The sequence below is a fragment of the Aquabacterium sp. genome (assembly GCF_036273115.1).
Lineage (GTDB): Bacteria > Pseudomonadota > Gammaproteobacteria > Burkholderiales > Burkholderiaceae_C > Aquabacterium.
This window is the reverse complement of sequence record NZ_DASUIN010000029.1, coordinates 1-338,012: the sequence shown is the minus strand read 5'-3', so window position 1 is coordinate 338,012 and position 338,012 is coordinate 1. Positions and strand designations below refer to the sequence as shown.

Sequence of the window (338,012 nt, the reverse complement as noted above, 5' to 3'; positions counted from 1 at the left end):
GTCTTCGGCTTCTTCCGCGTTGTTGTAGCCAATCTCTTTCAGCAAACCGCGGACGATGCGGCGCATGGTGGAAAAGTCATCCACGATCAGAAATTTCAGGTCGGCTGGGCTGCTCATGGCTTGTCCTTGATTCAATCCGCGGTGTGGTTACGGGTCTCGACAAAAAATGTCGCTAGAGGCCTTATCGACCAACCAACGGTGGGCTTGAGCCCTTTGTGGGCGTTGGGTTGTCTTCGGCGGGGGCGGTCGAGTCGCTCTCAATTTGAGCGGCTTCAAACATGCGATCTTCTGCCGCGCGGTTCATCACGATGATGCTGATGCGGCGGTTCAGTGGGCTCATGGGGTCGTCTTTTTCGTACAGCATGCTGGCGGCCAGACCTTGCACGCGCAACACCTTGTCGCCAGACAAGCCTCCGGCAATTAACTCTCGCCGGGAAGCGTTGGCTCGATCCGCGGACAACTCCCAGTTGCTGTAGCCTCGCTCGCCCGCGCTGAAAGGTTTGGCGTCGGTGTGGCCTTCAATGGTCAGGCGGTTGGGGACCACCTCCAGCACGGCACCAATGGCGCGCAAGAGGTCTCGCATATAGCCTTGCACCTCTGCATCGCCACTGGCAAACATCGGGCGGTTCTGGTCGTCCACGATCTGGATCCGCAGGCCTTCTGCCGTCAGATCCAGTCGGATCTGGGATTTGTATTGAGCCAGGCGAGTGTCATTGGCGATGACTTCTTCAACCTTTTCCTTGACCACCTTCAGGCGCGCGGCTTCTGCGGCGGCTTGGGCGGCCTGGATGGCTTTGCGCCGGGCCTTGACCTCGGCCTGCTCGGAGGCCCCTTTTTTGACCTGACCCGCGCTTTCGCTGAGGTTGGTGCCGCCGCCTTTGATGAGCGAGGTGGCGTCGCCCGATCCGGCGCCGCCAAACATGGCCACCTTCAGGGGGCTGTTGAAGTAGTCTGCGATGCCTTTGCGGTCGCCTTCGGTGGTCGACCCCAGCAGCCACATCAACAGGAAGAAGGCCATCATCGCGGTCACGAAGTCGGCATAGGCGATCTTCCACGCACCACCGTGAGCGGCATGGCCGCCCTTCTTGATGCGCTTGATGATGATCGGTTGAACCTTCTTCGAATCGCCGGCCATGATTTACTTCTTCTTGACGTGGGCTTCGAGTTCCGCAAAGGTGGGGCGCTCGGTCGAGTAGAGCACCTTGCGGCCGAATTCAATGGCCACCTGCGGGGCGTAACCTTGCATCGAGGCCAGCAGCACGGTCTTCACGCACTGGAATTCCTTGGTGCCTTCGTCGAGCTTCTGCTCCATCAGGCCGCCTAGCGGTTCCACCACGCCGTAAGCCAGCAAGATCCCCAGGAAGGTGCCCACCAGCGCGGAGCCGATCATGCCCCCCAGCACAGCGGGAGGTTGGCCCACCGAACCCATGGTGTTCACCACACCCAGCACCGCAGCCACGATACCGAACGCGGGCAGGGCGCCAGCCAGTCGAGCCACTGCGGCCACCGGCGCATGGCCTTCGTGGTGATGGGTCTCGATTTCGTTGTCCATCAGGGTCTCGATTTCGTGGGCATTCAAGTTGCCGGAGACCATCATGCGCAGGTAGTCGGTGATGAACTCGATCACGTGGTGGTCGTGCCCGACGTTCGGATATTTCTTGAACAGCGCAGAGTTGTGCGGGTCTTCGACGTCCTTTTCGATGGACATCAGGCCTTCCTTGCGCACCTTTTGCAGGATTTCATAGAGCATCGCCATCAGCTCCATGTACCGATCCTTGGTGTACTTCGAGCCTTTGAACAAAGGCCCCAGGTTGGCCATCACCGCCTTGACGGTTTTGGGCTGGTTGTTGACCAGAAAAGCCCCGATGGCACCGCCACCAATGGCCATGATTTCGGTGGGCATGGCGTGAATGATCACGCTCATGTTCCCGCCGTGGATGATGTAGGCGCCAAAGATGCAGCCTAGACATACAACGTAGCCAATCAGGACGAACATGGTGTCTCTAACGCAATGGTCGAATCATGCTGACATCATCGGCATTTCCTGACAACGGGATGCCGTGAACAACGCCACGAGGTCCCCGCTTTTCTGTTTGTGAAAACGCTGGATGACACAAAAAAGCGGGCCCTGTGGGGCCCGCGAGAAAGCACACAACACTGTGCTAGGAGGAGACAAGCAAGGACGCTTCACTACCAAACCGTCCATCTGCTGTTTCGGCAGATGGCTGGACAACTTGAGCATCCATGCGTCGCAGATGGATGCGCAAACGTGACTTCCTTGGCGATCAGTGCATGTGCAGTGCGCCAGCGGCCTTGCCCTTGCCGGCGCGAGCGGGGGGATTGCACAGACCGCATACGAAGTGACGGGAAATTTCGTGTGGGTGGCTGACGAAGTGACCGCCGCACTTGGAGCACTTGGTCATGGTCAGCATGCCGTTGTCGATGAACTTGACCAGACGCCAGGCGCGGGTCACCGACAGCAGGGCTTCGAGGCCTTGATTCTGGGTTTGTTCCAGGTACAGCTGGTAGGCCTTGATCACGGTCTGGATCTCATCCATCTCGGCCGCCTTGTTCAGGTACTCGTGGATGTTGAGAAACAGGGAAGAGTGGATATTCGGTTGCCAGGTCATGAACCAGTCGGTCGAGAAGGGCAACTGGCCTTTCGAAGGCGACTTCCCGGCCACTTCCTTGTACAGGCGCAGCAAGCGCTCATACGACAAGTCGGTTTCCGATTCCAGCACTTGCAGGCGGGCACCCAGGTTGATCAGGGTGACAGCGGTTTCGATTTGCTTGGCTTCGGTCAACAGGCTCTTGGCGCGCATGGTGGGCTCCTGAACAAGAATGGGCAAGACGGTGGTGGCGTGGGCTCAGGCGGCTTCTTGGTGGCGGCCGGCCATCAGGATGCTGGCGTGCAGACGGGTCACGCTGTCGTTGTTCGACTTGCCGTGGTTGGTCAGCAGGTTCCACACCATGTCGTCGTCAATGCGCATGCGGCACAGCAGGGTGTTGCTCGAAGCGATCTTCATGATCTGGGCGGGCGACAGGGCAGCGATGGTCGCGGCGCTTTCTTCGGAGATGCCCAGGCGGAACAGAGCTTGCTCGCGGTCGGTGCGAATCAGGCTTTGTGCCAGCATCAGGTAAGACAGATTGGTTTCGCGGATTTCCATCAGGATTTGGTCTGCGTTCATGTCAATCTCCTTAAAACGATTTGGAAGGTGGTCTGTGCTTGTCTGTTTCATCTGCTGAATTCGCATCAGCATGAAACGGATTGTGAAGACCCCCCTTTTTTTTCTGAATAGGCCGCACGCTGTAATCCACGTCGGTTGCAGGCTGAGGGGCTTGTCAGAAAAAATCCGACACCGTGAAAGCGACGCCTCTTGAAGCGGGGTGAAACCGAACCAATTGACTGTCGGGTGTTCTCCCCTCAGTCCCGCCTGGTGGAATTCGCCTGTCGGGTTTGGATAATGGGAAGCTCGCACCCGATCAAACCCAAGCTGACTCAAAGGGAAGGACGACAGACATGGCCAGACAGGCCCGGGGTGGACTGGCCGGTGTGCCGCATCTGCTCACTCAATCCACGCATGAAGGCCAGACCTTGGTCCGTGACGATGCAGATCGCCAGCGTTTGCTGGAGATCTTGCGCATGGCTGCCAAGGATCATCGGGTGTCCGTGCATGCCTATGCCTTGACTGACTCGGGTTGGTCGGCTTTGGCGACGCCCTCGACCGACAACGGCTTGAGCCTGATGGTGCAGTCGGTGGGGCGTCACTACGTGGGTTACTACAACCGTCGTCACCAACGCCAGGGATCACTTTGGGCCAGTCGCTACAAATCATGTCCGGTGGCCTCGGCACAGGATTTGCTCGATTGCATGGTCCTGATCGAAGTCGCGAACCCCTCAGGGGCATGGTCCAGCGCCGCGCACCATCTTGGGCGCGGTACCGACCCGCTGGTCAGTGACCATGCCCAGTTCTGGACGCTCGGCAACACCCCCTTCGAGCGCGACGCCGCCTGGAAGCGCCGCCTGGAAGAGGGCTTGTCGCCCTCTCGGAGTCGCGCCTTGCACGACGCGGTGGCCAAGGGCTGGGCGGTCGGGTCTGCGCCTGACATTGCCCGCCTGCAGACTGCCACGAGCCGGCGCTTGACACCGTCGCGTCGGGGGCGCCCTCCCAGAGAGCAGGAACCGCCTCAGGTCTGATGGTCTGTCCCTAATTTATTTGTAAGGAAGAATGCGCATTCCGTAAATATGGTCTGACCCTATTTATTAATGCTTGAAAACCCTGAGAATCAGGAGTATCCTCGCCGGTCCCCGTGTTGTTTTTCCACACTAACATCTGGAGCGCCCACATGACCCAGGCGACTTCGGGAACGACGTTCCCCATTCATTCCGTGTCCGACGCAGCCGCCACTTCCATGGCCACCCGTCAGGAAATTCAGGCTGCAGCCGAGCACGGCATGTACGTCAACGCTGAACACGACGCCTGCGGCGTTGGTTTCGTGGCGCACATCAAGGGCCAGAAGGCGCACAGCATTGTTCAGCAGGGTCTGAAGATCCTCGAGAACATTGACCACCGTGGCGCCGTCGGTGCCGACCCCCTGATGGGTGACGGTGCCGGTCTGCTGATCCAGATTCCCGACGAGTTCTATCGCGCCGAAATGGCCAAGCAGGGTGTTGAGCTGCCTCCACCCGGCGAATATGGCGTCGGCATGATCTTCCTGCCCAAGGAAAGCGCTTCGCGCCAGGCTTGTGAGCAAGAACTCGAGCGTGCCATCAAGGCCGAAGGCCAGGTGCTGCTGGGTTGGCGTGATGTGCCTGTGGACCGCGACATGCCCATGTCGCCGCTGGTTCGCGAAAAAGAGCCTGTCATCCGCCAGGTCTTCATCGGTCGCGGCCCTGACATCCTGGTGCCCGATGCCCTGGAGCGCAAGCTGTACGTCATCCGCAAGACGGCTTCCAGCAAGATCCAGAGCCTGAACCTGACCCATGGTTCCGAGTACTACGTGCCCAGCATGTCGTGCCGCACCATCATCTACAAGGGTCTGCTGCTGGCCGATCAAGTTGGCAAGTACTACAACGACCTGAAGGACGAGCGTGTCGTGTCGGCACTGGCGCTGGTGCACCAACGCTTCTCGACCAACACCTTCCCCGAGTGGCCTCTGGCTCACCCCTACCGCATGGTCGCTCACAACGGTGAAATCAACACCGTCAAGGGTAACTTCAATTGGATGCGTGCTCGCGAAGGCGTCATGAAGTCCCCCGTGCTGGGCGACGACCTGAAAAAGCTGTACCCCATCAGCCTGGAAGGTCAGTCTGACACCGCCACCTTCGACAATGCGCTCGAACTGCTGGTGATGGCTGGCTACCCCCTGGCGCAAGCCGCCATGATGATGATCCCGGAAGCCTGGGAACAACACAGCACCATGGACGAGCGCCGCCGCGCCTTCTACGAATACCACGCTGCCATGATGGAGCCCTGGGACGGTCCTGCCGCCATGGTCTTCACCGATGGTCGCCAGATCGGCGCCACCCTGGACCGTAACGGCCTGCGTCCCGCTCGTTTCATCATCACCGATGACGACGTGATCGTGCTGGCTTCGGAGTCCGGCGTGCTGCCCATCCCCGAGAACAAGATCGTCAAGAAGTGGCGTCTGCAGCCCGGCAAGATGCTGCTGATCGACTTCGAACAAGGCCGCATCATCGAAGACGAAGAGCTCAAGGCTCAATACGCTTCGGCCAAGCCTTACCGCCAATGGATCGAGAATGTCCGCATCAAGCTGGACACCATCGATGCCAAGGGCAGCGCTGGCGAGTTCTCTGAATCGCTGCTGGACCGTCAACAAGCCTTCGGCTTCACTCAGGAAGACATCAAGTTCCTGATGGCCCCCATGGCTCAGAACGGCGAAGAAGCCACCGGCTCCATGGGCAACGACTCGCCCCTGGCCGTGCTGTCTGAAAAGAACAAGCCGCTGTACAACTACTTCAAGCAGTTGTTCGCCCAGGTGACCAACCCACCGATCGACCCCATCCGTGAAGCGGTGGTGATGTCGCTGGTGTCCTTCATTGGTCCCAAGCCCAACCTGCTCGACATCAACGCGGTGAACCCACCCATGCGTTTGGAAGTGTCCCAGCCCGTGCTGGACTTCGACGACATGGCTCGCCTGCGCAACATCGAGAAGCACACCGGCGGCAAGTTCAAGCCCTACGAAATCGACATCACCTACCCAGCTGCCTGGGGTCACGAAGGGGTGGAAGCCCGTCTGGCCTCGCTGTGCGCTGAAGCCGTGGAAGCCATCCAGTCCGGTCACAACATCATGATCGTGACCGACCGCAAGATGGACCGCAACAACATTGCGATCCCTGCGCTGCTGGCCCTGTCGGCCATCCACCACCACCTGGTTCGCAAGGGCCTGCGCACCTCGACCGGTCTGGTCGTGGAAACCGGTACCGCCCGCGAAGTGCACCACTTTGCCGTGTTGGCTGGTTATGGCGCCGAAGCCGTTCACCCCTATGTGGCGATGGAAACCCTGGCCGAAATGGCCAAGGACCTGCCCGGTGATCTGTCTGCCGAGAAGGCCATCTACAACTACACCAAGGCCATCGGCAAGGGTCTCTCGAAGATCATGTCGAAGATGGGCATCAGCACCTACATGTCGTACTGTGGTGCTCAGATCTTCGAAGCCATCGGTCTGAACAAGGAACTGATCGATAAGTACTTCCGTGGCACCCCCACGCAAGTCGGCGGCATCGGTGTGTTCGAAGTGGCTGAAGAAGCCATCCGCAACCACAAGGCTGCTTTCGGTGACGACCCTGTGCTGGCCAACATGCTGGACGCTGGCGGCGAATACGCCTGGCGTACCCGCGGCGAAGAGCACATGTGGACGCCTGACGCGATTGCCAAGCTGCAGCACTCCACCCGTGCTGGCAAGTTCGACACCTACAAGGAATACGCCCAGATCATCAACGATCAGAGCAAGCGCCACCTGACCCTGCGTGGCCTGTTCGAGTTCAAGATCGATCCCGCCAAGGCCATTCCTGTCGAGGAAGTTGAACCCGCTTCGGAAATCGTCAAGCGCTTCGCCACTGGCGCCATGTCGCTGGGCTCCATCTCGACCGAAGCCCACTCGACCCTGGCTCTGGCCATGAACCGCATCGGCGGCAAGTCCAACACCGGTGAAGGTGGTGAAGACGAGCGCCGTTATCGCGACGAAATGAAGGGCATCTTCATCAAGGCCGGCACCAAGGTGTCGGACGTGGTTGGCGCCTCGCGCATCGAAGCTGACTACGAGATGAAGGAAGGCGACAGCCTGCGTTCCAAGATCAAGCAGGTGGCATCGGGCCGCTTCGGTGTGACCACCGAGTACCTGGTGTCGGCTGACCAGATCCAGATCAAGATGGCTCAGGGTGCCAAGCCCGGTGAAGGCGGTCAGTTGCCTGGTGGCAAGGTGTCCGAGTACATCGGTAAGCTGCGTCACTCCGTGCCTGGCGTGGGTCTGATTTCGCCACCTCCTCACCACGACATTTATTCGATCGAAGACTTGGCTCAGCTGATTCACGATCTGAAGAACGTCAACCCCAAGGCTGACATCTCCGTCAAGCTGGTGTCCGAAGTGGGTGTGGGTACCGTGGCAGCCGGTGTGGCCAAGGCCAAGGCCGACCACATCGTGATCGCCGGTCATGACGGTGGTACCGGTGCATCGCCCTGGTCCTCCATCAAGCACTGTGGCACCCCATGGGAACTGGGTCTGGCTGAAACACAGCAAACCCTGGTGCTGAACCGCCTGCGCGGTCGAGTGCGCGTGCAAACCGACGGTCAGATCAAGACCGGCCGCGACGTGGTCGTGGGTGCACTGCTGGGTGCTGACGAGTTCGGCTTTGCGACCGCGCCGCTGGTTGTCGAAGGCTGCATCATGATGCGCAAGTGCCACCTGAACACCTGCCCGGTGGGCGTGGCCACGCAAGACCCTGTCCTGCGTAAGAAGTTCTCTGGCAAGCCTGAGCACGTTGTGAACTACTTCTTCTTCGTCGCCGAAGAAGCACGTCAGATCATGGCTCAGTTGGGTATCCGCAAGTTTGACGACCTGATTGGCCGTGCTGACCTGTTGGACATGAAGAAGGGCATCGAGCACTGGAAGGCTCAAGGCCTGGACTTCAGCCGCGTCTTCGCGCTGCCTCCCGTGCCTGCCGACATTCCCCGTCTGCACACCTCGACCCAAGACCACGGTCTGGACAAGGCTCTGGACGTTCGCCTGATCGAGAAGGCCAAGCCCGCCATCGAGCGTGGCGAAGCCGTCAAGTTCATGGAAGTCGCCAAGAACGTGAACCGCACCGTCGGCGCCATGCTGTCGGGCGAGTTGATCAAGCACCATCCCGATGGTCTGCCTGATGACACCGTGTTCATCCAGATGGAAGGCACAGGCGGTCAATCGTTCGGCGCGTTCCTGGCCAAGGGCATCACCATGTACCTGATCGGTGAAGCCAACGACTACACCGGCAAGGGCTTGTCGGGTGGTCGCGTGGTGGTTCGCCCCAGCATCGACTTCCGTGGCAACGCTTCTGAGAACATCATCGTCGGTAACACCGTGCTGTACGGTGCCACCAGCGGTGAGGCCTTCTTCCGCGGCGTGGGCGGCGAGCGTTTCGGCGTGCGTCTGTCGGGTGCCACCGCAGTGGTGGAAGGCACCGGTGACCACGGTTGCGAATACATGACCGGCGGTACCGTCGTCGTGTTGGGCAAGACCGGCCGTAACTTCGCTGCCGGTATGTCCGGCGGCGTGGCTTACGTCTTCGACGAAGACGGTCAGTTCGCCAAGCGCGTCAACACCGCTCAAGTGTCGCTGGACAAGGTGTTGCCTTCTGCTGAACAAGTTGAAGCCGGTATCCCACAGCACAAGGGTCAAACCGACGAAGCCTTGCTCAAGAAGCTCATCGAAGATCACCACCGCTGGACCGGATCGCTCCGTGCCCGCGAGATCCTCGACAACTGGTCCACCGCCATGGGCAAGTTCGTCAAGGTCTTCCCGACTGAGTATCGCCGTGCCCTGACCGAAATGGGCGCCAAGCAAGAAGCCACGGCCGCTGTTGCCAAGGCCAAGTCCACCAAGGCCAAGGCCTGATCAGGACGTTAGGAGTGAATTGAAATGGGAAAAGTCACTGGCTTTCTGGAATTTGAGCGTCTGGAAGAAGGCTACGAAGCCGTTGAAAAGCGCGTCAAAAACTACAAAGAGTTCGTCATTGGTTTGACGCCTGAGCAGTCCAAGCAACAAGGCGCGCGCTGCATGGACTGCGGCACGCCCTTCTGCAACAGCGGCTGCCCGGTCAACAACATCATCCCGGACTTCAACGACCTGGTGTACCGCGGCGACTGGAAGAACGCGATCGAGGTTCTGCACTCGACCAACAACTTCCCCGACTTCACCGGTCGTGTGTGCCCCGCGCCTTGCGAAGCCGCTTGCGTGTTGAACATCAACAACGATGCCGTGGGCATCAAGTCGATTGAACACGCGATCGTGGATCGCGCTTGGGCAGAGGGCTGGATCAAGCCTCAGCCTGCCAAGGTCAAGACTGGCAAGAAGGTTGCCATCGTGGGCTCCGGCCCCGCTGGCATGGCCGCTGCTCAGCAGCTGGCTCGCGCCGGTCACGCCGTGACCGTGTTCGAGAAGAACGACACCATTGGTGGTCTGCTGCGTTTCGGTATCCCTGACTTCAAGTTTGACAAGGCTCACATCGACAAGCGTGTCAAGCAGATGGAAGCCGAAGGCGTGGTCTTCAAGACCAACGTCATCGTGGGAGAGATGCCCAAGGGCTCCAAGGTCACCAACTGGGCCAAGGAAACCGTTTCGGCTGAACAGCTGAAGAAGGACTTCGACGCCGTGATCCTGGCTGGTGGCGCTGAGCAATCGCGCGACCTGCCCGTGCCCGGTCGCGACCTGGACGGCATCCACTTCGCCATGGAGTTCCTGCCCCAGCAAAACCGCGTCAACGCTGGCGTGAAGATGAAGGATCAGCTCCGTGCCGACGGCAAGGACGTGATCGTCATCGGCGGTGGTGACACCGGTTCCGACTGCGTGGGTACATCGAACCGTCATGGCGCCAAGAGCGTGACCCAGTTCGAGCTGATGCCCATGCCGCCCGAGCAAGAGAACAAGGAGCTGACCTGGCCTTACTGGCCCGTGAAGCTGCGTACCTCTTCCAGCCATGAAGAAGGTTGCGTGCGCGAATTCGCCATCGCCACGAAGGAATTCATCGGCGAAAAGGGCAAGGTCACCGGCTTGAAGACCGTGAACGTCGAGTTCAAGGACGGCAAGTTCGTGGAAATCCCCGGCACGGAGAAGTCCTACAAGGCTGACATGGTTTTGCTGGCCATGGGCTTCACCAACCCCGTCAACACCTTGCTGGAAGGCTTTGGTGTGGAGAAGGACGGCCGTGGTAACGCCAAGGCTTCGACCGACATCGGTGGCTACAAGACCAACGTGGAGGGCGTGTTCGCCGCCGGCGACGTGCGTCGTGGTCAATCGCTGGTGGTCTGGGCCATCCGCGAAGGCCGTCAGGCTGCTCGCGAGGTCGATGCGTTCCTGATGGGCTCGACTTCGTTGCCACGATAATTTGGAAATGGTCAAGCGCTCGCTTGAATTTGCGAGCGCGCTGTGGTGTCATCCCCGCGGGCCGGGCACCTGACCCTCTTTCTTCCCCTATGATTGGATGGCCGGTGTGTGGTGCACCGGCCAATTTTTTTGCCCATGGCTCCCAATCAGTTTCAGCTCCCTGACTCCGTTTTGCCCTCACGCATGCCCGACATCATGGTCGAGTTGCGAGGGGTAACCTGCGGCTATGGCGATCGCGTGATCTTGCAGGACATCAACTTGGTGGTCCCCAAAGGCAAAGTGGTCGCGTTGATGGGAACCTCAGGCGGTGGCAAGACCACCGTTTTGCGTTTGATAGGGCGTCAGATTTCACCGATGGTGGGTCAGGTGTTTCTGGACGGTCGGGATCTCGCCGAGTTGGACGCCGATGGCTTGATGGCGGCTCGTCGCCGGATGGGCATGCTGTTTCAGTTCGGGGCCTTGTTCACCGACCTGAGCGTGTTCGAGAACGTGGCGTTTCCCTTGCGGGAGCACACCCGTTTACCCGAGGCCCTGATTCGCGACCTGGTGCTCATGAAGCTCAACGCCGTGGGCTTGCGCGGGGCGCGAGACCTCATGCCCAGTGAAATTTCTGGCGGCATGGCACGTCGTGTGGCCTTGGCGCGTGCCATGGCACTCGACCCCGAACTGATGCTCTACGACGAGCCCTTTGCTGGCTTGGATCCGATCTCGATGGGCGTGGCTGCGCGCCTGATCCGTGAGTTGAACGACACCATGGGTCTGACCAGCGTGATCGTGTCGCACGATGTGGAGGAAACCTTCCTGATTGCCGACCACGTGGTCCTGATCGCCAATGGTCGCATCGTGGCGCAAGGCTCGCCGGTGGAAATGCGTGCCAGCGAAGATCCGCTGGTGCGCCAGTTCGTGCATGCCGCACCTGATGGTCCGGTGCGCTTCCATCATCCAGCGCCTGATGCGGGCGTTGATTACGGAGTGCGGTGATGCTGTTTCATTATTTGCGTCCTTCTGTGATTGGTCAGGCGGTGCGGGCCAAGGTGGCTGACGTGGGTTACGCCACACGCCTGTTCATGAAGCTGCTGATGATGCTCGGGTCCACCTTCCGCCGTGCGCGATTGGTGGGGGAGCAGATCCATTTCCTGGGCAACCACTCCCTGGCCATCATCGTGGTGTCGGGGCTGTTTGTGGGCTTTGTCCTGGGCTTGCAGGGCTACTACATCCTTCAACGCTATGGATCCAGTGAGGCCTTGGGCCTGATGGTGGCTCTGTCGCTGGTCCGCGAACTGGGGCCTGTTGTCGCGGCCCTGTTGTTTGCCGGCCGGGCAGGCACCTCGCTGACCGCAGGCATTGGCTTGATGAAGGCGGGCGAGCAGTTGTCCGCCATGGAAATGATGGCGGTCGATCCGGTTCAGCGTGTGTTGGCGCCACGGTTCTGGGGCGGCGTGATCGCGATGCCCTTGTTGGCTTCGGTGTTTTCCGCAGTAGGCATCATTGGGGGCTGGTTTGTCGGCGTGGTGATGATCGGGGTCGACCCGGGCGCGTTCTGGTCGCAAATGCAAAATGGCGTTGAAGTCTGGGCCGACGTCGGCAACGGCTTCATCAAGAGTGTGGTGTTCGGGCTCACCGTCACGTTCGTGGCGCTGTTGCAAGGCTATGAGTGCCAGCCGACGCCTGAAGGGGTTTCGCGTGCCACGACACGCACGGTGGTGATGGCGTCCTTGGCGGTTCTGGCACTCGATTTCGTGCTGACCGCCATGATGTTCTCCATCTGATCGCCATCAATTCAAGGAAAGACAAGCATGCAACGTTCAAAGCATGATGTGTGGGTGGGTTTGTTTGTGCTGATCGGCGCAGCGGCCATTCTGTTTCTGGCTCTGAAGGCCGGTAATTTGCTGACGCTGTCGTTTGACACCGGGTATGTGGTCAAGGCACGGTTCGACAACATTGGCGGTCTCAAGCCCAAGGCGGCGGTCAAGAGCGCTGGCGTGGTGGTCGGGCGCGTGCAGGCGATTCGTTTCGACAGCAAAACCTATCAGGCCGAGGTCGAGATGGCATTGAATCAGGGTGTCACTTTTCCGAAAGACACCTCGGCCAAGATCCTGACTGCCGGCTTGCTCGGTGAGCAGTACATTGGCTTGGAGCCTGGTTACGAGGAAACCAACCTGGCGCAGGGTGACGCGATCAAGTCGACGCAGTCGGCCGTGGTGCTGGAAAACCTGATCAGTCAGTTCCTGTACAACAAGGCGGCAGACGCGACCTCGGGTTCCGGAGGGGCGAAATGAGCCATGACAGGCAGAGCTTGGCAGGGCGGGCGAGGGTTCGTTCCCGTGCCGTCGTGGGGGCCTTGTTTCTTGCCTTGACTGTGAGCGGGTGTGCCACTCGCCAGAATCCGGATCCGCTGGAGTCGTGGAACCGAAAGGTCTTCGCATTCAATGATGGCTTGGATCGTCGTGTCGTCCGGCCGGTCGCGCAGGCCTACAAAGCGGTCACGCCAGAGTTCTTCCGCATCGGTGTGAGCAATTTTGTCGGCAACTTCAAAGACATGTTGTCGACCACCAACCTGTTCCTTCAGGGGCGTTTTGCCGATGGCACCATGGGGGTGATGCGGGTCGGGGTGAACACGACGTTCGGCTTGGCCGGTCTCCTTGACGTGGCCACGCCCATGCGCCTGTACCGCCAGGACGAAGATTTCGGGCAGACCTTGGGTAGTTGGGGGGTGGCCCCGGGGGCATACATCGTCTGGCCGTTTTTTGGCTCTTCGACCTTGCGCGACTCGTTTGCCATGCCGGCCGACATGTACTTTTCGCCCACCACCGTCATGCACAATGCCGCCAGCGAAAACCGCGTGCGGGTGCTGAATGTGGTCAACTTGCGATCGAATTACCTCGATGCCAGCAATTTGATGCTGGATGTGGCCCTGGACCCTTATGCCTTTGTTCGCGATGCGTACTTGCAGCGCAGGCAGAGCCTGGTCTACAACGGCGATCCCCCCGAAGAGGATGACGAAGAGGTGCCGCCGGCGGAAGACCCCTCACGCGAGTGAGCTTTGTCTACCGATCTTGGGGTGTTTGCGTTGAAGCAATCAGGGGCCCACGAAGCCCCGACTGATTGACTCGAAGGAGCGATTTTTGAAATACACGAAATGGACTTTGGTACTGGCGGCGGCGTTGTCGTCGGTGGCTGTTGTGGCGCATGCGGCAGATCCCGTTGCGCCAGCCACTCAGGCTCAGGCCAGTGTGGCAGCCGATGCCTTCATCAAGGACATCACCAACGACGTCTTCGCCACGGTTCGTGGCGACAAGGCCATTCAGGCCGGTGATCTGCGTAAGGTCATTGCGGTGATCGATGCCAAGATCCTGCCGCATGTCAATTTCCAGCGCATGACCGCTTCGGCTGTGGGCAAAAACTGGCGTCAGGCCACGCCCGAGCAGCAAAAGCGCTTGCAGGAAGAGTTCAAGAACCTGTTGATCTACACCTACGCTGGCGCTGCCGCTCAAATCAAGGATCAGACGGTCGAGTACCGCCCCTTGCGCGCTCGTCCAGAGGACACCGAAGTGGTGGTGCGCTCCATTGTGCGTGGCCAGGGTGAACCGATTCAGATCGACTATCGCCTCGAGCGTTCGGGCAACACCTGGAAGGTGTATGACGTGAACGTGCTGGGCGCCTGGTTGGTGCAGACCTACCAAAGCTCCTTTGCGCAAGAGGTCTCGGCCTCGGGTATCGATGGTTTGATCAACAAGCTCGTCGAGCGCAACAAGCAATTGGCTGCCAAGAAGGCGGGTTGACCATGTTGATGCTGCCTGCCGTGATCACCCATGCCGAGGTGCCTGCCGTCCTGCGTCTGTTTCGTCAGACACTGGAAAAGGCTGCCGCCCAGGGTAATGTGGACGCCGCCATGCTGACGGTGGACGGTTCGGCATTGCAGCAGTTTGATTCCAGCGCCTTGGCGGTGCTGTTGGAGTGTCAGCGCATGGCGCGCGCGCGAGGGCGCGCCTTTGCGGTGCAATCCCTGCCCCCGAAGCTGACCGAACTGGCGCGCCTGTACGGCGTCGACGGGCTTCTGCAGTCTGCCTGATCGGGTTCAGCTTTCTTCGGCCCAATTGAAGCCGTCGCGCGCCACCAAGGCGCTCGCGGCAGGCGGCCCCCAGGTGCCGGCCGTGTAGGGCCGTAGCGATTGGTGATCGTGTCGCCACGCTTCCAGAATGGGCTCCACCCAACGCCAAGCCTGTTCTTGCTCATCGGAGCGCACGAACAGATTGAGCCGGCCTGCCAGGGCATCGAGCAACATGCGTTCGTAAGCGCCCACGCGGTCTGTCGGGAAAGCTTTGTCGAAGTCCAGGTCCAGTGACACGGGGGACAGGGCTTCGGTGCCGCTGCCGCTCAACGCGCTCGATACAGTGCCCTTGGCGGCCAGCAGATGCAGTTCCAGACCGTCTTCGGGCTGCAGTTTGATCACCAGTTTGTTGGGGGCCTGCGAGCCTGGGAAGATGGGGTGCGGCGTGGCGCGGAAGTTGACCACGATTTCCGCATGCCGATGGGCCATGCGCTTGCCTGTACGCAAATAGAAGGGCACGCCTGCCCAACGCCAGTTCTGAACTTCGCAGCGCAAGGCCACGAATGTTTCCGTGTGGCTGTCGGCTGGGACTTTGGCCTCTTCGAGGTAGCCGGGCACCGTCTGGCCGTGGACCATACCTGAGCGATATTGCCCCCGAACCACATCGCGCGTGACGGTGTGGGCGTCAAAGGGCTTGAGCGAACGCAGCACCTTGAGCTTTTCGTCGCGAATGGCATCGGCATCGGCGCTGGATGGCGGTTCCATCGCCATCATCGTCAGCAGCTGCAGGGCATGGTTCTGAATCATGTCACGCAGGGCGCCGGTGCGGTCGTAGAAGTCGCCGCGGGTGCCCACCCCCATGCTTTCGGCCAAGGTGATCTGGATGTTGGCAATGCTTTCCCGTCGCCAAAGCGGTTCGAACAGCACGTTGCCAAAGCGCAGTGCCATGAGGTTCTGCACCGAGGGCTTGCCCAGGTAGTGGTCGATGCGCAGGGCCTGCTGCTCGGAAAATACCGCGCGCACGGCTCGGTTGATTTCCTGCGCACTGGCCAGGTCGTGGCCCAGAGGCTTTTCCAACACGACCCGAACCTTGTCGTGATTGAGGCCGCAGTCACCCAACTGCTGGCAGATGACGGGAAACAGGTGCGGGCTGGTGGCCAGATACATGACCGTGGTGTCGGCTTGGCGTTGGCCCAGCCATTGAGTCAGTCGCGCGTAGTCGGCCGCAACCGACAGGTCCATGCGCAGGTAATGCACCTGTTCGGCAAACTGGCGAAATTCATCCGGGGTGGGGCGTTTGGCGCTGTCGGCCTCTTGCAGCCTGTCTTGCAGCCATTGGCGGTAGCGTGCATCGTCCAGATCATCTCGTGCCACGCCCAGGATGCGGCCATCGCGGGGCAATTTGCCATGCCGCCACGCTTGGAACAGTGAGGGCATGAGCTTGCGCCAAGTCAGGTCACCTGTACCGCCGAAAAAAACGAGGTCAAAAGACATGTGCGATCCATCCGATCTCGGTATCCACCAACAGGCTACCCCTTATATCGAGTATGCCTCGACGGTTTGTCATGAAAATGGATGGAAAATACGTCAAAGAACCAATATTTGTGGTCGCCAATAAATACACGAAGACATGGGTACCCAACTCGATCAGCTCAAGGCATTCACCACCGTCGTGGCCGACACCGGTGATTTCAAGCAACTCGCGCAGTTCAAGCCGCAAGATGCCACGACGAATCCGTCTTTGATCCTGAAGGCTGTTCAGAAGCCCGACTACGCGCCGCTGTTGGCTGAAACCGTGGCGGCGCATCGCGCTGCGGCACTGGATTCGATCGTCGATCAGGTGCTGGTCCGATTTGGGTTGGAAATCCTCAAGGTGGTGCCCGGTCGTGTCTCTACCGAGGTGGATGCCCGCTTGAGCTTCGATACAGAGGCCACCGTGGCACGTGCCCGACGCATCATGTCGCTGTACGAAGCCGCGGGCGTCTCGCGCGACCGAGTCCTGATCAAGATTGCCGCCACTTGGGAAGGCATTCAGGCTGCGCGCGTGCTGGAGCAAGAGGGCATTCATTGCAACTTGACCCTGCTGTTTGCGTTTGTTCAGGCTCAGGCTTGTGGCGATGCAGGCGTGCAATTGATTTCGCCGTTTGTGGGGCGCATTTATGACTGGCACAAGAAGTCCGCAGGTTCGGCCTGGGATGAGGCTGCGCGCGCGGGAGTCAACGATCCTGGTGTGCAGTCAGTGACCCGCATCTACCAGTATTACAAGCAGCATGGCATCCTCACGGAGGTGATGGGTGCGAGCTTCCGCAATGTGGGCCAGATTCTGGCCCTGGCCGGCTGCGATCTGCTGACCATCAGCCCCGACCTGCTTGCACAGTTGCAGGCGGTTGACGGGGACGCTCAACCCGTTGTGCGGCATTTGACTGCACCCGCCACGCAGCAGCCGGCACCTGCCCCCCTGAGCGAGGCGGCTTTCCGTTATGCCCTGAATGAAGATGCGATGGCCACCGAAAAACTGGCTGAGGGCATTCGCCTGTTTGCTGCGGATGCCGTCAAGCTCGATGCCATGATCGAGGCGCTGCGCTGATCGGATACCGGCATGGGACATTTGCGTTGTGATCAGGCCGTCGCCTGGGCGGCCTTGCAAGGCCATTGGCAGGCGCATGGCCGTGATCTTGATTTGAGGACCTTGTTTGCGGCCGATCCCCAGCGGGTAGAGCGACTGACCATCCGAGCGCCAGAGGTTCTGGGTGACCTCTCCCGTTGCAAGTGGGACGTCGCGACCGCTCGCCACCTGTTTGATCTGGCGCGCGAGTGTGCTCTGCCTGCACAGCGGGATGCGATGCTGCGCGGTGATGTCGTCAACCTCAGCGAGGGGCGTGCGGCCTTGCATACCGCCTTGCGAGCCCCCCGAGGTGCTGCGCCTTTCAGTGAAGACATTCACGCCGTGCTGGATCGCATGCTGGCATACGCGGATGGCATACGAGCCACCGCGGGTGGTTCGCAGTTGGGCGATATTCACGATGTGGTCAATATCGGCATCGGTGGCTCAGACCTGGGGCCGCAGATGGTTGTGGCGGCATTGGATACCTATGCCCACCCTGGTTTGCGATTCCATTTTGTCTCGAACGTGGATGGGCATGACCTGATGGAAGTGCTGCGGCGGGTCGATGTGCGCCACACGCTTTTTGTGGTTGCATCCAAGACCTTCACGACCGTTGAAACCATGGCCAATGCTGAGTTGGCTCGGCGGTGGTTCGTGGAGCAGGGGGGGCAAGACATTGCCCGACACTTCGTGGCGACCACCACTAACGTGAAGGCTGCCGCAGAGTTTGGCGTGACCACCACGTTCGATTTCTGGGACTGGGTGGGCGGGCGTTTCTCGCTGTGGTCTTCCATTGGCTTGCCCATTGCGCTGGCGCTGGGCGGTGAACAGTTCAGGGCTTTGCTGGCAGGCGCTCACGCCATGGATCAGCACTTCGCCCAAGCGCCTCTGGAGCAGAACTTGCCGATGTGCCTGGGTCTGCTCGACGTCTGGTACCGGAACTTCCACGGGTACGGCAGCCGCTGCGTGGCGCCTTATCACCATGGGCTGCGTCGGCTGCCGACCTACTTGCAGCAACTGGTCATGGAGAGCAATGGCAAGGGTGTCGACGCGCATGGTGGTGAGCTGGGTTTTTCTACCTCCGAAGTGGTGTGGGGCGAGCCCGGCACCAATGGGCAGCATGCGTTCTTCCAGATGCTGCACCAAGGCACCGATGTGATCCCCGTGGACTTCATCTTGATTCGGCGCCCGACCTATCCGACCGAGCCGGCGTTGTCGCCCGCGCTTCGTCAGATGCTCGATCGTCAGCACGACACGCTATTGGCCAATGGAGTGGCCCAGGCTCAGGCCTTGATGTGGGGGAAGACCTCTGAAAGCGCGCAAAGTGAGCCGCGCCCACCCACAGCCTGCGCATCCATGCCCGCGGACGAGCTGGCTCGACAACGGACGTTCCCGGGCAACCGCCCCAGCCTGACTTTGTTGCTCGATGAATTGAGCCCACGCTCTCTGGGGGCATTGATCGCACTGTACGAGCACCGCACCTTTGTGACCGGCGCCTTGTGGGGCATCAATTCGTTTGACCAATGGGGAGTCGAGTTGGGCAAAGTGCTGTGCAAGGACATCCTGGCACGCATGCAATCCGGTCAGACTGCCGGATTGGACGGTGCCACCGCGGCCATGCTCACCCGTTTGCGCTGACTCTGGCATGACCCAGGCCGTGGTGTTCGACTTTGGCGGCGTGCTGTTCAATTGGCAGCCGCCGGTCCTGTTGCGGTCGTTGCTGCCGCATCGGGTGCGCAGCGACGCCGATGCGCAAGACTGGGCCCAGACCGTTTTTCAGTCTTTTGTGCCGGGGTCGGACTGGTCAGAGTTTGATCGTGGCATGCTGAGTGCGGATGAGGTGCGTGAGCGCATCGCGACACGTACTGGCCTGCCGATCGACGAGTTGAAGCAGGTCATGGAAGCCATTCCCCGGCATCTCGCGCCGGTCTTGCCGACTGTGGAATGGCTGGAGCGCTTGGCCCAGGCTGGGGTGCCCTTGTTTTATTTGTCGAACATGCCTCGGCCCTATGCGGCTTATCTACGTGCGGCTCATCCCTTCCTGCAGCGGTTCCAAGGCGGGGTGTTTTCATGTGATGTGCACCAGGTCAAGCCCAATGCGGACATCTTTCAGACCGCCGCGGGCTTGCTGAATCTGGACGTCTCTCGCACGGTGTTCATTGACGATCATCCGCGCAATGTGGAAACAGCCCGCACCCTGGGGTGGCGAGCTGTTCGCTTTGAGAATGCGCTTCAGTGCGAAGGCGAGTTGAAGGCGCGTGGCTGGCTGCCTGTCGCCTGAGATCAGGCTTCGCTAGGCTCGGTCAGGGCCTTGCGCATTTTCTTCATCGCTGCCACTTCGATCTGCCGCACGCGTTCGGCACTCACGCCGTATTCGGCAGCGAGTTCGTGCAGGGTCATGCCGCCAGAACCGTCGTCATTGACCTTCAACCAGCGTTCTTCCACGATGCGGCGGCTGCGCGCATCAAGTTGGGCCAGCGCTTGGGTGATGCCGTCAGTGGCCAGCCAGTCGCGGTGGTGCGATTCGATCACGCGAGTGGGCTCGTGGCGGTCGTCAGCCAGGTAAGTGACGGGTGCCATGGCGCCTTCGTGGTCGTCGTCGCTGGGGGCGTCGAGGGCCACGTCGCCGCCAGCGAGACGCGTTTCCATTTCGATGACGTCTTCAGGGCGGACATCGAGTTCCTGAGCCACACGCTGGATTTCCGATTCGCTGAAGGCGGAGCGCCCGATGTGGGCGTCGTCGGCATCAGCTTTGAACTGATGCTTCAGCGAACGCAGATTGAAAAACAGCTTGCGCTGGGCCTTGGTCGTGGCCACCTTGACCATGCGCCAGTTGCGCAGGATGTATTCGTGGATTTCGGCCTTGATCCAGTGCATGGCGTAGCTGACCAGGCGGACGCCTTGGTCTGGGTCGAAGCGCTTGACGGCTTTCATCAAGCCGACGTTGCCTTCCTGGATCAGGTCGCCTTGGGGCAGGCCGTAGCCCACATACTGACGAGAAATGGACACCACCAGGCGCAGGTGCGACAGAACCAGCTTCCCGGCCGCCTGGAGATCTTGTTGATCGCGCAGTCGACGTGCCAGGGCCTTCTCCTCGTCGGCTTCCAGCATGGGGATGTCTTGCACCGCGCGCACATAGGCATCGAGGTTGCCCAGGGAGGGCACCACGTTCCAGGGGTCACGGACGGTCAAGGCAGAAATGGCTGTCATCGTCGGAATCCTTTCGGGTTCGTCTACTAGATCAATACTAGCACTCTCTGGCTTAGAGTGCTAAAGAGAAAAAAGTTCCGAATGACCGCCTTGAATGGACGCCCCGGTTCAGGTGAGGGCGCTTCCTGTGTCTTCTTGCCGTCCCATCAGGGTGACGTAGTTGTTGCTGCTTAAAGTGACACTGCCTTGTGCCAAGTTGTTGAAGCCGGGGGCTGGGATCGCAATCAGATCCCGGACGCTGAGTTGAATCGTGTTGTCGTTCGGGCGGAGGATGGTGAGTGCCCCGTCGTTGATCCGGTGGGCATGAGTCGCCACCGAACCATCCGGCATCAACCGCCGACAGGTGAGCAAACAGTCGCTGGCCTGCGCCCCGCCCGGTCCAAGCACGTAGGTGGAGGCGGCGCCTGAGGTCGTATTGAGCTTGACCGAAAGATTGAGCGAGACGATCAGGGTTTCATCGTTCAGCTGTCGGCTCGAACTGATCTGGATCGCCAGAACAGGCCCTCTGCCGCCTGGGGTGCCCAGGTTGACGACACCTTGAATCAGGCCCGGCGTGGGCTGGAGTTCGAATAGGCCGTCAATGAGGGGGAAGTTGCTGCTGGTGCGATGTCGGATGATGATGCCGTCGCCGCTGGGTGAGGCGTTTTGGGCCTGCGCATTGCCGCTGCCGACGGCTTGGGCACTGGCGCGAGCCCCGTCGGCGCTGTCGGCGCCACCGCATCCGGTCAGGCCTGCCACGGCAGCGGCGGGCACGCTGAGAATCAACTGACGTCGAATCGAGTCCATGTTATCCCTTCGGTCAGTTCAAGGTCAGGCCATTGGCCGCCGAGGTCAGTGCGGCGTTCACTGACGACGAGGCGCGCCAGCCGTTGAATTCCGCCGCCGTGTCGCTGTCCTCGAACTGCCAGGCCCAGGACAGCCCCAGTTGGCGGCACATGCGCAGCACGTCACGCGCGTAGCGCTGGCGCGCGAGGTCATGTGGCCCTTGCTTGTTCGGCAGCAAGGCCAGGGTCAGGGTTCCGACGCGAGACTGCTGAGAGCCTCCCAGGGCCAGATTCGGTAGCGCAGCGGAGGATGTGAACGTGAATGACCTTTGGCCTGCAGTGAGCTGGACGGTATAGGTTTGTCCGTCCAGAGGTGTGCCGGTTTCTGAAATTTGCGCAAGCACCGTGTGGCTGAACGGCCAATTGCGGGCCGCAGCCCCGCAGTCAATGCGAAAGCCTTGGCCGTCGAGCAGCCCCAGGGTCACCGTGACTTGGCGTGACTCGATGGTCAGCCCTGTGATCGTCCGGTGGGGGCTGTCTGCGCTGACATCGGAGGAGCGCGTCAGCCGGGGATTGATGGCCCCGAATTCGGCGACAAAGCCAGGGACGCCGAACTGTTTGTGAAAGTCGGGCTGAGGATTGCTGCGACCCTGGTTCTGATAGAACGCGTCGTTGCGGTAATGGCTGATCAGACTCAGGTAGCTGTTGAAGTCCTGGCTGAGATTGACCGGTGCCCGGTTGTTTGCGGCACTGGCGTTGTAGTGGTCCCAGTTGCGCCAGTGGGTGTAGGCCGCATCGCCATAGAGGGTCCCGATGGCTTCATAGCATGACGGCGTGGCACCTTGTTCCGTGAAAGGTTTTGGCGCATACAGGTTGAAGCCGTAGACGACGCGTCCCGCCGGGTCGGAGATCAGCAAGGAGCGGTCAGCGGGATTGTCGAGATTGCGGAAGACATCCAGCCCACGCGCAGCCCCACCGTACACCCCCTGGACCAAGATGGGGGTGTGGAGGTCGCGCTGGCGAATGGCGATCAGGCAACGCTGAGCCAAGGCGCGCCAATTGTGGAGGGTGGGTTGTTGGGGGGGGAGGGCGTTGAGTTCGGCAAACGACAGCGAAGGATCAGGGCAGGGGCGGCTGAGCAGGTCGTAGCCAATGATTTCCGGGTGAGATGCATCGGACCAACGTCGCGCGGTGGCTTGCCAGAAGCCGACCAGGGCGTCTTGCTGCGCGGCTTGTTGCCAGAGCGACCCGCCAGCTTCTTGATGAAAGTCGCTGACGGTCAGGATGACGCCGATTCGCAACTGAGCCGCCAGTGCCAGGATGCGGTCGAGTTGCTGTGCGATGTCCTGAATGGTGCGGGGAGCGCCGCCGGCAGGACGGCTGGCGGTTGACAAGGCCGTGGTGTCCCACCCCTGGGTGGCGATGGTGAACAGGTCTTCGCTGGACAGCCCCCATGAATCGTCATGGTTGAGCTGGATACGGATGGCGTTGTAGCCCTTTCGGACAGCCAGATTGGCCAGAATGGGGAAGCCACTCCCGCCATTCACCCCGATGCCAACATTGGCAGCGGAAATGAGTCCGGCTTGCCAGTACTGCCAAGCCTGGTCCTTGTGGGTTACGGGTAATGCGGGCATGCCACGGTCCTCTGCGCTTTATGGTCTTGCAGGTCAGCCCGACATCTCTGAACTGCACGCCTGTTTCATCTACGTTGGATGGAAAACGCTATGCAGGGTGCCAACCTCGTCACAGTATAGGAACCGGGTTTGTTCTTAGGTTGCGCCTGACTCCCTCGTTGCGGGGGGAGGGTTGCCCCTGTGAATCAGGGGTTAGGAGGGGTGTTTGTAAGTCTGGTGTGTTGTAGGTAACTAATTGTGTGATTTGGTCGAGCGACGGGGTCTTGTGGGATTTCAGCGGGTGCGTTTGGCCATGAAAAAAGCCCCTGAGAGCAGGGGCTTGGGAGTGGGTGAGCGGTGGATTGACGTCAGGCTGCACCGTGTGCCACGGCGACGGCCGTCATGTTCACGATTCGGCGCACGGTGGCAGAAGGCGTGAGGATGTGCGCAGGAGCTGCGGCACCGAGCAAGATCGGGCCCACGGTCACGCCTTGACCACCCGTCATCTTCAGCACGTTGAAGAGGATGTTGGCGGCATCGAGGTTCGGGCAGATCAGGATGTTGGCCGTGCCTTGCAGGGTCGAGTCCGGCAGCAGCTTGGTTCGCACCGATTCACTCAGGGCCGCATCACCTTGCATTTCGCCGTCGGCTGGGATGTGGGGCATGCGCTTGACGAAGATGTCGCGAGCCTGGCGCATCTTGCGTGCCGATGGGCGGTTGCTGGAGCCGAACATCGAGTGCGATAGGAAGGCCACGCGCGGAGGCAGACCAAAGCGCTGGACTTCTTCGACCGCCAGCACGGCGATGTCGGCCAGTTGTTCTGCCGTGGGGTCTTCGTTGACGAAGGTGTCGGCAATGAACAGGTTGTGGTTGTCCAGAATCAGGGCGTTCAGGGCGGCCAGACCGTGGGCTTCGGGGCGCACGCCGATCACGTCACGCACGTGCTCGAGGTGGAAGTCGTAGCGACCGATGACGCCGCAGATCATGCCGTCGGCGTCACCCATCTTGACCAGCAGGGTGGCGATGAGCGAGTTGGAGCGGCGCACCACGACCTTGGCCAGTTCAGGCGAGATGCCGTCGCGGGCCTTGAGCTTGTGATAGGCCTCGTAGTACTGCTTGAAGCGGGCGTCGTTGGCGGGGTTGACGATTTCGCAGTTCACGCCGGGTTGCAGTCGCAAGCCAGCGCGCTCGATGCGGCTGGTGATGACGTCGGGGCGGCCCACCAGGATGGGTTTGGCAATGCCCTCGTCCACGGCGATCTGGGCGGCACGCAGCACGCGTTCGTCTTCACCTTCGGCATAGGCAACGCGCTTGGGCGCGGCCTTGGCACCCAGGAACAGCGGACGCATGAACAAGCCGGTGTTCGTGACGAACTGGGTCAGCGAGTCACGGTAGGCCTTCAGGTCGGCAATCGGGCGAGCGGCCACGCCAGAGGCGGCGGCGGCTTCGGCCACGGCTGGGGCAATGCGCAGAATCAGGCGCGAGTCAAACGGGGTGGGGATCAGGTAGTCAGGGCCGAAGCGCAGTTCGCGGCCGGGGTAGGCGGCAGCGACTTCGTCGGAGATTTCAGCCTTGGCCAGGTCAGCGATCTGCCGCACGCAGGCCAGTTTCATGGCTTCGGTGATCTTGGTGGCGCCACAGTCGAGCGCGCCACGGAAGATGTAAGGGAAGCACAGGACGTTGTTGACCTGGTTCGGGTAGTCGGAGCGGCCGGTGGCGATGATGCAGTCCGGGCGGGCGGCCTTGGCCACCTCGGGACGGATTTCGGGTTCCGGGTTGGCCAGCGCCAGAATCAGCGGCTTGTCGGCCATGGTTTTAACCATGTCGGCGGTCAGCACACCAGCGGCAGAACAGCCCAGGAACACGTCGGCCCCGTTGACCGCGTCAGCCAGGGTGCGGGCCGTCGTGGTTTGTTGGTAGCGCTGCTTGGAGGCGTCGAGCTTGTCGGTACGTTCGTGGTGGATCACGCCCTTGGAGTCGCACACGAAAATGTTTTCGCGCTTGACCCCCAGGCCCACCATCACGTCCAGACAGGCGATGGCGGCCGCGCCGGCGCCGGAGACCGCCACTTTGACCTTGCCGATGTCCTTGCCAACCAGTTCCAGGCCGTTGAGCAAGGCGGCGCTGGAGATGATGGCCGTGCCGTGCTGGTCGTCATGGAAGACGGGGATGTTCATGCGAGCGCTGAGTTCCTTCTCAATGTAGAAGCACTCGGGCGCTTTGATGTCTTCGAGGTTGATGCCGCCGAGCGTGGGCTCCAGCGCAGCGATGATCTCGATGAGCTTGTCGGGGTCGCGTTCAGCCAGTTCGATGTCGAACACGTCGACGCCGGCAAACTTCTTGAACAGGCAGCCCTTGCCTTCCATGACCGGCTTGGAGGCCAGGGGGCCGATGTCGCCCAAGCCCAGCACGGCAGTGCCGTTGGTGATCACGGCGACCAGGTTGCCGCGCGAGGTGTAGTCAAACGCCTTGCCAGGGTCCTGCTCAATGGCCAGGCAGGGGTAGGCCACGCCGGGTGAGTAGGCCAGAGCCAGGTCGCGCTGGTTGGACAGCGGCTTGGTGGGCGTGACGGAAATCTTCCCCCGGGTGGGCAGGCGGTGATATTCGTTGGCGGCGTCGCGCAGGGCCTGTTCGGCGTCAGAGAGGGGCTTGGCAGAACTCATAAACGGCTTTTTTTCTCAGCAGGGGCGTCATGGTAAGCGAATTGCACACGCCAATTCGCCCCAGGGCTTGCCTTGTCGCCCCTTTGTCGGGGTGTCGACGGTCAAGTTCGCGTGCCGAATGCCGATCCCATGGGGTCCAGATCGTCTGCATGCATAGCAAGGATGTTTCACATTGCTAAAAATTGGACCGAGAGCTTGACCGGGTTGGTGGCCGATGTGTCGCCATCTGAGCAAGTCGATGGCCCTTTGGCGCGGCATTTCCGCGCCCGACAGATTCAGGCTCTTTTGAGCCAGTTGCCGCTCGTCATGATCGGCAACACGGTCAATACGCTGGCCATTTTGTGGATTTTCTGGGGCCACGTGCATCCAGTCGGCTTGTTGGCGTGGGCACTGATTGTGGTGGCCAGCCTGGCTCTGGTGTCGTTTGGCTGGCGGCGGCTGATCCGCGATACCGGCAAGGCCATGGCGTCGCGTCGCTCAAGCCGCCTCGTCGCGGCCCATGTGGGCCTGTTCGCGCTGGCGTGGTCGGTGGTGCCGATCGTGCTGTTTCCGATTGCCGCAGCGCCTGCTGATGAGCTGATGCTGGCGACCATGGTGGTGGGCATGATTTGCGGCGGGGGCTTCATGTTGGGCCCCCATCTGTTGGCAGCGTGCGCCTATGTGGGGGTGCTGTCCGTGGCCTGCGCCGTTGGCCTGGTGCGGTCTAGCTACGCAGGGCACACGCTGTTGACGCTGTTGCTGGGCATCTATGCTGTGACGATGTGTGGCATCGTTCTCAACAGCGCGCGCCTGTTCATGAGCCGTTTGCGCGCCGAGGCCGAATCGGATCGGCAAAAGCAACTGGTCGATTTGCTGCTACGCGATTTTGAAGAGCATGCCAGTGACTGGCTGTGGGAAATCGCGCCCAATGGCCACCTGCGGCATGTTTCAGCGCGTCTGGCCCAGGCCTTTGGCTTGCCCGCCACGCTGCTGATGCAGCGTTCTTTCATTGAGTTGCTTTACAGCCTGGTGCCGCAGAACGACTCCCAGGGCGAGGCAGCGCTGAGCAGCCTGACCTCGAATCTGCGCATGGGGCAGCCCTTTCGAGACCTCGAGTTGCCGGTTCTGGTGAATCAGGACATTCGCTGGTGGTCGCTTACCGCCAAGCCGCTGATTGATGAACGTGGCCGTGCGGCAGGTTGGCGAGGCGTGGGAGCCGACATCACCCAGGCGCGCAAGGCGCGTGATGACCTGGCCTTGATGGCGAATTTCGACTCGCTGACCGGTTTGGCCAATCGGCATCGCTTCAGCGCGGTGCTCAATCAGATGTCGGCCACGGGGGCGGGCAAGCACAGCCCATGCTGTCTGATGTTCCTGGATCTGGATAACTTCAAGACCATCAATGACACCTTGGGTCACGGCGTGGGCGATCAACTGCTAAGGGTGGTGGCCAAGCGCTTGAAGGCGTGCGTGCGAGATGGTGATCTGTTGGCGCGGTTGGGTGGCGACGAGTTCGCTTTGCTGTCGCTGCTGAACATGTCTCGCGACGAGGCGCAGGCCTTGGCAGCCAGACTGGTGGCGGCCTTGTCAGAGCCGGTGCAGATGGATGGGGTGCTGGTGGAAGTCAGCACCAGTGTGGGGGTGGCGCTGGCGCCGCAAGACGGGCAAGACCCGCAAGCCCTGTTGCAATGCGCCGACCTGGCCTTGTATGCCGCCAAGGCGGCTGGGCGCAACACCTTCCGATTCTTCAGCCCGGAAATGGGCGAAAGCACGCGGGCACGGGCCCGACTGCAGCAAGAGTTGGGGCAAGCCTTGGCCAGCGAGCAGTTCACCCTGCATTACCAGCCCCAGGTCAACCTCAAGACTGGAGAGGTCAAGGGGTTCGAGGCCTTGGTGCGCTGGCAGCATTCCGAGCGCGGCTTGATTGGCCCGGCCGAATTCATCCCGGTGGCCGAAGAAACCGGGCAGATCGTGCCTTTGGGGACCTGGGTCTTGCGCACGGCTTGTCGCACGGCGGTGGGGTGGCCGGCGCATTTGCGGGTGGCGGTGAACCTGTCAGCGGTGCAGTTCCGCAGCTCGGCTGTGGTCGACATCGTGGACGGCATCCTGGCCGAAACGGGCTTGCCTGCCGAGCGGCTGGAGCTGGAAATCACCGAATCCGCCCTCATCGAAGACGACGCGGGGGCGCAGACCACGCTGGACGCGCTGCGCAGCCGTGGGGTGCGGGTGGCGATGGACGACTTTGGCACCGGTTACTCGTCGTTGGCCTACCTGCGTCGATTCTCGATGGACAAGCTCAAGATTGACGGCATGTTCGTGCGGTCGCTGGATCGTGATGCCGGGGCGCAAGCGGTGGTGACTGCCATCATCAGTCTGGCTCGGGCCCTGAAGCTGGACACCACGGCCGAGGGCATTGAAACGCAGGAACAGATGACCATGCTGAAGGCGCTGGGCTGCGACGACGTGCAAGGTTTCCACATCGCCCGTCCGATGCCGGCGGAGGCCATCTCGGCTTACTTGCGCCGACAGGTCGAAGACGCTTTGCCTGCCTGATGCCGCTCAGGCGGGAACCTTGGCGGGAAATGTGCATCTGATCGCGTCACCCCCTGTGATGCAGGGGGCCGATGTGTCATCACGGGCTCACATGCCGGTGATACATTGACGCGATGTTGGCCGGCATTTTGCTGGCCTCAAGATGATTCACAAGAGGATTGATCTATGAATTGGTTGCGTGGATGGCTGCAACGCCTGTTCGCCGTGTTCTTGCTGGTGACCGGTCTGGCTCATGCTGCCCCGGTGGCTGACTACGTGCTGGGGGCGGGAGACACCATTCGTATCTCGGTGTACCAGAACCCCGACCTGACCCTGGAAACCCGCATCTCCGATAGCGGTTCCATCTCCTACCCTTTGCTGGGTGATGTCAAGCTGGGCGGACTGACCGTGTCGGCTGCCGAAAAGAAGCTGGCTGCCGGTCTGCGTGATGGCAACTTCCTCAAGCAACCCCAGGTGTCTTTGCTGGTGCTGCAGGTCAAGGCCAACCAGGTGTCGGTGCTGGGTCAGGTCAACCGTCCAGGCCGTTACCCCTTGGAGTCCGGCGCCACCAAGCTCAGCGAAGTGCTGGCTCTGGCTGGCGGCATCATTCCGGTGGCGGGTTCGGACATCGTGGTGGTGTCGGGCAAGCGTGATGGCAAGCCGTTCCGCAAGGAAATCGACTTCCCTCAGGTGTTCGCGGCTGCCGGCTCGGTAGACGATTTCCCGCTGGAAAACGGTGATGCGATCTGGGTGGATCGCGCCCCGATGGTCTACATCTATGGTGAAGTGCAACGCCCTGGCCCGATGCGCCTGGAGCGCGACATGTCGATCTTGCAGGCCCTGGCCAGCGCAGGTGGTTTGACCCTGCGTGGTACCGAACGTGGCGTGCGCGTGAATCGTCGCGATGCGAATGGTCAGGTTCAGGTCTTGCAGCCTGGTCTGAACGACAAGCTGCAAGCCAACGACATCGTCTTCATCAAGGAAAGCCTGTTCTGATCAGGCCTTCTTTTCCCATGCCACCGCGAAGAACCCGTCGGTGGCATGGCGGTGGGGCCACAGTCTGAGGTGGCCCGCCTCGGTCACCAGCGATTCAGCCTGGCTGACCCCCGCCTGCTCCAGCTTTTCAGCCGCGTTGACCTGAACAAAGTCAGGGTGCGCCTGGCTGAATTGCTCGGCAATGGCCTCGTTTTCCGACTTCAGCAAGCTGCAGGTAGCATAGACCAGGCGCCCGCCGGGTTTGACCATGCGTGCCGCGCTTTTCAGAATGGCCGCTTGCATCTCGTTCAACTCGGCAATGGCCTTGGGACTTTGGCGCCATTTGATGTCGGGGTTGCGGCGCAGGGTGCCTGTGCCTGAGCAAGGTGCATCGACCAGCACGCGATCGATCTTGCCGCTCAGGCGCTTGACGCGCTCGTCGCGTTCGTGGGCAATCTGGGTGGCGTACACGTTCGACAGGCCGCTGCGCGCCAGTCGAGGCTTGATGGCATCCAGGCGGTGACCTGAGGTGTCAAAGGCGTAGAGACGACCGGTGTTGCGCATCATGGCGCCCAGAGCCAGTGTTTTACCGCCAGCGCCGGCGCAGAAGTCGACCACCATTTCGCCGCGCTTGGCACCGGTCAACAGGGCCAGCAACTGGCTGCCTTCGTCCTGCACTTCAACCTGACCGCTCGTGAAGACGTCCAGCTTCTGCAAAGCAGGTTTGCCTTCGATGCGGATGCCCGTGGGCGAGTAGTTGGTGGGGATGGCTTCGATGTTGGCAGCCTTGAGGGCTTCCAGCACGGCTTCGCGCTTGGCTTTGAAGGTGTTGACCCGCAAATCCAGGGGGGCGGTGCCCGACAGGCTGTTGACCAAGGCCCAGAACTCTTCCTCGCCCAGTTGCTCGCGCAGTGGGTTGGCCAACCAATCGGGCATGTTGTGGCGCAGCTTTTCGGGCAGCGTGGCCACGTCAATGGCTTGCGAGTGTTCCAGCCATTGGGCCTCGTCGGCGGTGATCGCAGCTTTCAGGAAGCTGGGCTGACCCTGCCAGCCCAGGATGGCCAGGCGTCGCTCCATGGGGCCCTTGCCAGACTGGGCCAGGTTCTGCAGCAGCAGGCGCTGGCGCAGCACGTGGTAGGTGGTTTCGGCCAGGGTGTGCCGCTCGCGTGACCCCAGGTTCCGATTCAGGCGGAAAAAGGTGGAAACGACGTTGTCGGCGGCAAATTCGAATTTGAGGACTTCACGCAGCAGAGTGCTGGTCAGGTCGAGGAGGGCTTGAGGATGCATGGGCGCAATTATCGGGGGTACGCGTCCATTCTGGTGGCGCCCAGATGTGTTTCAGTCGGGTTGCCAGCGGGCCAGGCTGCAGAACGTCACGGATCATGTCCACCCATTCATGCACGGTGAGCCACAGCACGTTGTGGCTGTGCACCTGGCGAACGATGCCGTATTCCACGGGGGCGTCTTCTTCCACGAAGGTGCCAAACAGGCGGTCGAACACGATCAGGGTGCCGCCGTAGTTGTGGTCGATGTACTGCGGATTGCGGCCGTGATGGGCCCGATGGTGGGATGGCGTGTTGAACACCCCTTCGACCCAGGCAGGCAGGCGATCGACCCACTGGGTGTGAATGAAGAACTGGTAGGCGAGGTTGGCAGACAGGGCGAACAGCACCCAGCGGGGATCGAATCCGATCCAGGCCATGGGCACGTAGAACAGCCAGTTGCCGGCGAAGCTGTACAGCCAGCTCTGGCGCATGGCGGTGGTGAAGTTCATGTGCTCGGAGGCGTGATGCACGACGTGGGCGGCCCAGAACCAGCGGATGCGGTGGCTGGCCCGATGGAACCAGTAGTAGCAAAACTCCACACCGAGGTACAGCGCAACGAAGCTCAGCGGGGTGACTTCGATGGTGGTGAGTCGGTGTGCGTAGACCCAGTCCATGGCGGGCAGAATGACGGCCACCACCCAAAGCACATCGACCAGCATGTAGGCTCCGCCCAGGTTCATGCTGGCCAGCGAGTCGCGCCAGTCGTAGATGCGCGTTTTTCGGAATCGCCACCACTCCAGCGCCACCACGAGCACGAACAGCGGGGTCAAACCGATGAGAAACCAGTCACGCCAGTCCGTCTCGGCCAGAATGGACGCAAGGGCCGAGGGGACTTCGATGGGGAGTTGAATAGGCAGCATGGCGCCTATCTCAACCCAAACTCGCGGTTGATTTCTTGACGAATTGCGCCAACTGACGGGTGGCGCCTTCAGTGATCCCCCGATATCCAACGCTGGGCATTAAAGGCATGATTCGCGACATGGTTGTCACGAGAGTTGCCGCGTCCTACGTTCAATTGCTGTACGAATTCCTGGAAGGGGAAGGCGTCGACGCCGAGCGCGTGCTGGGCTTGCCACCGTCGCCCCAGGAACATTTCGTGTCCATGTCGGTGTGGCAGGCCATGTTGGCCAAGGTTCAGGCGCTGGATGGACGGCCTGCGCTGGGTTTGCGCATTGCGGAAAAAATCAGCCCCCGCCACTTTGGCGTTGTGGGCTATGCCGCTTTGGCTTGCGACACGCTGGCCGATGCGCTGCTGAGGCTCGAGCGCTATCACGCCTCCGTGTACGACGCCAACCTGGCTCAGTTGCAGATCACGCCAAAAGGCGTGTGCATCGAGTGGGGCGTGTCGCGTGGTCGTCCGGGGGCTCTGGTGGATGAAACGGCCATTGCTTCGCTGGTGCAACTGGCGCGTGACATCACGGGGCGGTATTGGCCCATCACCGAGGTGGCGTTTGTTAACCCTCGGCCAGACGATGTGACCTGCTACGAAGACTTCTTCGGCTGTGCGGTGCGCTTCGATCAGCCTCGCACCCGTCTCGTCATTGCCGCCGAGTTCCTGGCCTTGCCTGTGCGCAAGACCGATCCCGCCTTGTTGGCCGACCTGGACCGGCAGGCGCAAGAGCTTCTGGCCCGCGTGTCGGCCGTGCCGGCTTCGGTGGAGGCGTGGCGGCGCTCGTTGGTGCCCTTGATTCGCGAAGGCCGTGCGACCCTGGCCGAGTTGTCTGCCTTGCATCACACCAGTCCGCGCAGCCTGCAGCGGCGCCTGGCCGAGCACGGCATGACCTTCCAGAGCCTGCTTGACGACACCCGCTTCCAATTGGCTCGCAACTACCTGCTGGAGTCATCGCTCGATCTGGTCGAGATGGCACTGTTGTTGGGATATTCCGAGCAAAGTGCGTTCACACGGGCGTTCCGGCATTGGACGGGCATGGCTCCCGCGCAATGGCGCCGGCAGCAGTTGAGCCAGCCTCAGGCACAAGCCGCATGAGTCATTCCTTACCCGCACCGCCTGCTTCGTTGGTTCAGCAGGGGCAGGTCAGTCATGGCCGCTATGCTGGGCTGATCGATCGACTCGACTGGTCTGACCTGCCTGCCCGTCATGGCAAGGGGCGAATCTGGCAATGGCTGCACCACAAGCGTTGGCAGTATGTGGGGCTGGCCACGGAGCAGGTCTTCATTGGTTTGGCCATTGTGGACGTGGGTTGGTGTCACACCGCATTCGCTTATGTATTTGATCGGCAAACCCGACGGCTGCTGGCCGACTGGAGTGCCGACGGCTTGCCCAGGCTCAGTGGCGAGGTGCAGGACGAGCCCGTGTTGCGAGCCCATTCCACCTTTCGGAGCTGGGGCGCGAGCTTGGCCATCCGTCAGATTGACGAGGCCTTGCAGGTTCAGGTCCAGGCGGGCGGGATCGATCTGGAGGCCTCTTTGCTGCTGACACAAGCGCCTCCCTTTTTGCTGGCGGTGGGGCCCATTGAGGGCGGCTTGTCGCACGCGACGCAAAAGTCTCCCGGTCTGCCGGTGACGGGGCAGGTGTCTGTGGCGGGCAAGCGATTTGATCTGAACGGCGCCATGGGTTGCCTGGATAGTTCCAACGGCCTGCTGGCGCGCGACACCGCCTGGCGCTGGGCCTGCGCCCATGGGCCTGATGTCGGCTTCAATTTGCAAGATGGTTACTTCGGTCAGCACGAGAACGTGCTGTGGCTGGATCGCGAGCTGATTCCCCTGGGCGCCGCCCACTTCGAGTTCGACGCCAGACAGCCACTTCAACCGTGGCGTGTCTGGACTGACGATGGTTTGTTGGACTTGCGCTTCCACCCTGAGGGGGCCCGACAGCAAGACCGTAACCTCGGGTTTGCCGCCAGCCACTATGTGCAGCCTGTCGGCACCTTTGCGGGCCAAGTCAAGGCCAGCCCGGACGCGCCCCCCAGAGTGGTGACGGGGCTGGTGGGTGTGACGGAAGACCACCGCTCACGCTGGTGACCGCACCCCCCGGCATTGCGGGGGATGAGATGCGGCATGGTCCGAACGGATCATGTGCGACAGCAGGGCGAAACAATGCCCGCGCAGCATTCGGGCTATGCCTAAGCCAACGCCCACCTCCTGCGGACCGAACCCGACGCGCTTGTTTGCTCGCCTGGGGTTCATTTTTCTGACCCTGGCCGGATGCGCCGGTGTGGACTACAGCACCGGCTACGAGGTTTCGGTATTCCTGCTGTATGTGATTCCCGTCTCGCTCACGGCCCGCTTTTTCGGGACGCGCGCTGGCGTGAGCATGGCGATGCTCGCCACCGTGGTGTGGATGGCGGTCGATCGCCTGTCCGGACACCAGTACAGCCAGGAGTGGATCTGGTTTGTGAATGCGGGCAACCGCATGATGTGCTTCTTGCTGGCTGTTTGGGCCATTGCCTACTTCCAGGCCAGGCAAAACCAGCTCAAGCGCAAGCTGGAGGCCTTCAGTGGCGCCATGCCAATTTGCACGCAGTGCCAGCGACTCGGCGCCAGCGATGGCTATTGGTGGGACGTTGAGGCCTATCTGCAAGAGTTCGGGAATGCTCAACCTCAGCACAAGGTCTGCCCTGATTGCGCACGTCATGCCTACGCGCGTGGGGGCTATCGCGAGGTCAGCCAACAAGGCGCTTGATATGTCGTTTCGTATTCTTCACTGCATCTCGTCGGTCAACCCCAAGAAGGGCGGCCCCATAGAGGGCATCAAACAGTTGTCTGCGATCAACCAGCGCCACGGCCACACCGTCGAAGTGGTGACGCTGGATCATCCTGACGACCCCTGGGTGAAAGACTTTCCTTTGCCTTGTCATGCCATGGGGCCCACTTATATCGGAGCGTATGCCTACTCTCCGCGACTGGTGCCTTGGCTGAAAGCCAATGCTCATCGCTACGATGCGGTCATCGTCAACGGCATCTGGCAGTACCACGCCTATGGGGTGTGGCGCGCCTTGCAGGGCACCCGCACGCCGTACTTCGTGTTCACCCATGGCATGTTGGACCCCTGGTTCAAGCGAACTTACCCGCTCAAGCACATCAAGAAGTGGCTGTTCTGGCCGTGGGCGGAATACCGTGTTCTGCGTGACGCTACCGCTGTGATGTTCACTTGTGAAGATGAGAGGCGACTGGCTCGGCAGTCGTTCTGGCTGTATCGGTGCGATGAGTTCGTGGTCAGCTACGGCACCAGTGCACCGCCCGAGCCAGCTGATCGACAGAAGCAAGCCTTCCTGGAGAAGTTCCCGCATCTGAAAGACAAGCGTTGCTTGCTGTTCCTGGGCCGTGTGCATGAGAAGAAGGGCCCCGACTTGTTGTTTGAAGCTTTTGCGCGCTTGCGTGTTCGCCGCCCTGAACTGACCGGCAACGTCGAAATCGTGATGGCGGGGCCGGCTGACGATGCGTATGGCGCAAGCATTCAGCGCTTGTCGCAGCAACTGGGGCTGGTCGATCAAACCACCTGGACCGGGATGATCGGGGGCGATGTGAAGTGGGGCGCGTTTCGTCAGGCCGATGCCTTCATCCTGCCGTCGCACCAGGAAAACTTCGGCATTGCGGTGGCCGAGGCCATGGCCTGCGGCGTGCCGGTGTTGATCTCGAACCAGGTCAACATCTGGCGCGAGATCCAGCTGGCCAATGGTGGCTTCATTGATGCGGATACTGTCGAGGGCACTGAACGCTTGCTGGAGCGCTGGTTGAGCACCCCCGAACATGAGTGGCAGGCCATGCGCCAGAACGCCCGCGATTGCTTCAACGAGCGGTTCCGCATCGAACGCACGGCTGAGTCGTTTGTCGAGGCCATGGAGGTGTTTGGCATGCGGCGCCATCAGGGCCGGGCACTGGCTGCAGCCTGAGACGCCGTCTGGCTCATTCGTACTTCAAGCGTGCGTCATTGGGAATGCCTTCAATGGGGCACTCTGCTGTGCCCGGTGTGCGCCGGGTGAGGGCTTCGACCATGGCTTGGGTGCCAGCCGGGTCCTTGATCCACTTCTCATAGAATTCATAGGGGCAAGCGGCCACGCCCTTGGGGTCTTCGCCTGAGTTGATCTTGCCCGTGTAGCCGCGGTGCAAGAGCTTGTAGAGGTGGTTTTGCGATTGCGCCGTGCTGCGGGCATCGCGAATCAGGCGTTTGCTCAGCTGCGCGTACTGAATGCCATAGTCTTCTTCACCGCACTCACCCAAAGTGCGGCCATCGAAGCCGATGATGGCTGAATGACCGAAGTAGCTGTAGACGCCATCGAAGCCGGCCGCATTGGCCACGGCCACATAACTGTTGTTGGCCCAGGCCATGGCCTTGGCCATCAGTACCTGCTGGTCTTTGGCAGGGTACATATAACCTTGGCAGCGCACGATCAACTCGGCGCCCTTCATGGCACAGTCGCGCCAGATCTCGGGGTAGTTGCCGTCATCACAGATGATCAGGCTGATCTTCATGCCCTTCGGGCCATCAGACACATAGGTCTTGTCGCCCGGATACCAGCCTTCAATGGGCGTCCAAGGCATGATCTTGCGGTACTTCTGAACGATCTCGCCTTCGGGGTTCATCAAGATCAGGGTGTTGTAGGGCACCTTCTTGGGGTGCTCCTCATGGCGCTCACCCGTCAGCGAGAACACGCCCCAGACTTTGGCGTTGCGGCAGGCCTGCGCAAAGATTTCAGTCTCGTCGCCGGGGATGGTCGATGCCGTCTCCATCATCTCCTGGCGGTCGTACATGATCCCGTGGGTGCTGTACTCCGGAAAGATCACCAGGTCCAAGCCCGGCAGGCCCAGCTTCATGCCCTCGATCATCTGTCGGATCTTGTGGGCATTTTGCAAGACCTCGGCCTTGGTGTGCAGGCGGGGCATCTTGTAGTTGACGACGGCGACACCGACGGTGTCGTCACTGCTGGAAATATCGCCGTGAAGCATGTTGGGCTCCTGAAGGGGGGGACACCCGAGCAGTTTGAAATCACGCTGGCTTGGGTTCCAATACGTTCTTTGACGTAGCCTTGGCCGCTCACTGCGGTACGCCCTTTGCATGAGCGACGACTATCAGATCATCATCCCGCCATCCTTCATCGAGCTGTACCAGGATGCGCGCAAGCGGTTCACCATTTCCCAAGCGGAACTGCGTGATCGCTATGAGGTGTGCGAAGACCTGGCCAACCACCTGACGCAGCATTGCCAGAGCATCCACGTTGAAATTGGCGTGGACGAGCAAGAGGTGCTGGTGCGTTGCCACAAAGGCTTGTGCGCGCCGGAATCCGGGGTGTCCGAATCCGAGGCGCGCTGGGTGGTGACGCGGCTGGCCGAGCTCTTGAGCTGGCCGTGGCCCGAGTTCAATGACTGATCATCCAGGGGCGTTTGCTGGGGAACATCTTGTTGCCGTTGGCCCCGGTGACGGTGGCTTTGCTCTTGCCCGTTGAGCAGCACCCGCACCCTGCCGGGTGTTTGAGGCGCTGATAGGCCCCATATTCCTTGGAATTCATGGGGGCGTGGCGGGCACGCTCATTGGTTTCCATGGCGATGCGGGTGTCGCTGCTCACGCAGGCCAGACGCGGTGCAGTCACAAACACGCGTTGCGAGTCTGTGCCGCAGTCCGGGCAGGCCAGCGGGTCGTTGCGAGCGGCCAGCGTTCTGAAGGCTTCAAAGCCACCGCATTGGGGGCAAGCGTAGTCATAGGTAGGCATAGGCCGCTCCAGTCGGTCAGATCACGTCAGGCGAAATCGGCATGTCGATGCTGCCGTCCAGCATCTTGATCGGGCCGGCCGCTGTCGGGTTGATGTCGAAGTCGAAGATCTCGGTGGGCAACCACAAGGTCGCGCAGGCATTGGGCACGTCGACCACGCCGCTGATGTGACCCTGAACCGGCGCCGTACCCAAGATGGAGTAGGCCTGCGCACCGCTGTAGCCAAACTTCTTGAGGTACTCGATGGCGTTCAAGCAAGCCTGGCGGTAGGCCACATTCACATCGAGGTAAAGCTGCTTGCCTTTTTCGTCGACCGAGATGCCTTCGAAGATCAGGTAGTCGTTGTAGACCGGTTTGATGGGGCTGGGCTTGAAGATGGGGTTCTTGATGCCGTACTTGGCCATGCCGCCCTTGATCAGGGTGACCTTCATGTGCACCCAGCCGGCCATCTCGATCGCGCCACAGAAGGTGATCTCGCCGTCGCCCTGGCTGAAGTGCAGGTCGCCCACCGACAAGCCAGCGCCATCCACATACACGGGGAAGTAAACCTTGGAGCCACGCGACAGGTCTTTGATGTCGCAGTTGCCGCCGTGTTCGCGTGGGGGCACGGTGCGGGCTGCGGTGGCGGCGGCCTTGTCTTTGGCTTCGCCCGTCAGCTTGCCCATGTGGGCGGTACCGGCAAAGGGTGGGTTCGCCAGGCCGGTCACGCCGGGGTTGGAATCGATCAACTCTTGCTCGCGGGTATTCCAGGCTTCGAGCATCTTGTGGTCGGGCAGGCAACCGATCAAGCCGGGGTGGATCAGGCCGGCGTAGCTCACACCGGGCACGTGGCGGCTCTTGGTGAACATGCCGTGGATGTCCCAAATCGATTTTTGCGCCAGTGGGAAATGTTCGGTCAGGAAGCCGCCGCCGTTCTTCTTGCTAAAAAAACCGTTGAAGCCCCACAGCGAGTCTTGCTTGGCGCCAATGTCCAGCAGGTCCACCACCAGCAGGTCTCCGGGCTCGGCACCCTTCACGCCGACCGGGCCGCTGAGGTAGTGCACCGTGCTCAGGTCAATGTCGCGCACATCGTCGGCGCTGTCGTTGTTCTTGATGAAGCCGCCGGTCCAGTCGTAGGTTTCCAGAATGAACTCGTCGCCGGGGTTGACCCAGCAGGCCATCGGAATGTCGGGGTGCCAACGGTTGTGAACGTTTTCGTTGGTGGTCGGTGATTGGGACAGATCGACTTTGATGAGGGTGTCAGCCATGATGTGCTCCTACGGGCGGTTAAACAGACAGATAAGCCTTGATGCGGTCTGCGTCGGTTTCGGCTCGGGTGGTCTCATGAACCAGCCGACCGCCTTCGATCACGAACAGACGATCGGCCACGTCCATCGCAAAGCTCAGCACTTGCTCGGATACGACGATGGTGATTTCGCGCAACTTGCGAATCTCGTTGAGGGCCTTGGCGATGTCTTTGATGATTGAAGGCTGGATGCCTTCAGTCGGTTCATCCAGCAGCAGCACCTTGGGGTTGGTCACCAGGGCGCGTGCAATGGCCAACTGCTGTTGCTGCCCGCCAGACAAGTTGCCGCCCTTGCGATTGCGCATTTCGAACAAGACCGGGAAGAGGGAGTAGATCTCCTCAGGAATCTTCTTGTGTTTGGCGTTCTCCAGCCCGGTCTGGATGTTTTCTTCCACCGTCAGGGTGGGGAAAATCATTCGACCCTGGGGCACATAGGCAATGCCTTTGGCCACACGCTTGTAGCTTTCATCCTTGACCACGCTCTGGCCGGCCACATTGATCTCGCCGCCCTTGGCTGGCAGCACGCCCATCAGGCTTTTGAACAGCGTGGTCTTGCCCATGCCATTGCGCCCCATGATGGCCACGGTCTCGTTCTTGTTGGCCTCGAACGAGATGCCATGCAGGGCCTCACTCTGGCCATAGGCCACATACAGGTCTTTGACTTCCAACATGATGTGTTCCTTTCAGTGGCCGAGGTAGACGTCAATCACTTTGGGATCGCTTTGCACCTGGTCCATCGTCCCTTCGGCCAGGATCTTTCCCTGGTGCATCACGGTCACCTTGGAAGCGATCTGTTTGACGAAATCCATGTCGTGTTCGATCACGATCATCGAGCGGTTCTTGCAGATGCGCTTGAGCAGGTCAGCGGTGAGTTCACGCTCCTTGGCGCTCATGCCGGCAATGGGTTCGTCCAGCATCAGCAGCTCGGGCTCCTGCATCAACAACATGCCGATTTCCAGCCATTGCTTCTGGCCGTGCGACAGCAGGCCTGCTTCCATGTCCAGCTTGTCGGCCAGGCCAATTTCTTCCGCCACCACCTGCACGCGGGCTTTGACCTCGTCGGTGCATTTGAATCCCAATGCGCCGAACACGGAACGCCCTTCGGGATAGGACACCTCCAGGTTCTGGAACACGCTGAGGTTCTCGTAGATCGAAGGCGTCTGGAACTTGCGGCCCACGCCGGACCGCACGATGGCGTGCTCTGACTTCTTGGTCAGCTCATCGTCCTTGAACTTGATGCTGCCCGCGCTGGCTTTGGTCTTGCCGCAGATCAGATCGAGCAAGGTGGTCTTGCCGGCGCCGTTGGGGCCGATGATCACGCGCAGTTCGTTCTTGTCGACATACAGATTCAACTTGTCGATGGCCTTGAATCCGTCAAAGGAAACGGTGAGGTCCTCGATGTACAGCACAAACTCTTTGGCACTCATGGGGCGCTCCTAAGGATCGAGTTTCTGAAGGGGGATCAGGCTTGTTGTCCGCTCACGGCGGGTGGCAAGCCGGCCGACTTGGGCGGCAGTGCCTCGGGGTAGGCGGCATGTGCCGCTTTGACGCGCTCGATCAGGGCCTTGCGGTCGGCCTGGCGCTTGGCCCACCAGGGCTTGATCTTTTGCTCCCACAAGCCGGCCAGACCGTCAGGGAAGGCCATGGTCACGCCGATGAACAGGGCGGCCATCAAGAACAGCCACAGATCGGGTGCGCTTTCCGAGAAATAGGTCTTGCCGAAGTTCACGATCAGGGCACCGTAAATCGCGCCGATCAGGCTCATGCGACCACCCACCGCGGCAAAGATCACCATTTCGATAGAGGGCACGATGCCGACGAAGGAAGGCGACATGAAGCCAACCTGCAGCGTGAACATGGCACCGCCGATGGCCGACAGCATGGCCGCCAGACAGAAGGCAAACACCTTGAACATGGACACGTCATAGCCAGAGAAGCGAACGCGGTCTTCCTTGTCGCGCATGGCCAGCAGCAAGGTGCCCAGCTTGGAAGATTGCACCCAGCGGCACAGCATCACCGAGGCCAGCAGCAGGCCTACGCACACGTAGTACAGAACGTACTTGGCATGGTCGGTGCGAATGTCCCAGCCCAGCAGGGTCTTCAGATCGGTGATGCCGTTGACACCACCGGTGTAGCCTTGCTGGCCGATGATCAGCACGGTCAGGATCAAGGCCACGGCCTGGGTGATGATGGCGAAGTACACCCCACCCACACGGCGCTTGAACATCGCAAAGCTCACGATGAAGGCCAGCAGCGTGGGCACCAACAGCACGGCGATCAAGGCCAGGGGCAGGCTCTTGAAGGGGGTCCACCACCAAGGCAGGGCGGTCAGCTGGTTCCAGTCCATGAAGTCAGGGATGCCTGGGGTGGACTGGATTTGCGTGCTGATGGGGTCAGACGCTTCGAGCTTCAGGAACATGGCCATGCAGTACCCGCCCAGGCCGAAGAACACGCCCTGGCCCAGGCTGAGGATGCCCGCATGCCCCCACAGCATGACCAGGCCCAACGCAACGAAGGCGTAAGACAGGTACTTGCCGATGAGGTTGAGCCGGAAGATGTCCAGGGTCAGAGGGAAGACCACGATCAGCAGCAGGGCCAGCAGGAAGATGCTGCCAAGCTTTTGTTTGCTCACCCACGAATAAAGCGCTTGCATGATGAAACTCCAGGTATGCAGTTCTGAATGGCGGGGCTGAGGTCAACGGCGGACCTTGGCGGCGAACAGACCTTGGGGGCGAATCATCAGAATCGTCACCACCATCAACAGGGTCAGCACCTTGGCGTTCGAGCCGGTCATGAAGAACTCGGCAATGGACTGCGTTTGCGCAATGCCGAAGGCAGAGACCACGGTGCCGAACAGGCTGGCGGCGCCCCCGAAGGTCACGACCAGGAAGGAGTCCACGATGTAGAGCGAGCCACTGGTGGGGCCGGTGGAGCCAATCGTGGTGAAGGCGGCACCTGCGATGCCTGCAATGCCACAACCAATGGCGAAGCTGAGACGGTCTGTGCGCTTGGTGTTGATGCCAATGGCGTCAGCCATCATGCGGTTGCTCACGGTGGCACGCACACGCAGGCCCCAGCGGAACTTGTACAGGGCCAGCAGAAGCAAGGCGGTGACCAGGGCGGTCAGGCCCATCACGAACAGGCCATTGATGGGAATGTCCAGGCCTTCTTGAGGAGCCCAGGAGCCCATCAACCAGTCAGGCAGGGTCGGGCTGACTTCCTTGGGGCCAATGAAGGTGCGAAACACTTGCTGCAGGCCCAGGCTCAGGCCCCAGGTAGCCAGCAAGGTGTCCAGTGGACGCTTGTAGAGGTGACGAATCAGGGCCCACTCCGTCAGCCAGCCCGCTGCAAAGGCGAGCAGGAAGGCCGCCACAATAGCCACCGGGAAATACATCTGAATGAAGCCGGGGGCGTACTTTTCAGTCAGCGTCGAGCCCATGTAGACGGTGTAGGCGCCAATGGTCATGAACTCGCCATGCGCCATGTTGATCACGCCCATCTGCCCGAAGATGATGGCCAGGCCCAGGCCCATCAACAGCAGCACCGAAAAAAGACTCAGGCCTGCAAAACCTTGCATCAGGCCGATGTTGAGCATGTCTGAGAATGTCATGTCCATCTTCTTCACCTTCTCATCGGGAAAAGCCTGCGCCGCCCGACCGGCATCCCGATCGGGCCGGCGCAGGAAGCAGGTGGTGACCACCAGCACCACCTGCGCGCTCACGCTGTCTAACCCAGTGCACACCGCAGAACCGGCTTTGCCGGGCTGCTGGTGTGGCCCCCTGGGGGGGGCGGCCGCAGGCCGTAGGGGGGGTTACTGATATCCCTTGGGGAAGGGGTTGGGTTCGATCAGGTCTTTCGACTCGGCGACCACCTTGAAGGTGCCATCGGGCTGGCCCTGGGCGATGCGCGCCTTGCTGTAGAGGTGATGGTTCTCGTGCACCTTCACATAGCCCTCGGGCGCGGTCTTGAGTTCGATGCCTGGCGAAGCGGCGACCACCTTGTCGACGTCGAAGCTGCCGGCCTTCTCGACAGCGGCCTTCCACAGCCACGGGCCGAGGTAGCCCGCCTGCGTCACGTCCCCGATCACCGCCTTCGGTCCGTAGGCCTTCTTGAATGCCTCGACGAACTTCTTGTTGTTGGCGTTATCCAGCGACTGGAAGTACTTCATGGACGAGTAGAAACCGGCGAAGTTCTCGCCACCCACACCCAGCATTTCGTCTTCGGTCACCGACAGAGTCAACAGGAACTGCTTGGCACCGGTGATGCCTGCGGCCTTGAGTTGCTTGTAGAAGGCCACGTTCGAGCCGCCCACCACGGCGGCAAAGATGCAGTCAGGCTTGGCCAGCTTGATCTTGTTGATCAAGGAGTTGAAGTTGGTGTTGCCCAGTGGGTAGTACTCTTCGCCCACGACCTTACCCAGCTTGCCCACCGATTCGATGTGCTTGCGCGCAATCTTCATCGAGGTGCGGGGCCAGATGTAGTCCGAGCCCACCAGGAAGAATGTCTTGGCCTTCTTCTCCTTGGCGCCCCAGTCCAGGCCCCAGATGATCTGCTGCGTGGCTTCCTGGCCGGTGTAAATCACGTTCTTGGACTGCTCCAGGCCTTCGTAGAAGGTGGGGTAGTACAGCAGGCCGTTTTCCTTCTCGAAGATGGGCAGCACGGCCTTGCGCGAGGCCGAAGTCCAGCAGCCGAACACGCAGGCCACGCGGTCGTTGACCAGCAGCTTCTTGGACTTTTCAGCGAAGGTGGGCCAGTCGGAGGCGCCGTCTTCCTTGATCACGCGGATCTTGCGGCCCAGCACACCGCCCATGGCGTTGATCTGATCGATGGCCAATTGTTCGGCCTGGATCGAACCGGTTTCCGAAATGGCCATGGTGCCGGTGGCCGAGTGCAACTGACCCACGACGACTTCGGTGTCGGTCACGGCCAGCTTGGTCGTGTTGACAGCCGAGGTGGCAGGCGGGGCACCGTAGCTCAGGCCAGTCATGCCCATCAAGGGCAGGGCGCCCATGCCTTGCAGCAGGCGGCGACGGCTGAGGTCCGAGTTGCGGGGATCGTTTTGATCATGCGACATGAGAGGGCTCCTTGCACAAAAAAGGGTTGCTCGTGCCGCGTCTCGGTGCATTCGGAAAATTTGCTCCGTGACGAGGCCTTGGACGCAACGTTACGTAGGAGCGGGTTTTCCATGAATACGTTATTCAACGTACAGCCATGCGCATGTGCCGCCTCAGACGGCGCCGGGGTGGGGGTGGATCGGTTCTTGCAATCACAGTCGGGTCCTGATCCGATCGGAGCCTGTCTGTGTCCGTCGCACGGCAAAAAATCTTTCGCATTCGTCGTGAATACAACTCCTGGGTGGCCAATGAAACCCTGGAGGACTACGCACTGCGCTACACCCCACGCACCTTCCGTAAATGGACGGAGTTCCGCGTGGCCAATACCGCCTTCGGTGCCGTGTCATTTCTGGCGCTGGAGGCCATTGGTGGGGCCATTGCGCTGAACTATGGGTTCAGCAATGCCCTGTGGGCCATCTTGCTGGTCGGGTTGGTGACCTTTCTGACCGGGCTGCCCATCAGCTACTACGCCGCCAAGTTCGGTGTCGACATGGACCTGCTGACGCGAGGGGCAGGGTTTGGGTATCTGGGTTCGACCCTGACCTCCCTGATCTACGCCAGTTTCACCTTCATCTTCTTCGCGCTGGAGGCCGCCATCATGGCCCTGGCCTTGCAGATGGTGTTCGGCCTGTCCTTGCCGGTTTGCTATGTGCTGGCCTCCCTGGTCATCATTCCCCTGGTCATTCATGGCATCACGCTGATTTCGCGCTTGCAGCTGTGGACGCAGCCGATCTGGCTGGCGCTGTGGGTGCTGCCTTTCGCGTGGGTGGCCATTCGCCATCCGCAGGCCTACGTTGAATTCACCTCGCTCACGGGCCGGGCATCGGGTCATGCCGAATTGGATTGGCTCTCTCTGGGCCTGGCTTCATCGGTGGCCTTGTCGGTGGTGGTGCAAGTGGGCGAACAGGTGGACTTCCTGCGCTTTTTGCCCGAGTGCACGCCTGCCAATCGGCGGCAATGGTGGTCTGCCGTGTTGCTGGCGGGCCCAGGCTGGGTCATTCCTGGCATGTTGAAGATGCTGGCCGGCGCATTTCTGGCCTTCCTGGCCCTGCAGCGCGAAGTGCCTTATGAGAAAGCCATTGAACCCACACAGATGTATCTGGCGGGCTTCAGTCAGGTGTTCGATTCGCCGTCCTGGGCTCTGGCTGCCACGGTGGTGTTCGTCATCGTCTCTCAGGTGAAGATCAATGTGACCAATGCGTACGCCGGCTCCCTGGCCTGGTCGAACTTCTTTGCGCGCCTGACACACAGCCATCCAGGTCGGGTTGTCTGGCTGGTCTTCAACGTCATCATCGCGGTCTTGCTGATGACCCTGGGGGTGTTTGGCGCACTGGAACACGTGCTGGGCTTTTACAGCAACATTGCCATTGGTTGGATCGGGGCCCTGGTGGCCGATCTGGTCATCAACAAGCCCATGGGCTGGAGCCCCAAGGGCGTCGAGTTCAAGCGCGCCTACCTGTTTGATCTGAACCCGGTGGGGCTGGGCGCCACCGTCCTGTCGGCCGCGGTGGGCATGGGGGCGCATGCCGGCTTGATGGGCTCGTCGGTCGCAGCCTGGTCGCCTTTTCTTGCGTTGGCTGTGGCCTTTGTGGTGTCGCCCTTTCTGGCGTGGGCCACGCAAGGGCGCTACTACCTGGCACGACCTCGCCAGACACCTTGGCGGCCAGGTCAGTTGGTGAAGTGCTCGGTGTGCGAAAACCACTTCGAAGCGGAAGACATGGCGACCTGTCCAGCCTATGACGCGCCGATCTGTTCCTTGTGCTGCACGCTGGAATCACGCTGCCACGATTCGTGCAAGAGCCGATCACGCGCGGCAGAGCAAGTCTCGGATGTGCTGGTGCAGGTCTTGCCCAAGGCGCTGTCTCGCCGCATGAACTTCAGGGTGGGCCAGTACCTGGTGGTGCTGCTTACGCTGTCGATCATGCTGGCCTTCGTGCTGGGAGTGGTTTACTACCAGGAGGGCGTGGTCAGTGGTATGACTCAGGTCTTGCAGGGCCCTTTCGTCAAGGTCTATGCCCTGATGTTGCTGGCTGCAGCGGTCTGTGCGTGGTGGGTGGTGCTGGCCTCGGAAAGCCGACGGCTGGCGCAAGACGAATCCAACCGCCACAACCAGTTGCTGCAACTGGAAATCGATGCGCACCGCCGCACGGACGCGGCCTTGCAGAAGGCCAAGGAGCAGGCCGAGTCGGCCAACCAGGCCAAGACACGTTATGTGGCGGGCATGACGCACGAGTTGCGCACCCCCCTCAACAGCATCCTGGGGTATGCGCAAATTCTGTTGAAAGACGAGCCGCCCGATGGGCCACGCCGCAGTGGACTGATGACCATCCAGCGCAGCGGTGAGCACCTGATGGGCCTGATCGATGGATCGCTCGATCTGGCACGCATCGAGGCCGGGCGTTTGCGTCTCGATCCGGCCCCCTTGCCCTTGCGCGCTTTTCTGGAAGACGTGGTTCGCATGGTGCAGCCGCAAGCGCAGGCGAAAGGCCTGAACTTCCACATGGACGTGCGTGGCCGCCTGCCGGCCTGGGTGCATGCCGATGGCAAGCGGCTGAGGCAGATTCTGCTGAACTTGTTGGGCAACGCCGTGCGTTTCACCGACCACGGTCAGGTCACGCTGGAGGTGGACGCCCGGCGTGAGGTCTTGCGCTTCAATGTCATCGACACCGGCATTGGCATTGCCCCACAAGACCTGGAGCGCATCTTCCTGCCCTTTGAGCGCGGCAGCGGCGGGCGCCGTAGCGCCGAGCCGGGTACGGGGTTAGGGCTGACGATCACGCATTTGCTCACCGAGTTGATGGGGGGGGAACTGTCCGTCACGAGCCAGCCAGGGCAGGGCAGTACCTTTTCGGTTCGCCTGTACCTGCGAACCATTCAAGAGCCCGCTCAGGCTGATCTGTTTGCCTCCGGGGCGGGGCTGGAGCCGACCTTGCGCCCGGTTTCAGGCTATCTCGGGAGCCGCCGAACCCTGCTGGTGGTGGACGATCAGCCCATCCAACGCCAGATGCTGGCTGGCATGCTGTTGCCGCTGGGTTTTCAACTGCGTGAGGCAGCCAGCGGTCACGAGTGCCTGGAAAGCGTCAAGGAATTCCTGCCTGATGCCATCTTGCTCGACATCAGCATGGATGACATGGATGGTTGGGAAACGGCGCGCGCAGTTCGCGACAGCGGCCTGCGACAGGTTCCCATCATCATGGTGTCGGCCAATGTGTTTGAGAACCGGCCGGAGAACCTGAGGGCGTCGGGCTGTCAGGGCTTTGTGGCCAAGCCTGTGATCGAGTCGGAGTTGCTGGCGGTGCTGGGGCAGCAACTGGATCTGCAGTGGACCCATGACGTTGAGTTTGGCGCTGCGCTGCCCGTAGCCCTGCCTGCGCCGGGCGCGTCGGCCCAGCTCACCTTGTCGTCTGCCGACCGCCAGCAGTGGTTGCGCTGGGCCCAGATGGGCCATGTTCTCAAGCTCAAAGAGGCCGTGTACGACTACAAGAACCAGACACCTTCACAGGGAGAAGCTTTGCGCCCGCTCGAACAACTGATCGAGCAGTTTGACCTCGACGGTGCCGTGTCCTATTTGCAAGACCTGCCCGTGACGGAGCCTGTCCATGATTGAAGACCCTGTTGCGAACCGAGGCACCGTCCTTGTCGTCGACGACGCCCCTGACACTTTGCGAATGTTGTGCGATGCGCTGGACCGGGAGGGCTACACCGTGCTGGTTGCGCGCGATGGTCAACAGGCTTTGAGCCGCCTGGCGTTTGTCATGCCCGACGCCATCTTGCTGGATGCGGTCATGCCGGGCATGAGCGGCTTCGACACCTGTCGCCAGCTCAAAGCCCATGCCGAATGGGCGCATGTCCCCGTCATTTTCATGACGGGCTTGTCAGACACCGCGGACATCGTCGCTGGCTTCGAGGCCGGCGGTGTGGATTACGTGATCAAGCCAGTCAAGATCGAAGAGGTGCTGGCCCGCTTGCAGACCCATCTGCGCATCGCCCGGCTGGTCACTCGCGTGCGTGAGACGTCGCTGGCCAAGCCCGACAGCCCGGAAGCCGAGCGCATTGCCGAAGCGGCTCTGACGCCCAGGGAAACCGAAGTGCTGTCCTGGTTGGCCAAGGGCAAGACCAATCGTGATATCGCCGAGATCCTTGGCATGAGCCACCGCACTGTCAACAAGCACCTGGAGCACATCTATGAAAAGTTGGGGGTGGAAACGCGAGCCGCGGCCGCGGCTTTGGCCAGTCGCTCCATTTCGGTTTGACGGATGGGCGACAAACTCGCACAAACCCTCATGTTTCAAATTGTGAATTCGGTGTCAACCTGAGGTAGTCTCCACCTGTTTGGTTTGCCGCCCTGTTTCAGGGCGACGATGCCGTTGTCAAAGGAGTCAGGATGGCGGTTCAGCGATCCACAGAGATGCATGGTGGCTGGGTACAGTACCGTCGTTTCAGTGAGCTGATTTTCATGTCTGTGGGCGGACATCTGGTGTTCGCTTCTTTCTATGGTCTGTACCTCGGTCAGACGGCCATAGGCTTGGCGCTGGCTGCGCCATCGCTGCTGATACTGGCGCTGTTTCCGCTTTCAAAGACTCGCATTCCCCAGCAACCGCTGCGTTTGGTCACACATGGTGCCGCCCTGATCGACTTTGCCGGTTTGAATCTGGCCTTGATCTGGATGGGCTTGCCGGCTCACTCGTCTGCTTGGTGGTGTGCCTTGTGGCCCATGTTTGTCGCGCACCTGGTCGGGGTCGTGGATGGGCTGATCTGGCTGCTGATCGGATGTGGCGGCGTGTTGTTCATCTGGGCCAACGAGCAGAACGGCTGGATTGCCCCTTTGCTGCGATCCGAGGACAACCCGGTCGAGTTGATGCAGTTGGGGTTCGTCATGATCGTGCTGGCGTTTGGTTTGATCGTGCGCTCGGCTTTCGACCGCTACAACCGTGCCATTGAGCAAAAGCAGCGCACCATCGATGAGCAGAATCGGGCGCTGGCTGAGCGCAACCAGAAGCTCGAAGACATGCTGCAAGCCGTTCAAGAGGCCAATCTTGAGCGCACACGCATGTTTGCCTCGATCAGCCATGAAGTGCGAACGCCGCTCAATGGCTTGATGGGCTTCATGCAGCTGCTCAAGAAGACCGAACTCAATGCGCAGCAGCGTACCTATCTGGAACAGGTCGACAAATGCAGTGACACCTTGCTCCAAATGGTCAACGAGGTACTCGACTTCTCCCGATTGGAAGCAGCACCGACCCAGTTGCACGAGCGTCCCTATGACCCGGTGGTCGTGGCCCATGAAGCGGTCGACATGCTGGAGTCCATTGCCCAGCACAAGGGCGTGACGCTAGAGCGCGAGTTTCCCGAGATGCCCATGCAGGTTGTGGGCGACCCCTTGCGACTCAAGCAGGTCATTCTCAACCTCTTGGGCAATGCGTTGAAGTTCACCGAGCAAGGCTCGGTTCGGGTGCGCTGCCGTACCGACCTCGGGGCGGGGGGGCAGACCCTCCTGCACGTGGAGGTACAAGACACGGGTATTGGCATCCCGGTCGAGGCGCAAGCTTTGCTGTTTCAGCCCTTCAGCCCAGCCAGCGACGAAACCATGGAGAAATACGGTGGATCAGGCCTGGGCCTGGCCATTTGCAAGCGTCTGGTCGACCTCATGGAAGGCCACATCGGCGTCAGCAGTCGCCCAGGCAAGGGCAGCCTGTTCTGGTTCGAGGTGCCCGTTCGCTTGGCCGCTTGATGGCTTGATGAACAAGCTGAGCGAATCAGTGCGCCGCGCTGCCCACCAGCATCTGGTGCACATCGTGAGACATCAGCGCCAGAAAGGCGATCAAGCCCACGTAGGCGGTCGCGTAAGTCAAGCGAGTTTCGGCTGATGCCTGGTAATAGTCGCCATGGCTCGGGTCATCGGCCCGGAATCGCCAGGCTTTGAGCACCTGCGGTGCCGCCATGATGGCCACGATGATCAGAATCGGGCTGGGCCGCCACCAGAACAAGCCCAGCAGCACCGGCACGCCCAGCAGCCACAGTCGGGGCGACAGCACGGCGGTGATCCGTCCGCCGTCCAGAGGCGATATGGGGATCAGGTTGAACAAATTGAGCATGAAGCCGGCGTAGGCCACTGCCAGCAGCCATTGGCCGTGGCCCATGTCGCGTGCCACGAAATAGCAGGCCAGGGCGCCCAGTGTGCCCACCAGCGGGCCGCCCATGCCCACATACGCCTCGGTTTCGGCGTCGTGCGGCATTTGCTTCATTTCGATCCACGCCCCGACAAATGGGATGAATGTGGGCGCCCCTACCGGCAGGCCGCGCTGTCTGGCGGCGATGAAATGCCCCATTTCGTGCACGAACAGCAAGCCGACAAAGCCCACGGCGTAGCGCCAGCCATAGATCCACGCATACACCACGATCGAGATCAGCATGGTGCCGCCGGTGGTGAACAACTTGCCGAACTTCAGGCCACTGAACAGCAGAAAGAGCAATTTCAACATCGCCAACCTCAGGCCTGGTCTTTCTTGCGTTTGAATACTTTGGCGAACACCCCTGCAAAGGCAGCACCCCCCAGAAGAATCACCTTGGAGAATTTGGCCAGCAAGCCCGCAGCCAAGGCGAAAAAGCCCAGCTTCTTGGCCGCCAGGCCGCCTACCAGCGCAGCCAGACCGTACTCCGCCACCTTGTCGGTTGACGCGTTGAAGTCACTGTAGCGTTTGCCTTCCTGGAACGTCAGTGCGGCCAGCAGGGTCTGCGCGTGGGGCTTGTTCTGCTCCACATCGCTGAGGTTGGTGAGCAGATTCAGCGAGATGTAGCCCTCGCGTCCCAAAGCGTAGGTGTTGTAGTTGATGCCCACAGGGGCGTCGGCCGGCGCACCTTTGTCTCTGGCCGACATGGACCACACCAGTCGGTGCAGGGCAGCGTCGTAGCTTGGTTTTTCGACCCAGCCGACGATTTCGAGTTCATTGAAGCCCCGTGCGACCCGATCCTTGTTGGCTTCTGCCGTGCCTTCTTTCAGACTCTGAAACAGATCGTCCACATTCCAATCTTTGGCGTCGTCGTCCTTGATGTAGCCGGCTGCCTCGTACTTGGCTACCGCCATCCAGCGTGCCTCTTCCGACTGGGGAAAGATCAGGCCCAGTTCGCGCTCGTCCGAGTGGTTGCCCATGGCGCGCATCATCTGCCCGGCAGCGGGCTCGGGAACCCAGATGTAGCCCGCGGGCAGCTTCAGCTTGGCCTGATCACGCAGGACGATTTCGGCCGGGCCGCTCACCTGGCTGGACTTCATGGCCTGCACGGCCGCTTCCATCTCGGATTCTGGTGAAGCGTGGCTCGCAGGGGCAAACGTGAGCAAGACGGCGCAAAGGCTCAGCATGCCCCACGCTTGGCGGGTGGATGGATCAAACATGGCGGCTCCCTATTGATGTTGTAGCAAGAGCCGCTAGGTTAACAAACCGGGGTCAGGTGGCCTGGATCAGTCGGCGGACCACACCACTTGGGGGGCCCCATCGAGCTGGCTGACCCGCCCATCGGCAGACACCGTGAGGCGGTCTTCGACAAACCAGCGCACGGCGCGGGGGTAGATCTGATGCTCCTGGCGCAAGACGCGGGCGGCGAGGGTATCGCCGGTGTCGTCGGCCCGCACCGGCACGGCCGCCTGAATCACGATGGGACCGTGATCCAGCTCGGGTGTGACCAGATGAACGGTGGCCCCGGCCAGCTTGCAGCCGGCTTCAATGGCGCGCTCGTGGGTGTGCAAGCCGGGGAAGGCGGGCAACAATGAAGGGTGGATGTTGAGCAAGCGGCCCTCGTAGTGGCGCACAAAGCCCTCGGTCAGGATGCGCATGAAGCCCGCCAGCACCACCAGATCGGGCTGGTGCTGGTCAATGACCCGCGCCAGTTCGGTGTCGAATGCCTCGCGGCTGTCGAACTGCTTGTGGTCGACCACTTCGGTGGCGATGCCATGGCTGGCGGCGAACGCCAGGCCACCCGCGCTGGCCTTGTTGCTGACCACGGCGGCAATGCGCGCGCCCCATTTTTCCTGGGCACAGGCGTGGACGATGGCCTCCATATTGGAGCCTCGCCCTGAAATCAGGATGACGATGTTCTTCATGCGGCCTCCAGTGTACCGGGCACCTACAATTCCATCCTTTCCGTCCAATCATTCACAGCGCGAAAATGGCCAACATCCAGCGAGTTCTCACCGGCATCACCACCACGGGCACGCCCCACCTGGGCAACTACGTGGGGGCCATTCGCCCGGCGATCGCGGCCAGCCGGCAAGCCGGTGTGGAGAGCTATTTTTTCCTGGCCGACTACCACGCGCTGATCAAGTGCGCCGACCCTGAGCGCATCGAACGTTCGCGTCTGGAAATCGCCGCCACCTGGTTGGCGGCCGGCTTGGACCCCGAGCGCGTGACCTTCTACCGCCAAAGCGACATTCCCGAAACCACGGAACTGAACTGGCTGCTGACCTGCGTGACCGCCAAGGGCCAGATGAACCGCGCCCATGCCTACAAGGCCTCGGTAGACGTGAACGTGGCCGCAGGTGAGGACCCCGATGCCGGCGTCACCATGGGCCTGTACTGCTACCCCATCCTGATGGCGGCAGACATCCTGCTGTTCAACGCCCACCGCGTGCCCGTGGGCCGCGATCAGGTTCAGCACATCGAGATGGCACGTGACGTGGCTCAGCGCTTCAACCATTTGTTCGGCAAGGGGCGCGACCTGTTCGTGCTGCCCGAGGCCGAGATCGAAGAAAGCGTAGCCACCCTGCCTGGGCTGGACGGCCGCAAGATGTCCAAGAGCTACGACAACACCGTGCCCTTGTTCGAAGGCGGTGCCAAGGCCTTGAAAGAGGCCATTGCTCGCATCGTGACCGACTCGCGTTTGCCTGGCGAGCCCAAAGACCCCGACAGCGCCCACCTGGTCACCATTCACGATGCCTTTGCCTCGCCCGAGGTGAAGGCTCAGTTCCACGCCGACCTGCGCGCCGGTCTGGGCTGGGGCGATGCCAAACAACGTGTGGTGGACTTGATCGAAGCCCATGTCGGCCCCATGCGGGCCCGGTATGCCGAACTGATGGCTCACCCCGAGCAGATCGAAGCGGTGTTGCAGGCCGGTGCTGACAAGGCTCGTCGTGTGGCCACGCCTTTGTTGGCCGAATTGCGCCAGGCCGTGGGGCTGCGCACCATGGTGGCCGTGCCCAAGCCGCAGGTGGTGGCCGGCGAATCGGCCAAAGTGGCCCTGCCGGTGTTCAAGCAATACCGTGAGGCCGATGGCCTGTTCTATTTCAAGCTGACCGATGCGCATGGCCACGTCTTGCTGCAAAGCCGGGGCCTGAGTGATGGCCGCGAGGCGGGCCAATGGGTCAAGCGACTCAAGACAGAGGGTGCCCAGGCATTGGCCGATGCGCCAGCTGAGTTGGCTCAGGGTGTGTCGGCCGAGGCTGTGAACACCGCACTGGCAGCGCTGGTCGAGGCCACACGCCAGGCCGAAGCCGAGAAGGCGGCCAAGGCCGCGCAAGGTTGATGGTTGGCGCCATGGCGGGCATTCACATCACCGACATCGAAGCCGCCATCAACTGGTGGCGTGAACAGTTTCCCGTGGGCGACGACCTGGGTCTGGCGCCCGAAGTGGCGGCCTTGGCCGAGGTGTATGCCCTGATGGTGTACTTCCACGAGAGTCTGTGCGATGAGGGCTCCATGCCTGAGCTTGCCCGCCGCGCCTGGCTGGATTGGTACGACACCACGCCAGATACGCCTTGCATCGCGATTTGCTCGACCAGCCAGGGCGATGACCTGTGCAAGGGCTGTGGCCGTACCTTTGACGAAGTGCAGTTGTGGCCCGAGATGACGCCGGCTGAAAAACGGGCCACCTGGCGACGCATCACCGTGGAATCGAGTGCCTGGCGCTTCAACCGCTATGCCGAGCGGGCCCTTACTTGAGGGTGTGCTGATTCAATTCAAAACGACAACGGACCAGAGTCTCCGCCACCTAGAAATGTATTGGAAGCAATAAAAAGCCGGCTTGATGTTTCCGTGAACGCCAGCTCATATTGGGTGAACTAAATCAGAACCTTAGACCCAATTTGCTGCAATAACCGCATTCAAGGCGGTTTGATAGTTCGCGGGCGGAGTTGTCTGTCCAGCAGCAGGCGCAGAGAACTGCCCCAAAGCATCTACGGTAATCCCCCCATAAACCGTCGCTCCGAGAAGTAGAGCTATGCGGCCATGGCCAACCGCTGCTTTGGGGGGATGCCGCCCAAGGCCATGTTTGGGCGTTCATGTTTACTCCGTTCCGGCCTTTCCTCGCCACACGGTAGCGTCAAAGCCTGAATTGCCTGTAAATGGGTTGTCGGAATAGTTGGCTACGCTGGCGACCGCCAAAGTTGGCGGCTAGATAGGCGGCTTGAAATGAGGTGAGGCGTTCACCAAGCTTACGAACCAAATCAGTTTCAGGAATTCCCTGTGTCAGATTGACATATGCGGCATCCGCCAAGAGCGCGTTGAAGTATGCGTTTGTGACGGTAGTCATATCATTTGCCATGCTTCAGTAGTTGGTCAATATTCAGTTCTTTGAGAATTTGAGTGCTATCTTTTGGCCAGCACGATGTTGTAAAATTAAGGCCAAGGCTATTGCGCATCAAGAATCCACCTTTGGTATGAAATCCCTTGTAGGATAGGAATGGTTCCTTGGTCTCTGAATTTATAAATTCAATTCGTTGCACTCTTATTGGGATGATGTAGCCATGCATTTCTGCAATTGGATCGTCGTTGACGGTTGCAAAATTAACCTGCTTCCAGTCAGGGCTAAGCCAAACAACAGCTTCCTTTTTGCACAGATAGTGAAATTGTGCTCGACCAATAATTTCATCGGCAATGGGGGCAAGTAGTACAACTGGAATTAAAAGCACTGTAATAGCGGTGGTGTGCTTCTTTATTCTGAGCCAGTCTGGGATCTTGCTGCTTATCACGACGGAAATCACCAGCCAAACAATAAATGCTGGTATCAATATTAGTCCGATCATGCCTGTCCTCTGTTGAGTATAATTTTGTTTGCGGTGCGGTCGAGCGTTGATGTGTTGGTCATGGGTCAACCTCCTAATTGAAATATTTGCTTTTTTCTTTAATATGGGGTCTATTGATCCGGTGTTGATGAGTTTTGTGCGATCCGGAATTTCGCCAACCTTCGCCGCCTTCTGTAAGGTCGCCGTAATTTCCTGTATGAAGAATAACCCACTGAACTAGCGACACGTTGTCTCTTGTGTCGGAGATTTATCTGGTTGGTATGCTATCGGTTAGCAAAGCATTAATATCTCGTGCGTCATGAGAAAACATTGAGTTGAGCATCATTCGAGAGGTCCCTTCAGCAATTTTGATGGGTTCTTTTCGGGGGTAAAAATATGAAATCAGTATGGCGTTAAGGAAGGTCTGCACAAATGAGCGCTGACAATGATTGGGTGCACTGACATGACCAGATTGGCGTTCGGACGCTCCTCAGACAGGAGTTTTGGGCGCGTTTCGCGCCCATTTCCCATGCGCTGGGCGCACTCATGCCAAGCCCTCGCTCAAATGCCTGCGCACCATCCACAGATTGGCCAGCGCAAACAGCGTTTGCAACGGCGCCGTGTTCTTGGCCAGGCCTCGATAGCGCACCTTCACATGGCCGAACTGGCGCTTGATGACACGGAACGGATGCTCCACCTTGGCGCGGATGCTGGCCTTGATGCGCTCGACCTGCACGGTCGGCGTATCCTTGGGATCGGTCTTGTCCAGCAACTTGCGCAAGCCCGGTAGCATGGCCACATGCCACTGCACATTGGCCTTGGTGTCGGGCCGCTTTTGCACGCCTTGGTAGCCCGCGTCGGCAAAGACATTCGACTTCTGCCCGTGCAGCAAGCTGTTGGCCTCGACCACATCGTTGACGTGTCCGGCCGTGCCGCTCACGATGTGTACCAGGCCGGAATGCGCATCCACGCCGATGTGCGCCTTCATGCCTAAGAACCACTGCTGGCCCTTCTTGCTTTGGCGCATCTCCGGGTCGCGCTCACCGCTGGCGTTCTTGGTCGAGTTCGGCGCTGAGATCAGAGTGGCATCGACCACCGTGCCGCTGCGCAGCATCAGGCCCTTGGCGCGCTGCAGGCGGTTGACCGTTGCCAGGATTCGCTCGGCAAGCTTGTGCTTCTCCAACACGTGGCGGAAACGCAAGATGGTGCTCTCGTCGGGCAGGTGGTCATCCCAACCACCCAAGCCACGGAAAAGCGGCACGTCGTGCAGCGCTTCTTCCATCGCCGGGTCGCTTATAGTGAACCATTGCTGCATGAAGTGAATGCGCAGCAGCGACTCCACCGGGAACGGCGGACGGCCGCGTTTGCCTTCGGGCATTAATGGGGCGATCTCCGCCACCAAGTCGGACCACGGCACCACCCGGTCCATCTCGTCGAGGTACTCGCGACGTCGCGTGCGCTTCGTCGATGTTCCCAATCCAAGGCTCGTCTGCTTCATGGGCTAAATGGTCTCCGGCAATCAGGCCAGTGCCAAGCACGTGTTCGGGCGGTTTAGGCAGACCTTCCTTAGGGGCATTGTCCTTGCTGCAAGGGCGGGGAGGGCGGCTAAGTCGAGTGCCTGGCGCTTCAACCGCTATGCCGAGCGGGCCCTTACTTGAGGGTGTCCTGACTTTCCTTGCGACTTAGGGGGGCGGATTGGCCCTGCACGCATGTACTCTAATGCCATGCGCAGTACCGAGTCCGTTCCTTATCAGCGTTTCAAGGAGGTCATCACCGTTTCGGTGACCGGCCAAGTGGCCATGGCGGCGCTGTATGGGCTGGTGCTGGGGCAGCCTGCCATTGGATGGATGCTGTTCAGCACCACGCCGCTGGTGCTCGCCTTGTTCCCGTTGCTGAACGCCAGGCTCAGCCTGGGGGCCATCCGCCTGCTCAATCATCTGGTGCTGGTGGCCACCATCTCCACGCTCAACATCAGCCTGATGTGGATGGGCTGGAGCCCGAGAGAGTCGATCTGGTGGATGGTGTGGTGGCCCATCTATGCCACACACCTGATGGGCGTCTGGGACGGGGCGATCTGGTTGCTGATCGTGATGGCCGCGACCGCCTTGCAATGGGCCAACGCTCAGCACCATTGGGTGACCCCGCTGATGACTCCTGATCAGCACCCCATGTTCTTGCTGCAACTGTCTTTCCTGGTGGTGGGCGCCGCCTTCGGCATGGTGGTTCGGCGTGCGCATGAAGGCTTCGAGCGCACCATTGCGAATCAGCAGGCTCAGTTGACGCATCGCGCGAGGGAGTTGGCAGATGCCCTCGATGCGGTACAGCAGTCGAGCCTGCAGCGCACGCAGATGTTTGCCCAACTGAGCCATGAACTTCGAACCCCGCTCAACGGCGTGATGGGTTTTGCCCAGTTGCTCGAGCGAACGGAACTCAGCTCTGAGCAGCAAGCGCATGTGTCGCGCATCAAGGTGTGCGGTGAGTCGATGCTGCACATTGCCAATGGGGTGCTCGACTTTTCCCGGCTGGAAGCGCAGTCAGCCGAGTTGGAGGCGCGAGCGTATGACGCCGTGGTTCTGATGAATGAGGTGGTAGGCATGCTGGAGCCCCTGGCGGGGCAGAAGGGCCTGATGCTGAACACCCGTGCCGATGGCGAAGCCTTGCCGGTGGTGGGCGATGCCCTGCGCGTGCGCCAGATCCTGATCAATTTGCTGGCCAATGCCGTCAAATTCACCGAGCGCGGTGAAGTCATCGTGTCGTGTCGTCAGCTGGCGCACGACGATGGCAGTCCCCGCTTGCGATTCGAGGTGGCGGACTCTGGTATCGGCATTGCAACCGACGCCTTGCCCTACTTGTTCGAGCCTTTCAGCCCGGTCAGCGAGCGCACCATTCGCACCCATGGTGGCTCCGGCTTGGGGTTGGCCATTTGCAAGCGCTTGGTCGACATCATGCAGGGCGACATTGGCGTACACAGTGTGCCCGGGCAGGGCAGTGTTTTCTGGTTCCATTTGCCGCTACAACCTCAGGCCATTCAGCCCTGACGAAATCGTAGAATCGGGGGCATGAACGCACCCATTCCTGGCGCAGAGCCAAGTAAAGAAGAGCACAAGCCCACCAACTTCCTGCGCGGCATCATTGACCGCGATCTGGAGCAGGGCACTTACGCCAGCCGCCGCTGGGCCGGTTCCCCGGGCGGCGCCGCACACCATGAAGCTGGTGAGCCTGATCCGGCCAAGATTCGCACCCGCTTTCCGCCGGAGCCCAATGGCTACCTGCACGTGGGGCACGCCAAGAGCATTTGCCTGAACTTCGGTCTGGCGCGCGACTACGGTGGCGTGTGCCACATGCGCTTTGACGACACCAACCCCGAAAAGGAAGAACAGGAGTACGTTGACTCCATTCTGGACGCGGTGAAGTGGCTGGGCTTTGGCTGGGACTCGAGCTTCAACGGTAAGGCCGAAAGCCACCTGTACTACGCCAGCAACTACTTCGACTTCATGTACGAAGCGGCCGAGGCCTTGATCAGCGCCGGCCTGGCCTACGTGGACGAACAAACGCCCGAGGAAATGCGCGCCAACCGGGGTGACTTTTCGACCCCCGGCAAGGACAGCCCGTTTCGCAGCCGCACCGTCGAAGAAAACCTGGCACGTTTCCGCGAAATGCGTGACGGCAAGCACCCCGATGGTTCGATGGTGCTGCGTGCCAAGATCGACATGGCCAGCCCCAACATCAACATGCGGGACCCGGCCATCTATCGCATTCGCCGTGCCACCCACCACAACACTGGCGACAAGTGGTGCATCTACCCGATGTACACCTTTGCGCACCCCATTGAAGACGCGCTGGAACAGATCACCCACTCGATTTGCACGCTCGAATTCGAAGACCAGCGTCCGTTCTACGACTGGCTGGTCGACAACCTGGCCAAGCTGGGCTTGCTCAAGCACCCCAACCCCAAGCAGTACGAATTTGCACGCTTGAATCTCACCTACGTGATCACCTCCAAGCGCAAGCTCAAGGCCTTGGTCGACGAAAACGTGGTCGAAGGCTGGGATGACCCCCGCATGCCGACCATCGTGGGTCTGCGCCGCCGTGGTTACACGCCTGAGGCCATTCAGTTGTTCTGCGAGCGCATTGGCGTGAGCAAGGCCGACAGCTGGATCGATTACAGCACGCTCGACATCGCCCTGCGTGATGATCTGGAAAACAAGGCCCACCGCGGCATGGCCGTGCTGGACCCGGTCAAGCTGGTGCTGACCAACTGGGATGAGGTCATGGGCGCGGGTCACCTGGAGCCATGCTCCATGCCCGCCTTGCCGCACCCGCCCGAGGGCACCGAGTCTCCCCTGCGCCACTTCAAGCTGGGGCGCGAGGTGTGGATCGAGCGCGAAGACTTCGAAGAAGTGCCCCCCAAGGGTTACAAGCGCTTGTTCCCGGGCAACAAGGTTCGCCTCAAGGGCGGCTATGTGATCGAGTGCACCGGCTGCACCAAAGACGCTGAGGGTCGTGTGACCGAAGTGCTGGCCACGGTGGTGCCTGACACCAAGAGCGGCACACCCGGTGCCGACAGCGTCAAGGTCAAAGCCGCGATCACCTGGGTGGGCGTGGCTGACGGCGTGGAAGCCGAAGTGCGTTTGTACGATCGCTTGTTCACCGACCCGCAGCCTGATGCCGGCGGCAAGGACTTCAAGGCCAGCCTGAACCCCGACAGCAAAAAGGTGGTGAAGGCCTACGTGGAGCCGTCTCTGGCGCAAGCCGCAGCTGACCAGAAGTTCCAGTTCGAGCGCTTTGGTTACTTCGTGGCCGATCGCAAAGACCATCAACCCGGCAAGCCTGTGTTCAACAAGATCACCGGGTTGAAAGACAGCTGGAAGTGATCGGCACCTTCAGCTGATCGAACCCTGACGGCCAGGCTACCCAGTCTGGCCGTTTTGTTTGGCACCCGACTGAGCGGGTGAATCTTGGTTCTTGGATGTAACGCAAGACGATATGATTGGCTCAAACGTGTCGAACTTCGACTCACAAAACTAAAAATCATTGAGGGGCATATGCGGTCAATCGTTTTTTTGGGTGGCGCTCTGAGGTCAGTCGTGCTGATGAGCTTGTTGGCGACTCAGATTTGCGGGCATGCGGCCACGATGATTGCCGCTCCAGATGGGTTGGGTGGAAGTCTTTCGTATGGCGGTAACGAGCCTTACGCTGATGCTGATGGCCTGGTCACGATGCGGGGCTCGGGGCTCATTTACGATCCGAAAAGTCTTGAATTGACTTTGAAGGGCGTCGATTGGTTGATGATGGCCAAGTTTGCCTTCGAGCCGCCGGAAGCTGGTGCTGAAACCATCACGCAGTCGTTCTTCGCTACGGGAACGATTTCCATCAAGTTATCTCCGCAGGATCAATCTCGTAATGTCCTTACTGGATCAATCGGTGGGGGCACCATCGTCGGAGGGCTGGGAGCCGATTCGACGACGACGATTACATTTGATCTTTCAAACTTGACTTCCGATGTACTGCTTCTATCCGGAGAACCTGCGCAGTTGTCTCTGACGAGTTCGAGGGCTGGCCCCTTGTTCCTGGCTTGCGCCGACGCATCGCAGCAACAGGCTTGCGGCAATGGTGCTGCTTACTTGAATTGGTCGACTCTCGGGTATTCGCCTGCGTGGCACATTTCTAAAGCGGCGTTTGCCACGGCGGTCCCAGAGCCCACGACATGGTTTATGTGGTCGTTGGGGCTGCTATTTGCGGGAGTGGCTTCTCGCTGCAATAAGTACGCGTCCAAGCCCTGAGTTTCGTGTTTGGCGTTGTGACTTGGGCTGGCGCATAGCAGTGTTTGGGCTGTGCGCCCGCTGAGCGGGCGCACGTCAGATCGAGATCAGATTTTCGGTGACAGCGTCTTGCTGAACACCGACTGGCCATCGATGTCGCGCAGGTCTACGGTCAACTGAGCGCTGCCGGCATCGATGTTCACCTCGCCGAAGAACTGCAGCCCTGCGAAGGGTGACAGGTTCGCTTGGCCAGCGGGCGGGGCTTTGTAGAAGACCACTTGCGGGCCGAAGGTGTTGTCCAGGGTGTTGGGGCCAAAGCTGCCAGCATTCAGTGGGCCTGACACAAACTCCCAGAAGCCGTCGAAGTCTTTGTAGGCGGCCTTTTCCGGGTCGTAATAGTGGGCGGCACAGTAGTGCACGTCCGCGGTCAGCCACACCACGTTGCGCACCTTTTGGCGCTTGAGGTGGCGCAGCAGTTCAGCGAATTCCAGTTCGCGGCCTGCGGGTGCGCCGTTGTTGCCATTGGCCACGGCTTCCCAGCGGGCCTGGCCGGTGGCGTCTTTGCCATCGCCTACGTTCAAGCCAATGGGCATGTCGGCGGCCACGATCTTCCACACGGCGCGCGAATTGCTCAGTTCGCGCTTGAGCCAGTCGAGTTGCTCGCGGCCCAGGAAGGCGGTGGCATCGCTGGCCTCGGTCTGCAGGTTGGCGCTGTTGGGGCCGCGGTAGGAGCGCATGTCCAGCACGAACACTTCCAGCAGGGGGCCGTAGCAGAACTGGCGGTACACCCGCTGCGACTCGCTGGCATCGAACGGACGCATGGGCGCGTAGTCGAGGAAAGCCCGTGTGCCGCGAGCCGTCAGCAAGGGCACATTCTTCTCGGTGTAGCGGCTGTCGGCCGAGAGGTCCTTCGAGTCCGACCAGTTGTTGGTGATTTCGTGATCGTCCCACTGCCAGATCTGCGGCACTTCGGCGTTGAAGCGGCGCACGTTGTCATCGAGCAGGTTGTAGCGGTAGCGGCCCCGGAATTCGTCGAGGGTTTCGGCTACTTTCGACACTTCGGGGGTGACGATGTTGGTCCACAGTTGACCGTTCTCGGCGCTCACGCTTTCCTTGATCGGACCATCGGCGTAGATGTTGTCGCCGCTGTGAATGAAAAAGTGAGGGCGACGCTGGCGCATCGATTCGTAGATTTTCATGCCGCCAAAGGAGGGGTTGATGCCCCAACCCTGGCCAGCGGTATCGCCCCCCCATTGGAAGCGAATGTCTTGCAGTCGATGACGGCTGTGCCACATCCCCAAGCCCGCGCTTTCCATGCATGGCAAGGTGGTGAATCGACCCACAACAGGTTCACTCAGTGCGCGGCTGTTGTTCAAGCCCTGGAATGTGACGCGTACGAAACCTTCGCGCCCGGCGGGGAGGCCGGTGAGCAGCTGGCGTGCAGTGAAGTCGCTGGTATCGAGGGCGTAGGGGCCCATGAAGCGCTGCGCCTTCTTGAACGATTCGTCCTGGCTGTATTCGACAATCATGCGGGCCGGGCGATCGCTGCGGCTCCAGACCAGCAGGGAGTTGTCGCGTGGGTCGCCCAACTGCAGTCCTTGTGCCGCCAAGGGGCGCTCGGAATCGGCGGTGATGATGGCTGGCGCACCCTGTGCCCAGCTCATGCGTGGCACGGCCGCGCCACCCATCAGCAGGGCGGAGGTCTGCAAAAACTGACGGCGAGTTTCCTTGTGCTTCTGGTCGTCTTGACTCATGGTGGTGTCCTTGTGATGCGGCATGAATATGCGTGGCGCAGGATTGCGCTGCATCGATTGTCAAAAACACACCATGCACCCGTGTGACGTTGCACGTGATCATTTCGGCCTGTGGCCGACTGGCTTCAGACGATCAGTCCTTGCGCTTTTGGCGCTGCTTCAACTGGGCCAGACGTTGACGATCGGCGCTGGAGGCCCCGGGGCCTGCCTCGACGGTGATGTCTTTGGGCTGAAGGGGATGGCCTGAGGCTGACATGACGGTGATGGGGGCCACGTCGATCCCGGTTTGGCGCTCGACGATGCGTGTGGTGACGCCATCAGGTGTGGGCGTGTGCTTGTTGCCCCATTGGGCCAGGGCCACCAGGATGGGCGCCAGCTCGAGACCTTTGGGGGTCAGGCGGTATTCCAGTGCGCGCCCGATCTGGCTTTCTGAGGTGACCTCCAGGATGCCGCCTTCCACGAGCCGGTTCAATCGCTGGGTCAGCACGTTCGGCGCAATGCCCAGATGCGCCTGGAATTCGCCAAAACGTCGGGTTCCCCAAAAGGCTTCACGCACGATGAGCAAGGTCCACCATTCGCCAATCAGGTCCAGCGACCTGGCGATGGGGCAGCTCATGTCAGAGAAGGAAGTGCGGCGCATGGCGATGATTTTACTTTCATCAAGCAAGTAAATGGTGTACTCTTTCTACTTGCATAAAGCAAGTAAATGCCTTGTGATCTGGAGTTGCTCGACATGTCCGAAGTTGCCTTGTTCATTCATTCCACGGCCACCGGGCCATTCATGTGGGCGCCCTTTGCGGCCCAATGCCCAAAGGGGCTGAGGCCCCTGACTCCGGTGAACCGTGGGTATGCACCACACGATTTGCTGGCCCGAGGCTCAGAGTTTCGGATTGCCGATGAAGTCCTGCATTTGAAATCGCAACTGCCAGAAGAGACCTCGGGGGTGCATCTGGTGGCGCATTCCTATGGCGGCTTTGCCGCATTGATGCTCGCGCTGGATCCAGAGGTGCCGGTGCGGTCTCTGTGGTTGTACGAGCCGGTGTTGTTTGGCTCGCTTCAGGCCGAGGCAGACAGGCTGCCACCTGATGTGGCAGAGCAAGTTCAGCAACTGTTCAGTGACCCTGACTTCTTGCTCAACGAGGCGCGGGGTGGGGATGAAGGCTGGATCGAGCGCTTCATTGATTACTGGAACTTTCCTGGCATGTGGGCGGCGATGCCCGAAAAGGCGAAAGCCATGACACGCCTGGTAGGCTGGAAGATGTTCCAGGAGGTGCGCATGGTGTCACGTGAACCCCATGCGTTCGAGGTCTATCGATTGGATATCCCCATGACCCTGGTCCGCGGCGCGTGCACCACGCCACCGGCCAGGCAGATGGTTCAGCGTCTGGCTGAAGTCAACCCGCACGCCCAGGTGGACACGCTGGCAGGGCAAGGGCACATGGGCATCGTGGCTGCGCCCGATGTGGTCCAGCCTTCGCTGGCCCAGCATTGGGCCCGGGTTGTTCGAACCTGAATGCGGGGCATTTCTGGTTCAGGGCATGACGCCACACACCACGCGAGCCCCGCCCCCGCCCAGGGGGGCGGGGTGATCCGCGTGGTTGTCGCCGCCTGCGTGAATCATCAGCGAACGTCCCGCCAGGTCAGCCAGGGTCAGGCGTGGAGCAAGCACGGGTTGGGTGGCTTGTCCTTGCGGATCGACATACAGAGCGGGTAGATCGCCCAGATGCCCATCGCCCCAGGGTGTGCCATGCTGGCCTGACTTCTTCGGATCGAAGTGCCCCCCTGCAGCCAGCGCGGGCACCTTCTTGCCATCTTTTTCCTTGCTGGCGCAGCTTGGGTTTTCGTGAACATGGAAGCCATGCAATCCTGGTGGCAAGCCGTTCAGTTCAGGGCTGAACACCACCCCGTAAGGGGTTTGGGTCACGAGCACTCGCCCGACGACGGGGCCCGTGCCGCTTTCATCGACCCTGTTCAAGGTCACCGTCATGCTGGATTCGGCACAGGCCGGGCCAGCCCACGCGCCGATGAATGTTGTCAGGGCAAGGGTTGCCAGTCGCTGGTTCATGATCAGGTCTCCCGTGTGTTGAAGGGGGCGGCCTCAGAGAGGTTGCAAAGTCCTCGTTTTGACCATGCGGTGAACTTGGCGTCAACCCCTAGGCTGTTGGCCCACGCCTGAGCAGTCACGGTTTGATCGCGTCAGCTTTGTCGTCCAGTTCGGCAAACAGTTCCTTCGCCACCAGCATGGCATTGACCGCAGCCGGAAAGCCCGCGTAAATCGCCATTTGCATGATCAGCTCGGTGATTTCCTGGCGGGTACAGCCTACATTGAGTCCGCCTTGAATATGGGCCTTGAGTTCCTTGGGGGCGTTGCCCTGGGTGACCAGCGAAGCCAGAGTGGCAATCTGACGCTCTTTGGGCGTGAGCCCCGGGCGCGAGTAGACATCGCCATAGGGGAACTCGATGATCATGCGGGCGAAGTCAGGGGCGATGTCTTGCAGGGCCTGCATCACGCCCTCGCCCACGTGTCCGTGAATGCGAGAGAGGGCTTGCTGACCCCGCGAGAAGCGGTCGGTGCTCATGGCTCAGGTCGACTTGATTCGTTCGTTGTTGATTTGGTTGACGCGGATGGCCGCTGGGCGTTCACCGAGCCGAGCTGCATAGGCTTCAAACAGCGGGCGCTTGTCGATGCTGCCAAACATCATGCCCCAGATCAGGGCCGATCCCAGATAGACGTCGGCGGCGGTGAATTGCTCACCGCACACATAGGGCCCGCGCTGCAGAGCTGACTCGACGGCATTGAGTGTGCGTTCGTAGCTGCCAAAGCCAACCATGCCGCTCTTGCCCTCTGGCACGGCCCAGCCCATCGCGCGTGCCGTGGTGGCCATTTCCAGCGGGCCGGCCGTGAAGAACAGCCAACGATAGTAGGCCGCACGTGCGGGGCTGCCTGGGGGAGGCGCCAGGTTGGAGTCGGGAAACGCGTCGGCCAGGTAAGCGCAAAGCGCGGGGGCTTCGGTCACGACGACCTCGCCATGCTGCAAGGCGGGCACTTTGCCCATGGGGTTGAGTGCGAGGTACTGCGAGGTGCGCATGGCCGGACCGAAATCCAGCCATACGGTTTCATAGGGTTGCCCGACTTCTTCCAGCATCCAGTGGGCAATGCGCCCGCGTGACTGAGGGTTCGTGTAGAGGGTCAGTGTGCTCATGTTGATCGCTCGCATTCGAAGTGACTGGCACTGTCACTGTACTGGCGATCGCAATGAGTGTGGAGCCCCTGGCTGCGATTGACCGAAAGCTGGCTCGCGGTGCGATCAGCCGGCGACGTAGTAGGACCCAGTGGGGGGCTTGGCCAGCATGGGCAGCACCACATCGAACTGATCAGGGGGGATGATTTGCGCGCCACTCTTGTGCGCGGCGACCGAATCCCATTGCTCGATGAGGACGAACTCATGGGGGTCGTCTTTGCCACGCAGCAGTTGGGCTGACTGGCAACCAGGTGCCTTGCGAAGGGTGGGCAAGACCGAGTTCAGAAACTCGTGCAGATCTTCTGCCAGGTGGGGTTTGGCAAAGAACCGATTGATGCGGGTGATGTGCATGTGCAGGATCAGGGCTGAACGACGGCCCTGATCCTAGCAAACTACCGATTACAGGCCGGAAGTCAGGCTGCCGATGGCCACGCCAGCGGTCAGGCCGTTCTTGACCAGCAGGCCGATGTCAGCAGGAGACAGCTTGCCGCCGTTGACCAGGTTGTTGATCACGGGGGCGGTGGTGGCGGCCACGTTGATCAGGTTCACCACTTGCTTGCCTTGCGAAGGCAGGATGGGCTTGATGATGTTGGCGAAGGAGTTGATTTGTTGCAGGCCAGCGATGATTTGCGCAGGGTCGATGTTCAGGCTGGCTTGGCCGGAGACTTCGGACAAAGCAGCATCGCTCACTTCGATCATGGTCGACTCAGGAGCTGTCTCGGCCATGGCGGCCATAGGAGCGATAACCAGCAGGGCGGCGGCGATGTACTTTTTCATTGCTTGTCCTAATTTGTATGAAAGGTCGGAGAGGATTTTTTTGGGCGCCATTTGTCAAGACGCACGGGCATGGTGCCTACGACCTCTATTCGATGTTCAGCGTGTAAATACTTAGTGGACGCGCGTCCAGGAATAATGTGCGAGCGATTTTTCCGGGGCGGGGTCGAGCAGGGGTGAATTCGTGCGCGGGCAGGGATGGAGACGGTATGCTCGCTGATTCAGTGACCTTGGAAATCCGACCATGCAACTGACGCAATTCACCGACCTGGGCCTGCGCGTGTTGATGTATCTCAGTCACCAAGGACGTGATACGCCGGTCACGATTGCTGAAGTGGCTGAGCGCTTCACTGCGTCACGTCACCACTTGGTGAAGGTGGTTCATTTCATGGGGCAGCAAGGTTGGTTGGTGACCACGCGTGGCAAGGGGGGCGGTCTGGCGCTGGCGCATCCCCTGAATCACTATCGGCTAGGGGCCACCATCCGGGTATTGGAGCGCCTCAACGAGCTGATCGATTGTGGTGATCCGCCCTGTACTTTGCAGGGGCGCTGCCATCTCAAGTCCATTCTCGATGAGGCCATGGAAGCGCTGTTTGAGCGACTGGATCGCTACACCCTGGCCGATGCCGTCGGCGCGCCAACCGGTCAAGCCATCGAGATGCTGCACCGGTTGCGTCCGGTGCTTTGACCAGCGTCGACGGCCTGGCGGTTCAGGATTTGTTGTTCTGATCGGCCTGGGCTGTCGACTTGGTTCGCGAGCGGCTGTTAGTGCGTCCGCTCGTGCGTCCTCGGGTTTTCTTGGCGGGGCCGGGAGCAGCATCAGCCGGGGGCGCCTCATCTGCGGTCGAAGCAACTACTGGGGCGGGGGCCTTCACCGGGCGCTCCTCCGATGTGGCTGGTGCCTCAGAGGTTGATTCAGTCTTGGCGGCGGATTTGGCCGAGGCCTGACGTGGGCGGCGTGCGCGTGAGCGTGATTTGGCCGCAGGGGCGGCCGCAGAGCCCTCATCATGGGCCGCGTGAGCGTCCTGATCATGCTGCTGGTCGACTTCGCTGGCGTCTTTGGCCTCTTGGGGCGTTTCGCCAGCTCCAAGGGGCAGCTCAGGCTTGGTCGAGAGGGTTTCGCTGAGCTGCGCAGGCGCTTGAGCTGCAGCGTTGGGCGCAGAGCTGGCCGAGGAGGTCTCACCTCGCGTGACACCATTGCCCCGCGACACGAACGCGCTGGACTTCTCGTCGCGACCGAACTCCAGCAGGCCGCGGTTCTGCGCCTCTTCCAGCAGGTTGCCGAAGGTGCGGAAGCCGTAGTAGTTTTCGTTGAAACCAGGGTTGCGGCGCTTGATGGCCTCTTTGAGTACCGATGCCCAGATCTTGCCGCCCACGTCGCGGTCGGTGACCAGGGCCTCGTAGGTTTCCACCGCCATCTCGATGGCCTTGGTGCGGCGTGTGTCCATCTCGGCCTTGCGGCGTGCTTCCTCTTCGGGCGTGCGGCGAGGCTGTGGGGTGTCGCGGTTATCGCGCCGGGCAGAGTTGCGCTGACTTTCGCGCACCAGGTCGTCGTAGAAGATGAATTCGTCGCAGTTGGCGATCAGCAGGTCCGAGGTGGATTGCTTCACGCCCACCCCGATCACGTACTTGGCGTTCTCACGTAACTTGGACACCAGCGGAGAGAAGTCCGAATCGCCCGAAATGATCACGAAGGTGTTGACGTGGCTCTTGGTGTAGCAAAGGTCCAGCGCATCGACCACCAGGCGGATGTCGGCCGAGTTCTTGCCTGACTGGCGCACATGCGGAATCTCGATCAACTCGAAATTGGCTTCGTGCATGGGCGATTTGAAGCCCTTGTAGCGGTCCCAGTCGCAATAGGCTTTCTTGACCACGATGCTGCCCTTGAGCAGCAGGCGTTCAAGTACGCGCTTGATATCGAACTTGTCGTAGTTGGCGTCACGCACGCCAAGGGCCACGTTCTCGAAATCGCAGAACAAGGCCATGCTGATGTTGTCAGGGGTAGAAGCCATGGGGGTGTATCTTTAGCGGGTTACTCGTCGAAGTCCGGTTCGGCTTCACGTCGTTTCTTGTTCTTCTCGGCTCGCTGCCGTCTGAGTTCGGCCTCGGCGGCCTGGGCTTCAGCCAGCCAGGTCTCGAATTTTTTCGGGGTTTCGAGTGTGACCCGACCAATGGTGCCACTGCGGAAATCGTTGAGCACGATTTCTGCTGCCTTTTGTAGGTTCACGCGTCCACCGCTCATCACTGCGCCGCGCTTGCGGGCAATTTCGGTCAGCAGTTCGTCGTCGTGGCGGGTGGGAATGTTGTGCTCGTCCTCCAGCTTGTAGCGCGCAGCCAGTTCGCGGTGGTAATGGCCCTTGATGCTGCTGATCAACTCCAGGGCCACTTCTTCTTCGTCGTAGGCGTTGCGGCCCACGGCGCCGCTGGCCGCGAGGTGATAGCCCGACTTTTCGACAATGATCTTGGGCCACAGCATGCCAGGTGTGTCGAACAGATAGAAGTCGCTGGCCAGGTTGATGCGCTGCTCGATGCGGGTGATGCCGGCCTCGTCGCCCGTCTTGGCAGCCTTCTTGCCCACCATCGTGTTCAGCAGGGTGGATTTGCCCACATTGGGCACGCCGCAGATCATCACGCGCAGTGGCTTGTCCATGCCGCTGCGGTTGGGCGCCAGTTCGCGGCAAGCCTTGATCAGGCGTTGCGTGGGGGCGGTTTCGCCGGCATCCAGGGCAATGGCTTTGGTATCGGGCTTGCTGTTGTACCAGTCCAGCCATTTCTGGGTGCGCTCCGGGTCAGCCAGATCCTGCTTGTTGAGCACCTTCAGCTTGGGGCGCTTACCGGTGAGTTGGGCCAACATCGGGTTGGCGCTGGAGCCGGGCAGTCGGGCGTCCAGCAGTTCGATGACCACATCGATGTCCTTGACACGCTCGGTGATGGCTTTCTTGGTCACGTGCATGTGACCGGGGAACCATTGAATGCCCATGGGTATGAAAACGTTGTGCGCAAAACGCGCATTTTCGTCTGTTCTGACCTTGTGAACGCAAGTTCCGCAAAATCGAGCGCGTCTCGGGCGTATGCTCAGTGGCCTTGAGTTGCGGTGCAGTTTGACCGATAAGCCTCCAAACCATCGTGGATTCAACCATGTCGACTGAGCAGTACCCTGTCTCTCCCCAAGAGGCCAAGCGTCAGGCCGCCCTGCAGGCCTACGAGTTGCTGGACTCGCCCCCCGAGCCTGATTTCGATGCCATTACCCGCCTGCTGAACCAGGTCACCCAGATGCCCATGGTCGGGCTGGCCCTGCTGGATGCCGGGCGACTGTGGTTCAAGTCGAGCGTGGGGTTGGGGGCGCAGGCCTTGAGTCGTGATGATTGGTTGGCTGCCCATCTGGTCACACACCCGCGCGAATGCCTGGTGGTGCCAGACCTGCAGGCCGACGAGCGTTGGGCCGAGCATGACTGGGGTGATGCCTTGCCGCAGGCCCGGTTTCTGGCCCTGATGCCGGTGGTGGATGTAGCCGGTTATGTCTTGGGGGGGGTGCTTGTGGCTTCGCCCCAGTCTGCCGAATCCGACGAAGCGCTTCAAAAGAAGCTAGCTGACGCCGTGACCCTGATGGTCGCGGTGATGGAGTCGCGCAAGCGCGCCTGGCAACTCGCCCGTCTGGCCATGACGGATCCGCTCACGGGGATTGGCAACCGCACCCAGTTTGATCTGGCTTTGCAGGTGGAAATGGGCCATGCCATGCGCAGTGGCGAGCCCTTCAGTGTGTTGTGTCTGGATCTGGATGGCTTCAAGGCGGTCAACGACGGCTTTGGTCACACCGCGGGCGACGAGGTGTTGTGCGAGGTGGCAAGGCGGCTGCAACAGCAGGTTCGCTTGGGCGATACCTTGGTGCGACTGCGCGACGACGAGTTTGCCGTGGTCATGCGCCACGGTGCGGAAGAGGCGGCCAGCGTACTGTCTCAACGCATCACCAAGGCCATTGCCGTGCCGATTGACCTGACCACCGGCGACACGGTTGGGGTGGGCATTTCGATTGGGATGGCGGCCTACAGCGACCAGATCCTCTCTGGAGCCGATCTGGTCAAGCGCGCAACCGAATCGTTGAATCAGTCCAAGCGGCGTAACGAGAAACGTTGGAACATGTTCCTGGGCGGTGGGCGGCGACTGTTCTGAGCTCGGGCGTCAGGCTGTTGACCCAGTCTTCCATTTGCCTTGAATCGTTGAGCGTGCGCACGCTCTGGTAGGCCGCCTCGGCTTGTGGATACGTTTTGCGCAGGTAGTTCAGCCACTGCTTCATGCGGCCAGCGCGGTGCTTGGGCACGACATGGTCACAGATGAGGTCCCAGAACGCATGGAACTGAGGGGCCAGGTCTGACCAGGCCACCAAAGGGGTAGACGGAAGCGCTTGTCCAGCCTGAGTCTGATTGGCCTGTGCAATGGCCATGGCCAGCCCGGGATCAGACACGGCACCGCGGCCAATCATGAGGGTCTTGCAACCCGTGACCTCCTGACAGCGCAGGGCATCGGCCACCGACCAGATCTCGCCATTCGCAACAACAGGCAGGCGCACATGCTGGCGAATGTCGGCAATGCGGTCCCAATAGGCTGGTGGGCGATAGCCGTGGGCCTTGGTGCGTGCATGAATGACCAGCTCGCAGGCGCCGGCCGCTTCAATGGCCTGGGCACAGGCTTCGGCCAATGAGTCGTCATGAAAGCCCAGGCGCATCTTGGCCGACACGGGGACCTCAGCCGGTACCGCGGCGCGAACGGCTTCAACCACCCGCCCCACATGGTCTGGGTCTTGTAGCAGCGCCGCCCCCCCGCCGTGTCGGTTCACCACTTTAGCGGGGCAGCCAAAGTTCAGGTCAACCCCCGCGGAGCCCAGTGAGGCCAACTTGGCTGCATTGTCGGCCATGCAGATGGGGTCAGAGCCGAGCAACTGACCTCTGACCGGGACGCCGGCAAGCGTGCGACTGCCATTTGCCAGTTCGGGCACGATGCGTTTGAACGCCCGCTCGGGCAGCACCGTGTCGGTGATGCGAATGAACTCGGACACGCAGCGGTCAATGCCCCCGACGCGGGTCAGAACGTCTCGCAATGCGAAATCAAGGAGGCCCTCCATCGGGGCCAGCAGGATGGACATGGGGTGTCAAACGGGGGGCAGAACAGCGGAGCCGCTAGTGTACGGAAACGTGTTGTTTCGCACGTTGCCGATGTCGGTTTTGACTTCAACACCGCAGCGGTTTGGTCGATAAACAGACGATCCATTCAGAAGAATTGCCTGAGTCATGACCACAGACACGGCCGTTGCGCCTACCCGCACCCCCGTCAAGGAGACGCCGTTCACGCACTCCATTCTGGAGGTGCTCGATCAGCTTCGAAAAAGCGGGCCGATGCAGACCATCGTGTTTCCTCCTTATCCGGAGTTGCTGCGCCGCTTGCAGGAGGCTTTGGCTGAGGAAGAACCCGATCTGAATGAAGTGTCGCGCATTGCCTCCAGTGATGTGGCGATGTCGATGGCCTTGATGAAGGCGGCCAACAGCCCCTTGTATGCGGTCGGGCAGCCGGTGCAGACGATCGGCCAAGCCATGAACATTCTGGGGCTGGACAACACCGCCGCGGTGATGACGGGTTTTCTGGCCCAGCGCGCGGTCAAGATCAGCAGTGCCCAGCTGGCACGGTTCTGGGAGCGCGCCACCAAACGAGCGGTGGCCATGGCCTTCATGGCCCGCAAAATGCCTGGGATGTCGACCGATATTGCCTACACGTTTGGCTTGTTCAGCCACATCGGTATTGCGGTGATGGCGCAGAGCATCAAGGGCTATACAGGTACCTTGGTGGAGGCGCTGGCCCGGATTGATCGCTCATTTGTGGAAACCGAAAACGCCAACCACCGCACCGATCACGCGGTGGTGGGGGCCTTGGTGGCCCGTACCTGGCGCATGCACCCTCAGGTGGTGGCGAGCATCCGGCTTCACCACGACCTCTCTAGCCTGGGGGACAGCATGATCGACAGCGAAGTGCAGACGTTGCTGGCCGCGGGGCTGGTCGCTGATCAGCTGATGCGGGAGCACGAAGGCATTGCGTCCGATGCAGATTGGGTCAAGTACTCACAGCCTGCGCTGGACTGGTTGCAGATCAGCCTGGATGATCTTGCCCATTGGCGAGACGAGCTCAATGAGCTCCTGGCTTCGATCTGAGGGGGGCAGAGACATGGAGCACGTCATGGCGCCCAAGTCGTCCATCCAAGGGGTGACCGATGAGCTGGACAAGGGCCGGCGAAGCGGTGCGCTCAATCGCATCGTCATCCCGCCTTGTCCGGAATTGCTGGCCAGGCTGCAAGCCACGATGGCGTGCGCCGAGCCTGACCTCAACGAAGTGGCCCGCATTGCGTCGAGCGACGTGGCCATGGCGGCGGTGCTGATTCGTTCTGCCAACGGACCCATGTATGCGGCAGGCCAGCCGGTGCAAACGCTCGGTCAGGCCATGAACCGACTGGGCCTGGAGCACACCGCTTCGGTCATGGCGGGGTTCCTGGCTCAGCGAGCCATCAAGGTCAATCCGGTGCATCTGCAGCGCTTCTGGGAGCGAGCAGCCAAGCGTGCCATGGCCATGAGCTTCCTGGCCGGCAAGTTCCCCGGGATGTCGGCTGATGTGGCGCATACCTACGGGCTGTTCTGCCATGTGGGCATGCCGGTGATGATGCAAAGCGTGGCCGGTTACAGTGGCACCCTGGTCGAGGCCAGGGCGCGGCGCGATCGCTCGCCGATTCAAACCGAGAATGCCAATCACAAGACCGATCATGCGGTGGTCGGGGCCCTGGTCGCGCGTGTCTGGCGTCTGGCACCCGCCGTCATGGCCGCCATTCGGCTGCACCATGATTTCGATGTGCTGGGCGATTCACAAACAGATAGCGAAGTCCAGCTTCTGGTCGCCACCGGCTTGCTGGCCGAGCGCATGATGCTTCTGCATGAAGGGCTCGACCCTGATCGAGAATGGGCTGATCACTCCGCGCGCGTGCTCGAATGGCTGCAGGTGAGCGAAGACGAGCTGGTGGTCTGGGACCTGGAACTGCGAGACATGCTCGAGGTGTCCTGAGCGCAGGCCAGGACGTCCCTGCTCTCAAGCTGGAACTTGCTTGACCTAAAAACAAAAGAGCCTGATGCGCGTGGCGCTCAGGCTCTTTGCATTGGGGGGCGTTGAATCAGCTGGCCAGCTGTTCGTGCAGGGCCAGCATTTCCTGGGTGAGCTTGTGGCGGGCATCCATATGGATCATCGGCTTGGACAGCTGGTGCGACTCACGGATCTTGACCGACGAACTCAGATAAGGCTGCAAAACGGGCAGGCCCTCGTCGATCAGCTCTTGCACCAGTTGCTGCGGCAAATTGGCGCGCGGCTGGAACTGGTTGACCACGATGCCGCTGACGGCCAGGTTCTTGTTGTGGTCGTTTTGAATCTCTTGCACGTTGTCGAGCAAGGTGTACAGGGCACGGCGCGAGAAGTCGTCGCAGTCGAAGGGAATGAGGCAGCCTTCGGCGGCGATCAGGGCCGAGCGGGTGTAGAAGTTCAGAGCCGGGGGCGTGTCAATGTAGACGCGGTCGTACTCTTCTTCCAGTTCCTGCAGGGCGTCGCGCAGCTTGTAGATCTTGTAGCGCGATTCCAGCTTGGGTTGCAGCTCTTCCAGCAGCGGATGCGAGGGCATCAGGTGCAGGTTTTCCCAAGGGGTTTCGACGATGTAGTCGGACGCGGTCTTGTCGCGGGCGCTGAAGCGCAGGGTTTGCTCGAAAAACTCGGCGGCGCTGACGTCGGAGTCTTCCTGTGGGCCACCCAGCAGGTAGTGGGTGGAGTTGCCCTGAGGGTCGAGGTCAACGACCAAGGTGCGCAGCCCCTGGTGGGCGCTGATGGCAGCCAGGTTGCTGGTGATGGTGGACTTGCCGACACCACCCTTCTGATTGAAAACAACGTAGCGCATGAGCTGGGGCCTTCCTAGTTTCACGTCAACCGTATTGTGCAACGCAACACGGCTCATTTTCGTGCGGGTAGGCCCCAGCTTGGGTGCCCGATTGAGCGGGCACCTGATGCAGATCAGCGAGCGGCTTCGGGCAGCTCGATCTTGACTTCCAGCACTTCCAGGTTGTCCTGTCGTTCCATTGACACCTTGATGTCATCCGGATTGATCTGAACGTACTTGGAGATCACGGCCACCAGCTCACGCTGCAAGTCGGCCAGGTAGGTCGGGCTGGTCGTGCGAGCACCCCGTTCGTGCGCCAAGATGAGCTGCAGGCGCTCCTTGGCCACCGTGGCGGTCTGCTTCTTTTCGCCGAGGAAGAATGACAGGAATCCCATGGTGATCACTTGCCTCCGAACAGGCGCTTGAAGAAGCCGGGCTTGACGGCGTCGACAAAACGCATGGGCTTGTCTTCACCCAGGAAGCGGGCGATGACGTCCTTGTAGGCCTCGGACACGTCGGTGCCTTCCATGTGGATGGCGGGCACACCTTGGTTCGAGGCGTTCAGCACCGATTCCGATTCCGGAATGACGCCGATCAGCTTGACGCGCAGGATTTCGTGAATGTCTTCCAGCGACAACATCTGGCCGCCTTCGACGCGGTTGGGGTTGTAGCGGGTGATCAGCAGGTGTTCCTTGATGGGTTCGCCGCCTTCTTGCGCACGCTTGGTCTTGCTGTTGAGCATGCCCAGGATGCGGTCGGAGTCACGCACCGACGACACTTCAGGGTTGGTCACCACCAGAGCCTCATCGGCGAAGTGCATGGCCATCAGGGCGCCGGTTTCAATGCCGGCAGGCGAATCGCAGACGATGTAGTCAAAGCCCATCTCGCCCAACTCCTTGAGCACGCGCTCGACGCCGTCTTGGGTCAGGGCGTCCTTGTCGCGGGTTTGCGAGGCGGCCAGCACGTACAGGTTGTCGCACTGCTTGTCCTTGATCAGCGCTTGCGTGAGCTTGGCTTCGTCATGGATGACGTTGATCAGGTCATACACCACGCGGCGCTCGCAGCCCATGATGAGGTCGAGGTTACGCAGACCGACGTCGAAGTCGATCACGGCCGTCTTGTAGCCGCGCAGGGCCAGGCCCGATGCGAAGCTCGCGCTGGTGGTTGTTTTGCCGACGCCCCCTTTACCGGAGGTCACCACGACGATCTTGGCCATTGGTGGCTGTCCTTTCAACTGTAAGTCTTAGATTTTGATGGCTTCGTAGACCAGACGCTCGCCTTCCAGGCGGATTTGCGCGGGCTTGCCCAGTACCTCTTGAGGCAAGGGGTTTTCGGTCGTACGGTAAGTGCCTGCGATGGAAAGCAATTCAGGTTCCATGCAGGTGGAAAAAATGCGGGCCGAGGCATTGCCTTTGGCGCCAGCGATGGCTTTGCCGCGCAGCGGGGCATACACGTGAATGCTGCCGTCGGCGATCACTTCTGCACCGTGGTTGACCACGGCCAGCACCACCAGGTCGCCGCCCTTGGCGTAAATCTGCTGGCCCGAGCGCAAGGGCTTGTCGATGATCATGGTGGGGGCCGACACGGGCACTTCCACCTGAACCTCGCGAATGACTTCCTTGACGACCTCTTGCACCACAGTTTGAGGGCGTGCGCTCTGGCTGTCAGGCGCTTCGCCCAAGCCGGCATCCAGTGCATCGGCCATTTGCTTGGCGTTGCCGCCGCGCACGGCCACCGGGGTCATGCGAAAGCGCTTGAGCAAATCGATCAGGGCCGGGAAATTGATGGTGGCGACCGCCAGACTCGACAGATGCGTCAGGTCGATCACGACGGGGTCGTGGCTGAAGAAGTCGGGGGTGTCGCCGAATTTCTCGGTCAGCGCCTGCTCGAGTGCCTGCACGTTCCCGGTCTTGAGCACGAAGGCCACCAGGGTGAGCGAGGCGCTCTTGAGGTCAAACAGGGCGGATGCGTTCCCGGAAAGTGCAGCGGACATGTGGACGGCAGGGCGCAGACAAAAGCGCGATTTTAGGGCAGCGCGAGGTTTTTCCTGGGCGAGGGTGGCACCATAGGCGTAATTCAGTTTGATCAGGGGAGTGTGCGGCGCGTGAACGGGGTGTTGTCTTCGGACCAGATAGGCCTGGCAGTGGCCCTGGGTGCTGGCTTGTTGATCGGGCTGGAGCGCGAGCGTCGCAAGGGGCAGGGGCCCGACCGCAAGGCTGCCGGGTTGCGGACGTTCATGGTGGCAGCCTTGGCTGGCGCCATGGCCCTGATCGTGTCCCCAGCATTGGCTTCGGTGGTGCTGGGGGGCGTCGTTGCTTTGGCGGCCATGTCGTATTGGCGCAGCCGCTCCGATGACCCTGGGCTGACCACCGAGTTGGCTTTGATTGCCACGGCGCTCATCGGCATGCTGGCGGTGCATGAACCCGCGCTGGCGGCGGCCTGTGCAGCCGTGTTGGCTGGGGTACTGGCTGCCAAAGAGCATTTGCATCGTTTCGCGACCCACTGGCTGACCGAGTCCGAGTTGCATGACGGTTTGCTGTTGTCTGCCCTGGCTCTGGTGCTTCTGCCCTTGTTGCCGACCACGCCTGTGAGTGGGCTGGGCCAGCTGTCACCTCAGCGGGTGTTGATGTTGGTGATCGTGATCTTGTTGATGCAGGCTGGCGGGCATGTGGCCCAGCGCCTGCTGGGGGCGCGTTCGGGCTTGGCGGTGTCGGGTTTGTTGGGGGGATTCGTGTCGAGCACGGCCACCATTGGGGCCATGGGCAGCCTGGTTCGAAGCGGTCAGGTTTCTTTTCGCTTGGGCTTGTGCGCGGCGGTGTTGTCGATGGTGGCCACCTGGTTGCAGGTGCTGGTGATGGCTTCAGTGGTGTCGCCGGTGGCGGTGGCCCAGTTGTGGCCGCTGCTGGGAGTAGGGGTGTCTGTGCCCTTGGTGGCAGGGGCGCTGCTGTGGCGTCAAAACGGAAATGTGCCCGCGTCCTTGACGGGGCCGGATGGCGTTTTGCGTATTCGGGAAGCCCTGATGGTGGCAGCCCTGTTGTTGGGAGGGGCGGTGCTGGTGAACTGGGCGCAGCAGCGTGGGTTGACTGGCTTGCTGGTGGGCACTGGGTTGGCGGCGCTGGCTGATGCCCATGCGCCCATGGCCAGCCTGGTGTCGCTGTTTGGGGCGGGGCAGCTGAACGCCCCCCAGTTGTTTCTGGGCGTGATGGTGGCCCTCAGTGCCAATGCCCTGACACGCGGCACGGTGGCCTGGGTGTCAGGAGGCTGGCGCTTTGGCTCGGGCGTGGCGCTGGCCTTGGGCGCGAATTTGATGGTGGCTTGGACCTGGGTGTTGGCCGTGGGGGCTTGAGCCCCTGCTTGCCTCGACCAGGTACCTGGCAGGCGATCAGCGCGGCTTCTTGCGCTGCCCCGGGCGCGATGAACCCGCGCGCCCCTTTGATTCACCTTGTTCCCGAGGGGGCAGGCCCGTGTGCTGGGTCAGCAGCAAGCCCTTGCGAGGCTGTGCCTTGGGGATGTTGCGCGGATCGGCGGGTTCACTGGCGCGGCTGCCGCCCACCTTGCCCGCGCGATTGACGCGACCCGTGGTGACCACCGAGGCTTTGGTGCCTGAGGCCGTCGAATTCTTTCGGCGAGCGCTCTCGTAGCCACCGTCCGTGACCGGCTGGTAGTTGGGGATCAGGTGGTTGGGGCCGTTGCCGATCAGGTCGTAGCGACCCATGGCCTTGAGCGCATCGCGCAACAGCGGCCAGTTGTTGGGGTCGTGATAGCGCAAGAAGGCCTTGTGCAGGCGGCGGCGTTTTTCACCCTTGACGATGTCGACCTTCTCGCCCTTGCCCGCTTGGCGGCTGATGCCTTTGAGCGGGTTCAAGCCCGAGTGGTACATCGCCGTGGCGGTGGCCATGGGGCTGGGGTAGAAGGTCTGGACCTGGTCGGCCTTGAAGCCATTGCGCTTGAGCCAGATGGCCAGGTTCATCATGTCTTCATCGGTGGTGCCAGGGTGGGCAGCGATGAAGTAGGGGATGAGGTATTGCTTCTTGCCCGCCTCTTCGCTGAACTGCTCAAACATTTGCTTGAAGCGGTCGTACGTGCCGATGCCGGGCTTCATCATCTTGGTCAGCGGGCCGGATTCGGTGTGCTCGGGCGCGATCTTGAGGTAGCCGCCCACGTGGTGAGTCACCAGTTCTTTGACGTACTCGGGCGCACGCACGGCCAGGTCGTAGCGCAGGCCGGATCCGATCAAGATCTTCTTGATGCCGGGCAGGGCGCGGGCGCGGCGATACATGCGCACCAGCGGGCCGTGATCGGTGTGCAGGTTCTGGCAGATGCCCGGGTACACGCACGAGGGCTTGCGGCAAGCCGCTTCAATGGCCTTTGACGCACAACCCAGGCGGTACATATTGGCCGTGGGGCCACCCAGGTCAGAGATGACGCCGGTGAAGCCCTTGACCTTGTCACGGATGTCTTCGATTTCTTTGAGCACCGAGGCTTCCGAGCGGCTCTGAATGATGCGGCCTTCGTGCTCGGTGATGGAGCAGAAGGTGCAGCCGCCAAAGCAGCCCCGCATGATGTTGACGCTGAAGCGAATCATGTCCCACGCGGGGATCTTGGCGTCGCCATAGCTGGGGTGCGGGGCGCGGGCGTAGGGCAGGTCAAAGACCAGGTCCATCTCGGGCGTGGTCAAGGGGATGGGGGGCGGGTTGATCCACACATCTTGCGCGCCGGGGCCTTCGCCATGGCGTTGGACCAGGGCGCGGGCATTGCCTGGGTTGGTCTCCAGGTGCAGCACGCGGTTGGCGTGGGCATAGAGCACCGGGTCGCTGGCCACTTGTTCATAAGACGGCAGGCGTATCACGGTGCGGTCACGCGGTGGCATGACGATCTTGCCGCTGCGCTCGGGCAAGGGCATCAAGGTGGACGCCGCTTTTTTGGCGGCCAGGGCCGGGTTGGCCACAATCTTGATGGGCTTGGCGCCGCCGGCCAGATCGGCTTGGCCTGCTGGGAGCGCCTGACCCGGCTTCTTGGTCGGGTCGAATTCGCCCGCTTCTTCCAGCGCGCAACTGCCGCCTTGCTCTGCTGCCTGCTGACCGGTGGTCATGTAGGGGTTGATGTGCTGGTCGATGCGGCCGGGCAAGTCCACTTCGGTCGAGTTGAGCTCGAACCAGCCTTCTGCGGTGGTGTCTTTGCGGCGGCGGATGAAAGCGGTGCCACGCACATCGGTGATGCTGGACACGGGCTCGCCCGCCGCCAGGCGATGGGCCACTTCAATGATGGCACGCTCGGCATTGCCGTACAGCAGCAGGTCGGCCTTGGCGTCCATCAGGATCGAGCGGCGAACCTTGTCTGACCAGTAGTCGTAGTGGGCAATGCGGCGCAGCGAGGCCTCGATGCCGCCCATGATGATGGGCACCTCTTTGAAGGCTTCGCGGCAGCGCTGGGCGTACACCGCTGAGCAACGATCGGGGCGCTTGCCCGCCAGGCCTCCAGGCGTGTAGGCGTCGTCGCTGCGGATTTTGCGATCAGCCGTGTAGCGGTTGATCATCGAGTCCATGTTGCCCGCAGCCACGCCCCAGAACAGATTGGGCTTGCCCAGGACCTTGAAGGGCTCGGCGCTCAACCAGTCGGGCTGCGCGATGATGCCCACACGGAAGCCCTGGTTCTCCAGCACGCGGCCGATGACCGCCATGCCGAAGCTGGGGTGGTCCACATAGGCGTCGCCCGTGACGATGATGATGTCGCAACTGTCCCAACCCAGTGCATCCATCTCGGCGCGGCTGGTGGGCAGGAACTTGGCCGTGCCGAGACGTTTGGCCCCAGACAGCCTGTACGGCTTGTAGCTGTCAATGGGCTTGGCGCTGGGGATGGCGGGGGCGGCAGGGGACTCGACGGTCAAATCAGACATGGGGGCAGGGCGCGCGAAGGGCAAAGGGCGTGCAACCCTCTATTGTCGTCGCTCTGTCATTGGAAGAGGCCCCATTTTGAAAAGGGCTTTTTGGGCGCCGGGATCACCTCAGCGAGCCTTTCCGCCCCTCTCAGCGCCCCTGCTTGATCACGTCTTTGAGTAGCCGGGCTTTGGTCTTCTTGCCTTTGACGTTGATTTTGTTGAGCTGAGACACCGCCTTGGCAGCCACGCTGCGCTCCATCGCCACGTAGGTGTGGAAGTCGGTGACGTTGATCTTGCCGATCTGGCTGCCCTGGAAGCCGCCTTCGCCCGTCAGCGCGCCCAGTAAGTCCCCTGGGCGCAGCTTCTCCTTGCGGCCACCCAGCAGCTGGATGGTGACCATGGGGGGCTGCAGGGGCTCCTGGCTGGCGGGTGTCAGCTCGCTCAGCTTGTGCCATTCAGACTCGCGGCCTTGCAGCAGTTCGATGTTGCCCACTCGGCCCATCTCGTCCATGCTGGCCAGGTTCAGGGCCCAGCCTTCGGCGTCGCCCCGGCCTGTGCGGCCAATGCGGTGAATGTGGATCTCGGGGTCGGGCGTCACGTCCACGTTGATCACGGCCTCCAGCTGGGCGATGTCCAGGCCGCGCGCGGCCACATCGGTGGCCACCAGCACCGAAGCGCTGCGGTTGGCAAACTGGATCAAGACCTGGTCGCGGTCGCGTTGTTCCAGGTCGCCATGCAAGGCGATGGCTTCGATGCCATGGGCCGTCAGCACGTCGACCAGATCGCGGCACTGCTGCTTGGTGTTGCAAAAAGCGATGGTGCTGGCGGGGCGGTAGTGCAGCAACAGCTTGGCGACCGCATCCAGCCGGGTTTCGCGGTCGACCTCGTACCAGCGTTGGCGGATCTTGTTGGCCTCGTGCGTGGTCGCGACCTTGACTTCCTTGGGTTGGCGCAGGAACTGGGCGCTCAGTTTGGCAATGCCGTCGGGGTAGGTTGCCGAAAACAGCAGGGTCTGGCGGTCCTTCGGGCACTGGCGGGCCACGTAGACGATGTCGTCGTGAAAGCCCATGTCCAGCATGCGGTCGGCTTCGTCCAGCACCAGGGTGTTGAGGGCGCCCAGATCGAGCGTGCCGCGCTCCAGGTGGTCCATGACGCGGCCGGGCGTGCCCACCGCAATGTGGGCGCCATGGGCCAGGCTTTCGATCTGAGGCCGCATGGTACTGCCGCCGCACAGGGTGATCACCTTGATGTTGGCCTCAGAGCGGGCCAGGCGGCGGATCTCCTGGCAGACCTGGTCAGCCAACTCGCGCGTGGGGCACAGCACCAGGGCCTGGACATTCAGGTTCTTGACGTCGAGCCGGTTCAGAAGGGGCAGGGTGAACGCGGCCGTCTTGCCGCTGCCGGTCTTGGCTTGGGCGATCAGGTCATGTCCGGCCAAAGCCAAGGGCAAGCTGGCGGCCTGAATGGGGGTCATGCTCAGATAACCCAGACTTTGCAGGGTGTCCTGCATGGCAGGGCTGAGCGGCAGGCTGCCGAAGGAGGGGCCGGATGTCTGGGGGGAGGTCATGGGGCGGATTATCCGCCCTTGGCAGATCAGGCTCGACCGCGCACCTTCGATGCCACTTTCTGAAAGGCCGTGACACCGACTAATACCAGGGCACCCGCCAAAATGCCACCTACGGTGTCGAGCAGCGTGGGGGTGATGGACCCCAACACCCCGCCGATAGCGGGAACGGTGGCAGTCACCTCGCTGGCGTGGTGTGCCAGATCGTGCGCGCCAGGCAGGCCATGCATCAAGATGCCGCCCCCCACCATGAACATGGCCACGGTGCCAGCCACGGTCAGGGCTTTCATCAGCATGGGGGCGGCACGCAGCAGGCCTTGACCCAATGCTTGCAGGGCGCGGGTGCCCCCGCCTTGGCCTGGCAACTGGTGCAAGTACAGCCCGGCATCGTCCATTTTCACGATGGCAGCGACCAGGCCATAGACCCCGACCGTCATCAAGAGGGCCACGCCCGCCAGCACGGCGAACTGAGTTTGCAGTGACGAGTTCGCCACCGTACCCAGGGTGATGGCAATGATCTCGGCCGACAGGATGAAGTCCGTACGGACGGCCCCGGCGATCTTGTCCTTTTCGTAGGCCACCAGGTCCACCTCGGGGGCGGACAAGGCCTTGATCAGCTCGTCGTGGTGCGCCTGGTCTTCCTGGGCGCTGTGCAGGAATTTGTGCGCCAGCTTTTCGAACCCTTCAAAGCACAGGAAGGCGCCGCCCAGCATCAGCAAGGGAGTGATCAGCCATGGGGCCACCGCGCTGATCAGCAAGGCGGCTGGCACCAGAATGGCCTTGTTCTTCAACGAGCCCTTGCCCACCGCCCATACGACGGGCAACTCCCGGTCGGCCGTGACCCCGGTGACCTGTTGTGCATTCAGTGCCAGGTCGTCTCCTAGGACGCCGGTGGTTTTCTTGGCTGCGACTTTGGTCAGCACCGCCACGTCGTCGAGTACGGTGGCAATGTCGTCAATGAGGGCCAGCAGGCTGGACGCCATGGTTGAATCCTTGTGTTTGATGTGCGAGGTTGCGTGATTATCGTGGGCGCAGCGCCTTGGGCCGATATCGAGGCGGTGTTGGCATGCCGGGTGGCCAGTTGCGACGGCGGCATTACCCCGGGATTGACCGGCTTTTTAATGCGATGGTCCGGCGAGCACCGTCGCTATGCTTGCGACAACCGTTGCTGTCATCCTCGGAATACGCTGCCTATGCGGCTTTGAACCACGCCATGGCTCTTCTCAACCTGTCTCGTCGAGTCGCCTCGCCTTCGAACCTTCCGGACTCTGGAAAGGCGACAGAGGCTTTGCCTTGGCGATGGATCGCGGCGCTGACACTGGTGCTGGTGGTGATCTGGAGTCTGCCTGCGGGGGCGCCCTGGTGGCTGGATGCCCGTTGGTTCCCACCCTGGCTGCACACCATGACTGAAATGGCCGCCATCGTGGTGGCATTCATGGTGTTTTCGGTGGCGTGGCACAGCAACTCAGCGGGGCAGCCCGGCAACATCGTCGTGATTGGTTGCGGCTTTCTGGCGGTGGGCTTGCTCGACATGGGGCATGCCTTGTCTCACAAGGGAATGCCCGATTTCCTGACCCCATCGGGCTCGGAGAAGGCCATTCACTTCTGGTTGGCCGCTCGCTACACAGCGGCGTTCACGCTGCTGAGCGTGACTTTTCGCGTCAACGAATTTCGAGTAGACCGCCTTCACCGGATGCGTCTGCTGGCTTCCGCCCTGACGGTCGCTGCGTCGGTTTATGCGGTCGAAATGCTGTGGCCGGGTCTGTGGCCGCGCACCTTCATCGAAGGGCAAGGTCTGACTCCCTTCAAGGTGGTTGCGGAATACGGGCTGGTGGCCTTGTCTGCCTTGACCGCCTGGCGCTTGTACAGGCAGCAAGGGGCCGGGCGTGCCTACAGCACCACCGACCTCTGTGCGGCAGCCATCATCACCATCCTGTCTGAGTTGTGTCTGTGCCTGTACTCCAACGTGAACGACCTGTTCATGTTGCTGGGCCACATCTACAAGATCGTGGCCTATTTCTTCATCTACCGCGCGGTGTTTGTCACCAGCGTGCGGGATCCTTACGCTCGCCTGAGTGTGGAAGTGGAAGAGCGACGGGAGGCTGAGCAGCGGGTCGAGTTTCTGGCCTATCACGATGTGCTGACGCGCTTGCCCAATCGCGAGTTGGCTCGCGATCGCCTGCAACAGGCGGTGGCCGATGCGCAGCGCCATGGCACCCAGGTGGCGCTGGTCTTCATGGATCTGGACCATTTCAAGACCATCAACGACTCCCTGGGGCATGCGGTGGGCGATCGCCTTTTGCAGTGGGTGGGCAGTTGTCTGCAAGCGAATCTGCGTGAGGCCGATACAGTCAGCCGCCAAGGTGGTGACGAGTTCCTGCTCATTCTCAAAGATTTGCCTGATGCCGATGCAGTCACCCCGATTCTGTCCAAGCTGATGGAGGCGCTGAATCAGCCGGTAAGCCTGGATGGTCACGAGTTGAGTTGCTCGGCATCCATGGGCGTGGCCATGGCCCCCAGTGATGGACTGGATTTTGAAACCTTGTCCCAGCGGGCAGACACGGCGATGTACCGAGCCAAGGAAGAGGGGCGCAACACCTATCGCTTCTTTGACGACCGCATGAACCAGGAGTCGCTGGCACGCCTGACGATGCGTCAGGAGCTGCGCCGGGCGCTGGAGCAACAGCAATTTGTTCTGTACTACCAGCCCCAACTTGACCTGCGCACTCGCAAGGTGGTGGGGGTCGAGGCCTTGATTCGTTGGCGTCATCCGGAGAAGGGGCTGGTGCCTCCCGGAGTCTTCATTCCTGTGGCGGAAGAGACTGGACTGATTGTGCCCATGGGCGATTGGGTCATCCAGGAAGCGGCGCGGCAGTCCATGGCCTGGCAGGCTCAGGGCTTGCCACCACTGACGGTGGCGGTGAACCTGTCTGCCCTGCAATTCCGCCGGGGCAACCTGGAAGAGGTGGTTACCCAGGCGTTGTCGGCTTCCGGCATGCCGCCGCACTTGCTGGAACTGGAGTTGACCGAGTCGGTGCTGATCAACGACACCGACCATGTCGAGAACCGCTTGCGCCGCCTCAAGGCCATGGGGGTGACGCTGTCAATCGACGACTTTGGAACGGGCTATTCGAGCTTGTCGTACCTGCGTCGATTTGATGTGGACAAGCTCAAGATCGACCAGAGCTTTGTGCGGGACCTCAATCGTTCACCCGACGATGTGGGCATCGTGCGGGCCATCATTCAGATGTCGGTCAGCCTGGGGCTCAAGACGATTGCTGAAGGGGTGGAAACCGAGCCTCTTGCCCAGTTGTTGACTGATCTGGGGTGCGAGGAAGCCCAAGGCTATGGCTTTGCCCGCCCCATGCCCGCCGATGAGTTGGCGCAGTGGCTACGCGATCACGCCTGATCACCGTTGCCAGCTTCGTCGTCTTCGTTGCCCAGGAAGCCCCCGCTTTGATGCGCCCACAGGCGCGCGTATAGCCCGCCTTGCGCCAGCAGCGTGGCGTGGTCGCCTTCCTCCACGATGCGGCCGTGGTCGAGAACAATGAGCCGATCCATGGCAGCAATGGTGGACAAGCGGTGCGCAATGGCCACCACGGTCTTGCCTTCCATCAAACGATACAGGCTGGCCTGAATGGCCGACTCCACTTCCGAGTCCAGGGCGCTGGTGGCTTCGTCGAGCAGCAGAATCGGCGCGTCTTTGAGCATGACGCGTGCAATCGCAATGCGCTGGCGCTGGCCACCTGAGAGCTTCACGCCGCGTTCGCCCACATGCGCATCCAGCCCCGTGCGGCCTTGTGGATCGGTCAATGTGGCAATGAAGTCGGCAGCTTCCGCCTTGCGGGCGGCGGCCATCACGTCTTCATCCGAGGCATCCGGGCGACCGTAGAGAATGTTGTCGCGCACCGAGCGGTGCAGCAGCGAGGTGTCCTGAGTGACCATGCCGACTTGGGCGCGCAGGCTGTTTTGCGTCACCTCGGCCACATTCTGGCCGTCGATCAGCACAGAGCCACTGTCAACGTCATAAAAGCGCAGAAGCAAGTTGACGATGGTGGACTTGCCCGCCCCAGAGCGCCCCACCAGCCCGATTTTTTCGCCTGGACGAATGCGCAGGTTCAGGTGCTCGATGACCGTCTTTTCCCCGCCGTAAGAGAAAGACACATCACGAAACTCGACCTCGCCACGCTGCACTTGCAGGTCGGGGGCTTGCGGTCGATCGACCACGGTTTGGCGTCGCGACAGGGTGTTGATGCCGTCTTGAACGGTGCCGACGTGCTCGAACAGCATGGCCATTTCCCACATCATCCAGTGCGAAATGCCGTTGAGGCGCAAGGCCATGGCGGTGGCCGCGGCCACGGCACCAATGCCCAACAGGCCCTGGGTCCACAGCCACAGGGCCACGCCACTGGTGCTGAGAATGAGCAGCATGCTCAGGGTGTGGTTGACCACCTCGAAGGCGCTGACCAGGCGCATCTGGCCGTGCACCGTCACCATGAAGTCCTGCATGGCTGACCTGGCGAACTGGGCTTCGCGCCGACCGTGTGAAAACAGCTTGACCGTGGCGATGTTGGTGTAGGCGTCGGTGATGCGGCCGGTCATCAGCGCCCGGGCGTCAGCCTGGGCCTTCGCCCACTTGCTCAGGCGGGGAATGAAGAAGTACAGGGCCACCATGTAGCAGGCCAGCCACCCCAGGAAGGGCAGCAGCAGCCACAGATCAAAGCCACCGACCACGGCCCCCATGGTGACAAAGTAAATGACGACGAAGACCAGGATGTCGGCCACGATCAAAATCGTGTCGCGCACGGCCAGCGCGGTTTGCATGACCTTGGCCGCGATCCGGCCTGCGAACTCGTCTTGATAGAAGCTCAGGCTCTGGCCCAGCATCAAGCGATGGAAGTTCCAGCGCAAGCGCATGGGGAAATTGCCCGCCAGAGTCTGGTGCTTCAGCATGGTCTGACACATCACCGCCAACGGGCTGAGCAGCAAGATCGCGCACAGCAGGAACAGGTGGTTTTTCTGTGTGTGCCACAGGTCGGTTGGCTTGACCTGGCTGAGCCAGTCGACGATCTGACCCAGCATGCTGAACAGCAAGGCTTCAAAGGCGCCGATGGTGGCCGTCAACAGCGTCATGGCCAGTACGTAGCGGCGCACGCCTTGGCTGCAAACCCAAAGGAAGGCAAAAAAGCCCTTGGGAGGGGTGACCGGCGCCGACTCCGGATACGGGCTCACCCATTTCTCAAACACACTCCACACGCGCACATCTCCCGGTTTCGCTCAGGTCCAAACCGGTGAGCGTAGCGGATTCTGGCGTGAGGCGTGTGACCGGGCCCTTATCCCGCAGCGGACAGCACGGCGGCGGGGTCGTGGAAGCCGCCGACGGCATCGTTTTCGGCTGCGCCGATCACCATGCGACCGTAAGCCTTGCCGGTACGAGTGCGAACGGGGGAGTACAGGCGTTCGCCCATCTCGGTGGTCAACACGACGATTTCCGGGCTCATGGGGTCGGCGGTGCGGCGCACGACGATGCCTTGCTCGCCAGTGTTGAGTTCAACCAGACAACCAGGCGGGTAGAGGCCCAGTTCGCGGATGATGGTCGCCCCGAAGTAGCCGGCGCTGCGCTGACGGAAGATTTCTGCGGCAGCGCGGGTCGACAACATGCCGCTGCGGCTGATGCGGGGGCTGAGCTTGGCTCCGAACACGTCGCAAGTACGCAGTGCATCGGCGGTCTGGTTGATTTCGGTCAGCCCTTGAGGGTAGCCTTTGCCGTCGGGCTGTTCATGGTGTTGGGCCACAGCAATCAGCCAGTCCTCATCGGTCACGCCCAACTGCCGCAACATGTGCCAGGTGGCCAGTGGGTGGGCCGCAATGGCCTGACGCTGGTTGGATGTGGGGGGCTCGACCTGTTGCGCCAAAGTGATCTGCAGCGCCGTGATCGACAGATTCATGGTCAAGGCTGCCTTCACGGCACTGTCGATGCGTGATTCGCTCCAGTCTTTGCGCTTGCCCACCAGGGTCATCAACATGCCCGTGTGCATCGAGTGCAAAACGCCGTAGCGCGCCATCTTGTCCGGGCTGACGTGCACGATGTGGAAGATGGCCAGGTCCGGGTCTTCCTCAACCAGTTTGACCAGGGTGTGGGCACAGCGGTTGATGTCGGCCACGAAGCCGGCGCTTTTGCCGGGGTTCAGCAGCAAGGGCTCCAGCCACTCGGACAGATCCTGCCATCGGCTCCAGCGCAACAGGGTCTCGGTCACCACCTGGGTGTCGGGCGAGCTCGTTTGTGCAGTCGGCGTCAAGGTTGCCAGCATGTGTCACCTGTTGAACGGGCAAATTGAAAAATCTGAAACGTGTCTCAAGATACGCCCAAATGCAGTCGGTCGGCTAGTTGCACATCGGCTTGGTCGGCGTCGGTGTGATCAACTGCACAGCAGCCAAGGGGCGATCTTGGTCAGGACTTCTTTCGGACGATTCCGCGTGGAATGAAGGGTGCAGTTCTATTTTTGTAGGGATCGCCCTACGTTTGCCACGAATCCGAGCAGTTTGCGCGCTTCATCGTTACCGATGGTGGCCTCAGCCAGCAGGAAGCCCCCGACTTCACCAATGCCCACCACCTCGTTGGCGCCAGCCGTTTCGAGGTAGAGGCGTTGGCCGGGGTCCAGCAACTCGGCAATGATGCGAGCCTGCGGGTTGAGGTTGCGTGCCAGCATGCAGTTCACCGCCGTCAGTGCATCGGCATGGTGCTTTTCGTTGTAGTTGGCCAGAACCACCACGGTGGCGGCTTGCGCCAGGCAGCATCGTTCGATTGCATCGCCGCGAATGGGGTAGGGGGCTCGTGTGAACAGCACCAGGGGATCATCTACCGGCTTGTGCTCCAGGTCGGCCACGACGACGATGGAGGTGTCGGCCAGCACGGGGTTGGAGCGCAGCGTGCGAATGATTTGCTGGCCCTTGAGATTCCAGCCGATCAGAACGATGTGTTGGCTCAGTTTGTGCATTTTCAGCCCCATTTCTTCCTTGACTTTGCGTTCAATCAGCACGGCGGCTGCCAGCGCGCACAGCAATGCAGTGAGCAATTTCGACAAGATCACGGCGATGCCCATCACCATGCGACCGCCCACCGTGATTGGTGACACGCCCGAGTCGCCCGAGGTGGTCATCGTCACCAGCAGGAAATAGACGGCATCGCCCAGTGATTTCACCTTGGGGTTGATGCCGTGCTCCATGGCGAAGATCAGCACGGCGCACCCCGTCCACACCAGAATGAACAAGACCGTCAGTTCCACAATAAAGCGGTACCGTGCGACGGCCATCAGTCGCATGAACATGGACATGAATCCGAAGCGAAGGCCGCCCATCGTGTTCCTCGGTGCAAAAGGGATAGGGGGATATCGGACGAACCTCACCTGGGGTTAAGTCATGCCTGATCAAGGCCTGATTGCTGAGCCAGCTCGCCGGTGTGGGGCAATGTGTGGCGATAATCGCAGCCTGTCTTGACCGCTGGTGGCTTTGCGCACCTGACTTTGATCATGTTGGACCGTCTGATTTCCTTCCTCAAGGCCCTGGTGGCCACGACCCTGCTGATCCTCAACATCGTGGTCGCGTTTTCGATCGTTTTCCCCTTGGGGGTGGTCAAACTGGTGCTGCCCTTTCCGCTGGTTCGCAAGGTCTGCAATGCCTTGATCAGCCCGGTGGCCAACACCTGGGTGCATTGCAACAGTGGCTGGATGAAGCTTGTGCAGCCCAAGCCCTGGCACATCGAAGGGGTGGAGGGCCTGTCGCGCAAGGGCTGGTATCTGATTGGCAGCAATCACCAGAGCTGGGTCGACATTCTGGTGCTGCAGCGCGCCTTCGATGGTCACGTGCCCTTGTTGAAGTTCTTCATCAAGAAAGAACTCATTTTTGTGCCGCTGATGGGGCTGGCCTGGTGGGCGCTGGACTTCCCGTTCATGCGTCGCAAGGGCGGCAGCAGCGCCGCCAAGGATCTGGAAGCCGCGCGCAAGGCCTGCGAAATCTTCCGACTGAACCCAACTTCGGTGATCAGTTTCATGGAGGGCACTCGCGTCACGCCAGTCAAACACAAGGAGCAGAAGTCTCCCTACAAGAACCTGCTCAAGCCCAAGACGGGTGGCATCGGCATGGCCTTGGAGACGATCGGCGAGAAGTTCGAGTGCCTGCTGGACGTGACCATCGTCTACCCCCATGGGGTGCCCACGTTCGGTGACTTGCTCTCCGGCCGAGTGAAAGACGTGATCGTGCGCGTGCATCGTCGTGAGATCCCGATGGACCTCAAGATCGTGAAAGCGGACGATACCCAGTACCGTCATCGCCTTCAGCACTGGATCAACGAAATCTGGGCCGCCAAGGACCGAGAAATCGATGAATTGCAGGCGCAATTCAAGCAAGGACGAATTGGCCGTTGAGCGGTGATCGCGTGGCCATCATGAGGCCACGTCGATCCTCAAGGCTGCGACGCGGCTTTCAATGGTGCACTCAGGCGATCAAAGTCGCCAGGGGCCACGTACTGCAGCACATCCTTGCCTTTGGCGTTGAGTGTCAGGTCCAGGCCCTTGCTGGGGTACAACAGGTGTTCGGCCGCCTCGGCCCCCTGTCCAACTTGCCGGCGCTGCTCGGGTTGACCGAAGCGTTCGATCACCATTGCGGCATCCAGATTGGCCTGGGGAATGAAGGCCATGGCTGACACGGGGAACGCCGACGCAGCCTGTCGATCAGCTGGTGTCAGGGTGTACTTGCGGGTGGTGCTTTCCATGAACTCCGACTTCAGCGCCCGTTCCCGCATGCCCTGAACGGTGGCCACAGGGGCCGCCAACGTCAGTACCAGCTTGCCGCTGATGAAGCCCGCCTGGGCCGGGTCCACAAAAGCTTCCAGGGCGCCGGCTTCGCCTGGCGCGGCAATGATCGCGATCTCCAGGTTAGGGCCCCAGAGCTTTTGGGCATCGGCCAGCGTGCTGCCGCCTGGGCCCAGTGTCACACCCAAAGCGCGCACCTGCCCCGAGGGCAGGGATTCAATCTGCCATGGCAGGCCCACTGCAGTGGTTTGGCTGGCACCTGACATCTTGTCATGCCCAGCCACCAGCACGGCGCTCAAAGCCAGTGCCCCGGCGATCATGCCGGTGACGGCCCAGATCTGTTTCATCTTCTTATCCTTGGCATGCGTCTTGATGTGCCAGGCGCAGCAGGTTCTTTTGAACCTTGCCCATGGCATTGCGCGGCAGCTCATCGGTCACGATGATGCGCTTGGGTACTTTGTAGCCCGCAATGGTTTGCTTGAGTGCCTGGATCATGTCTGCTTCATCCAGCGAGGCGCCAGCCTGGGCTACCACCACCGCCACCACCCCCTCACCAAAGTCGGGGTGGGGGACGCCAATCACGGCCGACTCGATCACGCCCTGCATCTTGTCGATGTGGCTTTCCACCTCGGCCGGGTACACGTTGAAGCCGCCGGTGATGATCAGGTCCTTGGCGCGGCCCACCAGGTGCACATAGCCGCGGTCATCGATCTGGCCCACATCGCCGGTACGGAACCAGCCATCGGCGGTAAAGGCTTCGGCGGTCTTGTCGGGCATGCCCAGGTAGCCTACAAACACATTCGGGCCCGTGACTTCGACATGGCCTACGGTGCCGTCCGGGCAGGGCTTGCCTTCGTCGTCGACGATGCGCACGTGTACCCCAGGCAGGGCGGGGCCCACGCTCCCCGACACCCGCTCGCCCTCCCTCGGGCGACAGGGGTTGGAGCACAGCATGCCCGTTTCACTCATGCCGTAGCGTTCGAGGATGGTGTGGCCCGTCATGGCCTGGAAGTCTTCAAAGGCGGCGGGCAGCAAGGGTGCCGAGCCGCTGATGAACAGGCGCATGTGATCGCAGGCCGAACCGGTCAGGGCTGGGTCTTGCAGCAGGCGGCCATACATCGTGGGCACGCCCATGAACACGGTCGCCCGCGGGCGATGCGTGTCCTTGATGTGGCGAATGACCTGAGCGGCATCGAAACGGGCCAACCAGCGCATGGGGGTGCCTGAAAGCAGCGCGCAGTGCACAGCCACGAACAAGCCATGGATGTGGAAGATGGGCAGGGCGTGGATCAGTACATCGTCGGTGCGCCAGTCCCAGTGGCGCAGCAGCGTGCGCGCGTTGCTCAACAGGTTGCCATGCGTGAGCATGGCGCCCTTGCTTCGGCCGGTGGTGCCTGAGGTGTACAGGATCGCCGCCAGATCGTCGGCCTTGCGGCGCGCATGGTCGTGCTGGTCAGACTGCACCGCGGCGTGAGTCAGGAGGCTGCCGTTTTGTCGGTCACCCAAAGTGAACAGGTGTTCGACCTGGCGGTGCGCGGCCAGCGGCACCACCCAGTCTTGATCATCTGGGCGGCACACGAGCACGGCTGGGCGCGCATCGGCCACAAAGTAGTCCAGTTCGGCGGCCTTGTAAGCCGGGTTGAGCGGCAGGTACACGCAGCCGGCTCGGAGTGTGGCCAGGTACAGCAGCAGCGCCTCGACCGACTTGTCGACATGGGCTGCCACAACCGGAGGGCGGCCCGCTACCCCTTTGAGTTTGAGGCCTTCGAGCAAGTTGGCCAGCATGGCCGTGGCCCGATCCAGGTCGTCCCACGAGTAGTAATGGCCGCCATCGAGCAAGATGGCGGGGTCGTGCAGGGTGGCGGGCCAGGCCGCGCGCAGGGCGGTGAACAGGTTCATGACCCGTAACTTACCGCAACTTTCGGCTGATCACGCCAGGCCCAGCAAGCCCCAGCCACTGTCCTGTGGCGTTTCATTGATCGGGTCGGCATCGCTGGCGTGATAGACCTCGACCCGGTTGCGCCCTCGGCGCTTGGCGCGGTACAGCGCCGCATCGGCTTGTTGCAGCAAACCGTGAATGTGGGTGTGCTCGGCTTCGTCCCATTGCACTGCGCCAATGCTCACGGTGGCGTGCAAGGTGCGGTTGCCGATGGTGATCGGGGTCAGGCTGAGCGTGGCGCGGATACGCTCCAAAGCGATGATCGAGTCTTCCAATGAGGTGCTGGTCAGAATCACTGCAAACTCTTCACCCCCAATACGGGCTGGTGTGTCCGAGTCGCGCAGCGCCTGGCGCAGGATGTCGGCCAGCACGCGCAGCACTTCGTCGCCAGCACTGTGGCCGTAGGTGTCGTTGATCTGCTTGAAGTTGTCGAGGTCCAGCAGGGCCACCGTCAGAGGGCTGCCATAGCGCCGGGTTTGCAACAGGCAGGTCTCTGCCACATCGAAAAAATGGCGGCGGTTGGGCAGGCCGGTGAGGGTGTCCTCGGTGGCCAGCCTCAACCATTCCTGCTCGGCTTCGATGCGAGCTTCCTCCTGGTGGCGGGCATGAATGAGGGTGCCCAGGGTGGTGACCAGTGGGGCCAGTAAATCGATCAGGGCCGAGTCGAAGGGGCAGTCGCGGTTGCCTAAGCCAATCAGGCCGACCACGTCGTGGTCGAAGCAAATGGGCAGGCCCAGGAAATTGTCCAGTGGCGGTACGCCTGCGGGCCAGGTTGCCACGGCGCCATGAGTTGGGCTGGTGTCCTCATTGATGACGACGGTTTGGTTGGTCGTGACGACGCGCCCAAAGAGGTTGTTCAGGTCGAAGTATTCCCTTGATTGAAAACCGGAGGTGAGGCCATCCCCCAAGGTCATGGTGGGCACCACCAGATAAGGCACGCCCGGCGCGCTGTGTCGCACCACGCCGATCAGCCCAAACTGGCAGCCGCTCAATCGCAGCAGGGGAGCGAACAGCGCCTCGCAGGCGTCCTTGATGTCGTGGTTGAGCAGGAAGGTGGCTTGCGCCTGATTGATCAGGTCAAGTAACTGCCTTTGCTGGTGTTGCACCTCTTCCTGGCGCTTCTGTTCCGTGATGTCGCGCAGCGTGCCGACCACCCGCTTGGGGCGGCCACGGTGATCGCGCTCGACCAGCTTGCCGTAGCTCTGCACCCAGATGTAGTGGCCCGCATGGTGACGAATCCGGTATTCGATCGAGATGATGTCACTCAAGCCCTTGCGGTAAATCTGCGTGGCCTCGACGATCTTGTAGCGGTCTTGTGGGTGAACCAGCTTCAGCCACGAGGCCACGGTGGTCTGGGTTTCATCGGCCCCGGCGAAGCCCAGCATGGCTGCGGTACGGTGGCTGACGATGCGGTCGTGTGTTTCGAAGTCGAAGTCCCAGGTGCCCATTTGGGCCGATTCCAAGGCCAGTTGCAGCCGCTCCTGTGTGGTACGAGCCAGTTGATCGGCGGCTGATGCGGTCACACGGTCGGCTTCCGGGGGGGCGCTGGTCAAAGGCATGAATGAACTCTCCCGCTTCCATGATCAACCCGCACGGTTCGGGGCGTCAAGGGCTACAACGTGGTCAGCGGGGGTGTTGGTTGACCTCTCCCCCTGCGTAGCAGGCGATTTGGGACGTTCTTTACATTGCGAAACCAGCGCGGGGTGTGCCGGTTCAGTCTTCCGACTCTGGCGCCACCACCTTGATGCGAAAGCCTGGGGCGGCTACCACCTGTCCGGCCCGAATCTTGGCGGTTTTCCGCGACTCGTCCTGGCCATCGACTTGAATCAGGCCTTCTGCCACCATGGATTTGGCTCGCCCCCCACTTTCGGCCACGCCCGCGGCCTTGAGCAAACTGTCCAGGGGAATGAAGTCGCCTCGCAGGTCGAAGCGGATTTGTTTCAGGGATGCCATGGGTTGGGTCGTGGAGCAAATGGGGGCACAATTCGCCGACATTGTGCACTTACGTGTTTTCAGATTCGACCATGTCTCTCAAAAGAACCGATCTGGCCAAGCGGCTCGCTCTCAAGATCTCCCAAAAAATGAAAACCGCAGGGGTTCCGGGCCGCTTTGCGGCTGAGGCGGCGGTGCCGCTGGACCGCCGCGAGCGACGCAAGCTGGAGCAGGCCGAGGGGCTGGTCCCGTTTGCCGTCAAATTGCATGACGATCTGGTCAAGCAACTGCGTGCGTTGGCCGAGCAAGATGGCGGCAACCTTAACGCCGTGACCGAACGTTTGTTGCGCGCGGGTCTGGCTGCTGAACCGGCTGCTTCCCCCGTGGCGATCGACCCTGCAGGGCCGGCGCAAAAGCCTGCGAAGGCGGGTACGAAGTCGGCTTCGACGACAGCTGTGAAAAAGGCTGCGAAAGCGGTTGAGCAAAAGGCAGAGAAGAAGACTGAGAAGGCTGTGGAGAAAGCGGCCAACAAAAAGGCGGCTGACAAGAAGCCCGCTGACAAGAAGCCCGCCAAGGCTGACGAAAAGAAGGCTGACACCAAGAAAGCTGCCGGTAAAACGGTGGCTGCCAAAAAGGTCAGCAGCAAGAAGGCCCCCGGCAAGAAGGCCTGACCCGCTCAGGCTCCCCGTTGATTCAGGAGACGCAGGATGAACCGACCGATGATGCAAGTAGTCAATCCGCAGACCGGCGAGTCCGATCCTGCAGAAATCCGTCGTGTGTTCGACGCGCAACTGGCCACCGCGCTGGCTTGGCGCGAGTCCACGGCTGCCGAGCGCATCGCCCGCCTCAAGAAGTTGCGCGATGCCATGATGGCGCGACGGGAAGACTTTTACGCCGCATTCCAGAAGGACTACCGCAAGCCTTCGGCCGAAGTTGAGGCCACCGAGTTCATGCCGGTGCTCGACGAAATTCGCCATGCGATTGGCAGCCTGAAGAAGTGGATGAAGCCCACCAAGGTGTGGCCCACCATCGCCTCGGCCCTGACCAGCAGCTGGATCGAGTACCAGCCTCGCGGTCGTGCCTTGATCGTGGCCCCCTGGAACTTCCCGCTGAACCTGTGCTTCGGCCCCATGGTGTCGGCGCTGGCGGCGGGCAACACCGTCATCCTCAAGCCCTCGGAAATGACGCCCGCGGTCAGTGCCGTGATGGCCGAGATCATTGCGGCCACCTTCCCGGAAAACGAGGTGGCCCTGTTTGAAGGCAGTCTGCCCACCTCGCAGGCGCTGCTCGATCTGCCGTTCGACCACATCTTCTTCACTGGCTCGCCTGCCGTGGGCAAGGTGGTGATGGCCGCGGCCGCTAAGCACCTCACCAGCGTCACGCTGGAGCTGGGCGGCAAGTCGCCCGTCATCGTGGATGAAACCGCCAACCTGCGCCTGACGGCTGAAGCCCTGATGTGGGGCAAGTTCACCAACTGCGGTCAGATCTGTGTGGCGCCCGATCATGTCTATGTGCATGAATCGGTGAAAGACAAGCTGGTGGCCGAATGCAAGGCCGTGCTGGCCGAACGCTATGGCGTGACCGCTCAAGAGCAGCGCAACAGCCCGCACCTGGCACGCGTCATCAACCAGCGCCATACGCAACGCATTGCCGGTTTGCTGCAAGACGCCCAAGGGCGTGGCGCTCGTGTGCTGACGGGGGGCGAGGTGGATGTGGCCGCTTGCTACATTGCCCCCACCCTGATCGAACAGGTGCCGCAGGAAGCACAGATCATGTCCGAGGAAATTTTCGGCCCGGTTCTGCCCGTGATCACCTATCGTGACCTGGATGCCGTGGTGCGTGAGATCAACGCCCAGCCCAAACCGCTGGCCCTGTATGTGTTCAGCACCGACAAGGCTCGCACACGTCGCCTGCTGGCGCGAACCAGTTCGGGCGGCGTGGCCATTAACCATTGCGTGCTGCACTACGCCCAGGGTAACCTGCCGTTTGGGGGGGTGAACAACTCGGGCATCGGCAACGCGCACGGGCATTTCGGCTTCAAGGCCTTCTCGCATGAGCGGGCCGTTCTGAAGTCGGGCCCCATCCTGATGGCCAAGCTGTTCTTCCCGCCCTACACCGACTTCAAGCAAAAGCTCATCCGCGCCACGGTCGATATCCTGCGCTTGCCCAAGCTGTTCTGATCCGGGCTGTCCGAATTCAGCGCGCTTTGCCGCGATAATTCGGCCCCGGACCCTCCGCCCGCCTCTGGCTTGTTCTGCTTGGCGGGCTTTTTGCATGTCTGGACGATTGTGGACATCTTCATTCAACAAGTGATCAACGGCCTGGTGGTCGGCAGCATGTATGCGCTGGTGGCCCTGGGCTACACCATGGTGTACGGCATCATCAACCTGATCAACTTTGCCCACGGCGAAGTGCTGATGGTCGGCGCCCTGGTCAGTTGGACCGTGGTGACGGTGCTGGCCGACAGCGGCTTGCCCGGTTGGGCTTTGCTACTGCTGTCGCTGGTGGTGGCCATGCTGGCTTGCATGGTGCTGAACTTTGTGATCGAAAAACTGGCCTACCGCCCCTTGCGCAGTGCGCCTCGTCTGGCGCCACTGATCACGGCCATGGGCATGTCGCTGCTGCTGCAGACCCTGGCCATGATCATCTGGAAGCCCGATTACAAGCCCTATCCGATCCTGCTGCCCGACGAGCCCTATGACTTCTTTGGCGCCACCATCAATGTGGCGCAGATTCTGATTCTGGGGGTGACCGCGGTGGTGCTGGCCGGGCTGATGGCTTTGATTCATGGCACCCGCCTGGGCCGCGCCATGCGGGCCACAGCCGAGAACCCCCGCGTGGCTCAGTTGATGGGGGTGCAGCCAGACAAGGTCATCTCGGCCACCTTCGTGATCGGGGCCGCCTTGGCGGCGTTGGCCGGCGTCATGTGGGCGGTGAACTACGGTTCGGTGCAGCACACCATGGGTTTCCTGCCGGGACTGAAGGCTTTCACGGCCGCCGTGTTCGGCGGCATTGGCAACCTGGGCGGGGCCGTGGTGGGCGGATTGCTGCTGGGCCTGATCGAAGCCCTGGGGGCAGGCTACATTGGCGATCTGACCGGCGGCGTGTTGGGTAGCAACTACCAGGACATCTTTGCCTTTGCCGTGCTCATCCTCATCCTCACGCTGCGCCCACAAGGCCTGCTGGGTGAACGCGTGGCCGATCGCGCTTGATGGGGGCCGCATGAACAAGAAGCTGATCGGATTCATTGTGAGCGCGGTGGCCCTGGCGGTGTTGCCACTGTGGCTGCAAGGTGTGGGCCAAGCCTGGGTGCGCATTGTGGACGTGGCCTTGCTCTACATCTTGCTGGCCCTGGGCCTGAACATCGTGGTGGGCATGGCGGGGCTGCTGGACCTGGGCTACATCGCCTTCTATGCCGTGGGCGCCTACCTGTTTGCCCTGCTGGCATCGCCCCACCTGGGCGAAGCCTTTCCGGCCATTGCGGCGATGTTCCCCAATGGGCTGCATACCCCCATCTGGCTGACCATTCCGCTGGGGGCCGGGGTGGCTGCCCTGGCCGGGGTGTTGCTGGGCGCGCCCACGCTGAAACTGCGGGGCGACTATCTGGCCATCGTGACGCTGGGCTTTGGCGAAATCATCCGGGTGTTCATGAACAACCTCGACGCCCCCATCAACATCACCAATGGCCCCAAGGGCATCGACAGCATCGACCCGCTCAAGGTCGGGTCTGTCAGCCTGGGTGAGCCTTGGCACGTGGCGGGCATGACCTTGCAGCCCGTCACGCTGCACTACTACCTGTTCCTGGGCATCGTCGTGCTGGCCGTGATCTTGTGCTCGCGTCTGCATGACTCGCGTCTGGGTCGCGCCTGGATTGCGATTCGGGAAGACGAAATTGCCGCCAAGGCCATGGGCATCAATGTGCGCAACACCAAGTTGCTGGCCTTTGGCCTCGGGGCCATGTTCGGTGGCGTGTCGGGCGTCTTGTTTGCCAGCTTTCAGGGCTTTGTGTCGCCAGAGTCGTTCAGCCTGCAAGAGTCGGTCATGGTGGTGGCCATGGTCGTGCTGGGTGGCCTGGGGCACATTCCGGGTGTGATTCTGGGTGCCTTCCTCTTGGCCGCCTTGCCTGAGGTGCTGCGCCACGTGGCCGGCCCCTTGCAGGCCATGACCGATGGGCGCCTGGACGCGGCCATCTTGCGGCAGCTGCTGATTGCCTTGGCCATGATCGGCATCATGCTGTTGCGTCCTCGAGGTCTTTGGCCCTCGCCACGGCATGAAGACCAGATGCTGCCCGAGTCCAGCGAAGGAGGTCGAGCATGAGCCAGCCTTTGCTGATGGTGTCGGGCGTGTCCAAACGCTTTGGTGGCGTCCAGGCTTTGACCGATGTGGGCTTGTCGATTCAGCCCGGCCAGGTGCACGGCCTGATTGGCCCCAACGGCGCAGGCAAGACCACCTTCTTCAATGTCATCACCGGGCTCGTGCCGTCTGATCAAGGCCGATTCGAGCTGGCCGGTCTGCCCTACAAGCCCACTGCCGTTCACAAGGTGGCCAAGGCCGGCATTGCTCGTACCTTCCAGAACATTCGACTCTTTGCCGAAATGTCGGCCTTGGACAATGTGCGTGTGGGGCGCCATGTGCGTACCCATGTGGGCTGGTGGCAGGCCGTGCTGCGCACCCCGGCGTTCAAGCGCGAGGAGGCGCAGATCCGGGCTGAGGCCATGGCCTTGCTCGAGTTTGTGGGCCTGGCGCACAAGGCGAATCAAACCGCGCACACCCTGAGCTACGGCGATCAACGTCGGCTGGAGATCGCCCGTGCCCTGGCCACCGAGCCCAAGCTGCTGGCGCTGGACGAGCCCGCCGCCGGCATGAATGCCACGGAGAAAGTGCAACTGCGCGAGCTGATCGAGCGCATTCGCCAGCAAGGCCGGGCTGTGCTGCTGATTGAACACGATGTGAAGCTGGTCATGGGTTTGTGTGACCACGTGACCGTGCTCGATCAAGGCAAGTTGATTGCATCGGGGCACCCTGCGCAGGTGCAGCGTGATCCGGCTGTGATTGCCGCGTATCTGGGAACGGGCCATCAGGCCGTGCCGACCGCATGAACGCCATGTCGAGGAATGTGATGGGTGAGCCCTTGTTGTCTGTTCGGCAGCTGAATGTGTCTTACGGTGGCATTCAGGCTGTCAAGAACCTGAGTCTGGATCTGAACCCGGGCGAGCTGGTCAGCCTGATCGGTGCCAACGGCGCCGGCAAGACCACCACGCTCAAGGCCATCTGTGGCTTGTTGCAGCCCGCAAGCGGTGAGGTGCGCTACCAGGGCCGAACCATCAAAGGGCAGGGCGCTTGGGAGTTGGTGTCGCAGGGCTTGGTCATGGTGCCGGAAGGCCGCGGCATCTTCACGCGCATGACCATTGAAGAAAACCTGCGCATGGGCGCGTACCTGCGTCGCGATGCAGAGGTCGAGTCCGACATCGAAGCCATCTACACGCGCTTTCCGCGCCTCAAAGAGCGCCATCGCCAACTGGCTGGCACGCTGTCGGGCGGCGAGCAGCAGATGCTGGCCATGGGTCGGGCCTTGCTGGCCAAGCCCAAGTTGTTGCTGCTGGATGAGCCCTCGATGGGGCTGGCCCCCATCATGGTCGAGCAGATCTTCCAGGTGGTGCAGGAAGTGGCTCAACAGGGGGTGACCGTCTTGCTGGTGGAGCAGAACGCCCACCGTGCGCTGGAGCTGGCCGATCGCGCTTATGTGCTCGACTCCGGCGAGATGGTGCTGTCCGGCCCGGCGGCTGACTTGTTGCGTGACCCGCAAGTTCAGGCCGCCTACCTCGGCGCCTGAGTGGGCGCCAAGATAGGGGTGTCCGCCGGCCGTTTTGCCTGATCAGGCCAGGGCGGCCTTGATCTTCTCGGCCAAGGTCTTCAGATGCGCCTGGTCAGCCATGACTGTGGCGTGAGGCTTGCGCAGATCAGCGATTGAGCCGGGAATGACATGGATGTGAAAGTGCGGCACGGTCTGGCCAGCGCCTGGACCGTTGAGCTGCATCAGCACCACCCCTTCGGCCCCCAGACCCTTTTTCTGGGCGTTGCCAATCTTGCGCACGGTGGCCATGCAGGCGGCTGCGGCAGTGTCTGAGAGTTCAAAGATCGTGGTGGCGTGCTCTTTGGGGATCACCAGGGCATGCCCATCGGTCTGGGGCATGATGTCCATGAAGGCCAGGGTGTGCTCGTCCTCGTGCAGTTTGATGCAGGGGATCTCGCCGCGCAGAATCTTGGCAAAGATGTTGTTCGTGTCGTAGGACATTCGAGGCTCCGGTCTGGTCGGTCAGTGTTTGTCGGCTTCGCTGGTGAAAGCGTCGGCGTAGAAGTATTCTGCAGGCAAGCCGGCTTGGGCCACAAAATCGCGTTGGGCCGACTGCACCATGATGGGGGCGCCACAGGCATACACCTCGTGGCCAGACAGATCGGGCAAGTCCTGCAGCACGGCCTGGTGAACAAAACCGGTCCGCCCGGTCCATTGGTCTTCCGGTTTGGCGTCAGACAGCACCGGCACGTAGCTCAACCAGGGCAGCTCGGCCGCTTGCTGTTGTGCCCATTCGTGCAGATACAGATCAGCTTTGCTGCGGCAACCCCAGTACAGACGGGTGGGGCGGGTGATGCCAGCGTGCCGCATGTGGTCGAGGATGGACTTGATGGGCGCAAAGCCGGTGCCCGATGCGAGCAGGACGATGGGGCGCTCGGAGTCTTCGCGCAGGAAGAAGGTGCCGAAAGGCCCCTCCATGCGCAAGATTTCCTTTTCCTTCATGGCGCCGAACACGTGGTCGGTGAATTTGCCACCGGGCATGTGGCGCAGGTGCAGTTCGATGCCACCACCGTCTTTCAGCGTGTGGGGGGCATTGGCCATCGAGTAGCTGCGGCGGCTGCCGTCTTTCAAGATGAACTCGATGAACTGGCCGGCGCGGAAGCCGAAGCTGTGGGTGGCAGGCAGTTGCAGCTTGAGCACGATGACGTCTGGAGCGACGCGTTCCAGCGTGGTCACCCGGGTGGGCATTTTCTGTACGGCGAAGTCACCCAGCCCGACGACCTGGCGTGCTTCGATGACCAGGTCGGTTTGCGGCGTGGCGCAGCAGGTCAGCAGATAGCCGGCGGCCTCTTCCTCGGCGCTGAGGGCCTTGGCCTGATGGGCGCCGTGAATCACGCGGCCCTCGACCAGCTTGCACTTGCAGGAGCCGCAGGCCCCATCCTTGCAGCCGTAGGGCAGGCCGATGCCGGCGTTGAGGGCGGCGCTGAGCACGGTCTCATCGCGCTGCATGGTGAATTCGCGACCACTGGGTTGAATGTGGACGGCAAAGCTCATGGAACAGACCTCTGAACAGGGAAAATAGGCAGACCGAGATTTTCGCTCAAGACCTGCTGCCGCCATGTACAACCCTCAGCCTTCCCGTTTGTCCCAGTTCAAACGCCCACGAGTTTTGATTGTGGGTTGCGGCGATGTGGGGCAGCGGGCTGCCCGTCTGCTGCGTGGCACCTGCCGTTTGCTGGCCCTGACCTCTCAGCCCGACCGGGTGTCAGCCCTGCGGGCTCAGGGCATCGTGCCGCTGGTAGGGAACCTGGATCAGCCAGCCACTTTGGCGCGTTTGTCGGGGCTGGCGCCTTATGTGCTGCACCTGGCGCCGCCGCCCAACACCGGCGGCACCGATACCCGTACCGCCCATCTGATGCAGGCCTTGGGCCGGCGCGCGGGTGTCCGTTCCTTGGTCTACGGCAGCACCACCGGGGTGTATGGCGATGCCCACGGCGCGCGTTTTGACGAAACCCGGGGCGTGAATCCAACCACGCCGCGCGCCCGCCGCCGCGTGGATGCCGAGGCCCGTGTGCGTTGGTTCGGGCGGCAGCACCCCGGCACCCGTGTCAGCGTCTTGCGCATTCCTGGCATTTATGCGCCTGATCGGGAGGGGGGGCACCCGCGAGATCGCGTGGCCAAGGGCTCACCGGTGCTGGTGGCGCAAGACGACGTCTACACGAACCACATTCATGCCGATGACCTGGCGCGCATCTGCGTGGCGGCGCTGTGGCGCGGCAAGCCTGGGCGCGTGTTGCACGCCAGCGATCACACTGAAATGCGCATGGGCGATTACTTTGACTGGGTGGCTGATCGCTATGGCCTGCCTCGTCCACCGCGCATCACGCTCGACGAGGCTCGGCGCACCATGACGGTGATGCAGTTGTCGTTCTGGTCCGAATCGCGCCGATTGATGAATGACCGACTGTGGGCCGATTTGCGTCTGTCCTTGCGTTATCCCACAGTCAAGGAAGGCTTGAATCTGGCTTGATTCAAGCTTGCGGCGCGGGCGTCTTGGGCTTGAATTTGCAGCAAGTCGCCACGCTGCATTCCCAGCAACGCGGTTTGCGTGCCTGGCAAATGTAGCGGCCGTGCAGGATCAGCCAATGGTGGGCATGAAGCCGAAATTCATCCGGCACGCGCTTGAGCAACTTCAGTTCCACTTCCAGCGGCGTTTTGCCCGGCGCCAGCCCGGTTCGGTTGCTGACGCGAAAGATGTGGGTGTCTACCGCCATGGTGGGTTCGCCAAAAGCCACGTTCAGCACCACGTTGGCGGTTTTGCGGCCTACGCCGGGTAAGGACTCGAGGGCTTCGCGGGTACGTGGCACTTCTCCGCCGTACTGCTCCAGCAGGATGCGGCAGGTCTCCATCAAGTGTTTGGCCTTGCTTTTGTACAGACCGATGGTCTTGATGTAGTCGCACAAACCTTCCAGACCCAGGTCGAGGATTTGCTGGGGCGTGTTGGCCACCGGGAAGAGCCGTCGTGTGGCCTTGTTCACGCCCACGTCGGTGGCCTGAGCCGACAGCAGCACCGCAGTCAGCAACTCGAACGGCGTGCTGTATTCCAGCTCGGTTTCGGGGTGTGGGTTGGCGGCCTGAAGGGTGGCAAAAAAGGTGTGGATGTCGGCGGCTTTCATGGCCCGCAAGTCTAGCGGTCACGAGAGGTCATAGCAGCACGATGCTGTCACTCAGTTCATTGGGGTTGTGTCGGTCTGCGCCCAGCGGGTAATGCTTGTGCAGCAGCGCGCCCACCTGCTCAATGGCGGTCTTCAGGCCTTGCTCCATGTTCTGCTGGGCCAGGTGGGCAGACAGTTCGCCCACCAGTTGCTCCCAGTGGTCGGCTTGCTCGATCTGGCGCATCAGCCCCCGGTCGGCCAGCACCTCGATGCGGCGATCGGCCAGCAGCAGGTAGATCAGCACGCCGTTGTTGTGCTCGGTGTCCCACACACCCAGTTGGGAGAACAATTCAACCGCACGTTGGCGGGGCGTCACACCGCGCCACAGCTGCGCCGGGCTCAGGCTGGCTTCCACGCAGACGCGCAGTTCGCCCAGATGGCGAGCCTCGCTGGCTCGAATGCATTGCTCCAAGCGCTGCCGCGCCGCAGCGGGAAGAAGCCGTTGGGTGTCGCGCACATCCATGCTCAGGTGCTTGAGCCAGCGCGATACAGGGCTACCGGATCGATGAGAGGGAGATTGCATGGCCGCCGGGTTCCTTCACCATCTGCCGGAGGCGCCGCCGCCTCCAAAGTCGCCGCCGCCACCTGACGAGAACCCCCCGCCACCAGAGCCGCCGCCCCAACCTCCACCGCCACCCCAGCCGCCGCCCATCGGCGGGCCGCCCCAGCCCCCGCGGCCGCTGTTGCCAAAGGCCAGGGCCAGAATGAACACCACGACCCAACCGATCACGCCCAGCACCAGGCTGCTGGTGATCAGGCCGATCAAGCCGCCGCCAATCAGGCCGGTGAAGGCCGCACCGCCTTTGCGGCCGAACAGGGCGCTCAGCAGGCCGTTGACCAGAGGCACGCCGACCAGGGCAAAGATGAGCCATTGCTCCCAGTTCAGCGTGGGGGACTTGCCAGTAGACCGGCTGGCATCAGGCAGAGGCAAGGCCTCGCCTTTGATGCGGCTGGCCAAGTGATCGACTGCGGCATTGAGGCCACCTGCGAAGTCGCCAGCCCGGAAGGCTGGGGTCATCACCCCATCAATGATGCGCTTGGCCGCGAGGTCAGGGATCGCACCTTCCAGAGCCTTGGCCACTTCAATGCGCATGCTTCGGTCTTGTTTGGCCACCAGCACGATCACGCCATCGCCCACGTCCTTGCGGCCGATCTTCCAGCTGTCGCCCACCCGTTGGGCGTAGGCGGCAATGTCTTCCGGCTGCGTGGTGGGCACCAGCAAGATCACCACTTGCGAGCCCAGGCTGCGCTCCAGGCTCGCGAGCTTGGCTTCCAGGCCTTGTTGCTGCTCGGCCGTCAGGGTGCCGGTCTGGTCGATCACGTGCGCCGACAGCACTGGAATGGCTTGCAGCTCCTGGGCATGCACCACCCACGGGCATACCCAAGCCAGCAAGGCCAGACACAGTGAGCGCATGAGGCGCACGGCCGCTGCCATGGCTTACTTCTTGTTGAAGTCCACCACGGGCGGGGTGGCAATCTGGGCTTCGTTCTGTACCGTGAAGCTCGGCTTGGTCTGGTAGCTGAACATCATGGCCGTCAGGTTGGTGGGGAAGCTGCGGGTCAGCACGTTGTAGTCTTGAACCGCCTTGATGTAGCGGTTGCGGGCCACGGTGATGCGGTTTTCCGTGCCTTCCAGTTGCACGCGCAGATCCTGGAAGCCTTGGTTGGCTTTCAGATTGGGGTAGTTTTCGCTGACCACCAACAAGCGCGACAGCGCGCCGCTCAACTCGCCTTGTGCTTGTTGGAACTTGTTGAATGCTTCGGGGTTGTTGACCAGTTCCGGGGTGGCCTGAATGCTGGTGGCCTTGGCACGGGCTTCCACCACCTTGGTCAGCGTTTCCTGCTCGAAATTGGCTTCGCCTTTGACGGTGGCCACAATGTTGGGCACCAGATCGGCGCGGCGCTGGTACTGGTTCAGAACCTCTGACCACGAGGCCTTGGTTTGTTCGTCAAGGCGCTGGAAATCGTTGTAGCCACAACCGCTCAGGGTCACGGTGGCGGTGCCGGCTACGAGGAGGGCAGCCAGGCGGGGGCGTGTGAAGCGTGCAACGGGCATTCGTCGTCCTTTCGATGGGAAAGTGCCTGAACGCGAGTCAGGTCACAACGACAGGATAAATCAGGTCGACGATGCCGAATTCAAGAGGCAAGATCAGGCCGCGTAGGCGGGCAGGTCCTGGCAGGACAGGACTTCGTGTCCACGTGACCGGGGGTAGCGGTCACGCACGATCTGCACGGCGCCCAGAGGGGTGTCGGCCATGACTTTCAAAACGCGTTTGACGGCGCGTTGCGACGGGTCGATCACGACCAGGGCCGACACTTCAAAGATTTTCAGGGCAGGTTCAATGGCGAGGTTCATCAAGGCGCGCATCGCGGTACTCCATTTCGTGAGTGCGGAGTACCTCTGACGGGACTCTCGCTCACCCCAACAGCATGCATTTTGCGGGCCAGGCATGACAGGGGAATGACCCCCGATCAAGGGAATACTCGGGGGGCGACTGCGGCCTTCCCGCCACTATTTCACTTCGTGCGACGGGTGCGCGCCTGCCAGCCAATGGCACCCAGTGCGGCCAGCATCAGCGCCAGGCTTTCGGGTTCCGGAACGGCCGGAAGGGTTTGCACCGACTGGATGGCCAGCAGGGATGTCTGGCCCCAGTCATTCATGTCGGCCACGGCCCAGGTCAAGGTGGCCGAGGTGGCGTGGGCAAAGGTGTAACTGAAGCTCTGCCAGCCGGTTTGCAGCATATCGGCATCGACTGCTGTGGTCTGTGTGGCCGCATCAGCCTGTGCCAGGGTGAACACCTGAGACGCGCCGCCGAGTTCCCGGATGATCAGCCAGGCGGTGTCGGGCATGTCGCGGTCACGCGAAAACAGGTTCCATTGGAACTGCAGCGTGTCGCCAGCCTGAATGGCCACCACCTGTCGCGCGGCCGAGCCCTCAATGAGGGATACCGTATGGTCCAAGGGGTCGAGTTCCAGTGCGGTGGGGTCGACTCCGGCGAAGCTCGCCAGGCCACCTGGCGCCATGACGTCGACAGCCGAGGTGCCAGACAGGTTGTAGGCGCCGTCGGCTGCCCCCATGTCGTCAGCCCCCAGCGAGGCAGTACTCAACACCATGGCACGTGGGGCACTCAAGGTCAGGCCCAGTGCGTTGGCGGGGGACATCACCGACACGTCGCCCAGGGTTTGCCAGCCAGCCAGGCCGTTGGCGCCGCCAATGAAGTGGCCGTTGAACACTCCGGCGTGTGCGGACAGACCGAGCGTGGTCGAGATCATGGCCGTAGCGATCTGCATTGCATGCTTTTTCATGTGACTTCCAATCAATGTCAGGGAAACAGGCTTCACAGGCCAAGGTCACGGCCGGGAACGATCTGGTTCACCGCCACGCCTTTCAGCAGAACCAAGGCGCGTGGCAGGGTGCTGCCAGCGCTGCCATCGGTATCGACTTGCACTTGTGTGCCGGTGTTGGTGCTGACCAGGCGGATGTAGCCCTGGCTCAATGCGGTAGCGGGGTTCACGCCGATGGACGCCAGCAAGGTGGTCAGATCAATGCGGTCGGTGCCGGGGGTGAAGTCGGTGATCGTGTCCAGTCCATCGCGAATCGACTGGTAGACAAACACGTCGCGGCCGGCACCGCCCGTCAAGGTGTCGCTTTGCTCGCCGCCGGTGATGACGTCGTCACCGGACGTGCCCATGATCGTGTCGCGGCCAGTCGAGCCATTGAGGGTCTTCAGAAGCGACAAGCCGATGACGATGGGGTCATGGTCAGATGACCGGTAAGGCGTGGCGCTGTAGTAGTCGGGGCCGCAGGTGGCGCAGGCCGGCTGCTTGAACTCGAGGTTGTAGTCAATGATTGAAGGCTCATCGGCATTCACGTGCCAGACCTGGGCGCCGGTCACCAAGGTGTTGGCTTCAGGTGTGGCAATGGCGTGGTCCAGCGAGCCAGCTTCTCCATCGAACACGTAGGAATAGTCCAAGGCGTTGAAGCGTTTGGCCAGATCGACGTAGCCATTCGACGTGAATTCGTAGACCGGGTCCTCCATGCCGTAGGCGTTGAAGTCGCCCAGCAGCAGGGTGCGTGCACTGCCGCTGCGGGTCTGCAGGTCAGCCACGAAGGAACGCAAGGCCTGCGCTTCGGCCACGCGAGCGGCGTTGAAGCACCCTTGGCCGTCACCCTGATCGACATCGGCTCCCGCAGCGCCGGAACAGCCCTTGGACTTGAAGTGGTTCACCACCACATTGAAGGTTTCGCCGTTGGCTGCCGCAAAGGTTTGGGCCACCGAGGGGCGCTTGTGCGAGGGGTCTGTGTCGCTGACCGACGGGCCCACTGGGGTGAGTGCGGCCGGCTTGTAAATGAGGCCGACCTTGATCGCGTCGGTGCCCACGCCGGTGCTCGGATCGGCAATGGTGGCGTAGGTGCCAGCGCCCATTTGTTCGTTCAGGCCCGCCACCAGGTTGGCAATGGCTTCCCCGTTGTTTTGCAACTCCATCAGGCCAACCACGTCGGCGTTGAGCGCTTTCAACTCGGCGACCAGTTTGTTGCGCTGGCGGGTGAATTCGGCGGCCGAATCGGCGCCACGGCAATCCGAGGTGGTGCCCGAAGGGGCGCAACCCTGACCGCTCTTGCCGCTGGCTGTTTTGCCGTCACCGAAAGTGGTGAAGTAGTTCAGCAGATTGGCGCTGGCCACGCGCACATTGCCACCCACGGGCAGGGGGGCGGAGGTACGCTGGTTGACGCGGGTGAAGTTGACGGCCGTCGTCGGGTGAATTTTGTAGCTGCCGGCGCCCGTGTTGTCGCTGGTGGCCAGGCCGTAGTCGATCACGCCGGTCAGGCTGTCGAGGGTGTCGCCTGCACGCAGGGTGTTGTCTGCGCCGATGTAAGGCGTGGGGTTGGGGTTTTGAAGGGAGTTGCCGTCGTCGAGCAGGATCTGACGCTGGGCATTGGCCTCAGTCAAGGCCACGGCGTCGCTGGAACCGGGGCGGAAGGCGTTGGTGGGCTTTTCCAGGCGCCCGCCAGCTGACAGAGTGACCTGACCGTAGCGACCTTGGAAGTAGTTTTGCGAGGCCGTCAACTGCGTGTTGATGGTGACCAGCATGCCTTCGACACGCTCCAGTTCGGCCGCGGTGGCTGGCAAGGTGATGACCGTGGGCGCAATGGCATAGCCCGCCCCCAGCACGGTCACATTGCTGACGCCGCTGATCTCGGTGACGGTACGAGCCGCGGTGAGCGCGTTGGATGCGGCGCCGGTATTGAACTCCACGACGTTACCGGTCAGCTGAATCAGCTGGCCGACTGACACGGTGGGCGCTGTGCCCGTGAACACGAACACGCCATCTGAGGTCTGGGGCAGTCCGTCGCCCACTGGGTCTTGCAGGAAGAAGCCGTTGTTATTCAAGCGCGTGACCACGCCCCTGGTGCTGACGGTTTGGCCTGCGTAGGGGCTGGTGTGGCCGCTGCCCTGAATGTCGAAAATCGACACCGTGGCGGGGGCCGGTGCCGCCGTGCATGTGCCAGCGGGAGACGCCCCATTGCGTGGCGTGGGGGCTGCGGTATTGAAATCGCTGGCGTTGTTGTTGGTGTCGGTGCAACCGTTAAGGCCGCGCATGACAGCCACGGTGTTGGATGGCGCGGGCGTGGCTCCGCTGCCTTCATAGGCAGAGGCCGTGGCACCGAAGCCCACGAAGTCTTCCACCGAAGCAGCGCTTACTCCGGTTCCGCTCAGTGCGGTGGTGGAGCGCACCAGCGCCACCTTGCCGGCCGTGCCACTCATGGCGATCGTGCCGATGGCATCCGGGGTGGGCAGTGCGGCGGTGCCGCCTGTGCCTGCCGCCTGCTGAATCAGGTAGTACTGGCCAGGTTGCAGCACCGTGTTGCTCAGGTTCGTGACCTGCCATGACGTGCCGGTGGCCGAAGCGTATTGAACCGACCAGCCCGACAGATTCACGGCTGCCGCGCCAGCATTGAACAGCTCAACGAAGTCGTTCTTGTAGGTTGCCCCGGCGTTACCGCCCCCGCCGTACACCTGGCTGATGACCACGCCAGTGGAGGAGGCCTGGGCGCACATCGACGCCATGGCCAGCGCCATCGCCGTGGCAAACGGGGTCAAAGATCGGGGGGTGGAGAAACAACGTGACATGACAACAGTCCTTGGATCAAACGGATCCAAGCAGTGTCGTCATGGCGTGTTGCACGCCGATGGGCGTACCCCATCGAGCCGCCTGAATCGATCGGCTCAATCACGTGGCAGTTGTGGGCCCAAGGTGGTCGCTTCAGATCACCCCTGTCCGCGATTCAGAGAGCAAATGGCCTGAGATGACACTCAACGAGCCTGACGTCGAGCCCGTGCGCGCGCCAGCGCCGCTTCGATCACGGCGCGCTTCTGATCCAGTTGCGCGGCATCTGTCAAACGCGAGGCTTCGGCCAGGTTGGCCAGCTTGTGTTCGGCCTTGGCTTGCAGGCGGGCCTCATTGTCGGCCTTGGCTTGGGCGATGCGAATGGTTCGGAAGGCGTGCCGGTCGCGTGCCTCGTCGGCCTGCTGCGGGCTCCAGGCGCGCCAACCGGTGGGGGCTGGGCTCAGGTCGTGCGCCGGAACGAGAGAGATGCAGTCCACCGGACAGGCTGGAATGCACAACTCGCAACCCGTGCATTGGTCTTCCACCACCGTGTGCATGTGCTTGGGCGCACCGATGATGCAGTCGACCGGGCAGGCTTTGATGCACAAGGTGCAGCCAATGCACCAGCTCTCGTCGATGACTGCCAGGAAGCGAGGGGCCTCGCTACCGAATTCGGGATTCAGAGGGACAACTGGCAGGCCGGTGGCCTCAGCCAGACGCTTTACACCTTCTTCGCCACCAGGCGGGCATTGATTGATGTCAGCCTGACCCTGGGCAATCGCCTGGGCGTAGGCGGCACAGTCAGGGTAGCCGCAGCGGGTGCACTGCGTTTGCGGCAGGAGAAGGTTGATCTTGTCGGCGTCCAGCATAGGCGCCGCAGTCTACAACCTTCCCCACCGTCTTGGTGGCATGGGTGGCCTTCCCAGACCACCGCATATCAAGGGCGGGCTCAGCGCGCCTTTGAAGACGACTTGGTGGCCGCCGGGGTCTTGCCTGCCGAGCGTGCCGACACGCGGGCCAGCTCGCTGTGTGCGTAGATGAAGGCCTTGATCTCCGGGTAGGCCATTTCGCGCCAACGACGGCCCGAGAAAATGCCGTAGTGACCCGCGCCCTTGACCACGTAGTGCTGATGGCGGCCCTTTGGAATGCCAGTGCACAGGTCATGAGCGGCTTCGGTCTGGCCGGCGCCGGAAATGTCGTCCAGTTCACCTTCCACGGTCAGCAGCGCAGTGGTCTTGATGTCCTGAGGACGGACCAGCTCCAGCTCGCCTTCCGGGTTACGAACTTGCCAGGTGCCATTGACCAGGGCGAAGTCCTGGAACACGGTCTTGATGGTGTCCAGGTAGTAGTCGGCCGGCAGGTCCAGCACCGCGTTGTACTCGTCGTAGAACTGGCGGTGGGCTTCGGCGCTGTCGCCATCGCCGCGCACCAGATCCAGGAAGTAGTCGTAGTGCGAGGTCGCGTGGCGATCGGGGTTCATGGCCACGAAGCCTGTGTGCTGCAGGAAGCCTGGGTACACACGACGGGTGGCGCCGGGGTAGTTGGGGGGCACGCGGTAGATCACGTTGGCCTCGAACCACTCGAACGACTTGTTCATCGCCAGGTTGTTCACGGCGGTGGGCGACTTGCGTGCGTCAATGGGGCCGCCCATCATGGTCATGGTCAGCGGGGTTTTCTCGCCGCGGCTGGCCATCAGGGAGACTGCCGCCAGCACCGGCACCGTGGGTTGGCAAACCGAGATCACATGCACGTTCGGGCCGACCACGCGAATGAAATCCTGAACGTAGTTCACATAGTCGTCCAGATGGAAGGTGCCGTCTTCAACCGGCACCATGCGCGCGTCGATCCACTCGGTGATGTAGACCTTGTGATCGTGCAGCAAAGTACGAACGGTGTCGCGCAGCAGGGTGGCGTGGTGGCCGGACAGGGGGGCGACCACCAGCACGGAGGGCTGATCGCGCATTTGGGCCAGCACTTCGGCGTCGTCGGTGAAGCGTTTGAAGCGGATCAGGCGGCAGAACGGCTTGGTGTCTACCACTTGTTCCTGGATGACGACTTCGGCGCCGCCAACCGTGACTTCGCGGATGTCAAACGCGGGCTTTTCGTATTCCTTGGTCAGACGGTGAATCAAGTCGAAACCGGCTGCGACACGATGTGCCTGCGGCAACTGCGCCATGGGCGACAGAGGATGGCTATACAGCTTGGAGGCTGCGCTGGCGAATTCGGAGAAGGGGCTCAGCCAGGCGCGATTGGTTTCGTAAATCTGATAAAGCATGGTGTGACCTTTTGGGTTCAGGAGTCTGGCGCATCAAGCACAAGTCGCGGTTTTCGACTTGTTGCAGTGCAGCATAAAGTACTTTCACCATCTTTGCATCGATTTCCGAGGGGCTAGAGCAACAACAAAGACTCAAACCACGTGCAATTTTCATGTCGGGGCGGGCGTTCGTGCTTGCTCTTGCTGCGGCGCACCAACTTTGTGCGTAGACATGAAAAAAGCCAAAGACCCGAAGGCCTTTGGCTTCATCTCTATCGCAGAACGAAGAGTGGATGCTTACATCACAGCCTTGATGGCAGCCGCCACAGCCTTGATGTTCTTGGTGTTCAGCGCAGCCACGCAGATGCGGCCCGAATCGACACCGTAAATGCCGAATTCGGAGCGCAGGCGCTGCATTTGAGCGGCGTTCAGGCCCGAGTAGCTGAACATACCCTTTTGGCGGGTGATGTAGCTCAGGTCGCCTTGCACGCCAGCGGCGGTCAGTTCGTTGACCAGGGCGGTGCGCATCAGCTTGATGCGGTCACGCATTTCAGCCAGCTCGTCTTCCCACATTTGGCGCAGCTCGGGGCTGGTCAGCACGGTGGCGACCACTTGAGCGCCGTGGGTGGGTGGGTTGGAGTAGTTGGTGCGAATCACGCGCTTCAACTGGCTCAGCACGCGAGCGCATTCTTCTGCGGTTTCGCTCACGATGCTCAGAGCGCCCACGCGCTCGCCGTACAGCGAGAAGCTCTTGGAGAAGCTGGTGGACACGAAGTAGCTCAGGCCGGCGTCCAGGAACTTGATCACCACAGCGCCGTCTTCGGCGATGCCGTTGCCGAAGCCTTGGTAAGCCATGTCCAGGAAGGGGACCAGGCCGCCAGCCTTGATCACGGCAATGACTTCATCCCACTGGGCATCGGTCAGGTCGTAGCCGGTGGGGTTGTGGCAGCAGGCGTGCAGCAACACGATGGTGCCGGGGGCCGATGCTTTCAGCTTGGCGATCATGCCCTCGAAGTTGATGCCACGGTTGGCCGCGTCGTAGTAGGGGTAGACGTCCACGGGGAAACCGGCCGACTCGAACAGGGCGCGGTGGTTTTCCCAGCTGGGGTCAGAAATCAGCACTTGGGCGTTGGGGTTCAGGCGCTTGAGAAAGTCAGCGCCCAGCTTCAGGCCGCCGGTGCCACCGATGGCTTGAGCGGTGGCGATGCGACCGGCCTTCACGGCGGGGTGCTCGGCACCGAACACCAGGCCTTGCACGGCCTTGTCATAGGCCACGATGCCGTCGATGGGCAGGTAGCCGCGCGCCTTGGGGGCTTCCATCATCTGCTTTTCAGCAGCGGCCACGCACTTGAGCAGGGGCAGTTTGCCGTTGTCGTCGGTGTACACACCCACGCCCAGGTTCACCTTGTTGGGGTTGGTGTCGGCGTTGAATTGTTCGTTGAGGCCCAGAATCGGGTCGCGGGGGGCCATTTCAACGGTGGCAAACAAAGAGGCCATGCAAGCAGTCTCCGGTGGGTTGGGATAAGCTGAAAAGCAATAACGCACCGAGTTGACGCTGGCTGAACCTGTTGGGTGACGCCAGTTTGGTTCCTCGGGCAAACCCTTTATTTTATCTCGCCAAAGTTCGAACATGCCAGACCTGATTGATGTCAACAGTTCACAAACCTCGCCCAAGGGAGGCGGGGAGGGTGATTCAGGCGGCCAATTCGTGACTTTTCCCGACTCGCCGTTTCAGTTGTTCCAGCCTTATCCCCCTGCGGGCGACCAGCCCACGGCGATTGCCGGTCTGGTGGAAGGCGTGCAAGACGGCCTGGTCTATCAGACCTTGCTGGGGGTGACAGGCTCCGGCAAAACTTTCACCATGGCCAACACGATCGCCCGCCTGGGGCGGCCGGCCATCGTCTTTGCGCCCAACAAAACCTTGGCGGCACAGCTGTACGCCGAATTCCGCGAGTTCTTTCCCAACAACGCGGTGGAGTATTTCGTCAGCTACTACGACTACTACCAGCCCGAGGCCTACGTGCCGCAGCGCGATCTGTTCATTGAAAAAGACAGCGCCATCAACGAAGCCATCGAACAAATGCGCTTGAGTGCCACCAAGAGCATTCTGGAGCGCCGCGATGTGGTCATCGTGGCCACCGTGTCGGCCATCTACGGTATCGGCAAGCCCGAGGACTACATGCAGATGGTGTTGATCGCGCGGGTGGGCGACAAAATGGGCCAGCGAGATGTGATTGCGCAGCTCATTCGCATGCAATACCAGCGCAACGACATGGACTTTGGGCGCGGCACCTTCCGGGTTCGAGGCGACACCATCGATGTGTTCCCCGCCGAACACAGTGAACTGGCCGTACGCATCGAGTTGTTCGACGATGAGATCGATTCGATTCAATTGTTTGACCCGCTGACTGGCCGCATTCAGCAGAAGATTCCCCGCTTCACCATCTACCCATCCAGCCACTACGTGACCCCGCGCGAGCGGGTGCTGGTGGCCATTGAGGCCATCAAGGACGAACTCAACGGCCGCGTGAAAGAGCTGGTCGGCATGGGCAAGCTGGTCGAGGCGCAGCGTCTGGAGCAGCGCACCCGGTTCGATCTGGAAATGCTGCAAGAGGTGGGGCACTGCAAAGGCATCGAGAACTACACCCGGCACCTTTCGGGCGCCAAGCCCGGTGATCCACCGCCCACGCTGGTGGACTACATGCCGCCCGATTCCCTCATGTTCCTTGACGAAAGTCACGTCATGATTGGCCAGTTGGGGGGCATGTACAACGGCGACCGTTCGCGCAAGACCACCTTGGTAGAATATGGCTTCCGCCTGCCTTCGGCCCTCGACAACCGTCCGCTGAAGTTCGACGAATTCGAGCGCAAGATGCGCCAGGTCATCTTCGTGTCGGCTACGCCGGGGGATTGGGAAAAGCAGCACACCGACAACGTGGTCGAGCAGGTGGTGCGCCCGACCGGCTTGTTGGATCCCATTGTGGAAGTGCGCCCCGCCACGCATCAGGTGGACGACGTGTTGCAGGAGATCCGCATTCGTGTCGAGAAAGACGAGCGCGTGCTGATCACCACGCTGACCAAACGCATGGCCGAGCAGCTCACCGACTACCTCACTGACAACGGTGTCAAGGTTCGGTACTTGCACTCCGACATTGACACCGTCGAGCGCGTCGAAATCTTGCGCGACCTGCGCTTGGGAACCTTTGATGTGCTGGTCGGCATCAACCTATTGCGTGAGGGCTTGGACATTCCAGAGGTGTCCCTGGTGGCGATTCTCGATGCTGACAAGGAAGGCTTCCTGCGTGCCGAGCGCAGTCTGATTCAGACCATCGGACGTGCTGCGCGGAACCAGAACGGCATGGCCATTCTGTATGCCGACAAGATGACCGAATCCATGCGCAAGGCCATTGGCGAAACCGAGCGACGCCGAACCAAGCAGATCGCCCACAACGAGGCGCACGGCATCACCCCGCGCACGGTCAACAAGAAGGTCAAGGAGTTGATCGATGGCGTGATGTCCAATGCCGCCAAGGACGACCTCAAGGCCGCACAGGCCCTGGCCGATTCGGTGGCCGATGCCAGCGATCTGAGCGAAAAAGACCTGAGTCGTCGCATGAAGCAGTTGGAGAAAGACATGCTCGAAGCGGCGCGCAATCTCGAATTCGAGAAGGCTGCACGCTTGCGTGACCAGTTGGCCTTGCTCAAGGAGCAAGCTTTCGGCGCGGCAGGGCATGATCACATCGCCATCAAGAAATAGGATTTCCGGACGAATGTCAGTTCTGTGGGAATAGTTGGCGAACGGCCCGCCTGAAGACGATGCGACGTTCCTAGAATTTGATGCCCCATACCGTTAGGTCGGGGCATAAATCAACTTCAGGGAACAATCCAATGCGCCAAATTCATCGCGCGGCCCGCTACGTCGGGGTCGGGCTGCTTGCCTATGCGTCTCAGTTCGCATGGGCCACCGATTACTACGTCAACCCGGGGGCATCGCTTGCCAGTGACTCGAATGCCGGTACCTCGACAAGCTGGCCCTGGCGCACGCTGGACAAAGTCAACTCCGCCACCTTGAAGGATGGCGATCGGGTTCTGTTCCGCCGGGCGCAAACCTGGGAAGGGACTTTGAAGCTCAAGTCGGGCGTCAGCTACACAAGCTACGGCGGAGCCGCAACGGATGCCGCGCCCATCATCCGGGCGTCTTCCTACATTGGCAATCTTTCCTGGAGCAAATACAGCGGCAACATCTATGTGGCCGATGTGTCCTCGCGCCTGTTCAGCGGCACAGATGTGACGGGGGTGGCTTATCCCGCAGCCATCACCCAGCTGATTTACAAAGGCGCACGTCTTCAGCGCGCTCGCTATCCCAATGCAGGCGGCGGCGTTTTCAAATTTGGTGCCAATCGGTTCCTGAAGATCGCCAGTGGCACCCCTGCGGTGGAGCTCGATCTCGCCTCGAACCCAAGCGCAACGCAGTCGATGTTGCTCGAGTCTGGGGCCTTGCCTGCAACGGTCACCTCGGGTGATTTGATGGGGGCGCAGGTTTATGCCAAGAACTTCGCGTGGTATTTGACTCGGTACACGGTGTCGACAGCGAGCAGCACAACCAATGTCTCCTTGGCCCCTGACATGACCTGGCCAGGTGCGAAAGGCTACCCGCTGTATTCCGGCAACGGCTATTGGCTGGAGAACAAGCTGTGGATGCTTGATCAGGCCGGGGAATGGGTTTTCGATGCGGCCAGCAAAAAAGTTTATGTCTGGTTGCCCAACAACGCGAGTCCAGTCGGTGCCGATTTGAACGCGTCCTCGCGCATTCATGGCATTGAGGGGCGCGATGTGGCCAAGGCCTCGGTATCAGGCATCACGGTCATTGAGTCGCGTGGCGATGGGGTGGCCATCAGCCGTCCGACCTCGTCGGTCAATATTGCGGGCGTGAGTGTGCTGCGTGCCGGTGGCATGGGCATTTCTGTGACCAATAACGGTTCGGGAACCGGCAGCATTTCTGGCTCCTTGGTGGCCGACAGTGCGGCGGCAGGCATTTATCTTGGCAGCAATTCCACCCAGGGCATCAACGTTACCAACAACGCGGTTCGACGTGCAGGGCGTGGCTTCTACGCGCACGCGGGCATCTGGCTGGGGCACGGTTCCAGTGCCACCGGCAACGTGGTTGATGGCTCCAGCTACATCGGCATTCGCACAGCCAAGTCCAACACCATCAGCGGCAACCAGGTGCTCAACAGCTGCGCTGAATTTGATGACTGCGGTGGCATCTACGTACGTGGCTTGGATTACGACGGTACACAGTACGGCCTGACCTACAAGAACGATGTGAATGACGTCATCAGCAACAACTTCATTGATGGTGCAACGCTGGCGAATGCCAAGGACCGTGTGGACGGCTTGGCCAACATCCCTGCCGACATCAAGACCAGCGGTACCAATGGGGTGTATCTGGATGACTTCTCCGGTCGTGTCACGGTCGACGGCAACTATGTCACCGGCTTTGATCATGGCGTGATGATTCACTACGGCCGCTACAACACGATCAGCAACAACAAGCTGGTCGGCAATGCGCGCGCTCAGTTGTGGATGCAGGAGAACGCTCACGGCGGGCTCACCGACTTTGTCGCCACCGGCTACTGCGGCTCCATGCCCGATTGCGATTCGAAGAACTACCTTCGATTCAACACCGTGAAGGGCAACGTGATGGCTTCGCGGGAAACCAATCCGGTCATCATCCACACCAGCGACTTTGCGGGCGCAGACGACTTTGCGACTTACAGCAACAACATCTATGCAACCTACGGTAGCCCGGCGCTGGTTCGGATTGAGTCGGGTGGTGTGACCAACCTGACCTACGGGCAATGGGCGGCACGAGGGCAGGATGCCGTCAAACTCTCGCCTTGGAATGTGTTTGCGACGGCGCCTGGTGTGAAGGCTCAAACCGGTGCCACCAACATGATCACCAACGGTGGTTTTGATCAGGGCTTGGCGGCCTGGAGTTACTGGAATGCGGTGACCTCGGTGACGAGCAGTGGCTGTCTCGATGCGGTGGCCTGCTTGCTGACCGAACCCAGTGCCAGCGCTGGCACGGAAGCCTCGGGTCGCAAGGTGTCGATCGTGAACACCAGCTCGCCGCTGAGCATCACGCAGGGGCAAACCTATCTGATGAGCTTCAGTGCCAAAGCTGATCTGGCTGGCGAGTATGTCTACAGTGTGTTGCGTGACATGAGCAACTACACCGACAAGTCCAGTTATGCCAGCACCGCTTTGACCACCGCTTGGCAGAACTACACCGTATCGCTCAATGCCAATGCAACCCAGGGCAACACCCGGTTGGACTTCCAGTTCTCCACCCTGGGCAAAGTGCGTGTCGATAACGTCCGCCTGCTGCCTGCGACCGTGGTGTCGGGCGATGCGCAGCCTGTTGGCTTCTACAACGCGGGCAGCACGGCCAAGTCCTTTGCTTGCCCCATTGCCAACAGCAACTCATGCACCTTGTATGTGGATGCGCAAACCGGTGCCTCTGTCAGCTTTCCTTTGAGCGTGGCTGCCGGTACCTCGCGTGTTCTGGTGCTGAAGAATCCCACCTGGATGGACCCTGATCGCGATGGCGTGCCGGGCGACGGTGCGTCAGGTGGTCTGGATCTGTGTCCAGCCACAGCCGATGGCGCCGGTGTCAATGAGTCGGGGTGTGCGGCAGGGCAATGACGCGCTGAAAGCTTCGGCGTCCGTGCAAATGCCCCCATTTTGGAATCAGGGCATTGCACGGGCCGTAGACAATGCGGCCTGTGTCTCGCACTTGTCTGACGGCATGTCCTTGAAATTCCCATTCTTGTCTCGTCGGGCCCAGCCAGGGCCCGATTTGCGCATTCTCATGGTCTGCATGGGCAACATTTGTAGAAGTCCCACCGCCGAGGGGGTGCTCAAACACAAGCTCAAGCAGCAGGGTCTGCATGAACGTGTTCTGGTCGATTCGGCCGGTACTCACGCTTACCATGTGGGCAGCCCGCCAGACGAACGTTCACAAAAGCACGCCAGCCAGCGGGGGTACGATCTGTCAGACCAGCGTGCGCGCAAAGTGGGGCCCGACGACTTTGAGGTCTTCGATCTGATCCTGGCGATGGACTGGGACAACCTGGCCTTGCTCGAAGAGGCCTGTCCTCAAGACCCTGCGCTTCGCCGCAAGCTGCGTCGCCTGGCTGAGTACGTGCCTGCAGATTCGGCCTTGGCGGGTGCGCAAGTGGTGCCTGACCCGTACTACGGTGGCCCGGCAGGGTTTGACGCTGTACTCGATCTGGTTGAGGCAGCCTGTGATGGCCTCCTGCAAGACATCCAACGTCGGTTGGATGCGGGCGCCTCGGGTCAACCCTGATGTTTAGTTGACAAAATTAGTCGGCTTAAATATAATTGACTCAAATACTCGGGATTAAGAGTCCTGACCAAGCCGGTGATCCCGGTTCGGTGTCATTCTGGTAAACCCTGCCAGAAATAGGGCTTCCGAGATAAGGAGCTGAGTCATGCGTCTGACCACCAAAGGACGGTTCGCCGTCACTGCCATGATCGATCTCGCTTTGCGAGAGCACACGGGCCCTGTGGCTCTGGCTGCCATCAGCCAGCGGCAACAAATTTCATTGTCTTACCTCGAGCAGTTGTTCGGCAAGCTGCGACGGCACGAGCTGGTGGAAAGCACCCGCGGGCCGGGCGGCGGTTATTCCCTGGGGCGCAAGTCCGAGGACATCACCGTGGCCGACATCATCGTGGCGGTGGATGAGCCCATCGATGCCACCGGTTGCGGGGGCAAGGAAAACTGCATGGGCGAAGACGGTGCTCGTTGCATGACCCACGACCTGTGGACCAGCCTGAACACCAAGATGATCGAATACCTTGACTCGATCAGCCTGCGCAAACTGGTGGAAGACCAGTTGGCCAAGGGTGTCTCGATTGAAGCGCAGCCCATCAAGCGCGCCATTTCGAGTGCCCCGGTGGTCAAGCCCATCAAGGTCACGGCTCCGAATTCCGTGTTTGCGCTGGGCTCGACCCTGGCCAAAACTGGTCCTTGATCACAGTGGGGGAATGCATTCCCCCGCGATAATCTCGTTTTTGTTTGACCGGCGATCCGCTCTTTTCATAGGGTGGAAGCGCTAGCTTGAGTCCCCATCATGGACATGACCCCACACTTTCCGATCTACATGGACTACGGCGCCACGACGCCGTGCGACCCCCGCGTGGTCGACGCCATGATTCCCTGGTTGCGCGAACATTTCGGCAACCCGGCTTCGCGCACCCATGCCTACGGCTGGGAAGCCGAGCAAGCGGTTGAAAACGCGCGTGCTCAGGTGGCGGCCCTGATCGGTGCCGATCCGCGGGAAATCGTCTGGACCTCTGGGGCCACCGAGTCCAACAACCTGGCCTTGAAGGGCGCGGCCCATTTCTATCAAAGCCGCGGCAAGCACATCATCACGGTCAAGACCGAGCACAAGGCTGTGCTGGACACCGTGCGTGAATTGGAGCGCCAGGGTTTTGAGGCCACCTACCTTGACGTGCAGGAAAACGGTCTGCTCGACCTGGAAGCGCTGAAGGCTGCCATTCGCCCCGACACCATCCTGATCTCGGTCATGTATGTGAACAACGAGATCGGTGTCATTCAAGACATCCCCACCATTGGTGCCTTGTGCCGCGAAAAGGGCATCATTTTCCACGTCGATGCAGCGCAAGCGACTGGCAAGATCGACATCGATCTGAGCCAACTGCCGGTCGACCTGATGAGCCTGGCTTCGCACAAGACCTACGGCCCCAAGGGCATTGGTGCTTTGTACGTGCGCCGCAAACCCCGTGTGCGCCTGGAAGCGCAGATGCACGGCGGCGGTCACGAGCGCGGCATGCGTTCGGGCACCTTGCCCACCCATCAGATCGTGGGCATGGGCGAAGCCTTCCGCATTGCCAAGGAAGAAATGCATGCTGAAAACGAGCGCATCCGTGGCTTGCAGCAGCGTTTGCTCAAGGGTCTGCAAGACATCGAACAGATCTTCGTCAACGGTGATCTGGAACGTCGCATTCCGCACAACCTGAACATCTCCTTCAACTACGTCGAGGGTGAATCCCTGATCATGGGCATCAAGGGCATTGCCGTGTCGTCGGGTTCGGCTTGTACCTCGGCCAGCCTGGAGCCCAGCTATGTGCTGCGTGCCCTGGGCCGCAGCGATGAGCTGGCGCACAGCTCCCTGCGTATGACGATCGGTCGCTTCTCTACCGAAGAAGAGATCGACTACGCAATCACCACACTGAAAGATCGGGTTGCCAAGCTGCGTGAACTGTCTCCCCTGTGGGACATGTACAAAGACGGTATCGATCTGTCGACCATACAGTGGTCGGCACACTGAAATTGGAGTATCACCATGGCATACAGCGACAAGGTCATTGACCACTACGAAAACCCCCGTAACGTTGGTTCGTTCGAAAAGGGCGACGAGTCGGTTGGCACCGGTATGGTGGGCGCACCTGCTTGCGGCGACGTGATGAAGCTGCAGATCAAGGTCAACCCCTCCACCGGCGTGATCGAAGACGCCCGCTTCAAGACCTACGGTTGCGGCTCGGCCATTGCTTCGAGCTCGCTGGTCACCGAATGGGTGCGCGGCAAGACGCTGGACGAGGCGCTGGAAATCAAGAACACCCAGATCGCCGAAGAGTTGGCTTTGCCTCCGGTCAAGATCCACTGCTCGATCCTGGCGGAAGATGCGATCAAGGCAGCTGTCACCGACTACAAGGCCAAACATGCAAACTGAACAAGCCACTGCGGGTTCCTGCACAGCGGGTCCGGGTAATGGTCCGTTGACCGAGATTGCTGAAATCAACGCCAACATGAAGGTGGAGTTGACCGAAGCAGCGGTTCGCCACATCACCCGTTATCTGACCCGCCGTGGCAAAGGCGTGGGCATTCGCCTGGGGGTGAAAACCACCGGCTGCTCCGGCTTGGCCTACAAGATCGAGTTCGCCGACGAAATCGAGCCCGAAGACATCGTGTTCGAGCAGCAGGGCGTGAAGATTCTGGTCGATCCCAAGAGCCTGCCCTACATCGACGGCACGCAGTTGGACTTCGTGCGTGAAGGCCTGAATGAGGGCTTCAAGTTCAACAACCCGAACGAACGCGACCGTTGCGGTTGTGGGGAATCCTTCCGCATCTGATCTGGCAGGCCATCGGCCTCATGTCGGATGAAGCCCCACCGCGTGGTGGGGTTTCGCATTTCAAACGCCATGAACATTGACGCAGACGACTTCACCTTGTTGGGCCTGGAACGCAAGTTCGAGCTCAATCGTGCCGAGCTCGACAGTGCCTGGAAGGCCCTGCAAGCCCAGGTTCATCCCGATCGCTTTGCGGCCGAGGGGGGGACGGCTCAGCGCCTGGCCATGCAATGGGCTGTGCGCGTGAACGAGGCTCATCAACGCCTGAAAGACCCCCTCAAGCGCGCGGCCTATCTGTGCGAGCTGGCTGGGGCGCCGGTCCAGGCGCACAGCAACACCGCCATGCCGGGTGATTTCCTCATGCAGCAAATGCAATGGCGCGAAGCGCTGGAAGAGGCTGACAGCGCTGCCGAGGTGGAGACCTTGTCTGATGAGGTGACCGAGCAACGCAAAGCCCGCCTGGCTCGCGTCAGGCAACTGCTGGACGCTGACGCCAACCCCGCCCAGGCTGCGCAGGAAGTGCGCGCCCTGATGTTCATCGATCGGCTTCTGGAAGAGATCGATGGGCGACTGGAACAATACGAAGACGCCCGCTGAAGTAAACGAGCTGACCCATGGCCCTGCTGCAAATTTCTGAACCCGGACAATCGTCAGACCCCCACCAGCGTCGTATCGCGGTGGGCATTGATCTGGGCACCACCCACTCCTTGGTCGCGGCGGTTCGTCACGGTTCAGCCGAATGCCTGCCCGATGAGCAGGGCCGTGTGATTCTGCCTTCTGCGGTACGCTACTTCCTGGATGAGCGCGGCCAGACCCGCCGTCAGATTGGCTACGACGCCTTGGCTCAACAGGCCGAAGACCCGCAAAACACCATCGTGTCGGTCAAGCGCTTCATGGGGCGCAAGCTGGCCGACCTGGTCGAGCCCGGTCGCTTGCCCTATCAGTTCGAAGACCTGTCGGGCATGGTGTCGGTCAAGACCGTGGCGGGCACGAAGTCACCTGTCGAGGTCTCGGCCGAGATCCTGGCCAACTTGCGTCAGCGCGCCGAAGACACCTTCAACGACGATCTGTTTGGTGCCGTGATCACGGTGCCCGCCTACTTCGACGACGCCCAGCGCCAGGCCACCAAAGATGCCGCCCAGATGGCGGGCATCAATGTTCTGCGCCTGTTGAATGAACCCACTGCTGCAGCCATTGCGTACGGCCTGGACAACGGTGCCGAGGGGCTGTATGCCATCTACGACCTGGGTGGGGGTACCTTTGACATTTCCTTGCTGCAACTGAGCCGTGGCGTGTTCGAGGTGGTCGCCACCGGTGGCGACTCGGCCCTGGGGGGCGACGACGTGGACCATGTGCTGGCCGATGCCGCCTTGGCCGATGCCAAGATGGACGCGGTCACGCCGCAAGACAAGCGCGCTGTGCTGGTGGCGGCTCGCCGTACCAAGGAAAAGCTGTCCACCGATGGCAGCGCGCACCTGTCGTGCGCTTTGTCTACCGGCATGCTGTCGGTCACCTTCACCCGTGAGCGGCTGGCCGAACTGGCCAAGCCTTTGATCGACAAGACCCTCGCTTCCGTCAAGCGCGTGCTGCGTGACGCGAAGGTGAAGGCTGACGAGGTCAAGGGGGTGGTCATGGTGGGCGGCTCCACCCGCATGCCTGCGGTGCGCGATGCGGTCGGCACCTTCTTTGGCCAAGCCCCTCTGACCGATCTGAACCCCGACGAGGTCGTGGCGCTTGGTGCGGCCATTCAAGCCAACCTGCTGGCAGGCAACAACTCGCAAGGCGAGCACCTGTTGCTTGACGTGTTGCCCTTGTCCCTGGGCCTGGAAACCATGGGGGGCTTGGTGGAGCGAGTCATTCCCCGCAACACGCCCATCCCCTGTGCCCGAGCACAAGACTTCACCACCTTCAAGGACGGGCAGACTGCGCTGGCCGTGCATGTGGTGCAAGGCGAGCGTGACCAGGTCGAGTTCTGCCGCTCGCTGGCTCGTTTTGAGTTGCGTGGCATCCCGCCCATGGCGGCCGGTGCAGCACGCATCCGCGTCACCTTCCAGGTCGACGCCGATGGTTTGCTGAGTGTGTCTGCCAAAGAGCAGCTCTCCGGCGTCGAGGCCTCGGTGGTGGTCAAGCCCAGTTATGGTTTGAGTGACGACCAGGTGGCGCACATGCTGCGCGAGGGTTTTGCCACCGCGGCGTCTGACATGAAAGACCGTGCCTTGCGTGAAGCCCGAGTGGAGGCCGAGCGCATGCTGGAAGCCACTCGCACCGCCTTGGCGGCCGATGGCGATTTGCTCAGTGCCGAGCAACGCGCAGAAATTGACCAGTTGATGGCTCAGATTGGTCAGCGCTGCGACCGCGGTGACCTCGAAGCGCTGGAAGCCGCCACCAAGGCTCTGGCGCAAGGTACCGAAGCCTTTGCCGCTGAACGCATGAACCGCAGCATTCGCCAAGCCCTGGCCGGCCGCAAGCTGGACCAAGTCTGACGCTTTACAGATCCGAGTTCCTCACCATGCCCATCATCAAGATCCTGCCCCACGCAACTTTGTGCCCTCAAGGCAAGTCCATCAACGTGGCGCCTGGCACCAGCATCTGTGAAGCCTTGCTAGAGAACCACGTCGAAATCGAGCATGCCTGCGACATGAGTGCTGCCTGCACCACCTGTCACGTCATCGTGCGCGAGGGCTTCAACAGCCTCAACGACATCGAAGAAACCGAAGAAGACCTGCTGGATCGCGCCTGGGGGCTGGAAGCCAATTCGCGCTTGAGCTGCCAGGCCATTGTGGCTGGGCAAGATCTCACCATCGAGATTCCCAAGTACACGATCAACCACGCTCGCGAGAATCATTGAGCCCCTAGCTCACTGCGTTCGCGTCCCCCAAGGGGAGCGGCCGACTTGGGGCGGCCCTGCGTCGGCCCACTGATCCACAGGCGTTACAGTTACGCATGTCCAGACAGATCTTTCTCGATACCGAAACCACCGGCCTGAGCCCCGAATCGGGCGACCGCATCATTGAAATTGGTTGCGTGGAAATGATCAACCGTCGCCTTACTGGACGGCATCTGCATTTCTACATCAACCCTGAGCGGCCCAACCACGAAGACGCGGTTCGGATTCACGGCCTGACCGACGAGTTCCTGGCCGACAAGCCTGTGTTTGCGGCTCTGGTCGATGAAATCCTCGACTATTGCCGAGACGCCGAGATCATCATCCACAACGCGGCGTTCGACATTGGGTTTTTGAATGCCGAACTCAAGCGGCTGAACAAGGGCTTGTTCACCGACCACGTGGCGGGTGTGATCGACAGCTTGATCATGGCCCGCGAGATGTTCCCTGGTAAGTCCAACTCGCTCGATGCCTTGTGCCGTCGCCTGGAAGTGGACAACACCCACCGGACGCTGCACGGCGCTTTGATGGATGCCGAGTTGCTGGCCGAGGTCTACATCAACATGACGCGCGGCCAGGACGCGCTGCTGATTGATGCCGGCAGCGGTGCCGAGGGCGGCGAGGGTGGCGGCTTGGCCGTGGAAGCCATGGACTTCAGCCAGTTCAACTTGCCTGTCGTTGGCCCGACCCCTGAAGAGGAAGAGGCCTTTGTGGCGCACCTGGAAGGCATCGATAAAGCCAGCGAGAAAAAAACTTTGTGGAAATCGCTGAATCTTGTGTTATAGTCATGGTCTTCGCTGATTGCGACAACAAATCAGCAACCCGAACCAGTTTCGGGCGGTTAGCTCAGTGGTAGAGCACTGCCTTCACACGGCAGGGGTCGCAGGTTCGAACCCTGCACCGCCCACCAGAACAAAGCACCCTGCAGAAATGCTCGGTGCTTTTTTCTTTGTCTCCTGTTTAGCTGGCATACACCACACACAGGTCTTGTGTGTGGTATCAAAGGCGCGGACCAATTAGCGGGTAACGCCATGGTTGGCCAGCCATGGCCTTCGCCAGACCAAACATGCCGAATAGAACCAACGCGCCATGCACGCACACAAAGTACGTGATGACGGCGACCCAGGTCCAAGGCTGAGTCAGTCCCCCGAAAGCCACGACCACGCCTGACAGGCACACGATCAGGATGCCGCCGATCACGCTGACAAAGGTGGCTTGCCGCAGGTGCTGTCTTGCTAAGGGTGGGGCCGATGCCTTGTGCTTGTGCCACAACCAAAGCAGGGCGGCAAACGCAATTCCCGGTGCCACCAACAAGTTAGCGAGATACAGGGATTCGGCTACGACAGCCAGGTGTGTGCCTGATTGTTCTGGATCGTCCATTGGCAAGACTGGTTGGAGTGCTTTACGTCACTTGGTTGCTGCAGTTCAGCCAAGACGGTGCCAGACTTGCGCAAGCGATGCAACTCGGGGAGGGGAATGCGAATGAGCCCCTGCGGACGACAGGGAAATCTGCATCAACCCAAGCTGCGTGGGCCGGGCTTCCATACGATGGGTCGTATGAAACCTCAAGCCCGCACGGAAGCGCCTACGCTGTACTTCGATGGCGCTTGCCCGGTCTGCTCCCGAGAAGTGGCGATGTACCAGCGCCAGCAGGGAGCCTGCGGTGTGCAATGGGTTGACGTGACCACTTGCCGTGCCGATCAATTGGGGCCCGATTTGTCCCGCCAAGAGGCGCTCGAACGTCTGCATTTCCGCTGCGCCGATGGTCGCCTGGTGAGTGGGCCACAGGCGTTTGCCATGCTCTGGCAAACCTTGCCGCGTTGGGCATGGTTGGGGCGCTTGGTGGCACGCAAGCCAGTGTTGTGGCTGCTGGAGCCAGCTTATCGCGTTTTCCTGGCAGTCAGGCGCGTCTGGCACCGGCAGGCCCGATGACTCCTATGCCGCTTTCCAGCACGCATGGCTGCTGCTTGACACAGTTGCTGGTCTGTATGGCGCTGATCGGTTGTTAGATGAAACAAGAGAGATGTCATGAGCTCTACACAAGCACAAGGACAGATTGCCCTGGTCACCGGCGCCACCGGCGGCATTGGGCGTGAGGTGGTGAGGCAGTTGAAAGCCCTCGGCATGGGCGTGGCGGTGGTGGGGCGCGATGCTGACAAGCTCGCATCGTTGGATGCCGACGCGCACGTGGTGGCCGATACCACCAGCCCCGAAGGTGCAGCGACGGCCATCGCAGCTTGCCGCGAACGGCTGGGTGCCGCGCCGAACCACTTGGCGCATTGCGTGGGCAGCACCTTGATTGCGCCCTTGCATCGCAGCACGCCAACTCAGATTCGCGACGTGTTGCGCGTCAATCTTGATAGCGCCTTGTTCGTGTTGCAAGCCTGGGTGGAGGCGGCGCGTGGCAGCGGTCTGCCGGGCTCGGCGGTGCTGGTGTCGAGTGTGGTGGCCAGAATCGGGGTGGCCAATCACGAAGTGATTGCCGCCGCCAAGGGCGGCATTGAGGCCTTGGTACGAAGTGCTGCGGCCACTTATGCGCCTGTGGGGCTGCGCATCAATGCGGTGGCCCCAGGTATGACTGAAACGCCGATGACCGCCCCGATGCTGCGAACCGATGCGCTGCGTGAAGGCGCCGGCAAACAATACCCTTTGGGGGGCGTGCAGACCGCCGAGGAAGTCGCCGACGTCATCACGTGGTTGCTCTCGCCGCAGTCGTCTCGGATCACCGGGCAGATCATCGCCGTGGACGGTGGGTTCACCACCGTGAGGCCTTTGGTGAAGTAACCGCCCATGAGACCGGGTGAGGCCGGGCGAGCCCGGATGGCTGTGGTGCCACCCAGGCGGCAGGGCGGTTGATCAGGGCATCACTTGACCTGGCTGCTGTAGTTCACAGCCTCCCAGGCAAAGCCCTTCCCGGTGCTGCGCAGGCGGCCCAGCCCAGGGAAGGGGAAGTGAGCGGCACCCACCAGACTGCCTTCCTTCGCCAGTTGTTGGAAGGTTTTCAGACGCTGCGCGCGGGCTTGCTTTTCGTCGCTGTCGAAGCCGATGGTGATCTGAGGTGATTCAAGCTGCACCGAGGCCACGTGAATCAGATCGCCAATCAAGGTCAGGCGCTTGCCCTGGCTTTCGACCAGGTAAATGGCGTGTCCCGCCGTGTGGCCATGGGTGGCCTGCGAGCGGATGCCTGGCACCACTTCGCCATCGGCATTGAACGTCTTGAGCTTGCCCGCAGCTTCATAAGCGCTCAAAGAAGCCTGGGCACCTTGGAAAAAGCCCTTCTTGTCGGCTGGGGCCGCGTCCATATTGGCCTTGGACATCCAGAAGTCGCGGTCAGCCTGGTCGACGTGAATGGTGGCGTTGGGGAAGGCCAGTTTGCCCTCGGGCGACAGACCGCCCACGTGGTCCGGGTGCATGTGGGTGATCAGGATGTCGTCGACTTGTTCAGGTTTGTAGCCTGCCGATGCAATCTGAGCGGCCAGGCGGCCCAGGGTAGGGCCGAACAAGCCGCCGGCACCTGTGTCCACCAGCACGAGGCGCGAGCCTGTGTTGATCAGGAAAGCGTTGACCGACGTTTCGAGTGGCGCGGCCAGGTAGTGCTTCTTCAGGTTTTGCGCGATGGTGGTTGGGGGGGCGTGCAGCAGCTTGTCAACGGGCAGATCGACGGTGCCGTCGTTGATGGCGGTGACCTCGAATGCGCCCAGCATCATGCGATACCAGCCTGGAGCCTGGACTTTCTGCAGAGGGGCTTCGGCGTGCGATACCGTGGGGAGTGAGGCTGCGGCCACAGCCAGACAGGCGCTCAGCGCCAATTGACGCAGGACAGGCGTGCGACGAGTCCAGCCAGCTTGGGAGATCTTGGGTGTGAACATGGGTGCTTCCTGATGGGTTCGCCTCTGAGTGCGATGTGAAAGAGGGAACACATTCTTGCGCTTAGTGAAAAGGCGTGCAATTCACCCAACATTCCAAGGTCTTGCAAGACCTGATAGCCGCTCAGTTGTTACCGGTCATGCGAACCACCAGCCAGATGGGCATGCCCAAATACAGGGCGACCAGGGCCATGCGCTCGATCAGGTAGCGTGTGTCGATGGCCTGCTGCGGGCGCAGGAGCGCTGCCATGAGCGTGATGGCTTCCACCCCCACGCGCAAGAGGGCTGCACTGGTGGCCACGCCAATGGCCCAGGTGGCCCACCACAGCAGCAGGGTGGTCAGGTAGGCCTTCAGGCCGAAGGTGTAGTACTCGCCAAAGGTACTGCCGTAAGCAATGTGCTGGTGCAGTCGGAACGCCGGTAACGCCAGCACGAGCGGGAACAGTCCGAATTTGACCCAGGGGTGAGACATGCGACCTTGTCGCATGGCCTCACGGGCCGAGGTGAACAGGGTCAATAGAGGCTTTGGGACGGGCGCTTGGGCCGATTCGTTCAGGCTGCCATGGTTCGACAGCGCTTGCGCCAGCATCGCCGGCACGGGCATGGCCAGTCCGTATCGCCACCGAGGTCCGCTGCGAAGCCGGATCGACAGGCCTGGGCTGGGCATGGGTAGCCACCAGAGTTCGGTGGCGGCAATGTCGCTCAGCGGCAAGCGCATGTGCCGGCGCCCCTTGCTCAGCACGAGATGCCCGTCGTGAATCTGGGCTTGGGCTGCAAAGGCTTTCATCAGGAACCAGGCGGCAGCTTCTGGGGCCAGGCACAGGGCGCCAAACAGGCGAATCTGGGCCAAGGTGTTGGTGCGCAGCGCGTCGTCGAGCAGCATGGCAAAGGCCAGCCACACCAGCGCCACGCGGGCGAAGCTGCGCAGCAGGCCGGCGGCTAACCGCGCGGGGGTGGGCAGCAAGGTGACTGGGGCAGCCTGGTGCTGCCAGTCAAACTGCGGGCGTTCAGTCAGGTGGGCGTGCGGATGCCACTTGGGCAGCAAGGCGGTCACGCCCAACAGCGACAAGAAGGCCGCGCAGACCAGGCCAACCCAATCGCCCCAACGCACCATCAGCGTGCGGGAGGGGGAGGGAACCGGCAAGGCCCCGATCACCAGGGTACGCTCTCCCATCCGAGAGCTGGCGATCACATTGCCATGCTTGTCAATGATGGCGCTGTAGCCGTTATTGGTGACCCGAAACTGCGGCAAGCCCGTTTCGATGCTGCGAAACGCCGCCACCGCTTGATGCAACGCTGCCCCCTGTGGGTGCTCGGTGAACCAGGAGTCGTTTGACATGGTCAAGATGGCTTGCGCGCCCAGGCGCGTTCCGGCAAGGGCCAGGCCGGTATCCACGTCGTCCAGGCAGATCAGAGGCACGACCGGAATCTCTCGTCCATCCTTCAGTTGCAAGGGGAAGACTCGTGCGCCGTTGCCCGGCTTCCAGGTACCCGTCCAGGGAAACAGCTGGCGGAAGGTGGGGCCATCCAGCCAGCTTGGTACATATTCGGTCATGGGAAAGGGGCGGCTCTTGCGGTACAGCCCCAGCACGCCGTTGCGGGGGCTGACAAAGGCCGCCGCGTTGTATTCGCCTTGGTCATCCAGGTCGTACGTGCCAAACACGAAGGGCACGCCTGCTGAGCGCATCACACTCAAGATTTCCTGGTCGAACTCGGCACCCACCTGGCTTTTGGGGTGACCGAATGGGGTGGGGTAAACCGTCTCGGACCACAGCACGGCGTCGACATGCTGGCGCTCGACAGCGTCGTAGCTCATGGCGTAGTGGGTGTTGAGAACCTCCCGCACCACGGCATAGGCGCCTTTTTCCTGGCGCATGCGTTCGTAGTCAACCAGGTTGGTCTGGACCAGGCCCAGGCGCAGAGTGGGGGCGTTGGAGGGGGCGGTGTCCTGCAGGTTGAACCATCCGAATGCTGCCAGTGCCGCAGGAATCAAGGCACTGAAGGCCAATGGCTTCCACGCCGGAACCCAAATGGGCTGGCGTTGTGCCCAGGCTGCGCGGATCGTTTCATTGCTCAGCAGCAGCAGGGTGGTCAGACCCGCTGCCCCGATCAGTTCGGCCGCCTGGCGCATCCACACCGACGGGTAGAGTCCGTAGCCCAGGGTGTCGCCCAGCAGCTTGGGAACCAGGCGCTCGGTGGCCACCCAGGCTGCGGTGCCTGCCAATGCCTGTAAGACGGGGCCATGGCGGCGTGCGGTCAAATGGCGAGCCAGGGCGAGTGCCAGAATTTGTGGTTGGAAGACAGGCGCGCCCAGCAAGAGTGCCAAAAGGCCCAGGCCTTGGCCGACTTGGGTGTAGGCGCCGATGGCGACACCAAACCACGCGAACACGGTCAAGGTGTAGGCCACGGTCATCAGGTAGGCCGCGAGCAGTGTCTTGCCCAGAGTGGGGGATCGGTCCAGTGTGATCAGCCACGGAACGAGTGCCGCAAACCCCAGAGGCCAGGCCCATCCGCCATGGGCGTAAAGACCGCAAAGAATGGCGCTAGCCGCAATGCCAAGCAACATGTGTGAACCGTACTGCTGAGGGTGAAGGGATCGAAGGCGAGGTCGAGGGCTGTCGCTCACGGGTTGCCGCGCCCCGCCTCGAGCGGCGCGGGAATTGTGATGCGACGAAGCGGAAAGCCAGGCGGCGCCAGTTCTGGGGTGACCACGTGGTCTTCTGGCACCTTGATGGGGCGCCCGTTGGCATCGCGAATTTCGCGGTCGGGGGCAAACATCAGGATGGGCTCAATGCGTTGCCCGTCATCTGTCGCCTGGTAATGGCGTACGTAGCCATCAGGCAAGGGGTAGCCCTCGGGAACGGCCAGGCCGATTTTCGGGGGGCGCGTGCCGGGAGGGTTGAAGGCGCCCAGACCGGTGTAGATGCCGGCCTGATGCAGGCGCTCGATGACCTGGTTCATCGTTGGGTTTTCACCCCGAGGCACATAGCTCGACAGGTCCGGAGTGGGGTCCTGGTCGGCGTCGCGGTCGACATGGGCCTCGTGCACCACAGCTGGGTTTTGCGATACGGGCACCGTGGCTTGAATGGGCCAGGCCTCGTTGCTGGAAGCAGAGGCGGCGGCAGAAGGAGCTGCCGCCGTCTGGCTGGATTCCGCTGGCACGGTGTCCGACAACCACCAGTACCCCAAGCCGCCTGCTGCCAGGCCTAAAGCGATCAACAGGTAGCCCCAGGAAGGACGCCACGCCCCATCATCCACCATGATGTGATGGCCAGATGAATGTGGAGAACGTGGCGACTTCATGGTCTTACCTAGGGGTCAAGCTCAGGGGGCAGAGGGGTTGGAGGTGGAAACCGCCCAGCCCATGCGTTCATGGCCCAGGGTGTTCCAGATCGGGTTCTTGCCGCCGGTGAAGGAGGTGTAGCGTGCGGCGCCAGAGCCGGTCGTGCCACCGAACAGGCCAGCGGTCACCGTGCCACCGTTGTAGGTGGGGTGGGTGTCATCCGACTGGATGTAGTCGTAGCTGCTGCTGGCCGACACAAACTTGGTGTTGGCGTCGCGGATGGTCGACTTCAAGGTCGAGGTGATACGGGTCACATAGCTCGACTCGCTCTCGCCCAACACATAGCGCAAACCGTTGGCGTCGATGACACCGTCACCGTTGCTGTCGTAGTCAGCGCCCATGAACTCCGCAAAGTTGTCAGTGCACTTGAAGCCCTTCTGGCGGGCGTACTCGCACATCCAGTAGTTCATCGTGGCCATCAGCGGCAGGAACTTGTCGCGCAGGTTCACAGTGGCGCCAGTGCTGGCATCTTTGCAAGAGCTTTGCACGTTGTCGGCGTTGTAGCCTGGGTAGTACAGGTTGGAGATGACCTTCAGCTTCACGCCCGAATAGGCGTTGGCATTGATGTAGTCCATCGCCTTGGCCACATAGGTCTTGCAGTTCGCAACGGCCGTATTCAGGCCGCTGTAGTCGCAGGTGCCGGTCTGGCTCTTGAAGGCCGAGCGGGCCTGCAAGCCGTCGTTGCCGCACATCTCGAATGTCACGACGCGGGTCGAGGCGTCCTGCATATACGAACGTTCCGACACGATCTTGTTGTTGTAGACATCAGACGCCACCGCGCCGGACTTGGTGCGGCGCACGCTCTCGATGTCGGCATTCCACAGAGCCGACAGGTATTCAGCATCGACCGTCGGGGCAGAGTATTTGGCGGCGCTGGTGGTCGAGCCGTTGTAGCCTGCGTAAATCGAGTCACCGTAGGCCACCACGCGGTATTTGGTGGTGGTCGAGGCGCGGTCAATCGTCCAGGATACGTTCTGGTTCAGGGTGCTGGCTGTCGCGCTAGCGCCCCAGGCCAGCAAGGCCAGGGCAGGCAGCAGCGCGCGCAATGCGCGTGACTTGTTCATCGGTTGTCTCCTCGTGGGTTGGAAAAAACGGTGGAAGTCGAGCGCTCGAAATCTGCAGGGGGCCCAAAAATGCCTTGCTAGTGTGGATGAATGTGCGACATCCGAAAAACCCAGAAATTCCCTTCCGTGGAAACACCTATGGGTGTCATCTAATGTCTATCGTTATCTTGGTGGCTGGGGCATCACGCTCAGGCCGTCGCATTGACAACCGCCTCATCGTGAACGAAACCTTTGGCTTCCCGATGATGAAGCTCGGCAGTGCGAGTCCATAGCTCCCTACAATCGACGGACTATTTGCTGTTCGTCGGCTTTCCCATTTCGCCTTCAAGCGAAGGCGGTGAAGGTGCGTGCGAACGTCACCAGGGAGCGTGTTGTCATGTTGGATCGGAAGTGGCGCAACCTTGCCGTGCAAGCCGTTGCGGGTGGCCTTTTGGCTGTGTCGTTTGGTCAGGCCTGCGCGGCCAATGCTGCGCCGTTCGGGCTGGAGGTGGGCGTGGCGTCTTGTGACGCGGCTCGAGCCAAGCTCACGGGTGCAGAGGAGCGTTCGCTCGGTGGCCAAGACGTGTGGCTGGAGACGACCGAGGCCGAAGACCTGTACCCCGGTGCCACCAAGGTGGGCGCTCGGTGCAGTGGCGATCGCGTCATTGCCGTTCAGGTGGAGGCCACCAAAGGCGGCATGGGTAACGGCGGGGCTCAACAAGCGTATTCGACCTTGGCCAGCAAGTACAAGCGAGTGGCCGGTGCTCCCATGCCATCGCTTGGAGACGGTTATGCACGCTTTGTTGCCGGCAATTCGGTGATCGAACAGAGTTCCCCCCATTTGAGCTTCGAGTTCACCGTCACCTACTACGAGAAGTCGTTTTACGACGCCATCAAAGCGTCGAACGCCAACGAGCAGAAAAACAAGAACAGAAAGAAAGAGTCAGCCCTCTGAGTCGGTGCTGATGGGGGGCTGACCCGGTCAGCTCCAGAAGGTCCAGATCACATGCCCAAGTTCATCCATACCGCCGATTGGCAGATCGGGCGTCAGTTCAGCACGTTTGACGATGAAGATGCTCACCCGCTGGCCGAGGCGCGTTTGCTCGCGGTGCAGCGTCTGGCTGCGCTGGCCGTCACGCATCAGGTCGATGCCGTGCTGGTTGCGGGTGACGTGTTTGACCTCCAAACCGTGTCAGACCGCACCATTCGCAAACTCTTCAACGCGATGGCAGGCTTCACCGGCGCTTGGGTGCTGATTTCAGGCAACCACGATGCCGCCTTGGCCGAAAGCGTGTGGACGCGGGCTCAGCGCTTGGGCGTGGTGCCCTCGAATGTGACCTTGGCCCTACAGCCCGAGCCCGTCCTGCTGCATGAGGTTGGCGTGGCCGTTCTACCGGCTCCCTTGACCCAGCGCCATACCTATGGCGACACCACCGCTTGGTTTGATTTGGCTGATACCCCTGCCAATTATGTGAGAGTGGGCCTGGCCCATGGCAGTGTGCAGGGCATTCTGGCCGATGACATCGATTCGGCCAACCCCATTGCGCCCGACCGCGTCGCCCGAGCTCGGCTCGACTATCTGGCGCTGGGCGATTGGCATGGCTGCAAGCGCATTGACGATCGCACCTGGTACAGCGGCACGCCCGAGCCAGACCGTTTCAAGGCCAATGACTCTGGGCGCGCATTGTTGGTGGAGGTGGCTGCCCCTGGCAGCGTACCCGTGGTCACCGTGCTCGATACGGCGCAGTTCCGTTGGCATCAACTTGAGTTTGCATTGCAAGTCAGCACCGACTTGGATGCGTTGCAGGCGCGCTTGAGTCAGTTCGGATCTGATGCGGTGGTGGACTTGCGTGTGCAAGGTCAAACGACCTTGACGCAGCATCAGCAATTGGCGCAAGCCTTGGGCGAAACATCCGCGCGCATTCGCCACCTGCGTGCTGATTTGAGCGCCATGCACCTGGCCCCGTCAGACGACGAATTGGCCAGCTTGCAGGCTGATGGTTACCTGGCCGACATCCTCGCGGAGTTGCGCGAAGAGCAAGCCCAAGTGGGGGAGGCTGGCGAGGCCGCGCGTGACGCCCTGGTCTTGCTGGGCAGCGCCTTGATTCAGCGAGCCCCCGCTCAGGAAGGCGGTGTCGCATGAGCCTGCAACTGACTCGCTTGCGCATCGAGCAATTGCGCCAGTTCCGACAGCCCTTTGAGCTGAGCCCCTTGGTGCCCGGTTTGAACATTTTTGCGGGCCCCAATGAGGCCGGCAAGAGCACCCTGGTGCGCGCCATTCGTGCGGCATTTTTCGAGCGTTACCGATCCAAGGCCGTAGAAGACCTGCGTCCCTGGGGCGACGCTGGTGCCATGCCACAAGTCGAGATCGAATTCCTGCTGCAGAACCAGGCGGGTCATCTCGTGAAGTCGTTCTTGAGCAGCAAGGCACGATGCAGCCTGTCTTGGGGAGGGGCCCAATTGGATGGCGCCGAAGCCGAGGACCGGCTGGCGCAATTGTTTGGCTATGGCTTTGCCTCCAAGGGTGCCAGCAGGCCGGAGCATTGGGGCATTCCTGGGCTGCTGTGGGTGGAGCAAGGCACCGGGCAGGAGTTGGCCGACGCCGCTGCCCATGCGCGCGACCACATTCATTCGGCCTTGCAAGTTCAAATGAGCCAAACCACGGCCGGCGCGGTGGCCGCCACGGGGGCGGACGAGTTGCTGGCGAAGTTCCAGACTCAGCGCGACGAGTTGCTCACGGCCACGGGCAAACCACGCGCCAGCTACCTCGAGGCCATTCAACAATCCGAGCAACTGCAGCAGCAGCTGACCGAACTGGATGAACGCATCAACCGCTATCAACAGCAGGTAGACCAGCTGGCTGCGCTGCGCCATGAGCATCAGCAAGACGAACGTGAACGCCCATGGGAGGCGCTGCGCCAGCGTCTGGCTGAAGCCCAGCAAGCCGAACAACGTTTGCAATTGACCGCCCAGCAATTGGCGGAGGCTCAGGCCACAGCTCAGCGCCAGGATCAGCAGCATCAGCTATTGCTCAACCAGATTCAGTCGTTCGAACAACTGCAGCAAAGCCTCGCGCAGCGCCAGCAAGCTGCGCAGCAGGCCGCCCTGGCCTTGCAGCAAGCCGACGAAGCTTGTTCAGTGGCCCAACAACAGGCGGATCAGGCCAGCCAGCAGGCCCAGCGTGCGCGCGATGCTTTGAACCGAGCGCGGCAGCATGCCACACGCCAAGCTCTGGACAAGCAGTTGCAGGAATCACAAGAGGCTGCGAAGCGGTACGAGCAAACCTTGCACGATGCCGACGAGAAGCAGGCCCAACTGGATCAGCTCAAGGCGCAGGCTGCGGCCTGTGCACTGTCGCGCACCGAGGTAGACGCCCTGCGCAAGTTGGAGCGCCAGTTGCAAGACCTGAACCTGCAACGCCAGGCCGTGTCCACCCGCTTGCAGTTTGCCTTGCAGGGCACGCAAGCCATTGAACTGCAGGGCGTGCATGGCACCGAGGCCTTGACCGGGCAGGGTGAGCGCTTATTGGCCGAAGCGGTCACCCTGAAATTGCCCGGTGTGGGGCAACTCACCGTCACCCCAGGGGGCCAAGACCTGGGCGCTTTGGCGCGTGACTGTGCACAGTTGCAATCCGAGCTACAAGCCCGTTTGCAGGCCCTTGGCTTGGCCGACGTGGCCCAGGCCGAGGCCCGTCTGCAGCAACATCAGGATTGGCTCAGTCAGATCAGCGTGACCCAGCAGATGCTGGCCCACCTCGCGCCCAAAGGGTTGGAGCCCCTCAAGCAGGCTTGGGTGAATGCCCAAGGGCAGATGCAGTCCGCCCAGACCGCTTTGGCTCAGTTGCCCGCCCCACCCGATGAAGGTGAGTCAGGCCACGAGCTGTTGTCATGGACGGCAGCCGAAGCCGCGCAGCAGGCGGCGGACCAATTGGACGCCCGTACTCGTCAGGTCCTGGCTCAGGCGCAGCAGGCCAAGGCACGCGCCGAGGCGCAAGTGCAAGCCACCCAGCGTGAGTGGGAGCGAGCCCAAAGCGACTTGGCTAACCCGGAGCGTGTGACTCTGCATCAACAGGCGCAGCGGCAGTTGCTTCAATTGGAGCAAGAGCGCCGTGTGCAAACCTTGCTGGTGCAAGAGCTGACCCGCCAGCGCGAGGAAGCGCGCCCTGACATCGTGCGCCAAGACATCGAACGCCTGTCCCGTAGCATCGCGCAGCAGGAACAAGCCCACCAGCAGCGCCACACGCGCATCCAGGTGCTGGAAAACGAATTGCAGCTGGCCGGAGCCCAGGGATTGGAAGAGCAGCGCCAGCTTTGCTTCGGGGAACTGGACCGTGCCCAACGTCGTGTGACCGAGTTGCGCCGCCGGGCGCAGGCTCTGGCCTTGCTTTGCGCCAAGTTCGAAGGCAAGCGGCAGGCTGCGTTGGCCCGCCTGCAGGCCCCCTTGCAAAAGCATTTGCAGCACTACCTGCAGTTGCTGTTTCCGCAGGCCGACGTGCAGGTGGGCGAACAGCTCACCCCTGACACCCTGGTGCGCCGAACCGCGACGGGTGCCGCAGAGGTCAGCCAGTTCGATGCCTTGAGCTTTGGGGCGCGCGAGCAACTCGCACTCATCAGCCGCTTCGCCTATGCTGACTTGTTGCGTGAAGCTGGGCGGCCCACTTTGTTGATTCTGGACGATGCCTTGGTGCACAGCGATGCCATGCGTCTGTCGGCCATGAAGCGCGTCATTTTCGATGCGGCTCAGCGCCATCAGGTGTTGCTCTTCACCTGCCACCCCGAGGCTTGGCGTGACATGGGGGTGCCCATTCAAAGCATTCAGCGCTGAATGGGCGCGGCCGGTCATAATGCGCTGAACCCTTGCTTGTCTGACCCATGGAATCGAATCGCGCCGATCGCATCCTCGCCACCCTGGCATTGACCCTCCTCGGCGTGGGCTGCGTTTACGTGCTCTGGCCCTTCATGACCTCGCTGGTGTGGGCGGCCATTCTGGCCTCGACGTGCTGGGTGCCCTTGTTGTGGCTGGATCGCCTGCTGGGCGGCCGGCGCGTGTGGGCGGCCAGCTTGATGACGCTGACCATCACCGTCGTGGTGCTGGGTCCGGTTCTGGCGCTGGCCTTGGGCTTGGCTGACAACCTGGCCGAGTTGGGTAAAGCCGTGTCTGACGCCATGAGCCGAGGCTTGCCAGATGCCCCCGAGTGGGTGCGCCGCATTCCCTTGCTTGGCCATTGGCTGCACGACTATTGGCAGCGTCTGGCGCACGATGGTCAGCGCCTGATGGCTGAACTCAACAAGTTTGCCAAGCCCGCGCAAGACATGGCCCTGAGTGCCGGCACGGTCGTGGGGCGAGGCGTGATCGATCTGACCCTGTCCGTGTTCCTGGCCTTCTTCCTGTTCCTTCACGGTGAAGTGCTCGCCTCCCGCTTGAAGGTGGCATTGGCCAGGCTGGCAGGGGCTCGAGCAGGCTACCTGCTGGAGATCACCATTGGCACCATCCATGGCGTCATCTACGGCGTGCTGGGCACGGCCTTGGCTCAAGGCGTGCTGGCTGCCATCGGCTTCCTGATCGCCGGTGTGCCCGGGGCTTTGTTGCTGGGCATGGTCACCTTCTTCTTTTCTGTGGTGCCAGTGGGGCCTCCCATGATCTGGGGCGGCGCCGCCATCTGGCTGTTTCAGCAAGGCCAGATCGGTTGGGCCATCTTCATGGCCGCTTGGGGCTTCTTCCTGGTCAGCACGGTCGATAACGTCATCAAGCCTTTCATCATCAGCCGTGGCTCGAACCTGCCCTTTGCGGTGGTGTTCCTGGGCGTGCTCGGTGGCGTGCTGTCGTTCGGTGTCATTGGGGCCTTCCTCGGGCCCACGCTCCTGGCTTTGGGTTACCGCCTGGTGGGCGAGTGGACGGGCGTGACGGTCGAACCGGAACAGGGCTGATTCAGCAGCTCGGCGAGTTCTCTTCGGGCCTGTTTGCCCTCTGGCGTCGGCAACAGCGGCCACACGTGAATCATGTCGGGTACCAGGCGCAAGTCGATTGCGCTGCCCTGTTCGCGTGCGCGATGTACCAGGGTCAAGGTGTCGAGGTGACAGAGGTCGCGGGTGCCAGCCAGCATGGTGGTGGGGGGCAAATCATGCAGGTCCGCATGCAAGGGGCTGACCCAAGGGTGCCGGGTTCCCAGGGGGCCCGCATACAGGCGGCCTGCGTGGCGAGCGCCGTCAATGGCCAGCATCGGGTCACGGCGTGCCAGCCTGTCGAGTTGCGGGTGCTGCGAGTCCACATCCACCCAGGGTGTGATCAGAACGAGTCGGTGCGGCAAGGTTTGCCCGCGGTCACGCCGTGCGAGGGTGGTGGCCAGGGCCAGCCCCCCGCCGGCTGAGTCGCCCATCAGCGTCAGGTTGGTCATCGGGTGATGTCGAGTCAGCTCTTCGTACAGCCGCAGGACAAAGCCCAGCGTGTGCTCGCAGGTGCTTTCCGGGGCCAGCGGGTACTCCGGTACCGTGAAGGTCAGTCCGGTGGACAGCACCAGGTTTTCGATCAAATTCCAGTGAAACCGGGTGATGGGGCGCACATAGGCGCCGCCGTGCAGATACAGCACCTGTCCCTTCGGTTCGCCATGCCGTGGGCTGATGGTGTGAACCACGCGCCCCTCGTAGAGTTGGCTCGTCACATTCAAGCGATGGCCCATTTTTTTGTGCGGAGGGGCCGCGCCTTTGCGCCGAACCTCCTGAATGCTGGCATCCAAATGCCCGGCGCTGGTGTAAATGCGCTTGCGCCGAATCAACTGCAGCAGCAATACAAAGGCGTGGTTTCGCAGGCTGGGCATGGTGCGCGTTGGATGGGCTACCGGGAGGTGTGATGGTTCCCCCATTGTTGGGCATTTCTGCGTCGCTCTGGTGTCCGTGCCGCAAACCAGCCCGTCACGCTGGCTGCGCCGGCCGCCAGCAGGGTGCGAGTGGCTTCGTTGGCTGTGGCGCCCGTGGTCATCACGTCATCGACCAGCACCACATGCTGCCCCTCAACTCGGTGCAAGGCATCGGGGCGTACCCGAAACGCCTGGCGAATGCGTCGTGCGCGCTCATCGGCGTGCATGCGCATGATGCGCCCGGTGTCAATGCGTCGCTCCAGGGTGTGCGGGTGAAGTCGCTGGCTCCAGCCTAGCTCCTGACTGGTCAATTGCGCCAGCACCCAGGCTTGGTTGAAGCCGCGTTCTTGCCAGCGAGCGCGCGACAGGGGGATGGGTACGATGAGGTCTGGCGCAGGCATGCGCTGGGCTCGCACGGCCTTGGCGAGAATGCGTGCCAGTGACCCGGCCGCTGCGGGCTGCCGTTGAAACTTCAAGGCCCCGATCTGCTCCGACCAAGGGGGCTCAAAGTCTACCCCCACGATGACGCGGTCCATTTCCGGCGGGTAGTCTTCGCAGCGAGGGCAGTCGGGACCCAGGGCTTCATCGGTCAGCCGTAGGCCACAACGCCGGCAGCGCATTGGCGCTGCACCGTACTCGTGGCGACAGGCAAGGCACAGGCGGGCAGATTGCCAGCTGCCACAGACCAGGCATGCGCTGGGTGCGCGCATCAAGGGGCTGATCTTCCCCCAGGCGTGAGAGAGGTGAGTCAACATGGGGGCTGAATGTAGGCAGCCTCGTGTTTCATGCCCATCACCCCCTGGTGGGCACACTGATTGGGGAGTGGGAAGGCCTGGTGTGCTTCGGGGGCATGGCTGTCCGCGCCCACGACATCGGGTGGGGTTCTTATACTGGCGGCTCGTTTTCCTGAAATGCTCCGCTTGTGTCTGTCGAATCTCCTGTGTCTCAGTCTGCCGCCGTGCCCGCTTGTGCGCCCAGTCGCGCGGGCTTGAACCGGCAGATTCGTCGTCTGGCCGGCCTGGGGCAAGCCCCCTGGCTGCATCAGGAGGTGGCGCGTCGGCTGGCGGAAAAGCTGGACCCGATTCGCCTGGAGCCCCAGAGCTGGATTGACTGGTCGGCCCATCTGGGGGCAGGCGCTGAGATCGTGCAAGCCAAATACCCCAAGGCCCAGCGCTGGGTCATCGAGCCCCATGCGGCGCTGGCCGATCGCAGTCGCGCAGCAGTTCAGGAAGCTCAGCGCGGCTGGAAGACCTGGTTCAAGCGCCCCCAGCAGCAGGTTTTTTCGGAGCCCATCGCGTCCGCGCCCTGGTTGCCCGGTGGGGTGCAGATGCTGTGGGCCAATATGACCCTGCATGCAGCCTCCAACCTGCCGGAGATGATGGCGCAGTGGCACCGACACCTTGCCATCGATGGCTTTTTGATGTGTTCAGGTCTGGGGCCAGACACGGCGCGCGAGTTGCGCGGGGTCTACCGCGACATGGGCTGGGCTTTGCCCACCATCGACTTCATCGACATGCACGACCTGGGTGACGAGTTGGTCCAAGCCGGTTTCGCCGACCCTGTGATGGACATGGAGACCTTGACACTGACCTGGGCCTCGCCAGAGGCCTTGCTCGAAGAGCTGCGCACCTGGGGTGGGAATGTGGCAGCAGGACGCTTCGACGGCTTGCGAACCCCCCGTTGGCGCGAGCGCCTTCTACAGGCTTTGAACCGAAGCCTGATGCGACCAGATGGTCGTCTGGGGCTCACAGTGGAACTTGTCTACGGGCACGCCATCAAGCCCATTCCCAAAGCCAAGTTAGGCCCCGAAACCAAAGTCTCGCTAGACGACATGCGGGCCATGATTCGCCGAGATTCGCCCAAATCCAATTGACAAGTTGGTGAAAACGCTTGTCGTGCAAGTGTTGGCAATCCGAATCAAAGTGCGGGTTATTCATAGCCTTTTCGATCCGAATCGGCCTTGAGGTAGCGCAAGTCGCTCACTAGAATGAATTGAGAAATCTCATATCCCGAACGGGTATGAGCCTCGGTTCACCGTGCCTGGCGCGGATCGGATCGGCATTTCAATCTTTGGCGGGCGAAGACATGATCAACGATCTAGGGTATCGGGTGAGTCGGTTTGGGCGTGCAGTAGCAAAGCTAGGGGTGGTCGGTTCGACGCTCGCAAGTGCCGCGGCGTGGGCCGTGAACGATTTGCCCGGAGGCCCTGCGGTCAAGCAACTTGACTTGCCTCCAGCGGCCACCAAGATTGCCGCAGCGCAGTCTGACCTCCACTACATGATGCTCTACATCTGTGGGGCCATCTTCGTGGCGGTGTTCGGGGTGATGTTCTATTCCATCTTCCACCACCGCAAGTCCAAGGGGGCCAAGCCCGCTGACTTCCACGAGTCGACCACCGTCGAAATCATCTGGACCATCATTCCGTTCTTGATCGTGATCGGCATGGCCTTGCCTGCGACCAAAGTGGTCGTGGCGCAGAAGGACACCACCAATTCCGACATCACCATCAAGGCCACGGGTTATCAGTGGAAATGGGGTTATGACTACATCAAGGGGGAGGGTGAGGGCATTGCTTTCCTGTCCACCCTCGATGCTTCGCAGCGTGCCCTGTCTGATGCTGGCAAGCCTGCGGGCGACAACTACCTGCTGAAGGTTGACAACCCTCTGGTGGTGCCTGTTGACAAGAAGATCCGCATCATCACCACAGCCAACGACGTGATTCACTCCTTCATGGTGCCGCGCTTCGGCATCAAGCAAGACGCCATTCCAGGTTTCGTGCGTGACACCTGGTTCCGGGCCGAGCAGGTGGGTGACTTTTACGGGCAGTGCGCCGAGTTGTGTGGCAAGGAGCACGCCTACATGCCGATTCACGTGAAGGTGCTGTCGGCTGAAGACTATTCCAAGTGGGTGGCCGAGCGTCAAAAGGAAATGCAGGCCAAGGCCGACGACCCCACCAAGACCTGGACTCAGGAAGACCTGCTGGCTCGAGGCGAGAAGGTCTACAACGCCAACTGCGCCGCTTGTCACCAGCCCAACGGCAAGGGCGGCGGTGCCATCAAGCCACTCGATGGCTCTCCGGTGGTGCTCGATTCCGATCAGGGCAAGCAGATTCACGTGCTGCTCAACGGCCAAAACAACATCATGCCGGCCTGGAAGCAGCTGTCTGATGTGGAAATTGCCGCAGTGATCACGTACACGAAAAACCACTGGTCCAACAAGACCGGTCAAACCGTTCAGCCCGCCGAAGTGCTGGCCGCCCGCAAGTAAGGCGTTGTACCGGATCAGTCAGGAAAGGATACGCAATGAGTGCAGTGCTCCATCACGGTGACCACGCCCACGACCATCATCACGACCACCCCCATGGTTGGCGTCGGTGGTTGCATGCGACCAACCACAAAGACATCGGGACGCTGTACCTGTTGTTCTCCTTGACCATGCTGATGATTGGCGGGGTGCTTGCATTGGGCATTCGCGCCGAGTTATTCCAGCCGGGTTTGCAGTTCTTGAACCCCGAACTGTTCAACCAGTTCACCACCATGCACGGCATCATCATGGTCTTCGGGGCCATCATGCCGGCCTTCGTGGGGGTGGCCAACTGGATGATTCCGCTGCAGATCGGGGCCTCTGATATGGCCTTTGCTCGCATGAACAACTTCAGCTTCTGGCTGATGATTCCTGCGGCCTGCTTGCTGGTGGCCTCATTCTTCCTGCCCGGTGGGGCACCGGCTGCAGGTTGGACGCTCTACGCACCCTTGACCTTGCAGATGGGCCCATCGATGGACGCTGGCATTTTCGCCATGCACATCCTCGGTGCCAGCTCGATCATGGGCTCGATCAACATCATCGTCACCATCCTCAACATGCGTGCCCCTGGCATGACCCTGATGAAGATGCCGATGTTCTGCTGGACCTGGTTGATCACCGCCTATTTGCTGATTGCCGTCATTCCTGTGCTGGCCGGTGCCATCACCATGACCCTGACCGATCGCCACTTCGGTACCAGCTTCTTCAACCCGGCTGGTGGTGGTGACCCGATCATGTACCAGCACATCTTCTGGTTCTTCGGTCACCCAGAGGTGTACATCATGATCTTGCCGGCTTTCGGCATCATCAGCCACATCGTGCCCGCTTTTGCACGCAAGAAGCTCTTTGGCTACACCTCCATGGTCTATGCCACGGCCTCCATCGCCATTCTGAGCTTCATCGTGTGGGCTCACCACATGTTTGCCACCGGCATGCCGGTCACCGGTCAGCTGTTCTTCATGTACGCCACCATGCTCATCTCGGTGCCTACGGGCGTGAAGGTGTTCAACTGGGTGGCCACCATGTGGCGTGGCTCCATGACCTTCGAGGCGCCCATGGTGTGGGCGGTGGGCTTCATCTTCGTGTTCACCATGGGTGGCTTCACGGGCCTGATCTGTTCCATGGCCCCCATTGACACCCAGATCCAGGACACCTACTACGTGGTCGCGCACTTCCACTATGTGCTGGTGGCTGGTTCCTTGTTTGCCTTGTTTGCCGGCTTCTATTACTGGGCCCCCAAGTGGACCGGTGTGATGATTCCGGAGTGGAAGGGCCAACTGCACTTCTGGTGGTCGCTGATTGCTTTCAACGTCACCTTCTTCCCAATGCATTTCCTGGGTCTGGCCGGCATGCCTCGCCGTTATGCCGACTACCCCATGCAGTTTGCCGACTTCAATGCGCTGGCCTCGGTTGGTGCTTTTGGTTTCGGTTTTGCCCAGGTGTTCTTCATCTTCGTGGTGTTGATTCCTGCCATGCGCGGCAAGGGCCAGCCAGCACCAGCCAAGCCATGGGAGGGCGCGGAAGGCTTGGAGTGGGAAGTGCCTTCTCCTGCACCTTTCCATACCTTTGAAACGCCCCCCAAGCTGGACGCCTCGGCGACCAGGGTGATTGGCTGAACCCTCGAAGCGAAAAGGGCACACCATGAGCACACCGAATCCGCTGTCCATCAATGAGGCCAAGGCAAAGAATCTGCGTTTGGCTTTGATCCTGGCCTCGATTGCTGCCACATTCTTCATCGGGTTCGTCGCCAAGGTCGTTCTCCTGTCTCATCACTGAAGGCAATCGCCTCGCGTCATGTCCACCACGGTGTCCTCTTCCGGTTTATCGATGGCCTTCAGTCGTCGCCTGAGAAAGGCGAACCTGAACATGGTGGGGAAACTGGTGGTTGTGGCGGGCCTGATGTTCGGTTTCGGTTATGCGATGGTGCCCATGTACAAGCACATCTGTGCTGCGTTGGGCATCAATGTGCTGTCGTTGGCCGAGCAGCAAACCCCTGGTGCTTTGGCCAATCGAAAGGCCAACACCCAGGTCGACTTGACGCGTACCGTCACCATCGAGTTCGATGCCAACGCGCGTGGGCCTTGGGATTTCAAACCTGAGGTTCGCCATGTCGATGTCCATCCCGGCCAGATCACCACGGTGATGTACGAGTTCCGCAATGTGCAGAACAGAACCATGGCGGCTCAAGCGGTGCCGAGCTACGCACCGAAGCAAGCCACCGCTCATTTCAACAAGTTGGAGTGTTTCTGCTTCAACGAATACACGCTCAAGCCGGGTGAGACACGACGTTGGCCGGTGACCTTCGTCATCGACCCACGTTTGCCCAAAGATGTTCAGACGATCACCTTGTCGTACACCTTCTTCGAAGTGGGGGGCAAGGTGCCTCCCGCGCCGGGTGGTCGATCATGAGTTCAGATTTGAAGGAAGCGAGCCAGCGTCAGGGGTCGTTTCTCCAGACCATGAAAGCCGTGGCCTGGTCGTTTTTTGGAGTTCGCAAGTCTTCTGACTATGCGCAAGATGTGGCCAAGATCAACCCGATCCACGTCATCGTGGCGGGGGTCATTGCTGCCATTGTCTTTGTGGTGGGCCTGGTGCTGCTGATCCAGTGGGTGGTCAGTAGTGGCGTGGCGCGCTGAAGTTCGGTCTAACAGGTTGGTGTAAACAGGAGCACGACATGTCGGCATCGGTTTCCAAAGGGCAGGCCCCTTATTACTACGTGCCCGGGCCTTCCCGCCATCCGATGATGGCGGCGATAGGCCTATTCTTTGTGGCCCTGGGTGCTGGGCAATGGGTCAACGGTGTCGAGTGGGGGCCGTACTCCGTCGCACTCGGTCTGGTGTGGTGGTTGGTGGTCCTCAAGCAATGGTTTGGTGACGCCATTCACGAAAGCGAAACGGGGCAGTACAGCGACCGCATTGATGTGTCGTTCCGTTGGAGCATGGCCTGGTTTATTTTCTCCGAGGTCATGTTCTTTGGCTCCTTCTTCGGTGCGCTTTACTGGGCTCGCTTGCATTCGGTGCCCAACTTGGGCGACATGGAGAACTCACTGCTGTGGCCGGGGTTCAAGGGTGTTTGGCCTTCGGATGTGGCTGGTGCAACCGGCTCGCCCGCTGGCACGGTTGAAGCGTTCCGTACCATGGGCCCGTGGCCTATTCCCACGATCAACACGGCCTTGCTGCTGACCTCGGGTGTGACCCTGACCATTGCTCACCACGCCTTGCGTGACAACCTGCGCGGCAAATGCATTGCCTTCATGTGGATGACTGTGCTGCTGGGTATGGCCTTCCTGGGGCTGCAGGGCTATGAGTATTACGAAGCCTATACCCACCTGAACTTGAAGCTCAGCTCGGGTGTATACGGTTCCACGTTCTTCATGCTCACCGGTTTCCACGGCTTGCACGTGTTCGTGGGCATGTTGATGCTGCTATTCATTACCCTGCGCCTGATGAAGGGGCATTTCACCTCGCAGCGTCACTTTGGGTTCGAAGGCGCAGCCTGGTATTGGCACTTTGTGGACGTGGTTTGGTTGGGTCTGTACATCATCGTCTACTGGACCTGATGTGTGCTGGGGGGCTTGCACCCCTCGCCCTGCGCAATCCAATGCCAGGTCAATGAAAAAAGGGCACCTCACGAGGTGCCCTTTTTGTTGCTTAAACCGGAACCCCAGTCGGGTGAATCCATCCCATCATGTAGCTCAGCAGCACAAACAGGAACAGAGCGATGGACAACCCTACTCGCCAGGCGAGCGCTCTGGCCATACGATTGGTCTTGGGAGCGCCGTCTCGGCCATCTTGGAGCATGGCTTTGCCTGCAACCACCAAGGCAGCAATCACGGCAAGCAGGGCCAGGGCCATCACGATTTTCATGGTGTTTGATTATGTCTGTTAACGCGCGGCGTGTCATGGTGTTGATCGCCACGCTGGCGTCGGTCATGGCCACCACTTCGCTGGGCCTGTGGCAGCTGCGTCGCGCCGATTTCAAGGCGGCAATGGCGCAGCAGGTCGAACAGCGCCAGCACGAGCAGCCGCTGCGCAATGCCGACTGGCCCTGTCGTGATCCAGGCCTCTCAAGTCAATTGCAGCAAAGGGCCGTGGTTTTGCAGGGGCACTGGTTGACTGACAAAGTCGTCTACCTCGACAACCGCCAGATGGAAGGGCAGGCAGGCTTCTTTGTCCTGACCCCGCTGCGCCTGGACCCCGCACCAGCCTGTGGCCCGGCCGTGGTGCTGGTGCAGCGTGGCTGGGTGCCTCGGAATGCGAATGATCGGCAGAGTTTGAAGCCGGTCCTGACCGAAGCGAATCGGGTTGAAATCAGAGGGAACTTGTTGCCCGAAGTGTCTCAAATCTATGCCTTGGGGCAAGAGCCGGATGTGCACAAAGGGGCGGCTTCGCCGTTGTTGCGGCAAAACATGAGCCACTCCGATTGGCAAGCCTGGCTGGGGCAACCTCTGGCCCCGTTTGCCCTGCGGCAGTCAGATGACCCGCAAGCGCCTTCGAAAGAGCTGAAACGGGCCTGGCCAGCCCCCGACGTAGGCGTGGGCAAGCACCATGCTTATGCGGCTCAGTGGTTTGTCATGGCTTTGATCATCACAGGACTTTATGTCTGGTTCCAACTCATCCGTCCACGCCGAATTGCCTGAATCCGGCCCGTTGGTTCAGTTCAGCGTTCACAGCCTGCCGGATCCGTCTCGCAGTCAGGCTCAACGCACCCGCAGGGGGCGCTTGAAGATGCTCGCGGTGTGGGCCGTCTGCGCAGCCCCGGTTGTGGCGTCGTATTACACCTACTATGTGCTTCGTCCTCAGGGGCGGGTCAATTACGGTCAGCTGATTCAACCTCCCATCAGCATGCCGGCTGATGCCACCTGGTCGTTGCACGACCTTCGTGGCAATCTGGTGCTGCCCTCTTCGCTCAAAGGGCAGTGGCTGCTCATCACCGTTGCGGGCGGCGCCTGCAACAGCGAGTGCGAGCAGCATCTCTACCAGCAGCGGCAGTTACGTGAAACCTTGGGCAAAGACAAAGACCGGCTCGATCGTGTCTGGTTGGTCACCGACGACGCTCCGGTGCGAGCCGAATTGCTGCCTGCCTTGCAGCAAGCGTGGGTGCTCAGGGCCTCTGACGAAGCTGTGCGTCGCTGGCTGTTTCCTCAGGCCGGACATGGTTTGAGCCAACACCTCTACCTGGTCGATCCCAGAGGGGACTGGATGATGCGGTTTCCGGCTTCGCTCGATCCCAGTCGCGTCAAAAAGGATCTGACTCGGCTGATGAAAGCCAATGAGTCTTGGGATGAGGCGGGTCGCTAAGCCATGTCATCGCCTTTGGACTTGATCAACCTGGGCCCAGCCGCGGAAGTGGCCCTGTTGGGCTTGGTGCTGGCGGCTGTGCCGGTGATGGCGGTGGTCTGGCAGTCGCGTCGAGCAGGCATTCGAGGCTGGCCCGCCTGGCAACGTGCGCTCACGGTCGCTACCCTGTTTCTCACGCTTGACCTGGTGGTGTTTGGCGCCTTCACTCGCTTGACCGACTCTGGTCTGGGTTGTCCGGACTGGCCCGGGTGTTATGGCCACACCAGCCCGGTCGGGGCTCATTCCGCCATTCAGCAAGCCTGGCAGGTCAGTCCGTCCGGGCCGGTCAGTCACAGCAAAGCCTGGATCGAAATGATTCACCGCTATCTGGCCACCGCAGTGGGGGCCTTGATCACAGGCTTGATGATCTTGAGTTGGCGCATGCGGCGTCGGGCAGGGGGCTTGTCGCCTTGGTGGGCCACCTGCACATTTGTGTGGGTTTGCGCGCAAGGCGCGTTCGGCGCCTTGACGGTCACGATGAAACTGCAGCCCCTGATCGTCACGACTCATTTGCTGGGAGCCATGTTGGGTGTGGCCTTGCTGACGGCTCAGACCCGTGTCCTTGAGTTCCGCCTTGCGGCTGCGCCCAGTGTGGCCGACTCGGCTTATGCGGGCATTCGTCGCCTGGCCGCATGGGTTTTGTTGATCTGTACCGTGCAGATGGCGGCGGGCGCCTGGGTCAGCACCAATTACGCAGTGCTCGCTTGCGATCAGTTTCCTCAATGCCAGAACAGCTGGTGGCCGCCCGTGGACTTTCAGACGGGCTTCACACTGTGGCGCCCCCTTGGAGGGGATGGTCAAGGGGGCTGGATCACCTTGGCGGCACTCACGGCCATCCACATGACACACCGTTTGTTCGCCTTGGTGGCACTCGGGGCATTGGCCTGGCTGGCCTGGTCCATGCGCAAAGTCCCTGGGGCAGGGCGCGACCAAGCATGGCTATGGGGGCTGATGCTCTGGCAGTTGCTGACAGGTCTGAGCAATGTGGTGCTCGATTGGCCGCTGGCTTCGGCATTGGGCCATACCCTGGGTGCCGCTTTGATGGTCTGGCGCCTGACGCGACTGATCGTTCGGCCCCGCTATCAGGGACATTCCGCTACCACCCTGGGGTGAGGTGACTTTTAGAATGAATCCAGCACAAGACTTTGATGATGAGGTCCCTCAGGGAGCGCCCATGGCTGAAACCGTTGCATCGCCTGCCTTGATGGCGCCCCAAGCGCCTTCGCGTTTTCAGCAGTTTTATGTGCTGACCAAGCCCCGTGTGGTGCAGCTCATTGTGTTCTGCGCTTTGATTGGTATGGCGCTGGCGGTGCCTGGCGTGCCCACCGCGGCCGAAGCCTTCAAGGCCCTGGCTGCATGTGTTGGCATCTGGCTGGTGGCTGGGGCGGCTGCCGCGTTCAATTGCCTGGTCGAGCAACAGATCGACGCGCGCATGAAGCGCACTGCGTGGCGCCCCACTGCTCGGGGTGAGCTCACCCGTACCCAAACCCTTTTGTTCAGTACCAGCTTGTGTGCCGCCGGCATGTTGATTCTGGCGGTATGGGTGAACCCATTGACCATGTGGCTGACCCTGGGCACCTTCGTGGGCTATGCCATTGTCTACACCGTGGTGCTCAAGCCCCTCACGCCGCAGAACATCGTCATTGGCGGCGCCTCAGGCGCCATGCCACCGGTGCTCGGCTGGGCCGCGATGACCGGATCGGTCGACCCTGAAGCCCTGATGCTGTGCCTGATCATCTTTTTGTGGACCCCACCTCACTTCTGGGCGCTGGCACTGTATCGGGTAGAAGACTATGCGCGAGCAGGTCTGCCCATGTTGCCTGTGACCCATGGCAACGAGTTCACCCGTCTTCATGTCTTGCTCTACACCTTGATCCTGATGGCCGCCACGCTGCTGCCTTTTGTCTACGGCATGAGCGGGTTGATCTATCTGGCTTCAGCTTTGGTCTTGGGAAGTCTGTTCGTTTGGTATGCCTACCGCCTGTGGAAGCAGTACAGTGACGCCTTGGCCCGCAAGACCTTCAAGTTTTCCATCGTCCACCTGATGTTGATGTTTGCGGCCCTGCTGGTGGACCACTACTACACGATCTGATCATGATGACCCAGCCCCCCCAGGGGCAACCAAGCCGCCGGATCGCGACCTGGTTGTTGGCCGCGCTGGCGGCTCTCTCATTGCAGGCTTGCAAGCCTGCCGCTTCGCCAAACAGCACAGCTGGCACTGCCAGCCAGGTAGCGGAGGCGGCCCACTTCAACGCTGTTGACATCACGGGCGCAGAATACGCGCGCAAATTGCAACTCAAAGATGTCGACGGCAAGCCGCGTTCCCTTGATGAGTTCAAAGGCAAGGTGGTGTTTCTATTCTTTGGCTACACCCAGTGCCCCGATGTGTGCCCCACCACCATGGCCGACCTGGCTGCCGTGCGTAAAAAGCTCGGCGCCGATGGTGACCGCGTACAAGGCGTTTTCGTGACGGTGGACCCCGCCCGCGACACCCCAGCCGTGCTCAAGTCCTACTTGGCCAGCATGGACCCATCATTTGTGGGCTTGCATGGCAGCCCAGCAGAGATCGATGCCGCAGCCAAAGAGTTCAAGGTCTTTTACCAAAAGGTAGAAGGCCGAGAAGGCGGCTACACCATCGATCACACAGCAGGGGCCTTCGTGTTTGACCCCCAAGGGCACGTGCGCTTGTTCGTGCGCTATGGCATGGGAGTGGAGCCCCTGGCGGCCGACCTCAAGCAACTGCTGGCCGCCAAGCCTTGATGCGGCCGCGTCAGGCCGACAGCAAAGTCAGGCTCTGACGCCCGCTCCAGCTTTCATCTGGACCCAGTGTGACTGGGTCATTGATGCGGGCCGCTTCGACGCACAACATCTGTTGCCAGCCATCGGCAGGCATGTCTTTCATGTGCGCGCATTTCTCTGGGCCCGGATTCCAGATCACCGCATCTGGCATGTTCTCGCTCTCGATTTCAAGGCGGCGAGGGCCGTCACGCAGCAACAGGTTGTGTACCTTGGCGTAGATGCGGTCAATCTCGCCGTGGAAACGCTTTTCCGGATGGTCTTCAATGGCCTCGCCACCCAGCACGCTGTCGATGTAGTGGCAACCATCCAGGCCCTGTAGGCGAACATGGGTCAACTCGCTGACAGCCAGATAGGTGTGCAGTGCCGCAGAGAAGGGCCAGGTCGTCTGACCGGGATTGTGTGCGTACAGCTCCATGTCCAGGCGCGCCCCGCTGATCGACAGCGTCAACTCCAGCGTGAATTGATGAGGCCACCATGCACGGGTGCTGTCATCATCGCTCAGCACCAAGGTGGCCTGCGCGTGGTCTTTGCCCTGGCGTACTTCGTCGACTTTCCAGGGGCGGGTGCGAGCCAGCCCGTGGCGAGGCAGGCTCACATCGGGGCCGCGTTGTTCAAACTGAGGAAAAATCACTGGCACGCCACCACGCACGGCCTGGCCTTGGCCCGCCACTGCATTGGGCGACAGATACAACTGTTCGTCCGCCCCGGCGGGCTTCCACGAAACAAGATGACCACCGTGCAGCAGAACGATGGCTTCAGAGCCGCAAGGCGACTGGATTTTCAGGGCCGGTTGGCCCAGAACTTCGATCAAAGGGAACTGGGAATCACTCATCCCGCAAGTATCCCCTGATCTGAGGCTGTTTGACCGTATGGGTGCCGATCAGGTCGGCCGACTGCAGATTGACGCAGTGGCGATCAACTCTTCCAGCATCGCCATCGACACCTTGCCCGACACCGAGTAGGGGTCCAGCACGGGCCGCTCCGAGTACTTCAGCAAGATCGATGGGTTCACGCGGCTCAAATTGGCTTGACCCATTGTCCACCCGGCAAAGCGGCGCTCGGTGATTTCCTCGTACATCAGCAGCACCACATCCTGGTGGCGCGGATCGGCCGCAATGCGTGCGTACAACTGACTGACCGCTTCACGCCCGCCTTCGAGCACCTGCATGAAAATGTCGCCGCTATAGCAAAGCAAGCCCGTGATGCCCTTGGCCGGGTTCTCATTGCGAGACACGGTCAGGATCTGATCAATGACCTCATTGCCCAAAGGTGCCTTGGCACGGCTGGCATAAAGCAAACGAACCAGCATGATGTTCAACCCTTGCGATTGTTGACGAGCGACAGGAATTCCCGGCGCAGATTCGGATCTTTCAGGAACGAGCCTCGCATGACGCTGTTGATCATGCGCGAATCCATGTCCTTCACCCCGCGCCACTGCATGCAGAAATGGTCGGCTTCCATCACCACGGCCAAGCCGTCGGGGTTCATGCGCGACTGCAGCAAGTCAGCCACCTGGGTCACGGCTTCCTCTTGAATCTGTGGGCGGCTCATGATCCAGTCGATCAGGCGAGCGTACTTCGACAGGCCGATCAGATTCGAGTGTTCATTGGGCATGATCCCGATCCACACCTTACCCATGATGGGGCACAGGTGGTGCGAGCAAGCGCTGCGCACGGTGATCGGCCCCACAATCATCAACTCGTTGAGCCGTTCCACATTGGGAAATTCGGTGACCTCCGGGGCGGCTTCAAAACGGCCCTTGAAGATTTCCTTCAAGTACATCTTGGCCACGCGCCGAGCGGTGTCCTGCGTGTTGTGATCGCTCTCGGTGTCGATCACCAGGCTCGACAACACGCCTTGCATCTTGCCGGCCACCTCGTCCAACAACTTTTCCAACTCACCGGGCTGAATGAACTCGGCGATGTTGTCGTTGGCGTGAAAGCGCTTTTGCGCCTCCTTGATGCGTTGCCGGATCTTGACCGACACCGGCACGCCTTCGTCAGAAGACGAGTCACCCTGGGATGGGGTGTCAATGGCGCGAAGCTTGGGAGTGGTCATGTGAGTGCGTTGCTAGGTTGAAGACAAGCCAACATGCTAGCGCGGCTGGGGAAATCGTGCACGACCACCGGGGGCGTGGGGGTAAGCGTGGCGTAAGCTCTGCGCAAACTTGAGGTCGCGATGACCGGGCGATGGATGAGTATCGGCAGGCGTTGAGGGCGTGGGACGCGAGGCAGGGGGCGAAGGCGGATCAAAAGACTTGAGGGATATGACAGCTCTGCCGAGACGTGTGCATTAGTCATTTGACTTGTGCAGGCACCGCGGGATCAATATGGTGCCTGCTTACGGCTGCCGGTCGAATTCATTACCTCCTGCACTCATCTCTGGTGAGTGAAGGTTGGCGATCAATTCGACATTGTCGTCGCAGTATTCTGTTGGTATCTTGGGAGACTTTTCTAGCGCGTCATCCAAGAGGGTTAGGGTTTTCCGACAAAAGCACGGGAGAGCCTGACTGCTTCACATACTCGATTGCCCTTTTCTTGTCAGCGAGGTCGCCCCCTCTTAGTTTGAGGTAGAGAGACTTGTACGTTGGATCGGCGATATCGAGCTTGAATCCAAATATTGCTAAGAATTTTTCTGTTGCAGCAGCAAGAGCCAAGCGATCAGTCTCAGTAAACAAGACGCCTTCTAAAGCAGACACCGCTTCCAGCGAAGTGGGTGTGAACGGCAGTGCTTGAGACGCTTTGGCTCGCACGTTGGGAAATGCACTGCCACAATAACTTGCAAGTTGCTTGAGTGCCTCCGAGTTGGGGCATTCAGCGCAAACAAATTGAAGCATTGTTACTCGACAAGACTCAATGGCACTTCGTGTTGCTGCATATGGCGACTGTTCGGGTTCTTTCTCGAGTTCAATTTTGAAGGCAGCAACTGCCTGTTGCGGATCGAGAAGATACATTCCAATTATTTGATCTTCCGATTCTTTGAAGTTTTTCTCAAGGAAAATCCATGCCGAGCGTTTTTCGTCTGGGGTCAGGTCATTAAAGTATGATGAGTCTAGGCCGTTCAAACGTTCTGGGCCAGTTTTGTTGAAGAACTCAACAATTCTTGTCAATCCCGGAGTGTGTTGATTTGTGCTCATGGCATGATTCCTTTGATATTCAGCAGATCAGCCACTTCATTCTTATCAATGCGTACGATATTGCCTGCGTCATCCAGCATATTCATTTTAATTCCAGAGACTTCGCCTGTAAACATCTTGTCGCTGATGACAGGTTTTTCAACATTTTGCCAAAGCGTGTACGGACTTTTGAGTTTGTCAGCCGTTTGTACAGTGTTGACCTCGCCATAGGCTCCCTCTGCATACTGACGCGAAGCACCTGCCCATAGATCCCGAGCATGGGGTGGTTCACCAGTTCTGGCGTCCCACGCGTAGCCACTGTTTACTTCCTCCCAGCCGTCAATGATGCGGCCACCACTTGTAGTTTCAAGCGTAACGCCACCCATTTGCTCAGCGTATTTTTGTGCAGCCTTAGGGTCTCCTGACCAAAAGACTGCTCCGTCTTTGGGTGAAGAAACATCCAGGCGTTTAATCACCTCATCCCAGGAGTCATTCGGATGCTTTGGCAAATGCGGGCGAAGAATTGAGCGCGCTTCTTCAATCTTGGCTGCAGCGAGTGCTTCATTTCCAGCTTTTCTTGCTGCGGCTGCCTCTTCAGAAAGTTGAGTTATCCGAGCCTTGTCGGCCATTGCCAAAGCATCTGCAGTTGAGCGGGCTTTGGTGTTCTCGGTCTCTTGTGCCTTCTTAGGTGGCTCGGGCCTCTCCTTCTTGGGGGGCGGTGGCTCAGTTGGAGTCTTCGTTTCAGGCTTGTGGCCTGTCTTTGCTGACGCTGGCTTTGCCTCGACCTGCTTGATTGGGCGGCTTGCCGTATCAGCTATTTCTTGTTTCATTGGTGTGGCAGCAATCGGCTTCTCAGCCTTCACGCCACTGGCAACGGTATGTGCGTCATGCTCTACGCTTTGAGCCAGCATTTTCGACAGCCGAGCATCCAGTTCCGCCAGTGCAAGAGGAATTTTCTTGACTGCATCTCTTTGCAGGCCATAGAAGGCGGCTTCCCAGCCAGCCAGCTTGGCAACGGCGGCCTTGGCTTCAGCAATGGTCGACGAGTTCTTGACAGCGTCAAAATGATTGCGCAGCCAACTCATCGTGCTGCTCTTGTCGAGCGCGTTAAGTCCTTGTTCCAGGTGCAATCGCGTGGCCTTGCACATGCCGATCAATGGATCGGTCACTTTCGTGAGTGCCTGAATGATGGCCTTTTCGTAGCGGACGAACTTGACAGCCTTCAGAAAGGTCATGATGTTGCCGGTCACGAACTTCTGCAGGAACTTCACGATCTCCATGAGTTCGGCGGCTTCGCGCGCCAACATCAGCATGACTGCACGTAACGCAGCACCCAGTTCAGAGCCGGCGATGCCGCCCACGACTGCTCCGACGCCGGCGAACAGAGCTCCGCCAGCGGCCATGGCCAGAGGCAAGGCAATGGTGATCAGGCAGGCACACAGAACGATCCATTCCGTCACGTGTTCGCGGCGCTCAGGATGTTTTGCCAAACGCAACGAGACCGCAACGGCGTCGCGTGCGCTGGTCACGATGACTACGCCAGGCACGAATGTCACCAGCATTTCAGTGATCAGTACTGACAGGGGGCGATTGTCTTGAAACTCGCCGAGGATCAAAGATTTGACCCAATCCCAACCGCCTACTGCGGACGCCCAAGCTTCGTCTGCAGCGCTTTTTACTGATTCGACAACGGCGCTCATGAGCGCTCCCCTGTGTTTGTATTTTGCGCAGTTGGTGGTGTCCAACTGATCAGGTCATGCACGTCATCGTCCATCTCAGCGGAAACGAGGGATTTTGCTGGGTTGGGATCTTTGACGTATTGAATCTTGGCTGTGGTGCCGGGCCGCAGGCCGCTGATTCGCGCATAGCCTTCAGCGTCCAGAGCGCCAGATCGAACCGATCCGTCGCTTAGCGTTGCCTTGTATTCCACGCCGGGTAGCGGCTGCCCCCACTCCGTCATGTATCGGAATTCCATTTCGGTGTCTTTCAGCGAGGACGAGGGCATGTGCGGCATGGTGTGGCTTTGTGTCCCGCCCCCCACCATCGACTTCTTCCCTGCCTGCACCATGATCTTGCCCGGTGCTTGCGCTGTGAAGCTGCCTCCCTCAATCGTGATGCTGGCCCCACCGCTCACTGCCAGCGTCACCTTCTTGGCCGCCGCAATGTTGATGGCGCCATTGGCCGACTTGATCTCCAGCGCGGCCTTGGATGCAATCTGCGCAGGGCCAGCCTGGGCTTGCATGTCAATGTCGCCTTGTGCGGCAATCAGGCTCAAGCCTTTGCCTGCAGCTTCGTTCCCTGCCTGAATGGCCCCCGCCAAAATGCCAATAGCCTGACCCGTGTGAACACGCGCTTGGCCGCCTGCTGCGATCTGGCTGTCTTGCCCGCTGGCGATCTGGGTGGTGTCGTTGGCGGACAGGATCAGGTCTTGCCCGGCGGTGATGCCGACACCCGCTTTGCCCACGATGGCAATGTTGGCGTCTTCCATGTGGGGCAGTTGATCTTGTTCGATCGTGTGGCCCAGGTTCTGCGGCAACTTGGCGTGTTCACCTTGCGCGCTGGCCAGGGCCACGGTTTGGTGGGTGCCTGCGGCTTGGTTGAAGGTGGTGGCCAGTTGTTGTGCCTGCTTGGCCAAGGCCATGCCGGGGGCGTTGTCGCCTGCGGGCTCGGCTGTTTGGCCTGCACCGCCACCCAGACCAAAGCTGGTCAGCATCACGCCGCGTGCCGCTCGCAAACCACCCCAGGCGTCGGTGCGCAATTCGAAGCCAATGCCTCGGAAGCTGCCTCGGTGGTTGTCGGCCTGGTGCAGCAGGTGGCCCATTTGCAGCCAGGTCTGGCTTTGGGTGGTGTGCAGTTGGGTGCGCAACTGATTCGGGGTGTCGTCCAGCACCAGCTGGTTGTAGCCCTGGCCGCCCAGCTCTTTGCTTTTGATGCCGCTCAGTGCGGCGGCGTTGTTCTGTCCAGCTTGGCCGTCTTGCGCTGCACCTGCGGCCGCGCCGTGCCAGGCGGGGCTGTTGCCGCCTGTGCCACTGTTGATGAGGTTGGCTTGGGCGCTGGGGTGGTGGTCGGCGCTGTCGGCAAATGCACTGGTGTCAGCGGCTTGGTTCTGTCCGCCAGGTGTGGGGGGCGTACCGCCTTCGCCTTGGCCGTTGTAGAGGCTGGCCAGCACGAAGGGCTGATCCATGTCGTTGTTGATGAATCCCACCAGCACTTCTTGCCCAATGCGGGGAATGAATTGCTGGCCCATGCCTGCACCGGCGCTTCTTTGCATGACCCGCATCCAGCAACTGTGGTCGCTGTTGGCGCGTTGTGGCGCAAACGGATTGGCTTGCCAATGGAACTTCACGCGCACGCGCCCCAGCCGGTCGGTGTGGATCTCGTCAGCCCCGCTGGCGCTGGTGCTGCCGTTGGGGCCGACCACGATGGCGGTCTGTGGGCCCCAGGCGGTGGCGCGCGGGCGGGGCCGCAAGCCGGTGCCGTCCATCAACACGGTGCGCCAAGGCACGTTGCGTCGAATGGCTTCAAACTGATTGGCAAAGCCGCTCTGGGCCGCCTTGGTTTGCAGCGAGGTGGTGTCCACATCGTGGCGTTCAAAGATGCCGCTGTCTCGGGTGGCTTGCAGCAAGGCTTGCAAGGGGCCCACACCCAGGGTCTTGGCAATGGTGTCGCTCAAGTCCTTGGGCAGGTTGTTGATGCCCATGGCGCGCACGGCGGTCACAAAAAACGCTTTGTCTTCGTCGTGCGGGTTGATGCTGTCGAGTGTGGATTGGCTCAAGCCAAACCAGGTGCCCGCACGCAGTGTGCGCACAGTGCCTTCGCCCATCCATAGCTTCAAGCGCGCTTCGCGGGCCTGTTGCATGGTGGTGGCCGCAAAGTGGGCCTGGGCGGGGTGGCTGCAGAGGCCATCGGCCACGGGGTCGTAGCTGGTCAACCAGTTTTGCAGGGCGCTGGCTTCCTTGCCGCCCCATTGGTGGTCGGTGGGCACGTCGGCCACGATGGCTCGGTTAGATTCGTAGTCCCACCCCAGTACGGTGGTGCCCATCGAGCCCCCTGCTTGCCCCAGCTGGCGCCAGGCGCCCAAGGCCTGGATGCTGTCTTGTTCTTCCTGGCTGCTGCTGCGGTGGAAGCGAATGCCTTTGCCGCCGAGGGCTGTGCCGCTGGTGGGGTCTTGCGGTTGGTTCAGGCTGTTGGCAAAGATGACCACGGTGTGGCCGCCGGGGGCTGCCGTGTCTTCTTCAACGCGCCAGCTCAACCCCTCTTCGGCCAGCAAGCGTTGGACAAAGTCCAGGTCTGACTCGCGGTACTGCACGCAGTACTTGCGCGAGCCGCCTGTGGGGCCGTGCAAGCCGTTGGCCACATGCTGGGCCACGTCGTCGTCCCAACGCCAAGCCGCAATGCTGGCGTGGTCGGCGAACACGTCTTCCACAATCTGAATGATTGACTGTTCTTGCCAGACTCGGCTGTTGAGGGTGTGGCCCAACAGGGCCATCCACGGCTGCACCAACAAAGATTTACGAGCCAGGCCTCCATCGCTGTCGAGCGACTGGGCTTCGGTCACATAACCACTTCGGCGGTGCGTGCTGCCATCTGCCAGCGCGGTGACCAAAGTGATGGGGCGAGCGTAGAGCTGTTTGAGTTCGACTTTGGTGTTGAGCACCAGCGTCTGGATGTGCAGCGAGAAGGGTTGTGACACACCCTCGGTCAGCACAAAGCTTTCCACCATCAAGTCAGCAGGCAGAGGGCGCTCAGCGCTGGTCGACTCCAGGGTGTAGAGCCGCTTGTCGGTGCGCCACTGGTCAACCAGATCGCCCAACAACTGGTGCAGTGCCGATTGCAGCTTGTTCAGAGCCAGATCTTTGGCGGACGACAAAGCCGAAGAGGCGCCCGATAGCGCCATGGAGGCCAAACTCATGCCGAGTATCCCTGAGTGTCTTTATGAATGAATCCGCCGATTTTGACGGCTGACACCTTGGGAGCAGGCACCCATGTTGGGGGATTACGCAACCAGGGGTAACAGGCGCTCAGGGGCGAGTAGGAGCGGTCGCGGGGCGCGAGCTGGCATGGGACATCACGGCTTCAATCAGCTGAACATCACGATCATTGCGAGAAGAGCGTGCTGGCTTGGGCTGCACCGTGGCGCGGGCCGCCTGCACACGTGGCTTGGCTGCTGGCGCACTGGCGACTACCACTGTGGCATGAGATGCCGCCACGGGAGCCGGCGCGGGCGCAGCCGCCAATGCCGCAGTGGCGAGCGCAGCCAAGGGATCTCGAGGAGCCTGGGCTGACGTGGTCGAGTCTGGCGCGGCAGGTGCCGCTGGTGTAGAGGGAGGCTCGGATGCTGAACCAACAGGCGCCATCGCCACAGCCGAATCGGGTGCGGAGGCAGAAAGGGGTGAGGCGACAACGGCAGATGCCGGTGCTGCTGCAGGCATCACCGTGGTGAGCTGGGCTTCAGGGCGGGGGGCGGCGGGAGGCTTCTGGTTCACCACCGTCAGCACGAAGCCTGCCAGCAATGTCACGGCCCCCAAGCCCATCAAGGCGATCAGCAAGCGGCTCGGACCCGCCGACTGACGTTTGGCAGATGGCCCCTTACGTGCGGGGCGTTGAGAGCGCCGCGTGGACTCTAGCGTCGATAGAATCCGCACCCGCTGGGTATCTGACCCTGGATCAGTGCCATCCTCCATGCCCGCAAACAAACTCGGGCGGCCCTGGTCGTGGCTCACGGTCGTACTCCCTCAATCCAATTTTTGTATGTGTGTGCAAGTCGGCGCATTCTACGGAGTCAATTCGATCCCAAGCTGCTTGCCGCATCGGGATTGCAATCAATCGTTACAGGAACCCAAGTGATTGCGTGGATCTGGTTGGTATTCGTACTGGGCGTGTGTGGGCTGGCCTTGGCTGTGTTCCCGCACTGGCGCCATGCTTTGCTGACAGGTTTGCGTGGCAAGTGGTCGGGCGTGCGCCGCACACAACTGCACTGGTCTGGAAAGGCTCAGCAAACAGGGCGGGCCATGGTGGTGGGCACTGCGCAAGCTGCATCGGGTTGGGGGCGGCAGGCTCGTGATCAGTGGCGCTGGGTGGCCCTCATCTCGGCGGTATTGTTTGTGCCGGCAGGGCTGACGTGGTGGTGGGCTTTTTTCCAAGGGCGCGATCTCGATGCCTTTGACGATCGCATTGAGCCTGGCAACCACCAGGTGGCTCAGCTACTGAAGGGCGAGCATCTGGTGCCGCCGCCTCCGTTGCCGCCTGACGTGTTCGCCACCGCCGAAGTCGAACAAGTTCGCCCGATGCTGTCCACGGCAGACCGCCGTTGGGATCAGATGGACGAAGCCTTTGTTCAGCGCTTGCTGATGGTGTTCAAGATCATGCGTGAGGAGCATGGCTATGACATGGCCTTGTTGGAGGGCTATCGCAGTCCTGAGCGCCAGAACATGCTGGCAGCCAAGGGTGCCCACGTGACCCAGGCCAAAGCCTGGCAAAGCTATCACCAGTACGGGCTGGCGGCCGACTGCGCCTTCATGCGTGCGGGCAAGTTGGTGATCTCTGAGCGTGACCCTTGGGCCATGCGCGGCTATGAGTTGTTCGGCCAAGTTGCCGAGCAAATCGGGCTGACCTGGGGTGGGCGCTGGCAGATGCTCGATCTGGGGCATGTGGAATGGCGCCGCCCTGGGGTGAAACAGGCCGTTCGCTGAACCTGGCTTTGACACAGACGGTAACAGTCTTTGACCGCGTCCCGTTAGACTCCGCCCCGCGTCGGGATAACCCGAGCGCGAACAAAAAGAATCAAGCTATCAGGGAGTTGCGGCGCCATGGGACGTCCGTTCATCGTATTGGGTGACAGCACCGATCATGGGGGAACCGTGATCGAAGCATCGGGCGTGACCGACACCAATGGCAAGCGCATTGCCCGCGTGGGCGACAAAGTGTCTTGCCCCATCAAGTACCACGGTAATTCGGTCATCGTCAGTGGTGATCCGACCATGATCATCGATGGCAAGCCTGCAGCACGGCATGGCGACAAGTGCTCGTGTGGGGCAACTTTGATCGCCGCGCAGGCGGTGTCCACCGGCCAGTGAGTCCCGGCGCCAGCCTGGGGGCTGGATGTCGGTGTTGAGCAAGCAGTTCAGGCATGACCCGATTTCTGAAAATCTTCCTGTTGTGGTTCGTGGTGGGCGCCATGGTGTGGCTGTTCACCCTGTGGCACTGGCAGCAAACCGCGCGCGATGTCGATTTGTTCGACATCGTGGCCTACCTGCTCGGCCTGCCTACTGCATTGGTGCTGGGCTGGGTGCTGATGCTGTGGGGCATCAAGAAGCTGCGCGAGCGTGCATCGCAAAGTTCCCAATCCGCACCTCAAGGGGAGGTCGTTACATCTGGGGTTAGCTCAGATGCCGATCTGCGTCAGGCTTACACCGTGGTGCTGGGTGCAGCCGTTCATTCACGAGTCGGGGCAGATGCCTTGTCGAGCTGGAGCGAGTTGCAATCAGGCAAGACACGGCCCGATCTGGACGCCCATCTTCAAGACTTCGACGGCCTGCCTGTGTTCTCGGCTCGGGTGTCGGAGTTGGCGGTGGAAGACCATGACGACGAGGCAGAGCCTGACGAGGCGAGTCCCGGTATGGCCGCGCGCCGTGCCTGGGCCCTTCTGCGTGAGCCTTGTGATCAACTGGCTGAGACATGGCTTCACGTGGCTGAGCAACTCGGCGCAGCTGCATCGGGTGCCGATGACACTGCGGACTCCGCTGGCTGGGCAGAGGGGGGCAAGACGTATCTGTCAGGGGTGGCTCGTCCAGCCCCCCAAGGCGATCAGGCCAAGCCCAGCCCAGTTCAGTGGTGCGTGCGCGTGTTGATGCCTGCCAGCTGGTCGAAGGTCGATCAGGACTGGCTGGCGGAGTCGCTGCGCGAACGCTTGGCCGATGTGACCGCACAGTTGGAGGCGCAAGGCATTGCTGCACCTCAGTGGATCGTGACGCCTCCCCAGACACCTGAAGCGTGGTGGTCCGCTTACGACGAACAGGTCCGCCTGTGGGCCAGAGAGGGCTCAGCTCAGGCGATGTTCATCCTCGCGGTGGACAGCGCGTTGGACGAAGACACGGTGGCGCATTGGCAGTCGATTGGCGAGTTGTTCACCTCTCAACACCAGACCGGACGCATTCCGGGCGAAGCGGCAGCCGGCTTGCTGGTGGCCAGCCCCGCGCTGGCGGCGCGCCTGGACCGTGAAAGCCTCGATTTGCCCCCTTTGCGTCTATCTAGGCCGGTTCATTTGCGCCGCGACAAGTCAGCTGACGCGCTCGGGCGCGTCGGAGCGACCGTGTTGACCGACGCTCTGAATCAAGCCATGACGGTGTCCAGGCTGATGCCGTCGCCTGCGCTCATCATCGTCTCTGACGCGGATCACCGGGCCAGTCGCACCTCCGAGTTGTTCGAAGCTCTGCGGGCTGTGGCACCCGAGTTGGACCCGATGCTCAACGTGGCCCGGGCGGGCGAAGCGCTGGGCGATGTGGGTGTGGCGCGTTCCTTGTTGCCTGCCGCGCTCAGTTGTGCGGCGGTGTGGTCTTCCGAAGGTGAGGGCGTAGCCCTGGCCGCGCATGTGCAGTCTCCGCATGACCGGGTGGTCTTGGCCGTCAGTGCCTGGCCTTCGGTCGATGCGGTGTCTGCGTGATTGTTGGGATTCGAGTATGCAAAGAGTTTGGCAGTTTCTTTTGGACCCTCGTGTCTTGACCGTGCTGGGGCTGGCCGCCTTGGCCACCTTCCTGTTCGTGGGGGCCGATGCGCTGAAGCTGGGGCTGATCTGGGCCGTGGTGTTGCTGGCGGTGTGCGGCCTGATCTGGTTGGGTGTGTGGCTTTACAAGCGCAGGCAGGCCAGCCAGGCCGGGCAGGAGTTGGAGGCAGCGATCAATGCCGATGCCGATCGCGCCGTGGCTTCTGCCTCGCCTGACAAGAAAGATGAAGTGCAGGCCGTGCGTGAGCGCATGGCCGAGGCCGTCAAGCTCATCAAGACCTCCAAGCTAGGCGAGACCTCGGGGGCAGCTGCCTTGTATGAACTGCCTTGGTATGCCGTGATCGGCAACCCTGCCGCCGGTAAGAGCTCGGCCGTGGTCATGTCCGGCCTGAAGTTTCCCTTCTCGGACAACACCGACCACGTCATTCAGGGCATTGGTGGTACGCGCCATTGCGATTGGTACTTCACCACTGAAGGCATTCTGCTGGACACGGCCGGACGTTACTCCGTGCACGAGGAAGACCGCAGCGAGTGGCTGGGCTTCCTGTCCTTGCTCAAGAAGAACCGACCCAAGGCGCCGCTCAATGGCGTCATCATCGCCGTGAGCGTGGCTGAGTTGGGCGGCAACAAGCCTGAGTTTGCCATTGACCTGGCGCGCAAGCTGCGCCAGCGTGTGCAAGAGCTGACCGAGAAGCTGGAAGTCTTTGCGCCGGTCTACATCGTCTTCACCAAGGCCGACCTCATTGCCGGTTTCGTTGATTTCTTCGAAGACCGTGACCGTGCCGAGCGTGACAAGGTCTGGGGCGCCACCCTGCCGTATGACATCGCGACCAAGGCCGATGCCGTGGCGCAGTTCGATCGCCATTTCGACGAGTTGTTTGATGGCTTGAAAGAGGCCTCGGTGGCACGCATGTCGCTGCATCGCGGTGAGCAACTGCCGCCCGGGGTGCTCACCTTCCCTCTGGAGTTCGCGGCGTTGAAGCCCGCTTTGCGCACGTTCATCACCACGCTGTTTGAGGACAACCCCTATCAGTTCCGCCCAATCTTCCGTGGTTTTTACTTCACCAGTGCGGTTCAGGAAGGACAGTCCACCAGTCGCGCCAGCGAACGGGTCGCCAGTCAGTTTGGTTTGCAGTTGCAGCCTGGCACGGCTGCGGCTGTCTATTCCAAGAGTGGATTCTTCCTCAAGGAGTTGTTTTCCAAGGTCATCTTCGCTGACCGCCAATTGGTACAGCAGTACACCAGCCGCAACAAATTGAGGCTGCGCTACGCCACCTTCCTCGGCGGGGTGGTGTTGTTGGGCGCCTTGCTGGCTGCGTGGACCTGGTCTTACATGGGCAACCGCCAGTTGGTGGCTCATGTGCAGGCTGACCTCATCAAGGCCAAGCAGGTGCAGGAGGGGCGAGTCGATCTGCAGTCGCGTTTGGAAGCGCTCGAAATTCTGCAAGACCGTCTGGAGCAGTTGCAGCGTTATCGTGATGCTCGCCCGTGGTCGCTGGGCCTGGGGCTGTATCAAGGTGACGCCATCGAGGCCCGTGTGAAGGAAGAGTATTTCCTGGGCCTGCAAGCGGTGCTGTTGAAGCCGGCAGGCCAGGCCATGGCCAGCTACCTGGCTGAAGTGAATGCCCATGCTGCCGAGTTGAAGCCGTTGAGCCGTGTGGCCGATACCGCGCCAGCCGCTGCAACCGCAGCTGCTAGCGCACCGGCGGCCGAGCAGTCGGCTGACACGGGCTACACCAAGGCGTCAAGCACCAATGTGACCGAGGCCTATAACGCGCTGAAGGCCTACCTGATGCTGGGTGACCGCCAGCGCCTTGAGCCTGGGCACATGAGCGATCAGCTCACTCGTTTCTGGCGCAGCTGGTTGGAGGCCAATCGCGGCAACATGCGTCGCGAGCAACTGATTCAGAGCGCCGAGCGCATCATGTCTTTTGCGGTACAACGCATGACCGACCCGGCTTTCCCCGAGCAGGAACTCAATCTGTCCCTGCTTGATCAGACCCGGGAGAACCTGCGCCGCGTCATCAAGGGCATGCCCGCACGCGAACGCGTCTACGCTGAAATCAAAGCCCGTGCCGCTACACGCTACGCCCCTGTCACGGTGGTGAGTCTGGTCGGTGATGACGATCGCAACATCGTGGCCGGCAGCTATGCCGTGTCAGGCACCTTCACGCGTGAGGCTTGGGATGGCTATGTGAAGGACGCCATCAAGAATGCTGCCAACAACGAGCTGCAAACGACCGATTGGGTCTTGAAGACAGCGGCCTCGGATGACCTTACTTTGGAGGGCAGTCCTGAGCAGATTCAGAAGTCGCTGACCCAGCTCTACAAGACCGAGTACGCACAGGAATGGAAAAAATTCATTCAGGGCGTGACCGTGGTGGACTTTGCCAGCTTTGATCAGGCCGTGGCCGGCATGAACCGATTGGGTGACCCATCCGCATCGCCCCTGGGGCGCCTGATTTCCACGCTGTATGACCAGACCTCCTGGGACAATCCCTCTTTGCTCAACGACCGTCTGGCCGCGGGTAAGCGCACCTTCGTGGAGTGGTTCAAGCAGAGCTTGTTGGGCATGGCCCCGTCGCAGGTCAATGTGAACGTGAACGTGAGCACAGCCAGCCCCAGTATTCCGATGGGCCCGATTGGCAAGGAGTTCAATGGCCTGGCCAAGCTGATGCAGCCGCGCGAGGGCGGGGAGCCTTTGTTCAAGGCCTATCTGCAGTCTTTGAGCAAGGTGCGTGGGCGCTTCAATCAGATGAAGACCCAGGGCGACCCTGGGCCGGCCGCACGCAAGATGATGACGGAAACGTTCGAGGGCACTGGCGAATTGGCCGAGGCCTTGAAGATGGTGGACGAGCAGATGCTGACCGGTATGAGCGAAGCGACCAAGCAGGCTTTGCGTCCCTTGTTTGTGCGCCCCTTGATGCAGGCCTTCGGCGCGATCGTGCGTCCCGCAGAAGCCGAGTTGAACCGGGTCTGGATGGCTCAGGTCTACGACCCCTATCAGCGCAGTCTGGCCAGCAAGTATCCGTTTGACCGTTCATCCAGGGTCGAGGCCAGCCCGGGTGAAATCGCCAAGGTGTTTGGCGCCGAGGGGACGGTGGCCAAGTTCACCGAGCAGTCCTTGGGTGCTCTGGTGGTGCGTCGTGGTGATGTGGTCACTGCCAAGACCTGGGCCGACATGGGTGTGCGTTTGCGCCCTGAGTTTGCAGCCGGGCTGGGCATGTGGGTGGCACCTTTGGCCGGACAGGGGCCGGGTGGCGCTGCGGCGGCATCCGGCGGGGGCGGTTCGCCCGCGGCAGCGGCTGCCGAGGCGCAAACGGTTTTCCAGATGTTGCCGCTGGCCGCGCCGGGCCTGACTGAGTACACAGTGGACATTGATGGCCAGACGGTTCGCTATCGCAACGGCGCCGCGTCCTGGTCCCATTTCGTCTGGCCAGGGCCGGGCACGCCGGGCGTGAAGATCACGGGCGTGACCCACGATGGCCGATCGGTTGAATTCTTCAATGAGCCTGGCCGTTTCGGCCTGGAGAAGATGATCAATTCGGCGCAGCGCAAGAAGCTGGACGGCAATGTGTTCGAGTTGCGTTGGCCGCAGTCGAATGTGGCGGTGGCCGTGCAACTGCGCATTGTGTCGAACACGGCCGCAGCGCCCGCTGCGGCGCCTGCCACACCCCAGGCTGCAGGCAGCTCGCGTGATGCCGCTGCGCCAACGGTGGTGTCCAAGCCTGGTGCCTTGCCGGCCATCATCGTCGGTTCGGCCGAGGAGTCGGCGACCGCAGCGGGTACTGCGGGAGGGCAGCCATGAGTCAAGGCGTTCCACAAGCTGATCTGGTCTACTTTGGTAAGTTGCCGTGCCGCGGCGACTTCATTCGCAGTGCGCAGCATGCGCCATTGGTCGACAGCCTCGATCGATGGCAGAGCCAGTCGATGGATCGTCTGGCGGCTGACCCGCGCTGGAAGCTCATTTACGACGCGGCACCGGCAGTTCAGTTCGCCATCCTGGGCAACAAGAGCCCGGTGGGGCTGGCAGGCACTTGGCTGGCCAGTCAAGATGCTTCCGGGCGGCGTTTTCCATTTGTGCTGGGCGCCGCGTTTGATCTGCCCGATCCGCAGAGTTTTACGGCCGTCAGTCCTCTGGCCCTGGGGCGGCTGTGGGCCAAGCTGGACCAGACCACCCGCCAGGCATTTGCTTCGCCTGACCTGGAGCAGGTTCAGTCACAGATGACAGGGCAGATTGAATTCGATGCCTCGCGCCCTTCTTCTCGGGCTGGGTTGGTTGATTTTCTGGAAACCCATTCGGTCGCCAGCCTGGAGCAGATGCTGGCGGCTGCCGGCAACCGGATGTCGGTCAGACAAGCGGTTCTGGCTCTGGGTTTGTTGTTGCAGCCGGTGATGGCCCAAGGGCCGGCGAGGCTGACCCGCGCCTTGCGTTTTCCTTTGGTGCAGGACCGTCTTCTGCGCGCGCCGGTGGCCGCATTCTGGCTGTCGCTGGTCCATGGCTTCTTCCTGCGTCACGAGGTGGAGTGGGGCGTGTTCATGGTGACCAGCGATGGCAAGCCGTCCATGGTGTTGAGCTTTCAAGGCGCGTGTGCCAGCACGATGAATGCCTTGATGGACCCCGTGCAACTGCAGTCCCAGTGTGTGACCTTGGATGAGGCCGATTGGGTGGAGTCTGAGGTGGACGCCGATTACGGCCTGCGCAAGCTCTCGAACTATTTGAAAGACCCGGCCATGTCTTTGGCTCAGGCATTGAGAACGTATGAAGAGGTGTTCCTTGGTCAGTAAGCGTGGTGTGTCGGGGGCTGTGCTGGCTTGGGGGGTGTGCACCTCGGTGTGGGCGCAGACAGGGGGGGCGGCTCCGGTCGTGTTGCAGGGGCTGGTGCCTGACGACTCGTTTCGCGCAGCCGTTGTCGCCAGAGCCATGGCTCTGTTTGGACGTGAGCGTGTCCAGGACCGCCTGGTGACAGGCGGGGTCACGGCGTCAAACCAGTGGAAGCAGGACGTGGGCCGCCTCTTGCCTGCTTCGATCAAGCAGGTGACCAAGGGGCAGATCACCTTGGAAGGTCAGGTGGTGGAGGTGCGCGGCGAGGTGCCCAGCGAAGCGGTTCGCCAGCAGGTGATTGCCGATTTGAACCAGGCGGCCGCGGGGGCTTATTCGGTCAAGCACGCGCTCAAGGTGGTTGTCCCAGAGCAGGTCCTGATTGACCAGGCTTTGGCTAATCGTACGGTTGAGTTCGAGCCGGGTAGTTCGGTGTTGACGGCCGCAGGCGCGCGTTTGCTGGATGAGATGGCCAAAGCGCTGGCTCAGTTCAAAGGGCGCTCGTTCGAGCTGATTGGTCATACAGATGGCCACGGTGCGCGAGCCAGCAATCTGGCCCTGTCTCAAGCACGCGCCGAAGCGGTGAAAGCCTATCTGGTGAGCAAGGGGCTGTCGGCACAGAACTTGCGAACCAAGGGCATGGGCCCAGATCAGCCGATTGCCAGCAACACCACTGAGGACGGACGGGCACGCAACCGTCGGATTGAATTTAAGTTGATCATTTAACGAATTCCGATTTCCGGGCCATTCCCTAGGCCAGCCGGACCTAATTTGTGACACATTGTCATCTGTGAAAGGTGTGAGGGTATATTTCCCGCCTTTCACTGTGTCATGCGTCTCGGACGCCGAGATGGCAAGGTCATACCATCGGTCTGCCGTTGGGCCCCGGAGATCGATTTGCAGGATACGAGCAAGAACCCCCCGCATCAGGCTGCTACTCAGTCTGAAGATGTGGCTGTTCTGAAGGAACAACTGGCTTTGGCGCGTGCCGAGGCTGCGCGCTACAAGAATACTTTCGCACTGTCGGCGGTGGGGATGGCCCTGGTCTCGCTGGATGGGCGCTTTTTGCAGGTGAATGCGCGCTTGTGCGAGATCACCGGCTACGCTGCATCCGAATTGCTGGCCAGACGCTTTCGCGACATCACTTATGCCGATGACGTGATGGCCAGCGAGCGCGCGTCGCAAGATCTGATCAGTGGCCGGCTTTCGAATGTGAGGCTGGAAAAGCGCTATGTGCGGCCGGATGGCAAGAGCCAGTGGATTTCTCTGGCCGTTTCTTTGCTACGCGATTCGTCAGGGCTGCCCGAACAGTTCATGGCGATCATGGAAGACATCTCCGATCGCAAAGAGGCGGAGCAGACGCTCAAGGAGCGAGAGGCGCTGTTGAGCAGCATGGGGCAGTTTGTGCCCGGCATCATCCACAAGGTGGGGTACGACCAGGAAGGTCGAGCCAAGTTTCTGTATATCAGTGACCGCGCCATGGAGATGTTTCAACTCTCCCCGGAGGTCATGGCCAGCGATTACACGGCGCACCATCAGCGGGTTCATCCGGACGATCTGGCCTATGTGCGGCGTTTGGCCAAGAAGCCGCGCCTAGGCACGCCTTTGCAGCCGGTTGATTTCGAGTATCGTGTCATTCTGGAGGGCAAAGGCGTGCGCTGGTACGGCGGCCGGGCTTTGCCTCAGATCGAGTTGGATGGCAGCCTGGTCTGGTACGGGCACACGGCCGATATCACCGAGCACAAGTTGTATCAGGAGGCCCGGGTGGCTGCCCAGGTGGCTGACGCGGCCAATCGAGCCAAGAGCGAGTTTCTCTCGCGCATGAGCCATGAGTTACGCACGCCGCTGAATGCGGTCTTGGGTTTTGCCCAGCTGTTGCGCTTGGATCGCCAGCATCCTTTGACCGATGGCCAGCGATCGAAGGTGGAATTGATTGAGCGAGCCGGTGGCCATTTGCTCGGCGTGATCAGCGATGTGCTCGATCTGTCACGCATTGATTCCGGTAGCCTGCCGTTGTCGATCGAGCCGGTGGTGGTGGCCCATGTGCTTGACGAGGCCGTTTCGATGGTGGGGGCCGCGGCTCTGGATGCCGGGGTGGTGCTGGTTCCCGCTCAGGTCGCGCGTGGCATCAATGTGTTTGCCGATCGCTTGCGTTTGCGTCAGATCCTGGTGAACTTGTTGACCAATGCCATCAAGTACAACCGCCGAGGGGGGCGGGTATTGGTCTCGGTCTGGCGGGACGAAGGGCAAGATGTCTGCATTGAGGTCAGCGATACCGGCCGTGGTTTGAGCGCGGAGCAGTGTGCGCACTTGTTCGAGCCCTTCAACCGCTTGGGCGCTGAAACCACCGGCATCGAGGGGACTGGCATCGGCCTGGTGATCGTGCGCCGTCTGCTGGAGTTGATGCACGGCGCGATTGATGTCAGCAGTGAGGTCGGGGTAGGAACGCGCTTTGTGGTGCGCCTGCCGTGGGCAGAAATGCCCGAGGCTGACTGGGAACAGGGCGAGGTGTCGACGATTTCTGGCACGCTCAATGGCCCCGAAACCGGCTACACGGTGCTGTACGTGGAAGACAACGACGTCAACGTGGCGCTGTTCCGGCAGGTCATGTCCTTGCGTCCACAGTGCCGCCTGCTGGTCGCGCAAAGTGGACGGCAGGCGCTTGAGCTCGCGGGGCAGCATCGACCCGATCTGCTGGTGCTCGACATGCACTTGGGTGACATGACCGGGTTCGAGTTGGCTGAAGCCTTGGATCGGCATCCGAACACCGCCGGCCTTCCGCGTGTGGCCTTGTCGGCCGACGCGATGCCCGACACCATTCATGCCGCCAAGGCCAGGGGCTTTGCGGCATACCTGACCAAGCCTCTGGATGTGGTGGCGGTGTTGCGCTGTCTGGACGAGCTGATGCAGGTGTGAGGGCTGATCAGTAGCTTTGCTGCTGATCGTCCTCGGATTCGAGGCCCAGCAATTCCTGCAGATGCGACATGGCGCCTTGGTCTTTGATGACCTTGCGCAGCCATTCGTGCAAGGGCATCTCGCCCCATTTCACGGCTTTTTCGGCCAGGTAGGCGACAGGGCTGTGAGGCTCGGTGCGGCGGAAGTAGGCGGCAACTTCTCGCAGTTGTTCCAGTGCCTGAGCCCGGCTGCGCAGGGGGCCTCCACCGCGTGTTGGTGAGGCGTCAGCCCGGGGGGAGGTGTGGTCGTTTGGGTCGGTTGCCTCGGTCTCTTCGCTTGCGCTGGTGGCCTCGCTGTTTTCAAGCAGGCCGGCCTCGCGCGCCAGGCGCTCGAGGTCGTGCAGGGCTTGGCTCAGAGCCTCTTTGGCTGAGACGAAGCCAGGGCCATCATCACCCAGATGACCGTCAATGATTTCCTGCCAATTCAGCAACTCGGCTTGTGTTTCGCGCAAGGCCTCCAATTGGTCCCGCAGGGGCTCTCGTGGGGTCTCGTTCAGGGCCCGCTTGATCTGGTCGAGTGTGACCTTGTTGTCCTGTGCATCGTGCTGGCCATAGGCTGGGGTGCTGCCAGACTGGAGTTTGGCAGCGCGCCAATCTTGCAGGCTGTAGGCGGCGCCTTGACGGGACTTGATCACCGGACGCGTGTCGGCGAGGGCGACCACGCGCTGCAGCAGCCACGAAATGTTGCCAATGCGTTCGTCCATGTCGCCATCATCGGCCTGGGGGTAGAGGTCTTGCCAGTATTGGCGGCACAGGGCCGAGCACACCTTCAGGCCGTCTTTCAAGCCGACGTAGCCTTTGGTGAGGGCCAAGGCTTCAGTCAGCCACATGGCCAGGCGCAGATCCTTGGTGCGGTTTGTCAGCAGTTGGGTGCAAAGCTGAACGACGCCTGGCCAGTCGGCTACTTTGAGTGTGGTGACCCACTCACCCTGATCGAGGGTGGGGTCATCTTCGCGCCGCATTTCGGCGATTTGGTCAAATTCGGTCGAGAAAGACAAGTCCTCGCCACATGGCTGGTCGCCTGCGATGGGCGACAGCAAGGCTTCTTGATTCATGGCATCCCTGTTTACGTCTAGCTCTGCGATCATCCCACGAAGCCATCGGAGCTTCGGTGTGGCTCGCATCCCCTTACCGAGGGGAAACTGGATCAATTTGTAATGAGATTGATTCTCAATAGCAATTGTTTGCTAGAATTCTGGACATGGTCGCTTCTGTTTCGTTCGCCTCTTTGCCTGCCCTGACGGATCTTCCGCGTGATGTCAGCCAGTCGGTACGCTGGGGGCTGATTGGGGCTGTGGTCGCAGTGCATGCGGTGGTTGCCGCGCTGGTGGTGATGACCTCTCGCCAGGATGCGGTGCAGGGCGAGGTGGCCCCTATTTCTGTGTCGTTGTTGACCGAAACGCCGTCGGGGGAGCTGGTTCCCGCTGCGCCGGCTGTGGTTCGGCCCGCCACCGTTCCCCCCACTCAGAAGGCTGTCGCGCCTGTGCCGGCGCCACCGCTGCAAACCGTGCCCGTGCTTGCCGCCGCGGCTCCCGCACAGGCGCAAGACATGGTCGTGCCTGTTGCCCCTGCGGTGGTCGAAACCAAGGTCGCGGCAGACGCCCCCGTTGCGGCTCCTGCTGCTGCGCGGCCGGTTGCTGCCGCGTCGGCCGTGGCCGATTCCGGTGCGCAGTTGGTGCCAGCTCGCCCGGTTCAGCTCTCACACACCTCCGTGCGCTATCTCAAGCAGGTCGATCCAATCTATCCGAAGGCGTCCGAGCGCTTGGGCGAGTCGGGCACCACGTATTTGTCGGTGCTGGTCGATGAACATGGTCAGCCAGTCAGTGTGACTGTGAGCCAATCATCTGGCTATTCGCGGCTGGATGCCGCGGCACGAGATGCCGCGCTGCAATCCCGCTATGTGCCTTACACCACCAATGGGGTGCCGCAGCGTTTCGAAGTGCGGGCGCCGTATGTTTTCAAGCCTCCTGTCGAGTAAGTCATGTCTGCTACTGAATCTGCTGTTTCCTCTGCTTTGCCGGTGGCGGCGTCTGCCCCGGTCGTGACCCAGGCCCAAGTGGAGCAAGCGCCCGCGCAGCTCGGCTTTGCGCACTTCATTGCCCAAACCGATGTGGTGGGGCAGAGCCTGTTCGTGATCCTGGTACTGATGTCCCTGGTGTCTTGGGCACTGATCGTGATCAAGGGCGTGGCGCTGTTTCAGCGTCAGCGCCGCAGCAAGGCATTCTTGAATTTCTTCTGGAATGCCACCTCGCTGGAAGCGGTTCAGCATGAAATCGCCACGCATGGGGTCAACGAGCCCTTTGCTCACCTGACCTCGCATGCCATGCACGCGCAGGCGCACCATGCGCGGTTCGGTGCAGCCAAATTGGAGGAAGCCGGCACTGCGCAGGAGTTTCTGACTCGCACGATCAAGAAGGTGCTGGATGAAGACACCATGCGCATGGAAAGCGGCCTGAGCGTGCTGGCCACGATCGGTGCTACAGCGCCCTTCGTGGGCTTGTTCGGTACCGTGTGGGGGGTGTACCACGCCCTGCTGGCCATTGGCGCCACCGGTGCGGGCACGCTGGACAAGGTGGCGGGCCCGGTGGGGGAGGCGCTGATCATGACCGGGGTGGGGCTGGCCGTGGCCATTCCCGCTGTGATGGCCTACAACTGGCTGACACGCAGCAACCGCGTCTGGGGCGCTCGTCTGGATGCCTTCGCCTTCGAGTTGTTCACCTTCCTGTCGACGGGGCAGACCCTCAAGGGCAGCCAGCCTGATGCGACTGAGTCAGCCACCGTGCGCGCCATCAAGAAACCCGCAGCCCACTGATTGGAGACAGACATGGCCTTTGCCAGTTTTGATGACAAGCGGGGCGGGGCACCCCTGGCCGAAATCAACATGGTGCCGTTGATCGACGTGATGCTGGTGCTGTTGGTGATTTTCATCGTCACAGCACCCTTGCTGAGCCACTCCGTGAAGGTGGATTTGCCCAAGGCCAGTGCGCAGGTCATGTCGGTGAAAGCCGAGAAGATCGATCTGTCGATCGATGCCGATGGCATTCGCTATTGGAATGGCGCCGCCCTCAGCCGTGACGAGGCTGCCGCGCGCTTCATGCAGGAATCAGCCAAGCAGCCGCAGCCCGAAATCCATTTGCGAGCCGACCAGAACGTGCCCTACCGGGCCGTGGCGGAAACCCTGGCTGATGCGTCTCGGGCGGGCTTGAGCAAGATCGGTTTTGTGACCGACCCGGAAAACAAGCAGCCCGCATCCAAGAAGTAATACCATGCGTGCCCATGAGCACGCCTGACACATCTCCTTCGCCGCAGGTTCCACCCCAGGCCCTGGCTGGCATCAAGGTTGTCGAACTGGGGCAACTGATCGCAGGCCCCTTTGCCGGCAAGACCCTGGCTGATTTCGGGGCCGAGGTCATCAAGATCGAGCCGCCAGCTGCAGACGATGCGCCCGAAGGCGCTGGGGGTGACCCCCTGCGCCAGTGGCGCATGCTGCACAACGGCACCAGCGTGTGGTGGCAGGTTCAAAGCCGCAACAAAAAGAGTGTGGTGCTCGACCTGCGCACCCCTGAGGGGCGTGACACTGCCCGTCGCCTGATTGACGAAGCCGACATCCTCATCGAAAACTTCAAGCCCGGCACCATGGAGAAGTGGGGCATGGGTTATGAGGCCCTGAGCCAGACCAATCCCGGCTTGATCATGCTGCGCATCAGTGGTTATGGCCAGACGGGCCCTTACCGCGAGCGACCGGGCTTTGCCGTAGTGGCCGAGGCCATGGGGGGCATGCGCTATTTGAACGCCGAGCCAGGGCGCCCCCCTGTGCGGGCAGGCGTGAGCCTGGGCGACACGCTGGCCGCACTGCATGGTGTGATCGGGGTCCTGATGGCCTTGCAGGCGCGCCACGCCAGCGTGAGTGCCGAAGCGCCCAGGGGCCGAGGGCAGGTGGTGGATGTGGCTTTGTACGAGGCCGTCTTCAACTGCATGGAAAGCCTGTTGCCCGAGTTCAGCGCGTTTGGCGCAGTACGCCAGCCTGCGGGGGCGGCCCTGCCTGGCATTGCTCCCAGCAATGCCTACCCCTGCGCGGATGGCATGGTGGTCATCGGGGGCAATGGCGACTCCATCTTCAAGCGTCTGATGCAGGCCATTGGCCGCGATGACCTCGCCAACGATCCCGATTTGGCGCACAACCCAGGCCGGGTCAAGCGCGTGGGGGAAATCGATGAAGCAATTGGGGCGTGGACCTCGCAACGTTCGGTTGACGATGTGTTGACCATCCTGAACCAGGCCAGCGTGCCGGTGGGCCGCATCTACAACGCCAAGGACATTGCCCAAGACCCGCATTACCGGGCGCGCGAAATGATCTTGCCTGTGACCACCCACGATGGTTTGACGGTGGAGGTGCCCGGCATCGTGCCCAAGTTGTCGCGCACACCAGGGGCCATCGTGCGCCGTGGCCCGGTGCTGGGTGAGGACACGGACGAGGTGTTGTCGCGTCTGGCACCCAAGCAGCCGTGATGAGCGGTCGTGCGCGTCAGCCGAGATGCTGCAGCACGTGGTAGCCCCGATCTGAGAGGACCAGCACATAGCCACAAGCCTGCCAGATGAGGGGGACACCCGGCACCGGCTGCCAGCCTTGCGCCTTGCGAGCCAGCGTGACGTGGGGCCGATAGGGCCGTGTCTCGCGTGGCAGCCCCAGGCTGTCGATGGTTTCAGCCAGTTTGGCGTGCAACGCCAGCAATGCCTCGGGGACCGACGACGGCGTCAGGGCGGCAATGTGGTTGGGCCACAGTTCCAGGGTGTCAAGCGCCAGCTCAATGGACTTGGTTGGCAGGGGCAAGGCTTGAAGCAGATCAGCCAAGCGGTGCTCGGGGACCTGCCCGAGAAAATGCAGGGTCAGATGCAGGTCAGGGGCCGGGGTGGGGCGAGCGCCCTGCGGCCAGTTTTGCTGTGCTTGGACATGCTGCACGCGATGGCGTGTGGTGGCGTCCGGCCATAAAGCCAGAAACAGGCGCAATGCGTGGTGATCCGGGGCGGGCGCGGTCATGTCTTGCCTATACAGTTCAGGCTGCCGGACGAAAGCCTTAGGTTGCTTCGTACCTTAACAGAGAGGATCCGATTGTGAGTCAGACCCCAGTGGGGCAGTTTGGCCTGCTGGCCCAACGCCGCTTCGCCCCGTTTTTCTGGACCCAGTTTCTGGGCGCGGCCAACGACAACCTGTTCAAGTTCGCCTTCACGGTGTTGGTGACCTATCAATTGCAGGTGAGTTGGCTGGAGCCCAAGATGGCGGGCTTGGTGATCGGTGCGCTCTTCATTCTGCCTTTTGTGCTGGTGTCCGCCACAGCAGGCCAATGGGCTGACAAATATGACAAGGCCGTGATCATGCGGTCCGTGAAGCTGCTGGAAGTCGGCATCATGCTCGTGGCGGCGGTGGGCTTCTGGTACCAATGGGTACCGGTGCTGCTGGCCTGCGTGTTCTTGATGGGCTTGCACTCCACGTTATTTGGCCCGGTGAAGTACGCCTACCTGCCCCAGCACTTGAGCGAGCGCGAGTTGACCGGTGGCAATGGCATGGTCGAGATGGGTACCTTCGTGGCCATCTTGCTGGGCAACGTCGGCGGGGGGTTGCTGATGAGCATTGCCGGCACGGGCACGCACTGGGTGGCGATCAGTTGCCTGGTGGTGGCCCTGGTGGGGTGGGGCGCTTCGAAAGCCATTCCGGCTTCGCCGTCGGCTGATGCCAATCTGAAGCTGAACTGGAACCCGGTCTCTGAAACCTGGCGCAATCTCAAGTTGGCCCATGACTACCCCAGCGTATTCCGATCGCTGCTGGGCATTTCGTGGATGTGGTTCTTTGGTGCGGTATTCCTGTCGCAGTTTCCTTCTTTCGCGCGCGATGTGCTGGGCGGCAACGAACAGGTGGCGTCCTTGTTGCTGGTGGTGTTCTCGGTTGGCATTGCAGTGGGCTCGCTGTTGTGCGAAACCTTGTCGCATCGCCATGTCGAAATCGGACTGGTACCGATTGGTGCGGTGGGGATGACGGTGTTCGCGTGGGATCTGTATCTGGCCACGCAAGGTATGTCGCACAACGGAGCGGCTTTCTTGAGTGTGGGGCAGTTTGTGGCGCAGTCGGCCCATTGGCGTGTGATGGCCGATCTGGCCTTGCTGGCCTTCAGTGCCGGCCTGTACAGCGTGCCCATGTATGCCCTGATTCAGTTGCGCGCCAAGCCCAGTCATCGCGCCCGAATCATCGCGGCCAATAACATCCTGAACGCCTTGTTCATGATCGTGTCGAGTCTGGCTGCGGGCGCCTTGCTGGGCGCTGGATTTTCCATTCCTGAGGTGTTTGCGGCCACCGCCGTTCTCAACATCATCGTGGTCGGCTATGTGTTCTGGTTGATGCCCGAATACATCTTCCGCTTGCTGATGCTGTTCTTGACCCGCCTGGTCTACCGCGTGAAAGTGCGTGGTGATGAGCATTTGCCCACCGATGGCGCTGCCATTCTGGTGTGCAACCATGTGAGTTTTGTCGACGCAGTGATCCTGGGCATCGTCAGCCCGCGCCCCATGGTGTTCATCATGGACCACCGCATCTTCAAAACACCCGTGCTGGGTTGGCTGTTCAAGATGCTCAAGGCCATTCCCATCGCTCCGCAAAAGGAAGATCCGCAAGCCTATGAGGCAGCGTTTGAGCGTGCCAAGCAAGTCTTGCGAGAAGGCGAGTTGCTGTGTCTCTTCCCTGAAGGGGCGATCACGCGCGATGGCAAGCTTCAGCCTTTCAAGGGCGGCATCATGAAGATTCTGGAAGACGCCCCGGTGCCAGTGATTCCTTCTGCTTTGCACAATCTGTGGGGGTCAAGCTTTTCGCGCATCGAAGGCGCTGCCATGGCCAAGCCCTTGCGCCGCGGGCTCTTCAATCGGGTCGGTCTGGTGGTGGGGGATGCGATCGAGCCCGCCGAGGTGTCGCCTGAGTTGTTGCAGCAGAAGGTTCAATCCCTGCTGGATGAACCTAGCCCTTGATGTCTGGGCTTTTGAGGCTTCGATATTTTTGTTCTGGTCTTATTTGTCAACCGATTGACATCTCCTGGAAGGATGATGGGGTCATGAGTCAGATGTTGAATCGAGCCGCCTGGGCTCGTGTCTTGCCCTTTGTGTTGTTCATGGTCATCTTGGCTGTGCGTGGCAATTGGCCTGCGTCGTGGCAGGCGGTGCTGGACGCCAAGTGGGTGTACGGCATTGGCGTGCTGGTGGTCACAGGGGCCTTGTATTGGTTCTGGCCACAGTACACAGAATTGCAGGCAGATCAGCGCAAGATGAGTCGCATGAATTGGACCTTGTCGATTGCAGTGGGCCTGGTGGTGTTTTTGCTGTGGATTCGGCTGACTGAGCCCTGGATGATTCTGGGCAGCCCCACGGCCACGTTCCGCCCTGTGAATGAAGATGGCAGCTTGCAGTGGGGCCTGATCCTCTTTCGGTGGGTGGGCGCGGCGCTGATGGTGCCCGTGATGGAGGAACTCTTCTGGCGTTCCTTCCTGATGCGCTGGGTGGATAACCCCGACTTCGAGCAGGTCTCGCCTCGCACGGCATCGCTCAAGGCGATTGCCTTGTCGACCTTTGCGTTCACACTGGCTCACACCCTCTGGCTGGGGGCGATTGTGGCGGGCCTGGCCTACGCCTGGCTTTACAAGCGAACGGGCTCGCTGTGGGCCCCCGTAGTGGCCCATGCCGTGACCAACGGGGTGCTCGGCATTTGGGTGGTGGTGTGGGGGCAGTGGGCTTTCTGGTGAGCCGGGGAGCGCCTGGCCGCGCCGCCCACTGCGCCAGCTTGATCAGACGCCGCGGGCGCGATCGGCTGCGAACTGCTGACGGAACTGCGCAAAGCGGCCTTCGTCCAGGGCCTGGCGCACTTCCTTCATCAGGTTCAGGTAGTAGTGCAGGTTGTGGATGCTGGTCAGCATGGGGCCAAGCATTTCGCCGCAGCGGTCCAGGTGGTGCAGGTAGGCGCGACTGAAGGTCTGGCAGGTGTAGCACGTGCAGGTTTCGTCCACCGGGCGCTGGTCGGCCTTGTTCTTGGCATTGCGCAAACGCAGGTCACCAAAGCGGGTGAACAGGTGGCCGTTGCGCGCATTGCGGGTGGGCATGACACAGTCGAACATGTCAACGCCTGCGGCCACGCCGTCGACCAGGTCTTCTGGCGTGCCCACGCCCATCAGGTAGCGCGGCTTGTTCTCGGGCAGCTTGTGCACGATGTGGTTCATCACGCGCAGCATTTCGTCCTTGGGTTCGCCCACGCTCACGCCGCCCACGGCATAGCCGGGCAGGTTCATGTCAACGAGAGCCGACAGAGATTCTTCGCGCAAGTTTTCGAACATGCCACCTTGCACGATGCCGAACAGGGCATTGGGGTTTTGCAGGCGCTCGAACTCGGTGATGCAGCGTTTGGCCCAGCGCAGGCTCAACTCCATGGAGGAGCGTGCTTCCTTTTCCGTGGTGATGTGGCCCGAGCCCTTTTCACCTTGCCAGTAAGGGGTGCATTCGTCGAACTGCATGACGATGTCCGAGTTCAGAATGGTCTGAATCTGCATGCTCACCTCGGGGGTGAGGAAGAGCTTGTCGCCGTTGACGGGCGAGGCAAAGCGCACGCCTTCTTCGCTGATCTTGCGCATCTCACCCAGCGACCACACCTGGAAGCCACCGGAGTCGGTCAGGATGGGCTTGTTCCAGGCTTCAAACTGATGCAGTCCGCCGAACTGCTGCATGATGTCCAGCCCGGGGCGCATCCACAGGTGGAAGGTGTTGCCCAGAATGATCTGCGCGCCCATGTCTTCCAGCGATTTGGGCATGACGCCCTTGACGGTGCCGTAGGTACCCACGGGCATGAAGATGGGGGTTTCGACCACGCCGTGGTTCAGGGTCATGCGGCCGCGTCGCGCCAGGCCTTCGGTTTTGAGCAGGTCAAATTTCAACATCGTGGGGCCTCGTTCGTTCAAGCGGGCTGGGCGGAGCGCTCGATCAGCATGGCATCGCCATAGCTGAAGAAGCGGTAGCGTTGTTCAATGGCGTGCTGGTACAGCGCGCGGATGTGGTCATAGCCCGCCAGGGCGCTGACCAGCATCATCAGGGTGCTTTTGGGTAGGTGGAAGTTGGTGATCAACACATCCACCACTTTGAAGTCGAAGCCCGGGGTGATGAAGATGTCGGTGTCGCGGCTGCCCACGTTCAGGATCTGGTCGGCAGGGGCGTTCAGCGCGGCCGATTCCAGCGCACGCAGGGTGGTGGTGCCCACCGACACAATGCGTCCGCCAGCAGCTTTCGTGGTGCGAATGGCCTGCGCCGTTTCTTCTGTCACGTTGAACCATTCACTGTGCATCTTGTGCTCAGCCAGGTTGTCGGTGCGCACGGGCTGGAAGGTGCCGGCACCCACGTGCAGGGTGACGGCCGCCGTCCCAATGCCCTTCGCCTTCAAGCTTTCAAGCAAGGCTTCGTCAAAGTGCAGCGCTGCGGTAGGGGCCGCCACCGCACCCGGGTGGGCTGCGAAAACCGTCTGGTAACGACGCACGTCGTCTTCTTCGTCGGCGTGGGTGATGTAGGGCGGCAGTGGCACGTGGCCATATTGTTCAAGCAACTCGAAGGGCTCGCCAGACAGGCGCAGGTGGAACATGCCGTTATCGGGGCCACAGCGTCCCAGCACTTCGGCGTCAAAGGCGTCGGCAAATCGCACCACGCTGCCAGGCTTGGGCGATTTGCTGGAGCGCATGTGGGCCCAGACCTCACGGTTGGGCAGCACGCGTTCGACGAGAGCTTCTACTGCACCGCCTGATTGTTTGTGCCCATACAGGCGAGCCTTGATGACGCGGGTGTTGTTGAACACCAGCAGGTCACCGGCTCGAAGTAGGTTGGGCAGGTCGCGGAAAACGCGGTCAACCGGGAGGCTGCTTCGCCCATCCAGCAGGCGGGAGGCGCTGCGTTCTGCGGCGGGGTGCTGGGCGATGAGTTCGGGCGGCAGCTCGAAGTCGAAATCGCTGAGGGTGTAGTGTGTGGTCATGCCATTGAGGGGCGGACGAGCCCCGTGCCAAGGAAAACCCGCTATTGTCCCTCAAGCGAAGCGAGTTTGGGGCGGCAGGCCTTCACGCTTTCAGTGGTTCAGGCGCAGGGCGAGTCACGAGTGTGAACCAGGGTGTCGATAATGCGCGGGGGCGTGAGTCGGCTGTTTCAGCCTGATGGCGCGCCGATGATGGAAGGATGAATGCGCGTGTTGAAGCTGAAGTGGCCACGTATGGACTGGTTTTTGTTTGGCATGGTGATGGCCGTGGTGGTGGCCAGTCTGTGGCCGGATTTGGGGCGTAGCCAGGGCGTGCTGCACCTTGGCACGGTCACTGACCTCGGTGTGCTGGGGCTGTTCTTCCTGCATGGCATGGGGCTGTCCACCGACAGCCTGAAAGACGGGGCCTCGCGCTGGCGTTTGCATCTGGTGGTGCAGTTGTGCACGTATGTGTGGTTTCCCATTTGGTGGAGCGTATGCGTGTTGGTGTTGGGCCATTGGGTCCCGCATGACCTGCAAATGGGTTTCTTCTTCCTGGCCGTGTTGCCGTCGACCGTGTCGTCTTCTGTGGCCATGACGGCGCTGGCCCGGGGGCGGGTGGCGGCCGCAGTGCTCAATGCCACCTTATCAACCTTGTTGGGTGTGTTTCTGACGCCTTTGCTTGTCAGCCTGGTTATCGGTGGGCAGGGCAGTGAATCGCTCGACGTGGGCCAGACCATGCTGAAGATCGCCAAGATGCTGCTGTTGCCCTTTGCCTTAGGGCACTTCTCGCGCCCTTGGTTGTTGCCCTTGTTCACGCGATTGAAGCCGGTGACCAATGTGTTTGATCGCTGGGTGATCGTGCTGCTGGTGTGGTCGGCTTTTTCTGATTCAGTGGCCGATGGCTTGTGGAGCCGTCATGGCGCAGGTTTGCTGATTCAAACCGCAATGGGCGCGGCCTTGTTTCTGCTGCCCACCCTGTGGCTGACCCGCTGGGTGGCACGCCGTTGGGGCTTTGATGTCGAAGACGAGATCGTGGCCGTGTTTTGCGGATCGAAGAAAACCATGGCCTCCGGTATGCCCATGGCCAAGCTGCTGTTCGGTGGTTCCGCCGCCATGGGGGTCTTGATCTTGCCCATCATGATCTACCACCAGCTGCAGATGTTTGTGTGCACGGTATTGGCGCGTCGCTACGGCAATCGAGCATGAGCGGCCATCAGCTTCTCGATTACCGGCCTCCGCCCGATCAGGGTTTGCCGACTCTGTGGGTGGACGAACACCTCATTGTGGTCGACAAGCCCAGTGGCTTGCTCAGCGTGCCGGGGCGCGGCGAGGCCTTTGCGGACTGCATGGCAGCCAGGGTGCAGGCGCGCTATCCAGATGCCTTGATTGTTCACCGCCTGGACATGGACACGTCTGGCCTGTTGCTCATGGCGCGAGGCAAAGAGATGCAACGCTTGTTGAGCGAGCTGTTTCTGCGCAGAGAGGTCGATAAGCGCTACGTGGCAGTGGTGCATGGCCAAGTCGAGGCCGATTCAGGCGTGGTCGATCTGCCTTTGATCACCGATTGGCCCAATCGCCCTCGCCAGAAGGTTGATCACGAGTTGGGCAAGCCCTCTCAGACCCGTTACTGGGTTCGCCACAGGGATGCGCAGCACAACATCACTCGGGTTGAACTGGAGCCCATCACCGGGCGGTCGCATCAGCTGCGTGTGCACATGCTCTCCCTGGGGCATCCCATCGTGGGTGACCCCTTGTATGGCCCTGCGGGTGAGGCAGGCTCGGGCAGCGAGCAGGCATCGCCTTCCAGGGGGCGCCTGCTTTTGCATGCAGCAGATCTGAGTTTCACCCACCCCGTCAGCGGGGAGGTGATCCGCTTGTCGAGTCAGGCGCCGTTTTGATCAGCGGTGACGGGGTTCTTTCGCTTGCTCGCCACCGGTGAGCATGGCGCGGACCAGGTTTTGTTTGAGTAGAAGCGACATGCTGATCACGCCCAACCAGTGCACCACCACCACGCCCATGAGCACATCGGCAAAGCCCTCGTGGAGCTCTTCCAGCCACTCCTCGCCCCAATAGCGATCGAGTTGGCTCATCCAGCCCGTGATGCCTAAAGCCAGAATCAATGCCCACATGATGAGCGCGGCCCACATGCCAACTGGGTTGTGCCCGTGGCTGGGGGTCAGGGTCTTCTGGCCCATGGCCTTGAGGTGCTCTTTCAGGGCTGCGGGCCCCGGGATGCGAATGCTAGCGGGGTCATGGTCTGGCCGAAGCAGGCCATACAACAATCGGCAAACCACCAGGGCCGCCGCAGCGTATCCGCCCCACCGGTGAATACGTCCCGTCTCATTGAACAGGTTGAACAGGACCAGTGCAGCGACGCCCCAGTGGGTGAGACGCACCAGAGGAGACCACACAGTCTGTGTCACTCGATTTCAGCCTTGACGATGTCCAATGTCTTGGTGTCGAAATAGATTTCGACCCGCTTGCCCTCTTTGTTGAAGCCATAAATCTCGTAGCACTGGCCGTCGATCTTGAACTTGCGGATCTTGTAGCCCTGGGCTTCCAGCTTGGCGCGGGCTTCCGATTCCTTCATCCACTCCGACTTGGGGTGGGCCGGGCAGTCAGCCTTGGCCAAAGCCAGGGTCGGAGTCAGGGCAATAGCGGTCAGCAGGACGGTCAGGGTGTTTTTCATGGCGAAATCCTTGTGAAATGTGTGCGATGTCACTGATTGCGCGCAAGCTTAATTCAGCCCAGGCGCCGAATTTTGTCTGCTTGGTAAAAGGTGGCAAAATCTGCTGTTTTGATGATCCGGGCGAGTGCACCCCACCAGGGTGTGATGTAGCCCCTTGGAACCCATGAGCGCAGTCGTCATCAGCGGGACTGGTCTGTACCAGCCTCCTCACACCATCACCAACGCGGAGTTGGTTGAAGCGTTCAACGCCTACGTTGACCAGCACAACGCACAACACGCTGCGGAGATCGAATCCGGCCAACGTGAGCCTTTGGCGCATTCCAGCGTTGAGTTCATCGAAAAGGCGTCTGGCATCAAGCAGCGCTACGTGATGGACAAGTCCGGCGTGCTGGACCCGCACCGCATGTATCCACGCTTCACGCCGCGTGCTGACGACGAGCTGTCGATGATGGCGGAAATCGCCGTGGATGCTTGCCACAAGGCCATGGCCGCAGCCGGCAAGAAGCCCGAAGACATCGATGCCGTGATCTGCGGCGCCTCGAACATGCAGCGCGCCTACCCCGCGGTGGCCGTTGAAATTCAGCAAGCGCTGGGCATCAAGGGGTTTGCGTTCGACATGAACGTGGCCTGCTCGACCGCCACCTTCGCGCTGGAGCAAGCCGTCAACGCCATTCGTTGCGGTTCGGCCAAATGCGTGCTGGTGGTCAACCCCGAAATCACCTCGGCCCACCAGGAATGGCGCGATCGCGATTGCCACTTCATCTTTGGTGATGTGGCCACCGCCACTGTGGTGGAAAGTGCTGACACCGCGACTTCGGCTGACCAGTGGGAAGTGCTGGGCACCAAGCTGGCCACCCAGTTCTCGAACAACATTCGCAACAACTTCGGTTTCATGAACCGTTGCGAAGACACCGACCCCAACGCCCGCGACAAAACCTTCCGTCAAGAAGGCCGCAAGGTGTTCAAGGAAGTGGTGCCCATTGCCGCTGCGCACATCGAAGGCCACCTGGGTGCCCTGTCGCTCGAGCCCACTCAAGTGCGTCGTTACTGGCTGCACCAAGCCAACCAGAGCATGAACCAGTTGGTGGTCAAGCGCCTGATTGGTGGTGAAGCGGGCCCTGATGTCGCGCCGTTGATCCTGGACGAATTCGCCAACACCTCGTCGGCGGGCGTGGTCATCGCCTTCCACAAGCATCACACCGACATGAAGTCGGGTGATGTGGGCGTGCTGTGCTCGTTTGGCGCCGGTTACTCGGTGGGCAGCGTGGTCATTCGCAAGCGCTGATCGCCTTCGGTTCCACCTCCACAGCGGCCCGACTGGATCCCCAGCGGGCCGTTTTGCTGTGATGCAAACGTTTTGAAATCCATGAGCGGCGACTTCACCTTCTACTGGCACGACTACGAAACCTTTGGCCGCGTGCCCCGGCGCGATCGGCCATCTCAGTTCGCGGGGGTGCGCACCGATGCCGACCTCAACGAGGTGGGCGAGCCGCTGATGATCTATTGCCAGCCGCCTCGCGACTATTTGCCCGAGCCCGAAGCCTGTTTGCTGACCGGCATCGTGCCCCAGACCTGCGTGGAACAAGGCCTGCCCGAATACGAGTTTGCCGACACCATCGAACGCGAGTTGGCACAGCCTGGCACTGTCGGTGTGGGCTACAACACCATTCGTTTCGATGACGAGGTCACGCGCCACCTGTTCTGGCGCAACTTGATGGACCCCTATGCCCGTGAATGGCAAAACGGCTGTGGCCGTTGGGATTTGCTCGATGTGGTGCGCTGCACCTGGGCTTTGCGCCCTGAAGGCATCCAGTGGCCCAAGCATGACGATGGCCGGCCTTCCTTCAAGCTGGAACACCTCACTGCCGCGAATGGGCTGACCCACGAAGCGGCGCACGATGCCTTGTCGGACGTGCGAGCCACCATCGCCATGGCGCGCGTCATCAAGCAGGCGCAACCCCGTTTGTGGGACTTCTGCCTGAAGCTGCGCAAGAAGGACGCTGTGTTGGCCGAGATCGGTGTGGGGCGGCCGTTTGTGCACATCTCGGGCATGTATGGTGTGGAGCGCGGCTGCATGGCCGTGGTGTGGCCCCTGGCGCCGCACCCGACCAACAAGAACGAGCTCATCGTGTGGGATCTGGCTTTCGATCCCACCGAGTTGTTCGGGCTCAACGCGCAAACCGTGCGTGAACGCTTGTTCAGCAAGGCCGAAGAGCTGCCCGAAGGTGTGCAACGCCTGCCCATCAAGAGCATTCACATCAACAAGTCGCCCATCGTCATTGGCAACCTGAAAACGATCACGCCAGCCGTGGCGCAACGTTGGTCCATCGACCTGGACCAGTGCATGAAGCACGCCGAAATCGCGGCAGCCAAAGGCGCTGGCATGGCGGGTATCTGGGCCGAGGTGTTTGAGCGCCCCGCGTCTGCCAAAGCGCCGGTCGATGTGGATGAAGACCTGTACGGTGGTTTCCTGTCGCAAACAGATCGCCGCACGCTGGACCGCATTCGCGCCATGCCTGTTGACGAGCGTGCACACAAGCTGGCCGATCGCCAGCCCGCGTTTGAAGACGAACGGCTGGAAGAGCTGCTCTTCCGCTATCGCGCTCGCAATTTTGAAGACTCGTTGAATGAGCAAGAGCAGGCTCGGTGGCACCAACACTGCACGGCCCGACTGCACGAAGGGCAGGGCGGCGCCATGTCCTTGTCACAGTTCTTCGAGCGCATTGATGCCTTGAGCGAACAACTCAGCGACGAAGACGAGCGCGGCCAGGACATCCTGGGTGCCTTGTACGACTACGCCGAACAGATCGCGCCTTGAGCGTCAGACCAGGAGTTGCGACGTGGCCAATGGCTTGCCCACCACGCTGAAATATCTGGGTGGCTACCCGTCCCATGTGCTGCAGCAGGTCCAGCAGTTGCTGGATGCTGGCAAGCTGGGCGAGGTGCTGGCGCGGCGTTACCCTGAGCAGCACGATGTGCGCAGCGACACGGCCTTGTACGAGTACGTGATGGAGCTGAAGAGCCGCTACCTGCGCAATGCCGAGCCCATCACCAAAGTGGCTTACGACAACAAGCTCAAGGTCATTCAGCACGCCTTGGGCACGCACACCATGGTGTCACGCGTGCAGGGGGGCAAGCTCAAAGCCAAACGCGAAATTCGGGTTGCCAGCCTGTTCAAGCAGACCGCACCCGAGTTCCTGAAAATGATCGTGGTGCACGAGTTGGCTCACCTGAAAGAACGCGAGCACGACAAGGCGTTCTACCAACTGTGCCAGCACATGGAGCCCAACTACCACCAGTACGAGTTTGACCTCCGGCTGTACCTGACCTACCAGGATCAGCGAGGCGCGCCGTCGTTTTCTTCCACCTGAACGGGGGCCGATGCCGCCGAGCTGGCTGCCTCTGGTGGCCCAGGAATCAACTGTGGCGTGACATGCTGGTCATCCAGGCCCAGCGAGGGAATGAAGCCTCCGTCAACCCATTCGATGTAGCGCCAGTCGCCATTCACATGGACCACGCCTTCCGGGGGCTGAATCTCAGCCACAGGCATGCCTTTGAGGGCCGAGGCCATGAAGTTGATCCACGCGGGCAGGGCCAACGAGCCACCGGAGGCATGGGAGCCCAGGCTCTTGGGGGTGTCATAGCCGATCCACACCACCGCCACCAGGTTGGGCTGGAAGCCGGCGAACCAGGCGTCCACCACATCGTTGGTGGTACCGGTCTTGCCATAGATGTCGGGGCGTTTCAGTTGGCCCTGGGCCCGTGCCGCCGTGCCCGAGCGAGTCACCTCTTGCAGCAAGCTGGCGGTCATGAAGGTATTACGCGCAGGCACCACGCGATCTTCTTCGCTGACGGCTTTCGTCGGTGCTTCAAATACCTTGTTGCCGTTTGAGTCGTTGATGCGGCGAATGAACACGGGCTTCACGGCCATTCCACCGTTGGCGATCACGGCGTAGGCACTGGCCAGTTGCATTGGGGTGGTGGATCCGGCACCCAAGGCCAGGGTCAGGTTGTCGGGTTGCTTGTCGACATCGAAGCCAAACTTGCCGCTCCATTGGCGGGCCGCATTGGTGCCCAGCAGCTGAACCAGACGAATGGTGACCAGGTTCTTCGACCGTGCCAGGGCTTGTCGCACGGTGATCGGGCCGTCGGCTGAACCGTCGGAGTTCTGCGGAGACCAGTCACCCACGTCAGTCAGCGGCGCGTCGTTCACGATCGTCTCTGGCATGACACCGTTTTCAATGGCTCCGGCATACAAGAAGGGCTTGTAGCTGGAACCGGGCTGGCGCCAGCCTTGTGTCACGTGGTTGAACTGATTGTGATGGAAGTCGAACCCGCCCACCAAGGCTCGCACATCGCCCGTGTGGGGGTCGAGTGCCACCAGTGCCCCCTCGGCTTGTGGCCATTGGGTCACGGCCCAGTCTTTGCCCGTTTGCAGCAGACGGATGACCGAGCCGCGACGAATGCGCAGCTTCTCGGACGCTTTATTGCTCAGGCCGGCTTGGGCTTGGCGCAGACCCTTGGCATCCACGCGCACCACCTCGCCTGAGGCCAGCACCGCTGTCAGCCCCTTGGGTGACGCTTCCGTCACGATGGCCACGCGCAGGTCTTCGTCGTCACTGTAGTCTGACAAGATCTGAGACACGGCCGGGTCATCGTTGCTCAGATCGGCGTCCAGGTCTTCCTGGTCTTCCGGGCCGCGCCAGGCCTGAGCGCGTTCGTGATCAATCAGGGTGCGACGCAAAGCCTTGTACGCAGCCTGTTGATCACTGGCGCGCAGGGAGGTGATGACTTTCATCCCCGATGAGTAAGCCTCTTCACCATACTGGGCATAGACCTGCTGGCGAGCCATTTCAGCCACGAATTCGCCGTGCACTTCCACGTCGGTGGGCTTGCGGATGACCAGTTTCTGCGCTTTGGCCGCTTCGTATTCCGCATCGTTGATCACGCCGGCATCATGCATGCGCCACAAGGCCACCTTCTGGCGCGCCATGGCGCGCTCCAGGTTTTTGATGGGGTTCACGTTGGCCGGGTTCTGAGGCAATCCGGCGAGCATGGCGCATTCGGCAGCATTCAGTTCGGCCAGGGGCTTGCCAAAATAGGTTTGCGAGGCTTCGGCAAAGCCGTATGCGCGGGCACCCAGATAGATCTGGTTCATGTAGAGCGCCAGCAATTGGTCTTTGCTGAGTTGTGACTCCATCTTCCACGACAGCAGTGCTTCTTTCAGCTTTCTCGACAAGGTCTTTTCGCGTGTCAGGAAAAAGGTGCGAGCCACCTGCTGGGTGATGGTGGACGCGCCCTGCACACGCCGCCCGGTGAGGTTCGACACCACGGCGCGCAGCACCCCGATGGGGTCAATGCCATGGTGCTCGTAAAAGCGCGCGTCTTCTACCGCCAGCAAGCTGTCCTTCATCAGCTTCGGGATCTGGTCAATTGGCAGGTAGGTGCGCTTTTCTGTACCGAAGCCTCCAATTTCCACGCCATCGGCGGTGTACACGCGCAAGGGCAGCTTGGGTTGGTAGTTCGCCAGCGAGGCAGTGTCAGGCAGTTGGGGGTAGAGCACTGCCAGGGTGATGCCGATGGCCACCAAGCCAGTGGCCAGCAACCCGACCATGGCCCACAAGGCACGCTTGAGCCAGACAGAAGCCACGCGCGAGTGGGTGGCGGAAACAGAAGCCTCGGACATACAGACAACCGGACGGCTGCGCGCCGCCACTCAATGCAGTGTGAGGGCTGGATTATGCGCGGGCTTGTCTGATGATTTGTAAACGTTCAGCCAGCCGGTAACCAGACATGAAACCGGGCTCCCTGGCCTGGCTCGCTGTCTGCCCACACTCGGCCGCCGTGCCCGGCCACAATCCGCTGCACGATGGTGAGCCCGACCCCAACGCCATCGAAGTCGGATTGCGTATGCAAGCGGGCAAAAGGTTTGAAGAGGTCTTCTTTACGAGATGGGTCAAATCCGACACCGTTATCGGACACGATCAGCTCGGTGCCGTCCTCGTGGGTTTCTGCACTGACCCTTACCTCCGGGCGTTCGGCACGGCTGGAGTATTTCAGGGCATTGCCGATGAGGTTGACCATCACTTGCCGCAACAGGCTCGGATCGGCATGCACGGTCGAGTTCACGGCGGAGCAACTAACGGGGTGGGTGTAGCCACTGCCGTGGCTGATCTCGATGACCTTGAGCGCCTCGTCAATCACCGTTTGTACGCCCAATGGACGTTTTTCAATTTCCGCTTGCGATGCGCGAGCCAGAGACAGCAGGTCATTGATCAGGGCCGTCAGCGACTTCGATTCTGTGTGAATGGCCTGGATGAAGCGTCTGGCTGTCTCGGTGTCTCCACGGTCAATGGCCTGGATGGCCAAGCCGCTGATGCCGTGCAGCCCCCCCAAAGGACCCTTGAGGTCGTGCGAGACCATGCGGTTGAATGACTCTAGCCCTTGCACCAGTTCCTGCAATTCCTGAGTGCGTGACTGCACGCGCAACTCCAGGGATTCGTTGAGGTCTCGCAATTCGGCCTGGAAGCGTCCCATGCAGGCTGACATCAGGCCCAGCCCACCCAGAGAGTAGGGAACCGAGCCCCAGTAGCGCAATTCCAGCTCGTCCATGCCCGTCAGATAGGCGCCTAGAACCAAGGGGGCATAGAGGGCCATCATCGCTGCGGCGATGCCATGACCGACCCCGGGTTCGCGCTGGGCGGCTTGCACGCTGCGAATGGCCAGGTAGATGTAAAGGCTTGCGGCGATGGCCGCACCCCCTATCGACAAATTCCATTGTGGGGATGCGCGTTTGACTGCGATCAACAACGCGTACAGCAGCGTCGTGGCGATCACGGCCATCCATGGGCCGGGGCGTGTTTCCCCAACATAGAGGCGCACCCCAGCAACCAATGCGCCCATGCAGGCGACGCCCACAATCAGATTGGCCAGCAGCCAGGCCGGGTGATGAGCGGCCGTGGGTGCGACGGTGAAGGTGATTGCAGCCCCAATGTTCAGAACCGATGCCAGCCCGAATGACGCCGCCAGCCAGCCCAAGCCCCAAGTAGGTCGTGTCTTCATGAAGCGCAGGAACACGCCGGCGACAAAGGCATGCGAGGCACCTGAGGCAATGGCCAGTCCCGCAGAGAGGTCCGAGTGAAGCATCGTCAAAGTCACGAAAGAGGGATCGCAGTATCTGTCAGCGTAGACGGTGCGGCGCTACGGATTTTCCAGAGTTCAATCCCTAGAATTTGGGACATATTTTCTAATGTGAAATATTGGTGGTTCGCCCATGAAAAAACCCGCCAGGTTGCCCGGGCGGGTTTTGCTTTGGAGGAACTCAAAGCTCCTCCAGGCTGATCGTTCAGGCTCAGGCCTTCACGGTGGCAGCGGTCTCAACGTACTCTTCAATCTGGTTGAAGTTCATGTACTTGTAGACGTTGTCGGCATCCTTGGCCACCACACCGATTTCAGCCATGTACTCGGCAGGCGTTGGCAGCTTGCCCAGCTTGGAGGCCACGGCAGTCAGCTCGGCCGAGCCCAGGAACACGTTGGTGTTCTTGCCCAGACGGTTCGGGAAGTTACGGGTCGACGTAGAGATACAGGTCGAACCTTCCTTGATCTGAGCCTGGTTACCCATGCACAGCGAGCAGCCAGGCATTTCGGTGCGGGCACCGGCTTGGCCGAAGGTGTTGTAGTAGCCTTCCTTGGTCAGCTCAGCCGCATCCATCTTGGTGGGAGGAGCCACCCACAGACGCACTGGGATGTCCTTCTTGCCTTCCAGCAGCTTGCCTGCGGCACGGAAGTGGCCGATGTTGGTCATGCAAGAACCGATGAAGGCTTCGTCGATCTTGGTGCCAGCGACTTCAGACAGGAACTTGGCATCGTCTGGGTCGTTCGGGCAGCAGACGATGGGTTCCTTGATGTCGTCGAGGTTGATCTCGATGACAGCAGCGTATTCCGCGTCAGCGTCGGCTTCCAGCAGGTTGGGGTTGGCCAACCAGGCTTCTTGAGCTTCGATACGACGTTGCAGGGTGCGAGCGTCTTGGTAACCGTTGGCGATCATGTTCTTCATCAGAACGATGTTCGACTTCAGGTACTCAGCCACAGGCTCCTTGTTCAGCTTGATGGTGCAACCCGCAGCGGAACGCTCTGCCGAAGCGTCAGACAGTTCGAACGCTTGCTCAACCTTCAGGTCTGGCAGACCTTCGATTTCGAGGATGCGGCCCGAGAAGATGTTCTTCTTGCCAGCCTTGGCCACGGTCAGCAGACCAGCCTTGATGGCGTACAGGGGGATGGCATGCACCAGGTCACGCAGGGTGACGCCAGGCTGCATCTTGCCCTTGAAGCGAACCAGCACGGACTCAGGCATGTCCAGAGGCATCACACCGGTGGCGGCGCCGAAAGCGACCAGGCCGGAACCAGCGGGGAAGGAGATGCCGATGGGGAAGCGAGTGTGCGAGTCGCCGCCGGTACCGACGGTGTCAGGCAACAGCAGACGGTTCAGCCACGAGTGGATCACGCCGTCACCAGGACGCAGGGCCACGCCACCGCGGTTGGAGATGAAGGCGGGCAGTTCGCGGTGCATCTTCACGTCCACTGGCTTGGGGTAAGCCGCGGTGTGGCAGAACGATTGCATGACCAGGTCAGCCGAGAAGCCCAGGCAAGCCAGGTCCTTCAGTTCGTCGCGGGTCATTGGGCCGGTGGTGTCTTGCGAACCAACGGTGGTCATCTTGGGTTCGCAGTAGGTGCCAGGACGCACGCCTTGACCTTCGGGCAGACCGCAGGCACGGCCGACCATCTTCTGGGCCAGGGTGAAGCCCTTGCCGGTGTCCTTGGGGGCCACGGGCAGGCGGAACAGGGTGGAAGCGGGCAGGCCCAGGAACTCACGTGCCTTGCCAGTCAGCGAACGACCGATGATCAGGTTGATACGGCCACCAGCGCGGACTTCGTCCAGCAGCACTTGCGACTTCAGAGCGAACTCGGTGACAACCTTGCCATCCTTCTCAATCTTGCCGTCATAGGGGAAGATGTCGATGACATCGCCCATTTCGAAAGCGGACACGTCCACTTCGATAGGCAGGGAGCCGGAGTCTTCTTGGGTGTTGAAGAAGATGGGAGCGATCTTGCCGCCCAGGGTCACACCGCCGAAGCGCTTGTTGGGCACGAAGGGGATGTCTTCGCCAGTCGCCCAGATCACGCTGTTGGTAGCGGACTTACGGGAAGAGCCGGTACCGACCACGTCGCCCACGTAAGCAACCAGGTTGCCCTTCTTCTTCAGGTCTTCGATGAACTGGATGGGGCCGCGCTTGCCGTCTTCTTCGGGCTTGAAAGCCGCGTCAGGACGGGTGTTCTTCAACATCGCCAGGTAGTGCATGGGGATGTCAGGACGGCTCCAAGCGTCAGGAGCGGGCGACAGGTCGTCGGTGTTGGTTTCGCCAGGCACCTTGAACACGGTCACGGTGATCTTCTTGGCGACTTCAGGACGGCTGGTGAACCACTCGGCGTCGGCCCACGATTGCATCACGGCCTTGGCGTTGGCATTGCCAGCCTTGACCAGTTCAGCGACGTCGTGGAAGGCGTCGAACATCAGCAGGGTCTTCTTCAGGCCTTCAGCGGCCACGCCACCGACTTCAGCGTCAGACAGCAGGTCGATCAATGGCTTGACGTTGTAGCCGCCAACCATGGTGCCCAGCAGTTCAGTGGCCTTGGCCTTGGAGATCAGGCCAACTTTGATGTCGCCGTGAGCCACAGCCGACAGGAAGGAAGCCTTGACCTTGGCGGCGTCGTCCACGCCGGGAGGCACGCGGTGGGTCAGCAGGTCGAGCAGGAAAGCGTCTTCGCCAGCGGGCGGGTTCTTGATCAGTTCGATCAGTTCAGCAACTTGCTGAGCGGACAGGGGCAGGGGAGGAATACCCAGCGCAGCGCGCTCGGCAGCATGTTGGCGATAGGCTTGCAGCATGTGTTGTTACCTTGAGGTCAAGAGCAAGGGACAGTTCGAACGGATTTGCCGCCCAAAAAGGCGGAAATACGGAAGACCGATATTTTCGCCTACGTCTGCGGGGAAATCCCACTGTTTTTGAGAAAAGAATGCAAAAAACCGCAGGCTGGGCTGCGGTTTCTGGCGTGGATCAGCCCCAGTTTGGGGCGATCTGAGCGGTTATTGGGCGGCGGGGGCCGGGGCGTCAAAGACCGACGAGGTGCTGGGGTTCTTTTTCAGCTCTTCGACAGCCGCTTTCTGGGCTTCGTGCATGCAGCCATCCACCATGCGTTGGCCGGATTTCTTGTTCATCAGCATCGATTTGTTCAGGATCTGAATCAGCAAGGCGGTGTCTTTGATGTCTTCCAGACGGATGGCGCCGGTCGAGGACAGCACGGGTTTCATGGTCCAGCTTTGTTTGGCCAGGTCCAGCTTGACATAGCCGGGGTTCTGCGTGTCGCGAGCAACGGACAAAGTCTTGCCGCCATCGCACTGATACTTACCAAAAAGAACGCGTTCGGCGGCAGCCTGTTGCTCCTCGGAGGCGGCAGGCAGCGGTTCGGCCTTCGCCTTGCTGGCGGCCACGGCCGGAGCGACGAAGCTGCCGGCCACCATGCCCAGCAGCAAACCAGCGGTGATGGAGGCGGTCTTGGAGGTGCGGTGCATCTTGGAGGGCTTGAACATCATCGGGTTCCTGAGTTGAGATTAGGCCGACGATCTTGCCATCATTTCCCGTTTTTCAATCAGGCAAACAAGCCCGGGAATTGCCCAAAAAAATACCCGGTTGGCCTATTGGCAACAACCGGGTTTGGGTGGAGCGTCAAAGTTCAGAACGAATCGCCCGGCACGCGCACCCAGCCTTCCATGAGGATGCGGGCGCTGCGGCTCATGATGGCCTTGGTCACCGTCCACTGGCCGTTCACCTGCTTGGCCTGGGCGCCGACACGCAGGGTGCCGGAGGGGTGACCAAAGCGCACGGCCTCACGCTCACCACCACCAGCAGCCTGGTTGACCAGGGTGCCGGGGATGGCGGCGGCGGTGCCAATGGCCACGGCGCAGGTGCCCATCATGGCGTGGTGCAGTTTGCCCATCGACAGCGCGCGCACCAGCAGGTCCACGTCGGACGCCTCAATGGTCTTGCCGCTGGACGCCTTGTAGGCGGTGGGCGGCGCCACGAAGGCGATCTTGGGTGTGTGCTGGCGGGTGGCGGCTTCTTCGGGCGTCTTGATCAGACCCATGCGCAGCGCGCCGGCCACACGGATGGCCTCGAAACGCTGGAGCGCTGTGGCGTCACTGTTGATCTGTTCGCGCAACTCTGTGCCGGTGTAGCCGATGTCGGCGGCGTTGACGAACACGGTCGGGATGCCCGCCGTGATCATCGTGGCCTTGAGCGTGCCCCCTTTGACAACGGACTCGGGCACTTCGAGGTCATCCACCAGGTTGCCCGTGGGGAACATCGAGCCACCTTCGTCGCCATCGTCAGACGGGTCCATGAATTCGAGCACGATCTCGGCGGCCGGGAAGGTCACGCCATCCAGCTCGAAATCACCGGTTTCCTGCACCTGACCGTTGGTCACTGGCACGTGGGCGATGATGGTTTTCTGGATGTTGGCCTGCCAGATGCGGACCACAGCGGTGCCGTTTTGCGGGATGCGCGACGGGTCCACCAGGCCGGCGTGGATGGCGAAGGCACCCGCAGCGGTGGACAGGTTGCCGCAGTTGCCCGACCAGTCTACAAAGGGCTTGTCGATCGAGACCTGACCGTAGAGGTAGTCCACATCGTGATCGGGTACGCTGGACTTGGACAGGATCACGCACTTGGAGGTCGACGACGTCGCACCGCCCATGCCGTCGATGTGCGCGGCGTAGGGGTCGGGGCTGCCTATGACGCGCATGAACAGCTTGTCACGGGCCTCACCGGGCACCTGGCAAGCCTCGGGCAGGTCCTGTAGGCGGAAGAACACGCCCTTGCTGGTGCCGCCCCGGATGTAGGTGGCGGGGATTTTGATTTGTGCGGGATGAGTCATCACACGCTCCTTCAATTCACATGGTGCCGAAGCGCGCAAAGCTTTGCGCCACTCCGGCCTGACCCAGCGGACGCCACGGATCTGGCTTTGCCAGTCCGTAGGCGTCGCCCCCTTGAGGGGGAGCGCCAGAGGCGCTCGGGGGTGGTCACTTATTTGCAGCAAGAAAATCTTGCGCAAAGCGTTGCAGCACGCCACCGGCTTCGTACACCGACACCTCTTCGGCGGTGTCCAGGCGGCTGGTCACGGTCACACGCTCGGTCTGACCATTCTTGCGGTGGATCACCAAGGTCAGGTCGGCGCGCGGCTTCAGGTCGCCTTCCACGTCGAAGGTTTCTGTGCCGTCCAGGCCCAGGGTCAGGCGGGTGGTGCCCGGCTTGAACTCCAGGGGCAGCACGCCCATGCCGATCAGGTTGGTGCGGTGGATGCGCTCGAAACCCTCGGCTACAACCGTTTCCACACCCGCAAGTCGCACGCCCTTGGCGGCCCAGTCACGCGAGGAACCTTGACCGTAGTCGGCGCCGGCGATGATGATCAGCGGCTGACGGCGGTTCAGGTAGGTTTCCATGGCCTCCCACATGCGCATCACCTGGCCTTCGGGCTCCACGCGGGCCCACGAGCCGACCTTGATCGAGCCGTCTTCCTTGCGCACCATTTCGTTTTTCAATGTCGGGTTGGCGAAGGTGGCGCGCATGGCGGTCAGGTGGTCACCACGGTGGGTGGCGTAAGAGTTGAAGTCCTCTTCTGGCAGGCCCATTTTGGCCAGGTACTCACCGGCGGCCGAGCTGGCCAGAATGGCGTTCGACGGCGACAGGTGGTCGGTGGTGATGTTGTCTGGCAGGATGGCCAGGGGGCGCATGCCCTTGAGCGTGCGCGGGTTGGCCGCCAGGGCGCCGACGCCTTCGGTGTCCCAGTAAGGCGGCCGACGGATGTAGGTGGACATGGGGCGCCAGTCGTACTGTGGCGACACCTTCTCGCCTTTGTCGGCCTGGATGGCGAACATGGGTTCGTACACGGCGCGGTACTGCTCAGGCTTCACGGCGGCCTTGACCACAGCGTCGATCTCTTCGTCCGAAGGCCAGATGTCCTTCAGGCGGATTTCCTTGCCGTCCACGACCGTCAGCACGTCGTTTTCGATGTCAAAACGCACGGTGCCGGCAATGGCGTAGGCCACCACCAGCGGGGGCGAGGCCAGGAAGGCTTGCTTGGCGTAGGGGTGGATGCGACCGTCGAAGTTGCGGTTGCCCGACAGCACGGCGGTGGCGTACAGGTCGCGGTCGATGATCTCTTGCTGGATCTTCGGGTCCAGCGCGCCCGACATGCCGTTGCAGGTCGTGCAGGCGAAGGCCACGATGCCGAAGCCCAGCTTTTCCAGGTCGCCCAGCAGGTTGGCTTCCTTGAGGTAAAGCTCCACCGCCTTCGACCCAGGGGCTAGCGAGGACTTCACCCAAGGCTTGCGGGTCAGGCCCAGCTTGTTGGCGTTGCGGGCCAGCAGCGCAGCCGCGATCACGTTGCGGGGGTTGGAGGTGTTGGTGCACGAGGTGATGGCCGCGATGATCACGGCGCCATCAGGCATCGTGCCTTCTTCGGCCTTGGGCATGGTCCATTGGCCGGCGATGCCCTTGGCTGCCAGATCGCTCGTGGCCACGCGGGCGTGCGGGTTCGACGGGCCGGCCATGTTGCGCACCACGCTCGACAGATCGAACTCGAGGTTGCGCTCGTACACGGCGTTCTTCAAGCTGTCGGACCACAGGCCGGCGGTCTTGGCATAGGTCTCGACCAGCTTCACTTGTTCGGCGCTGCGGCCGGTCAGGGTCAGGTACTCCAGCGTCTGCTCGTCGATGCTGAACATGGCGGCGGTGGCGCCGTACTCGGGGGCCATGTTCGAGATGGTGGCGCGGTCGCCGATCGTCAGCTTCGACGCCCCTTCGCCGTAGAACTCGAGGTAAGCACCCACGACCTTGTTCTTGCGCAGGAACTCGGTCAGGGCCAGCACCACGTCGGTGGCGGTGATGCCGGGCTGACGTTGGCCGGTCAGCTTCACGCCGACGATCTCAGGCAGGCGCATCCACGACGCGCGGCCCAGCATCACGTTCTCGGCTTCCAGGCCGCCCACGCCAATGGCGATCACGCCCAACGCGTCGACGTGCGGGGTGTGCGAGTCGGTACCGACGCAGGTGTCGGGGTAGGCCACACCGTTGTCGGCGTGAATGACGGGGGACATCTTCTCCAGGTTGATCTGGTGCATGATGCCGTTGCCGGCTGGGATCACGTCCACGTTGGCGAAGGCCTTCTTGGTCCACTCGATGAAGTGAAAGCGGTCTTCGTTGCGGCGCTCTTCGATGTCGCGGTTCTTCTGGAAGGCGTCGGGGTCGAATCCGCCGCATTCCACGGCCAGCGAGTGGTCGACGATCAGCTGCACGGGCACGACCGGGTTCACCTTGGCGGGGTCGCCACCTTCTTTGGCGATGGCGTCACGCAGACCAGCCAGATCCACCAGCGCGGTCTGACCCAGGATGTCGTGGCAAGCCACGCGAGCGGGGAACCAGGGGAAGTCCAGGTCGCGCTTGCGCTCGATGATTTGCTTCAGGCAGTCGGTGATGATTGCCGGGTCGGCCTTGCGCACGATGTTCTCGGCGTGCACTCGGGCGGTGTAGGGCAGGGTGGCCCAGGCGCCGGGCTGGATGGCTTCGACGGCGGCTTGCGTGTCGAAGTAGTCCAGGTTCGTGCCGGGCAGGGGCTTGCGGAATTGGGTGTTGATGTTGCTCATGGCCGTAGGGCTCAACAGGTCAATGCTGACGTTGGTGTCAGGCTGGAAGGCAAAAGGCGCCACATCACCGCTGGGCAATGTGGCGCCTGTATGGGGCTGAATTACTTGCGGTCCTTCAGCGGCACGAAGGCTTGGTCTTCGGGGCCCACATAGTTGGCCGATGGGCGAATGATCTTACCGTCAATGCGCTGCTCGATGATGTGAGCCGACCAGCCCGAGGTGCGTGCGATCACGAACAGCGGGGTGAACATGTCGGTGGGCACGCCCATCATGTGATAGCTCACGGCGCTAAACCAGTCCAGGTTCGGGAACATCTTCTTGATTTCCCACATCACCGATTCCAGACGCTCGGCGATGTTGTACATCTTCATGTTGTTCTGTTCTTTGGACAGGTCTTCTGCCACCTTCTTGATGACCACGTTGCGGGGGTCGCTCACGGTGTACACAGGGTGACCGAAACCGATCACGACTTCCTTGCGCTCGACACGCGCGCGGATATCGGCCTCGGCCTCATCTGGGTTGTCGTAGCGCTTCTGGATTTCGAAAGCGACTTCGTTGGCGCCACCGTGCTTCGGGCCACGCAGGGCACCGATGCCGCCGCAGATGGCCGAGTACATGTCGGAACCCGTGCCGGCGACCACGCGCGAGGTGAAGGTCGAGGCGTTGAACTCGTGCTCCGCGTACAGAATCAGGCTGGTGTGCATGGCGCGTACCCAGCTGTCGCGAGGCTTCTCGCCGTGCAGCAAGTGCAGGAAGTGGCCGCCGATGGAGTCGTCATCGGTTTCGACTTCGATGCGCTTGCCGTTGTAGGCGAAGTGGTACCAGTACAGCAGCATCGAGCCCAGGCAAGCCATCAGCTTGTCAGCAATGTCGCGAGCGCCGGGGTGGTTGTGGTCTTCCTTCTCGGGCTTGACGCAACCCAGTACGGACACGCCCGTGCGCATCACATCCATGGGGTGAGCGGATGGGGGCAGTTGCTCCAGGGCCACCTTCACAGCTGCAGGCAGGCCACGCAAGGCCTTCAGCTTGGCCTTGTAGCCAGCGAGTTCAGCCACGGTGGGCAACTTACCGTGCACCAACAGGTGAGCAATTTCTTCAAATTCGCAGGTGGTGGCGACGTCCAGAATGTCGTAGCCACGGTAGGCCAGATCGTTACCGGTGCGGCCCACGGTACACAGGGCGGTGTTACCGGCAGCGGTGCCCGACAGGGCCACAGACTTCTTGGGCTTGAAACCGGGAGTGGTGGTCTCGGGGGTAGCGCTCATGGGATGCGTCTCCAATGGTTAGAGCAAGCGGTTGGTATGCAGGGAATTACTTTTTGGATGCGAACAGCGCGTCCAGTTTGCCTTCGAAGGCATGGTAGCCAATGCGGTCATACAGCTCTTCACGAGTCTGCATCAAATCAACCACATTCCTTTGATGGCCGTCACGGCGAATGGCGGTGTACACCGCTTCCGCCGCCTTGTTCATCGCGCGGAAGGCGCTCAATGGGTAGAGCACCATGCCCACGCCGGTGGGGCGCAGGTCGTCCACGCTGAACAGCGGGGTCTTGCCGAACTCGGTGATGTTGGCCAGCACAGGCACTTTCACCGCATCCACAAACTTCTTGTAAGTTTCCAGGTCGTAGGCGGCTTCGGCAAAAATGCCATCGGCACCGGCTTCCACGCACTGGATGGCGCGGTCAATGGCCGCATCCACACCGTGCACCTGGATGGCATCGGTGCGGGCGATCAGGAAGAAGCTGGCATCGGTCTTGGCATCAGCGGCGGCCTTGACGCGGTCCACCATTTCTTCTGTCGACACGATTTCCTTGCCGGGGCGGTGGCCGCAGCGTTTCGCCCCCACCTGGTCTTCAATGTGGCAAGCCGCAGCGCCGGCCTTGATCAGGCTTTTGACGGTGCGCTCGATGTTGAAGGCCGAGGGGCCAAAGCCTGTGTCGATGTCGACCAGCAAGGGCAGGTCGCACACGTCGGTGATGCGGCGGGTGTCGATCAACACATCGTCCATCGTGTTGATGCCCAGGTCCGGCAGGCCCAAAGAGCCCGCGGCCACGCCGCCACCCGACAAATAGATCGCTTTGTAGCCCGCGCGTTTGGCCAGCAAAGCATGGTTGGCGTTGATCGCGCCAATCACCTGCAATGGGGCTTCTTCTTTCAGTGCTTGGCGAAAACGCTCGCCGGGAGTCATCAGGGCCATGTTCCGGTCTCCAGATTGAACAATGCGTTGAGTTGGTCTATTCCTAGGCAACGCGCGTGCCAATGTCGACAGCGGAACTGCTCGATGCCACCGACCTGCGGTAACTGCTTGATTTTCAAAGGCTAGTGCAAAGACGATGGTTTGAATAGCCCGGTTGTTTCCTCATGAGTGTTTCAAATGTGGAACATAATGATGAAACAATGAAACCGTATTTGTGAAACGCACGTGAAACGCGATTCCTCCTTGCCTCCGCAAATCGTGGCTGTGGGCTTTCGCCGCATCAACAAGATGCTGCAAGACCTCGCTCCTGCTTTTCACACTCGAGCCCACGTCGAGGTGGTCGATGTGGGGTTTGCCAATGCGGTGGCGCGCGTGCAGGCCATTGCGGCGCAGCGCCCCATCGATGTGGTCGTGGCGGCTGGATCCAACGGTGCCTATCTGCGTCAGCAGTTGGAGATGCCCGTGGTTCTGGTCAAGGTGGGCGGCTTCGATGTGTTGCAGGCCCTTTCGCACGCCAAGCGCTTGTCCACGCATGTTGGCCTGGTCACCTACGAAGGCATGTTGCCTGACCTCAGCCCCTTGGCTGGCCTCTTGACGCTGGATGTGGTTCAGCGCACTTATCGCACCGAAGAGGAAGCCCGTTTGTGCGTGCAGGAACTCAAGCAAATGGGCGTCGAGGTGGTGGTGGGCTCTGGCGCCGCGGTTGATTGTGCCGATGACCTGGGTTTGATGGGCGTCTTCCTCTATTCCGTCGATGCGGTGCGCGAAGCCCTGGAAGATGCCTTCGAGGTGGCGCGCGCCTCTCGCATCGAGTGGGCCAAACGTGAGCGCTTGAACACCATCCTGGCCCAGCTCAGTGATGGCGTGATTGCGGTGGACAGAGACGAGCGCATTCAAACCCTCAACCCCGCCATGGCGCAGTGGTTGGGGGTGGAGCCCTCTGCATGGTTGGGGCGAGAGCTCACATCCGTTTGCCCTGAACTGAGCTTGAAGCAAACCTTGCGCTTGGCCTTGCCCGAGTTGGAGCGCATTGAAAAAATCAAAGGCAAGACCTTGATCGCCAACCGCATGCCCATTCAGGAGCAGGGTGAGCTCACCGGTGCGGTGTTGACCTGCCAGGACCCCATCTCCATTCAGCGGGTGGATCGCCATCTTCGCAGTCGTGCGAACAGTCAGGCACCTGCCCGTCGATATGAGCTGTCGGGCCTTGCGGGCGCCAGCATCGTTATGCAGCAGGTTCGCGTTTTGGCGGAGCGCTTTGCAGCCACATCGTCCACTGTGTTGCTAACCGGAGAAAGTGGCACAGGCAAAGAACGCATTGCGCAGGGCATTCACATGGCCAGCGATCGGCGCGACATGCCGTTTGTTGCGGTCAATTGCGCCGCCGTATCCGAAACACTGCTGGAAAGCGAACTATTTGGTTACGAAGACGGGGCTTTCACCGGCGCCCGCCGCGGCGGCAAGGTCGGCTTGTTCGAGGCGGCTCACAAGGGCAGCATCTTTCTCGATGAAATTGGCGACCTGCCTATGCCCCTGCAAACGCGTTTGCTGCGCGTCTTGCAGGAGCGCGAGATATTGCGTGTGGGGGCCACTGAACCGACTCCGATCGATGTTCGGATCATCGCGGCCACGCACCACGATTTGCAGGCCCGGGTGAACCAAGGGCTGTTCCGGCTTGACCTCTACTATCGCCTCAACATCCTGCGTCTCCAGGTGCCTCCTCTGCGTGAGCATCTGGATGACCTGGCCGAGTTGGTGGACGTGCTGAGTACCCGCTTGAATGTTCGCCACCTTGTTCCACCGCAAGAATGGCGTGCGGTAAGAGAGCTGTTTCTGGAACGTGGTTTGCGGCATGACTGGCCTGGCAATGTGCGAGAGCTTGAGAACATGCTTGAGCGCATCGTGGCGAGTTGGCCGTTCGCGCCGACTGACCTCGACCAACTGTTGCCGGAACTCTGTGCGGCACGTGGCGTGACCTTGTCAGCCGCCTCAGTCGAGTCGCCTCAGGTCTCGGAGCGAGAGCGCCTTCTGGCCGCACTGGCTCAGTCTGATGGGGACCGGGCTCGGGCGGCGGCGGCGCTTGGTATTGGGCGTACCACCTTGTGGCGCAAACTCAAGCGACACGGCTTGAGTTAGCTCCCATGTGAATCATCCATGGGCGTGATGGTCTTCAAAAAACGCGTGCTTGATCTCGGCTGGCAAGGGTTGGCCGGTTAACCACGCACGCTCAAGCACATACCAGTAATGCCGGTAGCTCGCCCGGTCATGCAGCTGACCCCGATACGATGTAGGTGCCCAGTGTGCCTGCTGGGCCGCCAGCAAAATCTCAACGGCGTCATCGACTTCGTAAGTCAACGGCGCAAACGCTTCGATGATCACGTCGATCTGGTCTGGGTGAATGCTCCACATCCGCGTGTAACCTAACTCGCGTGACGCTCGTTCAGCGGCTTTGCTCAGCGCTTTGGTGTCCTTGAACTCCGTCACTACACAGTGAGATGGCACGATGCCGGCGGCATGACAGGCTGCCGCAATATCCAGCTTGGCGCGCACCACCAATGGGTGGGTGAACTGGCCGGTTGCGGTCATGGCTGAGGCTGGAATCGCACCGCGGTGCTCCGATACAAAATCCATCAAACCAAACGACAGCGATTCCAGTCCCGGCAGGGCGGCAATATCGGCCACGTCCTGAACTGCCTTGTGTGTCTCGATCAGGGCGTGCACCGGCACTTTGCGCCCCACATTGTGTTTGATTCGAGCTTGCTTGATCGTTTCAATCGCTCGCTGCGTCTCCTGTGCATGGGCCACCTTGGGCACCATCAGATAAGCCAGCTTTTCCCCCGCCAGCTTGATCAGGGTGTCTACATCGTCTTCGAAGCGGGGGTGGCTGGGAGCGTGCACGCGAGCGCCTACGCGGCCGTGTGTGTTGGCGCCGCTCATCAGCAGCTCCGACACCATCAAGGCGTGTTCATGTTCGCCGCCAACCGGTGCGCCGTCCTCCAGATCGAGGGTCACGTCAAACACGGCGTGGCCCGCTTCTTCGGCCATTTCCGTTTGCAGGTTCATGGCCTTCAACATGCGCGACTCGACGCCCGCATAGTGATCGCAAACCGGCAGAGATGGGGTGGTGTGTTGTGCGCCAAACAAGGCGTGGCGCGGGTGAATCGCAGTCAGGGTCGACACGCAGAATCCTTCATTCAGCCCGGGTGGGCCATGGAGGTTCATGGTGGCGAAAAAAAAGCTGGCTTGCAACAGCAAACCAGCTTTTCTTGTGGGAGATCAGGGGAGGGGCGCCGCTATGCAACGCCCGCCTGTCTCAAAGGCATCACAGCAGGTGCTTGACGCCGTCTTGTTCGCCTTGCAGCTCGGCCAGGGTCTTGTTGATGCACTCTTGCGAGAAAGCATCGATTTCCAGACCTTCGACGATCTTGTATTCGCCGTTTTCGCAGGTCACGGGGTAGCCGAACATGACTTCCTTAGGAATGCCGTATTCGCCGTTGGAAGGGATGCCCATGGTGACCCACTTGCCGTTGGTGCCCAGGGCCCAGTCGCGCATGTGGTCGATGGCGGCGTTGGCAGCCGAAGCGGCCGACGACAGACCGCGAGCGGCGATGATGGCAGCACCACGCTTGCCCACGGTAGGCAGGAACACGTTGGCGTTCCAGTCGTGATCGTTGATGGTGTCCTTCACAGACTTGCCGTTCACGGTGGCGAAACGGTAGTCAGCGTACATGGTGGGCGAGTGGTTGCCCCACACGGCCAGCTTCTCGATGTCGCCCACGGCGCAGCCGATCTTGGCAGCGATTTGCGAAGCAGCGCGGTTGTGGTCCAGACGCAGCATGGCGGTGAAGTTCTTGGCAGGCAGATCAGGAGCCGACTTCATGGCGATGTAGGCGTTGGTGTTGGCGGGGTTGCCGACAACCAGAACGCGAACGTTGCGCGAAGCCACGGCGTTCAGAGCCTTACCTTGAGCAGTGAAGATCTGGGCGTTGGCCGCCAACAGGTCGGCACGCTCCATGCCTGGGCCGCGAGGACGTGCACCCACCAGCAGAGCGTAGTCGGTGTCCTTGAAGGCGGTCATGGGGTCGGAGTGGGCTTCGATGCCGGCCAGCAGAGGGAAGGCGCAGTCTTCCAGCTCCATGATCACGCCCTTCAGGGCGTTTTGAGCCTTCTCGTCAGGAATTTCCAGCAATTGCAGGATCACGGGCTGATCCTTGCCCAGCATTTCGCCAGAGGCAATACGGAACAGCAGGGCGTAGCCGATTTGACCAGCGGCGCCAGTAACGGCAACGCGAACGGGTTTCTTGCTCATGAGGAACTCCGAAAGGAAGTAGTTGAGACGTTGGAATTAGTACAACCCATTAGTGTAGCGCTGCCAGAGGTCCTGTGGGTGTGACTTCCGACCTACTCGCGTGGTCTTATGTCTTATATAAGACATTCTTTATCTGTTTCATGGACGCGGGTGGGTGGTTTGTGGTGCAATCGGACACTCGTTCGTGGCTGGCTGTCTGAAGCCATTATTTGGAAACCTGCTGCCGTGGTGACGCCCGTGTCCGCCCCATCTCCCGTACTGGAAGCACACCCCTTGGGTGTCGCTCAGGGCGGCGGCGTGCTCACGCCATCGTTCAGCCCGCTCTACCTTCAGATCAAAGCTTTGATTCTGAAGGGCTTGCAAGACGGCGAGTGGCGTCCGGGTGAGGCCATTCCCAGCGAACTGGAACTTGCCGCGCGCTACAAAGTCAGTCAGGGCACCGTTCGCAAGGCGATCGATGAATTGGCTGCCGAAAATCTGCTCATGCGGCGCCAGGGCAAAGGCACCTTCGTCGCGACTCACGCAGAAGAACAGGTGCAGTACCGATTCCTGCGTCTGACCTCCGACCAGCCGGGGCAGGCCGAGCGGGCCCAGCGCGAATTTCTTGACTGCCGGCGCTTGAAAGCGCCGGTTGATGTGGCGCGTGCGCTCAACCTTCAGCCTGGTGAGGTGGTGGTTGAAGTGCGTCGCGTGCTGTCGTTCTCTGCGCGGCCTGTGATCCTCGACGACATCTGGTTGCCCGGCCATCTCTTCAAAGGTCTCACGGCAGAGCGCTTGTCTCAGTACCAGGGGCCCATGTATGGGCTGTTTGAATCAGAGTTTGGCGTGCGCATGATTCGCGCCGAGGAAAAGTTGCGAGCCGTGGTGGCTGACGAGTCAGTGGCCGCGTTGCTCAAGGTCGATGTCGGTCATCCTCTCCTCAGTGTCGAGCGCTTGTCGCACACCTATGGTGATCAGCCCGTCGAGTTGCGGCGAGGGCTTTACCTCACAGATCATCACCATTATCGAAACGAATTAAGCTAGCAAAGTTTGACCGGCAAAGCCTGCAATCGACAGATTTGACAACTGTTTGACGGCCGGCCCCGCCAGTTGGGCGAGGGATTGCCCTAAAATCCCGGATTCTTCTCTTGACAGATTTTTGACGCTAGGCAGGAGCCTCTAACAACATGGCTGACAACGCGAAAACCCCACGCCCCGTCTACCGGAACATTCACGTGACGGACATCGTCACCTATCGCCTGCCTCTGGCCGGGATCGTCTCGATCCTGCACCGGATCAGCGGCGCCCTGATGTTCCTGTTGATGCCCTTCATCATCTGGATGTTCGACACCTCTGTGTCGTCGGAAATCTCGTATGACACATTCACCTCGGTGTTCACTGCAGGTTGCGCTGGTGGCGCTGTGCCGGGTTGGTTCTTCAAGCTGATCGCGCTGGGCCTGATCTGGGCGTACCTGCACCACTTCTGCGCTGGCATCCGTCACCTGCTGATGGAAGTCACCCACTCCTACACCAAGGAAGTTGGCAAGTCCACCGCCGCAGCCACTCTGGCTATCAGCGTCGGCCTGACCGTGGTGCTGGGCGCCAAGCTGTTCGGCCTGTTCTGATCTTCTTTCCAGGAAAGCAAACATGTCTCAAAACTACGGAACCAAGCGCATCGTCACCGGTGCCAGCTATGGCCTGCGCGACTGGATGGCCCAGCGCGTCACCGCCGTGTTGATGGCCCTGTTCACCATTGCCTTGTTGGTGCAGGTTGTCTTCGGTGAGCCCATTTCGTACTACAAGTGGGCCGGCATCTTCTCGCAGCAATGGATGAAGACGCTGACCTTCGTCGTCATCGTTGCCATGCTGTACCACGTGTGGGTTGGCATGCGTGACCTCTTCATGGACTACATCAAGCCGGTTGGCATCCGTCTGGCCCTGCATGTATTCGCCATCGTCTGGCTCGTGGGCTGCGCAGGCTGGGCCATCCAAGTGCTGTGGAGACTGTAAAAAATGACCGCTACTTCCCTTCCTACCCGCAAGTTTGACGTCGTGATCGTCGGGGCCGGCGGCTCCGGCATGCGCGCGTCGCTGCAACTGTCTCTGGCTGGCCTGAACGTGGCCGTGCTGTCCAAAGTCTTCCCGACTCGCTCGCACACCGTGGCCGCTCAAGGCGGTATCGGCGCCTCGCTGGGCAACATGTCCGAAGACAACTGGCACTATCACTTCTTCGATACCGTCAAGGGTTCCGACTGGCTCGGCGACCAGGACGCCATCGAATTCATGTGCCGTGAAGCACCGAAGGTCGTGTACGAACTCGAGCACTTCGGCATGCCTTTCGACCGTAACCCTGATGGCACCATCTATCAGCGTCCTTTCGGTGGCCACACTGCCAACTACGGCGAAAAGCCTGTGCAACGCGCTTGCGCCGCCGCTGACCGTACCGGTCACGCACTGCTGCACACCCTGTACCAGCAAAACGTCAAGGCTCGCACCCAGTTCTTCGTGGAATGGATGGCCCTTGACCTCATCCGCGACGCCGAAGGCGACGTGGTGGGCGTGACCGCCCTGGAAATGGAAACCGGCGATGTGCACGTGCTGCACGCCAAGACCGTGTTGTTCGCGACCGGTGGGGCCGGCCGTATTTACCAGGCTTCCACCAACGCCTTCATCAACACCGGTGACGGACTGGGTATGGCGGCTCGCGCCGGCATCCCGTTGGAAGACATGGAGTTCTGGCAGTTCCACCCCACCGGCGTGGCCGGCGCTGGCGTGCTGCTGACCGAAGGTTGCCGTGGTGAAGGCGCCATCCTGCGTAACAGCAAGGGCGAGCGCTTCATGGAGCGTTACGCTCCCACCCTGAAGGATCTGGCGCCCCGTGACTTCGTGTCGCGCTCCATGGACCAGGAAATCAAGGAAGGTCGCGGTTGCGGTCCCAACGGCGACTACGTGTTGCTCGACATGACCCATTTGGGTGCCGAGACCATCATGAAGCGCCTGCCTTCGGTGTACGAAATTGGCCATAACTTCGCCAACGTCGACATCACCAAGGAACCGATCCCTGTGGTGCCTACCATCCACTATCAGATGGGCGGTATTCCTACCAACGTGCATGGCCAGGTGGTGGTGCCTGCCAACGGCAAGCCCAACGAGATCGTCAATGGCTTGTACGCTGTGGGCGAATGCTCTTGCGTGTCGGTGCACGGCGCCAATCGTCTGGGCACCAACTCGCTGCTCGATCTCGTCGTGTTCGGCCGTGCCGCCGGCAACCACATCGTTGAGTTCGCCAGCAAGACCAAGTCGCACAAGCCCCTGCCCAAGGACGCTGCCGACTACACCCTGTCGCGCCTCGCTCGTCTGGACAACCAGAAGAACGGTGAGTACTGCCAGGACGTCGCCAATGACATGCGTGCAGCCATGCAAAAGCACGCGGGCGTGTTCCGTACCCAGGCTTCCATGGAAGAGGGCGTCAAGAAGATTGCCGCCATCCGCGAACGCGTCAAGTCCATTGGCCTGAAGGACAACTCCAAGGTCTTCAACACCGCTCGCATCGAAGCGCTGGAAGTCGAAAACCTGATCGAAGCCGCTCAAGCCACCATGGTGGCCGCCGCTGCTCGTCCGGAAAGCCGTGGTGCGCACGCCCACAACGACTTCCCCAACCGCGACGACGCCAACTGGATGAAGCACTCGCTGTGGTACTCCGAAGGCAGCCGCCTGGATTACAAGCCTGTGAACCTGCAGCCTCTGACTGTGGAATCGGTGCCGCCGAAGGTCCGTACCTTCTGATCGACAGCGACTAGCCATTAGGAATTGAACATGAGCCAAAAGCGCACTTTCCAAATCTACCGCTACGATCCCGATAAGGACGCCAAGCCCTACATGCAAACCATCGAGATCGAACTCGATGGCAACGAGCGCATGTTGCTGGACGCCCTGGTCAAGCTCAAGGCGATTGACCCCACCCTGTCGTTCCGCCGCTCTTGCCGCGAAGGCGTTTGCGGTTCCGACGCCATGAACATCAACGGCAAGAACGGTCTGGCCTGCTTGACCAACATGCGCACGCTGCCTCAGACCGTGGTTCTGAAGCCGCTGCCTGGTCTGCCAGTGGTTCGCGATTTGATCGTGGACATGACCCAGTTCTTCAAGCAGTACAACTCGATCACACCGTATCTGGTCAACGCTGATACGCCTCCTGAAAAGGAGCGTCTGCAGTCGCCCGAAGAGCGCGAAGAACTCGACGGCCTGTACGAGTGCATCCTGTGCGCCAGCTGCTCGACCAGCTGCCCCAGCTTCTGGTGGAACCCCGACAAGTTCGTGGGGCCAGCCGGTCTGCTGCAAGCCTACCGCTTCATCGCTGACAGCCGCGATCAAGCCACGGCTGCACGTCTGGACAACCTGGAAGATCCGTACCGTCTGTTCCGTTGCCACACCATCATGAACTGTGTGGATGTCTGTCCGAAGGGCCTGAACCCAACCAAGGCCATCGGCAAGATCAAGGAACTGATGGTGCGTCGCGCCGTTTAATGGTGCATTTTTGCCTGCATTGAATTGACATGACTACGCCAGTTGCAGCTCAAGACTTGTTGCCCAGCGCCGATGAGTTGCGTCGCCTGCGCTGGCGTTGTCGTCGTGGCCTGCTCGAGAACGATCTCTTTGTGGATCGATTCTTCGAAACCCACGGTGATCAACTCACAGTGCCCTTGGTCCAAGGCTTGCTTCAGTTGATGGATCTCGCGGACAACGATTTGCTCGATTTGCTGCTGGCTCGCAAAGAGCCGGAAGGGGAGTTGAGCAACCCCGATGTCCTGCAGGTTTTGTCGCTGATGCGTGTGCCGATGGCCCATGAAGCCGCTGCAGCAATTCGTGCCAAATAGTTGGGCAACACCCAACAAAGCCTGATAATGGCGCCTTAGGACTTATCCTAAGTCTCCGATAACATATTTCTCACACAAGACCGACCTCTAGGAGTGCTCATGACCCCGTCCGACGTGAAAGCCACCCTGTCATTCTCTGACGGTAGCCCCAGCATGGATTTGCCCATCTACAAGGGCTCGATTGGCCCGGATGTGATCGACATCCGTAAGCTGTATGCCCAGACCGGCAAATTCACCTACGACCCTGGCTTCCTGTCGACTGCTTCGTGCAACTCCACCATCACCTACATCGACGGTGACAAGGGCGAGCTGCTGTACCGTGGCTACCCCATCGAGCAACTGGCCACCAACTGCGACTTCCTGGAAACCTGCTACCTGTTGCTGAATGGCGAGCTGCCCAACGCAACCGAGAAGTCTGACTTCGTGGCCCGTGTGACCAATCACACCATGGTCAACGAGCAGATGCAGTTCTTCCTGCGTGGCTTCCGTCGTGACGCTCACCCCATGGCCGTCATGACCGGTCTGGTGGGTGCCCTGTCGGCCTTCTATCACGACAGCACTGACATCAACAACCCAGAGCACCGCAAGGTGGCTGCGATCCGTCTGATCGCCAAGATGCCCACTCTGGTTGCGATGGCATACAAGTACTCGATCGGCCAACCGTTCATCTATCCGAAGAACGACCTGTCCTACACCGAGAACTTCATGCGCATGATGTTCGCGACCCCCTGCGCCGACTACAAGGTCAACGACGTGCTGGTTCGCGCCATGGATCGCATCTTCATCTTGCACGCCGATCACGAGCAAAACGCTTCGACCTCGACCGTGCGTCTGTGCGGTTCGTCCGGCACCAATCCCTTCGCAGCCATCGCCGCTGGTGTGGCTTGCTTGTGGGGCCCTGCTCACGGCGGTGCCAACGAAGCTGCACTGAACATGCTGGAAGAAATCCAGCGTAAGGGCGGCGTCGAGAAGATCGGTGAGTTCATCGCTGAAGTGAAGGACAAGAACTCCGCCACCAAGCTGATGGGCTTCGGTCACCGCGTCTACAAGAACTACGACCCACGCGCCAAGCTGATGCGCGAAACCTGCCATGAAGTTCTGAACGAACTGGGCCTGCAAAACGATCCGCTGTTCAAGCTGGCCATGGCTCTGGAAAAGATCGCTCTGGAAGACGACTACTTCGTGTCGCGCAAGCTGTACCCGAACGTCGACTTCTACTCTGGTATCGTTCAGCGCGCCATCGGTATCCCCGTCCAACTGTTCACTGCCATCTTCGCTCTGGCACGTACCGTTGGCTGGATCGCTCAATTGAACGAAATGATCGGCGACCCCGAGTACAAGATCGGCCGTCCTCGTCAGTTGTTCGTTGGCGCCGAAAAGCGAGACGTCAAGCCCATCGCTCAACGCTGAAATTGACTCGCACTGCCACGTACCGTGGTGTGTGCGGGCAAAAAAAAAGCCGCTCGGTAACGAGCGGCTTTTTTGTTGGTTGGGCCAAAACGTTGTCAGTTGTTGACTGGCTCCGCGGATGCGGCAAGTTCTTTGCGCTTGGCAGAGCGCTGCCTGATGAGCAGGCCATTCATCCAGTCGCTCAAGTCGGCCGCCACTTCATTGTTGCCGGGTTCCCGCCAGAGGTCATGCCCCATGCCAGGGTATTGCTTCAAGCCCTTGTTGTCAGACGGAATGGCATCGTAAAACGCGATGCTGCCAAACAAAGGATAAAGCTGGTCAGAAATCCCGTGCATTACCAGCACGGGGAGTTTCAGGCGTTCTTGCTGCTCCTGAAGGAGTCGAGTCGCTTCGACTTGTTGCGCCCTGGTCTTGGCGGGCACGCCATTGGGAGTGACGAGCGGATCATTCTGCAGCGATTGGGCAACCACCGGATCTTGCGAGTAATCCTTGAACTCAGGGCTCATGGCTGTGGAGGAGGGGGCTATTTTGGAAAGCACCTTCAGTCCAAAGAGTTTGTACTTGGAGTCTTTGATGGCCAGTGGCGCGCCACTCACCGCCAGTCCTTGAACGGCGTTGGGTACCGTCTCCACAAAGCGTGCGGCAATCAGTCCCCCCATGTCGTGGCCGAGCAGGAAGGTAGGGGTGCCGGGCAATTGTTTGCGCGTTTGGCGAACCATCACCGCCAGATCAACCAGGTAGTCGTTGAAGTTGTCTATTGCCTGGCGGGGGCCGCTGGAGTGGCCATGACCACGCAAGTCTGGCAAAAATACGGCGAACCCTTCCTTGGCAAGTTGCTGCCCTAACTCGGCATATCGTCCGCCATGGTCCTTCAGGCCGGGGACCACAATCAGCACGCCTTTGGCTTGGCTTTCGGGGAGCCATGCTTGCCGGAATAGGCGAGTGCCGTCCTGGCCGTAGAAGTAGCGCATTTCGAACCGGACGCCATCTGGAGCGCTCAGGATCTCAGGCTCGGGAATGGCGCGGGTGGGGGGGGTTGAACAGGCGCTGAGAGCCAGGCTCAGGGCGCTGGCCATCAACACCCAGCCAATACGGCCCGCCAACTTGCGTTTTTCTGAGTGTTGCATGGTCTTCCTTCTGGTTTTGTGTCGTGTTGAAGAGATGGCTTGGAGCAAATCAGCGCAAGCGTCACGCATTCCATAGCCAGTCAATCGTACCTTGTGCGTTGTCGTTGCCGGAGCAGTGGGGTGTCGGAAGGGTTTGGGGTTATCCCGGGCATCTGGGTGGCGGCCGCAGTGCTTGCAGCCGGGCGCGACGTCCTTGCGGTGCACAGAAATGAAAACAGCCCCGTGGTGGGGCTGTTCATCATGTTGGGGGCCACATACAGTCAATTTGCTGACGTTGTGTGGAGCCCCTTGACTGATCTAGGCTAAACCGCAATCAGGCTGCAACGGCTTCGGCGGCCTTGCGGCGACGCAGGGATGCGCCCACCACAGCCAGACCGGCAACGATCAGGGCATAGGTTTCGGGTTCAGGCACGGCAGCGGTCTGGGCGTTGGCAACGTACTTCAGTTCGTTGACCAACAGGGCTTGGCTTTCTGCAAAGGGAGCGTGCCAGTTGGTGGTGGTTTGGCCGCCGAATGCCACAAAACCCTTGCCGAACGATTTGACGGCGAAGACAGAACCGGCGGTGCCATCGATCAGGCTGGTGATCGCGCCACCGGAAACGGTAGCGTGAGAGAACCAGTTGCCGGTGTAGTTGGTGGGCAAGCCGCCAGCGGTCAGGCCTGCAGCCACGCCGTCTGCGTTCACGGTGGCTGTGTCGCTGAAGGTGCCGCCATAGGTCAGGGTGACGCCGCCAAAGCCAAAGTTAATGTTGCCGCCTTGGTTGGGGGCAGCGTTCAGGAACAGGCGGCCACCGGCGCTGACATACGATTCCAGTGCGGTGATGTTGGCAGTCAGGAAGCTGTTCAGTTCGTTGGCGGCATTGTCGCTGCCGTCGAGGAAGGCAAAGCTGGCGCCGGTGATGTCGGCCAGCGAGAAACCACTCTGGCGGGTCCAGTTTGTGTCACCGAAGGCAGTGTCCATGGCCACTTCGTTGGTGGTCACACCCCAGGGGGCTTTGGTGCCGGTTTGGTAAACAGCGGCGGCTTGGACGCTCATGGCGGTGGCGGCGGCCAGTGCGGCGGCCAGAACGGTCTTGCCCAGGGTGGTGGCGATGGATGTCATGATGAACTTCTCTCTGTGACGTAAAAGTGATCAACTGCGTAGTTCTTTCAGCCAGAAGGTGTTGCGGCGCGTGGCGCGCGGCGGTCCTCAAACCTGAGCTGAGCGATGGGGCGTATTGTCCGCTGGCTCTGGCGTTCGGTGTCCCTCCTGATTGGGGGGAGCCATCTGATTGAGGGGGGCGGAAAAGCCTGGGTTCCCCTGCCGTTCTCGGGGGCGCCGGTGCGTTTCAGTTCGATGACTTAAAATAAGCACCTTTCAGGTGATTGCCTCGACCAGAGATCGTTGCCTGCCGTCTTTATCGCGCTGAATTACCGCCTCCAAAGGCCTGCCTCATATGGGACGCACCCTCTACGACAAGATCTGGGACGAACACGTCGTCCACACCGAAGATGACGGCACCGCCGTTCTGTACATTGACCGTCATCTGGTGCACGAAGTCACCAGCCCGCAGGCTTTCGAAGGGCTGGACATTGCCGGCCGCAAAGTCTGGCGCCTGTCGGCCAACCTGGCGGTGAGCGACCACAACGTCCCCACGACCGACCGCAGCCAAGGCATTGCCGACCCCGTCTCCAAGTTGCAGGTCGACACCCTCGACGCCAACTGTGACCGCAACGGCATCACCCAGTTCAAGATGTCTGACAAGCGCCAGGGCATCGTGCACGTGATTGGCCCAGAGCAGGGCGCCACATTGCCCGGCATGACCGTGGTGTGCGGCGACAGCCACACCTCCACCCATGGCGCCTTCGGTGCTTTGGCTCACGGCATTGGCACCTCTGAAGTCGAGCACGTGCTGGCCACCCAGACCCTGTTGGCCAAAAAGGCCAAGAACATGCTGGTCAAGGTCGAAGGCAAGCTCAACCCCGCTTGCTCTGCCAAAGACATCGTGCTGGCCATCATCGGCAAGATTGGCACCGCTGGCGGTACTGGCTACACCATTGAATTCGCAGGCAGCGCCATTCGCGATTTGTCGATGGAAGGCCGCATGACCGTGTGCAACATGGCCATTGAAGCCGGTGCACGTGCTGGTTTGGTGGCGGTGGATGAAACCACCATCAACTACGTGAAGGGCCGTCCTTTCACGCCGGCTGGCGACCTGTGGGATCAGGCCGTGGCCTACTGGCGCACGCTGCACTCCGACGCTGACGCCCAGTTCGACACCGTGGTCGAGTTGGATGCCACTCAGATCAAGCCGCAAGTGACCTGGGGGACCTCGCCCGAGATGGTGCTGTCGATCGAAGACAAAGTGCCGAATCCCGCCAACGAGCAAGACCCGGTCAAGCGTTCTGCCGTGGAGCGCGCTTTGCAGTACATGGCCTTGGAGGCCAACAAGCCTTTGAACGAAGTGTCGGTCGACAAGGTGTTCATCGGTTCTTGTACCAACAGCCGTATCGAGGACATGCGTCAAGCCGCCGCCATCGTTCAAAAGATCGGTGGCCAGGTTGCCAGCAACATCAAGCTGGCTTTGGTGGTGCCAGGTTCGGGCCTGGTCAAGGAGCAAGCCGAGCGTGAAGGTCTGGACAAGATCTTCAAGGCAGCCGGTTTTGAGTGGCGTGAGCCTGGTTGCTCGATGTGTCTGGCCATGAATGCTGACCGTCTCGAGCCCGGTGAGCGTTGCGCTTCCACCAGCAACCGTAACTTTGAAGGCCGTCAAGGCGCGGGTGGTCGCACCCACTTGGTGAGCCCTGCCATGGCAGCCGCTGCTGCGATGAAGGGCCACTTCGTCGACGTTCGTCAATTCGCCTGATCCATCGGACACCCATCATGCAAGCATTCCGTATTCACAAGGGCCTGGTGGCCCCCATGGACCGGGAAAACGTCGACACCGACGCCATCATCCCGAAGCAATACCTCAAGTCCATCAAGCGCACCGGCTTTGGCCCCAATTTGTTTGACGAATGGCGCTATCTGGATGCGGGTGAGCCCGGCCAAGATCCAGCCACCCGCAAGCCCAATCCAGAGTTCGTGCTGAACCTGCCCCGGTACCAAGGCGCTTCTGTGCTGTTGGCCCGTAAGAACTTTGGTTGTGGTTCCAGCCGTGAGCACGCGCCCTGGGCGCTGGATCAATATGGTTTCCGCGCCATCATTGCCCCCAGCTTTGCTGACATCTTCTTCAACAACAGCTTCAAGAATGGCCTTCTGCCCATCGTGCTGAGTGAAGAGCAGGTCGACGCCTTGTTCAAGGCCGTGGAAGCCAATCCCGGCTACGAGTTGACGGTTGACCTGGAGCGCCAGGTCGTGGTCACCCCAGACGGAAAGGAGTTGGCTTTTGACGTGCAACCTTTCCGCAAGTACTGCTTGCTCAACGGTTTTGACGACATTGGTCTGACCCTGCGTCACGCCGACAAGATCAAGGCCTATGAGGCCAAGCGCCTGGCTGAAAAGCCTTGGCTGAACAACCGCATTGTTTGAGATAGAGACCGCCCATGTCGATGAAGATTGCAGTGTTGCCGGGTGATGGCATTGGCCCGGAAATCGTGACCGAAGCGGTGAAGGTGCTCAAGGCGCTGGACCTGTCTTTTGAAATGCAGGAAGCCAAGGTTGGCGGCGCCGCTTACGACGCCCACGGCCACCCGTTGCCCGAGCACACCCTGAAGCTGGCCATGGAGTCGGATGCAGTGCTGTTCGGCTCGGTCGGCGATTGGAAGTACGACAAGTTGGATCGCCCTCTGCGTCCTGAGCAGGCCATCTTGGGTCTGCGCAAGAACATGGGCCTGTTTGCTAACTTCCGTCCGGCCATTTGCTACCCCCAACTGACCCACGCTTCGAGCTTGAAGCCTGAGTTGGTGGCCGGCCTGGACATCCTGATCATTCGCGAGTTGACCGGCGACATTTACTTTGGTCAGCCCCGTGGTCGTCGCCAGTCTCCTGATGGCGAGTTCAAGGGGGCCGAGGAAGCGTTCGACACGATGCGCTACTCGCGTCCGGAAATCGAGCGCATTGCCCACGTGGCCTTCCAGGCTGCACGTAAGCGCAACAAGCGCGTGACCAGTGTCGACAAAGCCAATGTGCTGGAAACTTTCCAGTTCTGGAAGGACGTGGTCACCGAGGTGCACGCCCAGTACCCCGACATCGAGCTGGACCACATGTACGTGGACAACGCCGCGATGCAGCTGGTCAAGGCGCCCAAGAAGTTCGACGTGCTCTTCACCGGCAACATGTTCGGCGACATCCTGTCTGACGCGGCTGCCATGTTGACCGGCTCGATCGGCATGCTGCCCTCGGCCTCGCTGAACGCCAAGGGCCAAGGCTTGTATGAGCCTAGCCACGGCTCGGCTCCCGACATCGCCGGCAAGGGCGTGGCCAACCCGCTGGCCACCATCCTGTCTGCCGCGATGATGTTGCGCTTCAGCCTGAACCAGGAAGAAGCCGCTTCGCGCATCGAGCGTGCGGTGCAATCCGTGCTGGAGCAAGGTCTGCGTACCCCCGACATCTACAGCGACGGCACCAAGAAGGTCGGTACCGTTGAAATGGGCGAAGCCGTCGTGGCTGCCCTCAAGGCCCAGGGCTAATCCCGGGAAGGAAAGTCATCATGTCTACTAAGTTGGTTGGTCTGGTTGGTTGGCGCGGCATGGTTGGTTCCGTGCTGATGGATCGCATGCAGGCAGAAGGCGACTTCGACCTCATCGAGCCGTTGTTCTTCTCGACTTCGAATGCGGGCGGCAAGGCCCCCTCGATGGCCAAGAACGAAACCACGCTGCAAGACGCCTACAACATTGACGCGCTCAAGCGCTGCGACATCATCCTGACCGCCCAGGGCGGCGACTACACCACCGAGGTGTTTCCCAAGCTGCGTGCAGCCGGCTGGAATGGTCACTGGATTGACGCGGCTTCCACGCTGCGCATGAAGGACGACGCGGTCATCGTGCTGGATCCGGTCAACATGCCCGTGATCAAGAACGCCTTGGCCAACGGTGGCAAGAACTGGATTGGTGGTAACTGCACCGTCAGCTGCATGCTGATCGGTGTCGGTGCCTTGTACAAGGCGGGTCTGGTGGAGTGGATGTCCACCCAGACTTACCAGGCCGCTTCCGGTGGTGGCGCGCAGCACATGCGTGAGTTGCTGACCCAATTCGGCACCCTGAATGCTGAAGTCCGCTCCCTGCTGGACGACCCCAAGAGCGCGATTCTGGAAATCGATCGCAAGATCATCGCCAAGCAGCGTTCCTTGACCGAGGCCGAAACTGCCAACTTTGGCGTGCCGCTGGGCGGCTCGCTGATCCCTTGGATCGACAAGGATCTGGGCAATGGTCAGTCCAAGGAAGAGTGGAAGGGCATGGCCGAAACCAACAAGATTCTGGGCCAAGGCGAAGGCTTCGGTTCCCCAGCCGTTCCCGTGGATGGTTTCTGCGTTCGCATCGGTGCAATGCGTTGTCACAGTCAGGCACTGACTTTCAAACTCAAGAAAGACGTTCCGCTGTCCGATATCGAGGCCATGATCGCTGCCGACAATCCGTGGGCCAAGGTGGTGCCGAATACGCGCGAGGCCACCATCAAGGACCTGACCCCGGTTGCCGTAACCGGTACGCTGACCATCCCGGTTGGTCGTATCCGTAAGCTGGCCATGGGGCCCGAGTACGTCGGTGCGTTCACGATCGGGGATCAATTGCTGTGGGGCGCTGCCGAACCGCTGCGTCGCATGCTGCGTATCCTGCTGGACGCCTGATGGGTGTTCGACCGTTGCGGTGGGTCGTTGACGCCGCAACGGTTGGAAACAATCCGGGCCGGCAAGGCTGTTGTCCGCGGACGACAATACGCGATTCGTTACGCTTTTCGGCGGATTGACCCGGGTTGAGCTCGCGTAAGTTAAGCAAATACTGAGCTTGTCTCCGTATATGCTTGATGTTATTTTGTTTTGTGCTGCGTACCGTCTGCAGGAGCGAGTGCGTCCTCGGGTTGGGTTCTGACCTGGATGCGCTGCTTTTCGTGTCGAACGGCTCCATGACGACTTGGGAGACGCCTTGAAAGATCAATCGATGTCCGCGGGGAAATTTGCCCTCAACCGGGTTGCTGCTGCGGCGGCCTGCACAGTATTGACTCTGGTACCTGCTGCGTCCTGGGCTTTGGGCCTGGGTAAGCTCAACGTCCAGTCGGCTCTGGGTGAACCCCTGCGTGCCGAGATCGACGTGACCAGTCTGAACGCCGAAGAAGGCGGGTCTTTGAAGGTGCGTGTGGCCTCGACTGAGACCTACCGCGCCGCTGGCGTCGATTACAACTCCGTTCTGACCGCCACGCAGATTTCTCTGCAGCGACGCAGCGACGGTCGGCCCTACCTGAAGATCTCGAGTGATCGCAGTGTTCAAGAGCCGTTCGTCGATGTGATTCTCGATCTGACCTGGTCTTCTGGTCGCCTGGTTCGAGAGTACACCCTGCTGTTCGATCCTCCTTCTGCGAAGAGCGCCACAACAGTGGCCACTGCGCCAGTTATTGCCGCGCCGGTGCCTCCTGCTGCGCCCGCTCCGGCACCAGTGGCTGCTGCTCCGGCTCCGGCGTCAGTCGCAGCCCCTGCACCGGCTCCTGCCGCAGCCCCTGCGGCTGTCGTGCCGCCTTCCAAGCCTGTGGCTGAGCCCAAACCCAAGGCCAAGTCCAAAGCGGAACTGAAGGCTGAGAAGGCAGCTGCCGCAGCGGCGTCGGCCGCTGCTCCGGCTCCGGCACCTGCTGCTACGCCTCGCCCGGCCCCCGCGCCACGTACGGCCGCTTCTGAGCGTCCTGCGGGTGAAGGTAAGGCGGTGAAGGTGGAGCGCGGTGACACTTTGTCAAAGATCGCCAGCCGTAATCTGCCTGCGGGTGTGTCTCTGGATCAGATGCTGGTTGGGCTGTACCGCCATAACCCACAAGCCTTCTTTGGCAACAACATGAACCGCCTGAAGTCGGGTGTGGTGCTCAACATGCCCACGACCGAGCAGGCCAAGGAGCTGACGCCCGAGCAGGCGCGTCAGACCATTCAGGCGCAGAGCGCAGATTTCGCCGCCTACCGCCAGAATCTGGCTGGTACGGTGGCAGCTACCACCCCCGAACAGCCTCAGCGTCAGGCCTCGGGTAAGGTGCAGGCCGAAGTTCGCGACCAGAAGCAAGCAGCCGCGCCTGCCCCGGATAAGCTGACCCTGAGCAAGGGTGGGGTGTCCACAGGGGCCGCCCCGGGTGTGGAAGATCGCATCGCCAAGGCTCGCGCCAAGGAGGAGAGCCAGGCCCGCGTTGCCGAGTTGTCCAAGAACCTGGATGAGTTGCGCAAGCTGAAGGACAAGGCCGCCGTCGCGACCAAGCCGGCTCCTGCGCCAGCCCCGGTTCCGGCACCGGCACCAGCCCCCGCGCCAGCACCGGCACCAGCTCCCGTGCCTGTTCCTGTTCCTGCCCCAGCTCCTGTTGAGCCCGTTGCCGCGTCCGCTGCAGCGAGTGCCGTTACCGAGCCAGCTTCTCAGGCTGCGACTTCGGTGATCGATGTCGCTTCTGCGCCGGCGCCCAAGTCTGTGCCATCGGCCCCTGCGGTTCCAGTTCCTGCGCAGCCGCCAGAAGCTGCCAAGCCTGGCTTGCTCGAGTCATTGAACCCGATGCTGTTGGCCGCAGGTGGCGCCGGTCTGGCCTTGCTGGCTGGTGTGGGCATGTTCCTGCGTTCGCGTCGTCGCTCTGATACCGGGGAGACTTCGTTCCTGGAAAGCCGCTTGCAGCCTGATTCCTTCTTCGGTGCCAGCGGTGGTCAGCGTGTCGATACGCGCGATGCCTCGGGTGCGCCTTCGTCGATGAGCTATTCGCTGAGCCAGTTGGATGCGATCGGTGACGTCGACCCTGTTGCTGAGGCAGACGTGTATCTGGCCTACGGCCGTGATCTGCAAGCTGAAGAAATCCTCAAGGAAGCGCTGCGCAGTACGCCAGATCGTCTGGCTGTACGTGTCAAGCTGCTGGAGGTCTACGCCAAGCGCCGCGACACCAAGGGCTTTGAGCAACTGGCTGTGCAGTTGTTCGACCTGACCGGTGGCCACGGTGAAGATTGGGCCAAGGCTCAGGAGTTGGGTCTGGGTATCGATCCCGAGAACCCGCTTTACCAGCCTGGTGGGCAGCCATCCGGCGAGCCTTTGAGCCTGAACGAAGCCACGGATCACTTGGGTGCCAGCACGATGCCGGCGTCGGTGGTGCCGTCGTTCAGCCAGATCGATACCTTGCCTGAGGTGCCTGAAGCGCCTGTGGCTGCCTCGGCTCAGGCTGAGGCGCCTCAGTCGGATGACTTTGGTGCCATTGACCTCGATATTTCCGCCCCAATGCCGCTGGACGAAGCGTCAACACCGGCTGGCGATGTCGATCTGCCAGTGCTCGATGCACCCAGCACCGAGCCCGCACCGCTGGCCGCCGCGCCCGCACCTCTGCCCGAGGTGGACGATGGTGGCCTGGATTTCGATTTGTCGTTGGATGAGCCTGCCCCAGCGCCAGCCCAGGCTGCTGCCCCGGCACCCGCCGGCAATGACTTCGGGTTGAGCAGTTTGAACCTGGAAGTCGAGGCCCCTGGCTCGGTCGATAGCGGTTTCAGTCTCGATGACGATCTGCTGGGAGGCAAGGCCCCTGATCTGCCTCCACCGGAAGATCCCATGGAGCGTAAGTTCGAGTTGGCCGAAGAGTTCCGCCAGATTGGCGACTTGGATGGCGCACGCGAACTGCTGCAAGAAGTCGTGGCCAACGCTGGAGGTGCTTTGCAAGCCAAAGCCCAAGCCATGCTCGACAGCCTGAGCTGATCATGGTCGATGAAACGAGAGGCGGGGGGGATCCCTCAGCCTCCTCCGCAAGGGCGATCCGGCGGATCGCCCTTGGTGTTTCTTACCGAGGCACGGCCTATAAGGGGTGGCAGAGCCAGCCTGGCGGCGGGACTGTTCAAGACTTGCTTGAGCAGGCCTTGAGCCGTTTTGCGGCTCGCCCGATCAAGGTCATGTGCGCCGGTCGCACCGATGCGGGGGTGCATGGCATCAACCAGGTGGTGCATCTCGACACCGACATTCACCGAGAGTCGTTTTCCTGGGTTCGCGGCCCGAATGCCTTCCTGCCCCCGGATATCGCAGTTCAGTGGGCTCAAGAGGTCACCGCGGCCTTTCATGCGCGCAACAGCGCGCGTGGGCGGCGCTACGCCTATGTGTTGTTGGAGTCACCTGTGCGGCCCGCCATCGAAAGCGCGCAGGCGGGCTGGGTGTTCAGGCCATTGAGCTTGCAGGCCATGAAGCAAGCGGCTGCCCACCTCATTGGTGAGCACGATTTCAGTTCGTTCCGCTCGTCGCAATGCCAGTCGCCAACCCCCATCAAAACCCTCAGGCGCATCGACATTCGCAAGATCGGTCCGTACTGGCGGTTTGATTTCGAAGGCAATGCGTTCTTGCACCACATGATCCGTAACATCATGGGCTGCCTGATCGCGGTGGGCTCGGGCATCCAGTCGCCTGATTGGATGATCGAGGTGCTGGCCGCGCGCAACCGTGACGCTGCCGCCCCCACCTTTTCGCCAGACGGCCTCTATTTCCTGGGGCCCACCTACGATTCTGAGTGGGGTTTGCCTACCGAAGTCGCGGGTATGGCTTGGTTGCCGGGCAATTCTTGAGACAATAGCGGCTTGCCAACTCGCTTGCCGCGCATGTCTTTGCCTTTGGATCACCGCACCCGAATCAAGATTTGTGGTTTGACCCGCGAGGCGGATGTCTCTGAGGCGGTGCTGGCCGGTGCAGATGCCATCGGCTTCGTTCTGTATGAAAAGAGCCCGCGCTTTGTCACACCTCACCGCGCAGGGCAACTGGCGGCTCTCTTGCCGCCCTTTGTGACACCGGTGCTGCTGTTTGTGAATGCGTCTGCAGCGCTATTGGAGCAGGCCCGCGATGCCGTCCCGAACGCTCTGTGGCAGTTCCACGGTGACGAGTCTCCGTCAGCCTGCGTTCAGGCCGCCCGCCCTTATATTCGGGCCGCTCGGATGGCGCCGGGTTTCAATTTGTTAGACTTCGCGGATTCCTACCCCGCTGCTCAGGCCATTTTGGTCGACGCCCATGTGGACGGTTACGGCGGGGGAGGGCAGGTTTTTGATTGGTCCTTGCTGCCGCAGGGCCTGTCTCGGCCGATGGTGCTGTCGGGTGGTTTGCACCCAGGCAATGTCATCGAAGGGATCAGGCGGGTGCGGCCCTGGGCTGTGGATGTAAGTTCTGGCGTAGAAGCAGCCAAGGGCATCAAGGATGCTCAGCTGATGCGCCAGTTCTGTCAGGCCGTGCGGGCGGCCGATCGGCAATGTGCCGAGGCAGGGCAGTGAATGACTGACTTTGTGCGTTCGTCCCGTACGGTTTGTTCGACGAGAGATTCATGCTGAATTATCAACAGCCCGATGCTCGGGGCCACTTTGGTCCCTATGGCGGCACGTTTGTGTCTGAAACCCTGATCCAGGCGCTGGACCAGCTCAAAGACGCCTACGAGCACTATCGCAACGACCCTGCGTTCCTGGCCGAATTCCGTAAGGAACTGGCCCATTTTGTGGGGCGCCCCAGCCCCATTTACCACGCCGAGCGACTCAGCCGCGAAGTGGGCGGCGCGCAAATTCACTTCAAGCGCGAAGACCTCAATCACACTGGTGCGCACAAGGTCAACAACACCATTGGTCAGGCATTGCTGGCCAAGCGCATGGGCAAGCCCCGCGTGATCGCGGAAACGGGTGCCGGGCAGCACGGTGTGGCCACTGCCACCATCTGTGCGCGTTACGGCATGGAGTGCGTGGTCTACATGGGGGCAGAAGATGTCAAGCGTCAGTCGCCCAATGTGTATCGCATGCACTTGCTGGGTGCCAAGGTGGTGCCGGTCGAATCGGGTAGCAAAACCCTGAAAGATGCGCTCAACGAAGCCATGCGTGACTGGGTCACGAACGTGGAAAACACGTTCTACATCATTGGCACCGTGGCCGGCCCGCATCCTTACCCTGCCATGGTCCGTGATTTCCAGAGCGTGATTGGCGAGGAATGTCTCAAGCAGATGCCAGAAGCCATCGGTCGCCAGCCTGACGCGGTGGTGGCATGCGTGGGCGGCGGCTCCAACGCCATGGGTATTTTCTATCCCTACATTCCGCACGAACAGGTGAAGCTGATTGGCGTGGAAGCGGCTGGCGAGGGGTACGACAGCGGCAAGCACTCGATGTCGCTGCAAAAGGGCGTGCCTGGCGTGCTGCACGGCAATCGCACCTACCTGCTGCAAGACGAAAACGGCCAGATCACAGAAACCCATTCCGTGTCTGCCGGTTTGGATTACCCAGGTGTGGGGCCTGAGCACGCGTATCTCAAAGACATCGGCCGGGCCGAGTACGTTGGCATCACCGACAAAGAGGCCCTGGAGGCCTTCCACCGTCTGTGTCGTACAGAGGGCATCATCCCTGCGTTGGAATCGTCTCATGCGGTGGCTTACGGCATGAAACTCGCCGCCACCATGCGCCCCGATCAGCACGTTCTGGTGAACCTGTCTGGCCGTGGTGACAAGGACATCGGTACGGTGGCCGACCTGACAGGGGCCGAGTTCTACTGCCGCCCCTCCTGTCGTGGTCTGTCGGTGAAGGGAGCTTGAGCATGAGCAATCGCATTGATGTGGCGTTTGCCAATCTGAAGGCCCAGGGACGCAAGGCCCTGATCCCCTTCATCACTTGTGGTGATCCGTTCCCGGAAAAGACCGTTGACCTGATGTTGGCCATGGCCGAAGCCGGTGCCGACGTGATCGAGTTGGGTGTGCCGTTTTCTGACCCGATGGCTGATGGCCCGGTCATTCAAAAGGCGGCCGAGCGGGCTTTGCTCAAAGGCATTTCGCTGACTCATGTGCTGGAAGACGTGAAGCGCTTCCGCGCTCAGAACGCCACCACCCCCATCGTGCTGATGGGCTACGCCAACCCGATCGAGTGCTATGACCTGCACCATGGCGAAAGCAGCTTTGTGCGTGACGCCAAAGCGGCTGGGGTGGACGGCGTGCTGGTGGTCGATTACCCACCAGAGGAATGCCAGGAATTTGCAGCTCGCATGAAGTCCGCCGATCTGGCCCCCATTTTTCTGTTGGCCCCTACGTCGACCGAAAAGCGCATGGCCGAGGTGGGCAAAATAGCGGCAGGTTATGTGTACTACGTCTCGCTCAAGGGCGTGACGGGCGCAGGCCATCTGGACACCGCTGCTGTGGCTGATATGGTGCCGCGCATCAAGGCCCACGTGAACACGCCAGTGGGTGTGGGTTTTGGTATTCGCGATGCCGAAACGGCCAAGGCAGTTGCCGCCGTTTCCGACGCAGTGGTGATTGGTTCTCGCATTGTGCAGTTGCTTGAAACCCAGACACCGGATACTGTGGTGGCTGCAGCCCGCGGTTTCATTGCCGAGATTCGTGCTGCACTGGATACATTGAAAGGAGCCTGACGATGAGTTGGCTTGAAAAACTCCTGCCTCCCAAGATTCAGCCGACCGATCCGGCTGAGCGCCGTTCGGTGCCGGAAGGGCTGTGGGTGAAATGCCCCTCGTGCGAAACGGTTCTGTACAAGAACGATCTGGAAGCCAATCTGAATGTGTGCCCGAAATGTGCGCACCATCATCGCATTGGTGCCCGCGCGCGTCTCGATGCCTTCCTCGACGCCGAAGGTCGCTTTGAAATCGGGCAGGAAGTGCTGCCGGTTGATGCCCTGAAGTTCAAGGACAACAAAAAGTACACCGACCGCCTCAAGCAAGGCATGGAAGCCACCGGCGAAACCGACGCTCTGGTGGTGTTGGGTGGCTCGGTTCACAGTGTGCCGGTTGTGGCTGCTTGCTTCGAGTTTGATTTCATGGGCGGCTCGATGGGCTCGGTGGTGGGTGAACGCTTCGTGCGGGGCGTGGAGGCCGCTGTAGACCAGAAAATGCCGTTCGTGTCCTTTACGGCCACCGGCGGTGCCCGCATGCAGGAGGGCTTGATGAGCCTGATGCAGATGGCCAAGACGAACGCGGCTTTGACCCGCCTGGCGCGAGCCAAGTTGCCCTACATCAGCGTGCTGTCTGATCCCACCATGGGGGGGGTGTCGGCGTCGTTTGCTTTCGTGGGCGACGTGGTGATTGCAGAACCCCGCGCGCTGATCGGCTTTGCCGGTCCCCGTGTGATCGAAAACACGGTTCGTGAGAAACTGCCCGAAGGCTTCCAGCGTGCCGAGTTCCTTCTGCAGAAGGGCGCGATTGACATGATTGTGGATCGTCGGGAGCTGCGCATGACCATTGCTCGCCAATTGGCCATGTTGCTGCGCCAACCGGCTGACGCCGTGGTCGCCTGAATCAGCTGATTCGGCCGTCAAGCGGGCTGCTCTGGGCAGCCCGTTTTGTTTCGCCGCCTTGTTTTGCCGTTTTGCTTCGTTCCGAGCCTCTGTCCCATGTCTTCCTCACCTCTTTCTGATCATTCCCCTCTGGCTGACTGGTTGGCCCATTGCGAGCGATTGCACCCCGTGGGCATTGATCTGGGCCTGGAGCGCGTGTCGCAGGTGTGGCAGCGCATGGGGGTGGTGCTGGGTACGCCCCTGGGCCAGGAGTCTGTCGATGGCGCCCCGGTCGTGTTCACTGTGGCAGGCACCAATGGCAAAGGCTCCACCTGCGCCATGCTGGAATCCATTCTGTTGCAGGCGGGGTTCAAGGTCGGGGTTTATGGTTCGCCGCACCTTGTTCATTTTGAGGAACGCTGCCGCCTCATGGGTGTGCCCTGCAAGGCCGAAGACCTGGTTCCGCATTTCGCCAAAGTGGAGCACGCTCGCAGTCAGACCGGGTTGACCTATTTTGAGTTCACCACGCTGGCCATCCTCAGCTTGCTGGCGGCCTCCGGGCTCGATGCGGTCATTCTGGAAGTGGGCTTGGGTGGGCGTCTGGATGCGGTCAACATCATTGACACCGACTGCGCCATCGTCACCAGCATCGACCTCGATCACATGGACTATCTGGGGCCAGATCGTGAGTCGATTGGCCGGGAAAAGGCCGGCATCATGCGCGCGGGGCGTGCTGCGGTGGTGTCAGATCCCCAGCCGCCCGCGAGCATTGCGGCACATGCGGAATCGATTGGCGCTGATTTGTGGCTATTCGGACGCGATCACAACTATGCCGGTGACCGTCAGCAGTGGTCCTGGGGGGGGCGTTCCAAGCGCTTCAATGGCATGGCATACCCTTCTTTGCGTGGCGCCAACCAGTTGCTGAATGCATCTGGCGTGCTCGCCGCACTGGAGGCCATGCGGCATCGCTTGCCGGTGGCGGCTCAGGCTGTTCGTACCGGCCTGGCAACGGTCGAGTTGCCCGGGCGCTTTCAGATCATCCCCGGGCAGCCCACCTTGATTCTGGATGTGGCTCATAACCCCCATGCCGCCGCCACTCTGGCCGTCAATCTGGACCAAATGGGCTATTTCCCGCGCACGTTTGCAGTCTGGGGTGCCATGGCCGACAAGGATGCAGCGGGTATGGTCGGGAAGTTGCTGCCCATGGTGGATGCTTGGTACTGCTGTGATCTGCCAACCCCGCGTGCTGCCACGGCGGCGCAGTTGGCTGACACCATTAAGCAGGTTCGGGCGGCGGGCTCCAGCCTGACGGCGCCTGCGGCAACCACCTTTACCCATCCTGATCCCATGTCGGCGCTCAAGGCGGCGCTGGCTGCGGCCAGCCCGGAAGATAGAATCGTGGTCTTTGGGTCGTTTTTCACCGTGGGTGGGGTGCTGCATGAGGGCTTGCCCAAGCTCAACGCGCCTCATTTGAAGTAATCCACCTTCCAAGCCTGCATTTCCAGCATGCCTTTGCCATCCTTTCTTCAGCGCTTATTTCAGGGGGCAGCCGGTCGACGACCTGGGGCTGAACCTGTGTCAGTTTCGGCGGCCGACGTCGAAGCCGTGCGGGTGCGAGCACGTCGTCGCTTGATTGGTATGGCCGTGCTGGTTGGGGCAGGGGTCATCGGTTTTCCTTGGTTGTTTGAAACCAAACCTCGCCCCATGGCCATGGACATTGAAGTGGTTCAGCGCGGTGCCTCGGCGGCCGTGGTCGCCACAACGACACCCAAGCCAGGGGTGCAGGCTCAGGTCAAGTCGGTGCAAGAGGCGCATCCAGACGAGCAAGAGGAAGTGCTCGACGACAAACCTGTGAGCCAACCTGCAGCGCACACCGCTGCGGCTTCGAAGGCACCCGAGTCGCGATTGGCTGAAGGCAAAAAACCGGTGGAGTCGACCAAGGACGCGAAGGAGTCCAAGGATAAGGATGCGGCCAAGGACAAGGCCGCCAAAGACGGCAAGGACAAAGATGCCAAGCCCGCCACCAAAGTGGCCACGGCAGGCGACAAGCCTGCCAGTGCGGCTGCGGTGCGTTACGTGATTCAGATCGGCGCGTTCTCTGACCAGCCCACCGCACGCGAGGCTCGTATGAAAGCCGAACGCGCCGGGCTCAAGACCTATACCCAGGTCATCGGCACCGATGCCAACCGCAAGATTCGAGTTCGCTTGGGCCCGTTTGAGGACAAGGCCGCGGCGGACAAGGCCATGGCTGCTTTGCGCAAGGCGGGCTTGACCGGCTCCGTGCTGACCTTGTGAGGGGCCTGAGCAAGCATGCCCGTGTCTGAAGCTGGAGCCGAAGCCTGGACCCTGATCGACCTGGTGTTCGGGTTGGGGTTGTTGGTGTCCATGCTGGTGGGGGCTTGGCGTGGGCTGGTGATGGAAGTCATGGCCTTGCTGGCCTGGTTGGTGGGCTACTTTCTGGCCCAGTGGTGGGGTGCCGACATGGCTCTGCACGTGCCAGTGGGACAACCCGGTTCAGCCATCAACCGGGCTGCTGGCATGTTGGTCGTGTTTGTGTTGACATGGGTGGGCTGGGCCTTGGTGGCTTGGGCTGCCGGAAAAATCATCCGTGCGTCGTCCCTCAGTGGGGCCGATCGCACGTTGGGGGCGGTGTTTGGGTTGTTGCGCGGGGTGCTGGTCGCCCTGGTCGTGACCACGCTGGTCGGCCTGACGCCCCTGGCAGAGTGGAATGTGTGGCAGTCGTCACGCTCGGTCGATTGGCTGAACGTGTTACTGAGAGGGTTAACCCCTTTGTTGCCCGAGCAAGTGGTCAAATTCTTGCCCGAGCAATCCTGATCGGATTTTGAGCATTGTTTTGAAGAGGTGAACCATGTGCGGCATCGTCGGAGTGATTTCCAAGACGCCAGTCAACCAACTGATCTATGACGCGCTGTTGCTGCTGCAACACCGCGGTCAAGATGCAGCCGGGATCGTCACGGCCGGCCCAGACGCGCACGGCCGCAAGTTCTTCATGCACAAGGCGCGTGGCATGGTGAAGGATGTTTTCCGCACCCGCAACATGCGTGCGCTGCCCGGTACCGTCGGTCTGGGCCAAGTGCGCTACCCCACCGCTGGCAATGCGTTCAACGAAGAAGAGGCTCAACCCTTCTATGTGAACGCGCCCTTTGGTCTGGTGCTGGTGCACAACGGCAACCTGACCAACGCCCACTCTCTGCGCAAGGAGCTGTTCGACATCGACCGTCGCCACCTCAACACCGACAGCGACACCGAAGTGCTGCTCAATGTGTTTGCGCACGAACTGGAGTTGGCCGGGCGTGAGTTGCCTCTGACGCCTTCTGCCGTGTTCAAAGCCGTGCGTGCAGTCAACAAGCGCATCAAGGGTTCGTATGCGGTCATCTGTCTGATCGCCGGCTACGGCATGGTGGCATTCCGCGACCCGTTCGGCATCCGCCCCCTGTGCCTGGGCGAGGCTGATCTGCCTGAAGGCCGTGAAGTCATGGTTGCCAGCGAATCGGTGGCCTTGGAAGGGACCAGCCACCGCTTCGTGCGCGATGTGCAACCTGGCGAGGCCCTGTTCATTGACCTCGACGGCGTCGTGCATGCTGAGCAGTGCGCCGACAACGCTGTGCTCAACCCTTGCATGTTCGAGTACGTGTATCTGGCTCGCCCCGATTCCGTCATCGATGGCGTGTCGGTGTACCAGGCGCGTCTGGAGATGGGTGAGACTCTGGCTCAACGTGTCATTTCCAAGCTGCCGCCTAACGAGATCGACGTGGTCATTCCGATTCCGGAATCCAGCCGCCCCTCGGCCATGCAATTGGCGCAGAAGCTGGGCAAGCCATACCGCGAAGGCTTCGTGAAGAACCGTTACGTGGGTCGTACCTTCATCATGCCGGGGCAGTCCGTGCGCAAGAAGAGCGTGCGTCAGAAGCTCAATGCCATTGGGCTGGAGTTCAAGGGGCGCAATGTGCTGTTGGTCGATGACTCCATCGTCCGCGGCACCACCTCCAAGGAAATCGTGCAGATGGCGCGTGAAGCCGGTGCCAACAAGGTCTATCTGGCCTCTGCTGCGCCTCCCGTGCGTTTCCCCAACGTGTACGGCATCGACATGCCCACCAACACCGAGTTGGTCGCTCACGGTCGCACCGAGGAAGAAGTGCGTCAGATCATTGGTTGCGATGCCTTGATCTATCAGGACGTCAACGCCATGAAGAAAGTCGTGGGCAATCTCAATCCTGCCATTGGCGGATTTGAAGCGTCGTGTTTCGACGGCGTGTACATCACCGGCGACGTGACGGCAGCCGACTTCGCGGCGATCGAAACCCAGCGACGTTCACAAAAGGGCGAAGACGAAGCTGACGGCTCGCGCCTGGCCCTGCGGAACTCGGTCGAGTGATCACCGTTCATTGTGGAGCCCACTGATGGCCTCGTCTGATTCCAAAAAGCGGCTGCCTCGCAAGGACTTCCCAGAAGGCGTGCACATTGAAACACTGGCCGTACGTGAAGGCTTGCCTGCCACACCTTGGGGAGAAAACTCCGAGGCGCTGTTCCTGACCAGCAGCTTCAATCACCCGGATGCGGCCACCGCAGCGGCACGCTTTGCCAACGAGGAAGAAGCGTTTGTCTACACACGCTTCACCAACCCCACCACGATGATGTTCGAGCGTCGTCTGGCGGCGCTCGAGGGCACAGAGGCGGCCATTGCCACGGCCAGCGGGATGAGTGCGATTCTGCTGTTGGTCATGGGGCTGCTGAAGGCGGGTGATCACATCGTTTGTTCGCAAAGCGTGTTCGGCTCCACCATCACCTTGCTGGCCAACCAGTTCGGCAAGTTCGGGGTCGAAACCACCTTCGTGTCGCAAACCGATGTGCAGCAGTGGCGTGACGCCATGCGGCCCAACACCAAGCTGCTGTTTGCTGAAACCCCCAGCAACCCGTTGACCGAAGTGTGTGACATCGCCGCTTTGGCCGAGATCGCGCACGCCCATGGCGCGCTGCTTGCAGTGGACAACTGCTTCTGCACCCCTGCGCTGCAAAAGCCGGTTGACATGGGGGCAGATCTGATCATCCATTCGGGCACCAAGTATCTGGACGGGCAGGGACGAGTCCTGGCCGGCGCCATCTGCGGCCCCGACGCCATCATCAATGGCCCGCTCATGACCACCCTGCGCGGCGCCGGCATGACGCTGTCGCCATTCAACGCCTGGGTCGTCCTCAAAGGTCTGGAAACGCTCTCCATCCGCATGGCCGCGCAGAGCGACAACGCACTGAAGCTGGCCCAGTGGCTGGAGGCGCAGCCGGCCGTCGACAAGGTTTACTACCCAGGTCTGCCCAGCCATCCCCAGCATGCCCTGGCCATGAAGCAGCAAAACGGCATTGGTGGTGCGGTGGTGTCATTCACCGTCAAGCCTGCTGCGGGCGATGTCACCGTGAAAGGCCCTGCCACGCTGAGCGAAGACGCTTTGCGTCTGCGTCAGGCCGCGTTTCACGTGATCGACCAGACCCGCTTGTGCTCGATCACATCGAACCTGGGCGACACCAAAACCCTCATCACCCATCCTTCCAGCACCTCGCACGGTCGCCTGACTGAAGAGCAGCGACTCGCCGCAGGCGTGACCCAAGCCATGATCCGCGTGGCCGTGGGCCTGGAACACATTGACGACCTCACCGCCGATCTGGCGCGTGGCCTCGACTCCCTGAACGTATGACTCAAGTTCGCACCCGCTTTGCCCCGTCTCCCACGGGCTTCATCCACCTGGGCAACATCCGCTCGGCCTTGTACCCATGGGCGTTTGCTCGAGCCAACCAGGGCGTGTTCATTCTTCGCATCGAAGACACCGACGTCGAGCGCTCTTCGCAAGAGGCGGTCGATGTCATTGTGGAAGGCATGAAGTGGCTGGGCCTGGACCACGACGAAGGCCCGTTCTTCCAGATGCAGCGCATGGACCGCTACAAGGCTGTGCTGAAAGACATGCTGGACAAAGGCTTGGCCTACCCTTGCTACATGAGCACGCAAGAGTTGGATGCACTGCGCGAGCGCCAGATGGCCAACAAGGAAAAGCCCCGTTACGACGGCACTTGGCGTCCTGAGCCTGGCAAGACCTTGCCGCCCATCCCCGAAGGCGTCCAACCGGTGATCCGCTTCAAGAACCCCATCGGCGGTTCCGTGGTGTGGGAAGACAAGGTCAAGGGGCGCATCGAAATCAGCAATGACGAACTGGATGACCTGGTCATTGCTCGCCCCGACGGTACGCCCACCTACAACTTCTGCGTCGTGGTGGACGACATGGACATGGGTATCACCCATGTCATTCGCGGTGACGACCATGTGAACAACACGCCGCGCCAGATCAACATCTTGCGCGCCATGGGCATGGAGCCTCCGGTTTATGCCCACTTGCCCACCGTGCTCAACGAGCAGGGCGAGAAGATGTCGAAGCGCCATGGCGCCAAGGCCGTGACGCAGTACCGCGATGAAGGCTACCTCGCTGACGCCGTGGTGAACTACCTGGCTCGACTGGGCTGGAGCCACGGTGATGACGAAATCTTCTCGCGTCAGCAACTCATCGAATGGTTCAACCTGGATCATCTGGGCAAGAGCGCTGGCCAGTTCGACGAAGCCAAGTTGCGTTGGGTGGCCCAGCAGCACATGAAAATGGCCGACGACCAACTGTTGGCCAGCCTGGTGCGAGAGCAGTTCTCGCGTCGTGGTGTGACATTGCCTGCTGTGTTGCAATCAGGCGACACGCTGCCCGCGATGTGCGGCTTGTTCAAGGACCGCTGCTCGACCACGGTGGAGCTGGCTGACTGGTTGTCGATGTACGTTGGCGACGTCGCGCCCTCTGCGGACGAACTCGCAGCGCAGTTGAACGATGCCAACAAGCCTGCGCTGGCCGCACTCGCTTCTCGACTGGAAACCGTGGCCTGGGAGAAGGGCGCCATCAACCAGGCGATCAAGGACACCATGGGCGAGTTCGGCTTGAAGATGCCGCAAGTGGCTATTCCCGTGCGTTTGCTGGTGTGCGGTCGCGCCCAGACACCGTCGGTGGATGCCGTTCTGGCCCTGTTCGAGCGCGACGTGGTGTTGCAACGTTTGAAGAAAATTGCGTGACACTTGCCAAAAGCTAAAAAAACGTTATATACTTTCAGTCTCGCTTGAACGACGCTTTGTTTAAACGACAAAGCAGCCGGGCAACCCGAAGCCTAAAGACGAAACTAAACAGTCGTCAAAAAGCCAAAGGGGGTATAGCTCAGCTGGGAGAGCGCTTGCATGGCATGCAAGAGGTCAGCGGTTCGATCCCGCTTACCTCCACCAAGCAACCAAAAGTTGCATCGGTGGTCTGGTTGCAGAGTTGCCAAGTAAAGCGTCGATCAGGTTGTATGAAGGATTCAGTCCCCTTCGTCTAGAGGCCTAGGACACCACCCTTTCACGGTGACTACAGGGGTTCGAATCCCCTAGGGGACGCCAAGTTTGACGGCACTTGGGTTGAGCAATCAACCAAAGTCGTTACCGACGCGGAGTGGTAGTTCAGTCGGTTAGAATACCGGCCTGTCACGCCGGGGGTCGCGGGTTCGAGTCCCGTCCACTCCGCCAAGCTCTTTAAACGGGCCTTGCTGGTGACACAGCAAAGTCCAAAACAAACAGTCTCGGTGCCAGTTTGGCAACCTGCCGTGGTTCGCAAGAAGCGCGATGGGGGTATAGCTCAGCTGGGAGAGCGCTTGCATGGCATGCAAGAGGTCAGCGGTTCGATCCCGCTTACCTCCACCAATCTGGGTGGCGTCAAGTTGGTAGAGAGACTGTTTGAATGTTGTAGTTTGAGTCCCCTTCGTCTAGAGGCCTAGGACACCACCCTTTCACGGTGACTACAGGGGTTCGAATCCCCTAGGGGACGCCAAGTTTTGACGGCACTTGGGTTGAGCAATCAACCGAAGTCGTCACCGACGCGGAGTGGTAGTTCAGTCGGTTAGAATACCGGCCTGTCACGCCGGGGGTCGCGGGTTCGAGTCCCGTCCACTCCGCCAAAATGCAAAACCCTGATGCGAAAGCATCAGGGTTTTTTGCTTTTTGAAGCACGCAATTTGCGAAGGCAAAGAGCCCAAGAGCCCAAGAGGCCAAGCAGCTTCTTGGGGGATCAAGATGTCGCGTCACAGCGACAAGGCCGCACCCACCAACAAGCCGGTCAGTGGAATGCCGCACAGCGTGATCGCCATCAGCCGTGTCCCATGCAAACGAGACCACATCAGCAGGCCTGTGATGGACAGCATGATGAGGCAACCTGCAATGGAGTCGGCGGCCAGAATCCACACGGGGTGAACGCCTTGGGCCATGTGCAAGCGGGTCAGGGTGTAGAACACGTTGCCATCTTTGCGTTTCAAGCTCACAGCGCTGTTGCCCACCCAGTATTCGGCCGCGATGCTGCCTTTGGGCCCCGAGTGATTGAATTCCCAGCGTTCGGGTTGCTGCAAAGTGCCAGCACCCCAACTGACAGGCCGTGCGGCTTGGCGCTCTATGCGGAATTGATCCGGGCGGAGATCCAGGCTTGCGGCCAGCCACGTCCGCATGGCTTCCTGCGAGGCTGAATGCGGTTCGGTGATCTGGATGGTCATTTCACTGGGGGTGGTTTGCGCCAGCGGCAACTTCATCACCGCCCTGTGGTTGAGCAAGATGCCGGTGGCGCCGAACAGCAAGCCCAGTACGCCGCCCCATAGGCCACACCAGGCATGGGTGCGGCGCAGCCAGCGCAGCACCTCTGCTCGGCGCCACTTTGCGGGCAGAAAGAGTGGACCTGCCGGCAGAGGCCCGCGTGGCAGGCTTTTCGGTGCGGTCGTGTTCACTGCATGTCGCCTTGTTTGCTCAAGACCTTGGGGGCGGCCTTGCTTGCCAGATAGGTCAGGGTGGCGCGGTGCCGTTTGGCCTGATATGGCTTGCCTTCGTATTCGCCGCTGCCCGCTTCCAAGTGAATGACCTGAACGATGTATTGGCCGGCCCACGGCAAGGGAAGTTCAACCGTGCCAGTAGGGTCGGTTCGCCCTTCTTGTGCCCAGGTATTAGGTGCCACGATTTTCACTGCAGCTTTGGGCAGAGGCTGGCCCCGGAAATACACGCGGAACTGACCCCGTTGCGCCAAGGGCAGGATGTCCAAAGTCATAGCGGGTGCGTCAGCTTGTACGTTCCGAGGCTGGTAGCGGGCGTAGAAGTAGGGTTTGACCATGCCGATGCCTGAGGCCGTCCAGTCCTTCACCCCCACGGCAGACTCTTCTACCACCAAGGGCCGCGGGCCCGCTTCAAGGGGGGCGAAGGCAAAGCCATCGGCTTGCTTGTGCAAGGCCACAGGGGCCGCACTTTTGCCAGTCAAGACTTGCGCTTGGGGGCTAGGGATCTCGTCGAGCCGGCCGGGAGAGCGCTCGCGAGCCGCCTCCTCATATTCGCCGAAATAGACCTTGGCTTGCGTGCCGTTGGGCTCAATCCAAAGGTAGTGTGCGTTGACCGCCGGGGCGGCTGCGAGGGTGGTGAAAGCGGCCAAGGTGCTGCAAAGCAGGAGGTGTTTCATGATGGGGCTCCTTCGGTGTCAGAAGCGCACGCGAGCGGTCAAGAATGCGCTGCGGCCTTCGCCTGGCAGGGCGCCGCTGAAGGTGGCGTTGGTGTAGTAGGTGCGGTCGGTCAGGTTGCGCAGGGCCAGGTTCACGTCCCACGATTTGGTTTCATAGAACAGTTGGCCATCCACCACGACGTAGGAAGGCGTGCGGTACACGTTCAAGGCATCGGCATAGGAGGCGCCTTTGTAGGTCAAACCACCACCGAAGCCGAAGCCGCGCAGAGTCGCTTCTTGCAGACGGTATGCCGCCCACAGGCGTGCCGCCGTGTTGGCCACACCCGTGGGGCGTTTACCCGAGATGCTGGCGTTGGTGATGCCGAGTTGGGCGTTGGATGCGAGGGAGGTGGAGGTGGTCTGAACGTCTTGCACCACCAAGTTGGCAGTGGTGGTCAGCCCCGCTACGGGGTGTGCGGTCAGGTCGAGTTCCAGGCCGGTGGTTTCGTCGCTGCCATCGGGGGTGGGATCCGTGGCGCCGGGAAGGGTGATGTAGTAGTCCTTGCGCTGGGTTTTGAACAGGGCAGAGGTCAGGTCCAATTTGCCTTCCAACCACGACAGCTTGGCCCCCAGTTCAAACTGGGTTGACCCTTCTGGCTGCACCGTGCGACGGTCGGCGGAGGAGCTGATTTTGCTGGGTTCGGTGGACAGGTTGACGAACTTACCATTGGACCAACCTGCGTAGAGCGAGGTGGTGGTCGATGGTTGCCAGACGGCACCCAGGGAGCCTGTGGTGAAGGACACCGTGTCTTTCACGGTGCGAAGGGCGCCTGCCTGGCTTCCGTCGTCTTCTACCTTTGATTGTTCGGTTCGCAGGCCTGCTCGAACCTTGAACTGCTCGCCAAATGCGATTTGATCTTGCGCGTACAGGGCCCAGCCGCGTGCGCTGAGGGTGCGGTCAAATCCTTGGGATGCGACGGCGGTGGTGGGCAAGGTTGCTTCAGGCACGACGGGGTTGTTGATGTCGGTGATGCTGGGCAGGTTGTAGCCAATCCGTACAGTGTCAACGTGGGTGTTTGTGAGCTCAATGCCACCCAGCAATGTGTGCTGTGCGCTTGGGCCGCCCGTTTTCCAGATGACTTCGTTTTGGAAGTTCAGGTATCGGGCGTCATCCGTCTGGCGACGCACGTTGCGACCGGTCATGTCATCTGCCGTGTTGCCGGGGTTGCCGCCCGCGTTGCGAACCATGTCCAATGTGCGGCGATCTTGAATCAATGCCGTGCGCACAGTCAGGCCATTGAATTGCAGCCATTCATGTGCGAGGGTCAGGCGATCGATGTTTTGCTTGCTGTAGTTGAACGGGCTGTAGTACTTGGCCTCGCGCGAGACCGGCACGATGTTGCGGCGAACGTCGAAAGGCAGGCCGTAGTTGTCAGGGGTGATTTCCAGTTCGCGGTGGTCGTAGTCAATGGTCAGTGCGCTCGATTCGTTGATTTGCCAGGCGAACGAGGGCAGTACCTCGGTGATTTTGCGAGACAGGTTACGCCAACCGTCGGTTTTCTCGGTGTTGACAATCAGGCGGCCACTGAGTTGGCTGGAGATGGGTCCGGTCACATCGGCGGTGGTGTTGTAGGTGCCGAAGCTGCCCACGGTGGCGCTCAGTTCGGCGCCGAAGGTGCGTCTAGGCACTTTGGTGACGACATTGATGGTGCCTCCAGGTTGGCTCGCACCATACAAGGCCGAGCCTGGGCCTTTGAGTACTTCGATGCGGTCGACATCGGCAAAGGTGCGCCAGTAGCCGTTTTGCGAGGTGCCGTCGGAATAGCCGTCGCGCAGGAAGCGCATGGCCTGGCCTCGAATGGCGTAGTTGTTGGCAAAGCCATACCCACCGCCCATCACGGGTTGCACACCGCTGACGTTGGTCATGGCCTGGTTCATGTCGGTCACGCCCTGGTCGCGCATGATTTCCTGGGGCACGACGACGACCGATGCGGGGAGGTCTCGAATGGGGGTGTCGGTCTTGCTGCCGGTTTGCGCAGAATCTTTCAGACTACCGGGCAGCGTGGCATTGCTTTTGACCACCACAGAAGGCAAGGTGGCAGACTGCTCTTGCACCTCAGTGGCCCAGGCCGATGAGACGGCAACAGCCAATACGAGCAGGGGGAATCGACGCATCACAACCTCAATGTAAATTTGGATTGCTAATTGTATTGCGAATGATTCGCATTTGAATTGATGGACGTCAATTCGCTGGGGGCATTCGATTTCTGAGTGGGATGCAGATCAGGGTGCGGGGCGAGTCAACCCGCACGATTGGACAGTTGGGTGCCTGTCACGATGATGGCGGTGCACACCAGCATGTCCCAGGAAACGCTTTCGTTCAGGAAGAGCCAGCCCCACAACATGCCAAAGATGGGGATTAGAAAGGTGACGGTCAGGGCCCGGCTGGGGCCGATTTCACCGATCAATTTGAAGAACAGCAGGTAAGCCCAGGCGGTACACAAAACGGCCAGTCCCGCCAGGGCGCCCCATACGGATGCGGGGACGGCGCTCCAGGCGTGCGGGGTGCCCGAACTCAACCCCGCCACGGGCTGCGGGCCCAGCCACAGGGCCGGGCCCATCAACACGGCGCTGGCCGCGACCAGGCAGCCGGTGGTCACCACCACCGGAGGCAAGGCAGACAGGTGGCGTTTGCTGTGATGTACGGCAATACCGTACATCAGGGTTGAGCCAAGGGCCAGGCACACGGCAGCCCAGGGGGTGTGGCCGTCAAGCGGGGTGTGGGTCAGCGACAGCCAGGCCACGCCCCCAAAGCCCAGGCCTAGTCCGATGGCGCGCCAGCCGCTCAGTTTTTCGCCAATCCAGAGCCAACCGACCAATGCCCCCCACAGCGGCGAGGTCGCGTTGAGAATGGACAGCATGCCCGCAGGCATGGCGCGCGCGGCCTGACTGAGCCCCATGAAGGGCAAGACGCATGACAGCAAGCCCGATACCAGCAGGGTGGGCCACAGGTCTTTGAGTTGTTGCCATTGCGCACGTCGCAGCGCAAATCGGAGTGCAAATGGCAGCAAGACCAGCGCGGCCAGCGTCACACGAAAAGCGGCGACGGCTACGGGCCCGACGGTGGGGGCAGCCAGGCGCAAGAACAAAAAGGAGGCGCCCCAAACGGCCGCCAACAGGACCATTTGGGCGTGATGAGCCAATCGCATGGGGGGCGTGTTCAGTGCGAATCGGCGCTAGGATTTGTTGGGGCCTTGACGCGTTGGCCACAGACATCAAGACCTTCGCGCTGTAGCAGCGCGACCTTGCGGTCCAGCCCTCCTGCATAACCGGTCAGGGTGCGCTGGCTGCCCACCACCCGATGGCAAGGCACGATCACGGAAACGGGGTTGAGGCCAACCGCAGCCCCTACAGCCCGGCTCGCCTGCGGGTTGCCCAACTGGCGGGCCAGCTCGCCATACGTGCTGAGATGACCGGGGCCAATGTGGAGCAGGGCCTGCCACACCCGTTGTTGAAACGGGGTGCCGTGTAGGTCCAGCGGCAAATCAAACTGCAGGTTCCGGCCTTCGAAGTAGGCGCGCATTTGCGTTTGGCAGGCCTGCAGCAAGGGGTCGTCGGGGTTGTTGGGAACCTGCGGCAAGTCACCGGGGTGGTCTTTCTGGCCTTCAAACCAGAAACCGGTCAAGCCTTTGGCAGACCGGGCAATCAGCGCTGGGCCCAGAGGCGTGTCAATGGTCAGCTTGGCCAGGTGGGGAGCGGTGTGAGCGGCGAGCGACATGGCAGGCAAGGGCGGGCAGCTGCCGCCACGCAGTGGAATGGGGTGGGGAAACTGTAGCAGTCTGATCCCCCACTTGACGGGGTAAGGGCTTTGTCAGGCCCGGGATTTGCAAAGTGTCACGAGCAACTCTCTAAAATCCGGGTTCTGAGAACACCATCACCATTCAAGAAGGATCACCATGCAAGTCGCTGCTTCCATTTTCAAGGCCTACGACATTCGAGGCATTGTCGGCCAGACCTTGAGTGAGGCTGTGGCCGAGCACTTGGGCCGTGCGTTTGGCACCGAAGCCCTGAAGCTGGGCGAAAAGGCCGTGGCCGTGGGCCGCGATGGCCGTGTGTCGGGCCCGTCCCTCAGTGCTGCTTTGATCAAGGGCTTGCGTTCGACCGGCGTGGATGTGATCGATCTGGGTGCCGTGACCACCCCCATGCTGTACTACGTGGCCGCCACTCGCGGCGATCAGGGCTGCCACAGTGGCATTCAGGTGACCGGTAGCCACAACCCCAAGGACTACAACGGTTTCAAGATGGTGTTGGCGGGCCGTGCCATTTATGGCGACGACATCCAGGGCCTGCGCAAGCGTATTGAGGCGGAAGACTATGCCGCTGGCCAAGGCGCGTTGACCGAACTGAACGTGCTGTCCGAGTACACCCAGCGCATCGTGAGCGATTGCAAACTGGCTCGCCCCATGAAAATCGTGGTGGACTCGGGTAACGGCATTCCCGGTGCGTCGGCGCCAGGCATTTTGCGTGCGCTGGGCTGCGATGTGACCGAGCTGTACTCGGAAGTGGACGGCGACTTCCCCAACCACCACCCCGATCCCTCCAAGCCTGAAAACCTGCAAGACCTGATCAAGGCGGTGAAAGAGCAGGGCGCCGATCTGGGCTTGGCTTTTGACGGTGACGGCGACCGCTTGGGCGTGATCACCAAGGAAGGCAACAACATCTTCCCGGATCGTCAGATCATGCTGTTTGCCCAGGACGTGCTGTCGCGCGTGCCCGGTGGCAAGATCATTTTCGACGTGAAGTGCAGCCAGCGTCTGGCCGTGGCCATCCGCGAAGCGGGCGGCGAGCCCGTGATGTACAAGACCGGCCACAGCCTGGTCAAGGCCAAGCTGAAGGAAACCGGCTCGCCGTTTGCAGGTGAAATGAGCGGCCACATTTTCTTTGCCGAGCGTTGGTATGGCTTTGACGACGCCACCTACACCGCCGCTCGTTTGTTGGAAATTCTGAGCAAGGTGGCAGACCCCAGCGCTGTGCTCAATGCGCTGCCCACCAGCTACAGCACACCTGAATTGAATGTGGCCTGCGCTGAAGGCGAACACCATGAGGTGATCGAAAAGCTGCGCCAGACGGCCAAGTTTGATGGGGCAGAGTTGACCACCATCGACGGTTTGCGTGCCGACTATCCGGATGGTTTCGGTTTGGTGCGCGCATCGAACACCACACCGGTGCTGGTGCTGCGTTTCGAAGGTCACACGCCAGAGGCGCTGGACCGCATTCAGAAGCACTTCATGTCGCAATTGCTGGCGGTCAAGCCCGACGCGCACGTGGGTGCTTCGGCGCATTGAGCTGATCCGATTTGTTGACTTTCAAGCAGTGTTTGGCGCGGCAGGCTTATAGCCTGCTGTTGCGTCTGGGTACACCTTTTTACCTGTGGCGGGTGTGGTCTCGTGGCAAGACTGAGCCGCTTTACAGGGCCCAATGGTGGGAGCGGCTGGGCTTTTATGGTCGCGCCCATCGGCGCCTGCTGGCGCAACGGCCACAGGAGTCTGGTGTCGGGGGGCCATTGATCTGGGTCCATGCGGTTTCCTTGGGTGAAACTCGTGCCGTGGCGCCGTTGGTGGATGCCCTGCGCGACCTTCGGCCGGGCATGCGTTTGCTGTTGACCCATAGCACCGCAACCGGCCGTGAGGCGGGCGCGAAGTTGCTTCGACCCGGTGATGTGCAGACATGGCTGCCCTACGACACGCCGGGCGCAGTCAGGCGTTTCCTGTCGCAACACCGACCAGCTGTGGGCGTGTTGATGGAAACCGAGGTGTGGCCGAATGTGCAGTTCGTGGCGGCCCGATGTGGTGTGCCTATGGTTCTCGCCAATGGTCGCCTCAGTGAAAAGAGCCTGAGGCAAGGTCTGCGATTGGCTGCGTTGATGCAGCCGGCCGCGCAGGCCATGCACCTGGTTCAGGCCCAGACTGATGCCGATGCGGATCGATTCAAATTGATGGGCGCGCGTCGTGTCGAGGTGTTTGGCAATGTGAAGTTCGACATGACCCCTGCTGCGGATCTGCTTCAACTGGGGGCGGCCTGGCGCCAAGCATCCGGTGGTCGTCCCATCGTTCTGATGGCCAGTTCGCGAGAAGGGGAAGAGCCGGGCTTGCTGACGGCTTGGCTGGCCAAGCGTGCTGAGGTGGGCGTTCAGGCGATGCCGAGGTTATGGTTGGTGCCACGCCATCCCCAGCGCTTCGACGAGGTCGCTCGGATGGTCGAGCAAGCGGGCTTGGTCTTGTCTCGGCGCAGCGAGTGGCCCGCTGGAGGCCCGGGGATCCGTGAGCAAGCGGCCGATGTCTGGCTGGGTGACTCCATTGGCGAGATGCCTGCTTACTATTCCGCTGCGGACGTGGCGCTGCTGGGCGGCAGTTTTCAGCCCTTGGGTGGCCAGAACCTGATTGAAGCCGCCGCCTGTGGATGCCCGATTGTGATGGGGCCTTCGACGTTCAATTTTGCCGAGGCGGCGCAGCAAAGTGAGTCCGCCGGCGCGGCTTTGCGTGTTTCCGATCTGGACGAGGCCGTTCAGGTGGCCCTGGACATTTCGAATTCAGCCAGAAAGCAAGCTTTGCAGACTGCCGCGATGGTGTTTGCCCAGTCTTTCCGAGGGGCGGCCAAGCGCTCGGCGCAGTCGATTCTGGACAGCTGTTCACATTGAGTTAGGGGGGTTACAGGGCGTAACAAAGTGGTCAGAATCTCATCAACCGTTAAATAGTGAGTTGATGATGTACTGCTCTCGCTTTCTGGCATCTTTGTTGTTGGCCTTGGTCTCTTTGGGCGCTCAAGCGAAAACCCAGGACCTGGGTTTGATCGGTGCGAACGGCAAGGAATTTGGGAACACCTTCTACACCGCGGGTGATTTCACCGACTACTACACCTTCAGCATTGCCGACGCAGGCGCGGTGTCGGGCAGCATCGTGGACACGAGCTACATCCTGTTTTTCACCAAGGACGTGGCGCTGAAGTCGCTGACACTGCTCGAAAAGAACACTTTGAAGTCTCTGGCTGTGGACAACACCGCCAATTCGTTCAGCTTTTCGGGCCTGACCTCGGGGGCCTACACCTTGGCCGTGAATGGGACCACAAGCGGCTCGCTGGCATACGTTGGGGCTTACAAAGGCAACATCAAGGCGGTTGCCGCAGCGGTGGCTGCCCCTGCTCCTGAGGTGTCCGACCTGGTGATGACCGCCATGGGTTTGGGGGGCGTCGCCTGGATGGTGCGTCGGCGCCGAGCAGCCAAGTAATTGCTGATCAGATGTTTTTTGCAAACGGACCTTCGGGTCCGTTTTGTTTGGTGGGTACATCTCGGCGAGTGAGTTGTCGATAATGTTCGATTGCTTGTGATTGACGAGGGGAGAGTATGTCGTTTGCCGATTCATCACGTCTGATTCATCGTCGACTGGCTTCGGGGTTTGCGGTGTTGTCGGTGGGGGCGCTGATGGCGCTGATGGCGTGCAGCAAATCGGGGGGCGGTGCGCCGGCTTCTCAAGTCGTGGCCAAGGTCAACGACCAGGAAATCTCCATTCACCAGGTGCAGGCAATGATCGAGGCGCAACCCAAGTTGGTTCAGCAGTTGGGGGAGCAGACGTCTGAGCGCGTTCTGGATAGTTTGATCGAACAGGAACTGGCCGCCCAGGCTGCCAAGCAAGTTGGTCTGGATCAGACCCCAGCAGTGGTCCAGACTCTGGTGCTGTCGCAACGAGAGGTCTTGGCTCGCGCCTACCAGGACCAGTTGGCGAGCAAGGCGTCCATGCCGAATGATCGAGACGTTGAGCAGTATTACCAGTCCCATCCTGAGTTGTTTGAGAAGAGGCGCCTGTACCGTTTGCAGGAGGTGGCGATCAATGCCCCGGCGGCGGAGTTGGCTCAACTCAAGGCGCAGGTTCAGGGTGCGAAGTCGGTTGAGGCCGTGAATGCTTTGCTGCAAAAGTCCGGTGTGTCTCAATCGGCTCGGCAATCGGATCAGTGGGCCGAATCGGTGCCCATGAATTTGTTGAAGCAACTGGCAGGCAAGCAATCAGGCGAATCGGTCTGGGTTGACAGGCCCGATGGTTCGGGGGCGGTGGTGGTGTCGATCGTGTCGACGGAGGCAGGTCCAGTGGGGCTGACCCAGACCCGACCGGCGATCCGGGAGGCGGTTTGGGCGTTGCGGCGAAAGCAAGCTGTTCAAGAGGGCATGCGGGTGTTGCGTGAGCAAGCGAAGATCACCCGGCAGGCTGTCGGGGCATCCAAACCTGCATCATCCGGGGCGTGATTCGCATGACCCAGACTCGGTGGCCCTGGCTGGTGGGATGGCTCAGCCTGGCAGTGCCCACCTTGTGGGATTACCTCTTCGGAGCGTGGGAAAGCTACAGCCAAGGGCATGAGTTGCTGCTTTTGGCGGTGGTGGGTTGGCTGTTCGGGCGAGGGGTGACGACCCGGCCGGTCGGGGTTGCCGCGACGCTGCCGCGTTGGGCCGTTGTCGCCTTCCTATTGGGTCTGTGCGCTTATTTGTTCGGGCGCACGCAGGAGTTCATTCGGATTGAGTTGCTGTCGCTGTGGTGGGTATCCCAGATGGTGGTGTGCTTGATCTGGGGGGCCGACGCATGGCGGCGCTCCTGGTTCGTATGGTTCTTTGCGCTGTTCGCTTTGCCCTTGCCTTTCAGCTGGGTGCTGATGTTGACTGCACCTTTGAAGGAAGCCGTGTCTTGGGTGGCGACGCAGACACTGGGGGCGCTGGGGTACCCCGTGGCTCGAACCGGTGTGGTGGTGACCGTTGGACAGTATCAATTGCTGGTGGCCGAGGCGTGCGCCGGCCTGCATTCGATGTTTGTGCTGGAGGCCATGGGCTTGCTGTATGGGCATTTGGCCCAGCATGTCTCACGGTGGCGCACCGCCGCACTGGCTTTGTTGGCGGTGCCGGTCTCGTTCGCCGCGAATGTGATTCGCGTGATGGTCCTGATGCTGGTGACCTACCATTTCGGCGATGAAGTCGGACAAGGGTTTGTGCATCACTTCGCAGGAGCGATGCTGTTTGCGATCGCCCTGGCATTGATGGCCTTGCTGGACGCGGCGCTGGGCTGGGTTTGGCCTGATCGGGCGAGCCGGCCTTCTGACGCGGGGGCTCTGCTATGAAGTGGCGGGCTTGGCTCTTCGGCATTCTGATGGTCTTCACCGCAGTGGCAAGCATCGTCTTGCGCCCCAGCGTGGACCCCGCCGTTCAGGTGCGGGCCGCAGTGCCCCTGGAGAGCCTCTTCCCCTTGGAGGTTGGCGCTTGGCGGCTGGATCCCACGGCGGTGGCGCCGATTCGGCCGGCCTTCGAGCGCGCTCGTCAGTTTCAAATGTATGACCAGGTTCTGGAGCGGACCTATGTCGATCCCCAAGGACGACGCATCATGTTGTCGGTGGCTTATGGTCGTCAACAATCGGTCGGGTTGCAGATGCATCGCCCTGAGGTTTGCTATCGCGCAGGCGGCTTTGCCATTTCCGAAGTCAAAGAGCATCAGCTTGTGGTCAACGGTCAGACGCTGCCCGTCACGCGCCTGTTGGCATCGATGCCCGGGCGTCCCGAACCCATTACTTATTGGCGCTTGCTTGGCGAGCAGGTCATCACGTCCGAGTCCGGCTTTCGCCTTGGCCCGTGGCGATGGGGTGGGGGCGTCTTGATGGATGGGCTGCTTGTTCGGGTTTCGAGCATTGATCCAGACTGGGCCGCTGCTTGGCAGGTCCAGGCTGATTTCGTGACCCAACTGGCTGCTGCGATGGGCCCGGCTCAACGTCGTCGTGTGTTGGGTTCGGGTTGACTACGAGGCTTTCGACAAGCTGGGTCGAATTCGTGTGGCCAGTCGCGCCGCGCGTCTGACACTGTCTTCCGCCTTGACGGGAAGGGTGGGGCGCCGAGCAGCCCACCAGTCGAGCTGCACGGTTTGCAGTGTCAGGGCGCGTTTGTAATGGTGGTCGCCAGCCATCAGGTCGTAAGTGTGGTGGCCAGCGGCAGCATTGAAGTCAATGGCCAGGGTGTGTGCCACCATGCCTGGGCTCAGCTTGCCCCCCATCTCGGCATAGTTCACGCCGGACTGGTAGTTGTAGATATGGCCGTTCCAGACGAAGTTGTAGAGGTAGGCTATTTCGCGATCACCGGCTTTGACGGCCAGGATCTGAATTTCGCCCCGATTGAAATTGGCGCGAATCAACTGGTCGTGAAAGTCGTTGAAAAAATCAGATTGGAAGGCGCCTTCCTGCCGCCGAGCCGCCCAGTAGGCACGATGGTAGTGTTTGAGGCGTTCCAACCAGGCCAGGGCCTGCTCCATTGATTGCGCCGCTTCAATGGTGACCGGTCCCGACTGCTGGTAGGTGTTGTAGCTTCGGCGTATGTGGTAGCGCGGCTTTTGTTTGATGAGGCGAACGTGTTCACCCGCTTCGCGAACGTCGACGAGGCAGACCTGATAGGCTGGCTGGCGCACCCGTTTGAGACGCGTTCGCAGCGCATGAAAGACGCTGCGAGCTCTCTGTTTCGGGGGCATTACCGGACGACGCAGGGCGTTGAACTGAAGTTCATCCCATTCGCTGCCCTGGTCGAGCAGGTATTGCACCATGAGGGGTTCGACCAGATGTTTGACGGTGTCGTCGATGACCAGGCCGTTGTATTCGATGGTGAGTTTGTCGAGTTCGGGGCGACCGGTTTCATTCAAGCGCCATACGCGCATGGGAATGCAGCGGGCTTTCCACATGACCGAGCCGACCACAATGCCTGCCCCGATCAGACGTCCGTTGAGGCGGGCTCTCAGGAACATGGGCGCGACATCGGTGGGCAGGCAACGAAGCCAGGAGCCGATCCAGGACCAGCTGGTGAAAAACGAGATTTCGCTGCGGCTTTCAAGCTCGCGCCACATTGACTCCAGCTCGCCCGGGGGCGGGAGGTCGATCAGGTCAATGCAGACACCACCAAACTGTTTTTTGGCGAATCGAGGCACGAGGTTGTCGCGTGAATGACGATGGACTCAGTTTGTAGCACGCACGCCTTTGCATGGCGAGGAACTATGTCGCCTTAGTCCACACGCAAGTCAGCCCACTCGGGGTGGCGGCGCAGGTAGACGGCCACGTAGCTGCAAATCGGGTCAACCTGATGGCCTTGTTCTCGTGCCCAGGTGAGGGCAGCTTTCACCAGAGCTGCGGCAATGCCTCTGCCCTCCAGGGCGTGGGGTACGCCGGTGTGGGTCATGCGCATGATGTTGCCGTCCAGTCGGTAGTCGGCTTCACATTGCAGACCTTCAACGTGGGTCTCGAAGCGCCCGATCTCCGGGCGGTGAACGATGGTCAGTGCGTCTGTCATGGTGCTGGGGAAGGAGTCAGATCAGGCCGAGTCCGCCCAAAAGCGCACCGGCAGCAACAAGCCAGATCAATCGTACCTTGGTGCGCCAGACCACGATGGCGACCAGGGCGCTCGCGAGCAGCGCGGAGGGGTGGTCCGGCCCGGGCATGAGCAACCAGCCGGTGGCCAGCAGCAGCCCCACAGTGACGGGCGTCATGCCATGCTGGAAGGCTTGCACGCTGAGCCATTCCCGACGCGTGGAGACCCAGCGTGAGGCGGCCAATGCCAGTGTGGTGGAGGGGATCATGACACCGAGCATGGCGACCAGAGCGCCGACCAGTCCGGCGCTGTACCAGCCGATGAGGGCGACGAACAGCACGTTGGGCCCAGGCGCTGCTTGGGCCAGCGCGATGGATGCCGTGAAGTCTCCATCGCTGAGCAAATGGTCGGTGATCACCAGCCGGCGATGCATGTCGGGCACCAGGGTGATGGCGCCGCCAATCGACATGAGCGACAGGGCCAGGAAGTGCCCGAAGAGGGCCCACCAGGTATCGGGCATCCAGCTCAAGGGGGACATGAATGCTCCTTGCGACGCAACACCCAGTAGGTGTAGAAGCACGTGAGCCCTCCCAGGCCCAGAAGAATCCAGATCAGGGGCCAGTGCAGCCAGGCCATCATCGCAAAAGACAGCACAGCCAGCGCCGCACAGCTTGGCCAGCCCAGGGGGTGATCTTTCAGTGGTGCCGAGAGTCTCAGCACAGTGCCGATGATCTGGCCCGCAGCGACGGTGGCGACGCCGCCCAGAGCGCCACGCAAGCTGGTGTGAATGGGCCCGCTTTGAGCGAGGTGGCCCAGGGCCCAGGCCAGTGTGAGCAGCAAGCCCATGGGGGCCACGATCATGCCGGCCAGCGCCGTCAGGGCACCACGCCAACCGAAGAATCGGTCGCCGATCATCAGCGACAGGTTGCATACATTGGGGCCGGGCAGGACTTGGGCACTGGCCAGCAGCTGCAGGAATTCAGCCTGACTCAGCCAGCCTCGGCGTTCGCACAATTCCTTTTGAGCCACCGCCAGTACGCCCCCGAATCCCTGCATGGCCAGTGAGGTGAAGGCCATGAACAATTGCCACAGCGAGGTGGGGCGGGCGGGGGCGGAGGCAGCGGTTTCAGCCATATACCGCTACGACCTGGTAGCCCAGCGCCGCCAGCTCGCCTGAGGGCGTCCACAGGTGGGTGCGTTCGTTGACATAGCCCTCGCCTACGGCCAGGGCCTCTTTGTCCATGCGCCAGATGCCATCGTGAGGCATGTCGGTGGCCACCGGGCGCAACTCCAGTGCCCACGAAACCGAGGATGCTGGGGCGGGACGGCTCAGTCGCGACAAGGCCGGGGTCGGACCCGCGTCAGCCAGCATCACCGCCATCAGCTCCGAATCAATGCCTTGCGCTTGACGTAGGCGAACGTAGGTGCGGGTCAGCCAGTCAGTAGAGCCCGAGAAAGGCAGGCCACCTTCGCCAAAGCGAAATTCGAGGTGTTGGGTGAAGTCAGGTGTCAGGCCAGGAATGAAGGGCAGCACCGTGGCTTCTTCGGCCGACTTGGCAAGGGTGGGTTGCGCGGGCATCAGGGCAGGCAGGGTGCTGTCGCGGCCGCTGCCAAATACACCCAGCAAGACCCCACCGACTTGCTCGACCCCTTGGTCATCGAGCTGGGTGATGCGGCACTGAACCTGGCGCACATTTTTGCCCTGGCGCAGCAGGGTGACGTCCGCCTGGAAGGCGCCAGCCAGAACGGGGCCGACAAAATTGGTTTGCAGGGCCCGCAAAGGCCAATCGCTGCCGCATACGTCGCGCATGGCTTGCACGGCCAGCAGGGAAAGCAAGCCACCAAAGGTGGTGCGGCCTTGGAGCCAGTCGGCCGGTACCTGGAAGTGCACCCTCTGGTCTTCCCGGCGACGCAGGGCCAGCAAGTCGGGCAGGGGAGTTGGGCGGGCGGTGGCACGGGCCGAGTCGCTCATGGGAAACCTTCCAAATCAGAAATGGAGGTCCATTATCGAACGATCGTGCTATTTTTGCTTGTGACTGTTTCGACGCTCTTTTTTGACACTTTTGGGGCGCCGGCCGGATTCAAGTTCTTGGCGCCTGGGCGAGCCGTGTGCGCAGTTGATCGGCGGGAACCGGGTGACTGATGTGATAACCCTGGATGACATCACAGCCCTTGCCGATGAGGAACGCCTCTTGTTCGGCGGTTTCCACGCCTTCGGCTACTACATCGAGGTGCAAGCCGTGGGCCATGGTGATCATGGTGTCGACCAACTGGGCATCGCTGTCATTGCCGGGCAGATCGTGCACAAAGCTGCGGTCGATCTTGAGTTGGTGAACCGGGAAGCGTTTGAGGTAGGCCAGCGAGGAGTAGCCGGTGCCAAAGTCGTCAATCGACAACGATACACCCAGGCCGTGCAGAGTGTGCAGAAACTGTTCGGCGCCGACGTTGGATTCCATCAGACCGCTTTCTGTGATTTCCAACTCGAGCCTCTCCGGTGGCAGTCCGGTTTCTTCGAGGATGTGGGTGATGCGTTCCACCACGCCACCCCGGCGGATTTCGCTGGGGGACAAATTGATCGACAGACGGCCAAAATCGAGCCCATCATCCAGCCACGCTTTGGCCTGCTGACAGGCCTCACGCAGCACCCAGTCGCTCAGCGGCACGATCATGCCGGTGTCTTCCATGACGGGGATGAACTCGTTCGGGCCGATGGCTTGCAGGGTCTCTGAGCCATCGGCGGCCCCGCCACGCAGGCGCACCAAGGCTTCGACCGCCACGATACGGCGGTCGCTGAGGCGGATCATGGGCTGGTAGTGCAGCAAGAATTCTTCGTGTTCCACAGCCTGACGCAAGCGGGTTTCCAGTTGCAGGCGCGTGGTCGCGTCGGTGGTGAACGACGAGGTGTAGAAGCTGAAACTGTTGCGCCCGCGGCGCTTTGATTCATACATGGCCGCATCGGCGTCACGGATCAATTCCATCGCCGACTCACCGTCTGTGGGGTACAGGCCAATGCCGATGCTGGCGCGCACATAGATCGACTGGCCGCCTTCCAGCTCGAACGGCTGCTCCAGCGTGTCGAGAATGCTTTGGGCCACGTGCGCGGCCTGCTGGGGGTGGCGCAGGTGCTCGAGCACCAGTACGAACTCGTCGCCGCCCAAGCGACCCAAGGTGTCTTCTTCGCGAACGCGCTGGCTCAGACGTTGCGCGACCAGTTGCAGCAACTGATCGCCCATGGCGTGGCCGAGCCCGTCGTTGACCATTTTGAAGTTGTCCAGGTCAATGAAGATGACGCCCACCAAGGTGTCGTGCCGGGCGGCCAGGCTGATCGCGTGCGCCAGTCGCTCCATGATCAGGGCGCGGTTGGGCAGGCCCGTGAGCATGTCGAAATGGGCCATGCGCGCCAGGCGCTCTTCGGTCTGCTTGAGCTGGGTGATGTCGGTGAACACCCCTACGAAATGGCTGGGCCGCCCCCGGCGATTTCGAACCGAGCTGATCGACAGCTTGGTCATGAACAGGTCGCCATTCTTGCGCTGGCACCAGGCCTCCCCCTGCCAACTCCCCCCCTCCGTCAACTCGGCGCTGATGTCGCTGAGGATGTCTTGCGCGCCGTCGGGCAAAAGGATGTCGGCCGAGTAACCCAGGATTTCGTGGTCCTGGTAGCCCGTGATGGCGGTGAACGCCGGGTTCACCGACACGATCAATTGGTCGCGGTTGAACACCACCATGCCGTCTTGGGTGCTCTCCAGCGCGGCGGCGTGCAGGCGAATGCGCTCTTCGGTTTGCTTGTGCAGCGTTTCGCGGTGCAGGTTGGTCAGCGCGAACGACAGGTCGCTGGCCAGGTCTTCCATCAGGGCGCGTTCGTCGGTGTCTTGTGCGTTGAGGTTGGTGTCCAGCAAGATGAGGTGGCCGATCAGGATGCCATCTCGCTTGAGGGGAATGGTGGCGCAGCCGGCCAGGCCACAGCTCAAGGCCGTGCTGGCCCATGCGGGGCGCTGGTCAATCAGACCGATGTCACCTGAATGGAAGATGCGCCCGTCGCGCAGCGCAATGTCGATCGGCGCATTGGCATCGCGCTGAGCCAGCAGGTCGAACGACGACGACAGGCTAGGCAAACCTGGTACGCTGGCTTCTGCGCGGCAGACCAGTCGCAGCGAGTCATTGTCGTCGTTCTCGAACATGACCACGGCGGCCTTCTTGAATCGGCCATGCGCCAGCGCGGCGCTGCAGATCTGATCCATCAGACTTTGCTCGTCGCTGGACCGCACGATGGCATGGTTGACCTGGCTGAGGAAGTCGTACAGCCGCGTCATGTGCATCAGGCGCTGTTCGGTGCGACGGCGCTGGGTGACGTCCCAGATCATCCACACCACGCGGTCGGAGTCGCCCACCGGCGCACATCGGCTGTCGATGTGGCGAATGCCCCCCATGATGCGTACCGGGTAGGCCAGTTGCTGCGTCTCTCGGGTTTCGAGCGTGTGCCGCAGCACGCGCATGAACAAGGCACCCTTTTCCTTGCTGAAGAAGTCGGTCAGCGGGCGGCCAATCAGGTCTTCCCGGTTGCGCCCCAGCAGCGCCAGATTGTTGCCGAAGATGTCGAGATAGCGGCCTTGGCCATCGAGCATGAAAGCCAGATCGGGCAGGGCTTGCGCAAAGGCCTGAAGCTGTTCTTCCCGTGCCAGCAGGGCTTTTTCCGATTGCTCGCGCAGACGGTAGGCCCGCGCCATCAGCAACAGCAACACGGCCGATAGCCCGCCGATCAGGCCCACATTGACCAGCACCAACTGGTGTTGGTCGTCGGTTGCCTGCTTCAGTTGGCCTGCCCACTCCGATGCGGCTGTCTGAACGGCCTGTTCGACCTGGTCTTGAGCCGCCTGCAGACGGGCGCTGTTGACTTGCTGGGGGTGCAGCAACCGTTGTTCCTGCAAATAGGCCAGATGCCCCAGTGCCACGCCCAGTTTGTCGAGGGACGGCCGCATTTTGGGTATCGCCGACTGTGCCCACAGGCGTTCGGCCTTGACGGCGGCCTGCATGGGTGCCAGTGCCGCATCGTTGCTGATGTCTCTGCGCCCCGCAAGCTTTTGCTCAACCAGCCAGACCCCTTGGCGAGATTCGTAGCGGGTGGTGGTGAGAAGGGTGTCGGCTTCGTGGGCGCGCTCCTGCAGTGAGGCCCACCCGTGATGTGACCAGGCCAGCAGGCCCATGCTCAAGGCTGCCAGCGCCGAGACGGCAACCGCCAGAGGCCCCAAGCGCCCCAGGGCCGGGATGTGGGCGGTCAATTTGTCTTGCACAGGAGTCATGGCGGGCGGGTCGGGGGTACTTCAGCGACGGTGTGGCGCGCAGCTTAGGTGAAAAAACGCGCAATCGGCGATGATGGGAAACGTTCGATGCGAGCACCCCCTCAGCCGAGGGTTGGGGGGAGGCTATTACTTCACGACCTAATTCGCCTGCGCGGCGAGCCCGTATTGCCATGGCCACAGATTTTGCCTCCGTTACGCCCTACCAGCCCCAATACTTGTTCGAGTCGCGCCGTGTGAGCCTGCGCGGGCTTGAGCATCACCTGTTGGTCTGGGGCAATCTGGAAGACGTCACCCCCGAGCAGCCCTTGCTGGTCATGGTGCATGGCTGGATGGATGTGGCCGCCTCATTTCAGTTCATGGTGGATGCCTTGCGCCAACAGCCGGGCTGGCAGACGCGGCCCATCGTCGCCCTGGACTGGCGCGGTTTTGGCCTGACCCAGCGCTCTGGGCGTGACAGCTACTTCTTTGCCGACTATCTGGCCGACCTCGATGCCTTGCTGGACGAACTCTCGCCCGGCGTGCCCGTTGACCTGCTGGGCCACAGCATGGGCGGTAATGTTTCCACCCTGTATGCCGGTGTGCGCAGCCCGCGCTTGCGTCGCCTGGTGAACCTGGAGGGATTTGGCCTGCCCGCGGCCGATGCCGACGAGGCACCCGATCGCTACATCAAGTGGCTCGATGAGCTGAAGTCGCCCGCTCGGTTGAAGGACTACGATGATTTGGCCGGGGTGGCTCGTCGCCTGCAAGGCAACAACCCCCTGATTCCAGCTGATCGCGCCTTGTGGCTGGCTGCCCACTGGTCGCGGCAGGAGTCCGGCCGGTTTGTGATCAATGCCGACCCGGCGCACAAGCGCCCACAGCCCTTCTTGTACCGGGTTGAGGAACTGCGCGCCTTTTTGCGGCGCATCGCCGTGCCCGTTCTGTTTGTGGAGGGCGCCCAAACGCTTTACTTCATGCTGTTTAACGGCAAGTATTCTCGTGAGGAGTTTCTGGAGCGCATGACTTTGGTGCCAGACTTCCGCCGAGAAACCATTGAGCAGGCCGGGCACATGCTGCATCATGATCAACCCGTTGAACTGGCCCAACACATCGCGGCCTTCCTGAACTGAGGCCAGCGCGAGGCCTGGCCGTGAGAAAATGCGGCCCGACATTCAGGAACCCCTAAAGAGACACGCACATGGACATCGAACAAATCAACGCCCTGGGTACCCAAATTGCCGACCTGACCCAGCGGACGGATGAGCTTCGGAGGTATCTTTGACTGGGATGAAAAGTCCCGTCGCCTAGCCGAAGTCAACGCCGAACTGGAAGACCCCAGCGTCTGGAACGATCCCAAGCGCGCGCAAGCCCTGGGCAAAGAGAAGAAGTCCCTGGAGGATGTCGTTCTGGTCATTTCTCACTTGACCAGCAACCTGGCTGACAACGCCGAGCTCTTCGAAATGTCGAAGGAAGAGAACGACGAGGCAGGCCTGCAAGCCATTTTTGACGATGTCCAAGGCCTGCGCCAATCGGTTGAGAAACTGGAATTCCGTCGCATGTTCAGCAACGAAGCCGACCCGCTGAACTGCTTCGTTGACATCCAGGCCGGCGCCGGCGGCACCGAGGCCTGCGACTGGGCTTCCATGCTGTTGCGTCAGTACGTGCGTTACTGCGAGCGCAAGGGCTTCAAGGCCGAGATGGAAGACGAAACTCCGGGCGATGTGGCCGGCATCAAGAGCGCCACCATCAAGGTGGAAGGCGAATACGCCTTCGGTTTTCTGCGTACCGAAACAGGGGTGCACCGCCTGGTTCGCAAATCGCCGTTCGACTCCTCGGGTGGTCGCCACACCTCGTTCGCCTCGGTGTTTGTGTATCCCGAAATCGATGACTCGATTGAAATCGAGATCAATCCCGCTGATGTGCGTACCGACACCTTCCGCGCTTCGGGCGCGGGTGGCCAGCACATCAACAAGACCGATTCTGCTGTGCGCTTGACCCACATCCCCACGGGCATCGTGGTGCAGTGCCAGGACGGTCGTTCGCAGCACAGCAACCGCGACGTGGCCTGGCGTCGTCTGCGTTCGCGTTTGTATGACCACGAAATGCGCAAGCGTCAGGAAGCACAGCAGAAGCTGGAAGACACCAAGACCGATGTGGGCTGGGGTCACCAGATCCGCTCCTACGTGCTGGACCAGAGCCGCATCAAGGACCTGCGTACCAACGTTGAAATCTCCAACACCCAGAAGGTGCTTGATGGCGACCTCGATGCATTCATCGAAGCCAGCCTCAAGCAAGGTGTCTGAGCCTCATATCTGTAAAAGACAGCCCGAAGGACTGCTATGCGTGAAGGTACTGCCACATTGATCCGCCGCGAGGAATACACCGCGCCGGCGTTCTGGATCAAAACGGTTGATCTGACGTTCGACCTGGATCCGGCCAAGACCCTGGTCATCAACAAGATGACCCTGGAGCGCAACCCCGGCCAACCGGGGGCGCCTCTGCGCCTGGACGGCGAAGACCTGAATCTGACTCGTGTGCTGGTCAACGACGAGTCGGTGTCGTTCCGAGTGGAAAACGGCCAGCTCGTGCTTGACAACCTGCCGGATCAACCCTTCACGCTGGAGATCCGCAACACCTGCGCCCCAGAGAAGAACACCCACCTGTCGGGCCTGTACACCTCGGGGGGCGGCTTCTTCACGCAGTGTGAGGCTCAGGGTTTCCGTCGCATCACCTATTTCCTGGACCGTCCGGATGTCATGGCCACCTACAAGGTGACCCTGAAGGCCGACAAGACCAAGTATCCCGTGCTGCTGTCCAACGGCAACCTGATCGAAGAGGGTGCGTTGGAAAACGGTCGCCACTTTGCGGTGTGGCATGACCCACACCCCAAGCCCTGCTACCTGTTTGCCTTGGTGGCGGCCGATCTGGTCAGCCGCGAACAGCGCATTCGCACCCGCGAAGGCAAGGACCACCTGCTGCAGATTTTCGTGCGCGCGGGCGACCTGGACAAGACCGAACACGCGATGAACTCGCTGATCGCGTCCATCATCTGGGACGAGGCCCGCTTTGGCCTGAGCCTGGACTTGGAACGCTTCATGATCGTGGCCGTGTCCGACTTCAACATGGGCGCCATGGAGAACAAGGGGTTGAACATTTTCAACACCAAGTTCGTGCTGGCCAACCCGGCTACTGCCACCGACATCGATTTCGGCAACGTGGAAAGCGTGGTGGCCCACGAGTACTTCCACAATTGGACGGGCAACCGCGTCACCTGCCGCGACTGGTTCCAGCTGTCTTTGAAGGAAGGCCTGACCGTTTTCCGCGACCAGCAATTCAGCCAGGACATGGCCGGCAGCCGCAGCGCCCGTGCCGTCAAGCGCATTGAAGACGTGCGCACCCTGCGTCAGATGCAATTCCCGGAAGACGCGGGCCCGATGGCGCACCCCGTGCGCCCTGACAGCTACCTGGCGATCGACAACTTCTACACGGCCACCGTGTATGAAAAGGGCGCCGAAGTGGTCCGCATGATGCAGACCCTGGTGGGCGAAGACGGCTTTGCCAAGGGCATGCAGCTGTACTTCTTCCGTCACGATGGCCACGCCGTGACCTGCGATGACTTTGCGCAAGCCATTGCCGACGCCAACCCCAACAGCCAACTGACCGACAAGCTGGTTCAGTTCAAGCGTTGGTATTCACAAGCCGGCACGCCCCGGGTGCAGGCCCGTGGCCAGTACGACGCGGTCAGCCACACCTACACCCTCACGCTCAGCCAGCACTGCGGCCCAACCTTGGGGCAGCCCAACAAAGAGCCGTTCGTGATCCCGGTGGCCATGGGGCTGGTGGCGGCCGATGGCCGCAACCTGAACCTGCATCTGGAAGGCGAGGCCATGCCGATGGGCCACAACACCGTCCTGGTGTTGAGCGAGAAGGAGCAAACCTTCACCTTCGTGCATGTGCCGGTCGAACCCGTGCCCTCCCTGCTGCGAGGTTTCTCGGCTCCCGTGGTGCTGGAAGCTGAACTCAGTGACGACGCCTTGTTTACCCTGCTGGCGCACGATCTGGACCCCTTCAACCGTTGGGAAGCGGGGCAGAAGCTGGCCTTGCGTCGCATCCTGGCTGCCGTGGCGGGCAACGGCCATGTGGAGCTGGACGCACAATTCGTGTCGGCTCTGCGTGATGTGCTGCGTCACCCCGAGTTGGATGCCGCTTTCAAGGAATTGGTCCTGACCCTGCCAAGCGAAGCCTATGTGGCCGAGCAGTTGCTGGTGGTCGACCCACAACGCATTCACGAAGTGCGCGAAGGCATGAAGCTGCAGTTGGCGCATGCCCTGCATGACGACTGGGTGTGGGCATTCGAGCATCATCAAGACAATGGTGGCTACTCGCCTGACCCTGTCAGCGCAGGCCGCCGAGCCCTGAGCAATCTGGCTTTGAGCATGCTCGTGCTCAACGACGCTGTGCGAGGCAACCCGATCTGGACAGGTAAGGCCTTCCAGCGCTTCAAAGATGCCAACAACATGACCGACCGGCTGGGCGCCTTGTCAGCTCTGGTTCACGCGCATGCCGATCTGGCGCAACCGGCCTTGGAGCGTTTCCACGCCATGTTCAAGCACGAGGCCCTGGTTATTGACAAGTGGTTTGCCCTGCAAGCCAGTGCATCGGAGAAGAACGGCCAGGTCTTTGCTCGCTGCAAAGCCTTGCTGCAGCACCCCGACTTCACTCTGCGCACGCCCAATCGCGCACGCAGTTTGTTGATGGCGCTGTGCCAGATGAACCCGGCCGCCTTCCACCGTGCCGATGCAGCGGGCTATGTGTTCTGGGCCGATCGCGTCATCGAAATCGACAGCATCAACCCCCAGTTGGCCGCTCGTCTGGCCCGCTCGCTGGACCACTGGCGCCGTCTGGCCGAACCCTATCGCAGTGCGGCGCGCGAAGCCATCGCCCGCGTGGCCGCCAAGCCCGAGTTGTCGGATGACGTTCGCGAGATCGTCACCCGCGCTCTGCAAGATTGACTTTTCATTGAATCGAGTTTGAACATGACCAAACGCATCAGCCTCACGCAGTACCTGATCGAACAGCAACGCGGCGAGGCCCAGATCCCTGCCCAGTTGCGCCTGCTGATTGAAGTGGTGGCGCGCGCCTGCAAACGCATTGCCATCAGCGTCAACAAGGGCGCCTTGGGCGAAGTGCTGGGCAGTGCCGGCAGCGAAAACGTGCAAGGTGAAGTCCAGAAGAAGCTGGACATCATCGCCAACGAAGTGCTGATCGAAGCCAACGAATGGGGCGGTCACCTGGCTGGCATGGCGTCGGAAGAAATGGACGACATGCACGCCGTGCCCAATCGCTATCCACAAGGTGAATACCTGTTGCTGTTTGATCCCCTCGACGGTTCTAGCAACATCGACGTCAACGTCAGCATTGGCACCATCTTCTCGGTGCTCAAGCACAAGGGTGGCGATGTCACCAACGACAGCTTCCTGCAACCGGGCACCGATCAGGTGTGCGCCGGCTATTGCGTGTACGGTCCCCAGACCACCCTGGTGTTGACTGTGGGCCGCGGCGTGGTCATGTTCACACTGGATCGCGAGCAAGGCTCGTGGGTCATGACCGAAGACAACGTGCGCATTCCCGAAGACACCAAGGAATTCGCCATCAACATGTCGAACATGCGTCACTGGGCTCCCCCTGTGAAGCGCTACATCGACGAGTGCCTGCAAGGCAAGGATGGCGTGCGCGGCAAAGACTTCAACATGCGCTGGATTGCCTCCATGGTGGCCGATGTGCATCGCATCCTGACCCGTGGCGGCATCTTCATGTACCCCTGGGACAAGCGTGAGCCCAACAAGCCAGGCAAGCTGCGCCTGATGTACGAAGCCAACCCCATGAGCTTCCTGGTTGAGCAAGCCGGTGGCGCTGCCACCAACGGCCTGCAGCGCATCATGGAACTGCAGCCTTCGCAACTGCACGAGCGCGTGTCGGTGGTGTTGGGTTCGAAGAATGAGGTCGACCGCGTCACCGCCTATCACCGCGAAGCCGCACAAGGCTGATGTACAATTTTTGACTTCCCAGCACGATCAGTGCTGGTGATGCCGGTGTAGCTCAGTCGGTAGAGCAGCTCATTCGTAATGAGAAGGTCGGGGGTTCGATTCCTCTCTCCGGCACCACACTTTCAAAGCCGTCTGTTTCAGACGGCTTTTTTGTTTTTGCGGACCTATTTTTCGGGGACCAGTTGGTACTCAATCCAGGGGCAGGCATGACGGTCGATGTGCAGGGGCAGGAAAAGAAAACGGTTGGCTTGCTGACTGCGGCCCAGTCCTTGTTTCAGACCGCGGCCATTTTGTTGGCTACCTTGTCGGGTCTGGTGGGGGCGCAGTTGGCGCCACACCGTTCGATGGCGACCTTGGCTGTGGCCGTCATGGTGCTGGCTTCGGCGGCCATGATGATCCCTGCTTCCTTGCTGATGCAGCGTTTCGGGCGACGTTTGGGTTTCCTGATTGGCACGGGCTTGGGTTCGGCTGCAGGCTTGATTGCAGCGGCAGCCGTGCATTGGCATCGGTTCGAATGGTTTGTGTTGGCGCATGCCTTGTTCGGTGCTTACCAGGGGTTTGCTCAGTACTACCGGTTTGCAGCGGCCGACGTGGCCAGCCCTGCATTCAGGCCTCGCGCCATCTCATGGGTGATGATGGGTGGGGTGGTGGCCGCGGTGGCTGGGCCGAATCTGGCTCGCTGGAGCCAAGGTTGGGGGAGTGAGCCCTTCACCGCCTCGTTCCTCGTACTCAGTGGGCTCAGCGTGGCGTCTGCGGCCGTGCTCTATCGATTGAATTTGCCGTCCATGCATGCCGACGTCGCTGCGGGCGAGGCGCGCCCGTTGGGGCAGATCATGCGGCAACCTGTGTTCCTGACAGCGCTGTGCGGCTCGGCCGTGGGCTTTGCCATGATGATCATGGTGATGACGGCCACGCCGCTGGCCATGCAGGTTTGCGGTCATCCTCTGGGTGCGGCGGCCACGGTGATTCAGTGGCACGTGCTGGGCATGTTCCTGCCTTCGTTTTTCACAGGCCACCTGATCAAACGGATCGGTGTGTTGGCCGTGATGGCGTTGGGTGTGTTGGCCCTGGCAGCCCACGTGCTGGTGAGCTTGGCGGGAACCGACCTGGCGCATTTCGTCTCCGGTCTGATCCTCGTGGGGGTTGGCTGGAATTTCCTCTTCATTGGCGGCACCACCTTGGTCACGGAGGCTTACCGGCCTGCAGAGCGAGCCAAGACCCAGGCCGCACACGACTTCCTCGTGTTTGGCCTGGCATCGCTGGCCTCGTTTTCTGCGGGGGGGCTGCTGACCCAGTGGGGCTGGAGCGCGGTCAATTTGACCGTTTTGCCGTGCCTGGCATTGGCCGTTGTGGCCATTGGGGCGCTCGCGTGGTCACGCCGCCGTCAGCAGCGCTTGCTGGCTAAAGTGATGACGTGATCTGGTTGCGCCGACGCATGCGCCAGGCCACGGCACTGCCTGCGATCAGCAACGACATCAAAGATGGCTCAGGCACGGCGGTGACACGAACGTTGTCCAGGGCAGGGCCGTAAGGACCCGTGGTCTGCGAGTCAAAGCGCAGGGTGGTGCTGGCGCCGGTCGCTGTGAAGGTAAAGCTCTGGGGCAACCATTGCATGCTTTGGCGCGTATGCCCTGTTGTGTCGAAGGTAAAGGTAGCCGCTGTGCCGGCCGCCGATACCACGAAGGATTTGACGCTGGGGGCATCATCCGGGTTGCCTGATAAGGCGAACGAAACCAGGTACTTCTGTCCAGCCAGGGTATCGAAGGTTTGGGCAATGCCATAGACATCGCTGTGCTCGCCATTGAGGTCGATGCTGAAGTCGCCATCAGCGGCCTGCCAGCGGTTGAATCTGACATAGTTGATGGAGCCAGCCAAAACATCCCATCCCGGCAGCAAGGTTTCACCGGCCAAGACCAAAGGCTCTGATGAATCAGATTCGATGCTCGGGTCGTGTAGTTCAAAGCTGCCGTTTGTGAATGGCGCAGCTTGCGCGCTGGCGGTGGCAAGACATGCCAGGCCGATTGCAGTCCATTGGGTCGGGTTCATGTGACGCTCCTGATAACGGTGAGGAATCGGACGTCTGGCGGCTGTGACGGCTGGCTGCCAAGCGATGGGATGGTCAGGCTATGCCTGACAGCAGCTGTCGTCAAACCCCTAACTTGCGTCACTCGTTGGCCAGCGCCTCGACTTGAATGCGTAGCGTCACATCCATGTTGAAGCCATAGGCCTTGCCCAGGTCCATCCCAAAGGCGTCGCGCTGGAAGGTGGCGGTGGCATCCGCTCCGCAGATTTCGCGTTTGAGCATGGGGTGAGGCATGCACTTGAGCTTCAGGATCTGGAGTTGCAAGGGACGTGTGACGCCATGCATGGTCAATTCGCCGTCTACCGTGGTGGGCATGCCCTTGTCGTCGAAGCCTGCCAATTTGCCTTTGTAGGTCGCGGTAGGGTACTTGGCGGTGTCGAAGAAGTCGGCGCTGCGGGCTTTGCTGTTCATCAGGTCCAGACCGAAGTCGATGCTGTCGGTGTCAACCGTGATGTTGATGCTGCTCTCGCGTGTCGCACGGTCGTACACGATGGTGCCCGCCGTTTTATTGAACTTGCCGCGCCAAACCGATAAGCCCGCCATGTGATCGGCCTCGAAGCTGGGGTAGGTGTGGGTGGGCTCGATCTGGTAGGTCACTGGTGCGGCGTGCGCGACCATGGTGGTGAGGGCTGCGAACATGGCAGCGAAGGTGATTCGGGTCATGGTCTCTCTCCGGGGTTCATGGTGCAGAAGGCGTTGTCGGGAGACGTTAACACGTTCATCGGTCAGAGGGGGCCTCCCAGGGAATGCGACCGACATCCATTAAAGTGGCAGGATGTCTGCTGTTCAGTCTCATCAGCCCATGGTTTTCGTGGACCTGGAAACCACGGGCGCGACCGCCACGGTTGATCGCATCACGGAAATCGGCATCGTGGAGGTCAACGAGGAAGGCGAGGTGCGCGAGTGGTCCAGCCTGGTCAACCCGCAGACGCCCATCCCAGGCTTCATTCAAGGACTGACTGGCATCACCGATGACATGGTGGCCTCGGCGCCCACGTTTGCCGAGTTGGCCGACGAGGTGTTGAGTCGTTTGCATGGCCGCTTGTTCGTGGCCCACAACGCACGGTTTGACTACGGCTTTCTGAAGAACGAATTCAAGCGACTGGGGCTGGATTTCAAAGCGCCAGTGCTGTGCACGGTGAAACTGTCGAGGCAGTTGTACCCGCAGCATGCCAAGCACAGCCTGGATGCCCTGATCGAGCGGCACGGCTTGCATATGCCTGCCCGGCATCGCGCCTTGGCCGATGCGGCTGTGCTGTGGCAGTTCTGGCAGGTGCTCGGGCGGCAGTTTGAACCCGACGTGGTTCGCCAGGCGGTGTCGCAGCTGACGGGGCGCAGCAGTTGGCCCACGCATCTCGATCCGGCTTTGCTGGATGCCATGCCAGAGCGGCACGGGGTGTACCTTTTCTACGGGGACAACGATTTGCCGCTGTACATCGGCAAGGCCAACAACTTGCGTCAGCGCATCTTGTCGCACTTCAGTGCCGATCACCGCCTGGCCAAGGAGATGAGCCTGTCTCAGCAGGTGCGACGCATTGACTGGATCGAGACCGAGGGCGAGATGGGGGCTTTGCTGAAAGAGGCCCAGTTGATCAAGCAATGGCAGCCGATTCACAACCGCCGCTTGCGGCGCAGCAATGAGTTGTGCACGTGGCGTTTGGTGCCCATGCAGAGCGGCGAAGACGAGGGACTCAAGCCTGAGTTGGCGTGGGCGCGCGATCTGGACTGGGGTGCGCAGCAGCAGGTCTATGGTTTGTTTGGCAGCCAGCGCGATGCGGTGAAAACCCTGCGTGAAATCGCAGAAGGGGCGCAGTTGTGTCTGGCCACCTTGGGGCTGGACAAGGTGCCTGCGGGGCGGCCGTGTTTCGGCTACCAGTTGCATGCCTGCAGTGGGGTGTGCGTGGGGCAGGAGTCTTTGGCCGCACACAGCGCTCGGCTACAGAACGTGCTGACGAACTGGCAGGTGCGCGTTTGGCCGTTTGATGGCCCGGTGATGGTGCGTGAAGGCCAGGCCTGGCATGTGCTGGATGCGTGGTGCTATCTGGGCTCGGCGCGAACGCAGGCCGATGTGCAGGCCTTGCTCAAGCAGGGGCGCCCTTCGTTTGACAAGGACACCTACAAGATTCTGGTGAGCTGGTTGCCCAAGCTCGGGTCGGTCATTTCGGTGAACGACGGCGAAGTGTTTTCGGTGTCGTTCCCTGCCACTTCCGCCACGCTTGACTGAAGGCGCTGCCTGATTGATAGCCCAACTCCCTGGCCAGTTGCGACAGGGGCAGTTCGGGGTTCTGGGCCATGCGTTGCTGGGCGTGCTGCATGCGTGCGGCTTGCAACAGCTCCCTCACGCTCGTGCCGTGTTCGGCCAAACGCCTTTTCAAGGTGCGTTCGCTGGTGTGCAGCAAAGTGGCCAGGCGGGGCAGGTGGCCACCAGCCTGGTCCAAGGTCAGGCGCAGGGTTTGCCGTACCTGTTCCAGCCAGTCTGCAGCGGGGGCCCGTAGTGAAGGATGCGATGCCGAGGCTTCGGCCAATGAGGCTTCCAGGGCCAGCGTCAAGGCTTGCTTCAGTCCGGGATTGGCTTGTCGCAGTGGCAAATCGAGCAGAAAGCGGGGCCCGGTCAGGCTGTTGGTGGTGCCGTCGAAGTGCAGGGGGCACTGAAAAATGCGGTGGTAGGCACTGAGGTCGTTGGGCCGGGCGTGGCAGAAGGTCACGCTCAGAGGTGTGGCGGCGCTGCCCGTGATCCATTGACCAAAACGCACCCAGCTGGCCAGCGTGGCCTCATTGATGGGGCGCAGCAAGGCGGGCGAAGCACCATCTGGGCGCCAGCACAGGGTGATGGTGTCGTCGGTCAGGGTTTGCTCAAAGTGGCCGTGGCCCATGACCAGGGCTTGGTAGCGCAGATTCAGCGCCAGCGCTTCTCCCACGGTTTCGCAGCTCATCAGGGCATAGCCCAGTTGATGCAGGTCGTCCGGCCGAATGGCTTCCCCGACCAGCAACGGCAAGCTGGTGTGTCCCGTCAGGGTGATGCCCGCCTGGTACAGGCACAGTACTTGGGGTTGAGAGATGCGGTGCCCTGCATCTTGCAATTCGGCTTCATCCAGGGCCGCGTGTTCAAGCAGGACCTGGCGGTCTGCCCCCAATTGGCAGGCGATGTCGAGCACATGGCGGACATAGCCGCTGGCATAGGTTGGAAGCATGCGTTGAGTTTACCAATTGGGCCTTGAAATTTATCAATTGGGCCAACTCGTGGAAACCATCACGACAAGCCTCCTGAGCTTGAGGAAGATGGCGGCCATGGCTATCGCAACTTCCTCCTCCATTCCGTACACCGGTGGTCTGCCCTGGGTGGGGCAGACCCTGGACTACCACCGCAATGCCTTTGATTTTTACTGGCGCGTGTACCAGGCGCACGGTGAGGTCAGCCGGTCCACGCTGTTGCTCAGGTCGGTTTACAACCTGCTGGGGCCTGATGCCAATGAGTTGGTTCTGATGAATCAGGCCGGCATTTTCAGCAGCAAGTCGGCGTGGGAAGAGGTGCTGCTGGCCTTGTTCCCGGGCGGTTTGATGTTGCGTGATGGGGCCGAGCATCGCTCGCATCGACGCCTGATGCAGGGCGCGTTCAATCACGAGTCCTTGCAGAGCTACCACCAGGTCATGCTGGGCACGGTGGATTGCACCTTGGCCAACTGGCCTCAACAGCAAGCGGTGCCGTTTCTGAACCTGGTCAAAGGTCTGACCTTGGAAATGGCCACCCAGGTGTTCATGGGTCAAGCCCCAGGCACGGTGGCCAACGAGTTGCAGCAAGACTTTGTCGACATGGTGCAAGCCAGTGTGGCTTTGCTGCGCTTGAATCTGCCCTTCCTGTCGTACGGCAAGGGCTTGGCAGGGCGGCAGCGCCTGGTGCGCTACTTTGCCGAGCGGGTGCCTGCCAAAAGGGCCAGCCAGGACCGGGATCTGTTCGCCCGTCTGGCTCAGGCCAAGGACGAGGCGGGCCAGAATTTCAGTGACGAGGATGTGATCAACCACATGATCTTCCTCATGATGGCGGCCCATGACACCACCACCAGCACCTTGACCAGCGTGGTGCGGGTGTTGGCCGAGAACCCACAGTGGCAGCATCGTCTGCGCGAGGAAATGCGAGCCTTGCCTGCCCCTCTGGCTTTTGCCGATCTGGCACACATGCCTTTGGCCGATCAGGTCATTCGCGAAGCCTTGCGCATGTACCCGCCGGTGCCCACCATTCCGAGGTTCGCCTCGGAGGCATTCGAATTCAAGGGGCATCTCATTCCTGCGCGCTCTTTGGTGGCGCTCAGCCCTCTGGTGTCGCATTACCAGCCCGATATCTGGACCGACCCTCACCGCTTTGACCCTGAACGATTTGCCTCGCACCGGGCCGAAGATCGCCGCCATCGCTATGCCTGGATTCCCTTTGGCGGCGGCGTGCACAAGTGCATCGGCATGCACTTTGCCGACAACCAGATCAAGCTGATCCTGTATCACCTGCTGCGGCAGTACGAATGGCAATTGGCCGAGTCGAGTCGGGCGCCTCAGATTGAATGGATCCCGATTTGCCATCCACGAGATGGCTTACCCGTGGTGTTGAGGAAAACCTCACACGACTGACCTATTTTCTTGCCTCGGAGGGCCGATAAGGAAGGGTGGTCTTTGGGCTGGAGGCACCCTTTCATGGATCCATTCAAGGTCAAGGTCTGGAACATGACCGAGATGACGGAGGCTGAAAAGCAGCAACTCCGTCTTCGTCGTTTGCTGCTGGCCCTCGTGGCTTACAGCATTCCGTTGGTCATGGTGGTGATTGCCTGGGCCATGGGGCTGGCGCGCACCGAGGCCCTGTACGTGTTCATCGCGGCGCCGGTCATCTTGAATTTGATCTTTTTCATGGCGATCAAGACAGGCCTGAATTTGCGCAGCCGCGATCCGAGTCTGACCATGTGGCAGATGCTCGGGGCCACGATGGCCGCACACGGTGCCTTGCACTTTGCCGGCCCAGCCCGGCACATCATGCTGATTTCCATGGTGGTGGGGTTTGGCTTCGGCATTTTCAAGCTGGGGGCGCTAGAGCTGGCCATCGTGTCCTTTGTCGGCGTGGCCCTGTACGCAATCGATGCCTGGTGGATCATTCATCATCAGCCAGGCGTGCTGAATCCGTCAGAGGAAGTCTTGGCGGTACTCACCCTGGTGGTGGTGGGGATCTGGATCTCCGTCTTTGCCGGACACATGAACAACTTCCGGCGCAAGATGCGCGAGGCCAATCGAGATTTGACCAAAGCGCGCATCGACGCGGAAGCGGCCAGCCAGGCCAAAGGCGAATTCCTCGCCAACATGAGTCATGAAATCCGAACGCCCATGAACGGCGTCATAGGCATGCTCGAAACGCTGTCGATGACCAAGCAAAGTCCTCAGCAAAAAGAGCTGACGGCAATTGCCAAGAACAGCGCTGAAAGCTTGCTGAGCTTGATCAACGACATCCTCGATCACTCCAAGATCGAGGCGGGCATGCTGGTGATCGAGAACATTCGCTTTGATGTCAGAGAGCTGCTGGAGAACATTGCGGACTCGATGGTGCTGACGGTCAGCAAGAAGAACATCGATCTGATTCTCGATATTGCGCCAGACATGCCCACGCAATTGGTGGGCGACCCCAATCGCCTTCGCCAGGTGCTGGCCAACCTGTTGAGCAATGCGGTGAAGTTCACCTCTGAGGGGCATATCCGCATCCAGGCTCGGGTGGTCGGCACCCCGGAGGCCGAAGGTCATGTGCGGATTCAGTTCTGCGTGGAAGATACCGGCATCGGCATGACAGCCGAGCAGTCAGCCAAGATCTTCGAGAAGTTCACGCAGGCGGATGTGTCGACCACGCGCCTGTACGGTGGCACGGGCCTGGGGCTGGCGATCTTCAAACAGCTGGTTGGATTGATGGGGGGCGAGTTCGGCGTGGAAAGCGAACTGGGCAAGGGGAGCCGCTTCCACGTGACCATGCCCTTCCCGGTTGAAGCCGAGGTGGTGCCGCCCTCTGCGGCCCTGGTCGGCAAGCGGGTGGTGTTTGTGACCGATGGGACGCCGCACGGTGAGGTGCTGCAGCAGGAGCTTCGACACCTGGGCTTAGAAGTTCAGGTGCTGGACGCCGGCTTCGCTGTGCTGGATTTTGGGGATCCGAACTCGGGCTACACCCCCCCTGATGCGTTCATTTTCTCCGCGCAAATGCAGGGCATTGATGCCCTCAGCTTGTCGCAGGCCTTGGTGGAAGATCCTCTGATCAAATCGATTCCTCGCATCAGCTACGGTCCGTCGATGGGTGTGCAGCCGATTGACGAGTGGGTGGCTGCTGGTTTGAAGGGCCATGTGACCCGCCCCGTGCACCAGGCGGATGTGCAAGCCGTGCTTCAAGCGGTCTTGCTACCTGGGTCGAGCCGTCGATTTGCCTGCAGACAAACCATGGTGGCTGGGGCTGAGCGTCAACTCGGCAGTGAATCGATTCACTTCAAGGGCAAGCGGATTCTGGTTGTCGACGACAACCCGGTGAACCAGAAAGTGGCAGTCAGCCTGCTGACGCCTTATGGTTGCGAAGTGATGTGTGCCAATAACGGTCAGGAGGCGGTGGACGTGGTGTCGCTGCAGCGCTTCGACCTGGTCTTCATGGACTGCCAGATGCCCGTGATGGATGGGTATGAGGCCACCCGACAAATTCGCTTGAGGGAAGAGCAGGGGGGGCGACGCTTGCCCATCATTGCCCTGACCGCCAGTGCCATGTCGGAGGACAGTGTCAAGTGCCGCCTCGCGGGCATGGACGACTACCTGTCCAAACCGATTCGTCCTCACACCATCGTGACCGTACTCGACCGGTGGCTGCATGGCACCCCCAATTTCATCAACGCGGATGCCGAGGGGCCGGCCGAGCCTCAGGCGGACTCTTGCGCAGAAAACGACCCGGCGCTGGAGGAATTTCAGAACATGAGGGAGGCCCTGGGAGATGGATATGAGGGGCTTGTCACGTTTTACCTTGAAGACGCCGCGGAGAAGTTGGATAAACTGAAAAAAGAGATCAAGTCAGACGCCGCGTCGAATGACGTCATGCAACTGGCTCATGCGCTCAAAGGCCCGTCGCTGGCGATGGGTGCGCGTGATTTCGCGCAGGTGCTTGGCGGCATTGAAACAGCGGCCCGCAGAGGGGATGGCCCGGGAGTCATGGCCTGTGCGTCCGAACTCGATCAGCAATTTGACCGTGTGCGACGGATTCTGCAGGATCTTGTCGCAACAGGAGTGGCAGCGTGAAAGTCGTGATTGCAGATGATGATGGCATCACTCGGCAGATTCTGCGTAATCTGCTGACCGAAGCTGGTCATGAAGTGATTGGCGAAGCCAAAAATGGACAAGATGTGGTGGAAAGCTGTTTGCTGCATCAGCCCGATGTGCTGTATCTGGACATTCACATGCCCATGTTGTCGGGCTTTGAGGCTTTGCCACAAATACGGCAAGCCTGCCCCAGCGTGCATGTGGTGATGATCAGCGCATCGTCCACCCTGGAGAACGTGCGTCAAGCAGCCAAGATGGGCGTCAGCGGCTTTCTGGTGAAGCCTTTCACGCCGGCCAAGGTGCTGGCCTCGCTGCCGAAGTCGAAGGCCTGAACACACCGAAGGCCGAGCGGCCTGATCCGCTCAACCCATGAGGAAGTTGTGCACCTGGGCGGCCGTTCTGGCCGGGTCCTCTTGCATGAAGCAGTGCCCACCCGGAACTTGCTCGGCCTGAATGAACTGATTGATCGACGCAGCCTGAACCGCTGACGGACCCACGAAAGGCATGGTGTCTTGCGCATGCAAGATCAGGGTCGGAATGCGGATGCGACCCACCGAACCCCACAAGCGCTCGGGTGCCGAGCTGAAAATGTCGGCCTCGCGCGAGGGGGCGCACTTCAACTCCACGCCACCGTCTGGTGTGTCTCTTAGCGCGTGATTCACGAAGGCGCGCAAGGCCTCGTCACTCCAGCCCTTATAGGTGCCACGTCCGTGCAGGGCTGCAAATGCCGCCTCGCGGTCAGGCCAATGTTTGCGACGGCGCATGGCCGCCTTGGCCAGAGGGGTCAGCCGCCCCGCACCCACCAGACTCACCACCGACATGCCCATCAGCATGGTGGGCGAAAACAGCACGGGGTCGAGCAGAATGGCCTTGCGGAAGGTGTGCTGGCGGTCAGCCAGCAACAAAGCCGTCAGCACGCCACCGAAGCTGTGCCCCAGCGCGAAATGAGGCACATCGGCGTAGAGATGAGCGTGGGCCTGGAAGGCCTGCATGGCCAACTCCGCATTGCGGTTCCAGCCCAGGAAGCGTTCGCCGTGGTCGCTGTCGCCATGCCCCTGGATGTCTGACAGCCACAAATCGAAGTCTTGCGACAGGTGCATGAGCATGGGCTCGTAGGTGCGCCCGCAAAACCCGTTGCCATGTAGAAAGTGGATGACGGGTTTGCCGCGCGGGGGGGTGTACCAACCGCGCAAGGTCAGACCCTTTTCAGAGGTGGGGTAAGTCCAGACTTCGAACATAGGCTACTATCGTGCCATGAAAATCAAACAAGCGCTTGATTTTGCTGTGGAGCCTGTTGAACCCGTCGAGGAAGCCGCCTCCCTCAAGGGTTTGCGGGCTCGTGAGCGCTTGATTGAAGAAGCCAGTCGCATCTTCGCAGACAAGGGCTTTGCCAAGGCATCAACACGGGAAATTTGCCTGGCTGCGGGCCAGAATGTGGCTGCCATTCATTACTACTTTGGTGACAAGGCCGGTTTGTATCGTGCCGTGCTGCAGCGGCCCCTGGAAGGCATGGCCTCGGTGTTTGCGCAGTTGTCTGCACCGGAGTTGACGCTGGAGCAAGCGCTGCATCTGTTCATGTCGGCTTTGCTGTGTCCTTGGGGGCATGATGAGCAGGCAGAGTGGTGCTTGCGGCTGCATCTGCGTGAAATGATCGAGCCCACGCATGAGTACAAGGATGTGATCGCGCAACACATTCTGCCGCTGCACACGCAGTTGGTGGAGTTGCTGGCTCGGCATGTCGGGGCGACCCAGGTAGACGATGCGCTGCATCAACTGGCCTTTGCCTTGGCGGCCATGGTGCATGACTACGGCATGTCGCGCGAGTTCATGAATGTGTTGGCCCCCTCTTTGCTGTCTGGAGATGGGGCACTCGACCAGGTGTTGTCTCGCTTGGTCGGTTATGGATTGGCCCTGGTGGAGCACGAGCGTCGTGTCCGCCAAGGCGGTTGATTTCAATCTCAAATTTTGGCCCTTGGAGGCCTGCAAGGAAGAAGCCCATGATGACGAGGGAGAAGCACACACGCCGCGCAGTCCAGATGCTGTCTGTACTGGTTCTGGCCGGTTTGCTCGGAGCTTGCGGAAAGAAGGGCGAGGCCACCGCTTCGCCAGGTGATGCCACTGCGGCCTCAGCCGCGAAAGCAGCAAGCCCGCGGGCGTCTGCTGAGGTGAATCCGGCGTTGACGGTCAGCACTGTGTTGCCAGAAACAGCTGCCTGGCCGGTGGCTGTGGCGGCCAATGGTTCGATCGCCGCCTGGCAGGAAGCCAGTGTGGGCGCCGAAGTGGGCGGGCTGCGCCTGGAGCGCGTCCTGGTCGAGGTGGGTGACAGTGTGCGCAAGGGCCAGGTCATGGCCGTGCTGCGCCAGGACAGCGTGCGCAGCGAGGTGGCCCTGTCGAAAGCCGCTTTGACCGAAGCCGAGGCCATGTTGGCTGAAGCCAAGGCCAACGCGGCCCGGGCTCGCTCCCTGCAGCCCACCGACATGATCAGCAAGCAAGACGCCTTGCGCGCCACCACGGCAGAGCAGACAGCCACCGCCCGTGTTGATTCGATGCGAGCCCAATTGGCGGTGAATCAGTTGCGTTTGGCTCAAACCGAAGTGGTGGCGCCTGACGATGGGGTGGTCTCGGGTCGTACCGCCACCGTGGGCGCCGTGGTGCAACCTGGCCAGGAATTGTTCCGCCTGGTGCGTCGTAACAGGCTGGAATGGCGAGCAGAGGTTGCCGCAGCCGATCTGCATCGAATCAAGTCGGGCATGGTGGCCCGACTCGCCGCTGCAGGCGGGCCAGCCCTCACAGGCAAGGTTCGCACCGTGGCCCCCACTGTTGATGCGAACACGCGAAGTGGTCTGGTCTATGTGGACCTGGATGCCGAGGGCGTGAAAACCAGTGGCGTCAAGCCCGGCATGTTTGCCAATGGCCAGTTTGATATTGGCCAGGCACAAGGTCTGACCGTACCCCAAACCGCGGTTCAATTGCGCGATGGCTTTGCCTATGTGTTCCGTGTGGGCAGTGACAACAAGGTGGCGATGACCAAGATTCAGGTCGGCCGCCGCATGTCGGATCGGGTCGAGGTACTCAAGGGCCTCGATGCCAGCACCCCCGTGGTGGCGTCTGGTGTGGGCTTCCTGACCGATGGCGACACGGTCCGTGTGGTGGCCGCGCCTGCGTCGACATCTACGCCGGCATCTGGCGTCACATCGGCAGTTGCCCGCTGAAACGAGAGGCCTGAACCATGAACGTATCAGCCTGGTCCATTCGCAACCCGATTCCGGCGTTGCTTTTGTTCGTGCTACTCACGCTGGGAGGCCTGCTGGGTTTTTCCAGCATGAAGATCCAGAACTTCCCGGACATTGATCTGCCCACGGTGACCGTGTCGGCCGCTTTGCCTGGGGCTTCGCCGGCACAGCTGGAAACCGAAGTGGCGCGCAAGATCGAGAACTCGATTGCCACGCTGCAAGGGGTCAAGCACATCTACACCAAGGTGCAAGATGGCGCGGTCACCGTGACCACCGAGTTCCGCCTGGAAAAGCCCACGCAAGAGGCGCTCGATGATGTGCGCAGCGCTGTCTCCCGTATTCGATCGGACCTGCCCGGTGACCTGCGCGACCCGGTCATCAACAAGATGAATCTGTCGGGTATGCCGATCCTGACCTACACGGTGGCGTCTTCGCGCATGGACGACGAGGCCCTGTCGTGGTTTGTCGATCACGATGTGACCAAGACCCTGTTGGCGGTCAAGGGGGTGGGTGCCATCAACCGCGTGGGCGGCGTGAACCGTGAGGTTGCCATCGAGCTGGACCCTGCCAAGCTGCTGGCACTGAACGCCTCGGCCGCCGACATTTCTCGCCAGTTGCGCAATGTGCAGCAGGAAGCCTCCGGCGGGCGCGCTGACATCGGTGGGGCCGAGCAATCGGTGCGCACCATTGCCACCGTGCAAACGGCTGAGGAACTGGCTGCGATGGACATTGCGCTGTCCGATGGCCGGCACATTCGACTCGACCAGGTGGCGACCGTGCGCGACACCGTGGCCGAGCAGCGTTCCGGGGCCTTGCTGGATGGCAAGCCCGTGGTCGCGTTCGAGATCGTGCGATCGCTGGGCGCCGGTGAAGTCGAGGTGGAACATGGCGTGAAGGCCGCACTGGAGAAAATGCGCGCCAAGCATCCGGAAATCGCCATCACCGAGGCGTTCAACTTTGTTGATCCCGTGTCGGAGAACTATCACGGCTCGATGTACCTGCTCTACGAGGGGGCCATTCTGGCCGTGATCGTGGTGTGGTTCTTCCTGCGCGACTGGCGTGCCACCCTGGTGGCTGCGGCGGCGCTGCCGCTGTCGGTCATCCCGGCTTTTGGTGTGATGTACCTGTTCGGTTTCTCGATCAACGTGGTGACCTTGTTGTCGCTGTCGCTCGTGGTCGGCATCCTGGTGGATGACGCCATCGTGGAAATCGAAAACATCATGCGCCACCTGCGCATGGGCAAGACACCCTACCAGGCGGCGATGGAGGCCGCTGATGAGATTGGCTTGGCGGTGATTGCCACCACCTTCACCCTGATTGCCGTGTTCCTGCCTACCGCGTTCATGAGCGGCGTGGCGGGCAAGTTCTTCGTGCAGTTCGGCTGGACCGCGGCGATTGCGGTGTTCTTCTCTCTGGTCGTGGCTCGCATGCTGACCCCCATGATGGCGGCCTACATCCTCAAGCCGATCACCAAAGAGCATCCGGACCCTTTGTGGATGACGAAGTATCTGGGGTGGGCGCGTTGGTGTTTGAAACACCGGATGCTGACTTCCTTCGCGACCGTGGTCTTTTTCGTGGGCTCGTTCTTCCTGGTGGGCTTGTTGCCGACTGGCTTCATTCCACCTGATGACCTATCTCAAACCCAGGTCACGATCACATTGCCACCGGGGAGTGTCTATTCGCAGACTCGTGAGGTGGCCGAGCAGGCGCGAACCATCGTCTCACGCAACCCGCATGTCAAGAAAATCTATACCGCCATTGGCGCGGGTGCCGCTGGCGGGGATCCGTTCATGCAAGGCGGCGCCACCGAGGCGCGCAAAGCAACCCTCACACTGAACCTGACGCACCGCACGCAGCGCGCGGGCACCAGCAAGCAAGACATTGAAGCGCAATTGCGCCAAGCGCTGGAGGTATTGCCGGGTGCCCGCATCAACATCGGCTTCGGTGGTTCCGCCGAAAAGTACATTCTGGTGCTGGCCGGTGAAGATGGCCGAGTGCTGGCGGAACACGCCCAGTTGGTGGGGCGCGAGTTGCGCACCATTCCAGGCATTGGCAATGTGACTTCGACCGCCAGCCTGGTTCGGCCCGAACTCATCATTCGCCCGGACACGGCCAAGGCGGCAGACCTGGGTGTGAGTACCGCAGCCATTGCCGACACCTTGCGTGTGGCCACCATGGGTGACTACGATCAGGCCCTGCCCAAGTTGAACCTGTCTCAGCGCCAGGTGCCGGTGGTGGTGCGCCTGAAGCCCGAGGCGCGTGGCGACATCGATCTGTTGTCGCGCTTGCCCGTGCCCGGTGCGCGCGGCCCGGTGCCCTTGTCAAACGTGGCGGAGCTGCGTATGGACAGTGGGCCCGCGCAGATCGATCGCTACGACCGCTTGCGCAACGTCAACTTCGAGATCGCCCTCAATGGCCAGCCCTTGGGTGAGGTCGAGAAGTTGGCCATGAACCTGCCCAGCATTCGCAACATGCCACCTGGGGTCACGCAGACCACCGTGGGTGATGCCGAAGCCATGGGTGAATTGTTCGCCAGCTTTGGTCTCGCCATGCTGACGGGCGTGATCTGCATCTACGTGGTGCTGGTGCTGCTGTTCCACGGTTTCGTGCAGCCTGTCACCATCCTGGTGGCTCTGGTCCTGTCGGTGCCGGGCGCGTTCTTTGCCTTGTTCGTCACCCACACAGCGCTGTCCATGCCGTCCATGATCGGTTTGATCATGCTGATGGGCATTGCCACCAAGAACTCGATCCTGTTGGTGGACTACATCGTGCTGGCCCGCAACGAGCATGGCCTGAGCCGCTGGGAAGCGGTCATTGACGCTTGCCACAAGCGGGCGCGCCCGATCATCATGACCACCATCGCGATGGGTGCCGGCATGGTGCCGATTGCCTTGGGTGTGGGGGTGGACCCGAGCTTCCGCTCGCCCATGGCCATTGTGGTGATTGGGGGCTTGATCACCTCCACCTTCCTGAGCCTGCTGGTCATTCCGGTGGTGTTTACCTACGTGGACGACCTGATCAACTGGTCGCTCAAGTGGACGCGGAAAGGCGCCGCGTCAGCCAACGCACCAGGGGGCCCAGAAGCGGCAGTCGGGCATACAGCTCTTCAGCCGGATCCCAATAGTCCCGGTGCTGCGTGATGCGGCCATCTGAGGCATAAGTCAAACGAGTGGCGCCATGGATGCGCCACTCTTTTTTTCCGGGGCGCTGGATGATGAAGTCCCAGGTCAGCCAGGCATGGTCATCAACGGTGTCGGCGCTGAGCACTTCGAAGCGAGGCGAGTTCAGGGTCTCGAACATGTGGCTGAACACCCGCTCGATGGCCTTCAAACCCTGGACGTGGTTGAAGGGGTCTTTGAAGCGCGCGTCGCGCGTGTAGAGCGCTTCGAGCTGCGACAGGCTGGCCGGCGTCAGGTTTTCAAAGAAGTGGATCACGCGAGCGGTTCGCGCATCGATGTGGGAGGTCATGTCGATCAGGGCTCACAGGCCGGTGGCGCGTTTGACGAGGGCGAAGTACAGCGAGTGTGGCAGCATCCGCATCAATTTCAGCCACCAGGTGAAGCGCTTGGGGAAGTGAATCTCGAAGCGTCCTTTCTCCCACCCAGACAGGATGGCCTGAGCGGCCTGCTCGGGGGTGAGCAGGGCGGGCATGGCGAACTGGTTCTGGGCCGTCAAAGGTGTGGCCACGAAACCGGGATTGATGATGGAGACTCCCAAGCCCTGGTCGTGGAGATCCAGGTACAGCGTGTCGGCCAGATGTTGCAGCGCCGCCTTGGTGGGGCCATAGGCCAGTGAATTGGGCAGTCCGCGGTAGCCGGCCACACTGGCGACCAGACTGAGGTGGCCGTGCCCTTGTTTCAACAGAATCGGCAGCACGGCGTCGAGCAGGTGCCAAGCCCCGGTGAGGTTGACCTGCTGATGTTTCAGCGCCTCGTCCAGGTCCATCTCGGTGGCGCGCATGGGGCGGTAGTGGCCAGCGCAGAACAACACCAGATCCAGCCGGCCGGCGCTCGCCACGATCGACTGCGCGGCCTGCTTCAGTGCCTGCCGATCGGTCACGTCCACCGGCAAGGCGTGGCTACCTGGGTGGGCCTGCGTGAACTCATCCAACGCCGAAGCCGAGCGGGCCGACACAATGACGCGGGCACCGTGCGCATGCAGGGCATGAGCCACGGCTCGCCCAATGCCCGTGGAGGCTCCGACCAGCCAGACCACCTGGCCAGACCAGTGGCGGATGCGAGGGTTGAGAGCCATCAATGCCATGGGGTTCACAGTCGGGTGAAGGACAAGGTGACCTCGCCCAGGCGAATGCCGAACTTGCTCATCACGGCCTTGTTGATCATGGTCTTGTCGTCAACCAGGAACATCCAGTCGTCGAACTGCACATGCCAGACCCGGCCATCTACTGGCAAGGCGAGGGTGTAGCCCCAGCGCAGGGCGTTGCCCGCAGCCTCTCCCGACGCTTCTCCCACCACGTCATCGGCCCTGCCGCTGTAGCGACCTTGCCCATGGTCGGTGAGGTGCCACACGCGTTGCTGCTTGGTGCCGTCACTGTAGGTGAAGCGTTCATCGAGCGTGCCTTGGTTGCCCTGCCAGGTGGCCTGCATGTCGACCACGAAGCGCTTGACCACGCGGCCCTGCCGGTCGGTGAACACGCCATGTGCCCGCACGGGGCCGTTGAAGTATTGACGCAGATCCAGGCGAGGTTGCTCTTGAGCGTAGTCCTGTACCTGGGGGCCTGCGCAGCCGCTCAGGTTGAGCGCCATCATGCCGCCGAGTGCAGCGATGGCCGTCAGTCGCGTCCAGCGATTCATGGCTGTCCTTTCAAAATGGGGTAACGGCGGCTGGCCGCCACCAGGCTTGCGCCTGCGGCGACCTTGAACACGCAAGGCAGTACGCCGTAGGTCCATGCCAAGGCCGACAGGTTTTCAGGGGTGGAGACGCCCGTCTTGAAGCCCAGCCAGCCCAGCAGGGGCAGAGCCAGGCCCGAGGCCAGCGCGAGGTTGAGCTTGGTGGCGGCCGTCCACCAGCCGAAGAATTGACCCTCGTCCTGTTGGCCTCGCCCCGACTGATGAATCAGTCCGGTCAAGATGGCCGCCGGAATCGTCAGGTCTGCCCCCAGGGCCAGACCTGTGAGAACACAAACGACTTCGAAGGCCAGCGCGTCACCAGGCCCCAGGGCAGGAACCGCGCAGAAGGCTGCGACGCTGAGTGCCATGCCGACCAGCCAACTGGGCACCAACCCCCAGCGCTTGACCAGTCGTACCCACAGCGGCAGCCCAACGGCTGCTGCCAGGAAATAGCTGGCCAGGAAGACGGGTTCCCATTCAGGGGCTTGCAAGCTGTCGCGCACAAAAAACGGCAGCAAGGTCGCCGGCATGGCACTGGCGCTGCCGTTGAGCAGAAACACGACCAGCAATGCGACGAAGGGGTGGTCACGCCACACGGAGTGGTGGGAGATGGTCGATGCGGGCACAGCCTGCGATGTCGCATCAGGCGTACCGCCACGGATCGGATTCAAATGGAATGGCAACAGGTGGTGCGCCAGGGTCTGGTGTAGGGTCCATAAGCCCAGGACCAGGGCCAGGGCCAGAGTGATCGAAGTGGCTTGCAAGCCAGCCCAACCCGGCAAGACGCTGGCCAGCAACACGCCTGCCAGCGCGGCACCTTCACGCCATGCCACCAGGGCGGTGCGTTCCTGTGGCTGCCCACCCCAACGTGCGGCCCAGGTCTGATGGACGATGGAAACCAGGCTGAACGCGATGTAGGTCACCACCAGTGCGCTTGCCAGCCAGACCAGCAATGCCGTCTGCTCGCCCTGCGGGGGGGCCCACAGGGCCGCAAAGCCCAGGGCCATGACCGCTGCACCCAAGCCTGCGGCTTGCCAACTGCGCCTGGGGTTGCGGGCAAACAAGCGATCGGCCCATCGCCCCAAGGCCGGGTCGATCATGGCGTCCAGCAGGCGGGTCATCAACAGCAGCGCCCCCAGGGTGGCCAGTGGGACGGCGTGGTGTTCGGCGTAATGTCGAGGCAGCAGCACATACAAGGGCAGCGATACAAAGGCCAGGGGGAGCCCCAGGAGCCCGTAGCGCCATCCGCTTTGGTGTGCGCTGGCCGCTTGCATGCTTACTTCTGCCCCAACAAAGACGAACGCAGGGCGGGCGCCGATGTGCGTGGGGACAGCCAGATGCCGAAGAACAAGCGCGCGAACTCCTTGTCGTTGATCGCTGCGGTTTGCTTGCCGTTGAAGTAAAAGCGAACGCCACCGCGGCCGTCGTGCACGCCGGTCAGGCGGTCTTGTGCCTGCACACTGGGGAAGGCCTGTGTCATGTGCGCCAGCCAGGCTTTCGACTGGCTTTCGGTGAAGGCGCCGACGCGCTCCATCTCGGCAATCGATCGCTCGGCAATGGCGGGGCCGTCGAGCTTGCGGGCGTATTGCAGCTCGAGTGCAAAGGCCGACTTGTCATACCCATCAGCCTGGAAGCTGGCGGGAGCCCACAGGCGTGCCTCGTACACCAGCAGACCGAAGAAGCGCAGGGCACCTTGGCCGATCAGACGCACCGCTTCGAGTGTGGTGTGGACCTCGCTGGGAATGCTGGGCGAGGCAATGGGTGTGGCGATGTTCATGGCAGAGGTGCTCACGGGTAGTAGCGTCGCGATGGCCAGGACAGCCTGTCGACGGCTGAGGGTGTGTGGACGATGCGCAGACATGATGGATGGGTGTGTTCAGTTTCCGGGGCGGCGCAGCGTGAACTGCATGACATCGGTGTTGCCGTGGTCGAAGGCGGCTTCGCAATACGCCAGGTAGAAAGTCCAGATGCGAACGAAGCGCGTGTCAAAGCCTTGCCGAGATACATCGGCTTCCCGGCTCAGGAAGGCATCGCGCCAGCGGCGCAAGGTCTCCGCGTAGTCGCGACCAAAGGCCAGGCGTTTTTCCACCACCAGGCCCGCCTGTTTGGCCATGGCTTCGAACTGAGAGGGGCTGGGCAACAGCCCACCGGGGAAGATGTACTGCTGAATGAAGTCGGTGGACTTCACATAGCGGTCAAACAGGTCGTCACGAATCGTGATGGTCTGAACGCAGGCCTTGCCACCTGGCTTCAGGCAACGGCGAATGGTTTCGAAGTAGCTGGGCCAGTATTCACGCCCCACCGCCTCGAACATTTCGATGGATACGATGGCATCAAAGGGCGCGGACTCGTTTTGCTCGGCCAGATCGCGATAGTCCTGATAGCGGAGGTCGGCCAGCTCTGAGAGACCGGCTGCGTGCAGACGATCTTGCGCCCACTTCAGTTGCTCTCGTGACAGCGTCACCCCCGTGACGTGAGCTTGACGCTCGCGTGCTGCCAGTTCGGCAATCGCTCCCCAGCCGCATCCAATTTCAAGGACACGGTCGCCGCGTTGCACGCCGGCCTCATCCAGCGCACGCAGCATCTTGGCTTGCTGGGCGGCTTTCAGATCATGCTGGCTCAATGCCTCGCCCGTGCGCCCCTCGAACCAGGCGCTGGAGTAGTTCATGGACGGGTCAAGCCACAGTCGATAGAAGTCGTTGCCCAGGTCGTAATGGGCGTGAATGTTCTTCTCGCTGCCTTTGCGCGAATTGCGATTCATCCAGTGCTTGACGCGATACAGCAGTGAGCCCCACCAGGAGCCGTAGATGACTTTTTCGATGTGATCGCGGTTGGCAATGAACAGCGACAGCAATGCGGTCAAGTTCGGGGTGTGCCAGTCGCCATCGATGTAGCTTTCCGCAAAGCCGATATCGCCCGACTTCAAGGTGCGATCGAACACCCGCCAGTTCTCCAGGCAGATGGTGGCGCGCAGGTCATCGTGCTGTTCAGAGCGGTGGGCCGGGAAGGTGCTGTGCTGCCCATCGGGCCACTGCACATCCAGGCGGCCAACAGCCAGGTTTTCGAGCATGCGAAACACGGTCCTGGCCGCAGCGGGCGCTTGAGACGGCAGGCGACGGGTAGCGGTGGGGGTATGGACGGAGGTGTTCATCGTGTCACGAAGCGCTCGGGCGCATCAGGTTTGTGAAAGAACGGAACGCGTTTGAGGACCAGACGCAGGGCATGCCAGTGAATGCGTGCCACCACGCCCAAGGTCATGAAGGGGGTAGCCCAGAAAGCGGCCCAGGCTGCCCTGGCGGTGAAGGGCTGCAACTGCCCACTCATGCTGGTTTGAATCAGGGCCCCTTGGTCGTCGTGCAGGTCCACGCGGGCCAGGACCCGGTTCGCCGAGACGTCGAAGCGGAAGGTGTAGTGGCCCTCGACCCGGCAGAACGGTGAAACATGGAACACCTTGCTGGCCGTGATCGCTTGATTGGGCTGTAGATCGGGACCGGTCAGCAGATAGCAGTGGCGCTCACCAAACGTGTTGTTCACTTCGGCCACCACCGCCAGCAACTGCCCACTGGCGCTGTAGGCGTACCAGAAGCTCACCGGTTTGAATGCATGACCCAGCACGCGGGGGTAGGTTTGCAGCCAGATTTCACCATCGGCGTCGTGGAGGCCTTCGCGTTGCAGGAGAGACTCGATCCACGCCAACGCATCGCGGCCACCCTCGCCGTGGTCGCGATCATCAAAGGTGATGAGGCCCCACTTGCGACGCGGCACGCTCCAGCCCGCCTGCCGCATCGGCAACATCAGGAAGTAGGTGTCGTAGGTGAACTGATGCTGACGTGGGCGCAAACGCTGGTGCCACACCTGGCCGCGCGCCAGCATGGCTTGCGGAGCAGGGAGGGAAACGGGGGCGTTTGCCATGGCCAGGTTCCTCACGCGGCTTGACGCGCTGCAGGCCGCGACAGGCGATCGATGATGCCTTGGGCGGCCAGGCGTCCTGCCTGGAATCCATCCTCGTGGAAGCCGTAGCCGCACCATGCGCCGGCAAACCAAGTGTGTTCCTGGCCCTGAATGTGAGCCAGTTGTGTTTGAGCGTCAATGGCGGCCTGGTCAAACACGGGATGGGCGTATTCGATTTCCTGGATGACCTGCTGAGCCTCAGGCTCCCGTACCGGGTTGAGCGAAACGATGACAGGTGTTTCCCATGGCAGCGGTTGCAAGCGGTTGATGAGGTAGTGCAAGCACACACGCGCATCCTCAATATGGGGTGACGCGGCGCGTTCATAGTTCCAGGCAGCCCAAGCCGACTGGCGTTGCGGCAGCATGCGGGTGTCGGTGTGGAGAACGGCCCGATTCGGTTGGTAACGAATGGAGCCCAGCAGGAGGCGTTCGGCCGGCGACGCCTGCGGGCCCAGCAAAGCCAGTGCCTGATCGCTGTGGCAGGCCAGCACCACCGCATCAAATTGCTGGGGCCCTGCTGCGGTGTGAACGGTCACGCCCTGGGCTTGCCGGGTGATGGCTTTCACCGGTGTCTGAAGGCGAACATCGCGCAACTGCGCCACCAGTTTGCTCACGTATTGGCGCGAGCCCCCCGCCACGGTGTACCACTGAGGGCGGTTGGCGATTTGCAGCAAGCCATGGTTGTGGCAGAACCGGATCATGGTGGCCATGGGGAAGCGCAGCATCTGGGCCGTGGGGCAAGACCAGATGCAAGCCACCATGGGCAGGAAGTAATCTTCGCGGAAGGCCTGGCTGAAGCGCTGGCTGTCGAGGAATTCGCCAATCGATTGGGCCAGCGCCGCGTCGCTGCCCTTTTCGGCCAGTTCGGTCGTCAGTCGGTTGAACCGCACGATGTCAGCCAGCATGGACCAGAACCGTGGGCGCAGGAAATTGCCGCGTTGCGCGAAAACCGTGTTGAGCGAGTGACCGCTCCACTCAAGGCTGCCTTGACCGCTTTTGCTGGGAGCCTGAACAGAAAACGACATTTCAGACGGGGCCTGCTCCACGCCGAGTTGTTCAAACAGGTCGATCAGCCCCGGGTAGGTGCGCTCGTTGAATACGAGAAAGCCAGTGTCGACTCCGTGCGTGATTCCCTGCAGAGTGACGTCCACAGTATGGGCGTGACCACCGAAGTGCTGGCCCGCTTCGAACAACGTGACCTCCAGCGGATGGGCGCTGCGAGACAAATGCCAGGCAGCGCTCAACCCGCTGATGCCTGAACCGATGACTGCAATGCGTGACATGAGGGGCTCCCTGCGTACGAAGACTTAAAAATGAACTTATGAGTTCAAATAGTAACTCAAAAGTATCTACTTTGCACGTGCGGGTCATTTTCCTGGCGAGCTGGTCTACAATGCACGCATGGCACGGCTTTCCTACAAAGAACAAGTTCAGCGTTTGCGAGAGGACTCGATCGTCGAGGCCGTCAATCGTTTGCTCGCGACCAAGGGCTATGACAGCATGACCGTCGACGAGGTGGCGGCTGAAGCCGGCATCGCCAAGGCCAGTCTGTACAAGCACTTCGCCTCCAAGGAAGAGCTGGCCGCGGCCGCCATGGTGCGGGCGCTGGATCGAGCCATCGCTTTTGTCGATGGACTTCGGCAGCGGGGGGAGGGCTCCGCGCTGGATCAGCTCAAGGCTGTGGCGCGCTGGGCCATGGAAAGCCAGCTCGTAGGCGAGATGCCTTCCTTGCCCTCGCAGAATTCGTCGCTGACAGCGTCTTTGCTGTCCAACGAGGCGTATATGGATCGGCTGGTTGATCTGAGCAACAAGCTCGGCATCTGGATCACCCAGTCGCAAACGGGCGGGCTGCTCAATCCAGATTTGCCTGCCGACATGATCTTGTACACACTGTTTGCCCGAGCTTGCGACCCGGTCGTGGCCATGCTCAAAGCATCAGGCCAGTACACCGATGCACAGATTCTCGAGTGGGCGTTGACCAGTACGTTTGACGGTCTGGCTCAGAAGCACAAGCCCGCCGCCTGAGGCTCGACGAGAGCCAACGCCCCCAGCAAAAGGGGAGGCGATTGCTGCTCGATCTGCGCAGACACATCCAGGCTCACCACGTTCATGTGGCAGACACCGCCCTGCGGGACCGCGATCCCGACGCGGGTGGCGGTGGGGTGGATGCCGGCTTCAAAACCATGGGGTTCAATCAGCAAGCCGCTGCCCAGAGCCTTTAGGCAAGCTTCCTTGCGAGTCCAGCACCGAAGGAACCCAAGGGCCTGCTCGTCGACGGGCAGCGCCCGCAGTGCGTCGTTTTCGCGCGGCGTGTAGTTTTGCTGGGCCAGCGTGGCCCAATCGCTGATCGGGTGCCAGCATTCCAGATCGACCCCGATGGGGTGGTCTGGGTGGAGGGCAATCAAAGCCCAGTCGTCGCTGTGGCTGAGGTTGAAGTGATAGCCGCTACCGCGAAGGTGCGGTTTGCCGTGGGGGCCTGTTTCCAACACCACCCCACCGGGCAGGCAGCCCAGTGCGCTGGCCAGGAGGTGCCGAAGGGCGAGGTGGCTGACACGGTAGCGTCGGGCGTCGCGTTCGAAGCGGAAGCGTGCGGCCCGGGCTTGCTCATGCACGGACAGCACCTGTTCATGGCCTGTATCGGCTTGGCGCAAGTCGATCAACCAGAGCAGGGAGTCGAACGGGGCCCTCAGGGGCAGGCAGGCGGGGGGCTCACGCATGCCGGCAGTATCGGCCAGAACGCGGGGGCGCATGCATTCGATTAGGGGGGGCATGGGCGCAAATTTCTCCCCATTCGATGTTCAATTCCCCTACTATTCGAAATGTTTTGTTGTATCCAAGTGTTTCCCTAAAACGCAGGTAGGAGAGTGGCGTGGCAAGGTGTTTCAATGAGCAGTTCCGTCCCGAGTTGATGGACCGTCAGTCGTTCAAGTTTGGGCATAACTTGCTAGACCATCCTGCGCTGACCTTGGCTAGCCTGTCTGAAGTCATTCCCGCCTTGCCTCAGTCTCAGGTCATGTACTCCAAGCAGTTGCTTGAGACCGGCGCTGACTTTGAAGGCACCTTTAAAAAGCGCCCCCAGGATGCATCGATTGAAGAGGTGATCGACCAGATCCGCATCCGTGACTCCTACATCATGGTGCGCCAGCCAGAAAAGCACCGGGCCTTTGCCGACTTGCATCGGGCTTTGATTGACGAGGTGGCCGGTGTGCTGCGGCAGCGGGGCGTGAAGCCCCATGTCATCGACCCTCAGCTTTATCTCTTCATTGCCTCGCCCAACAGCATCACACCGTTTCACATCGATCGGTATTCGACCTTCCTGATGCAATTTCGCGGCACCAAGCAAGTGTGCGTGCACCCGCAATGGGACCAGCGAGTGGTGTCGGCCCCCAACGCCGAGGCCTATGTGGCCTACCAGAACACGAAGCTGCCCTGGTCGCCTGAGATCGACAAGTTGGGCATCACCTGGGATTTCTCTCCGGGCGAAGCCTTGCACATTCCCTTCCTGGCGGGGCACCACGTCAAGAACGGGCCCGACGATGTGTCCATTTCCATGTCCATCATCTTCAACACGGAAGAAAGCATGATGTGGCGCCGGGCTTATCGTTTCAATCATGCCATTCGCAACCGAATGGCTCGATTGGGAGTCGAGCCTCATCCGGTGGGCGATCGACGTTGGCTGGATGTGGCCAAGTCAGGCATGGTGATGCTGCGCGACAAACTGGCGCAGGGCTGAGCGGGCGCGTTTGACGAGCCCGGGCTGAAGAGGCGGGCTCACCTCAGCGGCTCTGAATGCCTTTGGACGTCAGGAACTGGGCCATGTCCTGTTCGCTGATGTCGGCAATGCCCAGCTGGAAGGCTTGGTTCAACTGCTGAACCAAAGCCTGGCTCCACTTCAGGTTCCAGATGGTGCCGGCGTGGCCGTCGCCCACGGTGGCGTGGTCAGGGCTGTCACCTTGGGTATTGGGTGTGGGCCAACGACCCGCCACGGTCACGACTTTGTAAGCGGGTTTGCCATCGGCCGTACGGCCACCCCAGTTTGACTGGAACCAGGCCTGGTCATCAAAGAAGGCCAGCTTGGGGTGGCTGGCTGCGAGTTGACGCAAGGGGCCATTGAAGGCCTTCAGGCCCATGGCGATCTGCCGCATCGATTCGGCGTCTTGCCATTGACCAGTCAGCGGCGCCCAATGGCTGTTGTCAAACAGGCCGACCAGCACAATGCGGGTTTGCGGGTGCTTCGCCTGAATCATGGACACCGCCTGCTTGTAGCGGTTGACACAGTTGTCGACCTTGGTCATCAGGGCAGGGTCTTGTCCATTGCGGGCCCACGTGGTCAAGGCGGTGCGTGTACCGACGTCATTCACGCCGATGCGGATGACCACCACACCCTTGCTCCAACGCTCGGGCGCCTGGTCCATCAGCGCGAGCAACTGGTGCACCATCTGGCCTTGAATCAGGTCGTCGCAAACGGCGCCTGAGACGGCAAAGTTATGGCGGAAATCCATCTTGCGGGGGTAGCGTCCGTCCAGGCCGATGGCCTCTTGGGCACGCGCCACGATGCGACGTGTGCCCCAACTGCCCCATGGCCCCAGGTCAATCTGCTCGCCTCGCAGTTGCGACAGGATTTCGCCCCATTGCCAGGTCTGCGCCCGATAGGGGCCACCTCGATCCGGCCCGCCCGGGGGAAACGACAGCTCATCGTGGTAGGAGTGGCTGTCCGAGTCGCCCAAGATGGCCAGGGGAATACGGGTGTCGGTGGCAGCGGCTTTCGGTGCCAGCGGCGATGATTGCGACGAGGTCCATAAACCCAGAAAGCCGCCTGCGGTGGCCAAGGCGGTGAGGATCAGCGCGACGGTGGATTGGCGAATGTGCATGCCCAGGTTCCAATGCGGGTGATGACGTGCTGTTGTGCGTTCAAACGGGTCAGGGTGTGGTCGATGGTGGGCATGTACTCCACCGTCACCCCTTGGGCGAAGGCGTGTTTGCCGAAGGCATCGTGGAACTGACCTGAGTAGTTGTAGTACCAGTGGATATCGCCCGAGAACATCATGAAGTGGCGCGCCCCACGATCGGCCAGTTTCTGCATGGCCGCGACGTATTCGGCTTGCGTGGGATGGCGGTTCGAACCGTAGTCGACCACTTCCTGCCCCTTGCCGAGGGCGTTGAGCTTGAGCGCGCCGAACAGGCGTTGGAGGGTGGCTCGCCCGTTGAACAGCAAACCTTTGAGGGCGCGCATCAGCTTGCCGCCATAACGGCGCACTTGCGATTGCCAGGTGTGGAAGGTGTAGCCGTCGAGCATCCAGGTGCCCACAACACGGGGGTCGCGCTGCGCAAAGTAATAGGCCGCCACAGCCCCAGAGCAAATGCCCGCGATCACAAAGCGTCGAATGCCAGTTTGATGCGAGACCACGTCGAGGGCTTCACGCAGGTCCACCATGACTTGCTCTTCTTGTGAATGCACGCCGGAAGCAGGGCGGCTGTCTCCTTGTCCAGACAGGTCGAAACGCAGGCTGACAAAACCGCGTTCGGCCAGATGGCGAGCCAGTTTGACGTTGAAGCGATGGGGGCCCATGCGTGACACCACGCCCGCATTGAGCATGATGAAGGCCACCTCTTTGGGGGCACCACTTTGTGGCTGACACAAAGTGCCCACCAGCCGGTGGTCGCTGCCAAAGATGCAGACCGATTCGACGTGAGACGACTCGACGGGCGGGGCGACGATCGGGGCGCTCATGATCGGGCGTCCTCCAGCAGTTTGCTGAGCGCTTGCAGGGCCGCAGGCGGTACCAACGATGTGTTCAACGCTTCTTCTGAAGTCCAGTCAAAAGGTACTTGCAGCGCCTGATGCCGCAGCGACGGTTGAGTGGCTTGGGCATGTTGAACGGCAGCAGCCAGTTCGATGTCGTCGGGTTGACCAAGTACCGAGGTGGTCCGAACCGGTGTGGCGCGTGTCAGGAGTCGGGGGGTGACCTGGGCGATGTCCTCGAGCAAGTCTGAGCTCATGGCAAAACCCAAAGCCTCGCCTGATGGTCGTTCAGATGCGGGCGGCAATGACAGCCCGCCTCGAGCCACGCTGCGCGCGTGGTCGAGTGCCAGTTGGGCCAGGTAGGCTTGGCCGTCCAGAATGGGCTCCCACAAGATCAGCTGATCCAGCGAGCCGGACAAGCGAGTGGCCGCCTGATGGGCGACCGTGGCGCCCAGACGTGCCCCGATCCACGCGACGCGATGGCAGCCGCTACGCTGGCGCAACTCGCGGTGCGCGGCCAGCACATTGTCAGACCAGAGGTCGAGTTGACCGATCAGGTCGTCGCCCTCCGATTCGCCTGTGCCGACGTAATCGAAGCGCAGCACGGCCATGCCGGAGCGTGCCAGGCGCTCGGCCAGCACTTTATAAAAGCGATGCAAGCGCACTGCTTCCTGACCGAATGGGTTGCATAAGAGCACCGCCATGCTGGGCCCTGTGGCTGGTGCAGGGGGGTGGTAAACGGCGAAAAGCGAGGCCTCGGGGCTGCCGAATCGAAAAGGGATCATGGACACATCAAGGCAACAACTTGCCCACCAATTTGCGCAGCCAGCCCGATTCCGTGGTGGGAGCAGGTGATGAAGTCTCGGCCTGTTGGGGCGCTGCGCTGGCCGTTCTCGGCGAGCCTGCCAATTGAGCCAAGGACGAGAAGATCAACTGGCGAACGGTGAGCGTCATGTTCAGCCGCTGGTTGATTTCTGCGATGGCCCGCATGGCGAGCAAGGAATGGCCGCCCAGGTCGAAGAAATTGTCGGCGGTGTTGATCTGATCCACGCCCAGCAACTGGCTCCACACCTCGGCAATGACCTTTTCCTCTTCAGACTGAGGGGCTTGCGCCGCAAGGCCGGCAGGGGCGGCATGCGCCGCCTGAGGTTGAGGCAAGGCGTGGCGGTTGACTTTGCCATTGGGCAGCAGCGGAATGGCATCGAGGGCTTCGAAATGCTGCGGCACCATGTAGTCCGGCAAGCTGGCGCGCAGGTGTTCGCGCAGGGCTTGAGCACTGGGCATGGTGTCGGTGGGCACGATGTAGGCAACCAGGCGAGCGTCGCCCGGGCGGTCTTCGCGCACGATTACCACGTTGCGTGCCACGCCGGGGCAATGTGCCAGCGCGGTTTCGATTTCGCCCAACTCGATGCGATGGCCCCGCACCTTGACTTGGAAGTCCAGACGCCCCAGGTGTTCGATGGTGCCGTCCGGGCGCCAGCGACCGCGGTCACCCGTGCGGTACAGACGAGCGCCGGGTTCGTTGCGGAAGGGGTCAGCCAGGAATCGTTCGGCCGTGAGTTCGGGGCGCTTCAGATAGCCTTGGGTGACGCCATCGCCGCCGATGTAGATCTCGCCGGGCACGCCAATCGGGCAGGGTTGGCCGTGCGCATCGAGTACCTGAATCTGTGTGTTCGCAATCGGACGGCCAATGGTGATGAGGGCCTCTGCACTGTCGATGCGGGCGCAGGTGGACCACACCGTCGTTTCGGTGGGGCCGTACATGTTCCACAACTCGCTGCAGCGCGACAGCAGTTGGCGAGCCAGTCCCGGTGTCAGGCTTTCACCACCCACCAGGGCCTTGAAGCCACGCTGACCGGACCAGCCCGCTTCGATCAGCATGTGCCAGGTAGCTGGAGTGGCTTGCATGACGGTGATGTCCGCACTGTCGATCAAGGCCTGAATGGCGCGGCCGTCCAGTGCCTGGTCGCGGGTGGCCAGCACCACCTTGGCCCCTACGCTCAGGGGCAGCAGCAGCTCCAGCACGGCGATGTCGAAACTCAGCGTGGTCACCGCCAGCAGGCGGTCTTGGGCTGTCAGACCTGGCTCGCGTGCCATGCTCGTCAGGAAGTTGACCACGGCACGGTGCGGCACCATCACCCCCTTGGGTTGGCCGGTCGAGCCCGAGGTGTAGATCACGTAAGCAGTGTCTTCGGGACGGGCATCGTGCTCGCTGTGGCTGGCCAGGGGGGCGTCGCTTTGCGCCGCGATTTCTGCCGCATCGGTGTCGAGCAGCAATTGGCGGTCGCGTGGCCAGGGCATCACATCCAGCAGGCTTTGCTCGGAGATCAGCAGGGACAGTTCGGCGTCGGTGCTCATGTACACCAGACGCTCGGTTGGATAAGACGGGTCAAGCGGCACATAAGCGGCCCCCGACTTCAGTACCGCCAACTGCGCCGTCAGCATGTCGACCCCGCGTTCGACGCACAGGCCCACCAGGCAGCCACGCCCAATGCCACGCTGGCGCAAAACGCGGGCCAGGCGGTTGGCGCGGCCATCGAGATCGCGGTAGCTCAATTGCCCCCAGCCTGGATGCAACACAGCGGGCGCATCAGGGCTGCGTTGAACTTGCGCTTCGATCAACTGGTGTGTGCAGGCGTGGCGATCAAAGGTCTGCGCGGTCTGGTTCCAGCCGCTGATGAGCTGACGCTCGCTGTCTGGCAGCAAGGCGTAGCGGTGCAGCGGCGCGTCAGGCTCGATCTCCAGTTGATGCAGCAAGGCCTCGATGCGCTGACCCAGGCGTTTGATGGTGCTGCCATCGAGCACGTCGGTGTTGTAGGTGAAAACGAACTCGATCTCGTCGGCCGTTTCCACGCACCACAGGCCAATGTCTTGTGCCGACCCGAGAATGGGCGTTGCCATGCGGTCATGCTCGACATTGCCCCAGTGAGTCTGGCGATCGCGTGCATCCTGATACGAGAACGAGACCTGGTAGATCGGTGAGTAACTGCTGTCTCGGGGGACTTTCAGCTCTCTGACCAGATGCTCGAATGGCACCTCAGGGTAGGAGAACGATTCGACCACCATGTGGTGAACCTGATCGAGCCAGGCACCCATGCGCTGTTCGGGATCGATCTGCATGCGCATGGGCAGCATGTTCACGAAGAAGCCCATCAAGGGCTCCAGCCCCGGCTGTTCGCGACCGCGCACCGGGGTGCCCACCACGAAGTCACGTTGCTGACTGATCTGATGCAGCGCCAGAGTGAAGGCAGACAGCAGGGTCACGTACAGGGTACGGCCGCCGCGTTGGGCTTGGGCACGGAGCGCACGGGTGACCTGGCTGCCCAGATTGAACTGGATGCAATCACCTCGACCCGACATGACGGCAGGGCGAGGGCGATCCAGGGGCAACTCGATCGGGTCCGGCAAGGGGCTGAGCTTGTTGCGCCAGTAGTCGGTCTGGCGGGCCAGTTCGGGGCCGCTGAGCCATTCCTGGTGCCACGCGGCAAAGTCGCCGTAGCTGACAGAAATGGCTGGCAACTGCGGCGCGCGCCCGGTACGACAGGCCTCGTACAGCTCGGAGATGTCCTGGTAGAAGATGTCGAATGACCAGCCATCCCAGATGAGGTGATGGGTCTGGAAGAAGAATGCGTGCTCGGTGGGAGACAGGCGCCACAGATGGGCGCTGAACAAGGGCCCACGCTCAAGGGCGTAGGGTGTCTCCACCAATTTTTTAACCGCGGTTTGCAGTTCGGCTTGTTGGACGGGCGCGGGTCGGTCGCTCAGATCGGTGAACGGCAACTGGAAGGCCAGGCTAGGCAAGACGCGCTGGCGAGCGCCCTCGGGGGTGCGCTCAATGACGGTGCGCAGCACGCTTTGTCGCTCGATGAGCAATTGCATGGCACGCTCGAAGGCCGCGACATCCAAGGGTCCATGCAGCAAATGGCCTGATGGTGTGTTGTGCGCCACGGTGCCGGGCGACAAGGTTTCCAGGAACCACAGTCGCAACTGCATTTGAGACAGGGGCGCATGCGACTGATCGGCCCGAACGGGGATCACCGCCGTGCTGGGTTGCGCATCGGACGCGGGTTTGTGCCCCAGAGCCTGGGCCAGGGCAGCGGGTGTGGGGGCTTCGAAAATGGCGCGCAGGGCAGGGCGGAACCCCACCACCTCGATCAAGCGGCTGGCCAACTTGGCAGCCAGAAGCGAATGCCCACCCAGTTCGAAGAAATGGTCGTTGGCGCCCATTTGCGCAACCCCCAACACCTCCGCCATCACATGGGCGATGGCGCGTTGCAGGTTGGGATCGGCGGGCGGGGGCACCGGAGTTGAAGCAGTTGCCGAAGTGTCAGGGACCAGGCCCGATGAAGCAGGCACCGCGTGCGCCACAGCTGCCGGCGCGGGCAGCGACTTGCGGTCAATCTTGCCGTTGGGCAGCAGCGGCATGCTGGCCAGCAGCAAGATGTGCTGGGGCACCATGTAGTCGGGCAGATCGGCCCGCAGCGCCTGGCGCAAGGCGGCGGTGTCCACGGCCGCACCGGGCTGCGGCGTCACGTAGCCCACCAACTGCATATCGCCTGGGCTGGCCTCGCGGGCGACCACCACGCTTCTGGCCACGCCAGCTTGTGCGGCCAACCTGGCTTCGATCTCGCCCAACTCGATGCGGTAGCCGCGAATCTTGACCTGGAAGTCCAGTCGGCCCAGATGTTCCAGGGTGCCCTCGGCGCGCCAGCGACCCAGGTCGCCCGTGCGGTACAGGCGGGCGCCCGGTTCGGTACTGAAGGGGTCGGGGACGAAACGGTCGGCGGTCAGCTCGGGGCGTTTGAAATAGCCGGTGGCCACACCCTTGCCGCCGATGCAGATTTCGCCTTCTCCCCCGATGGGGCAGGGTCGCATCTGCTCGTCCAGGATCCAGACCTGGGTGTTGTCGATCGGCAGTCCAATGGTGATTTTTTGCTTCGCATCGACGATGCGTGAGAGCGTGGACCATACGGTGGTTTCCGTAGGGCCATACATGTTCCACAGTTCCACCCCCTGCGCCAGCAACTGCTCGGCCAGGGATGGGGGCAAAGGCTCTCCACCACACAGCGCTTTGAAGCCTTGTGGGGCTCGCCAGCCGGCTTCCAACAGCAGGTGCCAGGTGGTGGGCGTTGCCTGCATGAAGGTGATGCCGTCATGGGCGATCATCTTCGACAAGGCTTCGCCGTCCATGGCGTCTTCACGCTGGGCCAGCACCACCCGCGCGCCGCTGATCAGTGGCAGCATCAGTTCCAGCACGGCAATGTCAAACGACAAGGTGGTCACGGCCAGCAGGCGGTCGTGCGCAGTGATGCCGGGCTGGCGCTTCATGCTGGCCAGGAAGTTGCACACCGCAGCCTGGGGCAGCACGACCCCTTTGGGTTTGCCAGTGGAGCCCGATGTGTAGATGACGTAGGCAGTGGCGTCGGGGCTGTAGGCACGCAGCGGTTGCGGTTCGCTGGTGGCGGCCTGCTGAATCAAGGCCGCGTCATCGTCCACCCGAATCTGCTGGGTGCGCGGCACACCCGCGCGTTCAGCATGGGCCGCCTCGGTGATGACCCATTTCACACCGGCGTCTTCGGCCATATAGTGCAGTCGGTCTTTCGGGAAGCCCGGATCCAGCGGCACATACGCGGCGCCGGTTCGCAAAATGCCCATCAAGGCCGGGATCATGTCGGGGCCGCGGCTCAGGCACACGCCAATGCGGTCTCCTTCACCCACGCCGCGCGCGATCAGCAGGTTGGCAAACTGGTGAACGCGGTGGCTGAGTTCACGGTAGCTCAGCTGCATGCCTCGGGCTTGAACGGCAACCGAGTCCGGGGAGGTCTGAGCCTGGCGTTCGATCCATTGCTCGACGCGGGCATGTGGATCGAAGGGGGCGTCGGTCTGGTTCCAGCGCAGCAGGGCTGGCTCCAGCTCTGTCAGCGGTGAGGCGGCCGCCGAAGCGGGGGCGGCGCACAACTGCCCCACCGCTTGCTCCAGGTTCTGACTCCATTGTTCGCAGGTGGCGAGCAGGGCATCGACCAGGCTCTGGGCTCGCTGTGGGCTGAAGAACTCGGTGCTGTAGTGCAGGTCGAAGGTCAGGCCATTGGCTTCTTCATAGAAATTGAAGAACAGTTCGTTGAGGGTGCCGCGCTTGCGGCCCTCGTGCATGGCCGCACCCAGCGGCGCGAAGCCAGACAGGTCGACCTTGGGGTTCAGGTTGAAGAACACCCCGGTGAAAGGGGCGCGGTCGCCAGAACTGGGCAAGCCCAAAGCTCTGGCGACCGTGCCTTGTGTGGCCAGGGGGTGTTCCAGCGCATCCATCAAATGATGGCGCACACGTGCCAGCAAGGACACGCCGGTGTCCTGATCCTGGCAGCTCAATCGCAGGGGCAGGTCGAGCACGCCGTCTGCCATCAACGGGCCATGACGCTGCAGGCTTTGACCCGCGTAGGGAATGCTGACCACGAATTCGTCTTGCTGGCTGGCCTTGTGGAGCACGGCGCTCACGGCGGTCAGCAGCCATTGGAAAAGCGTGGCACCACGCTGGCGGGCGCTGTCACGCAGTGCGCCTACCTGGGTGATGCGGGCGCGGATGGTGTCGGCTGCGTAGCGTCGGGGTTGGGGTGGCATGCGGTCACCGAGTGACAGCAGGGCCGGTGGGTTCTTCAGTACCGATTGCCAGAACTGCAGCGATTCCTTCCCGTCGGCACTGGCCATCCGGGCTTGCTCCTGCAGACCAAAGGTCAAAGGCGACTCGGCCGATTTGAACTCGGGTACCTTGCCCGCCACGCGTGCCTGGTAAGCCACGGCGAGTTCGGCGTTGAACACGCTTGACGCCCAACCGTCAAAGATCAGGTGGCTGGCCACCAAGTGGACCACCTTGCGCCCGTCGGACAGGTGGAGCAGGCTGGCCGCAGCCAGAGGAGCGTGGTCCAGCGGGAAGCTGCGCAAGCTGGCTTCGCTGCAGAAGGTGTCGAGCGCCGCATCGGCGTTGGGCTGGCCGCGCAGATCGATCTCGGCCACCGCGATGGGGGCGGGCGGGTTCAGGATCTGTCGGGGTTCATCCAGATCGAATGACACGCGGAACGCTTCGTGGCGACCCAGCACGTCTTGCATGGCCTGCATGAGTGCCGGCACATTGACGTTGCCCGACAGGCTCACGCAGAAAGACTCGTTCAGTGCAAGTCGAGCGCCGTCGTCGAATGCTGCTGCCAACCAGCGCTCGGTCTGGCCAGCCGTCAAAGGGGCCTGAGTCAGGCCGGTGGGTGCACCACTCGATGCGATCGACGGGGTTTGTGCCTGCGGTGCGGGCAGGCCACCACCGGGTGGCGTGCTGCCATCGCGAGGGGTGATGAAGCCCAAAGCCATCAGCTCATCCAGGCATTCGATGAAGACATCGGCAATGCGGTTCGTGATGGTGTCGTCCATCGCATCGGTCACGAAGTGACCGAACTGCTCGTACAGGTGCAGGCCTTTGAAGCGGGCCAGGTAGTAGAACAGGCTGATGTCACGCTGGTTCTCATCCCAGGCCAGTCGCCACAGGGTGGCGCAATGCACCGCCTTGACGGGCGCACGGCGCTCGGCAAAAGCGGCATTCAGCCGATCGATCATGCGCTGGGTGCGATCGTTGAGGGTTTGGTAGAAGGCTGGACCACCGTCGTGGATATATTGCAGGGCCGCCTTCGCAGAGGCCAGTGCCAAGGGGTGGCGCACGAAGGTGCCCGCGAAGTAGGTGACGCCTGCTTCGGGGTAAGAGTCGTCGCCATATTGCCAATGGCCGCCATCCAAGGCGTCAAGCCAATGGCTGTTGCCCGCAATGGCGGCAAAGGGCAAGCCGCCACCGATGACCTTGCCATAGGTGGAAATGTCTGACCGAACGCCATAGAACTCTTGGGCGCCACCGCGTGCCACACGGAAGCCGGTGACCACCTCGTCGAAGATCAAGGCGCAACCGCTGGCGTCTGCAATCTCGCGCAGACCGCGAACAAACTCGCGAGGTTGGATAGTGGGGTATTTGTTCTGGATAGGCTCGGTCATGATCGCGGCCAGTTCGTGGCCGTGCTCACGCAGGTACTTCAACGAGTCGTCGCTCGCCCAATCCAGCACGATGATGTTCTCCACCGCGTTGGCCAGGATCCCTGGGGCAGCCGACAGCGAGCGCAGCTGCTTGGTGCCACGCACGATCACCTCGTCAAAGATGCCGTGGTACGAGTTGTTGAAGATGGCAATCTTCTTGCGACCCGTCACGGTGCGCGCAATCCGCATGGCGCCCATCACGGCTTCGGAACCGGTGTTGCAGAAGGCCACGCGTTCCATGCCCGTCATCTCGGACATCAGCTTGGCGACCTCGGCGGTCAGCGGGTGCTGCGGGCCGATTTCCATGCCGGCTTCGATCTGCTCGTGCATGGCCTTGACGATGTAGTCGGGCTGATAACCCAGCAGATTGGCACCGAAGCACGACAACAGGTCAATGTACTGGTTGCCGTCGAGGTCCCAGATGTAAGCGCCTTTGGATCGGTTGGCTACGATCGGGTAGACCAGGTCTTTCCACAAGGGGTTGAAGCCGGTGACCACGCGTGGGTCCGACATCACCTTGCGGTTGGCCTGGCTGAAGGACTTGGACTGGCCGGTGCGCTGGTTGTAGCGGCGAATGAAGTCATCGACCCAGGCTTGCTGGGCGGCAGTGAAGTGCTGGTTCTTTTCCAGCACGATGCGAGCCGACGCGCCAAAGGGCTTTTCAACCAGGGCTTTGATGCCAGGTTGGGCGTCGGTCTGCTCAGTCGAGGGGGCCGGTGCTGTGGCCGTGGGGGGCACGTTGGCAGAGGCCAAAGGCAGGGCGGTTGTGACCGCAGCCGTCACGGCGGGCGCCATCGGCTGACCCGACAGCAGCGCCAATTGTTGCTGCATCAGCTGCATCTGCTGCTGAATGAGTTGGTGTACCGCGGAGCCTCCGGCGACGGGTGCCATGGGCATCATGGCGGGAGCTGCCATCACGGGCATGCCCACCGCCAGCGCGGGCGCGCCCATTCCTGCCGCTTGCGGCTCGGGTGCGGGCGGCGGCGCGAACTTGTCGGCCGGCAGTTCGTGGTCGAGGTGCGCCACGAGCTTGCCCAGGGTGTCGAGGTCTTCTGTCAGACGACGGAAGCGCATCTTCAGACCGAACACCCGCTCGAATTCCAAAGTGGCCTGTGTCATCGACAGGGAGTCCAACCCCATGTCGACAAAGGTTGCGTCACCGCTGATGGCGTCCGGGGTGAGGCCCGACACATCACAGATGATGCGGGTGACTTCTTCTTGAAGGCGGGGGAGGCGGCTCATGATCTTGGCGGTCTGAGTCTGAAGAGGGGCAGGGGCTTCGCTGGCAAGCGCAGCCGCTGCGGGTGTTTTGCGTTGGAACCAGTGGCGCTCACCCATGAAGGGATAAGTGGGCAAGCTGATTCGGGGCGAGGAGGCGCTGACGGGCCAGGCTACGTCCACGCCCAGCGACCAAAGCAGGCCAAAGCCTTGCAGGGCGGTCAGGGCGGGATCTGCGGCCTGCCCGACCGGGCCAGACAGCGGGACCACGGTGGCGGGTTTGCCTTGAGGCGTTTTGTACTGACGTAACAAGGCTGTCAAAGCCTGGGCCGAGCCCACTTCAATGAACACCGTGTCGGCTTGCTGCAATTCGGCTTCAACCGCACGGCGGAACTGCACGGTTGCCCGCACCTGCTGCGCCCAGTATTGGGGATCCGTGGCCTGCTGCGCTTGCAAGCGCGCGCCTGTCACGCAGGAATACATCGGCACCTCAGGCGCCTTCAGGGCGGCAGCCTGCAAAGCCGAGGCCACGCGCGGCAAGGCGGGCTCCATGCTGGCGCTGTGGAAGGCATGTGACACCTTCAGGCGCGTGGTGCCGATGTCTTGTGCCTCGAGTTCTCGTGTCAGCGCGTCGATGGCATCAAAGTCACCGGCCACCACGGTCAGGCCGGGGGCGTTGTCTGCGGCAATTTCGACCCCGGCGGGCAGACGGGCGGCCACGGTATCGGCTGTGGCGCGCACGGCCAACATGGCCCCAGGGCGTTGCTCGAACATCGCCTGGCCCCGAGCAATGACTGCCGTGAGGGCTGCTTCCAGGCTCATCACGCCCGCCCAGCATGCCGCCGCGTATTCGCCAATGCTGTGGCCGATCATGGCGGCCGGGCGAACACCCAGGCTGTCGAGCCAGGCAGCCAAGGCGTAGGACACGCTGAACAAGGCTGGTTGCGCGTAGCGAGTCTGCGCCAGCAGGGCGCCCACGTCGGGGTCTTTCGGGTCAGCGTGAGTCAGCCAGGCCAGCAAGTTCGCAGGGCCTTGTTCAGTCGGTGTCAGCAGAGGCGCCGCGATGTCAAGGCAGCGGTCCAGGGCTTCACGGAAAGCAGGCAGTTGTTCGTACAGGCTGCGCGCCATGCCTGGGTGCTGTGAGCCTTGGCCGGGGAACAGGTACACGACCCGTGCCTGGTTCAGCGCCTGCCGTCCAGCGGGCCGGGCCTTCATCAGGGCACAGGCCTCTTGCTTGGAGGCTGCCACCACCACATGCCGATAGCGCATGGCCTGACGGCCACGGGTCAAGGTGGCCAGTACCGCATGAGGGTCGAGGTCAGGCTGACGTTCCACGAAGTCAGCGAGGTCCACCATGCGTTGTGACAAAGCCGCCTCGGTGCGGGCCGACAAGGGCCACACAATCGGCGTGGGGGGGGCGGCTTCAATGGTCCGCGATGCTGGCAAAGACACCGCGCGGGTCGAGTGGGCTGGCTCAGGCGCCTCTTCCACGATCACGTGGGCATTCGTGCCGCCGACACCAAAGGAACTCACACCAGCCCGCCGAGGGGTTTGTTCTCGTGGCCACGGCGTAGCCTGCCCTACCACCGTGAACGGCGTGTCGCCAAAGTCGATGTTGGGGTTGGGGCGCTCGAAGTGCAGCGTGCCTGGAATGACTTGCTTGTGCAGGGCCAGTGTGGTCTTGATCAGACCAATGACACCCGCACCCGCGACCAGGTGACCCAAATGGCCCTTGACCGACCCAATGCGGCTGAATTGCTTGTCGGTGGTGTCTTGCGACCAGGCCTGGCTCAGCGCTGCGACCTCAATCGGGTCACCCAAGGCCGTGCCCGTGCCGTGCGCTTCGACATAGCCAATGCTGCGGGCGCTCACCCCGGCGTGGTCCAGTGCCATGCGAATGGCCTGCGCCTGACCCGTCACACTGGGGGCGGTGAAACTGGCCTTGTCGCCACCATCGTTGTTGATGCCCACGCCCTTGATGACGCCGTAGATGATGTCGCCATCGGCCTGTGCATCGGCCAAGCGCTTGAGCACCACCACGCCGCCGCCGCTGGCAAACAGGGTGCCGGAGGCTTGGGCGTCGAAGGGGCGGCAATGCCCATCGGCGGACTCCATGCCGCCTTCTACATGCAGATAGCCGGCTTCTTGTGGCACGACCACGGTCATGCCGCCCGCCAGCGCGACATCGCACTGGCCGCTGGCCAGGCCATGCCAGGCCTGGGTGACAGCCACCAGCGAGGTAGAGCAGGCGGTGTGGATGCTGAGCGCGGGGCCTTTGAGGTTCAGGCGATTCGCCACACGGGTGGCGACATAGTCTTTCTCGCTACCCAGCATGACGCCAAACTCGCCCAACTGCTTGACGAGTTCCGGGTTCTCCTGCCGCATGGCTGGCGTGTAGGTGTTGTTCGCCACCCCCGCATACACCCCGAAGCGATCGTGGCTTTGTGATGGATCGATGCTGGCGTGCTCCAATGCCGTCCAGCACAGTTCGAGGAACAGTCGCTGCTGCGGATCGAGTACGGTGGCCTCGCGCGCCGAGATGCCGAAGAAGGTGGCGTCGAAGCGATCAGCGTCTTCCAGCACGCCACGCGCAGCCACGAAGTTCGGACGGCTGCGCATCTCTTGCGGCACGCTGGGGTCGAGTTCATGCGGCGCAAAGTGGCGAATGCCTTCACGATTTGCCAGCAGGTTGTCCCAGAACGCGTCCAAGGTTTTGGCACCCGCTGTGCGTACCGCCATGCCCACGATGGCAATGCCTTCGACGGGGTGGTCGGCCTGGAAGCGCCGCGTGTGGCTGCTCGCGTGGGTTTCGGTCAGCAGTTGGGTCAAGCCCTGCACCGTGGGCCGATCGTAGACTTGCGCCACACTCACTTTATGGCCCAGCTCCTTGAGTCGGGCCACGAAGCGCAGCACGAGCAAAGACTTGGCCCCCAGATCAAACACATTTGCCTGCTCGTCGATGTCGCTCAGGCCCAGTAGCTCCTGCCAGGTTTGTCGAATGGCTTGCAGTGGTGTGAGTGTTTGGCCGGTCACTTCGGCGCGAGCCACAGGCAACGGCAGATTGCGACGGTCAATCTTGCCGCTGGGCGTGGTGGGCAAACGTGGCAGCACCATGTACTGCACCGGCACCATGTATTCGGGCAAGCGAGCGCGCAAGTGCTGTTGTAACTGACCGCGCAACTCGGGACTCAGTGTTGAACTGGCATCGGTTGGTTGCGCAGGGCTGTGGCGCAGCACGAGGTGGCACATCAACTGGCGGCCCAGGCCGGGCAGCACGGGTGCGCTGACCACCGCATCCTGAACCTGCGGATGCTCCATCAGCGCGACTTCGATTTCGCCGGGCTCAATGCGGAAGCCGTCCACTTTGAGTTGTTGGTCTGCACGCCCCAGATAGGTCAATACCCCTTGCGGGTCACGGCGAACCAGATCGCCGGTGCTGTACCAGCGGCCTGTCAGACCCGGCACTGAAGCCAGAAAGCGCTCTTGCGTGAGGCTGGCTTGTCCCAGGTAGCCGTGGGCCAGGGTTTCGCCGCCCAGCAGCAATTCACCTTCAGCTTGTTCCGTTACGGCGCCAGTTTCCGGGTCGCGCAAGGCAATCTGAACGTGGGGCAGCGCCGAGCCGATGGGCGGGATGGCGGGCCATTGGGCCGGATCGATCGGCAACTCGAAGGCCGTGACCACATGGCTTTCGGTCGGGCCGTAGTGGTTGTGCAAGACCGCGCAGTCGAGCCGTTGAAACAGCTCGCGAATCGCGGGGGTGATCTGCAGTTGCTCGCCCGCGCTGACGACGTCTTGCAAAACCAGCTGACCAGGCTGTTCCCGGTCTGCTTCAGCCAGCATCTGCAGTGCCACGTAGGGCAGATACAGGCGTGTCACCTGGTGGTGAACCAAAGCCTGGTGCAGCAGATTCGGGTCGCGGCGGTGCGCTTCGGGGATCAGCACCATCGTGCCTTGGCAGGCCACGGTGGAGAAAATTTCCTGAAAGTGCACGTCGAATGACAGCGGTGCGAACAACAAGGTCGTGCACCGCTGGCCCAGGCGTGGGTGGCTCGCGTGCCAGTTGATCAGGTTCCGCAAGGGAGCCTGCCCCATGGCCACCCCCTTGGGGGCGCCGGTAGAGCCTGATGTGAACAACACGTAGGCCAGGTCGGGTTCACTGGCAAACAGCTCGCTGCGTGCCGCCAGGGCGTCGCTTGTTTGCGGGGAACCCAACGTCAGGCGGACCTGAGCCTGTTCGAGCATGGACTGGATGCGCTCGGCCGGATAGCCCTGGTCCAGTGGGACGTAGGCCAGTTCGGCCTCCACCGCGGCGAGGATTCGGATGATGGTTTCAGGCGAGCGGGTGGCGGCAATCGCGATGCGGTCGCCGGGTTGCAGGCCTTTTTGCCGTAATTGCGCAGCCAGATCCAGCACCGTTTGCTGCAAATCGGCGTAATTCAGTGCCCCCTCGGCCCAGACCAACGCAGGGTGTTGTGGCGACTGGCGGGCAGCCAGATGCAGCCAATCACGCAGAGTGTGGGCGGGTAAAACGCTGGACGTTGCGGCAGTAGGCATCTGGACCTGCGTGAAGGTTTGGCTGCAAGAGGGCAACGATGCGCAGGAATAGTGCGGACCGTTCTCCCGGGCTCAACAGGCAGTTTGTTTCGTGTTTGTTTCAAATACTAACGCTTGCAGCGTGGGCTTTCGATATGCGGAACCTGAAACAGGGGGGTGATTTCTTCACTTTTTCCCGAGCTGTGTAGAGTGCACATTTTTCTGTGGCTCAAGGCAGACTGCCTGCTCCCTAATTCTTGGGGGTGGGGTATTCGGAGGCCTTCAATCTGCCAGTCCGAAAACCTGATTCATTTCCCCCTCGGAATATTCAAAATTTGAAATTCGTCATATTGAACCGGGTCTGATCTGAAAATAAAAAAGCCCGACTGAGTCGGGCTTTCAGTGGCGCGATAAATGAAACCGCTTACACGCGCTCGATGATCAGCGCAATCCCTTGGCCGCCGCCGATGCACATCGTGATCAGGGCGTAACGGCCATTGATGCGTTGCAGTTCGTAAATGGCCTTGGTGACCAGGATGGCGCCGGTGGCACCCACGGGGTGACCCAGGGAGATGCCGGAACCGTTGGGGTTGGTCTTGTCAGCAGGGAAGCCCATTTCCTTGGACACGGCGCAAGCCTGAGCTGCGAAAGCTTCGTTGGACTCGATCACGTCCAGGTCGGCCACCGTCAGGCCGGCCTTGGCCAGAGCGGCCTTCGAGGCAGGCACGGGGCCGATGCCCATGTACTCGGGCTCCACGCCGGCATGGCCGTAAGCCACCAGACGGGCCAGGGGCTTCAGGCCCAGTGCCTTGGCTTTTTCGGCCGATGCCATCACCACAGCGGCGGCGCCGTCGTTCAGGGTGGAGGCGTTGCCGGCGGTCACGGTGCCTTCTTCCTTCTTGAAGGCTGGCTTCATCTTAGCCAGGGTGTCGACGCTGGTGTCAGCCTTCACGCCTTCATCGGTGTCGAACAGCACGACGCCTTTGCGGGTCTTGATTTCCACGGGGACGATCTGGTCCTTGAAGATGCCCGCGGCGATGGCCTTGGCAGCGCGAGCCTGTGATTCGGCAGCGTAGGCGTCTTGTTGTTCGCGGGTGATGTCGTAGCGAGCAGCCACGTTTTCAGCGGTGATGCCCATGTGGATGTGCATGCGGGGATCGTGCAGGGCACCCAGCATGTAGTCCAGCATCTTCACGTCGCCCATGCGAGCGCCCCAGCGGTTGGAGGTGACCAGGTAGGCGCCACGGCTCATCGACTCAGCGCCAGCGCCCACGGCCACGTCGCAGTCGCCCAACAGGATCGACTGGGCTGCCGACACGATGGCCTGCAGACCCGAACCGCACAGACGGTTCACGTTGAAAGCGGGAGCTTCCTGAGGCACGCCAGCATTCAGCGAGGCCACGCGGCTGATGTAAGCATCTTGCGGCACGGAAGGGATCACGTGACCCATGACCACGTGGCCGACGTCCTTGGGTTGTACGCCGGCACGCTCCAGCGCGGTCTTGATGACCAGGGCGCCCAGATCGGCGGGAGGAACATCCTTGAGCGAGCCACCGAAAGAGCCAATGGCGGTACGGGCTGCGCCCACGAAGACGACTTCACGAGTCATGAGTAGATCCTTTTGAGATACCAGGGGAGGACAGGTTGGAGCTCGGAATTCTAAAACGCATAAAAAAACCCGCAGGCTTTCGCTTGCGGGTTTCGGCGTTCAGGAAGAACGACGGGATCAGGCAGCAGCGCTTTGGCGGCGGCGAGCCAGAACGCCGGTCACGGCAACACCAGCCAGCAACATGGCCAGTGCTTCAGGCTCGGGCACGGCGGGGGTGGCGGTGCCGACGGCGGTGAAGCGCTCTTGCGCCCAGTCACCTTGTACCCAGTAGCCGTACTTGATTGGAGCAGTCAGTTTGGTGGCCACGTCGAAAGCGAAGGCGTACTTGCCGCCCACTTCAAAAGTGGCAGTCGCGGGCCAGCCTTCATTGTGGAAAGCGACGAAATAACCGTCAGCTTGACCAGGCAAGCCCCAGGAACCACCGGCTGTGCCTTGGTTGTAGGACTTGTTGAAGCCGCTGTCGGTCGCGTTGTTGAACGACTGGTTGCCTTCTGTGTAGAAGTTGATGAAGTACAGGGGCAGGGTGTCGGTGTTGGTGACTTCCAGCAGGTAGTTCCAGCTGTTGTCAGCATTCTGGGTCGCAGTTTCCACCACGCTGATCTTGGAGTCGTAGGTCCAAGTGACGGTGGCTTGTGCTGACAGAGCCAGGGTAGCGGCGGCGGCCAGCAGGGTGGTCTTGAGTGCTTGCTTCAACATGATTGTTCTCTGTCGATAGAGTTCGAATGATTTCATTGTGAACCGTGACGCATGGCACGAATACCCCTAATACACACCCCTAACCCCCCGGTTTGGGTGGAGTATTTTCTGAATTGCCGCAATATGAAAATATGCCTTGGGGTTAATCCGATCGACCGTGACACGCAGCCCTGAGGGGCTGTGGGCGCCTCATGAAGGCTGGATCACGAGGAACTTGCGGCCGTACCAATCAGCAAGCCGTCGCGGGCCAGAAGCCAACGTTCGGCATGCTCGATCAGGTAGTAGCGAAACGCTTCTGCCGCGGGGGAGAGGACCTTGGATGCTTCGTTCACGATGTTCCAGGTTCGCATGATCGGGGTCCCCTCGAACTCCACCTGGTGCAACAGGCCGTGTCTGAGTTCGGTGGCGACGGCATGCAGGGACAAAAGGGCGATGCCCATGCCCGCAATCACCGAAGATTTGATGGCTTCGCTGCTGGCCACCTCCATGGCGATGATGGGAGAGAGGCGCCGCTCACGCAGGTATTTGTCGAGCACATAGCGCACCTCGGAGCCCGGTTCGCGCGCAATCAAGGGGTAGTGCACCAGCGCCTGCAGAGGCGGGTGCCCTACCCCCAGCAGTGGATGCCCTGGCGGGCAGACAAAGACCATGGGGTGCCCTGCAAAGGGTTCGGATCGCAAGGCATAGTCCTTTGGTGGCCTGCCGGTCACAGCCAGGTCGACCTCGTTGGCTTGCATGCGCTTGACCAGGGTATCGAGGTCTTTGGCCACGTCCAGTCGCACATCCACCCCAGGGTGTTCCCGCTGAAACTGGGCCAGCAATGCCGGCATGAAGTAGCCCGCTGTGCTGATCATGCCAATGGTCAACACACCGGTTTCCACGCGCTTGAAGCGGGCCATCACGTTCTCGGCGTCCTTCAGGGTAGACAGCAAGCGCTTGGCGTAGACGAGGAAATATTCGCCCGCCATCGTGAGCGAAATCTGGCGGCCTTGCCTCTCGAACAAGGGCAGGCCAACGTAGTTTTCGAGCTCCTTGACCTGCATGGTCACCGCGGGCGGGGTGAGGTGCAAGGACTCGGCTGCGCGGCTGAAGCTCAACTGTCGAGCCACCTCCGTGAAGACCCTCAACTGCCGAAAAGTCACGCGCTTCATTAAGCAATGCCTTAACTGATTGCTAAGAAATATTGAATTTACCTGATGTGAGTGGCGCCCTACATTGGTTTCAACCCCCTTGTGTTGAACCCAGTTAAACAGGATTCGTCATGAACATGCCAGTGGAGAACGGTGTCATCACCGACGCGAAGAAGCGCTACAGCGCAGGTGTCCTGAAGTACCGTCAGATGGGTTATTGGGATTCGGACTACCAGCCCAAAGACACCGACGTGATCTGCCTGTTCCGGATCACGCCACAAGAGGGGGTGGACCCCATTGAAGCGGCCGCGGCCGTGGCCGGTGAGTCGTCTACCGCCACCTGGACTGTGGTGTGGACCGACCGTCTGACCGCCTGCGACAGCTACCGCGCCAAGGCTTACAAGGTGGAAGAAGTGCCCAACAACCCGGGTCAGTATTTCGCCTGGGTGGCTTACGACCTGATCCTGTTTGAAGAGGGCTCGATCGCCAACATGACGGCCAGCCTGATTGGCAACGTGTTCAGCTTCAAGCCGCTCAAAGCCTGCCGCTTGGAAGACATTCGCATTCCCGTGGCCTATGTCAAAACTTTCAAGGGGCCTCCCACCGGTTTGGTGGTCGAGCGCGAGCGCCTGGACAAATATGGCCGCCCCTTGCTGGGGGCCACCACGAAACCCAAGCTGGGCCTGTCGGGGCGCAACTATGGCCGCGTGGTGTACGAAGGCCTCAAGGGTGGCCTGGACTTCATGAAAGACGACGAGAACATCAACTCGCAGCCTTTCATGCATTGGCGTGACCGCTTCTTGTTTGTGATGGATGCGGTCAACAAGGCCAGCGCCATGACCGGGGAGGTCAAGGGCAGCTACCTGAACATCACCGGCGCCACCATGGAAGACATGTACGAGCGCGCCGAGTTTGCCAAGGAGTTGGGCTCAGTCATCATCATGGTGGACTTGGTGGTGGGCTGGACGGCGATTCAGTCCATGGCCAACTGGTGCCGCAAGAACGACATGATCATGCACATGCACCGTGCGGGGCATGGCACCTACACCCGCCAGAAGACCCACGGCGTCAGCTTCCGGGTCATTGCCAAGTGGCTGCGTCTGGCCGGTTGCGACCACCTGCACTGCGGCACCGCTGTGGGCAAGCTGGAAGGTGACCCCATGACCGTGCAGGGCTACTACAACGTGTGTCGCGAGAGTGTGACGCAGCAGGATCTGGCCCGCGGCGTGTTCTTTGAGCAAGACTGGGCCGATTTGAAAAAGGTCATGCCGGTGGCGTCTGGCGGCATCCACGCTGGGCAAATGCACCAGCTCATCGACCTGTTCGGCGACGATGTGGTGCTGCAATTTGGCGGCGGCACCATTGGCCACCCACAGGGCATCCAGGCGGGCGCTGTGGCCAACCGTGTCGCGTTGGAGTGCATGGTCAAGGCGCGCAACGAAGGTCGCAACATTCGCGAAGAAGGCCCGGCGATCTTGCAAAAGGCCGCGCGCTTCTGTTCTCCCCTGCAACAAGCCTTGGACACCTGGGGTGACATCACCTTCAACTATGCGTCCACCGATACGTCTGACTTTGCCGTGACCCCCTCTGTGGGCCTGTAAGGAGATCACATCATGATGACCAACCCAACCGGTCGTTTGACCCAAGGCCAGTTCTCGTTCCTGCCTGACTTGACCGACGAGGAAATCGCCCTGCAGGTGGACTATGGCCTGCGCAAGGGCTACGCCTGGAGCGTGGAATACACCGACGACCCCCATCCCCGCAACACCTACTGGGAGATGTACGGCGCGCCCATGTTCGACCTGCGCGATGCCGCCGGCGTGGTGCAGGAAATGCGAGCCTGTCGCGAGACCTTTCCCAAGCACTACGTGCGCTTGCTGGCGTTCGACTCCACTCGCGGCGTGGAAACCATTGCCATGAGCTTCATCGTGCACCGGCCGCCTACCGAGCCTGGCTTCACGCTTGAGCGTCAGGAAGTGAATGGCCGTTCCATGCGCTACGCCATTCGTTCCTACTCTGCTGACGAGCCCGAGGGCGAGCGCTACCAGCGCCGCAGCATGGGCATGCGCGACTGACCCAACACGGAAGGAGATTGGCCGTGACTGCTCCGTTGTATCGCATTCCTGGCGCATCGGTTCACACGGCTGACCAGGTTCAGTCTGTCGAAGCGCCACAGGTGAATCCACCCCAAACCGTAGCCGATGTCCTGGCGCAAAGCCAGGTGGAGTCGGTGATGGACGATTTGGATCGCGAGTTGATTGGCCTGGTGCCGGTCAAATCCCGCATCCGCGACATTGCTGCGTTGCTGGTGATCGACAAGCTGCGGGCGGCCTATGGGCTGAATGCGCAGAACCCATCACTGCACATGTGCTTCACCGGCAACCCAGGTACCGGCAAAACCACCGTGGCCTTGCGCATGGCCGAGATCCTGCACAGGCTGGGCTACATCCGCAAAGGCCATCTGGTTGCCGTGACCCGTGATGACCTGGTCGGGCAATACATTGGGCATACGGCGCCCAAGACCAAGGAAGTGCTCAAAAAGGCCATGGGTGGTGTGCTGTTCATTGACGAGGCCTACTACCTGTACCGGCCCGAGAACGAACGCGACTATGGCCAAGAAGCCATCGAGATCCTGCTGCAGGTGATGGAAAACCAGCGCGATGACCTGGTGGTGATCCTGGCGGGCTACAAAGACCGCATGGACACCTTCTTTCAGTCCAATCCCGGGATGTCTTCCCGCATCGCGCACCACCTCGACTTCCCCGATTACGACGTGGGGGAGTTGTTGAGTATTGCCGACAAGATGCTTGCGCAACAGCAGTATCAATTTGGGCCGGGCGCACGACTGGCGTTTGACGATTATTTGAACCGCCGCTTGCAGCAGCCGCACTTTGCCAATGCACGCAGTGTGCGCAACGCACTCGACAGGGCTCGGTTGAGGCAGGCCAGTCGCTTGTTCGCAGACCGCCAACGCGAACTCAGCTTGGCCGATCTCAGCACCATTGAGCCGCGCGACATCCTGGCCAGCCGCTTGTTTCACGCTCAAGCGCAACCCGATCCCATCCCAACGCAGAGGACAGCATGATCGAACTGGAAGCCGCCCTGGCCGCCAACCTGGCCGATGCCCACCCCGATGTGCAGCGTGTTTTGATCGACACCTTGAGTGTGATGGCGCAAGCCTGTGCTCGCATTGGCGAGATTGCCTCGCAAGGCATGCTGGCTCAGGCCCATGGCTGGGCCGGTACACACAACTCCCAGGGTGAGCAGCAAAAGCGTCTGGATTTGCTGGCCGACGATTGCATGCGTGACGCCCTGACTGCGTGCCCTCACGTCGCGGGGTGGGCCAGCGAGGAATTGGAAAACGCACAAGCCTCGCCCCACCATGGGCAAACAGGCCCTTTGCTGGTGGTGTATGACCCCTTGGACGGGTCCTCCAACATTGAAGCCAATATTTCCATCGGCACCATCTTTTCCATCTTGCCGCATCGCTACCGCGGAGCCAACCCTGGCGATGCCGACTTCATGCAACCCGGCCATCAACAGGTGGCGGCAGGGTATGTGCTGTACGGGCCCGCCACGCTGATGGTGCTGACCTGCCGGCGCGGTGTCTTGGTCTTCACACTCGACAAACGTGCAGGCATGGAATCGGCTCGCTGGGTGCTGACGCAGGATCAGGTGAGCATTCCAATTGCCACCCGCGAATTCGCCATCAACGCGTCGAATCAACGATTCTGGGAAAAACCCATTCAGCGTTACATCGCCGAATGTGTGGCGGGTGAAAACGGCCCACGCATGAAAGACTTCAACATGCGTTGGGTGGCTTCCATGGTGGCCGAGGTGCATCGCATCATGACCCGTGGTGGTGTCTTCCTGTACCCCCGAGACACGCGTGAACCGATCAAGCCGGGGCGCTTGCGACTGATGTATGAAGCTGCGCCCATGGCTTTGCTGGTGCAAGAAGCCGGAGGGCGAGCGGTGAACGGCACCAGCGAGTTGCTGGACCTGATCCCCGATGTGCTGCACCAGAAGGTGCCGGTCATTCTGGGCTCGAAAGACGAGATCGATCGCATCGTCAACTACCACGCCGACCCGCATGAAAACGTGTCCTGGCAGTTGTTCAAGACCCGATCCCTGTTCGTGCAACCGCAAGCTTGAGGGACTTTGCCATGTCCAGACGCCACCCCATTATCGTGGTCACCGGCTCCAGCGGTGCCGGCACCAGTACAGTCAAAAGTACGTTTGACACCATCTTTCGCCGAGAAGGGGTGAGGGCTGCCGTGATTGAAGGCGATGCCTTTCACCGCTACAACCGCGTGGAGATGAAATCGCGCATGGCTCAGGCCGAAGCCCTGGGGCACTCCATGAGTCACTTTGGGCCTGAGGCCAATGAGTGGGAGGAGCTGGAGCAGCAGTTCCGGGCCTATGGCGAAACCGGGCGCTGCCGCACGCGCTACTACCTGCACAACGACGAAGAAGCCCAGCCCTATGGGCAGCCTGCCGGCACCTTCACGTCGTGGCAAGACACACCCGTGGACACCGATTTGCTTTTCTACGAAGGTCTGCACGGTTGTGTCAAAACCGATGAGGTGAACCTGGCTCGACACGTGGACTTGAAGATCGGTGTGGTGCCCATCATCAATCTGGAGTGGATCCAGAAAATTCATCGTGACACCAAATCGCGTGGCTATTCGAAAGAGGCGGTGGCCGACACCATCTTGCGCCGCATGCATGACTACGTGCATTACATCTGCCCGCAGTTTGGCGAAACCGACATCAACTTTCAGCGTGTGCCGGTCGTGGATACCTCCAACCCCTTCATCGCTCGCGACATTCCGTCTGCGGGCGAGAGCATGACCGTGATTCGTTTCAAGAACCCTCGCGGTATCGACTTCCCCTACCTGCTGTCGATGATTGGCGATTCGTTCATGTCGCGTGCCAACACGATTGTGGTGCCAGGAGGCAAGATGGACCTGGCCATGCAACTCATCCTCACCCCCATGATCTTGCGTTTGATGGAGATCCGTCGGGCGCAGATGCAATGAGCCAAGAGAGGCGCCAGATGATTCAAGCCATCACCTTTGATCTGGACGGCACTTTGGTGGACACCGCCAGTGAGATTGCCGAAGCGGCCAACCGCACCTTGCGGCAACTCGACTTGCCCACGCGTTCGCTGGCGGAGGTCACGGGCCACATCGGCCATGGCACCCGAGAGTTGATGCTGGGCTTGTTGCGGCAGGCAACTCAGGCCGCGCGAGATGCGGCGCAGCCCGGAGAGTTCGACCGCGTCACGGCGCTCGACATCGAACAAGTCATGCCCCTTTTTGAGCGCCACTATGGCGACACAACCGGCACCACGGCTGAACTCTACGCGGGTGTTCGGGAAGGGTTGGACCAGTTACGTGAGGCCGGCATCCGCATGGCTTGTGTCACCAACAAGGAATTCCGCTTTGCCGTGAAGGTATTGGAGGCCACCGACCTGGCCACTTACTTCCCGATTGTCATAGGTGGCGATTCGCTGCCCCAGAAGAAACCCGATCCTGCGGTCATTCGATATTGCCTGGATGCGTTAAATGTGAACCAATGGGGTGCCGCACACCTTGGCGATTCAGGCATTGATGTGATGACCGCTCGGCGCGCGGGGGTGGCCGCATGGGCTGTGCCCTATGGCTACAACGGCGGGCAGCCGATCGAACTGGCTCAACCCGATCATGTGTTTGCTTCCCTGGCTGATGTGGCGCGCCATGTGTTGGCGCAGCGCATGGCCGCCTGACGTGAGGAGACCAAGATGGCCGTGACGACACCGATTGCCGATGTGGGCTGGAAAGCCGAACCTTTCCGTTTGAAGGGCGTGGACGGGCGCATGCATAGCCTGCGGGAGCTGGCTGGCCCTCGAGGAACGCTGGTCATGTTCATCTGCAATCACTGCCCGTATGTGCAGGCCGTCTTGCCCCGCATCATTCGTGATGTGCGTGAACTGCTGCCGCTGGGGGTGCATGCGATTGCGATCAACCCGAACGATGAGCACAGTCACGCCGACGATAGCTTCGAGCGCATGAAAGCGGTGTCAAAGGAGTGGCTGTTTCCCTTCCACTACCTGCACGACACCACTCAGAGCGTGGCCCGCGCCTACGATGCGGTTTGCACGCCTGACTTCTACGGCTTCGATGCCGATCTGCGCTTGCAATACCGCGGCCGATTGGATGCGTCACGAAAGGAAGCAGCGCCAGACGATGCGGAGCGAGAACTGTTTGATGCCATGCGCCTGATCGCCCACTATGGGTATGGCCCAGGCGAGCAGCACCCGAGCATGGGGTGCTCGATCAAATGGAAGCCACTGCCCCAGCCACAGGGCGACGAAGACATGGATTGGCAGATGGCGATGTGACGCCAGCCCGCAGAGCCAGATCAGCCGAGTCAAGCTAGACAGAGACATGACGACACCAGGTCGCCATGTCTCCGCTCCTCCCTAGCTATCCCGTGATGACAGCAAACTTGTACGCAAAAATTCGATTGCAGTTGCAAAACTGCAGTTTTGACAATGTTAGTGCAGTTTTGTTTATCTCGAACGGCTTCAGACCCCTCGATCAAGGGGCAAGCTTGGCTAAACTTCGGCACCAGGAGCGCAGCAGCTTGCTCCAGCAGTAAACAAGGGTTGTGTGTCGATGGATGTCGCTGTTTTTGGCATGGATTGGGCGGAGTTCCTGCGCTCGTTGAAGGGGGGGACCATCAGCCAGCCTTTCCTCGTGCGTGAGTCCGAGGCCGGCCAGAAGCCGGAGTGGTACCTCTACGCCGTCAGCCCGCGCACCCTGGTTCAGGTCCTCACAGTCAAGAAGAAGCCGCGTTCGTGGCGCACCGTGGATGGGGCCCTGGCAGACCTGGAGCGCGATTACGGTGAACTGCCCCCCGTCACCGTGTACGGCTCAGTCGATACGGTTGCCCTGACATGAGCAAAGCGCCTGCGCTGCAGGTGGTTCGTTCCCTGCGCACTTCCAGTCCAGCCGCGCTCAGCCGCCCGGTCGTTGTGGTGACGACCGAACCCGTGCTGTTTGAGCCGGCGCTGGCGCCTTACCTGGGGCGCGAGGTGTTCCTGTTCGATCAGGGCGAGCCAGCCTTGGATCAACTCGCAAAGCTGGCTTACGGAGCGGGCCTGTTTCTGGCCGACTTTCGTGCTTTGCCTGACCGCTGGACTGGCCAGAAATTTCTGAAATACATTCGCGACCGCCGCGAGTTCGACGCCGTTGAAGTCTGGCTGATGGCCGACCAGTGGCAGCAGCCCCAAGAGCAGTGGATCGTCAAGTGTGGCGGGCAAGGTTTCGTCAAGCGCCAGGCCGACGCGGTTCAGGCGCGTGTACTGGGGGAAAGCCACCAGCGCACCGCAGACGAGCGCGATCGCGCTGGACCGGACAGCATCGTCACTGCTGCCGGTGACCCCTGGATGGAGGCAGTGAATCAGGTTTTCAAACGCTTTGCTGGCGCGTTGGGCGCACGCTTGCTGACGATGCAGTCGCTGGAAGCCATGGAGAGCCGTGGGCAGGGAGACCGCCACTTTTACGTGTCTGACTTGTCGTCTCGACTGATGAACCCTGGGCGGCAATCTGAATTCCTGCTCGCATTGAAGCAGGCGGGGCTGATCGAATGAAGCCCATGCGTCGTTTCCGTCGGCTCAAGATCATCCACCAAGCGTGGCTGATCACGATCTTGATTGTGGCGGCCGTGGTCAGCTGCTTCCTGTTTTGGGCTGCTGACAATGCTCGCAAAGCTGAGCTTGCACACTCCCGAACGGTGGCTGACATGGCCGACAGCCTGCGCCAGCTTGTCGCGCGCAACGGTGGCATCTATGTACGGCGCCAGGCCGATGAAGACTTGGGCAAGGTGGGGCGTTATCTGTCTGAATATGTGGCCGAGCCCAATCCGGGCGAGCCTGTCGATCAGCCGTTTCACGTGTTTCACCAGAAGAACCCGTTTCTGGCTTTAGCCGACTACTCTGCTGAAGTGCAGCAGTCTCCCGCTGCAGCGAAGTTCCGGCTCACCAGCGACAACATGATGAACCCGGCCAACCAGCCCGACCTGTTCGATCTGCAGGCGCTGGGCGTGATGCGTGAAACCGGTGTTTCGGAGTACTGGCAGGTCAAGGGCGAAGTGCTGCGCTATGCCCGGGCCTTGCGGGCTGACAAGACATGCCTGGCCTGCCATGGTCGCCCTGAAGATGCACCCGCCGTGGTGCGCTCGAAGTACAAGGCGCCAGATGGTGGTCGCAAAGGGGGGGGCTATGGCTACACCTTGGGCGAGGTCGTCGGGGTGACGTCGGTCACGGTGCCGCACACGGGTTTCGTGACCTTGCTGGTGCAGCAGTCCTGGGGCTTCTGGATTTCGATTGCGGTGATCCTGACCCTGATTGCCTTTGTGTTCATGCAGTTGATGCGCGGTGTGGTCAAGCCGCTCATGCGTTTGTCGCGTTATGCCGAAGACATCGCCCATACCGATGACCTTTGCAGTGTGCGACAGCCCGTTTTCGATGCGGATGAATCGAGCAGTCGCAATGAAATTCACCAGCAGCTGTTTGCGTTGAAAGCTTTGCATGAGTCGATGAGGTCGGCCGTGGATCACATCACGCGGCATGGTCGGTGAGGCGGATGTCAGTGATCGCTGCTGCCGCGTGCAGTGTTAGGGATGGCGCCTGGCATGCCCATCGATATAGTTGATTCATTCAGACAACCTCAGGAGTGAATCATGTTCAAACGATGGGTTTCCATGGCGTCGATGTGCATCGCATCGCTGACCGCAGCGCCGGCGATGGCACAGTCTTACGACTTCTCCAACTTTGCGATTGATGGGGAAAACTTCCATGGTGTCACCCTGGGAAACATGACCCTCAATTCTGAAAATGGCACGCTGTTCTACACCTCGAACTATGGCGGAGGTCTTGTCGACGGTGGTGCGGGCACGAGTGACATCACGCTGACCTTTTCCAGCCCGATCACTTCGATCTCGGTGCGGGCCGGCGATGGCGCCGGTGATCTGGATGCCTTTGGGCTGATCGCCTACGCCTTTGGCACCAACGCCTTGTTGGGGTCGGTCTACTCTCCGCAGTTTGGCGGGCCAGCTGAACCAGAGTGGTTTACCTTGTCGCTGTCTGGTTTGGGTGCAATTGGCCGAGTGGTGATTGACCCTTGCAACAGTGGCATGTGCCCAGGTACTGTCAAGGAAATTGGTGGTGTGGCGATCACCGATATCAACGTGACGGCTGTGCCTGAGCCTGGTGCCTACGCAATGCTCCTGGCCGGTATGGCTGTGGTGGGGGCGATGCGTCGTCGACGTCAAGCCTGATTGGCTCCGCGCGTTTCTTCGAAAGGCCACTGCATTCAGTGGCCTTTTTTCATCGAGGCAGGAACAGGGGATGCCATGGGGATCAGGTCTGACTGGTGCGGGTGTCGAGTCCGTGCTTGTCGATCAGCCGATACAAGGTCATGCGCGAGATGCCCAGTTCGCGTGCCGCGTGTGTGATGTTGCGATCGACGCGGCCAAGTGTCAGGGCGATCACATCGCGTTCAGCCGTGGTTCGGGCGGCCTCCAGTCCGACATGGACTTCCAGGGTGGGCGAAATCAAACCAAGATCCTCTGAGGAAATCAGTTTCTGGTCGGTCATGATGAGGGCTCGCTGAACGCGATTCGACAACTCTCTGATGTTGCCTGGCCACCGATGCGCCATCATGGCGCGCATGGCCTCCTGCTTGAATCCCTCGAGCCGATGCTGTGGCGTTTGCTGTAGCCCGCGTTGCAAAAAATGCTGGGCCAGTTGTGGCACATCCTCGATGCGCTCGCGCAAGGCGGGCACCTTGATGGGCAGGACGTTGAGCCGGTAGAACAGGTCTTCTCGGAAGCGACCGTCGGCCACGGCTTGGGTCAGGTCGACGTGCGTGGCCGCTACGACGCGAACGTCAACTTGAATGCTTCGTGTTGCCCCGACCCGTTGAATCGAACGCTCTTGCAGGAAGCGCAGCAAATTGGTTTGCAGCGCCAGAGGCAGATCGGCGATTTCGTCCAGGAAGATGGTGCCGCCATTGGCTTCCTCGATCAGGCCGCGTTTGCAGGTGTTGGCACCAGTGAATGCGCCGCGCTCGTGCCCAAATAGCTCCGACTGGATCAGGGTGGGCGCGATGGCGCCGCAGTTGACCGCAACAAACGGCCCCGCTGCTCTCCGTGAGCAGCGATGCACCGCGGCAGCGGTCAATTCCTTGCCTGTGCCGCTTTCTCCGCCAATCAGTACGGGCACGTCGGTGGGGGCGACTTTCCTGATGTGACTCCTCAAGTGTTCGATGGCCGGGCTCTGACCAACCATTCCGAGGTCGATCGCTTGAGTGCTTGCGTCATTGCGCTGCCGTAACTCAGTACGGCACAAGGCATGTTGCAGGGTCAGATTGACCTCCGACCAGCAAACAGGGCAGGTGTGATAGTCGAACAGGTAGGTGAGTATCAACTCGCGAACCTCTGGCGAGTCCAGGGCCTGGGGATGAAAAACGCCAACCCATTCCAGAGTGGGGGGCTGTCTCAAGAAGGTCTCCAGGGCATGAAGATCCTGGCTGGACGGCATGGTTTTCAGAAAAATCAGACCGACCTTGATTTCCTGTTGGGCGATGATGCGACGTGCGGTCGCCTGGTCCGATGCCGCGAAGCACCGCCACCCGAGTGCCTGCAGGGGGTGCGATTCAGCCGGCAAGACCAGATCAAGCTCGACGCAAAGCAACTTGCGCGAATCCATGAGCAGCTTTCAGAACGATTTAGGGATGCGGATGCTGATGCTGAGGTCGGGGGTGTCGCGGGTCAGGCCCGCTCCGACGGACAAGTTCAGGCTCGTCTTATCGCTGTACCGATAGGCATAGCCGAGCAGCAGGCTCGCCAATTGGGTTCGAACCGAACCTGCCACCACCTCGCCGTTCTGGCGGGTGGTGGCGACCGAGTTCAGTTCGACGCCCATGCTGTACGAGGCGCGATCATTCAGAGCCATGCCCATGCCAAAGTTCAGCCCGATGACCCCGCCGGGTTGGATGTCGCCCAGGAACTCTCGTTCGCCTGACAGCACTTCGCGGCTGATGTGTTGGCGCTTGAAGTTGTAGGTGTAGCTGGCGCCGCCGAAGAACACGGCCGGGTCGGAGGGGAAGAGCCAGGTCAGGGCTGGCTGGATGGAGTAGAAGCCTGATCCGGTGGGCAGGTCGCGCGGCAAGCCGGTCCCCGATGTCGCTCCCGTGCAGCGCGTGGCGCAGTCGGTGACCACCTCGAAGGGGTCTTTGCCCGAGCGCGATTTGGCTCGCAGTGAGCCGATCAAATAGGGCACGGTCGCGCTGCCCTGATTGAGTTGGTAGCGCAGCGCGAGCTCAATGTCGCCCAGCGCCTGACCCTTGCTGGAAAAGGCCGTATCGGTGGAGGCGCCGCCACCGTACTCCCGGCTGATGGTGGAGTCAGAACGGTAGACATAAGGCACACGGGCTTCGATCTCGAGTCGATTGCTGAGTCCGTAGCGGCCCGTTAACGCAGCCGTGACGGTATTGCGTTTGACCTCGCGCACATCGACCAAGCCAATGAGCAAGGCCGGAATGATGGTGTAGCCCACCAATGCCACCCGGTTGCTGGACGCGTAGAGATATTGCAAAGAGGGCTCCAGCACGAATTGTCCCTTTGGCGTGAGGATGCCTGGCTGCTCGAACAACGGAGCCACGGCCGGGGGGGCAGTCGACTCTTGGGGGCGAGCCATGTTTACTCGGCGTGGCCCCTCATCAGGCGGGGGGCGTTGGCCCGAGGGCTGGCGCGATTCCTGCTGAGCTTCCACGGCTTGCTTCAAGGCCTGGAGCTGGCGGGCTTGTTCGGCCAGTTGCTGTTGCAATTGTTCGAGTTGTGTGGCCGAGGATGGCCCAGGTGGGGCGTCGGGTTGAGCCCGCGCGATTGGCGCGGCGCATGGGCCCCAGGCAGTGCAGGCGAGAAGCAACAACCTTCGGGAACTTGGCTTGCTCATGATGCCCTTCCTCGTTGACTGTCCCTTGTTGTTCAGGACTTGGTCTGAAGGTCTGTAGCGTAGGCATCAGGACCCCTGTGGCGCAATAGGCATACATGTAACATCATGTAACCTAGGGGTAACGGCTCGCAGTGTCACAAGTCTGTGGCAACTCGCCGCAGCGGGCCTCAGGGGCTTGATCGTGGGACTGACACGCATGGCACTGTCACATCGAGATGACAGCTGTCTTGCATGTGTTCGCCCGGAATCGCCCATGGATAAAGGGTGTCAGACCGGATACGAGGCAAATGGGTGTCTTGAGCCTGTGACGTTTCCGCCGCTTCTTGGTCCGTCGCTTGTCCTCGTTTCCAAGGCCGAATGTTGGATGGGATGGGCTCTCCCTGGCGTCGCGTTGTTGGGCCGGATGGTTCGCTGGATGTGGCATGGAATCTGCCTTGTGGGTCCTCGATTTGCGGACACGCAACTCACCCACCTTGCTCTTTCAATCAATGCAGTCAACCCACGGAGAGGCTCATGAAAAAGACACTTCTGGCATCAACCATTGCCCTTTGTTTTGGCTTCAGCGCGTCGGCCATCGGAGCTGAAAATGCGACGACACAAACCACTGGTGGAGGCGACAACACGAGCAACAGTACGAATACGAAGACCGACACCACCACGTCGACCAGCACCGCTACCAACACCAACACGGACTCCAGCACGCACACGCACAACAACACGCGGACGAAGACCGATACCACGACAACCACCACCACCGATACGCAGACCGAAAACAGCACCAACAAGAATTCGGGTGATGCGGTCTCGAACGGTGCTCGCTCTGCTGCGATGAACAATGGCTCGACCGGGACGTTTGACAATGCGTTCAACAAGAGCACGATCACAACGAGCAGCACTCTCAGCGGCACGGTGTCAAACAACAACGTGTATGGCTTCGGTAACAGTGCCACCAATTCCGGATCGGCCTCGGGTGGTTCCGGCAAGGGCGGTCGCGGCGGTGATGGCTATGGCGGCAAAGCCATGGGCATGGCCTCGGGCGGTGACGCCTCAGGCGGTGCTGGCGCTGCGGGCGGCAACGGTGGCAAAGCCAGCAATGGTGACGCCACCAATGGCAGTGCGTCGAACTCGGGTGCGACTGCAGGTGCCGGAGGCCATGGCAAAGGCGGGTCGGCCAATGGGGACAACACCGCTGGTGCCGCACGGGCTAACGGGGCAGCCGGTGGGGCCACTGGCAATGGGGGCAATGCATCGGCCACGGCTGGGGCGGTCATGCCGCCTGTCGCTGGATCGGCTTCAGCCACGGGTGGTGCCAGTGGCGCCGGTGGTGCTGGCGGAACGGGTGGGACTGCATCCAGCGATGGCGGCAGCAGTACGCGTACCGCAGCAGCCGGCACAGGTGCCGCGGGTGGTAGCGCCAGCAATGGCGATGCCACCAATGGCAGTGCCACCAATGGCAGCAACACCGGCGGGGCGGGTGGTTCCGGTGGCAATGGCGCATCGGGCACGGCCGGTGCTGGCAATGGCGGTAACAACACCGCGCAAGGTGGTGTGGGTGGTGCAGGCCAAGGTGGCACGGGCGGCGCTGGGGGCACCAACACTGTGACGGCGGGCGCGTTTAGCTTGGCCAACACGATGACCAATGTGGGCCAGTCGGCGGCGGGCATCATGCTGGTCTCGCAAAACAGTGGTGCGGCGGCATTGGTGCAGCAAAGCGTGAACGTTCAATCGTCATTGGGTGTAGGCAAGTAAGCCCGCGGCTGTCATTCAATCCACTTGCGAAGGGACTCATCATGAAACCCATCGTTATGGCAGGGGGAGTCTGCATGGCGGTCGTCATCGTGTTCCCGGTTCAGTCGTGGGGTGAGGCGCTACCCGTTGCCTCACCTGACACAGAGGTCAAGCCCATCTTTGCCAGCCCGTTTGGCAAGCCGGTTGATTCGACTCAGCTGAATCAACATCGAGGTGGCAGTGACCTGGTGCAAAACGACATGAAGCTGGTCGGCCGAACGGTAGGCAACTCTGCTACCGATGTGTCGACCGGTTCCAATGCCATCAGTGCCGGGGCATTTGCCAACATGAGTGGGCTGCCGTTGGTGATCCAGAACTCTGGCGCCAATGTGCTCATTCAGAACGCGGTGATCCTGCATGTGCAGATGAATTGAGTTGGGGGGGCGGGTATGCGTAGTCGGATGCTGTCATCGTTGCTGTGTTCAACCGTCGCGGCTTCGACCTGGGGGCAAGGTGTGTACCTGCCGTCTCTGGGTGGAGGCAGTGTGGCTGTTCCCGTCACCAGCGTCCAGGCTGCCCGGCTCGCCTCGACCATTCGTCAGCAATACGACTTCAGTTGTGGGTCGGCAGCGGTGGCCACGCTGCTGACCCACCATTACGGCTTCCCTGTGTCCGAGCAGGATGTGTTCGAGCAGATGTACCAACGTGGCGATCAGCCCAAGATCCAACGGGAAGGCTTCTCCATGTACGACATGAAGCTCTTTTTGCAAGAACTGGGCTTCGAGGCTGATGGATTCGAACAATCCCTCGACAAGCTGGCCGAGGCCAAGGTGCCCGCGATTGTCTTGATCAACGAGCATGGCTACAACCACTTTGTTGTCATCAAAGGTCTGAAAGATGATCGGGTGTTGCTGGGGGATCCTGCCAGCGGAACACGGGCGGTGCCACGTGAGGAGTTCGATGTCAGTTGGCCGAATCGACTCTTGTTCGTCATTCACAACCGAATGGAACAGGCTCGCTTCAACCTGGCATCAGACTGGCGCGCGGCCCCTTATGCACCTTTGGCCTCAGGCGTCAGCCGTGGCGGGCTGGATGTGGTCACCATGCCTCGCAATGGGCCAGGAGACTTCTGATGAGTGCGAGTCGATGCGCGCCAGAACCAATATGGCACGTTCTTTGTCGTGTGAGGCATGGTTGTTTACTCGCCGCGGCGTTTTCGTGCGCGGGTTCGAGTTGGGGCCAGGCTTCGGCAGCCCCCGAAGATCTTTGGCAGACAGTCAGCGATCACCAGCTTGATGACCTGCGTGGTGGTTTTGATTTCGGCGCCGGCGTGGTCGTGTCCTTTGGCATCAGTCGGGTCGTGTATGTCAACGACCAGTTGATCACGGCGACCGGGTTTCAGATCGGCGATGTGAGTCGGCTGTCGCCTGCGCAGGCGAACTTGCTGGCACAGCAGCTGGCTTCGATGACCGGGCAAGCGGTGCAAAGGGGGCCGGGCAATAGGGTGGACCCCACGGCTTTGACGGTGCCTTTTGCCACTTACATTCAGAACACCTTGAACAACCAGAACCTCCGCGTGGAAACGGTGATTCAGGCAGCCACCAATGGCATGAGTGTGCTCAAGGATCTGAACTTTCAGTCGGTGATCAACGATGCATTGATCGGTGCCTTTGGCATCCGATGACGTCGTCTTCAGGCGGTGTCTGCAACGATCAGGCTGAGTAGACGCCCTTGAGCGCGACAGCTTGTCGCGCCAGTTCGGTCAGGCCGGCCCAATCCTGAGCCTGAACCAGTTTGCCTGGCGCCAGCCACGACCCACCTACGCAGGCCACGTTGGGCAAAGCCAGGTAGCTTTGGGCATTGTCTGGGGTGATGCCACCGGTTGGGCAGAACACCGCGTGTGGGAAGGGGCCATGCAAAGATTTCAGAAGCCCCACACCACCGACGTGCTGTGCCGGGAATAGCTTGAAACACTCGAAGCCCGAATCTGCTGCAGTCATCAGTTCAGACGCAGTGGCCACCCCGGGCAGAAGCGGCACGGGGGCTTTGGCGGCCTCGTGTGCCAACGGTGCAGTCAGGCCGGGCGAGACCACAAACTGGGCTCCTGCCTGAGCAGCGGCGTGCCACTGTTTGGGGGTGGTCACGGTACCCGCAGCCACCACAGCCTCGGGTAGGTTGATGCTGATCTCACGAATGACTTCGAGTGCGTTGGCCGTGCGCAAGGTGATTTCCAGCACCCGTAGCCCGCCGGCCAGCAAGGCTTGCGCAATGGGCAAGGCATCCTCTGTTCGTTCGATGACCAGAACGGGAATCACCGGGCTGATGTTCAGCATCGGTTGCAGCAGGTGGTTCTTGTTGCTCATTTGGGATTCGGGTCGGTTGGTAGAGGCAGCCCAAAGGTCATGGCGCCTTGCTCAGCGCTGCTGACCTGCTGACGCAGGGTGCCGAACAACTGGCGGCCCATGCCGGTGTGGTGGTGGTAGCCCGTTGGCGGCAGGATCGCCAGTTCTCTGGCTTGCCATTCGGCCGGGGCAACCAGGGCCTGGAGCTCACCTGTGTGGACGTTGACACGGATCAGATCACCATCTCGCACTTTGCCTAAAGGACCATCGGCCAGGACTTCCGGCGTGACATGAATGGCGGCCGGTACCTTGCCACTGGCGCCCGACATGCGTCCGTCAGTGACCAAAGCCACGTGGTAGCCCTGGTCTTGCAGGTTCGTTAAAGCTGGGGTGAGGGCGTGCAGTTCGGGCATGCCATTGGCGCGGGGCCCCTGGAAGCGCACCACAGCCACCACATCGCGGTTCAGTTCGCCTTGGTGATAGGCGGTCAGCAGCTCTTCCTGGTCGTTGAAGACCCGCGCGGGAGCCTCTACGACACAGTGCTCGGGTTTGACGGCCGACACCTTGATCACCGCGCGCCCGAGATTGCCTTGCAGCACCTTCAGGCCTCCGTCGGGCGCAAACGGTTGGCTGACCGTGGCCAGTACATCCGGCCTGCTACTGTGCTCGGGCGCTTCGACCCACACCAATTGGCCATCTTGCAAAACGGGTTGGCGGGTATACGCACGCAGGCTGGGGCCCACCACGGTTCGGACCTGTTCGTGCAGCAAGCCATGGTTGAGCAGTTCTCGAATCAGCAAGCCCATGCCACCTGCAGCGTGGAAGGCATTGACATCGGCGCTGCCATTGGGATAGACGTGTGCCAGCAGGGGGACCACCGTGGCCAGTTGGTCAAAGTCGTCCCAGTTGATGATGATGCCAGCGACGCGGGCCATGGCCACCAAGTGCAAGGTGTGGTTGGTGGAGCCACCGGTGGCCAGCAGGCCCACCATGCCGTTGACGATGGCCTGCTCGTTGATGACATGTCCCACGGGGGTGTAGTGCGAGCCAGACTGAACCAGGCGTGCGGCTTGCCGGGCTGCCTCGCGTGTCAAGGCTTCGCGCAAGGCTGTGCCTGGTGGCACAAACGCTGAGCCAGGCAGATGCAGGCCCATGATCTCCATCAACATCTGATTGCTGTTGGCGGTGCCGTAAAACGTGCAGGTGCCGGGGCCGTGGTAAGACTTTTCTTCTGCCTCCAGTAGAACTTCAGGGCCAACTTTCCCGGCGGCGTGAAGTTGGCGGATGCGGCCTTTTTCGTCGTTCGGCAGCCCGGATCTCATTGGTCCAGCCGGCACGAAGACCGCAGGAAGGTGCCCGAAGGCCAGGGCACCCATCAGCAGGCCCGGCACGATCTTGTCGCACACCCCCAGGCACAGGGTGGCGTCGAACATATTGTGCGAAAGGGCGATGGCTGTGCTCATGGCGATGACGTCGCGAGAGAACAGCGACAACTCCATGCCCGGCTGCCCTTGGGTCACGCCATCGCACATCGCGGGCACCCCGCCAGCAAACTGGGCAGTGGCGCCCACTTCCCTTGCGGCTTCTTTGATCCAGTCAGGGTAGGCTGCCAAAGGCTGGTGCGCCGATAGCATGTCGTTGTAGCTCGACACGATGGCCAGATTGGGTTGCTTTTGCTGGCGCAGCCAGATCTTGTCTTGGGCTGGGGCTGCAGCGTAGGCGTGCGCCAGATTCGTGCAACCCAGGCTGGCGCGTTGGGCCATGTGCGCCGGATGGTGGCGTGCTGCCTCATCCACACCATGCAGGTAAGCAGCACGGCTGGCCTGACTGCGTTGCCTGATCCGTTCGGTCACGGCTTGCAGTTGTGGGTGAAGCGTCACGTTGGGGTGGGCCATCTCGCTACAAAAACACATGCAGATGGTTCATTATGGTGGTCATTCAGACTGTAGGGTCAATTGAAATGCAACCCATGCTGGACTTCCACTGCTCGGCCACCCCCACCGATTTGGCGCTGGAATTGGCCACTTTTGTGTCGCAGTGTCTGACGGAAACCTTGCGAACCCGTGATCGGGCTTTGCTGGTGGTGTCAGGGGGGAGCACCCCGGTGCCGTTTTTCAACGCCCTCAGTTGCATGAGCTTGCCCTGGGATCAGGTGGTTGTGACCCTGGCCGATGAGCGCTGGGTGCCTCCTACGCACCCTGATAGCAACGAGCGTCAGGTGCGAGAGCACTTGCTCAAAGGGGAGGCGGCGCGTGCCATCTGGATGCCGTTCTGGCGCACAGGCATGAATGCCCACGATGCGTTGCCGCTGATTCGAGGTGAGTTGGACGCCTTGCCCTGGCCCGCCAGTGTGGTCGTGCTGGGCATGGGCTCGGACGGGCACACAGCGTCTCTGTTTCCACATGACGCAACCTGGGTCGATTCCCAGGCCGCACCGGAGCGCTGCTTGGCCATCGGGGCGCCTCTGCCGCCGAACGTGCCGGTGTCGCGGGTCAGCCTGTCGCCGACGTGTCTGGTCGATGCCGAAAATCTGGCCATCTACCTGACGGGCGAAGCCAAATGGGATGTCTTGCACCGCGCCGAACGCGATGGGCCGGCACGTGAGTACCCGATTCGCTTGGCCTGGCAGCAGCGCCACGCGCCGTGCCATGTGTTTTATGCCGACTGAATCAGATCGGATGGGTCAGACCGAACCGGCCTGAATCACCTCGGTCTTGATCAAGCGTTCGCCGGCGTGACTGCGCCCGCCACTGGCAAACAGGGGCTGATTCTCTTTTTCGAAGAATCGCAAGGTGACTGATTTCGCATGCGCGGTTGTCAGCGCCTGCCGTGTTGCCGCTTCGATCTGGGCCACGTCGTGCGGAGAAGTCACTTCGTAGAGGTCCACCGTGGGGTGGGCAAACGCACCGGGGTGGCTGTAGTAGATCTGACCGTGGCCTTGCTGCTCGACGACTTTGCGGTCTGGAAAATGCCCATAGCTTGAGGCCATGAGCTTGCCCAGTTGATCGGCCACGATGGCGTCGTCGGTCGACGGTATGTGCGCCACTTGCCAAAGCAAGACGCTGAACAGACCCGTTCCCGCCACAAAAACAACGCGTGTGAGTCGGTTGGTCAGCGTCTTGTTCATGGTGCGCCTCAGTCTTTCTTCGGAGCTGCAGCCTGGCGGGCCTGATCTTGGCGAGGGCGGTCAGGGCGACCATTGCCGCGACGGTCAGGGCGGTCCGATCGATCGGCACGCGCCTGGCCATCTGGGCGGCGAGGACCTCCGGGCTTGCGACCAGGGCCGGTGGCAGGGCGCTTGGGGGCCAGCAGTTCGGGGTGATCAATGCGGTCTTGACGGGCTTGAGCCAGCAGGCCTTCGAGGGCCTCGGGGGCAATGCCTTTGAGGGCGCAGAAGTTGGCCTGGGTGAGGGTGGTGCGCTCGAAGTCGCGCAGCAGGCCCGCGCGCTGGCGGATGGCCTGTTCCTGCTCTTCGCGCTGGGCTTCTTTCACCGAACGACGGCGCTTGAGTTCGTCGGACGCCGCCTGACGGTGCTCGTCGGTCAGGTCACCAGCAGGTTGACCATCGAGGTCAAAACGCTGAGTGGCTTTGGTCAGGCCGATCAGGTAAGCGTAGCTGCCGGTGTGGCGACGCAGGAAAGCCGACAGCACGGCTTTGGTGAAGACGCCAGGGGCGCGCTCCTGAATGTCAGCCTGAATTCGCAACTTCAGGGGCAGCGGCTTGTCTGCACCAAACAGCGCGGGAAACAGCTCTTTGAGCTTTTGGCCGCATTCGGCGGGCGTCATTTCGCTGGCAGCGGTGCCGGTGGGTGCAATTTGAGAAGGGGTGTCAGACATGCGTCGAGCCGTTATCCGGGAAAAGCGAGAGTGTGCCTGATTCCTGGGTCGAGATTGACATGCACCGATCTGGCCCGTAACTTGCTGCACATCTGCAGGCTTGAAACCATCTGGTTCGACTGGAGATCCGAGTGTCCATTCACGTTGCCCTCAATCACGTCACGCATTACACGTACGACCGGCTGGTCAGCCTGTCGCCGCAGGTTGTACGTTTGCGGCCAGCCCCGCATTGCCGCACCCGCATCCTGTCTTATTCGCTGAAGGTCGAGCCGGTGGTGCATTTCATCAACTGGCAGCAGGACCCGTTTTCCAATCATCTGGCCCGTCTGGTTTTTCCCGAGCGCACTCAGGAATTCCGCATCACGGTGGACCTGGTGGCCGAGATGGCGGTGTACAACCCCTTCGACTTCTTCCTGGAGCCGCACGCCGAGCATTTCCCCTTTGTCTACGACGATGCCTCGGCACGAGATCTGGCCCCGTATCTCGTCAAGAGTGAGCTCACCCCGCGCTTTCAGGCCTTCATCGACAGCATCGACCGAAGTGAGGTGAGAACCATCGACTTCCTGGTGGGGCTCAACCAGCGCCTGCAGCGCGAGATTGCTTACACGATTCGCATGGAACCGGGGGTGCAGACCCCGGAAGAAACCTTGACCTTGCAGTCAGGTTCTTGCCGCGACACCGGTTGGTTGATGGTTCAGGCCTTGCGTCACATGGGCTTGGCTGCGCGGTTCGTGTCGGGTTATCTGATCCAGCTCAAGGCCGACGTGGCTGCGCTGGATGGCCCTTCCGGCACAGAGGTTGATTTCACCGACCTGCATGCCTGGTGCGAGGTCTTTCTGCCCGGTGCGGGCTGGATCGGGCTGGACCCGACTTCCGGCCTGCTGGCAGGTGAAGGGCACATTCCGGTGGCCTGCACGCCCGAGCCCACTGGGGCCGCCCCTGTGACTGGGGCGGTCGACGAATGCGAGGTGAGCTTCCACCATGAGATGTCGGTGTCGCGTATTTACGAGTCGCCCCGGGTGACCAAGCCTTACACCGAAGACGAATGGCTGGCCATCGATGCGCTGGGCAAGGTGGTTGACCAGCACCTGCAGCAGCAAGACGTGCGACTGACCATGGGGGGCGAGCCAACCTTTGTGTCGGTGGACGACCGCGATGGTGCCGAATGGAACACCGATGCCTTGGGCCCCACCAAGCGTGGGCTGGCGACCAATCTGGTTCACCGCTTGCGGCAACGCTACGGGCAGGGCGGTTTTCTGCATTTTGGCCAAGGCAAGTGGTACCCGGGCGAGCAGCTGCCGCGCTGGGCTTTGTCCATTTTCTGGCGTACCGATGGCCAGCCCTGCTGGCATGACCCCACGCTGTTTGCTGACGAACGCCACTCCATTCGCTATACCAGCGCCGATGCCCGCTTGTTCATCGACACCCTTGCCACCAAGCTGGGCGTGGGCAGCGATCACATTCAAACAGGCTACGAAGACACCTGGTACTACCTGTGGCGTGAACGACGCCTGCCCGTGAACGTGGATCCGCTGGATGCCCGCCTGGACGATGAACTCGAACGGGTACGCCTGCGCCGGGTGTTTGACCAGGGGCTGAACCATGAAGTCGGCTATGCCCTGCCGCTCAAGAGAGACTGGCCCGTTGGCCTGAGTGGGCCCAGTTGGGTGTCTGGGCCCTGGTTCTTCCGCGACGAGCGCATGTACCTCATCCCTGGTGATTCGCCCATGGGCTACCGCTTGCCGCTGGACTCCCTGCCCTGGGTCAGTCAAAGCGAGTATCCCTTTGTTCATGAACATGACCCGTTTGCCCCCAAGCCGGACCTGCTGGACGCCAGTGTTCTGAAGGGGCAATACGCTTCGCACCAGGTTGGTGCTGGTTTTGCGCAAGGTGGCGCGGTCAGCGTTCAGGGGCAAACCGTGAGTGGCCTGGGTGGCGCGGGCCAGAACGGCGAGTGGGGGAACTTGCGGGCCAATCCCATCCTGGGGGCGGCGGGCCCGGCCACGGCAGCCTCAGTGGCCCCCCATCGCGTTCCTGATCGGTTTGAGTCGGCCCACTGGATCACACGGACGGCCTTGTGCGTGGAGGTTCGCAACCCGGATCGGGCCAATGGTCCGAAGGTGGAGTCGCGAGGTGATGGCGGCGGTGTGATGTATGTGTTCATGCCCCCCTTGTCCAGTCTGGATGACTATCTGGACCTGTTGACCGCAGTGGAGTCCACCGCCACCGACCTGGGCATGCAGATCGTGCTGGAAGGTTACCCACCGCCCCGCGATGCACGCTTGACGGTGTTGCAGGTCACGCCAGATCCCGGTGTCATCGAGGTGAACATTCACCCTGCGCGCAACTGGGGGCAACTGGTGGACCATACCGAGTTCCTATACCAGGCAGCGCACGAAACCCGGTTGTCGAGCGAGAAGTTCATGATCGACGGACGCCACACCGGCACCGGCGGGGGCAACCACTTTGTGCTGGGCGGGGCCACTCCGGCAGACAGCCCCTTCTTGCGGCGCCCGCAATTGCTCACGAGCCTGATCACCTTCTGGCACAACCACCCCTCCTTGTCCTACCTGTTCTCGGGCCTGTTCATCGGGCCGACCAGTCAGGCCCCGCGGGTGGATGAGGCGCGGACTGATCAGGTCTACGAGGTGGAAATCGGTTTGCGCGAGGTGGAGCGGCAAGAGGCCATCTGGGGGCAATGTCCGCCTTGGGTGATTGACCGCACCCTGCGCAACTTGCTGATCGACGCCACAGGCAACACCCACCGCAGCGAGTTCTGCATTGACAAGCTGTACTCACCCGATGGCCCGACGGGGCGTCTGGGTTTGTTGGAGTTGCGTGCGTTCGAAATGCCTCCGCATGCCCACATGAGCCTGGTGCAGCAGTTGCTGATTCGCGCTTTGGTCGCCTGGTTCTGGCGTGAGCCTTATCAGGGCCATGGGGCCCAACGTTTGACTCGCTGGGGCACCGAATTGCACGACCGCTTCATGTTGCCCGCCTTTGTGGAGCAAGACTTTGCGGATGTGCTCACCGAGCTGCGTCAAGCCGGGTTCGATTTCGATCCGCAGTGGTTTGCCCCGCACTTTGAATTCCGCTTTCCCTACATCGGGGAAATCGCTGCGGCGGGCATGCGCCTGACCCTGAGAGGGGCGCTCGAGCCTTGGCACGTGATGGGTGAGGAGGGGGCTGCAGGCGGAACCGTTCGCTACGTTGATTCCTCACTGGAGCGTCTGGAGGTGCGAGCGACCGGCCTGAACGGCAATCGCCATGTGATCACGGTCAATGGCCACATCCTGCCTCTGCATCCTACTGGGCGAGTGGGCGAATTCGTGGCCGGGGTGCGCTACCGTGCCTGGCAGCCGCCTTCTTGTCTGCACCCCACCATTGGACCCGATGCGCCCTTGACTTTCGATGTGGTCGACAGTTGGTTGCGCCGCTCGATTGGCGGGTGCCAATACCATGTGGCCCACCCGGGCGGGCGCAACTACGACACCTTCCCGATCAATGCCTACGAGGCCGAAAGTCGGCGTCTGGCGCGCTTCTTCCGCATGGGGCACACCCCTGGCGTGATGACGCTCAAGCCCTTGCCGCCGGGCATCGAGCACCCGCTGACGTTGGATTTGCGCGCGCTCAAAGCGCAGTAACAGCGCAGTAAGGGGTCTGTGCCTGGCGAGCGCCGAGTGGTGGCTGGATCATGCGAGTCTGGCCAGCTCGGCGGCCACGGCCTGCAAGGGGTCGTGCCATTGGCCTCTTTGCGTCTGACGGAACAAGCGGGCGCTGGGGTACCACGGGGAATCGCTGCGGTGCATCAGCCAGCGCCAGTCTGGGCTGTGGGGCAGCAGGATCCAGGTGGGCTTGCCCATGGCGGCAGCCAGATGGGCCACCGACGTGTCCACGCTGATGACCACATCCATGTGCTCGATCAAGGCGGCGGTGTCCTCGAAGTCGATCAACTGCGAGGCGTGTTGGCGAATCTCGGGGTGCGACGCCAGAGTCGAGCGGTCGCCATCACGAATCTCTTTTTGCAGGCTGTGGTAGCTCGGGCCGGGAGGCAGGTGGGCGACCAGGGTGCTCAGAGGCATGGAACGGAGCCCGTCGTTGCTATGGGCGGTGTTGCCCGACCACACCAGTCCCACACGCAAAGCGGCTTTGGGGCCCAAGGTCGTTTGCCAGGTCAGAACCCGTTGCGGGTCGGCTGTGAGGTAGGCCTCAGGCGCCAGCAGCGCATCTGGCCGCGCGCGGAAGGCGGCCGGCAAGCTCATCAGTGGGCAGTGCAGGTCAAACGGGGGCAGGGGCGAACCGGTTTGGACCACCTGAACGCTGGGGTGCAGTCTTTGCAGTAAACCGACCAGTGAGCCAGGGGCCTCCAGGACCACCTTTGCACCCTGGTCGGCCAGGGCTGCGGCATAGCGGCAAAACTGCAAGGTATCGCCCAGACCTTGCTCGGCATGCAGCAACAGGGTTTGCCCCGTCGGGTTGATTTGGCCGAGCCACTGCGGCTGGCTGAACGGTCGGCGCGGGCTGGTGAAGCTGTCTTTCTTCCAGCGCCATTCGAGTTGGGGCAGGCCTTGATCCCAGTCGCCCGCCAGGAGGGCCACCCAGCCCAGCGCCCACTGGGCCTCGGCGTTATCGGGTTGCAGGGCGCACGCGCGGGCGAACGCATCGCGGGCAGCTTGCAGGTTGCCTGCATCCAGATGGGCGCCGCCCAGATTCATGTGGGCTTCCGCCAGGTCGGGGGCCAGGTCGACTGCGCGTTGGCTCAGACTGATGGCCTCAGTGGTTTGACCTGCGTCGCGCAGCAGGCCCGCCAGGTTGACCAAGGGGGCCAGTTGATTGCCATCCAGGGCCAGGCTGCGCCGATAGCTCTCCTGGGCTGCATCGTGCTGGCCCAGGGCTTCCTGAGTCTGGGCCAGCCCACTCCAGCCAGCCGGGTCCTGGGCGAAAGCGGGCAGGGCCGCCTGATAGTCGCTCCATGCTGCTTCGTGCAGTCCGGCCACCCGCAAGGCATGTGCGCGTGACAGGCGGGCCGCCATCAACCCGCCACGGGCCTGCTCGTTTTGGGGTTCCAGAGCGAGGGCCCGTTCAAAGTGGGGCACGGCCTGTTGGGGGCGATTGGCCCCCATGCAGGCCAGGCCCATATTGAGTTGTGCGGTGGCGAAGTCGGGGTCTTGCGCCAGAGCGCGGCCGATCAACGCCATCGCCTGAGGGAAGTCGTGGTCGCGCATGGCCAGCACGCCGAGCATGTGCAAAGCGTCGAACTGATCGGGGGCTTGTTGCAAGACGTGTTGGAACTGTGTGCGAGCCTGAAGTGGCTGTCCTGCATCCATGGCGTCGAAGGCCTGATCCAGCAGGGCATCGATGGCATCTGGGTTCATGTTGTCCTGAATTGTTTTGTTTTGGAATGACCGCCAGCGGCGTTGACTGGCTCCGCCAGTGTCAGTCATGGTCCTCGGGTTTGCCCGCAAGGTTGTCGGCTGTCATACCGTCTTTGCTCGGGTTAAATTCAATCATGCCCAGTTCAGATCTCCCCGACTATTTGGATTGTTTCCAGCGCTCTCCTGCGGCCCAGGCCATCCTGGACCGCGATGGCGTCGTCATTGAAATCAATGAGCAAGCCTGTCGGCTCTTGGGCATGGGGCGCGATGCCCTGGTCGGACGTCGGGTTGCCGAGCTGATTTTTGAGGAAGATCGGCCTGCACTGAACGCCGCCATTCAAGACAGCGCACGCCATCGCCACACAGTCGAGGTCGATTGCCGCATGCCTGCCTCAGGTTCGGTGGGGCGCTGGTTTTCTGTGCAGTTCCAGCCTGGCTTCCAGGGGGATCGGGCTCAGACCTGGTACGTCGTGTTTGCCGACATCACCGAGCGCAAACGGCACGATGCGTGGCTCACCCAGCGCAATGCCTTGCTCACGGCACTGTCGAATAATCTGCCCGGGGTGATTTATGTGTTCCGACCTGGGCCGGATAAAGGCGGGCGTCTGGAATTTGTCAGCGAAGGGGCCCGCGATCTCTTCGGGTGTTCGCCGGAAGAGGCCCTGGCTTCCCCTTGGGCCATGTACAACCGGGTGGTGCCGGAAGACCTCAATCAGTTTTTCCAGCAGCGTGACTTGGCGGTCGAGAGTTCCGGGCGCCTGCACAGCGAATTCCGGGTTCGCAACAGCCAGGGTGAAATGCGTTGGTGCTCGGCGGACTCGGTCGCAGGGATCGACCCGGACGGGCTCGAAGTGCGCTGTGGCTACATTTCTGACATCACCGAGCACAAGCTCTATCAGGAAGCCATGGTGGCAGCGGAAACGGCCGAGCGCGCGTCGCGAGCCAAGTCCGAGTTCCTTTCCCGGATGAGCCATGAGTTGCGCACGCCATTGAATGCCGTGATCGGGTTTGCCCAACTGCTGAGGATCGACACGCAACCTCGCCTCAGTGAGGGGCAAATTCGCAAGGTCGAGCTCATCGAGCGATCAGGCGCACATTTGCTGGCGGTCATCAGCGACGTGCTCGATCTGTCTCGCATCGAAGCCGGTGACATGCCCATCTCACTTGAGCCCGTGCATGTCGATACCGTGGTGCTGGATGTGCTGGCCATGGTGGCGGAATCTGCGCAGGCTGCGCGCGTTCAATTGGCGCCACCGCAATTCGAACTGGCGTCGTCTGTCATGGCCGATCGCGTTCGCCTGCGCCAGATCCTGGTCAACCTGGTCAGCAATGCGGTGAAGTACAACCGCCCAGAGGGCATGGTTCGTGTGCGGGCGTGGCAATCGGGCGACCGCATCGCCATCGAAGTCAGCGATACGGGCCTGGGCTTGACCGAGGAGCAGCAACAGCATCTGTTCGAGCCGTTCAATCGCCTGGGGGCCGATCAGAAGGGCATCGATGGAACCGGGATCGGCTTGGTCATCGTCAAACGCCTGGTCGATCTGATGGGAGGCCAGCTGTTGGTGCGCAGCGTGCCCCTGGTGGGAACCAGCTTCACCGTGGAGCTGCCTGCGTCCGATGAAGATCTCCAATCCGATCACGGCCCTCTGCTGGATTTGCCTGAGCCCTCCAGTGCTGCCACCGTCCTGTACGTTGAAGACAACGAGGTGAATGTGGTCTTGGTCAGGCAGATCATGGCTTTGCGACCATCGTGGCACCTGTTGGTGGCCAAGAGCGGCGCCGAGGCCCTCGACATGGTGCGACAGCACCGACCTGATCTCCTGCTGCTTGACATGCACCTGGGGGACATGACCGGTTTCGAGTTGGTGGATCAACTGGATGCCGACCCGGCAACCCGAGGCATTCCCAAGGTGGCCCTGTCGGCCGATGCCATGCCCGATCGTGTGCATGCGGCACGGGAGCGCGGGTTTGCTGCCTACATCACCAAGCCCTTGAATGTGGCGAAGTTGTTGCAATGCCTGGAAGAGCAGCTCTCGAAGCGGTGAAGCCTTCGGCTCGGCTCTTGCTTGCGTCACAATGACCCGGTGACCTCCTTTCCCATGGCCTCCAATTTGCCCTTGTTCGACGAAACCGATTTGTCTGATGCGCTGGCGCAGGACATGCTTCGCCGCGGCCTGCCAGCAGATGCCGGGCATTACGATGAATTTCGAACCGAGGCAGGAACGTTGCGTCCAGTTTGGCAAGGGTTTGCGAACCATCTTGGTGCGCCGCTGGACGATCTCACGCGTCGCCAAGCCTGGTTGGCCCGTCAGATTCAGGAAGACGGCATCACCTACAACGTGTACAGCGCGCCGGGCGGTCAAAGCCGTCCTTGGTCGCTGGAAGCATTGCCGCTCATTCTGTCGGCGCAAGAGTGGCGCGGTCTGGAGCGTGGTGTGGCGCAACGTGCGCGTTTGCTCAATCAGATCCTGCAAGACACCTATGGCGAGCAGCGCCTTTTGAAACAGGCGTTATTGCCCTCTGCGCTGGTGCTGGGTCACCCTGGCTATGTGCGTGGCCTGCATGGGGTACAGCCGGTCGGTGGCGTGTACTTGCATGTGCTGGCACTCGATCTGGCGCGTGGCCATGATGGCAACTGGTGGGTGGTAACCCAGCGCACCCAGGCACCCTCCGGCCTGGGCTATGTCATGCAGAATCGCCTGCTGGTGTCTCGCTTGTTTCCCGAGGCTTACCGGGCTTTGCACGTGCAGCATCTGGCCAGCGGTTATCGCCAGTTGGTCGACACGCTCACCGATCTCGCGCAAGAGTGTGCGGGGGGGCAGCCGCCCCGCCTGGCCTTGCTGACCCCGGGTCCTTATAACGAAACCTATTTCGAACACGCCTACTTGGCGCGCTACCTCGGTCTGCCGTTGGTGGAAGGGGGGGACCTGGTGGTGCGAGAGGACAGCCTCTTCCTCAAGACCGTGCAGGGGCTGGAGCCCATTCATGGCTTGCTGCGCCGATTGGACGACGACTACTGCGACCCGTTGGAGTTGCGCGCCGATTCCACTTTGGGCGTGCCTGGGCTGATGCAAGCGGTGAGGGCACGCAAAGTGGTGCTGGCCAACGCCCTGGGCACGGGCTTCCTTCAATCACCGGCCTTGCATGGCTTTTTGCCGGCTTTGTCAGACCATCTGCTCGGCGAACCTCTGGCCTTGCCATCCCTGCCAACCTGGTGGTGTGGAGAGGCCAGCGCCTGGCAAGACATTCAGCCCCGATTACACCAGCAGGTCATTCGCCACAGTTACCCAGGGGGCGGCGAAGTCGTGCTGGGCAATCAGCTCTCGGCCGAAGCCTTGAACGCATGGCGCGCCTGCATTGAGCTTGATCCTGCGGCCTACACGGTGCAAAGCTTCGTGCCTTATGCGCAGGCACCCGTGTGGTCAGCAGGGCAGGTGAACATGCGAAGCGCGGCCTTGCGTGTGTATGCCTTGTCAGATGGCAAAGGGGGCTGGCAGGTACTGCCTGGCGGCATGACCCGCATCGCCAACCGCGAGACTGGCCCCATGTCCATGCAGCATGGTGGCAGCTCACTCGATACCTGGGTGCTTACTGATGGCCCGGTGGACACCTTCTCCATGATGCCGACCTCCGTTCGGGGAGACGAACTGGTTCAGCGCCAGCGCCCCGTGTCCAGCCGCACGGGCGAGAACCTGTTCTGGATGGGGCGCTACACCGAGCGGTGTGAGCAGCAATTGCGCTTGCTTCAGACCCTCAAAGATCTTCCTTCGGGTGAAGACAAGCCCCACGATTCTGTTTTGCAGGCCATCGCAGAACTGTGCGAACAACATGGGCTGGTGCCTGCTGGCACGCCGCATCTGCTGCAAGCGCCCCGTGTATTCGAGCGTGCCTTGCTCGACGCACTCAGCGATGCGCGAGCCAAGCAGGGCGCATACAGCTTGGCGTACAACCTCTCGGCACTGGATCGGTCGGCTCAGGTCTTGCGCGATCGTCTGTCGGCAGAGCACGCGCGTTGGTTGCGCGCCATGGGGAGCGAGTTTGTCGAGGTGCTGGGTCGCTCTGCCGAGGAAGCGCCGGCTGGTGTGGCTTCGCTTGACCAGATTCAACCGGCGCTAGATCGCCTGGGCTTGCAGCTGGCTGCCATCACCGGAGCACAGACAGACCGCATGACCCGTGACCCGGGCTGGCGTCTGTTAACCGTAGGGCGGCTCATTGAGCGGTTGGTCAACCACGCCACGGTCTTGCAAGCCTTCTGGTCGCATCGTGCCTTGGCTCATCCTGACGGGTTTGACCGTGTGCTCGAACTCTTTGACAGCACCATCACCTTCCGTGCCCGTTTCCAGCGCCGCTTGGAAGTGCCCGCTGTGCTGGCCCTCCTGGTGATGGACGAAAGCAACCCCAGAGCCTTGGCCTGCATCTTGCGCCGCCTGCGAACCGAGTTGGGTAAATTGCCAATCAAAGCCGGGGAGTCAGGCGACTGGCTGACCCTGTTGCCTGCCGAGGGCGTGGGGCTGCCCCTCTCCCTGTTGGCCGATCCGGCCTCGGGGGCCGCGGCCATGCAACAGTTGCTGGAATCCCTGGTGACCTTGGGCTGGCGCTTGTCTGACGAAGTGGGGCGTCGCTATTTCGTGCACGCCGAGCCAACGGACTCGATGGTCAGCACCTGATGGAAAGCACATGAGCCCCGCCGCCGAGTCGTCATTGTGGTCCTTGCTGTCGGTTGAGCATGAAACGCTTTACCAGTACGCCCATGCGGTGGACCAATCTCACCACATGGCCTGTCTGCGTCCGCTGGAAGACGCGGCCCAGCGCCTGCAGCGTTTTGAGCTGGATGTCAGCCCCCAGCCGCAGCGATTGCACCATCGGCTTGATGCGCTAGGCAACGACCGCGCGTACTTTGCCTTGCATGCCGCGCACCGTGAGTTGCGTGTGGTTGCGCGAAGCCAGGTGTGGGTCCGCGACCGCTATGTGGATCTGATGCCAGCAACAGGAGCCACCTGTGGGGATGTTCGTGAGTGCCTGGGCTATCGGGCCAGTGCCCCGTTCCAGGCTGCCAGCGAGTTCCTCTACCCCTCGCCCTATGTGCCGCGTCTTGAGCCTTTGATCGAATACGCGGCGCCATCGCTGCAGCCCGATCGCCCCCTGGCCGAGGCCGCCATTGAACTCATGCAGCGCATTCACGCTGATTTCGACTACGCGCCTGCTTCTACCAGCATTTCCACCCCTGTGCTCGACGTCTTCATCGAGCGAAAAGGGGTCTGTCAGGACTTTGCTCACCTCATGCTGGCCTGTCTGCGTGCTCATGGGCTGGCCGCGCGTTACGTCAGCGGGTATTTGCTCACCACACCACCTGCAGGTCAGGCCCCCTTGGTCGGGGCCGATGCTTCGCATGCCTGGGTCAGCGTCTGGGTGCCAGGCTTGGGGCTGGATGGGGCGGGAGATTGGCTTGACCTCGACCCCACCAACAGCTGTATTCCTGGCAGGCAGCATGTGCGTGTCGCCCAAGGCAGGGATTTTGGCGACGTCACGCCTTTGCGCGGGGTGATCCGAGGCGGCGGTGAGCACACCTTGTTGGTGCGTGTCACCACCCGTGAACTGAAGGCAACAGCACCGGCACCGGTTTGATGCACCACAGTGGTGTGGTCATCCTTCCGGGCGTAGCATGAATGCATGGGTGCCGTGCGTCAGCCCCAAAACCGTGCTTACCCCTGCTGCTGGCAGGGAGCTGGCACGGTCCATGCATGAATGGGACTGACCGCGTTTTTTGAGGGGCCCTGATGACGGGGCAGAGTCAATGAAATACTTTGACGAGATGCATGCAAGCAGCGCCCAGGTGCGTGAACACTACCGGGGCTACGATCGTTGGCTGGCGCGTCAACCTGGCGAGTTGATGGCCTCGCGCCGTGAAGAAGCCGAAATGATCTTTCGCCGAGTTGGCATCACCTTCGCGGTGTATGGCGACAAGGACGAAGACGGTGCTGGCACAGAACGCCTGATTCCTTTCGACCTGATTCCCCGCATCATTCCCAGCCAGGAATGGAAGGAAATGGAAAAGGGCCTGCGCCAGCGCGTCACGGCGTTGAACCTCTTCCTCAACGATGTCTACCATGGCCAGGAGATTCTCAAGGCCGGGGTGGTGCCATCCGAGCCCGTTCTGAACAACGCCCAGTTCCGCAAGGAAATGGTCGGGCTCAATGTGCCGGGTGGCATCTATTCCATCATCGCCGGTATCGACATTGTTCGCGCAGCCAATCCCGATGGCTCGGGCACGTACTACGTGCTGGAAGACAACTTGCGCGTGCCCAGCGGCGTCAGCTACATGCTGGAAAACCGCAAGATGATGATGCGCTTGTTCCCCGAGTTGTTCGCCGAACACCGCATCGCCCCGGTTGCCCATTACCCCGACCTGTTGCTCGACACCCTGCGGGCGATGACGCCCAACGGGGTCAACGAACCCACGGCGGTCGTCTTGACCCCTGGCATGTACAACTCGGCCTACTTTGAGCACGCTTTCCTGGCGCAGCAAATGGGCATCGAGTTGGTCGAGGGGCAAGACCTGTTCGTCAAAGACGACTTCGTCTACATGCGTACCACGCGGGGGCCGCAGCGGGTCGATGTGATCTACCGCCGCCTTGACGATGACTTCATGGACCCGGAAGTCTTCCGCAAGGATTCGACGCTGGGTGTGGCCGGCTTGTTGCGCGCCTACCGCGCAGGCAACGTGACCTTGGCCAATGCGTTTGGCACCGGCATTGCCGATGACAAGTCGATCTACCCCTATGTGCCCAAGATGATCGAGTTCTACCTGGGCGAGAAGCCGATCCTTCAGAACGTGCCCACTTACATCTGCCGGGAAAAGGACGATTTGCAGTACACCCTGGATCACCTGGGCGACCTGGTCGTCAAAGAAGTCCACGGGGCTGGTGGCTACGGCATGCTGGTGGGGCCGGCTTCCACCAAGGCAGAAATCGAAGATTTCCGCCAAGCACTGTTGGCCAACCCATCGAACTACATTGCTCAGCCCACGCTGTCTTTGTCAACTTGCCCCACGTTCGTCGAGTCAGGCATTGCCCCTCGGCACATTGACCTGCGGCCCTTCGTGCTCTCAGGCAAGACGGTTCAGATGGTGCCCGGTGGGCTGACCCGGGTGGCCCTCAAGGAAGGCTCTCTGGTGGTGAACAGCTCCCAGGGGGGCGGCACCAAAGACACCTGGGTGCTGGAGGGCTGAGCATGTTCAACGACCGCATCGAGCAACACCTGCCTGCCCACCTGACGCAGGCTACCCGTACCGTATCGAACCTGGAGACCAAGCCCATGTTGTCACGCACCGCAGACCACCTTTTCTGGATGGCGCGCTACATGGAGCGTGCTGAAAACACCGCGCGTTTGCTCGATGTGAACTACCAGACCTCGCTGTTGCCGCAATCAGCCGAAGCGGTTGCCCAAGCGTGGCGCGGTTTGCTGAGCATCAGTGAGCTGACCAACGACTACGCGCGCTTGCACGACGAGGTCACCGCACGCAACGTCATGGAGTTCATGGTGTCCGAGTCGCGCAACCCGTCGAGCATTCTGAGTTGCCTGCGAGCGGCGCGCGAGAACGCCCGAGCCGTGCGGGGGGCGTTGACCACCGAGGTCTGGGAAACCATGAACCAGACCTGGTTGGAGTTCAACCGGCTCATCAAGAGTGGGGCGCTGGCTCGCGATCCCGGCGAGTTATTCGAATGGGTGAAGTTCCGCTCGCACCTCTCGCGCGGCGTGACTCTGGGCACCATGCTGCAAGACGAGGCTTTCCACTTCCAGCGTATTGGCACCTTCCTGGAACGTGCCGACAACACGGCGCGGCTGCTGGATGTGAAGTTCCACGCACGCAACACGGAGTTTTTCGGCTCGGGGCTAGACAGCGAGACCAAAGAGGTCGACTTCTATCACTGGTCAGCGGTGCTGCGCAGCGTGTCGGGTTTCGAGGTGTACCGCAAGGTGTACCGCAACGTGATCCGGCCGGAGAAAGTTGCCGAGTTGCTGATTCTGCGTCCTGACATGCCTCGTTCGCTGCTGGCTTGCATGAACGAGGTGGTGTCCAACCTGCAAGCGGTGGCCAATGACCACAGCGATGACACCCTGCGCCGCGCTGGGCGCTTGCGGGCTGACCTGCAGTATGGCCGGATTGAAGAAATCATGGCCACAGGCCTGCATGCCTACCTGACGCAGTTCCTGGACCGCGTCAGTGACTTGGGCTACGGCATCAGTCGTGACTTCCTGATGCCGGCCTGATCGGGCTAGAGCGTCCCGTCAGCCTTGGGTGGGCGGGACGTAACCCTGCACCTGCTCGGCGCCGGCGCCGAAGAAGAACTGCTCCATCTGGCGGGCCAGGTATTGGCGGGCGCGGGCGTCAGCCAGGCTCAGGCGGTTCTCATTGACCAGCATGGTCTGGTGCTTGATCCACATTTGCCAGGCTTCCTTGCTGATCTCGTTGTAAATGCGCTTGCCCAGTTCGCCAGGGTAGGGAGGAAAGTCCAGGCCTTCGGCTTCTTTGTCCAGGTGCTTGCAGTGAATGGTGCGTGCCATTTCGATATTCCAGTTCGGTTTACTTCAGATTCTTGACCAGCACTTGTGAGCGCCGGTCCCATTTGTAGCTGCGTTTGCGGGCCTCGGGCAGCCAGTCCGGGTCCACTGGGGCAAAGCCTCGCTTGATGAACCAGTGCATGGTGCGGGTCGTCAACACAAACAGGGTTGACAGGCCCATGGCCCGAGCGCGCTGCTCGATGCGTTTCAGAATTCTCTCGCCATCGCCTTGACCTTGCACGGCAGGCGAAATTGTCAGGGCGGCCATTTCGGCGGTCGAGGCTTCCGGGAAAGGGTAGAGCGCTGCGCAGCCGAAGATCACGCCGTCGTGCTCGATCACGGTGTATTGCGACACGTCGCGTTCGATCTCGGTGCGGTCACGTTTGACCAGGGTGCCATCCTTCTCGAACGGTTCGATCAGCTGCAGAATGCCGCCCACGTCGTCCGGCGTGGCTTCGCGCAGGCTTTCCAGCTTCTCATCGACGATCATGGTGCCCACCCCATCGTGGGTGAACACTTCCATCAGCAAGGCGCCGTCTACCGAGAACGGAATGATGTGCACCCGTTCTACGCCACCTTCGCTGGCTTTCACCGCATGTTGCAGGTAGAACGCCGTGTCGGTGGGTTGCAAGGGGTTGGGCAGTGCCGCCAGCAGGCGTTTGGCATCCAGCAGGGCGAGTTCCTGATCCACTTCGGCATCAGGGTCGTTCTGGGCGGCCTCCAGCTCCTTGGCGCGCGCTGGCTCTTGCACGATGCTTTGCAAGATGCCACGCACTTCGGTCACGAAGATCAGCTTGTCCGCCTGCAGGGCAATGGCGGCGCTGGTGGCGACGTCTTCCATGCTGAGGTTGAAAGCCTCGCCCGTGTGCGAAAAGCCGAAGGGCGACAACATGACCATGGCGCCGGTGTCGATGGCGCGGCGCACGGCGACCGCATCGATCTTGCGGACCAGGCCGGTGTGCATGAAGTCCACGCCGTCCACGATGCCCACGGGCCGAGCCGTGACGAAATTGCCCGAAATCACGCTGACCGAGGCGCCCGACATGGGGGTGTTGGGCAGCCCCAGCGAGAACGCCGCCTCGATTTCGTAGCGCAGTTGACCGGCTGCTTCCTGGGCGCAGTCCAGCGCCACGGAATCGGTGATGCGCATGCCGTGGCTGAACTTGGATGTGTGACCTTTGGCGCGCAGTTGCTCTTCCAACTGGGGGCGGAAACCGTGGGCCAGCACAATGCGAATGCCCATGGCCTGCATCAGCGCCAGATCCTGAACGAAATTTTCCAGCTTGCCTGCTGCGATCAGCTCGCCGGATAGACCGACCACGAACGTCTTGCCACGGTGCGAGTGGATATGGGGAGCCACGGAGCGAAACCACGGCACGAAGGTGTGGGGGAAGACCAGGTCCATCACGGGGTGAACTGCCTCATCAAGCAACAGGCTGAGCAAAAGGGCCAACAAAGAGGCCAACTAAAGGCCAAAAAATGGTCCCGACAAAATCGGGCGTCAACCCCGCATCGTAAATGGAAAAGGCAGGGGGGCGAATGGGCTGGTATTTCAGTGATTGAAAAACAGGCCACTGTGGCCTACTGCTTTCAGGTGGTTTGTTTCCCACGACAAGAATCTGAACAAAGGACATTCGCCGTGAACCTATCGACTGGACCAGTGAAGGAATTCTTTCCTTATCTGCGGGTCAAGGGAGCCGCAGAAGCCATCGAGTTCTACAAAGCCGTGTTCGGGGCGATTGAGTTGTTTCGCCTGACCGAGTCAAACGGACGCATTGGCCATGTGCAACTGCAACTGGGCAACACCGTGCTGCAGGTATCGGAAGAGTACCCGGAGTACGGTTTACTCGGCCCCCAGACGGGGCTGGTCGGTTGTGCCTTTCACTTGCATGTGAACAATGTGGATGAACTGGCCAGTATGGCCGTGGCAGCAGGAGCCACCCTGTTGAGGCCGCCCTCAGACCAGTTCTATGGTGAGCGAGCCTGCATGATTCGCGATCCCTTCGGGCACGAGTGGATTCTGGGCCACGTCATTGAGCAAATTTCGCTAGGCGAAATGCAAAGCCGCCTCACTGCGGTCACCACCTACTGAGCACGAAACTGCGTGCCATCCCCGGGGAGTGGGGATAATCGCGCTCTTGCCTGATGCTTGAGCCATGTCTGCCACCTTCCCCCCCATCACCTTCCCCGAATCGCTGCCCGTCAGCGGCAAACGCGACGAGATCGAAGCCGCCTTGCGCGAGCATCAGGTCATCATCGTCTG

General features: G+C 61.2%; 290 protein-coding genes, 8 tRNA genes and 1 pseudogene. 164 read left to right on the top strand and 135 right to left on the bottom strand.

From position 1 onward, the window contains the following. From VFW72_RS14500 to flhD, 5 genes and pseudogenes are all read right to left on the bottom strand, one after another. A pseudogene (locus tag VFW72_RS14500) lies at positions 1-117 on the bottom strand (two-component system response regulator); the annotation flags it as partial. A gap of 64 nt (positions 118-181) precedes the next feature. After that, positions 182-1,135 (bottom strand): flagellar motor protein MotB, encoded by a 954-nt coding sequence (gene motB / locus VFW72_RS14495; RefSeq protein ID WP_329675002.1) that lies wholly within the window; start codon positions 1,133-1,135, stop codon positions 182-184. Between the two features lie 3 nt (positions 1,136-1,138). Further along, a complete protein-coding gene (gene motA / locus VFW72_RS14490; RefSeq protein WP_329675001.1) occupies positions 1,139-1,996 on the bottom strand; it encodes a flagellar motor stator protein MotA in 858 nt (285 codons plus the stop codon). Positions 1,997-2,285: 289 nt separating this feature from the next. Continuing rightward, on the bottom strand, positions 2,286-2,822 hold the full coding sequence (gene flhC, locus VFW72_RS14485; RefSeq protein ID WP_329675000.1) for a flagellar transcriptional regulator FlhC: 537 nt from the start codon (positions 2,820-2,822) through the stop codon (positions 2,286-2,288). A gap of 45 nt (positions 2,823-2,867) precedes the next feature. Beyond that, on the bottom strand, positions 2,868-3,188 hold the full coding sequence (gene flhD / locus VFW72_RS14480) for a flagellar transcriptional regulator FlhD (RefSeq protein WP_329674999.1): 321 nt from the start codon (positions 3,186-3,188) through the stop codon (positions 2,868-2,870). Positions 3,189-3,520: 332 nt separating this feature from the next. Between flhD and VFW72_RS14475 the strand changes: the two genes are divergently transcribed. From VFW72_RS14475 to VFW72_RS14435, 9 genes are all read left to right on the top strand, one after another. Then, on the top strand, positions 3,521-4,198 hold the full coding sequence (locus VFW72_RS14475) for a transposase (RefSeq protein WP_329674998.1): 678 nt from the start codon (positions 3,521-3,523) through the stop codon (positions 4,196-4,198). Positions 4,199-4,413: 215 nt separating this feature from the next. Beyond that, positions 4,414-9,114, top strand: coding sequence for a glutamate synthase-related protein (locus tag VFW72_RS14470; protein WP_329675021.1), 4,701 nt, complete (start codon positions 4,414-4,416; stop codon positions 9,112-9,114). Positions 9,115-9,138: 24 nt separating this feature from the next. After that, on the top strand, positions 9,139-10,602 hold the full coding sequence (locus VFW72_RS14465) for a glutamate synthase subunit beta (RefSeq protein WP_329674997.1): 1,464 nt from the start codon (positions 9,139-9,141) through the stop codon (positions 10,600-10,602). Positions 10,603-10,785: 183 nt separating this feature from the next. Next, a complete protein-coding gene (locus tag VFW72_RS14460) occupies positions 10,786-11,583 on the top strand; it encodes an ABC transporter ATP-binding protein (RefSeq protein ID WP_329674996.1) in 798 nt (265 codons plus the stop codon). Next, positions 11,583-12,371: a lipid asymmetry maintenance ABC transporter permease subunit MlaE gene (mlaE, locus tag VFW72_RS14455; protein WP_329674995.1), complete on the top strand. Its 789-nt coding sequence runs from the start codon at positions 11,583-11,585 to the stop codon at positions 12,369-12,371. The genes VFW72_RS14460 and mlaE overlap by 1 nt, the downstream gene beginning before the upstream one ends. Positions 12,372-12,398: 27 nt before the next feature. After that, the gene (gene mlaD / locus VFW72_RS14450) at positions 12,399-12,881 is read left to right on the top strand and encodes an outer membrane lipid asymmetry maintenance protein MlaD (RefSeq protein WP_329674994.1); all 483 of its coding nucleotides are present in this window, start codon (positions 12,399-12,401) and stop codon (positions 12,879-12,881) included. Next, a complete protein-coding gene (locus VFW72_RS14445; protein WP_329674993.1) occupies positions 12,878-13,642 on the top strand; it encodes a VacJ family lipoprotein in 765 nt (254 codons plus the stop codon). Before mlaD ends, VFW72_RS14445 begins: the two co-directional genes overlap by 4 nt. A gap of 85 nt (positions 13,643-13,727) precedes the next feature. Beyond that, the gene (locus tag VFW72_RS14440) at positions 13,728-14,384 is read left to right on the top strand and encodes an MlaC/ttg2D family ABC transporter substrate-binding protein (protein WP_414638809.1); all 657 of its coding nucleotides are present in this window, start codon (positions 13,728-13,730) and stop codon (positions 14,382-14,384) included. Between the two features lie 2 nt (positions 14,385-14,386). Continuing rightward, positions 14,387-14,674: an STAS domain-containing protein gene (locus VFW72_RS14435; RefSeq protein WP_329674992.1), complete on the top strand. Its 288-nt coding sequence runs from the start codon at positions 14,387-14,389 to the stop codon at positions 14,672-14,674. A gap of 6 nt (positions 14,675-14,680) precedes the next feature. Here VFW72_RS14435 and zwf read toward each other — a convergent pair whose 3' ends face one another. Next, the gene (zwf, locus tag VFW72_RS14430; RefSeq protein ID WP_329674991.1) at positions 14,681-16,147 is read right to left on the bottom strand and encodes a glucose-6-phosphate dehydrogenase; all 1,467 of its coding nucleotides are present in this window, start codon (positions 16,145-16,147) and stop codon (positions 14,681-14,683) included. Positions 16,148-16,283: 136 nt separating this feature from the next. On the opposite strand from zwf, the gene tal reads away from it, so the two are divergent. Genes tal through VFW72_RS14415 form a run of 3 tightly spaced genes read left to right on the top strand, consistent with a single transcriptional unit; the run spans position 16,284 to position 19,539 of the window. Then, entirely contained in the window at positions 16,284-17,240 is a 957-nt protein-coding gene (gene tal, locus VFW72_RS14425) for a transaldolase (protein WP_329674990.1), read from the top strand. Positions 17,241-17,252: 12 nt separating this feature from the next. Continuing rightward, positions 17,253-18,896: a glucose-6-phosphate isomerase gene (gene pgi / locus VFW72_RS14420; RefSeq protein WP_329674989.1), complete on the top strand. Its 1,644-nt coding sequence runs from the start codon at positions 17,253-17,255 to the stop codon at positions 18,894-18,896. Between the two features lie 7 nt (positions 18,897-18,903). Further along, positions 18,904-19,539, top strand: coding sequence for an HAD family phosphatase (locus VFW72_RS14415; RefSeq protein ID WP_329674988.1), 636 nt, complete (start codon positions 18,904-18,906; stop codon positions 19,537-19,539). Positions 19,540-19,541: 2 nt separating this feature from the next. Here VFW72_RS14415 and rpoH read toward each other — a convergent pair whose 3' ends face one another. The 4 genes from rpoH to VFW72_RS14395 form a co-directional block, all read right to left on the bottom strand. Continuing rightward, positions 19,542-20,468, bottom strand: a complete 927-nt coding sequence (gene rpoH, locus VFW72_RS14410; RefSeq protein ID WP_329674987.1) for an RNA polymerase sigma factor RpoH — start codon at positions 20,466-20,468, stop codon at positions 19,542-19,544. A gap of 108 nt (positions 20,469-20,576) precedes the next feature. Next, the gene (locus VFW72_RS14405; protein WP_329674986.1) at positions 20,577-21,254 is read right to left on the bottom strand and encodes a hypothetical protein; all 678 of its coding nucleotides are present in this window, start codon (positions 21,252-21,254) and stop codon (positions 20,577-20,579) included. A 13-nt stretch (positions 21,255-21,267) separates the two neighbouring features. Further along, on the bottom strand, positions 21,268-22,866 hold the full coding sequence (locus VFW72_RS14400) for a glycoside hydrolase family 5 protein (RefSeq protein WP_329674985.1): 1,599 nt from the start codon (positions 22,864-22,866) through the stop codon (positions 21,268-21,270). 347 nt (positions 22,867-23,213) lie between these two features. Beyond that, positions 23,214-25,508, bottom strand: coding sequence for an NADP-dependent malic enzyme (locus tag VFW72_RS14395; RefSeq protein ID WP_329674984.1), 2,295 nt, complete (start codon positions 25,506-25,508; stop codon positions 23,214-23,216). Positions 25,509-25,670: 162 nt separating this feature from the next. On the opposite strand from VFW72_RS14395, the gene VFW72_RS14390 reads away from it, so the two are divergent. Both VFW72_RS14390 and epsE read left to right on the top strand, forming a co-directional pair. After that, on the top strand, positions 25,671-28,040 hold the full coding sequence (locus tag VFW72_RS14390) for a putative bifunctional diguanylate cyclase/phosphodiesterase (protein ID WP_329674983.1): 2,370 nt from the start codon (positions 25,671-25,673) through the stop codon (positions 28,038-28,040). A 165-nt stretch (positions 28,041-28,205) separates the two neighbouring features. Beyond that, a complete protein-coding gene (gene epsE / locus VFW72_RS14385; RefSeq protein WP_329674982.1) occupies positions 28,206-29,015 on the top strand; it encodes a polysaccharide export protein EpsE in 810 nt (269 codons plus the stop codon). Here epsE and VFW72_RS14380 read toward each other — a convergent pair whose 3' ends face one another. Then, positions 29,016-30,281 (bottom strand): RsmB/NOP family class I SAM-dependent RNA methyltransferase, encoded by a 1,266-nt coding sequence (locus VFW72_RS14380; RefSeq protein WP_329674981.1) that lies wholly within the window; start codon positions 30,279-30,281, stop codon positions 29,016-29,018. After that, positions 30,235-31,179, bottom strand: a complete 945-nt coding sequence (locus VFW72_RS14375) for a sterol desaturase family protein (protein ID WP_329674980.1) — start codon at positions 31,177-31,179, stop codon at positions 30,235-30,237. Before VFW72_RS14375 ends, VFW72_RS14380 begins: the two co-directional genes overlap by 47 nt. 119 nt (positions 31,180-31,298) lie before the next feature. Here VFW72_RS14375 and VFW72_RS14370 point away from each other — a divergent pair, with 119 nt between their 5' ends. The 4 genes from VFW72_RS14370 (at position 31,299) to VFW72_RS14355 (ending at position 35,172) form a co-directional block, all read left to right on the top strand. Further along, on the top strand, positions 31,299-32,306 hold the full coding sequence (locus tag VFW72_RS14370; protein WP_329674979.1) for an AraC family transcriptional regulator: 1,008 nt from the start codon (positions 31,299-31,301) through the stop codon (positions 32,304-32,306). Next, complete coding sequence (locus VFW72_RS14365; RefSeq protein ID WP_329674978.1) at positions 32,303-33,301, top strand: DUF2804 domain-containing protein; 999 nt, start codon at positions 32,303-32,305, stop codon at positions 33,299-33,301. The genes VFW72_RS14370 and VFW72_RS14365 overlap by 4 nt, the downstream gene beginning before the upstream one ends. A gap of 97 nt (positions 33,302-33,398) precedes the next feature. Continuing rightward, positions 33,399-33,962, top strand: a complete 564-nt coding sequence (locus VFW72_RS14360; protein ID WP_329674977.1) for a hypothetical protein — start codon at positions 33,399-33,401, stop codon at positions 33,960-33,962. 1 nt (position 33,963) lies between these two features. Further along, positions 33,964-35,172 carry a glycosyltransferase gene (locus VFW72_RS14355; RefSeq protein WP_329674976.1) on the top strand — a complete coding sequence of 403 codons (1,209 nt, stop codon included), beginning with the start codon at positions 33,964-33,966 and terminating at the stop codon, positions 35,170-35,172. 13 nt (positions 35,173-35,185) lie between these two features. On the opposite strand, the gene VFW72_RS14350 is transcribed toward VFW72_RS14355, so the two are convergent. Next, on the bottom strand, positions 35,186-36,226 hold the full coding sequence (locus VFW72_RS14350; protein ID WP_329674975.1) for an aliphatic amidase: 1,041 nt from the start codon (positions 36,224-36,226) through the stop codon (positions 35,186-35,188). Positions 36,227-36,335: 109 nt separating this feature from the next. On the opposite strand from VFW72_RS14350, the gene VFW72_RS14345 reads away from it, so the two are divergent. After that, complete coding sequence (locus tag VFW72_RS14345) at positions 36,336-36,647, top strand: hypothetical protein (RefSeq protein WP_329674974.1); 312 nt, start codon at positions 36,336-36,338, stop codon at positions 36,645-36,647. On the opposite strand, the gene VFW72_RS14340 is transcribed toward VFW72_RS14345, so the two are convergent. The 7 genes from VFW72_RS14340 to urtA form a co-directional block, all read right to left on the bottom strand. After that, positions 36,637-36,987, bottom strand: a complete 351-nt coding sequence (locus VFW72_RS14340) for a zinc ribbon domain-containing protein (RefSeq protein WP_329674973.1) — start codon at positions 36,985-36,987, stop codon at positions 36,637-36,639. The genes VFW72_RS14345 and VFW72_RS14340 overlap by 11 nt on opposite strands. 16 nt (positions 36,988-37,003) lie before the next feature. Then, positions 37,004-38,233 carry a formamidase gene (gene fmdA / locus VFW72_RS14335; RefSeq protein WP_329674972.1) on the bottom strand — a complete coding sequence of 410 codons (1,230 nt, stop codon included), beginning with the start codon at positions 38,231-38,233 and terminating at the stop codon, positions 37,004-37,006. Positions 38,234-38,252: 19 nt separating this feature from the next. Beyond that, complete coding sequence (urtE, locus tag VFW72_RS14330) at positions 38,253-38,942, bottom strand: urea ABC transporter ATP-binding subunit UrtE (RefSeq protein WP_329674971.1); 690 nt, start codon at positions 38,940-38,942, stop codon at positions 38,253-38,255. 12 nt (positions 38,943-38,954) lie between these two features. Continuing rightward, positions 38,955-39,698, bottom strand: a complete 744-nt coding sequence (gene urtD, locus VFW72_RS14325) for an urea ABC transporter ATP-binding protein UrtD (protein WP_329674970.1) — start codon at positions 39,696-39,698, stop codon at positions 38,955-38,957. Positions 39,699-39,733: 35 nt separating this feature from the next. Further along, positions 39,734-40,924 (bottom strand): urea ABC transporter permease subunit UrtC, encoded by a 1,191-nt coding sequence (urtC, locus tag VFW72_RS14320; RefSeq protein ID WP_329674969.1) that lies wholly within the window; start codon positions 40,922-40,924, stop codon positions 39,734-39,736. Positions 40,925-40,966: 42 nt separating this feature from the next. Continuing rightward, positions 40,967-41,881: an urea ABC transporter permease subunit UrtB gene (gene urtB / locus VFW72_RS14315; protein ID WP_329675019.1), complete on the bottom strand. Its 915-nt coding sequence runs from the start codon at positions 41,879-41,881 to the stop codon at positions 40,967-40,969. A 201-nt stretch (positions 41,882-42,082) separates the two neighbouring features. Further along, positions 42,083-43,345 (bottom strand): urea ABC transporter substrate-binding protein, encoded by a 1,263-nt coding sequence (urtA, locus tag VFW72_RS14310; protein WP_329674968.1) that lies wholly within the window; start codon positions 43,343-43,345, stop codon positions 42,083-42,085. 227 nt (positions 43,346-43,572) lie between these two features. Here urtA and VFW72_RS14305 point away from each other — a divergent pair, with 227 nt between their 5' ends. From VFW72_RS14305 to VFW72_RS14295, 3 genes are all read left to right on the top strand, one after another. Next, positions 43,573-46,992: a hybrid sensor histidine kinase/response regulator gene (locus VFW72_RS14305; RefSeq protein WP_329674967.1), complete on the top strand. Its 3,420-nt coding sequence runs from the start codon at positions 43,573-43,575 to the stop codon at positions 46,990-46,992. Continuing rightward, a complete protein-coding gene (locus tag VFW72_RS14300) occupies positions 46,985-47,638 on the top strand; it encodes a response regulator (RefSeq protein WP_329674966.1) in 654 nt (217 codons plus the stop codon). The genes VFW72_RS14305 and VFW72_RS14300 overlap by 8 nt, the downstream gene beginning before the upstream one ends. A 131-nt stretch (positions 47,639-47,769) precedes the next feature. Continuing rightward, positions 47,770-49,116 (top strand): sensor histidine kinase, encoded by a 1,347-nt coding sequence (locus VFW72_RS14295; RefSeq protein ID WP_329674965.1) that lies wholly within the window; start codon positions 47,770-47,772, stop codon positions 49,114-49,116. Positions 49,117-49,141: 25 nt separating this feature from the next. Here VFW72_RS14295 and VFW72_RS14290 read toward each other — a convergent pair whose 3' ends face one another. The 3 genes from VFW72_RS14290 to purN all read right to left on the bottom strand — a co-directional run bounded on the left by VFW72_RS14290 (position 49,142) and on the right by purN (position 51,480). Continuing rightward, on the bottom strand, positions 49,142-49,867 hold the full coding sequence (locus VFW72_RS14290; protein WP_329674964.1) for a site-2 protease family protein: 726 nt from the start codon (positions 49,865-49,867) through the stop codon (positions 49,142-49,144). 8 nt (positions 49,868-49,875) lie between these two features. Beyond that, on the bottom strand, positions 49,876-50,775 hold the full coding sequence (locus VFW72_RS14285; RefSeq protein WP_414638808.1) for a DUF2167 domain-containing protein: 900 nt from the start codon (positions 50,773-50,775) through the stop codon (positions 49,876-49,878). A gap of 66 nt (positions 50,776-50,841) precedes the next feature. Next, complete coding sequence (purN, locus tag VFW72_RS14280) at positions 50,842-51,480, bottom strand: phosphoribosylglycinamide formyltransferase (RefSeq protein ID WP_329674963.1); 639 nt, start codon at positions 51,478-51,480, stop codon at positions 50,842-50,844. 65 nt (positions 51,481-51,545) lie between these two features. Here purN and VFW72_RS14275 point away from each other — a divergent pair, with 65 nt between their 5' ends. After that, a complete protein-coding gene (locus tag VFW72_RS14275; protein ID WP_329674962.1) occupies positions 51,546-52,898 on the top strand; it encodes a tryptophan--tRNA ligase in 1,353 nt (450 codons plus the stop codon). An 11-nt stretch (positions 52,899-52,909) separates the two neighbouring features. After that, a complete protein-coding gene (locus VFW72_RS14270; protein WP_329674961.1) occupies positions 52,910-53,314 on the top strand; it encodes a DUF3717 domain-containing protein in 405 nt (134 codons plus the stop codon). A 590-nt stretch (positions 53,315-53,904) separates the two neighbouring features. Here VFW72_RS14270 and VFW72_RS14265 read toward each other — a convergent pair. Beyond that, positions 53,905-54,396 carry a hypothetical protein gene (locus tag VFW72_RS14265; protein WP_329674960.1) on the bottom strand — a complete coding sequence of 164 codons (492 nt, stop codon included), beginning with the start codon at positions 54,394-54,396 and terminating at the stop codon, positions 53,905-53,907. 523 nt (positions 54,397-54,919) lie between these two features. Continuing rightward, complete coding sequence (locus VFW72_RS14260) at positions 54,920-55,873, bottom strand: IS5 family transposase (RefSeq protein WP_329674959.1); 954 nt, start codon at positions 55,871-55,873, stop codon at positions 54,920-54,922. Between the two features lie 211 nt (positions 55,874-56,084). On the opposite strand from VFW72_RS14260, the gene VFW72_RS14255 reads away from it, so the two are divergent. The 3 genes from VFW72_RS14255 to VFW72_RS14245 all read left to right on the top strand — a co-directional run bounded on the left by VFW72_RS14255 (position 56,085) and on the right by VFW72_RS14245 (position 60,158). Beyond that, entirely contained in the window at positions 56,085-57,413 is a 1,329-nt protein-coding gene (locus VFW72_RS14255; RefSeq protein ID WP_329674958.1) for a sensor histidine kinase, read from the top strand. A gap of 21 nt (positions 57,414-57,434) precedes the next feature. Beyond that, positions 57,435-59,249, top strand: a complete 1,815-nt coding sequence (locus tag VFW72_RS14250) for a glutamine--tRNA ligase/YqeY domain fusion protein (protein ID WP_329674957.1) — start codon at positions 57,435-57,437, stop codon at positions 59,247-59,249. Positions 59,250-59,468: 219 nt separating this feature from the next. Then, complete coding sequence (locus VFW72_RS14245) at positions 59,469-60,158, top strand: PEP-CTERM sorting domain-containing protein (RefSeq protein ID WP_329675017.1); 690 nt, start codon at positions 59,469-59,471, stop codon at positions 60,156-60,158. Between the two features lie 86 nt (positions 60,159-60,244). On the opposite strand, the gene VFW72_RS14240 is transcribed toward VFW72_RS14245, so the two are convergent. Beyond that, the gene (locus VFW72_RS14240; protein ID WP_329674956.1) at positions 60,245-61,891 is read right to left on the bottom strand and encodes an alkaline phosphatase D family protein; all 1,647 of its coding nucleotides are present in this window, start codon (positions 61,889-61,891) and stop codon (positions 60,245-60,247) included. A 133-nt stretch (positions 61,892-62,024) separates the two neighbouring features. Then, positions 62,025-62,531 (bottom strand): helix-turn-helix domain-containing protein, encoded by a 507-nt coding sequence (locus tag VFW72_RS14235; RefSeq protein WP_329674955.1) that lies wholly within the window; start codon positions 62,529-62,531, stop codon positions 62,025-62,027. A gap of 93 nt (positions 62,532-62,624) precedes the next feature. Between VFW72_RS14235 and VFW72_RS14230 the strand changes: the two genes are divergently transcribed. After that, complete coding sequence (locus VFW72_RS14230; protein ID WP_329674954.1) at positions 62,625-63,404, top strand: alpha/beta hydrolase; 780 nt, start codon at positions 62,625-62,627, stop codon at positions 63,402-63,404. A gap of 18 nt (positions 63,405-63,422) precedes the next feature. Here VFW72_RS14230 and sodC read toward each other — a convergent pair whose 3' ends face one another. From sodC to VFW72_RS14205, 5 genes are all read right to left on the bottom strand, one after another. Continuing rightward, positions 63,423-63,956 (bottom strand): superoxide dismutase [Cu-Zn] SodC, encoded by a 534-nt coding sequence (sodC, locus tag VFW72_RS14225; RefSeq protein WP_329674953.1) that lies wholly within the window; start codon positions 63,954-63,956, stop codon positions 63,423-63,425. 115 nt (positions 63,957-64,071) lie between these two features. Next, positions 64,072-64,470, bottom strand: a complete 399-nt coding sequence (locus tag VFW72_RS14220) for a carboxymuconolactone decarboxylase family protein (RefSeq protein ID WP_329674952.1) — start codon at positions 64,468-64,470, stop codon at positions 64,072-64,074. A 3-nt stretch (positions 64,471-64,473) separates the two neighbouring features. After that, positions 64,474-65,094, bottom strand: coding sequence for a glutathione S-transferase family protein (locus tag VFW72_RS14215; protein ID WP_329674951.1), 621 nt, complete (start codon positions 65,092-65,094; stop codon positions 64,474-64,476). A gap of 105 nt (positions 65,095-65,199) precedes the next feature. Continuing rightward, positions 65,200-65,484: an antibiotic biosynthesis monooxygenase family protein gene (locus VFW72_RS14210; protein WP_329674950.1), complete on the bottom strand. Its 285-nt coding sequence runs from the start codon at positions 65,482-65,484 to the stop codon at positions 65,200-65,202. A 48-nt stretch (positions 65,485-65,532) separates the two neighbouring features. After that, positions 65,533-65,910, bottom strand: coding sequence for a hypothetical protein (locus VFW72_RS14205; protein ID WP_329674949.1), 378 nt, complete (start codon positions 65,908-65,910; stop codon positions 65,533-65,535). 241 nt (positions 65,911-66,151) lie between these two features. On the opposite strand from VFW72_RS14205, the gene VFW72_RS14200 reads away from it, so the two are divergent. Next, positions 66,152-66,595, top strand: coding sequence for an Rrf2 family transcriptional regulator (locus tag VFW72_RS14200; RefSeq protein ID WP_329674948.1), 444 nt, complete (start codon positions 66,152-66,154; stop codon positions 66,593-66,595). A 22-nt stretch (positions 66,596-66,617) separates the two neighbouring features. Here VFW72_RS14200 and VFW72_RS14195 read toward each other — a convergent pair whose 3' ends face one another. Further along, positions 66,618-67,919, bottom strand: coding sequence for an NYN domain-containing protein (locus tag VFW72_RS14195; protein WP_329674947.1), 1,302 nt, complete (start codon positions 67,917-67,919; stop codon positions 66,618-66,620). A 20-nt stretch (positions 67,920-67,939) separates the two neighbouring features. Next, positions 67,940-68,887: a ribosome biogenesis GTPase YlqF gene (gene ylqF / locus VFW72_RS14190; protein ID WP_329674946.1), complete on the bottom strand. Its 948-nt coding sequence runs from the start codon at positions 68,885-68,887 to the stop codon at positions 67,940-67,942. A gap of 158 nt (positions 68,888-69,045) precedes the next feature. Here ylqF and VFW72_RS14185 point away from each other — a divergent pair, with 158 nt between their 5' ends. Then, a complete protein-coding gene (locus tag VFW72_RS14185) occupies positions 69,046-70,077 on the top strand; it encodes a sensor domain-containing diguanylate cyclase (protein ID WP_329674945.1) in 1,032 nt (343 codons plus the stop codon). Here the strand turns inward: VFW72_RS14185 and VFW72_RS14180 are convergent. Continuing rightward, positions 69,986-71,047, bottom strand: coding sequence for a tRNA dihydrouridine synthase (locus tag VFW72_RS14180; protein WP_329674944.1), 1,062 nt, complete (start codon positions 71,045-71,047; stop codon positions 69,986-69,988). The two genes, VFW72_RS14185 and VFW72_RS14180, sit on opposite strands and share 92 nt — an antisense overlap. 145 nt (positions 71,048-71,192) lie before the next feature. Between VFW72_RS14180 and VFW72_RS14175 the strand changes: the two genes are divergently transcribed. Both VFW72_RS14175 and VFW72_RS14170 read left to right on the top strand, forming a co-directional pair. After that, positions 71,193-72,104 (top strand): HDOD domain-containing protein, encoded by a 912-nt coding sequence (locus VFW72_RS14175; protein ID WP_329674943.1) that lies wholly within the window; start codon positions 71,193-71,195, stop codon positions 72,102-72,104. A gap of 25 nt (positions 72,105-72,129) precedes the next feature. Continuing rightward, positions 72,130-73,002 carry an HDOD domain-containing protein gene (locus VFW72_RS14170; protein WP_329674942.1) on the top strand — a complete coding sequence of 291 codons (873 nt, stop codon included), beginning with the start codon at positions 72,130-72,132 and terminating at the stop codon, positions 73,000-73,002. A gap of 106 nt (positions 73,003-73,108) precedes the next feature. On the opposite strand, the gene VFW72_RS14165 is transcribed toward VFW72_RS14170, so the two are convergent. From VFW72_RS14165 to minC, 4 genes are all read right to left on the bottom strand, one after another. Beyond that, the gene (locus VFW72_RS14165; RefSeq protein ID WP_329674941.1) at positions 73,109-73,876 is read right to left on the bottom strand and encodes a ParA family protein; all 768 of its coding nucleotides are present in this window, start codon (positions 73,874-73,876) and stop codon (positions 73,109-73,111) included. Positions 73,877-73,989: 113 nt separating this feature from the next. Next, positions 73,990-74,250, bottom strand: a complete 261-nt coding sequence (gene minE / locus VFW72_RS14160; protein WP_329674940.1) for a cell division topological specificity factor MinE — start codon at positions 74,248-74,250, stop codon at positions 73,990-73,992. A gap of 5 nt (positions 74,251-74,255) precedes the next feature. Then, positions 74,256-75,071, bottom strand: coding sequence for a septum site-determining protein MinD (gene minD, locus VFW72_RS14155; protein ID WP_329674939.1), 816 nt, complete (start codon positions 75,069-75,071; stop codon positions 74,256-74,258). A 27-nt stretch (positions 75,072-75,098) separates the two neighbouring features. Next, positions 75,099-75,848 carry a septum site-determining protein MinC gene (minC, locus tag VFW72_RS14150; RefSeq protein ID WP_329674938.1) on the bottom strand — a complete coding sequence of 250 codons (750 nt, stop codon included), beginning with the start codon at positions 75,846-75,848 and terminating at the stop codon, positions 75,099-75,101. Between the two features lie 120 nt (positions 75,849-75,968). Between minC and VFW72_RS14145 the strand changes: the two genes are divergently transcribed. Further along, positions 75,969-77,201 (top strand): MgtC/SapB family protein, encoded by a 1,233-nt coding sequence (locus VFW72_RS14145; RefSeq protein ID WP_329675016.1) that lies wholly within the window; start codon positions 75,969-75,971, stop codon positions 77,199-77,201. Between the two features lie 36 nt (positions 77,202-77,237). Here the strand turns inward: VFW72_RS14145 and VFW72_RS14140 are convergent, their stop codons facing one another. From VFW72_RS14140 to VFW72_RS14130, 3 genes are all read right to left on the bottom strand, one after another. Then, positions 77,238-79,751 carry a YgiQ family radical SAM protein gene (locus VFW72_RS14140; RefSeq protein WP_329674937.1) on the bottom strand — a complete coding sequence of 838 codons (2,514 nt, stop codon included), beginning with the start codon at positions 79,749-79,751 and terminating at the stop codon, positions 77,238-77,240. A gap of 130 nt (positions 79,752-79,881) precedes the next feature. Next, positions 79,882-81,300 (bottom strand): ATP-dependent RNA helicase DbpA, encoded by a 1,419-nt coding sequence (dbpA, locus tag VFW72_RS14135; protein WP_329674936.1) that lies wholly within the window; start codon positions 81,298-81,300, stop codon positions 79,882-79,884. Between the two features lie 26 nt (positions 81,301-81,326). Continuing rightward, the gene (locus VFW72_RS14130) at positions 81,327-82,280 is read right to left on the bottom strand and encodes a DUF808 domain-containing protein (RefSeq protein ID WP_329674935.1); all 954 of its coding nucleotides are present in this window, start codon (positions 82,278-82,280) and stop codon (positions 81,327-81,329) included. A gap of 230 nt (positions 82,281-82,510) precedes the next feature. Here VFW72_RS14130 and VFW72_RS14125 point away from each other — a divergent pair, with 230 nt between their 5' ends. Further along, a complete protein-coding gene (locus VFW72_RS14125) occupies positions 82,511-84,706 on the top strand; it encodes a putative bifunctional diguanylate cyclase/phosphodiesterase (RefSeq protein WP_329674934.1) in 2,196 nt (731 codons plus the stop codon). Here VFW72_RS14125 and VFW72_RS14120 read toward each other — a convergent pair. The 3 genes from VFW72_RS14120 to VFW72_RS14110 all read right to left on the bottom strand — a co-directional run bounded on the left by VFW72_RS14120 (position 84,697) and on the right by VFW72_RS14110 (position 88,625). Beyond that, positions 84,697-86,553, bottom strand: coding sequence for an ABC transporter ATP-binding protein (locus tag VFW72_RS14120; protein ID WP_329674933.1), 1,857 nt, complete (start codon positions 86,551-86,553; stop codon positions 84,697-84,699). The genes VFW72_RS14125 and VFW72_RS14120 overlap by 10 nt on opposite strands. A 77-nt stretch (positions 86,554-86,630) precedes the next feature. Further along, complete coding sequence (locus VFW72_RS14115; RefSeq protein ID WP_329674932.1) at positions 86,631-87,608, bottom strand: HD-GYP domain-containing protein; 978 nt, start codon at positions 87,606-87,608, stop codon at positions 86,631-86,633. 186 nt (positions 87,609-87,794) lie between these two features. After that, complete coding sequence (locus VFW72_RS14110) at positions 87,795-88,625, bottom strand: potassium channel family protein (RefSeq protein WP_329674931.1); 831 nt, start codon at positions 88,623-88,625, stop codon at positions 87,795-87,797. Positions 88,626-88,826: 201 nt separating this feature from the next. Here VFW72_RS14110 and VFW72_RS14105 point away from each other — a divergent pair, with 201 nt between their 5' ends. Continuing rightward, entirely contained in the window at positions 88,827-89,720 is an 894-nt protein-coding gene (locus tag VFW72_RS14105; protein ID WP_329674930.1) for an acyltransferase, read from the top strand. A 38-nt stretch (positions 89,721-89,758) separates the two neighbouring features. Here the strand turns inward: VFW72_RS14105 and VFW72_RS14100 are convergent, their stop codons facing one another. From VFW72_RS14100 to VFW72_RS14085, 4 genes are all read right to left on the bottom strand, one after another. After that, the gene (locus VFW72_RS14100; RefSeq protein ID WP_329674929.1) at positions 89,759-90,454 is read right to left on the bottom strand and encodes a hypothetical protein; all 696 of its coding nucleotides are present in this window, start codon (positions 90,452-90,454) and stop codon (positions 89,759-89,761) included. 4 nt (positions 90,455-90,458) lie between these two features. Beyond that, on the bottom strand, positions 90,459-92,006 hold the full coding sequence (locus VFW72_RS14095; RefSeq protein WP_329674928.1) for a malonyl-CoA synthase: 1,548 nt from the start codon (positions 92,004-92,006) through the stop codon (positions 90,459-90,461). A 30-nt stretch (positions 92,007-92,036) separates the two neighbouring features. Continuing rightward, entirely contained in the window at positions 92,037-93,605 is a 1,569-nt protein-coding gene (locus VFW72_RS14090) for a diguanylate cyclase (protein ID WP_329674927.1), read from the bottom strand. A 154-nt stretch (positions 93,606-93,759) separates the two neighbouring features. Beyond that, positions 93,760-93,999 (bottom strand): RNA-binding S4 domain-containing protein, encoded by a 240-nt coding sequence (locus VFW72_RS14085; protein WP_329674926.1) that lies wholly within the window; start codon positions 93,997-93,999, stop codon positions 93,760-93,762. Between the two features lie 71 nt (positions 94,000-94,070). Here VFW72_RS14085 and VFW72_RS14080 point away from each other — a divergent pair, with 71 nt between their 5' ends. The 6 genes from VFW72_RS14080 to VFW72_RS14055 all read left to right on the top strand — a co-directional run bounded on the left by VFW72_RS14080 (position 94,071) and on the right by VFW72_RS14055 (position 99,811). Then, positions 94,071-94,649 (top strand): hypothetical protein, encoded by a 579-nt coding sequence (locus VFW72_RS14080; protein WP_329674925.1) that lies wholly within the window; start codon positions 94,071-94,073, stop codon positions 94,647-94,649. A gap of 48 nt (positions 94,650-94,697) precedes the next feature. Then, complete coding sequence (locus VFW72_RS14075) at positions 94,698-96,158, top strand: aldehyde dehydrogenase family protein (protein WP_329674924.1); 1,461 nt, start codon at positions 94,698-94,700, stop codon at positions 96,156-96,158. 108 nt (positions 96,159-96,266) lie between these two features. Further along, complete coding sequence (locus VFW72_RS14070) at positions 96,267-97,190, top strand: branched-chain amino acid ABC transporter permease (RefSeq protein WP_329675015.1); 924 nt, start codon at positions 96,267-96,269, stop codon at positions 97,188-97,190. 10 nt (positions 97,191-97,200) lie between these two features. Next, a complete protein-coding gene (locus tag VFW72_RS14065; RefSeq protein WP_329674923.1) occupies positions 97,201-98,295 on the top strand; it encodes a branched-chain amino acid ABC transporter permease in 1,095 nt (364 codons plus the stop codon). Beyond that, on the top strand, positions 98,292-99,077 hold the full coding sequence (locus VFW72_RS14060; RefSeq protein ID WP_329674922.1) for an ABC transporter ATP-binding protein: 786 nt from the start codon (positions 98,292-98,294) through the stop codon (positions 99,075-99,077). Before VFW72_RS14065 ends, VFW72_RS14060 begins: the two co-directional genes overlap by 4 nt. 20 nt (positions 99,078-99,097) lie before the next feature. Next, positions 99,098-99,811 (top strand): ABC transporter ATP-binding protein, encoded by a 714-nt coding sequence (locus VFW72_RS14055; protein WP_329675014.1) that lies wholly within the window; start codon positions 99,098-99,100, stop codon positions 99,809-99,811. Between the two features lie 42 nt (positions 99,812-99,853). Here VFW72_RS14055 and VFW72_RS14050 read toward each other — a convergent pair whose 3' ends face one another. Then, complete coding sequence (locus tag VFW72_RS14050; protein ID WP_329674921.1) at positions 99,854-100,273, bottom strand: HIT family protein; 420 nt, start codon at positions 100,271-100,273, stop codon at positions 99,854-99,856. Between the two features lie 21 nt (positions 100,274-100,294). Continuing rightward, the gene (locus VFW72_RS14045; RefSeq protein ID WP_329674920.1) at positions 100,295-101,326 is read right to left on the bottom strand and encodes a CDP-6-deoxy-delta-3,4-glucoseen reductase; all 1,032 of its coding nucleotides are present in this window, start codon (positions 101,324-101,326) and stop codon (positions 100,295-100,297) included. A 64-nt stretch (positions 101,327-101,390) separates the two neighbouring features. On the opposite strand from VFW72_RS14045, the gene VFW72_RS14040 reads away from it, so the two are divergent. Further along, a complete protein-coding gene (locus VFW72_RS14040) occupies positions 101,391-102,302 on the top strand; it encodes an SDR family oxidoreductase (RefSeq protein WP_329674919.1) in 912 nt (303 codons plus the stop codon). 1 nt (position 102,303) lies between these two features. Here VFW72_RS14040 and nth read toward each other — a convergent pair whose 3' ends face one another. From nth to VFW72_RS13990, 10 genes are all read right to left on the bottom strand, one after another. After that, complete coding sequence (gene nth / locus VFW72_RS14035) at positions 102,304-102,948, bottom strand: endonuclease III (RefSeq protein ID WP_329674918.1); 645 nt, start codon at positions 102,946-102,948, stop codon at positions 102,304-102,306. 28 nt (positions 102,949-102,976) lie between these two features. Continuing rightward, a complete protein-coding gene (locus VFW72_RS14030; protein WP_329674917.1) occupies positions 102,977-103,510 on the bottom strand; it encodes a TPM domain-containing protein in 534 nt (177 codons plus the stop codon). Between the two features lie 15 nt (positions 103,511-103,525). Beyond that, complete coding sequence (locus VFW72_RS14025) at positions 103,526-104,422, bottom strand: TPM domain-containing protein (RefSeq protein WP_329674916.1); 897 nt, start codon at positions 104,420-104,422, stop codon at positions 103,526-103,528. A 3-nt stretch (positions 104,423-104,425) separates the two neighbouring features. Next, the gene (locus VFW72_RS14020; RefSeq protein WP_329674915.1) at positions 104,426-105,043 is read right to left on the bottom strand and encodes a LemA family protein; all 618 of its coding nucleotides are present in this window, start codon (positions 105,041-105,043) and stop codon (positions 104,426-104,428) included. A gap of 93 nt (positions 105,044-105,136) precedes the next feature. Beyond that, positions 105,137-105,355 (bottom strand): hypothetical protein, encoded by a 219-nt coding sequence (locus VFW72_RS14015; protein WP_329674914.1) that lies wholly within the window; start codon positions 105,353-105,355, stop codon positions 105,137-105,139. A 149-nt stretch (positions 105,356-105,504) separates the two neighbouring features. Continuing rightward, positions 105,505-106,293 carry a PEP-CTERM sorting domain-containing protein gene (locus VFW72_RS14010; RefSeq protein WP_329674913.1) on the bottom strand — a complete coding sequence of 263 codons (789 nt, stop codon included), beginning with the start codon at positions 106,291-106,293 and terminating at the stop codon, positions 105,505-105,507. A gap of 32 nt (positions 106,294-106,325) precedes the next feature. Beyond that, positions 106,326-109,121, bottom strand: a complete 2,796-nt coding sequence (locus VFW72_RS14005) for an ExeM/NucH family extracellular endonuclease (RefSeq protein WP_329674912.1) — start codon at positions 109,119-109,121, stop codon at positions 106,326-106,328. A gap of 183 nt (positions 109,122-109,304) precedes the next feature. Further along, positions 109,305-109,967, bottom strand: a complete 663-nt coding sequence (gene rsxB / locus VFW72_RS14000) for an electron transport complex subunit RsxB (RefSeq protein ID WP_329674911.1) — start codon at positions 109,965-109,967, stop codon at positions 109,305-109,307. 80 nt (positions 109,968-110,047) lie between these two features. After that, on the bottom strand, positions 110,048-111,373 hold the full coding sequence (locus VFW72_RS13995) for a polyhydroxyalkanoate depolymerase (protein ID WP_329674910.1): 1,326 nt from the start codon (positions 111,371-111,373) through the stop codon (positions 110,048-110,050). A gap of 276 nt (positions 111,374-111,649) precedes the next feature. After that, positions 111,650-112,849: an amino acid aminotransferase gene (locus VFW72_RS13990; RefSeq protein ID WP_329674909.1), complete on the bottom strand. Its 1,200-nt coding sequence runs from the start codon at positions 112,847-112,849 to the stop codon at positions 111,650-111,652. A gap of 133 nt (positions 112,850-112,982) precedes the next feature. Between VFW72_RS13990 and uvrB the strand changes: the two genes are divergently transcribed. From uvrB to VFW72_RS13930, 12 genes are all read left to right on the top strand, one after another. After that, positions 112,983-115,109 (top strand): excinuclease ABC subunit UvrB, encoded by a 2,127-nt coding sequence (gene uvrB, locus VFW72_RS13985; RefSeq protein ID WP_329674908.1) that lies wholly within the window; start codon positions 112,983-112,985, stop codon positions 115,107-115,109. A gap of 131 nt (positions 115,110-115,240) precedes the next feature. After that, on the top strand, positions 115,241-118,060 hold the full coding sequence (locus VFW72_RS13980) for a carbohydrate binding domain-containing protein (RefSeq protein ID WP_329674907.1): 2,820 nt from the start codon (positions 115,241-115,243) through the stop codon (positions 118,058-118,060). Positions 118,061-118,163: 103 nt separating this feature from the next. Beyond that, on the top strand, positions 118,164-118,724 hold the full coding sequence (locus VFW72_RS13975) for a low molecular weight protein-tyrosine-phosphatase (protein WP_329674906.1): 561 nt from the start codon (positions 118,164-118,166) through the stop codon (positions 118,722-118,724). A gap of 145 nt (positions 118,725-118,869) precedes the next feature. Further along, positions 118,870-119,412 carry a Fe-S cluster assembly transcriptional regulator IscR gene (gene iscR, locus VFW72_RS13970; protein WP_329674905.1) on the top strand — a complete coding sequence of 181 codons (543 nt, stop codon included), beginning with the start codon at positions 118,870-118,872 and terminating at the stop codon, positions 119,410-119,412. 99 nt (positions 119,413-119,511) lie between these two features. Beyond that, positions 119,512-120,732 (top strand): IscS subfamily cysteine desulfurase, encoded by a 1,221-nt coding sequence (locus VFW72_RS13965; protein WP_329674904.1) that lies wholly within the window; start codon positions 119,512-119,514, stop codon positions 120,730-120,732. A 15-nt stretch (positions 120,733-120,747) separates the two neighbouring features. Beyond that, positions 120,748-121,134, top strand: a complete 387-nt coding sequence (gene iscU / locus VFW72_RS13960; RefSeq protein ID WP_329674903.1) for a Fe-S cluster assembly scaffold IscU — start codon at positions 120,748-120,750, stop codon at positions 121,132-121,134. A gap of 76 nt (positions 121,135-121,210) precedes the next feature. Beyond that, positions 121,211-121,534 carry an iron-sulfur cluster assembly protein IscA gene (gene iscA, locus VFW72_RS13955; RefSeq protein ID WP_329675013.1) on the top strand — a complete coding sequence of 108 codons (324 nt, stop codon included), beginning with the start codon at positions 121,211-121,213 and terminating at the stop codon, positions 121,532-121,534. Between the two features lie 69 nt (positions 121,535-121,603). Continuing rightward, positions 121,604-122,128: a Fe-S protein assembly co-chaperone HscB gene (gene hscB / locus VFW72_RS13950; RefSeq protein WP_329675012.1), complete on the top strand. Its 525-nt coding sequence runs from the start codon at positions 121,604-121,606 to the stop codon at positions 122,126-122,128. A 17-nt stretch (positions 122,129-122,145) separates the two neighbouring features. After that, positions 122,146-124,014 (top strand): Fe-S protein assembly chaperone HscA, encoded by a 1,869-nt coding sequence (gene hscA, locus VFW72_RS13945; RefSeq protein WP_329674902.1) that lies wholly within the window; start codon positions 122,146-122,148, stop codon positions 124,012-124,014. A gap of 26 nt (positions 124,015-124,040) precedes the next feature. Continuing rightward, positions 124,041-124,379: an ISC system 2Fe-2S type ferredoxin gene (fdx, locus tag VFW72_RS13940; protein WP_329674901.1), complete on the top strand. Its 339-nt coding sequence runs from the start codon at positions 124,041-124,043 to the stop codon at positions 124,377-124,379. Positions 124,380-124,474: 95 nt separating this feature from the next. Continuing rightward, complete coding sequence (gene dnaQ, locus VFW72_RS13935) at positions 124,475-125,200, top strand: DNA polymerase III subunit epsilon (RefSeq protein ID WP_329674900.1); 726 nt, start codon at positions 124,475-124,477, stop codon at positions 125,198-125,200. Between the two features lie 50 nt (positions 125,201-125,250). Next, positions 125,251-125,325, top strand: a tRNA-Val gene (locus tag VFW72_RS13930). Between the two features lie 89 nt (positions 125,326-125,414). On the opposite strand, the gene VFW72_RS13925 is transcribed toward VFW72_RS13930, so the two are convergent. Continuing rightward, entirely contained in the window at positions 125,415-125,795 is a 381-nt protein-coding gene (locus VFW72_RS13925) for a hypothetical protein (RefSeq protein WP_329674899.1), read from the bottom strand. Between the two features lie 177 nt (positions 125,796-125,972). Between VFW72_RS13925 and VFW72_RS13920 the strand changes: the two genes are divergently transcribed. Together VFW72_RS13920 and VFW72_RS13915 are read left to right on the top strand one after the other, a co-directional pair. Further along, a complete protein-coding gene (locus tag VFW72_RS13920; protein WP_329674898.1) occupies positions 125,973-126,347 on the top strand; it encodes a DUF393 domain-containing protein in 375 nt (124 codons plus the stop codon). 96 nt (positions 126,348-126,443) lie between these two features. Continuing rightward, positions 126,444-127,199, top strand: a complete 756-nt coding sequence (locus tag VFW72_RS13915; protein WP_329674897.1) for an SDR family NAD(P)-dependent oxidoreductase — start codon at positions 126,444-126,446, stop codon at positions 127,197-127,199. An 80-nt stretch (positions 127,200-127,279) separates the two neighbouring features. Here VFW72_RS13915 and VFW72_RS13910 read toward each other — a convergent pair whose 3' ends face one another. The 4 genes from VFW72_RS13910 to VFW72_RS13895 all read right to left on the bottom strand — a co-directional run bounded on the left by VFW72_RS13910 (position 127,280) and on the right by VFW72_RS13895 (position 132,688). Then, a complete protein-coding gene (locus VFW72_RS13910) occupies positions 127,280-128,284 on the bottom strand; it encodes an MBL fold metallo-hydrolase (protein ID WP_329674896.1) in 1,005 nt (334 codons plus the stop codon). Between the two features lie 121 nt (positions 128,285-128,405). Further along, positions 128,406-130,847, bottom strand: coding sequence for an apolipoprotein N-acyltransferase (gene lnt, locus VFW72_RS13905; protein ID WP_329674895.1), 2,442 nt, complete (start codon positions 130,845-130,847; stop codon positions 128,406-128,408). Between the two features lie 56 nt (positions 130,848-130,903). Next, complete coding sequence (locus tag VFW72_RS13900; protein WP_329674894.1) at positions 130,904-131,584, bottom strand: hypothetical protein; 681 nt, start codon at positions 131,582-131,584, stop codon at positions 130,904-130,906. 21 nt (positions 131,585-131,605) lie between these two features. Further along, positions 131,606-132,688: an SGNH/GDSL hydrolase family protein gene (locus tag VFW72_RS13895; RefSeq protein ID WP_329674893.1), complete on the bottom strand. Its 1,083-nt coding sequence runs from the start codon at positions 132,686-132,688 to the stop codon at positions 131,606-131,608. A gap of 376 nt (positions 132,689-133,064) precedes the next feature. On the opposite strand from VFW72_RS13895, the gene VFW72_RS13890 reads away from it, so the two are divergent. Genes VFW72_RS13890 through VFW72_RS13875 form a run of 4 tightly spaced genes read left to right on the top strand, consistent with a single transcriptional unit; the run spans position 133,065 to position 138,594 of the window. Beyond that, a complete protein-coding gene (locus VFW72_RS13890; RefSeq protein WP_329674892.1) occupies positions 133,065-133,622 on the top strand; it encodes a hypothetical protein in 558 nt (185 codons plus the stop codon). 51 nt (positions 133,623-133,673) lie between these two features. Continuing rightward, positions 133,674-134,810 carry a DNA repair exonuclease gene (locus VFW72_RS13885; protein ID WP_329674891.1) on the top strand — a complete coding sequence of 379 codons (1,137 nt, stop codon included), beginning with the start codon at positions 133,674-133,676 and terminating at the stop codon, positions 134,808-134,810. Continuing rightward, positions 134,807-137,491 carry an AAA family ATPase gene (locus VFW72_RS13880; protein WP_329674890.1) on the top strand — a complete coding sequence of 895 codons (2,685 nt, stop codon included), beginning with the start codon at positions 134,807-134,809 and terminating at the stop codon, positions 137,489-137,491. Before VFW72_RS13885 ends, VFW72_RS13880 begins: the two co-directional genes overlap by 4 nt. A gap of 47 nt (positions 137,492-137,538) precedes the next feature. Beyond that, entirely contained in the window at positions 137,539-138,594 is a 1,056-nt protein-coding gene (locus VFW72_RS13875; RefSeq protein ID WP_329674889.1) for an AI-2E family transporter, read from the top strand. On the opposite strand, the gene VFW72_RS13870 is transcribed toward VFW72_RS13875, so the two are convergent. Next, a complete protein-coding gene (locus tag VFW72_RS13870; RefSeq protein WP_329674888.1) occupies positions 138,540-139,481 on the bottom strand; it encodes an alpha/beta hydrolase in 942 nt (313 codons plus the stop codon). The genes VFW72_RS13875 and VFW72_RS13870 overlap by 55 nt on opposite strands. Positions 139,482-139,498: 17 nt before the next feature. Next, entirely contained in the window at positions 139,499-140,275 is a 777-nt protein-coding gene (locus tag VFW72_RS13865; protein ID WP_329674887.1) for a ComF family protein, read from the bottom strand. Positions 140,276-140,460: 185 nt separating this feature from the next. Between VFW72_RS13865 and VFW72_RS13860 the strand changes: the two genes are divergently transcribed. The 7 genes from VFW72_RS13860 to VFW72_RS13830 all read left to right on the top strand — a co-directional run bounded on the left by VFW72_RS13860 (position 140,461) and on the right by VFW72_RS13830 (position 146,382). After that, positions 140,461-141,393 (top strand): biotin synthase, encoded by a 933-nt coding sequence (locus VFW72_RS13860; RefSeq protein WP_329674886.1) that lies wholly within the window; start codon positions 140,461-140,463, stop codon positions 141,391-141,393. 212 nt (positions 141,394-141,605) lie between these two features. Continuing rightward, complete coding sequence (gene coxB, locus VFW72_RS13855) at positions 141,606-142,787, top strand: cytochrome c oxidase subunit II (protein WP_329674885.1); 1,182 nt, start codon at positions 141,606-141,608, stop codon at positions 142,785-142,787. 35 nt (positions 142,788-142,822) lie between these two features. Then, positions 142,823-144,439: a cytochrome c oxidase subunit I gene (ctaD, locus tag VFW72_RS13850; protein ID WP_329674884.1), complete on the top strand. Its 1,617-nt coding sequence runs from the start codon at positions 142,823-142,825 to the stop codon at positions 144,437-144,439. Between the two features lie 25 nt (positions 144,440-144,464). Continuing rightward, on the top strand, positions 144,465-144,599 hold the full coding sequence (locus tag VFW72_RS13845) for a cytochrome oxidase small assembly protein (RefSeq protein WP_329674883.1): 135 nt from the start codon (positions 144,465-144,467) through the stop codon (positions 144,597-144,599). Between the two features lie 90 nt (positions 144,600-144,689). Continuing rightward, complete coding sequence (locus tag VFW72_RS13840; RefSeq protein WP_414638807.1) at positions 144,690-145,232, top strand: cytochrome c oxidase assembly protein; 543 nt, start codon at positions 144,690-144,692, stop codon at positions 145,230-145,232. Beyond that, on the top strand, positions 145,229-145,459 hold the full coding sequence (locus VFW72_RS13835; protein ID WP_329674882.1) for a DUF2970 domain-containing protein: 231 nt from the start codon (positions 145,229-145,231) through the stop codon (positions 145,457-145,459). The genes VFW72_RS13840 and VFW72_RS13835 overlap by 4 nt, the downstream gene beginning before the upstream one ends. 38 nt (positions 145,460-145,497) lie before the next feature. After that, entirely contained in the window at positions 145,498-146,382 is an 885-nt protein-coding gene (locus tag VFW72_RS13830) for a cytochrome c oxidase subunit 3 (RefSeq protein ID WP_329674881.1), read from the top strand. 91 nt (positions 146,383-146,473) lie between these two features. Here VFW72_RS13830 and VFW72_RS13825 read toward each other — a convergent pair whose 3' ends face one another. Next, positions 146,474-146,689, bottom strand: coding sequence for a twin transmembrane helix small protein (locus VFW72_RS13825; RefSeq protein ID WP_329674880.1), 216 nt, complete (start codon positions 146,687-146,689; stop codon positions 146,474-146,476). Between the two features lie 11 nt (positions 146,690-146,700). Between VFW72_RS13825 and VFW72_RS13820 the strand changes: the two genes are divergently transcribed. The 5 genes from VFW72_RS13820 to VFW72_RS13800 all read left to right on the top strand — a co-directional run bounded on the left by VFW72_RS13820 (position 146,701) and on the right by VFW72_RS13800 (position 150,922). Next, positions 146,701-147,462 (top strand): SURF1 family protein, encoded by a 762-nt coding sequence (locus tag VFW72_RS13820; RefSeq protein WP_329674879.1) that lies wholly within the window; start codon positions 146,701-146,703, stop codon positions 147,460-147,462. Continuing rightward, positions 147,422-148,123 (top strand): hypothetical protein, encoded by a 702-nt coding sequence (locus VFW72_RS13815; RefSeq protein ID WP_329674878.1) that lies wholly within the window; start codon positions 147,422-147,424, stop codon positions 148,121-148,123. Before VFW72_RS13820 ends, VFW72_RS13815 begins: the two co-directional genes overlap by 41 nt. A 3-nt stretch (positions 148,124-148,126) precedes the next feature. Next, on the top strand, positions 148,127-149,275 hold the full coding sequence (locus VFW72_RS13810; RefSeq protein ID WP_329674877.1) for a COX15/CtaA family protein: 1,149 nt from the start codon (positions 148,127-148,129) through the stop codon (positions 149,273-149,275). A 61-nt stretch (positions 149,276-149,336) separates the two neighbouring features. Next, positions 149,337-150,254 carry a heme o synthase gene (cyoE, locus tag VFW72_RS13805; RefSeq protein WP_329674876.1) on the top strand — a complete coding sequence of 306 codons (918 nt, stop codon included), beginning with the start codon at positions 149,337-149,339 and terminating at the stop codon, positions 150,252-150,254. Positions 150,255-150,259: 5 nt separating this feature from the next. Beyond that, entirely contained in the window at positions 150,260-150,922 is a 663-nt protein-coding gene (locus VFW72_RS13800; protein WP_414638813.1) for an SCO family protein, read from the top strand. 10 nt (positions 150,923-150,932) lie between these two features. Here VFW72_RS13800 and VFW72_RS13795 read toward each other — a convergent pair whose 3' ends face one another. The 7 genes from VFW72_RS13795 to VFW72_RS13765 all read right to left on the bottom strand — a co-directional run bounded on the left by VFW72_RS13795 (position 150,933) and on the right by VFW72_RS13765 (position 159,799). Beyond that, on the bottom strand, positions 150,933-151,793 hold the full coding sequence (locus VFW72_RS13795) for a D-hexose-6-phosphate mutarotase (RefSeq protein ID WP_329674874.1): 861 nt from the start codon (positions 151,791-151,793) through the stop codon (positions 150,933-150,935). A gap of 48 nt (positions 151,794-151,841) precedes the next feature. Next, on the bottom strand, positions 151,842-152,270 hold the full coding sequence (locus VFW72_RS13790) for a BLUF domain-containing protein (RefSeq protein ID WP_329674873.1): 429 nt from the start codon (positions 152,268-152,270) through the stop codon (positions 151,842-151,844). A 5-nt stretch (positions 152,271-152,275) separates the two neighbouring features. Further along, a complete protein-coding gene (gene folE / locus VFW72_RS13785) occupies positions 152,276-153,019 on the bottom strand; it encodes a GTP cyclohydrolase I (protein ID WP_329674872.1) in 744 nt (247 codons plus the stop codon). A 403-nt stretch (positions 153,020-153,422) separates the two neighbouring features. Continuing rightward, positions 153,423-154,097, bottom strand: coding sequence for a hypothetical protein (locus tag VFW72_RS13780; protein WP_329674871.1), 675 nt, complete (start codon positions 154,095-154,097; stop codon positions 153,423-153,425). Beyond that, positions 154,094-155,776 (bottom strand): hypothetical protein, encoded by a 1,683-nt coding sequence (locus VFW72_RS13775; protein WP_329674870.1) that lies wholly within the window; start codon positions 155,774-155,776, stop codon positions 154,094-154,096. Before VFW72_RS13775 ends, VFW72_RS13780 begins: the two co-directional genes overlap by 4 nt. After that, complete coding sequence (locus tag VFW72_RS13770; protein ID WP_329674869.1) at positions 155,773-158,988, bottom strand: type VI secretion system Vgr family protein; 3,216 nt, start codon at positions 158,986-158,988, stop codon at positions 155,773-155,775. Before VFW72_RS13770 ends, VFW72_RS13775 begins: the two co-directional genes overlap by 4 nt. 109 nt (positions 158,989-159,097) lie before the next feature. Next, positions 159,098-159,799, bottom strand: coding sequence for a hypothetical protein (locus VFW72_RS13765; protein WP_329674868.1), 702 nt, complete (start codon positions 159,797-159,799; stop codon positions 159,098-159,100). Positions 159,800-159,922: 123 nt separating this feature from the next. On the opposite strand from VFW72_RS13765, the gene VFW72_RS13760 reads away from it, so the two are divergent. From VFW72_RS13760 to VFW72_RS13730, 7 genes are all read left to right on the top strand, one after another. Continuing rightward, on the top strand, positions 159,923-160,768 hold the full coding sequence (locus VFW72_RS13760; RefSeq protein WP_414638812.1) for a M15 family metallopeptidase: 846 nt from the start codon (positions 159,923-159,925) through the stop codon (positions 160,766-160,768). 117 nt (positions 160,769-160,885) lie between these two features. Then, entirely contained in the window at positions 160,886-161,152 is a 267-nt protein-coding gene (locus tag VFW72_RS13755) for a PAAR domain-containing protein (protein ID WP_329674866.1), read from the top strand. 53 nt (positions 161,153-161,205) lie between these two features. Next, complete coding sequence (locus VFW72_RS13750; protein WP_329674865.1) at positions 161,206-162,738, top strand: hypothetical protein; 1,533 nt, start codon at positions 161,206-161,208, stop codon at positions 162,736-162,738. Between the two features lie 16 nt (positions 162,739-162,754). Next, complete coding sequence (gene tssM / locus VFW72_RS13745) at positions 162,755-166,606, top strand: type VI secretion system membrane subunit TssM (RefSeq protein WP_329674864.1); 3,852 nt, start codon at positions 162,755-162,757, stop codon at positions 166,604-166,606. Then, on the top strand, positions 166,603-167,586 hold the full coding sequence (gene tagF / locus VFW72_RS13740; protein WP_329674863.1) for a type VI secretion system-associated protein TagF: 984 nt from the start codon (positions 166,603-166,605) through the stop codon (positions 167,584-167,586). Before tssM ends, tagF begins: the two co-directional genes overlap by 4 nt. Beyond that, the gene (locus VFW72_RS13735) at positions 167,576-168,346 is read left to right on the top strand and encodes an OmpA family protein (protein ID WP_329674862.1); all 771 of its coding nucleotides are present in this window, start codon (positions 167,576-167,578) and stop codon (positions 168,344-168,346) included. Before tagF ends, VFW72_RS13735 begins: the two co-directional genes overlap by 11 nt. Positions 168,347-168,451: 105 nt before the next feature. Beyond that, positions 168,452-170,536, top strand: coding sequence for a hybrid sensor histidine kinase/response regulator (locus tag VFW72_RS13730; RefSeq protein ID WP_329674861.1), 2,085 nt, complete (start codon positions 168,452-168,454; stop codon positions 170,534-170,536). 7 nt (positions 170,537-170,543) lie between these two features. Here VFW72_RS13730 and tssA read toward each other — a convergent pair whose 3' ends face one another. Beyond that, on the bottom strand, positions 170,544-171,629 hold the full coding sequence (gene tssA, locus VFW72_RS13725; RefSeq protein WP_329674860.1) for a type VI secretion system protein TssA: 1,086 nt from the start codon (positions 171,627-171,629) through the stop codon (positions 170,544-170,546). 146 nt (positions 171,630-171,775) lie between these two features. Between tssA and VFW72_RS13720 the strand changes: the two genes are divergently transcribed. From VFW72_RS13720 to VFW72_RS13705, 4 genes are read left to right on the top strand one after another with little or no spacing between them, the layout of a single operon-like run. Beyond that, positions 171,776-172,552, top strand: a complete 777-nt coding sequence (locus VFW72_RS13720) for a TonB family protein (RefSeq protein WP_329674859.1) — start codon at positions 171,776-171,778, stop codon at positions 172,550-172,552. A 3-nt stretch (positions 172,553-172,555) separates the two neighbouring features. Further along, positions 172,556-173,386 carry a MotA/TolQ/ExbB proton channel family protein gene (locus tag VFW72_RS13715; RefSeq protein WP_329674858.1) on the top strand — a complete coding sequence of 277 codons (831 nt, stop codon included), beginning with the start codon at positions 172,556-172,558 and terminating at the stop codon, positions 173,384-173,386. Between the two features lie 12 nt (positions 173,387-173,398). Beyond that, positions 173,399-173,836: a biopolymer transporter ExbD gene (locus tag VFW72_RS13710; protein ID WP_329674857.1), complete on the top strand. Its 438-nt coding sequence runs from the start codon at positions 173,399-173,401 to the stop codon at positions 173,834-173,836. A 14-nt stretch (positions 173,837-173,850) separates the two neighbouring features. Then, the gene (locus tag VFW72_RS13705) at positions 173,851-175,083 is read left to right on the top strand and encodes a CoA transferase (RefSeq protein ID WP_329674856.1); all 1,233 of its coding nucleotides are present in this window, start codon (positions 173,851-173,853) and stop codon (positions 175,081-175,083) included. A 16-nt stretch (positions 175,084-175,099) separates the two neighbouring features. On the opposite strand, the gene thpR is transcribed toward VFW72_RS13705, so the two are convergent. Beyond that, positions 175,100-175,612, bottom strand: a complete 513-nt coding sequence (gene thpR / locus VFW72_RS13700; protein WP_329674855.1) for an RNA 2',3'-cyclic phosphodiesterase — start codon at positions 175,610-175,612, stop codon at positions 175,100-175,102. 74 nt (positions 175,613-175,686) lie between these two features. Between thpR and VFW72_RS13695 the strand changes: the two genes are divergently transcribed. Continuing rightward, complete coding sequence (locus VFW72_RS13695; protein ID WP_329674854.1) at positions 175,687-177,585, top strand: MFS transporter; 1,899 nt, start codon at positions 175,687-175,689, stop codon at positions 177,583-177,585. A gap of 83 nt (positions 177,586-177,668) precedes the next feature. Next, positions 177,669-178,352, top strand: a complete 684-nt coding sequence (locus VFW72_RS13690) for a CAAX prenyl protease-related protein (protein ID WP_329674853.1) — start codon at positions 177,669-177,671, stop codon at positions 178,350-178,352. A gap of 42 nt (positions 178,353-178,394) precedes the next feature. Here VFW72_RS13690 and tgt read toward each other — a convergent pair whose 3' ends face one another. Beyond that, positions 178,395-179,534 (bottom strand): tRNA guanosine(34) transglycosylase Tgt, encoded by a 1,140-nt coding sequence (gene tgt / locus VFW72_RS13685; RefSeq protein ID WP_329674852.1) that lies wholly within the window; start codon positions 179,532-179,534, stop codon positions 178,395-178,397. Positions 179,535-179,551: 17 nt separating this feature from the next. Continuing rightward, a complete protein-coding gene (queA, locus tag VFW72_RS13680) occupies positions 179,552-180,610 on the bottom strand; it encodes a tRNA preQ1(34) S-adenosylmethionine ribosyltransferase-isomerase QueA (protein ID WP_329674851.1) in 1,059 nt (352 codons plus the stop codon). A 201-nt stretch (positions 180,611-180,811) separates the two neighbouring features. On the opposite strand from queA, the gene VFW72_RS13675 reads away from it, so the two are divergent. Continuing rightward, positions 180,812-181,795: a bile acid:sodium symporter family protein gene (locus VFW72_RS13675; RefSeq protein ID WP_329674850.1), complete on the top strand. Its 984-nt coding sequence runs from the start codon at positions 180,812-180,814 to the stop codon at positions 181,793-181,795. Then, complete coding sequence (locus tag VFW72_RS13670) at positions 181,792-182,487, top strand: RluA family pseudouridine synthase (protein WP_329674849.1); 696 nt, start codon at positions 181,792-181,794, stop codon at positions 182,485-182,487. Before VFW72_RS13675 ends, VFW72_RS13670 begins: the two co-directional genes overlap by 4 nt. Here VFW72_RS13670 and VFW72_RS13665 read toward each other — a convergent pair whose 3' ends face one another. Together VFW72_RS13665 and VFW72_RS13660 are read right to left on the bottom strand one after the other, a co-directional pair. Next, positions 182,488-183,012 carry a cytochrome b/b6 domain-containing protein gene (locus VFW72_RS13665; protein WP_329674848.1) on the bottom strand — a complete coding sequence of 175 codons (525 nt, stop codon included), beginning with the start codon at positions 183,010-183,012 and terminating at the stop codon, positions 182,488-182,490. It abuts the gene before it with no gap. Next, complete coding sequence (locus VFW72_RS13660) at positions 183,009-183,278, bottom strand: PepSY domain-containing protein (RefSeq protein WP_329674847.1); 270 nt, start codon at positions 183,276-183,278, stop codon at positions 183,009-183,011. The genes VFW72_RS13665 and VFW72_RS13660 overlap by 4 nt, the downstream gene beginning before the upstream one ends. Positions 183,279-183,441: 163 nt before the next feature. On the opposite strand from VFW72_RS13660, the gene VFW72_RS13655 reads away from it, so the two are divergent. The 3 genes from VFW72_RS13655 to VFW72_RS13645 all read left to right on the top strand — a co-directional run bounded on the left by VFW72_RS13655 (position 183,442) and on the right by VFW72_RS13645 (position 186,649). Continuing rightward, the gene (locus VFW72_RS13655) at positions 183,442-184,563 is read left to right on the top strand and encodes a beta-ketoacyl-ACP synthase III (RefSeq protein WP_329674846.1); all 1,122 of its coding nucleotides are present in this window, start codon (positions 183,442-183,444) and stop codon (positions 184,561-184,563) included. An 81-nt stretch (positions 184,564-184,644) separates the two neighbouring features. Next, the gene (gene sbcB, locus VFW72_RS13650; RefSeq protein WP_329674845.1) at positions 184,645-186,096 is read left to right on the top strand and encodes an exodeoxyribonuclease I; all 1,452 of its coding nucleotides are present in this window, start codon (positions 184,645-184,647) and stop codon (positions 186,094-186,096) included. 22 nt (positions 186,097-186,118) lie between these two features. Beyond that, positions 186,119-186,649 (top strand): M48 family metallopeptidase, encoded by a 531-nt coding sequence (locus tag VFW72_RS13645; protein ID WP_329674844.1) that lies wholly within the window; start codon positions 186,119-186,121, stop codon positions 186,647-186,649. Here VFW72_RS13645 and VFW72_RS13640 read toward each other — a convergent pair. From VFW72_RS13640 to prpB, 8 genes are all read right to left on the bottom strand, one after another. Beyond that, entirely contained in the window at positions 186,616-188,964 is a 2,349-nt protein-coding gene (locus VFW72_RS13640) for a PBP1A family penicillin-binding protein (protein WP_329674843.1), read from the bottom strand. The genes VFW72_RS13645 and VFW72_RS13640 overlap by 34 nt on opposite strands. 86 nt (positions 188,965-189,050) lie before the next feature. Continuing rightward, positions 189,051-190,424 carry a HAMP domain-containing sensor histidine kinase gene (locus VFW72_RS13635; protein ID WP_329674842.1) on the bottom strand — a complete coding sequence of 458 codons (1,374 nt, stop codon included), beginning with the start codon at positions 190,422-190,424 and terminating at the stop codon, positions 189,051-189,053. A gap of 205 nt (positions 190,425-190,629) precedes the next feature. After that, on the bottom strand, positions 190,630-193,221 hold the full coding sequence (gene acnB, locus VFW72_RS13630; RefSeq protein ID WP_329674841.1) for a bifunctional aconitate hydratase 2/2-methylisocitrate dehydratase: 2,592 nt from the start codon (positions 193,219-193,221) through the stop codon (positions 190,630-190,632). Positions 193,222-193,419: 198 nt separating this feature from the next. After that, the gene (locus tag VFW72_RS13625) at positions 193,420-193,923 is read right to left on the bottom strand and encodes a hypothetical protein (protein WP_329674840.1); all 504 of its coding nucleotides are present in this window, start codon (positions 193,921-193,923) and stop codon (positions 193,420-193,422) included. 143 nt (positions 193,924-194,066) lie between these two features. Beyond that, a complete protein-coding gene (gene prpF / locus VFW72_RS13620) occupies positions 194,067-195,266 on the bottom strand; it encodes a 2-methylaconitate cis-trans isomerase PrpF (RefSeq protein WP_329674839.1) in 1,200 nt (399 codons plus the stop codon). 145 nt (positions 195,267-195,411) lie between these two features. After that, positions 195,412-198,033, bottom strand: coding sequence for a Fe/S-dependent 2-methylisocitrate dehydratase AcnD (gene acnD, locus VFW72_RS13615; protein ID WP_329675010.1), 2,622 nt, complete (start codon positions 198,031-198,033; stop codon positions 195,412-195,414). Between the two features lie 101 nt (positions 198,034-198,134). After that, complete coding sequence (prpC, locus tag VFW72_RS13610; protein WP_329674838.1) at positions 198,135-199,298, bottom strand: bifunctional 2-methylcitrate synthase/citrate synthase; 1,164 nt, start codon at positions 199,296-199,298, stop codon at positions 198,135-198,137. A 46-nt stretch (positions 199,299-199,344) separates the two neighbouring features. Then, positions 199,345-200,229 (bottom strand): methylisocitrate lyase, encoded by an 885-nt coding sequence (gene prpB / locus VFW72_RS13605; RefSeq protein ID WP_329674837.1) that lies wholly within the window; start codon positions 200,227-200,229, stop codon positions 199,345-199,347. 225 nt (positions 200,230-200,454) lie between these two features. Between prpB and prpR the strand changes: the two genes are divergently transcribed. After that, positions 200,455-202,365, top strand: coding sequence for a propionate catabolism operon regulatory protein PrpR (gene prpR / locus VFW72_RS13600; protein ID WP_329674836.1), 1,911 nt, complete (start codon positions 200,455-200,457; stop codon positions 202,363-202,365). Between the two features lie 12 nt (positions 202,366-202,377). On the opposite strand, the gene VFW72_RS13595 is transcribed toward prpR, so the two are convergent. Then, positions 202,378-203,451: an HpcH/HpaI aldolase/citrate lyase family protein gene (locus VFW72_RS13595; RefSeq protein ID WP_414638811.1), complete on the bottom strand. Its 1,074-nt coding sequence runs from the start codon at positions 203,449-203,451 to the stop codon at positions 202,378-202,380. 100 nt (positions 203,452-203,551) lie between these two features. Further along, positions 203,552-204,538, bottom strand: a complete 987-nt coding sequence (locus VFW72_RS13590) for a malate dehydrogenase (RefSeq protein ID WP_329674835.1) — start codon at positions 204,536-204,538, stop codon at positions 203,552-203,554. A 258-nt stretch (positions 204,539-204,796) separates the two neighbouring features. On the opposite strand from VFW72_RS13590, the gene VFW72_RS13585 reads away from it, so the two are divergent. The 7 genes from VFW72_RS13585 to gltA all read left to right on the top strand — a co-directional run bounded on the left by VFW72_RS13585 (position 204,797) and on the right by gltA (position 210,801). Next, entirely contained in the window at positions 204,797-205,561 is a 765-nt protein-coding gene (locus tag VFW72_RS13585; RefSeq protein ID WP_329675008.1) for a GntR family transcriptional regulator, read from the top strand. Positions 205,562-205,704: 143 nt separating this feature from the next. Beyond that, a complete protein-coding gene (sdhC, locus tag VFW72_RS13580) occupies positions 205,705-206,142 on the top strand; it encodes a succinate dehydrogenase, cytochrome b556 subunit (protein ID WP_329674834.1) in 438 nt (145 codons plus the stop codon). Positions 206,143-206,164: 22 nt separating this feature from the next. Further along, positions 206,165-206,527, top strand: coding sequence for a succinate dehydrogenase, hydrophobic membrane anchor protein (sdhD, locus tag VFW72_RS13575; protein WP_329674833.1), 363 nt, complete (start codon positions 206,165-206,167; stop codon positions 206,525-206,527). 3 nt (positions 206,528-206,530) lie between these two features. Next, complete coding sequence (sdhA, locus tag VFW72_RS13570; RefSeq protein WP_329674832.1) at positions 206,531-208,303, top strand: succinate dehydrogenase flavoprotein subunit; 1,773 nt, start codon at positions 206,531-206,533, stop codon at positions 208,301-208,303. 30 nt (positions 208,304-208,333) lie between these two features. After that, positions 208,334-209,041: a succinate dehydrogenase iron-sulfur subunit gene (locus VFW72_RS13565; protein WP_329674831.1), complete on the top strand. Its 708-nt coding sequence runs from the start codon at positions 208,334-208,336 to the stop codon at positions 209,039-209,041. Positions 209,042-209,070: 29 nt separating this feature from the next. Next, complete coding sequence (locus tag VFW72_RS13560) at positions 209,071-209,391, top strand: succinate dehydrogenase assembly factor 2 (RefSeq protein ID WP_329674830.1); 321 nt, start codon at positions 209,071-209,073, stop codon at positions 209,389-209,391. 99 nt (positions 209,392-209,490) lie between these two features. Then, complete coding sequence (gltA, locus tag VFW72_RS13555; protein WP_329674829.1) at positions 209,491-210,801, top strand: citrate synthase; 1,311 nt, start codon at positions 209,491-209,493, stop codon at positions 210,799-210,801. Positions 210,802-210,896: 95 nt separating this feature from the next. Here gltA and VFW72_RS13550 read toward each other — a convergent pair whose 3' ends face one another. Next, the gene (locus tag VFW72_RS13550; protein ID WP_329674828.1) at positions 210,897-211,928 is read right to left on the bottom strand and encodes a lysophospholipase; all 1,032 of its coding nucleotides are present in this window, start codon (positions 211,926-211,928) and stop codon (positions 210,897-210,899) included. A 313-nt stretch (positions 211,929-212,241) separates the two neighbouring features. Further along, positions 212,242-213,030, bottom strand: a complete 789-nt coding sequence (locus VFW72_RS13545) for a PEP-CTERM sorting domain-containing protein (protein ID WP_329674827.1) — start codon at positions 213,028-213,030, stop codon at positions 212,242-212,244. A gap of 334 nt (positions 213,031-213,364) precedes the next feature. On the opposite strand from VFW72_RS13545, the gene leuC reads away from it, so the two are divergent. From leuC to VFW72_RS13435, 22 genes are all read left to right on the top strand, one after another. Next, positions 213,365-214,774, top strand: coding sequence for a 3-isopropylmalate dehydratase large subunit (gene leuC, locus VFW72_RS13540; RefSeq protein WP_329674826.1), 1,410 nt, complete (start codon positions 213,365-213,367; stop codon positions 214,772-214,774). 17 nt (positions 214,775-214,791) lie between these two features. Next, complete coding sequence (leuD, locus tag VFW72_RS13535; protein ID WP_329674825.1) at positions 214,792-215,439, top strand: 3-isopropylmalate dehydratase small subunit; 648 nt, start codon at positions 214,792-214,794, stop codon at positions 215,437-215,439. A 20-nt stretch (positions 215,440-215,459) separates the two neighbouring features. Continuing rightward, positions 215,460-216,539, top strand: coding sequence for a 3-isopropylmalate dehydrogenase (gene leuB, locus VFW72_RS13530; protein ID WP_329675007.1), 1,080 nt, complete (start codon positions 215,460-215,462; stop codon positions 216,537-216,539). Between the two features lie 20 nt (positions 216,540-216,559). Continuing rightward, positions 216,560-217,693, top strand: coding sequence for an aspartate-semialdehyde dehydrogenase (gene asd, locus VFW72_RS13525; protein WP_329674824.1), 1,134 nt, complete (start codon positions 216,560-216,562; stop codon positions 217,691-217,693). Between the two features lie 310 nt (positions 217,694-218,003). Beyond that, a complete protein-coding gene (locus tag VFW72_RS13520) occupies positions 218,004-220,748 on the top strand; it encodes a FimV/HubP family polar landmark protein (protein ID WP_329674823.1) in 2,745 nt (914 codons plus the stop codon). A 2-nt stretch (positions 220,749-220,750) separates the two neighbouring features. Beyond that, positions 220,751-221,599 carry a tRNA pseudouridine(38-40) synthase TruA gene (truA, locus tag VFW72_RS13515; protein ID WP_329674822.1) on the top strand — a complete coding sequence of 283 codons (849 nt, stop codon included), beginning with the start codon at positions 220,751-220,753 and terminating at the stop codon, positions 221,597-221,599. 33 nt (positions 221,600-221,632) lie between these two features. After that, positions 221,633-222,292: a phosphoribosylanthranilate isomerase gene (locus VFW72_RS13510; protein WP_329674821.1), complete on the top strand. Its 660-nt coding sequence runs from the start codon at positions 221,633-221,635 to the stop codon at positions 222,290-222,292. Between the two features lie 50 nt (positions 222,293-222,342). Further along, the gene (trpB, locus tag VFW72_RS13505) at positions 222,343-223,584 is read left to right on the top strand and encodes a tryptophan synthase subunit beta (RefSeq protein WP_329674820.1); all 1,242 of its coding nucleotides are present in this window, start codon (positions 222,343-222,345) and stop codon (positions 223,582-223,584) included. A 2-nt stretch (positions 223,585-223,586) separates the two neighbouring features. Further along, the gene (gene trpA, locus VFW72_RS13500) at positions 223,587-224,411 is read left to right on the top strand and encodes a tryptophan synthase subunit alpha (protein ID WP_329674819.1); all 825 of its coding nucleotides are present in this window, start codon (positions 223,587-223,589) and stop codon (positions 224,409-224,411) included. 2 nt (positions 224,412-224,413) lie between these two features. Beyond that, positions 224,414-225,289 carry an acetyl-CoA carboxylase, carboxyltransferase subunit beta gene (gene accD, locus VFW72_RS13495; protein WP_329674818.1) on the top strand — a complete coding sequence of 292 codons (876 nt, stop codon included), beginning with the start codon at positions 224,414-224,416 and terminating at the stop codon, positions 225,287-225,289. 96 nt (positions 225,290-225,385) lie between these two features. Beyond that, positions 225,386-226,747, top strand: coding sequence for a bifunctional tetrahydrofolate synthase/dihydrofolate synthase (folC, locus tag VFW72_RS13490; RefSeq protein WP_329674817.1), 1,362 nt, complete (start codon positions 225,386-225,388; stop codon positions 226,745-226,747). 96 nt (positions 226,748-226,843) lie between these two features. Continuing rightward, a complete protein-coding gene (locus VFW72_RS13485; RefSeq protein ID WP_329674816.1) occupies positions 226,844-227,563 on the top strand; it encodes an SPOR domain-containing protein in 720 nt (239 codons plus the stop codon). 15 nt (positions 227,564-227,578) lie between these two features. After that, a complete protein-coding gene (locus VFW72_RS13480) occupies positions 227,579-228,103 on the top strand; it encodes a CvpA family protein (protein ID WP_329674815.1) in 525 nt (174 codons plus the stop codon). Positions 228,104-228,137: 34 nt separating this feature from the next. Next, positions 228,138-229,664: an amidophosphoribosyltransferase gene (gene purF, locus VFW72_RS13475; RefSeq protein ID WP_329674814.1), complete on the top strand. Its 1,527-nt coding sequence runs from the start codon at positions 228,138-228,140 to the stop codon at positions 229,662-229,664. A 25-nt stretch (positions 229,665-229,689) separates the two neighbouring features. Next, positions 229,690-230,976: an O-succinylhomoserine sulfhydrylase gene (locus VFW72_RS13470; RefSeq protein ID WP_329674813.1), complete on the top strand. Its 1,287-nt coding sequence runs from the start codon at positions 229,690-229,692 to the stop codon at positions 230,974-230,976. Beyond that, positions 230,973-232,379 (top strand): glutamate--tRNA ligase, encoded by a 1,407-nt coding sequence (gene gltX / locus VFW72_RS13465; protein WP_329674812.1) that lies wholly within the window; start codon positions 230,973-230,975, stop codon positions 232,377-232,379. The genes VFW72_RS13470 and gltX overlap by 4 nt, the downstream gene beginning before the upstream one ends. 128 nt (positions 232,380-232,507) lie before the next feature. Continuing rightward, positions 232,508-232,583 (top strand) — tRNA-Ala (locus tag VFW72_RS13460). Between the two features lie 77 nt (positions 232,584-232,660). Then, positions 232,661-232,736, top strand: a tRNA-Glu gene (locus VFW72_RS13455). A gap of 49 nt (positions 232,737-232,785) precedes the next feature. After that, positions 232,786-232,862 (top strand) — tRNA-Asp (locus VFW72_RS13450). Between the two features lie 98 nt (positions 232,863-232,960). Then, positions 232,961-233,036: transfer RNA gene (locus tag VFW72_RS13445), tRNA-Ala, on the top strand. Between the two features lie 51 nt (positions 233,037-233,087). After that, positions 233,088-233,163, top strand: a tRNA-Glu gene (locus VFW72_RS13440). Between the two features lie 50 nt (positions 233,164-233,213). Beyond that, a tRNA-Asp gene (locus tag VFW72_RS13435) sits at positions 233,214-233,290 on the top strand. Positions 233,291-233,413: 123 nt separating this feature from the next. Here VFW72_RS13435 and VFW72_RS13430 read toward each other — a convergent pair. The 5 genes from VFW72_RS13430 to VFW72_RS13410 form a co-directional block, all read right to left on the bottom strand. After that, positions 233,414-234,103, bottom strand: a complete 690-nt coding sequence (locus VFW72_RS13430; protein ID WP_329674811.1) for a PepSY-associated TM helix domain-containing protein — start codon at positions 234,101-234,103, stop codon at positions 233,414-233,416. After that, positions 234,100-234,819, bottom strand: a complete 720-nt coding sequence (locus VFW72_RS13425; RefSeq protein ID WP_329674810.1) for a DUF4198 domain-containing protein — start codon at positions 234,817-234,819, stop codon at positions 234,100-234,102. The genes VFW72_RS13430 and VFW72_RS13425 overlap by 4 nt, the downstream gene beginning before the upstream one ends. An 18-nt stretch (positions 234,820-234,837) precedes the next feature. Then, positions 234,838-236,973: a TonB-dependent receptor gene (locus VFW72_RS13420; RefSeq protein WP_329674809.1), complete on the bottom strand. Its 2,136-nt coding sequence runs from the start codon at positions 236,971-236,973 to the stop codon at positions 234,838-234,840. 125 nt (positions 236,974-237,098) lie between these two features. Then, positions 237,099-238,007 carry a DMT family transporter gene (locus VFW72_RS13415; protein ID WP_329674808.1) on the bottom strand — a complete coding sequence of 303 codons (909 nt, stop codon included), beginning with the start codon at positions 238,005-238,007 and terminating at the stop codon, positions 237,099-237,101. Between the two features lie 11 nt (positions 238,008-238,018). Further along, positions 238,019-238,576: a methylated-DNA--[protein]-cysteine S-methyltransferase gene (locus VFW72_RS13410; protein WP_329674807.1), complete on the bottom strand. Its 558-nt coding sequence runs from the start codon at positions 238,574-238,576 to the stop codon at positions 238,019-238,021. A gap of 178 nt (positions 238,577-238,754) precedes the next feature. Between VFW72_RS13410 and VFW72_RS13405 the strand changes: the two genes are divergently transcribed. The 6 genes from VFW72_RS13405 (at position 238,755) to VFW72_RS13380 (ending at position 244,619) form a co-directional block, all read left to right on the top strand. Next, a complete protein-coding gene (locus VFW72_RS13405; protein ID WP_329674806.1) occupies positions 238,755-240,143 on the top strand; it encodes a phosphomannomutase/phosphoglucomutase in 1,389 nt (462 codons plus the stop codon). Positions 240,144-240,154: 11 nt separating this feature from the next. Beyond that, positions 240,155-241,495 (top strand): 3-deoxy-D-manno-octulosonic acid transferase, encoded by a 1,341-nt coding sequence (locus tag VFW72_RS13400; protein ID WP_329674805.1) that lies wholly within the window; start codon positions 240,155-240,157, stop codon positions 241,493-241,495. 64 nt (positions 241,496-241,559) lie between these two features. Then, positions 241,560-242,081: an FxDxF family PEP-CTERM protein gene (locus VFW72_RS13395; RefSeq protein WP_329674804.1), complete on the top strand. Its 522-nt coding sequence runs from the start codon at positions 241,560-241,562 to the stop codon at positions 242,079-242,081. 116 nt (positions 242,082-242,197) lie between these two features. Next, positions 242,198-243,091 carry an EpsD family peptidyl-prolyl cis-trans isomerase gene (locus tag VFW72_RS13390; RefSeq protein WP_329674803.1) on the top strand — a complete coding sequence of 298 codons (894 nt, stop codon included), beginning with the start codon at positions 242,198-242,200 and terminating at the stop codon, positions 243,089-243,091. Positions 243,092-243,096: 5 nt separating this feature from the next. Next, entirely contained in the window at positions 243,097-243,951 is an 855-nt protein-coding gene (gene xrt, locus VFW72_RS13385; RefSeq protein WP_329674802.1) for an exosortase, read from the top strand. Continuing rightward, positions 243,948-244,619, top strand: a complete 672-nt coding sequence (locus VFW72_RS13380) for an exosortase C-terminal domain/associated protein EpsI (RefSeq protein WP_329674801.1) — start codon at positions 243,948-243,950, stop codon at positions 244,617-244,619. The genes xrt and VFW72_RS13380 overlap by 4 nt, the downstream gene beginning before the upstream one ends. Here VFW72_RS13380 and VFW72_RS13375 read toward each other — a convergent pair whose 3' ends face one another. The 6 genes from VFW72_RS13375 to VFW72_RS13350 form a co-directional block, all read right to left on the bottom strand. After that, the gene (locus VFW72_RS13375) at positions 244,620-245,708 is read right to left on the bottom strand and encodes a GNAT family N-acetyltransferase (RefSeq protein ID WP_329674800.1); all 1,089 of its coding nucleotides are present in this window, start codon (positions 245,706-245,708) and stop codon (positions 244,620-244,622) included. Positions 245,709-245,863: 155 nt separating this feature from the next. After that, a complete protein-coding gene (locus VFW72_RS13370) occupies positions 245,864-246,148 on the bottom strand; it encodes a GNAT family N-acetyltransferase (protein ID WP_329674799.1) in 285 nt (94 codons plus the stop codon). A gap of 16 nt (positions 246,149-246,164) precedes the next feature. Further along, positions 246,165-246,704, bottom strand: a complete 540-nt coding sequence (locus tag VFW72_RS13365) for a chromate transporter (protein WP_329674798.1) — start codon at positions 246,702-246,704, stop codon at positions 246,165-246,167. Beyond that, on the bottom strand, positions 246,692-247,300 hold the full coding sequence (locus tag VFW72_RS13360) for a chromate transporter (protein ID WP_329674797.1): 609 nt from the start codon (positions 247,298-247,300) through the stop codon (positions 246,692-246,694). The genes VFW72_RS13365 and VFW72_RS13360 overlap by 13 nt, the downstream gene beginning before the upstream one ends. Next, positions 247,293-248,138, bottom strand: coding sequence for a thioesterase family protein (locus tag VFW72_RS13355; protein ID WP_329674796.1), 846 nt, complete (start codon positions 248,136-248,138; stop codon positions 247,293-247,295). Before VFW72_RS13355 ends, VFW72_RS13360 begins: the two co-directional genes overlap by 8 nt. 109 nt (positions 248,139-248,247) lie before the next feature. After that, positions 248,248-251,463: a sensor domain-containing protein gene (locus VFW72_RS13350; RefSeq protein ID WP_329674795.1), complete on the bottom strand. Its 3,216-nt coding sequence runs from the start codon at positions 251,461-251,463 to the stop codon at positions 248,248-248,250. Between the two features lie 170 nt (positions 251,464-251,633). Here VFW72_RS13350 and VFW72_RS13345 point away from each other — a divergent pair, with 170 nt between their 5' ends. The 6 genes from VFW72_RS13345 to VFW72_RS13320 all read left to right on the top strand — a co-directional run bounded on the left by VFW72_RS13345 (position 251,634) and on the right by VFW72_RS13320 (position 258,907). Then, complete coding sequence (locus VFW72_RS13345; RefSeq protein WP_329674794.1) at positions 251,634-252,572, top strand: alpha/beta hydrolase; 939 nt, start codon at positions 251,634-251,636, stop codon at positions 252,570-252,572. A gap of 68 nt (positions 252,573-252,640) precedes the next feature. After that, a protein-coding gene (gene prfB, locus VFW72_RS13340; RefSeq protein WP_329674793.1) for a peptide chain release factor 2 occupies positions 252,641-253,745 on the top strand; the annotation gives its coding sequence in 2 pieces (ribosomal slippage) (positions 252,641-252,721 and positions 252,723-253,745; 1,104 coding nt in all). Between the two features lie 36 nt (positions 253,746-253,781). Then, on the top strand, positions 253,782-256,454 hold the full coding sequence (gene pepN, locus VFW72_RS13335; RefSeq protein WP_329674792.1) for an aminopeptidase N: 2,673 nt from the start codon (positions 253,782-253,784) through the stop codon (positions 256,452-256,454). A gap of 24 nt (positions 256,455-256,478) precedes the next feature. Next, positions 256,479-257,489, top strand: a complete 1,011-nt coding sequence (locus tag VFW72_RS13330; protein WP_329674791.1) for a class 1 fructose-bisphosphatase — start codon at positions 256,479-256,481, stop codon at positions 257,487-257,489. Between the two features lie 41 nt (positions 257,490-257,530). Continuing rightward, positions 257,531-257,606: transfer RNA gene (locus tag VFW72_RS13325), tRNA-Thr, on the top strand. Between the two features lie 89 nt (positions 257,607-257,695). Beyond that, positions 257,696-258,907, top strand: a complete 1,212-nt coding sequence (locus tag VFW72_RS13320; RefSeq protein ID WP_329674790.1) for an MFS transporter — start codon at positions 257,696-257,698, stop codon at positions 258,905-258,907. Here VFW72_RS13320 and VFW72_RS13315 read toward each other — a convergent pair. Together VFW72_RS13315 and VFW72_RS13310 are read right to left on the bottom strand one after the other, a co-directional pair. Then, complete coding sequence (locus VFW72_RS13315; RefSeq protein WP_329674789.1) at positions 258,891-259,535, bottom strand: choice-of-anchor C family PEP-CTERM protein; 645 nt, start codon at positions 259,533-259,535, stop codon at positions 258,891-258,893. The two genes, VFW72_RS13320 and VFW72_RS13315, sit on opposite strands and share 17 nt — an antisense overlap. Positions 259,536-259,653: 118 nt before the next feature. Further along, the gene (locus VFW72_RS13310) at positions 259,654-260,235 is read right to left on the bottom strand and encodes a YceI family protein (RefSeq protein WP_329674788.1); all 582 of its coding nucleotides are present in this window, start codon (positions 260,233-260,235) and stop codon (positions 259,654-259,656) included. A 112-nt stretch (positions 260,236-260,347) separates the two neighbouring features. Between VFW72_RS13310 and VFW72_RS13305 the strand changes: the two genes are divergently transcribed. Continuing rightward, positions 260,348-261,796: a 3'-5' exonuclease family protein gene (locus VFW72_RS13305; RefSeq protein ID WP_329674787.1), complete on the top strand. Its 1,449-nt coding sequence runs from the start codon at positions 260,348-260,350 to the stop codon at positions 261,794-261,796. On the opposite strand, the gene VFW72_RS13300 is transcribed toward VFW72_RS13305, so the two are convergent. Further along, positions 261,729-262,763 (bottom strand): AraC family transcriptional regulator, encoded by a 1,035-nt coding sequence (locus VFW72_RS13300; protein ID WP_329674786.1) that lies wholly within the window; start codon positions 262,761-262,763, stop codon positions 261,729-261,731. The genes VFW72_RS13305 and VFW72_RS13300 overlap by 68 nt on opposite strands. 97 nt (positions 262,764-262,860) lie before the next feature. Between VFW72_RS13300 and VFW72_RS13295 the strand changes: the two genes are divergently transcribed. The 3 genes from VFW72_RS13295 (at position 262,861) to VFW72_RS13285 (ending at position 267,209) form a co-directional block, all read left to right on the top strand. Beyond that, positions 262,861-264,189 (top strand): cytochrome P450, encoded by a 1,329-nt coding sequence (locus VFW72_RS13295; protein ID WP_329674785.1) that lies wholly within the window; start codon positions 262,861-262,863, stop codon positions 264,187-264,189. A 63-nt stretch (positions 264,190-264,252) separates the two neighbouring features. After that, a complete protein-coding gene (locus VFW72_RS13290; protein ID WP_329674784.1) occupies positions 264,253-266,856 on the top strand; it encodes a hybrid sensor histidine kinase/response regulator in 2,604 nt (867 codons plus the stop codon). After that, on the top strand, positions 266,853-267,209 hold the full coding sequence (locus tag VFW72_RS13285) for a response regulator transcription factor (RefSeq protein ID WP_329674783.1): 357 nt from the start codon (positions 266,853-266,855) through the stop codon (positions 267,207-267,209). Before VFW72_RS13290 ends, VFW72_RS13285 begins: the two co-directional genes overlap by 4 nt. A gap of 30 nt (positions 267,210-267,239) precedes the next feature. On the opposite strand, the gene VFW72_RS13280 is transcribed toward VFW72_RS13285, so the two are convergent. Further along, entirely contained in the window at positions 267,240-268,115 is an 876-nt protein-coding gene (locus VFW72_RS13280) for an alpha/beta hydrolase (RefSeq protein WP_329674782.1), read from the bottom strand. 16 nt (positions 268,116-268,131) lie between these two features. Between VFW72_RS13280 and VFW72_RS13275 the strand changes: the two genes are divergently transcribed. Genes VFW72_RS13275 through VFW72_RS13265 form a run of 3 tightly spaced genes read left to right on the top strand, consistent with a single transcriptional unit; the run spans position 268,132 to position 273,250 of the window. Then, positions 268,132-268,827 (top strand): CerR family C-terminal domain-containing protein, encoded by a 696-nt coding sequence (locus VFW72_RS13275; protein ID WP_329674781.1) that lies wholly within the window; start codon positions 268,132-268,134, stop codon positions 268,825-268,827. Positions 268,828-268,874: 47 nt separating this feature from the next. Continuing rightward, entirely contained in the window at positions 268,875-270,089 is a 1,215-nt protein-coding gene (locus VFW72_RS13270; protein ID WP_329674780.1) for an efflux RND transporter periplasmic adaptor subunit, read from the top strand. Positions 270,090-270,106: 17 nt separating this feature from the next. Beyond that, on the top strand, positions 270,107-273,250 hold the full coding sequence (locus VFW72_RS13265; protein WP_329674779.1) for an efflux RND transporter permease subunit: 3,144 nt from the start codon (positions 270,107-270,109) through the stop codon (positions 273,248-273,250). Here the strand turns inward: VFW72_RS13265 and VFW72_RS13260 are convergent. From VFW72_RS13260 to VFW72_RS13225, 8 genes are read right to left on the bottom strand one after another with little or no spacing between them, the layout of a single operon-like run. After that, positions 273,141-273,578 carry a nuclear transport factor 2 family protein gene (locus tag VFW72_RS13260; RefSeq protein WP_329674778.1) on the bottom strand — a complete coding sequence of 146 codons (438 nt, stop codon included), beginning with the start codon at positions 273,576-273,578 and terminating at the stop codon, positions 273,141-273,143. The genes VFW72_RS13265 and VFW72_RS13260 overlap by 110 nt on opposite strands. A gap of 12 nt (positions 273,579-273,590) precedes the next feature. After that, the gene (locus tag VFW72_RS13255; protein ID WP_329675006.1) at positions 273,591-274,364 is read right to left on the bottom strand and encodes an SDR family NAD(P)-dependent oxidoreductase; all 774 of its coding nucleotides are present in this window, start codon (positions 274,362-274,364) and stop codon (positions 273,591-273,593) included. A 14-nt stretch (positions 274,365-274,378) separates the two neighbouring features. After that, complete coding sequence (locus VFW72_RS13250; RefSeq protein WP_329674777.1) at positions 274,379-274,924, bottom strand: DUF3833 domain-containing protein; 546 nt, start codon at positions 274,922-274,924, stop codon at positions 274,379-274,381. Further along, the gene (locus VFW72_RS13245; protein ID WP_329674776.1) at positions 274,921-276,234 is read right to left on the bottom strand and encodes an MFS transporter; all 1,314 of its coding nucleotides are present in this window, start codon (positions 276,232-276,234) and stop codon (positions 274,921-274,923) included. Before VFW72_RS13245 ends, VFW72_RS13250 begins: the two co-directional genes overlap by 4 nt. 2 nt (positions 276,235-276,236) lie before the next feature. After that, a complete protein-coding gene (locus tag VFW72_RS13240; RefSeq protein ID WP_329674775.1) occupies positions 276,237-276,821 on the bottom strand; it encodes a chalcone isomerase family protein in 585 nt (194 codons plus the stop codon). A 15-nt stretch (positions 276,822-276,836) separates the two neighbouring features. Beyond that, positions 276,837-278,111 carry a cyclopropane-fatty-acyl-phospholipid synthase family protein gene (locus VFW72_RS13235; protein ID WP_329674774.1) on the bottom strand — a complete coding sequence of 425 codons (1,275 nt, stop codon included), beginning with the start codon at positions 278,109-278,111 and terminating at the stop codon, positions 276,837-276,839. Beyond that, positions 278,108-278,872 (bottom strand): DUF1365 domain-containing protein, encoded by a 765-nt coding sequence (locus tag VFW72_RS13230; RefSeq protein ID WP_329674773.1) that lies wholly within the window; start codon positions 278,870-278,872, stop codon positions 278,108-278,110. Before VFW72_RS13230 ends, VFW72_RS13235 begins: the two co-directional genes overlap by 4 nt. Positions 278,873-278,883: 11 nt before the next feature. Continuing rightward, positions 278,884-280,194 carry an NAD(P)/FAD-dependent oxidoreductase gene (locus VFW72_RS13225; protein ID WP_329674772.1) on the bottom strand — a complete coding sequence of 437 codons (1,311 nt, stop codon included), beginning with the start codon at positions 280,192-280,194 and terminating at the stop codon, positions 278,884-278,886. A 118-nt stretch (positions 280,195-280,312) separates the two neighbouring features. Between VFW72_RS13225 and VFW72_RS13220 the strand changes: the two genes are divergently transcribed. Next, the gene (locus VFW72_RS13220) at positions 280,313-280,936 is read left to right on the top strand and encodes a helix-turn-helix domain-containing protein (protein WP_329674771.1); all 624 of its coding nucleotides are present in this window, start codon (positions 280,313-280,315) and stop codon (positions 280,934-280,936) included. Here the strand turns inward: VFW72_RS13220 and VFW72_RS13215 are convergent. Continuing rightward, on the bottom strand, positions 280,912-281,661 hold the full coding sequence (locus VFW72_RS13215) for a 4'-phosphopantetheinyl transferase family protein (RefSeq protein ID WP_329674770.1): 750 nt from the start codon (positions 281,659-281,661) through the stop codon (positions 280,912-280,914). The genes VFW72_RS13220 and VFW72_RS13215 overlap by 25 nt on opposite strands. Positions 281,662-281,780: 119 nt before the next feature. Between VFW72_RS13215 and VFW72_RS13210 the strand changes: the two genes are divergently transcribed. After that, positions 281,781-282,644 carry a cupin-like domain-containing protein gene (locus tag VFW72_RS13210; RefSeq protein WP_329674769.1) on the top strand — a complete coding sequence of 288 codons (864 nt, stop codon included), beginning with the start codon at positions 281,781-281,783 and terminating at the stop codon, positions 282,642-282,644. Positions 282,645-282,687: 43 nt separating this feature from the next. Here VFW72_RS13210 and VFW72_RS13205 read toward each other — a convergent pair whose 3' ends face one another. From VFW72_RS13205 to VFW72_RS13175, 7 genes are all read right to left on the bottom strand, one after another. Next, positions 282,688-283,782 (bottom strand): SGNH/GDSL hydrolase family protein, encoded by a 1,095-nt coding sequence (locus VFW72_RS13205; RefSeq protein WP_329674768.1) that lies wholly within the window; start codon positions 283,780-283,782, stop codon positions 282,688-282,690. Next, the gene (locus tag VFW72_RS13200; RefSeq protein WP_329674767.1) at positions 283,752-284,642 is read right to left on the bottom strand and encodes an alpha/beta fold hydrolase; all 891 of its coding nucleotides are present in this window, start codon (positions 284,640-284,642) and stop codon (positions 283,752-283,754) included. Before VFW72_RS13200 ends, VFW72_RS13205 begins: the two co-directional genes overlap by 31 nt. After that, on the bottom strand, positions 284,639-285,358 hold the full coding sequence (locus VFW72_RS13195; RefSeq protein WP_329674766.1) for a serine aminopeptidase domain-containing protein: 720 nt from the start codon (positions 285,356-285,358) through the stop codon (positions 284,639-284,641). Before VFW72_RS13195 ends, VFW72_RS13200 begins: the two co-directional genes overlap by 4 nt. Positions 285,359-285,446: 88 nt before the next feature. After that, positions 285,447-298,484, bottom strand: coding sequence for a non-ribosomal peptide synthetase/type I polyketide synthase (locus tag VFW72_RS13190; RefSeq protein WP_329674765.1), 13,038 nt, complete (start codon positions 298,482-298,484; stop codon positions 285,447-285,449). Positions 298,485-298,887: 403 nt separating this feature from the next. After that, positions 298,888-300,072: an acetyl-CoA C-acyltransferase family protein gene (locus VFW72_RS13185; protein WP_329674764.1), complete on the bottom strand. Its 1,185-nt coding sequence runs from the start codon at positions 300,070-300,072 to the stop codon at positions 298,888-298,890. Between the two features lie 117 nt (positions 300,073-300,189). Continuing rightward, positions 300,190-300,768: a PEP-CTERM sorting domain-containing protein gene (locus VFW72_RS13180; RefSeq protein WP_329674763.1), complete on the bottom strand. Its 579-nt coding sequence runs from the start codon at positions 300,766-300,768 to the stop codon at positions 300,190-300,192. A gap of 203 nt (positions 300,769-300,971) precedes the next feature. Beyond that, a complete protein-coding gene (locus tag VFW72_RS13175; RefSeq protein WP_329674762.1) occupies positions 300,972-301,919 on the bottom strand; it encodes a LysR family transcriptional regulator in 948 nt (315 codons plus the stop codon). Between the two features lie 110 nt (positions 301,920-302,029). Here VFW72_RS13175 and VFW72_RS13170 point away from each other — a divergent pair, with 110 nt between their 5' ends. The 11 genes from VFW72_RS13170 to VFW72_RS13120 all read left to right on the top strand — a co-directional run bounded on the left by VFW72_RS13170 (position 302,030) and on the right by VFW72_RS13120 (position 311,225). Beyond that, a complete protein-coding gene (locus tag VFW72_RS13170) occupies positions 302,030-303,499 on the top strand; it encodes a form I ribulose bisphosphate carboxylase large subunit (RefSeq protein WP_329674761.1) in 1,470 nt (489 codons plus the stop codon). A gap of 12 nt (positions 303,500-303,511) precedes the next feature. Further along, positions 303,512-303,973: a ribulose bisphosphate carboxylase small subunit gene (locus tag VFW72_RS13165; RefSeq protein WP_329674760.1), complete on the top strand. Its 462-nt coding sequence runs from the start codon at positions 303,512-303,514 to the stop codon at positions 303,971-303,973. A 23-nt stretch (positions 303,974-303,996) separates the two neighbouring features. After that, a complete protein-coding gene (cbbX, locus tag VFW72_RS13160; RefSeq protein ID WP_414638806.1) occupies positions 303,997-304,983 on the top strand; it encodes a CbbX protein in 987 nt (328 codons plus the stop codon). Then, positions 304,980-306,053 carry a class 1 fructose-bisphosphatase gene (locus VFW72_RS13155; RefSeq protein ID WP_329674759.1) on the top strand — a complete coding sequence of 358 codons (1,074 nt, stop codon included), beginning with the start codon at positions 304,980-304,982 and terminating at the stop codon, positions 306,051-306,053. The genes cbbX and VFW72_RS13155 overlap by 4 nt, the downstream gene beginning before the upstream one ends. Before the next feature lie 11 nt (positions 306,054-306,064). Further along, positions 306,065-306,940 (top strand): phosphoribulokinase, encoded by an 876-nt coding sequence (locus VFW72_RS13150; RefSeq protein WP_329674758.1) that lies wholly within the window; start codon positions 306,065-306,067, stop codon positions 306,938-306,940. A gap of 17 nt (positions 306,941-306,957) precedes the next feature. Next, positions 306,958-307,668 (top strand): phosphoglycolate phosphatase, encoded by a 711-nt coding sequence (gph, locus tag VFW72_RS13145; protein WP_329674757.1) that lies wholly within the window; start codon positions 306,958-306,960, stop codon positions 307,666-307,668. A 15-nt stretch (positions 307,669-307,683) separates the two neighbouring features. Beyond that, positions 307,684-308,283, top strand: a complete 600-nt coding sequence (locus tag VFW72_RS13140; RefSeq protein WP_329674756.1) for a thioredoxin family protein — start codon at positions 307,684-307,686, stop codon at positions 308,281-308,283. A 277-nt stretch (positions 308,284-308,560) separates the two neighbouring features. Next, on the top strand, positions 308,561-308,845 hold the full coding sequence (locus VFW72_RS13135; protein WP_329674755.1) for a hypothetical protein: 285 nt from the start codon (positions 308,561-308,563) through the stop codon (positions 308,843-308,845). Next, complete coding sequence (locus VFW72_RS13130; protein ID WP_329674754.1) at positions 308,842-309,537, top strand: hypothetical protein; 696 nt, start codon at positions 308,842-308,844, stop codon at positions 309,535-309,537. Before VFW72_RS13135 ends, VFW72_RS13130 begins: the two co-directional genes overlap by 4 nt. Positions 309,538-309,542: 5 nt before the next feature. Continuing rightward, on the top strand, positions 309,543-310,526 hold the full coding sequence (locus VFW72_RS13125) for a DUF3365 domain-containing protein (protein WP_329674753.1): 984 nt from the start codon (positions 309,543-309,545) through the stop codon (positions 310,524-310,526). Between the two features lie 102 nt (positions 310,527-310,628). Beyond that, positions 310,629-311,225, top strand: a complete 597-nt coding sequence (locus tag VFW72_RS13120; RefSeq protein ID WP_329674752.1) for a PEP-CTERM sorting domain-containing protein — start codon at positions 310,629-310,631, stop codon at positions 311,223-311,225. An 82-nt stretch (positions 311,226-311,307) separates the two neighbouring features. Here VFW72_RS13120 and VFW72_RS13115 read toward each other — a convergent pair whose 3' ends face one another. The 3 genes from VFW72_RS13115 to VFW72_RS13105 all read right to left on the bottom strand — a co-directional run bounded on the left by VFW72_RS13115 (position 311,308) and on the right by VFW72_RS13105 (position 314,828). Then, positions 311,308-312,657: a sigma-54 dependent transcriptional regulator gene (locus VFW72_RS13115; protein WP_329674751.1), complete on the bottom strand. Its 1,350-nt coding sequence runs from the start codon at positions 312,655-312,657 to the stop codon at positions 311,308-311,310. Positions 312,658-312,666: 9 nt separating this feature from the next. Next, positions 312,667-313,905 (bottom strand): acetate kinase, encoded by a 1,239-nt coding sequence (locus tag VFW72_RS13110; RefSeq protein WP_414638805.1) that lies wholly within the window; start codon positions 313,903-313,905, stop codon positions 312,667-312,669. A 494-nt stretch (positions 313,906-314,399) separates the two neighbouring features. Next, complete coding sequence (locus VFW72_RS13105) at positions 314,400-314,828, bottom strand: hypothetical protein (RefSeq protein ID WP_329674749.1); 429 nt, start codon at positions 314,826-314,828, stop codon at positions 314,400-314,402. Between VFW72_RS13105 and VFW72_RS13100 the strand changes: the two genes are divergently transcribed. The 4 genes from VFW72_RS13100 (at position 314,815) to VFW72_RS13085 (ending at position 317,317) form a co-directional block, all read left to right on the top strand. Further along, a complete protein-coding gene (locus VFW72_RS13100) occupies positions 314,815-315,654 on the top strand; it encodes a hypothetical protein (RefSeq protein ID WP_329674748.1) in 840 nt (279 codons plus the stop codon). The genes VFW72_RS13105 and VFW72_RS13100 overlap by 14 nt on opposite strands. Before the next feature lie 41 nt (positions 315,655-315,695). Further along, complete coding sequence (locus VFW72_RS13095; protein WP_329674747.1) at positions 315,696-316,067, top strand: hypothetical protein; 372 nt, start codon at positions 315,696-315,698, stop codon at positions 316,065-316,067. A 27-nt stretch (positions 316,068-316,094) separates the two neighbouring features. Further along, positions 316,095-316,766 carry a C39 family peptidase gene (locus VFW72_RS13090; RefSeq protein WP_329674746.1) on the top strand — a complete coding sequence of 224 codons (672 nt, stop codon included), beginning with the start codon at positions 316,095-316,097 and terminating at the stop codon, positions 316,764-316,766. A gap of 203 nt (positions 316,767-316,969) precedes the next feature. Beyond that, positions 316,970-317,317, top strand: coding sequence for a hypothetical protein (locus VFW72_RS13085; protein WP_329674745.1), 348 nt, complete (start codon positions 316,970-316,972; stop codon positions 317,315-317,317). A gap of 28 nt (positions 317,318-317,345) precedes the next feature. Here the strand turns inward: VFW72_RS13085 and VFW72_RS13080 are convergent, their stop codons facing one another. After that, positions 317,346-317,996, bottom strand: a complete 651-nt coding sequence (locus VFW72_RS13080; RefSeq protein WP_329674744.1) for a bifunctional 4-hydroxy-2-oxoglutarate aldolase/2-dehydro-3-deoxy-phosphogluconate aldolase — start codon at positions 317,994-317,996, stop codon at positions 317,346-317,348. Beyond that, positions 317,993-319,855, bottom strand: coding sequence for a phosphogluconate dehydratase (gene edd, locus VFW72_RS13075; protein WP_414638810.1), 1,863 nt, complete (start codon positions 319,853-319,855; stop codon positions 317,993-317,995). The genes VFW72_RS13080 and edd overlap by 4 nt, the downstream gene beginning before the upstream one ends. Before the next feature lie 80 nt (positions 319,856-319,935). Between edd and pgl the strand changes: the two genes are divergently transcribed. Next, positions 319,936-320,643, top strand: a complete 708-nt coding sequence (pgl, locus tag VFW72_RS13070; protein WP_329674742.1) for a 6-phosphogluconolactonase — start codon at positions 319,936-319,938, stop codon at positions 320,641-320,643. 15 nt (positions 320,644-320,658) lie between these two features. Here pgl and VFW72_RS13065 read toward each other — a convergent pair whose 3' ends face one another. Both VFW72_RS13065 and VFW72_RS13060 read right to left on the bottom strand, forming a co-directional pair. Then, positions 320,659-321,102: a hypothetical protein gene (locus VFW72_RS13065; RefSeq protein WP_329674741.1), complete on the bottom strand. Its 444-nt coding sequence runs from the start codon at positions 321,100-321,102 to the stop codon at positions 320,659-320,661. 8 nt (positions 321,103-321,110) lie between these two features. After that, complete coding sequence (locus tag VFW72_RS13060; protein WP_329674740.1) at positions 321,111-321,812, bottom strand: ProQ/FinO family protein; 702 nt, start codon at positions 321,810-321,812, stop codon at positions 321,111-321,113. A gap of 131 nt (positions 321,813-321,943) precedes the next feature. Here VFW72_RS13060 and VFW72_RS13055 point away from each other — a divergent pair, with 131 nt between their 5' ends. Next, positions 321,944-325,456 carry a transglutaminase family protein gene (locus tag VFW72_RS13055; RefSeq protein ID WP_329674739.1) on the top strand — a complete coding sequence of 1,171 codons (3,513 nt, stop codon included), beginning with the start codon at positions 321,944-321,946 and terminating at the stop codon, positions 325,454-325,456. Positions 325,457-325,504: 48 nt separating this feature from the next. Here the strand turns inward: VFW72_RS13055 and VFW72_RS13050 are convergent, their stop codons facing one another. Next, on the bottom strand, positions 325,505-327,187 hold the full coding sequence (locus VFW72_RS13050; RefSeq protein ID WP_329674738.1) for a tetratricopeptide repeat protein: 1,683 nt from the start codon (positions 327,185-327,187) through the stop codon (positions 325,505-325,507). A 134-nt stretch (positions 327,188-327,321) separates the two neighbouring features. Between VFW72_RS13050 and VFW72_RS13045 the strand changes: the two genes are divergently transcribed. From VFW72_RS13045 to VFW72_RS13025, 5 genes are all read left to right on the top strand, one after another. Further along, entirely contained in the window at positions 327,322-329,232 is a 1,911-nt protein-coding gene (locus VFW72_RS13045) for a PAS domain-containing hybrid sensor histidine kinase/response regulator (protein WP_329674737.1), read from the top strand. A gap of 39 nt (positions 329,233-329,271) precedes the next feature. After that, positions 329,272-331,854, top strand: coding sequence for a circularly permuted type 2 ATP-grasp protein (locus VFW72_RS13040; protein WP_329674736.1), 2,583 nt, complete (start codon positions 329,272-329,274; stop codon positions 331,852-331,854). Between the two features lie 10 nt (positions 331,855-331,864). Then, positions 331,865-332,812: a transglutaminase family protein gene (locus tag VFW72_RS13035; RefSeq protein ID WP_329674735.1), complete on the top strand. Its 948-nt coding sequence runs from the start codon at positions 331,865-331,867 to the stop codon at positions 332,810-332,812. Between the two features lie 169 nt (positions 332,813-332,981). Beyond that, positions 332,982-334,415 (top strand): circularly permuted type 2 ATP-grasp protein, encoded by a 1,434-nt coding sequence (locus VFW72_RS13030; protein WP_329674734.1) that lies wholly within the window; start codon positions 332,982-332,984, stop codon positions 334,413-334,415. Between the two features lie 86 nt (positions 334,416-334,501). Then, complete coding sequence (locus VFW72_RS13025) at positions 334,502-335,458, top strand: alpha-E domain-containing protein (RefSeq protein WP_329675004.1); 957 nt, start codon at positions 334,502-334,504, stop codon at positions 335,456-335,458. Between the two features lie 18 nt (positions 335,459-335,476). On the opposite strand, the gene VFW72_RS13020 is transcribed toward VFW72_RS13025, so the two are convergent. Beyond that, the gene (locus tag VFW72_RS13020) at positions 335,477-335,752 is read right to left on the bottom strand and encodes an oxidative damage protection protein (RefSeq protein ID WP_329674733.1); all 276 of its coding nucleotides are present in this window, start codon (positions 335,750-335,752) and stop codon (positions 335,477-335,479) included. Between the two features lie 19 nt (positions 335,753-335,771). Then, positions 335,772-337,154, bottom strand: a complete 1,383-nt coding sequence (argA, locus tag VFW72_RS13015; RefSeq protein WP_329675003.1) for an amino-acid N-acetyltransferase — start codon at positions 337,152-337,154, stop codon at positions 335,772-335,774. A 234-nt stretch (positions 337,155-337,388) separates the two neighbouring features. Here argA and VFW72_RS13010 point away from each other — a divergent pair, with 234 nt between their 5' ends. Then, entirely contained in the window at positions 337,389-337,841 is a 453-nt protein-coding gene (locus VFW72_RS13010; protein ID WP_329674732.1) for a VOC family protein, read from the top strand. Positions 337,842-338,012 lie beyond the last annotated feature (171 nt).

Excerpts from the sequence above, each read along its gene's own strand:
- VFW72_RS13360 (WP_329674797.1), bottom strand. The coding sequence starts at position 247,300 with ATGGCTGAAACCGCTGCCTCCGCCCCCGCCCGCCCCACCTCGCTGTGG.
- VFW72_RS14460 (WP_329674996.1), top strand. The coding sequence starts at position 10,786 with ATGCCCGACATCATGGTCGAGTTGCGAGGGGTAACCTGCGGCTATGGC.
- VFW72_RS13035 (WP_329674735.1), top strand. The coding sequence starts at position 331,865 with ATGAGCCCCGCCGCCGAGTCGTCATTGTGGTCCTTGCTGTCGGTTGAG.
- coxB (WP_329674885.1), top strand. The coding sequence starts at position 141,606 with ATGATCAACGATCTAGGGTATCGGGTGAGTCGGTTTGGGCGTGCAGTA.
- VFW72_RS13480 (WP_329674815.1), top strand. The coding sequence starts at position 227,579 with ATGCCCGTGTCTGAAGCTGGAGCCGAAGCCTGGACCCTGATCGACCTG.
- leuB (WP_329675007.1), top strand. The coding sequence starts at position 215,460 with ATGAAGATTGCAGTGTTGCCGGGTGATGGCATTGGCCCGGAAATCGTG.
- VFW72_RS13260 (WP_329674778.1), bottom strand. The coding sequence starts at position 273,578 with ATGACCTCCCACATCGATGCGCGAACCGCTCGCGTGATCCACTTCTTT.
- hscB (WP_329675012.1), top strand. The coding sequence starts at position 121,604 with ATGAACATTGACGCAGACGACTTCACCTTGTTGGGCCTGGAACGCAAG.
- cyoE (WP_329674876.1), top strand. The coding sequence starts at position 149,337 with ATGGCTGAAACCGTTGCATCGCCTGCCTTGATGGCGCCCCAAGCGCCT.
- pgl (WP_329674742.1), top strand. The coding sequence starts at position 319,936 with ATGCAACCCATGCTGGACTTCCACTGCTCGGCCACCCCCACCGATTTG.
- VFW72_RS13780 (WP_329674871.1), bottom strand. The coding sequence starts at position 154,097 with ATGAGCACAAATCAACACACTCCGGGATTGACAAGAATTGTTGAGTTC.
- VFW72_RS14230 (WP_329674954.1), top strand. The coding sequence starts at position 62,625 with ATGTCCGAAGTTGCCTTGTTCATTCATTCCACGGCCACCGGGCCATTC.
- truA (WP_329674822.1), top strand. The coding sequence starts at position 220,751 with ATGGTCGATGAAACGAGAGGCGGGGGGGATCCCTCAGCCTCCTCCGCA.
- VFW72_RS14205 (WP_329674949.1), bottom strand. The coding sequence starts at position 65,910 with ATGAAAAAGTACATCGCCGCCGCCCTGCTGGTTATCGCTCCTATGGCC.
- hscA (WP_329674902.1), top strand. The coding sequence starts at position 122,146 with ATGGCCCTGCTGCAAATTTCTGAACCCGGACAATCGTCAGACCCCCAC.
- VFW72_RS14395 (WP_329674984.1), bottom strand. The coding sequence starts at position 25,508 with ATGAGTTCTGCCAAGCCCCTCTCTGACGCCGAACAGGCCCTGCGCGAC.
- minE (WP_329674940.1), bottom strand. The coding sequence starts at position 74,250 with ATGGGATTCCTGTCATTCTTCCTCGGCGAAAAGAAGCAGACCGCCACG.
- VFW72_RS13135 (WP_329674755.1), top strand. The coding sequence starts at position 308,561 with ATGGATGTCGCTGTTTTTGGCATGGATTGGGCGGAGTTCCTGCGCTCG.
- dnaQ (WP_329674900.1), top strand. The coding sequence starts at position 124,475 with ATGTCCAGACAGATCTTTCTCGATACCGAAACCACCGGCCTGAGCCCC.
- VFW72_RS13355 (WP_329674796.1), bottom strand. The coding sequence starts at position 248,138 with ATGAGCGACTCGGCCCGTGCCACCGCCCGCCCAACTCCCCTGCCCGAC.
- VFW72_RS13800 (WP_414638813.1), top strand. The coding sequence starts at position 150,260 with ATGACCCAGCCCCCCCAGGGGCAACCAAGCCGCCGGATCGCGACCTGG.
- VFW72_RS14185 (WP_329674945.1), top strand. The coding sequence starts at position 69,046 with ATGTCGACTGAGCAGTACCCTGTCTCTCCCCAAGAGGCCAAGCGTCAG.
- VFW72_RS14400 (WP_329674985.1), bottom strand. The coding sequence starts at position 22,866 with ATGCCCGCATTACCCGTAACCCACAAGGACCAGGCTTGGCAGTACTGG.
- VFW72_RS14260 (WP_329674959.1), bottom strand. The coding sequence starts at position 55,873 with ATGAAGCAGACGAGCCTTGGATTGGGAACATCGACGAAGCGCACGCGA.
- VFW72_RS13775 (WP_329674870.1), bottom strand. The coding sequence starts at position 155,776 with ATGAGCGCCGTTGTCGAATCAGTAAAAAGCGCTGCAGACGAAGCTTGG.
- VFW72_RS13155 (WP_329674759.1), top strand. The coding sequence starts at position 304,980 with ATGATCGAACTGGAAGCCGCCCTGGCCGCCAACCTGGCCGATGCCCAC.
- tssA (WP_329674860.1), bottom strand. The coding sequence starts at position 171,629 with ATGAATCAAGAAGCCTTGCTGTCGCCCATCGCAGGCGACCAGCCATGT.
- VFW72_RS13710 (WP_329674857.1), top strand. The coding sequence starts at position 173,399 with ATGGCCTTTGCCAGTTTTGATGACAAGCGGGGCGGGGCACCCCTGGCC.
- VFW72_RS14375 (WP_329674980.1), bottom strand. The coding sequence starts at position 31,179 with ATGCTGCCTATTCAACTCCCCATCGAAGTCCCCTCGGCCCTTGCGTCC.
- VFW72_RS13215 (WP_329674770.1), bottom strand. The coding sequence starts at position 281,661 with ATGCGCCCCCGCGTTCTGGCCGATACTGCCGGCATGCGTGAGCCCCCC.
- VFW72_RS13090 (WP_329674746.1), top strand. The coding sequence starts at position 316,095 with ATGCTGTCATCGTTGCTGTGTTCAACCGTCGCGGCTTCGACCTGGGGG.
- VFW72_RS14020 (WP_329674915.1), bottom strand. The coding sequence starts at position 105,043 with ATGCCCGTTGCACGCTTCACACGCCCCCGCCTGGCTGCCCTCCTCGTA.
- VFW72_RS13980 (WP_329674907.1), top strand. The coding sequence starts at position 115,241 with ATGCGCCAAATTCATCGCGCGGCCCGCTACGTCGGGGTCGGGCTGCTT.
- sdhC (WP_329674834.1), top strand. The coding sequence starts at position 205,705 with ATGGCTGACAACGCGAAAACCCCACGCCCCGTCTACCGGAACATTCAC.
- acnB (WP_329674841.1), bottom strand. The coding sequence starts at position 193,221 with ATGCTGCAAGCCTATCGCCAACATGCTGCCGAGCGCGCTGCGCTGGGT.
- minD (WP_329674939.1), bottom strand. The coding sequence starts at position 75,071 with ATGGCCAAGATCGTCGTGGTGACCTCCGGTAAAGGGGGCGTCGGCAAA.
- VFW72_RS13080 (WP_329674744.1), bottom strand. The coding sequence starts at position 317,996 with ATGAGCAACAAGAACCACCTGCTGCAACCGATGCTGAACATCAGCCCG.
- VFW72_RS13810 (WP_329674877.1), top strand. The coding sequence starts at position 148,127 with ATGTCATCGCCTTTGGACTTGATCAACCTGGGCCCAGCCGCGGAAGTG.
- iscR (WP_329674905.1), top strand. The coding sequence starts at position 118,870 with ATGCGTCTGACCACCAAAGGACGGTTCGCCGTCACTGCCATGATCGAT.
- VFW72_RS13750 (WP_329674865.1), top strand. The coding sequence starts at position 161,206 with ATGACCCGATTTCTGAAAATCTTCCTGTTGTGGTTCGTGGTGGGCGCC.
- VFW72_RS13825 (WP_329674880.1), bottom strand. The coding sequence starts at position 146,689 with ATGAAAATCGTGATGGCCCTGGCCCTGCTTGCCGTGATTGCTGCCTTG.
- VFW72_RS14290 (WP_329674964.1), bottom strand. The coding sequence starts at position 49,867 with ATGTTGAAATTGCTCTTTCTGCTGTTCAGTGGCCTGAAGTTCGGCAAG.
- VFW72_RS13265 (WP_329674779.1), top strand. The coding sequence starts at position 270,107 with ATGAACGTATCAGCCTGGTCCATTCGCAACCCGATTCCGGCGTTGCTT.
- VFW72_RS13560 (WP_329674830.1), top strand. The coding sequence starts at position 209,071 with ATGACTACGCCAGTTGCAGCTCAAGACTTGTTGCCCAGCGCCGATGAG.
- VFW72_RS13990 (WP_329674909.1), bottom strand. The coding sequence starts at position 112,849 with ATGGCCTCTTTGTTTGCCACCGTTGAAATGGCCCCCCGCGACCCGATT.
- VFW72_RS13305 (WP_329674787.1), top strand. The coding sequence starts at position 260,348 with ATGTCTGCTGTTCAGTCTCATCAGCCCATGGTTTTCGTGGACCTGGAA.
- accD (WP_329674818.1), top strand. The coding sequence starts at position 224,414 with ATGAGTTGGCTTGAAAAACTCCTGCCTCCCAAGATTCAGCCGACCGAT.
- urtD (WP_329674970.1), bottom strand. The coding sequence starts at position 39,698 with ATGAGTGCCAAAGAGTTTGTGCTGTACATCGAGGACCTCACCGTTTCC.
- VFW72_RS14275 (WP_329674962.1), top strand. The coding sequence starts at position 51,546 with ATGGCCAACATCCAGCGAGTTCTCACCGGCATCACCACCACGGGCACG.
- VFW72_RS13925 (WP_329674899.1), bottom strand. The coding sequence starts at position 125,795 with ATGGACGATCCAGAACAATCAGGCACACACCTGGCTGTCGTAGCCGAA.
- motB (WP_329675002.1), bottom strand. The coding sequence starts at position 1,135 with ATGGCCGGCGATTCGAAGAAGGTTCAACCGATCATCATCAAGCGCATC.
- motA (WP_329675001.1), bottom strand. The coding sequence starts at position 1,996 with ATGTTCGTCCTGATTGGCTACGTTGTATGTCTAGGCTGCATCTTTGGC.
- nth (WP_329674918.1), bottom strand. The coding sequence starts at position 102,948 with ATGAAAGCCGCCGACATCCACACCTTTTTTGCCACCCTTCAGGCCGCC.
- VFW72_RS13200 (WP_329674767.1), bottom strand. The coding sequence starts at position 284,642 with ATGAGCGCCCCGATCGTCGCCCCGCCCGTCGAGTCGTCTCACGTCGAA.
- VFW72_RS14080 (WP_329674925.1), top strand. The coding sequence starts at position 94,071 with ATGTCTCTCAAAAGAACCGATCTGGCCAAGCGGCTCGCTCTCAAGATC.
- VFW72_RS14045 (WP_329674920.1), bottom strand. The coding sequence starts at position 101,326 with ATGAGCTTTGCCGTCCACATTCAACCCAGTGGTCGCGAATTCACCATG.
- pepN (WP_329674792.1), top strand. The coding sequence starts at position 253,782 with ATGCGTGAAGGTACTGCCACATTGATCCGCCGCGAGGAATACACCGCG.
- VFW72_RS13165 (WP_329674760.1), top strand. The coding sequence starts at position 303,512 with ATGATGACCAACCCAACCGGTCGTTTGACCCAAGGCCAGTTCTCGTTC.
- VFW72_RS13415 (WP_329674808.1), bottom strand. The coding sequence starts at position 238,007 with ATGCGATTGGCTCATCACGCCCAAATGGTCCTGTTGGCGGCCGTTTGG.
- VFW72_RS13795 (WP_329674874.1), bottom strand. The coding sequence starts at position 151,793 with ATGAGTGATTCCCAGTTCCCTTTGATCGAAGTTCTGGGCCAACCGGCC.
- mlaE (WP_329674995.1), top strand. The coding sequence starts at position 11,583 with ATGCTGTTTCATTATTTGCGTCCTTCTGTGATTGGTCAGGCGGTGCGG.
- VFW72_RS13315 (WP_329674789.1), bottom strand. The coding sequence starts at position 259,535 with ATGAACCCGACCCAATGGACTGCAATCGGCCTGGCATGTCTTGCCACC.
- VFW72_RS14220 (WP_329674952.1), bottom strand. The coding sequence starts at position 64,470 with ATGAGCACCGACCGCTTCTCGCGGGGTCAGCAAGCCCTCTCTCGCATT.
- VFW72_RS13420 (WP_329674809.1), bottom strand. The coding sequence starts at position 236,973 with ATGCGTCGATTCCCCCTGCTCGTATTGGCTGTTGCCGTCTCATCGGCC.
- VFW72_RS14240 (WP_329674956.1), bottom strand. The coding sequence starts at position 61,891 with ATGAGTCAAGACGACCAGAAGCACAAGGAAACTCGCCGTCAGTTTTTG.
- urtB (WP_329675019.1), bottom strand. The coding sequence starts at position 41,881 with ATGACATTCTCAGACATGCTCAACATCGGCCTGATGCAAGGTTTTGCA.
- VFW72_RS13125 (WP_329674753.1), top strand. The coding sequence starts at position 309,543 with ATGCGTCGTTTCCGTCGGCTCAAGATCATCCACCAAGCGTGGCTGATC.
- sdhA (WP_329674832.1), top strand. The coding sequence starts at position 206,531 with ATGACCGCTACTTCCCTTCCTACCCGCAAGTTTGACGTCGTGATCGTC.
- flhC (WP_329675000.1), bottom strand. The coding sequence starts at position 2,822 with ATGCGCGCCAAGAGCCTGTTGACCGAAGCCAAGCAAATCGAAACCGCT.
- VFW72_RS14115 (WP_329674932.1), bottom strand. The coding sequence starts at position 87,608 with ATGCTGGCAACCTTGACGCCGACTGCACAAACGAGCTCGCCCGACACC.
- VFW72_RS13865 (WP_329674887.1), bottom strand. The coding sequence starts at position 140,275 with ATGTTGACTCACCTCTCTCACGCCTGGGGGAAGATCAGCCCCTTGATG.
- VFW72_RS13240 (WP_329674775.1), bottom strand. The coding sequence starts at position 276,821 with ATGTCTGCGCATCGTCCACACACCCTCAGCCGTCGACAGGCTGTCCTG.
- gltX (WP_329674812.1), top strand. The coding sequence starts at position 230,973 with ATGACTCAAGTTCGCACCCGCTTTGCCCCGTCTCCCACGGGCTTCATC.
- leuD (WP_329674825.1), top strand. The coding sequence starts at position 214,792 with ATGCAAGCATTCCGTATTCACAAGGGCCTGGTGGCCCCCATGGACCGG.
- VFW72_RS13820 (WP_329674879.1), top strand. The coding sequence starts at position 146,701 with ATGTCTGTTAACGCGCGGCGTGTCATGGTGTTGATCGCCACGCTGGCG.
- VFW72_RS14250 (WP_329674957.1), top strand. The coding sequence starts at position 57,435 with ATGAACGCACCCATTCCTGGCGCAGAGCCAAGTAAAGAAGAGCACAAG.
- VFW72_RS13270 (WP_329674780.1), top strand. The coding sequence starts at position 268,875 with ATGATGACGAGGGAGAAGCACACACGCCGCGCAGTCCAGATGCTGTCT.
- queA (WP_329674851.1), bottom strand. The coding sequence starts at position 180,610 with ATGACCACACACTACACCCTCAGCGATTTCGACTTCGAGCTGCCGCCC.
- prpF (WP_329674839.1), bottom strand. The coding sequence starts at position 195,266 with ATGACTCATCCCGCACAAATCAAAATCCCCGCCACCTACATCCGGGGC.
- VFW72_RS14030 (WP_329674917.1), bottom strand. The coding sequence starts at position 103,510 with ATGCAATCTCCCTCTCATCGATCCGGTAGCCCTGTATCGCGCTGGCTC.
- VFW72_RS13180 (WP_329674763.1), bottom strand. The coding sequence starts at position 300,768 with ATGTTGAAGCAAGCACTCAAGACCACCCTGCTGGCCGCCGCCGCTACC.
- VFW72_RS13115 (WP_329674751.1), bottom strand. The coding sequence starts at position 312,657 with ATGGATTCGCGCAAGTTGCTTTGCGTCGAGCTTGATCTGGTCTTGCCG.
- VFW72_RS13965 (WP_329674904.1), top strand. The coding sequence starts at position 119,512 with ATGGACATGACCCCACACTTTCCGATCTACATGGACTACGGCGCCACG.
- VFW72_RS14295 (WP_329674965.1), top strand. The coding sequence starts at position 47,770 with ATGGCGGTTCAGCGATCCACAGAGATGCATGGTGGCTGGGTACAGTAC.
- VFW72_RS13830 (WP_329674881.1), top strand. The coding sequence starts at position 145,498 with ATGTCGGCATCGGTTTCCAAAGGGCAGGCCCCTTATTACTACGTGCCC.
- rpoH (WP_329674987.1), bottom strand. The coding sequence starts at position 20,468 with ATGACAGCCATTTCTGCCTTGACCGTCCGTGACCCCTGGAACGTGGTG.
- folE (WP_329674872.1), bottom strand. The coding sequence starts at position 153,019 with ATGACCACTCCCAAGCTTCGCGCCATTGACACCCCATCCCAGGGTGAC.
- sbcB (WP_329674845.1), top strand. The coding sequence starts at position 184,645 with ATGAGCGGCGACTTCACCTTCTACTGGCACGACTACGAAACCTTTGGC.
- sdhD (WP_329674833.1), top strand. The coding sequence starts at position 206,165 with ATGTCTCAAAACTACGGAACCAAGCGCATCGTCACCGGTGCCAGCTAT.
- VFW72_RS13320 (WP_329674790.1), top strand. The coding sequence starts at position 257,696 with ATGACGGTCGATGTGCAGGGGCAGGAAAAGAAAACGGTTGGCTTGCTG.
- VFW72_RS13275 (WP_329674781.1), top strand. The coding sequence starts at position 268,132 with ATGAAAATCAAACAAGCGCTTGATTTTGCTGTGGAGCCTGTTGAACCC.
- VFW72_RS13470 (WP_329674813.1), top strand. The coding sequence starts at position 229,690 with ATGGCCTCGTCTGATTCCAAAAAGCGGCTGCCTCGCAAGGACTTCCCA.
- VFW72_RS14390 (WP_329674983.1), top strand. The coding sequence starts at position 25,671 with ATGTTTCACATTGCTAAAAATTGGACCGAGAGCTTGACCGGGTTGGTG.
- VFW72_RS13755 (WP_329674866.1), top strand. The coding sequence starts at position 160,886 with ATGGGACGTCCGTTCATCGTATTGGGTGACAGCACCGATCATGGGGGA.
- VFW72_RS14055 (WP_329675014.1), top strand. The coding sequence starts at position 99,098 with ATGGGTGAGCCCTTGTTGTCTGTTCGGCAGCTGAATGTGTCTTACGGT.
- VFW72_RS14415 (WP_329674988.1), top strand. The coding sequence starts at position 18,904 with ATGACCCAGGCCGTGGTGTTCGACTTTGGCGGCGTGCTGTTCAATTGG.
- VFW72_RS14095 (WP_329674928.1), bottom strand. The coding sequence starts at position 92,006 with ATGAACCTGTTCACCGCCCTGCGCGCGGCCTGGCCCGCCACCCTGCAC.
- VFW72_RS13545 (WP_329674827.1), bottom strand. The coding sequence starts at position 213,030 with ATGACATCCATCGCCACCACCCTGGGCAAGACCGTTCTGGCCGCCGCA.
- VFW72_RS13245 (WP_329674776.1), bottom strand. The coding sequence starts at position 276,234 with ATGCAAGCGGCCAGCGCACACCAAAGCGGATGGCGCTACGGGCTCCTG.
- gltA (WP_329674829.1), top strand. The coding sequence starts at position 209,491 with ATGACCCCGTCCGACGTGAAAGCCACCCTGTCATTCTCTGACGGTAGC.
- ctaD (WP_329674884.1), top strand. The coding sequence starts at position 142,823 with ATGAGTGCAGTGCTCCATCACGGTGACCACGCCCACGACCATCATCAC.
- fdx (WP_329674901.1), top strand. The coding sequence starts at position 124,041 with ATGCCCATCATCAAGATCCTGCCCCACGCAACTTTGTGCCCTCAAGGC.
- dbpA (WP_329674936.1), bottom strand. The coding sequence starts at position 81,300 with ATGACCTCCCCCCAGACATCCGGCCCCTCCTTCGGCAGCCTGCCGCTC.
- VFW72_RS13300 (WP_329674786.1), bottom strand. The coding sequence starts at position 262,763 with ATGCTTCCAACCTATGCCAGCGGCTATGTCCGCCATGTGCTCGACATC.
- VFW72_RS13670 (WP_329674849.1), top strand. The coding sequence starts at position 181,792 with ATGAGCGGCCATCAGCTTCTCGATTACCGGCCTCCGCCCGATCAGGGT.
- VFW72_RS13910 (WP_329674896.1), bottom strand. The coding sequence starts at position 128,284 with ATGTTCACACCCAAGATCTCCCAAGCTGGCTGGACTCGTCGCACGCCT.
- tgt (WP_329674852.1), bottom strand. The coding sequence starts at position 179,534 with ATGTTGAAATTTGACCTGCTCAAAACCGAAGGCCTGGCGCGACGCGGC.
- VFW72_RS13835 (WP_329674882.1), top strand. The coding sequence starts at position 145,229 with ATGAGTTCAGATTTGAAGGAAGCGAGCCAGCGTCAGGGGTCGTTTCTC.
- minC (WP_329674938.1), bottom strand. The coding sequence starts at position 75,848 with ATGTCCGCTGCACTTTCCGGGAACGCATCCGCCCTGTTTGACCTCAAG.
- VFW72_RS13045 (WP_329674737.1), top strand. The coding sequence starts at position 327,322 with ATGCCCAGTTCAGATCTCCCCGACTATTTGGATTGTTTCCAGCGCTCT.
- VFW72_RS13640 (WP_329674843.1), bottom strand. The coding sequence starts at position 188,964 with ATGTCCGAGGCTTCTGTTTCCGCCACCCACTCGCGCGTGGCTTCTGTC.
- VFW72_RS13715 (WP_329674858.1), top strand. The coding sequence starts at position 172,556 with ATGTCTGCTACTGAATCTGCTGTTTCCTCTGCTTTGCCGGTGGCGGCG.
- VFW72_RS14285 (WP_414638808.1), bottom strand. The coding sequence starts at position 50,775 with ATGTTTGATCCATCCACCCGCCAAGCGTGGGGCATGCTGAGCCTTTGC.
- leuC (WP_329674826.1), top strand. The coding sequence starts at position 213,365 with ATGGGACGCACCCTCTACGACAAGATCTGGGACGAACACGTCGTCCAC.
- VFW72_RS13870 (WP_329674888.1), bottom strand. The coding sequence starts at position 139,481 with ATGCCCAGCCTGCGAAACCACGCCTTTGTATTGCTGCTGCAGTTGATT.
- VFW72_RS14105 (WP_329674930.1), top strand. The coding sequence starts at position 88,827 with ATGTTGGACCGTCTGATTTCCTTCCTCAAGGCCCTGGTGGCCACGACC.
- iscA (WP_329675013.1), top strand. The coding sequence starts at position 121,211 with ATGAAGGTGGAGTTGACCGAAGCAGCGGTTCGCCACATCACCCGTTAT.
- VFW72_RS13225 (WP_329674772.1), bottom strand. The coding sequence starts at position 280,194 with ATGTCACGCATTGCAGTCATCGGTTCAGGCATCAGCGGGTTGAGCGCT.
- VFW72_RS13050 (WP_329674738.1), bottom strand. The coding sequence starts at position 327,187 with ATGAACCCAGATGCCATCGATGCCCTGCTGGATCAGGCCTTCGACGCC.
- tal (WP_329674990.1), top strand. The coding sequence starts at position 16,284 with ATGGGTACCCAACTCGATCAGCTCAAGGCATTCACCACCGTCGTGGCC.
- VFW72_RS13565 (WP_329674831.1), top strand. The coding sequence starts at position 208,334 with ATGAGCCAAAAGCGCACTTTCCAAATCTACCGCTACGATCCCGATAAG.
- VFW72_RS13730 (WP_329674861.1), top strand. The coding sequence starts at position 168,452 with ATGCGTCTCGGACGCCGAGATGGCAAGGTCATACCATCGGTCTGCCGT.
- VFW72_RS14255 (WP_329674958.1), top strand. The coding sequence starts at position 56,085 with ATGTACTCTAATGCCATGCGCAGTACCGAGTCCGTTCCTTATCAGCGT.
- VFW72_RS13065 (WP_329674741.1), bottom strand. The coding sequence starts at position 321,102 with ATGAACAAGACGCTGACCAACCGACTCACACGCGTTGTTTTTGTGGCG.
- VFW72_RS14370 (WP_329674979.1), top strand. The coding sequence starts at position 31,299 with ATGGTTGTCACGAGAGTTGCCGCGTCCTACGTTCAATTGCTGTACGAA.
- VFW72_RS14060 (WP_329674922.1), top strand. The coding sequence starts at position 98,292 with ATGAGCCAGCCTTTGCTGATGGTGTCGGGCGTGTCCAAACGCTTTGGT.
- tagF (WP_329674863.1), top strand. The coding sequence starts at position 166,603 with ATGAGTCAAGGCGTTCCACAAGCTGATCTGGTCTACTTTGGTAAGTTG.
- xrt (WP_329674802.1), top strand. The coding sequence starts at position 243,097 with ATGACCCAGACTCGGTGGCCCTGGCTGGTGGGATGGCTCAGCCTGGCA.
- VFW72_RS13590 (WP_329674835.1), bottom strand. The coding sequence starts at position 204,538 with ATGAGCAAGAAACCCGTTCGCGTTGCCGTTACTGGCGCCGCTGGTCAA.
- VFW72_RS13190 (WP_329674765.1), bottom strand. The coding sequence starts at position 298,484 with ATGCCTACTGCCGCAACGTCCAGCGTTTTACCCGCCCACACTCTGCGT.
- VFW72_RS14040 (WP_329674919.1), top strand. The coding sequence starts at position 101,391 with ATGTACAACCCTCAGCCTTCCCGTTTGTCCCAGTTCAAACGCCCACGA.
- VFW72_RS13175 (WP_329674762.1), bottom strand. The coding sequence starts at position 301,919 with ATGAAGCGCGTGACTTTTCGGCAGTTGAGGGTCTTCACGGAGGTGGCT.
- VFW72_RS13095 (WP_329674747.1), top strand. The coding sequence starts at position 315,696 with ATGAAACCCATCGTTATGGCAGGGGGAGTCTGCATGGCGGTCGTCATC.
- VFW72_RS13720 (WP_329674859.1), top strand. The coding sequence starts at position 171,776 with ATGGTCGCTTCTGTTTCGTTCGCCTCTTTGCCTGCCCTGACGGATCTT.
- VFW72_RS13205 (WP_329674768.1), bottom strand. The coding sequence starts at position 283,782 with ATGCACATTCGCCAATCCACCGTCGCGCTGATCCTCACCGCCTTGGCC.
- VFW72_RS13510 (WP_329674821.1), top strand. The coding sequence starts at position 221,633 with ATGTCTTTGCCTTTGGATCACCGCACCCGAATCAAGATTTGTGGTTTG.
- VFW72_RS13635 (WP_329674842.1), bottom strand. The coding sequence starts at position 190,424 with ATGCTTCACTCGGACCTCTCTGCGGGACTGGCCATTGCCTCAGGTGCC.
- VFW72_RS14380 (WP_329674981.1), bottom strand. The coding sequence starts at position 30,281 with ATGCATCCTCAAGCCCTCCTCGACCTGACCAGCACTCTGCTGCGTGAA.
- VFW72_RS13130 (WP_329674754.1), top strand. The coding sequence starts at position 308,842 with ATGAGCAAAGCGCCTGCGCTGCAGGTGGTTCGTTCCCTGCGCACTTCC.
- VFW72_RS13020 (WP_329674733.1), bottom strand. The coding sequence starts at position 335,752 with ATGGCACGCACCATTCACTGCAAGCACCTGGACAAAGAAGCCGAAGGC.
- trpA (WP_329674819.1), top strand. The coding sequence starts at position 223,587 with ATGAGCAATCGCATTGATGTGGCGTTTGCCAATCTGAAGGCCCAGGGA.
- VFW72_RS13395 (WP_329674804.1), top strand. The coding sequence starts at position 241,560 with ATGATGTACTGCTCTCGCTTTCTGGCATCTTTGTTGTTGGCCTTGGTC.
- VFW72_RS14010 (WP_329674913.1), bottom strand. The coding sequence starts at position 106,293 with ATGAAAAAGCATGCAATGCAGATCGCTACGGCCATGATCTCGACCACG.
- purN (WP_329674963.1), bottom strand. The coding sequence starts at position 51,480 with ATGAAGAACATCGTCATCCTGATTTCAGGGCGAGGCTCCAATATGGAG.
- VFW72_RS13690 (WP_329674853.1), top strand. The coding sequence starts at position 177,669 with ATGAGTCAGATGTTGAATCGAGCCGCCTGGGCTCGTGTCTTGCCCTTT.
- uvrB (WP_329674908.1), top strand. The coding sequence starts at position 112,983 with ATGCCAGACCTGATTGATGTCAACAGTTCACAAACCTCGCCCAAGGGA.
- VFW72_RS13290 (WP_329674784.1), top strand. The coding sequence starts at position 264,253 with ATGGATCCATTCAAGGTCAAGGTCTGGAACATGACCGAGATGACGGAG.
- thpR (WP_329674855.1), bottom strand. The coding sequence starts at position 175,612 with ATGACCGCGCCCGCCCCGGATCACCACGCATTGCGCCTGTTTCTGGCT.
- VFW72_RS14170 (WP_329674942.1), top strand. The coding sequence starts at position 72,130 with ATGGCGCCCAAGTCGTCCATCCAAGGGGTGACCGATGAGCTGGACAAG.
- VFW72_RS13310 (WP_329674788.1), bottom strand. The coding sequence starts at position 260,235 with ATGACCCGAATCACCTTCGCTGCCATGTTCGCAGCCCTCACCACCATG.
- VFW72_RS13140 (WP_329674756.1), top strand. The coding sequence starts at position 307,684 with ATGGCCGTGACGACACCGATTGCCGATGTGGGCTGGAAAGCCGAACCT.
- VFW72_RS14445 (WP_329674993.1), top strand. The coding sequence starts at position 12,878 with ATGAGCCATGACAGGCAGAGCTTGGCAGGGCGGGCGAGGGTTCGTTCC.
- VFW72_RS14125 (WP_329674934.1), top strand. The coding sequence starts at position 82,511 with ATGGCTCTTCTCAACCTGTCTCGTCGAGTCGCCTCGCCTTCGAACCTT.
- VFW72_RS14265 (WP_329674960.1), bottom strand. The coding sequence starts at position 54,396 with ATGATCGGACTAATATTGATACCAGCATTTATTGTTTGGCTGGTGATT.
- VFW72_RS14065 (WP_329674923.1), top strand. The coding sequence starts at position 97,201 with ATGAACAAGAAGCTGATCGGATTCATTGTGAGCGCGGTGGCCCTGGCG.
- folC (WP_329674817.1), top strand. The coding sequence starts at position 225,386 with ATGTCTTCCTCACCTCTTTCTGATCATTCCCCTCTGGCTGACTGGTTG.
- purF (WP_329674814.1), top strand. The coding sequence starts at position 228,138 with ATGTGCGGCATCGTCGGAGTGATTTCCAAGACGCCAGTCAACCAACTG.
- VFW72_RS13975 (WP_329674906.1), top strand. The coding sequence starts at position 118,164 with ATGTCCTTGAAATTCCCATTCTTGTCTCGTCGGGCCCAGCCAGGGCCC.
- VFW72_RS14345 (WP_329674974.1), top strand. The coding sequence starts at position 36,336 with ATGAGCGACGACTATCAGATCATCATCCCGCCATCCTTCATCGAGCTG.
- VFW72_RS13520 (WP_329674823.1), top strand. The coding sequence starts at position 218,004 with ATGTCCGCGGGGAAATTTGCCCTCAACCGGGTTGCTGCTGCGGCGGCC.
- prpB (WP_329674837.1), bottom strand. The coding sequence starts at position 200,229 with ATGGCCCTGATGACTCCCGGCGAGCGTTTTCGCCAAGCACTGAAAGAA.
- VFW72_RS14005 (WP_329674912.1), bottom strand. The coding sequence starts at position 109,121 with ATGTCACGTTGTTTCTCCACCCCCCGATCTTTGACCCCGTTTGCCACG.
- VFW72_RS14235 (WP_329674955.1), bottom strand. The coding sequence starts at position 62,531 with ATGCGCCGCACTTCCTTCTCTGACATGAGCTGCCCCATCGCCAGGTCG.
- VFW72_RS13595 (WP_414638811.1), bottom strand. The coding sequence starts at position 203,451 with ATGAACCTCCATGGCCCACCCGGGCTGAATGAAGGATTCTGCGTGTCG.
- VFW72_RS14465 (WP_329674997.1), top strand. The coding sequence starts at position 9,139 with ATGGGAAAAGTCACTGGCTTTCTGGAATTTGAGCGTCTGGAAGAAGGC.
- VFW72_RS14245 (WP_329675017.1), top strand. The coding sequence starts at position 59,469 with ATGAGCTTGTTGGCGACTCAGATTTGCGGGCATGCGGCCACGATGATT.
- zwf (WP_329674991.1), bottom strand. The coding sequence starts at position 16,147 with ATGTCTTTTGACCTCGTTTTTTTCGGCGGTACAGGTGACCTGACTTGG.
- mlaD (WP_329674994.1), top strand. The coding sequence starts at position 12,399 with ATGCAACGTTCAAAGCATGATGTGTGGGTGGGTTTGTTTGTGCTGATC.
- VFW72_RS13235 (WP_329674774.1), bottom strand. The coding sequence starts at position 278,111 with ATGAACACCTCCGTCCATACCCCCACCGCTACCCGTCGCCTGCCGTCT.
- VFW72_RS13025 (WP_329675004.1), top strand. The coding sequence starts at position 334,502 with ATGTTGTCACGCACCGCAGACCACCTTTTCTGGATGGCGCGCTACATG.
- VFW72_RS14215 (WP_329674951.1), bottom strand. The coding sequence starts at position 65,094 with ATGAGCACACTGACCCTCTACACGAACCCTCAGTCACGCGGGCGCATT.
- VFW72_RS14085 (WP_329674926.1), bottom strand. The coding sequence starts at position 93,999 with ATGGCATCCCTGAAACAAATCCGCTTCGACCTGCGAGGCGACTTCATT.
- VFW72_RS14300 (WP_329674966.1), top strand. The coding sequence starts at position 46,985 with ATGATTGAAGACCCTGTTGCGAACCGAGGCACCGTCCTTGTCGTCGAC.
- pgi (WP_329674989.1), top strand. The coding sequence starts at position 17,253 with ATGGGACATTTGCGTTGTGATCAGGCCGTCGCCTGGGCGGCCTTGCAA.
- urtC (WP_329674969.1), bottom strand. The coding sequence starts at position 40,924 with ATGCAAGCGCTTTATTCGTGGGTGAGCAAACAAAAGCTTGGCAGCATC.
- VFW72_RS14090 (WP_329674927.1), bottom strand. The coding sequence starts at position 93,605 with ATGCCTTTGACCAGCGCCCCCCCGGAAGCCGACCGTGTGACCGCATCA.
- VFW72_RS13790 (WP_329674873.1), bottom strand. The coding sequence starts at position 152,270 with ATGCTGGTTCGTTTGCTTTATGCCAGCCGTGCCAAGGCACCTTTGGGC.
- VFW72_RS14475 (WP_329674998.1), top strand. The coding sequence starts at position 3,521 with ATGGCCAGACAGGCCCGGGGTGGACTGGCCGGTGTGCCGCATCTGCTC.
- VFW72_RS14180 (WP_329674944.1), bottom strand. The coding sequence starts at position 71,047 with ATGTCCATCCTGCTGGCCCCGATGGAGGGCCTCCTTGATTTCGCATTG.
- VFW72_RS14360 (WP_329674977.1), top strand. The coding sequence starts at position 33,399 with ATGCCTAAGCCAACGCCCACCTCCTGCGGACCGAACCCGACGCGCTTG.
- VFW72_RS14350 (WP_329674975.1), bottom strand. The coding sequence starts at position 36,226 with ATGCTTCACGGCGATATTTCCAGCAGTGACGACACCGTCGGTGTCGCC.
- VFW72_RS14470 (WP_329675021.1), top strand. The coding sequence starts at position 4,414 with ATGGCCACCCGTCAGGAAATTCAGGCTGCAGCCGAGCACGGCATGTAC.
- VFW72_RS13185 (WP_329674764.1), bottom strand. The coding sequence starts at position 300,072 with ATGACTCGTGAAGTCGTCTTCGTGGGCGCAGCCCGTACCGCCATTGGC.
- VFW72_RS13845 (WP_329674883.1), top strand. The coding sequence starts at position 144,465 with ATGAGCACACCGAATCCGCTGTCCATCAATGAGGCCAAGGCAAAGAAT.
- VFW72_RS13405 (WP_329674806.1), top strand. The coding sequence starts at position 238,755 with ATGCAAGTCGCTGCTTCCATTTTCAAGGCCTACGACATTCGAGGCATT.
- VFW72_RS13705 (WP_329674856.1), top strand. The coding sequence starts at position 173,851 with ATGAGCACGCCTGACACATCTCCTTCGCCGCAGGTTCCACCCCAGGCC.
- VFW72_RS13550 (WP_329674828.1), bottom strand. The coding sequence starts at position 211,928 with ATGCAACACTCAGAAAAACGCAAGTTGGCGGGCCGTATTGGCTGGGTG.
- rsxB (WP_329674911.1), bottom strand. The coding sequence starts at position 109,967 with ATGCTGGACGCCGACAAGATCAACCTTCTCCTGCCGCAAACGCAGTGC.
- VFW72_RS13330 (WP_329674791.1), top strand. The coding sequence starts at position 256,479 with ATGACCAAACGCATCAGCCTCACGCAGTACCTGATCGAACAGCAACGC.
- VFW72_RS13380 (WP_329674801.1), top strand. The coding sequence starts at position 243,948 with ATGAAGTGGCGGGCTTGGCTCTTCGGCATTCTGATGGTCTTCACCGCA.
- VFW72_RS13375 (WP_329674800.1), bottom strand. The coding sequence starts at position 245,708 with ATGTGGCGCGAGCTTGAAAGCCGCAGCGAAATCTCGTTTTTCACCAGC.
- tssM (WP_329674864.1), top strand. The coding sequence starts at position 162,755 with ATGCAAAGAGTTTGGCAGTTTCTTTTGGACCCTCGTGTCTTGACCGTG.
- VFW72_RS14195 (WP_329674947.1), bottom strand. The coding sequence starts at position 67,919 with ATGGCTTCTACCCCTGACAACATCAGCATGGCCTTGTTCTGCGATTTC.
- VFW72_RS13875 (WP_329674889.1), top strand. The coding sequence starts at position 137,539 with ATGGAATCGAATCGCGCCGATCGCATCCTCGCCACCCTGGCATTGACC.
- VFW72_RS13250 (WP_329674777.1), bottom strand. The coding sequence starts at position 274,924 with ATGAATCGCTGGACGCGACTGACGGCCATCGCTGCACTCGGCGGCATG.
- VFW72_RS13770 (WP_329674869.1), bottom strand. The coding sequence starts at position 158,988 with ATGAGTTTGGCCTCCATGGCGCTATCGGGCGCCTCTTCGGCTTTGTCG.
- VFW72_RS13425 (WP_329674810.1), bottom strand. The coding sequence starts at position 234,819 with ATGAAACACCTCCTGCTTTGCAGCACCTTGGCCGCTTTCACCACCCTC.
- VFW72_RS14435 (WP_329674992.1), top strand. The coding sequence starts at position 14,387 with ATGTTGATGCTGCCTGCCGTGATCACCCATGCCGAGGTGCCTGCCGTC.
- VFW72_RS14075 (WP_329674924.1), top strand. The coding sequence starts at position 94,698 with ATGATGCAAGTAGTCAATCCGCAGACCGGCGAGTCCGATCCTGCAGAA.
- iscU (WP_329674903.1), top strand. The coding sequence starts at position 120,748 with ATGGCATACAGCGACAAGGTCATTGACCACTACGAAAACCCCCGTAAC.
- VFW72_RS14050 (WP_329674921.1), bottom strand. The coding sequence starts at position 100,273 with ATGTCCTACGACACGAACAACATCTTTGCCAAGATTCTGCGCGGCGAG.
- VFW72_RS13280 (WP_329674782.1), bottom strand. The coding sequence starts at position 268,115 with ATGTTCGAAGTCTGGACTTACCCCACCTCTGAAAAGGGTCTGACCTTG.
- VFW72_RS13150 (WP_329674758.1), top strand. The coding sequence starts at position 306,065 with ATGTCCAGACGCCACCCCATTATCGTGGTCACCGGCTCCAGCGGTGCC.
- VFW72_RS14130 (WP_329674935.1), bottom strand. The coding sequence starts at position 82,280 with ATGGCGTCCAGCCTGCTGGCCCTCATTGACGACATTGCCACCGTACTC.
- VFW72_RS13885 (WP_329674891.1), top strand. The coding sequence starts at position 133,674 with ATGCCCAAGTTCATCCATACCGCCGATTGGCAGATCGGGCGTCAGTTC.
- VFW72_RS13895 (WP_329674893.1), bottom strand. The coding sequence starts at position 132,688 with ATGAACAAGTCACGCGCATTGCGCGCGCTGCTGCCTGCCCTGGCCTTG.
- prpC (WP_329674838.1), bottom strand. The coding sequence starts at position 199,298 with ATGAGCGCTACCCCCGAGACCACCACTCCCGGTTTCAAGCCCAAGAAG.
- VFW72_RS13365 (WP_329674798.1), bottom strand. The coding sequence starts at position 246,704 with ATGTCCCCCTTGAGCTGGATGCCCGATACCTGGTGGGCCCTCTTCGGG.
- VFW72_RS13675 (WP_329674850.1), top strand. The coding sequence starts at position 180,812 with ATGCGCGTGTTGAAGCTGAAGTGGCCACGTATGGACTGGTTTTTGTTT.
- VFW72_RS13655 (WP_329674846.1), top strand. The coding sequence starts at position 183,442 with ATGAGCGCAGTCGTCATCAGCGGGACTGGTCTGTACCAGCCTCCTCAC.
- VFW72_RS14140 (WP_329674937.1), bottom strand. The coding sequence starts at position 79,751 with ATGTCTGATTTGACCGTCGAGTCCCCTGCCGCCCCCGCCATCCCCAGC.
- VFW72_RS14210 (WP_329674950.1), bottom strand. The coding sequence starts at position 65,484 with ATGCACATCACCCGCATCAATCGGTTCTTTGCCAAACCCCACCTGGCA.
- VFW72_RS13120 (WP_329674752.1), top strand. The coding sequence starts at position 310,629 with ATGTTCAAACGATGGGTTTCCATGGCGTCGATGTGCATCGCATCGCTG.
- VFW72_RS14100 (WP_329674929.1), bottom strand. The coding sequence starts at position 90,454 with ATGAAACAGATCTGGGCCGTCACCGGCATGATCGCCGGGGCACTGGCT.
- VFW72_RS14340 (WP_329674973.1), bottom strand. The coding sequence starts at position 36,987 with ATGCCTACCTATGACTACGCTTGCCCCCAATGCGGTGGCTTTGAAGCC.
- VFW72_RS13345 (WP_329674794.1), top strand. The coding sequence starts at position 251,634 with ATGGCCACAGATTTTGCCTCCGTTACGCCCTACCAGCCCCAATACTTG.
- VFW72_RS13410 (WP_329674807.1), bottom strand. The coding sequence starts at position 238,576 with ATGTCGCTCGCCGCTCACACCGCTCCCCACCTGGCCAAGCTGACCATT.
- VFW72_RS13170 (WP_329674761.1), top strand. The coding sequence starts at position 302,030 with ATGAACATGCCAGTGGAGAACGGTGTCATCACCGACGCGAAGAAGCGC.
- VFW72_RS13295 (WP_329674785.1), top strand. The coding sequence starts at position 262,861 with ATGGCTATCGCAACTTCCTCCTCCATTCCGTACACCGGTGGTCTGCCC.
- VFW72_RS14175 (WP_329674943.1), top strand. The coding sequence starts at position 71,193 with ATGACCACAGACACGGCCGTTGCGCCTACCCGCACCCCCGTCAAGGAG.
- VFW72_RS14405 (WP_329674986.1), bottom strand. The coding sequence starts at position 21,254 with ATGGACTCGATTCGACGTCAGTTGATTCTCAGCGTGCCCGCCGCTGCC.
- VFW72_RS13625 (WP_329674840.1), bottom strand. The coding sequence starts at position 193,923 with ATGTTCAAGCCCTCCAAGATGCACCGCACCTCCAAGACCGCCTCCATC.
- VFW72_RS13255 (WP_329675006.1), bottom strand. The coding sequence starts at position 274,364 with ATGGCTCTCAACCCTCGCATCCGCCACTGGTCTGGCCAGGTGGTCTGG.
- urtE (WP_329674971.1), bottom strand. The coding sequence starts at position 38,942 with ATGTTGGAAGTCAAAGACCTGTATGTGGCCTATGGCCAGAGTGAGGCC.
- VFW72_RS13030 (WP_329674734.1), top strand. The coding sequence starts at position 332,982 with ATGAAATACTTTGACGAGATGCATGCAAGCAGCGCCCAGGTGCGTGAA.
- VFW72_RS13370 (WP_329674799.1), bottom strand. The coding sequence starts at position 246,148 with ATGACAGACGCACTGACCATCGTTCACCGCCCGGAGATCGGGCGCTTC.
- VFW72_RS14355 (WP_329674976.1), top strand. The coding sequence starts at position 33,964 with ATGTCGTTTCGTATTCTTCACTGCATCTCGTCGGTCAACCCCAAGAAG.
- VFW72_RS14025 (WP_329674916.1), bottom strand. The coding sequence starts at position 104,422 with ATGGCAGCGGCCGTGCGCCTCATGCGCTCACTGTGTCTGGCCTTGCTG.
- VFW72_RS13890 (WP_329674892.1), top strand. The coding sequence starts at position 133,065 with ATGTTGGATCGGAAGTGGCGCAACCTTGCCGTGCAAGCCGTTGCGGGT.
- flhD (WP_329674999.1), bottom strand. The coding sequence starts at position 3,188 with ATGAACGCAGACCAAATCCTGATGGAAATCCGCGAAACCAATCTGTCT.
- VFW72_RS13915 (WP_329674897.1), top strand. The coding sequence starts at position 126,444 with ATGAGCTCTACACAAGCACAAGGACAGATTGCCCTGGTCACCGGCGCC.
- sodC (WP_329674953.1), bottom strand. The coding sequence starts at position 63,956 with ATGAACCAGCGACTGGCAACCCTTGCCCTGACAACATTCATCGGCGCG.
- VFW72_RS13900 (WP_329674894.1), bottom strand. The coding sequence starts at position 131,584 with ATGAAGTCGCCACGTTCTCCACATTCATCTGGCCATCACATCATGGTG.
- VFW72_RS13110 (WP_414638805.1), bottom strand. The coding sequence starts at position 313,905 with ATGAGCAAGCCAAGTTCCCGAAGGTTGTTGCTTCTCGCCTGCACTGCC.
- VFW72_RS13060 (WP_329674740.1), bottom strand. The coding sequence starts at position 321,812 with ATGTCTGACACCCCTTCTCAAATTGCACCCACCGGCACCGCTGCCAGC.
- VFW72_RS13995 (WP_329674910.1), bottom strand. The coding sequence starts at position 111,373 with ATGCTTTATCAGATTTACGAAACCAATCGCGCCTGGCTGAGCCCCTTC.
- trpB (WP_329674820.1), top strand. The coding sequence starts at position 222,343 with ATGCTGAATTATCAACAGCCCGATGCTCGGGGCCACTTTGGTCCCTAT.
- VFW72_RS13220 (WP_329674771.1), top strand. The coding sequence starts at position 280,313 with ATGGCACGGCTTTCCTACAAAGAACAAGTTCAGCGTTTGCGAGAGGAC.
- VFW72_RS13230 (WP_329674773.1), bottom strand. The coding sequence starts at position 278,872 with ATGGCAAACGCCCCCGTTTCCCTCCCTGCTCCGCAAGCCATGCTGGCG.
- lnt (WP_329674895.1), bottom strand. The coding sequence starts at position 130,847 with ATGTTGCTTGGCATTGCGGCTAGCGCCATTCTTTGCGGTCTTTACGCC.
- VFW72_RS14365 (WP_329674978.1), top strand. The coding sequence starts at position 32,303 with ATGAGTCATTCCTTACCCGCACCGCCTGCTTCGTTGGTTCAGCAGGGG.
- VFW72_RS13880 (WP_329674890.1), top strand. The coding sequence starts at position 134,807 with ATGAGCCTGCAACTGACTCGCTTGCGCATCGAGCAATTGCGCCAGTTC.
- VFW72_RS13920 (WP_329674898.1), top strand. The coding sequence starts at position 125,973 with ATGAAACCTCAAGCCCGCACGGAAGCGCCTACGCTGTACTTCGATGGC.
- VFW72_RS13660 (WP_329674847.1), bottom strand. The coding sequence starts at position 183,278 with ATGAAAAACACCCTGACCGTCCTGCTGACCGCTATTGCCCTGACTCCG.
- VFW72_RS14110 (WP_329674931.1), bottom strand. The coding sequence starts at position 88,625 with ATGTTCATGCGACTGATGGCCGTCGCACGGTACCGCTTTATTGTGGAA.
- urtA (WP_329674968.1), bottom strand. The coding sequence starts at position 43,345 with ATGTCGCATGATCAAAACGATCCCCGCAACTCGGACCTCAGCCGTCGC.
- VFW72_RS14165 (WP_329674941.1), bottom strand. The coding sequence starts at position 73,876 with ATGCGCTACGTTGTTTTCAATCAGAAGGGTGGTGTCGGCAAGTCCACC.
- VFW72_RS14200 (WP_329674948.1), top strand. The coding sequence starts at position 66,152 with ATGCAACTGACGCAATTCACCGACCTGGGCCTGCGCGTGTTGATGTAT.
- ylqF (WP_329674946.1), bottom strand. The coding sequence starts at position 68,887 with ATGGGCATTCAATGGTTCCCCGGTCACATGCACGTGACCAAGAAAGCC.
- argA (WP_329675003.1), bottom strand. The coding sequence starts at position 337,154 with ATGGACCTGGTCTTCCCCCACACCTTCGTGCCGTGGTTTCGCTCCGTG.
- VFW72_RS13840 (WP_414638807.1), top strand. The coding sequence starts at position 144,690 with ATGGTGGGGAAACTGGTGGTTGTGGCGGGCCTGATGTTCGGTTTCGGT.
- gph (WP_329674757.1), top strand. The coding sequence starts at position 306,958 with ATGATTCAAGCCATCACCTTTGATCTGGACGGCACTTTGGTGGACACC.
- epsE (WP_329674982.1), top strand. The coding sequence starts at position 28,206 with ATGAATTGGTTGCGTGGATGGCTGCAACGCCTGTTCGCCGTGTTCTTG.
- VFW72_RS13390 (WP_329674803.1), top strand. The coding sequence starts at position 242,198 with ATGTCGTTTGCCGATTCATCACGTCTGATTCATCGTCGACTGGCTTCG.
- VFW72_RS13815 (WP_329674878.1), top strand. The coding sequence starts at position 147,422 with ATGTCTGGTTCCAACTCATCCGTCCACGCCGAATTGCCTGAATCCGGC.
- acnD (WP_329675010.1), bottom strand. The coding sequence starts at position 198,033 with ATGAGCAACATCAACACCCAATTCCGCAAGCCCCTGCCCGGCACGAAC.
- asd (WP_329674824.1), top strand. The coding sequence starts at position 216,560 with ATGTCTACTAAGTTGGTTGGTCTGGTTGGTTGGCGCGGCATGGTTGGT.
- VFW72_RS14015 (WP_329674914.1), bottom strand. The coding sequence starts at position 105,355 with ATGCGCGCCTTGATGAACCTCGCCATTGAACCTGCCCTGAAAATCTTT.
- VFW72_RS14270 (WP_329674961.1), top strand. The coding sequence starts at position 52,910 with ATGGCGGGCATTCACATCACCGACATCGAAGCCGCCATCAACTGGTGG.
- fmdA (WP_329674972.1), bottom strand. The coding sequence starts at position 38,233 with ATGGCTGACACCCTCATCAAAGTCGATCTGTCCCAATCACCGACCACC.
- VFW72_RS13195 (WP_329674766.1), bottom strand. The coding sequence starts at position 285,358 with ATGGCGGTGCTCTTATGCAACCCATTCGGTCAGGAAGCAGTGCGCTTG.
- VFW72_RS13350 (WP_329674795.1), bottom strand. The coding sequence starts at position 251,463 with ATGACTCCTGTGCAAGACAAATTGACCGCCCACATCCCGGCCCTGGGG.